Genomic DNA, 450933 nt, shown 5'->3' on the forward strand with positions numbered 1-450933 from the left:
GGCAACGCGAGCCTGCCCGAGTTCCAGAAGTTCGCCGAACGCGTCGCGCACAAGAACCTTCAGGACTTCTTCGACGCGTGGTTCTACGGTGCCACCAAACCGGCGCCCGAGTTCCTCTACCCCGGGGACCTCAAGCCGGCTGCCTGACCGTCGTCACGCGTTAGGGTGAGGGCATGACGTCAGTGCTCCTCACCGGTTTCGAACCGTTCGGCGGTGAGCGGGTGAACCCGTCGTGGCAGGCGGTTTCCCTGCTCACCGGCCGGCGGCACGACGCCGTGGCCGTCGAACTGCCGTGCGTGTTCTCGCGGTCACTGGTCACTCTGCGTGACGCGATCGACGAGTACCGGCCGGAACTGGTGGTCTGCGTCGGACAGGCGGGCGGCCGTTCCGGCGTCACCCCGGAACGCGTCGCGATCAACCTGATCGACGCCCGCATCCCGGACAACGCGGGCTCACAACCCGTCGACGTCCCGGTGATCCCCGGCGGGCCCAACGCCTACTTCACCACTCTTCCGGTGAAGGCGTGCGTCGCGGGGATCGAGCACGCGGGACTTCCCGCTTCGGTCTCGCACACCGCCGGGACGTACGTGTGCAATCAGGTCTTCTACGGGCTGATGCACTTGCTGGACAACGACTTTCCCGGCGTGCGCGGTGGTTTCGTGCACGTGCCCTACACGCCGGAGCAGGCCGCGCGGACGACCGCGCCCAGCCTGGCCGTGCACCGCGCGGCGGAAGCGCTGGAGATCATCGTCGACACCGCGCTTTCGGTGACCGAGGATCTTTCGACCCCCGCGGGCACCCTGCACTGATCAGGGCTTGAGCTGCGCGGTGAAGAACTCGACCATCTCCGCGGTCGTCCGCGCTGTGCCGTCGCTGCGGGTCGAGACGAGCATCGCACTCAACGGCGCGTCTTCGGCCCCGAAGAGCACGATGCCGCTTCGCGCGCCTACGCCCGCCACGTAGCGCCCCCGGAGCCCACCGGCCGCCCAGGTGCCCTCCACGGGTTTGCCCTTGCTCATCCGCTGCCGGACACCGTCTTCCAGACCGGCCATCGCGACGCCCTGGTAATAGTTGATCGCGTTCGACGCCTTGTCGCCGGTGAACACACAGGTGACCGCCGCCGCGGCCCCCACCGTGGCGGCCGCGTCCGGCGCCTCCCGGCAGTCGTCCTTCTGCGGGACGATCGCGGCGATCCGGCGGAGGCAGTCCGTGAACCCCTGGGCGTCCTTCGTCCCCGGATGGTCGCAGCTCACCGGTTTCGCCGGGGCCGATGCGGCGACCGGCTCTTCCTCGCCGCCGGTGAGCAAAACGATCGTCGTCACGATCGCCGCGAGGGCGAGGACGCCGTACGTCGTGGGCTTCCGCCAGCTCCGGCCCGGCAGGGGCGGGGGTGGCGTCCAGCGTGGCGGCTGCGGGCGGCGCGGCTGTTGCTGCGCGGGCTGTTGTCGGCCAGGCTGCTGCTGCGCGGGCTGTTGTCGGCCAGGCTGCTGCTGCGCGGGCTGTTGTTGCCAGGATTGCTGCCGCAGGGGTTGCCGCTGCCGCGCCGGCGGCGCGACCGGCGCGAAGGCGGGCACGGTCAGCTGGGCATCTTCGTCGCCCATGTGCACGTGGTGCAGCCCGAACGCGACCGCGGTCTCCGGCTGATCCTGCGTGGTGGGCGCGATCCCGAGCTGATTCGCCAGCAGACTCGCCAGCAACGGCATCCGGCTCGGCCCGCCGACGAGGTAGACGCCGCCGAGCCGGTCCGGGGACAGCCCGGCACGACGGATCGTGGTGGCCAGGAGTTCGGCGCTGCGCAGGAAACTCGGGCGGACGAGCGCCTCCAGCTCCGTCCGCGTCACCCGCACGTCGTCGAACGGCTCCGGCATCGGAATCTCGGTCTGCTGGTGCCGGGACAGGCTTTCCTTGGCGTCCCGGACATCCTGCAGCAACGACCGGCGCGTCCGGCGGTCGCTCACCGACTGCGGACGCAGGATCCGTTGCCACCGCGCGGGTTCGGAATGCGACACCTCACGGCCGATGTGCACCAGCAGTGCCTGGTCGATGTCGAGACTGCCGAGATCGGACAGGCCGTCCTCGGCGAGCACCGCGAATCCCTGGGCGCTGACACCGACGACCGCGCAGTCGAAGGTGCCTGCCCCGAGGTCGTACACCGCGATCGGACCGGGCGGCCGCTGACCGTGGTCGAAAGAGGCGTAATGCGCGGCGGCGGCGACCGGCTCGGGAATGAGCACCGTCGTACCGAAACCGGCTTTGAGCGCGGCGTCGCGGAGGATCTGCTTGCGATCCGGGCCCCAGCCCGCGGGATGCGAGACGCGCACCTGCGCGGGCGGGCGCTGAAGAAGCAGCTCGGCCTCCTCGCCGACCCGGCGCAGGACCGCGGCGAAGGCGTCGGCCATGGGCAGCGTGACGTCACCGAGCTGGAGAGCGCCCTCGTCGATGCGCCGCTTCGGGTTCGCCTCGAACCGGCTCGGATCCAGCCGGGCCCGGCGTTCGGCGTCACGACCGACGAAAACGGTGTTGTCCCTGTCGACGTAGATCGCGGACGACATCGTCACCGACCCGTCGATCTCGACGACCTGCGTCCCCCTGCCGTGGATCGAAAGCACCCCCACCGTACTGGAGGTACCGAAATCGATCGCCAGAACGTCCACCTGACCCCCTCCCGGACCCGAGGGCATCGTCTCACGCCCCCGATCACGCGAGTCCCGCCCCCGATCACGCGAGTGCGCCTCCCGATCACGTGAGTGCGCCGTCTGATCACGCGAGTGCGCCGTCTGATCACGTGAGTGCGCCATCCACGCACGCAAGCTCTCTGTGCGGAAAGGGCGCACTCGCGTGACTGAACACGGAACTCGCGTGATCAGACAGCGCACTCGCGTGCTTGAACGGCCAACTCGCGTGATCAGACAGCGCACTCGCGTGATTGGACACGGAACTCACGTGATCGGGAAGCCGAAACGCGGAAGTGCCCGCCGCGGCAAACCCGCGACGGGCACTTCCGGGACCGAGGGGGCTTACTCGCCCTCGGCTTCACTGCTCTCTTCGGTCGAGCCGGCACCGATGCTCACCGGCGGGGCGTCCGGGACCGACGAGGGCCGGGCTTCCCCGCGGAAGACGAAGTGCGCCTTGTCGTCCTTCTCGCCCTCTTCGTCGTTCCAGCCTTCGACGTCGACCAGGATGATCTGGCCTGCCTGGATCTCGCCGAACAGGATCTTCTCCGACAGCTGGTCCTCGATCTCGCGCTGGATCGTGCGACGCAGCGGCCGCGCGCCCAGCACGGGGTCGAAGCCGCGCTTGGCGAGCAGCGCCTTGGCCTTGGGCGTGAGCTCGAGCTCCATGTCCTTGGCCTTGAGCTGCTTCTCGACCCGGGCGGCCATCAGATCGACCATCTGGATGATCTGGTCCTTGGTCAGCTGGTGGAAGACGATGATGTCGTCGATCCGGTTCAGGAACTCGGGCCGGAAATGCTTCTTCATTTCCTCGTTGACCTTTTGCTTCATCTTCTCGTAGCGGTTGGCGGTGTCGCCTCCCTGCGAGAACCCGAGCGAGACGGACTTGGAGATGTCCGAGGTACCCAGGTTCGAGGTGAAGATGAGCACGGTGTTCTTGAAGTCGACCGTACGACCCTGGCCGTCGGTGAGACGGCCGTCTTCGAGGACCTGCAGGAGCGTGTTGTAGATCTCCTGGTGGGCCTTCTCGATCTCGTCGAACAGCACCACCGAGAACGGCTTGCGCCGCACCTTCTCGGTGAGCTGGCCGCCCTCTTCGTAGCCGACGTAGCCCGGAGGGGCACCGAAGAGCCGCGAAGCGGTGTAGCGGTCGTGGAACTCGCCCATGTCGATCTGGATGAGCGCGTCGTCTTCGCCGAATAGGAACGCCGCGAGCGCCTTGGACAGCTCGGTCTTACCGACACCGGACGGACCGGCGAAGATGAACGAGCCGGAGGGGCGCTTCGGGTCTTTCAGGCCGGCACGGGTGCGGCGGATCGCCTGGGAGACGGCCTTGACCGCGTCCTCCTGGCCGATGATCCGCTTGTGCAGCTCGTCCTCCATGCGGAGCAGACGCGTGGTCTCCTCCTCGGTGAGCTTGAACACCGGGATGCCGGTCCAGTTGGCGAGGACCTCGGCGATCTGCTCCTCGTCGACCTCGGCGACGACGTCGAGGTCGCCGTCCTTCCACTGCTTCTCCCGCTCGCCCTTCTGGCCGAGGAGGGTCTTCTCCTCGTCACGGAGGCGGGCGGCGCGCTCGAAGTCCTGCGCGTCTATCGCCGACTCCTTGTCCCTGCGCACGTCGGCGATCTTCTCGTCGAACTCGCGCAGGTCCGGCGGCGCGGTCATGCGGCGGATCCGCATCCGGGCGCCGGCCTCGTCGATCAGGTCGATCGCCTTGTCCGGGAGGAAGCGGTCGTTGATGTAGCGGTCCGCGAGGGTGGCCGCCTGCACCAGCGCGCCGTCGGTGATCGAGACGCGGTGGTGCGCCTCGTACCGGTCGCGGAGACCCTTCAGGATCTCGATCGTGTGCTCGAGCGACGGCTCGCCGACCTGGATCGGCTGGAAACGGCGCTCCAGCGCGGCGTCCTTCTCGATGTACTTGCGGTACTCCTCGAGCGTGGTCGCGCCGATCGTCTGCAGCTCACCACGGGCCAGCATCGGCTTCAGGATCGAGGCGGCGTCGATCGCGCCCTCGGCGGCACCCGCGCCGACGAGCGTGTGCAGCTCGTCGATGAACAGGATGATGTCGCCGCGGGTCTTGATCTCCTTGAGCACCTTCTTGAGGCGCTCTTCGAAGTCACCGCGGTACCGGGAACCGGCGACCAGGGAGCCGAGGTCGAGGGTGTAGAGCTGCTTGTCCTTCAGCGTCTCGGGCACCTCGCCCTTGACGATGTTCTGCGCGAGCCCCTCGACGACGGCGGTCTTGCCGACACCGGGCTCACCGATCAGGACCGGGTTGTTCTTGGTGCGCCGCGACAGCACCTGCATGACCCGCTCGATCTCCTTGCCGCGGCCGATGACCGGGTCGAGCTTGCCTTCGCGGGCCTGCACGGTCAGGTTGCGGCCGAACTGGTCGAGCACCAGCGACGACGACGGGGTGCCTTCACCGCGTCCGGAGCCGGTCTCGGTCGACTCCTTGCCACCCTGGTAGCCCGACAGCAGCTGCAGGACCTGCTGACGCACCCGGTTGAGGTCCGCGCCGAGCTTGACGAGCACCTGTGCGGCGACGCCTTCGCCCTCGCGGATCAGCCCGAGCAGGATGTGCTCGGTGCCGATGTAGTTGTGGCCGAGCTGCAGCGCTTCGCGCAGCGACAGCTCAAGCACCTTCTTGGCCCGCGGGGTGAAGGGGATGTGCCCGCTCGGGGCCTGCTGCCCCTGGCCGATGATCTCCTCGACCTGCTGGCGGACGCCCTCCAGCGCGATGCCCAGCGATTCCAGCGCCTTGGCGGCGACACCTTCACCCTCGTGGATCAGACCCAGGAGGATGTGCTCGGTGCCGATGTAGTTGTGGTTGAGCATCCTGGCTTCTTCTTGGGCCAGGACGACCACCCGCCTCGCGCGGTCGGTGAACCTCTCAAACATGTGCACTCCCTCGACTGCTGCGACGGCGGCCCGTTTCCATCGTGCTTTCACCGCGATGGATTCAGCACCGTGAGACCACTCTAGTAGCCATGCGGTCGCGCTGGCGTACCACTACGGCTGATTGCGGCCCGTTCGCGCCCCGGCCGTTCTCCGGCCGTGCGCGCTTTCATCTTCCGGTTGCCCTGCACCTTTACCTCAAGCACAACGTGCGGACACGCGTCGGGATTCCACCGGAAGGGCGTTGTCCGCTGAGCGCGAACACGGGTCCGCCCGGTGGATGGACACCCGTCCGGAGTAGTCACGGATCCCAGGTAAGGTAAGGCGTACCTAATGACGGGAGGCCGGTGTGTCTCGACACTACGCTGTCGCGTCCCCAGCGGACGGGCTCAGGGCCTCCCTCTCCAGGATGCCCGAGGACGCCAGGCTCCGCGGAGACGTGCCGGACGGTGAGCCGGACTGGGTCCGCTGCGGCGACCTGCTCGGCGAACCGGCCCGTCTCGTGCGCTGGCGGGAGCGCCTTGCCCGCTGGCTGGCCGAGACGTATCCGGCGGCGCCCGGGATCCCCGATCGTGTCCCGGCGAGCTGGATCCTGTCCTGGTACCTGCACGTCCCGGCCTTCGCCGGTGCGCTGCTGCTGCACCACGAACGCCGTGTCCCGTCGCTGGCGCCGTCCGCGCTGGCGTTCCGGATCGGCGCGGACCGGCCCCATCCCGACTCGGTCGCCGTCCTCGGCGCCGGATTTCACTGCCTCCCGGCCGATCCGGGCTCGGCGCTTCCGGGGGCGGTCGTCGTCCCGGACGAGCGGACGCTGGCGACCGTTTTGCGAGGCCGGTTCGTCGCGCACGCGAGCCGGTTCATCGACGTCTACGGGCCGCTGACGAGGCTCGGGCGGCATCAGCTGTGGGCGGCCGCCACGGACGCGCTCGACAACGCGCTGTGGTCGGCGGGACGGCTGGGCGGGACCCCGGAGGCCGAGGGCGCCGGGGTCGCGGACGCCGCGTTGGTCCTCGAATCGCGGTTCCCGCCGCTCACGTCGGCGTCGAAGGTGACACCGGCTTCGGGAGCCGACGGCCGCCGCGAGTGGACGAGAAACCGCGAAAGCTGCTGTTTCTCCTATCTGCTGCCCGCGGAACCGGAATGCGGCGGCTGTCCGCGAATCCGTCAAGGGGTCCAGGCGGGATTCCGGCCCGTCGCGCCCAACGCGCGTTCGAACGTCGTCGCGTCTTCCGCGACGATCACTTCGTCGCCGTACACCTTCATCGCCCGCGCCTGAGCACCGATCTCCAGCGCGATGGCGTACACGGCGTCGGCGACTTCGGGGAGGACGGCGAACTCCGCGCCGGTCGCCTTGGTGAGGTCCCAGCCGTGGAAGACGAACTCGTCCAGCACCATGCAACCCGCCATCGACGCGGGCATCGGCCGGCCGCCGAAGGTGGTCTGGCCCTGCCACGCCTCAGCAGTGCCGAAGACGTCCACGAGCCGCGCGGTCTGCTTCTCGAGGTCACCGAGCCATTCGTCGCCGACGAGCCCCGCCTCCGCCTCACCGGAGGACATCTCCGGGGGCGGCGCCTTGAGGCCGGCGGCTTCGAGCCAGGGGCCCCAGTGGAGAAGGTGGTTCAGCAGGGCGCGGACGTCGTATTCGGCGCACGGGGTGCGGGCGGCGAAGTCGGACTCGCCGATCTCGCGCAGGATTCCGACGAATTCCTCGGCGGCGGGGACGATCAGGGTGGCGTGTTCGGACATGGGGGCATGAGTTCACGGAACCCCGCGCACCGTCTTGAAGAAACGCGACAGGGCTAGGTTGGGTGGGTGAGCGGGCACCGGATCCCGGCGGGGATCGTCGACGCGCGGCAGGCGAAGTTCGACCTCGTCCGCCATCGGCCCGCTCCGGCGCTGCGCCCGTTCGTCGACCACCACTGGGTGCTGCGCTGGGATCTGGGCGGCGGTCCGCCCCACGAACAGGTGGTACTGCCCAATCTCGCGGTGCACGTCACGTTCTTCCGCGACGCGGAAGGCGCGTTCGGACCGGCGAAACGGCCTTTCCGCTACACCGTCGCCGGCCGGGACCGAGGTATCGGCGTGCGATTCCGGCCAGGGGCTTTCCGGGCATTCCTCACCGGCCCGGTCACGATGATCTCCGGCGGTTCCGTTCCGCTCACCGATCTCTTCCCCGGCGCCGGACCGGTGACGGAATCGGTACGCAATGCGACGAACGACTTCGAAATGGTCCGCCGGTGCGAGGAACTGCTCCTCGCGAAAGAGCCCGTGCTCACCGCCGCGGCCGGGACGGCCATCGAAGCGGTCGAAACAATCGCGGCCGATCCGGCCATTACCAGAGTCGGCGAGTTGTCAAGCCGAACGGGCCTGTCTCAGCGAACCTTGCAACGCCTGTTCGCCGAACATGTCGGCGCCACCCCCAAATGGGCGATTCAGGTATACCGATTGAACGAGGCGGCGGCACGGATCGCCGCCGAGGAACGGCCGGACTACGCGGAACTGGCGACCGAGCTGGGCTACAGCGACCAAGCGCACTTCATCCGGGATTTCCGCTCCGTGACCGGATGGGCGCCCACCGAGTACGCCCGCTTGAACCGTGTACAAGAACAAGAAAGCCGCCGGGAAAAGTTTCCCGGCGGCGGGCGAGTCTGAAAGACCTCAGTTCTTCTTGTGGTATGCCTCCACGACCTCGGACGGGATACGTCCACGGTCGGAAACCTGGAAGCCGTTCTTGCGGGCCCAGGCGCGAATGGCCTGGTTCTGCTCGCGGTCCACGGTCGCGGGGCGGGCGGCGGCCTTCACGCCGGCGACCGGACGAATGGCGGTGCGCTTGCGGCCACCCGCGCGACGGGCGTGCTCCACATACTGGGCCAGCGCGTCACGGAGCTCTTCCGCGTTTTCCGCGGAAAGGTCGATCTGGTAGCTGACACCGTCCAAACCGAACTCGACGGTCTCTTCCGCCTCAGTGCCGTCGAGGTCGTCGACGAGCGAGACGAGCACCTTCTGTGCCATCTGTTTCCTCCTGCTGGGGGCTTACACGAATGATCTGGTACGGGGCATGCCCCGGACAGAAGACTTTGTCTAGCGACATTAATACCCGCTACCGAGACATAACGCAAATCTTGTTTACGAGAACGATCGAGGTATCTGTCACGCGGACGGGTTATTCGGGTCGGACGAGCGGGAAGAGGATGGTCTCCCGGATACCAAGGCCGGTCAGCGCCATCAGCAACCGGTCGATCCCCATTCCGACACCACCGCTCGGCGGCATTCCGTACTCGAGCGCACGGAGGAAATCCTCATCCAGGTTCATGGCCTCACTATCACCCTGCGCACCCAGCCGGGCCTGTTCCACCAGCCGCTGACGCTCCACCACGGGATCGACCAGCTCGGAGTATCCGGTGGCCAGTTCGAATCCGCGCACGTACAGATCCCACTTCTCGGCCACCCCCGGCTTGCTGCGGTGTTGCCTGGTCAGCGGGGATGTCTCCACCGGAAAATCACGGACAAAAGTGGGGGCGTGGAGATGATCTCCGACGAGATGTTCCCAAAGTTCTTCGACGAGTTTGCCGTGACCTAACTTCGGGTCGAGCTCCAGCTCTCGCGCTTCGGCATAGGAACGCAGCTTGTCCGCCGATGTCTCGGGAGTGACCTCTTCCGACAACGCCTCGGACAGCGACTCGTACATTCCGAGCGTGGTCCACTCGCCGGACAGGTCGTACTCCGAACCGTCGGCGAGAGTGACCACCTGAGTACCGAGAACGTTCTGCGCCGCCTCCTGGACGAGCTGGCGCGTCATCACCGCATTGGAGTCATAGGTCGCATACGCTTCGTAGTACTCGAGCATCGCGAACTCCGGCGAGTGGGACGAGTCGCTGCCCTCGTTCCGGAAGTTCCGGTTGATCTCGAAGACCTTCTCGATACCGCCGACCACGCAACGCTTGAGGTACAGCTCCGGCGCGATCCTCAAGTAGAGGTCGAGGTCGAAGGCATTCGAATGCGTGACGAATGGCCGGGCCGCCGCGCCGCCGTGCAGTGTTTGCAGCATCGGGGTCTCGACCTCGAGGAATCCCCGGCCGTGAAACGAGTCACGCAGGGAACGCAGCACACCGGCCCGGGTACGGACCACGTCCCGCGCCTTGGGACGCACGATCAGATCGACATAACGCTGCCGGATCCGCGTTTCCTCGGCCAGCTCTTTGTACATCACCGGCAACGGGCGCAACGCTTTCGACGTGATCCGCCAGGAGTCGGCCAGCACGGAAAGCTCACCGCGCTTGGAGGTGATGACCTCGCCGGAGACGAATACGTGATCGCCGAGATCGACATCGGACTTCCACGCCGCGAGCGCGTCCGCACCCACCTTCGCGAGGCTGATCATCGCCTGCAACTCGGTGCCGTCGCCTTCACGGAGACTTGCGAAACACAGTTTGCCGGTATTGCGCATGAACATGACCCGGCCGGTGACGCCGACGATCTCGCCGGTGGCGGTGTCGGCGGGAAGACCGGAATGCTTCTCGCGCACTTCGGCGAGCGAGTGCGTCCGGGGCACCTCGACCGGATACGGATCGATACCCTCCGCGATTATCCGGTCGCGCTTGTCCCGGCGCACCCGCATCTGTTCCGGCAGGTCTTCGTCGGGGCTCACGCCCTCGGATGCGGGGATTTCAGTCATGGCGCACAGCGTACGAACCCGCCGCTTCCCTACGCCAACCGGATTACCTTTTCCGAGTCCGGACCGGCCGGTTTTCTCTCCATTAACCTGGTTCGCGTGAACTCATCCACTCCCGGCATCGAACCCGGACTGCACGCCCGCCGAGCCGCCTCGTTCGGCGCGAAGGCCGCCGCCTATGCCGCACATCGGCCGGACTACCCGGAAAAGGCACTGGCCTGGGGGCTGGCCGGCGTCAGGGGAACCCCGGAACGGGTCCTCGACCTCGGCGCGGGCACCGGCAAGGTCAGCCAGGGCCTGCTCGCACTGGGTGTCGCGGTCACCGCGGTCGACCCGGACGCGCAGATGCTCGCGGAGCTCACCAAGGCACTCCCCACCGTGACCCCGCTCATCGGGACGGCCGAGGAGATCCCGCTGCCGGACGGATCCGTGGACGCCGTGGTGGTGGGCCAGGCGGTCCACTGGTTCGACCTCGACCGGGCCTACCCGGAGATGGCCAGGGTGCTTCGGCCGGGTGGAGTCGTTGTGGCGCTGTGGAACCACGACGACGAGTCGACGGCCTGGCTGGCCGAGTTCAACACGCTGATCAGAAGTTCGGCGAGCAGGCGCTGGCTGAGCGACTACGAATCGCTGCCGGTTCACGAAGCCTTCGAACCGTTCGAGAAGCAGATCTTCGGCCACAAGCAGCCAAGGACGGCGGAAAGCCTGGTGGAGACGATCGCCACCCATTCGCATCTGCTGGTGGCCCCGGAAGCGGAACGCGCCGCCAAACTGCGCGCGGCACGGGAATTCCTCGACCGGAACCCGGAAACCGCCTCGGGCGAATTCGACGTTCCGCTCACCACCACGGTCTTCCGGGCGGGCAAACGATGACCGACTGGCAGGCCACGTTCACCGCGACGTTCGGCGCGCCCGCCTCGGCGGTTTCCGCGCGGATCTGGGCCGAAACGTACGGTGACGAGTACCCCGCCGAACTGGACACCTACAGCTTCGTGACCCGGACCGACCTCCGCGCCATCACGGCCGGGACGCGACTGGAACCGGGCGGGCGGCTGGCCGACATCGGCTGCGGGCGCGGCGGTCCGGGGCTGTGGGTGGCCGCGCGGACCCGCGCGAGGCTCACCGGCGTCGACATCGCGGAGACGGCGCTGGCTTCGGCGCGGCGTCGCGCGGAGACGGCGCCGGAGGTGGAAGCGGCCGAGTTCAAGGTGGGCAGCTTCTCGGACACGGGATTGGAGGACGCGTCGTCCGACGCGGTGATGAGCGTCGATGCGTTGCTGTTCGCGCCCGACAAGCGGCGCGCCTGCGAGGAGTTCGCGCGGATCCTCGTGCCCGGCGGGCGTTTGCTCGTCACGACCTGGGACTTCGACGGGCAGCCGGAGAACCGGCCGCCACAGGTGCCCGACCACCGGCCGTTGCTGGCGGCGGCGGGGTTCGACGTCCTTTCCTATGAAGAGACGCCGGATTGGCGGACGCGGCAGCGGCGGACGATGGAACTCTCGCTGGAACGCGTGGCGGAACTGGCGGCGGAATCCGGCGCGGATCCGGCGAACCTGCGGGCGAGCCTCGAACTGGCCCTGCGGAACCAGGACCTGATGACACGGCGGGTGCTGATCGTCGCCTCGCGCCGCTGACCGACGGCGTGCCAGGCGTGCTCGAAGCCGTAACTCGCGTGTTCGCGGCCGTAACTCGCGTGTTCGGGGCCGTAATTCATGAGTTACGAGTTCAAGCACGCGAGTCACGGGTTCGAGCACGTGAGTCACGGGTTCGGTCACGGGCGGGCGGAGGCGTGGTTCCGTTCGTAGACCAGCCGGAGGCCCAGCAGGGTGAGGTCCGGCGCGTGCTCGGTGATCGTCTCGGACTCCTCGAGCACCAAGGGCGCGAGGCCGCCGGTCGCGATCACCGCGACCGGATCGGTCCCGCCCGGCGAGAGCTCGCGCTCGATCCGCTTCACCAGGCCGTCGACCTGGCCGGCGAAACCGTAGAGGATGCCGGATTGCAGGCATTCCACGGTGTTCTTCCCGATCACCGACCGCGGTGGCGCCAGTTCCACCTTGCGCAGCGCCGCGGCCCGCGCGGCCAGCGCGTCGACCGAGATCTCGATGCCGGGCGCGAACGCGCCGCCGAGGAACTCGCCCTTGGCGGAGATGGCGTCCACATTGGTCGAAGTCCCGAAATCCACCACCACGCAAGCGGTGGACGGGTGCAGATGGTGCGCGGCCAGGGTGTTCACCAGCCGGTCCGCGCCCACCTCCTTGGGGTTGTCGACCAGGAGCGGCACGCCGGTGCGCACTCCCGGCTCGATGACGATCTTCGGCAACCGCCCGTAGTAACGCGAAAGCATGACGCGCAGCTCCCGCAGCACGGCGGGAACCGTGGACAGCGCGCTGATCCCGGTGATCGCGTCGGCGTGCGAGCCGAGGAGACCGCGCATGGTCAACGCGAGTTCGTCGGCGGTCATCCGCGCGTCGGTGCGCATCCGCCAGTCACCGATCAGCTCGGGCCCGGAGTACAGGCCGAGCACGATGTTGGTGTTGCCGACGTCGACCGTGAGCAGCAAGGGCTCAGCTTTCGGCGTGCAGCAGCGCGTCGAGACGGCGGGCGTCGGCGGTTTCGGCGACCGGGAAGGTCATCGTGTCGTCGTCGGCCAGCGTCACGGTGCCGCTCAACAACCCGGAACCCTCCGGCGCGTGGCCGGGGTTGGTGCCCTTCTCGACGATCCGGTTGTCCGCGTCGACGAAGACGACCCGCGGCCGGAACGAGGCCGCTTCGGTGTTCTCCATCTGCGCGTACGAAATCAGGATCACCAGATCCCCGGGGTGCACCAGATGCGCCGCGGCACCGTTGATGCCGAGCACGCCGCTGCCGCGTTCGCCCGCGATCACGTAGGTCTCGAGCCGCGCGCCGTTGGTGACGTCCACAATGGACACCTGTTCGCCCGGCAGCAGATCCGCCGCGTCCATCAGGTCCTCGTCGACGGTCACCGAACCGACGTAGTGGAGATCGGCCTGGGTGACCGTCGCCCGGTGGATCTTGGATTTCAGCATGGTGCGGTACATCGTGGACTCTCCCTATTCCCCTGCGTCCAGCGCGTGTTCCGGATGGTCCACGGCGGCACCGAGCATCACCGGGACGTTGTCGATCAGCCGGGTACTCCCCACCCTGGCCGCGATCAGCAACCGCGCCTCACCGTCCGCGGGCGCGGGCCCGAGGTCGGTTCCCCTCAATTCCAGATAGTCGACCTCGACTCCCGCACGCGCGGCGAGAGTCTGCCTGGCGGTCGCCAACACGGCTTCCGCGCCGTCGCGTCCGACGAAGGCACCCGCGGTGAGTGCCGCCGACAACACGATCGCGTCCTCGCGCTGTTCCGGAGTCAGGTAGACGTTGCGCGAGGACAACGCCAGCCCGTCGCGTTCCCGGACCGTCGGCACGCCGATCACACGGGTGTCGAAGTTCAGGTCACGCACCATCTTCTTGATCAGCACCAGCTGCTGGTAGTCCTTCTCCCCGAAGAAGGCGTAGTCCGGCCGCACGATGTTGAACAGTTTCGCCACCACGGTCAGCACGCCGGCGAAATGCCCGGGCCGCACCGCGCCTTCCAGCTCGTCGCCGAGCGCGCCGGGATGCACCGTGACGGTGGCCCCGTCGGGATACAGATCCGAGGCCTTGGGCAGAAAGCCCAGCTCGACGCCGTCTTCCTTCAGCACTTCGAGGTCCTTGTCCAGCGGACGCGGGTACGCCTCGAAGTCTTCGCCCTCCCCGAACTGCAGGGGATTCACGAAGATCGACGTCGCGACGACCGTGTTCGGCAGCCGCTTCGCCCGGCGGATCAGCTCGCGGTGCCCCGCGTGCAGGGCACCCATCGTGGGCACCAGCGCGACCTTGCGGCCGACGCCGTGCAGGGCACGCGTCACCTTGCTGACCTGCTCGGGCGGCTGGAAGGTGTGCAGCGTGCCTCGGGCGAACTTCGGTGTGGTCACTGGTTTTGCTGCCCTTCGGCGGGATCTGCGGGATCACTCAGGAGTTCGGCGAGCTCGGCGGCGGCCGAGGCGTCCAGGAGCCCGGCGGCGTCGCCGCGCGCCAGCGTGCGCCTGGCCAGCGCGCGATAGCTCGGGGCGACGTCGGGGCCACGTTCGGCCAGCACCGCGAGATGCTTGCGCACGGTGCCGAGATCACCACGGGCCACCGGCCCGGTCAGCGCCCGGTCCCCGTGTCGCAGAACATTATCCAACGCCGCCGACAACAACGGAGCCACCAGGCGTTCGGGCTGGGCGATTCCCGCCTCCCGCAACAATTCCGCGCAATCGGCGACCAGGGTCATCAGGTGGTTCGCACCATGCGCCAACGCCGCGTGATAGAGCGCTCGCGCTTCGTCAGGGACCCGCACCGGCTCCGCGCCCATCTCCACGGTCAACGCCTCACCGACGTTCCACGCCGCTTCGTCACCCTCGGTGGCCGTGACGCCGACGCTGCACGCGGCCAGTCTGTCGAGGTCTTCGGCGCGACCGGCGAAGGTCATCACGGGGTGCAGGGCCAGCGGCAACGCCCCGGCCTCGGCGGCGGGGGCGAGGACGTCGATGCCGTGTGCCCCGGAGGTGTGCACGACGATCTGGCCCGGTCGCAGGGAACCGGTGGCGACGAAGCCACGCACCATCCCGGCGAGCGTGTCGTCCGGCAGGGCCAGCAGGACGAGGTCGGCGCGGCGGGCGACCTCGTCGGGCGGCAGGAGGGGCACGTCGGGGAGCAGTTGCTCCGCCCGGCGAACCGAAGCGTCGGAAAGGCCCGAAGCGGCGACGACGGTGTGCCCGGCCCTGGAGAGCGCGGCACCGACGACACTGCCGACCCGGCCCGCGGAAACGACGCCCACGGTCAGGCGAGCGGGCCTCATCATGGCGTGCGCCAGTGGACGCTCATGGTCGAAACTCCTCAACTCGTTCCAGTCCCGCTCGGTGGGCGCGGGTACCAGACGACGGCGCGAGAGTAACCCTCCGGCTCGGGTCTGAACCGGCCCTCGTGACCAGCTTCACCTGACAGTGGTCAACCGCGTGGCGCACCGTCGGCCAGCCGCACGGCCTCGGCCCGCGACGTCTTGAGAAGCCGGAGCAGCTCACGCTGCCGCTGTTTCGCTTCGTCGGTGAGTTTTCGGCCGCGCCGCAGGAACGCGAGTTCGGTCACGCTGGCTTGATACCGGCCGACGGCTTTCGCCGCCTCGCGCCCCGACTGCTTCCGCGCCTGTTTCCGCCACGACCGCCGTCCGGACAGACTGGCCAGCAGCGGCACCTCGGACGGCGCGATCCAGCGCGCGTCGACCATCAGCGGCAACGCGGCCGCGACGATCCGCTGCTCGCGGCGCCGCTGCATGACCACCACCGAGAAGACCCCGATGAACAGCGGCACCATGATCAGGAAATAGACGTTCAGGAAGGTCTTGGCGCCGCCGAGCAGGGCGGCGCCGTTCCACAACGCGTGCAGCAGCACCGCGACGACGTAGCCGCCGATCGGCGCCAGGATCCGCAGCGAGCGCACCTTGCTGCTCGCGGCGATGCCGAGCCCGATCCCGGTCATGACGGCGAACAGCGGATGGGTGAACGGCGAGAGCACGCCACGGAGGAAGAACGCCGCGAGCACACCGGCGCTCGTGCCGTCACCGAAGCCGTGTTCGGCGAAGGCACGGCCGAAGTAATAGATGTTCTCGGTGAAGGCGAACCCTGCCGCGGTGAAACCGGCGTAGACGATGCCGTCCACGACGCCGTCGAACTCGATCGGGCGGCGCCACCACAACAGCAGGATGAAGGCGGCCTTCGCGGCTTCCTCGACGAGCGGCGCGGAGACCAGTCCGCTGATCTTGCCGCCGGCGCCGGTACCGAGGAGCAGGTCACCGACGGCTTCGGCGCCGCTGTTGAGCAGGAGCGCGATGATCGTCGCGACGCAAGCGCCCCAGACGAACGACAGCAGCAGGAGCTTCGGCGGTTCCGGTTCCCACCGGTCGACCCACAGGAAGGCCGTGACCACCACGGCGACCGGGACCAGCGCCGCGAGCACACCGATCGTCACCGCGGGCAAGCCGACCTTCTCGGTCACCGTGCCGAACACGAACAGCCCGCACAGCGCGACGGCGATCAGCCCGAGCACCGGCAGCAGCACGGTGATCGACCGAGACCGGCGTGGCCGGTCGAGACCGGGCGTCGAGGAGGAAGGCTCGCTCACAGCGGGTCACCCTATCGTCGGTACGGAACACGAGCGGTACGTGGAGCCGAAGTGCGACGCGGTACCGGCCATCGCGGTGGCGACCGGATCGACCGACGCGCGCCCTGCCGACCTCGCTCGGACACGATCAATCCTCGGCACGCCGCCTGCGCCGCGGAGTGGACTCGTTCGCGCCGTTCGCCGCGAGCAGGTCCATCACCGACCGGCCGGAGGCGTGGGAACCGGCGGCGGGTGTCTCCGGACGGCTGTGCGAAGACCCGTTCCGCGACGGCGTCTCGTCTTCCGGCTTCGCCCGCTTGCCACCGTGACGGCCGCCGGAGGACTCGGAGCTCTGCCAGGCCGGGGGCTCGCCGTCCGGACGGCGGCGACGGCCGCCCCCGGTGGGCTCCGGCACGGCGGGGGCCGGGGTGAGCGAGACCGACGAGTCCTCCGCCGCCCGGCGACGGCGTCCGCCACCGCCGTTCTGCGGCACGCGGACCTCCTCGGGCAGCGTCGGGTTGACCGCGGGCGGCTCCTCGGCGCCGCCACCGTGCCGCGACGGCGCCTCGGCCGCCGGACGGCGCACGGGTTCGGGCTCCAGCTGCCGCACGGGCTCGGCCCCGCGAGCCGGCTCGGCCACGACCGGGTTCGGGGTCGGCGGCTCCGGCTCACGACGCGGCTCCGGCCGCTGCTCGGGGCGCGGCAGGGACACCGATTGCTGGGGTTGCTGGGGTTTCGGTGGCGGCGTGGGGCGCAGCCGGTCCTGGAAGTCGTCCTTCTTGGGGAACGCGGCGCTCAGATCGGACACCGGGCGCTCCGGCGTCCACGACGGCTTCCACTCGCCGGTGGCCTCCATCGGCTCCCGGGCGGCGGGCTTGTTCGGGGGCGGCGGCGTGCCACCGGCCGGCTTCATCCCGGGACGGGACAGGCCGAGCTCGCGGTCCGGCCGCGGACGATCCGGCTCGACCCGGTTGACCGGCTTCGCCTGCGCGGCGGGCGTCACCGGCGGCGTCTCCTTGCGGGTCTGCTCCTCCGGCCGCGGCGCGGACGGCCGCTGCACGGGGCCCGCATCCAGCCGTTGCTGCAACGAAGGCTGCTGCGGACGGCGAGGCGGTTCGGTGCGCTGGGGTTCCGGACGCTGGGGTTCCGGGTGCTGGGATTCCGGGCGCTGGGATTCCGGGCGCTGGGGCTGCCGGACGACGGCGGGCATCGACGGCTGCGAGACCTCGGCGCGGGAGACACCCGGCATGGACGGGCGGGACACCTCGGCGGGTGTCACCGGCGGCGGGGTCTTGCGCTGGGCGTCGCCCCTCGGCGTCGGCCGGGAGACCTCGGCGGGCGACATGCCGGGGTTGGACAACTCGAGCCGCTCGCGGCGGGCGGCTTCGGCGGCGAGCGCCTCGGCCGCCTTCGAAGCGCGGGCGTCCGCCTTGCGCATGCTGCGGCGAGTGGATTCGTCGACCGGCTTCGGCCGCTGGACCTGCTTGGCCTGGCCGTGGCCATTGGCGCTGTTCGAGCCGTTGACCTGGCCGTTCGACGGCTTGCGACGGGCGGCCGGCGGCGTCCCGGCCCGCGCCGCCGCGGGTTCGAGGACGCGGTCGATCATCTCGGTCGGGCGTTCCCGCGCACGCTCGCGCTCGTCGATGTCGATCGTGGTGCTCTTGGCGGGCATCAGCTGAGGTTTGCCGTTGCCGTTCTCGGCTCCGGCGCTCATCAGCTGCTTGTTGTCGAGGGACCGCATCCGGGTGGCCTGCGCGGTGAGCGCGACGCGTTCGAGAAGCACCTCGCCGCCGAAGAGCGACTGGAGGCTTTCCCGCAGAGCGCTCACCTCGGCTCTGAGCGCTTCGAGCTCGTCCTGCGAGCGGCTCTCGGCGGCCTGACGGCTCTCGGCTTCGATCTCCAGCTCGAACTCGCGACGGGCGGCGATCTCGCGTTCCAGCTCGAGCTCGTAGACGGCTTGCGCCTCGGCGACGGCGTCCTCGCTCTGTGACACGTGCTTGCGGTAGCGGACCGCCAGGAACGCACCGATCAAGGCGGCCCACAGCGCCGCGACGATGCCCAGCCGTAAATAGCGGAGATCGTCGGAAAGCACCAACGCGAGAGTCGCGCCGACAGCGAGAACCAAGCCGACGACAAGCCACGGCCTACCCGCGAGGCGGCCGCGCGAGTCGTCACCCACCCCGGTCATGCCCAACACCGTACCTTCTAGTAATCCGAACGAGACCTAGTCGGTACTTCGAGCGGTGGCTCTCGAGCGTTAACCGGTCGGCTCGGGATCGGGGCCCCGATCACCGCCCTCGGGGGTCCGGCAGCAGTGTTCGAGCCACAAAGCCGCAGCTACCAGCGCCGCGGAGCTGACGATCCCGACCGTCGCCGAGCGGAGGTCACCGCTCGCCGCGAGGAGTTCGTCACGTCGCGGAAAAAGATACGCGAAAGCCGCCAGCCAGACCCCCGTCATGGCGGATCCGGCGAGCGACGAGGCCTTGGCGAGAGCCACCGATCGGGCGACGGAGAGCGCGGCGAGCACGCGACCCTCCTTGATCCGCGAACGGATGACGAAGGCGAGCACGACCTCGCAGAGCGCGAGGACGAGAAGCGTGATTCCGGCGAAAAGCGGAAGCGCGGGGATCGATCCGTAGGCGACCTGGAAGAGCAGATAGGCCAGGACCAGACCCAGGAGGCCGGCCACCGCCAGCTCGCGTGGCCGGGTGAAGTGCATGGTCCAACGCTACCTGGCAGGCTTGACTCTCCACCAACTGGAGAGTCGACGATGAAGCGTATGGGCACCGCAGCGGTTTTCACCATCGGGGAGCTGGCCAAACGGACCGGCCTGCCGGTGAAGACCATCCGGTTCTACTCCGACGAAGGACTCCTGCCACCGACCGACCGCACCGACGCCGGCTACCGCCTCTACGACGCCACCGCGATGGCGCGCCTGGAGCTGGTCCGGACGCTGCGGGAACTCGGGCTGGGCCTCGCGGACGTGGAGCGGGCGCTGACCAGGGAAGCGACCATCGGGGACCTCGCGGTCCAGCACGTCGCCGCCCTGGACGAGCAGATCCGGCGGCTGGAACTGCGCCGCGCGGTCCTGCGAGCGGTGGCCAAACGAAACTCACCACTGGAGGAGGTCGAACTGATGAACAAACTCGCGTCGATGTCGGACGAGGACCGCAAACGTTTGCTCGACGAATTCTGGGCGGACATGGTCGAAGGACTCGACCTGGACCCGCAGTTCTACGAGCGGATGCGCTCGGGAAAACCGGAACTGCCCGACGACCCGACGCCCGAGCAACTGGAGGCCTGGATCGAGTTCGCCGAACTCGTCCAGGACGAGGGGTTCCGCGCGTCGATCCGCCGGATGAGCGAGTGGCACTCGAAGCTGCGGAAGGAGGACGGAGCGGACTTCGGCGAGGAGCAGCAGCAGTTGTGGATCGCGTGGAGCGAGAAGGCCACCGAAGCGCTCGAAGCCGGTCTCGCGCCTGATTCGGCCGAGGGCCGCGAACTGGCGGAGACGATCTTCACGCAGTCTTCGCGGAACGGACGGGACCCCGACGACCCGGTTTGGCGGAAACGGCTGGTCGACGGGATGGCGATCGGCTTCGACCCGCGCGCCGAGCGGTACTGGATGCTGCTGGGGAGGATGAACGGCTGGCCGTCGTTCCCCTCGCAGAGGCGGCAGGCGGAGTGGATCATCGCCGCCCTGCGCGCCGCGCTGGGGTAGCGAGGGACCTTTGCTGTCGCCCGCCCCACCCCCGCAATTAGTCACCTACTTGCGGGGGTTCGCACGTCCCACGCGACCAAACGCCCACTCCCGCGAGTCAGGCGAGGGTGAACGACGTCAGCCGGACGGAGTCGCGGTCCGAAGCGGGGCGGGCGGCGAGGAGGTCGGCTACGGGACCGTGGCCGGGGAGCACCGCCGCGGGCTCGATCTCCAGCCAGGGGATCAGCACGCTCGCGCGCTCCGGCGTGCCGGGATGCGGAAGCACCAACTGGGGGTCGCCGGAGCGCACCCCGTCCACGGTCACTATGTCGACATCCAGCGTGCGCGGCCCCCAGCGGAGCTCGCGCACGCGTTCCGCCGCCTGCTCGGCCGCCTGCCCCGTGCGCAGCCAGTCCCAGTGGTCACGCGCCGGGTCGTCGACCAGGACGACGGCGTTGAGGAAGTCCGGCTGATCCTCGACGCCCCACGCTTTCGTCTCGTAGACACTCGAAACGGCGACGACCGCCGTCCGCACGGCGTCGACGGCGGACCGAAGGAACGCGAGCCGGTCCCCCAGGTTGGAGCCGAGAGAGAGCAGCGCGCGGCTCATCGTTCGCGTCGTCTCTGTGAGCGCGCGCGGCACGCGATCGGAGACTTCACCGTGCGCGCGCTCTTTCGCGGCCGCCCGACCGGCTGAAAACACGCTGCCGGGGCGCCGGTCACGGCAACCGCCGGGAAGGCTCCGGTCCGCGCCCCGTCCGCGCGTTTTCGGCGGCGCGCGCAGAAAACACCGTGACGGCGACGTCGTCGAAGGTCAGCGGGATCGGCGCGGACGGTTTGTGCACCGTCACCTCGACGGCGCTCAGCCGCTCGTCGCGCAGCACCTCGTCGGCGATCTTCCCGGCGACACTCTCGATGAGGTCGTACGGCTCACCCGCCACGATCCCGGCGGCGAGTTCCGCCAGCTCGCCGTAGTGCAGCGTCTTGGTGAGATCGTCGGAGGCGGCGGCCGGGCCGAGGTCCAGCCACACCACGATGTCGACGACGAACTCCTGCCCGTCACGTTTCTCGTGGTCGAAGACCCCGTGCCTGCCGAAGACCCGCAGCCCGGTCAACGTGATCCGGTCAGCCAACAGGACTCCCCTTCCGCCAAGCCGCCGCGACGGTCACGGCGTCGATGCTCGCGCCGACCTCGTGCACCCGCACTCCCCAGGCACCGGCCGCCGCGGCGAGCGCGGACACCGCCGCGGTCGCGTTCTCACGGCCGTCCGGCGGAGCGGGCTTTCCGTCCTTTCCGGACAGGAGACGGCCGAGGAACCGTTTGCGCGAGGCGCCGACGAGAACCGGGAAACCCAGTGACAGCAAGGAATCCAGCCGGTGCAGCAGTGCCCAGTCGTGTTCGGCGTTCTTCGCGAACCCGAGTCCGGGGTCGAGTACGATCGCCCCCTCGTCGACGCCCGCGGCGACCGCTTCGTCCACTCGGGACAGCAGCTCGGCGCGCACGTCCGCGACGACGTCGGCATAGGACGCCAGCGCGTTCATGTCCTTGCTGTGCCCGCGCCAGTGCATCAGTACGTACGGGACGCCGGTCTCGGCGGCGACCTTCGCCATGGTCGGGTCGGCCAGCCCGCCGGAGACGTCGTTGATGACGGACGCGCCCGCTTCGACGGCGGCGAGGGCGACCTCGGCACGCGTGGTGTCCACGGACATCGCCACACCGTCGGCGGCGAGCGAGCGGATCACCGGCATGATCCGGGAGATCTCGGTGTCGGCGTCCACCCGGGACGCACCCGGCCGCGTCGACTCCCCACCGACGTCGATGAGATCCGCCCCGCGCTCCCACATCTCGTGCGCGTGCTCCAGCGCCTGCTCGACCCCGAGGTAGCGGCCACCATCCGAAAAGGAATCGGGGGTGACGTTCAGGATGCCCAGCACGGCGCACCGTCCGGGCCGGGGCAGGGCGGTCATCGACGGCCCTTGATCAGGTCCAGCGCCTCCGCCCGCGAGGACGCCGAAGTCTGCAACAGGCCGCGAACGGCCGACGTCGTCGTCCTGGCCCCTGGTTTGCGGATCCCGCGCATGGCCATGCAGAGATGTTCGGCCTCGATCACGACGATCACGCCACGGGGCTTGAGCTTGCGCATCAGCGCGTCGGCCACCTGGGAGGTGATGCGCTCCTGGACCTGCGGACGTCTGGCGTACAGATCGACAAGGCGGGCCAGTTTGGACAGGCCGGTGACCTTGCCGTGCTCGTTGGGGATGTAGCCGACATGGGCGACGCCGTGAAAGGACAGCAAGTGGTGTTCGCAGGTGCTGAACATCGGGATGTCCGTCACGAGCACGAGTTCTTCGTGGGCCTCGTCGAACGTGCGGTCCAGGACGTGGTCCGGCTCGGTGTAGAGCCCGGCGAACATCTCCCGGTAAGCGCGAGCGACCCGGGCCGGGGTCTCCAGGAGGCCGTCCCGGTCCGGGTCCTCACCACAGGCGAGCAGGAGTTCGCGTACGGCTTTTTCGGCCCGGTCCTGGTCGAAGACCGGGCTCGCGCCGTTACCGCTTGGTGTCGTCCTGTCCGTCGTCACGCCGTTGCTGTCCTTCGTCCTGCTGACCGCCGGGCTGGTCAGCGAACCAGCCGTCACGCGGGCGGTCTTCGGCGGGACGCCAGGGCTGGTTCGGCTGGCCGCCCGGCTGCGTGGCCGGGGTCCATCCGGGAGGCGCCCCGTAATTCGGCGGGCCGCCAACGGGCCCACCCTGATAACCGCCTGCCGGACCGCCCGGCTGCTGCCCACCATATGCCTGGGGCCAGTGAGCGGTGCCGTTCGGCCCACCGTTGGGGCGACCACCGTTGGGATAGGCACCCGGCGCCGGCGGAGCGTACGGGTTCGCGTTCGGGTCCGGCGGCGGGGCGGGCTGCGTGTACGGCGGGCCACCGGGAAGGTCGCCGCCGCCCGGCGCGGTACCGACCGGGGTCGGCGCCGGCTGGAGCACCGGTCGCTCCTTCTTCTCCTCCAGCGGGGGCCACGGCTCGCCGCGCTCCATCGCCAGCTCGCCGGGGGTCTTGATCGGCGGCTTGTCGGACGGCTTGCGGTCGCCGAACTCGTTGAAGATGGTGATGTGCGGGCGCTTCTCGACGGTCGCGAAGATCCGCTCGAGATCCTTGCGGGTCAGCGTCTCCTTTTCGAGGAGCTCGATGACCAGCTCGTCCAGCACGTCGCGGTAGGTGCTCAGCACGTGCCACGCCTCGGTGTGCGCGGTCTCGATGAGCTTGCGCACCTCCTCGTCGATCTCGTGCGCGACCTCTAGCGAGTAGTCCGCCTGACGGCCCGCCGAGCGGCCGAGGAACGGGTCGCCCTGCTCCTGGCCGTACTTGACCGCGCCGAGCCGGGCGCTCATGCCGTATTCGGTGACCATCGCGCGGGCGATCTTGGTCGCCTGCTCGATGTCGGAGGAGGCACCGGTGGTGGGCTCGTGGAAGACGAGCTCCTCCGCCGTCCGGCCGCCCATCGCGAAGACCAGGCGCCCGATCATCTCCGAACGGGTCATCAGCTCCTTGTCGTCCTCCGGGACGAGCAGGGCGTGCCCGCCGGTGCGCCCGCGCGGCAGGATCGTCAGCTTGTAGACCGGTTCGATGTCCGGCATCGCCCACGCGGCGAGCGCGTGCCCGCCCTCGTGGTAGGCCGTGATCTTCTTCTCCTTCTCGGAGATGATCCGGCTCTTGCGGGCGGGGCCGCCGACGACGCGGTCGACCGACTCCTCCAGCGCGGCGTCGGTGATCACGTGCCCGTTCTGGCGGGCGGTGAGCAGCGCGGCCTCGTTGAGCACGTTCGCCAGATCCGCGCCGGACATGCCGACGGTCCGCTTGGCGAGGCTGCTCAGGTCGGTGCCCTGCGCGATCGGCTTGCCCTTGGCGTGCACCTCGAGGATCGCCTTGCGACCGCGCATGTCCGGCGCGGACACCGGGATCTGACGGTCGAAACGGCCGGGACGCAGGAGCGCCGGGTCGAGGATGTCGGGACGGTTGGTCGCGGCGATCAGGATGATGCCACCGCGCGCGTCGAAGCCGTCCATTTCGACGAGGAGCTGGTTCAGCGTCTGCTCGCGTTCGTCGTGACCGCCGCCGAGGCCGGCCCCACGCTGACGGCCGACCGCGTCGATCTCGTCGACGAAGATGATGCAGGGCGCGTTCTGCTTGGCCTGCTCGAACAGGTCGCGGACGCGGGAGGCGCCGACACCGACGAACATCTCGACGAAGTCGGAACCGGAGATCGTGTAGAACGGCACGCCCGCCTCGCCGGCGACGGCTCGCGCGAGCAGCGTCTTACCGGTACCCGGCGGCCCGTAGAGCAGCACGCCCTTGGGGATCTTCGCGCCGAGCGCCTGGTAGCGCGCCGGGTTCTGCAGGAAGTCCTTGATCTCGTACAGCTCTTCGACGGCCTCGTCGGCGCCCGCGACGTCCCCGAAGGTCGTCTTGGGCATGTCCTTGTTGAGCTGCTTGGCCTTCGACTTGCCGAAGTTGAGGACGCGGTTCCCGCCGCCCTGGGCGTTGTTCATCATCCACATCAGCAGGCCCAGCACCAGCGCCAGCGGGATGGCGAAGATCAGGATCTGGGTGAGGACGTTCTGCTGGGTGACCTTGGTGGTGAACTTGACCGGGTTGTCACCGTTCTTGAGACCGATGAGCTGGTTGTAGACGGTGCCCGCGACGTTGGCCGGGTACTGGGCGATGATCTGGTCGACCTGCTGGCCTTCGACCTCGATCTTCTTGGTCAGCAGCAGCTTGATCTGCTGCTCCTTGTCCTCTTGCGAGGCTTCCTTGACGTTGTTCGCGGTGATCTGCTGATTCGCGATCGAGATCGGCACCTGGGTGTAGCCACGATCGCTGTCGAAGATCGTGTTGTATGCGAGAAACGCCAGTACCGCCGCGAGAATCCAGAGCACTGGGTTCTTGAGCACGCTCTTCCGGTTCATACGACTCGGCCCTGGTGGCCTCGACCCTTCCTGGTTGGGCGGCTCCTGTGATACCCGCCAGCACGATCTTGACGACCCATGGTGCTCCGACACCCGCCCCTGGAGGATACCGCCCGCCTGGACGGACGAGGGTGGTGAGCCTCTCGGAGGTAAACGGCGGACGCCGCGCGAGGGTTCCCGGAGGGTGACCGCGACGGCCACCCTAACGTGTGTCGACCGCCACACCGGCGGCCATTTCGCCCAGCCGCGTGCGAAGTGTCTTGACGTCGGCGGGTGAGACGGTGACCCATTCGCGGCCGTCCGGACCCGCCTGTGACGTACTGAGGTAACGCCCGCTCGCGGTGTCGAACCAGCCGAGCACCCGTGACCGCTGCTTGGCGCCCACGTGGGACCGGCTGTTCGCGGCCAGCTGACCGCCGCGCAGCCTCGGCTGGCCGGTGAGCTTGCCGAACGCCTCGCGCGGATCCGCGGTGATGCGCTCACTGAGCGAGACGCGGGGCTTCTCCTTGCGACGGGTCTTCGCCGCTTCGGGCTCCTCGGCCTTTTTCGTCGGGTTGACGGCGGCACGGATCGGCTCGGTGCGGCGGGCGTCGTCGATCGGCAGCGTGACGGACGCCTCCGAGCCGCGCTGACCCGGCGGCAGCAGCTCGACGACCGCTGTCGGAAGACCGTCGGCGGGCGCCTCCCGCAACCAGATCCCGGACTGGTCCTGGATCGCGATCACCCCGTCGGTGCCGTCGGTGGCACCGAGCACGGCGACCGTCGGGGCCTGGAACGCGGGGATGTGCAGCGCGTCGATGGTCAGCGAGCCGCGGGCGAGGAGGTACAGCCAGTCCTCGATCCTTCGCTCCAGCCTTCCCCGGCCGTCGCGGAGCCCGCGGGCCTGGAGTTCGTTGTCGACGCGCTGGCGCAGCGCCCGGCGCTCGAGTTCGGTCGCGCCGTGTGACCGTACGCGCAGGGGGTAGGGCAGGTCGCCGAGCTCGGCGGACTCCCAGAGGAAGTCGAACGCCATCGGTGTGAAGTGTTCCTGGTGCATTGCTCCGTGCCCTCCCGGCACCTCGGCTCCCGGGCCTCGGGACGCCCAGGGGGTTCACGATAGCGAAGGGGTACGACAGTCGGTGGCCGGATCCGGGAAACGTCCGTGTTCCCGCGCCGGGGAAACGCAATGAAAGGTCCCTTACTCGCGAATTTTGCAAGTAAGGGACCTTTCATTGCACGCGAAGGGACCGAGAGGGTCAGCGCGCGGGTGAAGCGTCCGCCGCGATCTTCCCCAGCATCTCGGTGAGCCGGTGCCGCAGCGTCGCCGGATCCGCGGGGGCGATGGTGATCCAGTCCCGTCCGTCGGCACCGCGCGTGGCCTGGGTGAAGTACCGGCCGGACTGGGTGTCGAACCAGCTCAGCACCGAAGACCGGGTGCGCGTGCCGTGTTTGCTGCGCGCGTTGCCGCCGAACTGGCCACCGCGCAGCCGCGGCTGCGCCTGGAGCCGCGACAGGGCCTTGCGGTCCTCGTCGGACGTCGCCGAGCCGTCGACCTGCGGTTGACGACGCTGGAGGAAGTCCGCCCCCGAAGCGCCGACCAGGCCGTCCAACGGGAGGGTGATCGACTTCTCCGTGCCGCGCGAACCCGGCGGCAGGAGGGAGACGATCGCGCTCGCGAGACCGTCCGGGGCGATGGGGTGGAAGTGGAAGCCGCGCGGGTCCTGCACCGTCAGCAGGCCTTGGCCGCCGAGCAGCGACGCGACCGCGAGCAGCGGTTCGGTGTCGGGATTGTCGAGCTGGACACAGTCCAGGCTCAGGTCCGGCCGCGCGAGGACGCCGAAGTAGTCCTCGACATGCGGCTCGGGACGGCCGCGTTCGTCGGCCAGCCGACGCCGGTTCAGCGACTGGAGCGTCTGCGTCCGCAGCGCGGCGCGCTCGTCCATGGTCGCCCCGTGCGAGCGGAGCCGCAGCGGGTACGGCAGCTCACCGGCGTTCGCGCCCTCCCACAGGAAGTCCAGCTCGACCGGGGTGAGCAGCTCACCGTTCGCCATCTTCCGCCCCCAAATGTCTGGTGGTGAACCCGCGTCCGCGATCGGCGTCGGCAGGACGTTTCCTGGTCATCCACCGCACGACCGCGGGCAGGGTGTCCTGCCGCCGCGACAGCGGGGCCTTCGGCCGGGGCGGGTTCACGCGTGGTCGCCGTTCGGCGTCGACCTGCAGCTTCGCCACCAGGCTCTCGCGCAGGTCACCGGGCGCGCGGCCAGATCGGCCGCGCGCCCGGTGAAAACCGCTCTAGCGTTCGTCGTCTTCGGTCCAGGCGCCGATGACCGGCGGCGGGGTGGCCTCGTTGGCGCCGAAGGCGTCGTCCGGGTCCGGCTCGATGAGGAACGACGCGTGCGTGTGCTCCTCTTCCTGCTCGGCCCGCGCACCGGGGGCGCCCATGCCCATCCCGCCCATGCCCTGCATCGGCGGGGTGGCGCCGATGGTGCCACCGGAGGACACGATGCCCTGCTGCGGCACGGCCTGGGAGGCGGCGCTCTGCGCGGGGGCCTTCTCGGTGGCCGCCGCGTCGGTGTTGTCGGTGTCCTTGGCGCCGGACTTGTTGCCCTGCCCGAGCGCCTTGGCACCGGCGTAGCCGAGGCCGCCGCCGAGCGCGGCCGCGGTGAGGGCCTGGCCGAGCCCGTTGCCGCCGCTCGCCGGGGCGTGCGGGGTCACCATCGGGGCGCCCGCGCCGGAGGCGACGCCGGCACCCGGCGCGACACCGGAAGCAGGCAGGTTCCCCGCGGCGGGGGTGTAGCCGGCCTGCGAGAACGAACCCGCTTCCGGACCGGCGTGGACCGGGGCCCCGACGCCGCCCTGCGCGCCGCCGTAACCGTGCGTGCCGGCGAGCACCGGCGTGCCGGAGACGGCGTTCGGGTCGAGACCCGCGCCGCCGACGTTGCCGACACCGCTGAACGAAGCGCTGTTGTGCGTGGCGGTCGGCTTCATGCCGAGGGATTCGGGGCCGAAGCTCGGGGTCGAGCTGTCGACCTCGCTCATCTCCTTGGTGTAGGCCTCGAGGAACCTGGCCTGCTCCGCCCGCACTTCCTTGTCCTGGTCGGCGAGGGGCTTCTGGTCGGTGATCATGCCGACCGGACCGGCCGCGAGGGCCTGTGCCATCGCTTTTTCCGGGCTGTAGTCGGTCGGCTTCGGCATGAGCTTGACCTTGGTGGCCGCGTCGGCCTGCTTCTGCAGCCTGTCCGCCATCGTGTGCGCGGCCTCGGAGGCCTGCGAACCAGAGTTCGCGATGGCGACCAGCGAGCCCTGCGCGGCGGCCGCGCCCTGTCCGATCCAGGCGGCGCCGAGTTCGGAGATCGCGTTGTACAGATCGTTCGACGCCTGGCTCAGCTTGCTGCCGTGCGCGCCCCAGGACTGGCTGATGCCGGTCGCGGTGCTGGGATCGTTGCCGAGGTTGGCCTGGTTCCACAGATCCTGGCTGCTCGGGGCGCTTTCCCAGTTCGGCGGGTTGGTGATGGCGCGGTCGGCGCCGATGTCGAACCCGTCGGAGCGGCCGCGGGCGGACGACACGATGCCCTGGGCGTGCGAGTTGTCGCCGAGCTGGACCGGCGTGGTGCTGCTGCTCTCGCCGTAAGAGTCGGCGCTGTGCTTCGGTGGCATGGCTTTCTGACTCCCCCTCAGACGTTACGGAACGGCTCGGCGGCGGCCTGGTCGATCTCGTGGTACCGGGCCATCGCGGTCACGATGCCGGACTCGGCGGCCTCGTACTGCTGGTACAGGTTCTGGAGTGCCGCGGCGTAGGAGTCCCCGCCGCCATCGGCGCGATTCGCCACCTTCGCGGCGATGGCGTTGCCGACCGGGTTGTTGCCCAGTTTCGGCGCCTGCCCGAGGTCGCCCGCGCGGCCCAGCAGCGCCTCGATGGCGTCCTTGCCGGTGCGGATCTTGTTCAGGACGGTCTGGGCCGCGTCCGGGTCGATCCCGACCTGACCCTGGGCCGCGGCGTTCTTGAACGCGTTCGCGTCCGCCAAGCTGCTGTTCCCCATCTGAGCTCTCTCCGTTTCCCCCGGGCCAGGCCACGATGGCTTCGTCGGCATTGGTCTTCGCATAGGTTAACGCACTTGATCGCAGCCTATGACGCGTTCCCGGTGCTCAGGGTTCCGCATTCCCGCGTCCGCGGGCAAGCGGTTCTCAGGACGTGTAAACGTGCGGATCCAGGGTGCCGATGTAGGGCAGGTCCCGGTAACGCTCCGCGTAGTCCAGGCCGTATCCGACGACGAATTCGTTGGGAATGTCGAACCCGATGTACTTGACCGGTACGTCGACCTTGACCGCCTCGGGTTTGCGTAGGAGCGAGACGACCTCGAGCGAGGCCGGGTTGCGGCTGGCGAGGTTCTTCAGCAGCCAGGACAGCGTGAGCCCGGAGTCGACGATGTCCTCGACGATGAGCACGTCGCGGCCGGCGATGTCGCGGTCGAGGTCCTTGAGGATCCGCACCACGCCGGACGACGACGTCGCCGAGCCGTAGGAGGAGACCGCCATGAACTCGAGCTGAGAAGGAAGAGGGAGTGCCCTGGCGAAGTCGGTCATGAACATCACCGCGCCCTTGAGCACGCCGACGAGCAGGAGGTCTCCCCGCCCCGCGCCGGGGCCGTCGGCCGGATAGTCCGCGGCGACCTGCGCGGCCAGTTCGGCGATCTTGTCGTTGATCTGCTGCTCGGTGACGAGCACGGAGGCGATCTCGCCTTCGTACACGGGACGATCCCCTCTAGGTGGTGGACTGGGGTGCTTCGAGCAAGAGCCTGCCATGCGCCCGCTTGGCCACCAACTCGCCGGGTAGCCAGACCCCGCCCTGACCCCGCCAGTTCCCCACCAGCGCGTCGACCGAACGCAGGTGGGCGTCGGTGAGTTCGCGGACCCCGGAGTCCAGCAGCCACCTGCGCAGGACGCGCCGTCGCAGCGCGGGCGGTTCGGTGGCGAGCACCGCGGCGTCGAGCCCTTCGCCGGTGAAGGCGCGCAGGTGGACCTCGTCCGCGAGTGTGTCCAACGCCTCGGTGTCCTCGCGCAGTTGCGCGGCCGTGCGGGCGAGCGAGGCCGCGACACCGCCGGAGAGCACGCCCTCCAGAAGGGGCAGCACTTCCGTCCTCAACCGGACACGGGTGAACCGCGCGTCCTCGTTGTGCGGGTCCTGCCACGGGTCGACGCCGAACGCCCGGCAAGCCTGCCGGGTGGTGGCGCGGGGGATGTTGAGCAGAGGCCGTCCCCAAGGCGGGTCATATGGCCGCATCCCGGCCAGCGACCGCGGTCCGGAGCCCCGGCCGAGGCCGAGCAGCACGGTCTCGGCCTGGTCGTCGAGGGTGTGGCCGAGCAGGACGAGGCCGTGCCCGTCGGGGAGCGCGGAACGCAGGGCGCCGTAGCGGGCCCGGCGGGCCGCGGCTTCCGGTCCCCCCGCGCCCTCGACCCGCACCCTCAGGACCTCGGCGGTGTCGGCACCCAGTTCGCGCGCCGTGCTCGCGGCTCGAGCGGCTGTTTCGGCGGAACCGGCCTGGAGGCCGTGGTCGACGACGAGTGCCCGCACCTTCAGCCCGGCGCGGGAGCCGACGAACGCCGCCGCTTCGGCCAGCGCCAGGGAGTCCGCGCCACCGGAGACGGCGACACACACCTCGTCGGCGACCTTCGCCGACGGCAGGAAATCCCGTACGGCCGACCGCACGGCCGCGATCGCCGGATCCGGTCCGCTCACCCGTGCAGGCGCCGCACCCAGGCCGCCGGATCGGTGATCTCGGCCCTGGTCGGCAACGTGTTCGGCGAGGTCCACACCGCGTTGAAGCCGTCCATGCCGACGGTGTCGACGACGTGCTTGGTGAACTTCGCGCCCTGTTCGTACTGGCGCAGTTTCGCGTCCACGCCGAGCAGGCTGCGCAGCACGCGGTCGATCAGGCCGCCGCCCTTGCGCCGGGCGGTGAACCGCGCCCGGATCAGCTCGACACTCGGCACGACCCGCGGTCCGACGGCGTCCATCACGAAATCGGCGTGCCCCTCCAGCAGCGTGGAGAGGGCGAGGAGCCGGTCGAACACCGCGCGTTCGCCCGGCGACTGCAGGAGCTCGGCGAGTCCGGCGCCGCCCGCCGCGCCCTTGCCGATCTGCTTGATGGTGTCCGGCAGGCGGCCGACCAGATCGCTCAGCCCGTCCGCGTCCCGGCCGGCGAGCCCGCCGATCAGGCGCTCGACCTCGTCGGCGAAGTAGTCACGCAGCCAGGTGACGGCGGTGAACTGCAAGCGGTGGGTGCATTCGTGCAAGCAGACCCACAGCCGGAAATCGTGTCCCGGCACGTCCATCGCGCGCTGGGCGGCGACCACGTTCGGCGCGACGAGCACCAGCTGTCCGTGGCGTTCCGGCCCGCCGAACGGGTCGTACTGGCCGAGCACGCGCGAAGCCAGGAAGGCGAGCACCAGTCCGGTCTGGACACCGGCGCCCCCGGCCAGCACGGGCGCCAGCGGGCCGCCTTGGGCCGACGGCAGCGCGCGGCCGGTGAGCGCGTCGAGCCCCGCGGCGGCGGAACGGACCCAACCGGGCCTGTCGACGACTTCGGCGGGCAGCAGCGGCAGGTCGAGGCCGAGGCCGGTCAGCTCGCGGACGTGCCCCTCCGCCTCACTGGTCAGCTCGCGCAGATCGGCGACGGCTTCTTCGGCCTCTTCGCGGTCGACCGCCGGACCGCCGCGCACCAGGAGGGCGCCCGTCGAGGCGGCCAGGGACCAGTCGACCATCGAACGTGTCTTGGCCGGCGTTTCCTCAGTCACTCTTATGACGCTACCCGCTGGAAGACCGGTTTCCGTCCCGACTTCGGCACGCTCCGATTCCGGTCGCTCACCGGCAGCCGCACTGGTGCAGGGTCGCCGCGACGACGTCGAGCGCGGCCCTGCCCTTGTTCTGGTCCGAACCGGACGACATCAGCGCGAACACCAGCATCCGGCCGTCGGTGTCCAGCACCACGCCCGCCAGGGTGTTCACCCCGGACAGGGTGCCCGTCTTGCCACGCACCCAGCCGCGGCCCGCGGCCGAAGCCGGATCGCCGTAGCGCTTCTCCAGCGTCCCGCTGCCACCCGCGACGGGAAGGCCCGCCAGCAGGGGGCGCAGTTTGGCCGTCCTCGGGTCCTTGCCGTCCGGCGCCGCCGCGACCGCGAGGATCTCGCTGAGCACCTTGGCCGGGATCTTGTTCTGGTCGGACAGTCCGCTGCCGTCGTTGATCTGGACGCCGGTGAGGTCGAACCCGGCCTGGTCGAGCACGTTCATCGTCGCGGTCGCGCCGCCGGTGAACGACGGTTCGGCGCCCTTCGTGAGCGCGATCTGGCGGGCGAGGACGTCGGCCATCAGGTTGTCCGAAAGCTGCATCAGGGAGCTGGCGAACTCCGAGAGAGGCTGCGATTTGACCTCGCCGAGCACCTTCGCGTCCTTCGGCGCCGTCGTCGTCCCGCCGGCTTGGGCTTCGAGCTTGCCCGCGATCTTCTGGGTCAGGGCGGCCGCCGGGTTCGCGACGCGGGGCGAATGGTCGTTCTTCGGGTCGGCGCGGCCGCCGTCGGCCATCACGGGAAGGACCGGCGCCATGTAGGTGTTGCCGGCGGCGGTGTCCTCCGGGTCCCAGCCCTTCGCGGACGTCGGCCCCTTGAACACGCTGATGTCCAGCTGGACCTTGGCGATCTTGCCACCGGCGGCCTTCTTGACCTGGGCGACGAGGTCGTCGACGTGCGCGGCGCCCGGATACAGCGGCGAGTCGGTGCCCAACGGCAGCGACGTCAGCGAGGGGTCGCCGCCCGCGACGAGGATCACCGTGCCCGGTTCGGCGCCCTGGACGATCTTCGTCGAGATCTGCGTCCCGTGGTCCATCGACAGCAGCGCGGCCGCCACGACGAGGATCTTCGTGGTCGAGGCCGGCGTCAGCGCGGTGCCGGAGTTCTTGTCCCAGAGGACGTTCCCGGTCGCCGCGTCCACCACGGTGCCGGTGAGCGTGCCGAGGTCCGCGGCGGCGGCGGGGCCTGCCAGCGCGGCCGCGAGACCTTCCTTCGTCGGCGCGGCGCCGTTGACATCCGGGCCGTGCAGGACCCGGGTGACCGCGGCGGGCTTGGGGATCTCACCCTTCGGCGCGTTCGGCGCCCAGGGCAGGCCGAGCCGGTTCGACACCTTCGGCATCGCGGCGGCCCCACCCATCCCGGCGAGCAGCAGGACGACGACCAGGGTCGTGATCAGCAGGGCCTTGCGCCTGCGCTTCGGCTTCGGCGCGGGCGCGGCCTCGGTTCCGGCCGCCGGGGGTTCCTGGGACGGCGGCTCGGGCCGCTGGATCCCGACGGTGGCTTCGGCGTCGAAGCGTTCTTCGGACGGCTCGATGCGGACGGGGCGCGCGTGCATGGTCGCGGACGGGACCGGCGCGGGAAGCGGCGGCTCGATCCGGCCCTGCTCGGGACGGCGCCGCGGCTCCTGGCGCCGCGGCTCCTGGCGCGGCGGCTCCTGGCGCGGTGACTCCTGCCTCGCCGGCTCCTGCCCCGGTGACTCCTGCCTCGCCGGCTCCTGGCTCGGCTCGGGTGCCGGGGGCTCTGCCTCACGCGGTGGTGTGACGGGGTCCCGGTCGAACTGGTCCCAGTCCGGTTCGTCCCCGTACTGCGGCTGGACCGGCTTGACGAAGCGCGTCTTCGGCTCTTCGTCCTGCTCCGGCTCGGCCGGCGTCACGGGCGTCACCGGCTCGAAGGCGGACCACTGCGGTGTCGGGGTCTTCGGAACGTCCGGTTCCTCGTCGAGGCTCCCGGCCTCGACGACGGGCTGGAACCACGAGCCACTTTCAGGTGTGACCTTCGGCACTGACAGCTCTTCGGTCTTGCCGTTCGCCAGGCCCGACATGGGCAACCAGACGGTGGCTTCACCCTCCCGCTTGGCGCCCTGGGGCTCGGCGGATGAGGTGTCCTTGTCGTCCGACGGCCACCTCGGGACATCGTTCTCCGGCACGCAACGCTCCTTCATCCACCGTCCGAGGAAGGGGCCAAGCTCACATACGACCACATCGATGCGACCACCCGGGCCCCCGTGGTCCACACTAGTGAAGACAAGACCATGAACTCGGTGAGCCGTCCGCGACGCCCGCGCGGACCAAAGATGAGAGCAGCGAGGTCGGCGTGGAATTCGACGTCACTATCGAAATCCCCAAGGGGGAGCGCAACAAATACGAGGTGGACCACAAGACCGGTCGGATCAAACTCGACCGGACGCTGTTCACCGCCACGCAGTACCCCGCCGACTACGGGTTCATCGACGACACCCTCGGTCAGGACGGCGACCCGCTCGACGTGCTGGTGCTCGTCCAGGAGCCGACCTTCCCCGGCTGCCTGATCCGCTGCCGCGCGATCGGGATGTTCCGGATGACCGACGAGAAGGGCCCGGACGACAAGGTCCTCGCCGTCCCGACGAACGACCCGCGCCTGGAGCACCTGCGCGACATCCACCACCTCAACGAGTTCCACAAGCTCGAGATCCAGCACTTCTTCGAGGTGTACAAGGACCTGGAGCCGGGCAAGAGCGTCGAGGGTTCGAGCTGGGTCGGGCGCTCCGAGGCCGAGGCCGAGATCAAGCGTTCGTTCGAGCGCGAGACCGACCGGCTGGCCAAGGAGGCCGTCGACGGTCCGGCGGCTCACTAGTCGCTCATCCGCCGGGCTGCACCTTCCCCGGTACGTGAAGGCCCCCTTCCTTGCGCCTGGCGCAAGGAAGGGGGCCTTCACGTACTTCGACTGCACCTCCCGGCGTCAGGCGAAGAATTCCGGAGTGTCGCGACTACGCCGAGTAGCCCGGGATCGGGAACGGCGCCAGGAACTCACGGATCTCGGCGGCGATGGTGTCCAAAGCGGACTGTTCCTCGTTCGCCGCCGCGGTGATGGTGCGGTCGATCCAGTCCGCGACCCGCACCTGGTGCTCCGGCTTGAGCCCGCGCGTGGTGATCGCGGAGGTGCCGAGCCGGATGCCGGACGGATCGAACGGTTTGCGCGGGTCGAACGGCACGGTGTTGTAGTTCAGTTCGATCCCGGCGCGGTCCAGCGCCTGCGCGGCGGGTTTGCCCGGCACGTTCTTGTTCGTCAGGTCGATCAGCAGCAGGTGGTTGTCGGTGCCGCCGGACACGAGGTCGTAGCCGCGTTCCACCAGCGCCTCGCCGAGCGCACGCGCGTTGGCCACGATGGCGTGCGCGTAGTCGGCGAACTCCGGCTTCTGCGCCTCGCCCAGCGCGACGGCGATCGCGGCGGTCGTGTGGTTGTGCGGACCGCCCTGCAGACCGGGGAACACCGCCTTGTCCACGGCCTTCGCGTGGTCGGCGTCGGAGAGGATCATCGCGCCGCGCGGACCACGCAGGGTCTTGTGCGTGGTCGTGGTGACCACCTGCGCGTGCCCGACCGGCGACGGGTGCGCGCCGCCGGCGACGAGGCCGGCGATGTGCGCGATGTCGGCGACCAGGACGGCGTCGACCTCGCGGGCGATCTCCGCGAACGCCGGGAAGTCGATGGTGCGCGGGATCGCGGTGCCACCCGCGAAGATCAGCTTCGGCCGGTGCTTCAGCGCGAGTTCGCGGACCTGGTCGAGGTCGACGCGACCGGTCTCCTTGCGGACGCCGTAGCGGACCGGGGTGAACCACTTGCCGGTCGCGGACGCGCTCCAGCCGTGCGTGAGATGGCCGCCGTCCGGGAGCGCCATGCCGAGGATGGTGTCCCCCGGCTGCGCGAAAGCGAGGTACACCGCCAAGTTCGCCGGGGAGCCGGAATACGGCTGGACGTTCGCGTGGTCGGCGCCGAAGACGGCCTTCGCGCGCTCGATGGCGAGCTTCTCGACCTGGTCGACGACCTGCTGGCCCTCGTAGTACCGCTTGCCGGCGTAGCCCTCGGAGTACTTGTTGGTGAGGACGGTGCCCGTCGCCTCCAGCACGGCCTGGGAGACGTAGTTCTCGGACGCGATCAGGCGGATCTTGTCGTGCTGGCGCTTCGCCTCGTCCTCGACGAGCCCCGCGATCTGCGGGTCGGCGGCGGCGAGCGCGGAAAGTTCGGGCTGGTGGGTCATCGGACGTACTCCTGCCAGAGACGGCCGGACCCAGGCGCGCGGTACCGGCCTTGTCGTCGCTTCCCGGTGGTGCTCCACCTCAAATGGCGCCAGTCGCTGGTGCGGCCAAGCCTAGAGCACGGGCCGGGGCTCGGTGTGCCGACGATGTCCGGCGCACCACCGGCGGCTGCGTCCGGCCGCGCGACCGCAGAACTGCCTGCGCGCGGACGGCACGGCGTTCGATCCGCCGCCGGCCGGCGGCCGCGGATTCGTCGGGCAGCGCCGGGACCGGCGGCCGACTCGAGCGCCGCCTGGTGGGTCTTCTTCTTCGACTTCGGTGCCATACGGCCGAAGCCATGATCTCCAGTTTCTGGAGGGTCAATCGATCGGCTTGCTGCCTTCCGCGTGACGGCGCGCCAGCTCCTGGTAGATCGCCGCGTTGTGCTCGACCCAGCCGCGGGCGGTGCCGTCGAGCGGGACGTGCTTCTTCGCCGGGCTGCCCATGGCGACCGTCTCCGGCGGGACCACCATCCCCGGCGTGACCGTGGCACCGGCCGCGACCAGGGCCTTCGCCCCGATCTGCGCCTTGTCGAGCACGATGGAGCCGTTCCCGATCAGCGCCTGCTCGCCGATCGTGCAGTCGTGCACGAGGCACTGGTGCCCGACGGTGACGTTCTTGCCGACCTCGGTCACGCCGCCGTTGACGTGGATGACCGAGTTGTCCTGGATGTTGGCGCCCTCGCGGATGAGGATCCTCCCGAAGTCGGCGCGCAGCACGGCGCCGTACCAGACGGAAGCGCCCTTCTCGACGACGACGTCGCCGATCAGGGTGGCGGTGGGGGCGATCCACGCTTCGGGATCCACCTGGGGACGGTGCCCCTCGAATTCGAACATCGGCATGCCCGCACCCTATGCCGAAAGTCCGTGAAGGCCCCCTGGAGAGACCAGGAGGCCTTCACGGAACGTCGCTCAGCCGATGGCGGTGTTCAGCAGGAGGTCCACGGCGCGGTCGTTACGCGTGGTCTCCCGGACGATCACCTCGTCGGGCGGGTAGAAACCGGGGTTGGCGCCCCGCGGGTACATCTCGAAGGTGAAGCTCAGGATCTTGTGGGTGCCCCACATCCAGTCGTCGATGGTCCCGTCCGTGATGTACAGGTCGCTCGACTGCTGCGGCGTGTAGCCGTTGGTCGCCGCCAGCTGCCTGCCCAGCGTCTGGAAACGCTGCGCCTCGGCCGCCGTCATGCCCGGCGCGGTGTCGTTGTAGGTGAAACCGAACGGCCACAGCACGAGTTCCGAATAGGTGTGGAAGTCGATGCTCGCCTTGATCTGCTGGACGCCGCCGATCTTGCGCGAGTTCACGAAGTTGGACACCGCCCTGGTCTCCGGGGCGGAGAACGCCGACGGGCCGCGGTAGGTGTCGCTGGTCGTCGAACCCGACGAACCGCCGCAGCAGCCCCAGTTGTAGGCCCAGTTGCGGTTGGGGTCGGTGCCGTTGCCCTGGCGGTTCTTGCGCCAGTACTTGTAGCTGCCGCCGGAGATGTCGTACTCCGAGCCGTCCGGGTTGACGTTCGGGATCACGTAGATCTCGACGCTGTCGACGAAGCGTTTGATCGCCGGGTCGGAGGCGTAGCTCTGGGTGAACCGGTTCACGATCCGCAGGCACATCTCGGTGGTGAGGTGCTCGCGGGCGTGCTGGTTGCAGGTGAAGAGGACTTCGGGCTCGTTCTCGTCCGTGGCGACGTTGTCGCTGATCTTCAGCATGTTCAGCGCGCGGCCCTGGTACGAGTTGCCGACGCTGCTCAGCCGCGCGATCGAGCCGAAGGTCGACTGGGCGTTGCGCAGTTCGGTCGTGACCTCGGCGTAGTTGTGGTAGCCGGAGTCCGACGGCGGGAAGTCGTTGATCGCGTTGGTGCCGAGGGTCTCCGACCTGTCGACGACACCCCGCTGCTCGACCCGGAAGCCGAGCGAGCGGATCTTCGCCGCGTCGCGCGCCTCACCGATGAACGTGGTCGTGCCGCCCGCGGAGCCGAGTACATCGACGCCCAGCCGGGAGATTTGGGTGCGCTGCTGGGAAGTCCCGGTGCCGAAGACCTCGTAGATCTGGACCTGCGCGTCTTCGGCCTGCTGGTCGGCGGTCGCCGGACTCGCGGCGACCGGGATGGTGAACGCCGCGACGGCCGCGATCGCCACGGCCATGCACCGTCTTATGCGCATCGTCGTCTCCTAGCTCTGGGCAAGGGAAGGGAACCTCACCATGGCCGGAGCCGGAAGAGGAGAACAATCCGTAATGGTACGGATCTAATGCGTATTTCTACCCGTAGTTCGCGAAACAGAGCGCTTCGATGTCGCCGCGCAGTGCGGCGAACGGCCGCCGCCGGACACGCTGCTGGACGATCGCGCCGAGCAGGTAGGACAGCAGGGCCCGTGCCCGCGCCCGCGGGTCTTCGACGTCGAGCGGGGCGAGCAGTTCCGCGAGCAGTTCGGTGATCGAGGTCAGCATGACGTCGATGGCCTGCGGATGCTGCGCGCGGCCCGCCGCGATCCAGTACTCGAACCAGAGAAAGGCCGCGTTCGGGCGGCCGGAGAACTCGGCGAGGAAGGCTTCGAGCGCCGCGAAGAGCCGCTCGTCCGGGTGATCGTGCTGCGCCGAAATTTTGCGCAAATCGGCCGTGAACGTTGTGATGTGCGCCGCCATCGCCCGGTCGATCAGGACGTCGATGTCCGCGAAGTAGTAATGAATCGCACTCTTCGTGAGCGGCCCGGCCTCCGCGATCGCGCGCACGGTGCAGCCGGCGAGGCCGTCCCTGGCGAGCACGACACGCGTCGCTTCCACGATCTGCTCCTGTTTCTGCAGTTGATTGGGGGAGAGCCGGGCGCTGCGGCCGGGAACGGCGGTCACGAAGTTCCTTACACGAAGTAGTCAGGACACAAGCCCTGAAGCTTAGGGCAACCGTCCCGCCCGATCACAGCGGGTGAAAAATCTAGGTGGCTCGCGGCCGATCCGTGGCGGACAATGCCCGGCATGGTGACCTCAGGGGACAACGGGTTCAGCCCGGCCGCACGACGGCAGCTGGAGAAGGAACTCGCCGATCTGCGTGCGCAGCGCGACGCGATGGCGCCGCTCGTCGGCGAGCAGGAACGAACCGGCGACGCCGCCGACCAGGCGGAGGTGCTGGACCGCGCGGAGGCGGCCGCCTACCTCGACCGGCGCATCGCCGACGTCGCGGCGAAGCTCGAACACGGCGGCCGCGACAGCAAGGGCCTGCTTCCCGACGGCACCACCGTCACCCTCAGGTTCTCCGACGGCGACGAAGACGAACTCCACATCGTCACGATCCCGGGCGAGGACGCCGACGCCTCCACGGTCACTTCGGACAGCCCGCTCGGCCTGGCGCTCGTGGGCGCCAAGGAGGGCGACGAGATCAAGTACCGGACGCCGCGCGGCGAAACCAGCGCCACCGTCGTCACCCTGAAGCCGCCCGCCTGACCTCGGTCCAGGTGGTCGTGAGCGGCGATTCGGGTGCGGACCCGAATCGCCACTCACGACCAGCGTGCCCGACCCGCCACCGCCGCCTTCACGCGCCCGGACGGCACAGCACCGGGTTCGCCAGTTCGGCGCACGGCCGGTGCCCGTGGGAGCGCACGATGTCCTTGCCGACCTGATTGGTCAGGTACCGCAGGAAGCTCGCGACGAGCGAGTCCGCCTTCGGCTCGCCGAAGGTGTACGCGTACTCGGTCTCCCAAAACGGGTACGCCGCGTGGATCGCGCCCTCCAGGGTCGCCTGGTGGCCGTCTATGCGCACCGGCAGCACGTCTTCGCGTTTCGTGGCGGCGCCGAGTTCGCTGTAGCCGAGCGCCCCCGGCACGCGTGACACCGCGTCGAGGACGTCGTTCGTGGACGGCTTCGCGCAGCGCACCACGCCCGGCTGGGCACCCGGCGCCAGTTTGAGGCAGTCGTCGGAGTTGTCGCCGGGTTCCCGCTTGCCCGCCAGGATCCGCCCCTCGAACGTCCGCCGCGTGCCGGAGTCGGAATGCCGGTCGACGAGCCGGACCGGCCGGTCCTTGCCGCCGATCTCCTGCCAGTTCGCGATCTTGCCGTCGTGGACGTCGCGGATCTGCGCGAGCGACAGGTCCTGGACGCCCGCCTCCTTGTTGATCACGAGCGTGAACAGCGAGAACGCGACCGGACGCGGAAGCAGTCGCGGGAAGCCCTCGCCCTTCGCGCCGTCGGAGAACGCCAGCGTGCCGTCGTTCCCGGCCTGGTTCAGGCTGCCGAGCCCTTCCGCACTCCCCCTGCTGTCGAAGGCGAACGACGCGCCCGGACACGTCTTCGTGTACGAAGCCGCCGCTTCCTTCAGCACCGGCGCGAAAGCCGTCGATCCGGTGATCGTGAGCTTCCCGGACGCGCAGTCCAGCGGAGGCGGCTTCTCGTCGAAGACCAGCGAGCGGGTCAGCTGGAAGATGCTGACCACGACGAGGAAGAGGATCAGCGCCATCACCGAACGCGTCGGCCCGGTGCGGCTCTTCGTCTCGCGGAGGCTGCCGCCCTTGATCTCGCCGACGACCTGGGGTTCGTCGAAATCGTCGGGCGAGCCGTCGGGAATGCGGTCGAGTACGGCGAGGATCTTGTAATGCGCGCCGCGGTTCAGCGGCACCCTCGGCAGGTCGATCACCCCGGTGGGCCGGTCGGGATTCTCGTCGCGCGCGCCCCATCCGGAGTCGTCGCCGAAGCATTCGTGCAGATGCCGCGAGCTGAGCTCGGTCACCACCATCCCGGCCACGGTGCGGCCGGGGAACTTCACGCGGACGCCGACCCGGTCGTTCTCGTTGACCGCGTAATCGTCGGTGTCGATGTCGGTGGTGCCGCTGTTCTCGATGCGCAGCAGCACGAACGACGGGTCGACGAGCCGCTCGCCGTTCTCGTGCTGGAGCTGCGCGAGCGCGTCCGCCGTCGGCGCGAACCCCCGTCCGGACGCCGTCGGGGTGTCCATCTGCACGCGGTAGCCGAGCCGTTTGCGGCCGACGAGCACGAACTCCCACAAGAACGCGACGGCCGGGACGGCGATCCCGACCACCGCCAGCAGGACGTCCCAGGGAAAGCCTTCCAAGACCAGCCTCCAGGTTCGGGAAATCGAACCTAAGGCTCATCCGTGCCGGAGACGGCGGACTTCAGCCAGTGTTCACCGGCCGTCCGCGAAGGCGTAGTCGCCGAGGTCGAAGAACCGGCTCGTCACCATCGTCTCCACCGTGGGCGAGGCGCGGAACGGCACGTCCCCGTTCGCGTCGAAGTAGTAGCTGTTGGCCCCTGAGCAGCTGTCCTGGAAGAACACCTGGTGCTTGCGCCGCTCCAGCATGCTCCGGAAGTACCGGTCGTTGGCCTCGTTCGTGACCTCCACGCGGGTCGCGCCGATCTTGCGGGCGTTGCGCAGGCACCGGACGATGTGCGCGGTCTGCGTCTCGATCAGGTTGAAGTACGAGGAACCGTTGTAGCCGTAGGGCCCGAGAATGGTGAAAAAGTTCGGGAAACCAGGGACGCTGACGCCCTGATAGGCCTGAAACCGGTTCTCCTGCCAGAACTTCTCCAGGTCGGTACCGCCGGATCCGCGTACGGTGAAGGCCGGCATGTTGCCCTTCTCGAACACCTTGAACCCGGTCGCCAGCACCAGGACGTCGACCGGATGCTCGGTGCCGTCGACGGTGCGCACCCCGGAGCCGGTGATCGCGTCGATGCTCGTGGTCTCCAGCGTGACGTCGTCCCGGTCGAACGTCTGCAGGTATTCGTTGGAGAAGCTCGGCCGCTTGCAGCCCAGGGCATACCGCGGGGTGAGCTTCTCGCGGATCACGGGATCCTTCACCGCGCGGCGCAGATGCGCGCGCCCGATCCGCTCCCCCGCGCTCGCGGTCGGCAGGAGCCGGTGGAAATGCGCGGCCAGCGGGAAGGTCACCTCGACGAGTGCCTGGCTGGCCAGCCGGGACACCGGTTTCGCGCCCGGCAGCCGCCGCAACGCGAGCCGCGCCGTCCGCGGCAGGACGGCGTCGGGTTTGGGCAGACACCAGATCGGCGTGCGCTGGAACACCGTCAGCCGGCCTGCTTCCGGCGCGATCGACGGAATCACCTGCACGGCCGAGGCCCCGGTCCCGACGACGGCGACACGTTTCCCGCGCAGTTCGACGCCGTGGTCCCAGCGCGCGGTGTGCATGACCGTGCCCCGGAAGCCGTCGAGCCCGTCGATGTCCGGCGGCTTCGGCTGGGTGAGCACGCCGGTGGCGCCGACGACGAACCGCGCCGTCATCGCCCAGCCGTCGGCGGTTTCCAGCCGCCACAAGTGCGTTTCGTCGTCGAAGGTCGCCGAGACGACCTTGCTGCCGAGGCGGGTGCGACGGCGGATGTCGTACTTGTCGACGCAGTAGTCGGCGTACGCCTTCAGTTCGCGGCCCGGCGCGTAGACCCGCGACCAGCCGGAGATCTGCTCGAACGAGAACTGGTAGCTGAACGACGGGATGTCCACGGCGACGCCGGGATAGGTGTTCCAATGCCAGGCACCGCCGACGCCGTCGCCTTCCTCCAGCATCAGGAAGTCGTCGAAGCCGGCTTTCCGCAACAGGATCGCGGCGCCGATCCCGGAGAACCCGCCGCCGATGATCGCGATCCCGTGGTCCGGCGTCATGCGGGCAGTCCTTCCTTGGCGAACAGCGAACCGGCGCCGAGCACGATGACGTCCGCCTGGTGCTCGATACCTTCGGCGGTGCGGATTCCGTGGGGTACGAAGGCGTAGACCGGCCAGGTGACGAGCTTGCATCCGGGCCGCCGCAGCGCCCCGTAGTAACCGAGACCGGGCGCCGTCCGACGCGACCCGAAGCGGTGGTCGGGGGTCAGCAGCCTGCGGATCCACGGGTCTTTCACCTGCCGGCGCAGGAAGATCCGGGCGACGGCGATGCCGAGGACGTTCGGCCCGGGGACCGGCATCGGCACCACCCAGTCGGGTTCTTCCTGGAACACTTTCACCGCACGCGCGGTGGCCGCCACCTCGGGCACGATCTGCGCCGCGTCACGGCCGGGCGCGACCACGGCGACCCGCTGCCCGGCGAAGTCGCGCCCGAACCATTCGGTTCCGCGCAGCACCTCGCCCTCGAAGGTTTCCAGTGTCATGACGCGACCGGTTCGTGGGTGATCTCCTCGGTCCACGACTGCGGCTTTCCCAGCAGCCGCGGGGGGATCAGGCGGGTCAGCTTCACCATCGGGTCGGCGAGCAGCCGGTGGTAGACGTGCGATCGGTCGACGATCATCGCCGCCTGTGCCTTGAGCACGTGATACGCCGGGATGCGGTTCGTGAACTCGCCGCGGCCGCCGATGGTGGAGAACCGCTTCACGGCGTTGTACAGCTTCTTCTCCGGCAGGCCCATCGCGACGATGTTGTCCCGCATCTTGTTGATGAGCGGGACGAACACCACGATCAGGCCGAGGACGAGCTGGGGTTTGAGCGAGCCGACGGATTCGGTGAGCAGCCTGGTCGCGGAGCCGGCGCCGATCAGCTCCAGCACTTCGAAATCGGCCGTGATGTGCCGGGACTCGTCGGAGTTGATGTGCCGGAACACCTGATGGCACACCGGGTCGGAGACCTCTTCCAGCAGGAACTTCACCAGTGCGCCGTCCAGCGCGCATTCCAGCAGCGGGATGAGCGTGGCCAATGCCGTCAGCGGCAACGTGTCGCCGTAGTCGTCGAGGACCTTGATGGCGAGCTTGACGTTGATGTTCGGCTCGGGCATCGAACCGTGCTCGTCGAGCATGCCCCAGCGTTTCATCAACGCTAGTTCCGCGTTGGCGTGCTTCTGTTCCTCGGCGTGGAAGTAGCGGTAGATCTCCTGGATCACCGGTGTCGGCGCCTTCTTGGCCAGCGAGGCGAACCCGCGGGCGCCGACGTGCTCGATCCACACGAGGTCGGCCATGAACGGCCGCATCTTGGCGCGGAGTTCGCCGGTCATCGTCTCCGCGCCGGGCGCGTCCCAGTCGATGTCGGCCAGCGACCACTGCTTGTCCTTGATGGTCCGGAGCAGCGCGTCGAAGTCGTAGGCCATCACTTCTCCTTTTCGGCGGGCAGGAACCGGCCGAGCAGACCGGCGATCCGCGTGTACGGGACGGGCACGAAACGCTTGGCGTGCCAGAGAAGCCGAGCGTCGGGTTGTGGCACCACGTAGAGGCGGCCGCGATCGTGGGCGTCGAGGGTCGCCCGCGCGACCCGCTCCGGCGAGAACCCGACCAGATCGGAGACCCGCTGCGCGAGGCCACGCGCCGCGGCGTCGATGAGTTCGCCACCGAAGATGCCGGTACGCACGAAAGTCGGGCACAGCACGGTGACCGTGACACCCGTTCCGGACAGCTCCGCGGCCAGTGTCTCGGACAGACTGACGACCCCGGCCTTGCTCACGTTGTAGGCGGCCATCCTCGGTGCGGCGGTGAAGCCGGCGGCCGAGGCGACGTTGATGACGCCACCCGCTTTCGCCGCGCGCATTGCGGGGACGAAGGTGTGACAACCGTGGATCACTCCCCAGAGATTCACCCCGAGGGTGCGCCGCCAATCGGACAGCGGGCTCTCCCCGACGGGTTTGCCGCCGGCGCCGATCCCGGCGTTGTTGACGACGAGGTCCGGCTCGCGGCCCAGCCAGGAACGCGTCTGGTTCGCGAGCTCGGCGACTTCGTCCACACTGGACACGTCACAGGCGATGGCGACCGCTTCGCCCTTGTCTTTCGACATCGTCACGGTTTCCTCGGCCGATTCCAGGTCGATGTCCGCGCAAACGACCCGGCTGCCACGCCGGACGAGCTCGGTGGCGATCGCCCTGCCGATCCCGCTGCCCGCCCCGGTGACGACGGCGTGCGCTCCGTGGGTCCGTTTCACCCGGCCACCTTTTCGATCGCTGTCAGGTTCTCGGTCAGGAACCGGCAAGCCCGCTCCATCGCCGGTGCCGCTTCGGGAATGAAGCGGCTCAATGCCTGGAACACGTGCATCTGGCCGGGGACCACCTCGAGTTCGCAGTCCGCGCCCGCGCGGCGCAGCGCTGCGGAAAGCTCGATCGCGTCCGCGGCGAGCATTTCGAGGCCGCCCGCCTGGATGATCGTCGGCGGGAAACCCTCGATGTCGTCGAAGGCGAACCTCAGCCGGGCCGACGCGGCGTCGGCGTCCACTGTGTACAGACTGACCAGCCGCGCGGCCGCGGCGGCGGAGATCATCGGGTCCGGGCTCATGCGTTCTCTTTGGGCGGCCAACGAAAACGTCACGTCGAACAGCGGTGAGAAGAGGGCCAGCGCGGCAGGTGGGGCTTTCCGTTCCCGGATCAGCTGCGCGGCGAGATCGACCGCGAGATGCCCGCCCGCCGAGTCGCCCGCGACGAGAACGCGCCGGTACCCCTGGCCGAGGAGCCGTTCGTAGGCCGCGCGAACGTCGTCGGCGGCGCTCGGGAAGCGATGCCGGGGCGCGAGCCGGTACTCGCAGGCGAAGACGGGCAGCCCGGTGCCGCCGGAAACCCGTGTGGTCAGCCCGCGATGCGTGCGCGCCGAGCAGAGCGCGTAACCGCTGCCGTGGAGGTAGAGGACGACCGCATCGCCTTCGGTCACTTCAGGACCGCGGACCCACTCACCCCCGATGCCGGGCTCGATGCGGCTTCCCTTCAGCGGCGGCGAAGCCAGCCACAGACTGCTCGCGAGGAAAGCGCGGGAGAAGGCGATGCCCGCCCGGTTGGCCGGGATCGCGTTGGCGATCGGCCGCACGAAAACGGACGTCAGCGCGGCGGCCACCCGGGGGCGCAGGCCGTTCTGCGGTCGCATGCCCTCAGAATGAATCTGAAGGCACCTGCTGTCAAGATGGACGAGTGACCGCGCCCCGCCGCTACAGCGGCAAAACCGCCGACGAACGCCGCGCCGAACGACGGCTCGCGTTGCTCGGCGCCGCGTTGGACATCTGGCAGGAACAAGGCTGGGCGGCGGTCACCATGCGCGGCGTCTGCGCGCGGGCGAACCTGACGGACCGGTACTTCTACGAAAGCTTCGCGAACCGCGACGTCCTGCTCGCCACCGCCTGGGAACAGGTGCGCGACGAAACCCTGCGCATGGTCCTCGACGCCGTCGCCGCCCGGATCGAGCAACCCGCCCTGGACCAGCTTCGCGCCGCCGTCGACGTCGTCGTGCACCACGTGCGGGAAGAACCTTCCCGCACGCAGATCCTGTTCGGCGACCACGCGGGCAGCGCCGTGCTGGAGCAGTTGCGGCGGCAGACCGTCCAGGAGACCACCGGCCTGCTGATCGAACTCGCCCGGCCACACCTGAAGCCGGACGTGGACGGGCTGGAATTCCGGGTCAACGTCCTGCTGGGCATCGGCGGTTTCGTGGAGATCATGCTCGCTTGGCGCTCCGGCCTGCTCGACGCGGACGCGGACACGCTCGTCGACCACCTCACGGGAGTGGGCACTTCGCTGTCGCGGATGTTCCTGAAAGGTGACACCAACGGGTGAATTCCGCTCCGGCCGCGCGGACCGCCCCCGCAACGAGTCAGGCCCCATCCGGCGTATCCGGATGGGGCCCTGACCTGCGGAGCCGCCTAGGGGAATCGAACCCCTGACCTATTCATTACGAGTGAATCGCTCTGGCCGACTGAGCTAAGGCGGCGGACATCGGGCTCGCACCCGATGACGAAGACCAGTGTAGCGGAGGGGTTGAACGTCACCTTCCGGGGCCACCGTCGTTAGGGCCTATGACGCCGGTCTCAGTCCCCCAAGATCGGCCCATCCCCACTGGAGGACCTGTCCATGCGGCAACGACTGCCCCGTGTGCTGGCGCTTCCGGCCGCCGCGGCCCTGCTTCTGCTGACCGCGGCCCCGGCGACAGCCCAGACGATTCCCACCACGCCGATCCCCGATCCGGCGAATCCGGGACAGCCGCCGATGTCGGCGCCGATCGGTCCGCAGCCGCTGGGCAAGGCCGTCGGTGACGCGGGAGCGGCCCTCGGCGTGCTGCGGCTGCTGCCGAACGCGGTGCCGACGAGCGCCATCCTTCCCGGAGCGGACAAGATGCTGCCGAAGCAGTCCGCGCTCGAGGCGGGGATGGGACTGTCGAGCGCGCAGGCCAACTCCGAGGCCTACCTGAGTTACGAGAAGTCGATCGCGCAGTCGTCGCCGTTCGGCCTGTCCGCCGCGGGCAACGCGCCGCAGACGCCGGGCAGTCTCGTGCAGACGGCGATGCCGGACAACCCGAAGCCGATCAGCGGCGGCCTCAACGCGCCGAAGAACCCGCTGTTCAACCTCGGCCTGCTCAACGGTGAGGCGCACGCGCGCTGGAGCCCGACGCTCGGTCCGTGCGTCGGCACGATCGCCGACTCCAGCACGTCGATCGCGAACCTCGCGCTGCTGCCGACCATCCCGAACATCCCGGGCGCCGAGCAGCTCACCGAGGCTCCGGAGCAGCTCACGGCCGGTCTCAAGGCGCTTCCCGGTCCACTGGCGAGCTTGGGCGGTCTCCTTTCGGGCACCAGTGCCGGCGCCGACGGCAAGGGCGCCGTGCTGAGCCTGCCGAACACGCTGTCGTCGCGGTCGGTCGTGCGGCTCGTCGACATTCCCGGCTCGAAGAACAAGGCCGTCGAATCGACGTCGACCCTGCAGGCGGCCAGCATCGAATTGCTGAAGGGCACGCCGCTCGGCCTGACGATCAAGGTCGTCAGCCAGCCGACGCTGCGTGTCACCTCGACGGGCGACAAGAAGACGTCGAAAGTCGAGTACACCGCACCGGTGCTGCAGATCGTCCGCGGCGACAAGGCCCTGTTCACCCTCGACGCGAACAACCCGACCAAGGACATCCCGATCGGCATCCCGCTGCCGTCCCTCAAGCAGGTCCCCGGGTTCGAGCAGCTGAAGAACGTGCCGGTCGTCGGCGGCCTCGCCGAGATGCTGAACGGTGCCACCAAACAGCTTCCGGGCGGCGAGGCCGGGAACGGGCTCACCCTCGACCTCGGCGTGCTGAAGCTGTCGATCGCCGGGCTGAATCAGAAGTCGAGCGACCTGACCTCGCCGTTCAAGGGCTTCCAGATGGGTGCCTCGGCGCGGCTGCTGGACCTGCAGATCCTGCCGACGACGGCGTTGCAGAAGGCGCTTCCGCCGGACGCCGCGAAGAAGCTGCCTTCGTCGCTGGCCCAGGTCTCGCTCGGTGAGCAGATCGCCCGCGCGTACGCACCGGCCGGTGGTGTCGAATGCGGCACCGCTCAGGTTCCTCCCGCCGGCAACAACGGGGGCGCGGCGCCGAAGGGGCCGGTCAAGAATCTGGCCTACACCAACGCGGCCTACGACACGGTGCCGATGTTCTGGTCGGGTACCGCGATGCTGCTGATCGGCGTCGTCCTCGTGGCGGCCATGCCTGGACGCCGCCGGCTTTCGGTGGTTCCCGTTCCGGTCGAGGAGAAGAAGCCGTTCAAGCCTTCGCCACGTCCGCGCTCGGAGGACTGAACGGTCTTCTCACGCTCAGTCCACGTCTGAGAGGACCATCAGCACCTTGATCGCCTGAGGCTCAAGGGGCCTTCGCCGCTTCGACGCGGCGAAGGCCCCTTGCTCTCTTTAAATGCAGGGGAACGTCGCCGCCGCCGTCGTAAAACCCCGAATCCGCTTCACTTACCCACAGCACTTGTCCACAACCCTCCCCACCTGTGGACAACTCCCGCGACCAGCCCCTTTCCCCCTCCACCCCCGGTAAACTGGACTCGGGGTCGCCCCCCTGGGACGGGCGGGGGGCTGGGGTGGCGCGGAGGGAGCAGGGTCAGCCTTGGCGCAGGGTGGTGACCATGGCTTCGACGGCGATTCGCGGCTTCACGTTCAGGTCGATGGCCTCACGGCATTCCAGGACGGCTTCGAGGCGGCGCAGGATCGAGTCCGGCGCCCAGGCGGAAGCGGCCCGCGCGATTTCCGAGGCGTGGTCGGGGTGGTTCAGTGTCGCGGCCGCACCGCTCGCGGTCACCAGCACGTCCCGGTAGAACGCGGCCAGGTCCACCAGTGCGAGATCGAGGGTGTCCCGCTGCGTCCGGGTCGCGCGTGACTTCTGGCGTTTTTCGAGTTGCTTCACAGCGGCTTCGGCGGCTCGTTTCGCCCCGGAAACGCCCTTCCCGATGCCGTCACCACCCATCGCGGTGCGGAGTTCGGAACGCTCGGCCTCGTCGCGGACCTTGCTCTCTTCGCCCGCGTCGGCCTCGGCCGCGCTGATCAGCTGATCGGCACAAGTGAACACATCGGCCGGACGGCGCAGGCCGAGCGGGATCCGCAGCACCGTCGCCCGCCGCTGCCGGGCGGCCTCGTCGGTGGCGAGCCGTCGCGCGCGGCCGACATGTCCACTCGAGACGGACGCGGCCCACCGCGCACGCTCGGGATCGAGGCCGTCCCGCTCGATCAGCACCTGCGCGATCGCCTCGGGCGGCGGCGTCCGCAACGTGACCAGGCGGCACCGCGAGCGGATCGTCACCGACACGTCGTCCGGGTGATCGGAGGGCGCGCACAACAGGAACACCGTGCGTTCCGGCGGTTCCTCGACGGCCTTCAGCAACGCGTTCGACGCGCCTTCGGTCAGCCTGTCGGCGTCCTCGATGACCACCACCTGCCACTTCCCGGTGGTCGGGCGGCGGGCGGCGGCCTGTACCAGAGCGCGCATTTCGGCGACGGAGATCGACAGGCCTTCGGGCGCGACGAGTTTGACGTCCGCGTGCGTGCCGGCGAGCACGGTGCGGCAGCCGAGGCATTCCCCGCATCCGGTGCCGGTGCCGCACTGCAACGCCGCCGCGAAAACCCGCGCGGCGGTCGAGCGCCCCGAACCGGGCGGACCGGTGACCAGCCAGGCGTGCGTCATCGCGCCGGGCGCGACAGGCTGGTTCTCGACGATCCGCACGGCCGCCGCCGACGCCGAAGAAAGCGTGCGCGCGGCGGGCTCCTGGCCGACGAGCTGCTTCCAGACACCGATCAGCGCAGGGGCTTCCGTCATCTCACCTCGACCTTTTCCTCCGCCGGGGCGAGCCCGGCGAGCCTGCCGACGAGCACCGCGCGGATCGCGGTCCGCACCCGCTCACTCACCTCGTCCTCGGTGCCCTCCGCATCGACCACGACGTACCGGTCCGGGTCGGCGGCGGCCATTTCCGTGAGCAGATGCTGCACCCGCCACTGCGCGTCCAGCGATTCCGACTTCCGCATCACCATGCCGGGATCGGCGTCGAGCAGGACCGTGATGTCCGGCCGCAGCCGGTTGGTCGCCCAGTCGGCGAGGCCCTCGAGTTCCTGGCTGTCCAGCCCGGCGACCGCGGACAGATGCGCCAGCGGCGAGTCCACGAACCGTTCCATCACCACCACCGAACCGGCGTCGAGCGCGGGCTGGATATCCCGTTCGACGATGTCCGCCCGCACCGCGGCGGCGGCCAGCGCCTGCGCCCGCGCACCGGACAACGAAGCACCGGAGATCAGTTTCGCGAGCCGTTGGTCGTCCAGCGCCGGGTCGGCCGCCAGGACGACCGGACGCGTACCGGCGCGCAGCCATTCGGCCAGCCGCGCGGCCTGCATCTCGGTGTTGATCGCCCGCGTCCCCTCGAGCGCGATCAGCAGCCCGTTCACCCGGCGCGGGCTGCGGCGCAAGGCGTTGCGGAGGTCGGCGAGGATCGGCTCCGCCCGCCGGTCGTCCATCTGCCGGTAGGCGAAGATACCGGCGAGCAGCGCTAGGACTGCGCCGCCGATCATCACCGGCCGCGTGCCGTCGATCGTGATCGTGCTGCCCCACACGGAGATCGCGGTCGGCTGGACCAGGCTGATCAGCACCGGAACCAGCACCGTCGAACCGAACAGCACGATCTTCATCAGCGCTTGGTAGATCGCGTTGATCCGGCCGCGGATGGAATCCTCGATCCGCGAGCCGATGATCGTCACGCCGGTCAGGAACGCCGTCCCGGCCCACACCCCGACGGCGGCGACGGCGACCAGCGAAACGGCGAGATGTGGTGAAAGCGCGACGACGACGAGAAACAGGCCCGCGGCGACGATCGAGATCCCGAAGAGCCGGTCGTGCGCGAGCCGCCGAGCGAGCTTCGGGGCCACCGCCATCCCGGTGGCGAGCCCGAGGAAGACGGCGAGCACGAGAAGGTTGAACGCCGCGTCACCGGCGAGCAGGCTGGACGAGTACGGCTTGGCCGAACCGATCACCGCGCCACCGGCGGCGAAGGCGCCGAAAGCACCGATCATCAGCCCGCGCACCAGCGGCGTCGTCCGCACGAAGCGGGCGCCGTCGGCGATCATCTGACGGAAGCCGAATTTCTCCTCGCCTGCCGCCTTGGGCTTGGGTTCCTCGACCGAGTGGACGTTGCGCAGCGAGAGCTCGGGGATCCGGGTGGCGATCACGATCGCGCTGATCAGGTACAGCAGGCCGGTGATGACGACGGCGATCTTCGCGATACCGAGCTGGGCGTCGCCCTGGAAGAAGTGGAACGTGGTGTTGCTACCGGTGAGCACGGCGTTCGCCCCGGCCGCGGTGATCACCGCGAGGCCGTAGGTCATCACCATGCCGAGCTGGTTGGCCGTCTCGACCTGGTCCGGACGGCGCAGCAGGTTCGGCACCGCCGCGTCCTTCGACGGGATCCACATCATCGCGCAGCAGCCGACCAGGAAGTTCCCGACGAACACCCACCACGGCGTGCCGACGAACGCGATCGACAGCAGGAATCCGCACCGGCCGAGGTCGCAGAGCACCATCACCTTGCGCCGGTCGAACCGGTCGGCGAGCAGCCCGCCGATCGGAGCGAACAGCAGCCCCGGCAGCAGCGACGTCAGCACGACACCGACGAACGCGAAGTTCTGCGCGGCGTAGTTGTCGGTCAGTTTGGTGACCAGGCCGGTCAGCGTCAGCAAGTTCAGCCAGTCCGCGACGCTGCACAGGTACGAGACACCCCAGATCCGGCGGAACGGCTTGATCGCCAGCACCCGCCGCACGCGGTACATCGTGGAAGCGTCACGCCCCGCCGAAGAACCAGTGCCCGCTTCGGGCACCGACTGCACGCCCTCGCTGATACGCCCACCCCACTAGTCACGCGGCGCCGGGGTGCGACCCGGGTCACCGCCGGGTCCCCCGACCGTACGGCCAGGGTATCCCGATGGGTGAGGTCCGTCCGGACGGGTTACCCGAAGATCCCCGCGATGCTGTTGAAGAGGCTGGACAGTAGCTGGATCGCCAGGATCGCGAAGACGATCATGAGGGCGATCGCGATCATCACGCCGGTGGTGTTGGACGACGGCTTGCCGAGCCTCGGCATCTGCCTGGAACGCTTGACACGCCGCACTCGGACCTCGGCCTCTTCGTCGACCTCGACCGGCTCTTCCGGCTTGAAGCGGCGAGGTGGACGGATCAGCTGAGACGGCCTGGACGGCCAGGTTCGCTGTTGGGGCAGGATCCCGATCGGCGCAGCGCCTTGCTCACCGACCGTGCTGACGATGTCGGTGGGCGGCCGGACGGCGGTGTGTTCGGCGCCGGGGCTCCCGGCGGGCTGCTCGTCCGCGAGCATGGCCGCGTTGACCATCCTGCTCACCATTTCGGGGTCGGGCTGGACCGGTCCCGGCACCTGGACGTGGACTTCGTCGGCTTCCACCGACGGATCCGCTTGGGCCGCGGTGCCGGTCGTGACCAGCCCGGACAGGGGGTCGGCGAACGTGTCGCCCGGAGGATCTGCCTGAGTGCCATCGCCCTTCACGACGTCGGGTGCATCGAAGAAGGGAGTTCCGCCCTTCCCGCTCATGGTGACCACCTCACTACGGAATGTCCTCTGCTTCCAGGGTAACTTTTTCGGGCGAACGCACATCCGCCCAATGGGCCAGATAAATGTCACGCGCCGCGAGGCTGATCTTCACATCCTCCAACAAAGGTTCGAAGAAAGAACGCCGGTACCGGGCATCTGTCGCGGTCGATGCGGCGAAGTACAGACCGGAGAAAACGGCGAGGAAGACGGAGACGTTCACCAGCGCGGAACTCACCGGAAGGGGGACACCCAACAGGGTGCCGGGCGCCGATTCGCGACCGGCGAACCCGGTCACGACCTCCGGCCGGAGCATCAGCACCCCGAACACGACGAAGAACGCGAACACCAGCACCCCGAAGGCCACGATCTGCACCGCCTGGGCGAGGAACAGCACCAAGGCGATGTTCAAGCGCTCGATCTTCGTCAGTGCGCGCCGATCGGGCGGGGGTGTCTCGTCGTCGAACGGCGTGCCGCGCAGGACGGGCGCCCCGGGTTCCACGGTCCAGGACTTCGACTCCTTGATCTCGTCGGACAGCATCGACGCGAGGAACACCGCGCCGATCACCACGAGGAAGCCGACGACCAGCCACAACCGGCCGGGGGTCAGCCGCTCCACGGCCTGCCACAGCTCGGCGGTGAAGAAGCTGAACATCACCACCAGCAGGAGCAGGGGCAACGCCCGCGACGCCAGCGTGCCGATGGCCCGGACCTGCGCGACCGCGCTCCGCGCCGCCCAGGTCAGGATCGAGCCGAGGCCGACGCGGACGAGCAGCATCAGCACGGCCAGCGCGACGAGATTGGCGAGGACGGCCGCCCAGAGCGGGTTCTCCCACGACACCAGCCCGGTGAGCCGTTCGCCGAACGGCAGCACGAGCAGCCAGAAGCCGATCGTCGCCGCCATCACGGCCAGCCGCACCCGGGCGCGACGCAGGGCCCGCAACAGCTTCGCCATCAGGCGACCGGCGATCACCGGCACGACGACCACGGCGAACGTCAGTGCCAGCACACCGAGGACGTACGCGAGACCGCTTTCGCGCATCCGGGCCGCGAGCACTTCTTCGGGGACGTCGAGCAACTTCAGCAAGCCCGCCAACAGCAGGTCGAGCAGGCTCAGGAACACCAGCCCGGGCGTCGAGCGGCGCAGCATGCCCGCTCCGCGCCTCCGCCGGTGGATGACCATCGGCAGTCCGCGCCGCCGGAACCACGCGTCGGCCGCCCGCCGGTCCAGGTCCATGCCCGCCCTCCTCGTCCACGGCTACGTCCGGCTCAAGTCCACCGCCTCGTGCAGCCAGCCCGCCAGTGCCCGGCGGTCCATTCCACCGAACATCAGCCACCCTTCGGAAGGGGCGGCGTACAACACGAACCTCCCCAGGTCGTTGTCGACGAGCACGAATCCGTAGTCCGGGTACTCGGCGTTCAGGCCGCCGAAGGCGACCAGATCGAGGATCGCCGTCCCGGTCCGCGGCCGGTTCAGCGTGTCCCCGACCAGACCGACCTCCTCGTCCTGGCCGGGCAGCGGCACGCCGTGCCCGTCGATCCTGATGCGCATCGGCTCGGTCTCACCGGCGGGGACGTGCGGGAGCCCGCCGAACACCCGGGCTCCCAGCTCCCCGAAATCGCTCAGGCTGAACGTGGTCCGCCGTCCCGGCCGCATCCGCCAGACGACCGCCTGATGCCCGTCGCCGTAGCAGTCGACCCGCACCGCACGGGGCGCGGAGGCGAAGACACCGGTGAGGACGCCTCGCACCGAACCCCGCAGCATCACGCCGTGCATCCGGACCGCGGCCGGATGGATCTCGCCGTTCTCCATCAACCCGGCCTCTTCGAGCATCGCCGCCTTGGCCGCGTACCGCTCGGCCTGGGTGACGAGATCCGCCGGCCCGTCGTAGGACGGGCACAGCCGGCGGATCTCGTCGTCGGTGACGTCCGGGTCGTAGCCCAGGTACACGCTCCGTCGCTCGGGCACCGCGCGCAGCACCGGCTCGGCGGCCCGCCTCATCAGTTCCCGCACCGTCGCGGGTTCAGCCGGTTCACGCATGGTTCTGCACCGCCTTCACGATCCACTGCTCGGCCGTCGACCGGCTGGCCGGGCCCCAGGTGAGCGTCCAGCGGCCGTCGCCGTCCATCGCCGCGCTGAACTGGTACCGGCCGAGGTCGTTGTCCACCAGGCCGAACGCGCCGTGGGGGTACTCGGCGAGGATGGCGTTCCGCACCGCGAGATCGACGAGGACCGTGCCGTGCCGCGGCCGCGAAGCACCCTCCCGGATCACCTCGACGGCCTCGCGGGCCCGCAACGGGATCAGCCCGCCCGCGTCCGTTTCGATGCGCACGGTCTCGCCGGTACCCGGCGGATGGTCGGGCAGCCCGTCGAACACCCAGCCCGGCAGCGCACTGAGGAAACCGGACCGCAGCCGCGCTCGCCTGCCCAGTTTGTTCAGCACCGTGGTGTAGTCCTCGTCGCCGAAGAACCGGACCTCCCACGGCTCCGCGCGGGACGGGAACACCCCGGTCACCACGCCGCGGATGAACCCGCCGCGCAGCGCTCGGTACAGCCCGACGGCCTCGGGCGTGACCTCACCGCCGGGGGCCAGCCCGATGGTCGCCATCCCGCTCACGAACCGGGTGTACTGCTCCACCTCCTCGGCCAGGGTGAGCCCTGGAGTCGGCTCCTCGTCGGCCAGCACCGGCGGCACGGCGAGCTGCGGGTCGTAGAACTCCATCACCGAGGGACGCTCCGGAACCTCGGCGGCCAGCGGGGCGATGACCTCGTCGATGACGTCGAAGACAGCGGTCGTTGAAGTGCTCACCCGACCATTGAACACCCTGGTACCGACAATTTTTAGAACTTTTGTTCGAACGGGCGAGGTCGGTCGGCGAGCGGTCGGCGAGCGGTGTCCGGTCGCCGGATCCGGTCGTGACCACGGCCATCGAGACGGTCTCCGAACTCGGCTTCACCCGCGCGTGGCGAATAGGACCTGCCGAGCACCGGGCTCCTCTCGTACGCGCTTCGCGGCTTCGGCGTCAACGCGCCCTGTCGGCCGTCCCGCGCTCCCGACGGGACGTCCTCGATGCAATGAAGGAGCCTTTCCTAGCAAAATTTGCTAGGAAAGGCCCCTTCATTGCACTGGGGACAAGCGCTACTTCGTCTTCGTGGCCGTCGAGCGCGTCGAAGGCTTCTTCGCCGCCGTCGCCTTCGCCGCGGTCGACTTGGTCGCGGTCGACTTGGTCGCGGTCGACTTGGTCGCGGCGGTCTTCTTGGCCGCGGTCGACTTGGTGGCCGCCGTCTTCGACGCCGCCGGCTTGCGCGCCGGAGCCTTGCGCTTGGGCGCGGGGCCCTTCGCGCGCTTCTCCGCCAGCAGTTCGGCACCGCGTTCGGCGGTCAGCTCCTCGATGCTGTCCGACTTCCGCAGCGTCGCGTTGTACTCGCCGTCGGTCACGTACGGACCGAAGCGGCCGTCCTTGACCACCATCGGCTTACCGGACACCGGGTCGTCGCCCAGTTCCTTGAGCGGCGGCTTCGCGGTCGCGGACCGGCCGCGCTGCTTCGGCTCCGAGTAGATCTTCAGTGCCTCTTCGAGGGTGATCTCGAAAAGCTGGTCCTCGGTCGTGAGCGAACGCGAGTCCGTGCCCTTCTTCAGGTACGGCCCGTAGCGTCCGTTCTGCGCGGTGATCTCGTCGCCGGATTCCGGGTCCTTGCCGACCACTCGCGGCAGCGAGAGCAGCTTGAGCGCGTCTTCGAGATTCATCGTCTCGATCGACATCGACTTGAACAGCGAGCCCGTCCGCGGCTTCGGCTGCTTCGCTTTCGCGGCCTTCTTCTGTGCGGCTGTGGCACCCTCGGGCAACGGCTCCGGCTCGGGCAGGAGCTCGGTGACGTACGGGCCGAAGCGGCCTTCCTTCGCCACGATCTCGTGTCCGCTGACCGGGTCCGTGCCGAGTACGCGGCCTTCCTGCGGGGTCGCGAACAGCTTCTCCGCGATCTCCTGGGTCAGCTCGTCCGGCGGCAGGTCCTCGGGCAGGTTCGCCCGCTGCGACGTCCCGTCGACCTCACGCTCGAGGTACGGGCCGTAGCGGCCGACGCGCACGACGACGGTGTGGCCGTCGGCGTCGCTGAACAGCGGGATCGAGTTGATCTCGCGGGCGTCGATGTCCTCGACACCGGAGCCGACCAGCTTCTTCAAGCCGCCCAGCCTGCCGACGGAACCGTCGACCCCCATGTCGCCGCCGAAGTAGAACTTCGACAGCCACTGCGTCCGGTGCTCGTCACCGGCGGCGATGCGGTCGAGTTCGTCCTCCATGCCGGCGGTGAAATCGTAGTCGACCAGCCGCTCGAAATGCCGCTCCATCAGGCCGATCACGGCGAACGCGACCCAGGAGGGAACTAGCGCGGAACCCTTCTTCCACACGTAACCGCGGTCCTGGATGGTCTTGATGATCGACGCGTACGTCGACGGGCGGCCGATGCCCAGCTCTTCGAGCTTGCTGACCAGGCTCGGCTCCGAGTAGCGCGCCGGCGGCGACGTGGTGTGCCCGTCCGGGCTCAGTTCGGTCGCGGTCAGCGCCTGGTCCTTGACCAGCCGCGGGAGACGGCTCTGCTTGTCGTCCGCCTCACCACCGCTCTCGGTGTCGACGGCCTCGACGTACGCCTTGAGGAACCCGGCGAAGGTGATCGTGCGGCCCGACGAGGCGAACGTGACCTCTTCGCCGCTGCCGGCGGTGCCGACGATGCGCACCGACATCGTGGTGCCCTTCGCGTCCGCCATCTGCGACGCGATCGTCCGCTGCCAGATCATCTCGTAAAGGCGGTACTCGTCGGTGTCCAGATCCTTCGCTACCTGGCCCGGCGTGCGGAAGACCTCGCCCGAGGGACGGATCGCCTCGTGGGCTTCCTGCGCGTTCTTCACCTTGCGGGTGTACTGGCGCGGCGACGGCGAGACGTACTCCTTGCCGTACAGCTGCGTGGCCTGGCTGCGCGCCGCCGAGATCGCCGACTCCGACAGCGTCGTGGAGTCGGTACGCATATAAGTGATGTAACCGTTCTCGTACAGCTTCTGCGCGATCCGCATGGTGCGCTCGGAGGTGAACCGCAGCTTGCGGCCCGCCTCCTGCTGCAGGGTCGAGGTCATGAAGGGCGCGTACGGCTTCCGCGTGTACGGCTTCTCCTCGACGCTCGCGACCTTGAAGTCACGGTTCTTCAGTGCCTCGGCCAGCCGGACCGCGTCGGCCTCGGCCAGCACGCGGATCTCGTTGTTCGAAGCCTTCAGCTGTCCGTCGGGGCCGAAGTCACGGCCGGTGGCCAGACGCGCGCCGTCGACGGCGATCATCCTGGCCGGGAAGGTGGGCGGGGAGGCGTCGGCTCCGGCATCCATCGTCGCCGAGATGTCCCAGTACGACGCCGAGGTGAAGCGCATGCGCTCACGTTCCCGTTCGACCACGATCCTGGTCGCCACGGACTGCACACGGCCCGCCGAAAGCTTCGGCATGACCTTCTTCCACAGCACGGGCGAGACCTCGTAGCCGTAGAGCCGGTCCAGGATGCGGCGGGTCTCCTGCGCGTCGACCAGGTCGCCGTCGAGTTCACGGGTGCTGTCGGCCGCGGCGCGGATCGCCTGCTCGGTGACCTCGTGGAAGACCATCCGACGGACCGGGACCTTCGGCTTGAGGGTCTCCAGCAGATGCCACGCGATGGCCTCGCCCTCACGGTCGGGGTCCGTGGCGAGGTAGAGCTCGTCGACGTCCTTCAGCAGGCTCTTCAGCTCCGTGACCTTGGACTTCTTGTCCGGCGTGACGACGTAGAGCGCCTTGAAGTCGTTGTCGACGTCGACACCGAGCCGCGCCCACGACTCGCCCTTGTACTGGGCGGGGACGTCGGCCGCGCCGCGGGGAAGGTCGCGGATGTGTCCGACGGAGGACTCCACGACGTAGTTACCGCCGAGGTACGGGGCGATCTTGCGGGCCTTGGTCGGCGACTCGACGATCACCAGCCGACGACGGCCCGCGCCGTCGTCCGACGCCGCGGTCTTCTTCGTCCGTGCTCCTGCCACGCTGTCCTGCTCTCCGCTCATCTTCGGCGCCTTCGCGCCGCCTCTCGACCCGTCAGTGTGCACGCTCGCACCGCCCGGACCACGGCTAGGTGGTGCAACACGCCGCCGATCGTGTGTCCAGCGCATCGCCGCTGACCTCGTCGATGTTTCCTTTCAACACCTAGCACGTGATGTCGGACACGTCGGCCCGGGGGGCCGCGTGACGGACTGAACACCCTCCGTTCGACGGTGGTGGCACACTCCTGCCAACGCTTCACTTGATGTCCACGCCGACCCGAAAGGACTCCACGTGACCCGACGACTCCTCGGCACACTGTTCGCCATGCTGACCGCGTCCGCACTGGTCGGGACCGCGCACGCGGAAGCCGCCACGACCACTTTCGCCGGGACCGTGGCGTTGTCGAATTGCTCCGGGTCGGTGGTCAAGCCACCCGAGGCGAGCCTGGACGACCCCGCCCTCGTCCTTTCCAACGGGCATTGCCTGCAAGAAGGTTTCCCGGACCCGGGAGAAGTAATCGTCGACCGGCCATCGTCACGAACTTTCAGCCTGCTGTCCAAGGACGGCCGTTCGTCACTGGCCACCCTCAAAGCGAAGAAGCTGCTCTACGCGACGATGACCGACACCGACGTCTCGCTCTACCAGCTCGACACCAGCTACGCCAAGATCAAGGCGGCCTACGGTATCGCCCCGCTGACCCTCTCGGCCACCCGTCCGACGGCGGGCGTCGCGATGGACGTGGTGTCGGGATATTGGAAGAAGATCTACTCCTGCAACATCGACGGCTTCGTCCACGAACTCCACGAGGCGGACTGGGTCTGGAAAGACGCGATCAGGTACACCCCGGCGTGCAAGACGATCGGCGGAACCTCGGGTTCGCCGATCATCGAAACTTCGACCGGGAAGGTCGTCGGCGTCAACAACACCGGCAACGAAAGCGGTCAGCGGTGCACGATGAACAACCCGTGCGAGGTCGACGCCGCCGGGAAGGTGACGGTGCGCAAGGGCATCAACTACGGGGAGCAGACCTATCAACTGACCTCCTGCCTTTCACACAGTGAATTGAACCTGTCGAACCCGGACTGCCGGGCTCCGAAACCCTGACCCAGCTCGACCTCTCCAGTGCCAGGAAAGGTCCTTTCCTGGCGAAATTTGCCAGGAAAGGACCTTTCCTGGCGTTTACAGGAGAGTCATCCGGCGCGCACCACGGGCACCAAGCTCGGCCAAGCGGGCTCCGCCCCGGCGGGCGCGTCCCCGATCAACTCCAGCACGTGCGCCAGCCGCCGCCTACCGGTGACGCGCAACAACGCCTCCTCACCACGCTGCGCCTTCACCGGCACGCCCAGCTGGGCCAGCGCCGCGATCAGCCGCTCATGCGTCTCCGGCGCCTCCGGGTCGAGCGCGAGCAGGTAGCCGTTGCCCTGAGGGCTCCCCGCCGCCAGCGCCCACATCCTCAACATCGCACCGTCGAGCCGGAACCCGTCCGGCAGGACTTTCTCTTCACCGTGGCTCCAGCCGCGCTCCAGCGGCAGCAGGTCGACCCGGAACGGCGTTCTCACCAGCGGCCGTCCGCATTCGGCGGCCGAGACCTGCGCCTCGGCACCGCGCCGACGACATTCCCTGGCGAGGGCACCGGCCCGCCAGGGCTCGTCGACCACGGCGGACAGCCGCGCGGCCGTCCGCCCGAAACCCGTCATCCGCCCGGGCCCGCACAGCACCCCGGCGAGGTCGGCGAGCCCAGGCCCGCTCGCCTCCGCCGAGAAGAGCGAGATCATCCCGTCCACCCGCACAGAATAGAACACAGGTTCGAGTAATGGCCAGTGACAGGATGGTGACTCAGCGAGGTTGCTTGACCAATTCCTGGCAGACCGGGATCCGGCTGCTCGCCGCGGCGAGCTGAGGTACGTCTCGTAGACCCCTCAGAAGGTCGAGGCGGTCTAGTTCGTCGAGTGACGTCCTCGCGTCGCGAAGCGCCGTTTTCGTCGCTTCGGGGTCGGTTGAGGAATCGAGGCGGTGACGGACGTCGTCGGCGCGAGCGCGGATGCCTTCGAGCTGGACCACGGCGTCCGCTCGCGAGGTGTCGCCACCGGCGACCGGTGCCGGACCGAGATCGTCGAGCGCGGCGGTGGTGCGGTCCAGCCCTCGGACCACCGCCGCCATCAGCTCGCCGGAAGTACGGGAAGCCTGCCGCGGCGAGCTCGGATCGACGCTGGGCAACGACGCCAGCGTCCGGACGAGTCCACCGGCCGCGCCGCAGTATCCCTCCGCCCAAGCGGAGACGGGGTCGGCCTCCGACGCGCTGACCGTCGCCAGACCTTCTTGTCCGGCATGGGAAGTCACCGCGGGCTGCTGCCCGCACCCGGCGAGGCCGAGCCCGACACCTGTTGCCAGCGCGGCAAGGACGGTGAACCGCGCCCGCACGAAAACACCTCCCGACCCGACGACTTCCCGATTGGCCCCGACGGTACCGATACCGATGGGCAATGCAAATCACTGTGGCATAAAGAAAGGTCAGGAAGGCAGCTTCTGGCAGTTCGGCGCCTGCGCGGCCAGCGCTTTCAACGACGCGTTCGTTTCCAGCTGCTGGAACGGATCGGGCATGTCGTTGATGTCGGAGCCGATCTGCCGGAAAGCGGCCCCGGCGGCGGCCACGGCCCTCTTGTCGTCCTTCGGCGCGGCATCCAGCGCGGCCTTCGCGGCGAGAACCTCGTCCCGGACCGGCGTCAGCGCGTCGACGATGCTCTTGCGCGCCGCGTCCGCTTCCGCACTGGGTGCCTGGCCGAGCTTCCGCAGTCCGGTGACCGCGTTGTCGAAACCGGGCGCGAACACGCCGAAGGCCTCGTCCATCACCCTCCGCGCGCTCGCGACGTCGTTCTGCTCGAAGTCGGGCATCGTGAAGTCGCCGATCTTGGCGAAGTCGATCAGCGAACCGCAGAAACCGTCCATCCACGACCCTCCGGCTGCGGGAGCGGGAGAAGAAGGAGAAGGGGCGGCCCGCTGCTCGGCGCCACCGCAGCCCGCCAGCAGAAGAACGGCGGCGAACAGGACGATCGGACGCCTCATGGCAGGGCTCCCCCGAATCGGGCCGGTGTGACGCGCAGAGACTAGCCTGCGCCGGGAAAACGCCGGGCCCGCCACGGAAATCGCGGCGGGCCCGGCGGGGTGGGACTTTCGGCGTTACGCCTTCGCTTGCGCGGGGTTGTCGGAAAGGACAGACTCGCGCCGCTTCGAGACGACGATCGCGGCGACGATGATCGCGACGGCGACCAGCGAGATCCCGATCCGGACGGCGACGTTCGCGTCCGCGCCGATCGAGAACTGCACGACCGCCGGGGCGATCAGCACCGACACCAGGTTCATCACCTTGATCAGCGGGTTGATCGCCGGACCGGCGGTGTCCTTGAACGGGTCACCCACGGTGTCACCGATGATGGTGGCCTCGTGCGCGTCCGAACCCTTGCCGCCGTGGCTTCCGTCCTCCACGAGCTTCTTCGCGTTGTCCCAGGCGCCACCGGAGTTGGCGAGGAAGATCGCCATCAGGGTGCCGGAAGCGATCGCGCCTGCCAGGTAACCGGCGAGCGCGCCGGTGCCGAGGCCGAAGCCGACCGCGATCGGGGCGAAGACCGCGAGCAGACCGGGTGTGGTCAACTCACGCAGCGAATCGCGCGTGACGATGTCGACGACACGGCCGTACTCGGGACGGGTGGTGCCTTCCATGATGCCCGGGATGTCGCGGAACTGGCGGCGCACTTCGTAGACGACCGCGCCGGCGGCACGGGACACCGCGTTGACCGCGAGACCGGAGAACAGGAACACGACCGCCGCACCGACGATCACGCCGACCAGGGTGTTCGGGCTGACCACCGAGTTCACGAAGAAGTCCACCGCGCTCGTGCTCGCCTCGGCCGCTTCCGGGATCGACTTCAGTGCCTTGCTGATCGCGTCCTGATAGGACCCGAACAGCGCCGTCGCCGCGAGAACCGCGGTGGCGATGGCGATGCCCTTGGTGATGGCCTTGGTGGTGTTGCCGACCGCGTCGAGCTCGGTCAGGATCTGCGCGGCGTCCTCGTCGACGTCACCCGACATCTCGGCGATGCCCTGCGCGTTGTCCGAAATCGGGCCGAAGGTGTCCATCGCGACGATGACGCCGACGGTGGTGAGCAGTCCGGTACCGGCCAGCGCCACGGCGAACAGCGCGACGCCGCCGCCGAGCAGATACGCGCCGAAGACGGCCGCGCTGATCACCAGCGCGGTGTACACGGCGGACTCGAACCCGACCGAGATACCGGCCAGGATCACCGTGGCCGCACCGGTTTCCGAAGACTTGCCGACCTCCTTGACCGGCTTGTGCTCGGTGCCGGTGTAGTAGCCGGTGAGCTTGAGGATGACCGCCGCGAGCACGATGCCGATGATCACCGAGATGGTCGCGATCAGCGCCGGGTTGCCGGGTTCGCCGGTGGCACCGCTGGTCAGCTCGGAGAACGAACCGGGCAGGTACACGAACGCCGCGATCGTCGAGAGCACCGCGGAAATCCCCGCGGAGATGTAGAACGAGCGGTTGATCGTGACCAGACCGCCTTCACCCGCCTTGGCCTTGGTGATGTAGACACCGATGACCGCGGTGATCACGCCGATGGCGGGAACGATGAGCGGGAAGATCAGGCCGTGCACGCCGAAGGCGGTGCTTCCCAGGATCAGCGCCGCGACGAGCATGACCGCGTACGACTCGAAGAGGTCCGCCGCCATCCCGGCGCAGTCGCCCACGTTGTCACCGACGTTGTCGGCGATGGTGGCCGCGTTGCGCGGGTCGTCCTCGGGGATGCCCTGCTCGACCTTGCCGACCAGGTCGGCGCCGACGTCGGCGGCCTTCGTGAAGATACCGCCGCCGACACGCATGAACATCGCGATCAGCGCGGCACCGAAACCGAAGCCCTCCAACACCTTCGGGGCCTGTCCGGTGTAGACCAGGACGACCACCGCGGCGCCGAAGAGGCCGAGACCGACGGTGATCATGCCGACGACGCCACCGGTACGGAAGGCCAGGCGCATCGCCTTCTCGCGACCGCCCGCCTCACGCGAAGCGGCCGCGACCCGCAGGTTCGCCTGCGTCGCCAGCCACATGCCGAGGTAGCCGATCGCGAAGGAGAACCCAGCGCCGACCAAGAAGAAGATGGACCTGCCGATCTTCTCTTTCCAGTCGTCGGCCGGCAAAGCGAAGAGCAGCACGAACACGATTCCCCCGAAGATCACGAGGGTGTTGCGCTGCCGTTTGAGATAGGCAGCCGCGCCTTCCTGCACTGCCTTCGCGATGTCCTGCATCTTGGAGGTGCCCTGGCCCGCGGCCAAGACCTCCTTCAGCAGAACGTAGCCGATGACCAGTGCGGCAAGGGCGACCACGGCGATCACACCGACGATGGTGTAACCACCTCCGGAGAGCGTGAGTTCGCCCTCCGCGAGGAACTGCCGGGACATTCGTCCTCCTGGAGACGTCGCCGTTGGCCAACGACGATCCGCCGAGGGATCCGGCGGCTCGTACGTTGACATGGGGATCTGAGTCGAACGTCACGCTAGTCGCACTGCAAGGCACGTCTCACATGACGCTCGCCACAGACGGTGTGGATTGCGGGAGTGTATTGGTAGTGGGATGGAGGACGGCAAGGCGTCCCCGCCACCATACGTTCCGTAATCGTGTGAGGCTGGTCACTGTATCGATCATCGGCGGCCGGATCCGGCGCCTGTTCCGTCCGGCGGCGGCCCGTTTCTGTCGGTGCGCTGTGCGAAGCTTCCGAAGGTGGACGGCACGGCGGAATCCGGTAAGGGTCGGCGGCTTCTCGATCGCGCGACGGCGGGAATCCCGGCTTCGCTGTACCCGGTCACCCATGTGGCCGAACTGCCGTCACGCCCGGCGGATTCGGTGGACTGGCCGGAGTGGGCGGCGGCCCCGGTCGTCGAGGCGCTGAAGGCGAACGGCGTCAAGGCGCCGTGGCGGCATCAGGCGGAAGCCGCGTCGCTGGCCCGCGAAGGCCGGCACGTCGTGATCTCCACCGGCACCGCGTCGGGCAAGTCGCTCGCGTACCAGTTGCCGGTGCTCTCGGCACTGACCGAGGACGAGCGGGCCACGGCGCTGTACCTGTCCCCGACCAAGGCGCTCGGTGCCGACCAGTTGCGCGCCGTGTCCTCTTTGGACATCAAGAAGGTACGAGCCGCGTCGTTCGACGGCGACACCCCGCTCGAGGAACGGGACTGGGTCCGCGCGCACGCGAACTGGGTGTTCACGAACCCGGACATGCTGCACCGCGGGATCCTCTCGTCGCACGCGCGCTGGTCACGGTTCTTCCGGCGGCTCTCGTTCGTCGTCGTCGACGAATGCCACAGCTACCGCGGCGTCTTCGGCTCGCATGTGGCGCTGCTGCTCCGCAGGCTGCGGAGGGTCGCGGCGTACTACGGCGCCTCTCCGGTCTTCGTCCTCGCGTCCGCGACCACGGCGGACCCGGCGGCGTTCGCCGTGAAACTCTCCGGACAGGACTGCGTCCCGGTCACCGAGGACGGCTCGCCGCGCGGCGCCCGCACGGTCGCGTTGTGGGAACCCCCGCTGCTGTCGGAACTCTCGGGCGAGAACGGAGCCCCCGTGCGGCGCTCGGCCGGCGCCGAAGCTTCCCGGATCCTCGCCGAACTGGTCATCGAGGGTGCCCGCTCGCTGGCCTTCGTCCGGTCGCGGCGAGGAGCGGAGCTGACCGCGCTCGGCGCCCGGCGGATTCTGTCCGAAGTGGACGGTGCCTTGGCGGAATCCGTCGCCGCGTACCGCTCCGGGTACCTGCCGGAGGAGCGGCGCGCCCTCGAAGCGGCGTTGCTCTCCGGTCGGCTGCTCGGTGTCGCGACGACGAACGCGCTCGAACTCGGCGTCGACATCGCCGGGCTGGACGCGGTGGTGCTCGCCGGCTACCCGGGAACGCTCGCGTCGTTCTGGCAACAGGCCGGCCGGGCCGGGCGAGCGGGTGACGCGGCGCTCGTCGTGTTCGTGGCCCGCGACGATCCGCTGGACACCTATCTCGTGCACCATCCGGCCGCGATCCTGGACCGGCCGGTGGAGGCCGCCGTGCTCGACCCGTCGAATCCGTACGTGCTGGGGCCGCAACTGGCCTGCGCCATCGCCGAACTCCCCTTGACCGCCCCGGAGGTCGCGGCCTTCGGCGGTGACGCGGCGCGTGCGGTGCTCGCCGATCTGGTCAAGGAGAAGATCGTCCGGCGCCGCACGAGCGGCTGGTACTGGACTTCGCGCGACCGGCCGCACTCCGAGGTCGGCATCCGTGGTTCCGGCGGCGAGCAGATCGCCGTGGTGGAAGCCGACTCCGGCCGGATGCTGGGCACGGTCGATCCGGGTTCCGCCTACTACGCGGTGCATCCCGGCGCGGTGTACCTGCACCAGGGTTCGTCCTACGTGGTCGACGAACTGGAGCTGGAGACCGGGCTCGCCCTCGTGCACGCGGAGGATCCGGACTGGACCACTTCGCCACGCGAAATCGTCGACATCAGCGTGCTGCGCACCGAGGAGACCCGGACCCACGGCGGCATAACGGTGAATCTCGGCGAGGTGTCGGTGAGTTCGCAAGTGGTCGGCTACTTGCGGAGGCGGCCGTCGGGCGAGGTGCTGGACCAGACTCCGCTCGACCTGCCGGAGCAGAGCCTGCACACCCGCGCCGTCTGGTACACGATCTCGGCGGAGCTGCTCGGTCTGTCCGATGGCGTGGCGGGGACCGGGGGCCATCGGCCGGAGGCCGAGGTTCCGGAGCCGGCGGGGACCAGCGGCTCCGAGGTGGGGACCGGGGAACTTGGCGGAGCACCGGGGACGGACGCCGGATTGGATCCGGCGCGCGTCCCCGGTGCCCTGCATGCCGCCGAGCACGCGGCGATCGGCCTGCTACCGCTGTTCGCTACGTGCGACCGCTGGGACATCGGCGGAGTGTCGACCGCGTGGCACGAAGACACCGGGGAGGCGACGGTGTTCGTGCACGATGGCCATCCCGGGGGTGCGGGATTCGCCGATCGCGGTTTTGCCGCGATCGTCCCTTGGCTGGCCGCAACGCGGGAGGCGATCGTTTCCTGCGAGTGCCCGGCCGGCTGCCCGTCCTGCGTCCAGTCGCCGAAGTGCGGGAACGGCAACGATCCGCTGGACAAGGCGGGGGCGGTGGCTGTACTGGACACCGTGCTCGGGGCGTTGCGTCAGCACGGATCCCGGTCCGGCCACCTGTTGGCTTGACCTTGGGGTTGATCAGGCGGCGGTGCTCAGGGTCGCCACCGGGGCGACGGCCTTGTCACCGGCCAGCGCACGAACGAGCACGTCGTGCACCTCGGCGGCCTCGGGCAGCTGCCAGCCCCAGACCTCGGGCTTGACCCGCCAGTGCACGACACCGTGCTGGAACGGCGACGGCGGCAGCGGGATGTAGTCGTTCGCGCCGTGCCACTGGATCGAAGTCTCGTCGGCCAGTTCCCGCGGGATGCTCGTGGCGACGGTGGTGAGGAACAGCCAGCGGCCGTTCGGCATCGCGACGATCGGCGCCGGGTGGCCGGTGGCGCGCAGCAGACGGGCCGCGGCCTTGCCGAGTTCGTCGTCGACCTCGATGGCGTCCAGCACGGTGCCGGTGGCCACGAGCAGGCTGTGCGTTTCGTCGCCGAACCAGGTGGCGACCTCATGGGGATGGGTCACCGTCAGTTCACGCCAGTCGTCTTGGGCCGGGACGGGACGCCGCCAGGTGAGGTCGTCACCTTCGGCGGTGAGCACCGCGGGCTCGGCACCCGGGAGCACCGGCCAGCCACGCCAGGCGAGACCGATCGCCTCCGCCCGCATTTCGATGCGGAAGGCGCCCCGCCAGCTGTCCGGCCAATTCGCGTCCAACATTACTGTCCCTGCCTCAGGTCAACTCTGTCCTGTGTCTGTCTCTGTCGCACCGGCCTCGGCGAACTTCTCGAAGTGGCGCATGTCTCAATAAACGGCAATTTGCATATCGGGAGAAGACCTCACGCGACAACCGGCGGTTACGCAGCGATGAACGCGCCGCAGGGCGACCGGACGGACCGAACCCCGGAAGTCCGGTCAACCGCCGTCTCCGACCGGACCGGGGCCGTTCGTCGCAGCGGACGTGGGCTTCCGGCCTCTGTGACGGTGCTCACGGCGAGCGGCGGACGACCGTTCGGCGGAGCGCTGATCATCTTTTCGACCGCTCGCCGTACGGCAACGACCGCTGCTCGCGCCCAGCGATCACTCATACGTACTTCCGGCCGGTCCCCGCCCGGCGACCGTTCATCGTGCGACGCCCGTCACGGTGGCCGGTCGACCGGACCGGCCCTGGCCCGTGCCTCCGCCCGTCCGACGGCCGCCAGGTGCCCCGACGGCTCCGAACGCACCTCGACCAGGGCATCACCGCGTTCCCACCGGCAGGTGAGCAGCGTGGCCGACATCCGGACAGTGACCTGCCGCGCCCGTTCACAGGCCGCGCCGGGACCATCCGTCGCGTGCGAGGCCGCCGCGAGTGCCGCGAGATCGGCGGCGGCCTCGGCGCGATGCCGGGTCGTGACGGCGGCGCCGAGCCAGAAGGCGAACACCGCCGCGCCGATCAGGATGGCGACGATCGAGGCGGTCCACGCGGTCGCGACGCCACGATCGTCCGTGGTCACGGCCCGCTCCCCGGCTCGGCGATGGCGAAGGCACGGGAACTCAGCCGGATGCCCGGCAGGAGTCCGGCCGCCGGTGCGGCTTCGACACCGGCGGAGATGGTGTCGCCTTCCCGGACGACGTCCAGCCGCGCGCCGCGGGGCGCGATCTCCCGGACCGCCTGTTCGGCACGGGCGGGCTGGCCGCGGGCGAGGAGCCTGGCCGCCTCGCGGGCCGCGTCGGTGCAGCGGAGCTGGTCGGTGGCGACCCCGATCCCGGCGAACAGCAGCACCGAGACGAAGGTCAGCACGCCGATGCCGAGCGCGGCCTCCACCGTGACGGATCCGCGGTCGGGCATCAGAACTTCACCGACAGGGCCCGCTCGATGAGCCCGGTGAGCCCGGCGACGACGGATTCGCTGCTGACGACCAGGTAGAGGACGGTGGCCAGCGCGGCGGCGGCCAGGGTGGCGATGGCGTATTCGATCGTCGCCATGCCGCCGTCGTCGCGGAAGGTGGGGAGCTTGTCCATGGAATCGCCTTTCGGATCGGTGTGGTCGGTGGCCCGACTCTCAGATGACGCCGCCGAGACGGCCGGCGAGGCCGAGCACGACGGGCAGGACACCGAGGCAGAGGAACGCGGGCAGGAAACAGAGGCCGATAGGTGCCGCGAGCAGCACTCCGGCCCGTTCGGCGCGTTCTTCGGCTTCGGCGGAGAGCGATTCGCGCAGTCTTCGCGCGAGGTCTTTCGCGTGTGTCGCGAGCGCGGTGCCCGCTCTCGCCGTGCGGACGGCAGCGACGGACAGTTCGGTCAGGCCGGGCCGATCGCGGATCGGGGCCCAGGCTTCCGCCGGCCCGATACCCACGGCGAGGCGCGCCGCCACCGAACGCAGGGCCGCCGCGGTCTCCGCTGACGCGGCCGGTACGACGGCCTCGAGCGCGACAGGTACCGGCAGCCCGCCCGCCAGGCAGGCGGCCAGCAGATCGAGCGTGGCGGCGGACCGGAGGAGTTCGGACACGCCTCTCTCCCGAGGCGGTCGTTCCCGAAGCCAGGTGAGGAGACGGCTGGTCCGCGCGATGGGCCGGGCGGTGACGTGCGGCCACGAGAAGACAGCACCGCCCAGCAGGATCAACGCCGTTCCGGTCAGCATGGCGCCACCCGCCCGGTGAGTGTCCGGCACCAGGCCGTGCCCGCCCAGATCAGCCCGCTGCCGACGACGAGCAGGAACTGACCGGCACCCGTCCCGGTGAGGACGCCGAGCGGGCTCGCTCCCATCGCCTCGCCGAGCGGCAGGCACACCAGCGGGAGGACGGCGAGCACGGTGGCGCTCGCCCGTGGACCGGCCATCTTGGCGTCGAGACGGCGGCGGAAGCCGATCTCCGCCTCGGCGTCCCGGCGCGCGGCGTCGAGGACGTCGGCCATCGGAAGCCCGAACCGGTTCGCGAGGGTCCAGGCGTTCACCAGTGCCGATGGCGCGTCCGGATCGGCGGTCTCGCCACCGAGCCGGGCGGCCGCGCTGAGTCCGCGCAGCCGCTCGGACGCCGCCGGCACCGCCTCCGCGGTGGCTTCGGCCGCCGCCACCGGATGAGCGCCCGCCCGGAGTTCCCCGATCATCGTCCGCAGCACGGACGCGGTGAGTTCGGCTTCGGCCAGTGCCGCCTTCGCCCGCGTCCGCCACCGGTGCTCCTGGCGGACGGTCAAGCTCACCACGAGCGTCGCCACCGCCCAGCCGATCCCGAGGAGCGGCAGGACGAGCAACGCGGGCAGCGGCCACCAGGCCGCGCGGACGACTCGGGGCAGCCGACGGCCGAACGGCGTGCTTGCCACGGGCCTCGGCCAGCAGGCCAGTGCCGCGCCGCAGGAGAGGAGGATCCAGGGGTTCACGCGGCCATCTCCTCGAACGGCGTCTCGTCGCCGATCCAGTCGCCCTCGCTCCAGATCGGGACGACCTTGGCCTCGCCCCGGAACGACCGGAGGACGCCGACCTCCTCCAGCCGCCGGATCCCGCCCGGCAGGCGGCGCATGTGCAGTACCACTCGCACCGCCGCGGTCAGCTGGCTGTGCAGGGCGTCCCGGTTGAGCCCACCGAGCGAGGCCAGCGCCTCCATCCGGGCCGGGACCTCCATCGGTGAATTGGCGTGCAAGGTGCAGCCCCCGCCCTCGTGTCCGGTGTTCATCGCGTTGAGCAGCGCGCAAACCTCCGCGCCGCGTACTTCGCCGACGACCAGGCGGTCCGGGCGCATGCGCAACGCCTGCCGCACCAGTTCGCCGAGGCCGATCTCACCCGCGCCCTCGACGTTGGCCGGGCGGGCGATCAGGCTGACGAACTGCGGATGATCCGGTTGCAGTTCGCCGGCGTCCTCGACGCAGACGATGCGTTCGCCCGGCGGCACCGCGCCGAGCAGCGCGGAGAGCAGGGTCGTCTTGCCCGCCCCGGTCCCGCCGGACACCAAGAACGCGAGCCGTCGCCGGATGACCGCATCGAGCAGCTCCGCGCCGCTGGTGCCGAACACCCCGCGCAACCGGAGCTCGGCGAGATCGTGCGTGGCCGGCCGGAGGACGCGGAGTGAAAGCGAAGTCCCGGCGGGTGCGATCGGCGGGAGGACCGCGTGCATCCGGATCCGGCGTCGCGGCCCCGCCCCCGGCAGCCAGCAGTCGGCGAACGGTTGCGCGTCGTCCAGCCGTCGCCCACCGGCGAGGGCGAGCCGCTGGGCCAGCCTGCGAACCGCTTCCTCGTCGGTGAAGCGGACCTTCGTCTCTTTGAGACCTTCACCGTTGTCGGCCCAGACCTCGTCGGGGGCGGTGACGAGAATGTCGGTGACACCGGGCTTTTCGAGAAGCGGCGCGAGTGGACCAAAGCCGACGAACTCGTCACGCGCCAACCGGACCGCGCCGAGGACGGCGTCTTGACCGAGCGCCCCGCCGGCTTCGGCACGGACCGCCCGCGCGACACTCACCGGATCCGCCGGGACGGCCGATCCGGCCAGCCGCCGCCGGACCCGCTCGACCAGATCGTCGGTCATCGCGAGGCACCGGCCAGGTTTCCGCGTGCGGCGGCGAGGACCTCAGTGGCGGCCGTGGCCAGATGCCCGCGGGGTTTCACAAGGAATTCGCCGCGATCGAGAGCCGCCGAGAGGGATCTCTCGCGGCCCATCGACGTGATGAGCGGGACGCCCACGGCGTCGGCGATCTCCTGGGGGATCAGCCCGGCGGGTGACGGCCCCCGGACCGCGACACCGATCCGTGTCGCGTGGGGTTCGAGCCTGGCGATGACCTGTTTCGCCGCCGCGCAGGCTCGGAGTTCCGCGGGGACGACGACCACGACCAGATCCGCCAGCCCGAGCACGGCGGAGGTTTCGGTGCCGAAATACCTCGGCAGATCGCAGACGACCGTCCGCCCCGACCGCCGTCCGGCGCACAGCACGCCCTCGATCGCGTCCGGTCCGGGACCGCGCCCTTCCCTGCCATAGGACACAAAGGACAGTGAGCCGGTCGCGTATTTCTTTCGTGGCAGGGCTTCGCTCAACGCCGTCATCGACACCCTGCCACCGAGGTCGAGCTCCGGCCAGCGCGGCCCGCGATCGCGTTCGGCGGCGAGGAGGACGTCGACCCCGCCGCCGAGCGGGTCGCAGTCGACGAGCAGGCCGCCACTGCCGGACTTCTCCGCCCGGTACGCGACCGCGGCCGCCAGTACGGAAGCGCCGGCTCCGCCCCGCCCGCCGATGACCCCGATGACGACGCCATCGTCCCGCGCGGGCCCGTCCACGACGTCGGCGAACTCGCCGATGAGGTCGCTTTCCTCGTCCGGTAACGAAAGGACCTTTTCCGAACCGGTGTTGAAGGCACGCTCCCACGTCACCGGCGTCGGCGCGCCCTTGCAGACGAGCAGGACCTTGTTCCGCCGCAGCAGGCGATTCGGTGTGCTCGCGGCCTCCTCGTCGAGCACCACGAGCGGCGCGCGGGCCCATCTCCCGCGGGCGGCGTCCAGATCCGGCGCCCGTTCGACCTCACAGCCCGCGGCCGCCGCCACGCGCAGGATCTCGTCGAGCAGGATGTCGTCTCCGGCGACGACGAGCGGATGTTCCTCGGTCATGATCTCCCCAGTGTTCGGTCGGACTCGGGTTGTGCCTCCACGGTCCCGCCGCTTCCGGCCGCGCACAACGCCGTTCCGTCCCGCCTGTGGACAACCGGGGTGTTGTGGACAACTCCGCCGCGGGGAACCGGTTTCCCGACGGTTCCGTCGGTCCTCCCCGGCACACTTCCGGCTTTCCGCTCGCCCTGCTCCCTCGCCGAAAACGCGAGCGGAAATCGTTGAGAACAAAGAAAATTACCGAACGCCGTCGATTTCGGCCTTGCCCCGACGAGCTTTCCGCGGCCGCCAAGGTCTGAACCATTGGCAGGGCGGGAAGTCAGAGGGCGGCCCTCGCCAGGGGGGAGGGACGAGGGCCGCCCGGGGTTCAGCCCCGGGGGGTCGGACTGAACCTGGGCCCGGTGCTGCACCGGACAATCTCACTGTAACTCCGCTAGCCGCCCCTTGCGGGTGGCGCCGGTACCCACAATTCGATAACGGCACGACGCGCCGGATCCCGTGTGCGGTCGTGGATTTTCCACCGCGGTATCCCCGTCGTGGTCCACCAACGGGCGGGCCGTCACGCGGCTCTCCTATCCTTGGCGGGTGGACCGACCCAGCACGACGCCGAGCACGGTCGCGGCGTTCTTCGATCTCGACAAGACGATCATCGCCTCCTCGAGTGCGCTGGCCTTCAGCAAGCCTCTTCTGCGCGAAGGCCTGATCAACCGCCGAGCCGCGCTTCGCAGTGCGTACGCCCAGCTTGTCTTCTCCCTCGCGGGCGCGGACGCGGCGAAGACCGAGCGGATGCGGGCCGAGGTTTCCGCGCTGTGCGCCGGCTGGGACGTCGCTCAGGTGTCCGCGATCGTCCGCGAGACGCTGCACGACGTCGTCGACCCGCTCGTCTACGCGGAAGCCGCGGCACTGATCTCCTCACATCGCGCGGACGGGCACGACGTCGTCGTGTTGTCGGCGACCGGTGAGGAGGTCGTCGCCCCGGTCGCCGAAATGCTCGGCGCGACGCGCAGTGTGGCCACCCGGATGCAGATCGTGGACGGTCGTTACTCGGGCGAAGTCGATTTCTACTGCTATGGCGAGAACAAGGCCGTCGCCGCGAAGCAACTCGCGGCGACGTACGGCTACGACCTCACCCAGTGCCACGCGTACACCGACTCGAGCACCGACATCCCGCTCCTCGAAGTCGTCGGACGGCCGCACGCGGTCAATCCCGACCGCGTCCTGCGCAGGCACGCGACGGAACAGGGCTGGGAGATCCTCGCCTTCGAGCACCCGATGTCGCTGCGGACGCGGATCCCGGCGCGGTCGGCGGGGCTGGTGGCGCTCAGCGCCTTCGCCGCGGGGGCCACCTGGTACGGCTACCGGCGCAAACGCCCTCGCTGAACGCGCACCCACACGGCGGTACCGAACCGGTTTTCGCAGCCAGGGTGGCGAATTGTCCGTCGCGGAGGGTGCCCGTGTCACCAGATCGAGCCTCTGTACCGGTGCACCCGTCTGCGCCCTTGAAGTGATCCGGCTCACGGCGTAGAAAGAAGGTGCGGACGTTCGGTCGGCCAGGGAACAGGTAGAAGAGAAGCCTGTTCCACCCCGGCGAATCTCCGTGTGCGGACACCGGGTACCCACGCGCAGCGCGCCGCGGGAGGCTCGTCGTCTAGGGACTGCGTACCGGGACGCCGGACGCCGAGTCCATGAAGGTACGACCAGAGTTGCACGCTTGGTCGCCCGAGTCGCCCGCACTGCTTGGCGGCGCCCGCCGGCTTCGGCCGGCGGGCGCCGCCAGTGTTTCACCCTTGTTTTCAAGCGTGACTGGCCCGTTCGCGTCCCTTTGTGTACGAACGGACCGTTCGCGGGGGTGGCCGATGGACAAGCAAAGTGCTCGTGGGTAGCTTCCGGATATCAGTGCTTCCAGGTGGACTTCTTTCCACCTGAGCGTCAGGCACGAATCTGGGAGGCTTGAGGTGACGACCCGAACCGCGCACGCCCGTCATCGGAGGATCCATGCGCTCGCCGTGCCCCTCGCGGGCCTGCTCACCCTCGCCGCCGGAGTCGCGGTGGGCGTTCCGGCGACCGCGCAGCCGATGACGGCCGACGTGGCGGCGCAGCGGACGCTGCGCGGACTGACCCTGGAGGAGAAGGTCGGCCAGCTGTTCGTCACGTGGGTGAACGGGAAGTCCGCCGACGAGGTCAACGCCAAGAACAAGACCGACTTCGGCGTGGACACCCCCGCGCAGGTGATCGAGAAGTACCACCTGGGCGGCGTCATCTACTTCAACAACGACAGCCGCGACAACTTCGACGATCCGGTGCAGGTCGCGAAGCTGTCCAACGGGCTCCAGCGGGCCGCCCTCCGCAGCGGCGCACACGTCCCGCTGCAGATCGCGACCGACCAGGAGGGCGGCACGGTCACCCGGATGGGCGCGCCCGCCACCGAACTGCCGAACGCGATGGCGATCTCGGCGGGCCGTGACGCCAAGGCCGCGCGGGAGGCCGCCCGGATCCTCGGGCACGAACTGCGCGCCGTCGGCATCAACCAGGACTTCGCCCCCGACGCCGACGTGAACTCCAACCCGGCGAACCCGGTGATCGGTGTCCGGTCCTTCTCCGGCCGCCCCGAGCTGGCGAGCGAGTTCGTCGGAGCCCAGGTCAAGGGTTTCCAGGACTCCGGACGGCGCTTCGAGACGGTGTCCGCCGCCGCGAAGCACTTCCCCGGTCACGGCGACGCCGCCACCGACAGTCACCACGAGCTGCCCAGGATCGACCGGAGCGAGGCCAGCTGGCGCGAGACCGACGTGCCGCCGTTCAAGGCCGCGATCAAGGCGGGCATCGACTCGATCATGAGCGCGCACATCCAGTTCCCCAGCCTCGACCCGTCGGGCGAGCCCGCGACGCTGTCGAAGCCGATCCTCACCGGCAAGCTGCGCGAGGAGCTCGGTTACCGCGGTGTCGTCGTCACGGACTCGCTCTCGATGGACGCCGTGCGCGAGAGGCACAGCGACGCGGAGATCCCGGTGCTGGCACTGAAGGCGGGCATCGACCAGCTGCTCATGCCGGTGAACCTCGAACTCGCGATCAACTCGGTGCTCGACGCCGTCCGCACGGGTGAGCTGACCGAGAAGCGCATCGACGAGAGCGTTCTCCGGGTGCTCAAGCTCAAGCTGAACCGGGGCATCCTGACCTCGCCGTTCGTCGACCCGGCCAAGGTCGCTTCGAAGGTCGGCACCCCGGCCAACCTCGCGACCGCGCAGGGCATCGCCGACCGGTCGATCACCGCGATCCGCAACGACGGCGGCGTCCTGCCGCTCGACCGGCAGCCCGCGAAGACGCTCGTGACCGGCTGGGGCGTGAGCACGACGACGTCGCTGGCCGCGAAGCTCACCGCGCACGGAACGCGGGCGACGGCGTTGCAGACCGGCCAGACACCGACCGACGCGCAGATCTCGCAGGCCGTCGCGGCGGCGAAGGACGTCGACCTCGTCGTCGTGCTGACCAACAACGTCGGGACGTATCCCCTGCAGGGCAAGCTGTTGCAGGCGCTGGCCGGCACCGGGAAACCCGTCGTCGCGGTCGCCGCCCAGATCCCCTACGACGCCGGCTACGAGAGCCCGGTCAAGACGTGGCTCGCCACGTACGGCTACATCTCGCCTTCGCTCGAAGCGCTGGCGAAGGTGATCCTCGGGAAGGTGAAGCCCCAGGGCAAGCTGCCGGTGGACGTCCCCGCGGGCAAGGACGTCGGCACGGTGAAATACCCCTTCGGCCATGGGCTGACCTGGTGAACCTCAACCGCCGCCACTTCCTCGCCACCGGCGCGCTCGCGGTCCCCGCGCTGACGGCCGGGTCCTCGGTCGCGGGGGCGCACCCGGAAAGCGAGAGCAAAGGTCCCCCGCTCACCCGCACCGGAGCGGACGTGCTCGCCGCCAAGGGCTGGGCACCGCTGTCCGGCCGCAAGCTCGGCGTGCTGTCGAATCCGACGGGTGTCCTGGCGAGCGGCGACCACATCGTCGACTCGATGGTCGCCGCCGGGGTCCGGCCGCTCGCCGCGTTCGGGCCGGAGCACGGTTTCCGCGGCAGCGCGCAGGCGGGTGGCTCCGAAGGCGACTACACCGATCCGCGCACCGGCGTGCCGGTGTACGACGCGTACGGCGCCGACGCGACCAAGCTCGCCGGAATGTTCACGAAGGCGGGTGTGGACACCGTCGTCTTCGACATCGCCGACGTCGGCGCGCGGTTCTACACCTACATCTGGTCGCTGTACACGGCGATGGTGGCGGCGGCGAAGGCCGGCGCGGCGGTCGTGGTGCTGGACCGGCCGAATCCGCTGGGTGGCCGGGCCGCCGGGCCCATGCTGAACCCGGCGTTCGCCTCGGGTATCGGCCGGAAGCCGATCGTGCAGCAGCACGGCATGACCGTCGGTGAACTCGCGCGGTTCTTCGCGGCCGAGTTCCTGCCCGCCGAGGGCGTCACGCCGGGCAAACTGGAGATCGTGGAAGCGCGCGGCTGGCGGCGTGACCAGCTCTTCGACCGCACCGGGCTGACCTGGGTCCCGCCGAGCCCGAACATGCCGACGCCGGACACCGCGCTCGTCTATCCCGGCACCGGGATGTTCGAGGGCACCGTGTTCTCCGAAGGCCGCGGAACCACCAGGCCGTTCGAGATCATCGGCGCGCCCGGTCTCGATTGGCGCTGGCGTGAAAGGCTCGGGGAACTGCGGCTTCCCGGTGTGAAGTTCCGTGAGGCGTACTTCGTGCCGACGTTCGGCAAGTTCGTCAACGAACCTTGCGGTGGCGTGCAGGTGACCGTCACCGACGCGCGGGCGTTCGACGCCATCCGCACCGCGGTCACCATGTTCGTCACCGCGAAACAGGTGCACCCGGACAAGTTCAGGTGGCGGCCCGACAACTTCCTCGACAAGCTCTCCGGTTCCGACAGGCTGCGCACGATGATCGACAACGGCGCCGGGGTGGACGAGATCGTCGGGTCCTGGCAGGCCGAACTGGCCGAGTTCGACCGGAAACGCCGTCGCCATCTCATCTATCGCTGAGGGAGCCGACCTTGCGTGTTAGGAAGATCCTGATCGCGGCTGTTTCCGTCTTGGTCGCGGCGACCACGCTGTCGACGGCGGGAGCACAGGCGATTCCGGATACCGGACGACAGGGAGACCGCGCGGCGGGCCGGTTCGACAAGCCGCGCGAAGGCTTCGCGCCCGCCTCCACCGTCCTGCGCGACGGCGCTCCCTCCGAGGTAGGCCTCGATCCGGCGCCGATCAAGGCGGCCGAGCAGTTCATCGAGAGCTGGACGAGGCCGGACGCCACCGGGCATCCGCACTTCTCCGGAGCGGTCGGCCTGCTCGCGCACGACGGCGTGGTCGTCGAGCGCCAGGCCGTGGGCGGCGCTGTCCGCTACGCCGACGCGAAGGGCACGGAACTGCCACCGGAGCAGCAGGTGCCGATGCGCGCGGACACCCTCTTCGACCTGGCCTCGATCTCGAAGCTGTTCACCTCCATCGCGGTGATGCAGCTGGCCGAGACGGGCAAGCTGGACATCTCGGCGCCGGTGGTGCGCTATCTGCCCGAGTTCGGGGTGAACGGCAAGGAGGCCGTCACCGTCCAGCAGCTGCTCACGCATGTCTCGGGCTTCGCCGCGACACCGCTCCCGTCGCTGTGGGAGGGCTACCCGGACATCCCGTCGCGCCGGAAGGCCGTCCTCGACAGCCCGCTGAAGAACGCGCCCGGCAGTACGTACCTGTACTCCGACATCAACCTGCTGACACTCGGCTTCCTGGTCGAGAAGCTGGCCGGGGTACCGCTGGACAAGGTGGTCCAGGACCGCATCGCCGGCCCGCTGGGGCTGGCCGACACCGGTTACAACCCGCCGGCGTCGAAACTCGCCAGGGTCGCGGCGACCGAGTACGCCGCGAAGCCGCCCCGTGGGCTGGTACGCGGAGTGGTCCACGACGAGAACGCTTGGTCATTGGGTGGTGTCGCCGGGCACGCGGGCGTCTTCTCCACCGCCTCGGACCTGGCCGTGCTGGCGCAGACGATCCTCAACGGCGGCGCGTACCGCGGCGAGCGGATCCTGCGTCCGGAGACCGTGCGGGCGATGCTGACGAACTACAACCACAAGTTCCCCGACGACTCGCACGGGCTCGGCTTCGAACTCGACCAGCCCTGGTACATGGGCGCGCTGTCGGCGCCCTCGACGGCGGGCCACACCGGGTTCACCGGGACCTCGCTGGTGCTCGACCCGCTGTCGAGGTCGTTCGCGATCCTGCTCACCAACCGCGTGCACCCGACCCGGAGCTGGGGCTCGATCAACCTCGCCAGGGAGGCGTGGGCGAGCTCGCTGGCCAAAGCGATGGCGGTCCGCCCGGCGCACGGCCGTGAAGCGTGGTTCAGCGGCGCCGGGGACGTCTCCACGGCAACGCTCACGACTCCGCCGTTACAGACGCGCGGCGGGCCGTTGAGGGTCTCCTTCGACACCTTCGTGGACACCGAAGGCCCCTCTGATTCCTTGATCCTGGAAATAAGTACCGACGACGGAGCAACCTGGAAATCGATTACTCTGCGTGCAAACGGACCAGGCGCTCCCGCCGGGGATCAGACCGGTCTGCGTGGGCACGGCCATCGCGCTTGGTGGCGAGTCGCCGCCGAGGTGTCACAAAGCTCACAAATCACCCTCCGCTGGCGTTACACGACCGATGCCCGTTACACCGGACGCGGAATTTCTTTGGACAGTGTGAAAGTCACTGAACGAGGCCGCACACTGCTGGACAGTGAGCATAATCCCCCTACCTTCGTCGCTACCGGCTGGAAATTGAGCACTCGGTAACCAATCGGCTCCATTGCGGTGACCGTACTGCCCCGTTGACCGGGACACAGCCCCTTGCGTCGCGACACTAAGTTGCCAAGTCGTTAGCTCGACCTCGTTAACGGCCTCGACCTGGTTAGCGACTTTCTGGTCAACGATTAATCGCAAATCGAATCCGCAGACACGGATAGGTTGCGATCTTCCCGAAGGGTGTGGGTAGCCTTGTCGCAGATGCCAACGGTTAGTAACTTTCCCACGGTGGGCGATACCGAATCCGTGATCGCGGCCGTACCGTCCGAGGCCGTGCCGGCGCAGCCGACACGGGACGCTGACGCGAGCCCGCTGGTCCGGATCCGCTCCCTGCTGCCCGGGCTCGCCCGGGCTGAACAACGTGTCGCGAAGGTCGTCCTCGACGACCCCGCGACGGTCGCGCGGCGCAGCATCACCGAAGTCGCGCTCGCGGCCAACACGAGCGAAACCACCGTCACGCGGTTCTGCAAGGCCGTCGGTGTCGGCGGATATCCGCAGCTCAGGATCGCCTTGGCGGCCGACACCGCCCGCACGGAGGCCCGGTCGAGCCGGAACCTCGGCGGCGAGATCGGTCCGGAGGACGACCTGGCCGCGGTGATCGGCAAGGTGAGCTTCGCGGACGCTCGTGCCGTGGAAGAGACCGCCGACCAGCTCGACATCCCGTCGCTACAGAGGGTGATCGACGTGCTGGCGGGCGCGGGGCGGGTGGACGTCTACGGCGTGGGCGCGAGCGCGTTCGTGGCCGCGGACCTGCAGCAGAAGCTGCACCGCATCGGCCGGGTGAGCTTCGCCTGGTCGGACACGCACATCATGCTCACCTCGGCCGCCGTGCTGAGCCCCGGAGACGTCGCGATCGGCATCTCCCACACGGGCGCGACCACGGACACCGTCGAGGCGCTGCGCGTGGCTCGCGAGCACGGCGCGAGCACCGTCGCCGTGACGAACTTCCCGCGTTCGCCGATCACCGAGGTCTCCGACCACGTACTGACCACGGCCGCGCGGGAGACGACGTTCCGCTCGGGTGCGACCGCCAGTCGCATCGCACAGCTGACCGTCATCGACTGCCTGTTCATCGGGGTCGCGCAACGGCACATGGACGCGTCGGTCAACGCGCTCGACGCGACCAGGGACGCGGTTGGCTCGCACCGGCTGGGCGTCCGGCCCGACGGCAGGCGGCGGCCGCGGGAAACCGGCAAATGAGCGAAAAAGTGAGGCGCATGATGACCGTCCCACGCCAGGTGGTGCACGTCGATTCGCCAACCGAACAGCGCAATCCACGGACGACCGACATCGACCTGATGTCGACCATGGGCATCCTCGGCGCGATCAACGCCGAAGACCGCCGGGTCCCCGAAGCCGTCGCCGCGGTGCTGCCGCAGGTGGCACGGGCGGTCGACTTCGCCGTGGAAGCGCTGCGGTCGGGCCACCGCGTGCACTACTTCGGGGCCGGCACCTCCGGCAGGCTGGCGACGTTGGACGCGGCGGAGCTCGTGCCGACGTTCAACGTGCCCTCCGACTGGTTCATCGCGCATCACGCGGGCGGCGCACGCGCGCTGCGCCAAGCCGTCGAAGACGCCGAGGACAACGCGAAGGCCGGAGCCGCCGAGGTGACCGAGTCCGTCGTGCCCGGCGACTTCGTGCTCGGGTTGACGGCGTCCGGCCGGACTCCCTTCGTCCTCGGCGCGCTGGCCGCGGCCAGCCGTCGCGGCGCGCGGACCGCTCTGGTCTCGGGCAATCCGGCCGCGGTGCCGCCGCCGGGTGTCGATGTCCTGATCGCGGTGGACACCGGCCCCGAGGCGATCGCCGGGTCGACGCGGATGAAGGCGGGCACGGCGCAGAAGATCATCCTCACGGCGTTCTCCACCGCGACGATGATCAAGCTCGGCCGCACGTACTCGAACCTGATGGTCAGCATGCGGGCGACCAACGCGAAGCTGCGCGGACGGACCATCCGGATCCTGCGCGAGGCCACCGGAATGAGCATGGCGGACTGCTCCGACGCGCTCACCGAGGCCGACGGCGACCTCAAGGTCGCGCTGGTCCATCTGCTGTCCGGCGAGGACGTCGCGAACGCGGCGAAGGCGCTGGCTGCCAACGATGGCCACGTACGCAAGGCTCTCGACTCCCTGCGGGTGCGCGCGAGCTGAACCGATCGCCCGGGCTCCCGGATCTTCGCGACCGAGAGACCGGGTGGGCACGGCACCGGCGGACAGACCCGTTCATCCCGACGCCTCGCTCACGCGACGCGAACGGGTGTCCGCCGCCGGCATCGGCTGGGGACCCTGCCGCTTTTCGTGGCGCCGCGCCGGTACGGGCTCGGCGCCACGGGCGGGTCCGGAATCGGCCCTGCGTCGACCGGACCGATAGCAAAGGTCCCTTGCTCTCACTTTCGGTCAGGCGGGCTGAGCCACCCGCCGCCGCGAAGGGACCGAAAGCGCGAAGGCGAGCAGAGCGACGAAGGCGGCGACGGGGCCGACCCACCAGACGCCCGCCGACGACAGGACGACGCCACCCAGCGCGGCACCGAGGGCACCCCCGGCGTAGATCGCGGAGCCGTTGAGCCCCAGGGCGACCGTCGGCGCGTCGGGCGCCAGCGAGAACAGCCGGTGCTGCTGCGGCACCATGAGCATCCCGCCGAACATCCCCGAGGCCAGCGCGAAGACCAGCGCGCCGGGCAGGCTCAGCACGGCGACGTCCAGCAACGCCAGCGTCGCGACCGTACCGGCGAGCGAGACGGAGCGGACGCGCGCGGAACCGAGTGAGTCGGTCGCCCGGCCCGCGAAGGCGTTGCCCGCGATCTGCCCGATCCCGAAACCGACGAGCAGCCACGAGATCAGCGCGCCCGCCGCCACGGGTGCCACCAGCACCGGCAAGTACACGAAGGCCGCGAAGCCCGCAGCGGTACCGAGGACGCTCACGCCGAGCACACGCGCGATCGGCGGCCGCGCGACGACGGCGAGTCTGGCGCGCAGGGTCACCGTCGGCATCCGGACGCCGGGCAGCATCGGCACGAGCAGTGTCACGACCACGGCCACGGCGCCGATCCCCCACATGACCGCGCGCCAGCCGAACCAGTTCCCGGCAAGCACGCCGATCGGCACGCCGAGCACCATCGACACGCTCATCCCGGCGGAGACGGTGGCCAGCGCGCGGCCGCGGCGCTCGTCCGAGGCCAGTGCCCCGGCGAGGACGTAGGCGTTGGATTGGAACGCGGCGGCGCCGAGGGCGGCCAGCACGCGTGCGACGGCGACCACGGCGAAGGAGTCGCCGAGCGCCTGACCGGCCATGCCGATCGTGAACAGCACCATCCCCGCGCCGAGCACCCAGCGCCGGTCGAGTTGGCCGGTGAACGCCGCGATGAGCGGCGACGAAAGCGCGTAGGTCACCGCGAAGACCGTGGTCAGCTGGCCCGCGACGGCTTCGGAAACCCGCAGGTCGGCGGCGATGGTGGGCAGCAGCCCGTTCAGGACGAACCCGTCGGTGCCGACGGTGAACGTGCCGACGGCGAGTACCAGCAGAGCCCCCAGGGCGAGCCGATCATTTGATGATCGTCTAATCGTCATGAGAGGTATAGTGGCCGGACTATTCGATGACTGTCAAACAGTTGGAGCGAAGTGAGCACCACGCTGTCACAGCCGGCGACCGAGGAGATCGAGATCGTGCCGGTCCTCCAGGCGCTCGCGGATCCCGTACGCCTGGAGCTGATCCGCGCCCTGCGAAGCAACCCTTCGCCGCGAAGCTGCGCCGTCACCGAGTACGACATCGAGATCAGCGCGCCGACGCTTTCCCATCACTGGAGAGTCTTACGCGAGGCCGGCCTCACGACGACGTTCGTCGAGGGCCGGACCCGCTGGGTCGAGCTACGGACCGAGGACATCCACGCGCGTTTTCCCGGGCTACTGGACGCCGTCCTCGCCTAGCCGCCATTTCGCCGCGAGTTCGCTCGCGACGCACACTCCGACGTCGAGCAGGTACGGCCCGGCCTGACCGCAACCGGCTCCCGGCGCGATCGGCTGGCCGTGTCCCATCCCGGTGACGGCGTGGGTGTCGACGGTGGCGCCGACGTCGGTCCACTGCTCGGAAAGCTCGCGCATGTTCATCGGGGCGACCGTGTGGTCCGCGGTCCCGTGCCAGACGCTGACCGGTGAACGCGGCCCCGTGCCCGCGGCCCGCACCTTGTCACCCCACTGTTGCGGGGTCAGCTCCCTGCCAGGGTTCATACAGGGGTACGCGTCGATCATCGAAGCCGCGCAGCCATAAGGCAGTCCCGCGACGACACCGTCGCCCGCGAACAGTTCCGGATACGCCGCCAGCAGCACCGAAGTCATCGCGCCCCCCGCCGAAAGCCCGGTCACGTACGTCCGGCTTCCGGCCGCGAACCGCGTCATCTGCGCGATCGATTCCGCTTCTCCGGACCCGCGCCGGATGTCGCCCGCCTGGAACCAGTTGAAGCACTTGTTGAAGTTGTTCGCCGAGACCTGTTGCGGCAGAACGATTTTGAAGCGCAGCTTGTCCGCGAGCCCCACCCAGCCGGAGCCGCGCGCGTAGCCGGCCGCGTCCTGGGTGCAGCCGTGCAGCACGACCACCGCCGGACGTCCGGACGGCAGCCCGTCGGGAACGTACTCGAACATCCGCAACGCACCGGGATTGCTCCCGAACCCGGTCACCGGGCGGATCGTCGCCGCCTGTGCCGGAGCCGAAAAGAGAAGGGTCAACGCCGAAACCACCGCACCGATGAGGAGTTTTCGCATCATCCGAGGCTAGAACCGCCACCCGCATGATTTTCACGTGGCAGACCACCACAGCGACGGCCCGCTTTGTGTGGCCGAGCCGGGTATCCGCCGTGTTTCCGCACGACGTTCACCGCGCTCGAGGGCATGCGCGCGAGCGGTGACCTGGCGGCCACTTGCGTACTAAGCTGATCGGATGGAATTCCAGGACGTCGTACGCCGCCGTCGCATGGTCCGGAAATTCACCGGTGAGCCCGTCGCGGACGAGAGTCTTCGGCGCATCCTCCGCAACGCGCTGAAGGGTCCCTCGGCCGGTTTCTCGCAGGGACAAGGATTTCTCGTCCTCACCGGCGAGGAACTGGCGAAATTCTGGGAGTTCGGGGCGAGCTGGGCGCCGGAAACCGTGACGACGGCACCGGTCGCGATCGTCCCGCTCTCGGTCAAGAACGCCTACCTCGACCGTTATGCCAAGCCGGACAAGGGTGTCGCCGACCGTGACGACTCGTGGTGGCGCGTGCCGTACTGGGACGTCGACACCGGGATGGCGACGTTGCTGATCCTTCAGACGGCCGTCGACGAGGGCCTCGGCGCGGTGTTCTTCGGGCTCGCGCCGGAAAGCGTGGAGCGGCTCCACAGCGAATTCGGGGTGCCGTCGGATCACGACCCGATCGGTGTCGTCGCGCTCGGGCACGGTGACGAGCCCGGACCCTCACCCGGCTCTTCGGCGACCAAGATCGCCCGGCGCGACTTCGAGGACGTCATCCGTTTCGGTCACTGGTGAGGCGGTGCAGCCTGAGCGCGAGCTGCAGTTCCAGTGCGCGCTCGGGCGCCTGCCATTGCTCGCCCAGCAGGGACGCGATGCGGTCCAGCCGTTGCACGACGGTGTTGACGTGCACGTGGAGCAGGTCCTTCGCCCGCGTCGAGTTGCCGCCGCAGGCGAAATACGCGCGGAGGGTGCCGATCAGGTCCGTGCCGCGGCGTTCGTCGTAGTCGAGCACCGGGCCGATCGTGGCGGTCACGTACGCACCCAGATCGGCGTGCTCGCCCAGCAGCAACCCGACGAACCCGAGATCGGCCATGCTCGCGCCCTCCCCCGCCCGCCCGAGGGCCAGCAACGACGCGACACATCGCGCGGCTTCGGCGTGCGCCACGGCCAGTTCCCGCGGTGAGGCCGCCGGGCCCGCCGCACCCACCGTCACCGGACAGTCCACTGTGGACGCCAGTTCCGCCGCCGCGGTTCTGGCCAGCGCCCCGGGGTCCGCGCCGCGGACCAGCAGGACGACCTCGTCGGCGTGGACACCGACCAGCTCCGCGTGCCGCGCGGCCGCCGTGGCCAGCCTTCGCCGGGAGACGTCGTCGGAATGCGCGATCAGCACCGCGTGCGATGTCGACAGATCGACTCCCAAGCGTCTGCCTCGTGCCAGCAACGCGGCGGGATTGCGTCCCGGCGCGGTGAGCAGGTCCGACAGCAGCTCCCCGCGTACCTCGTCCTCGGCGCGCGCGACGGAACGCCGTTGCATCAGCAGCACCGCGGTGACCACGCCCGCCCGCTCGAACAGCCGCCGGTCGGCCTCGCCGAGCGACGGCCCGCCGCCGAGGACCAGGCTGCCGAGAAATTCCTGCCCCGCCTGGACGGCACACAACCAACCGTCCTCGGTGGACACCGCCCGGCCGCTCAACCGGGACGCCGAAACGGCCGGACGCGAGAGGCTCAGTTCCGCGCCGGTGCGGGCCAGGACAACGCCTTCCGCGTCGTAGACGGCGATGGCGCCGCCGAGCACGTCCGCGACCGCGGCGGCGACCTCGGCCAGATCACCGCCGCGCAGCACGAGATCCATCAGCCGGTCGTGCGCGTCCTCGGCGCGGCGCATCGCGTCGTTGTGCGCGCTGATCGTCGCGTTGGCGGCGTTCAGCTCGGCGACCGCGCGGCGCGTCTCGTCGAGCAGGTGCGCGTTGTCCAGCGCGATCGCCGCGTGGTCGGCCAGCGACGACAGCAGCGCGACCTCGTCGGGCGAGAACTCCCGCGTGGTCCGGTCGGAGGCGAACAACACCCCGATGACCTTGCTGCCGATCGCCAGCGGCACCCCGAGGATCGCGGTCAGCCCCTCGTCGAGCACGCCGGTGTCGATCGACGACGTGTGGCGGAACCGCTTGTCGGTGAAGTAGTCCGCCGTCGCGTACGGCCGCGCGGTCTGCGCGACCAGCCCGCCGAGCCCCTCGCCCATGCCCAGCACGATGTCCTGGAACAGCGCGGAGACCGAGCCGTCGGTCACGCGGACGTAAGTGTTGCCTTCGGTTTCGTCATTGAGGCTGAGATACGAAACGTCGACGGCGAGCAACGCCCGCGCCCGCCGCACGATCGACCGGAGGACGGCGTCCGGATCGTCCAGCCGGGCGAGGTCGCTGGCCGTGTCGAACAACGCGGCCAGCTCCGCCTCGCGCCGCCGGTGTTCGGCGACGGTGTCCCTGATCCGCAGCGCCAGCTCGATGGCCTTCGGATCGACGGGAACGTGCGCCAGCTGCTCGCTGCCCGCCCCGGAGGCGAGCAGCTCGAGCAGCCGGCGCAACCGCGTCGCCGTGTCGGCACCGTCCACAGCGGTCATGCTGGCACGTGACCGCGCTCCGGGTGAACTTCGGAGTGCAGGGACACCCCCTTGGTCTCGCGGGCCGCGAGCAGCGCGATCACGGTCAGCACGCACATCGCGACCACGTAGAGCGAGACCGGGATCGTGCTGCCGAACTCCTTGAACAGCGCGACCGCGATGAGCGGCGCCACCGCCCCCGCCGCGATCGACGACAGCTGCCCACCGACCGAAAGGCCGGTGTAGCGGACCCTCGTCGGGAACTGCTCGGAGAAGAACGCGGCCTGCGGCCCGTACATCGCGCCGTGCAGCACGAGCCCGGCGGTCGCCGCGACGATGACGAGGCCGGAATTCTTCGTGTCGAGCAGCGCGAAGAACGCGAAACTCCACACCGCCATGCCGATCGCGCCGAACAGGTAGACCGGGCGGCGGCCGATCCGGTCGGAAAGAATGCCCCACAGGGGAATCGTCAGGAAATGCACGGCGGAACCGATGAGGACCGCGTTCAATCCGGCCGATTTCGGCATACTCAGCCCGGTGGTGACATAGACGAGAATGAACGCGGTGATGACGTAGTACGAAACGTTCTCCGCCATTCGCGAGCCAATGGTGATCAGCACCGCGCGCCAGCTCTTCCGGAACACCTCGACGACCGGGGCCTGTGTCGTCGCGTTGTGCTTCCGCGCGGCGAGGCTCTGTTGTGAAAGCAAAAAGGCCGGGGATTCGCTGACCGCGAGCCGGATCCACAGCCCGACCACCACGAGGACACCGGAGAGCAGGAACGGGATCCGCCAGCCCCAGCTGAGGAACGCTTCGTCGGACTGCGTCGCGGCGAGGATCGCCAGCACCGCCGTCGCGAGCAGGTTCCCGCCGGGAGCACCGCACTGCGGCCAAGACGCCCAGAACCCGCGGCGTTCGTCGTCACCGTGTTCGGAGACGATCAGCACCGCCCCGCCCCATTCGCCGCCCAGCGCGAAACCCTGCACCAGCCGCAGCAGCGTCAGCAGGATCGGCGCCAGGACACCGACGGAGGCGTACGTCGGGAGGATGCCCATCGCGCAGGTCGAACCGCCCATCAGCAGCAGGCTCAGCACCAGCAGCTTCTTGCGCCCGACCCGGTCGCCGAAGTGCCCGAACACCAGGCCGCCGATCGGCCGCGCGAGGAAGCCGACGGCGTAGGTCAGGAACGCGAGCAGCGTGCCGGTCAGCGGATCGTCGGAGGGAAAGAACAATTCGCCGAACACCAGCGCCGCGGCGGAGGTGTAGAGGAAGAAGTCGTACCACTCGATCGTCGTGCCGATCAGGCTGGCGCTGACGACCTTCGCGATCGAGCCGCGGTTCTGCGTGGTCACCGAGGGCTTCCTTTCCGGGGGGTTCACGCGGCGGTCCAGCCGCCGTCGAGGGGGATGGAGGTGCCGGTGACGTGGGCGGCGTGGTCGCCGGACAGCCAGAGCACGCACGCGGCGACGTCGGCGGGTTCGATGAGCCGCTTGATCGCCGAGCGGCGGAGCAGGATCTGCTCGATGACGGCTTCGCGGTCGAGCCCGTGTTCTTCGGCCTGTGCCTGGAGCTGGCCGACGACCAGCGGCGTCCGGACATAGCCGGGGTTGACGCAGTTGCTGGTCACGCCGTGTTCCGCGCCTTCGAGCGCGGTGACCTTGGAAAGTCCTTCGAGCGCGTGTTTGGCGGTGACGTACGCGGATTTGAACGCGCTCGCGCGGAGGCCGTGGACGCTGGACATGTTGGTCACGCGCCCCCAGCCGCGTTCGTACATGTTCGGCAGCACGCGGCGGATGAGCAGGAACGGGGCGGTGACCATGAGCGCCTGGACGCGGGTGAACGTCTCCGGCGGGAACTCGTGGATCGGCGCGATGTGCTGGAAACCGGCGTTGTTGACGAGGATGTCGATCTCGGCCGGCAGGGTCTCGACGGCTTGGGCGTCGGTGAGGTCGACGACATGCGCGATGCCGTTGACGTCGGCCGCCGCCTTCGCGACGGCGTCGTCGATGTCGGCGAGGTGGACCTTGGCCCCCGCCTCGGCGAGCGCCCGGGCGCAGGCCAGGCCGATTCCGCTCGCCGCGCCCGTGACCAGCGCGGACTTACCGGCCAGATCGCTGTGATACGCACCACTCATGCCGGACGACGTTAGGTCGCCCGGCCCGCTTGAGCCATGTGGCCACGCCCCACACATGCACCGGGTCTTGTGTGCGCTCCCTACACCCCCGCAATTCGTCACCTGGTTGCGATGGGTCGCGCGCGCAAGTATCGCAACCAGGTGACGAATTGCGGGGTTCAGCCGGCGGCGTCGGAGATGGACTTCGCCTCACGAGCGCCGGCTTCGAACGCTTCACACGAAAAGAGCAGCCAGGCCCGGACGCCCTCGGGAGTTCCCTCCGAGAAGGCCGAAGCGGCTTCGAGGTACTTCGGCACCCGCCGGAAGTACGCGACCTCCGGCACCGTCAGCGCCTTCGGGTCCAGCCCGGTCGCCACCGCCGAAAGCCGCGCCGCAGCCCGCGCGACGACCCCGTCCGCGGACCCGAAAGGCTTGAGCGCCAACAGTTCCCCGTGCACGACGGCGGTCAGCACCGGGCCGGGGACCGACGTCGCGCCGGTGACCAGTTGCGCCAGCATCTCCAGCCGCGGCCCGACGTCACCGGACGACCGCGGCCGCCCGAGCGCGTCGAGATCCGTCACCAGATCCGACGCGGCGAGCACGTGCAAGCGCGCCAGCGCCTGCAACGGCGCACGTCGCCACGTCGGGAGCAGGCCTTCCAGTGCTTCCGCGACCCGCAGCGCACCCGCCAGCACCGGGTCGGTCACCTCACCGGATTCGGGCAGTTCGGGGGCGGCGCCTTCGATCCCGGCCGACGCCCGCGCCGACCGCACGGACGCTTCGGCGGCCGTCGCCGCGCCACCACGCAGGTTCGCGGGCAGCCGGTGGACGGCGAACACCGCGTCCTGTGCCGATTTCGCGGCCGCCGCGACCCCTTCGAGGTCCAGCAGCGGCTTCAGCGGGTCCGTCACGCGTCCAGCACCTGGCCCTCGCGGCGCACGACCGGCGCCTGTACCGACCACGGGAAGTTGATCCACCGGTCCGTGTGCTTCCAGACGTAGTCGCATTTGACCTCGGAGCGTGGCTTTTCGTAGACGACCGCACAGCGCACCTCGGCGACGTGGTCGGCGCAGAAATCGCGGACCAGCTTCAGCGTCGCACCCGTGTCCGCGACGTCGTCGGCGACGAGGACCTTCTTCTTCGTCAGGTCGACGACGTTCGGCACCGGCGGCAGCATCACCGGCAGGTCGAGACGCTGGTCGACGCCGGTGTAGAACTCGACGTTCATCACGTGCAGGTTCTTCACGTCCAGCGCGTAGCCGAGCGCGCCCGCGACGAACAGCCCGCCCCGCGCGATCGACAGGACGAGGTCCGGCTCGAAGCCGTCGTCGGCGACGGCCTGCGCCAGCTCCCTGCCGGCCGTCCCGAACAACTCCCAGGTGAGCTCTTCCCGCTCCTCGGCCATGCTGCCTCGCCTTCTCGATCGTTCCCGCGAGCATAGGCAACGCCGAAGTGGCCTTCTCGAATGCTCCAGAAATGGATATCCGATAAGGCCATTATGGAGAGGTAACGTCGGGATCGTGACCGACTGGACCGACCACGCGACCTTGACCGGTGACCGCGTGCGCCTCGAACCGCTCACCCGCGACCACGCGAAGGGCCTGTACGCGGCGGGCTCAGATCCGGCGATCTGGACCTGGCTCAGCCTTCGTCAGCCACAGGACCTCGCCGCGGCCGAAGCGATGGTCGACGACATCCTCGCCGACGCCGACCGCCGCGCCTGGGCACAGCTCGACGCTCGCACCGGCGAGGTCGCGGGCACGACGTCGTTCTACGCGATGAACGCGCGCCACAGGATCGTTTCCCTCGGCCACACCTGGATCGGTCCCGCATGGCAGCGGACCGGGCTCAACCGCGAGTCGAAACTCCTGTTGCTCCGCCACGCTTTCGACGACCTCGGCGCGAACCGGGTCTCGTGGGAGACCGACATCCGCAACCTCCGGTCGCAGAAGGCGATCGAACGTCTCGGCGCGCGACGGGAAGGAGTGCTCCGGGCGCACCGTGTCCGGCCGGACGGAACGATCCGTGACACCGTCGTCTACTCCGTCACCGGACCAGAATGGCCCGCGGTCCGTACCGCTTTGTCCTCAAGCGTGTGAACGCCGCGCACAACCACGATGCAACCTTTTACTTCGCGTCGTAACGTCGATAGCGTGCCAACGGGCGTGAAGACACGCGAATCACAGGAGGCATCGCACCATGACCGAGCAGTCGCCGGCGCTGGACAATTTGCTCACGGAGAGCAGGACCTTCCCCCCGAGTGAGGCTTTCCGCGCGCGAGCGAATGCCACCGCCGACTTCTACGCCGAAGCCGACGCGGACCGGGAAGCGTTCTGGGCCAAGCAGGCCGAGCGACTCCACTGGGAGACGAAGTGGTCCCAGGTACTGGACTGGACCAATGCACCGGTGACGAAGTGGTTCGTGGGCGGGAAACTCAACGTCGCGTACAACTGCGTCGACCGTCACGTCGATTCCGGGCACGGCGACCAGGTCGCCATCCACTGGGTCGGCGAGCCCGGCGACAACCGCGACCTCACCTACGCGCAGCTGAAGGACGAGGTGTCCAAGGCCGCGAACGCCTTCGAGTCCCTCGGCCTCACGGCGGGTGACCGGGTCGCCATTCAGATGCCGATGGTGCCCGAAGCCATCGTCGCGATGCTCGCGTGTGCCCGTATCGGTGTTCTGCACAGTGTCGTCTTCGGTGGTTTTTCCCCGACAGCACTGCGATCCCGGGTGGACGACCAAGCGGCGCGGATCGTCATCACCACCGACGGCCAGTACCGCCGCGGCAAGGCCGCCCCGATGAAGGTCAATGTCGACGAAGCGCTCGAAGGTGCCGAATCGGTCGAGAAGGTCATCGTCGTCCGCCGCACCGGCGAAGAGGTCCCGATCACCGAGGGCCGTGACCTCTGGTGGCACGACCTGGTCGACGGCCAATCCGCGAAGCACGCGCCGCGGGCGTTCGACTCCGAGCACCCGCTCTTCATCCTCTACACCTCCGGCACCACCGGGAAGCCGAAGGGCATCCTGCACACCTCCGGCGGCTACCTGACCCAGGCCGCGTACACGCACCACAACGTCTTCGACCACAAGGCAGGCGAAGACGTCTACTGGTGCACCGCCGACATCGGCTGGATCACCGGGCACACCTACATCGTGTACGGGCCCTTGGCGAACCGGACGACGCAGGTCGTCTACGAAGGCACGCCGAACACCCCGCACGAGGGCCGCCACTGGGAGATCGTCCAGCAGCACAAGGTCTCCATCTACTACACCGCGCCCACACTGATCCGCACGTTCATGAAGTGGGGCAACGAGATCCCGCGGAAGTACGACCTCTCGTCGCTGCGTGTGCTCGGCAGCGTCGGCGAGCCGATCAACCCCGAAGCGTGGATCTGGTACCGCGAGAACGTCGGCGCGAACTCGGCGCCGATCGTCGACACCTGGTGGCAGACCGAGACCGGCGGGATCATGATCTCGCCGTTGCCGGGCGTCACCGCCACGAAGCCGGGCTCGGCGCAGAAGGCGTTGCCGGGCATCTCGGCGAAGGTCGTGGACGACCAGGGTGCCGAGGTCGGCAAGGGCGGCGGCGGATACCTGGTGCTCGACAAGCCGTGGCCGGGCATGCTGCGCGGCATCTGGGGCGACGAACAGCGTTTCCGTGAGACCTACTGGTCCCGCTTCGCCGATCAGGGTTACTACTTCGCCGGCGACGGCGCGAAGTACGACGCCGACGGCGACGTCTGGCTGCTGGGCCGGGTCGACGACGTGATGAACGTGTCCGGGCACCGCATCTCGACCACCGAGGTCGAGTCCGCGCTGGTCTCGCACCCGACGGTCGCCGAGGCCGCCGTCGTCGGCGCGACCGACCCGACCACCGGACAGGGCATCGTCGCCTTCGTGATCCTGCGCGGCAACGCGGCCGACGACGCCGCCGGCGGCGAAGCCGTGCAGGCGCTGCGCGACCACGTCGCCAAGGAGATCGGGCCGATCGCGAAGCCGCGGCAGATCCTGGTCGTGCAGGAGCTGCCGAAGACGCGCTCCGGCAAGATCATGCGCCGACTGCTGCGCGACGTCGCCGAAAACCGCCAGGTCGGCGACGTCACCACGCTGGCCGACTCGTCGGTGATGGATCTGATCTCTTCGGGTCTGAAGTCGGGCAAGACCGAGGAGTAACCCTCCGCGCGCGCCATGAAAGGTCCTTTCCTTGCAAAATTTGCAAGGAAAGGACCTTTCATGGCGTCCGACACGCCTTAGCACACCCCAGCGCGCCTTACTCGAACGCCTGTTCTAGGATGTGCCGGGTACCACCCCATACCCGGGCAAGGAGACGACACCGACGATGACCGTGGATGCCTTGACGCGCACTGACGCCGCGTCCGAAGAAGCGGCTACCGAAGCGCCCGTCGACTCGACGCCGCAGGCGGAGGCCACCGAGACCCCGGCCGAGTCCAAGGCCGAAACTCCCGAAACGACCGACGCCCCGCAGTCCGACGAGGCCCCGGCTTCCGACGAGCAGGTGGCGGAGTCCCCCAAGCCCAAGCGTGGCCGTCCGAAGGTCGCCACGACGGCGAAGAAGACCCGCACCGTCGAGCTGACCCTCACGGTCACCGGCACCGCCGACGGCGAGTGGCAGGCCGAGCTCAAGAACGGCAGCAAGTGGGTCGCGAAGGGCCTGGAGATCCCGGCCGCGGCCGTGTCCCGCGCCGCCAAGGAACTGCACGCCGACCTGTCCGGCCCGATCGACGAGGTCATCAACGCCGCCCGCGAGCTCCAGGCCGCGAAGGTCGCTCAGCTCGAAGCCGAGCTGGAGAAGGCGAAGCTGGCGCTGGCCGAGCTGGACGCGTAAGACTTTTCTCCCGACCGGGGCGGACGTTGGATATCAGTGTCCGCCCCGGTTTTTTTCATTCCGCGATCGGCGGCCGCGAAGGCAGCGGCGTCTTGAACTCGATCCACTGACTGTCCACAATGGCTTGGACACTGTGCGGGACCCCGCGCGGGTGGACGATGGTCTCGCCCGCTTCAAGCGCCACTTCGCGGCCGTCGAGAGTGCCGCGAAGCGAGCCGGACAGCAGATACACGATGCTGTCGTGGTCGTGGCTGTGCACGGGAGAAGCGACGCCCGCCGGGTAGGCGATCTCGTACGCCAGCCCGCCTTCCGCCGTGGCGAGCGTCCGGAACCGGCCCGGCCCGCCGATCAGCGGCAGACCCTCCACTGTGGACATGGGCGACCAGGTCATCGCACGGACTCCATCGCCGCCGCCTCCTCGCGGTCCGGGTCACGGGCGAGCAGGACACCGACGACGGTCACCACCGCGGTGGCGAGCAGGTAGACGCCGATCGCGACCCAGGTGCCGAAGCCGGCCAGCAGCGCCGTGAACAGCAACGGCGCGGGTGCCCCGCCGAGCACGCCGGCGAGGGTGTACGCCAGCGAACTGCCGGTGTAGCGCAGACGCGGTGAGAACTGTTCGGTGACCAGCGCGGCCTGCGGGCCGTAGAGCGCGGCGTGGATGACGAGGGCGAGCACGATGCCGAGCGCCAGCATGACGAACGAACCGCCGCTGACCATCGGGAAGAACACGAACGGCCAGATCCCGGCGGCGATGGTCGCGACCAGGTACATCTTCCGCCGCGAGACGCGGTCGGAAAGCGCGCCGAACAGCGGCATCAGCACCAGCTGGAACGCCGAACCGATCATCACCGCGGCCAGTCCGGCGCCACGCGAGAGACCGGTGTGCGTGGTGACGTAGGTGAGCACGAAGACGGTGAACAGCGCGTACAGCACGTCCGGGCAGACGCGGATCAGCACGGCCGCGACCAGTGCGCGGCGTTCGGTGCGGAAGACCTCCGAGATCGGTGCCGACGAGCGCTCGCCACTCTCCTGGAGCTGTTTGAAGACCGGGGTTTCCTCCAGCTTGAGCCGGATCCACAGGCCGAAACCGACCAGCGCGCCGGAAAGCAGGAAGGCGATCCGCCAGCCCCAGCTGGTGAACTGGGCCTCGGTGAGGAGCGCGGCCAGTACGGCCAGGACACCGTTCGCGAGCAGGTTGCCCGCGGGCGGGCCGATCTGCGCGGCCGACGCCCAGAAACCGCGTTTGGCCGGATCGCCGAACTCACTGGAGAGCAGGACGGCGCCACCCCATTCGCCGCCGATGCCGACACCCTGCGCGAACCGCAGCGCGACGAGCAGTACGGCCGCGAAGCCGCCGATGGTCTCGTACGTGGGCAGGACACCGATGAGGAACGTCGCCACCCCCGTGAGCACGAGCGTCATGACCAGGATCCGCTTGCGGCCGAGCACGTCGCCGAGGCGACCGAAGAGGAATCCGCCGAGCGGCCGGGCGAGGTAGCCGACGGCATAGGTGGAAAACGCCGCCATCGTGCTCGCGAGCTGATCTTCCGACGGGAAGAAGAGATGCCCGAAGATCGTCGCGGCCGCCACCGAGTAGGCCGCGAAGTCGTACCACTCGAGCGCTGTTCCCGAGAGGCTGGCCGCGAAGGCCTTGTGCAGCGAGCGCCGGTCACCGGCTGGTGAGGTCATGTCCACATCCCGTCCGTAGGAGATCCGCAACCCCGCCGGGAGGGGTTGAATTGCGGATATACTCCTTGTATACAAGCTGTATGCGCAACCCCCGATTCCGGAGGACAGATGCCTGAGCTGTGTTTCACCCTTCCCGACGGCCAGGAGCGGCGGACCGAGGTCCACACGCTGCTGAACGCCGGATACGCCGGTCGCAGCCAGGAGGACGTCGCCGCCCACGTGGCCGAACTGGCCGAACTCGGCGTCCCCGCCCCTTCGGTGATCCCGGCGCTTTACCCGGTCGCGCCGTACCTGGCGAGCCAGACCGACGAGGTCCCGGTGCAGCACGAGCGGACCTCCGGCGAGGCGGAGTGGGCCATCGTCATCACCGGCCCCGCCCCCGAGGACGTCCTCCTGACCGCCGCCTGCGACCACACCGACCGCGCGCTCGAAGCACACGGCGTCGCGTGGAGCAAGAACGCCGGCCCCGACGTACTCGCCACCAAGGCCTGGCGGCTCGTCGACGTCCAGGACCGGCTCGACGACCTCACCCTGTCCGCCTGGGCCGGGGAAACCCTGATCCAGCAAGGGAAACTCGCCGAACTCCTGCCGCCGTCGTACTGGCTGGACGTGCTGCGCGAACGCGGCCTCCACGCTCCGGGCACCGTGCTGATCTCGGGGACCATCCCGATGGTGCACGGCGTCGACCAGTTCGCCGACTCCTGGCGCGTGGAACTGGGCGACCCGGCGACCGGCGAGACGATCGAACTCGCCTACACCGTACGTCGGCTGCCCGAACCGATCGGTTAGCTCGCAAGAACTCCTTACCCACTTGTGTTTCACTCGAACGGTGACCGAAACCGTATCGACCGAGCATCCCCACGAGCCGCACGCGGACTTGAGCGGCAAGCTGAACTGGCTGCGCGCCGGGGTACTCGGCGCGAACGACGGGATCGTGTCGGTGGCGGGCATCGTGGTCGGCGTCGCGGGCGCGACCACCGACTCCACCACGATCGCCACCGCGGGAATCGCGGGCCTCGTCGCGGGCGCGCTTTCGATGGCGGGCGGCGAATACGTCTCCGTGAGCACGCAGCGCGACACCGAACGTGCCCAGTTGCGGCTGGAAGAACGCGAATTGAAAGAGATGCCGGAGGCCGAAGAACGCGAACTCGCGGAAATCTACGAGCAGAAGGGTCTTTCACCGGAACTCGCCGCCGAGGTCGCCCGCGAACTGACCGAAAAGGACGCGCTGCAGGCACACGCCGAGGCCGAACTCGGCATCGACCCGGGCCGTCTCACCAGTCCGTGGCAGGCGGCTTGGGCATCGCTGGTGGCGTTCACCGTCGGCGCGTCACTGCCGTTGTCGGCGATCGTGTGGACGTCGACCTCGGCGCGGGTCTGGGCATGCGCGGCGGCGGTCGTCGCCGGGCTGGCGCTGACCGGGATCGTCAGCGCGAAACTCGGCGACGCCCGCGCCGGCCGCGCGATCGCACGGAACGTCGGCGTCGGCGCGCTGACGATGCTGGTGACCTACTACGTCGGCGTGCTGTCCGGGACGACCGTCGGGTAGCCGCACGGGATGAAGGGCGTCAGTGCACGCCCTTCATCAGCTTGCGGATCAAGGGTGTGCCGAACAACAGCAGGACACCGATGGCGATCGCGACGCCGCCGACGATCCCGAAGTACGGCGCTTCGTCCTGCGTGTCGTAGTACTGCGCGAGTTTGCCGGACATCGCCGTACCGAACGAGATGGACAGGAAGTTCAACGCCACCATCTGCGTGCGGAAGGCCGTCGGTGCCAGCTTCGTGGACAGCGACAGCCCGACCGGGGAAAGGAACAGTTCGGCGGCGGTGAACACGAAGAGAATGCCGACCAGTGCCGGCAGCGGACTGCCGTTCGCCCCCGTCCCGACCATCGGCAGGAAAAGCAGGAACGCCACGCCCATCAGCACGGTGCCGAACACGAACTTCATCGGCGAGGACGGCTGGCGGGAACCGAGTTTCGTCCAGATCGCGGCGAAGATCGGCGCGAAGACGATGACGAACACCGCGACGATGGAGTTGACCCAGGCCACCGGCATCTGCCAGCCGAACAGGTCCCGGTCGAGCCGCTGGTCGGTGTAGGCCTGCACGACGGTGAACTGCTGCTGGTACAGCGAAAAGAACGCGGCGCTGGCGATGAACATCGGAATGAACGAGTACACCCGGCTGCGCTCGTCCGCGGTGATCTTCTTGCTGCTCAGGATCACGACGAAGTAGATCACCGAAATGACGCCGACCAGCCACACCACGAGGTTCGCGAGGTTCTCCGCCCGGATCACGCCGGCGAGCACCAGCACGACGATCAGCGCGGCCACCACGAGCACCGCGCCGCCGACGAGCACCCGCTTCGAGGTCGGCAGCGGATTGGGGATCTCCCGCGCCTTCTCGCCGAGGTTCTTGCGGCCGATCGTGTACTGGATCAAACCCAGCGCCATCCCGATCGCCGCCAGGCCGAAGCCGAGGTGGAACCCGAACTCCTTCTGGGCGAGCCCGGTCAGCAGCGGCCCGACGAAGGCACCGATGTTGATGCCCATGTAGAAGAGGGTGAACCCGCCGTCACGCCGCTCGTCGTCGGCGGCGTAGAGCGTCCCGACGATCGCCGTCGCGTTGGACTTCAGCCCGCCACTGCCGAGGGCCACACAAGCGAGACCGACGCCGATCCCGGCGAAGCCCGGCAGTACCGCCAGGCTGATATGCCCGATCATGACCAGGAGCGCGCTGTAGAACAACGTCCGTTCCGAACCGAACAGCCGGTCGGCCACCCACGCGCCGACGACCGCCGACAGGTAGACGAGACCGCCGTAGGCACCCACGATGCCCAGCGCGGTCTCCTGCGCCATGCCGAGGCCACCCCGGGAGGCCTCGTAGTACAGGTAGATCGCGAGGATCCCCTGCATTCCGTAGAAGGAGAAGCGTTCCCACATCTCCACGCCGAACAGGTTCGCGAGCCCTCGTGGGTGCCCGAAGAATCTGGTGTCCCGTTCGACCTCGGTAGAGGTACTCACCACACTCGTCCTTGGCTAGACAGCGTTGTCAAGTGGCATGGTAGAAGGCCGATGCGTGACCTCCTCACCGGCCTCGGGGCGCCATCCGGTCGATGACCGAGTCAGCTCTTTCGCCGTCTTCCCAGGCACTCGACGCCGCGGTGGTGGCCGAAGAGAACCCGGCAGCGATCCTCGAACCCGCGCGTCTGCTCCGGTTCGGCACGGCTCCGGCTCAGCACGGCTTCGGCGTGGTGCGCGGATGCGCATCCGAGGTGTGGTCGCGGTCATGAACGGGCTGCTACCAGCCTCTTCGGACGTTAAGATGGCGTCAAGGTGCGCCGGGAAGCCTGGTCGGCAACAGTGTTCGTCGTCGCCGAAAAACCCGGAGGATGCCTTGTCCGGCCCCACCCGCCCAGCGAAGACCGTCGTCGCCGATTTCGCCCGCTACCTGCGCACGGAGACGACCGGCGGGATGATCCTGCTCGGCGCCACCGCGATCGCCCTGCTCTGGGCCAATTCGCCCGTCGACGACCTTTACCGCGCGATCCGCGATTTCCGGCTCGGTCCCGAATTCCTCCACCTGAACCTGACGATCGGCGACTGGGCGAAAGACGGCCTGCTCGCGCTGTTCTTCTTCGTCGCCGGGCTCGAACTCAAACGTGAACTCGTGGTCGGTGAGCTTTCCCGGTTCAAGCAGGCGATCCTGCCGGTGGTCGCCGCGATCGGCGGCATGGTCGTCCCGGCGCTGGTCGCGCTCGCGGTCGGCTGGGGAACGCCGGGCATCGAACGCGCGTGGGCCATCCCGGTCGCCACGGACATCGCGTTCGCGCTGGGCGTCCTGGCGTTGACCGCGTCGAACCTGCCGAACAGCGCCAGGGTCTTCCTGCTCTCCCTCGCGGTGGTCGACGACCTCGGTGCCATTCTCGTCATCGCGATCCTGTTCACCGCGAAGTTCGACCTCGTCGCCGCGGGTGTCGCCGTCGTCGCGCTCGCGTTGTACGCCTACCTGCAGAAACGCCGCGTCCGCAGCGCCTGGATCCACGTGCCGCTGGCCTTGATCACCTGGATCGCGGTGCACTCGGCGGGTATTCACGCCACCATCGCCGGCGTCGCGCTCGGCCTGCTCACCCGCGTCCGCGCCGACGAGGGCGAGGAGCACGCGCCCGCGATCCGGCTCGAACACCGGTTGCAGCCGTGGTCGGCCGCGGTCGCGGTGCCGTTGTTCGCGCTGTTCGCGGCCGGGATCAAGGTGGACGGCGAATCGCTCGGAGCGGTGTTCACCACCGCGTTGCCGCTGGCCGTGCTGATCGGACTGGTCGGCGGCAAGCTGCTCGGCATCTTCACCGCCAGCCTGCTGGCGGTGAAGTTCAAACTCGCGGAGAAACCCAGGGGGATGGGCTGGCGGGACATCGGCGCGTTGTCGATGCTCGGCGGCGTCGGGTTCACGGTGAGCCTGCTGATCGCCGATCTCGCGCTCGACGGGGAGGCCGTCGAACTGGCGAAGGCGGCGGTGCTGATCGCCTCGGCCATCGCCTCGCTTTCGGCCGCCGCGATGCTGGTGCACCGCAGCCGCGTGCACGCGCGCGAAGATTGAGTAGGCGACACTCGCCGGTCCGCCGCGCCCGTGCTCGGGGCACGTGGCACGATGACCGGTGTGAGCAGCCCCAAGCACGAACGTACCGGTCCCGACGGCGTGGGGGCCGTGCCCTACCTCCCCCTGTCGAGCGATGACGACGTGGTAGCGAGCGAGCAGTCCCTCGGGAAACTCGTCGGCGATGCCACACAACACGTCTCGACGCTGATCCGCGCCGAGGTCGAGCTGGCCAAGTCCGAGGTCGTCGCGGAGGCGAAGAAGGGCCTCAAAGGCGCCATCTTCTTCCTGGTCGCGCTGGTCATCGGCCTGTACAGCTCGTTCTTCTTCTTTTTCTTCCTCGGCGAGCTGCTGTCGGAGTTCCTGCAGCGCTGGGCGGCCTTCCTCATCGTGTTCGGGCTGATGCTCGTCTCGACGGCGGTCGCCGGCTTCCTCGGCTATCGCAAGGTGAAGAAGATCAAGGCGCCGGAGCGCACGATCAACAGCTTCAAGGACACCGCCGCCGCGTTCAAACCGCGGCACGGCGCCGAAGACCAAGACTGAGTCTTCGAGCGGTGCAGGCGACACCGGATCCGTCGATCGTCCGGATCGACGGCCCGTGGACCCATCGTGACGTCTCGGCGAACGGCATCCGGTTGCACGTCGCCGAACTGGGCGACGGGCCGGTGGTCCTGTTGCTGCACGGGTTCGCCGAGTTCTGGTGGACCTGGCATCACCAGCTGACGGCGTTCGCCGACGCCGGGTTCCGCGCGATCGCGGTCGACCTGCGCGGCTACGGCGACTCGGACAAGCCCCCGCGCGGCTACGACGCCTGGACCTTGGCCGGTGACGTCGGCGGGCTGATCAAGTCGCTCGGCGCGCGCAAGGCCCATCTCGTCGGCCATGCCTGGGGCGGCATGCTCGCGTGGACGGTCGGCGCGCTGCACCCCCGGCTGGTGGCTTCGGTCAGCGTGCTGGGCGGCGCGCATCCGCTGGCGTTGCGCCGGGCCGTCCGGCGGCCGGGACAGCTGCGGGCTTCGGGACATCTGTTCCGGTTCCAGCTACCGATGGCGCCGGAGAAATGGCTGGTCAAGGACGACGCCCTCGCCGTCGAAGAGCTGTTCCACGCCTGGTCTGGTCCACAATGGACGGACACGGCCGACTTCACCGAGACCGTGCGGACGTTCCGGCAGGCGATGCTCGTGCAGGGAGTTCCGCACAGCGCGCTCGAGTACTACCGATGGGCGTTCCGTGCGCAGTTCCGCGGCGAAGGCCGCCGGTTCGGTGAAGCGCTGCGAGGTCGCTTCGCTCCCCGCGTGCTGCAACTGCACGGCGAGGAAGACCGGTGCGTCCTCCCCGAGACGGCGGCGGCGTCGAGGCGCTGGGCGCCGGATGCTCGTCTCGAGCGCTGGCCCGGCATCGGGCACTTCCCGCATCTGGAGGCCCCGGAGCGCACTTCGGCCGCGCTGGTGGACTTCCTCCGTATCTTGGAAGCATGACCGAGCGCAAACCGACGGGCGTGTCGTTCGAGTCCTGGGTGGACCGGCAGGTCAGCGCCGCGGAGGCGAGAGGCGAGTTCGAAGGCCTTCCCGGCGCGGGGAAGCCGCTGCCGAAAACCGACGGCAACGACACGGCGCTGGCCTGGGTGGTGAACAAGGTCCGCAGCGAAGGGCACGACGTTTCGGCGCTGCTGCCCCCGTCACTGGCCATCGCGAAGGAGCTCGACGACCTGCCGGACACGCTGGCGCGGGTGCGTCGTGAGGCGCGGGTGCGGGAGATCGTCGAGGACCTGAACGAACGGATCCGCGCCGAGCACCGGCGTCCGGCCGGCGGTCCGGTGCTGCGGGCACGGCCGCTGGACGTGGAGGAGGCCGTCGCTTCTTGGCGCGAGGGACTCTCTGGCTCCTGAGGCCCCCTCCGCGCGCTATGAAGGACGCTTTCCTGGCAAATTTTGCCAGGAAAGCGTCCTTCATCTCAGCCGGGAGGGGGCGGCCGAGGAGGGCTAGTTCGCGCAGGGACCGGTCGACGCGTTCGCGCTCAACGCCGGAGCCGTCTCCACCACGGGCCGCACCTGCTCCGAAGTCAGCGTGAAGCCGGTCTCCGGATCTTCGACGGCCGCGCCGAAGACGACCCCGATGACCTCGCCCCCGGGGTTGATCATCGGGCCGCCCGAGTTGCCGCTGCGGACCTGCCCGCGCACGGTGAACACGTCACGCTGCACGGTGTTGGACTCGTAGATGTCCGGGCCGCGCAGGTTGATCCGGCCGCGCACCCTGGCCGGGGTCGCGGTGTACGGGCCGTCGAGCGGGTAGCCGAGCACGATCGCGTTGTCGCCTGCCCGCGCCACCCGTGGCGTGAACGGCAGCACCGGCGCCTGGAGCCTCGGCACCGCGAGCACGGCCACGTCGGCCTCGGGATCGAAGTAGACGACCCTGGCCGGGAACTTGCCCGAAGTCGACTCGATGGCGACCTCGTCGGTGCCCGCGACGACGTGCGCGTTCGTCATCACCCGCTGCGGCGCGACGACGAATCCGCTGCCTTCCAGCGCCCGCGAGCACGAACTCGCGTTCCCGCGGATCTTCACGACGCTGCGGTGCACCTGTTTGACGATCGCGCTCGCCTGCAGTGCGGTGTCCGGCGGGCCGGTGTCCTCGACGTTCGGCTTCTGGAACGGGTCCACAATGGACGGGAAGCCCGACGCGTCGAGCAGTTTGCGCAGTTCGCTCGGGAAGCCCTGCGCCGCGCCCGGCATGACGTCGTTGACCTCGCCGAGCACGACCGAGCTGTTGATCGACTTCGCCAGCCCCGGCACTCCCGAGACGGCCGTGAGCGGCGTGGCGATCAGCCACGCGACCACGAACACCACGGCGGCCTGCACCACCGCGCCGAGCGTCTTGTCGACACCGGAAAGCTTGTCCGGGTTGATCTTCTGCCGCAGTCTCCGGCCCGCCCAGACGCCGAGGGTCTCCCCGAGCGCGACCAGGAAAACCACGGTCGCCACCGCGAAGGCGACCTTCGCCGCCGGATGTTCGAAGAGTTCGACGATCAGCGGCGCGATCTTGATCCCCGCGAGCGCGCCGAGCACCACGCCGACCAGCGACGGCAGGGCGATGATCACCCCCTGGAACGCGCCGGACACACCCGCCAGCAGCGCGAGAAGGATCACCAGTACGTCGACCCAGTTCACCGGCGCCTACTCCTTCTCCGGCACTTGCCGCCCGTCGACCCGCGCCTGATGTTCGGCCAACGCTACGTCAAGGTCCCGGACGTCGCCGTGGTCCCAGTCCCGTTCCCAGCCCCCGAGCGACAACGTCATCGCCAGCAGACCGCCCGTGAAGCCCCACACGAACAACCCGCCGACGTCGAACGCGGGCCCCTTCCAGTCATAGCCCTTGCGCGTGACCTGGAACCGGTTGGCCGGGTCGGTGAGTTCGGCGACCGGCACCCTGGCCACCGCCGCCGTCTCGCCGGGGTCGACGGCGTGCACCGGGGACGGTGTCCGCCAGTAAGCGAGCACCGGCGTCACCGCGAAGGCCGACACCGGCACGAACAGTTCCGGGAAGATCGCCAGCGGCAGCACGCCGCCGGGTTCGACGCCGGTCTCCTCCTCCGCCTCGCGCAACGCGGTGCCGACCGGCCCGTCGTCCTCCGGTTCGGCGCCCCCACCGGGGAAGGAGACCTGGCCCGCGTGCGAGCCGAGGGTGTCGGCGCGGCGCTGGAGCAGCACGTCCGGCCCCTGCGGGCCCTCGCCGAAGAGCATCAGGACGGACGCGGACCGGTAGCTCGCGTCCGGCGGCACGCTGAACCGGCTGAAGGTGGCCGCGTCGACCTCCCCGCTGATCTTGACCAGCGGCTGCAACCAGGCGGGCACGGCTTCGGCGGCCACGAGGGGGCCGGTCATGGTTTCCCTTCCACAGCGGCGCGCACCTGGTCAGTGTCCAGGAAGACGCGTGGGTTCTCGATGAGCCGGACGTCACCGCCCGCCGTGACCAGGTACGTCGCGGGAAGGGAGGAAGGGACCTTCAGTGCCGTCCGCGCCGGACCCGACCGCCCGTCACCGTCGAACACCGAGGGCAGCCGGACATCCAGCTCGGCCAGCATCGCCAGCCCGTCGGCCCCCGAGCTCGCCACCTGGACGAGGAGCACCCGGGCGGCACCCGGCAGCGCGGCGTATTCCTGCAACAGCGGCAGTTCGGCGCGGCACGGCTCGCACCACGACGCCCACAGGTTGACCAGCACGGGACCGCCGGAGAGCACCTTGGCGAGGTCGACCCGGGAGCCGTCGCCGAGACATTCGACGTCGACCCCGCGCAGCTTCGCCACCTCGCCCGGCCCTGGTGGCGGGCAGGAGGCGAGCGCGGCCTTCGCACGGGCGGCCGTGAGATCCCCCGACGTCTTGGCGGGTTCCTGGGCGTCACGGGTGGTGAGCAACGCGACGATCAGGGCCACCACCAGCACCGCGGCACCGAGGGCCAGTTTGGTGACCCTGGTCACCGGCGCGCCGCCAGGTCGAGGATGTGGTCGCGCTCTTCACCCTTGACCAGCTTCGCGGCCTCTTCGAAGTCCGTCGGACCGATGCCGTACGAAGGGCACATCTTCGCCAGCGGGCAAGCGCCACAGGCGGGTTTGCGGGCGTGGCAGACCCGACGGCCGTGGAAGATCGTCCGGTGCGAGAGGAGCGTCCACTCCTTGCGCGGGATCAGCTCGGCGACGGCGCGCTCGACCTTGACCGGGTCTTCCTCCTCGGTCCAGCCCCAGCGGCGGACCAGGCGGCCGAAGTGGGTGTCGACGGTGATCCCCGGGACCCCGAAGGCGTCACCGAGCACGACGTTGGCCGTCTTGCGGCCGACACCGGGCAGCGTGACGAGGTCCTCCAGCTTGCCGGGCACTTCGCCGTCGTAGCGTTCCACCAGCGCGGCACCCAGGCCCAGCAGCGAGTTCGCCTTGGCACGGAAGAACCCCGTCGGCCGGAGGTACTCCTCGAGTTCGGCGCGGTCGGCGCCGGCGAAATCGGCGGCGGTTCGATAGCGCGCGAAAAGCGCGGGCGTGACCTGATTCACGCGGACGTCGGTGGTCTGCGCCGACAGCACGACCGCGACCAGCAGTTCGAGTGGAGTGGTGAAGTCGAGCTCACAGTGCGCGTCGGGGAACTCGTCGTCGAGGCAACGCTTCATCCGCCTGGCGCGTCTCACGACTGCGAGCCGGCTTTCACCCTTGCCCCCCGCACGGGGGGCGTTGGTGGGGGCAGGAGGCACCCCGATAGCCTACGGGCGCCATCGGACGAGCCGGTGGGAGCACCCGCCGGTCGACGACCGACACGCCAGAGCACCACCTCGGCCCTTCGATCGAGGACGCCATGAGCGAGGATCTGGAGTAATGCACAACTTTTCGGAATTCCCGGGGCAGGGCGCATGACCGTCTGGTTCGTCATCCTCGTCCCCTTGGTGATCATGTTCTTCGCGCTGTTCATGGAACGCGTGGAAACCCGGCTCAAGCACGTCGCGGTGCAGGAGAACGAAGTCGAGGAGTTTCTCGAGCAGGCGCAGCCCAACGAGGTCAGGGCCCTTTACGGACACGGGATCGGGCGTGCGCTCGAGCTTTTCCGGCTGCGCAGGCTCGGCGGGAAGGCGGCCAGGCTTCGCGCGCGGCGCGTACGGAGTTAGGCTCCACGTTCGAGCGAGATCGTTCCGGGCACGCGCGCACGTTCGGCGTGCCGACGAGCGATCTCGCGCGCACGACCTAGACTGACGCGAAAAGTGATCGACGACACGGTCCTCGGCAGAATGAGGATCGACGTCGTATCTCGATGAGGAGGCACCCGAGGTGGACGAAACCCTGGCCCGAGCGGGCATTTTCCAGGGTGTTGAGCCGGCAGCCGCCGAGGCGCTGGCACAGACCTTGGAATCCGTGGAGTTCCCGCGCGGGCATGTCATCTTCAACGAGGGTGAACCCGGCGACAAGCTTTACATCATCCAGTCCGGCAAGGTGAAGATCGGCCGCAAGTCACCCGACGGCCGCGAGAACCTGCTGGGCATCTTCGGCCCGTCCGACATGTTCGGCGAGCTGTCCATTTTCGACCCCGGCCCGCGGACGTCCAGCGCGACGACCGTCACCGAGGTCCGCGCGGTGACGATGGACCGCCCGGCCTTGCGGCAGTGGATCTCCACCCGCCCGGAGATCGCCGAGCAGTTACTGCGCGTGGTCGCCCGCAGGCTGCGCCGGACGAACAACATGGTCGCCGAGCTGATCTTCACCGACGTCCCCGGACGCGTGGCGCGCGCGCTGCTGCAGCTCGCCCAGCGGTTCGGCAGCCAGGAGGCCGGCCTGCTGCGGGTCACGCACGACCTGACGCAGGAAGAGATCGCCCAGTACGTCGGCGCTTCGCGCGAGACCGTCAACAAGGCGCTCGCCGACTTCGCGCACCGTGGCTGGTTGCGGCTCGAGGGCAAGAGCGTCCTGATCCTGGACCCGGAGCGCCTGGCCCGCCGCGCCCGCTAGGGCCACCCCAGCCCCGCAATTCGGCACCTGCTTGCGGTGCTTGCACGTGCAAGTACCGCAAGCAGGTGCCGAATTGCGTGTCCGGACACAACGAAGAGCCGGGCGCCACCCCCGACGTGGCGCACCGGCTCTTCGCTGTGCGCGGGCCATCCCCCGACGATCCGCGCTTCCCCGTCCTCCGGAACAAGGCCCCGACCCGTACGCCGGAGGAGCTGGAGACTGTGTGGTTGTCGTACAACCATCCACGGCCGACGGCCGTGAACTCAAGTTCTTTCACCCTCAAGGACGCCATCTGCGTCGATTTGTTGCCCCGAATGACCCAGAATGGCCCGACTGTTATCCGATCGTGACGAACTCGCTCGGTTCGCCGACTTCGGCGGTGACCGAACTTACCGCCGTATAACTGGTACTTGCGTACCAAAGTAGTTCATACTGGTACGCGTGTCCCAGTCTGTGTCCGCTTCCGCCGAGAGCCACCGAACCTCCCTCGCCGACTATCGAGCCGCGCTGACCGCGCCCGGATCCCGCGGGGCGGTGATCGCGTCCCTGCTCGCCCGCCTGCCGATCGCGATGATCGGCATCTCCGCGCTGCTCTACGTCCAGCGCGAGACGGGCTCCTTCGCCTCGGCCGGACTGGTTTCGGCCGGGTCGCTGGTGGGCGTCTCCGTCGGCGCGGTCCTGCAGGGACGGCTCATCGACCGCTTCGGCCCGACACGGCCGCTGCTGATCACCACGGTGTTCTTCGCGCTGGCGATGACGGGGCTCGTCTTCGCGATCGAGGCACACGCGCCGACCCTGGTCCTGGTCCCGCTCGCCTTCGGCACCGGGATCACGGAACCGATGGTCGGTTCGGCCTCCCGTGCGCTGTGGACACGGCTGCTGCCCGCCGGGCCGACGCGGAACGCCGCGTTCTCCTACGAAGCGATCAGCATGGAGGTCTTCTTCATCCTCGGCCCCGGGTTCGCCGGACTGCTGATCGCCGCGCCGTGGGCGGGCACGGGCATCGTGGCGGGTTCGCTGACGATGATCGCGGGCGCGGCGCTGTTCGCGCTGAATCCGACCGTGCGGGCCTGGGGCCCGTCGCCGTCTTCGGGCGGCAAACTGCTCGGCGCGCTGGCCAGCCCGGGGATGCGCACGCTCGCGATCGCCGCGCTGGGCTTCGGCGCCGTGATCGGGTTCGTCGAGGTCGCCGTCCCCGCGGCCGCCACCGAAGCGGGGAACACCTCCATCGGCGGGCTGCTGCTCTCGGCCTGGTCGGTCAGCTCGGTCGCGTTCGGCGTCGCGTACAGCCTGCGGCCATGGCCGCGTCAGATGGGCTTGCGGCTTCCGGTGCTGCTCGCGGGCTTCGGCGCACTGGTGGCGCTGCTCGCGCTGCCGGGCTCGCTGTGGGGGCTGGCGCTCGCCATGCTCGCCGCGGGCGCGCTCATCACGCCCCAGTCGACGACGCACTCGGCGGCCATCGAGATCGCCGCGCCGAAGGGTACGGCGGCCGAAGCGTTCGGCTGGGTGCTCACCGCGGTGACCCTCGGCCTCGCGTTCGGGCAGTCGATCAGCGGTTACCTCGTCGAGCACGCCGGACACGAAGCCGCGTTCCTCGCCGCCGGCGCCGTCGGGTTCGCCCTCGCCGCGGTGGTGTGGCTGATGCGCGGCACCTTCCGCCCGTGGCCGTCCGGGGCCGTCGCCGAAACCGCCGAACTTGTCGGTGCCACCCGCTAACTTGCGGGCATGGACCTGACTGCCGGCACCCGTTCCCTCTCGTCCGCCGTTTCCGCCGCCGCACGGTTGCTGTCGGCCCGCTCCGGTCTGCTCCTGCGCGCCGGGCGGGAAGGCCTGACCGTCGGCGGCAGCGACGGCGAACGAGCGGTCCGGCTGATCTGCGACGCCATGGTCCACACCGAGGGCGAAGTCCTCGTCCCCGCCGGGCCGCTCGCGGAAACGCTGCGGATGCTCGACGACGAGCTGGTGCGCCTGGTCGTCGAGGGATCCCGGCTGGCCGTGCGCGTGGACGGCGGCCGGTTCGCGCTTCCGTTGCTGAGCCGCGAACTCACCCTCACGAAAATGCCGCCGAAGGTGTCCGAAGTGGATGGTCACGCGCTGGTGACCGCGTTGCGCACGGTCGCGGGCACGGCCGCGAAGGACGACGCGCTGCCGATGTTCACCGGTGTCCGGGTGCAGAGCTTCGGCCGCGAGCTGCGACTGACGGCGTCCGACCGGTACCGGATGGCCGTCGCCACCCTGCCGCTGCGTTCCGCAGGCGAGCCGATCGACGCGCTCGTCCCGGCAGGCCTGCTGGCCGAGACGGCGAAGCAGGCTCGCGGCACCGTCGGCCTGCACGGCGACAGGACCCGGTTCGGCCTGAGCTGGGCCGGAGTCACCGTCACCACCGCCGTCCTCGACGCGGGATTCCTGTCGGAGAAGCTGATCGAGTCGTCCACTGTGGACACGAAGGTCGAGGTCGCCGCCGACGCGCTGGCCGCCGCCGTGCGCCGGGTGGGCGTCTACGCGGACGAGCGCCGGGTGCTGACACTGGAGATCGGCGACTCGCAGGTGCGGCTGGCCAGCGCCAAACAGGACACCGGCGAGGCCGAGGTGATCTTGAAGGCCGAGGTCTCGGGCGGCCGGACGTCGCCCTCGTTCCAAGCGCGCTACCTGCTGGACGCGCTGCAGGGGTTCGCCGGGGAGTGGGTGCGGCTCGACATCCAGCCCGGCATGCGGGCCTGCGTCATCCGCTCCGTCGAGCCGGGCGAAGTGGACCTGACGTACTACGTGATGCCGATGCTTCCGCGCTAGCACCAGTGCTATGAAAGGTCCCTTCCTGGCAAATTTTGCCAGGAAGGGACCTTTCATAGCACTCTTTACGAGCCCGAGCCCGAGCCCGAGCCCGAGCGTCAGGCGGAAGCGGCCTTCACGGCGGCCTCGATCTCACCGAACGAAGGGTTCACCATCGCCTTCGAACCCACGAAGACCGTCGGCACGACCTCGTTCCCGTTCGCCACCGAACGCACCCGTGCGGCCGCGTCCGGATCCTCCCAGATGTTGACCCGCTTCACCTTGAAGCCGCTCTTCGACAGCGGACGCTCCAACGCGGCGCAGAACCCGCATCCGGGGCGCCAGTAGAACTCGACCTCGACGTCACTCATTCGCCGTCCTCCGACCTCAGGTAGTCCAACTGTGCCTGCACACTCCACTCTGCGGGCGCCCACAGAGCCTTGTCGACGTCGGCGTAGACGACCTCGACGACCTGGCGCGGAGTGGCGTCCGCGCCGAGCTTCTCCACGGCCGACCGCACCTGGTCGAGCCGTTCTTCCCGGTGCGCCAGATATGCGCGCGCGGTCGCGGCCAGGTCGGGCAGTTCCGGGCCGTGGCCGGGCAGGCCGAGGGTGCCGCCGGGCAGTGCGATGAGCTTCCGCAAGGAGCGCAGGTAGTCACCGAGATCGTCCAGCACGGTGGTACCGCGGCCGAGGATGGTGTCACCGGTCAGGATCTGCCCGTCGGACACCAGGCAGATCGAGTCGCCGGTGTGGCCAGGCGTGTGCAGCACCGACAACCGGACGCCACCGGCCTCGATCACTTCACCGTCCACAAGGGACTTGCCGCCGACGCAGAGCGACTCGTCGAAGGCCCGTACTTCGGCGCCGACGCGTTCGGCGAACCAGGGCGCGCCCTCGGCGTGGTCCGGATGATGGTGGGTCAAGATGATCAGCTCGACGGCGCCGGTCTCCGCCAGCAGCGTCAGGTGCTCGACGTCCTCGTGACCGGGGTCGACGACCACGGAGCCGGACGCGCCGGCGCCGCGCAGCACCCAGGAGTTGGTGCCCTCCAACGTCATAGACGACGGGTTGTGCTCCAGCAGCACGGAAGCCGTGGGCGTGACCTGGCGCAGCACGCCGTACGCGGGGGCGCTCACGCCGGATCCAGGACGACGCGGACCTTGTCGCCGTCACGCACCAGCGTCGGCATGATCTTCACGATCTCGCGCTCGACGGCCTGTGCCGCGGCCGAGGAGTCGAACTCGCTCAGTTCCGCGAGGGTGATCCAGGTCGGGGGCATGAGCATGCGGCGCCCTTCCTTGGCGTCGGCGATGGCCTCTCCGGGCCGCTGCCAACCGGAGCTGACGGCTTCGGAGGTGGCGCCGTCCGCCTCCTGTCCCTCGGGCAGCACGGCAATGAAGAAGCAGGTGTCGTAACGGCGCGGTTCCTGCGGCGGGGTGACCCAGTTCGCCCACGGGCGCAGGAGATCCGCGCGCAGCGTCAGGCCGTTCGCCTCGAGGAACGCGGCGAGCGAGAGTTCGCGCGAGACCAGCTTCTCGCGGGCGTCGTGGTACGGCGTCGTGTCGGTGACGACGGTGTCCCCCACGCTCGCGAGCAGCACGCCCGACTCCTCGAACGTCTCCCGCACGGCCGCGCACACGAGGGCACGGGCCAGCGATTCGTCGCAACCGAAGCGTTCCGCCCACCAGGCGGGCTCCGGGCCCGCCCAGCTCACCGAGGTGTCGACATCCCGGGAATCCACGCCACCGCCGGGGAAGACGGTCATCCCGCCCGCGAACGGCATGCCTTTCACGCGATGTTGCAGGAAGACCTCGACGCCGCCGGTGCCGTCGCGGAGGAGGATCACGGTCGCCGCGTCCTTGGGCGTCACCGGCTCGCCGCCGGCGTTGGCCCGGGTGCCCACCCCGGCCCCCACCGGGATGTCGAATGTCAGTTCTTCAGCCACACGCGCAACCTAACATCGCAATTCGGCACCTGGTTGCGATCGTTGCGCGGGCAACTATCGCAACCAGGTGCCGAATTGCGTGGGACTGGTCAGGACCAGCTAGAGCCGCTGCTGCGCGAAGCGCCGTTCAGCCGGATCTTCGCCGCTTCGGCGCGCTCCCGTTCGGCGAGCTCGGCGTGCAGCTCACGCAGGAGCGCACGGTCGCGCTCGCTCAGGCTGGGGTCGTCGAGGTCGAGAGCGGGCAGCTCGACGACCTCGTGCATGCTCGGCTTGCCCGTGGCGATCTCACGGCCCTTTTCCGGGTCCTCCTTGAGCGCCTGGCGCAACTGCGCCACCTCGGCCGGGGTCAGGTCGGCCGTGCGCTCGGCGCGGGTCTCCGCCCGCGATTTACGCGGCAGCGCCGTCTCCGGAGAGGACGTCGCCGGTGCGGGCGCCTGCACGATCGGCACCACCGGCGCGATCGGCTCGGCCGGTTCGTGCGCACCGCTGCCGACCGGCCGCAGCCCGTGCCTGCTCGGCTGCTCGTTGACCGGCTCGGGAGCCGGGGACGGAGCAGGCGGCGGTGTCACCGGCTCGGACCGAAAGTCACTGGAATGGGTACTCCCGGTGACCCAGACAGGACTCGCGGCCGACGACGCGGCCTGGTGGTACGCGGACCGGGCGACGCCGGGGCCCGCGACCTCGACGACCGAACGGATGCCCGCGCGGCGAAGCGCGGTGTCCACGCGGAACGCGACCGCGGGCGGATTGCCCTCCGGGCCGATCTCGACCAGGACGACCCGCTGCGGCAGCGCGCCGGGCACGCTGCCGGCCGGCGTGTTCCGCCACACCGCGTGCACCGACCGGACGTCCGGCAGCACCTGGAGGGTGCGGTCGAGCGCCTCGGCGAGGCCGAATTCGGGCTGGTTCTCGCCGGTGAACCGGTGGGTGAGCACCGGCTCGTCCTCCTCGACGACCAGCAGATCGTTCGCCAGGGTGGCGTCGGACCGGCTCATCTCGAGGACGAGGGCGAGTTCGCGTTGTTCGGACGAGCTCACCGGGATCTTCCCCGCGATCAGGGTGCCGGTGGTGAGCTCCACCGCTTCGTCGATGTGCGCACGCGCGATCAGCTCACGCGCCTCGGTCAAAGCACTGTCGTCGATCCGACCCGCCAGGGCCAGTAACAGGTTGTGCAGGCGCAGGGGCACCGAGAACCCGTCCATGGGCGGGCCGTCGTGGACCTCCACCATTGCTCTGCTCCCTCCCGGCTCGCCTGGTGGAGCGAGCGTTAAGCGGCGACCAGCCGACTTCCGGTGTCCACCGCGCCCACACAGACGAGCTCGGAGTTGGCGAGCGCGCTGCGGTGATAGCCGGTGAGGTCGATGCTCGGCGGGAGCACCTCGACGCCGGGCTCCTCGTCACCCAGCACGCGCAGGACGCGCTGCAGTTCACCGGTCAACCTGGGCAGCCCGTTCAGCGCCGTGACCAGGAGGACTCGTTTCGCCCCGCCTTCGCCGACCACACCGAGGTGTCGCCAGCTTTGCCGCACTTCACCCACATCCGGCCGTCCCCGCAACGTCGCGTGAATCAAGACGGACACGGAGTCGACGGAGTTCACCCATTCGGGCGCACTCTGCGTGAATGTGTACCCGGTCTCGGTGACGTCGTCTACCCCCAGGGTGGAACTCACCTGATGCCAGTCGGCCCCGTGCGGAATGAGCCCGGCGACTAGCAGGCGATACTCGGTTTGATCGAGGTCGATCCTGTGCTTAAGCAAAGACCTCGGCAGGGTCCGCGCGAGCGTCCCCATCGCGCCTTCGCCCAGCCAGTCGCGGAACCGCCACAGGAGCTGGTCCGGCAGCCGTCCGGCCAGCCGGAGCAGGAGCTCGTGCGAGGACTTCTCGATGTCCGGGTCCATCACTTCACCTCCACGATCAGTTCGATCTCGACCGGCGCCCCGATCGGCAACTCGGCGACGCCGACGGCAGAACGGGCGTGGATGCCCGCCTCGCCGAAGACCTCGCCGAGCAGCTCGGACGCCCCGTTGATCACCGCGGGCTGACCGGTGAAGCCCTCCGCCGACGCCACGAACCCGACGACCTTGACCACCCGGACGACGTTGTCGATCCCGACCACCGAGTCGACCGCGGCGAGAGCGTTCAGGATCGACGTCCGCGCGTACTGCTTCGCCTCTTCGGGGCTGACCTCGGCGCCGACCTTGCCGGTCGCTTCGAGCTCACCGGAGACGAAGGGCAGCTGCCCGGCCGTGTAGACGTGCGAACCCGTGCGGACGGCGGGCACGTAGGCCGCCAGCGGGGCGGCGACGCCGGGCAGTTCGATACCGAGCTCCGCGAGTCGATCGCTCCAGGTCATGGCTTCGATCCCTCAGCTCTTGGCTCGTTTGAGGTAGGCGACGTGCTGCTCGCCGGTCGGATTCGGGAGCACGGTGACGAGCTCCCAGCCGTCCTCGCCCCACTGGTCGAGGATCTGCTTGGTGGCGTGGATCAACAGGGGGACGGTCGCGTACTCCCACTTGGTGGCGCTCATGCGAGGGAGCGTAGCCAAACCGGCAAGGGCGCCCCCGACACACATGCGGAAAACCCTCTCGCGACCGGTTCGCCGATTTCCCGTCGATGTGGTTCACTTCACACTACTCGGGAGTAGAAGAGGACGCCGACATGCGGACGACGAAGTCCCTCGCCGCCATTTTCGTGGCCGCGGCCCTTGCCCTGATCGGTGCTTCACCGGCGATCGCCGAGGAGACGCTTCCCGTCCCGTGGACACTCGCCGCGGCGCTGCCCGCGCAGGCGGTGAATCCCGGCGGCCCGCCGCCCGGCGCGAACGACTTCGGCTGCCGTCCGAGCGCGGCCCATCCGAATCCGGTGGTGCTCATCCACGGTCTCAGCGCCAACCAGACGGTGAACTGGCAGACGTTCGGGCCGCTGTTGAAGAACAACGGGTACTGTGTCTTCTCGTTGACCTACGGGGTTCCCGGGAAACCGCTGCCGATCTACCAGCCCGGTGGGCTCCTGCCGATGGAGCAGAGCGCGAAGGAACTTTCGGCGTTCGTCGACAAGGTGCTCGGCGCGACCGGAGCGGCCAAGGTGGACATCCTCGGGCATTCCGAGGGAACGCTCATGCCTTCTCATTACGTGAAGTTCCTCGGCGGCGCGTCCAAAGTGGACAAGTACGTCAGCCTGACCCCGCTCTGGGACGGCACGACCTTGTTCGGCGCCTCGCACCTGTACGCGCTCGCCGGCGCGCTGGGACTCGCGACCGGGATCAACGGTGTCCTCGACCCGGTGTGCGGTTCGTGCCGCCAATTCCTGCGCGGCTCGGAGTTCCTCACGAAGCTGCGGTCGGGCAACGGCGTCTTTCAGCCGGGCGTGACCTACACGAACATCATGACCCGCTACGACGAGGCCGTCGTCCCGTACACGAGCGGCATGGGCAAGGGACCGAACGTGAAGAACATCGTCCTGCAGGACGGCTGTGTGCTGGACCTGGCCGAGCACGCCGGCGTCGTCGCCGACCGCAACGCCGCCGGGCACGTCCTCAACGCACTGGACCCGGCGCACGCGAAGCCGGTCCCCTGTGTGCCCGCGACCCCCATCGGGAGCTGACCCGCGGCGATCTCGCGTGCGGGAAGCCGTGACTCGCGTGATCGGACGGCGAACTCGCGTGAGGGAAGCCGTAACTCGCGTGATCAGACGGCGAACTCGCGTGTTCGGGGACGTAACTCGCGACATACGGGGCGCTACGGTGGGCCGGTGGAGACCTGGCGCGTGGTCGCGGCCGTCCTGCTCGCCGCGGCCGGGCTGCCGCTGGTGCTGGTCCTGATGGCGAAGGCACGGGACCGCACGGACAACTCGGTGACGGTCGCGATCACCGGCGCCGTGGCCTTCGTGGTCCTCCTGCTGCTCGGTGTGGTGATGCTCACGGTGCTTCCCGGCGTCCTGACCTGGGGGGTCGTCGCGGTGGTCGCCGCCGCTCTCGGCGTCATGATGCTGGCGGGCTGAAAGCTCAATTAGGGTGGGACCGGTGAGCACATCCCTTGCCGGCTGGACCGACGAACTCGCGAGAGCCAGGCTGCATTTCGTCACCGGTAAGGGCGGGACGGGCAAGACCACGCTCGCCGCCTCGCTGGGCCTCGCCCTGGCCAAGGGCGGGCGCCGCGTCCTGCTGATCGAGGTGGAAGGCCGCCAGGGTATCGCCCAGCTCTTCGACACCGAGCCGCTGCCGTACGCCGAGCAGCGCATCGCGGCCGTCCCCGGCGGCGGCGAACTGCGGGCCCTGCACATCGACGTCGAGGCCGCCCTCCTCGAATACTTCGAGATGTTCTACAACCTCGGTTTCGCGGGGCGGACGCTGCGGCGGATGGGCGCGATCGAGTTCGCGACCACGCTCGCGCCGGGGCTGCGCGACGTCCTGCTCACCGGGAAGATCAAGGAATGCGTCGGCCGGACCGAATCGGACGGCCGCCACACCTACGACGCCGTCGTCGTCGACTCGCCGCCCACCGGCCGGGTCGTGAAGTTCCTCGACGTCACCAAGGCGCTGACCGATCTCGCCAAGACCGGCCCGATCCGCGGCCAGGCCGACGGCGTCGTCCGGCTGCTGCACTCCGGTGAGACCGCCGTCCACCTGGTGACGCTGCTGGAAGAGATGCCGGTGCGGGAGACCGTCGAAGCGGTCGCCGAACTCGACGGCGCGGATCTGCGTCCCGGCGCGGTGCTGGTCAACCGGGTCCGTCCGCCGCGGCTGCCCGCCCGCTCGGTGACAGCCGCCGCGGACGGCCGCGTCGACGCTTCGCGCGTCCGTGCCGGGCTCGCGTCGGCCGGGCTGAACCTGCCTGAGGGCACCCTCGACGCGCTGGTCGAAGAGACCGTCGAGCACGCCGTACGGGTCGCGGCCGAACAACGCGCCCGCGAGCAACTGGCCGAGGCGGACCTGCCGGGCCTCGAGCTGCCGGACCTGACCGACGGGGTCGACGTCGCGGCGCTCTACGAACTCGCCGAAGCGCTGACCGAGCAGGGGGTGCGCTGATGTCGGACGTCTTGGAGGTCGACAAGCTCATCGACGATCCGGAGAGCCGGGTCATCGTGTGCTGTGGCTCCGGCGGGGTCGGCAAGACGACCACCGCGGCGGCGCTGGCGTTGCGCGCGGCCGAACGCGGGCGGCAGACGGTGGTGCTCACCATCGACCCGGCGCGGCGGCTGGCGCAGGCGCTCGGCCTGCGTGAACTGGGCAATCACCCGAAGCAGGTGCAGGTCGAGGGCTTCGAGCCCAAGGGCGAACTCTGGGCGATGATGCTCGACATGCGCCGCACCTTCGACGACATGGTGCGCGTGCACGCCGGCCCGGAACGTGCCGAGCAGCTCCTGCAAAACCCCTTCTACCAGACCATTTCCACGTCGTTCTCCGGTACGCAGGAGTACATGGCGATGGAGAAGCTGGGGCAGCTCGCGGCCACCGACGAATGGGATCTGATCATCGTCGACACCCCGCCGAGCCGGTCCGCGCTGGACTTCCTCGACGCGCCGACCCGGCTTTCCAGCGCGCTCGACGGCCGGATGATCCGGCTGCTCACCGGGCCCGCGAAGGCCGGCGGCTGGGGTCTGCGCAAGGTGGTCAACGCCGGGTTCTCGATGTTCGCGAAGGCCGTCTCGACGATCATCGGCGGCCAACTGCTGACCGACGCTTCGGCGTTCATGCAGGCCTTCGACAGCATGTTCGGCGGCTTCCGCGAACGCGCGCGCAAGACCGCCGAGCTGCTGCGGTCCGGCGGGACGTCGTTCCTCGTGGTGGCCGCGCCGGAGCCGGACGCGCTGCGCGAGGCGTCCTACTTCGTGGAGCGGCTTTCGGCGGAGAGCATGCCGCTGGCCGGACTGGTCGCGAACCGGACGCATCCGGTGCTGGCCCCGTTGTCCGGCGCGGAGGCCATCGCGGCCGCCGAGCAGCTCGCGAAGGGCGAGGCCGACGCGCCGCTGGCCGAAGCCGTCCTCCGCCTGCACGCGGACCGGGTCGCGCTGGCCGATCGAGAGACGCGGCTGCTCGCCAGGTTCACGCGGGCGCATCCCGAGGTCCCGCTGGTGCGGGTGCCCGCGCTCCCCAGTGACGTGCACGATCTCGAAGGCCTGCGCGACATCGGCGTTCGCCTCGCCACCCAGTCCCGACTTTCGTGAAGGGCCCCTTCCCCACCTTGGACTCGGGGAAGAGGTCCTTCACGGAAGCGTGATCACGAGACTCGGACGCGTACGTCTTCCTCTTCGTCGATCCCGGTGAAACTGCGCTTCGCCGCTTCGAGCAGGTCCGCCCAGCTGGTCACGTCCGGTCGCCGCCGCAGCAGCGCCCGCCGTTCCCGTTCGGTCATACCTCCCCAGATGCCGAAGTTGATCCGGCCATCGAGCGCTTCGGCGAGACATTCCGTCCTGACCGGGCAACCGAGGCAGACCGCCTTGGCCCGGTTCTGTTCCGCCCCCCGGACGAACAAACCGTCCGGATCGGTGTCGCGGCACGACGCCTTGATTCGCCAGCTCGACTGGTTGGTTTCCATACCCCCAGCTCCCTACCCTGGTGTTCGACACACCACGGGAGGACGAAAAGCCTGCGCTCCTGCCCCCATGAGCGTGTCTCCCTGTGTGCTCACGTCGGTTGAGCCGACACCTCCCCGGTGCCGGTGCCTCCGTTCGGCCGAATGCGGCTGCCGCTCGCACTCACCCGTCTGTCGGCTTTTTCATACGTGAGACGTTGACGGACTGTAAGGGCCCTCGGTTCCCTCCGCCAAGCCCTAGAATGCCTCCCACTACCGGCCGTCACCTCATGGGGTCGATTTCGTAATCGAATCCCCACCCACGGCGAGGTGACGTCACGGTGGGCTGACGGCATCCGCGTACCCTGGTCCGCGTGCGCAAAACGGACGGTCTGCTGAAGCTCATTGGCCTTTGTGTGCTCGCGGGGGTGCTGGTCGCGGGGATGTTGTTCCCGGTGGCGGGTGCCGCGGGAGTGCTGTCGAACCAGGCGAGTGAGACCGTCGACAAGACATCTTCCGATCTCGCGGACATTCCGCCGCCCCTGGTGACGACGATCACCGACAACACCGGCAAGCAGATCGCGACGCTGTACAAGCAGTTCCGCATCCCGACGAGCGAGAACCAGATCAACGACGCCATGAAGTGGGCGCTGATCTCGGTCGAGGACAAGCGCTTCTACGAGCACAACGGGGTGGACTGGAAAGGCACGCTGCGCGCCGCGGTCAGCAACACCACCGGCGGGGACACCCAGGGCGCGTCGACGCTGACCCAGCAGTACGTCAAGAACTACCTGATCAACGTCGTCTACCGGGACGACAAGCCCGGGCAGAAGCGCGCGCAGGAACAGTCGATCGCCCGGAAGCTGAAGGAAGCCCGGATCGCGATCCAGCTGGAAACCAAGCTGAACAAGATGCAGATCCTGACCGGCTACCTGAACGTCGTCGAATTCTCGCGCGAGATCTACGGCGTCGGCGCGGCCGCGAACGCGTACTTCAACACGCCCGTCGAGAAGCTCACGGTGCCGCAGGCGGCGTTGCTGGCAGGACTGGTGAACAACCCGATCCACAACGACCCGTGGAAGAACCCGGCGAAGGCGACCGAGCGCCGCAACCTGGTGCTGGATCGCATGGTCGACAACCAGAAGCTCGCGAAGGTGGACGCGGAACGCTTCAAGGCCGAGCCGCTCGGCGTCGTCGAAGGCGGGCCGCAGAAGCCCGCGGCGAACTGCACGGGCGCCGGCCCGGAGAACGGTTTCTTCTGCCAGTACGTCGAGGACTACCTCCTCAAGAACGGCATGACGAAGGACGATCTCTACACCGGCGGCTACCGGATCAAGACCACTTTGGACGAACGGGCGAACCACGAGGCCAAGATGTCGGCCGAAGCCCAGGTCAAGAAGACGCAGGAAAACGTCGCGAACACGCTTTCGCTGGTGAAGCCGGGCAAGCAACGGCACGAAGTCGTGGCGCTGGCGGCGAACCGTGACTACGGACTTCAGGAAGATCAGGGCCAGACGACCTTCGCCTTGCCTTCAGGCGTCTACAACACCGCCGGCGCGGGCTCGTCGTACAAGGTCTTCACCGCCGCCGCGGCCTTGGAAACGGGCGCGGCCGGGATCAACAGTTCCCTTCCCGTGCCCGACTTCTACACCTCCCACGTGTTCGCCGGAGGTGGCAATCGATGCGCGACGGCTCCGCGCCCGCCTGCCGGGCCCGGTGGCAAGTGGTATTGCCTCGGCAACGCGACCGACTACAACCCGGCGGGCGGGGCCATGTCCCTGCAGCAGGCCCTGGCGACCTCACCGAACACCGCGTTCGTGATCCTCGAGGAGAAGATCGGGAACACCGGGCCGGTCGTGGAGATGGCGCGCAAGCTCGGTATGCGCGACACCATGACCAGCAACCTCGGCGGGGGCACCGTCGACCCGAAATCCGACAATCCGGGGGTCAACGCCAGTCAGCTCCAGGCCTACGGCCCGAAGCCCGGCTGGGCGGGCACGGGTGCGTTCACCCTCGGCGTGAGCCCGCTCAGCGGCCTCGAACTGGCGAACGTCGGCGCCACGATCATGAGCGGCGGCGTCTGGTGCCCGCCGACCCCGCTGGCAGGCGTCACCGATCGAGACGGGAAACCGGTGCCCGTCAAGGAAGCCGCCTGCGAGCAGGCGGTGCCCGAAGGCCTCGCCAACACCCTCGCGGTCGGCATGAGCCGGGACAGCCAGCCCGGGGGCACCTCCTTCGGCGCCGCGAGCGGCGTCAGGTGGAACCGGCCGGTGATCGGCAAGACCGGGACCTCGCAGAACAACGGCGCGGGGACCTACCTCGGGGCCACGCCGCAGCTCGCGGGCGCGGCGATGGTGTTCCGTCCGAAGGGGGGCAGTGGCGGTCTTTGCTATCTCGGCCCGGGCAACGTCTCCACTCGCGGCTGCGAAAACATGTTCGGCGGGAAGACGCCGGCGCAGACCTGGTTCGGGGCGATGTCGAAGATCCTCGAAGGCCAGGAAGCGCTGCCTCTGCCTCCGGCGGACCCGAAGTACCTGGGCGGCGGACGCTGACCGCGTTCACCAGCCGGAATCACGAGGAGTCACACTAATCTGACTTTGCGTGATGGATTGGCGACTCCACGGGGAACAACGGCCGACACGCTCATGTCGGCCGATCGCCAGACCCCGTGCCGACCACGGAAAGTGAAGAAAGAGGCCATTCCAGCGATTTCCCGGCATCGCCGGAATGGGGGCGAACGATCACCACCGATCAGCACGTAAACTGGACATTGTGAGCACGCTCAGTAACGAAAGTACTTCGGGGGCGACGGTACGGCGCTTGGCCGTGGGAACCGTCGCCCTGGGAGCCGCGACCCTCGGTTACGCGATCGGAATCGAAAGGCGCCGGTGGACGCTTCGCACCGCGGAGCTCCCGGTCCTCGCGGCAGGGGCGAAGCCCTTCACGATCCTCCACATCTCGGACCTGCACATGCTGCCCGGGCACGTGAGCAAGCAACGCTGGGTAGCAGCACTCGACGAACTCCAACCGGACCTCGTCGTCAACACCGGTGACAACCTGTCACATCAGCGGGCCGTTCCGTCCGTGCTGCGCGCGCTCGGCCCCCTGCTCGACCGGCCCGGCGTGTTCATCTTCGGCAGCAACGACTACTACGCTCCGAAGCCGAAGAACCCCGCGCGCTATCTCATGCCGAAGGGCAAGAAGAAGCGGATCCACGGAGAGCACCTGCCGTGGCGCGACCTCCGCGCGGCCTTCGTCGAACACGGCTGGCACGACCTCACCCACGTCCGCCGCACCATCGAGGTCGCCGACCAGTACGTGTTCACCGCCGGCGTCGACGACGCCCACCTTCGCCGCGACCGCTACGCCGACATCGCCGGACCGGTGGACACCGCGGCCGCCGTCCGGATCGGCGTCACGCACTCGCCGGAGCCCCGCGTGCTCGACGAGTTCGCGGGCGACGGTTACGACCTCGTCCTCGCCGGGCACACGCACGGCGGGCAGCTCCGGCTCCCCGGGTACGGCGCGCTCGTCACCAACTGCGAACTCGACCGCGCCCGCGCCCGCGGCGCGTCCCGCTGGGGTGCCCAGATGTGGCTCCACGTCTCCGCCGGACTGGGCACCTCGCCGTACGCCCCCGCCCGCTTCGCGTGCCCGCCCGAGGCGAGCCTGCTGACCCTCGTGCCACGGGGCACGACCAGCGCGAACCACCGGAAAGCAGCCCCCCGCACAGCCCGAAACACCGTCCGCTAAACTTCTCCTCGACCCGCTGAGAAGTATCCGGGGTGTGGCGCAGCTTGGTAGCGTGCCTCGTTCGGGTCGAGGAGGTCGTGGGTTCGAATCCCGCCACCCCGACGCAAGATCGAAAGGGCCTTGTCCGCTTTGGCGAGCAAGGCCCTTTCGCGTTGCCGTTCCAGGCCACAGGCCGAGGTGCCCGAAAGCCGCTTTCGCGACACCGTCACCGAGCGGCCGAAGGTCTCAACGGGTGGCGAGGAGTTCGGTCCAGCATTGCGCGAAGTCCCCATCGCCGGAGCGCGCCCACGACCAAGCCGAGCGAGCGGCCGAAGCGAGCTGGTCGCGGTCCGGGGTCGTCGCGGTTTCCAGCGCCGTCACCAGCCGTTCCTCCACGTATGTGGCCAGCGCCCGATACGTCGTGTCCGTGCGGTAACGGGTTTTCGTTCGCACGTCGGTGAAACCGGCGGCGGTGACCGCCGCGGGCAGTGCGCGTCCGGCGAACGGGTCGCCACCCGCGCGGCGGCACAACAGATAGTGCCCGCGGAGAGCGGCGTCGACGTTCGCCGTCTTCGGCCGCAGGCGCGCCCGGCTCCAGTCCGATGTGGACAAGGCGAGTGCTCCGCCGGGTTTCAGAATCCGCCGGAGCTCGGCCAGCGCGGCACCCGGTTCCCGCAGGTGCTCGAAGACGGCATGCGCGAAGGCCACCTCCACCGAAGCGTCGGCGAAGGGCAACGCGCGCGCGTCACCCAGCAAAAAGTCCACTGTGGACTTTCTGTGGCCGGTGCCGATACCGAGGGTGATCGATCCGGCCCCGCAGCCGACGTCGACGCACCCCATCCCCGGCCCGAACAGCGGTTGCGCGAACACGGCCCGTTCGACCGTCTGACGCGCGAACCGCGCGGACACCGCGGCGCGCGGCGGGTTTCCCTCCAGCACCCCGCACACAGTACGGCTCCGGGGTGGCAGGATCGAGGGGTGAGCACGCAGCCAGGCACTGAATATCCGCCCGCGGCGGTCCCGGACCGCCTGTTCGACGACGCCGAAGCCGAGGCCAGGTGGCGGGCCCGCTTCCGCGCGCCGCGCATTTCGGTCCCCGAGTGGGCCATCGACGCCCCCGACGCGAACATCTACGTCTCCAACGCCAGCGGCGTCTGGGAGGTCTACTCCTGGGACCGCTCGACCGGCGAGCACCGCCGCGTCACCGACCGCCCCAACGGCACCATGCACGCCACCCCGTCCCCCGACGGTCGCTGGATCTGGTGGTTCGACGACACCGACGGCGACGAATTCGGTTCCTGGGTCCGCGAACCGTTCGCGCCGGGAGCCGCCGCCGAGCGCGCGGTGCCGGACGTCCACGACGGCTATCCCGCCGGGCTCGAGATCGGCACCAAGGTGGTCGCCGTCGGCGTCTCGACCGACGACGGAAGCGCACTTTTCGCCCATATCGACGGCAAGACCACCAGTTTCTACCACCACGAGGACGACGCGGGGATCGCTTCGCTGTCCCGCGACGAGTCGCTGCTCGTGATCTCCCATTCCGAGCACGGTGATTCACGACACCCCGCGCTGCGCGTCCTGTCGACCGACGGCTTCACCACCGTCGCCGACAAGTGGGACGGCGAAGGCAAGGGCCTCGGCGCGCTCGAGTTCTCGCCGGTCGCGGGCGATCAGCGGTTGCTGGTGCTGCACGAACGGCGCGGCCGTGAAGAACTCCTGATCTGGGACACCGCCGCGGGCACCGAGCGGGAGATCGAGCTCGACCTTCCCGGTGAAGTGGTCGCGGGCTGGTATCCGGACGCGCGGGCGCTGCTGGTCGTCCACTTCCATCAAGGCCGCAGCTCCCTTCACCGGTACGACCTCGAGAGCGGCGAATTGTCCTCTTTGGACACCCCGCCGGGCAGGATCGGCGGCGCCGGCGTGCGGCCCGACGGCACCGTCGAGTATTCGTGGTCCAGTGCCGCGCAGCCGACGGCCGTGCGCGCGCGGACGGCGGACGGCGAAGACTCGGTGCTCCTCGAACCGCCGGGCGAGCGCGCCCCGGGATCGGCACCGGTCACCGACGCGTTCGTGGAGGGGATCGGCGGGCAGATCCACGCCCTGGTCTCACGGCCGGCCGACGCGCCCGAAGGTCCGCTTCCGACGGTCTTCTCCTTGCACGGCGGGCCGCACTCGGCCGACGAGGACCGGTTCTCCGCGTACCGCGCCGTCTGGCTCGACGCGGGATTCGCCGTCGTCGAAGTGAACTACCGCGGCTCGACCGGTTACGGCTCGGCCTGGCGTGACGCCATCGAAGGACGTCCCGGCCTGACCGAGCTCGAAGACGTCGCCGCCGTGCACGACTGGGCCGTCCAAAGTGGACTCGCTGATCCGGCCAAATGCGTGGTGAACGGCGCTTCGTGGGGTGGCTACCTGAGCCTGCTGGCACTGGGCACCCAGCCGGCGCGCTGGGCGGCGGGGATCGCCGGAGTTCCCGTCGCGGACTACGTCGCCGCGTACGAGGACGAGATGGAGCAGCTCCGCTCCTTCGACAGGGCACTGTTCGGCGGTTCGCCGGAGACGGTGCCGGCGGTGTATCGGGAGTGCTCGCCGATCACCTACGTCGAGGCCGTCACGGCGCCGGTGCTGGTGCTCGCCGGGGACAACGACCCGCGCTGCCCGATCCGGCAGGTCGAGAACTACCTCGACAGGCTCGCGAAGCGGGAGATCCCGTTCGAGTTCTACCGGTTCGACGCGGGCCACGGTTCGCTGGTGATCGCCGAGACGATCAAGCAGACCGCGATCGAGGTGTGCTTCGCGCAGCGGGCCGTCGGGCTTCGCTGACCCCGGCGAACGAGGTCAGCGCTCGGAGAAGAGAGTCCCGCCGGACGCCCAGTGTTCGGCGGGAACCTCGGTGATCGTCACCCAGACGCCTTCGGGCTTGCCGCCACAGGTGCGGACGAAGGCATCGGTCACCTCGCGTACGAGGGCCTGCTTCTGCTCGGCCGTACGGCCGGGGAACATCGAAACGCTGATCATCGGCATGGCCGAAACCTTAGAGCCCGCGGTCGTGCTTGCGGAGCCTGTCCACCGCGTAAGCGTCACCCTCGAAGGTGAGACGGACGGCGTCGCGACCGAAGACGAACAGCAGCAGCTCGATCGGCGCGCCGATCACCGTCACCGTGTCCGGGCCTTCCTTCACCCGCGCTTCGCGGCCTTCGGGAGTCTTCAAGATCACGCCGACCGGTGCTTTGCGTAAGTTCAGCTTCGATGCCTGCTTCGCCGACTTCCACGCCGCCGCGTCCCGCGCGGGCGCGGCCGGGCGCGGCTCCCAGCCGGGCTGTCCCCGGCGGACGTCCTCGTGGTGCACCAGGAACTCCGGGCCGTTCACCACCTCGTCGAGCGCGCCGATCGACGTCGGCCAGAACCAGGCGGGGCCGGACCGGACCTTGCCGACCACCTCGGACCAGGGTCGCGCGGCGTAGGCGTCCTGCACCCGCTGCGTGTACGACGCCAGCGCCGGGACCAGGATGCCGGGCGCCGCGTCGGGCCGTCGCTCGCGGACCAGCAGATGCGCCGCCAGATCCCGCGTCTTCCAGCCCGTGCACAAGGTCGGCGCGTCCGGGCCGACCTCTTCGAAAAGCTCGCTCAACGCACGACGTTCGTCTCCGGCGACTCCCATGGCCCCGACGTTACGCGCCGGTAGGGCCAGGGGAAAACCGGCGTGCCGCGACGCACCCGGCTCAGTGATGGACGCGGTCCGCCGGCGCGGGCCGTGCTCGAGTTCGGGTGGCAGGCCCTCGATTGCCTTGACGGGCAAAAAACGGACCGTTCCTCGCGAAGGTGGCAAGGAACGGTCCGTTCACGGCGCTCGGCGGGAGTGGAAAGGTCAGGCCTGCTGCGCCTGCCACATCCAGTGCGCCTTCTCGAGCTCCTGGGTGATCGCGATGAGCAGATCCTGGGTGACCAGGTCGCTCTTGTCGGTCTCGTCGATGCGCTTGCGCAGCCGCTCGATCAGCGCGGCGAGGATGTCGACGATCGCGGCGACCGTGGACTCGACGGACTGCCAGTTGTCGGGATAGGCCGGGAGCCCGGAGCTCTCCACGACGGCCTTCGCCTGGCCGTTCGGCGAGATGCCGATGGCGTTGGCGCGTTCGGCGACCTCGTCCACGTACTGGCGCGCGGTGGCGACCAGCTCGTCGAGCTGCAGGTGCGCGCTGCGGAAGTTCGCGCCGACGACGTTCCAGTGGGCCTGCTTCGCGATCAGCGACAGGTCGACCAGATCGACCAGCGTGGCCTGCAAGGCGTTACCGGTGATCTCCTTGTCGGCGTCGCTCAGCGGACTCTTGATCGGAGACTTGCCCATCTTCGGTCTTCCTTTCAGAAATTGGCCGGTTCGGAAATGGACCCGCCGCGGACGGGATCAGACCGTCGCGGACAGTGCGACCTCGATGTTGCCGCGGGTCGCGTTCGAGTAGGGGCACACCTGGTGCGCCTGCTCGACGAGCTGATCGGCCTGCGCCTGTTCCAGGCCGGGCAGCGAAACCTTGAGCGCCACACCCAGACCGAAGCCCGCGCCCTGCTTGAGCACGCTGACCTCGGCGGTCACGGTGGAGCCGTCCAACGTCACCTTCGCCTGGCGCGCGACGAGCTGCAACGCGGAGTGGAAGCAGGCGGAGTAGCCGGCGGCGAAGAGCTGCTCGGGGTTGGTCTTGTCCCCGCCCGGGCCGCCCATCCCCTTCGGGATCGCCAACGACTCGTCGATGACGCCGTCAGAGGACGTGACCTCACCGTTGCGGCCGTCGCCGCGAGCGGTGGCCACAGCGGTGTACAGAGCCTCAGCCATTCTTCGCCTACCTCCTGGTCTCAAGACACGCCCCGTTGAGCGTCTCTTGGGTGTCAACGTCCCGCGACCGCGAAACCTTGCCACCCCCTGGCAGGCATCACGTCCGGGAACTACCCGGACGTGACCGGAGGCAAACCGGCTAGTGACCGGCGCGACTCGACGCGAACTCGGCGACCTGGCTGCCCAGCAGGCGAAGGGTGCGGACGCTCTTCTCGTCCGATGCGCCGCCCGCTTCGTCGAACTTGGTCTCCGCGGTGTTGATCGAACCACCCAAGGGGGTGGCCCAGCCACGCAACGCGTGCGTGATCGTGCGCAGTTGCTCCAGCGTGGTGACCGCTGCCTGCCAGCCGAACGCGACGGCGGCGAGGCCGACCGCGCGGCCGTCGAGATACGGACGGGTGTCTTCGCGCAGGTCTTCGACGTAGTCCAAGGCGTTCTTGACCAGACCGGACAACGCGCCGTGGTAGCCGGGCGAGACCACGATGATCCCGTCGGCCCGGCGGATCGCCTCGACCAGGCGCACGGCCCGTTCGGGCCGTTCGGTCGACGCGGTGTCGTAGAACGGCAGCACCAGCTCGGGGCCGGAGATGAGCTCGGTGGTGACTCCCGCTTCGGCCGCGCCACCCAGCGCGATGCGCAGCGCGCGCTCGGATTGCGAACCGGCCCGCAGGGAGCCGCCGATACCGAGGACATGAACCGCGTTCGTCGAAGTCACGCTTTCGAGGCTAACCCCTCGACTTAAGTGGAGAACCAGGATGTGGACCGGAGGTCTGCGTCACACCTGTTCGCCGCAACGGCCGAGATGCTCGCTGGACGGCATACCTACTCGAAAGTAACCTGTCCGGAAGCCCCCAGGAGGAAGTATGGCGACACCGCTCCAGATCCGTGCCGAGGCCGCGTTTTCGCAGCTGGCGTTCTGGCTCCCGAAGCCGGTCAGAAGGGTCATCGCCGGACCCCCGCTCCGCCTCGACGGCCAAGAACTCGCGCTCGACGCCCAGCTTCTGCTCCGCCTGCAGAAACTGGTGAAGGCATCGTTGGTACGGGGAAGTGTCGAAGAGTCGCGCAGCATGCTCCTGGCGAGCAGGCATCTGGTCAGCGGACAGCCGATCGAACCGGTCGCCACCCGGGAGCTGCTCATTCCCACCGGTGACGGCGACGTGCCCGCCACGCTCTACACGCCGGCCGGGCTGCCGGATCCGTCCGCGCTGCTCGTGTTCTTCCACGGTGGCGGCTGGGTGGTCGGCAGCCGCGCCTCACACGACAACACCGTCCGCTATCTGGCGAAACAGGCGGGCGTGCGGGTTCTTTCGGTGGAGTACCGGCTCGCGCCGGAGACGCGGTTCCCCGGTGCCACCGAAGACGCGATCGCGGCCTTCGAGTACGCCTTCGCGAAGGCACGCGACCTGGGTGCCGACCCGGCCCGCATCGCCGTCGGCGGTGACAGCGCGGGCGGGAACCTCGCGGCGGTCACCGCGCAGCAGGCGGTGAAACGCGGCGGCGGAGTCCCGGCGTTCCAGTTGCTGTTCTATCCGGCGACCGATTTCACCGTGCGCCGCCGCTCCCGGGAACTGTTCGCGAAGGACCTGTTCCTCACCGATACGGACATGACCTGGTTCGAAGGGCATTACGTGCCGAAGGGCACCGATCTCCACGACCCGAAACTTTCGCCGCTGCACGGCGACGTATCCGGCTTGCCGCCCGCGTATATCGCGACGGCCGGTTTCGACCCGCTGCGTGACGAGGGCGAGGCGTACGCGGAGAAGCTGCGGAAGGCCGGGGTCCCGGTGGCGCTCAGCCGCCAGCCGGACCTGATCCACGGGTACGTCAACTTCCTCGGCGTCGGACGGCGGTTCCGGGAGGCGACGGCCGAAGCGGCGGGCGCCCTGCGGCTGGGTCTCGCGCCGAAGTGATTGCCAGAGCCCGAGTGAGGAGGAATGTCCCCACTCGGGCTCTGGCCCCCATATCGTGTTCCGCCGCCCTGCACGGCGGAACTTGACGCCTTCCGGTCTTCGCCAGGGCAGTGTCGCCGTTCCTTCTCTGCCTCCCGACCTCTGAAACCTGACGAGATAATCGATACCCGCCGCGTCGGCCGTACACCACCCGATCACCGGTCAGGACGGTTCCCGATCCTCACGTGCCGGATTCGTTTCCGGCGGAAGCACCCGTAAGTGATGAACGTCGAAACCCGGCGCCTCCCCCTCTAGATCATCTTTCGCCGCCTCTTTACGACCATCCGTCACCGGCCGACCCGGTCGTGCGGTTCGTTCACCCACAGCGGGACGACCGGCGGTCGTTTCGCTTCATCACTCCGTCGGACAGGCGTGTCGCCACCTCCGGGTTCACCGGCGAGCGGAGACAGGAGAACGCCCCCGGCGCGGGCACCGGGGGCGTTCCGTGGTGGGAGCAGCCTCTCCGAGGAGAGGTCCGTTACTCGCGGAAGGCGTCCGCGACCTTGTCGCCGAGGTCCTTGTCGACGTTCCGCCAGTACTGGAAGACCCGCTCGAGCACCGGACGCGAGACGTCGTTCGAGGCGTGGCCGATGATGTTGTTCGCGAGCCGCTCACGCTGCTCGTCGTCCATCACCTCGCGGACCAGCGTGCCCGGCTGGCCGAAGTCGTCGTCCTCGGCGTGCAGTTTGTACGCCGACCGGATGACCTCGTCCTCGATGCCGTAGCCCGACGCGGTCTCGGAAGCGATCTCCGCGCTCGCGTGCGGCCCGCCGTAGGAGTTCGGCGCGTACACCGGGTCGCCCGGGTTGTGGTAGCGCATCGCGCCGTCGCGCGAGTAGCTGTTCACCGGGGACTTCGGCGCGTTGACCGGCAGCTGCGTGTAGTTCGCGCCGATCCGGTAGCGGTGGGCGTCCGGGTACGCGAACAGGCGGCCCTGCAGCATCTTGTCCGGCGACGGACCGATGCCCGGCACCAGGTTGGACGGCTCGAACGCGGCCTGCTCGATCTCCGCGAAGTAGTTCGCCGGATTGCGGTCGAGCACCCAGCGGCCGACCTTGATCAGCGGGTAGTCGCCCTTGGGCCACACCTTGGTCAGGTCGAACGGGTTGAAGCGGTAGTCCGCGGCCTCGGCGTAGGGCATCACCTGGACGTACAGCGTCCAGCTGGGGTGCTCGCCCTGCTTGATGTGCTTGAACAGGTCCCGGATGTAGTAGTCCGAGTCCTCACCGGCGATGCGGTCGGCGTCGGCCTGCGCCAGGTAGCCGATGCCCTGATCGGTCTTGAAGTGGTACTTGACCCAGAACTTCTCGCCGCCGGCGTTCTCCCACAGATAGGTGTGCGAGCCGAAGCCGTCCATCTCCCGCCAGTTCGACGGGATGCCGCGGTCGCCCATCAGCCAGGTGACCTGGTGCGCCGACTCGGGGCGCAGCGTCCAGAAATCCCACTGGATGTCGTGGTCGCGCAGGTGGTTGTCGGCGCGGCGCTTCTGCGAGTGGATGAAGTCGGGGAACTTGATGGGGTCGCGGATGAAGAACACCGGGGTGTTGTTGCCGACGAGGTCGTAATTGCCCTCGGCGGTGTAGAACTTCACCGCGAAGCCGCGCGGGTCACGCCACGTGTCGGGCGAGCCGGTTTCGCCGGCGACCGAGGAGAAGCGGGCCAGGCTCTCGGTGCGCACACCGGGCTGGAACAGGGCGGCCTTCGTGAACTGGCTGACGTCTTCGGTGACCTCGAGGAACCCGTGCGCGCCGCCGCCCTTGGCGTGCACGACGCGTTCCGGCACGCGCTCCCGGTTGAACTGGGCGTTCTTTTCGATCAGGTAGTGGTCCTGGAGCAGGATCGGGCCGTTGGCGCCCGCCGTCAGCGAGTCGTTGTCGCTCGCGACGGGGATGCCCACGTTGTTCGTGGTCGGCAAACTCACCCAGTGCCTCCTGGTTCGTGGTGGTGGAGCGATCAGCTGCCTCCACTCTCCCGCGTAATCTGGAATCAGTCAAGAAAACTTTCAGGCCGGATGACCGAGACCGAGAAAAAAGTTGCAAACGCTCACTAAGTTACGTTCTCATCGGACGTATGGCCCTCGCTCCGTACCGTCGCGTGTTAGCCGTGCCCGGAGTTCCCAGCTCGATGCTGTTGATGTTCCTGGCCAGGCTCCCGATGACGGCCATGGGCGTGACGATGACGCTGTATGTGGTCGACGACCTCGGCCGCGGCTACGGCGCGGCCGGGCTGGTCGGTGCCGCCACCACGCTCGGCAGCGCGATCGGGGCACCGCTCGTCGGCCGGTACATCGACCGCTACGGGCTGCGGCCGGTGGTCGCGATCTGCGGGCTGGCCTCGTCGGCCTTCTGGATCAGCGCCCCGTATCTGCCGTATCAGGCGCTGCTGGCGGTCGCGCTCCCCGCGGGGGTGCTGTCGGTGCCCGCCGGAACGCTCGCGCGGCTGGTGCTCACCGCGCTCGTGCCGCTGGAGCAACGGCGGGCGGCCTACTCACTGGACACGATCCTGGTGGAAGCGTCGTTCATGATCGGACCGGCGGCGGGGATCATGGCGATCACGCAGCTGCCCGCAGTCTACGCCCTCACCGGCATCGGGATCTGCTTCGTGATTTCGGCGACGCTGATCTACCGGCAGAACCCGCCGATCCGCGCCGAAGCCGACACCGAGGTGCACACCGGGGAGCGGCCGACCGTGCGGAGCTGGCTCACCGGACGGCTCGTGATGGCGATGTTCATCGCCGCCGGCGCGCTGTTCTGCCTGATCGGCATGGAACTCGCCGCCTTGGCGACGCTGCGCGCGAGCGGCGACATCGGCTGGTCCGGGCTGCTGATCACGCTGATGTGCGTGGCGTCGGTGCTCGGCGGCGCGATCCACGGCGCGGTCCGGAGGTCGCTCTCGCAGGGCACGCTGATGCTGCTGCTCGCGGTGCTCACCCTGCCGGTCGGGCTGATCACCGAGCCGTGGTGGCTGCTGGCGATCGTGCTGTTCCCGAGCAACGTGCTGTGCGCGCCGACGCTCGCGGCGAGCACGGAGACGGTCAGCGCGGCGGCGCCGCCGCGGGTGCGCGGCGAGGCGATGGGCCTGCTGGACGCGGCCAGCCGGATCGGGCTGGCGATCGGGAGCCCGATCATCGGGTTCGTGATCGACCGATCCGGCCCCGGCTGGGGTTTCGCGGCCGCGGCGCTGGGCGCGCTGGCGATCGCTTCGGTCGGCTTGTTCTGGCGCCGCTCCCGCACCCCCGCCCGGGTGCCCGCGCTCACTTCCTCCTGACGCAATTCGGCACCTGGTTGCGGGAGTGAGGTCAGGCGCAGACCTTGCGGAGGGCGTCGACCCGGTCGATGTTGCGCTTGGTCCAGTCCGCGATCTTGCCCGCGTCCTGGATGTTCTCCTTCTGGACCTGCAGGTACGAGTCGGCCATGCCGGTGAGCGCACCCGCCACGTTCTGCTCGCCGACGCTGTTCGCCAGCTCACGCAGGCGCTTCTCCTTGTCCGCGGCCCGCTCCTTGATGGTCGCCGGGTCCGGGTTGAGGTCGACGAGGCTGAGCGCCTCGGCGCACGCGCCGACCTTCGTCGCGGCCTTGTTCGTCTGATCGACCGCGTTCGTGACCTCGCTGCAGCCCGCCAACGCGAGTCCGGCGGCCGCCAGGAGCGCCGCGAATCCCCACCTCTTCATGACTTCAATGTAGCCAGCCAGGCGAAGTTTGTCCGTTGAGGGCGGCGGCGGACGGGGTCCGGGGTAGCGAGGAACATGGGTGGTGTGCCGGGTTCCTCCGGCACACCACCCCGCTTCACCCCTTGACGCAGATGACCTGCTTCAGGTGCGCGACCACCTCGACGAGGTCGGTCTGCGCCTTGATCACCGTTTCGATGTCCTTGTACGCGGCCGGGATCTCGTCCACCACACCCGAGTCCTTGCGGCATTCCACCCCGGCGGTCTGCGCGGCGAGGTCTTCGGTGGTGAACAGCTTCTTGGCCTTGTTCCGCGACATCCGGCGGCCCGCGCCGTGCGACGCGGACTGGAAGGACGACGCGTTCCCGAGGCCGCGCACGATGTACGAACCGGTGCCCATGCTGCCCGGGATGATCCCGAGGTCACCCGAACCCGCGCGGATCGCGCCCTTGCGGGTCACCAGCAGGTCGACGCCGTCGTAGGTCTCTTCGGCGACGTAGTTGTGGTGGGTACAGAACCGCGCTGACCAGCACCGGAGCCCCGATTCTGGGGCAGATCTGGGGCAAAAATGCTCGCGTTCGACCTCTACCGGCCGCATATTCGGCCGGCCTTGGCTGTCGTCACCGACCCGCCGGTCGCCCGGTTCACGCGGGCGCCGTACGTGCACGCCGTCGCGGCCTATCTCGTCGTGCGGGTCCTCGGCGTGGCGATGCTCGCCGTGATGGCGGCGCCGCGCGACCTGCCGCTGCTCGAGCGGTTGAGCGCGTGGGATGGCTGGTGGTACCTGCAGATTGCCGAGAACAACTACACCGGCGTGCCCGGACCGCTCGACGCGGCGGGCGAGTTTTTCCCTGCCGCGCCAATGGGTTTCTTCCCGCTATACCCCGGCGCCATGCGGGTGCTCGGCGAGCTTGGCGTGCCGTTGTTGGCAGCCGGGCTGATCGTGTCGACGGTCGCCGGCGTCGTCGCCGCGTGCGGCCTGCAGCGCATCGGCGAACGGGTCGGTGGGCAGCGCGTGGGCCTGGTGCTCGTCGTGATGTGGGCGGGCGCGCCGATGTCGATCACGCAGTCGATGGTGTACACGGAAAGCCTATTCGTCGCGCTCGCCGCGTGGGCGTTGGTCGGGGTCCTCGAGCGCCGGTTCGGCATGGCCGCGGTATGCACGATGTTCGCCGGGCTGACCCGGTCGACCGCGGCCGTTCTGGTCGCCGTCGTCGTGGTCGCCGCGGTACTCGATGCCGTGCGCGGTCGCGGCCGCGGCCGGTGGCGGCTGCTTGGATGGGCGGCGATCGCGCCGTTGGGATTGGCCGGCTACTGGGGATTCGTCGCGGCGCGCACGGGCAGCCTGACCGGGTGGCAGGACATCGAACTACGCGGGTGGGGTGTTCGGTGGGACTGGGGTCGTGAAGCGGCCGAGTACACGGTGCAGCTGCTCACCCAGGAAGGCAGCCGGTTCGAGACGCTCGTGTTGGCCGTGACGGTCGCTGCGGTGGTCCTCGGCGTGGTCATGATCGCGCAGCGATTGCCGTGGCCGCTGGTCGCGTACGGGATCGGCGTCGCCGTCCTCGCGATCGGTACCGCCGGATTCCCTCAAATGCGGGGACGTTTCTTGCTGCCCGCGTTCGTGCTACTGCTGCCCATCGCCGTCGGCCTGGCGAAACGTCGCCCCTCGACGGCAGTAGCCGTGGCCGGGGCGTTCGTCCTGTTCGGCTGCTGGTACTCGGCGTACTCGCTCACCGCGTGGCAGTACGGCATCTAATCGAGTCTGTTCCTTGGAGGACGCTATGAAAATTCGTATCGAGGGCACCACGCACGAGACCGAGGCGGCCGCAGAGTTGCTGCGAGAGGTGTTCGACGTCCGCGAGGTCAGCCGGTTCTACCCGAACCGCGGCCGGTCGACCCTCGGCCGGGTCTATGTCGATGTCGAGTTCGCGCGCCCGATCTCGGTCCGAGCGACCGCGACGCGCGTCGAGTACTCCGACCAGCAGGTCACAGGGAAGCGACCGAAGCAGCTGCGGTGAGATATCGCGACTCTCTGTCACGATACTTGTGCAGTATCGTGGTGTTGTACCTCTTCGCGGAGGGAAGCCCCCGGCTGATCACCGGGGGCACGCGAAGGGGTCGACTCCGCGAATGAGGGATGCAGCATGTCCGACTCGACCAGATTTGACGGCCAGTCTGACGAACTCCGGCGGTTTGGCGCCCGAGTCCGAGAGATTCGAAAATGGCGTGACCTTAGTGTCCGCACGACTGCTGATCTTGCCGGGCTCTCCTATGGCTTTGTGGCCAAGGTAGAGCGTGGCGAGAAACCGGTGAACAACCGGCAAACGCTGGAGGCACTGGCCCTAGCGTTGCGGGTAGACCCCGGCGAATTCACCGGCGTTCCCGAGAAAGCAGGACGTGCGACAGTCGATTCGTACGATGCCGCGAACACGCTAGGCGACCTTCTTAGTGGCTGGTGGGTTGGCGAGGTTCCGGACGCTCCCGGTCGACCGTTGCCCGAGGTTCTATCCGGACTGATGGAATTTCACGCCTCGCGGAATCGTTCGGGAAAGTCTGGCGCTGGTGACTATCCAACCCAAGTCGCGAAGCTGGCACCGCTGATCCGTGATCTGCTCGCGATCGCGGCCGACCCGGTGGTCGGCCGCCAGGCTCTCGCGCCGCTGCTGACCGCGTACCACGTCGCGGGCTCTATCTCCGCGCGGCTTCGGGTGCCGAGTATGCCGTCGATGGCCGCGGAGCGTATGAAACAGGTAGCCGATCTCCTCGACGATCAGGTGTGGCAGTCGGTCGCGGCTTGGGGTCGAGCACATTTCATCTCGTCCACAGACCGGCCGCGACAGTACGCACTCGCCGTGTCGGCTGCTGATGCGGCACCGCCGGATCGGTTGGAGACGCGAGGAATGTCGAACCTCACCGCCGCTCTGGCCGCGGCCGCCCAGGGTAAGGGCGATCTCGCCGAGACTCATCTGTCGGAAGCTGCTGCGCTCGCTGAGCGAATCGAGCCGGACGTGTCGCCGTGGCCTGCAGGGATCATGCAGTTTGGCCGAACGAATGCCGGCATCTTCCATGTGTCGATCGGCGTCGAGCTAGGGTATGGCCCTCGTGTCGCTGAGATCGCGGCGACGGTACGCCCGGAGACCATCTCGGCCGCGCGGGCGTCGGCGTTCTGGACAGACTTCGGACGGGGTCTGATGGAGTCCCGTAAGCATCGAGATGCGGGAGTCGACGCGTTGCTGCGAGCCGAGTCGCTAGCGCCGTCGCAGGTGTACCGCAACCAGTTCGTGCGCGCGGCGGTATCGCACGCTCTGCCCACGGCGCATCGAGACGCGACCGGCCGAAATCTGCGAGGTTTGGCCTGGCGTATGGGGCTTGCCCCAACCGGGTGAAGTAGACCGTTTGTGTCCCAGCGGGACACAAACGGGCGCCATTCACTCTTAGTTTCTCCGCCGTGACTACACGGGGATGGCGAATCGAGCGGCCGCAGCAGATTAAGGACGTCAACGGACGACCTGCCGTGATCACGGTCGGTGTCGTGCGGGATCACTCCGACCATTTCCGGGTGGCTCTCGCACTGAACGACGGGCCAACGCTGCTCCTCAAGTCCGACCAGCGCGACGTGTTGGTCGGACACCTTGACGCTGCCCGCAACGCGGCGGATCGCCTCGAGCGGAACGACCGGTGAGCGTCAGCACGCAGCCCGCCATGAAGGGGCGGCGGCATCTTCGGGAGTTGGCCGGTGTCGGCCTGACCGGGCAGCGTGTCGACATCTTGACCGGTGTGGTTGAGACCCCGTCGTCGGGCCTGTCGCCCGCGCTGCTGGTCGGGGTGTGCGGGCTGGTCGTCGACGAGATGCTCGTCGAGGGCCTGGTGACTGCACTGCAGCAGGCGGCCGAGGACGCGCGCCACGGTGGTGAGCCGCTGTGGTGAGGCATTCCTTGGCGACGCGGCGCGGGCTGGTCGGTCGGCGACGTCGCGTCCCGACGCAGCACTCGGTGGAGGTCCCGTGTGTCGCGGATGAGTACGAGTGGCGGCAGTTCGCCGGAACGTCGCACCTGTACCTGACTGCACGACTCGCGGACGAATGGGCAACGACTGTGGTTGCGTGGTGCGAGCGGCGGCGGCCGTGGCCTGTCGGTCACGAGCGTGGCGAGGTCGGCCGTATGCGCCTCGACGCGCGGCACCGTGCCGTGGTGGGCAGCTGCGAGGACTGCGAGCACCTGCAGCGGTTGGCGCACATGGACGCGCGGCACCGCGCACGGGAGGCGCGTCGTGCACGAGCGTGACCTAAAGCTGCTCGCCGGGTTGGCGCACGTCAACGCGGAGATTGGGGATGTGACTATCGCCCTGCTCGTGACGCAGCCGGACGAGGCGGAGTATGCCGCGGCGCTTCGCCAAGTCGGTACCGACCTTGCTCGGGTAGGTGCGTCGTTGATGTACCGGGCGCACGAACTCGACGGCAGGCTGATCGATCCCGGCGACACCCTGACCGACCCTGCAGCGCAGGAAGGCAACCCGCCGTGACCGCGGTCGAGGTGGGCAGCTTCGAACACTTCCTCGCCGAGGTCGGCGCGGGGCGTGTGTGGGTTCTGGGGTTGGGCGCCGGCGCCGGGTCCGCCGAGATCCTCGTCAGCAAGGGTGGGATCAACGCGCCGGAATTCGAGGATCGCGGCTACCTGTACCGCGCCCTCGACGACGGCGACGTGCGAATACACGGCGGCCGTGTGGTCCTTGCTCGACCGGTGGCGGGCCGCGGCGAGATGTCCTCACCGGCTTGACCACCACCTGAAGAAACTCCCGGCGTCGCGCAAACCCTCGAGCGACGTCGGGCCGCCCGGTCAGTCTCCCTCCCCAAGGGCTATGGGCTGACCGGGCACCTAACGCCCCGTCGTTGGCCGTGTTCCTGACGGCGGGGGCCTGGTATCACCGGGCCGGCAACTGCCCGTCGCCACTTCCCAGGCATGTGATTCGGCGGCGGGCGCCGGGGGCGGGGCGGCAAGTGCCCCGCCCCCGGCAACCCCCACCGAAGGAACGAAAGGATGCATGTGGCTGACCGGGCAGAACAGGCGAAGGCGAACCTCAAGAAGGCGTTGGAAGAGGAGAACCTCGAAAAGATCATCGTCGCGGCGAACTTGAAGAAGTGGGCCGAAGAGGCTGAGGCAGAGAAGAAGAAGGCGGCCGAGAAGGACTAGCGAGACTCCGCGACGGACCGGGCCCGTACCTGATTGCCAGGTGCGGGCCCGTCGTCTGCGGTCGATCGACGAGGTCAGCCACCGGACACGGAAGAGTGGCCGCCCCCCGTGCCCGTCGGGGCGGGCACGGGGGGCGGCCGAGGGTGTATCAGGGGCGTGGCGGGGGCGGGTCGTCGAGGACGTTCTGCGGCCGGCCTGGCTCGTCGCCTTGGGCGGCGACGTGGGCCTGCAGGTCGCCGAGCCACTCGGCGAGGTCGGTCGTGTTCCGCGGTGCCCGCCACGTTCCGATGGCGGCGAGGACCAGGGCGATACCGGCCGCGCCTTGCGGGCCGACGTCGACCCCGACGGCGTCGAGGATGGACGCGACCCCGACCCCGGTAGCGCCACCGGCGACGGCGCCGATGAGTTTCCAGAACCGGCGGGCGGTCGCGGCGAGCCGGGCGCCGAGACCGGGTTCGTCGACCGGGCCGCCGTGCTGCGCGGTCACGCGATCGCCTGAATGAACACCGACACGGGCGAGGCACACGAGTACCGCAGGTGGACCTTGGTCGTGCCGCGCGGAATCGGGATCACCTCGCCTTCCTTGATCTCGGTACGCCACCGAACCGGGTCACCGCCGGTGCCCTGACCAGGAACGGCGCTCCAGTTGTAAATGTGACCGCCGTGGATCACGGACTTTGACGCGAGGATGAGACTCACGTCAGCGTTCGGCGGGACGGCGAGAACTTCCTCGGTCTCGCCCATCGCAGCGGGAAGGGTTGCCATGTTGTCCTCCGTCATCAGAATGCGGCCGGTGGGCCGGGGTGGTGTGGGCGGGTTCGGGGCGCCGGCGGCGCCGAGGTTCCACAACACGGTGGAGTCGGCGCGGGATCCGGCGACGACGGACACGTGCACGTGCGAGGTGTGCGGGTTCTGTCCGTTGTAGGGCCTCCATCCGCTGCCGGGTGTCCAGATGCGCCGGTTCCAGATCACGTACTTGAGCCGCGGGTCGGCGTGCGTGGTGAGCCGGTCGACGAGCCACTGCCCGTCAAGGTCGCCGGGATCGTGGGTGAAGTCCCGCGCGCACACCTGATACCGCCCGGCGCTGTTGCGGTAGTCGTTCGGGTTGTGGTCCGAGAGTCGGGCCGAGTGGTCAGCGTCGCCGATCGATCCGTCGGACGCGCGTGAGCGGTTCGGCGCGATGGCGTCGACCTGACCGAGCAGGATGTCGAGCCCGTAGGCGGGATACCAGGGTTTAGCCACAGGTCCTCACTTTCTGGAAATCGAGGGGAGCGACGGGGTCGTGCCGGGCGGCGGGGTGCTCGGATAGGTGGTCACGACGCAGGTGAAGACGTCCGCCGTGCCACCACCGCCGGTGGACACGGCCAGTTGCGCAAACGTTCCGCCGCGCGGACACAGCGCGTCCGGGTTGTCGCGCAGGTAGGCGGCGAACGCGGAGTGAATCTCCTCGGCGGTGGGTGGGCGGCCGGGGTCGCCCGGATCCCCTTTCTCGCCCTTCGCCCCCGGCGAACCGGGCTCACCGGCTTTCCCCGGTTGGCCTGGCTGCCCGGTCTCGCCTCGCGGACCGGCGGGGGGCGGGCTGGTGGCCAGATATCCAGCGACCGCGGTGGAGATCTGCAGCGGCGTCGGGCCCGGCGGACTCAGCGGGTTTGCCGCGAAATACCGGGCGATCGCACCACCGAGGTCAGCCGCGCTCGGACGGGTATCGGGCAGTGACGCCAACACCCGCGCGGTGGCGGCTCCGACGATCACGTCCGTGTCCGGGGCCTGCCCTGGTTGCGGGATCGCGACGGTCGCCTGCCCGCGCGCACGGAGTTCGGCATTGGCGCGGTCGCCGGCGGACTTCGCTTCGTTGGCCTGCGTGCGCAGAACCGACACCGCCGCATCCGTGCTCGCCTGGTAGTCGTACAGCCCCGTCAGGGCCCACACCGCACCGGCGGAGACCACCAGCGACAGCAGCGCTACCGCCACGGCCAGCCGCGGCCAAGAGTGGCGCCACACCTCACGCCGCGCGGTGACGGCGGCGGACTCGTCCGCGCCTTCACGCACAAGCGCCAAACCCTCGGCGAGCTTGTCGTCACGCTCCTGACGCGTCATGGCGCCAACCTCCCGTCCCAGCCCCGGCGGTGCAGCTCCGCCTCGAGTTGCCTAATCCGCTCCTGCAGTTGATCGATCCGCCCCAGTAGTAGGTCGTTCTTCTGTTCGGCCTCGTCCAAGTCGGCTTGGGTGGCGTCGCGCCACTCACGCAGGATGGATTCACCGGCCGAGGTCTTTTCCACGGTCGGCGGTGGATCGGGCGCTTTCCCGATCCGGCCTTTGGCCTTCTCGACCCACACGGGACTTTTCGCGGCGACGTAAGCGACCAGCAAGGTAACCAGGCTTGTCGCGGCATAGACCCACCACGGCAATCCCGGCGGGATCGCTTCAGCAGCAACGGACACCGCACCCCCTCGACCCGTAGATCATGTCACTGTCGCATGTAGACACTCTCGACTTGACAGAACGTGGCACCCGCGCCACCGGTATCGAGGGAGCACGTCAGATCCACGGTGACGTCGTTCTGATCAAGGAATGCCGAGATGTCGAATGGACCCTGCGTGTTCCCGGAGTAGCCGGTTTGCGTCCACGTCCCGACGGTGGTGTTGTTGAACTTGAGCCGATAGCGCGGAATATGTGTTGTTCCCGCCGCGCGCCCCCACACTCCGGTGATCTGCACGTACTTGTGCAACACGGACGCTTCGCCTCGCCACAGGATCTTTTCCGTGGCGATTTGGCTGTTGTCTAGCCACATGTCGTTGTAGGTGTAGCCGAGACCGGGGTCGGCCACGTCCTCTTGGTGGGTCACGAACCTGGCATACATCGGGATGGGCAGCCACGGGCGCGCCATCCCGCCGGAACCTGCGGCGTTGTCGGAAAACAAGATCACGTTGTTCTGGTCTCTCATCGCGAAGAACGGCTGACCCGCGAAGAAATTTGATTGCAGGACAACGGATCCGTTCTCACGGTTCAGGTTGAACACCTGTTTGCCGTCGCTGTTCGGCCCGATATAGAGGATCTGCGTTCCCTGGTCGTCGACTACCTTGAGAAAACTGTCGTCGAGCAAAGTGATGCCGCCTCGGCGGATGATCGCCGAGGTGAGGCCGGACAGTTTGCGGAACGCCTCGAGCGCGCGCTCGAGCTTGGATACCCGGTCGACCAGGTTCGACGGCTGATTGAGCTGCCCCACAGTGTTTCCCTTCGGTGTCAGGCGACGTCGTCGAGCAGCGGGCCGCAGGTGAGCCGCACGGTTTCCTTGTCCTCGCCGGGCGAGATGGACATGCCGATGATCCGCAGGCTGGTGTCGATCCCGGTGGGCACGAAATCGTCCTCGATGATCACGTGCGCGTCGTCGCCGAGTCCCCATTCGCCGACGATCGGTGACCGGTCGCCGCGCACCTCCAGTTGCGGCAGGACCACCGGCAGACGCGAGGCGAACAGGTCGGCATCGGCGTGCTGCTGCAGCGTGTCGACGTTCGACACGGTGGTGTAGGCGGTCTCCGATTCGATGAGGGGGAAACCGCCGGCGTAGCGGCTGGTGTCCTCGGCGACGGCGATCAGGGTTCCGTCGTCGGATCCCTCGCCGGTGGCGTAGCCGCGGGAGGCGTAGCGGGTCGCATCCGATGGCCACGTGTAGTCAACCAAGTTGGCGCCGAACTCCCACACCCACGGCGATCCTTGCTGTCCGAGCCACGGTGTTCCCTGCCGGAAAAGCCTTGTGGGCCTGCCGTTGGTGTCGGGCCCGCCGGAGTCGAACATCATGTCGGCGCCGCCCTCGACCGCGGCGAGCTGCCGCAGCGCCTCCCCCACCCACGGCAGTTCGTATCCGGCGTACTGGCGGGTTCGGTCGATCAGCGACAGCGACGTGTCGCCGACGATGCCGAGATCGCCGCCGGTGTGTACTTGTGCCGAGGCGACCAGTCCGCGGGCGATGTCGTTCTGATCGCCGCTGAACGTCAGCCGCAGTTCGGCGATGTCGTAGGCGGGCGCCACCGGAAAACTCAGCAGCGGCACCACCTTGCGGTGATCGAAGTACGTCCACCAGTCGCCGCACCCGATCTCGACCGTGCGCGAGGTCGAGTTGTATCGGCGGGTCCAGATGATCCCGCCCCACATCACCTTGTCGTCGCGGTAGACGTACAGGCACCGGCGGCCGGGCATCGTGAGGTCGTACGGGTCGCGCACCTTCCGGAACGGGTTCGTCCGTGACTCGACGGAGAATGCCCCGCGCGCCGCCCCGGAGTCGTTGAGCCGCTTGGAATACTCCACACCGGACAAGGGGAGTTCGGCGAGCGGGGCGTTGGTCAGCAGGTCGTGCACCATGTAGGTGTAGAGCGGCGCGGCCATCAGATACCGATGTCCTCGATGAGCAGTTCACGGACCCGGACCGAGTCCACGCTGCCGGTGCCGGAGTTGACGAACGACGAGACTCCGAACGTGACTTGCCCGGTAAAGGTCGCGATCCAGTACGACTCGCGGGTCACGGTCCGGAAGGAACCGGGTGGCGCGTCGGTGTGCAGCTGCAGTTGCGTCGAGCCCGCAAGGTCGATCGTGCCGCCCGCCTTGTACCGGTACTGCACGTTGAGGATGTTCGAGGCGCCCGCCTCGCTGCGCACGTGCGTGACCTTGTACCGGCGACCGTTCACTACGGTGCCGGTCGCGGTCTCGGACTGGATCAGGTTCGCCGTCGTGATGCTGCCCGCACCGGTGAACGTGCCGTAGGCGATCACACCGCGCGGGGCCGCGGCGTTGACGAGACTGATCGTGGCGTTCCACGCGGACCCGGTCCACCGGTACAGGACGTTGTCGGTGGTGAGGATCGCCAGTTGCCCGGCGAACGGGTGGGTGATGTCGGCGAGCGACCCGGTGGTCACGGTGCCCTGGCACTGCCACGTGCCGGTGGTCCCGTTGTAGACCTCGGTCCATCCCTTGTCGCGGCGGTAGATCGTGAGCCCCGGAACCGCCGGCAGTGCGGCGCGTTCGGTCACGTTCGCGACCGGGACGACACCGCCGAGTGCGACGACGCGCGCCGGGCGCAGGTCGTCGATGATCGCGCCGGTGATCGTGGTCGCCCCGGCGCCGATCCGGATCCGCGCCAACAACAGATAGTCCGGATACAGCCCGCCTTGAGTGGGGTCGGGGTCGACCGGGCTACCGGCCGCGGTGCCCTTGACCCGCATCACGGTGTACGCGGTGGAGCCGTCGGCGTAGTAGGTGTCGGTCTGCCGGGCGATGATCAGGTCGCGCCTGGCGTTGGACGGGTCGGCCGGGTCGGTGCCCAGCACGTTGAGGGTCTTGTCGGCGTCGAGCGTCGCGATGTACGGGCCCATGCCGCGGGTGGCCGGGATAGCGGCCTGGAACGCGGACACCTTGACGTTGACGTCCGGGGTCGGCGCGGTCGCGGCGACCAGTCCCGGAGTTCCGGCGGCGTTGATGATCCCGACGCTTTTCGCGGTCGCGGTCGCGCCGGGCTGCAGTAGCGCACCGAACGCCACGCGGGAATCCTCGGCGTCGACCACGCGGGTAGCGCCGTTCATGGTCGCCCAGCTATCACGCTCAGCCACGGCGGAACCTCCGTTCTCGTAACGCTCTGGGGTCGAGCGGGGATAGTTGGCTCATGGATCAAAGGTGGAAGCGCGCCGCACTCGTGGGTGCGGGCGTTCTCGTGCTTGTCGTCGCCACTGTTGTGACATGGGGCGTCCTGCAAGAAAAGAAAGCGGATTGGTTCTCCGCTTGGGCATCTGGAGCAAGCGCCATCGTTGCCACCTTTGCGTTACTCGCCGCAGGCGTGGCAGCCAACGCAACTATTGCAACGAACCGCAACCAGTCCGAACAACTAAGAAGACTGGAGGAAACAAATCAACGGGAGCTGGCATCTAAGTTCGGCGTCTGGATAGAGGATAGATATCCTAATTTCGGGTATGTCCACAGTTGGCGTCACCAAATTCATTACCACAACGCCGGACCTCTGCCTATGTTCGCCGTCGAGGTGCTCATTCATTTTGGAAATCAGACGCTCAAGATCACGCGCAATACTCTTGCGCCCACCAAGGAGGTAACGGAAATCCAGTCGGCCAGCAACTCAATGCGCGATTTCGTCACTGAAATAGCTGCAGAAAGACTGAAAGAGTTACGTCCTCAGGAAACTGAGCCCGACGAAATCAGTAGCGAGTGGCAGGATTGGTCCGAAAAAGTTGAGCATTTGAGGACCACTTTACTAAAGTGGACCGAACTTTCGTTGTCGGTAGAATTTTCCGATGGTGAGTACCGGTGGCGACGAGAAGCCAATGGATCACTTTCTCGTATCTCTTAAGAAGACTGCTCACGTCATCGGACTGCTTTTACTGGTAGGCGTCGTGCCAGGTGGCGCGAAGTTCGGCGGCCGGGTCGTAGACGCCGCCGGTGAACTGGATCCGGGTCGGCTCGCCGGGTTCGAGCGGTGTCCACTGCGCGACGAACAGCCGTTGCCGCACGCTCACGCCGTTGATCTCGACGGTGCGGGATCCGGGCGCGGTGTCGATCCGCAGTGTTTGCCCGTCGAGGACGGTCCACGCGGGATCGAACATCAGGATGCGGCCGCCGTAGATGATCTGTGGTCCGGGCACCGGGCCGTCGATCTCGAGCACCGGCCACGTGGGCACGTGCCCGCCGTTGGTGGCGATGGCCTGCCCGCCGGTGGTGCCGGGACCGAAGTCGAGCCCGCCCCCGCCGAAGTCGAGCCCGCCGAATCCGAAGTCGAGCCCGCCACCGGCAGGCACCGCGAGCCGCGTGGAGACCGTCTTCTCGGCCACGCTGTAGAGCCGCGGGTCGTTGGCCTCCCAGGAGACCGCACCGGCGACGTAGCCGACGTTGGCGTACTTGAGGTCAGTCGGGGTCGACCGGCGCTTGACGCGGGCGTTCACGAGCACGGGTAGCCCGTCGAGCTGGATCACCAACGGTTCGTTGCCGGGGTTCTCGCCCGGTGCGGTGATCCGGCGCAGGGTGTCCAGCGCGGCCGGTAGTCCGGGATGGTCGCCGCGGTAGATCCATTCCCACACGACCTCGCGGTCGGTGGAGAGCAGCTGACCGAGGTAGCTGCCGTGGTAGCCGGGCAGCGCGGTGTTTCCGCCGCGCTGCCCCGGCAGGTCCCACACACCCGCTATCCGGGTGGTGCCGAACACGGTGTCGCTGCCGAGCAGGGTGCCGCGCCACTCGAGCTGACCGTCGAGGGTCACCAGCTCGCCCGCCATCAGTAACCCCCGCTCTTGGAAAACCAGTCGAGATCGGCCGCGACCTCGCCGGGCGAGGCGTTCGCGGGCGGGTGGTAGTTCTCGATGTGGACCAGCGACCGGCCGCCGGATCCGCCGGCGGCCGCGGTCGCGCCGGGCGGGCCGCCACCGGCCGCGCCGTACCCGGCGCCGAGCGTCCCGCCGAGACCGCCCGCACTGGCGGCGATCGACGGGCCGATCGTGCGCACGAACCCCTGCACGAGACCGAAGTTCTCGACCAGGGATTCGTGAAAGCCGCGCATGATCGCCTCACCGGCGGGCTGCAGAATCGTCCGGTCATACGACAATGGGCCCTTGTGCGCGGCAATCCACGACGCGATGCCGCCCACGAAATCGGTCACGGCGCCCCACGCGTTCTTGAGACCCCGCAGGAAACCGTCGAGGATCGCACGTCCGGCACCGACCAGCAGTCCGCCGAGATCGCCGAGCGCGCCGACGATTCGTCCGGGGATGCTGGCCACAAAGCTGACCGCTTCATCCCATCGGATGCGGATCCAGCGGGTGACCTCGCCGAACCACCCGGAGATCTTGCCCGGCAAGGAACCGAACCAGGAGATGGCCGCGGCGATCCCGTCGATGGCGCGGGAGGTCAGCCCCTTGACGAATTCCCAGGCACCGCCGAAAACATCGACGACGAATTTCACGACGGCGCCGAGCAGTTGCAGGCTGAACGCGTGGAATTGCACGATGTGCCCGAGCAGGAACGTCAGCGCGGGCGCCAGGAGATTGATCAGGAACGCGGCGAGTTCGGCGACCAGGGTGATGATCGGCGTGAGCGCGAGGACCAGTTCGGCGATCGGCGGTAGCAGCTGCACCAGCGGTGGTAGCAGCTGCACAAAGGCGCCGATGAGCGCGCCGAGCACGGGCGATATCGCTTGCAGGATTTGGAGAATCGCTGTGCCGAGGGTGGACGCGAGCTGACCGAGAACCGGCAGGACCGGCATGATGGCGGCGGCGAGCTGCCGCAGGGTGTCGGCCGCGAACTGCGAGATCAGGGTCATGATCTGCGAGACGATCGGCACCAGCTGGACCAGGATCGGCGCGAGCGCGCTAGCGAACTGCGCGGCGATCTCGGCGATGGCAGGCACCAACGGCAGGATCGGCGCCAGCAGCGACAAGAACGCGGGCACCAACGGCGTGACGGCCTGCAGTACTTGCGTCAGCGCCGGGATCAGCGATCCGGTGAGCAGCCCGCCGAGCTGCGTAAAGATCTCGGTCACGGCCGGTCCGGCTGCCTCGAACACCCCGACCAGCGCGTCGGCGAGCGGGCCGAGGGCCGTAGCGACCTGGACAAAGACGGGGCCGAGCTGCTGAATGACCGGGATCAGCGCGCCCGCTAGCCCGTCCACGAGGGACACGATCACGGGCAGCAGCGCCTCAAGGATCGGGCCTCCTGCTTGGGCGAGGGTCGCGAGGACGGAACCGACCGTGGCGAGGATGTCGCCGAGCGCGGGGCCGAGCGCCGAGAACGCCTGTCCGACCGCGGAGGCGGCAGGAGCCAGATTCGCCGCGAACTGACCGACACCCGCGCCGAGTGAGGTCAGGAAGTTTGCCAGTCCGTCGAACACCGGTCCGGCCGAGGTGATCGCGGTCAGCAGCCCCGGCATGGCCTGCGACGCGAAACCGGTGATGCCGTCGGTGAGGGTGGTCAGGTAGGGGCCGACCGCCGAGAACGCCTGTCCGATCGACGGCGCCAGTTCGTCGAACGTCCCTCGCAGCTGCCCGGCGATCTCCGCGAAGTACGGAACCAACGGGGCCGCGAGGCTGGTCAGCTGCTGTTTGACGTGCGAGCCCAGCGAGCTGAACGCCTGCGCGACCACGGCGTTTTCCTTGAGCACCAGGGCGCCGAGACCGGCGAACGCGAGCGGTACCGCGGCGAGCGCACCACCGGCCACCAGCGCACTCGCCGAGGCGACCGCCCCGAATTTCACGAACGTCTGAGTGAGTCCGAGGATGCTCTGCGCGTTGCTCTGCGCCATGCCCGCGGTGTACTCACCCGCCGAGCGCATCACCCCCGCCGTGACGAGTGCCTCCCGCCGGATCTCCCGGAACACACTCGACACGCCGTCACGGCCGAGGATGTCGAACAGCAGGGACGTATCGGAGGCCATGACACCCCCTCTGCGCTATGTAGTTTTTTGTTGTGCCTCAATGATTTGGTCGATGTAGGCACATGCCGCGTGGAACTGCGAGACCGTCAACAGCCCCAGTTCCCACGGTCGGATGTGCAGCACCTCGGCGATTTTCAGGCAGTACTTACGGCCTTTTTCTTCGAGGGCGCTTTTCCCGCCGGGGCGGGCACCTCGTCCCCCTGGCCCTCGCCGTCGTCGCTCTTGTCAAGCTGCGCCTTGAACGCTGCGACCGCGGCACGCCGTTTGTCTTCCGACAGACCGGTCGCGGTCTGCGCGGCGGCGTGCAGCTTCTCCAGCAGCTCACGGCCGAGGATGACCTCGACCTCGCCCGCACGGAAATCGACGTCGTCGTAACGCAGCTCCTTGTGCTGCTGCCGCAGAACGTGCCACAGCGCTACCCGCTTCGCGCGGATGGATCCGGACATGAGCGCCTGCTGCAGCTCGTTGAGGCTGCCCTCGTACTTGCGCTCGAGATCCTCGGCCGCGGCGACCCGCAGGTCGTCCGGGTCGAAGTCGTACCGCTGCGCGGGCCCGTCGTCCGGGCTGTAGGCGATGACAAAACGCATGGGGTTCACACCTTTCGGGAGAGGCGACGCGCGGTGTCGTCCATCGCGTCGACCACGCGGCGGCGGGCGTCCATTGCCGCGCCGCGCATGGCGTCGTCGAACCAGTCGGGTTTGCCGATCTGGTGGGATTCGGTTCCGTGGTCCCAGTTCGGATGCGACCAACCGGCCGCGGAGTTCGTGCGCCGGGGCGCGTGGGTGAAGCCGCGGAGCTTGATGATTTTGGTGACGGCGCGGGCGCCGGCTGCTTTGCCGGACATCTTCGCGACGACTTGCACTTTCGAGGCGATCGCCGAGCGCAGCGACCGTCCGGGGTGCTTGGTCTGCGAGGGCATCGACCGGATGGCGGCGCGGGCCTGCTGCCGGGCCGGTTGCAGCGCGGTTCGCAAGTTCTTGGCGAGGTCCTTCCGTAGCTGCTTTCCGTCCTCTTCGGTGCGCAGGGCCCGCGCGATGTCGCGTAACCGCTTCTCCGGGCCCGACAGGTCCAGGTCGACCGGCATCTACGACACCGCGCGGGAGACCTGTCCCGACGTCGGCCATTCGATGTCCACTTCGGCCACGGATCCGACCTGTCCGGCGATCGGCGCCCACTTCTTGACCATCACCGTGCCGGTGTACTTGGGGTTGGACGGGCCGACCACGCCGTCGGACAGCCGCACCTCGAACGGCACGTTCGTGCCCAGCAGCGGCCACATGGTCGCGTCGAGCTCACCGGCGGCGATGTCCTGTTTGAACGTCGCCGACAAGCTGCCTTCCTTGAGCCCGCCGAGTACCTCTTTCCAGCCCAGCGACCGGAACGTCGTCGCGTCCTCGTCGGACACCTCGACACTGAGTTCGATTTTGCTCGAGTGTTCCGACACGTCGGTCGCGTTGATCGACAGGTACGACGCGAGCAGCACCATGTGCGGCATGGGGTTTTCTCCTTACAGGGTCAGGCGATGCCGAGGGCAACGACGAACAGGAACGACGGGGCGGTGCCGGTGATCGTCCATTGGGGACGGAACCACGTGTCGGTGATCGGGCCCGGTGCGCGGATGATCTGCCCGCCGAGCGCATCGGCGGCCGCGAACGACGCGACGTCGGCCGGGGAGGCGAACGTGTTGTCGACGTCGGACTCGATGCCGAGGGTGATCGACGGCGAGCCGGTGCCCGCGATCGACAGGACGTGAGCCGCGGCGTAGAGATGCTTTCCGGCGGGGACGGCGCCGACCTGGATCCCGGAACCGGTGCCGGTCGCGGTGCGGGCGGTGCCGGGCGGGTGTGCGACCTTGCCGCGGACCAGCGGCCACGACCCCTTGGCCTCGCCTTCCCACGGCGCGACCGCGCCGACCTGGTCGCCGAGCTTGTACTTGCCCGACATCGCCACCGTGAAGTAGGCGAGCGCGCCGAGGTCGGCCCGGTCCGGGCACGCCGTCCACGGGCCGAGCCCGCCGAGTTCGGACCACCGGGCATCGTCGACCCGTCCGGGGTCGCCCGCCTCCCACTGGCCCCCGCCGGACAACTCGGTCTCGGCGAGCCCGCCGATCACCTCTTTCCAGCCGCCCGAACCGAAGTTCGTCCGCGCCTCGTCGGACACCTCGGCGGACAGCTCGAGCTTGTTCGAGGATCCGGTGAGGTCGGCGCCGCCGGTGAACAACCGGCAGTTGAGCAGCACGAAATGCGACACGGTCAGTCCCCCCGCCCGATGATCAGCACGCGCCATTCGGCGCCGTAGAACTGAGTTGCGTTGTGCTCGTACAGCCCATAGCCCGAACAGCGCTGCACCCGCACGGCGTCGCACACCCCACCGAGCGACGGGTCGGCCTCGAGCGCCTGTTTGACCGAGAGCGGGCCCGCGCCGCGCAGGTAGCCGTCGAGCTGTTCCTGCCCGGTGCGGTCGGTCGCGTGCGACACCAGCAGGCGACACGTCAGGTAGACGGTGTCCATGCCGCGGCCGAATGTGGTGTCGTACTCGACCTCGACCTCGGCGACGAACCACGCGGGCGGGCTGATCGCGTCCGGGACGAACGGGAAACAGCGCAACCCCCCGATCGTGCCGACGGCGGCCGCGGCGGCGGTCTTCACTGCGGAGATATCCACCGATTCCCCCTATCCAAATCCGGGGAGCACGAACGGCGAGATCAGCGCGGCGACGTCCGGGTCGGTGCGGCTGACCCGGATGAGTCCCCACTCGGCCGACCCGCTGATCCCTTCCGGGCTGTCCTTGCGCCGATACAGGCGGGCGGCCTGCAGCAACGTGGCCTGCACGATGTCGTCGGGCACTTCCGGCCATCCCCACACCGCGGTGACCCGCACGCGCCCGGTCGCGCCGTGCGGCCACATCCGATCCGTGGCCACCCCGGTGTGCGGCCAACCGGGTTCCGGGGCGAGCGGGGACAACTCGAACTGCGTCACCGGCGTGAACGTCCCGTAGGCGTAGCCGTCCTCGACGACCACCCCGCCGGGTGTGGCGATGTCGCCGGTGAGCAGCAGGTTGCCCTCGGGGGCGAACAACGTCCGCCCCACGATCGGGAACGTCTTCGCGGTGGCGGTGTCGTCCCGGTAGAAGCGCCGGCCGCAGACCCGGTCGATCCCGCGCGACGCGGTCGCCAGATGCCGGGCGAGGTCGTCGTCTTCGCTGGTGTCGGTCGCCGGGATGTTGAGCGCCTTTTTGAGCGGCGCCAAGGTGGCGTAGACGGTCTCGGCCATCGCGGTTACCGGGTCTGCTGACGCTTCGCGGTGGCCGGCTTCGGATCCTTAGGCGCGTCGCCGCCCGGCGGGACCGGTGCGGCGGCCTCGGCCTCGGCCGGTGCCGTGTACCCGCGCAGCGCGAGTTGCTCGTCGACGGCCTTGACCCGGTCGGCCATGCCGCCCCGACCGGCGTAGGCGGCGCGTTCGCGCAGCAGCGCGGCGATCATCGCGTCGTCGGTCGCCGACGTGGCGTTGCCCGGCGCGGTGCCCTCCGGCGCGGCGACGGCGGGGGCCTGGTCCTCGTTGCTCATTCCGCTTTCCTTCCTGCGACAGGGTGAAACGCGCAACGGCGAGCACGGTCCGGTATGGACGGTGCTCGCCGCTGCAGGTGGACGGGGGGTGGATCAGACCCCGGTGAACGCGGGCGTGATCAGCCCGGTGCCGGAGATCTTGCGGGCGTGCGCGTAGCGGGTGTGGGTGAAGGCGTAGTAGCCGTAGACCACCAGGACGATGCCGAGGGATTCGGCCTTGGCCTGTTCCGCACGGATGAGCACCGGCGCGTCCGGGTCCTCCCACAGGTGGAACTCGTTCTTGTCGCCGATGTAGATCTCGTCTTCGTTCGTGCCCGCGCCGAGGTTGGTGGCGATGTTGTTGTCGACCAGCACCGGGGTGCCGTTGGGCAGCACGCCGCGGATGCCGCTGCCGTACCGTTCGGCGTAGTTCGCGCCGAGGGTCTTCTCGACGATGCCGGGCTGCGAGATGAGCGGCCACTTGGTGCTCATGGCGTTCTGCAGCCAGTACCAGCGGCGGGAGTGCATCACGGCGATGTTCTCGCCGGACGCGACGTCGAGCAGCGAACCCTCGACCCCGGCGAGCGCCTCGGGGATCTTCGGGTACAGCTCCTCGGCCGTCGGGGTGGCGTCGGTGTAGGTGACCGGCGTCGCGACCGCGGAGAGACCGACCGTGGCGAGGTTGATCGTTTTCGAGTCGACGTTCGCGTGATACCGCTTGTACAGGTCCTCGACGATCGTGTCGTCGACCCGCACGCCACGGTCGACACCCTGGCGCGACACGGTCTGACGGCCGGCCGCGGTGCGAACCGGGAACGTCAGCAGCGTGTCGTCGTAGTCGGTCTCGGACACGGCACTGTTCTCGGTGGCCTGGTCGTCCACGCTCGTGCCGGTGGTGCCGCGGCCGAGGCTCACGGTCATGCCGGTTTCCGGCAGGTCGTGGTGTCGGCAGGCGTCGGCGAACGGGCGGCCGGTGGTGGCCATCGGCGCGTACATGTCGATGAGGTACTGCGGGACCACCAGCCCGGAGAACGCGCCGGTACCGACGGCGCGTTTCTGCGCGCCCTCGAGCTGCGCGCCCCGTTCGACCTGTTCCTCGTTCATGTGGCGGGCGAGGCGGGCCTGCGCGCCGTAGTCGCCGATGAACGCGGCCGCGACGTCACGGGCGAAACCGGCGCCCTTGCGGTCCTCGTCGGCGCGGTAGGTGCGTTCCTCGGTGCCGACGCGCGCGGTCTGGTCGTAGGCGGGGCGCGGGGCGCCGGGGTTGGTCTCGCGCTGCAACCGGTCGGCTGCGTCGTCGCGGGCCTGTTCCGCCTCGAGGTCGGCGACCCGCGCCTGCAGGGCGTCGAGTTCGGTGTCGAGATCGTCCTTGGCCTTGCGAGCTTCGGTGACCTTGACCTCGTCGACCGTGTCCTGTGAACGCAGTTCGGCGAGCGTCGAGGCGAATCCGTTGCGCTGCTCCAGTTTGGCGGCCATCTGGCCCCGGAGCTGCGCGATGAGCTGAGCGAGCGTCATGTCGACGTCGTCCTCCCTCCCGCGTGGCGGGGATCGTTGTTCTGTCGGATGGCCCTGCGGGCAGCAGGCGGTGACACCCAGACCAGGCCACGCGGGCGCGGTGCGGGGTTCCTTACGCGAAGCAGCAGGGAAAGCGCGCCGTCTATAGGCGGCGCATCCTCGTGTCCTCGTCGGTGATGAGGACACGAGACGGTGCGGGGGTCGTGGTGAAACGGGCCTGCAGCGCGGCGAGCGCGGCGCGGGCCTGGTCGTCGTCGAGCGCGCGCAGCGCCTCGAGCGGATCCGCGGCGCGCATCCCGGCGCCGGCGGTGTGCGGGTTGGCGCCGTAGCCGACGATCGCGACGTCGCCGCGGTGCAGGTCGAACGCGTTGATCCGGTATTCGCTGTAGTCCGGCGACCACTGCCCGGACGTGATCCGGAACTTAAACGACATCTCGTCGACCAGCCCGGCGCGCAGCTTGGGCACGATGTAGGCCACGTCCTGGTCCTCGCGGTCGAGGTTCGGCGCGAGGACACGCAGCCCCTCGTCGGACTCGGTCAGCTGCAGCGACCCGTTGGTCGTGCGCGCGATGCGGCGCAAGTCCTGGTGCTGCAGCACGAGCGGCACGTCGAGGTCGGCGCGGGCAAGGCTTTCACTCGCCGCACCGGCGGACACCACTTCCGTGTAGGGACCGTAGTAGTCCCACATCTCATAGCCGCGGTCGTACACCGTGGCGAATCCGTCGAACTCGAGCCCGCCACCGGTCGCGGAGTCGCGCAGCTGCAGCCCGCGCAGCTGCGCCGACACGCGCGGCGGCGTGGTGTCGTGTTCGGCCGCGCGCCGCTGCGAGGGCCGGTCAGCCCGCGCGGCAACGGCGCGGCTGCGTTCGGCGGCCGCGGCCGCGCGAGACTCGGGGGTCATGTCGTCGCTCCTGACTCTGCAGTAGTGGGCTGCGTGCGGGGGTTGCCGAACAGCCGGTCGAACTCGGCGAGCTGCTCGTCGGTGAACGGCATCCGGTTTTCCAGCGCGCGGGCCTCGGACGGCGCGAGCTGCCGCGTGGCGATCTGCTTACCGATCACCTCGGCGCGGGTCTGCGGGTCCATCCGCAACAGCGCGTCGCTGTTGAGCTTCACGAACCGCGGCCGCGGCAACAGGTCCGACAGCGCGGACTCGCGACGGAAGATGGCCGGGCCGATATTCATGATGAGCAGCTGCAGGTTGCGTTGACTGATCGACGCGTACGTGATCGACCCGGTGGCGACCGCGCCGTCGATGACGTCGGCCGGACATCCGAAGAACCGGGCGATATCGACGATCCCGAACTGCTGCACCTGCAGGAAATTCGCGTCCGAGGCCATCGCCTGGATCGGCTGGTATTCCCAGTCCTTGCCGTGCACGAACAGGTCACGGTTGGCGACGGATGCTTTGAACCGCTGCTTAATCGCGGTCGCCTCCACCGGGCTGACCGTCTTCTCGGTGTTGCGAAGTTCGCCGGCGGGGATCGCGCCGTCGGTGAACCAGTCGAGCGCGAACTGCTGCGCCGAGAGGTACTGACCGATGCTCATGGCCGAGTAGGAGGTCGGCGACAGTCCGATCGGGAGACCGGCGACGGTGAACTGCTTTTCGTGCCAGATCTGGGCAGGCGTGTACTTCTGCCGACGGATCCGGTAGTGGTCGATCTGGCCGTCGATGATCCGCACGGTGACCTCGCCGAGGTCGACCAGCTCAATCCGCGCAGGAAGGCCAAGACCGTCGAACGCGGTGATGATGCCGAACGTGTTGCCCGCGCGGTCGAGGTCGACCTGCGTCGAGTACAGGAACTCGTGCAGCTTCATCCGCTCGCCGCCCGGCGCGACCAGCACGGGCGGTTTCTTCGTCTCGACCTGGATCCCGTCCACCATGCGGTAGGCGTCGACCGGCATCGTGGAAATCAGGTCGCCGCGCAGCCGCAGGCACGCCCATACCGCACTGTGCTGCATCGCGGTCTTGTTGGTGACCACGGCCGTACCGGTGCGGCCGGACACCGGCCGTGCGGGGATCTGCGAGTCGTCCACGGTGGACGCGCGAGAGAACAGGCTCACCGGCGACCACCCCCGCGAAACCTCTGCCACCACACGGGCGCGGCGGCCGGCGTGCCGATCCACACCGCGACCCGCGACCCGGCAAGCAGCAAGGCACCGACCGGGCCGAGCGTGGCCCACCCGATCAGCGGGAACAGCGCGGCACCGATCCCGGCGGCGACCAGCAACAGCCCGGCGAGGTCGAGCAGCGTCGTGACCAGCTCACGCGACATCCGAGATTCTCCTTTCACCACACCGAATCCAGCACGTCGTAGTCATCGATCACCAGGTGCGCGCGGCTCTCGTATGCCCACCGGGCAACGGTTCCGCCCACCAGCGGCGCGATATTCGAGTCGCTCGTGCGGCGGGCCCATGCCCACGCGTCGCCGAGCGGGCGAGTACGTGCGCCGGTCAACGCCTCGTTGAGCGGTCGCTGATTGAGATGACGCAGGCGGTCGTGCTCCACTGCATCGGCGAACGCGCCGCACGATGCGGCGAACTCCCTAGCCGTCGGGATCGCGAGCTGCCCGCGCCCCGGCTTCATCGGATCCTTCGGTGTCGTGAATCCGGCATTGTTGAGCGAAACAAGCAGCGACCCGGCGGGCCCTGCCACGTCGAGACCGACCGCGATGGGGTTGTGCCGGTCGCGCAGTTCGACCAGCCGCTCGACCACGCCGTCGGTGCCGTCGCGCAGCTCGCTCACCTCGACGTGCCCGCGGCCATCCGGGCGGTGCCCGTAGGCCATGATCGCGGTTTTCTGTCGGTCCGGTGTGATATCGACCGCGAGCGCCACGTCGGCCGCGGTCGATCGCGCGTCGTGCCGGTCCGCCCACCACTTGGTGGGCACGTTCGGGTCGTCGGCGACGACCACCACTTTCGTGACGTTGAGGTAGGCGCGGTCGAACTCGCCCGCCTCCATCTTGCCCCGCTCGCTGCGCACGGCGGCCTCGGCGACGGTATGGCCGAGCGCGGGCATACACGACCACCAGGTCGCCGGGTCGTCCCGGTCGTAGACGTCGCCGACGGTCCAGTCGAACACGGCGAACGTGGACGGCTCGCCCGCCTCGACGATCGCGCGGCCGCGCTTGCGCTTGCCGTTGAGGAAATGCGACTTCGCGAGCGTGCCCGCGGTGGACACCAACCACTGTTGCGGTTGCGGCCGCGTGATCATCGCCGGAGAGAACGCCTGTTCCAACCGGGAATCCTCGAGCGCGAACGCCTCGTCAATCGTGCCGTCGTCGAGCGTCTCGCCGTGGCCGGCGGTCTCGGTGTTCGAGGTGATCCCGTGCCGCGACCCGTTGCGCCACCGGATCGCCTCGTTGCCGTTGACCTTGCGCACGGTGTAGCGGCCCCGGAAACGCTGCGCAGCGTCGAGCGCGGCCACGTGTTCCTCTTCCCACTTCTTACGGGCCGAGAGACGGTTCTGCGCCGAATAGAGGATGTTCTGCCGCGGCCACGCGTTCGCCCGCCACACCATCTTGGCGAGCAACAGCGTGGTCTTGCCCGACTGCCGGGGCACCATCAGCAGGATGTCGCGGTAGGCCAGACGTCCGGTGACGGGGTCGACCTCGAGCGCGACGTCGGCGACGTAGCGCTGCCACGGCATGAACGGTGTCCCGAACGCCTCGGCGATCCGCGCCACCTTGGGCCCGTAGGTCTTCCGTGACGGGTCGCGCGGCGTTCCCCACCGGGGAACACACCGCAGCCCGTATAGGTCGAGCAGCTGCGCCCTCAGGGCTTCTGTTCGGTCCTCTTCGGACAGCGGCACGCGGGGACCTCCCCTCGTGAGCTACTCCGGGTCGCCGAGGTCGCCGAACTCGTCGTCGTCATCCGGCGCCGTGCGCACGGCTACGGCGTCGGTCAGCGCCTTGAGCGTCGCCCGTAGTTCCTTGGCGAGCGGCGGTATCGGGAATTCGTCGGCGCCGCGGTCGACCGCGGCCGCGAGGGCGTAGGCGAGTTCGGCGAGCGCCGGTTCGGTGTCGGCGAGGTCGCCGAGTGCGGCGATGTCCGCGCGCACCTGCCGCTCGAGCGTGCCCGTTTCCGCCGCGCAGCGCGGGCACTCCGGGGGCTCGTCGCCGCCGAGCAGCGCGGCGTGCTCGCCGAGCAGACCGAGCGGCGTCGTACCGGCCGCGGCGGCGATGAACCGCAGTTCGTCGACCGTGACCTCGCGCCGCCGGCGGCCGTCCTTGTCCGGGCGGCCGGTCTCGATGTAGCCGACCACGGCGGCCGAGAACGACTCCGGCGCGCCGCGCTCCCACGCGGCCGCGGCGAACTCGCCGCGCGTGAGCCCGGAGCGCTTGCGCGTCGCCCTGATCTCAGCGGCGATCACATCGCTCATCGTCGTGATCCGATCGGCCGTCAATATGATCACCCTCCGCCCATGTGTTTTATGCCGGGGAGAAATTCCGGGATGGTGGGCGCGGGGTCTCCCGTGCCCTCACGCCTAAAAAACCCAGGTCGGCGCGGTGCACATCGATGAGCGCGGCTGTGTCGCGTGTGGACAGTGGTCACCAGTCACGCGACGTCGCGAAGTGCTCGACCGGTTCCGGTTCCTCCGTGCTGGGCAGGTAGCGGGCGTACCACCGGTGGATGGCGGGCACGCTGCCCGGCGGCCGGCGGTCTGCTCGTGCGCGGCGTATGCACTCGTCGCGTCCGGGGTCGAGCAGGATCAATTCGGCGCGCAGCCGGTCGACCAGCGCGGCGCGCTGCGCCGCCACCGGCAGGGAGCGCACCACGTACACGATGCCCTCGCGGGCCTTGGCTATCCGGTCAAGCTCGAGCCGCATCACCTGTTCGGCCTGTCGGCTGTATGCCCTGCTGTGCAGCCACCGGCGCGGGCTACCAAGGGATCGGGCGATCTCGTCACGATCGAGCACGCGGCCGCCGTTCTTCTCGGCGAGCTTGTGCGCGAGCGTGGTCTTGCCCGCGCAGATCGGGCCCGCGATCACCACCACCTGCCGCACATGATCACCACCTACGTGAAGTTCTTGCGGAACTCGAACGGTCGCGCGGGCGAGGTGGTCTTGTGCACGGTCCAGACCGCGCCGCACGTCTCGCATTGCCATTGATCACCAGCGGTCGCGGTGTCCCGAAGCGCGGTGTTGAGGTTGTCCGGCGTCATGCACCGGTGCGGCCTCTGCTTCTGTCGTCTGACCCACGGCATGAACGGTCACCACTTCCGCGAAGTCGGCATCGGCGCCTCGTGCGCCCGGTTGCCGCGGCTCGAGTTGCAGGTGCGATGCGCCGGGCGCGCGTTGTCGAGGGTGTCCGGGCCGCCCCTGCTGCGCGGCACGATGTGGTCGGCGGTGAACGACATCTTGTGCCGGGCGGGCAGGTCCAGGTCGATCCGGTGCCCGCACAACCCGCACGCCGCACCGGAGGCTGCCGCGAGTTCGCGCAGCTGCGCCGTGACCCGGCGCCACGGGCGCCCGTTCGCCGAGGCCATCCACCCCACCCCGAAGAGTTGGGCGGGCCTCGGACACGTGGAGTCCGAACAGCGGCCCGGCGGCGACGGCGCACCCACATCAGCCATGACGTAGATCTCCTGAGGGCGGCGAAACGAGAGAAGCCCCGACCGGGTTCGGTCGGGGCTTCTTTTGGTGCCGAGTCCGGGCACACTTCGCCTAAGTGCCTCCAGTATGCAGAACGATCACGCCGTCTGTCGAACAGGGTTCGGTTACCGCGTGTCGCGCAGTGGCAGGTCGGTGCACGCCGCGGCGATCGCCTCGAGCGCGGTGAACGTCGGACGCCGGGCCGTCCACATTTGGTCCACAGTCCATGCACGGCATGGTGGAACGCTGGTCAACGACCGCGTCCGGCAGACCGGACCGCCAGGAAAGGAACGATGTGATCACCGCCGATAGCTTCCCCACTCCGCACCTCGCCCTACGCGACCCCGCCCAGGAGCAGCGGGTCCGACAGTTCGCCCAGCAACAGGCGAAATTCGCCGAGGCGATCCGTGTCCGTGTCGGCGCCGACTGGCGGGAACTGTCCCAGCCCCAGCGGATCGAGACCCTGCGCCGCACACGCCGGATCATCACCGAGTGGCGGTACGGCCTGGCGGCGGCCGCGCCGGGCCGACTCGGCGCCGGCAACCCGCTCGACCCCGAACGGTTCCGCACCCGGATCCGCGACGGGCAGCCGCGGATCGACCGGCTCGGCTACAGCGGGCGCCTCCGCCTCGGCGCGCAGTGGGACGAGGCCACCCGCACTTACGTGGGCGGTGAGACCACGCCCGCACACGAGATCATGCTGCGCTACGGCCAGGCCGCACACGAGCGGATGGACGCCGCCGGCGCCGGGGACGTCCTGGTCAACCAGGTGACGTTGCCGAACGGCCGCACGCTCGACGGCACCAGGCTGATGCGGGGCGAACAGGCACAGCGGATCGCCGCCGAACTGGTGGCCAGGTGCGCCGCCCGTGGCCGGGACGTGTCCCGGATGGAGACCGGCGGCGATCCGGTCTATCTGGTGACCGCGGACGAGCACGCCCGCGCGCTGATGGTCAACCACGCGCTGGCCCTGCTCGCGGCCGATCGGTCCCTCGACCCTGATCACGCCTTGCCTGCCGTGCAGGCGGCCTGCTATCTGCTGACTGAGGGACCGGAGATGTACAAGGGCGCCGACGCCTCTACCCGCGTGCCGGTCGTGGCGATCGGCGCGATACTCACCGGCCGCGCACTGATCCTGGAACAGGACATGGATCTTCGGTGCCTGGTCTACGGGCAGTCCGCGGCGACGGTGATGCCCGCTGACTTGAAATTGGCTTCGTCGAGGATGCCTCGGCGCGACGCAGATGGCGCGTAAGCACTACTCGACCACGTCGTCGGGCCGCCCGGTGTGGGTGACCGGGACTTCGGATCGGTGGCCGTTGCCCTCGACGCTGCTGCGCAGCCGTGGCCGCTGCGCCTGCTCCACGGTGAGCACGCCCTGCAGGAACTCGAGGTTTTCCGGCCCCCACACTTGCCCGCAGCCGAGGCAGGTGCAGCCGGTGCGCGCGTCGAGGGCGAGCGCCGGGGCCTGGACGAGTTCGCCGGTACTGGGGTCGAGGCGCCACACCATGCCCTGCCCGCACGCGGGGCACGCGGCGGCGATGTGCAGCCGCCGGGGCGGGTCGAGTAGTTCCTCGATCCGCTCGACCATGTATCGCAGCTCGAGCACAGCGGCCGCGACCTGGTGGACGTCGGCCCATCGCCCGGCGATGCCGGCGGCCGCCCGGATCCGGGACACGGCGTCAGCGTCCTGGACCAAGGTGTTGAAGTGCAGGGTTGCGGCCTCGCGGTCGAGGTGGCGCTGCAGGTCGGCCGCGGCGACCCGGATCGGGGCACCGGGCGAGCTGCCCGATGCCTTGCCGGTCTCGCCGCCGTGCGCGTGCGCCTGGCGCAGCTGCTCGAGCAACGACGGTTTGGTATGGGTGGTGGTGCTCATGTCGTCGCGGATCACCTTGAGAGTGATGGGGTCGGTGAGCTTGGCGGCAAGGGAGACGAGTTCGGTCTGCCACTGCCGCAGGGTCTTCGGGTCGGTCAGGTCGGTCACGGGCGGGTTCCCCTCGCGTTGATCGTGCGCGGCGGCCGAGGCTGCCGGGCGGGTCCGGTGTTGCGGGTACGGATGTGGTCGAGTGCGGCCGCGAACCGGTCGGCGGTGTCGAGGGCTGCGAGCGCGGGCACGGTGGCCTGCAGCGCCTCGGCGAGCGCGGCGAACGACTGGCCGATGCGGACGGCGGCGACCGCGACTCCGGGCACGATCGCGGCGAGCGTCGTCCGCGCGATCTCGTCGACCGTTCTCGCGTGGACGAACTGCGTCTCGGCGAAACGGCGCTGCCACGGCTCGAGGTCGACCACGGTCTCGATGACGTCGGCCGGGGCGGGGCGTTCGGGTTCGGTGCTCATTGAGGGTCACGCTTCTGTCGGTGGTGGTCGGCCGCCCGGATCCGTTTCCAGTGGGCGGGGGCACGCAGTGGTCGGTCGTCGGGGGTGAGGCACGGGCGGTCGGCGGGCTGCTGGCATTCGGGGCAGTCGACGGCGAGGGCGAGTTCGCGTTCCCGCTCGAGCAGTTCGCGCGCGGCGAGGTCGTCTAGCTCGCGGGCGTTGAACTGGCCTCGGTAGCGGGTCACCGGGGAATGTCCGGCGGTTGCGGGGGCGGGGGTGGTGTGGCGGTGCGGGTGTAGGGGTTGGGGGCTAGTTGGTCGCGGGGTGTGTCGGCGGGGCCCACGGTGGGGCGGTGGCCGTTGGGTCCTGCATCGCCTACGCGGTCCCGGTAGGTGGTGGGGCCTGTCTGGGGGGCTACCCCGTCCCGTCCCCTACCCGTCCCGGTAGTCATCGGGCCGGTGATTCCGTCGGTGATCATGGGGTTCTGTGGCTGGTTTTGGGCAGGGTCGGGCCTGGTGTTGGTGATGTTTTCCGCTGGTGGGACTTGGTTTCCGGCCGGGATGGTGTTCTGCGCGGGATCCGGGTCGGTTTCTGGTCGATCCGGTGATCGGTCGGTGATGGCCGGTTGATCCGGCGTTGATTCGGCGTTGATCGCGGCGAGGTTCGGCGGGGGCAGCAGGATGAGCCCGGCGGCCTCGGGGGTGCAGTCCTTTTTGCGTCCGTTGCAGCCGCGGCACGCGACGACCAGGTTGTCGGCACCGGCGGCGATCTTCGGGTCGACGTGGTCGAGCACGCCACCCGCGGGGGTCTTGCGGTCGGCCCACTTCACGGTGATGCCGCAGTACCGGCAGGCCATGCCGTCGCGGGCCTTGACCGCGGCCCGGAGTTCCTTGTCCTTGAGTTCGCGCGTCTTGGCGCGGTGCACGTCGTTCTCGGCGCGAGAGGGGTTCTCGTCGAGGAAGGCGTGCACCCAGTAGCCGCCGAGTTCGGCGTTCCACTTCTTTCCCTCGAGGCATCGGCACTCGTCGCCGGGCTGGTGGATCATCGGCGGGCCGTCGCCGAGACGGACGTTGGTCAACGCCTTGAGTTCGCGCCGTGTGGCGATCTGCCTCGCCTTGAGGGCGGGCAGCCACCCGTCGGTGCGCTGCGCGCTCGCGTACTGCTTGAGGCGCGTCAGGGCCCCGTACGCGCTATTGCCGACGGCGTGCACAAGAGGGTCGTCGTAGCCGACGTCGTTGAGCCTCAGCCACGGCATGAGGCACCGCCCGGAATACGCGCGGAAACCCGGCGCCGCGCGGGCGCCGGGTTGGCGGGGTCGTGCCGGTGGATCACGGGGTTTTCTCCTTGTCCCAGTTGGAAAGCGGGGCCGGGTCGCCGTAGCGACTCCGGCCCCGCCCGGTCAGCGACCGCCCGTGTCTGCAGGGCGGTCGCCGGGATCGGCGACGTCGTCGTCGGGATAGGGCACGCTGTCGATGTCCTCGCGCCACGTGCGCAGCAGCTCCACGGGGTCGGTCACGTCGCCGTCTCCGGTCCCCAGATGGCGTTGAGCCGGTAGACGTCGAGGAACGCGCGCAGGAGGTCGACTAGGCCCTCGAGCCCCTCGGCGGCCACGTGGCCGGTGACGACGTCCTGCGCGGCCTCGCCGTCGAGGTTCACCTGCGCCGTGATCGCCTTCATCGCGGTCAACTCGGTCGGGTCGGGGGTTTCCTCGGCCTCGAGCGCGACCGGGCCGGGAGGGTTCATCAACGCGCGCAGCGTCTCGCCGACCACGACCAGCCCGACCGAGATCAGCGACCACAACCGGCCGTAGCGCTCGATCGGGTCGCCGGCGCCGAGGTACTCGCCGACCACGACGTCGGCCGCCTCCGGTGAGTCGGCCGCGGCCGCGCGCAGGAACACGGCGGCCGTGTCGACCACGTCGTCGAGTTGGTTCTGCTGGTCGCTCATGCCGTCGGCCCCTCACGGTGCGGAGCGGGGTCGTCGGCGACGACGGCGAGGTCGGCCAATCCGTCGAGCACCACGTTGGCGCGGGGCACGCGCAGCGTGACCTCGGCGGGCTGCCCCGGCGACAGGGAGACCTCGACCCCGGAGATGACTCCGGAGATGTCGACGCCGTCGACCAGCACGCGGGCGGCGCGGTCAAGCGCGACAATGCGGACGCGTTTCCGGGCGGCCATCACGCGCCCCCCGCCGTGGCGGTGGGGTCGTAGGTGGCGACCACGGCACGCACGACCTCGGCGAGCAGCCGCGACCACGCGTCAACCGGGTCGGCCGCGTAGACGGCGGCGATAACGACTTCGATCGGGGCGGCCTGCCAGACCACCGGCCACACGGGGTGTCGGGAGTCGTCGAGGTCGAACCGTTCCGCAGGGCGGGCGAACGCCTCGCGCACGTGAGCGTCGGTGAGCCCGGCGTGCAGTCGTTTGGTGGCGCCGCGCGCAATGTCCTGCATGGCCTCGAGTTCGCGGTCGGTCGGCGGCCGGTAGGCGGCCTGCAGGGCGATCGCGTACCGGATCACGGCGTTGGCCGCGTTCGCCTCGGTGACGTTGAGTCCCATCAGGACACCGCCCACGACGCGCGCCACGCGCGCAACCGCGCGCCAAGTTCGTCGATCCGGCGCTGCGAGATCCAGCCGGTACGGCGGGCGGCCTCGCCGGGGTGGCCGCGCTCGCCGTTGGCGAGGTAGCCGAACAGCGTCTCGAGCAGCCCATCGGCGGCGAGCAACTGCGCCTGCGCGGCCTTGGTCTCGTCGGTGAGCTTCACCAGGGCGGTGACGGTCTCCGCCATGCTGTCGCCCCAGACGTCGACCGCGGCCGCGGCTGCGCCCCGGTACAGCTTCACCACGCGTTGCGGACCGTCGTTGACGATGTCGTCCCAGCGGGCGCCGGGCACGTTGCGCTCGTACATGGCGCGGGCGAACTTCTCGCGCAGTCCGCGCGAGCCGTCCAAACTGGACAGTCTCGGGGCGGTGGTCATGCTCGTGTCCTCTCGTCGAGTTCAGGGGTGGTCTGGCGGGATTGCTCGAGTTCGGCGACGGCGGTCTCGGCGGCGAGGGTCTGCGTTTTGAGCGCCTCGCCGAGGCGGGCGGTCTCGTCGGCCAACACGGCGTTATCGGCCTCGAGTTCGGCGATGTAGGTACGGCAGTCGGCGAACGTCGGGTCGATCACCCGGTGCTGCACGTTGTCGGCGAGGTAGGCCGCGAAGTCCGGCAGGGGCACCTCGGCGTCGTTGCGGCGGGCCCACTGCTCGGTGGCCTGCCGGATCACGGTGGTGAGGGTCTCGGCCGTGCGGGGCGCGCCGCTCACGGCTGATCCGGATCGGTCGCGTCGTTGTCGGCCTGGTCCTCGCCGGTGCGCGGGCCGCGGATCGCCTCGACGATCGCGGGCAGGTCGGCGGCCTCGGGGATCACCGGTGGCGTTTTGCTGCCCTCGGCCTCGCCGACCACGCCCCTGCGCCGCAGTTCGTCCATGAGGCGTTCCGCGGTCTCGCGTCCGACGCGCAACTTCCGGGCGAGCATGGACACCGACGCGAGGTTCGCCGTGATCACCAGGTTGGCGGCCTGGCAAATCAGGTCGACCTCTTCGGCGGTCTTGCTCTTGCCCGCACCGGGGAATGACATGACCACCCCGGCGCCGTCGCGCAGCAAGTCGCCGGCGGCGTTCGCCGGGGCAGTCTCGACCTTGTCGAACGGGATCGCCTGTTGCCCGGTGCGCTTCTCGTACGCCTCGCGCCACACCCGGCGAAGTGACTTCGCGTCCGCGCTCGAGCCGGGGAACGCCTCGCAGGCGACGATGCGCGCGGTTGGGATCACCTCGCCCGACTCGATGTCTTGCGTGACCTTCTGCGTGGTCACGATGGCGACGACCAGGTGCGTGGAGGTCGGGTCGTCCAGCAGGGCGGCGCCGATCATGCTGATGCCGTTCTTGTCGTCCTTGGGCAGCCGCCCGGACAGGCTCACACTCATGGCGTTCCCTTCGTGGTGTCGTGGTGCTCACCGGGCGGGAGCGCGGTGAACTCGGCTTCACGGGCCGAGGCCGGGGTGCCGCGAGGGTGGAGCGCGACCAGGTAGACCCACCCGACGGCCGTCCACTCGCGACGGGCGACGACACAGCGCAAGGTGCCGCGCAGCAACAACGGCTGCTCGACCTCGAACCGCGGCTCACTCGCCGGCCAGTCGGACGCGGCCGCAGCGCCTATTGGTGGTCGCCACCCGGCGGCGAGAATCGCGTCGGCGGTGGCCTCGATGTCTGCAGTCTCAAGACCGGTCAGGTCTTCCGGCAGGCTGCAGTCGATGAGACCGGCGAGACGCTGCCGCTCCTCGCCTGTAGCGGCCGTATCGGTGATGTGGCCGTAATAGTCGGCCGCGGCCTGCCACGTCAGGTGAACCGGGCAGAGTTTGACCTTGCGCCACGCGCACGCGGGGCAGCCGGTGGGATCCGGGTCGGGCTTGTACTGCAGCAGCGGGTTACGCGGGTAGTCGTAGCCCGACACGACTGTCGTGTCGGTCTTGCGGCGGCGGGCGGGACGGCGGTCGCCGTCGCCGCCCGCCACCGACAGGTGCGAACGCGTGCTCACGCCACGCCGTTCGCGATGCGGGCGAGTTCGGTGTCGACCGCGGCCTCGTCGACCGCGGCCGCCTCGGCGCCGAGCGGCACCAGCTGCTCGGTCACGTCGAGCACGTTGTCGATCTCGCTGTGATCGAACGAGAACAGCGACGACGAACAGTTCCGCTCACAGCCGCAGCGCACCGTGACCTCGACCCACTGCGACAACAACGGCTGCACGAACACGAAACCGTCGGCGCCGACGGGTTCGATCCGGCCGCGGTCGAGCAGCTCGCGCGCGAACCGGAACGCGTACGTAGTGCCGCTGATCTGCATCGTGATGGCCCACGGGTCAGTGCGGTCGTAGCGCCACTCGATGCCGATACGGCCGACCCTGGCGCGCGTGCCCTCGCCGAGCTTGCGCACGACCAGCCGCGCATAGGTGGGGTACGTGACCCCGTCAGCGTCGATCATGAGGACGTTCCTTCCTGGACAAGAGGGACCCACCCGGCGACCTGGTCGTCGCGGAGGGCCTGCAGGACATGAGCGAGGCGGAAACCGGGCGGCACGTAGACCACCGACCACGGGCTGCGCAGGCTGCTACGGCGGTCGCTCCGGATCGCGACCACGCCGTCGAAGGACTCGCGCACCTCCAGCCGCGGCGGAACCGGGACGGACTGCGGCGGCGACGGCGAGATGTCGAGGCGGACCGTCATCGCTGCACGCTCCGCTCGCCGTCGCCCCCGGCGGCGCGGTCGGCGCGGATCGCGGCGACCGTGCGATCGAGTTCGCCGAGCAACGTCCGCGTGCGTTCTTCGGGGTCTTCACCGAACTCGCCGCGCGTCAGGTTCCACAACAGCGACAGCGCCGACGAGAGACCGGCCACGCGGGCACCCTCACGCCACGCGCCGTCCTTCGCGGTCGCCTCGCCCTTATCGCGCTCCTGCTGCAGCACGGTCGTGAAGTCGGCGAGCGCCTTACGCAGCTGCGCCTCGGTCAACCGATCCGGGGCGGTCACGGGCACACCTCGAGACGGATCGGGCGCGTGAGGTCGATCCGTTCGACCAGGGCCTGCCTGACGGGGCCGTAGGGCTGCATCGCACAGCCGTGGCACACCTGGGCCACCTGCAGCGGGTTGTGCGGGTCGTGCGGATCCGGGGCGCCGTGCACCCGCACCGTGGTGATCCGGCGCGATCCGGGGCACCAACCGCACTCACGCGGCACGAACTCCGGGTCGAACCTGACCTCGACGTCGCCGAGCGCGCGCAACTGCATCACCCGCACGTCGGGGTGGTCGATCAGGTCACCGACGGCCGGGAAGATCCGGGTGGCCTCGGCCGTGGCGCCGTAAGCGCGACCGGTCACCCGGCGGAACCACGTCCGGAACGACGTCGCACACGAGCGGTGGCGGCCGCCGGTAGCGGTATCCTTCGCTGTGATCACGAGGGCACTTCCTCTTGGTCAGGGCCCCTCGGGGCCATGCCCGCCTCACGCCTGCGATGCGTGAGGCGGGCCTCTTTTTTCGGGGGAAGATCAGGAGGCGACGCGGAACCGGCGGATGCCGCGTGACGGCGGCTGCTTCTCCATCCAGCGATTGGCGTCGTCGATGTGCACGAACCGCTTGCCGTCCGGGCCGGACGGCTGCATGTTCTTGAGACCGCGTTTGCCGTCCGAGCGGTCGTACTCGAGGCATTTCTGCTGCACGGTCCGGACGTGCATCCGCAGATAGTCCGCGGTTTCCTGCAGCGTCATCCACGGTGATTCGGTCATGCCGCGACTCCGGCGTTGTTCCGGCGGGGTCCGGTGGCCGTCTTTGTGGAGGGTGCATCGGGCGGGGCGTTGGTCGCGAGGATGTCGTCGACGACGTCTCGAATGGAAGCGTCGTGAGGTCGCCGCAGTAACTGCGCGATGACGTAAATCCGGTCGAGGCGCATCGGGTCCCGTCCGGCAACGGCGTTACGCAGCGTTCCATAGGGGATGCCGGAGAGTGCGGCCAACTGCTTCGCGTCCCTGATGCCCAGTTCCGCCATGCGGTGCCGAACGCGCTCCGCGTGCAACTTGTTGGGCGTGGTGGTCATAAGCACACTCTGCATGGTTCTGCATCATCTTGTCAACGCAGAACAGCGCAAACTTGCATCACACCCTTGCTACTCTGCACAACTCTGCATTACTCTGCACCTTCATGAGGGGTACAGCAGAGACGTACCGAGGCAGACCAGGGAAAACCCGAGCAATCAGACAGGTAGCGCTCTACACCAGTCTGCGGCATTCTGCACAAGTGACCCGACGCAGACTGCGCACAGCTGACTACAGCGCGGAAGCACGTAAGCGACTCGGCGATGCAGTCGAAGTTGCGCGCAAATCCATCGGGTACAAGTTTCGGCCGGCTTTCGCCACATTCGCGGGCATATCAAAACGCAGCTTGGACGCAGTAGAGAACGGCGAACCTGGAGTCGGGGAGACGAACCTCCGCGCCATCGGCCGGGCGCTTCCCCACTGGAACGAGGACACTCCGCGCGTGATTCTCGAGGACGGGCCGATACCGCCGGCGCCCGAGCCGACCGCCACGACCAAGGTCGAACGACCACGGGCGCACGAGTGGTCGGCCGCCTTTCGGGCACGGGTCCTCGAGACGTCCGACGAAGATCATCTAAAAGAGGCGCGGCGGATCCGCATGGAGGACGGCCGGCTAGCTCAGCTGCGCTACCTGGAAGCCGTGTTCCAGATCAAGGCACAAGCCGCCGAGGCGGCCGCCGCCATCGAAAACGATCACTCCGCACCCTAAAATGGCTGGTCATCCTAGGTGCTTTGCATAGGCAAGCAAGCAAGTTTGTCAACATTTAACCTATGCACTACTCCGCATGGGTGGTCCCACTACGGATGGTTTACTCCGAACAGGTTGGTGTTTCGTCCTACGTCTAACAAGCGGGCATCGACGAGCGCTATTCCTTCTGCCAAACGGGTCATCCCCGTAAGCCGAAGGAGGGGGAAACCATGCACCACCACCCGATCCCAGAGCCTGCCACGGTGCCACTGCATCGCGTGCTGTTCTGGATTGCCGGGTTTTGCGCCGCGGAGCTGACCGCGCACGCGATCGCGGCCCATCTGCTGGGCTGGAGCGCGCCGCTGCTGATCTTGAACTGCTCCGCGGTCGCCGTCGTGTGGGTCGCGGCGATCTTGACCATGTGCACGCAGACAGTCGTGGTCGCACTGCGCCACGACCAGCTCGACCAAGTCGGCCACGAGGCCGGCGACGCGACCGATCTTGAAATCGCTCGACTGGAACGACGTTTCCGCGGTGCTTAGAGCCGGGGGAGAGCGGCGCCACGGTCGAGCCGCTCTCCCCCGGCTTTTGCAACGCAGAACACATAGGAGGTCGAGAAATGCCTTGGGCCGATCCGTACCCCGGAGGTGGTTTCCGTGGCGGTTACCGCGATAGCGCGGGTAAGAAGCAGTATGTAAAGGACCTCAACGGGAAGGCCGTTCGTTACGAGACCAAAACAAAGGCAAAGAATGCTGCGAACGAAAAGGAAGTCGACGCGCGCCGCAAGGCTGCACCTTCCGAAGTGCCGATCGCGGCGACGACCCCGTGGGGCGAATGGTGGGATCGCCTGGCAGAGAAGCGCACCTTTGACGACACGGACACCGCCTCTACCGAGGCGGGCATTGTCAAGAACTATCTTCTCCCCAAGTGGGGTGACGTCCCCCTAAACGCCATTTCCTTCAAGGCTGTTGACCTTTGGGTGCAAGAAGGGGATCTCAAGGTGCGCCCCGGCATGTCCCCCGGTTATGTGCACCGCATTTTCAGCGTGTTCAACGTGTCGATTAAGGCAGCGCTGAAAGCGGAGATCCTCATGGCATCGCCGCTCGCCGGAATTAAACTCCCGAAGAGACACAAGAAGGCCAAACCTTACCTTTCGACCAAGGCGAACACGGCCATGCGGACGCACCTTCGCGAGGACTACCGAGATGCCCTCGAGTTCGGGCTCGAAACCGGTCTGCGCCCCGGCGAGCTGTGCGGTCTGCACTCCGATCGCGTCGACCTGGACCGCGGATGGATGCTGGTCGCCGAGACGTTCGTCAAGCGGCGCGGGATCATCCGCCCGTACCCGAAGGACGGCGACGTGCGGTCGGTGCCGCTGACCGACCGGGCATGTGAGATCGCTGCACGTCGCATCGCCGCGCGCGACGAAAGCAAGGGATGCGGATTCGTCCATACCGACGGCTTGCCGTGCAGTGGCGTTCTGGTGTTCTTGACGGTGCGCGGGCGGATCATGCACCCGGACACGATGGGCTACCACATGAAGAACGCCGCAGAAAAGGCCAAGGTGTCCCGGCGCAGCCCGTACGCCGTCCGTCGAGGATGGGCTACGCGTGCCGCTGAGGGCGGGCTCGATGCGTTCCAGATTGCCGAGATCCTCGGACACTCCACCCTCGACATGGCACAGGAGTACGTGCAGCAGACGTCGGCCGCGCGGATGAAACTTACGACGGCGCTCGCCGCATACCCGCAACTCACCGTGCTTGCGGGCGGTCTGGGGCAGACCTCGAATGCTGGGGCAGAATCTGGGGCAGACGTCGACTCGCAGGCAATCGCACAAGATCGCAAACGGTCGCGTCAATCTGCCGGTTGACCAGGGGATACAGTCGCGTAATCTGACACAGACTCGCAGACGCTCGTAAACGTAAATCCGCTGGTCGGCGCGGTGTTGCTACCTAGTTGTGGTGACACGAGATCGCGTCGTCGAACGTCGTCCGCGGGACGACGTCCTTCAGCGCCTGCTTCACGAGCGCGACCATGGTGGCGCGGTTGCGCGCCGCGTAGTCCTGCGCCCAGAACAGGTCTCGCCGGTACGCCCGCATCTCCGGCGTGCCCGCGACGAACACGGCGAGGTCCGGATCCGGCAGGTCCGCGTTGTGCGGCAGCTTCCGCGCCACGGCCATGTGCCGTTCCGCGAGTTCCTTGCCGATGTTGCGCGAACCCGAGTGCAGCATCAGCCACACGCGGCCTTCGTCGTCGCCGCCCTGTTCGAGGCAGACCTCGATGAAGTGGTTGCCGCCGCCGAGGCTCCCGATCTGACGCGACGCGCGGTCGTGCAGGTCCTGGACGCCGGGATGCAGGTCGCCGAAGGACCGCCAAAACGCGTCCCAGCCACCGACCCCGTGCACCTTCGCCGGGTTCACCGGGGTCTTGTGCAGGCCGAAGCCGACCGGGACGGCCGATTCGATCCGGCGGCGGAGCTTCAGCAGGTCGTCGGGCAGATCGGCGGCGGTGAGCGAGGTCCGTACCGCGCTCATCCCGCAGCCGATGTCCACGCCGACGGCAGCCGGGGACACCGCGTCGCGCATCGCGATCACGCTGCCGACGGTCGCGCCCTTGCCGTAGTGGACGTCGGGCATGACCGCGACGCCGTGCACCCACGGCAGGTTGGCGACGTTGTGCAGCTGCCGCATGGCCTGGTCCTCGACCGACGTGGGGTCGGCCCACATCCGGATCGGCACCCGCGAGCCTTCGACCGCCGTGTACATGACTTTCCCTTCGTGGAGAACGTTTGCCGTCCTTGAGGATGCCCGGACCGGGTGAACCGGACAAGGCAATAACGATATCCACAGTGGACAGTCGTCGATCGTATTCGAAAAGTGCCCCGCGCTCACGGGTGCTTCGGGCACAATGGGCGCTCGGTGCCGGGGGTACGTGGGCGGGATCGTGGCGCTCGAGGTGCCGGCGCTGCGGCACGACGTCTTCGCGGCGGTGAAGCTCGGCCTCGTCACCGTCCCGGTCGGCTGGATCCCGCCGAAGACCCTGTTCACGGTCGAGCGCCCGGCCGAAGACGACCGACACCGCGCCGCTGCGCGCGCTGCTGACGGCCGCCGGACGTCACGCGGTGGACCTTCCGCTGGACGGCGCGGCACACATCTTCCCGAGTACGTGAAGGCCCCCTTCGCTGCGTCTAGCGCAAGGAAGGGGGCCTTCCTGTACTCGGATAAAGGCAGAGACGCTGGTATCGGGCCGGGTGGGCGTCAGGAGTCCGCCGCGACCAGTTCCGCGATCTGCACGGCGTTGAGCGCCGCACCCTTCCGCAGGTTGTCGCTCGACACGAACAGCACCAGGCCTCGGCCGCCCTCGACACCCGGGTCCGGCCGCAGCCGCCCGACGTACGACGGGTCCTGACCGGCGGCCTGCAACGGCGTCGGGATGTCCGACAGCTCCACGCCGGGCGCCCCGGTCAGCAGCTCGGTCGCGCGGGCGACCGAAAGCGGCTGCGAGAACTCGGCGTTGATCGAGAGCGAGTGCCCGGCGAACACCGGCACCCGCACACAGGTGCAGGAGACCCGGAGCTCCGGGATGCTCAGGATCTTGCGGCTCTCGTTGCGGAACTTCTTCTCCTCGTCCGTCTCGAATTCGCCATCGTCCACAATGGATCCGGCGAGCGGGAGGACGTTGTGCGCGATGGGGCGCGCGTACTTCTTCGGCTCGGGGAAGCTCACCGCCGCGCCGTCGAGGGTCAGCGCTCCCGCGTTCGCCACCGACGCGGCGAGCTGGCCTTCCAGCTCCTCGACACCGGCGAGACCGCTGCCGGAGACCGCCTGGTAGGTGCTGGCGATGAGCCGCACCAGGCCGGCTTCGGCGTGCAGCACCTTGAGCACCGGCATCGCGGCCATCGTGGTGCAGTTGGGGTTCGCGATGATCCCCTTGCGCGCTTCCTTGATCGCTTCCGGGTTGACCTCGCTGACGATCAGCGGGACGTCCGGGTCCATGCGCCACGCGGACGAGTTGTCGATCACCGTGGCGCCGGCCGCGGCGAACCGCTCCGCCTGCGCCTTCGAGGTCGAGCCACCGGCGGAGAACAGCGCGATGTCCACACCGGACGGATCCGCGATCGCCGCGTCCTCGACGACGATTTCCTCGTCCCGCCAAGGAAGCTTCGAGCCGGCGGACCGCGCCGAAGCGAAGTACCGCATCTCGGCGACCGGGAAATTCCGTTCGGCCAGCAGACGGCGCATGACGCCGCCGACCTGACCGGTCGCCCCGACGACCCCTACCCGCAGACCTTCCGGCATCAGCGACCACTCCCCGCGTAGACGACGGCTTCTTCGTCGCCGCCGAGTTCGAACGCCTCGTGGATCGCGCGCACCGCGTCGTCGAGCTGCGCGTCCCGGATCAGTACCGAGATCCGGATCTCCGAGGTGTTGATGATTTCGATGTTGACGCCCGACTGCGCGAGCGCCTCGCAGAACGTCGCCGTGACACCGGGGTGCGACCGCATCCCCGCGCCGACGAGCGACACCTTGCCGACGTGGTCGTCGTAGAGGACCGACTCGAAGCCGATGTCCGCCTTGATCTTCTCCAGCGACCGCACGGCCTTGGCGCCGTTGGCCTTCGACAGCGTGAAGGTGATGTCGGTGCGGCCCGAGACGGTGCTGGACACGTTCTGCAGCACCATGTCGATGTCGATCTCGTCGTCGGCGATCACCCGGAAGATCCTGGCGGCGGCGCCGGCGTGGTCCGGCACCCCGGTCACCGTGATCTTGGCTTCGGAGCGGTCGTGCGCCACACCGGTGATCAACGCTTGTTCCACGGGGATCTCCTCGATAGAACCGGTCACCGTGGTGCCCGGCTTGTCACTGTAGGAAGAACGGACTCGGATCGGGACGCCGTAGCGGCGCGCGTACTCCACCGAGCGCAGGTGCAGGATCTTCGACCCGCTCGCGGCCAGCTCCAGCATCTCCTCGTAGGCGATGGTGTCCAGCTTGCGGGCGTCGGGCACGACCCGGGGATCGGCGGTGTACACACCGTCCACATCGGAATAGATCTCGCAGACGTCGGCGTTCAGCGCCGCGGCCAGCGCGACGGCGGTGGTGTCCGAACCGCCGCGGCCGAGGGTGGTGATGTTCTTGGTGTCCTGCGACACGCCCTGGAAACCCGCCACCAGCGCGATGTAGCCCTGGTCGAGGGCCTCTGTCACGCGGCTGGGGCTGACGTCGATGATCCGCGCGTTGCCGTGCACCGACGTCGTCACCACACCGGCCTGCGAGCCGGTGAACGACCACGCCTCCGCGCCCTGTGCCGAAATCGCCATCGCCACCAGTGAGTTGGAGATGCGCTCACCCGCGGTGAGCAGCATGTCCATCTCGCGTTCCGGCGGCGCCGGGTTGACCTGCTGAGCCAGGTCGAGCAGCTCGTCCGTCGTGTCACCCATGGCGGAGCAGACGACGACCACGTCGTTGCCCGCCTTCTTGGTGGCGACGATGCGTTCCGCGACGCGTTTGATCCGGTCGGCGCTTTCCAGCGACGAACCGCCGTACTTCTGGACCACGAGGGCCACGCCCGAACCTCCTCGACGGGCCGGGCGTGCTCCTGGTGGGCACCGAGGAGCCCCCGCGTCCCTTATTTGAGCGAAGCCTACCGGGGCCGAGCACGCTCGCCACCCTCATAAGTGGTCCTGACCACCGCTTCGAGGACCCCGGGAAGTAAATCTTCCTTGACACCAACGGAATAGTCGGAGGGCTTTCACTTTAGTGACGGAGAGCACCTCTTGCTATCGTCCGGCCATGCGCAAACCCGCCGACACGAGTACCCCGATCGCGTCGATCCTGGCCCATCGCTGGAGCCCGCGTGCCTACGACGAGTCAGCGATCGTCACCGAAGACCAGCTCCGCGCGCTGCTCGAAGCGGCCCGCTGGGCGCCGTCGTTCGGCAACACCCAGCCCGCCCGTTACCTGGTCGGGCTACGCGGCACACCGTCGTACGACCGCATCCTCTCGACGCTCGACTCGGGAAACCGCGCGTGGGCCCAGCGCGCCGGGCTCCTGCTGATCGGCGTGATGGTGACCACGAACGAGAAGGGCGACGTCCCCTACGCCGAGTACGGGCTGGGGCTGTCGAGTGAGAACCTCGTGCTCCAGGCCGTCGACCTCGGCCTGATCGCGCACCAGATGGCGGGCTTCTCCCCCGAAGCGGCGAAGGACTTCTTCGGGCTGCCCGACGAGGTCGTCCCGAAGATCGCCATCGCCGTCGGCTCGCCCGCGGACCCCTCGGTACTCGAAGAGGACTGGCGGATCGAGCGCGAGAAGGCACCGCGTGAGCGAGTCCCGCTGGCCGATTTCGCCTACGCCGACGCCTGGGGCACAAGCGCTTTCCCCGAGTGAGGGAGCCATCGCAGGGCGAGCGTCCCTAGTCCGGCGTGCAGCAGGCTCAGCACGGCGACCGCGGCGTGCAGACCCGCGACGAACGCCTCCTTCGCGTCGACGACGATCGTGGACGCGATACCGGGAAGCTGGAGGGTTTCGCCGAGCGTGGGCGCGAGATCCGGGCCCGCCAGGCGGAACACCAGCGCGGCCAGCGAACCCATGAGCGCGATGCCCAGCGCGTTGCCGAGCTCGTTGCTCGTTTCGGCGATCGCGCTCGCCGCGCCCGCGCGCTCGGCGGGCACCGCGGCGACGGCCGTGTCGGCCACCACGCTGAACGAGATGCCGTAGCCGACACCGGCGACCACCGTCGAGGCGACGTACCAGCCCACTCCGCCGGTGACACCGGTCATGAGCAGCAGGGCGAGCCCGGCGGCGATGGAGAAATGGCAGACGGCCAGCGCCGCGCGTTTGCCGATCCGGTCGACCAGCGCGGGCGTGGCGACGCACATGATCGTGAGCACGGCCGCCCCGGGCAGGGCCGGCAGTGCCGCGTGCAGGACGGGCAGGCCGAGCACGGATTGCAGGTGGATGCCCGACAGGTACGCCGCCGCCGACCACGCCGCCAGCGGCAGCAGCCCGGTGACGATCGCGAGGGTGAAGACGCGGTCGCGAAACAGGGAGAAGTCGACCAGCGGGTGATCGAGGCCGCGCTGACGCCGGGCGAACCACACCAGCAGCACCGCTCCGGCGATCCCCGCGAAGACCGCGCCGACGGACGGACCGTCGGCGGCAGTGTGCTTGATCCCGTGGATCGCGAGCAAGAGACCGGCGGCGGAGAGCCCCACGCTCAGCACGTCGACACGTCCCTGCCCTGTGGCCCGCACCTCCCGCAGCAGCACCGGCGCGAGTACCAGGAACACCGCGATCACCGGCAGGTTGACCAGGAAGACCGATCCCCACGAGAACCGCTCCAGCAGGACCCCGCCGACGACCGGGCCGATCCCGAAACCGGCGGCGAACGCGGCGGCGAAGACCCCGATGGCCTGAGCCCGTCGCCGAGGATCGGTGAAGAGTTCGCTCAGCACGGCCAGCGCGGACGGCAGCAGCGTCGCGCCCGCGAGTCCCGTCAGGGCACGGAACACGATCAGCGTCTCCGGATTCGGGGCGAACGCGGCGCCCGCCGACCCGATGCCGAACACGGCCGCGCCGATCATCAGCAGCTTCAGACGGCCGTACCGGTCGCCGATGGCGCCGAAGGCGACCAGCAGCGAGCCGACCGCGAACCCGTAGACGTCCAGGATCCACAGCGCCTGATCGGCCGTCGGGGTGAGTGCCTGGCTGATCCTGGGCATCGCGAGGAACAGGATCGAGCCGTCTATGGAGACCAGGAAGACCGGGCAAAGGATCACCAGCAGGCCGAACCAGGCCCGGGAACGCTGTCGTGTCATGGCATCGACGGTGCGCGCGCGGCACCGCGGCAGCCATCCCCGTGGTGTGGGTACACCCGGCGGGTACACCCACGGCGCCGCCCCGGAAACCTAGGCTCGGGGTCATGGAAAGCCTTGGCGTGTACCTCAAGAGCCGTCGCGACCGGGTGACTCCCGCCGAACTCGGCCTGCGCACCTATGGCACTTCGCGTCGCGTGCCCGGCCTGCGCCGCGAGGAACTCGCCCAGCTCGCCGGGGTGAGTGCCGGGTACTACACGCGGCTGGAGCAGGGCCTGGCCGAAACCGCTTCACGGCAAGTGCTCGGCGCGCTCGCCCGCGCGCTCCGGCTCGACGACGTCGAGACCGGCCACCTGCACAACCTCGCCCGGCAGTCCCCGCTCCCGAAGCTGTCCGACCCCGGCCAGGAAGATCCGCATCCCCGGGTCCTCGCGCTGCTGGAGAATCTCGGCGAGGCCGTGCCCGCGCTCGTCTTCGGCCGTCGCGGCGACGTGCTCGCGTGGAACCACGCCGGGCACGCGCTCATGGCCGAACACCTCGACTTCGCCGCTCCGGCCGATCCGGAGCGGCGGCCTTCCCTGCCACGCATGTTCTTCCTCGACCCGCTCACCCGCGACCTGCACCGGAACCGGGCCGAACTCGCCCGCGTCCACGTCGCCTATCTGCGGCTGACCGCGGGCCGCCATCCCACCGACGCCCGGCTGGCCGCGCTCATCGGTGAACTTTCGATGCGCAGCGACGAGTTCGCGACCCTCTGGGCGACCGGCGACGTCGCCGACTGCACCGTCGGCGCCATGCATCTCCGGCATCCGACGGTGGGCACGGTGAGCGTCGACTACCAGGTGTGGGTCCAGCCCGACAGCCCCGACCACCGGCTGGAGATCTACACACCGAAGGATCCGGGCTCCTCCGACGCGCTGAAGATCCTGACGCGATTCGATCGGTAACCTGGGGACATGGGGGCTTTACGCAGTCTCGTCCGCAACGAATCACGCACGATGGCGGGCCTCTGGCTCTATCTGAGAGGTCGTAAGGACGGCGTCGGCGGAGACGCCGTCGCGGTGCCGTACGGCGGAAACGGCAAGCCGATCTTCATCGTCTTGGCCGTGGTGAGCGCCGTCGAAGCTGGCCTGTTCTGGCTGCTCGACTTCGGCCTGATCGTCGACCTGCTCCTGCTCGTCCTGGGCGTGTACTCGGCGCTGCTGATGTTCGGGGTCTACGCCGGCACCGTCGTCCGGCCGCACGTGTTCTCGTCTCGTGAGCTCCGGGTGCGCTACAGCTCGTTCTACGACGTGCGGATCCCGCGGGACAACGTCGTCGGCCTGCGGCAGGTGCAGGAGAGCCACGACCCCGCCAAGACGAAGGCGTTCCGCGACGAAACCTGGGTCAGCCACGACAACTTCTACGAGACGAACCTGGTCGTCGAACTACGCGAACCGATCACGGTGACCCGGCCGCTCGGCGCGACCGAGACCGTCCGCGTCGTGAAGTTCCAGGCTGACGACCCGAAAGCCGCTGTCGAGGCCTACGAGCGGCTCGGCGTCGGCTAGCTCGTGCCGCCGACGCGACGGATGATCTTCGCGAGGATCCCCGTGACGACCATCCAGAAGATCGCGGCGACGCCGTAGTTGATCAGCACGCGGAGCTTGGCGTCTTCGGGCATGAAGAGGTCCTTGAAGCCCAGCAGGAGCCCGTCGGCCCAGCCGCGGACGAACGACACGATGCCGTTGTCGGGATTCGCCTCGCCGATCACGAAGACGACGTGCAGCACCAGGATGGCCGCGAAGATCAACCCGACCCAGCGGACGACGCTCGCCAGTATCCCGGCCGCGCGCCCGCCCCCGGCGCGCCAGTCGATCTTGCGCAGGGTCTTCTGATCAGCGGTTTCCTTCTCTTCAGCGTGCTCGCCCATGCCGGGCAGTGTGGCACGCCTCCTGGTCCGATTGCTACCCGCGAGTAACCCGAATGGGCGCCCCGGTGGTCACGGTTCGATCGCGGCCCGGGTTTCCTTTCGGGAGATCTCGCGGTTAAGGTGACGTCGTGGCTCGAGCTCTCCTGCTTCGCTGCCGCGACGGGGCCTGATCGGACCGGCTCCCCGTCGCGGGGCTTCGTGGTGCCGGTCGTCGCACCCGATTCTTCAGGAGAACCTCCGCTCATGAGCATCCGCAAGCCCACGCGCCCGGCCCCTTCCGAACAGGCCGCGTGGAACACCCAGCGCGGCACTTCCATGCCCGTACACCGCTATCGCCCTTGGTACGACGTGGTCGAGGACATCTCGCTGCCCGACCGCACCTGGCCGGACAAGCGCATCGACACCGCGCCGCTGTGGTGCGCGGTCGACCTGCGTGACGGCAACCAGGCCCTGATCGACCCGATGTCGCCCGCGCGCAAACGCAAGTTCTTCGACCTGCTGGTCCGCATGGGCTACAAGGAGATCGAGGTCGGCTTCCCGGCGGCGTCGCAGACGGACTTCGACTTCGTCCGCGAGATCATCGAAGAAGGCGCCATCCCGGAGGACGTCAGCATCCAGGTGCTGACCCAGTGCCGTCCCGAGCTGATCGAGCGTACGTTCAAGTCGCTCGAAGGGGCGCCGCGCGCGATCGTCCACATCTACAACTCGACGTCGATCCTGCAGCGCCGCGTGGTGTTCCGTGAAGAGCGCATCGGTATCACGAAGATCGCTTCGCAGGCCGCCGAACTGGTCGTCGATTACGCCGCGAAGCAGCCGGACACCGACTTCCGCTTCCAGTACTCGCCGGAGTCCTACACCGGCACCGAGCTGTCGTACGCGCTCGAGGTCTGCAACACCATCACGGAGATCTGGCAGCCCACGCCGGAGAAACCGGTCATCCTGAACCTGCCCGCCACCGTCGAGATGGCGTCGCCGAACGTCTACGCCGACTCGATCGAGTGGATGCACCGCAGCCTGGAGCGCCGCGATTCGGTGATCCTGTCGCTGCACCCGCACAACGACCGCGGCACCGGCATCGCCGCCGCCGAACTGGGTTTCCAGGCGGGTGCGGACCGGATCGAAGGCTGCCTGTTCGGCAACGGCGAGCGCACCGGCAACGTCGACCTGGTCGCGCTGGGCATGAACCTGTACAGCCAGGGGGTCGACCCGCAGATCGACTTCTCCGACATGGACGAGATCAAGCGGACCGTCGAATACTGCAACCAGCTGCCGGTGCACGAACGCAGCCCTTGGGCGGGCGACCTGGTGTTCACCGCCTTCTCCGGCAGCCACCAGGACGCGATCAACAAGGGCCTGGACGCGATGAAGGCCGCCGCCGACAAGGCGGGGACGCCGGTCGACGAGCACCCGTGGGAGGTCCCGTACCTGCCGATCGACCCGAAGGACATCGGCCGCAACTACGAGGCCGTCATCCGGGTGAATTCGCAGTCCGGCAAGGGCGGCGTCGCCTACATCATGAAGGCCGAGCACCAGCTCGACCTGCCCCGGCGCCTGCAGATCGAGTTCTCCAAGGTCGTCCAGCGTCACACCGACACCGAGGGCGGCGAGGTCGACCCGGCCACGATGTGGAACGCGTTCTCGGCCGAGTACCTGGAGCTGAAGACGCCGCTGGAGCTGGTCCGCCAGCACGTCAGGGACAACGGCGACGGCGAGTACGACATCACCGCCACCGTCCGGGTCGAAGGCGACGAACACGAGGTCACCGGCCGAGGGAACGGCCCGATCGCGGCGTTCTTCGACGCGCTGTCGACGGTCGGGTTCGACCTGCGGCTGCTGGACTACAGCGAGCACACGCTCTCACCGGGCGACGACGCGCGCGCGGCGTCGTACATCGAGTGCGCGATCTCCGACCGGGTCTACTGGGGCATCGGGATCGACCCGTCGATCGTGACCGCCTCCCTGCGGGCCGTCGTCTCGGCCGTGAACCGGGCGAACCGCTAGCTTCTTCGCCCTCGTCGCGACACGACGCCTCGAGTACATGAAGGCCCCCTTCCTTGCGCCCAGGTACAGGAAGGGGGCCTTCATGTACTTCTAAAGCGCCTTCACGGCGGCCAGGATGTCGGCCGGGGCGGTACGGGTGGTGTAGTCCGGGTGCACGTCGATGTAGCGGATGACGCCTTCGCCGTCCACGACCAGGACGGTCGGGTACGGCAGTTCCCAGTCCGCCGCGCCGTTGATCTTCTCGACGTCGCCGATGAGCGTGTCGAAGGCCGGCTTCGTCTCCGGCGCCAGGCGAAACGTGATGCCGAGCGCGCGCCCCAGTCTGTTGTCCACATCGGACAGTACGGCGAACTCGAGATCCTTGGTGGACAGTGAGTCGTCCGGAAGCTGCGGGCTGACCGCGACCAGCTTCACGCCCAGATTCTCCAGCTCCGGCACCAGTTCCCGCTGATACGCGCGCAAGGCCAGGTTGCAGTACGGACACCACGCGCCGCGATAGAACACGACGACCGCGGGCCCGTCCGCGACCCGGACCTGATCGCCGCCGGCGTCCGGCAGCATGAGATCCGGCATGGCCGCTCCCGGCTTCGCGGCCGCTTCGACGACCATCCCGACGAAGGTTTCGCGGTCGGCCTTGAGTACTTCGGCCATCTCCGCCGGAACGTGGCTCGTGACCGAGCCGCGCAGCTCGGCCAACTCGGTGTCGAGATCCCCCATAATCGGCTCCCTAGGTTGTACTGATCGGTACAGTGCAGCCGACTGTACTATTCGGTACATGAGTGGTCAACCGGCGAAGACCCCGCGAGGGCGGCTGACGCGGGACGCGATCGTCGACGCGGCCGCCGAACTGATGTACGTCAACGGCGTGGCCGGAACGAGCGTCGACAAGGTGCTCGCGGCCAGCGGCGCCGGGAAATCGCAGATGTACCACTACTTCAAGAACAAGGACGAACTCGTCGAGGCGGTCATCGCCCGCTTTCTCGAGAAGATCCTCGGCAACCAGCCGACCATCTTCGAGCTGGAAGACTGGGCCGATTTCGACCAGTGGGCGAGTGAGATCCTGGCCGTCCAGACCACGCCCCAGGGGCCGATAGCCTGCCCGCTCGGCAACCTGACCGGCGAACTCGGTGACGACCCCAAGATGGCGCCACTGCTCGACAAGGCCTACCGGGAGTGGGAATCACATCTCGAACGCGGACTGAAAACCCTGCGAGAAAGGGGAAAACTCGCCGACGACGCCGACCCTGGCAGGCTCGCGCAGGCGGCGATGGCCTGCGTCCAGGGCGGCCTGCTGATGGCCAACGTCCGGCACGACATCACGCCGATCGCCGACGCGCTCGAGATCGCGCTGGAGCACCTGAAGAGGCACGCTCGCCCGTGAGCACCGCGACCTCTTCGGCGAGCGCGTCGAGCACCTTCGCCACCGCCGGCCGCGAAGACGCACCGAGCCGGTAGACCGCCTCCACGTGCCGCGCCGCCTTGATCCCGGCGAGCGGACGGCAGACGAGCCCGCTGCCGCGTCGAGTGTCCATCGTGTACCGAGGCAGCAGCGCGATCCCGTGCCCGGCGGCGACGAGCCGTTCGGTGATGCGGAAATCGTTGATGCGCTGGACGACCTGCGGGCGCACCCCGGTGCGGATGATCAGCGACTGGAGGATGTCGTCGACCGGGAACCCGGCGTTGACGCTGATCCAGCGTTCGTCGGCCAGTTCGGCGAGCTCGATGCGGCGGCGTTTCGCGAGCCGATGCCCCGCCGGGAGCGCGACGTCGAGCGGTTCACGCAGCAGATGCCGGGTCTCCAGCCGGTCCGAGCCCAGTGACGGCGCGTGCTCGTCCCGGTGCGCCACCACGATGTCGTAGTCCGCGACGAGCGCGGGAACGTCCGGCGGCGTTATGTCGATGTCGCGCACGATGATGTCCAGTCCGTCGAACTCCGCCGTCCGACGCAGCAGTCCGGGCAGCAGCATCAGCCCGGCCGATTGGAAGATCGCCACCCGGACGCGGCCGCGCGGAGCACTGCGGTAAGTGTCCAATTCGGACTCCGCCCGCTCGAGGGCGGCGAGCACGTCGTCCGCGCGGGCGACCAGCGCACGGCCCGCGTCGGTCAGCCGCAGCCCTCTGCCGGCGGGTTCCGTGAGCGCGAGACCGACGTCGCCCTGCAAGGCGCGCAGTTGCTGGGAAACCGCGGACGGGGTGCAGTGCAACGCCTTCGCGGCGGCCGTCACGCTGCCGCGGTCGGCGAACTCCCGCAGGGTCCGCAACCGGCCGATGTCCATGCCGCCAGCATATGTGAAGCCGAACTGAACGGTCGCTGCAAGTATTCTCGCTGGTCCTAAAGGGTCTGCCCACGTAAGAGTGAGGACATGCCCGCCCGTGATCGCCTGCTCGCCCTGCTCGTCGCCGTCCTCTGGGGCTGCAACTTCCTCGCCATCCACGCCACCCTCGGCCAGTTCCCGCCCGTCTTCGCCGGCGGGCTGCGCTTCGCGGTCATCGCGATCCCGACCATCCTGTTCGTGCCGTGGCCGAAGGTGAAGATCCGCCACCTGCTCGGCTACGGGCTCGGCTTCGGCACCGGGCAGTTCGTGTTCCTCTTCATCGCGATGGACACCGGCATGCCGACCGGTCTCGCGTCGCTGGTGCTGCAGGCTTCGGCCCCGTTCACCGTCCTGCTCGGCGCCGTCTTCCTGCGGGAACGGGTGTCCGGACGGCAGCTCGCCGGGATCCTGCTCGCCGTCGCCGGGATGGCGACGATCGCCTGGCAGCAGGCCGGGAACGCCGCCCTGCTGCCGGTGATCCTGACCCTGCTCGGCGCGCTGAGCTGGGCGTTCGGCAACCTGAGCACCCGGCAGGCGGCACCGGACAACCCGCTGAACTTCGTCCTCTGGATGTCGGTGGTGCCGCCGCTGCCGATGTTCGCGCTGTCGCTGGTCATGGAGGGCCCCGCCGAGATCGGGCACTCGCTGAGCACACTCGGCACCCCGACCGGACTGCTCGGCCTCGGCGGGCTCGCCTACGTGGTGCTGTTCGGCACGATCGTCGGCGCCGGGATCTGGACGTCGCTGATGCGCCGCAATCCGGCGGGTGTGGTCGCGCCGTTCTCCCTGCTGGTGCCGGTGGTCGGGTTGTCGATGGCGTTCCTGGTGCTGGACGAGCGGCCGTCGCCGCTGGAGATCGTCGCGGCGGCCGTGGTCATCGGCGGGGTCCTGTTCGGTTCGACGAAGCGCCGCGTGCGCGAGGCGGACTTCCTCGCCGAAGCCGAAACACCTCAGCCCACTGGAGTGCGGTGAGGTTCTTGGGCAGGACCCCCGGTGCGATCTCCCGCCCGCGACCGGTGAACACCCGTCGTACGAAGTCCTGATAGCGCTCACGATCCGCGTCGTCGACGAGCGGGCGCTCGCGGCGGATCATGGTGAGCAGACCGCCGTCGACACCGGGCTTCGGGCGGAACGCCGTGGCGGGTACCCGGCCTGCCAGCCGGAAGTCGAACCACGGCCACCACTGCGCGGTCATCATGGTCGCGCCACCGACCCCGGCCCGGCGGCGCGCCACCTCCCACTGCACGAGCAGCACGGCGTCCGTCCAGGCGGGAGCGGCGAGGACGTGGCGCAACGTCGCGGTCGTCAGGTGGAACGGCAGATTGCCGACCAGTACGCAGGGCGTCTCCGGCAGGGGGAACCGCAGGAAGTCCGCGGTGACGATCCGCGTCGGCGGCCGGACGACGCCTGCCAGCCGGGCAGCGCGGCGGTCGTCGATTTCGACGCCGGTCAGTGGCCTGCCGAGCCGTTCCAGGGGCAGGGTCAGAGCGCCGTCGCCCGTGCCGAATTCGATGATCGGCCCGCTGGTTCCGGCGACGAGCCGCACGACGGTCTCGATGGTGTTCCGGTCGATGAGGAAGTTCTGGCCGAGTTCATGACGGCCAGGGCGTGGTGTGCGCAAGGGATCTCCGCGGCTTCGAGGGGAGCCGGGCAGCACGAGGCCGGCCCGGCGACGACTCGCTCGGGCGGCGGTTCCTTGCTGGACGCTGGGGATCCGCCGCTAGGCGCGGCGGGTCCGGGTGAACGCGGGAGCACACATGGCGGTGAAGCTACCTCGGGCCGGCGTACTCCCGCGAACGGTTTTACGCGGCGATCCGGCTCGTGCCGAGGTGCTCGACCGGTCCGGACGACGCGGGCCTTGACCCGGCGCGCGACGTCGTCGGCGAGCACTTCGGTCTCGCCCTTTCGAGCCCGTCGACGACTTGCCGCGCGACGTCGCGCGGGTCGTTCTTCGGGACGTCGAGTCCCTGGGTCGGGTCGGTGTCGGTGTAGCCGAGGTGGACGCCGACGACGTGGGTGCCCCGCTGGGCGAACTCGATCCGGAGCGAGTTGGTGAGCGACCAAAAGGCCGCCTTCGACGCGCCGTAGGCACCCGAGCCCGCCGCCCACGACAGGACGGAATGCACGTTGACCAGCGCCTTGCCCAGACCGCGCTGCCCACCGGTGGCCAGGACGACGGCGCCTTCGATGGCGGTCACGACTTGCTCCTTTGACAGAAGTGTCTGACTTTTGCCTCTGTGGTCAGGATGAGGACGCGGCGTGACAGAGTCAAGTACGCTTGATCTATGTCATGGACCGCGACCGACCGTTACCGGTTACGCACCGCCCCTTCGGGGCTGGCGCTCGTTCAGGACTTTCTCAACACGAAGGCGATCAAGACGCACGGCCTCGACCTGCTCAGCGACGCCGACCTGGCGCGGCCCTGGGCAGCCGAAGCGCTGGCGGAGTGGTCGCGGACCCGGGACGCCGACGTGCCCGAGATCATGGTGGGTCCGAGCGATCTTCGCTCGCTTCGAGAGCTTCGGGAGTCGTTCGTTTCACTCCTGGACGGCGACGACGTGGCCGTCGAGAAGCCGATCAAGGCGGATCTGGCCCTCCGGGACGGCGTCGTCCGGCTGTTCCCGTCCGGCACCGGACGGCAGTGGCTCACTTCGGCGCTGTGGACGGAGACGCTGCTCGCGCAGCAGGCCGGGATCTGGTCACGGCTGAAACTGTGCCGTCTCGACGGCTGCCGTTCGGCCTTCTATGACGTCTCGCGCAACAACAGCGGGGTCTGGCACGACGTACGGACCTGCGGGAACGTCGCGAATCTGCGGGCGGCGCGGGAGCGGAAGAAGGCGCTCAGCTGAAGGAGGCCAGCGCCGACGGGATGGGGATCTCCCCGCCGATGACGTCGAACCCCTGCTTCTCGGTGAGCGGCTCTTCCAGCGTGGCGACCAGAACAGCGGCGACGTCCGCGCGGGAGACGCGGCCGGGTTCGAGATGACCGGCGACCTTGACGTGCCCGGTGGGATGGTCGTCGGTGAGCGTGCCGGGCCGGACGATCGTCCAGTTCAGGCTCGAACGGCGGAGGACACTGTCTGAGATCTGCTTCGCCATCAGGATCGACCGCACCAGCCGATCGCCCTGATCCGGCGCGTCCGCGAACTGCGCGGAAAGCTGCACGAACCGCGAGACACCCGCCTTCTCGGCCGCGCGGATCGCGGTGATCACGCCGTCGCGGTCGACGAGATCGACCGAGGCCTGATCCGGATCGGGCGCGCCGATCGCGCTGATCACCACCTCGGAGCCGGCGAGCGCCTCGACGAGGTCGTCCGCGTCGGCGGTGACGTCCGCGACCACGGTTTCGGCGCCGAGACCGGCGACCTCCTCCGCGCGGCGACGGCTGCGCAGCCCCGCTCGCACCTGATGTCCCCGCCCCCGCAGGAGCCGGACCACGTGGATCCCCGTCCGCCCCGACGCACCCAGCACTGTGACCCGCATGACACCGAGTCTGCCCGAAGGCGGCGGCCCGTGCCCGCCCACGCAACCAGTCGCCTACTTGCGGCGGCCGGGATAGCGCGAAAGCCACCTTCGGGGAGTCAGCTGCCCCGAAGGTGGCTTTCGCGATACGGCCACTCCCGACTCTTCCACGCAACCAGTCGCCTACTTGCGGAGGAGATGGCGCTAGAGGATCTCCGCCGCGGAGCCGACGTCCGGCAGGCCGCCGACGTCGGGGTTCAGCTCTCCGGCACCGACGAGTTCCACCTCGACCTCGTGCGGTTTGATCCGCCCGTCGCGGATGTCCTCCGCGTAGTGGCAGGCGACCCGGTGCCCGGCACCGATCTCCCGCAGCTGCGGGCGGTCGGTGTCGCACAGGCTCTGCTGCTTCCACGGGCACCGCGTGTGGAACCGGCAGCCGGACGGCGGACGCGCAGGCGAGGGCAGGTCGCCGGCGAGCAGGATCTGCTCCCGGTTGTCCTCCACGGTCGGGTCCGGCACGGGGATCGCCGAGAGCAGCGCCCGCGTGTACGGGTGCAGCGGGTTCTCGTACAGCGCGTCGGCGTCGGCCTCTTCGACCAGCGAGCCGAGGTACATCACGCCGATGCGGTCGGAGATGTGCCGCACCACCGCGAGGTCGTGCGCGATCACCAGGTAGGTGAGCCCGAGCTTCTCCTGCAGATCCTCCAGGAGGTTGACCACCTGCGCCTGCACCGAGACGTCCAGCGCGGACACCGGTTCGTCGGCGACGATCAGGTCCGGCTCGACCGCGAGCGCCCGCGCGATGCCGATGCGCTGACGCTGCCCGCCCGAGAACTCGTGCGGGTACTTCCGCAGCGAGGACTCCGGAAGACCCACCGCGGCGAGGAGTTCGCGCAGCCGCTTGGCGGTCGCTTCCTTCTCCTTGGCGAGTCCGTGCGCCTTCATGCCTTCGGTCAGGATGGATTCCACCGACTGCCGAGGGTCCAAAGAGGACATCGGGTCCTGGAAGACCATCTGCATCCGGCGGCGCGCCTTGCGCAGGGCCTCGCCCTTGAGCACGGCCACGTCGGTGCCGTCGAAGACGACGTTGCCGTTCGTCAGCTCGGTCAGCCGGAGGATCGCCCTGCCCAAAGTGGACTTCCCGCAGCCGGATTCCCCAACCAGACCGTAGGTTTCCCCCTTGCGGATGGCCAGATCGACACCGTCCACGGCATACACGTATCCGACCGTCCGGTCGACCACGATGCCGCGTTTGATCGGGAAGTGCACCTTCAGGTCGTTGACCTCGAGCAGTACTTCCTGCTCCGGTACCGCGTGTGTCATCGGGCCCCTCCTCGTGCGGCCACGGCCGGGATCACCGGGTTGTGGCAGCGCAGCAGTCCACCGTGATCGGGGGTCAGCTGCGGTGAAACCTCCCGGCACACGCCGAGAGCGTTCGGGCAGCGGGGCGCGAACGCGCAGCCGCCGTCCCACGGGATGTTGTCGGCGACGGAGCCCTTGATGGGGATCAGTTTCTCGCCACGGCCCGCGTCGAGCCGCGGGATCGAGGCGAGCAGGCCGTGCGTGTACGGGTGCCGAGGCTCGGCGAACAGCGCGTGCCGTTCCGCCCGCTCGACGATCTTGCCGCCGTAGAGCACGTTGACCTGGTCGCAGAGTCCGGCGACGACACCGAGGTCGTGCGTGATCATGATCAGCGCGGTCCCGGTGTCCTGCACCAGTTCCCGCAGCAGCGCGAGGATCTGCGCCTGGATCGTCACGTCGAGCGCGGTGGTCGGCTCGTCGGCGATGAGCAGCCGGGGACGGCAGGCGAGCGCGATCGCGATCAGCGCGCGCTGCCGCATCCCGCCGGAAAGCTGGTGCGGGTACTCGGAAAGCCGCCGTGCCGGATCGGGGATGCCGACCTTGTCCAGCAGTTCCGCCGCCTCCACCGACGCCACCTTGCGCGACATCCCGCGATGCCGCTCCAGCACCTCGGTGATCTGCAGGCCGATCGGGATGACCGGGTTCAGCGAGGACAGCGGGTCCTGGAACACCATGCCGAGGTCACGGCCGCGGCGGTCCCGCATTTCCTTGTCCGACAAGCGAAGCAGATCCGTGCCTTCGAACGACACCGAACCGCTGACCTGGTTGCCGCGTTTCGCGAGCAACCGCATGATCGCCAGCGAGGTCACGGACTTGCCGCAACCGGACTCACCGACGAGGCCGACCGTCTGGCCGGGTTCGACGTCGAAACTGACCTCGTCCACCGCGGTGAACGGCTTCTCACCGCGCCGCTGGAAAACGACCTTGAGGTCGCGTACTTCGAGGAGTGCCATCTTCACATCACCGCCTGTTCTTCGGATCGAGGGCTTCCCGCAGGGACTCGCCGAGCAGCGTGAACCCGAGCGCGACGATGATGATCGCGATCGCCGGGTAATACGCCAGCTCGGGGCGGATGTCGAGGAACTGCCGAGCGCTGCGGCTCAGCATGATGCCCCATTCCGCCCGGTTCGGGTCCGGGTCGCCGAGACCGAGGAACGACAGCGCGGCCGCCTCGAGGATGGCGGTGGCCAGGGTCAGCGTGGCCTGCACGATGACCGGGCCGAGCGAGTTGGGCAGCATGTGCCGCAACACGATCGCCCCGCGTTTGACGCCGAGCGACGTCGCCGCGAGCACGTGGTCGCTGTTTCTCTGCGCGAGCATCGAACCGCGCAGCAACCGCGCGAAGATCGGCACGCTGACCATCGAGACCGCGACGATCACCGTCCACTGGCTCGGCTTCTGGAACAGCGCCGCGACCGAGATCGCCAGCAGCAGCGACGGCACCGACAGCATGACGTCGACGAGCCGCATCAGCACGGTGTCGACCCAGCCGCCGAAGGCACCGGCGAGGCCACCGATGAGCATGCCGACCACGACGCCGATGATCGTCGCGAGCACACCGACCAGCAGCGTGTTCTGCGCGCCGACCAGCAGCCGCGAAAGGTAGTCGCGGCCGAAGTCGTCGACACCGAGCGGGAAACCGGGCTGAGCGCCCGGAATGATGCCCTGACCGAGGATGACCTGGCTCTGCAGGTACCGCTCGTAGGGGTCCTTCGGCGCCAGGAGCGGCGCGAAGATCGCCACGAGCAGGAACAGGCCGGTGATCACCGCGCCGGTGATGGCCACCGGGCTCCGCAGCATCCGGCGCAGCGCCTCGCCACCGAGGCTGTGCCCCTTCGCCGACGAAGCCGCGAGCTTGTCGATCGGCTCCTTCTTCTTGTTCAGCAAGGTGTTCATCGGACACGCACCCTCGGGTCGATGAGCCCGTACGAGACGTCGACCAGCATGTTCACCAGCACGTAGACCAGCGCGCCGAACAGCAGCAGCGCTTGCAGACGCGGGTAGTCACGCCGTTCGATGCCTTCGGCGAGCAGGAAGCCGAGGCCACGGAAGTTGAACACCCGCTCGGTCAGCACGGCGCCGCCGAGGAGCGCGCCGGTCTGGAGACCGATGACGGTGACCACGGGCAGCAGGCCGTTGCGGAGCACGTGACGGCGCCGGACGATCGGCTGGGTCAGGCCCTTCGAGTTGGCCGTGCGGATGAAGTCCTCGTTCAGCACGTCCAGCACCGAAGCGCGGGTGATCCGCACGATGACCGCGAGCGGGATCGTGGCCAGCGCGAACGCCGGGAGGATCAAGTGGGTGAGCGCGTCCCAGGCGGCGTCCCATTCCTGGGTGATGATGCCGTCGAGGACCGCGAACCCGGTCACCGTGGTGGCGTCGAGGCCCGCCATCTGACGGCCCTGCGAAGGAAGTCCCAGCGGGGCGGCCAGCAGATCCTGCATCATGTAGCCGAGGAAGAACACCGGCACGGCGACGCCGACCAGGCTGAGCACGATGATGACGTTGTCGACGGCCCCGCCGCGGAAGCGGGCGGACAGGTAGCCGAACGGGATGCCGAGACCCACCGCGATGAGCATCGCGCAGAAGCCGAGCTCGATCGTGGCGGGCAGGAAATTCCCGATCTCCGACATGACCGGCTGGGCGGAGACCAGCGAGTTGCCGAAGTCGCCGGTGATCGCCCGGCCGAGGAACTTGAAGTACTGGACGAAAATCGGATCGTCGAGGCCGAGGAGCTTGTTCAGGTCGGCGATCTTCTCCGGGGTCGCCTTGTCACCCAGGAGGGCGCCGGCGGGGCCACCGGGAAGGGACCGGAGCCAGGCGAAGATCAAAATGGACAGGATCAAGAGCGTCGGTATCGCTTGTAGCAGCCGACGCACGAGAAAACGGAGCACGTGCGTTCCTTTGTTGCCAGCCCGGGAATGGACTTCAGGGGGCGAGCGCGGTAGCGCCCACCCCCTGAGCCACTAGTGGTCGAGGATCAGTTGACCGTGACGGTGTAGAAGCGCTCGTCGGTCAGCGGGCTGGCCACCAGGCCCTTCACCTTCGGGCCCACGACGATCGCCGGGGGGCCGTAGGAGATCGGGATGGCGGGCAGGTAATCCATGATCTGCTTGTTGACTTCCTGGTACGCCTTGGTGTGCGCCTCACCGGCGGGTGCGGCGTCCGCGGCGGCGAGGGCGCTGAACAGCTCGGCGTTGGCGAAACCGAACTCCGCCTTCTCGCGGCCGAAGAACGTGCCGACGAAGTTACCGGCGTCGTTGTAGTCACCGGTCCAGCCGAGCAGGTGCACGTCTTGCTTGCCCGCCTTCTGGACGTCGTCCTTGTAGCCACCGTTCCACGGCTTGGCGATCGGCTCGACCTTGATGCCCATCGCCTTCATGTCCTCGGACAGCGAGGTGAAGATGTCGGCCGGGTTCGGCATGTACGGCCGGGTGACCTCGGTCGGGTAGTAGAACTTGAGGGTCATGCCCTCGGCGCCGGCCTCCTTCAGCAGGTCTTTCGCCTTCTGAAGGTTGTAGTCGTACTTGGTGACGTTCTCGTTGTAGCCGTCGATCGCCTTCGGCACGAACTGCGTCGCGGTTTCGGCGCCCTCGGGGAGCTTCGACTTCACGAACTGCTCACGGTTGAGGCCGTAGGCCAGCGCCTGGCGGACCTTGAGGTCCTTCAGCTTCGGGTTGTTCTTCTGGTTGATGCCCAGGTACAGGATGTTGAACGAGGGGCGGATGAGCACCTGCTCACCGTCGTTGCGCAGCAGGCCGTAGTCCGCGGGCGACGGGTAGTCGTAGCCCTGGATGTCGCCGGCCTTGAGCGCCTGCTTGCGGGCGTTCTCGTCCGGGATGACCTTGAAGACCAGCTTGTCCAGCTTGGCCGTCTGGGTCGGCGAGTCGGTGGCCTTGACCAGCGTGATCTCACCCTTGGCCTGGTCCCAGCTCTCGAACTTGAACGGGCCGGTGCCGGTCGGGTGCTTCAGCGCGTACTCCGGGTAGGAGAACGAGTCACCGCTCTGGGTGACGGCGTCGGCGTTGTACTTCTTCAGCGCGTCCGGGCTCTGCATGGACAGCGACGGAAGGGTGAAGGCCGCCGGGAAGGCGCCCTTGGCCTTGTTCAGGTTCAGGACGGCGGTGGACTCGTCCTTGGCCTGGCAATCCTTGTAGACCGGGTCGCCGGAAGCGTCGCCCTCGTTCTTGGCGAAGCCCTCGAAGACGTCGCCGTAGTAGATCATCTGGCTCTGGGCGGCGGCGCCCTTCATGTTGAACATGCGGTTGAAGTTGAAGCAGACCGCTTCGGCGTTGAACGGGGTGCCGTCGTGGAACTTCACGCCCTTCTTCAGGGTGAAGGTCCAGGTCTTGCCGTCGTTGCTGCCTTCCCACTTCTCCGCCAGGCCCGGCTCGAGGTCCGCGGTCCCCGGCTTGTTCATGATCAGCGTGTCCATCATCTGGCGGATGATGCGGAAGGTCTCACCGTCGTCGTTGAAGAGCGGGTCGAACGTCTTCGGGTTACCGGCGGCCCCGAAGACCATGGTGCCTCCCGAGCCACCCCCTGCGCCTTCTTCACGCTTCGAATCGGCACAGGCGGAAATGGAGACCGCGAGTGCGCCGGCAAGCCCGATCAGGGCCACACGGCGTGCTCGGGTCACCCGCAGTTGCTGCATCTGGCACCCCTTGAGGAGATATTCGGTGTTAGGCACCGTCGGCGTCGATCGGTCGAAACTCGAACTTCGCGGACGATCGGTGTGCCCGCCGACACTAGCGGGAACTCGGCCCGCACTTAAGCACGCGAGGTTACGATCGCGCTACACGACGGCCAATACGACCGCAAAGTGTCCGCAATTCTGGACGGAGTGTAATCAATTCCGGACCACTAACGCGCAGAGTGCCGGGTCACTGACTCAACTGGGTGCTTACCGCTACGTCCAATGGGTCACTGACGAAACAGGACATCCGTGGGTATCGGGTCGCGGTTCGTGAGTGGTACGGCTGTCCGGCCGGAGACACTTTCGTGAGTGGTAAAACTTGCCGCTTCAGTACATGAAGGCCCCTTCCTTGCGCCTAGGTACAGGAAGGGGGCCTTCATGTACTTCGGCAGGGGTGGGGGCGGGCTTTGGCGGCTGCGCCGGTGCGCCTGGAGCGGGCGTGGGGTCACGCGAAACCGCTCCCTCACACCCCACCGGTATGACCTACCACTCGTGAGAAGTGAGCACTCGGTCCGCCGCGGCCCTGGTCCCGTCCACGGCGAACCAGCCCCGCTCGAACAGTTGCCAACGCCGCAGGTGCGCACGGGAGTCCTCGCCGTCCCGGCCCGTCGCGCGGTCGAGGCGTTCGGCCTCGCTGCCGCCGTCGAGCCAGGTCAGCAGCGACAACGACGGCCGGATCCGCGCGCGGCCACTGGAAACACCTTCCAGCACCGCGACGTCGGGGACCGGGATTTCGATTTCTTCACCCGGTCGTGGGGTGCCGCCGGCCCAGTCCACCCGCCGGTAGCGGCCGGGCCTGCCCGCGCGCAACGGTTCCAGTACGCCGGTTTCCAGCCGAGGCCACCACGAAACGGGTTCGTCCCAGGTGGCGAACTCGTCGGTGCTCACCAGCACCACGCGGATCCCGCGGCCGCCGAGTTCGGCCACGATCTTCCCGGCCAGTGTGGACTTCCCGGAGCCGGACGGGCCGTCGACGGCGAGCACGCGGACGCCGCCCAACCTCGGCGAGGCGGCGAGAAGGGCGTCGATCAGCGTGCGCGTGCGGGGCTCACTTCGGGGAGCCCTTTGACGTTGTCGGGCGCGGCCGTCTTCGCTTCGAGCGCGGCGACGCGTTCTTCCAGATCACGCTGGGCGTCGGCGAGTTCGCAGCGGAGCAGCGCGATCTCCTCGACGGAGGTCCGGACCTCCTCTTCGAGATGCCCGACCTCGGTCGACAGATGCAGCGCGACCAGTGCGAGCACCACACCGGCCAAGAGGAAGACGAAGTTCGACGGCGTCTGCACGCCGGTCACCCTGGCCAGGAAGTCGGCGGCCTGCGGAACGAGGGCGAGCACCACCACGCCGACGGCGACGACGAGCCAGACACCCGCGTACTTTTCCCGCAGTTTCCGCCGTCGCATCATCTCGAGGACGACGAACAGCACGAGACAGGCGACGACGATGCTGAGAATGCGCCAGCCAGCCATGATCAGCTCCTTTTACGCCGAATCCGACGAGTCGACGGCGGGGCGGCGGCGCACCAGCGCCAGCAGCAGGGCGAGTCCGGCGCGGCCGAGATAAACGGCCGACTTGACCGGCGAATGGCTCGGCGTTCCGGCCGCCCGTTCGCGCATGATCACCGGGATTTCCTTGATCTTCAGTTCGGCCCGGATCGCCATCACCAGCGATTCGACCGTGTCACCGAGGTATTCGGCCGGATAGTACCCCGCGAACAGTTTGATCGCCTTCGGACCCATCGCCTTGAACCCGGAGGTCACGTCGGTGAGCTTGGTCTTCCCGAGCCGGGAGAAAACGATCGAGAGCGCGACCATCGCGTATTTCCGCGGGCCGCTCGCCTTGTACGAACCCTTGCCCGCGAACCGCGAGCCGATCGCGATGTCGGCGTCGTCGAGCGCGTCCAGCAGGGCGGCGACCTCTTCGGGATCGTGCTGACCGTCCGCGTCCACCTGCACGACGACGTCGTAGCCGCGAGCGGCCGCGTACCGGAAACCGGTGCGCATCGCCCCGCCGACGCCGAGGTTCACCGCCAGGCGGGCCACCTCCGCGCCCGCCGCACGGGCGAGCTTGGCCGTTTCGTCGGACGAGCCGTCGTCGACGACCAGCACGTCCATACCCGGCAAGGACTGCTTGACCTGGGAAATGACCGCGGCGACACTGGCCTGCTCGTTCAACGCCGGCATCACGATGAGTACGCGGCGGGTGGTCACGGACGTACTGGACACTGGATCACTCTATCTTCTTACTGGCCGTGAGCGGTGTCGGACCCGGCGGGTGCGCCGGCGGCGACCACACCTTGCTGACCTTCGATTTCGTAAACCGACGCGTCGGGGTTCTGGAAGACGCGTTTGAAACCCGGTGTGATGTCGAGCCGCTGGAGGCCCACCGCGGACTGCGCGTTGACAGCCACCTTGCCCTTGCCGACGAGCACGTAGCGCACCTTGAGGTCGGTGAGCGCCTCGCGGACGCGCGGCTCGCGGTTGATGTCGTTCAGGAAGACGCTGAGCCAGCCCGCCTTCGTGGTGAACTCGGCGCCGTAGTTGGTCCACTCGACCGGCTGAACCCCCGAAAGGGCGTACATCCACACCGAGCCGTCGGCCCTGTCGTTCATCACGCGCTCGCCCGGCACGACGTGCTTGCCCAGCCAGGCGTAGGCCTCTTCCTCGCCCTTGCTGACCGAGGGACCTTCGCCGTAGTTCATCGCGAGCCGCGCGGAGTTTCGGCCGATGTAGCCGCCCCTGCTCAGCACCGTGACGACCAGGCCGACCACCAGTGCGCCCGCGATGGCCGCGGTGAACGGGTTCAGACCGGGTTTGCGCTCGCCGAGCTTCTCGGCGATCTTGCCCGACATGGTGTGCACGAACTCGCCGAACGCGACCGCGCCGGCCAGCGGCACGAGCGCGCCGATCCGCCAATGGTCGTTGTAGAACACGCCGGTCAGGGTGTGGATGAGCGGGGACTCCATCGAGATCGTCGCGGCGAACAAGCCGCCGAGTACGACGTACGCGCCGACCATCCAGAGCATCCGCCGGTGCTTGACCAGGAAGAACACGCCGATGATCGCCGGGATGCCGATCCACCACTGCGGGAACGAAGCCATCGGCGAGAACGTGATGGTCTGCCCGAACGCGCCGGACACACTGGTCTCCGACGCCCAGAACGCGCTCGTCACGCCGCCCGCGTTGTAGAGCGCGGGAAGAACTTGAGGCACGCCGAGCACGACAGCCAGCCCGATCGTGGCCACCAGCGAAGTGGCGCTTCGGCGCCAGCTGATCTTCTCGAAGCGGAACAGCACCGCGAGCAGGATCAGCAGGAAGTAGACCATGATCACGAAGATCAGGCTGGTGTGCAGGCCGGCCAGCCCGGCGACACCGACGCCGATCGCGACCGGTCCGGCCACGCCGTTCGGCTTGAGCAGCAGGCGGGCGAGCGCGAGCATCGCGGGCACGAGCGCCACCCCGGCGACGTACGGCCACAGGGGGCCGCGCCACAGCGAGTCGTACGGGAACGCGGTGAACCAGGTGGACACGGCCGCGGCGGCGGCGGTCGCGAGGACCGGCATGCGCCAGGCGCGGCACATCGCCGCCACCCCGACCGGGACGGTCAGCACGACCGTGAGCGCCGCCAGGTTCAGCGTCGGCATCATCGTCAGGCCGCCCTTGCCGAAGATCAGGGCGAGCAGCGCGTGATAGGTGTCCGGGTAGAAGTAATCGTGCTGGTTCGGCAGGTTCGCGATGGTGCCGACGGTCGACGCGCGCGCGTCGCCGTGCTCGGCGATCCAGCGCACCAGGTTGCCGTGGAACGGGGCGTCCCAGCCCTGCTGGACGTTCTCCAGGCTGTGCGAACCACGCAGGAAGGTGACCAGGCCGACGCCGAGGCCGACCACGACACCGGCACCGATCAACAGGTGGTCACGCGGGCCGCGCTTCGTCTCGTCGTCGTCTTCGCCCTCGGCCCATTCAGGGTGCCGCTTCGCGGTGAAGCGGAGCACGAGGAACGAAAGACCGAAGCCCACGAGGGACAGCAACAGCACCCACATGCCGACGTTCGGCAGGGTCCAGCGGATGCCGAGGCGGCCGAGGATCGGGATGCCGATGGCGACGAGGCCGAATGTCAGCAGCGGGGCCGCGGCGGCGAGGGTCCAGCCGCGCAGCCTGATCGCGGCGCCGAAGACGAGCCCCGGCAGCCAGAACGCCAGCAAGACCAAAAGAACGTTCATCGAATTCGCTGTCCAACCCTATTCGGCGTCAGGAACGCCACCGAAGTTCGCGGCGCGCGATGGCGCGGCCACACTATCGAGACGCTTCGGAAGGCCGCTCGTTGCCCGTCCCGGGCGTGCCGCGGACCACGAACGCCATGACGACCAGCAGCCCGACGGTCGGGCCGGCGGCGAGGCCGACGACGGCGCGCACGACGGTGTCGCCCGGGAAGAACAGCAGGACCAGCACGGTCGCGGCGACGACCGCGGCCCACGTGATCAGCACCTTCGTGGCCTTGGCCTGCGCGACGAGGACGGCGGCGAGCAACTGCATCGCCGCCAGCAGCACCGAGGACCACACCAGCCCGGCCATCCACCAGGCCTCGGGGTCGTTCTTGGCGTCGTAGACCAGGCGCACCACCCACGGGCCGATCAACCAGCCGATCAGCGCGCCGAGTGCCGCGAGCGCCAGCGCGCCCACCGAGCCGAGCGCGAGCAGCCTGCGCAGCCGGTGCTTGCCCTCGTCGGTGCTGGACAGGCGAACCACGGTCGGAACGGCGAGGGCCTGGACCGGCGCCATCAGCGTGAGCGGTGTCCTGGCCACGAACAGGGCGAGGAAGAGCACACCGAGCTCGTCCTTGTCGCCGCCGGGGGCGAGCAGGCTGACCAGCGCGGGATAGCCGGTGATGACGCTCGCGGTGAGCCCTGCGCCCGCGAGGAGCATCAGCATGTTCTTGACGATCGGCTTGGCGGGCACGTCGGCTTCGAGCTTGGGATCGACCAGCCGGGCGGCACCACGGGCGAAGAGCAGCCAGGCGAACGAGCCGGTCGCGGCGGCGACGGCGAACCAGTACACCTGGGTGAGTCCGGCGACCACCAGCGCGGCGACCACGAGGATCCGCACGGCGGCCTCGACCAGGATCAGCCACGAGTAGGACCGGACGTGGTCCTGGCCGATCAGCAGGCCGCGCGCGGCGAACTGGAAGGCGAACGAAAGCCCGCCCGCGAGCACGATCACGGCGAGCGCGAATTGGCCACCGTAGATTTTGTCGGTGATCGGCGGCAGCAGCGTGACCAGTCCGACGAGCACCACGGCGACCGCGCTGGTGGCGAACGCGAGCACCGCCGGGCGACCGGCCTTGCGGCCGTCGAGCGCGGCGTGCGCGGACTGGCGCGAGATCTCCTGCTCCAGCGGGGACAGGGCGGCGCCCAGTCCCATCAACATGCCCCAGAAGGAGAGCAGGACGGCGTTGTCGGCCTTCGACAGCGTCCGGCCCCAGACGACGGTGAGGAGGTAGCCGAGCGCGATCGCGATCAGCAGGTAGACGCCGATCCGCCCGGCGGATTTCCCGGTGTCCTTCGCCAGTTTCTCGCTGCTCACCGTGCTGTTCATCGCCGCAGCCGGGCCCGCAGCGCCATGAGGATGCCGCGGAGCGCTCCGGCGCCGAAGCCGGCGGCGAACACCGGGGTGAGCCGGGCGACCGCCTTGGCCTCGGCCTTGGTCGCGCCGAACTTCGTCACCGCGAACCCGGCGGTCGTCGAACCCGCGGCGGCCAGCGCGACAGCGGTCTTCGGACGCTTCGCGGCGACGCCGAGCCCGAGTACTCCGACCGCCATGGCGGCGAACAGTCCGTTGCGCGCGGGACCGGGCGACGCGAGATACGAATCGACGAACGTGGTGCCGCGGAAATACGAGTGGCCGATGAACTTCTTGAACGAATCCCGGCCGTGGTAGGTCGCGGAGAAGTCGGGCGCGAGGAAGATGCGGTGACGTTCGGCGATCCAGCGCAGAACACCCGTGTCGTCACTGGCGAAACGGACGTCTTCGAAGAGCGACTCGAACGCGTTGGACGAATCCTCGAGAACGTCCTTCGGCGCGGAAAAGAATCCCGTGCCTTTAGGGAAGACGTCGAACTCTTCGATACCGAAGGACATCAACCGCGGGTTCGCGCAATAACGGCGCCACGGGATCTTGACCAGCCCCGCCATGAATCCCGCGTACGGATTGTGTTCGGACGCGACGTTGACGTGACCGTTCCACACCGTACGTTCGGGATGGTCCACGAGCTGGTCGCGGAGGAAGGTGAGCGAGCCGGAGTCCACGATCACGCGGCTGTCGAGCAGCAGGATCTGCCGCCCGGAGGCCTTCGCGATTCCCGCCCGCCGTGCCTCGAACCGGCCGCTGTTCGGCTGGGTGAGCACGGTGATGCCGTACAGTTCCCGCAGCTCCGCGAGCTTGTCGCCGGTGCCGTCGGTGCTGCCGTCGTCGACCACGACGACCTCGACCGGCCAGTTCGCCGCCTGTGCCGACGCGATCAGCGCACCCACACTGCGGTCGATCCAGTTCTGCTCGTTGTAGACCGGGATCACGACGGACAGGGCCGGGAGGAGCGAATTCGCACTCACCCCGGCGAGGCTACCTTGCGCGGCGCACCAGTATCCTTCGGGCACCGCAGACCCCGACAGAATGGCTCTTCCGGTGATTTCCTTCATTCTCGGCACCACGGCGGAACTGATCAAAATCGCGCCGGTCTACCACGGCATCCTCGAACGCGGGGTCCGGCCGAAGATCTGGTTCACCGCCCAGCACGTCGACGAGGTCTCGGACGTTCTCGCCGATCTGAACCTCCCCGAGCCCGACGTCTGGCTGGTGCCGAAGGAGAGGGCGCACAACCTGGAGTCGCCCGCGCAGGTGCCGGGCTGGGCCGCGCAGGTGCTGCGCACCGCGTGGAGCCGCCGCGCCGAACTGAAGGCCGCGCTGGTCGAGGACGGCCGTCCGCCGCTGGTGCTGGTGCACGGCGACACGTTCACCACGCCGTACGGCTCGCTCATCGGGAAGCGGATCCTCAAGTCGCGGGTCGGGCACGTCGAGGCGGGCGCGCGATCGGGCAGCATCATGTCGCCGCTGCCGGAGGAGCTGAACCGGAAGATCGCCGCGAAGATCGTCGACATGCACTTCGCGCCGAGCGCGCGTGAAGTGAACAACCTCCGCAACGCGCGCGGCGTCGTCGTCGACACCGAGGCGAACACCGCGATCGACGCGATGCGGATGGCCATCAACGGGCCGCTCGACGTCGAGGGCCTGCCGGAGAAGTTCGGCCTCGCCACCCTGCACCGCTTCGAACTGGTCTCGCGCGCGGAGAAGTACCGCGAGGCGCTGGAGATCCTGCGCGAGCAGAGCAAGCAGATGCCGATCCTCTACATGGCGGGCGCGCCCGAGCGCGAGAAGATCCGCTCGCTCGGCCTGGCGAACCTCTTCGACGAGAAGAACTTCATCATCCAGCCGAAGATGCGGTACCTGAAGTTCCTGCCGCTGGTCGCGCGCGCCGAATACGTCGTCACCGACTCGGGCGGCCTGTCGGCCGAGTGCTACTACCTCGGCCTGCCGTGCGCCGTGCACCGCGAGCGCACCGAGACGCCGCAGCACCTCGGCGAGACCGTCGTGCTGACCGAGATGCGCGGGGACAAGCTGCAGAACTTCCTCGACACCTACCAGAACCGCCGCGGTGAGTCCTGGGTCGACAAGTTCCACCCGTCGGAGATCATCGTCGACACGCTGGCTCGCCTGGGCTACTGCTGAGGCTTCGCGCGGCTTCACGGACTGACCTGAAAAGGTCGTTCAGGACAGGGAACGTCTTGAACGACCTTTTCATGACACCGGGGCGGTCTCTCGCACCTGATGCGCGTAAGGGCCCCTCCACGCGCTATGAAAGGTCCTTTACTTGCGAATTTTGCAAGTAAAGGACCTTTCATAGCGTTTCGTGGGCGGCTTCAGGGGCCGCAGGGGCTCCTCGCGGGTCCGTCAAGCGTGCGGGTAGCTAGAGCGCCCGCCTGCCCGAAAGCGCCCGGCCCAGCGTCAGCTCGTCCGCGAACTCCAGGTCACCGCCCATCGGCAGCCCCGACGCCAGCCGCGTCACGCTCAGGCCGGGGAAGTCGCGAAGCATCCGCACGAGGTACGTGGCGGTCGCCTCGCCTTCGGTGTTCGGGTCGGTCGCGATGATGATCTCGCTGATCTCCGCGCCGCCGATCCGCGCGAGCAGCTCACGCATGCGCAGTTGCTCCGGACCGATGCCGGACAACGGGTCCAGCGCGCCGCCGAGCACGTGGTAACGGCCCTTGAACTCGCGCGTCCGTTCGACGGCGAGGACGTCCTTCGGCTCCTCGACCACGCAGATGACCGTGAGGTCGCGGCGGGTGTCGCGGCAGATCCGGCAGGTCTCCTGCTCCGAGACGTTGCCGCAGACCTCGCAGAACTGCACGCCTTCCTTGACCTTGCCGAGCACTTCCTGCAAGCGCGCGATATCCGCGGGATCGGCCGCCAGCAGGTGGAAGGCGATCCGCTGCGCGCTCTTGGGACCGACGCCGGGCAGCCGCCCGAGCTCGTCGATCAGATCCTGGACGACACCCTCGTACAAGCTAGCCGCCGAGCCCGGGGAAGCCGCCGAGGTCCGGCATCCCGCCGCCGAGGCCGCCGGCGAGCGGGCCGAGTTTCTGTTCGGTGAGCTTCTGCGCGTTGGCGGAGGCGTCCCGCACAGCCGCGACGACCAGGTCGGACAGGGTCTCGACGTCGTCGGGATCGACCACCTTGGGGTCGATGGCCAGCGCTTTGAGCTGGCTGTCGCCGGACACGGTCGCGGTGACCAGGCCGCCGCCGGAAGTGCCGGTCACCTCCGTGTTGGCCAGCTCTTCCTGGGCCTCGACCAGCTTCTGCTGCATCTGCTGGGCCTGCTGCATGATCTGCGACAGGTCGAAGCCGCCACCGGGTTGCACCATGATCCGATCGGTCCTCTCCTGGGATATCCCGTGCCGCCTCCCAGCCTAGCCGTCACCCGTGTGGCACCGTGGGCGCCGTGCGACGACGGATGGGCTTTGTGGTGGCGATCGGCTTGACGCTGTTCACGGCGTGCGGCGTGGAGACCCCCGCGTCGTCGCCGCCGAGTCCGCCCGCTCCGGGGACCACCACGGTCTTCACCACACTGCCGCAGCCGAGTTCCGCGTCGAGCACGCCGCCGTCGAGCGCGTCTCAGCCGCCTCCGAGCACACAGCGGCCGAAGACGGGCAAGGTCGTCGTGCTCGATCCCGGCCACAACGGCGGGAACGCCGGCGAGCCCGGGCAGATCGCCAAGCAGGTCCCGGCGGGGCGCGGCAAGACGAAACCGTGCAACACCACCGGAACCTCGACGAATTCCGGCTATCCCGAGCACGCGTTCACTTGGGACGTGTCGCAGCGGATCTCGCAGGCCTTGGCGGCCAAGGGAATCCGCGTCATCCTCACCCGGCAGAACGACACCGGCGTCGGGCCGTGCGTCAACGAACGCGCCGCGATCGGGAACGACGCCGAAGCGGACGCCGTCGTGTCGATCCACGCGGACGGCTCGAATTCCGCCGGAGCGCACGGCTTTCACATCGCCTATTCCGCCCCGCCCCTGAACGCTCAGCAGGGCGAGCCCTCGGTGAAACTCGCGACGGCGTTGCGGGACGGGATCCGCGCGGGCGGCTTCCCGACGTCGACGTACCTCGGTTCGAACGGGCTCGCCCCGCGTGCCGACCTCGGTGGTCTCAACCTTTCGACCCGCCCTGCCGCGCTCGTCGAATGCGGGAACATGCGCAACGCCGCCGAGGCGGCGGCGATGGCGAGCGAAGAAGGACGTCAGCAGTACGCCGCCGTCATCGCGAAGGCCATCGAGGACTACCTAGCGGGATGAGGACCGCCCGCGTTTCGTCCTCCGGATGCGGTCCTTGCGCGGGCAAAGACCGCATCCAGGGGACTACTTGCGTTCGTCGAGCGGGCGGGCGTTGAGGTGGTCGGCGAGCAGTTTCCGGGCGATCTCTTCCGGATCCTTCTCGGGCGGGAGCGGCGGAGGCGGCGGCGCGGGGCTCGCGTCCTCGTTGTAGAGGTCTTCGTCCTCTTCGGCCGGCTCGGGCGGGAGCGGGATGTCGGGCTCGGTGGTCGCCACCTTCGGCCGCTGGGGCTCCGGCTTCGGCGCGGGAGGCGCGGGAGGCGCCGGAGCAGCACCGGGGGCTTCGGCGGACCGGCGGGTGAAGGACCGCTCGGGCGCGGACGGCGGTGGCGCGGCCTTGGGCGCGGCGGCCTGCCGGGGCTGCGCGGCACCGTGGACGCACCGGATCTGCCAGTCGCCGCCGAAGACCTCCTTGAACGCGGCCGCGATGCGCTCCGCGTGCTGCGGCTCGGAAAGCCTCAGCACCACCGGTTTGGTGTTGTGGGTGAGCGTGACGTCGGTGCCCTCGACACTCACCACGCTCGCCTGCGTGAGCATCGCCCCCGTGACGGTAGCGCCGGGGATCTGGCGGATCGCGGCGAGCACGTGCGGCCAGCGGGCGCGGATCCCGTCCGCGTCCGTCGCCCCACCCGGAGCCGCGGCGGGCTCCGGCGCGGCCGGAGGCGGGGTGGGTGCGGCCGGAGGCGGGGTGGGTGCGGCCGGACGTTGCGGAACGGGCCGTTCGGCGACCGGCTCAGGCCGCGCGACGGGCTGGGGAGCGGCTTGGGGAGCCGGTGCCGCCTGCGGGGGTGCGGCCTGCGGTGACGGCGCGGCGGCCTGTCGCGCGGGCGCGGCGGTCCGTTGCGACGGCCGTTGGAACTCGCGGACGGGCTCACCCGAAAAGGCGGCCGGGGCGGGCGCGGACTGCGCCACCGGGGCCGCCTGAACGGCTTGTGCGCCTTGCGCGGCCGGAGCCGGACCACCGGCGACGGGCGCCGGAGCCGAAGCGGCACGGCGCTCCAGTCGTTCCAGCCGGGCGAGCAACGCGTCGGTGCCCTCGGCGACCGAAGGCAGCAGCATCCGCGCCGTCAGCAGTTCCAGCACCAGCCGCGGCGAGGTCGCGCCCCGCATCTCCAAGAGTCCATTGTGGACGATGTCGGCGTAACGCGAGAGCGTGGCCGGCTCCAGTTTGCCCGCCTGCTCCTTCATCTTCTTGAGTTCGTCGTCCGGCGCGGCGACCAGCCCGCGCTCACCCGCGTCCGGCACCGAACGCAGCATCACCAGATCGCGCAGGCGGTCGAGCAGGTCGGTGGCGAACCGGCGCGGGTCGTGCCCGGCCTCGGCGAGGCTCTCGACGGTACCGAAGACGGCCGCCGCGTCGTCCGCGGCCAGCGCGTCGACCATGCCGTCGATGAGCGCGACGTCGGTGACACCCAGCAGCGACACCGCGCGCGAGTAGTCGACGCCGTCCGGCCCGGCCCCCGCCAGCAACTGGTCCAGCACGGATTGCGTGTCCCGCGCCGAACCCCCGCCCGCGCGGATGACCAGCGGATACACCGCGGGCTCGACCTTCGCGCCCTCGGCGGCGACGTTGCGTTCCAGCAGATCACGCATGGAGCTGGGCGGGATCAGCCGGAAGGGGTAGTGGTGCGTCCGCGACCGGATGGTGGGCAGCACCTTGTCCGGTTCGGTGGTCGCGAAGATGAAGATCAGGTGCTCCGGCGGCTCCTCCACGATCTTCAGCAGGGCGTTGAAGCCCTGCGTGGTGACCATGTGGGCCTCGTCGATGATGAAGACGCGGTAGCGCGAGTCCGCCGGGGCGTAGAAGGCCCTGTCCCGCAGCTCGCGGGCGTCGTCGACGCCACCGTGGCTGGCGGCGTCGAGTTCGGTGACGTCGACGCTGCCGGGACCTTCGGGCGCGAGGTTGCGGCACGAGTTGCACTCACCGCACGGATCCGGCGTCGGGCCCTTCGCGCAGTTCAGTGACCGCGCCATGATGCGGGCGCTCGACGTCTTGCCGCAGCCGCGCGGGCCGGAGAAGAGGTAGGCGTGGTTGATGCGCCCGGCGGCCAGCGCCGTACGCAGCGGATCGGTCACATGCTCCTGCCCGACGACCTCGGCGAAGGTAGCCGGACGGTACTTTCGGTACAGCGCTAATGCCACGCGTTGAATCTAACAGTGGCACGTAGCGTCTCCTTTGAGGGCGGCGGCGGGGGGCAGGGATGGATACCGGGAAGGTCCGACGGTGAGACCGGCACCGACCCCAGGCAAGTATCCGGTCCGCTTCGGCACGGCCGAGCTGCTCCGGGACGCCGACCGCCCGAACGCCTGGATGATCTCGGTGGACGGCGTCGCCCAGTCGCACGTCGACCTCGACGACCCCACGGATCTCGAGTTCGACTACATCCGCCGTATCGCCGACGTCGTCGACTGCCTCGGCGACGGGCCGCTCGACGTGCTGCACGTCGGCGGGGCGGCCTGCACGCTCCCCCGCTACATCGCCGCGGCGCGGCCGCGCTCGCGGCAACTGGTCTTCGACGCCGACGGCGAGCTCGTCGCGCTCGTCCGCGAGCAGCTGGGCCTGAAGGGACTGAAGGTCCGTGTCGGCGACGGCCGCGAAGGCGTCTCCGGCAGGTACGACGCTTCGGCCGACCTGGTCATCGTGGACGCTTTCGAACGCGGAGTCCTGGCAGGCGGGCTCGCGACCGTCGAGTTCACGAACGAGGTCGCGCGCGTCCTCCGGCCGGCCGGAACCTACCTCGCCAACATCTCCGACGGCCCGAACCTGCCGTTCCTCCGCCGGTTCCTGGCGACACTGGCGACGTCGTTCCCGCACCTCGCGCTGCTCGCGGAACCGGGTGTCCTGCGGGGCCGCCGGTTCGGGAACATCGTGGTCGCCGCTTCCCGCGTCGAACTGCCGGTGACCGGGATGACCCGGCGGGCCGCGTCGTCCGCCTACCCGGCTCGCTGCGTCGCCGGCGAAGACCTCCGCGACCTGCGAGGCAAGGCGAAACCCGTCACCGACGCGGAAGCCCTGCCGTCACCGGTGCCGCCGAAAGACGTCTTCGGGATCTTCTGACCCCGGAAATCGAAGGGGACCCCGCGCACCCGTCAGAGCTTGCTTATCCTTGCTGCCTTCCGGCCCTGGGGAGGTTCACAAGATGGACGCCGCGCGGGGTCCGGGGACCAGTGTAGTCACTCCCGTCCCGGCATGGGGGACAGTGGGGGGTATGAACACTCCGACCTGGGAAGACGTCCTCAAGGCCGCCGAAGCCGTCCGCCCGTTCGTGCGACACACGCCGCTGCTGCGCGCCGAGGTCGACGGGCGGCCGCTGGTGCTCAAGCTGGAGCAGCTGCAGCGGAGCGGGTCGTTCAAACTGCGGGGCGCGGTGAACGCGCTGCTGAGCGGACCGGCGCCAGAGCGCGTGCTGACGGCGTCCGGCGGCAACCACGGGCTGGGCTTGGCGATGGCGGCTTCGCTGCTGAACCTGCCCGCGACGGTGTACGTGCCGGAGTCGGCTCCGCGGGCGAAGACGGCCCGGATCGAAGCGGCGGGTGCCAAGCTCATCCGCCACGGAGCGACGTACGCCGAGGCGGCCGCGAAGGCGCTCGAGGCCGCGTCTGAGCCGGGCACCCGGTACCTGCACGCCTACGACGACCCCATCGTCGTCGCCGGTCAGGGCACCGTGGCGGCCGAAGTGGTCCAGGACGCGCCGGACGTCGACGCGTTCTCGGTCGCGGTCGGCGGTGGCGGGCTCGCCGCGGGTACGTCGCTGGCCGGGTTGCCGACGTACGCCGTCGAGCCGGAGCGATGCCGCGCGCTCGACGCGGCGTTGGCGGCGGGCGAGCCGGTGGACGTGGAGATCGACTCGGTGGCGGCGTCGGCGCTGGGCGCGACCAGGATCGGGAGCGTCCCGTTCGCCGTGCTCCGGGATCGGGTGACGTCCGTGCTGGTCAGCGACGCGGAACTGCTCGCCGCGCGGGACCGGCTCTGGGAGGAGTTCCGCCTCGCCGTCGAACCGGCCGCGGCGGTCCCGTTCGCCGCGTGGCTGGCCGGGCGGACCGAGGGCGAGCTGCCCTGCGTCATCCTGTGCGGCGCTAACAGTGACTGGACGCCCTGAGCACGACCCGGAACTCCGTCCGCCCCGGACGGCTGGCGACCCCGACCTGCCCGCCGTGCGCGGCGACGACGGCCGCGACGATGGCCAGGCCGAGGCCGGTGCTGCCCGCCGCCCGCGACCGCGAGTCGTCGCCGCGGGCGAAGCGTTCGAAGACGTCAGGGAGGATCTTCGGCGAAATACCCGGCCCACCATCGACGATGGACAGTGTCACCGTTGTGTCCACTATGGACAAGGAAGTGGCGACCTCGGTACCCGCCGGGGTGTGCGTGCGCGCGTTGCCCAGCAGGTTGATCACCACCTGGTGCAGCTGATCCGCGTCGCCGAGGACGGTGATCGGCTCCGGTGGCACCTCCAGCAGCCACTTGTGCGCCGGCCCGGCGACGTGCGCGTCGGCGACGGCGTCCGCGACCAGCCGGGACAGATCGACCGGCCGGCGCACCACCGGACGGCCGGAGTCGAGCCGCGCGAGCAGCAGCAGATCCTCGACCAGGCCGGTCATCCGCGTCGATTCCGACTCGACCCTGCTCATCGCGAACGCGATGTCCGGCGGTACCGCGGAGCCGGACCGCCGGGTGAGTTCGGCGTAACCGCGGATGGCCGCGAGCGGGGTCCGCAGTTCGTGGCTGGCGTCCGCGACGAACCGGCGCACCCGGCTCTCACTGGCCTGGCGGGCGGACAACGCGCTCGCGATGTGGCCGAGCATGCGGTTGAGCGCGAAACCGACCTTGCCGACCTCGGTGCGCGGATCGGTGTCCACTTCGGACACCCGCTCGAACAGCGCGACCTCGCCGCGGTCCAACGGGAGTTCGGCGACCCTGGTCGCGGTGGCGGCCAGGCGGTCGAGGGGTTTCATGGTGCGCCGCACGGTCACCGCACCGAGCGCGCCCGCCAGCAGGATGCCGCCGGCGGCCACCCCGCCGAAGATGAAACCGAGGTTCCACAACGTGTCCGTGACGTCCTTCGTGGGCAGTCCGGTGATCGCGACGCTGCCGTTGGCCACCGGTTCGGCCACCACGCGGTACTCCCCGAGCGCCCCGAGGTCCACGTCGGCGGGCTTGTCGGTCGGCGCCGACCGCAGCAGGGCGGACAGCGGGGCCGGGCCGATCGGGTCGTGCGGGAACGGATCGGCGATCTTCGCGTCGTAGCTGGACCGCAGCACCGCCGCGATCACACTCCCGTCCGGGAGGATGGTCACGAACAGCGAACCGGTGCTCTGCCCGTACGCGCGCAGGCCCTCGGGGACCCGTTCCCCGCCGGGACGGCCCGGTGGCGGCGGACGGCCGGCGCGTTCACTCGTCTCGGCGAGCCGGGCGTCGAGCTGGTCGAACAGGAAATCACGCAACGCCAGTTCGGTCACCACGCCGACCGCCAGGCAGACCAGCGCCAGCAATCCCGCGACCTGCGCGATCAACCGCCGTCGCAGGGACCACGGCCGTCTACCCCGCCGGTTTGAGCACATACCCGGCGCCGCGCATCGTGTGGATCATCGGTTCCCGGTCGGCGTCGATCTTCTTGCGGAGGTAGGAGATGTACAGCTCGACGATGTTGGCCTGGCCACCGAAGTCGTAGCTCCACACCCGGTCGAGGATCTGCGTCTTCGACAACACCCGCTTGGGGTTTCGCATGAGGTAACGCAGCAGTTCGAACTCGGTCGCGGTCAACGGCACCAGATCGCCGCCGCGGCGCACTTCGCGGCTGTCCTCGTCCAGGGTCAGGTCTCCGACGACGAGCGTCGAACCGCTCGGCCCGGCCATCCCGCCCGCGCGCCGGAGCAGCGCGCGCAGCCGCAACGCGACCTCCTCCAGGCTGAACGGTTTGGTGACGTAGTCGTCGCCGCCCGCGGTGAGCCCGGCGATCCGGTCCTCCACCGCGTCCTTCGCGGTCAGGAACAGCACCGGCAGGTCCGGCACCTCGGAACGCAGGCGCCGCAACACGTCCAGGCCGCTCATATCCGGCAGCATGACGTCCAGCACCACCGCGTCCGGCCGGAACTCCCTGGCGACGCGGACCGCCTCGACGCCGTCGGCGGCGGTGCGCACGTCCCAGCCCTCCATGCGCAGCGCCATCGACACGAGCTCGGACAGGGTCGCCTCGTCGTCCACGACCAGCACCCGCACGGGGCTGCCGTCGGCACGGCGCAGAGCGGCCTTGCCGGAGCCGGACGAAGGGACGTTCACACCGGTCATGCTGCCATCCTGGGCGGCCCCGATGAGGCTTCTCTGTGTCCCGCCTGTGTGTTTCCTGTGAACGATCACCCAGGGAGCGAACACAGCGCGGGCCCACCGACGGCACAGCTTCCGCACAGCGACGGCGCCGGCCGTGGCCGCGACCGACCACCCGGAGGCGACCGGACGACCGAACCGACCCACCCCGCCGGACTCCCGCGGCCGAGACCGCCACCTGGGGTGCGCCTGCCCCCGGCAGGTGAACCGAAGAAGACCTGGTCGGGCCGCGAGACCGCGATCGCGGCCGTGGTGGCGGCGGTGATCGCCGCCGGCGGCGGGGCCGCGGCCGGAACCGTCGCGAACGGCGCCGACCGGAGCGGGATGACGGGCGGCCCCGGGTGATCGCCGGCCCTGGCGAGGGCATGCCCCGCGACACGCCGCACGGCGACTTCGTCGTCTCCGGCGGCAACGGCGGCTACCGCACCGAACGGACGCGGACCGGCGCGATCACCGCGATCAGCGCGACGTCCGTCAGCCTGACCGGCAAGGACGGCTACAAGCAGGTTTACGCGATCGACGCGTCGACGAAGAAGACCGGTGATCCCCGGGCCGGCCAGACGGTGACGGTGAACGCCAAGGTCACCGGCGGCACCGCGACGGCGACGGTCATCGGCGAACCGGGGCGGAATCGGCGCGGCGGGCCACCCGGTCAGGGCCGACAGGGCCGGGGTGGCCCGCAGCGCTACTGAGCCATGACGGCGAGCAGCGCGGCGGCCGTCTCGGCGGGTTCCTGCCCGGAGGTGTCCAGGACGACGCGGCCGGTGCGGGCCTGCCGCATCCGGGCCGCCTCGGTGACCGCGCGGGCGGCCACCCGGTCCCGCACGGCGGGTGGCACGCCGCGTAGTTCGTCGCCCGCCAGCAGCGCGGATTCGCCTTCGGCGCGGCGCCCGACGCGTTCGGTGAGCGTCGGGGCGTCCGCGTCGAGGTGGACGACGGCGACCTCCTCGAAGACCCGCCGGTGCTCCGGGCGGAACTCCCTCGCGACGACGATCAGCCGTTTCGCTCCGGCTTCGCGGTAGCCGCGCCAGACGGCCGCGAGGTTCGCCGCCTCCAGCGCCGGATCCGGGCCGGGGTGCACGAACCCGAGTTGGGCGAGATCCACGTAGGCGACGGGCATCTCGCGCGCCCAGAGGGTGCGCAACGCGCTGAAGGCGGCTGTCGATTTGCCGACCGCCGTCGGTCCGGTCACCACGGTCACCGGACCGGGCAGCGGCTCGACGACACCCGGCGCCCGGACCGGTTCGTCACCCACGACACAACGCGGGAACAGCGCTTCCACGGTCTCCTCGTGCCGTTGCCCGGTCGTGTCCATCGCCTCGCCGAAACCGGTGCGGTCGTAGGCGTCCGCCACCGCGAAGAGGTCGGGCAGGGCCGCGGCGGGTGAACCCCGGCCGAGGAACCTGCTCCGGAGTTCGTCGCGATCGCACGTCAGCCGGATGAGCGTGAGGTCGAAGTCGCGGCCTTCGAACTGCCGCTCGACCCCGTTTTCGGGGTCCACCACGCCGGACACGACGAGCTGCCCGGCCCCCCGGGAACGCAGGATCTCCAGCACCCGCAGCAGATTGGCCGCCTTGATCGCGTGTGCGGCTTCGCCACCGCCCGGAGGCGGGCCGATCAGTCCGAGTTGGTCGATGTCGACGTATGCCACCTTGCCGCCCGTTTCCGCGATGCGCGTGTACAAACCCCAAGCGGTGGTGGATTTACCGGCTCCCGGTGCTCCGGTCGTCCAGAGCACGGGAGTCTTCGTGGTCCCCATGGCTTCCGAGCTTAAGAACTTTGTCGAGCGAAATAGGGCAGAGTTGAGCGTGTGCGGGACATCAGTGGTTCGCTGGCGAGACAGGCGTGCGCGGTCGCGGCCGTCTGCCTGGTCGCCGACGCGGGGCTGTACCTCATCGGCGGACCGCCGCTCTCGCTCGGCTGGCAGGCGTGGGTGGTGTTACTGGGCGGAATCCTCGCCAACGCCGCGCTCGCCGGGCCTTCGCGGTACTCCGGCTGGGTTTCCGCCGCACACGCCGTGCTGCTCACCGCCGCGCCGCTCCTGCTGTTCCCGTACGACCACTACCTGCAGGCCACGAACGCGGGCGTGCTGATCGCGGGCTACCGAGCGGGCGCCTGGCTCGCGACGAAACCCGCGCTGGCCGCACTCGCCGCGATGCTCGCCGGTCTCGTCGCCTGCAACCTCATCCCGGTGGACCGGGGCGACCGGGACTGGCGGCTGCTGCTCATCGACGTCGGCGTGAGCGGGCTGCTGCCGTGGATGGTCGGCCGCTACACGACCGCGCGGCGCGCGTACATCGCCGATCTTCAGCGCGCGGAGGAACAACGGCGGCAGCACGAAGCCGAGGCCGTCCGCCGCGCCGTCGTCGAAGAACGCACGACGATCGCCCGTGACCTGCACGACGTGATCTCCCACCACGTCAGCGCGATCGGCGTGCACGCCGGGGCCGCACGACTCGGGCTCCCGAAGGGGGAACCCGCCGTGCGGCGTTCGCTCTCGGCCGTCGAATCGTCGAGCCGGGCCGCGATGGCCGATCTGCGGCGTCTGCTGGATCTCTTGCACGGCAAGGAGAACGGCGACGCGCAACGCCAGCCGGGGTTGGACAACCTCGACGAGCTGCTGGACAACCTCCGCACCGCCGGGCTGCCCGCGCGGCTGACCAGTCACGGCGGCCCGCGGGAACTGCCGGGCTCGGTGGACATCGCGTTGTACCGCATCGCGCAGGAGGCGCTGACGAACGCGTTGCGGCACGGTCGTGGCGGGATCGTCGAGATCGACCTCGCCTACCGGCAGACGGAGGTCGTCCTGGCGATCACGAACGAGGTGGGCCGCCCGAATCTGTCGGCCGAGTCGACGAAACGCGGCCTCGCCGGGATCAGGCAACGGGTCGCGTTGTTCGGCGGGCAGGCGGAATGCGGGCCGCTCGACGACGGGCGGCACTGGCGGGTTCGAGTCGGTTTTCCTTTGGAGGCACGGTGATCCGGGTTCTGCTGGCGGACGACCACGCGATGTTCCGGTCCGGCATGCGCGCGGTGCTGGACACCCAGGCGGATTTCGAATGCGTCGGCGAGGCGGCGGACGGACGCGAAGCCGTCACGCAGGCCGCCAAGCTGCGCCCGGACGTCGCCGTGCTCGACGTCCGGATGCCCAAATTGGACGGCCTGGCCGCGACCGAGGCGATCATGTCCGCGCCGGGTAACGACACCCGTGTCCTCGTGCTGACGACGTACGACTCCGACGAGTACGTGTATCGCGCGCTGCACGCCGGCGCGAGCGGGTTCCTGTTGAAAAGTCTCGCACCCGAGGAACTCGTCTCGGCCATGCGCGTCGCCGCGCGCGGAGACGCGCTGATCGACCCGACGGTGACCCGGCGGCTCGTCTCGACCTTCGCCACCAGCATCGCCCCCGCGGCCGCCGAACCGGCGGAACTGGAACGGCTCACCTCACGCGAACGGGAAGTCCTCATGCTCGTCGCCGACGCCTCCAGCAACGCGGAAATCGCCGCGCATCTGCACGTGGGCGAAGAGACGGTGAAGACACACGTTTCCCGCATCCTCGCCAAACTCGGGTTGCGCGACCGGGTGCACGCCGTCGTCTACGCGTTCCGGAACGGTCTGGTCGGCAGACGGTGATCGGTTCGCCCCAGGGGGCTCCCGGTGCCAGAATCTCGGCAAGGCATGTCGAGGCGGGGAGCGATGGATGAAACGCTGGGTCACGCTCACGATCGGACTGGTCCTGCTGCTGGTCGGTGGCGTCTGGGTGCTCCAGGGCATCGGCGTGCTGACCGGCAGCTTCATGACCGGGCAGAAGCTGTGGTTCCTGATCGGGCTCGTCGCGTTCCTGATCGGGGTGGTGCTGGTGGCGGCCACCGTCCGCCGATCGCGTCGGGCCCCCGCTGAGGATTAGACCGCGCCTTTCGACCAGCGCTTTCGCCATCCGCTGTCCGATGGACGACACGCGTGCGGGGAGGGACGACAAGCGTGTCCAGACGGCCGACACGACCGTGAGATCCCGGCGGCACGCGTGTCGTCCATGCAGCCACGCGTGCCGTCCATGCAGTCACGCGCGTCGGCCATGCAGCCACGCGTGAAGGGGGCCGGATCACGCGGCCTCAGGCGATCTTGAAGATCGGGTAGCCGGGCGCGATCTCCAACAGCTTTTCGTCGGAGGCCTTCGCGTCGACGCCGTCGAAGAACACACCGACCTCGAACTTCCAGCGCTTGAGGTACGCGCGCAGGATCTCCGGCTTCTCGTCGTCGGCGAGTTCGGTGCAAGTGAACGTCTCGGTCCGGCGCCCGACGCTGAGCTGTCCTTCGCCCGAGACGCGCAGGTTACGCACCCACTGCGTGACACCCCGAGGAGCGACCAGGTAACGCTCGCCGTCCAGCTTCAGCAGGTTGACCGGGACCGAGCGCGGTTCGCCGCTCTTCCGGCCGCGGACCGAGAGCACCTGGCTGCCCAGAACGGAGACGCCCAGCTTCGTCAGCTTGAGCACGAACTCGTTGAACGCGTTGGTCGCCTTGGCCGGCTTGACGTAGCGGGTGACCGCGGCACTGGTATTAGCGACAGCCTTGGTGTCGGGGACGGCAGAGGTGTCGTCGGTGGGGATCCCGACGGTAGGGATACCGGCGGGGGCGGAAGTGGCGGTCATCTCGGCTCCTCGAAGTCTTCGAGAGCAGTGCTCTCCGTTAAGAGCAGTGAACACCAGAGCGCCGCGCCACGTCAAGAGCAGTGCTCTTGTTTAAGTGCAATGCTCTACAGTGAGCGCATGGCCGCCACCCAGACCGCGCGCGAACGTGCCCGAGCCGAGCTCACCCGCGAGATCAAGGACGAAGCCCGTCGCCAGCTCGCCGAAGTCGGCGCGCTCGGCCTCTCGCTTCGTGCGGTCGCGCGGGAGCTGGGCATGGTCTCGTCGGCGCTCTACCGGTACTTCCCCAGTCGGGAACAGCTGCTGACCGCGCTGATCGTCGACGCCTACAACGCCGTCGGCGAAGCCGCGGAGGCGGCCGACGACCCTGCAAAGTCCTCGCCGGCACGGTGGGAGTCGATCTGGCACGCGGTCCGCGCCTGGGCGAAGGCGCACCCGCACGAATACGCGCTGATCTACGGCTCGCCGATCCCCGGCTACCAGGCCCCGCAGGACACCGTCGCACCCGCGGGCCGGGTGGCGTTCGCACTGGTCGCGGTCCTGCGCGACGCGAACCTCCGGGTGGAAACCGAGGTCGGCGAGATGCCCGTCGAGCTACTGCGCCAGCTCGACGCCGTCACGGAAATCCTCAAGATCAACCTCGCGCCCGAGACGGCCTCCCGGCTGATCATGGCCTGGACCCAGCTGTTCGGGATGCTCAACTTCGAGCTGTTCGGCCAGTACGTCGGCTCCGTCGACCCGTCGGACGCCTTCTTCACGCACGGGGTCCGTCAGATGGCCGAGTTCACCGGGATCAAGATGACCGGCTGAGCGCGGTCCAAGACCGCATCAGCAGCTGGACGGCGTCCACCACGTCCTCGTCGCCGGTCCCCTCGGGGCTGAGGAAACGCTGCAGCAGGAGACCGTCCTCGAGCGCGTGCAGGATCAACGCGAGGAACGCCGGGTCCGCGGGCGGTTCCGCGCCCCGCGCGGCGAGTTCGGTGCGGATCGAGGTCTCCAGCAGTGCCCTTGTCGACTTCTCGCCTTCGCCGACGAGCGGGCGTGCCTCGGGATTCCGCAACGCGTAAAGGGCCAGCTCGGTGCGCAGGGTGAGCCAGCCGGCGAGGTGTTCGGCGCGTTCGACGTTCCACGCGCGCAGCCGGTCCATCAACTCCGCGAAGGAGCCGACGCCCTCGCGCAACGCGGAGACCTCTTCGGCCTCGCGTTGGGTCCGGCGGCGCAGCAGTTCGACGACCAGCTCGTGCTTGCCGTCGAAGTTGCCGTAGAAGGCCCCTCGGGTGAATCCGGCCCGTTCGGCGATCTGCTCGACGGACGTGCCGTTGACCCCTCGTTCGGAGAACAGCTCGGCGGCCGCCGCGAGCAGGCGCTGCCTGGTCTGCTCGCGGCTTTCTTCCCGCGTCAAGCGTTTCGCCGTCACACGGCGATCTTAGAGCGGTGCCGAATCAGCTCTCCGCGGGAAAACGCACTTCGAGCTCCCGGCTGTTCTTCCGGCCGGTCAGCCACACCCCGGCCGCGAGGACGGCGGCGGCGACCACGACGGCCACCGCGGTGAGCGGCCACCACGCCTGGCTCGCCAGGAGCGCGGCGACGGCGCCGAAGAGAACGGCGACGAGGAGCAACGGCGTGGTCCGGACGACTGTGGCGGCGGGGATGGTGGTCATGGGAGGTTTCCCTTCGGAGCGGGGCGCGGAACACTCGGTTTTCGCGGAGGAGACCGCGCCGGCTCGGTGGCCTTACGCCGAGCGGGGCACGGATCACCCTTCCGGGCGAGATACCGGCGTGGCGGCTAGCGTCACGCCGGAGACGACTCAAGGAAAGGCGGCTCGCGGTGGAGAAGTGGGCGGAGCAGGTCGGCAGGATCCGGGTCATCGGAACCGGGGTGATGGGCCGGGGCATCGTCCAGCTCGCCGTGACGGCGGGGCTCGAGGTCGAGCTCGCCGACGCCCGGCCCGACGCCGTCGGCGAAGCCGTCGACCACGTCGGCGCGATGCTCGGCAAGCTCGCCTCGAAGGGCAAGATCACCGAAGAAGCCGCCACGGCCGCGAGAGGCAGGCTGATCGCCGCCGAAGACCCGCTCGCCCCCGCCGACGGCGTCGACCTCGTCATCGAAGCGGTCCGCGAGGACTTGGAGAGCAAACGCGCGCTGTTCGCCGAACTGGAACGGGTCTGCGGCCCGGACACCGTGTTCGCCACCAACACCAGTTCGCTTTCGGTCACCGAGATCGGTGCCGCGCTGACCGAGCCGGGCCGCTTGCTCGGCCTGCACTTCTTCAATCCGGTCCCGCTGATGCGACTGGTCGAGGTCGTGCCCGGCGCGCGGACCGCCGCATGGCTGCCGCCCGCCGTGACCGAACTCGTCCGCGGCTGGGGGCACGAACCCGTCCTCGCCCGCGACGCACCGGGCTTCCTGGTCAACCACGCCGGCCGCGGGCTGGGCACCGAGGCGCTGCAGATCCTCGCCGAAGGGATCGCGACCCCGGCGGAGGTGGACCGCGTCGCGCGTGACGTGCTCGGTCTGAAACTCGGCCCGTTCGAACTGCTGGACCTCACCGGTCTCGACGTCTCGCACGCCGTGCTCGAAAGCATCTGGAGCGGCTTCCACGGTGAACCGCGGTTGCGGCCGTCGTGGCTGACGCGTCCCCGCGTCGCCGCCGGGCTGTTCGGACGCAAGACCGGCGAGGGCTTCTACCGCCATGTCGACGGGCACCAGCAGGTCGAGCCGGAGGCGGCCGCACCGGAAGCCCCCACCACTCCGGTGTGGGTCGACGACGAACGGCTCGGCACACTGCTCTCGGCGGCGGGGATCCAGGTCGTGCACTCCGCCTACCCGGACACGGTCCTGATCGTCAGCCCGATCGGGGCGTCCACTGTAGACACGGCAGTGGCCGCGGGTCTCCCGGCGGAACGGGTCGTCGGCGTCGACCCCCTCGGCGGCTACGGGAAACGGCTGACGCTTTCGGTCCATCCCGCGCTCGATCCGGCCGCCGGCCGCACCGCCTGGGGCGCGCTCGCCGCGACCGGGCTGCCGGTGACCGTGGTCCGCGACGGCCCCGCGCCGATCGCGCAGCGGCTGCTGGCGTCGATCGTCAACACCGCCTGCTTCATCGCCGGACAGTGGCTCGCCACGCCGGAGGACATCGACACCGCCGTCCGGCTCGGCCTCGGCTACCCACGCGGCCCGCTGACCTGGGGTGACGAAGCGGGTGCGGACCTCGTACTGCGGGTCCTGCGCGGCCTGGTCGCGAGCACCGGCGACCAGCGTTACCGGCCGAGCGCCTGGCTGACCGAACGGGTCGCGCTCGGCCTGCCGCTCACCTCGACGGGCACCGTCCCTGCCGACCTCCTGCGCTGACCATCGATACCGGGCGCAGTCCTCGCTGAAGTCACTGAAACCCCTGAAGCCCCTGAAGCCCCTGAAGCCCCTGAAGCCCCTGAAACCACTGTGGGCGACCTGACCGGAAAGCCAGAAGGCCTCCTCCCCCCGGCTGAGCCGGGGGAAGGAGGCCTTCACGCCTGACCGGTGCCTACCAGGGGCGGTCGGTCACCGCACCGTTGGAGGCGTTCCAGAACACGTAGCCGCCCTGGAAGTTGTTCTGCCTTCCGCCGGTGACGACGATTTCGTCGGTGGTCGGGTAACGCAGGTAAGAACGTTCCCAGCCGAGCGCCGCCCAACGCTTGCGGATCTCGCCCCACACGCCGTGCGCGTCGGTCGCCATCGACCAGTAGATGGAACCGGCCTTGGTGAAGTGGGTGTACCGGCCGACACCGTCCGGGGTCGCCGCCTCGTCGGTGGCCGGGTAGCCCATGGGCCCGGCTTCCCAGCCGAGTGCCTCCCAGCGGACCCGGATCCGGCCGTGGATCGCCCTCGCGTCAGTCTGGGCGGTGTAGTAGATCGAAGCGGCCTTGCTGAAGTGGTTGTAGCGGCCGAGTCCGTCCGGAGTACCCGCCTCGTCGGTGCTCGGGTAACCCAGCGGTCCCCGCTCCCAGTCGAGCGACGCCCACTTCTGCCGGATCCTGCCGTAGATCGGGTGGGCTCCGGTGTTCACGGTGTAGTAGATCGACGCCTGCAGCACGCCCGGCCAGACCGGGAAGTGGTTGTACCGGGCGACACCGTCCGGAGTGGCCTGTTCGTCGGTGGCGGGCGGACCGAACTTCACGTGCCCACCGGCGGCGAGGTACTTCTTGAGGATCTCGCCTTCGATCTGCTTGACGCCCGTCTCCTTCGACCAGTACAGCCGCCCGCGCTCGTAGGTGCGGAAGCGGACCGTGCCGTCGACGGCTTCGGGTGCGGTCGGCGCGCCGAGCCGCTGCGCCAGCGCGGGTTCGTCGCGGTAGCGCTTGTCGATCGGCGTGATGTAGTTCGCCGTGATCGTCTGGTCGGTGGTGCCCATGGTGATGTTCGTCAGCCGCCCGGTGGCCCCGTTCGACCAACCGGTGAAGGTCGACGAACCGTCGGAAGCGACCTCGGCCGCCTGGATCTCGACGGTCGCGCCTTCGACCACCATCGCCGAGATGGCCCCGCCCTCCGGCGTGATGCCGAGCGCCGCGGCGACGTTGCTGGTCAGGGTCAGCCGGTGCTCGCGCGGCTTCGCGACGTAGGTCTTCGAAACCGTGACACCGGCGCTGTCGGTCGCCGTCGCGGTGAACTCCAGGTTGGAGTCCGTGTGGTCGGTGAACGGCATGGTGAACTCGGGGCCGGTGCCGCCGCGGTCCGGATGCGCGTGGCAGACCGCGTTCTCCGGGCAGTGCCGGACCAGCGTGGTCCAGGTGACCGGGAGGGCGCCGTCCTCGGTGTCGGTGATGGTCGCGCCGACCTTGACCTCCTCGCCGACCGCGAACAGGCGGTCACCGGGGTCGGTCATGAGCAGTTTCGGCGAGTGGTTTCCGGGCGCCACGGCGATGTCCGTGCTCCCGGACGCCCGCAGGCCGTCCTTCACCGTCAGTTTCGCGGTGAACTTCTCGGTCCCGGCCGCGTAGGTGTGGCTGACCTTCGCACCGGTGCCGGTGGTGCCGTCACCGAAGTCCCACTCGTAGGTCAGCGGGTCGTTGTCGAAGTCGTAGGAACCGCTGCCGTCGAAGGAGACCGTGCGGGTTTCGGGGTTCGTCTCCGAAGTGGCCACCGCGACGGGCGCCTTGTTCCCCGTGGTGTAGCTGAGCCGTCGCAGCAGACCGGTGTAGATGTCGGCGTAGACGATGTCGCCGTTGGCCGCGGCCAGGAACTTGACCGGACCGCCGATACCGGTGAACTTCGGCGGCGTCTCCTGCGGCCGGACGACCCGGCCCTGCGTGTCGTACTTGGCCGTCCACAGCTTCTGAGTGGCGTAGTCGCCGAAGAAGTACGCGCCCCGGTATTCCTCCGGGTACGACTCTCCATTGTAGACAATGCCGGCGGTGATGCTGTTGCCGTTGTCGATGCCCTGCCCGTGGCGGACCGCCAGCATCGGCGGGGTGTTCACGGCCGAAGCGCACTGCGGCATCGCGGAGAAACCGTCGGCGGGCTGGTTGCCCTCGAAGCACGGCCAGCCGTGGTTCGCGCCCTTCTGGACGAAATTGATCTCTTCCCAGGTGCCCCAGCCGACGTCGCCGACCACCGGGAGGCCGGTGCTGGCGTCGAGGCTGAACCGGAACGGGCTGCGGAAGCCGCTCGCGAACACCTTGGAACGCAGCGAGTTCGGGTTCGCCGCGGTGTAGTACGGGTTGTCCGGCACGCCGGCGCCGTCCGCGGTGAGGTGGAAGATCTTGCCGAAGATCTTGTCGAGGTCGTACACGTTGAGCGCGAACGGGTCGGCCGCGCCCTGGAAACGGGAGCTGTCGCCGGTCGAGACCCACACCGTGCCGTCGGGGGCGGCCACGACACCGGTGATGCCGTGGATGTCGGTGTTGGCGGCGCCCTCGATGAGCACCTTCTCCCCGGTCAGCCCGGTCGGCCGGTCGGTGCCGGAGACAGTCCAGCGCGAGGCGCGCAGGGCGATCCCGCCGCCGGCGACGTCGATCGCGCGGGCCGTGTAGATCGCGCGGGAGGTGGCGTAGTCGGGTGCGATCGCGATGCCGACCAGCCCGAGGTCGCCGGTGCTGCGAACGGGCAGGGTGGCGATGCTCTGCGCCTGCCCGGTGGCGGACACCCAGGCGACGTTGCCCTGCTTGCCGGTGGTCAGCATGGAGCCGTCGGGCAGGTACGCGAAGTCGGTCAGATCGTATGGAGCCTGCCCGCTCTGCTGGTCACGCAGGACGAAGCCGGGCGGCAGAACGGGTGCGGCGGACGCGGAAGTCGACGTCAGCGGTACCAGCAAGGTCACTATCAGCAACGTCACGACGGCGTGACACAGCACACGGAATTTCGAAGGCATGCAAGGGCCCCTTCCCCAGTCGAACGTCTCATCGACGGGACCTAGGTGGGTATTTCACACTTTCGAGTGCCTTTATCGAATTGTGATCACCACCGGCGGTCGCCGTGGAGCGACGTCTTCTGGAGACGGTCAGGCCACGACCTGCACCACGTCGCCGCTCTGCAGAGTCGTGAAGTACTTCTGCGAAGCCGCCGCGGCCAGGTGGATGCAGCCGTGCGAGTACACCGAGAGGCTGCCGGTGTGGAACGCGATGCCCGGCAGGAAGAACACCGAGTTCGGCATCGGCGCGTCGAACTCCTTCGAATGGTAGTTCTTGACCTTGGCCGAAACGTGGAAGACACCGGTCGGCGTGGCGTGCCCCTTCTTGCCGGGCAGCTGCTTGACCGGGCCATAGACGACCTTGCCGTCCTGCAGCAGCCAGGTCTTCAACGCGGAGAGGTCCACGCAGGCGCTCACGCCCGGTGAGGCCAGGGCGGCCTTGCAGGGGACGTCGGCGGCGTTCGCGGCGGGCTTGGCCGCCGGTTTCGGCGTGGGTTTCGGCGTCGGCTTGGCCTTCGAAGACGTCGGCTTCGGCTTGGAACTGGAGCTGCTCGGCGTCGGCGACGGCGTCGTCGATGAGGACGTGGCGGGGGCCGAAGACGGTGCCGACGTGGTCGTGGTCCCGCCCGCCGGGTCGCCCTGCGCGACGGCGCCGCCGGCGGGCGCGCTGCCGCCGGCGTTGCCGGAACACGCGGTCAGCACCAGCGCCGTGGCCAATGCGCCCACCCCCACCAGGAACTTCTTCACGACCGGTACCCCCGTTGCCCGTATTCCTGCTGACATGGATAAAGACGGCGGTCCCCCGTCCCGGGTTGTTGATCGAAAGGTCACGATCGCGTCTCAGGGCACGCGGCCCACGACCCGCGCGTACATCCGGCCCGGATTGGCGCCTTCGTCGAGATAGCCGGGCAGCGGCGGCAGGTCGCGCGCGAACACGGCCAGCCGCCCGAACAGCTCGTCCGCGTCGGGCGGACGCCGTTCCGGGTCCTTCTCCAGGAGATCCGCGAGCAGCACCTTGAGTCCAACGGGGATGCCGTCCACTTCGGCGGGGCTCTCCTTGACCTGCTTCTCGAAGACCGCGTACGCCGTCGGGCCGGTGAAGAGCTGCCTGCCGGTCAGCATCTCGTGCAGGACGCAGCCCAGCGCGTACAGATCGCTGCGCGGACCGGCGATCCCGCGCTGGATCTGCTCGGGCGCCATGTACGCGGGAGTGCCCAGGATCTGCCCGGCGCGGGTGAACTGGGCGACGTCGGTCTCGCGCAGCATCGCGAGCCCGAAGTCGAGCACCTTCACGCTGCCGTCGGGGCACAACATCAGGTTGGTGGGCTTGAGATCGCGATGGCAGATGGACAACGCGTGCGCGGCGGACAGCACGGCGCACGCCTGCGCCGCGATCGCGGCCGCCCACGGCACCGGCAGCGGCCCGTGTTCGGCGGCGAGATCGGCGACGGTCACCCCCTCGATGAACTGCATGACCTGGTACAGCCGCTCGTCGTAGGTGCCGAAGTCGTAGAGCGTCGGCGCGCCCGCGTGTTCCAGGGTCGCGAGGATCCGCGCCTCGCGGATGAACCGCTGCTCGAGTTCGGCGTCCGGACCGCCGGGAAGCCCGAGGAACTTCACCGCCACGCGGCGGCCGAGATGCCGGTCGTGGCCCGCGTAGACCGCGCCCATCCCACCCCGGCCGAGCGGCAGCTCGTCGAGTTCGTAGCGATCGGCGATCAGCAACCTCGTCCCCTCCACCACCACCCTCGACGGAGAAGCTTCGCTTCCGGCAACTATCCGTTCCCCGGCCTCAGTTGCCCTTCCGTCAGCCCGGCCAAGCCTAGCCGCACCAGCTCCAGGCCCGATTCCGCCGCCTCACGCAGGGCGGCCTCGAAGGCGGCGAGCCGGGTGAACGCCGCCCCGTAGGCCCGCTGTGTCTCGATGGGCAGGCGCGGGATCCGGGTGCGCCTGAGGTCGATCCTCGTCGACGACGTCGGCGCGACCTGCCCGGCCGCGCGCAGGCAACCGGCGAGGAACGCGGCGTCCAGCCGTTCGGGATCGGTGCGGTACCTCGACATCGTCGGCTCGACCACTACCGTCTCTCCATTGTGGACATATGCGGGCGCGGCGGGCGACGCGACGACATCCCCCTCCTCCACCGATTCCGGCACGGTGAGCACCCCGGACTTCAGCAGCTCGCCGATCGTGGTGAACGTCGGCTTCTCGTCGGAAATCCTCAGCGACGGCGGTTCCGGCCGGATCCCGTCGAACTGCCTTCGGGCTTCCAGGAATGCCTCGCCCACGTGTTCGTCCCGCGCCTGATGCCGCCCCGGGGAAAGGTCGATCTCCTCGTCGAGCAGGTCGATGATCCGGACCGCCCCCGGCACCTCGGCGCCGCGCAGATGCGCCCACCACTGTTCCTCCACGGTGGACGGATCGGCCAGCAGGAGCAGCCGGGACGGCGGCCGCTCGCCCGGTTCCGGGCGCCGCAACAGCCAGAGATCCGCTCCGCCGACGGTCACCACCGCGCACAAAGCCCCGGCCCGCAGCAGGTTCCCGCGGATCCGCCGACCGGTGCGGCGTCCGGCGGCGGCGGGCGGCATGCGGATCACGACCAGCCCGCCGGGCTTCACATGCGCGAGACAGTGCTGCACCCACGCCAGTTCCGGTTCGCCGCGCGGCGGCTGGCCGTACTCCCAGCGCGGGTCGCCGACGAGGTCGTCGTAGCCCCATTCGCGTTCGTTGAACGGCGGATCGCAGACGACGGCGTCCGCGAGAACCCCTTCGTAGGAGTCCATCGACAGCGCGTCGGCGCCGTACATCTCCATGTCGGCCCCCGCGAGCAGCAGCCGGTGCGCGGCGATGCACGAGGTCGCCGGATCGTCGACCTGCCCGAGCAGCCGGGTCCCGCCGGAGGCGAGCAGCAGCGTCCCGAGTCCGCACGCGGGGTCGAGCACGACGCCGGGTTCGGGACCGATGAGGCGGGCCATCAGCGTGGCCACCGGTTCCGGGGTGACGGACAACTGCCGCGAGTGCGCCTCGACGTAGCGCTCACACAGGAACTCGTAGGCCTCGCGCACGCCTCGCTCGTCGGCGAAGCGGTCCAGCAGGCCAAGCAGTTCGGCGTCGTCGTAACGGGCCGAAAAGGTCCACTCGCCTCGCCGGGTCAGGTACGACCCCACCCGGCCGACCCGCAGGCCCAGTGACAGGTCGTCCCCGAGGTTGCGCAGCCGCTGCCAGACCCGGTCGCCCAGCGAGATCTCGACGGGTTTGCCGCGCTCACGCAGCCAGTGTTCGACGTGGACCAGCGAAAAGAGGGGGCTCGACGCCGTCCCGCCGACGGGCGGCGGAAAATCGCCGTAACGTCGACGCCAGTTGCTCACCGCGGCGCGGCCGACGCCGGCGATCCGCGCGATGTCCGCCGCATTGACGGTGGCTTGCTCCTCCATCGACGTATCGTAACCGACAGGTGAGCATTCCAACCCCTCGTTTGTGAACTCAGTACACAAGTGCTTTACTGGGGTCCATGAGGTACACCCTTCGGTACGCCGCCGGTTCGGACGTCGGACGGCGCCGCCAGGTCAACCAGGATTCGGTCCACGCCAGCGCCAGGATGCTGGCCGTCGCCGACGGCATCGGCGGCCAGCCCCACGGCGAGGTGGCCAGCGCCGAGGCGATCGGTGTCCTGTCCCGGCTCGACGCGGACCTCCGCGGTTTCGACCTCGCGGAAGTCGATCTGGCCGAGGTGCTTTCCGGCGGCCTGCGCACCATCGACGAACGGCTCGCCGCGACGGCCGAGCAGGAGCCGGAGACGCGGGGCATGGGCACCACCTTGACGGCGTTGCTGTTCGACGGCCGGCACTTCACGGCCGCCCACATCGGCGATTCCAAGGGATACCTCCTCCGCGGAGGAGTCCTGCAGCGCTTCACCCGCGACCACACCCTCGCGCAAGCCCTCGCGGACGACGGCCGAATCGACCCGTCGGAGGTCGAGGGACACCCTCGCGGCTCGCTCCTGATGAAGGCACTCCTGAGCACCGGGAGCGGCGAAGCGGACATCTGGGCCTTCGACGCCGCCCCCGGAGACCGACTTCTCCTGTGCTCCGACGGATTGACGGCAACGGTTGTCGAAACCGTTATCAAGGACGTCCTGGGCGCCTTCCGAGCCCCCGCCGAGACCGTCCCGAAGCTGATCGACCTGGCCAACGAAGGCGGCGGTCCGGACAACATCACCTGCGTCGTCGCCGACGTCGTCGACGCCACCGCACCCGCGCCCGCCTGAGCCCCCGAAACCGCGAACGCAGGTCAGACCCGCCTTCGCGGGGCCGAAAGGGCATCCGGTAATGTTCTCCACGGAGGATTGGCCGAGCGGCCTAAGGCGCACGCTTGGAAAGCGTGTTGGGTTCACGCCCTCGCAGGTTCGAATCCTGTATCCTCCGCCGTCAGCAAGGCCCCGGACGTTCCGACGTCCGGGGCCTTGTTGATTAGTTAGCGATACCTTCACTTAACAGAGTCAGTTGATCACGCTAAGTTTAACCGTGGTCGTTCCAGCCCCCGACGTCCCAAGGAGTCCGCCAAAATGGCCGGAGTCGAAGAGATCCGCGCTGGTATCGCGCTCGCGAACGAGAAGGCATCCGCGAGCATCGCCGCACTTCAGCAGGCCGCGCAGTCTCTCGAAGAAGCACAGCTTTCGCTTTCCCAGGCCACCCAGGGCAGCACCCAGCACGAGGTGAGCCAGGCGCACGGGCTTCTCGCCGAGGCCCTGCAGGGCATCACCGGTATGCAGAGCACCATCCAGGCGGGCATCTCGTCGGCCGAGTCCTACTCGACCCGCCTCTAGCGCATGCACCTCGAGGAACTGCATCAGCTGCTGACGGCCGTCCGATCCGGCCTCGTCGACGGACGTGCCCATGCCGAGCGGGCCAGGAGCCTGCTCGAGGAATCCCGGCGCGCCCTGGTGGAACCACAGGCCCAAGCCGTTCCTTGGGTGCCGTCGCAGCTGGCGCAGGCCGACGAGGGGATCGAAAACCTCCTGACGCGCCTTTCCGCCGCTGACGACCTGGTCAGCGGTTACCAATCACGCCTCTGAGATCGGCGAGCCGGTATGGGCAGCAAAGCGAGTGAACAGCGCAATCGTGTCGTTACGGCGCTGGAGCGGGTCCGGCACCAGATCGGGCTCGTCCTCGGCGCCGCCGCCGGCGCCCGCCAGTCCGCCGAGGCGGAACTGGCCAAACTGCAACTGGAACAGCACATAGTCCGGGTGGGGATGAACAACTCCACCTCGGAGCAGTACGCCGAATGGTCGCGGCACCCCGCCGCGAAGGAGGTGTTCGGCCTGCTCGGCAATGTGCGTGGCCAGTTCTACGCGGATTGGGAAGCGGGCCCGAACGAGTTGCGCGAACTCGTCGCGCACAACGCGCCGGGTCCCGCGAGCCAGCCGCCGGGCAACTGGCTCGGCCGCGTCGGCGGGAATCCCGGCATCACCACGCCGGGTCTGTGGCGGGTCGGCTCGGCGACCGTGCCGGGCAGGGACGTCCCCCGCACCTTCGACGTCGCGGTGCCCCTGCTCGACGAGTCGCATCTGTCCATCACCTCGGCGCCGAAGACCCGGGCCGCGGTGGACGGCATCGTGCAGAACCTGCTGATGCGCATCCTGAGCACGTTCGAACCCGGCGCCGTGCGCGTCCATCTGTGGGACGTCGGGCAGCTGACCGCGATCCTGCCCGACCTGTACCCGCTGAGCCGCACGAGCGCGCTCACCCTGTACGACCCCGGACGGCTCGAAGACCTCCTCGACGAGCTGGCCGGGCACATCCGTCGCATCCACGCGACCGGGATGCAGGCGGGGCACACGTCGCTGCGGGAGATCCGGCGGGCGAGCGGGCAGCGCGTCGAGCCCTTCCGCGTCGCGGTGCTCTACGGCAACGGCGAAACCCTCGAGCCGGAGCGCGCCCGCGAGCTGAAACGAGTCGCCACCGGGGCACTCGCGGCCGGGATCTGCCTGATTTTGATCGACGTGCCGACCATGCTGTCGACGTCGGTCGAATCGCTGAGCCTGCACGACGACCGGCACGCGATGAGCAGCATGACCGGCCGCGACCTGATCGTCGACCTCGACCCGCCGATGCCGTCCGGGCAGGTCATCCGCGCCGCCGGGCGGATCGCCGAGGCGCTCATCGCCAAACAGGGCGGGCCCCGCGCGTTCGCCGATCTGCTGCCCACCGAACTGGGCAAGGAGAGTTCGGCACGGGAACTGCGGGCGCCGGTCGGGTTCTTCGAGGGCGAACCGGTGGAGGTCGTCATCGGCGACGCCAGCCCGCACGTCCTCATCGGCGGGCCGAGCGGTTCGGGGAAGACGAACTTCCTGTACTCGCTGCTCGGCAGTCTCGCGGCACGGTACTCGCCGGACGAACTGGCGCTGTACCTGCTGGACTTCAAGGAAGGCGTGTCGTTCGCCGGGCTCGCGCCGGGGCGGCGGGACGCCAGCTGGCTGCCGCACGCCAAACTCATCGGGGTCAACGTCAACACCGACCGCGAGTTCGGCCTGGCGCTGCTGCGGTTCCTCGCCGACGAGCTGCGGCGCCGGTCCGCCGCGGCGAAACTGCACGAAGTCACCAACCTCGCGGACCTGCGCGAACAGGACCCCGGCGGGCATTGGCCGCGGATCGTCGCGGTGATCGACGAATTCCAGTACCTTTTCGCCGGCCGCGACGGCGTGACGGCGACCGCGACCCAGCTGCTGGAGGACATCGCGCGGCGAGGCCGGTCGCAGGGAATCCACCTGGTGCTGGCGAGTCAGGACGTCGCCGGGATCGAGGCTTTCTGGGGCAAACCGGCGGTGTTCGAGCAGTGCACGCTGCGGATCGCGATGCCGAAGGCGCGGCGCGTGCTGTCCGAGACCAACAACGCGGCGGTCTCGGCGCCGAAGTGGCACGCGGTGATCAACCACGATTCCGGTGTGGCGCACGGGAACCAGCTCGCCCACGTACCGGACGCGAGCAGCAAGGACGTCTTCAACGAACTGCAGCACCGGCTTTGGGAACGGTACGCGGAGTCGTTCAAGCGGCCCCGGCTGTTCGACGGCGCGCATTCCCCGGTGCTGGAACAGTTCCCGGCGTTCAGCGAGCTGAAGCCGACGGACAAGCCGCGCGCCCTGCTCGGCCAGTCGATCGACGTCGACGAGGCCCCCTGCGGGGTCGACCTGCCGAAAGCGCCGGGCCGGAACGTCGCCGTCCTGGGCGCGGCCACGGCGGAGGCACTGTCCATCATGGACTCCGCCGCTCGTTCGCTGGCTCGCCAGTATGACGGCGAGTCGGTGGAGTTCGTGCTCTCGTGCCCCATCGAAGCCTCTGTCCCCGCGGTGAACGAACTGGCCGGGCGGTTGCGAGCGGAGGGACACAAGGCAACCCTGGTGGACGATTTGCCCGCCCGGGTAATCGATATCGCGGAGAATCTGTCCTCTTTGGACAAAGCGCACGTACTGTTGCTGTACGGCGTCGACGCCTCGATCCCCGCGCTGGAGGCGAAGGCGCCCGGACAGCTCAAGAGCGGTCTGGATCAGCTGCGGGTGCTGCTGAAGCAGGGCCCGACGCACGGCGTCCACACCATCGGCTGGTGGCGCAGCATCGCCCGGTTGAAGGACACCCTCGGTTTCGCGGGCACCGACGACATCGGCACCTGGGCGGCGCTGGACGTCCAGGGCAACGAACTGTCACCGTTCGCCGCGGGACAGGTCGTGCACTGGTCGCCGCGACCGGGCCGGGCGCTGTTCTTCGACCGCACCACCCATGGCGCGCCTGAGGTGATCATCCCGTTCCAGCGTCCGGAAGGGCTTCTCGATGGATGACGGCATCACCGCGGCCATGCGGTACAAGGAGATCGTCGGCCGCGCGCGCACTTCGGCGGAGAACCTGCGCAACTGGGAGATCGGCCGCGCGGACGAACTGGAGGCCCGGCTCGCCGAGGCGCACCAGACCGTCGCGGACGCCGCCGAACGCGAGCAGCGCGCCGTCGACCGGTGCACCCGCTGGTGGAAGATGGCGCAGCACAACGTCGAAGGGCTTTCGTGGCTGCCCGACGACGAGGACCCGAGGCCGGTGCCGACCGCGCGGCCCGGCTACCTGGAGAAGTACCTGGAAGAGGTCAAACCGAGCTACCAGGAACTCGTGCAGGCCGTGCTTTCGCTGGGCTGGCGCGCCAAGCGCTCCTGATCACGCGAGTCACACCCCCAAACACGCGAGTGCGCCCCCTGATCACGCGAGTCACACCCGGGGCACGGACGGCACAGCGGCTTTCGCGACAGCCGCGCCCCACTCACGACTACCACGCCCCGCCGCGTAGTCGCGGTGCCCGACACGTACATGAAGGCCCCCTTCCTGTACCTAGGCGCAAGGAAGGGGGCCTTCATGTACCTCGGCGGGAAGTTACGGCTTCGGCAGGTAAGGGCCGAGGACGCGCTCCAGGTAGTCCGCCAGGTCGTGGAACGCGTCCAGGACCGGGTTGCCGGTGCTCGGCCGGAACCGCAGCACCTGCGGATCGTGGTCGCTCGCCTGCTCAGCGAACTCCGCGTTCAGGTGGACGACGTCGTAGTCGAGCCCGCGCGGGGCCTTCGACGCCAGGATGTGGTCCAGTACCTGCGACTGCCCCTCGAAGACGTAGCTGTACCGCTCGTTCTCGGGCAGCGAAGCGATGACGTCCTTCAGCGCGCCGCCGGCGGTCAGCGTCTGCACCGCGGGCGAGAACGGGTAGTCGTTGATGTCACCGGCGACCACGATGTTCGCGTTCTTGTCCGACGCGAGCAGCTTGTCGACGAAACCGCGGAGCACGGTCGCCTGCTTGACGCGCTGCACCTCGGAACTGCGGACCGGCGGCTGGTTGCGGCCGTGCGTCGGCTGGTCGCCGCCCTTGGAGTTGAAGTGGTTCGCGATGACGAACACGGTGCGGCCCTGGAAGACGAACTCACCGGCGAGGGGCTTGCGGCTGGCCTCCCACGCTTCGTTGGCCGGGTCGACGCGGCCGGGTGAGACGGTCAGGTGAGTCTTGCCGCGTTCCTTGACCACGTCGACCGGGGTGGTCGCGTCGCCACCCTTACGGTCCACGAAGGACACACGAGCCGGGTTGAACAGGAAACCGACGCGGATGTTGCCGCCCGGCTGGCCGCCGTCCTTGCCGTTCACCGGGTCGATCTGGCGCCAGTCGTAACGCGGTCCACCGGCGGCGACGATCGCGTCGACGAACTTCTGCAACGTCTGGCCGGCGGCGACGGTGCCGTCGTTGGCAGGCCCGTTGTTGTCCTGGATCTCTTCCAGGTTCAGGATGTCCGGCTTCGCCAGGTTGGTGGCGATCGCCTTGGCCAGCTCGCCGAACTTTTCCGCACCGTCCAAAGCGGACAGGTTCTCGACGTTGTAGGTGGCCACCGAGAGTTCACCACCGCGCTGCGCGCGGGTGCTCTCGCGCCGCAACCCGTTGTCCTTGGCGGCGCCCAGTTTCGTCGCGAACAGCGTGTAGCCGCCGAAGTTGCTGTACTCGACCGGGCCGGAGGTCTCACCGGTGAGCACGTCGCCGGTGTTGACCTTCGGGAACGGCTGTTCGGCGAACGGGATGAGCGACGCGACCTTGAGCACGCCGGTGTTGAGCCGGTCGTAGGCCAGGTACACCGCGCCACCGCGGACGCTCGGGTTCTGCTTCGGTTTGGTGGTCACGTAAAGCTCGTTGAACGACGACGTCGGGCCGACGACGCGAGCGTCGGAGACGCTGACGATCTCGCTCTCGTGCGTCTCCCAGAAGTCCAGCGAATACTTCGCCGGCTCCAGCGGCAACGGCTCGATGTTGCCGCCCGGTGCGGGGGCGACGGTGTCCGGGACCGTGTCCGGCGTGACGACGGTCGCGGCGGGCAGGGGGTTCCCGCTCGAAGCGACCGTCCACTGTGCACTCGTCAGCTCGGTGAGCGACTGGTACGGCGAGGTCGCGGGCGCGTCCGGGTAGAACTCGCGAACGGTGCCGGTGGCGGTCACCGCGTCACCGACGGCCACCGCGGGGGTGGTCGAGCCGGTGAAGACGAACAGGCCCTCGCTGGTGCGCGGGTCGGCGTCGGGAGCGGTGTCGGTGAGCCAGAACCCGCGGGCCGAACCGAAGCCCCGGATCGCGGTGACCACACCGGTGACCCCGGCGACCTTGCGGTCCTTGAACGGCGACATCCGGGTGGTGCCCTGGATCTCGTGGATCTTGGCGGGCACCGGCGGCGGGCCGGTCTCACCCGGCGTCTCACCCTTGCCATTGGCCGGGGTGGGCGCCCCGGAGGTGAAGTCCGCGGCGTTGTCGTCGGTGTCCGCGAGCGTCGTCCCCCTGGCGACGGACGTGGTGTTGGACGGCGCGGGCGCCGCGCCACCTTCGCGAATGGTGGCTGTCGAGCCGAAGCCGACGAGGTCCTTGATCCGGGTGTCGGCCGCGCAATCGGCGGCCGTCTTGCAGGTCAGCGCCGCGGTGCCCTGGACGAGCGCGATGGTGCCGGCGGTCGCGGACAGGGCCAGCGACCCGGTGGCGTCCGGCGTCGGCAACGCGACGGTGCCACCCGCGCCCTTCGCCTGCGCCACGAGGTACCGCGCCCCCGGCGCGACACCGCCGGTCAACGGCGTGACCTGCCAGCTGTTCCCCGACGCGGGCGCGTACTGGACGCTGAAGCCGTCGAGGCTCACGGCCGCGGCGCCGCGGTTGGCGAGTTCGACGAAGTCGTTGGTCAGCGTGGCGCCCGAGTTGCCGCCACCGCCGTAGACCTCGGCGATCACGGCGTCGGCACTGGGCGCGGCGAGCGCCGCCGGAGCGGTGACACCGCTCACGACGAGCCCGGAGGCGACTGCCACGGTCAGGGCTCTGCTCCGGGCGGCACGTCGGGATATGGTCACGCTGAGTCCCCTTTTCGCAAGATCGGTCGAGGAATACTCCCCCGGACAAGTGAAATGAGGAAGACGACCAGACAACGATTCGTGACAGCCAGCCGTTCGGCCCCTGATTTTGCCGTCTTCTCACGTGGGAAGACCGACTCGCCGCCTGTCACACCGCAGAAGGCGTCCTCATGGGCAGAGGCGCGTGACGTCTTCGTGGCCGACGGTGACATTCAGGTCGCGGGAGCCCGGTACAAATAGCCCATTGGGGTTCCCCTGCCTTAAATGAACCTCAAGTTCGGGTACACCCGGCCATTTCCGGCGTTACCTTGGATCCCGTGAGCGAGGACACATTCTCCCGCTCAGGGGAGTCGAGGGGGTGTCGGATGGGAGTGCTCATCGCAGGCATGGTCGTCGGAACGCTGCCGGCCGTCGCCCTGACCGTCGATCTTCACGACCTGAAGCGCGTCGGCTCGCGGGAAATTCGCCGGAACGCTCACCGGGGAGGGTGAGCAGGGGGAACTGGGGGCGCACCGCCGGTGCACGGGACCCGTCGGGGGAGGACGGAGCCCGTACACCGGCGGTGTGTCATTTCAGCCGTCCTTGCCACTCGCGAGTTCCTGCCGGTCCTTGTACTTCCCGATGTGCGACTTCGCTCCGGCGAGATCGGGTCGTCGGCGGCGATGTGGTGGTGCGCGCCTTCCTGACAGACCATGTCGAGCTTTTCGCGGGCCTGAAGGATTTGAACCACCGGAGGGTCACAGCCGTATCACAGGACGGGAGGGCCGATTTCCCCTGACCAAGGAGGTATCGATGCGACGGCGACTGCCGATGGCACTGTTCGGGCTGGTCGTGTGGGTGCTCGCGGGCTGCTCGGCGGCCACGGGCGGCGCACCCTCGACGCCGGGCGCCAACCAGGCCGACATCACCTTCTCCCAGCAGATGGTCCCGCATCACCAGCAGTCGATCCAGGTCGGCAACCTCGCCGCGGAACGGTCCGCTTCCGAGTACGTGAAGGCCACCGCGGCCAAGATCGTCAAGGCCGAGTCGGCCGAGGTCCAGACGATGATCGGCTGGCTGCGATCGTGGGACGCGGCCGTGCTGCCCGCGGCGGGCCACGCCGGGCACGCGATGCCGGGGATGATCACCGCCGGGCAGGTCGCCTCGCTGCAGAACCTGACCGGCGCCGGGTTCGACGAGACCTGGCTCCCGCTGATGGCCGAGCACCTGCGCAACGGCGTCGAGATGGCGAAAACCGTGCTGTCGTCGGGACAACACGCCGAGACCAAGGCACTCGCACAGGAGATCGTCGAAAACCAGACGGCGGCGATCGCCGAGATCACCGCACAGCTTTCTTGACCCCCTGAAGACCCCGGAAGGCCCTCCGGTATTGTTCTCGGCGGTGGCGTGTCCGAGCGGCCGAAGGAGCACGACTCGAAATCGTGTGACGGCTGATAACCGTCCGTGGGTTCAAATCCCACCGCCACCGCAGCGAAGAGCCGGTCTCCACGGAGACCGGCTCTTCTGCGTGTGCGGACTACTTGTTGAACTTGTCCTTGAGGTCCTGCACGCCACCCTCGGCGCGGTCGCGCAGGTCGTGCCCGGTCTCCTTGACCTGACCTTCGGTCTGGTCGGCCCGGCCCGAGTTCGCGACGTCCTGGTTGCCCGTCTTCTCGCCGAGCTTCTCCTTGGCGGCGCCGATGGCCTGCTCGGCCTTGTCCTTCGCCTTGTCGAAAACGCTCATGGCGGACGTTCCTCCTTCGACTGCGGTCGCCGTTTGCGGCCGCCTGCTTGAGGGATACCCAGGACGCGGGATCCGACACATCCGTCACCCGGTGCGGTTACCCCGTTGCCCGTGGAAGAAGTCTTCGAGCAGGGCCGCGCATTCGATCTCCAGGACGCCGCCGACGACTTCGGCGCGGTGGCTGAGCCGCCGGTCGCGGACGACGTCCCACAGCGACCCCACGGCCCCGGTCTTGGGCTCCCAGGCACCGAAGACGACCTTCGCGACCCGGGCCATCACGAGGGCGCCGGCGCACATCGTGCACGGCTCCAGTGTCACGGCGAGCGTGCAGCCTTCGAGCCGCCAGCCGTCGCCGTAGCGCTTGGACGCGGCCCGCAGCGCGAGGATCTCCGCGTGCGCAGTGGGGTCGCCGAGTTCTTCGCGGGCGTTGCGCGCCGAGGCGAGCGGGGTTCCGTCCGGGGAGAGGACGACGGCCCCGATCGGCACGTCGTCGCCCGCACCTCGCGCCGCGCCGATCGCCGCCCGGACGGCGGCGATGTCGGCGGCGGAGGCGGCGGGGCTCAGATCTCGTCCAGGATCTTGGTGAACTCGGCGGCGAATCCGCACCGCTGCGCGACCATCTGGAGTTGTTCGTCCGGATAGAGGTCGACCTCGCCGACGATCACCTGGAGTTCGGCCCCCGGCAGTCCGAGATCGGACAGGATCTCCAGATCGCCTTCCGGCCAGACCGCGTCGTCGTCCTCGTCCGGCGGGTCGACTCTCAGCACGTCGAGGACGTCGGCGGCGATGTCGTAGTCGAGCGCCGCGGCGGCGTCGGACAGCAGCAGCGACGGCCCTCTCGGACTCGGCCGGACGATCACGAAGAACTCGTCGTCGACCGCGAGCAGCCCGAAGGCGGCCCCGGTCGAACGCAGTTTTCCGAGCTCGGTGATCGCAGCGTCGAGTTCGGCGAGCGCCCCGGGATCAAGGGAGCTGCACCGCCATCGACCGTCCTCCCGCACCACGGCCACCGCGAACCCCGTGATCGGCTCTTGCACCGCCATGCGCACACCGTATTCCGCCCGCTTTCGGAACGCACGCACGGTGCGCCCGAAGCGCCGCATGCGCCACTATCGAGACATGACCGGACCCACCGACCTGCCCACCCTCCCCGATGCGCGCTTCGCCGGATTGCTGGAGGAAGCCCGCGCGCTCCAGACGAAAACCGTAGAGCTCCGCCGGGAGATCCACCGGAATCCGGAGCTCGGTCTCCACTTGCCGAAAACCCAGGCCTCGATCAAGGCCGCCCTCGAAGGCCTGCCGCTGGAGATCACCGAGGGCAGATCGACCACCTCGCTGACCGCCGTCCTCCGCGGCGGGAAGCCCGGTCCGGCGATCCTGCTCCGCGGTGACATGGACGCGTTGCCGCTGCAGGAGGACACCGGCGTCGACTTCACCTCCGACGAAGACGGCGTGATGCACGCGTGCGGGCACGACACCCATGTCGCGATGCTGGCGTCGGCCGCGCGGCTGCTCAGCGAGCACGTCGACGAGCTGGCCGGCTCGGTGGTGTTCATGTTCCAGCCCGGCGAGGAAGGCGAGCACGGCGCCCGCCACATGATCCACGAGGGCGTGCTCGACGCCGCGGGCGAGCGCGTCGAAAAGGCGTTCGGCCTCCACATCTTCACCTCGGCCGCGTCCGGTGTCGTGCAGACGCGGCCCGGCCCGATCATGGCGTCGGCGAACAGCTTCCACGTGAAGGTCACCGGCAGGGGCGGGCACGGCTCGGCACCGCATCAGGCGATCGACCCGGTGCCCGCGGCGGCCGCGATGGTGAGCGCGCTGCAGACGATGGTGACCCGCAAGGTGAGCGTGTTCGACCCGGCGGTGGTCTCGGTCACCCGCATCGAGGCCGGGACGACGACGAACATCATCCCGGAGACGGCGTTCCTGGAGGGCACGATCCGCACGCTGTCCGACCGGACGCAAGCGTACGTGCGCGAGGAACTGCCGAAGGTCTGTGAAGCGGTCGGAGCCGCGCACGGCGTGCGGGTGAGCGCCGAAGTCGTCGCCGGCTACCCGGTCACGGTGAACGATCCACTGGTCGCGGCGCGCGTGCTGGAGCTGGCGGCCGAGGTGCTCGGCGCCCGCAACGCCGAGGCCATGGAGAACCCGGTGATGGGTGCGGAGGACTTCTCCTACGTCCTGCAGCGAGTTCCGGGCGCGTTCGCGTTCCTCGGCGCCCGCCCGGCCGGTGTCGAGGAGGACAAGGCGGAGGCGAACCACTCGAACCGCGTGATCTTCGACGAGGACGCGATGGCCAGCGGCGTCGCGATGTACGCCGCCTTCGCCTTGGACGCGCTGCGATAGCCTTTATACAACAGTGTTGATTTAATAGGTGCCATGAGCGATGACATCCTGGCCGTGCTGGCCGCGCAGGAGGAGCGCCTGGTCTTCCGCCGGTTCGACAACGAGACCGCGCTGGAGCTGGGCGCCCACCTGCTCGCGGCGGCACGGGACCGTGCCCTCCCGGTGACGATCTCCGTGCGCCGCGGTGGGCAGCGGCTGTTCCACGCGGCCCTGCCGGGGACCTCGGCCGACAACGACGCGTGGATCGACCGCAAGAGCCGCGTCGTCGACCGGTACGGGCACAGCTCGTTCCTCGTCGGCGAACGATTCCGCGCGAAGGGCACGACGTTCGAGGCCGGCTCCCGGCTGGACCCGGATCGGTACGCCGCACACGGCGGCGTGTTCCCGGTGCTCGTCGAGGGCGTGGGCCAGGTCGGCACCGTCGGCGTCTCGGGGCTGCCCCAAGCCGACGATCACTCGTTCGTCGTCGAGCAGCTGGAAGCCTTCCTCGCCACACTGTCCTAAGTAGACCGTCCACGGGTTGTTCACGGGTGGACGACTCCGCGCGCGCCCGTCGTGAAGGAAACGTTGGCACAGCGGGGTTTGCCTGCCCGCTGTCCGCCCGCTGACGCACGGCGAAAGCGGTAAAGGCGCCGGGCTGCTCAAAGTGGGCCAACGCCAACGGTTTTCGAACCGTGTCCACGCCCGCCGAGGGTGGGCGTGGACACGGTGACAGGTCAGAGGTCTGGCCATCGACGATCGCGGCGTGGCCCTGATGGGCGCCTCGGGGCGCGCTGACGCGCGGCGGGCGGCTGCTCACCGGACGAAGCCGGCGGGACCATGAGCGCGAAAAACGATGTCTGGCCGGTGCTCCTGTCTCCGATCGAAAGCTCTCGACCGGATGGAACCGGGGGAAATTTCCCTCGATGTCTCCGACTGTACGCCAGATCATGCTGCTTCGGTGAATTGCTTCCGCTCCGCCGCCGTGGGACGCTGGGGGAAGACCACGGATCGACCGTGGCGTGTTGTGGTACCAGTGCCCTTTCTCGGCCTAACCAGACCCCTCCGGTTTTCTGAGCCCGTTGCTGGATCGCCCACTTTCACGAGACCAGAACGGTGTGATTCCCATGACCTCCACACAGACGAGGCAGGGCAGCGACTTCGCTGACCTGTCCGCCCTCGTCAAGGACGTCGGTCTCCTCGACCGGCGGCACAAGTACTACGCGATGAAGATCGCCTTGAACCTGCTCGCTTTCGCGGGCGGCTGGGTCGCCTTCGCGCATCTCGGCGACTCCTGGTGGCAACTGTTCCTCGCCGCGTTCTTCGCGATGATGTTCACGCAGCTGTCCTTCATCGGCCACGACGCGGGACACAAGCAGATCTTCCGCGGCCGCAAGGCGAACGACATCACCGGTTTCGTCCACGGTGGACTGACCGGGCTCAGCTACGGCTGGTGGATCGGCACGCACACCCGTCACCACGCCAATCCCAACCACGAGGACGAGGATCCGGACGTCAACCTCGCCGCGCTGATCTTCACCAAGGCCCAAGGCACCGAACGGCGTGGTTTCCTGCGCTGGATGGCGAAATACCAGGCGTTCCTGTTCTTCCCGCTGCTGTTGCTGGAAGGCCTGAACCTGCACGTCTCGAGCGTGACGGCGATCTTCCAGCGCGGCTTCAAGCGGCGGAAGCTCGAAGCCGCGCTGATGCTGGCCCACGTCGCCGCCTACCTGACAGCCGTGTTCGTGGTCCTCTCGCCCGGTGTCGGCTTCGCTTTCATCGCCGTGCACCAGTGCCTTTGGGGCGTGTACATGGGCTGCTCGTTCGCCCCGAACCACAAGGGCATGCCGACGCTGTCGGCCGGGCACAAGCTCGACTTCCTGCGCAAACAGGTGCTCACCTCGCGCAACGTACGCGGTGGCCCGGTCGTGGACTTCGCGCTCGGCGGGCTCAACTACCAGATCGAGCACCACCTCTTCCCGAGCATGGCGCGGCCGAACCTCAAGCACGCGCAGGTGATCGTGCGGGAGTTCTGCGCGAAGCACGGCATCGACTACGCGCAGTGTGGCTGGGCGGCGTCCTACGGGTACGTCCTCCGGCATCTGCACGAGGTAGGGGCGCCGTTGCGCGGTCACCCGGTGGCGGCACGATGACCTCCGTCCGCTCCCTCGGCGACGTGGCCGAGCCCGCCGCCGACGACCGGTGCCCGAACTGCCCGCATCCGCTGTCCGCCCACGACGCGATCGCCCGCCGCTTCTGCACCGCGACCGCGGCCGGCGGATTCAGCCGCGGCTGCACCTGTGCCACGAAACCCGAAACAACCGAATAGAGGATCACCATGAACGCCGACACCACCCCCGTTTCCCGGTACGAGATCCGGGTCGACACCGTGAAGAAGATCGTGAACGAACACACCGACCTCGACAACGAGGCCGCGTTCGCCCTGGCCGTGCACATGGTGCGGGCGCTCGACACCGTTCCGGAGCCCGTCCGCTAGCGGTGTGGCGCCGGTTACCCGCGCGTTAACAAGGCGTCAGCGAGCCCCCGGAACGCGTCAGGGACACGTTGGCGGCGCGGCCGGGCCGGGTCGATCGGAGTTGTGCTGATGAGGCACTGACCGATCGACGCGGAGGTAACCGTGACGCTCAGCGAGCTCCTGCCCAGCCTCGGCTGCGAGGCCGCCGACCATCTCGAACCCGGGGTCTGGCCACGGAGCACCCGGCTCGGGGACGGCGGGGAACTGCTGTTCGCCGGCGCGCCGGTGTCCCACCTCGCCGCGAGGTTCGGGACACCGGCGTACCTGCTCGACGAGGACGAAGTCCGCCAGAACGCCCGCGCGTACCGCCGGGCGCTGCCCGACGCCGAAGTGGCGTACGCGAGCAAGGCGCTGTGCACCCGCGCCGTGCTGCGCTGGATCGCCGAAGAAGGACTCTCCCTCGACACCTGCTCGGCGGGCGAGATCGCGGTGGCTCGGTCGGTCGGCTTCCCCGCCGAGCGGATCCTGCTGCACGGCAACGCGAAGACCCCCGAAGACCTCAAGGCGGCGCTGTCCTACGGCGTCCGCCGCATCGTGGTGGACTCGCTCGACGAGATCGAGCAGCTCGGCGCGCTGACCACCGGCGCGCAGCAGGTGCTGATCCGTGTGACCCCCGACGTCGCGGCGGGGACGCACGCGGCGATCACCACCGGCACCGAAGGCCAGAAGTTCGGCTTCTCGCTGCGAGAGGAGGTCCGCGACAATCTGGGCCGGGCCGTCTCCGCGGTGCTCGCGCAACCAGGGCTCCGCCTGGCCGGTCTGCACTGCCACCTCGGTTCGCAGGTGTCACGGGTCGATTTCTACGAACTGGCCGCCCGCAAAATGATCGGGGTGCTGGCCGCGCTCCGCGAAACCCACGGCGTCACTCTGCGGGAACTGGATCTCGGCGGCGGGCACGCCGTGCGTTATCTGCCCGGCGACACGGGTTTCGACATCGACGGATATGTGCGCCGTCTGCGTGTCGCGCTCGCTTACGAATGCTCTTCGCACGCTTTCCCGTCGCCGAAACTGACGATCGAGCCGGGCCGCGCGATCGTCGGCCCGGCGGGGATCACCGTGTACCGGGTTTGCGCGGTGAAACGCGGTTCGCGCACCTTCGTCGCCGTCGACGGCGGGATGAGCGACAACGCGCGGCCCGCGCTCTACGGGGCGGCGTACACCGCGCGCCTGATCGGCAGGCGCAGCCGGGCGGCACGGCGGCCGATGACGGTGGTCGGACGGCACTGCGAATCGGGCGACGTCCTCGCCGACGGGCTCTCGCTCCCCGACGACGTCCACCCCGGCGATCTGCTCGCCGTTCCGTGCACCGGGGCCTATCACCACTCGCTCGCGTCGAATTACAACCTCGTCGGCAGGCCGCCGGTCGTCGGCGTCTCCCGCGGTACCGCGACCCTGCTCGTCCGCCGGGAAACCGAGGAAGACCTGCTGAAACGCGACCTCGGCTGAAGTGCCGTCCGAAAACCTCGGCACTTGGCCGGTCGTGCGACAGAATCCTCGGCTCGAAGGCATCGGAAAAGAGAATCGCGACAAACAACTTAACGGCGGTAGCATTCTGGACATTGATCGATACGCTGCGCGACAAGAATCACATGCCGAAACAAAGGGAGGGACGGCATGGGTGACGAACCACGCGCGCAGATGGAGCAGCGCACACCTAGAGGTTTGGACAATACCGATCGGACGTTGATCGCTTTACTGCAAGTCGACGGGCGGGCCTCGTTCACGGCCTTGGCCAAGGCCGTCGGACTGTCGGAGGGCGCCGTGCGGCAGCGGGTCCAGCGGCTGCTGCGGGACGAGACGATGCAGATCGTCGCGGTCACGGATCCGGCGAACGTCGGGCTCGGCCGTCAGGCGATGGTCGGGATCAGGGTCCACGGCGATCCACGAGCGGTCTCCGACCAGCTCTCCGGATTGCCGGACGTCCATTACGTCGTGCTGACCGCGGGAGGCTACGACCTGCTCGCCGAGGTCGCCTGCCGGGACGACGAACACCTCTTGAGTGTGCTGAACGACGACATCCGGCCCATCCCGGGTGTCGTCAGCACCGAAACCTTGGTCTACCTGAAACTGGCAAAACAGACATATGCCTGGGGCAACCTGACCCGATGAACGCGCCAACCGCGCCATGAGCGGTCCGTTCCCCGCGAATTTCGCGAGAACGGACCGGTCATGGCACGCGGGTGGGAGTCAGACACAGCGCAGGTACGCGTCCGGGGTCCGCCGCCGGGTGTCGAGCCCGCGCAGCACGGCGGGCAGCGTCCCGCTGTACAAGACCCCGAGCCGCTGCGTCGCCCGTGTCAGCGCGACGTACAGTTCCGCCTCACCGCTCGGACCGTCCGCGAGGATCCGCTCCGGCTCCACCACCAGGACCGCGTCGTATTCCAGCCCCTTGGTGGCGGACGCCGGCACCGTGCCCGGCACGCCCGGCGGCCCGATCACGACCGAAGTCCCTTCACGCGCCGATTCCTCGCGGATGAACTCGGTGACGGCCGCTTCCCTGTCCCCAGTGTCCACTCCGGACAGTCGACGGGCCCACGGCCGCACTCCGCTCGACCGCACCGAGTCCGGCGGAACGGCACCGGGCGCGAAACTCGCCAGCAGCGAGGCCGCCACCGCCATGATCTCCGACGGCGTCCGGTAGTTGACGGTCAGTTTCCGGTGGACCCACCGGTCGGCGACGTACCGGGAGAGCATCGCGTCCCACGACCGCGCGCCGGACGGCGACCGCCGCTGCGCGAGATCCCCGACGACGGTGAACGACCGGCTGGGACAACGCCGCATCAGCACCCGCCAGTCCATTTCGGACAGTTCCTGTGCTTCGTCGACCACGACGTGGCCATAGGTCCATTCCCGGTCGGCGGCGGCGCGTTCGGCCAGCTCCCGGTCGTCGCGTTCGGCGAACCGGTCCGCCAGCTCCTCCGCCATCAGCAAGTCCGTCGGCCGGAGCGCGAATTCGTAATCGTCGTGGTCGTCCTCGACCTCGACGATTTCCAGCACCCGCTCGGCGTATTCCTTCCGTGCCAGCCGCTCCCGTTCCGCCGCCCGGCGTTCGGCGGTGCGGTCCCGGCCGAGCAGTTCGACGGCCTCGTCCAGCAACGGCACGTCGGACACCGTCCACGCGTCGGCGTCCTCGCGGAACAGCGCCGGATCGGCCCCCGCCGCCCGCAATCGCTCCGGCGAGGCGTAGAGGTCGGCGAGCAGCCGCTGCGGCGTCAGCACCGGCCAGAGGCGGTCGAGTACCGTGCGGAGCTTCCCGCTGGCTTCCAAGTCGCGCCGCGCGTTCTTCACCATCTCCGGGCGCGTGTGCTCGTCGTCGCGCGGCAGCCAGCCCGCGCCGAGCCGATCGACCGCGCGCTTGGCGAGCGCGGCGATCACCTCCCGCTCGAAGACGGGCCGCGCCTCGTTGTGCAGCAGGCCGCTCTCCCTTGCCACCGCCCGCGCGGCGGCCACGATCTCGGCGTCCAGCGGCACGGTGACGTCGTCGAGTTCGATCGGCTCGGCCTCGGCCGGTAGTTCCTGCCGGTCCGCCACCGCCGCCGAAAGCACGTCCAGGATCGCCAACGAGCCCTTGAGCCGCTGGACCGGTGGCGGGTCCTCGCGTTCGGTGCGCAGCCCGGCGACGAGGTCACCGGTCGTCGCGAAGACGACGCTGGTCTCACCGAGCGACGGCAGGACCCGGCCGATGTGGTCGAGGAAGCCGCTGCTGGGCCCGACCACGAGCACGCCGCGGCGTTCCATGCGCTCCCGTTTCGTGTACAGCAGGTACGCCACCCGGTGCAGCGCCACCGCCGTCTTCCCGGTGCCGGGGCCGCCCTCCACGACCACGACGCCCGCGTGGGCCAGCCGGATGATCTCGTCCTGCTCGGCCTGGATCGTCGCGACGATGTCCCGCATCCCCTCGCCACGTGGCGCGTTGACCGCGGCCAGCAGCGCGACGTCACCCCGTTCCCCCGTCGATTCCGGACGGCCGAAGACCTCGTCGGTGAAGTCGAGCACGTCACGCCCGAGGGTGCGGAATTGGCGGCGCCGGGACATTCCTTCCGGGGACGCGCCCGTCGCGCAGTAGAACGCGCGCGACGCCGGCGCCCGCCAGTCCAGCACCAACGGTTCGTAGTCGTTCTCCTCGTCGAAAAGGCCGATCCGGCCGACATACCTCCGCTCTCCCGAAAGGGCGTCCAACCGGCCGAAACAAAGGCCCTCGTCGGCGATCTTCAGCCTGGCCATCTCATGCGCCTTGGCGCCGACCGAGACCTCACGGTCGGAAAGCGCGAGGCCTTCTCCCCGCAGCGCACCGGCATACGCCTCCTTCACCCGCGCGCGTTCGGCGTCCAGCCGCCCGTAGAGCGACGCGACATACTGCCGTTCGGACCGCAATTCCTCGTCGTACTGCTGGTTTGACAAGTTCCCCTCACAGCGGTTAGACTGACAACACATTCGGCGTACTGATCAGTGATTCTGGTTCAGGCGCCGATTTTCCATTGTCCACCACTTGTCAAGAGGGGCCGGTATTCCGCCGGAAACGGCGGTGCGCGACAATGGTGACAATGGTGACGAGGATCCACCATTACCGCGCACCGTCCGGAGCATTCAGCCGAGCATGAACTCGCGCGGGTCCAGCGCCCTTCCCACCACCCGGACGTCACCGAGCCAGCCGTGGAACGCCTGCTCGACGATCGAGTCGTAGGCGTAGGCGCCGATCAGCCAAGAGCCGCCGGGGTTCGCGATGCCGGTGGCGGGCGTCTTCGGATTTCGCAGCACCGGGCAGCCGTCGACGTAGAGCGTCGTCCGCCTGCCGTCGTTGACGGCCGCGACGTGGATCCACTCCTGCAACGCCAGTTCGTGCCCCCAGCAGGTGGAGATCCCGTTCTGGTTCACCGGGAACACCGCCCATTGGACCGCGGCACCGTCCGAAAAGGACAGTGTGGCCGACGGTTCTCCCGGGTCGTCACCGGTTTTGCCCGCCTTGCCGCCGTCACCCTGCCTGCCGAAGATCGCGGCCCAGGAATGCTTGCCGTCCTTGAAATCCGCGGGCAGTTTCACGAACGCCTCGACGGTGTAACCGCGGGCGAAGGTCTCCGCGTTCATCGGCGCGGAGTCCACCGTCCGCAGATAGCCACCGCGAGCCGGTTTCTTGCCGCCGTCGAACCGGAGGCTCGACCTCGACGGCTGCCGCCGGGAGAACTCACCGGAGAACCGCAGCGTCTCGGGCGCGCTGCCGGGCAGGGTCACCCGGACCAGGTCGTTGCCCCGGCCCGAAAGGTCGCGGACACCGCCTACAGCGCTGACAGGCGCGCCGTCTCGGCCTTCGAACCGCCAGTAGGCCACGGTCCCGCGGATCAGCTGCCGTTCGGCAGGCCGCGCGGGCGGGATCGGGACCGGCGCGAAAGCGGCGAACCTCGACTCGAAGTCGATCTCCAGGCTGAAGTAGTCCGCCGGGCCGGTGCGTTCGATCTCCCGCCGTTGCAGCTCGTTCAGCCGCGGCGCCTGGTCCGCCAGCCACGGCGAGAACGTGCGGACGTCGATCACGTTCCGCGCCAGGTCGAACCGGTAGAGCCGGATCATCGCGCTGCCACCGTAGTAGCGGTCCTGGTAGTTGGTGATGTGCAGGTGGACGTCGTTGCCCGCGTTGTTCCGCTTCACCGCGCGGCCCGGCGGCCAGAAGTGCCCGTTGAGGGTCAGGAAGATCTGGTCGTTCCCGGTGATCAGTTCGTCCCACACCTTCTGCCCGAACTCCGAGAACCGAGCCTGTCCGGCCTCGTCGGCCCATACCAATTCATGGATGGTCAGGATGGCCGGAAGCCGCGGATTCCGCGCGAGCACCGACCGTGCCCACTCCAGCCCGCGCGCCGACGGCCGCCAGTCGAGCGCGAGCAGCAGCCACTCACGCCCGCCCGCACGGAAGACGTGCTGACTGTGGTAGCCGTCGGGGCTGGCACCGCGGAAGGTCCGCGATCCCCGTTGCCGCTGCGGTCCGAACGCGTCCAGATACGGTGTGCGGCCGCGCTGGTCGTCGGTCGAGGAGTTGACGTCGTGGTTGCCGGCCAGCGTGCTGTATGGGAACCGGCGCCGGTCCAGGTGCTGGAACGACCGGCTGATCTGGTCGAACTCGCCAGGCTGCCCGTTTTCGGTGAGGTCGCCGAGATGCGCCAGGAAGACGATGTTCTCGTCGCCACCGGTGACGTACCGCAGGGTGGCGTCCAACGGCGCGGGGTCACCGCGGTCGGCGTCGAAGAGATACTGGGTGTCGGGCAGGACCGCGAGGGTGAAGCGGCCGTCTTCGGCGTCCGGGCCGTGGTGGCCGAAGGTCGCCGAAGCCGCGGGGGCATCGAGTGCCGGCAACGCGGACACCGCCGCACCCGCGCCGAGCAGGCCCGCACCGCGCAGGAAGGTCCGTCTGGAGGAATCGTTCACGGCCGCAACCTACGGTCGGGGAGGCAACGCGTCCCGAACCGCGGATGAACACTCGCCCCGCTCGGTGCTCAGTCGCCGTTGCGATCGATCTTCTTCGGTACCACGAACCACATGGCGAAGAAGAGCACCGCCGACACCGCGCCGAGAATCGTCATCGAAATCGGGCCGTAGACGACCTTGGCGATGAGCGCGACCGTGGTGACGATGGCGGCCGCGAGGAAGCCGAGCCCGGCCAGGACGGAACGGTTGCCCACGGTGAGGATCCGCTCACGGTTGCCGGTACGGAAAAGCAGCCGGTGCCACGCGGCGGGCGCCGTCAGCAGCACCGTCGAACACACCGTGAGCAGGACCGCGGTGAGATGGATGGCTTTCTCGAACCCGCTCGCCTCGTGGAACTCGTCGGTGAACACCACCGTGAGCAGGAAACCGAAGAGGATCTGGACGCCCGCCTGCGCGACTCGCAGCTCCTGCAGGAGCTCACTGACGTTGCGGGTCAGGCGTTCGTTCTTCGTCTCGCCGGTGTGCTCGACCATTCAGCGGCTCCAAGACCATCGGTTGACGCCTGACCTTTTCGTGCCAGCCGAGCGACGTCACTGACGCGACCACCACGGCAAGGCCCAGCCACTGGGTACCCGACAAATCGGCGTTCAAGCACAATACGCCGATAACGGCGGCCGTGACGGGGAACGCCAGCTCGGCCAACGTCGCCCTGGCGGCGGGTGTCGACCGCAGGCCGACGTAGTACAGGCTCAGCGCCAGCAGACCGGGGACCAGCGCGAGCAGGGCGAGGCCGAGCGCGTTGTCCCAGCCGACCGCGAACTCGCCGCCCTGATAGGCCACGATCCCGGCCGCCACCGGGAGGCCGACGGTGAACCGCAAGGTGGTCACCTCCTTCGGCGCCAGCTCGGTGGACAGCAGCCGTCCGAGCACCGTTCCCGCCGCCCACAACGCGGCCGCGCCGATCGCCAGCAGTGCCGCCTTCGCCGCGGCGAGCTGGATGTTCAGCGGATCCTTGAACGCCAGCAGCCAAGCACCCAGCAGTGCCGGGATCGCGAAGAAGGCGTATCCCGGGCGGACCCGCTCACGGAGTACGAAATACGCCGCCAGAACGGCGAAGACCGGCTGGAGCTTCTGCAGTACCAACGGCGTCACCGGGTCGCCCAGTTTGAAGGCCGCGGTGAACATCGCCGTCGCCAGCGCGGAAGAGCCGCCGCCGATGGCGAGCACGGCCAGCCATTCGCGCGGACCGCAGCGGCGCAACGCCCGGAAGGCGCCGGGGATGAACGGGCTCAACACGAGCACCACGAGCAGGTGCTCCCAGAAGACGACCGTGGCCGCCGGGAGCGCCTCGGCCAGCGGAAGCCGCAGAAGCCCGTCGGTACCCCAAAGAGCGGCGGCGACCGCGACCAGCCAAGTGCGATCCGGAGGATTGGTACTCACATTGCCTTCCATCCCTGCCCGCGCGGCGAAGCGCGGTGTCTACGCGCGCACTCTGCTCATAGTTTGAAAATGATCGCCCAACGGGGTGACCGCTCTGGCGTGTCCGATTCGTGCGGACTAGGCAGGGGGCATGCGCCCCATCCCCACCCTCGCCCTCGTCCTGTCCTCGGCCGCACTGGCCCTGACCGCCGGCGCCGGCCCGGCCACCGCCGTCCCCGGCTCCCGCGTCCACGTGATCACCGCCAAGAGCGGCCTCACGAGCTACAAACCGGAACTGGTGCCGCCCGGTGCCCGCGCGCACGTCTTCGGGCTGACCTCCAAGGCACACGGCACCTCGACCGCGGTCCTGGTGACCGGGCTGCTCCCCAACCGCGAATACGGCGCCCACGCGCACACGAAGCCGTGCGGTGCCACCGGGGACCTCGCCGGACCGCACTACCAGAACGTCGAAGACCCGGTGAAGCCGTCGGTGGACCCGGCCTACGCCAACCCCCGCAACGAGATCTGGCTCGACCTCACCACCGACGCCACCGGTCGCGGCGCCGCCGTGTCCAAAGTGGACTGGACATTCACCGACCGGCGCGCGAACTCCATCGTGATCCACGAAACGCATACGCACACCCACCCCGGTCACGCCGGCACCGCGGGCGCGCGGCTGGCCTGTGTGACCGTCGGTTTCTAGAAGCCCCAAACGCGCTCGGGCCGGATCCTGATCCGGACGTGGTACTCCCGATCGAATTTCGGGACGTCGTAGTCGATGGCGGGGTAGTGCTTCTCGTACTTGTCGAGGAAACCCGGCTGCTCCGACGCGAGACCGTCCGGCAGGATTTCGGCCTTGCCGCCGATCACCAGGATCGAGCCGCCGTGCTCGTCGCTGTTGAAGTGGAGGCTGACCTCGGGATTGGCCTCGATGTGCCGGGTCTTCGCCGTGTCCGGCCTGCTGAAGACGATGACGTCGTCACCGTCGAGGACGAACCACACCGGACGGGGCGAAGGGCGTCCCTTCGGGCTGATCGTGGTCAGCCAGGCGACGTTCTCCTTCGCCCGCTCGGCGAGCCGCGGGTCGGGTCGGTAGCTCATGCACCGACCAACCACGACCCGGCGGCATTTCTTCCTCGTCCGCTCAGCGGGACGCGACGAGTTTCGCGTAGCGCGTCCCGGCACCGAGCAACACCAGCCCGGCGAGCAGGAACGCGGCGACCCTGGCGAGACCGTCGAGCGCGGAGAGGTCGAACAGCACCAGCTTCAGCACCGCCGCCCCGACCAGTACGAACCCGATCACCCGCAGGCTGACCGCGGAGATGCCGCGGATGAGCAGCACCAGCGCGGCGACCGTCCAGGACACCGTGATCACGACGTGGCCCACCAGGAAACCCGGGCGGCCGGGAACGGCCAGCAACGCGCCGCACAGCACCAGCGCGCCCGCCCCGTAGAGCCCGCAGACCCCGGCGAAGAGCCACGGCACCACGTTCTCCGACGCGGCTTTGAACAGCCCGAGCCGGTGCGCGACCCACGGAAGCGTGATCGAGACGGCCAAAATCGCGGCGGCCACGAGCAAAGCGGCGGCGAGGTCGGCGTCCGAACGGTTCCGGATCAGGAAGAAGAGCGTCGGCGGGACGTCGAAGGCCAGCGCGATCATGCCACCGATGACGGTGAAACCCAGCCCGCCGAAGAACGCCACGTGTTTCTTCGTCCACAACGCGACCAGAGCAAGCAGAACGCCTTCGCCGATGAGGAGCGCCGACCGGGCACTGCCGTCGAACAGCGTCATCGTCGTCTGCAGGGCCGCGAGGAGCCCGGCGGCACCCGCGAGGTCACCTGTCCAGCCGTCGAGCCATTGCCCGGCCGCCCACACCGCGAGCAGCACCAGCGCCACCGACGCGGTGACGAGCACGGCCGGGGTTTTCGGCAGGAACAACGCGGCGAGCAACGACGGCGCCGGCGCGACGGCCAGCAGGGCGAGCGCGGCGGCGTCCCCCGACCGCTTGGCCGTGACGATCAGGGCCAGCGCGAGCCCGACGCCGCCCGCGGCCAGCGCGGCGGCGCTGTTGGCCGTGCTGCCACCGAAACCGGTGAACGCCGTGCTGAAGACCGACGCGACCAGCGGCGGGATGCCGGCCGTGACCGCGACCGACGGCCACGACTGACGCAGCTGCACCGGCGTGGAAGCGACCTGGACCACCACCAGGAACGCGACCAGTTGCGGGGTGAAACCCTGCGTGATGATCGGCGCGCAGACCACACAGCCGAGCACGACGGCCGTCGCGAGCAGCGAAGACTTCCACCGCACGGCCAGCAGCAACCCGCCGACCGCGATCAGGAGCCCGATCGCGAGACCGGCGTAGGCCGGGAGGTACTCGTACATCGTCGTCGCGGCGATGGCGTCGAGGTACAACGCCCCGATCCCGGTCGCGGCGAGCGCGAACGCACCCGTGCGGCCCGCCGGCGTGCGGTGCAGGCGCAGCCCGATCCCGACCAGCGCCGCGCCGAGCACGGCACCGCCGAGCACCCGAGGCAACGGGCCGAACCAGCCACGCTGGATCGCGAGTACGAGGAACAGCACGACCCCGAGCAGCGTGACCGCGCCACCGATCCAGGCCAGCAGCCTGCTGCCGGCGCCTTCCTTGCTCAGCTTCTCGCCGAGCGTGACCTTCGGTACCGGCTGATACGGGCGGTAGGGCTGCTGCGGCGGGTGCGGCTGCCGGTACTGCTGCTGCCACTGCGCGTACTGGGCCTGCTGGTAGTGCTGCTGGTAGTGGGCGTGCTGCTGATACTGGGGGTGGGGGTACGGCTGCTGCGGCACCTGCGGCTGCGGCGCCTGCTGGGGCTGCGGCGGTACATGGGGTACGGAGTGCTCGGCCTGTGGCTGCTGGACCTGGGGCGGCGTCTGTCGCGCGGACTGCTCGGTTTGCGGCTGCTGGGCCTGGGTTGACGCCTGTTGCGCGGACTGCCCGGTTTGCGGTTCCTGCTGCTCGGCCTGCTCTCGGGACCCCTGCTCGGGCGTCTCTTCGGCCTTCGGCTCCACTTCGGACCGGACGGTCCGCAGCTCCGTACCGACCCGCGCGAGGCGGGCCCCAAGGTCGTCGATCTCCCCGGCGAGCCTGAGGAGCACATCCCCATCGGTGGTCATGGCGATCAGCATGCGGCCTGAGCCCCGCAGACGGATCCGTAGCACTACTCAATCGTGATGACGATGTGGTCGCGACCTGCAAGATCATCGCGATCGAGCCCACCTCCGGAGCGCTCGCAGAAGGTCGATGTACCGGGAGCCCGGCCAGTCGGCATGTAGAAGTACAGCTGGAAATCCCCCGCCTGCCAAAGCAGGAATCCGGACAGCCGAACCTGGCCGCTGGTCTGGATGATCAGGTCCGGATCAGGACTGCCGACCGTGTACAGACGCGCGGAAGGGCGTTCACGGAAACGGATTCCGCCACCTTCACAAGGGACTTGCCGTCCGCGGCCTGTTCGGCCTGCTCCAACACGTCGGCCGTGGACGACGGCAGCACGTCGAGACGCGTCACAGGCGCCACGCGCCAGTTCGCGCCGGGCGCGGTGAGCCGCTCACGGACGACGTCCTCGATCACCTGCATCACGAGGGCCATCTCCGACAACGCGCGCTTCCTCAGGTTGTCGACCGAGGCGGATACACCGTCACGTGCCCGATGTCATGCCTTCGCACCACGTCGTCAACCGGGCGAGGTGCCGGGCGCCGCGCGATGGCCCCTCGCGGACGTCCTCGAACCCCATCTGGCGAGCGCAACGGTGGTTGCCTCAGGGAATCGAAGCCACCGTGGTCGGGTGCCTCGCAGTGACCAAGTGTTGGTCACTGCGGATGAGTAGTCCACAGCGCGCTGATCGGCAGGCACGCGAGGTTCTCTCCGAACGGAAGCTGTTGGTCGCCACAGTAGAGAACGAAACCGGCACAAAAGCGGTCGCCCAGGCGTCGTTGCAGGACCCGGATCGAGCGAAAGTCATCGGTCCGGACGGTTTCAGCGGCCTTCACCTCGATAGCGACCACACGGCCGGCGTTGTCCTCCAAGATGGCGTCGACCTCGTAGCCGTCGCGATCCCGATAGTGGTGCAGACGAGGCATCGTCTGACCCCACGTGATCTGGCGCGCGAGTTCGCCGATGACGAACGTCTCCATGAGTCCGCCTGTCGTGGCGTCGTTGGTGACACCGGCGACCAGGTGCCCGGCCAGACCCACGTCGTTGAACACCAGCTTCGGTGTGGCCACCGCCCGCGTCGTCGCGTTCGCCGACCACCCCGGGATGAGCCGGATCAGGTAGACCAGTTCGAGAAGTCCGATGTAATCGCGCACAGTCGACGCGGGGAGAGCCAGATCCGAGGAGAGCCGACTGTAGTTGAGCAAGCCACCGGACTGTGCCGCGAGTGTCCCGATAAGACGCCGCATATCGGAGATGCGTTGGATATCCGCGACTTGATGCACATCCCGGCTCATGATGTCGTCGAGGTAGGACCTGAAGAACTGAGCACGTCGCCGTGGAGTTCCGCGACGAACGGCTTCCGGATATCCACCGCGCGCGGCGAGAGCCAGGTAGTCACGACGACGCAATGTCGAAGCTGCTGCTCGCAATCGGCTGCCGTGCACGAATGCGGCATCGACGAAACCGTCAGGATCGCCAGTGATTTCCCCTTGCGACAAGGGAAACAGCTCGATCGTCTCCGATCGCCCTGGCAGGGAATCGGGCAGCTGACTCAATCCGAGAAGCCGGGCTGAGCCGGTCAGCAGAAATCGCCCCGGACGAGGATCCCGGTCCACTGTGTGTTTGATGGTCAGCCAAAGGTCCGGGACCCGCTGAACCTCATCGATGAGCATGATTCCGGGCGCGTCCAGGAATGCCACCGGATCCGCGGCGGCAGAAGCCCTGGTCCGCGGATCGTCGAGATAGCGCCGCACACTGTCCGGGTGATCGCGCAAACACAGCTCGGCGAGCGTGCTCTTACCGGTTTGCCGGGCACCGTTGAGGATGACGACACGCGTGTCATCGAGAGCCTCCGCAACCATGACAGCGGCCCTGCGCGGAAGATAGTCATCAGCTCTGTGCACGCCCCCACGGTAGCAGCCTCCGTGGATCTGCCGACGTTGCAGCCGCTGATTTGCCGACGCTTACTCCGCTGATCTGCCGAAACCGGCCCCGCTCTTCTGCCGATCACCCGCCCGTGGATCCGCCGACCTCAAAGGTGCACAGCGGCAATAAGTGAGCCGTCTTCATCCATCTCGGTAGGGGACCGCTGTCGCCGCCGCACGGCAACGCCCGGCGTGGATCCTGGATCGCGAAGGCGTCCTCGGAAAGGACGGTGGAGGAGGTGAAGACCTACCACGCCGAAGTCACTCGCGTTGGAAGGTTCTGGCTGGTCCGGCAGCCGTGGGATCGACCGCTCGACCCGGCTTTGCCCAGCAAGCAGACCGCAACCGCCGCCGAACACTGTGCGACGGTTCAGGAAACTGATCACACTCGGTGTTTCACAACGCGAAGCGGGCGAAGTGCTAGGCATGTCTTCCAGCGAGTCAGCCAATTGGCGAAGTCGTCCTGACGATCCGAACGGCCATCAAACTTCTGCATACTGGCCGGATGAACCCCGGTGAAACGCTGCTCAGCACGTCCCGCACCTTCCGGTTGTGGCGATACGGCGCCGGACACTCGCAGTTGATCCTCCGGTCCGGGTTCAGGCCGGAAACCGGCCCTGTCGAACTTCTCTTCGAAGGTGTCCGATCAGTGCGCTTCGACCACCTTCACTTTCCCGAGCTGACCGTGTGGAGAGACGAAGACGAAGTCATCGAAAACGAGAAGTACCGCATGTACGACCTGCGGATCGAGCTGAGGTCCCCGAAGCACACGGGCGTGATCACCGCCGGTCGCTTGAGCTACATCGACGGGACCTACTCCGACGGCACGATCGAATGGTGCGTGACGGCCCCTCGCGGCGAAGCGATCGGCGCCGGAGACCGGCCCACCTGCGAGTGACAGACACCACAGGCGACAATGGAGGACGTGACAGCCACCCTGAGCAAGCCCAGCCTGAAGATCGGCCCCTACGAGGTCGATCCGCCGGTCGTGCTCGCTCCCATGGCGGGCATCACCAATGTCGCGTTCCGGCAGCTGTGCCAGGAGTACGGCGCGGGCATCTACGTCTGCGAGATGATCACCGCCCGCGCGGTGGTCGAACGCCACCCCGGCACCATGCACATGATGACCTTCGGCGAGCACGAAAAGCCCAGGTCCATGCAGCTGTACGGGGTCGACCCCAAGACCATGGCCGAGGCCGTCCGCATCATCACCGGGGAGGGGCTCGCCGACCACATCGACAGCAACTTCGGCTGCCCGGTGGCGAAGGTGACGCGCAAGGGCGGCGGCGCGGCGTTGCCGTTCAAGCGCAAGCTGTTCGCCGACATCGTGCGGGAGTCGGCGAAGGCGGCGGCCGAGGCGGGAGTGCCGTTCACGGTCAAGTTCCGGGTGGGCATCGACGACGACCACCTCACGTACCTCGACGCCGGGCGGATCGCCGAGGCGGAGGGCGCGGCGGCGGTCAGCCTGCACGCGCGCACCGCCGCGCAGCGCTACTCCGGCCAGGCCGACTGGACGAAGATCGCGGCGCTCAAGGAAGCCGTCACCACTGTCCCGGTGCTCGGCAACGGCGACATCTTCTCCGCCGAGGACGCGCTGCGCATGGTCGACGAGACCGGCTGCGACGGTGTCGTGGTCGGACGCGGCTGCCTGGGCAGGCCGTGGTTGTTCGGCGAACTGGAAGCCGCCTTCGCCGGGCGTCCGCAGCCGACGCCGCCGAATCTCGGCGGGGTGGCGAAGGTGCTGCGCCGCCACACGGAACTGCTCGTCGAACACGACGGCCACGACAAGGCGATGCGTGACATCCGGAAGCACATGGCTTGGTACTTCATGGGTTTTCCGGTCGGCTCCGAACTTCGCCGCGGCTTCGCCATGCTGTCCAGCATGGACGAACTCGACGATCTCATCGCCAAGCTCGACCACGACGCCCCGTTCCCCAGCGCCGCCACCGGGCCGCGCGGGCGGCAGGGTTCGCCGGGCAAGGTCACGCTGCCGCACGGCTGGCTCGACGATCCGGACGACGACTGCGTCCCCGAAGCCGAGGACATGCACTCGGGCGGCTGACCGTCCCCGTAAAGTCGGCGTCGTGATCGAGCAGCTGACCATTCCCACCGACGCCGGTTCCTTCGACGCCATCGCGGCGGGCCCCGAAGACGGTCGCCCCGTCCTGTTGCTGCACGGGTTCCCCGAGGCCGCGGTGGAATGGGAGCACCAGGTCGCGACGCTCGGTGTGCTCGGCTATCGCGCGGTGGCACCGGATCAGCGCGGTTACTCACCGGGCGTCCGGCCGGAACAGGCGTCCGAGTACACCATCGACTGCCTCGTCGGTGACGTCATCGCGATCGCGGATCGCTTGGGGTGGAACGAATTCGATCTCGTCGGGCACGATTGGGGCGGCGCTGTCGCGTGGTGGACGGCCGACGCGCATCCCGGCAGGCTCCGCAGTCTCGCCGTGCTTTCGACACCGCATCCGGCGGCGCTGGCGGAGGCCATGAAGACCGACGAGGACCAGCACCTCCGCTCGGGGTACATGACCGAATGGCGGCAGACCCGCGTCACCGAACGACGGATGCTCGAGAACGACGCCGACGCGCTGCGCCGCATGTTCGACTGGAAGGTGCCGCCGAGCAAGGTCGACGAGTACGTCCGGCGACTGTCCGAACCGGGCGCGCTGACCGCCGCGCTCAATTGGTACCGCGCCGGCCGTCCCGGCGGGAAGATCGGGCCGATCGAGGTTCCGACGCTCTACCTCTGGAGCACCGAGGACGCCGCCTTCGGGTCGACGGCCGCGCTCGACACCGCGAACCGCGTCACCGGCCCGTATCGCTTCGAGATGATCGAGGACGTCTCCCACTGGGTGGTGGAAGAGGCACCCGAGGCCGTCACTTCTTTGCTCGTGGAGCACCTCTCGTCCCACTAACAGGGGTAACTCTGGTCGCGGTACCGGTTACAGCGAGCCTGCTGGTTCAGTGGGTCCGGTGAACCGAATGACCGAAGTGGACACCGAACGCATCGTCTACGTCACCGAGGACGGCGAACCGACCGGCGAGACCGCGCCCAAACTGGCCGCACACCACGAGCACACCCGGCTGCACCTGGCGTTCTCCTGTTATCTGTTGCGCAGCGGCGACCAGGCCCTGCTGATCACCAGCCGCGCCGCCACCAAGAAGGTGTGGCCCCGGGTCTGGACCAACAGTGTCTGCGGGCATCCCGCACCGGGTGAGCCGATCGAGGAGGCCGTCCGGCGCCGTGCCGCCTTCGAGCTCGGCTTGCCCCGACTGAAGGGGCTTCGCTGCGTCCTGCCCGCATACCGCTACTCGACGCCACCATTCGAAGGAGTGGTCGAGAACGAGTTCTGCCCGGTCTTCGTCGCCTGGGTCGACGACGATCCGGAACCGCATCCGGACGAGGTCGGCGACTGGCGCTGGGTGAGCTGGAATGACTACGCACTGTTGCTGAATGACGATGTGGCTGACGTGAGTTACTGGGCGAAAGATCAGTTCACGCAGCTCAAGGACGCCGAGCCGTTTTCGGCCTTACAAAACGGCACTTCGGTGCGTGACAATGGTGCGCGACCGTCGTCCTCTTGAGCGATATTCGCTTTGCACCGTACTCACACCTCAAGAGATCCCTCCTATACGACGAAAACCAATTCGTGGCGGAGGTGAGCGTGGCAGCCGACGACGAGGCCGCGTTCCCATCGGGCGCGCCGACCACCGATCTGCTCAGCATCCACGAGTCGATCGCCGGGGTGCTCGCCACCCAGGGCGACTGGCGCCGTGCCTACCATCACCTCAAATCCGCCTTCGACCTCGCCCGGGCCGGCAGCCTGCGGGACACGCTGACGTCCAGTTACAACCGCCGCTACCTCGACCAGTGGCTGCACGGCCCGGCGGCCGACCATCGCGGACCGCCCGGCATCGCGATCGCGCTGGTCGACCTCGACCTGTTCAAGGGCGTCAACGACACTTTCGGGCATCTGGTCGGTGACCGGGTGCTGCGCGAAGTGGCCGACCTGCTGCAGCAGGGGTTGCCGCCCGAGGCGTTCTGCGCCCGCTACGGCGGCGAGGAGTTCGCGCTCGTCATCCCGGACGTCGACGCCGCTCGCGCCGTACGCATCGCGGACACCGCCCGGATCCGGGTCGCCCGCCATCCCTGGCGCCGGATCCGGCCCGGTCTGTCGGTGACGATCAGCGTGGGACTCTCGCACGAGAGCCGGGCGGAACCGAATCTCGCGGTGGAACCGGAACGACAGTTGCGCAGTGCCGACGCTTTGTTGTATACGGCGAAACGGGCAGGACGGAACAAAGTCGCCTATCACGACGAGGAATCTTCGCGGACGATTCCGCATCCGATCAACGCCGCGGACTCGGCCGGTGGCTAGGCCACTCACTCGGCCAACCCTCGCACTCTGCGTAGCGGTTTCGTCCCTTTTGACGCGGCTTTGACCGCGACCGCTCACCCGATGGCATGGACCGTTCGGCGCTTCTCGGTACCTTGGGTGAAGAAAATTCCGGGATGGTTGTCGTCACGAACCCGAGGTGTCCGTACGATAACGAAAGAGCTTCACCCGATTCGTGAAAGGAGACCGAGTGCCCGACGAGCACCACAACCCGGGGACCGGTCGCCACAGCCAAACGGAAGAAAGTGCCGGCGAGCGCGGTCGCAGGGCTCGACGCCGCTCGATGGACACCCACGGCGGGATCAGCGTCTCCGACGTCGTCGCACGTCACACCGGTGAGCGCCCCATCTTCGACCCCGCCGCCGAGGCGCCCGCTCCGCGTCGTCTCCGGCAGAGCGAGCCGCCTTCCGAGCCGCCGAGACCCGGTGCGCGTGCCGCCGGGGTGGAGCCGCCCGCGCCGCGTCGGCCTCGTCCGGCCGCTCCCGCCGAAAGCCCGGCGCCCGCACCTCGCGCGGCCACTCCCGCCGTGCCGCCGACACCGACACCGCCGCCCGCCGAGAACCCGCGCCCGCCGCGCGCACGCCAGCCGCGCCGCACCTCACAGGCCGCGCCCAGCCCCGAAGCGCCGACGCAGCGCCGTCCGCCGGTGGTGAACCCGGGCGCGCAGCAGCAGCCCGCGGTCCCGGCACCCCCGCGCCGTCCCCGTCGCCCGCCGCAGCGGCCGGTGCAGCGGCCCCCGGTCGCCCCGGTCCCGCAGCCGCCGTCCCTGTCGCCCGGCGTCCCGCCGCGGTCCGAGATGGACCGGCTCACGATGACCGACGAGCTCGAAGCGATCGACGACGCGACGATCACCAAGCGCAAGATCGACCATACGCTCGCCCGGTTCTCCGCCGCGCACGACGAACTCGAGGCCGAAGAAGCCAAGAAGCGCGAGCGCCGCGAGCGGCTCGCCTCCCGTCCCGCCGCGCTGCTGGAGCAGACCCGCACGGCACTGCAGCGCGTGGTCACCACCACGGATTCCGAGCCTGCCGAGGCCGCCGGGGAGTCGTCGCCGCAGACCCGGCTGCAGGAGAAGAAGGAACGCAAGACCCAGCAGACGGCCAAGGCGGGACGGATCACGGCCGCCGTCGCCGCCGCGCTCGTGTTCCTCTCCATCGGTTCGGCTTGGGGTGCCCAGACCTGGTTCGACGCGAAGTTCAACAACGTCGCCTCGCTCGACGAAGACTCGGCCGACATCCAGGACGCCGCCGGCCAGACCGGTGACGAGAACTTCCTGATGGTCGGCTCCGACACCCGTGACGGCGCGGCCGCCGAAGACGGGGTCGGCGACGCGGACGGCACCCCGGGCGCCCGTTCGGACACGGTGATGATCGCGCACGTCCCCGCCGACCGGCAGCGCGTCGTCATGGTCTCGTTCCCGCGCGACCTCGAAATCAACCGCCCCGAATGCAAGCGCTGGGACCCGGCGACGTCGTCGTACAAGGACGAGACCTCGCCGGCGCAGAAGATCGCGAAGCTGAACACGGCCTACGCGGTCGGCGGCCCGCAGTGCGTCACGAAGGTCATCCAGCAGATCACCGGCATGAAGATCAACCACTTCGTCGGGATCGACTTCAACGGCTTCAAATCCATGGTCGACGCCGTGCAGGGCGTCACCGTGTACAACGACAAGCCGATCGACGACACCACGCTCGGCATGATCATTCCGCAGGCCGGCGAGGTCCGGATCTCCGGCGACCAGGCGCTCAACTACGTCCGGGCACGGCACGTCAAGGGCGACCGGACCTCGGACTACGGCCGGATCAAACGCCAGCAGGCCTTCCTCGGCGCGCTGCTGAAGACCGTGATGTCGAAGGACGTCATCCTGGACACCGGCAAGCTCAGCGGCTTCATCGACGCGTTCGCCAAAGCCACCTTCGGCGAGAACCTCGGCATCAAGCAGATGATGACGCTGGCGAAGTCGATGCGCGGCATGGGCTCGGACAAGGTCAAGTTCCTCACCGTGCCCACCACCGAAGAAGCGAACAAACGCGGCAACGAGGTGTTGGTGCAGAGCAGGGCGAAGGCCGTCTTCGACGCGCTGATCAACAACACCCCGCTGGAAGAGAAGGCGCCGACGCCTCCCGCGAGCGACACGGCGGCCCCTCCGACCAGCTCCGCCAAGTCCGGCGGCGCCAAGAAGAGCACCAGCTCGGGTTGAGGATCATTCGTTAGTCCGGGTTCACGCCGGGTTCACTCTGGGATGCGGCTTTTGCTGCCTGTTCCCCGTAGGGTTGGGCCATGCGTGAGGCTTACCATGTCGAACTCGAACAGCTCGCCGAGAACCTAGCGAGCATGTCCCTCCAGGTCGCCGACGCGATGGAGCGGGCGACCCGGGCGTTGCTCGAGGTCGATCTCGGACTCGCCGAGCAGGTGATCAGCGACGACGCGAAGGTCGACGACGCGCGCGCCGAATGCGAGGAGCAGGCGTACGCGCTGCTGGCGCTGCAGGCACCCGTCGCGACCGACCTGCGGACCGTCCTCGCCGCGATCCACGCGGCGGAGAGCCTGGAACGAATGGGCGATCTGGCGCTGCACGTGGCCAAGGCCGCGCGCCGCCGTCACCCGGACCCGGTCCTGCCCGAAGAGGTGAAGGCCGACTTCGCCAAGATGGGCGAGGTCGGGGTGAGCCTGGCCCGCCAGGTCGAGCAGGTCATCAAGTCCAAGGACGTCGAGGCCGCCCGCACGATCGAGTCGGACGACGACGAGGTCGACGAGATCCACAAGCACCTGTTCACCGTCATCATGGACCGGAACTGGGACCACGGCGTCGCCGCGGCCGTGGACGTCACCCTGCTGGGCCGCTTCTACGAGCGCTTCGCCGACCACGCCGTCTCGGTGGCGCGCCGGATGATCTTCGTGGTGACCGGCAAGATGCCCGGGTACGGACCGGACGAGCTGTAGGGACTACCCATAGAGGACGTGAGGAAGGGGCCCTTCACCGCATGTGGCGCGGTGAAGGGCCCCTTCCTCATGTCAGCTCCCCCCTGCTCACGACCGCCCTGCGCGCATGTTGCCTCGGAAGCACGGGCCGACCTCGCGTGGGTCGTGAGTGGCAAAGAGGGTTGTTGAGAAGCAAGTCGAACCTGTCGTGTCGCGGGCTTGTGGTCGCTCTGTGCAGGCGGTTCGCGGGTCGCGAAGGCCTCCTTGCCACTCTCAAGGTAGGGAAGGAGACTTTAGCTTCCTTCAGATGTGATTCCTGGTGACAGGGGGACGGCTGTGACGCCAGCCCCGGATCTCCAAGTCCGTGAAGGCCTCCTTGAAGGACCCTAGGTCCCTCAAGGAGGCCTTCACGGACTTGTCCCCACCCGGCGGCCGCCCTTCGCTCCAAACCCCAAGCGCGCAAAGGCCCCTTCCCGCGGCTGAGCCGAGGAAAGGGGGCCGATGCCGAGGGAGACTCAGCCGAAGCGGCCCGAGATGTAGTCCTCGGTCGCCTTCTCGTCCGGGTTCGAGAAGATCTTCTCGGTGTCGTTCAGCTCCACCAGGCGCCCCGGCTGGCCGACGCCCGCCAGGTTGAAGAACGCGGTCTGGTCCGAGACCCGCGCCGCCTGCTGCATGTTGTGGGTCACGATGACGATCGTGTACTCCTTCTTGAGCTCACCGATCAGGTCCTCGATGGCCAGCGTCGAGATCGGGTCGAGCGCGGAGCACGGTTCGTCCATCAGCAGCACGTCGGGCCGCACGGCGATCGCCCGCGCGATGCAGAGCCGCTGCTGCTGACCGCCGGAGAGGCCGCCGCCCGGCTTGTTCAGCCGGTCCTTGACCTCGTTCCACAGGTTCGCGCCGCGCAGCGCGCGCTCGGCGACCTCGTCGAGTTCCTTCTTGCCCTTGGCACCGCCGAGGCGGAGGCCCGCCACGACGTTGTCGCGGATCGACATCGTCGGGAACGGGTTGGGCCGCTGGAACACCATGCCGATGGTGCGGCGGACCTGCACCGGGTCGACGCCGGCGCCGTAGATGTCCTCGCCGTCGAGCAGCACCTCGCCCTCGACGCGGGCGCCGGGGATGACTTCGTGCATACGGTTCAGCGTGCGCAGCACCGTCGACTTGCCGCAGCCCGAAGGGCCGATGAACGCGGTGACGTTCCGCGGCGGCACCGAGAGGGTGACGCCGTCCACGGCGTGGAATTTGCCGTAGTAGATGTCCACGTCTTTGACGTCGATTCGTTTGGCCATCTCAAACAGCTCACTTCTTCTTCGGGGCGACAAGACGGGCAAAGAGCATGGCGAGGAGGTTCACGATCGCGATGATCAGCACGAGGGTGAGCGCGGCACCCCAGATCCTGTCGAACGCGACGGTGCCTTCGTCGAACGGGTTGCTGACCCGTTCGTTGTTCATCAGAAGCGGCAGAGCGGCCTGCTCGCCCCCGAAGATGTCCCAGTTCACGTAGGCCGAGTAGCCCACGAGGACCAGCAGCGGCGCGGTCTCGCCCATGACCCGGGCGAGCGCCATCATGATGCCGCCGATGATGCCGGACAGCGCGGTCGGCAGGACGATCTTCATGATCGTCTTCCACTTCGGCACGCCGAGCGCGTAGGAGGCTTCACGCAGGTCGTCGGGGACGATCCGCAGCATCTCCTCCGAGGAGCGCACGACCACCGGGATCATCAGCAGCACCAGGGCAAGCGACACGGCGAAACCGCTGCGCGGGAGACCGAACGTGGTGATCCACAGCGCGTAGATGAACAGCGCCGCCACGATCGAGGGGACACCGGAGAGGATGTCCACCATGAACGTCGTGACCTTCGCGAGCCTGCCGCGGCCGTACTCGACCAGGTAGATCGCGACCAGCATGCCGATCGGGACCGCGATGATCGCGCAGACCACACCCTGCAGCACCGAACCGATGACGGCGTGGGCCACGCCGCCGCCGACCTCGTCCGACAACACCGAGCCGAAGTCCTCGGTCCACCAGTTGCTGTAGGGGATCCGCTTGACGCCGTTGACGACCACCGTGGCGAGCAGCCACACCAGCGGCACGACGGCGATGAGGAACGACAGCCAGATCAGGACCGTGGCGAGGCCGTTCTTGGTCTTCCTCGCGAGGCTGACCTGCTGGAAGGCGGGGGTGGTGGCGGGGGTCTTCTCGAGCGTGGTGGACATGCTCAGTCCCCCTTCTTGGCGATGATGGATCGCGCGGCGAAGTTGACGACGAACGTCAGCAGGAACAGCACGAGACCGGCCGCGATGTAGGCACCCGCCGAGATCTCGTTGTTGAGTTCCGCGTAGTCCGCCGCGATCTTCGAGGCGAACGTGGCGCCGCCGTCGAAGAGGCTCCAGGTGAACTCGCGGCCCACCGCGCCGGTCAGGATGATCGCGAGCGCGATCGTCTCGCCGAGCGCGCGGCCGAGGCCGAGCATGGAGGCGCCGATGTACCCCGCCTTGCCGAACGGCAGCACCGTGGTGCGGATGACCTCCCAGCGGGTGGCGCCCAGCGCCAGCGCGCCTTCGATGTGCGGGGTCGGCGTCCGCTCGAACACCTCACGCGACAGCGAGGTGATGATCGGCAGGATCATCACGGCGAGCACGATGCCCGCGGTGAAGATCGTGCCGCGCATGTCCGGCGAGACGTTGCCCGCCGCGAAGATCGGGATCCACGAGAAGGTGTCGTTGACCCACTGGGAGAAGGGCTCGATCGTCGGCGCGAAGACCATCAGGCCCCACAGGCCGTAGATGATCGAGGGGACCGCGGCGAGCAGGTCGATCACGTAGGCGAACGGCCGCGCCAGCCGCTTCGGCGCGTATTGGGTCAGGAAGAGGGCGATGCCGAGCGAGATCGGCATCGCGATGACCAGCGCCAGCAGCGACGAATAGACCGTGACCAGCAGCAGGCCCATGATGCCGAACCGCAGGTCGCCCGGATCGGTCTGCCAGACCTGGCTGGTCAGGAAGCTCGCGTTGTCGGCCTGGAGCGCCGGAATGGCCTGCACCAGCAGGAACAGCCCGATCAGGCCGATCAGTGCGACGACGAAGACGCCGGCACCGGTGGTCAGGAACTGGAAGATGCGGTCACCGGGTCGCACCGTCCTGGAATTGGGGCTCGCGAGCGGCACCGAGGACTTCTCGGGCGGTGACGCGGCAGGTTGCTCCGAAATCGGGTCCTCCGTGAAGGTCTCGCGGACGCCAGAACGCCCACCGGGGTCGCCGGTGGGCGTTCTGGGCGAAGAGGAATCGCTCATCGACTACTTCTGTCCAGCCTGTCTTTGCTGATCAACCTGAAGGTTGGCGAACAGGGTCAGGCGATGGCCTTGACAGCGGTCAGGACCTTGTCCTGCAGGCTCTGCGGGATCGGCACGTAACCCTTGTCCGCGAGCGGCTTCTGGCCGTCCGTCGCGGCGACGGTCAGGAAGGCCTTGACGGCCTTGGCGACCTCGGCGTCGGCGTACTTCGAGCAGACGATCTCGTAGGTGGCGAGGATGACCGGGTACGCGCCGGCGACGTTGCTGCCGTAGATCGCGTCGAGGTCGAGGGCGAGGTCGTTGGTGCCCTCCTTCTTGAACTTCGCCGCGTCGAGGGACTTGGCGACGTTCGCCGCGCTGAGCTCGACACCGCCGGAGCCGCTGTCGATCAGGGCGGCGTTGAGGCCGTCCTTCGCGAAGGCGGACTCGACGTAGGTGATGGCACCGTCGGTGGCCTTGACCGCGCTGGCCACACCGTTGGACTTCTCGGCACCGTTACCGACGCCACCGTTGAACTTCTTGCCGTCGCCCTGGGTCCAGGCGCCCTTCGAGGCGACCTTCAGGTACTTCTGGAAGTTGTCGGTGGTGCCCGACTCGTCGGTGCGGGAGATGACCTGGATCGGCTTGTCCGGCAGGTTGACGCTCTCGTTGCCCTTGACCGCCTTGATGGCCGGGTCGTTCCACTTGGTGATGCCGCCGTTGAAGATCTTGGCGGTGACCTCCGGGGTAAGGGTCAGCTTGTCGACCCCGGAAACCTTGTAGGCGACCGCGACCGGGCCGATGACGAGCGGGAGGTTCCAGGCGTCGGAGGCGCACCGGGCCTTGGCCTTGTCGGCTTCCTCACCGGACTTGAGCGGCGAGTCGGATCCGGCGAAGTCGACCTGGTTGCCGTTGAACTGCTTGACGCCGGCGCCCGAACCGCTGGGGTTGTAGTTCACCTTCTGGCCGGAGCACTTGGCGGCGTAGGCCTGCACGAAGATGTCGATCGCGGTCTTCTGCGCGGACGAGCCCTCGGCCGAAAGCGGGTTCTTGCCGCCGCATTCGACGTCGGCCGTGCCGCTGGGAGCGGCGGCGGCACCGGTGTTACCGGGCTTGGTCGTCGCCGGGTCGGATCCACAGGCGCCGAGCACGAGGGCGGCGGTGGCCACGATGCCGATCGCGCCCGCGGGCCGCATGATCTTCACTGCATTTCCTCCACTGGGAGACTTTCGCCGGATCGGTGGAACGGGAGCGTTCCTTCCGGACCCGGACATTAAGCACCGACAGTGGACAGGCGGCCGTCACAGGGTGAACGGCAAGTGAACAAGGCGGCCGATGTGAGCAGCGCGACTACTCCGAAAGGGGTCCGTGTCCCGGCCGTGACCTGCGCGTCTGCTCTCCGTGACCGGTCAAGTGCCGCACGTGGGAAGGCGGTTACCGAGCGTATTGAACGTCGACCTCGTATCGAGTGAAGCCCAGCTTCGAATAAACGGCGAGCGCGGGGGCGTTGTCGCCTTCGACGTACAAGATCACTTGGCCCAGTCCGCGATCGCGGAGATACCGCAGTCCGGCGAGCGTGAGTGCCTTGCCGAGGCCGCCGCCTTGCGCGTCCGGATCGATGCCCACGACGTAGACCTCGCCGGCGGGCTCGCCGCCGAACCGGCCGGGAACGGCTTCGTGCACCTTCGTCCAGTGGAAGCCGACGACCTCACCGTTCTCCTCGGCGAGGAAGAAGCCTTCGGGGTCGAACCAGGCCTCGGTCTCGGTCGCGCGGACCTCGTCGGCGGTCAGGGCGCCCTGCTCGGGATGCCAGTCGAAGGCACGCGCGTTGACGCGGACCATCGCTTCCTCGTCCTGGCCGGGAACGAAGGTGCGCAGGGTGACGCCTTCGCGCGTCACGGGTTCCGGCCAGTCCGCGGCTTCGGCGTCGGCGTGCAGGATCAGCAGTTCCCGAGCGCGTTCGAAGCCTTCGGTCCCGGCGAGGTGGACGGCGGCGGGGTGATCGCCGTGCGCCCAGACCCGCAGCGGCTTCCCCGCGACGTGTTCGACGAGCGCCTTGGTCAGCGCTCTGCCGTGCCCGGAACGGCGATGCGCGGGGTGGACGAACAGTTCGGCGACCTGGTTTCCGTGCGAGTCGCCTTCGGTGTCGAGGTGCGCGTACGCGACCAGTTCGCCGTCGAGATGTCCCAGAAGATGCTGTCCACCGGCGAAACCGGTGTCCAAGGGATCCCCGTCGGCCTCGCGCACGGCGAGCAGGAAGTCGCGGATCTCTTCCGGTTCCGGTTCACCGGTCCACAGCAGTTCGAGCATGAAACCGACCCTACCGGGGAACCCTCCGGCCGCCCGGGCGTCTTGTCAGGCAGGAGGAGAGGGGGCTCAGTGCGCGGACTCGTAGACGCTCGCGTCCGGGGCCACGGCCTGCTGCTTGGCCGCGGCGGCGGTGCCCTTGGCGGGCCGCTCGAACTTGTAACCGACGTTGCGCACGGTCCCGATCATCTGCTCGTGCTCCGGCCCCAGCTTCGCGCGCAGGCGCCGGACGTGGACGTCGACCGTGCGCGTGCCGCCGAAGAAGTCGTAACCCCAGACCTCCTGCAGCAACTGGGCGCGGGTGAACACCCGGCCGGCGTGCTGCGCGAGGTACTTGAGGAGTTCGAACTCCTTGTAGGTGAGTTCGAGAGTGCGCTTACGCAGCTTCGCGGTGTACGTCGCCTCGTCGATGACCAGTTCGCCGACCCGGAGTTCGGCGTCGACCTGCGCGGCCGCGCCCTCGCGGGTGGTGACCAGCCGCAGGCGGGCGTCGACTTCGGCGGGACCCGCGGTCGGAAGGAGGATGTCGTCGGTGCGCCATTCCGCGCTGACCGCGACCAGCCCGCCTTCGCCGACGACGGCGATGACCGGCGTGGAGGTCTCCTCCTCACCGGCGCCCTTGAGCAGACGGCAGAGACTCTTCGCGGAGGCGAGATCGCTGCGGGCGTCGAGGACGATGACGTCGCGGTGGCCCGCGTCGAGCAGCGCGGTCACTTCCGGAGCACGGACGCGTACGGTGTGGGGCAGCAGATCCAGGGCGGGCAGCACCGTGGTGGCATCCGCTTCCGGGGTCAGTACCAGAAGGTCCAGGCTCATCGCCGCACCGCCTTCAGTCGTGGTCGCCTCGAACGTGGCCACCGCCGGTGCTTGGTGAGAATAGCGGGTGAACAGCCGAGGACCTACCCCGTGCTGGATCGATCACACCTGGCCGAAGAGGGTTACGAAGGAGATTCGAAGCAATGGTGAGCAGGCCCGTGGCGCATGACGACCGACCGTCCCCCGGCCGGCCCGCCAAGCGAGGAAAGCGCCGTGGCCGGGGCTGGCTCATCGCCCTTGCCGTGCTGGTGGTGCTGCTGGTCGGAGCCGATTTCGGAGCGGCCGCGTTCGCCGAGCACACGATCTCCCAGAAGACCCGCGAACAGCTGGCGATCCCCAACGATCCGGCCGTCACGGTGCACGGTTTCCCGTTCCTGACGCAGGCTCTCTCCGGTGACTACGGTCACATCACCATCAACGCCCAGGGCGTCGCGGTCCCGCCGAGGCTGCGGGACGTGGACTTCAACGCGGACATGACCGACGTCACGGCGCCGCTGTCGGACCTGACTTCCGGCAACACGAAGTCGATCGTCATCGGCACGCTCAAAGGCGAAGTGACCGTCAAGGCCTCCGACATCGCGAAGCAGGCCCCGCTCGACAAGATCGAGAACCTCAGGATCGAGCCGGTCACCGAGGACTACGTCCGCAACGGCGAGAACGGTCAGGGCGAGACGACCCCGCCCACCACCAACGCCCAGGGCGAACCGATCGACAGCTCCAGCGCGGGCATCCGGCTGTCGGGCAACGTGCAGATCGCCGGGCAGAAGGTGGAGATCTTCTGTTTCGCGATGATCGAACTGAAGGGTCAGAAGATCAGCATCGAGCCGAAGCGACTGCAATTCGGGAACGACAAGGAGACCACCGTCGTTCCCCAAGCGGTACAGAACGTGCTGCTGCCGAACTTCAACGCGACCATCGACACCGGTGCGATGCCGTTCTCGGTGACGCCGACGTCGGTCCGCGTGAACAGCGGTTCGGTGACCATCAAGGGTGAAGGCAAGAACGTGGCCTTCAACGGGGCGAAGCCGCAAGGGTGATTCGACGCAAGGGATTCGACACAGAGGTGATTCCGGATGACCGGGGTGTGGGTGCTGCTGGGCGTCCTGGTGCTAGGCGGTGTGGCGGGCGCGCTGCTGCGAGCACGCAACGGCCGCATCAGGGCCGCCAAGGCTTCTGACGTGGCCAAGCTGCCGGAGCGCGTCTCCGCCGCCCTCGCGCCCGAAGGCGTCACCCTGGTCCAGATCTCCACGACGTTCTGCGCGCCGTGCCGCCACACCCGCGTCATCCTGTCTGCTCTCGCGGACAAGACCGACGGCCTCACGCATGTCGATCTGGACGTCACCGAGACCCCCGAAGTCGCCAAGGCGCTTTCGATCTTGCGGACTCCGACGACGCTGGCCTTGACTCCGGACGGCCGGGAGGTTTTCCGCGTCGGCGGCGTTCCCCGAGGTCAGGAGCTTCTGGAAGCTCTGAAACCCCACCTCGCGAACGCCTGATCCCGAATTTCGGGAAGCGTCCCAAGGTGTGAACACGGTTCCCAACCTGAGGGAGCACTGCGTACCCTCGTGCCCGTGAACAGGCTGCCCCGAACCTTGCTGACCCAGCGCCGCGCAGTGGACCTGTGCCGCGTTCGCAGCAGCCTGTGTCCGGCTCGCTGAGCGCGCCCTGATGCCTGCGCGTGCCCGTCCGGCACGCACCTTTCCCTCTCGTTCGCAGGAGGAACCATGTCCGCAGGACCGGCCGTCGACCCCCGTGGTCCGCGTTTCGCCGCCATCCTGACGACGATCGTGCTCGCGGTCGTGCTCATCACCCAGTGGTGGCCACTGCTCGCGGCGCAGGCGGTGGTGTTCGCGATCGGGGCCTTCGTCGGGCTCAAGCCGGCGCCGTACTCCCTCCTCTACCGCTACCTGGTCGCACCGCGGCTCGGCCCGGCGACCGAACGCGAGGACGCCGCCCCGCTGCGGTTCGCGCAGGCCGTCGGGTTCGTCTTCGCCGTCGTCGGCACCGTCGGCTTCGCCGCCGGGTGGACCGCGCTGGGCTTCGTCGCGACGGCGTTCGCGCTGTTCGCGGCCTTCCTCAACGCGGCGTTCGACTTCTGTCTCGGTTGCGAAATGTACCTGCTCATCAAACGTTTCAGCCCCAGCCCTCGCGCGTCCTAACCCAGAAAGAGAGTCAGCTCCATGAGTCGTGAAGACGTCCTGGTCACCACCCAGTGGGCCGAGGAGAACCTGGACACCCCGGGTGTCGTGTTCATCGAGGTCGACGAGGACACGACCGCGTACGACAACGGACACATCCGCGGTGCGGTGAAGTTCGACTGGCGCAAGGACCTGCAGGACGGCGTCCGCCGCGACTTCGTCGACAAGGAGGGCTTCGAGAAGCTGCTGTCCGAGCGGGGCATCTCGAACGACGACCGCGTGATCCTCTACGGCGGCAACAACAACTGGTTCGCCGCGTACGCGTACTGGTACTTCAAGCTCTACGGTCACGAGAAGGTGCAGCTGCTCGACGGCGGCCGCAAGAAGTGGGAACTCGACGGCCGCGAGCTGAGCTCCGAGGACGTCAAGCGCGAGCCTGCCCGGTACCAGGCCAAGGAGCAGGACCTCTCGATCCGCGCGTTCCGCGACGAGGTCGTCCAGGCCATCGGTTCCAGCAACTTCGTCGACGTGCGTTCGCCCGACGAGTTCTCCGGCAAGCTGCTCGCCCCGGCGCACCTGCCGCAGGAGCAGTCCCAGGTTCCCGGCCACATCCCGGGCGCGCTGAACGTCCCGTGGGCGAAGGTCGCCAACGAGGACGGCACCTTCAAGACCGAGGAAGAGATCAAGGAGCTGTACTCCGACGAGGGCCTCGACGAGTCGAAGTCCACGATCGCGTACTGCCGGATCGGTGAGCGTTCGTCCATCGCGTGGTTCGCGCTGCACGAGCTCCTCGGCTACGACCAGGTGAAGAACTACGACGGTTCGTGGACGGAATACGGCTCGCTCGTCGGCGTGCCGGTCGAGTTGGGAGCCAAGTGATGGCTGACGACAGCTGCGGCGCACCGGCCCAGGAGGCCACGCCCGCCGATTACGACACCCGCGGCCAGGTCGTGCTGGCGGGCAAGGTGACCGGTGCGGAAGGGCCCGTCGGCGGCGCCTTCGTGCGGCTGCTGGACGGCGGCGGTGACTTCACCGGCGAGGTGGTCTCGTCGGCCGACGGCGACTTCCGCTTCTACGCCGCCCCCGGCGACTGGACGGTGCGCGCGCTGCACCGTTCCGGCAACGGCGAAGCCTCGGTGACCGCCCAGGGTCCGGGCGTGCACCAGCTGGCGATCTCGGTCGCCTGACGACTCAAGTACATGAAGGCCCCCTTCCGTGCGCCTGGGTGCGGGAAGGGGGCCTTCATGTACGTGTGGGCACGGCCACGTGACCTCGGCAGGCCCGTCCGGGCAGGCAGCGACTAAAGTGCGGGACGTGGAGATCCTGTTTACGACCCTGCTGGTGCTCGCCGGCATCGCGATCACCTGGTTCGCCGTGTACGTCGTTTACCGGCTTTACGCGGACCAGCGCTGACCCATGACGGCTAGTGGCGACGAGGCCATCCAGGCCGCGGAGAAGCGCGCGGAGAACACGCGCGACCGGAACCTTCCGCAGTTAGACGACATGCCCATCCCGGGTGACACCGCGAACCTGCGCGAAGGTGCGAACCTCAACGACGCCTGCCTGGCGCTTCTGCCGCTCGTCGGCGTCTGGCGCGGCGAGGGCGAGGTCGACTACCCGACCATCGACGGCCCGTACCGGTTCGGCATGCAGCTGACCATCGCGCACGACGGCCGCCCGTTCCTCACGCACGAGGCCCGCGCGTGGCTACTCGACGAGGACGGCAAGGTCATCCGTCCGGCGGCACGCGAATCCGGCTTCTGGCGTCCACAGGCCGACGACACGATCGAACTGCTGCTGACCCACAACACCGGTATCATCGAGCTCTTCTACGGCAAACCGCGTGGCAAGGCGTCGGTTCCCGCCTGGGAGCTGGGCACCGACGCGGTCGTCCGCACGTCGACGGCCAAGGACGTCACGGCGTCGCAGCGGCTCTACGGCATCGTGAACGGTGAACTCGGCTACGTCGAGGAGCGCGCCATGATGGGCCAGGAACTCCAGCCGCACACGTCGGCGCTGCTGCGTCGCGTCGTGGGCTGACCTTTCCCGTGCGGTGGCGTGCCTACGGCGAGCACGCCGCCCTGCTGGACTGCGATTCCCCGGCACAGACGATCGCGGCACACGCGACGATTTCGTTCGCGCGCCCGCCTGGGATCGCCGAGCTCGTCCCCGGCGCCCGCAGCCTGCTCGTGGTGGAAATCCCGGGCTCCGGTGCCCTCGCGGCCGCCCGTGACCTGCTGGCGGACGCCGACCTCGCACATCCGCCCGAAGGCGAACCACGGGAGATCACGCTCGACGTCACCTACGACGGCGAGGATCTCGAACTCGTCGCGCGGGACGCCGGAGTGTCCATCGAGGACGTCGTCCGGCTGCACACCGGCGCCGTGTACACCGTGGCCTTCACCGGGTTCGCACCCGGATTCGGCTACCTGAGAGGGCTTCCCGAACCGCTCCGGCAGCCGCGGCTGGCGACTCCGCGCACTCGCGTGCCGCCGGGTTCGGTCGGGATCGCGGGCGAGTTCACCGGCGTGTACCCGCGGGTCTCACCCGGTGGCTGGCGGCTGATCGGCCACACCCGGACCGTCCTGTTCGATCCGCGCGCCGACCCGCCCGCGCTGCTGTCGCCCGGTGACCGGGTGCGGTTCCGGAGCGCCGGATGAGGGCGCTCGAAGTGGTCGGGACCGGCCCGCTCGCGCTGATCCAGGACCTCGGCAGGCCCGGTTACGCGCATCTCGGCGTCCCGCCGTCCGGCGCGCTGGACGTCCCGGCGCTGAAACTGGCCAACCGGCTCGTCGGCAACGCCGAGGACGCCGCGGGCGTCGAGTGCCTGCTCGGTGGACTGCGACTGCGCGCCACGACGTCCTGCACGATCGCGGTGACCGGCCCGGCCGTCACCGTCGAGGTCGACGGCCGCGCCGTCGGCTCGCACGCGCCGGTGTGGCTGGCGGCGGGCCAGGTCGTGGCGATCGGCGCACCCGCCACCGGGTTGCGGTGCTACCTGGCGGCCTCCGGCGGGATCACCGTCGAGGCGGAACTCGGCAGCCGGTCGCGGGACGTCCTTTCGGAGATCGGACCCGCGCCGCTGAAGGCGGGCGACGTCCTCCCTCTCGGCGCGCCTTCTGTGTCCGAAGGCGCCGACGTCGTCTTGCCCGCGGTGGCTCCGGCGGAACTGGTCGTACCGGTCGATCCGGGGCCGCGGGCGCACTGGTTCGAAGATCTGGCGCCCGGACTCGCGAAGACCTGGACGGTGACGGCCGAATCCAACCGCGTCGGACTCCGGCTCGACGGGCCCGCGCTGACCCGCCGGGACGAATACGCGACGCGGGAACTGCCGAGCGAAGGCCTGCTGACCGGCGCCGTTCAGGTGCCGCCGGACGGATTGCCGGTGGTGTTCTTGGCGGATCATCCAACTACCGGTGGTTATCCGGTGGCGGCCGTGGTGAGACGGGCGTCACTCCCGGCCCTCGCGCAGGCCCGACCCGGAACCCTTCTCCGCTTTCACTCGTCCACGAAGATGTGGAACAGGTAACGGTCGACGGTGGCACAGGTGTCATCGACACAACTTCGGTCCCCGTCCAACCCGAACTCCCGCAGTCGCTGCGGATCGCGCTGGCCACCGGTCAGATGCGGCGTCCGCTCGGCGACACGCTTCGCCCGCTTCTCGATCTCTTCGCCGACGGCGAATACCAGGTCACCGGACCCGAACGGCTCGATCAGGACCGCTACCTGACCCCGAGCGCCGACTGGCCGCCCGCCGACGAGTCCCGGGTCGGCTACTACCGGACGGCGATCAAGAGCGGGTACCGGCCGGTCGCGGTCGTACTGGAGACCACCGACGCGGCGGTGATCCTCGACGGGCACCACAAGATCGCGGCCTACCGCGCAGAAGCGATCCTGCCGCACCTGCTGATCATCAGCCCGCTCGGCTGATCGCATACTCGCTCTCGTACGCGGCGGCCAGTTCGGCGTGGATCGCGCTGGAGTCGGTGAGCGCGACGCCGTCGAGCGTGTGCACCCTGGTCAGCTTGCGGACCGACGAGGCGAGGAACAGCCCCTCGCCACCGGTCAGGTCCGAGACCTTGAGCGATTCGACCTCGACCGACCAGCCCGCCCGCTCGGCGCCCCGGAACAGCGCCGCCTGTGTCGTGCCGGGCAGGATGCCGATGGTCGCCGGCGGCGTGTAGAGCGTCCTGTCCTTCGCGAGGACGACCGTCGACGTCGGCCCTTCGAAGACCGAACCGTCGGCGGCGGTGAAAATCACATCGCTCGCCCCGCGGCGGCCCGCCTCCCGCAGCGCGGCCATGTTGACGCCGTACGAAATCGACTTCGCGCCCAGCAGCAGCCACGGCGCGCGCTCGGCGAGTTCGGGTTCGATACCGCGCTCGAGGGTGATCGCCGCGACGCCTTCGACACGGGCCCGCTGGACCTTCTCGTCGATCTCCACACCGAGCGCGAACCCGAACGGCTTCGCTTCCGGATCGCCGTCGATTCCCCTGGTGTACACCAGTTTCAGCGCGATTTCGGCGGGGCCGGACCAATTGTCGATGACGGTCCGCGCGGCGCGCTCCCAGTCCGCGAGGTCCGGCTCCGGCAGGTCGAGCATGGCTGCCGAACGAGCCAGCCGCTCGAGATGCGGGCGGAGCTCACGAGGGCGTCCGTCGACGACGAGGATCGTCTCGAACACGCCGTCACCGCGAAGCAACCCGAGATCGTCTACCCGCAGATGAGCGGCTTCGGGGTCGGCCAGGGTCCCGTCGAGAAAGGCAAGCACGCGCATGGGGACACGGTACTCACTAGCATGGGTTTCATGCCCTACCGCTCCCCTCTGCTCGACCTTCCCGGACCGATCGCGGCTCCCGACGGGCATCCCGAAGAGGGTGTCCCGTGGCATTGGGGAGATCCTTTCGCCGAGCAGCGGACGGCCGCGCGCGGCGCGGTCGTGATCGACCGTTCGCACCGCGAGATCCTGGCCGTGACCGGGGAAGAACGGTTGTCCTGGCTGCATTTGGTGATCTCGCAGCACGTCACCGGCCTCGCCGAGGGCACCGGCACCGAGGCGCTCGTCCTGGACAGCCACGGCCGCGTCGACACCCACATGGTCGTCGCGCACGCGGACGGCACGGTGTGGCTGGACAGCGACCGGGGCGCGACGGCCACCAGCGCGCTGCCGTCCGGCGGCAAGCAGACCCTGCGCGACTACCTCGAAGCGATGAAGTTCTGGTCCAAAGTGGACATCCGCGATGTCTCGGGTGAACTGGCGCTGCTGACCGTCCTCGGTCCCGAAGCGGACCGCGTGCTGGCCTCCGTGGGCGTTTCGGTGAGCTCGGATCCGTACTCGGTCGTGCCGATCCCCGGTGGTTTCGCGCGGCGGATGCCCTGGCCCGGCCGGCACAGCGTCGACCTCGCCGTGCCCCGCGCCGAACTCGCCGACTGGTGGCGCCGCCTGACCGACGCGGGTGCGCGCCCTGCGGGCAGCTGGGCGTTCGACGCGCTGCGGGTCGAATCCCTGCGGCCGCGACTGGGCCTCGACACCGACGATCGCACGATCCCGCACGAAGTGAACTGGGTCGACTCCGCGGCGCACGTGGCGAAGGGCTGTTACCGCGGGCAGGAGACCGTCGCGAAGGTCCACAACGTCGGGCGTCCGCCGAGATACATGGTGCTGCTGCACCTGGACGGTTCGCCGGAGATCACCCCGGAAACCGGCGACCCGGTGCTGCTGGGCGAGCGGACGATCGGCCGCGTCGGCAGCGTGGTGCAGCACCACGAACTGGGTCCGATCGCGCTGGCGCTGGTCAAACGCTCCACGCAGCCGGGCGCGGAACTGCTGGTCGGTGCCGAGGATCGCGTCGTGCAGGCGGCCATCGACCCGGACTCCGTGCCGGGCGAGGCTCCGGCTCCTGGCCGGGAAGCGGCACAGCGACTGCGAGGTTGAGCGGGCTCCGGCTGTCCTGGCGCGTTCCGGTGCGCTTCCTTGCCTACCTTGAAGGTAAGGAAGACGCCCTTCACTACTTTGTGCCTTTGGTGGCATGGTCCGTGAAGGCCTCCTTGAGGGACTCTGGGTCCCTCAAGGAGGCCTTCACGGACTTGGGGCGCGTCACCTGGACCTCACCAATCACAGTGGTCCCACTGGTCACACGACTGCGGGTGAGGGACTCCCTGAACGCTTGAATCTCGCCCATCACTCGCGGCCCAAGTACGTGAAGGCCCCCTTCCTTGCGCTAGACGCAATAAAGGGAGCCTTCATGTACTCCCCGGCCGCACTCGCCCTCACCTATCCACAAGTTGTCCACAACACCATCCACCTGTGGACAACTTCGCCCACCAGCACTTTTCCGCCTCCACCCCCGGTAGACTGGACCAGGGGCCGCCCCCGGGACGGGTGGGGGGCGCGCTCTGGAAGGAACCGAAAGAGCGGCGCCGGCATCGGAGGGGCTCGGGAGGGACGGAGCCGCTTGTGGTATCGCTCCCTGCGGAACATTTTCGCTGGAGCGCGATAAGCTGAGCGCGTGATCGAAGTCCGGCCCGGTGGTCGCCGTCGTATCGACCGCGTGCTCGGCCCTGGGTATCTCAGCGACCTCGGCGAGCTGACCCTTTCCGTGCTGCGCGAGCGCCGTGACGAGGCCGCGCAGGAGGAGACCGACCTGTCGTATCTGCGGCGGCTGCTGCACGCGCGGATCGACATCGTGCGGGCCGAGCAGCGGCGCCGGACTTCGGGTGGTGACGAAAGCAGCGTCGTCGAGCGGCTGGCCGCGATCCTGGCGGACAACGCGATCGGCCCGGCCACGGGTTCGGGCAGGCATCAGCGGCTGGAGCCCTCGCGCGCCGGGGAGCATCGGCGGTTCGCCGAGGCGCTCATCGGGGACACGGATCTTTCCGACGTCAGCACGCTGTCGGACGAGAAGCTGATCAACGCCCTCAACCGGTACGCCGACGAAGAGGTTTCCGTCTCTTCGTACCGTCGCGAGGTGCAAGAGGTGATGGACACGATCAACGCCGAGATCGCGACCCGGTACCGCAAGGGCACGGCCTCGGTCGACGACCTGCTCGACACCGAACGCGGCGGGTCCGAGTGACGAATCCCGTCCTGGTCGAGGTCGTCCGGTCCGATTTCGTGGAGAGCACGCACCGCGGCGCGCTCGTCGTCACCGCACCTGACGGGTCGGTGCGGTTCGCCGCGGGCGACGTCGAGCGGCCGGTCTATCCGCGCTCGTCCAACAAACCCCTGCAGGCCGTCGGGATGCTCCGCGCCGGCCTCACGATCGGCGACGAGGAACTGGCGCTGGGCTGCGGATCGCACAACGGCGAGCCCGGCCACGTCGAAGGCGTCTTGTCGATGCTTTCCCGCGCGGGGCTGACGGAGGACGCGCTGGCCTGCCCGCCCGCGTTCCCACTGCACGAGCCGAGCATGCTGGCCGCGGCCGGGAAACGCCGCGCCGCCATGAACTGCTCCGGCAAACACGCCGCCATGCTCATGACCTGCGTGCAGCTCGGCTGGCCGACCGAGGACTACGCGGCCGCGACCCATCCACTGCAGGAGGTCGTCCGGGCAACGGTCGCCGACCTCACCAGCGAGACGATCGAAACGGTCGGTGTCGACGGCTGCGGCGCCCCGCTGTTCGCGTTCTCCCTCACCGGCCTCGCCCGGTCCTTCGGCAGGCTGGTCACCGCGATGGGCGGGCCGGACCGCCGTGTCGCCGACGCCGTCCGCGCGCATCCGTGGCGAGTCGCCGGCACCGGCCGCGAGGACACCGTGCTGATGCGGAACATCGAGGGCCTGCTCGTGAAGGGCGGCGCCGAGGGCGTGCACGCGTTCGCCCTGCCGGACGGCACGGCGCTGGCGGTGAAGATCGACGACGGTGCCGCTCGCGCCCGGATTCCGCTGCTGCTCGCGACCCTGCGTCACCTCGGCATCGACCCTGGCGACGAAGCCGCGGACCTCGCGCGTGACGCCGTTCTGGGTGGCGGGAAACGGGTCGGTGAGCTGAGGGTCGTCGGCGGCCTCTTCGGCTAGTTCGCGCGTTCCCGCTCGGCCAGGTCGCCCCAAAAGTCCCGCAGGTCGGCGAACAGTTCCGCCAGCTCGTCGACATTGCCGGTGCGAAGCGCGTCGAGGATGTCATGTACTTCTTCGGCGGTGGTGTCGGCCTGGAGGATCGAGTCGGCGAAAAGCTGCACGAGACCGCCGTAGTCGAGTTCGACCGCGGAGCCGGGGTGGAAGCTGTCGAGCCAGCGTCGCGTTTCGAGCAGCACGCGTCCGGGCCCCGAGTCGCCGAAGGTCGCTTCCAGCAGGTCTCCGATTTCGCGGGCGCGATGCCGCGCGTCGGCGATGGACGCCCGCCACGACACTTCGCGCTCGGGGTCGTCGCGCCCCTTTCCCAGTTCGACCCGGCGCATCCCGGGGTCGAACAGCACGAACCACGGGAGCGGGACGGTCCACGTCGTCGAGAGCGTGTGCGAAGCCGAAGCGGACAGGTCGCCGATGGCGGACTTCGCCCGCGAGCGGATCGTGTCCAGTGACGCGCCGGCCGCGTCGAGCACCGCGTTCTGCAGCGCCGGATGCGCGTCGCCGAGGAAGGTCACCAGCGCCGCGGCCGAACGGGCGCGGATCTCCATCGGGCAGATCAGCGGTCCCGGGCCCGCGTCGCCGTGCTCGCCCTCGGGCACGTCTTCGGGATCCAGGACGAGGACGTCGGTGACGAGACTGGGCGCGGGCCTGCCGTCCGCGAGTTCGGCGGGCAGCAACCGTCCGACGTGCTGTGACTTGAGCCACAGTGCCTGCTCGCGCTCGCCCGCGGCCGAACGATCGAGCCGAGCCGCTTCGACGGCTTCGAGCAGGCGTTCGTCCGGTGAATCCCCCAGCGCGAGCAGGGGCTCATAGACGCGGAGATAAGCCGCGAACGGACGGGGCACACGAGCATCGTGGCACGCCGACCTGCGACTATCGCCACCGACCGGCCGGTAACCGGCGTTCCGTGAACACTGTCGCCACCGGCACACCGTGCCACGTCGCATCCAACCCCCCGGACACGGTACGGTGTCAGCAGGAAATAATTGTCGAGACGATGCGGGGCCGCCGATTCCCCCGGCCGCCCCGCCCCTGTGCGAGGGGGTCGAGCCATGGGGCGCGGCCGGGCTAAGGCCAAGCAGACGAAGGTGGCGCGTGAGCTCAAGTACAGCTCGCACGAAACCGACTTCGATGCTTTGCAGCGCGAGCTGTCCAGTAGTTCCTCGGAAGACAGGCACGAGGACGACAAGCGGTATGACGACGACCCGTACGACGGGTACGACGAATACCGCCGCTGAGCAACGCGTGACACGCGAGGGTGGATCCGGGCTTGCCCCGGTGATCACCCTCGCGTGTCGCGTGCTGCCCAAAAACGAGGAGGTGCCATGTCCGACGTAGAACGAGTAGGCGTCATCGGAGCCGGTCTCATGGGCTCCGGAATCGCCGAGGTGCACGCGCGGGCCGGTCTGGACGTGATCGTCACCGAGGTGAACCAGCCGGCGCTGGACTCCGGGCGAGCGCGGATCGAGAAGTCGCTGCTCCGCGGCGTCAAGAACGGGAAGCTCTCGCAGGAAGACGCCGACGCGGCGTTCGGACGGCTCCGCTTCACCACCGAGATCGGTGAGTTCGCCGATCGGGACCTCGTCATCGAGGCCATCCTGGAACAGGAGCAGGCCAAGGTCGAGGTGTTCCGGTCGCTGGACAAGATCGTCGAGCGCGAGGACGCGGTGTTCGCGTCCAACACCTCGTCGATCCCGATCATGAAACTCGGGATGGCCACCGGCCGCCCGCAGCAGGTGATCGGCATCCACTTCTTCAACCCGGTTCCGGTGCTGCCGCTCGTCGAGCTGGTGCCCTCGCTGCTGACCGGCGACGACACCGCCCGCCGCGCGGAGGAGCACGCGACCACGGCGTTGCACAAGACGGTGATCCGGTCGCAGGACCGCGCCGGGTTCATCGTGAACTCGCTGCTCGTGCCGTATCTGCTTTCGGCGATCCGGATGATCGAGTCGGGTTTCGCGTCGGCGGAGGACATCGACCGCGGCATGGAGCTGGGCACCGCGCACCCGATGGGCCCGCTGCGGCTTTCGGACCTGATCGGCCTGGACACCATCAAGGCGATCGCGGACTCGATGTACGCCGAGTTCAAGGAGCCGCTGTACTCTTCGCCGCCGCTGTTGCTGCGCATGGTCGACGCCGGCCTGCTCGGCAAGAAGACCGGCCGCGGGTTCTACAGCTACTCTTGACCGCCCACTCCCCTTCGCAATTGGTCACCTAATTTGCGCGGGCGAGACGGGCGAGCACCGCAAGCAGGTGACTGATTGCGGGGTCCTAGACTCGGGGTCGTGGGACAGGGACAGTTGCGCGTGGGTTTGGTCGGTGCCGGTCCGTGGGCGAGGACGGTGCACGCGCCGGGCCTCGCCGATCACCCCGGAGTCACGTTGCGCGCGGTCTGGGCCAGGCGTCCTGAAGCCGCGAAGGAGCTGGCCGAGGCACATGGCGCGCAGGCCGCCGTCAGTTTCGAGGAGCTGCTCGACCAGGTGGACGCGGTCGCGTTCGCGGTGCCGCCCGCCGTTCAGGCGGAGCTGGCGGTCAAGGCGGCCGAGGCGGGCAAACACCTGATCCTGGAGAAGCCGATCGCCGCGGATCTCGACGGTGCGCGGCGGCTCGCGGACGCGGTGGAGGCCGCCGGGGTGGCCGCGCTCGTGGTCCTGATCCTGCGTTTCTCGCCGATGACCCGCGAGTGGCTCGACGGCATCAAGGAGGCGGGCGGCTGGCGGGGCGGTGGCGCGCGGTGGCTTTCGGGCGCGCTGCTCGGCGGTCAGTATCAGTCGTCGGCGTGGCGGCACGACTCCGGCGCGCTCGCCGACATCGGTCCCCACGCTTTCGACCTGCTGGACGCGGCGCTCGGCGAGGTCACCGACGTGCTCGCCGCGCACCGGACCGAGGACGACCTGTGGCAAGTGCTGTTGGCCCACGAGGGTGGGGCGACCAGTACGGCGACCCTGTCGCTGCGGTTGCCGATCCAGCCGACGGTCGTCGAAGTGGTCGTTTACGGCGAGCACGGTTATCGCGCTTTGGGCCGCAAGCCGGGCGCGGCGGGCGAGGCGTACACCGCGCTCCTGGACGATTTCGCCGCCATGGCCGCGAGTGGGACGACGTCGCACCCGTGTGACGTGCGTCGCGGTCTGCATCTGCAGAAACTGCTCGAACACGCGCGGCAGCTCGCCGGACACGGCAAGTAGTACACAGGTCACCCACAAGGCTTTACCTTGTGCGATAACGGCTTCCTCCGGTTTCGGGCAAATCATCCACAGGTTGTCCACAGGGCTCCTTCGTGAACGTTCCAGCACGGAAAGGTCACCTGGAGCGGTATTCGGCATCGCGCGTCCGCAGCCACGACAAGGGGTTGACCGTCGTGCGAGAGTGATCGTGAGAGCCCTACGTATGGAGAAAGAGGGATGCCTCATGCCTGACGCCTTCGATGGCGTCGGCACGAGCTAGCCGGCGCACCCGCCAGCTCCACCGCGCACGCGAGTCCTCCCGTGCGTCTCTTTCTTCTGCCCGAAAGGCCTTCCTCCAGTGCTTTCCGAGACGATTCGTGCTTTGCAGTCCTACATTCGCCTCACCGCGGCGAAGTTCCGGGAGACCGAGCGGATCGGGCCGTTCCTGGCCACGTACTACCGCGAGGCCGACAGCCCCTTCCTCAACTACGCGATCCCCGATGACGGTGCCGTCCCCACCGTGGCCGACGTCGCCGCACTCACCGAGGCGTTCCGCGAACGCGGGCTCGTGCCGCGCCTGGAGTTCCTCACCGAAGCGGTTCCGGCCGCCGAGGCCGTGCTCGTCGAGTGCGGGTACACGCTCGAGCGGCGGGTCCCGCTGATGATCTGCACTCCGGGGCAGGTCGTCGAACAGCCGAGACCGGCCGGGATCGGCCTGGTCACCCCGAAGACCGAAGGCGAACTCCGGCAGATGATCCGGGCGCAGAACGTGGCCTTCGGGGAGACCGACCCCGATCAGCACCTCGACCCGTCGCCGGACCAGCTGAGCGGCGAGACCCTCTCGGTGATGGCCGTCGCCGAGACCGGCGAGGTCGTCGGTGGCGGGGTCGCGACCGCGATCCTCGACGGCGCGACGGAGGTGGCCGGAATCGGGGTGCTCGAGGAGTACCGGAGCCGCGGGATCGCCGCGGCGATGACGGAGTACCTGACGCGGGAAGCCCACGCGCGCGGCGGCCGGTCGGTGTTCCTGACGCCGGGCGCCGGGCAGGCGGAACGCGTCTACGGCCGGGTCGGCTTCGAGACCGCGGCCGAGTGCGTGCACCTGTCAGTCGTCTGAGTAGCCGCCGCGGCGTGACTTCTTGACCTCGCCGCGACGTTTCTTCGAGGCCAGGCGGCGTTCCTTCGAACCTCGTGACGGTTTGGTGGGACGCCGCTTGGCGGCCGGGGGCGCCGCCGCGTCCAGCAGCAGCATCACCAGCCGGGCACGTGCGGCTTCCCGGTTCATCAGCTGCGAGCGGTGTTCGGACGCGGCGATCGTGACGACCCCGTCGACCAGCCGCGACGAAAGCCGGTCCAGCATCCGGGCCCGGAGATGTTCCGGGACCGACGCCGAACCGGCCACGTCGAAGGACAGTTCGACCCGCGAATCGGTGGTGTTCACGCCCTGCCCACCCGGACCCGAAGACCGGGAGAACCGTTCACTCAATTCGGCACCCGGGATCACGAACCGGGTACCGACCACCACGTCCTCAGCCACGGGTCCAGTGTTCCACCGGGACCAAGGGAATATTCAGAAGCGCGGGTGGTCACCGGAGAGCACGGCGCGCGGGCCGTCCGGGTCCTCCGCGGGCTGCACGTCGCCGAGGATCCACGCCGGCACGTGCCGCGCGGTCAGCATCGCCAGCGCCCGGTCGACGTCGTCGGCGCCGACGATCGCGACCATGCCGACGCCCATGTTGAACGTCTTCTCCAGCTCGGCGCGTTCGACCTTGCCGCGATGGCCGATCAGCGCGAACACCGGCGCCGGGGTCCAGGTGCCGCGTTCGAGCCGGGCGACCAGGCCGCGCGGCATGACCCGGGCGAGGTTCTGCTCCAGGCCGCCGCCGGTGACGTGGGCGAACGTGCGGACGTCGGCTTCGGCCGCCAGCGCGAGGCAGTCCTTCGCGTAGATCCTGGTCGGCTCCAGCATCTCCTCGCCCAGTGAGCGGCCGAACTCCTCGACGTGCCCGTCGAGCGGCATGCGCGCGATGTCCAGCAGCACGTGCCGGGCGAGCGAGTAACCGTTGGAGTGCAGGCCGGACGAGCCGAGCGCGAGGACGACGTCACCGGGGCGGACCCGCTCCGGGCCGAGCACCTTCGACGCTTCGACGACGCCGATGCCGGTGCCCGAGAGGTCGTAGTCGTGCTCGCCCATCAGGCCGGGGTGCTCCGCGGTCTCGCCGCCGAGCAGCGCGCAGCCCGCCTGGACACAGCCTTCGGCGATGCCGCCGACCAGTGCCGCGATCTTCTCCGGCACGACCTTGCCGACGGCGATGTAGTCCTGCATGAACAGCGGCTCGGCGCCGGTGACGACCAGGTCGTCGACGACCATCGCGACCAGGTCGATGCCGACGGTGTCGTGTTTGTCGAGCGCCTGCGCGACGGCGATCTTGGTGCCGACCCCGTCGGTCGACGAGGCCAGCACCGGCTCTTTCCACTTGTCCAGCTTCAGGGAGAACAGCCCGGCGAAACCGCCGACCCCGCCCATCACCTCGGGCCTCGTGGCCCTCGCGGCGTGCGGTTTGAGCAGCTCGACGGCTTTGTCACCGGCGTCGATGCTGACGCCGGCGGCGGCGTACGTGGCGCTCGTGGACTCGCTCACGGAAGCGGACTCCAACTCTGGAAGAGAGGGCTAGGGACGCCGGATGGCGTCCTCAGCACCGTACCCGGCGGGGCTGACGGGCTTCGCCGCGCCATTGACCGAGTCCATGCTCTCCAGCAGGTGCTTTCCGATCAGCGCGTCTTCGGGGAGCGCGATCGGGTACTCGCCGGAGAAGCACGCGGTGCACAACCGCGACTTCGGCTGCTCCGAAGCCGCGACCAGCCCGTCCAGGGAGATGTAGCCCAGGGTGTCCGCGCCGATGGAGCGGCGGATGCCGTCGAGATCGACGCCGTTGGCCACCAGTTCGGCACGCGAGGCGAAGTCGATCCCGTAGAAACACGGCCAGCGGACGGGCGGCGACGCGATCCGGACGTGCACCTCGAGCGCGCCCGCCTCCCGCAGCATGCGGACCAGCGCGCGCTGGGTGTTGCCGCGGACGATGGAGTCGTCGACCACGACGAGCCGCTTGCCGCGGATGACGTCGCGCAGCGGGTTCAGCTTCAAGCGGATGCCGAGCTGGCGGATGGTCTGCGACGGCTGGATGAAGGTGCGGCCGACGTAGGCGTTCTTCACCAGACCGGTGCCGTAGGGAATGCCGGAGCCCTGGGCGTAGCCGATCGCGGCCGGGGTGCCGGATTCGGGTACCGGCATCACCAAATCGGCGTCGGCCGGATGCTCGGCGGCGAGTTTGCGGCCGATTTCGACGCGGGTGGCGTGCACGCTGCGGCCGGCGATCGAGGTGTCGGGGCGCGCGAGGTAGACGTACTCGAAGACACAGCCCTTGGGCTCGGGCGTCGCGAACCGCGAGGAGCGCAGGCCTTCGGCGTCGATGGCGATCAGCTCACCGGGCTCGACCTCGCGGACGAACGACGCGCCGCAGATGTCCAGCGCGGCCGTCTCGCTCGCGACCACCCAGCCGCGTTCGAGCCTGCCCAGCACCAGCGGGCGCACGCCGTGCGCGTCGCGGGCGGCGTACAGGGTGGACTCGTCGGCGAAGACCAGGCAGAAAGCGCCCTTGAGGGTGGGCAGCAAGTCCATCGCGGCGGCTTCGATGCCCTTGTCGGCGGCATTGGCCGCGAGCAGCCCGCACACCAGGTCGGAGTCGCTGGACGAGCCGGTCAGGCCCGCGTGCGGTTTGAGCCCGGCTTCCACCGTGCGATCCCGCAGTTCCGCGGTGTTGACCAGGTTTCCGTTGTGCGCGAAGGACAGGCCACTGCCGGTGGCGGTGGTGCGGAAGATCGGCTGCGCGTTCTCCCAGATGGTCGCGCCGGTGGTCGAGTAGCGGCAGTGGCCGACGGCGATATGTCCTTGCAGCGACTGCAGGACCTGTTCGTCGAACACCTGGCTGACCAGGCCGAGATCCTTGAAGACGACGATCTGCGAACCGTCGGAGACCGAGATGCCGGCCGCCTCCTGGCCGCGGTGCTGAAGTGCGTAGAGCCCGTAGTAGGTCAGCTTCGCGACCTCTTCTCCGGGCGCCCAGACACCGAAGACGCCGCATTCCTCGCGGGGTTCCGGATCGGGCTGGTCGGTCACGGGCTGTCCGGCGAGGGACGGGTCGGAAACCACCGAGGTGCTCCCAGGGAGAAGAGGGCAGGCCACCACCAGTGTAAACGGTGGGCCAGAGATCAACGCGGCGCGAGACGTGGCACTGGACACGCTTCGAGCGATGACCGTGAGTGACGAGCGGGTGTCAAGGCCCGGCACTCACGACCCCCGACCAGCCGACCGCTCCCCCTCGACAGAGGCGATCGACTGTGCTTAGGAGTCGAAGGGCGAAGCGGTATGTCCACCACCTGGACCGAAATTCAGCCTGCGGCGAGCCATTTGGAAGTACCGCCGCGGCCGGGAACCCAGCAGCCCTTGGCCGCGGTCTCCGGGAGGAACAGTGAGCCGGGGGTCCGCTCGTCCGGGAGCGCGAGTAGTGCCGTCAGCACCGTCGCCGCGTCGCCGGCGGACCGCCACAGCCAGACCTCGGGCTCGAGGATGTCCTCCTCGGTACCGGGCATGCGGGTCGCGACGACGTCGTCCTCGGCGTTGAGCCGGACCACGTCGACCACGTTGTCGTGAACTCGCACGCCGACCACGGCCAAGACCTCGCCGTTCGCGTCGCACGGGTGCACGAACTGGTACCCGCGGTGGATCAGTTCCTGCAGACCGCTTTCGATGTCGGTGATTTCCGCGGTGATGGTGTCACCTGAGAACGTCATCGAATTCGCCGTCCTTGGCACCCGCGAGGAACGCGGCCATCTCGGCCTGGGTGTAGATCAGGGCAGGCCCGGCCGGGAAGCGCGAATTGCGCATCGCGATCTCGCCGGACGCGAGCGGTGCCACCTCGACGCAGTTGCCGATCGCGTTGCTGTAGCTGGCTTTGCGCCATTGGGCACCGGTAAGACGATCGGCCGGGATGCCGTTGTCGAACTGTTCAGCCATTGTCCCCACCTTCCCCGACAGAAGACTTGGGCGATGCATCTGCATGTGCATTTGCCTGTGATCTCGAAGTTAGCACGTGTGACTGCAGCGGTAAATGCACGTGCAGAAGTTTTTGCAGAATTCGCATGCAGTGAGGAGTCGGGGCCCTGGCCGTCCCACTGAAGAGTGACGAGCGCAGGTGCCGGCGGGTGAACAACTACCGCTGGTGGCCGAACTTTCGGCTACGGGCAAGGAAATCCGGCCGTCTCCGCGACGGCTGGAGAACACCACGACGATGAATGGCCTAGATTTCGGCGCGGCGCTTCATCAGCATCTGGCGGCTGCGGTCCGGGGTCTCCGCGTCGACCGCGAGCATGTCCAGCGCCCGGCTGTACCGCTCGATCTCCTCGCGCTTGTCGATGTAGTGCGCGCCGGTCAGGTACTCGGTGTAGGCGATGTTCGGCAATTCCTCTTCGGCGAACCTGAGCAGCGAGAACGCGCTGTCGGCGGAGTAGCCGCTTCGGTCGTACGGGAGGACCTGTACCGAGATGTTCGGCTGCTGGATCATCTCCAGCAGATGGTCGATCTGCGCCTTCAGCACCTCACGGTCGCCGATCGGCCGGTAGAGCACCGACTCGTCGAGCACCAGCCACAACCGCGGCGCGTCCGGCCGGGAGAGCATCTTCTGCCGCCGCATCCGCAGCGCGACCCGGCGGTCGATCTGCTCGTTGACCATGTCCTTGCGGCCGTGGCTCATGATCGCTCGCGCGTAGTCCTCGGTCTGCAGCAGACCCGTGACGTACAGCGGCTCCCACACCTGGATGCGGGCCGCGGCTTCTTCGAGCCCGACGAGGTCGTTGAACCAGCTCGGCATCAGGTCGCCGTAGCGGCGCCACCAACCCGGCTCGTTCGACTCCTTGACCATGTCGAGGAACTGCTGCCGCTCACCGGGGTCGGTCATCCCGTACATGGTCAGCAGATCGGCGACGTCGCGTTCCTTGAAGCCGACGCGGCCGAGCTCGAGCCGGCTGATCTTCGACTCGGAACCGCGGATGCTGTAGCCGGCCTCCTGGCGCGTGATGCCCGCGTCCTCGCGCATCCGGCGAAGCTGAGAGCCGAGGATCATCCGCCGCGCGGTGGGACCCAGGGACTGCTCACCGCCGGGCGGGGTGACCGCGTTCATCGACCGGGGACCTTTCGTAAGACGACACTCACCGGGGATCAAGCCGATTACTGAAAGTACACGTTTGGACCTCGACACGACAGGGATGGCTCGGTTTACCGGTCGCGTACCTGGTCCTACTCTACGTAGAGCCCGAGACTTCCGACACAGTTTTGTGAGGTTCAAGATGCCCGACGCCCCCACCCGGACGGAACGAGTGCCCGTGGGTGTCGACCCGACCCGCGCCAGCATCGCCCGGGTGTACGACGCCTTCCTGCTCGGCAAGGACAACTACGAGATCGACCGGGAGGTACTGCGCAAGGTCCAGCAGGCGGCCCCCGAGGCGCAGGACCTGGCGACCGAGAACCGCGGCTTCCTGATCCGCGCGTGCCGCTTCCTCGCCAGCCAGACGGGCATCACCCAGTTCCTCGACCTCGGCTCCGGCCTCCCGACTGCGGAGAACACCCACCAGGTCGTGCAGCGGATCAACCCGGAGATCAAGGTCGTCTACGTCGACAACGACCCCGTCGTCCTCGCCCACGGGCGCGCGCTGCTCGAGGAGAACGAGAACACGCGCTTCGTCTCGGACGACATCTTCGAGCCGGCGCGGATCCTCGAGAACCCGGACATCCGGCGGCACATCGACTTCACGCAGCCGATCGCGTTGCTGCAGCTCGGGACCCTGCACCACTACAACGGGCCGCACGATCAGCCCGCCAAGATCATGAAGCAGTACATCGACGCGCTGCCGCCGGGTTCGTACGTGGCGATCTCGCACTTCTCCGATCCGCAGGACGACCTGTCCGAGGTCGCCCGCAAGATGGAGGACTTCTTCCTCCACAGCCCGATGGGCTCGGGCACCTTCCGCACCAAGGCCGAGATCGAAGAGCTGTTCCACGACCTCGAGATGATCGAGCCGGGTGTCCGGCTGTGCGCCGACTGGTGGCCGGACGGCCCGCGGATCAAGGAGCTGAACACCGCTCAGCGGACGATCTCGGGCGGTATCGGCCGTAAGGTTTGAGACCGCCCCCGTTGGCTGCTTCGACCGGTCCGTTCCTGGCGAATTTCGCCAGGAACGGACCGGTTCTCGCGGCCGGGAGCGGGTTCAGAGGCGGACCAGCGGCAGCCAGCGCGCCAGATCGGCCCTGCTCCCGGAGGCGGTGACCCGCCCCGCCGCGACGGCGTCGGCCCAGCCGAGCAGCCCGGTCGCCAGCTCCAGCCACGTGCGCGGATCCGTTTCGACGACGTTGGGCGGCGTCCCGCGGGTATGGCGCAATCCTTCGACACACTGCACGGCCGCGAACGGCGGCACCCGCACCTCGACACTCTTCCCCGGAGCGTCCCCGGCCAGCGTCCGCAGGCTCAGCCGTACCGCCGCGGCCAGCTCCGGACGAGCCGGTTCCGGACCGGATCCGCTCAACCAGGGGGAAATCACCGTGAGCGCGGCTCGTAACTCAGCGGGGTCGACCGAACGCGAAGAGGCCATGCGAGAACAGTAGAGTGAGCGCGGACAAACCTTCAGGCACCCGGAACGTGGGGATGGCGATGGCGCAGCGGGACGAGGCGGATCGGTTGGCGTCGAGCCCGGCGGGCAAGCGGAAACAGGCCAAGCCGAAGATCACCGAAGAGATGCGCGCCAACGCCAAGGCCAATCCGAACAGCTGGCTCTACGTCATCGACGAGGCTTTCGATCCCGACGGCCCCGTGCCGTCCTGGGCGGTCGTCGGCGCGTATCCGGTGAACGGGGCGGGCGAGATCGTCGAGGACTTCCACCCCAACGACCGCTATCGACCCTCGCCCACGGCGCTCGGCTTCCCGGAGCCGCGCAACGAACTCGAACAGCTGCTCCAGCTCGTGCGGGCGAACCACCGCCCGGCCGCCGATCTGCCGCGGGTCGTCCTCGACTCGACGCTGTTCGTCTACGCCCTTTCCCCGGTGCAGCGCACGGTGATCGGCTTCCACAACACCGACGGCAAGGTGCTCGTGCCGGCCTACACGGCGAAAGCGCTGGTCCCGCGCGAATGGCCGCACGCCCGCGGGGTACTGGGCCGTGACATCGTCCCGCTGCTCGCCGGGCACCCCGTGACGATCAATCCGCACGAGCGGCTCACCGCGATCATCCCCTCGGAGCACCTCGTCAAAGCCCTTTCGGACGAGCGTCGTTGAGGTCTCGTTAGCCCACTCGGCCCAATTTAATCGCCGAAAAAGCTACTCTTTCGGGTGATGTTCGAGTCGCTGATTTCCTTTCCGCAGGGGATCGTGGCGACGTGAAGAGTCGCAGAGTGTGTTCGAAAAGCTGGGGGGCCGCCCTCGCGGCGGGGGCTCTCCTGCTCGCGCAGACCCCCGCCGTCGCACGGGAAAGCGGGCCCAGATACGACGGGGCGGAGGAGCACTACGCCGGTTCGCAGATCGCGCTGCACGAAGGCGTCACCGTGTCGGTCGGACCGCTGTACGGCGGCGAAACGCAGACGCTCGGCCACGACGTCAGTGGTCATCAGGGGGAAGTCGACTGGCCTGGCGCCGCCAAGACCGGCGCGAAGTTCGTCTACGTGAAGGCGACCGAAGGCACCGGCTTCGTCAATCCGCGGTTTTCCCAGCAGTACGACGGTTCCCACGGTGTCGGCCTGATCCGCGGCGCGTACCACTTCGGCCGCCCCGACATCTCGGACGGCGCCGCACAGGCGCACTACTTCGTCGACCACGGCGGTGGCTGGTCGGGCGACGGCAAGACGCTGCCGGGCGCGCTCGACGTCGAGTACAACCCCTACGGTGAAACCTGTTACGGCAAGACACCCGCACAGATGGTCGCGTGGATGGCGTCGTTCGCGGAGACCTATCTGTGGCGGACCGGGCGGCATCCGGCGATCTACACGTCGACGAGCTGGTGGAAGCTCTGCACCGGTAACAGCACCGCGTTCTGGCAGAACCCGTTGTGGCTCGCGCGCTACCACACGGAGATCGGCGAGTTGCCCGCGAGCTGGAAACACCAGACCGTCTGGCAGTTCTCGAACAAGGGCAGCCTGCCCGGCGACCAGAACTGGTTCAACGGCACGATCGACCACGTACGCGCGCTGGCCATCGGCTGAGCGTCCACCCGAGTGGCGTTACAAGATCACACAACCCGACCTAATTGGAAATGAAAATCACCCACGCGTAGTACCAATTTCACGGAAGTTAGTGACAAACCCGGCACTCGTCGTCAACAATCGTGCCCGGACCGCTACCACCTGCAAGGTCGCCGTCCTCAGCGAGGGTTATCCGTGAAGGGACTGTCGTAATGCGCACTTCCCGAAGAATCGCCATCGCCGCCTGCTCCGCGCTGCTCCTGCTCGGCAGCACGGTCCAGGCGTCGGCCGCCCCGTCCCCCGAGATCACGTCGATCGAACAGGATCTCCAGCGGAACGACCACACGATCGGATCGCAGATCCGGCGCGTGGAAGGTGACACCTCCACCCCCGAGTCGAAGGCCAAGGCCGCACGACCCCAGCCCGAGGCCGGGGTGCTCGCCACCGTCGCGGGCATGGACGTGGCCAGCTACCAGAAGAACGTCGACTGGGCCTACTGGTGGGGTCAGGGCAAACGCTTCGTGTGGACGAAGGCCACCGAAGGCACGAGTTACAAGAACCCGTACTTCGCCCAGCAGTACAACGGTTCCTACAGTCAGGGCTTCATCCGCGGCGCGTACCACTTCGCCCTGCCGAACGTCTCGGGCGGCGCGGCGCAGGCGGACTTCTTCATCAACAACGGTGGCGGCTGGTCCCAGGACGGCAAGACCCTGCCGGGTGCGCTGGACATGGAGTACAACCCGTACGGCGCCACCTGCTACGGCTTGAGCCAGGCTTCGATGGGGGCATGGATCCGCGCGTTCCACGACCGGTACAAGGCACGCACCGGCCGCTGGCCCGTCATCTACACCTCGACGAGCTGGTGGAGCACCTGCGTCGGCACCTCACAGAACTTCGGCGGCACCGTCCCGCTGTGGATCGCGCGGTACGCGTCCACCGTGGGCTCGCTGCCCTACGGCTGGAGCTTCTACACCGTGTGGCAGTACACCTCCAGTCCCCTCGACCAGAACACCTTCAACGGCGCCTACGACCGTTTGCAGGCGCTGGCCAACGGCTGAGCTGCGCATTTCGTGAATAAGCGGCTCCCGCTTCGGCCGGGAGCCGCTTTTTCCCGCCGCTTCCACCCGCACGGTACCTTCCGAGCAGAAACCCCCTGGCATGGGCGGATCCGGAACCAGCGCTGACCGCCGGTCGTCTGATCTCCAGCCTCAGGCCCAGTACGGAAGGCGAGACCGATGACCTACCCACCCCAGCCAGGCCAGCCCTACGGCCAGGACCCCCAGGGACACCAACCGCAGCCGGGTGGCTGGGACCAGACCCAGCAATACGGTCAGCCTCAGCAGTACGGTCAGCCTCAAGGCTGGGACCAGACGCAGCAGTACCAGCAGCAATACCAGCAGCAGCCCCAGCAGGGCTGGGATCAGACCCAGCAGTACCAGCAGCAGGGCTGGGACCCGAACAACCAGGGCTACCCGCAGGGTCACGGCGGCCCGCCGCCGCGGAAGAGCAAGACCGGGCTGATCATCGGGATCGTGATCGGTGTGGTCGTGCTGATCGCCTTCGGTGTCACCGGTTTCGTCGCGCCGGGCTTCCTGTTGAGCAAGGACGACGGGAACAACACCGCCGCTCCGCCCGCGTCGTCGTCCGAGCCCGCGCCGACCTCGGCGCCGAAGAGCAGCCCGAAGTCGAGCACGACCAGGCCCCCGCGGAGCTCGGAGAACGGTGGTGGTGCCGGCGATCCTCAGGGTGTCCGGGTCATCACGGACTTCCTCGCCAAGATCTCCGGCGGAGACAAGACCGGCGCGGTCGCCCTGGCCTGTGAGAACCGGCGGGCGAACATGGGCAGCATGATCGACCTCTTCCTGCCGGCGGGCTCCACGGCCGAGATCAAGAGGACCCAAGGCACCACCAGCATCGTCATGGCCGAGATCACCGGAACGGTCGAGGGTGCCGACGCCAAGGGAACCGTGATCGCGCAGAGCCAATCGGGCAGCGCCTACTGCGTCTCTTCCCTGTTGGTCTCCAAGGTCCGATGAGGCGGTTGCTCCGCTCCCCGCTGCTCTGGACGTTCGTCGTCTCGCTCGTCCTGCTGCTCGCGGTCGGCGGGTGGTTGCTGACGGATCCGGCGACCAGCCGCAGCGAGGCGCTGAAGACCGGCGGCATCGCCGGAGGCGCCATCGTCGCGCTGTATGCGTTGTGGCTCAACGACAGGCGGCGCCGCGTCGAGGAGCGGCGACAGGAAATCGAGCGACAGCGGCAAGAACTGGAACTGCGGCGGGCCGATCAGGACCGCGACCGGATCGCGGACGAACGGTTCGCGAAGGCCGTCGAACTGCTCGGGCACGACGCCGACCAGGTGCGGGTCGGGGCCCTGCACGCACTGGCGGGACTGGCCCGCGGCAGGGAGATCTACACGCAGACCGTGCTCGACATCCTGTGCTCGTACCTACGGCGGCCGTTCGACCATCCGCAATACGACGAAGAGGAGGCGAAACGCCCCTCGAACAAGCAGCCCCCGTCTGGCAAAGCTGAGCAGGATCAAGAGCTCCAGGTACGGCAAACCGCCCAGCGGCTCATCGGGGAACTGCTCCCGGCCGCGGATTCCGAAGGCACTCCCGGATACGACCTCGACCTGACCGGCGCGGTGCTGGAGTACTTCGACCTGTCGGAGCGGAAGATCGGCAAGCTGCTGCTCCGCTACGGTGGTCTGTACAGCAGCACCAATCTGTCCGGTTGCGTGTTCCTCGGGCCGGTGTACCTGACCGGCGCGGGAACGGCCGCGAAAAAGCTGATCGGCTTCTTCCGGTGCAACTACGCCAAATTCGAACAGCGGGCGTGGTTCAGCGGGGTCCACTTCTCCGAGGACGCCGAGTTCCGCGGCACCGTGTTCGCGGGCGAGACCTCCTTCAAGGACAGCGTCTTCGCGAAGGACGCCGTCTTCGCCGGCTCCCGATTCACGGGAACGCTGGATCTGCGCCGCGCCCGGTTCCACGGCTTCGCGGATCTGAATTTCGGCGAGCCGCCCGGCACGGTTTCGCTGTACGACACGACGGTGGAACCCGCGCGGGACCACGAACTCCCGGACGGCTGGTTCGTCGAGCCCCTGCCGGACGGCCGAGCCCGGCTCACGGAGAAGGACCGATGAAGCGCCTGTTCAAGTCACCGCTGCTGTGGACGTTGCTGTCCTCGGTCGTGGTGCTCGTCGGAGTCACCGCCTGGCTGCTCACGGATCGCGCGACCAGTCGCGGCGACGCGCTCAAGACCGGCGCCCTCGCCGGCGGGGCGATCGCCGCGCTCTACGGGCTCTGGCTCAACGACCGGCGAAGGCGGACCGAAGAGGACCGGCACGAGATCGAGCGCAGCCGGATCTCCGACGAGCGCTTCGCCAAGTCGATCGAACTGCTGGGCCACGAGGCCGATCAGGTCCGCGTCGGGGCGATGCATTCGCTCGCCGGGCTGGCCAGGACACGGCCGGAGTACCGGCAGACGGTGCTCGACGTGCTGTGCGCCTATCTGCGGCGGCCGTTCGAGCATCCGAGTTTCGCGATCGCGGCGGGCAAGAAAGACGACTGGAGCGACGAAGACCAGGCGGCCGCGGAACGGGAACGGCTGGTCCGGCGCGCGGCCGAACGGCTGATCCGCGACATCCTCCCCCACGCCGGGAGCACCGGGCCGACGTTTTCGCTCAACCTCAGCGACGCGCGGCTCGACAAGCTGGGCCTGCTCGGCAGGCGGGTCGGCTGGTTCGGCGCGGATCGTTGCGAGGTGCTGACCTACCTCGACCTCACCGACGCTCAGCTGTCCGGGAAGTTCCTGCTCGAGAACGCGACGATCCACGGCGGGTTCGAACTCACGCGGGCGAGCTTCGAACGCAGGGTGTCGCTGAACGACCTCGTCGTCAAGGCACCTGTCGACTTCAGCGTGGCCACCTTCGCGGAGCCGCCTTCGCTGGAGGGCGCGAAGTTCCCCGCCGGCTCGACCTTGCCGTCGCCCGGGCAGCCGACGGCGAGTGCGGACCGTTCCCCGAGTACGTGAAGGCCCCCCTCCTTGCGCTGGGCGCAAGGGGGGGCCTTCACGTACTTCCGGCGGGCGAACGCGCGCCCAGACCTCTCAGTCGAAAAGGGCGGGAAGCGTGCGCTCCCAGGGCTCCCGCAGCTCGTCCAGGGTGAACTCCGTGATGTCCTGGAGTTCGAGCGAGCCCGACTCCGGGTCCACCACACCGGTCTTGCGCCACGGCAGGCCGCGCGCGGTCAGCATTTCGGTGAACCGCAGTTCCTCGGTGCGCGGCACGGCGACCAGCACCCGGCCCGCGGACTCGGAGAACAGCTGCACGAACGGGTCCTGCTCCGCGTCGAGGAAGACACGGGCGCCGCACTGTCCGATGAGGACGGTCTCGACGAGCGTCTGGATCAGGCCGCCGTCGGAGATGTCGTGCGCGGCGGAGATCATGCCGTCGCGCGAACCGGCGATGAGGATGTCGGCGAGCAGTTTCTCGCGCGCCAGATCCACGCGAGGCGGGCGGCCGCCGAGGTGGCCGTGCAGTTCGCGCGCCCAGGCGGAACCGTCCAGCTCGTCGTGCGTTTCGCCGAGCAGCAGCAGGGCTTCCCCGGCCTCGGCGCCGATTCCGGTGGGGATGCGGCGGGTGACGTCGTCGAGCACGCCGAGCACGCCGACCACCGGGGTCGGCAGGATGGCCACGTCACCGGTCTGGTTGAAGAAGCTGACGTTGCCGCCGGTGACCGGGATGCCGAGTTCGACACAGCCGTCGGCGAGACCGTGCACGGCCCGCTCGAACTGCCACATCACGCCCGGGTCGGTCGGCGCGCCGAAGTTCAGGCAATCCGACACCGCGACCGGCTTCGCGCCGCTGGTGGCGACGTTGCGGTACGCCTCGGCCAGCGCGAGCTTGGCGCCCTCGTACGGGTCGAGGTAGACGAACTTGCTGTTGCAGTCGGTCGACACGGCGACCCCGCGGCCGGTCGACTCGTCGATCCGGATGACGCCGGAGTCCGACGGCTGCGCGGACACGGTGTTGCCGCGCACGTAGCGGTCGTACTGGGAGGTCACCCATTCTTTCGACGCTTGGTTCGGCGACGAAATCAGCTTGAGGATGTCGGCGCGCAGTTCGTCCGAAGTGGACGGACGCGGCAGCTTGGCCGAGGTGTCGGCCTGCAGTGCGTCCTGGGTGGACGGACGCTGGATCGGGCGGTCGTACACCGGGCCCTGGTGCGCCACGGTGTGTGCCGGGACGTCGACGACGACCTCGTCGTTCCAGGTGATGACCAGGTGTTCGCCGTCGGTGACCTCGCCGATGTCGGTGGCGATGACGTCCCACTTCTCGCAGACCTTCATGAACGCCTCGACGTTCTCCGGCGAGACGACCGCGCACATGCGCTCCTGCGACTCGCTGGAGAGCACCTCCGCCGGGGTCATCCCGGTGGCACGCAACGGAACCCGGTCGAGGTGGATGTGCATGCCGCCGTCACCGGCGGCCGCCAGCTCCGACGTCGCGCAGGAGAGCCCGGCGCCGCCGAGGTCCTGGATGCCGACGACGAGCTTCTGGGCGAACAGTTCGAGACAGCACTCGATGAGCACCTTCTCGGTGAAGGGGTCACCGACCTGCACGCTCGGGAGCTTCTTGCGGCCGCCTGAGCTTTCGTCACCCGAGAAGGTGTCGCTGGCCAGGACGGACACGCCGCCGATGCCGTCGAGGCCGGTGCGCGCGCCGAACAGGATGATCTTGTTGCCCTTGCCCGAGGCGAACGCCAGGTGCAGGTCCTCGACCCGCATCGCGCCGACGCACAGGGCGTTGACCAGCGGGTTGCCCGCGTAGCTCTGGTCGAACACCAGCTCGCCGCCGATGTTCGGCAGGCCGAGGCAGTTGCCGTAGCCGCCGACACCGGCGACCACACCGGGCAGCACCCGGCGGGTGTCGGGGGCGTCCGCCGGGCCGAAGCGCAGCGCGTCCGCCACCGCGAGCGGGCGCGCGCCCATCGCCATGATGTCGCGCACGATGCCGCCGACGCCGGTCGCGGCGCCCTGGTACGGCTCGACGTAGGACGGGTGGTTGTGGCTCTCGACCTTGAAGGTGACCGCCCAGCCCTCGCCGATGTCGACGACGCCCGCGTTCTCGCCGATGCCGGCGAGCATCTTCTCCTTCATTTCGGGAGTGGCGGTCTCACCGAAGTAGCGCAGGTGCTTTTTCGAGGACTTGTACGAGCAGTGCTCGCTCCACATCACCGAGTACATCGCCAGTTCGGCGTCGGTCGGACGGCGGCCGAGGATTTCCCGGATCCGGGTGTACTCGTCGTCGGCGAGGCCGAGTTCGACGTACGGCTGGGTCTGTTCCGGGGTCGCCTCGGCGCGTGCGGTGGTGTCGACGTCGGTGCTGGTCACGGTGTCCACATCAGGGTTCGCCACAGCCGCCAGAATAAGGGAGAGGGTTGTTCACCTCGCCGTCGCCCACGGATAAATCGGTCGCGCTGACACCTGCGATCCGCTTACCGTCGACAATCGTGCTTTCCGCCACCTATCCCCTTCCGCGACTACGCCTGCCCGCCAAGCCGCCCGCCTGGCGGTACCTGGTCAGGATGATGCTCGCGCGCCCGGGACTGCTCGCCGTCTCGGCGATCAGCGGTGCGCTGTGGTCACTGCCGATCGCCCTGCTCCCGGTCGCGATCGGCCGCGGCATCGACGCGATCGGCCGCGGTGACGGCGATTCCGTCTGGCTGTGGGGCCTCGCGGCCGCCGGGCTCGGGATCGCGCAGACGCTCGCGGGCACGGTGCAGCACTTCGCGTCCTACGGCTGCTGGATCCACGGCGCCGGGGTGACGCAGCGGCTGGCCACCGAGCACGCGGCGAAGCTGGGCGCGAACCTGCGGGACACGACCACCACCGGCGACGTGGTGGCGATCACCACCAGCGACATCAACCCCATCGGCGACTCCTTCGAGGTGCTCGGGCGGGCCTTCGGTTCGCTGATCGCGTTCATCGTCTGCGCGACGGCACTGCTGTCGACGTCTCCGCTGCTGGGGGTGGTCGCGCTGGTCGGTGTCCCGCTGGCGGTGGTCGGCATCGGCCCGCTGCTGAAGCCGCTGGAAAGGCGCCAGACGAAGCAGCGCGAGGAGAAGACGGAGGTCAACGCGCTGGCTGCGGATATCGTCTCCGGCCTGCGGATCCTTCGTGGCGTCGGCGGTGAACGGCAGTTCCTCGACCGCTTCCGGCGCTCCTCCCAGCGGGTCCGGGCGGCCGGTGTCCAGGTGGGGCGCAGCGAGGCGTGGCTCGCGGCCGCGGAGATCGCGCTGCCCGGCCTGGTCACGGTGGCCATCACCTGGCTGGGCGCGCAGGCGACGATGAACGGCACCATCCGCGTCGGCGAGTTGATCACGTTCTACGGCATCTCGGTGTTCCTGGTGATCCCGGTGACGACGGCGACCGAGTTCGCGGGGGTGCTGAGCGCCGCGCTGGTTTCGGCGCGGAAGGTGTGCAAACTGCTGTCCACCGACCGCACGCTCGCCGAGCCGGAGCACCCGGTGCCGCTGCCGGAAGGCCCGCTGGGCCTGTACGACGAGACGTCCGGAATCAGGGTCGAGGCCGGGAAGCTGACCGTCATCGACGTCGGAGCCGATGCCGAAGCGGTGGCTTCACGGATGGCACGGTTCACCGATCCGAGTGAACCTGCCCTCGTCGGCGGGGTTCCGGTGAACCAGGTCGCCCTCGGCGAGCTGCGGCGGCGGGTCGTGTTCGCGCACAACCAGGACATCTGGTTCTCCGGGGTGCTGCGCGAGCAGGTCACCCCCGCCGAGCCCGGCGAGGTCGAGATCACCGAAGCGCTGTACGCGGCGGACGCCGACGACATCGTGGAGGCGATGCCCAACGGCGTCGACGAGGTCATCGGCGAACGCGGACGTGAGGTTTCCGGCGGTCAGCGGCAGCGGCTGAACCTGGCCCGCGCGCTGGCGACCGACGCCGACGTCCTGCTGCTCGACGAGCCGACCTCGGCCGTCGACGCGCACACCGAAGCCCGCATAACCGAACGCGTCGCGAAGCTGCGACGCGGCAAGACCACCGTCGTGTTCAGTCAGAGTCCACTGTGGGCACATGTGGCCGATGTGGTCGTGAGTACGAAAGTACCGGCATGAAAAAGCTGCCTTTGGCAGACAAGAAAGACGTTCGACGATGGATCAGGGAGACCGCGCGGGACAACAGGCGCGAGTTCTCCGTGATGCTCGGCCTGTTCTGCGTCGCGACCGCGATCGGGCTGGCCGGCCCGCAACTGCTGGGCGCGCTGGTGGACGAGGTCGTCGAGGGAACGACGACGACCACGATCACCTGGCTCGCGGTCGCGTTCGTGGTGGTGCTGGGCGCGCAGGCGTGGTTCAAGGGTCTGGCCCGGTTTCGCGCGCGGGTGTTCGGTGAGCGGATCCTGGCGAGCAACCGCGAGCAGTTCGTCGGGAACGCACTGAACCTGCCGCTCGGGACGGTCGAGGCGGCGGGCACCGGTGATCTGCTCAGCCGGGCGACCACCGACGTCAGCCGCATCGACCACGCGGTGCGGTTCGGCGCGCCGGAGATCCTGATCGCCGCCGTCACGGTGGTGTTCACCGTGGTGGCGATGGTGCTCACGTCACCGTTCCTGGCGCTGGGCCTGCTGGTCGCGCTGCCGCTGCTGGTGCCGGTGAACATCTGGTATCAGCGCCGGATCCCGGACGTGATGCGGCGGATGCTGGACAAGTGGTCCGAGTTGCAGTCCACGACGCACGAGACCGCGGAGGGCGCGCGGACGGCGGAGGCACTGAGCACGACGGGCCGCCGTATCCGCGCCGGGCACGACGGGCTCGACGCGTCGATGCTGGGCGAGCGCGAGATCCGGGCACTGCAGATGCGGTGGATCCCGTCGCTGGAGATCAGCTACGTGCTGCCGGTGCCGGTGATGCTCGGGCTGGGACTGCTCGCCTATTCGAACGGCTGGGAAGGGCTCGGCACGATCACCGCGATGCTGCTGTATTCGCAGGTCATGACCGGTCCGCTGAACGAGGCGCTGTTCTGGCTCGCGGACATGCAGGTCGCCGGTGCCTCGCTGCGCCGGCTGCTGGGCGTGCGACCGCCTTCGTCGGTTGCCTCTGCTTCGGAGGCTCCGCGCGGCCAAGACATCGAGGTGCGCGACGTGCGCTTCGGCTACAACGCGGACCGCGAAGTGCTGCACGGGATCGACCTGCGGGTGCCCGCCGGTGAACGGCTGGCGATCGTCGGCCCGTCCGGTGCGGGCAAGTCGACCCTGGGACGGCTGCTGGCCGGGATGTCGGCGCCGACGTCGGGCTCCGTGCGGATCGGCGGCGCCGAGGTGTCGACGTTGCCGGACGACGTCCTGCGCGGCGAGGTCCTGCTGCTGACCCAGGAGCAGCACGTGTTCGCGGGGACGCTGCGCGACAACCTCACGCTGCCCGCCGGGGACTGGTCCGACGACCGGCTGCTGGCCGCGCTGGCCTCGGTCGGGGCTTCGGAGTGGGTGGCGAGCCTGCCGGACGGGCTGGACACGAAGGTCGGGGCCGGGGCGGTCGCGGTCCCGGCGGCGATGGCGCAGCAGCTGGCGCTGGCGCGGGTGGTGCTGGCCGACCCGCACACGCTGGTGCTGGACGAGGCGACGTCGCTGCTGGACACGGGTTCGGCGCGGGAGCTGGAGCGGTCGCTGAGCGCGGTGCTCGAAGGGCGCACGGTGATCGCGATCGCGCATCGGCTGCACACGGCGGCCGCGGCGGACCGGGTCGCGGTCATCGAGGGCGGCCGGGTGACCGAGCTGGGCTCGCACGCGGAACTGCTTGCCGCCGGCGGGCCTTACGCGGCGCTGGTGGCCGCCGCCTCCTGACGCAATTCGGCACCTGGTTGCGGTGGTTGCGCGTGCAAGTACCGCAAGCAGGTGCCGAATTGCGAAGGGTCGGGCAGGCGGAACTTACGTCAGCGCGCGACCGAGGACAGGGCGTCCACGGCGCTGTAGAAAATGCCGAGCCCGTCGTCGGAAGGCCCGGTGAGGGCGTCGATGGCGTGCTCCGGATGCGGCATGAGCCCGACCACGCGGCCGTTCTCGCTGCGGATCCCGGCGATGTCGTTGCGCGAGCCGTTCGGGTTGCCGCCGACGTAGCGGAACACCACGCGGCCCTCACCCTCCAGCTCGTCGAGCGTGTCCTGCTCGGCGACGAAGCAGCCGTCGATGTTCTTCATCGGAATGAGGATCTCGGCGTCCTTGTCGTACCGGGTGGTCCACGCGGTGTCGTTGTTCTCGACGCGCAGCCACTGGTCACGGCAGATGAAGTGCAGGCCCGCGTTGCGGATCATCGCGCCCGGCAGCAGTCCGGCCTCGCACAGGATCTGGAAGCCGTTGCAGATGCCCAGCACCGGCATGCCCTGGTGGGCGGCCTCGATCACCGAAGACATCACCGGCGCGAACCGGGCGATGACACCGGCGCGCAGGTAGTCGCCATAGGAGAAGCCACCGGGGATGACGACGGCGTCGACGCCCTTGAGGTCCTCGTCGGCGTGCCACAGGGGCACGGCCTCGGCGTCGGCGTAGCGGACGGCGCGGGCGGCGTCACCGTCGTCGAGCGTGCCGGGGAAGGTGACGACCCCGATGCGGGCGCTCACGCGTCCACCCGCTTGATGGTCCACTGCTCGATGACCGGGTTCGCGAGGAATCCTTCGGCGATCTTTTCGAGCGTCGCGTCGTCGACGGAGTCGTCGACCTCGATCTCGAAGTGCTTGCCCTGACGGATCCCGGCGATCCCGGTGAAGCCGAGACGACCGGCGGCGCCGAGCGCGGCCTGCCCCTGCGGGTCGAGGATTTCGGGCTTGGGCATGACGTCGACAACGACTCGGGCCACGGCAGGCTGCTCCTTATTCACGCAGGTCGTGGGTACCGCCCGAGCCTACTTCACTACGGTTGACGCATGACCTACGGGCACTACGCGCCGCCGAAGAGGCCGAAGACCTGGCTCTGGATCACGCTGACGCTGGTCTTCGTCCTGATCGCGGGCGGGGTCGCGTTCACCGGCTTCGTTTCGCCGGGGTTCTTCAAGGCCAAGCCGGACACCACTTCGCGCGCGACGCCGGAGCAGCTGATCCGGTCCTTCGTGAACGGCGTCGGCGAGAACCGCGTCAGCGAGCTCTGGTGCGCGATCCGTTCGAAGCGGTCCTACACCTTCGAGCAGACCATGTCCGTCTCCGGTGACGCACAGCTCAGCACGCCCGCGCACCAGCGTGCGGCGCAGGAGTACTCGGCCGCGTTCACCGCCGCGGGTGAGACCGTCGGGATCGCGATGATTCCCGGCGAGGGCGGCTGGTGCGTGCGCGACGCCAAGATCGGCGGCGAGCCCGAGCCGCTGCCGGGTATCGAGACGAAGCCGTCCTCGCGGCCCGACGTCAAGACCGGGGAAGAGGCGGGGAACGAATTCGTCGACGCGATCAACACGCGTGACATCCCGGCGGCCCTGTCCGTGCTGTGCGGGAAGGTGCCTGACACGACCCGCGACGGCGTGCAGCAGATCATCCACGGCGAAGCCAGGTACACCGTCGAAAAGGCCGACGTGCTGACCACCGCCGGGCAAACGATCCTCCACCTCGCCGGCGAGGTGGACGGCGTCCGGCGGCCCGGGCGGGTCGAGACCGACGACGCGGCCGAAGGCGGTCCCTGCGTGGCTTCTTTCGCACCCGACTCCGACTGAGCTCGCATCAGTCCTTCGACTGGGGGATGCTCGGAGCGCGTCGCTGGGCCAAGATGAGCCCATTGGCAGTACGCCAACACCGGGTGAGCAGCAGCAGGAGGCACCGTGGCCGATCAGGACTCCTTCGACTACGTCATCGTCGGCGCGGGCAGCGCGGGATGCGTGCTGGCGAACCGGCTGAGCGAGGATCCGTCGGCACGGGTGCTCCTGCTCGAAGCGGGCGGCGAGGACGACGCGGACGAAATCCGCATCCCCGCGGCGTTCCCCGGTCTGTTCAAGACGCAGTGGGACTGGAACTACGAGACGGTCGAGCAGAAGCACACCGGCAAGACCCTGTACTGGCCGCGCGGGAAGACGCTCGGCGGCTGTTCCTCGATCAACGCGATGATCTACATCCGCGGCAACCGCGCCGACTACGACGGCTGGCGGGACGGGCACGGCGCCGAGGGCTGGGGTTTCGACGACGTCCTGCCGTATTTCAAACGGGCGGAAGGCAACCAGCGGCTCGGCGGGCCGCTGCACGGCACCGACGGGCCGCTGAACGTCGAGGACCGCCGCTTCACCCACGAGCTGTCCCGCGCCTGGGTGGAGTCCGCGGTCGCCTGGGGCCTCAAGCGCACCGGCGACTTCAACGGCGAGTCGCAGGAAGGCGCCGGCGTCTATCAGGTGACCTGCAAGAAAGGCCGCCGCTGGTCGGTGGCCGACGCGTACCTGCGGCCCGCGTCGTCGCGTCCGAACCTCACCGTGCGGACCCACGCCCAAGCCACGCGTGTGGTGTTCGAAGGAACCCGCGCCGTCGGTGTGTCCTATTTGGACAAAGGCGTCGAGACGACCGTGCGCGCGTCGGCCGAAGTCCTGCTGAGCGGTGGCGCGGTGAACTCGCCGCAACTGCTGATGCTCTCCGGCGTCGGCCCGGCGGAACACCTGCGGGAGCACGGGATCGACGTCGTGGCGGCGCTTCCCGGTGTCGGTGAGAACCTGCACGACCACCCCGCCTGCGGGATCATCTGGTCGACCCGCGGCACCACCGACCTGGTGGACGCCGCGACGCCGGGCGGGCTGGTGCGCTACCAGCTCACCAAACGCGGCCCGCTGGCCTCGAACATCGGCGAGGCGGGCGCCTTCTTCCCCGCCGCGGACGGTGTCTCGCCGCCGGACATGCAGATCCACGTCGCGCCGACGTTGTTCTACGACAACGGGATGCGCGAGCCGACGGTGCCCGGCTTCACGTCGGCGGCGACCCTGGTCGACGTCGCGAGCCGGGGACGGCTGCGGTTGAAGTCGTCGAATCCCCTGTGGAAGCCCGAAATCGACCCGGCGTACTACGCCGAATCCGTGGACATGGAGAAGATGCTGGCCGGGATGCGGGCCCTGATGGAGATCGGGAAGTCCGGCCCGCTCGCGCGCTACCTGGACAAGCCGTTCCTGCCGGAGCACCACGACCTGACCGACGGCGAACTGGCCGACTACGTGCGCGAGAGGACGCAGACGCTGTACCACCCTGTCGGGACCTGCTCGATGGGAACGGGCGAGCACGCCGTCGTCGACCCGGCGCTGAAGGTGCGCGGGGTGGAGGGGCTGCGGGTGGTGGACGCGTCGGTGATGCCCGTGGTGCCGCGCGGGAACACGAACGCGCCGACGATCATGGTGGCGGAGAAGGCCGCCGACCTCATCCGAGGCTCGTGACCTTCCCTTTCACGCCCCCGCAAGCGCAAGGAAGGGACCTTTCATAGCAAATTTTGCTATGAAAGGTCCCTTCCTTGCACGCGGGGGTCGACAGGCGGCGCGTCAGCGTTTTCCGTGCAGGACGGTGATCAGTTTCGCCACCAGGGCGTCGGTCTTCTCCTTGCGGGAGAACGAGGTCAGCACGATCGGCGCGGCGAAGCGCTGCCGCGCGACGGCCTTCGGCCGGGCGAACTCGCGCAGGCCTTCGGGGCCGTGGATCCGGCCGAAGCCCGAGTCGCCGACGCCGCCGAAGGGCAGCGAAGCGATACCGGCGAAGGAAAGCGGTGCGTTGATCGACGTCATGCCGGTGCGCAGCCGTCCGGCGAGTTCGAGGCCACGCGACTTCGAGAAGACCGTCGAACCGAGGCCGTACTTCGTGTCGTTGGCCTTCTCGACGGCCTCGTCCATGTCGCGGACCTTGGCGATGGTGACGGTCGGGCCGAACGTCTCCTCCTTGACCGCCGAGGAGTCCTCCGGCACGTCGACGAGCACCGTCGGCTGCACATAGCGGTCGCCGACCGCGTCGATGCCGCCGACCAGTGCCTTGCCGCCGCGTTCGATGGCGTCCGCGATGTGGCGTTTGATCACCGCGAGCTGCGAAGGCATCGTCACCGGGCCGTACTGAGCGGCCGCGTCCGAGCCGGCGCGCACGTCCTTCGACTTCTCGACGACCTTCGCGACGAACTCGTCGTGCACGCGCTCGTGGACGTACACGCGCTCGACGCCGATGCAGGTCTGGCCCGAGTTGGAGAACGCGCCCCAGACGGTCGCGTCGGCGGCGGCCTCGAGGTCGGCGTCCACGTCGACCAGGACCGCGTCCTTGCCGCCCGCCTCGATGATCACCGGGGTCAGCGTCTCGGCGGCCGCGGCCATGATCTTCTTGCCCGTGCCGGTCGAACCGGTGAAGGCGATCTTGTCGACGCCTCCGCTGACGAGTGAAGCGCCGGTCTCGCCGAAGCCGGTGATCAGTTGCAGCACCGGCCATTCCGGGACGACCTCGGCGAAGGCGTCGACCAGCCATTTTCCGACGCCGGGCGTGTATTCGCTCGGTTTGAAGACGACGGCGTTGCCGGCGGCGAGGGCGTAGGCGATGGAGCCGAGCGGCGTGAACACCGGGTAGTTCCAGGGGCCGATCACGCCCACCACACCGAGTGGCTGGTACTCGACCGTCGCCGCCTGGTTCGACATCATCAGTCCGGCCGCGCGGCGCTGCTTGCCGAGGATCTTGCGCGCGTGCTTGCCCGCCCACGCGATGTGCTCGATGGCGAGGACGCTCTCCAGCTGCGCGTCGGCGATCGGCTTGCCGGTCTCGTCCCGTACGACCTGGCACAGCTGCGGCAGACGACGGGTGATGACACCCTTCCAGCGCCGCAGCCGTTCGGCGCGACCGTCGTAGCCGAGTCCGGCCCACCATTCGGCGGCGTCCCTCGCACGGGCGATGACGGCGCGGACGTCCTCCTTGCTGTGCACCGGGTAGGTGCCGACGACCTCGTCGGTCGCCGGGCTGAGGGAATCGAAGGTCTCCCCCACGCTGTGGGCGGTCGGCTTCGGCTGGACTGCGGTCATCGACTTCTCCCGTGTCTCGGCTCAAAGCCCAGGCTACGACGTTACTGACGACGTGCCAATAGCTCGCCTGGGGCGTGCCACCAGCATCGCACAGGAGACGAGGGCCGCAAGGACACCGAGAAGCGGGGCCAGCCACACCGGCAGCACCCCGATCGCCAACGAGCCCAGCCCGAACCCCGACGCCTGCACGGTGAAGGCCAGCGAGAAGCCCTCCGACCGGCGGCGTTCGGGCAGCAGTTTCTGCAGGTTGACCGACGACACGGCCATCAGCGGGCCGGTGCAGAGCCCGATCAGCGCGACCCCGCCGAGCAGCCCGGCCCAGCCGAAGCCCGCCGAGACCACGCTTCCGCCGAGCACGAAACCGGCCAGGAACAGCCGCGGATCGCCGGCCTTCCCCCGCGCCGCGTACAGCGCGCTCCCGCCGATGCTGGCGGCGCACAGCACCACGATGACGATCGCCGTCGCCGAATCGGGAGCGCCGAGGCGCTGGACGAGCGGCAGCAGGCCGACTTCGATGGTCGACAGCAGGAGCCCCACGGTGAACGACCCCGCCAGCCAGGGCACACAGGCGGCGACCGGGATCGCCTGGTGCTCGACTGTCCTTTGTGGATCCGGAGTGACCGTACGCCGCGGCACGAGCAGGGCCGCGAGCAGGACGACGACGGCCATCGCGAGCACCGGGACGGCCGGTCCGGCGCTCGCCAGGAGCGCCACCAGCAGCGGCCCGCCGACGATGACACCTTCGAAGATCATCGCGTCGACCGAAACGGCCCTCGGCAACTCGTCTTCGGTCACCGTTCCGGCGAGCAGCGTCCGGAAACCGCCGTTCAACCCACCGGCGACCAGCCCCGGAGGAATCGTCAGGGCGAGCAGCACGAGATCCGGGGCACCGGCGGAGGCGGCCGCCGCCAGCAGGAACAGTCCCGCGGCGACCAGCGGAAGCAGCACGACGAGACCGCGTGCGGGTCCGACACGGTCGAGCAGCCGCCCGGCCGGCACGGCGCCGACCATCTCGGCGGCGACGAAAACGGCCATCATGATCCCGCCGAGCCGGTACGAACCGGTGGTCGCGGTGGTCAGCACGGTGAAGGCCAACGGCGCCATCGTGGCGGGCAGCCGGTTCAGCTGCACCCCCGCCGACCAGCGCCAGTATCCGGAATTGCGCAACAACGTCATGCCGCGAACACTGCCGAACCGGACCTGACCGGAACCACTGATTAGGGCATAACCTAATCCGATGATCGAGCTGGTCCTGACCGCCGAGAGCGCCAAGCGCGTCCGCTTCGGCATCTCACCGCTCGACGAGACCATGGGCGCGATGCAGACCCTGCTCGGACGGCGCGGGCATCCCAGTCATCTGCCGTGGCTGCGCGAGGCGGCCGCGAAACTGCCGGACCTGCCCATCGACGGCTTCGCCAAGGTGATGAGCGCGCGGCACTACATCACCGACTTCCTCGGCCCGCCGCCGAGCGGCCCGGAGACCACCGCGTCCGCCCAGCTCGCCGAAATTCGCCGCACGCCACCGGAGCAGGTCGCGTACGAGCTGTCCAAAGTAGACGCGGATTTGCGCGGATTGCCGGAAGATCCCGCCGAGGCAAGGGATCTGCTGGCGAGCCAGATGGAGATCGCCTGGACCGAACTGGTCGAACCGCACTGGCCCCGGATGCGCCGCTTCCTCGTCGCCGACATCGAGGAGCGCTCGCGACGGCTGGCCGCCGGCGGTATCGCGCTGGTACTCGAGGACATCCACCCGCGCGTGCGGCTCGTCGACGACATCCTGGTGATCGAGATGAAGGAACGCGGCCGCGTCCACCTCGATCGCCGTGGCCTGCTGCTGATCCCCGGCGTCTTCGCGTGGCCATCGGTAGGGCTGATCACGATGGAGCCGTGGCAGCCTTCGCTGCTGTACCCGGCGCGCGGGGTGGCCGAACTCTGGTCGGATCCCGAACGTCCGCCCGACGCGCTCGCGGGCGTGCTCGGCCGGACGAAAGCCGCCTTGCTCACCACACTCAACGAACCCGCGAGCACCACCGAACTGGCGCGCAGGCTGCGCCTCTCCGCACCGACGGTCTCCCGGCACCTGACCGCGATGCGCGCGGCGGGCCTGCTCGACACACGACGCCACGGCCGCGAGGTGCGTTACCTGCGCACCGAGCTTGGCGACGTCCTGATCCGGGCATAGGCTGGAATCGAGCTACCGCGAAGGAGAACATCGATGCGCATTGTCCACTTCGGACACGCTTGCACCCTTCTGGAGACCGGGGGCGCGCGGATCCTGATCGACCCCGGCACCTTCTCGGCGGGCTTCGAAGGCGAGCGGGAGCTGGACGCCGTCCTGATCACCCACCAGCATTCCGACCACCTCGACGTGGACAGGCTGCCCGCGTTGCTGGCGGCGAATCCCGGCGCGCGGCTGATCGTCGATCCTGGTTCCGCCGACACCGTGCGGAAGCTCGGCGCCGAGTTCCGGATCGCGAACCCCGGCGACGCCTTCGAAATCGGCTCCAGCGGCATCAACGTCGTCGGCGGCGAACACGCGGTGATCCACGAGGAGATCCCGGTGATCCCGAACGTCGGCTACCTCGTCGACCACGGCGCGTTCTACCACCCCGGCGACTCGTTCTTCGTGCCGGAACAGAAGATCGACGTCCTCGGCCTGCCCACCGGCGCCCCGTGGCTCAAGGCAGGCGAGGCCGTCGACTACCTGCGTGCGGTGTCGCCGCGCCTCGCCGTCCCCATCCACGAAGCCGTCCTCGCCCGGCCGCGGATGCACTACGGCCTGTTCGCCGACCTCGCCCCGGAAGGCACCGAGGTGAAGGTGCTCGACGTCGGGGAGCCGGTGAAGCTTTAAGAGGCGGTGCACCACCGGCAGCGGTGTCGCGAAAGTGGCTTTCGCGACACCTCCGGGGCTTGCTCAGACGGCCTCCGGTAAGCGCGAAGACCACCGTCCGTCCGCGGGCCGCCGCCACGAACGTCTCGTTGCCGATGCGTCACCCTGGTCGGTCAGCCCGACAAGGTGACCCGCGTTCGTGAGAGCGAGCCGTAGGTGGTTCCGAAAGCACGGTTCTCCAGCGAGACGTCGACGGCGTCGAGGAACGCCTGCCGCAGCCCCGGCCGGGTGAGGTCCGCGGCGTCGATGCCGAGCCGCACCAGCCCGCCGCGGCGCGCGGCCCTCGCGGCGGCCAGTACCAGCGCGAAGCACCGGACGGTCTCCGTCCGCTGCGACGGTCCGCCGAACTCCTGCACCCTGGCGCGCCGGACCTCGCCGGACACCAGGTCCCGCACCGAGACCAGATCCGCGCACAGCCGGAACCCGTGTTCGCGCAGGGCCTGCAGGGTGCCGTCCGACGCGACCCAGCGCGGCGGCGCGAAGCCGTCGACGGCCATGCCGTTGGCCTCGAGCGCCGCCTTCGCCGCGATCAGGCGCAGCCGCGCCTCGTGTGCGGGCAGAGCCGCGAACTCGGCACGTTTGCCCAGCTGGACGGCGCGATGGGTGGGTGGGATCCGGTGGTCGTAACCGTGCAGGAGTACGGAATCGCCGTGTGCGCGGCGCGTCCGGATCCACTCCGTCACGGGGCCCTCGCCGGTCCTGGCGGCGTAGAGCACGGACAACGGGACCTTGCGCCGGTCGAGCTCGGCCGCGAGGTCCGCACAGCGGTGCAACGTCCGGGTGGTCACGCCGGACAGGGAAACCAGCAAACGTGCGTCCACGGTCCCCATTGCGCCAGCCCGGGCTTGCGGCGGACTGACGACGGGGTGAACACCGCTGGTCAGGCGGGCCAATCCTGCAGCGACCGGCCGGTGATGCGTTCGTACGACTCGATGTACCTCGCCCGCGTGGCGGCGACGATGTCCTCGGGCAAGGGCGGTGACCCCGGTCTGTCCCGGCGGTGCCAGCCGGACGCGGGACTGGTGAGCCAGTCCCGCAGCGGCTGCTTGTCGAAGGACGGCTGCGGGCTGTTCGGCGCGTAACCGCCGGCGGGCCAGTAGCGCGAGGAATCCGGGGTCAGGACCTCGTCGGCGAGCACGAGGTTCCCCTCGCGGTCGATGCCGAATTCGAGCTTCGTGTCCGCGAGCAGGATGCCGCGTTCGGCGGCGTACTCCGCGCCCCGGCGATACACCGCCAACGTCGCCTCACGGACTTCTTCGGCCCGCTCACGGCCGAGCTGCCCGACCACGTCGGAGAAGGCGATGTTCTCGTCGTGCGAGCCGCGATCGGCCTTGGTCGCGGGGGTGAAGATCGGTTCGGGGAGCCGGGAGGACTCGGTCAGGCCCGGCGGAAGTTCGACGCCGCAAACCGTGCCGTGCGCGCGATAATCGGCGAGACCGGTACCGGTGAGATAGCCGCGGGCGACGGCTTCGAACGGCAGCATCGCCAGCCGCCGCACCAGCAGCGCGCGGCCGCGGACCGCGGCGGGGATGCGTTCGTCTTCGTAGGAGACCAAGTGGTTGGGAAGGACATCGGAAAGCAGGGAGAACCAGAACACGCTCATCGCGGTGAGCACTCGCCCTTTGTCCGGGATGGGCGTGTCGAAGACGACGTCGTAGGCGGAGATCCGGTCCGAAGTGACGAGCAGCAGATGCTCGTCATCGACGGCGTAGAGCTCACGGATCTTGCCGGCGGCGATCTTCGGGTATTCGAGCGTCGTCACGGCTGCACCCTAGCGATCAAGGATGATGGCTGATCATGCCGATCCACTACATTTCGTTCACGACCGACTACGGTCTGTGCGACGGTTTCGTGGCCGCGTGCCACGGCGTGCTCGCGCGGATCGCGCCGTCCGTCCGGGTGCTCGACGTGAGCCACGGAATCCCTCCGCAGCAGGTCAGGACCGGCGCCGAGGTACTCGCCCAGACCGTGCCGTATCTGCCGGAGTCCGTCCATCTCGCCGTCGTGGACCCCGGCGTCGGCACCGCGCGGCGCGGCGTCGTGGTGGTCACCGACCGCGGAATGCTCGTCGGCCCGGACAACGGGCTCCTCATTTCCGCCGCCGAAACACTCAGCGGGGTGATAGCCGCGTACGAACTCGCGGCGCCCGAGTACCGCCTTCCGGTGACTTCGTCGACGTTCCACGGTCGCGACGTCTTCGCCCCCGCGGCGGCGCATCTCGCGCTCGGGGTCGCTCCCGAGGAGTTCGGGCCGCGCGTCGACGACCTCGTGCGGCTGCCGGACCCGTTCGTCGCGGTGTTCCCCGGCAAACTGGTGACCGAGGTGCTCACGGTCGACCACTTCGGCAACGTCCAGCTGGCGGCGAGCCCCGCCGACCTCGAACTGGCCGGGCTGTCCGGCACGGTCTCGGTCAGCAGCGAACACGTCCTGGTGCGGGCGTCGGTCGGCGACACCTTCGGCACGGTGCCGCCGGGCCGGAACGTGCTCTACACCGATTCCGCCGGACGGCTCGCGGTCGCCGTGAACGGCGGCTCGGCGTCGGCCGTGCTCGGGCTGGGACCCGCCCAGGAGTGCACGATCACCTCGTCGCCGACGGACACCTGACCCGGACCGGTCACCGCCATCTTGATCCCGAACGAGACCCCGCCCTCCGGTTCGCGGCGGTAGTCGGCGAGCGAACGGATCGGCTCGGGACCGGCCTTCTCGCCGGTCTCCTGGTCGACCATCGGCACCGTGCAGCGGATGCAGACCTTGGCGTATCCGAGTTCGAGACCACCGGCCGTGAGCGAGCGGACGTCGTCCTCGCGATGCGGCTCCGGCCACCCCGAGACGACGATGTTGGGCCGGAAACGGTCCATCGGCACGGCCTCGGCGCCGCGGGAAGCGATCCGCTCGTTCAAGCCGTCCAGAGAAGACTCGGAGGTCAGCAGGATCGCGTGCGCGTCGGCGAAGGCCGCGGTGCCGGGGATCTCACCATTGGTGACACGCTCGTGCTCCGGCGTGAGCCCGACGAACACCGAGGGCAGGCCGAGGACGTCGGAGAACCACTCGGCGGCCTCGTCGCCCTGGTGGACGCCCTTGCCCTGCCAGGTGAACGTCGCCGCGGGATGCCGCGGTCCGTCCGGAACGGTCTCGACCAGGAGATCTTCGACACCGGGAGCGGTGAGCCGCAGGCGGGCGCCGTCGTCGGTCACCTCGGTCCGGATCGAGGCCATCACCGGCTGCTTCCGCTGGCTGCGGAACTCGCCCTCCGGGGAGACGACCATCCAGGCACGGTCGAACCTGAGGCCCGCCGGGGTGACGTCGGCCGTTTCGACCGACGTCCCCGCGCACCCTTTGACGGGGTAATAGACCAGCTTCGCCACTCTCGCCATAGCCGCAGGCTAGCGAGTCGAGGTCCACTGCTCACCGTCGGCTTCAGAGCACTTGCGACAGGAACCGTTGAAGCCGCTCACTCCGCGGAGCGTCGAAGATCGCCTCGGGAGCGTCGTGTTCGACGATCTTGCCGTCGTCCATGAACGCGACCTCGTCGGCGACGCCACGCGCGAAACCCATCTCGTGGGTGACCACGAGCAGTGTCAGCCCGCGCTCGGCCAACCTCGCCATCAGGGTGAGGACGCCCTTGACCAGTTCCGGGTCCAGTGCGCTGGTCGCCTCGTCGAACAGCATGACCTCGGGCTCCATGGCGAGCGCCCGCGCGATCGCGACCCGCTGCTGCTGCCCACCCGAGAGCGCGCTCGGCCGGTACGGCGCCTTGTCGGCGAGGCCGACCTCGGCGAGCCGGGCGTGCGCGATCTCGGTGGCCTCCGCCTTGCCGAGCTTCCGCACGCTGCGCAGCGGCAGGGTGATGTTGTCCAGCACACTGCGGTGCCCGAACAGGTTGAAGTGCTGGAACACCATCCCGACGCGCTGCCGCAGCGCGTCCGGGTCGGACGAGATGACGCTCTCGCCACCCAGCAATAGGTCGCCCGAGTCGGGTTCCTGCAACCGGTTCACGCAGCGCAGCAGCGTCGACTTGCCGGAGCCCGACGGGCCGATGACGCAGGTCGTGCGGCCCTTCTCGACCTTGAGGTTCACGCCCTTGAGCACTTCGAGGGTCCCGAAGGAGACATGGATGTCGCGGAGTTCGACGCTGGAGGAACGTACGGCGTTCGTCATGGCAGCGGCACCTTTCCGGCGTTCAGCGGTTCCGGTTCGCCGCCGTCGTCGTCGACCCGGATCTTCTTGCCGGTGCGCAGCTTCTTGTCGATGTAGTTCACCAGATGCGTCAGCGGCACGGTGATCACCAGGTACACCACGCCCGCCGCGACCAGCGGCGACAGATTCCCGGTGTTCGCCGCGAGGTCCTGCCCGATGCGGAACAGGTCGCGCTGCTCGGCGAGGAAGCCGAGGAAGTACACCAGGCTGGAGTCCTTGACCAGCGCGATGAACTGGTTCACCAGCGCGGGCAGCACCCGCCGCACGCCCTGCGGGATGACGACGAGCGTCATCGCCTTGGTGTGACTCATGCCCAGCGCGCGGCTGGCCTCCATCTGGCCCTTTTCGACACTCTGGATACCGGCGCGGAAGATCTCGCCGATGTACGCGGCGGCGATCAGGCTCAGCGCCAGAATGCCCAGCGGGTACGGGTTCCGGGACAGGGACGGGATGAGGATCCCGCCGCCCTGCCCGATCACCAGGATGGTCAGGATCGCGGGCAGACCGCGGAAGACGTCGGTGTACACCCGGGCCGGCCAGCGCAGCCACGCCTTGCCGGACAGGCCCATCGTGGCCAGCAGCATGCCGAGCACCGTGCCGATCAGCGCCGAGAACACCGACAGGATCAGCGTGTTCAGCAGACCGGTCCCGAGGAGGTCCGGGAAGACCTCCCAGATGTACTCCCAGTTCAGGAAGGTGTTGAGGAAGTCGTCCACTTACTTCTGCCCGGCCTTGAACTCCGCGGGCACCGGCGCGTTCGGTTCGAACCGCTGGTGCACCTTTTCCCAGGTCCCGTCGGCGATGACCGCCTTGAGCCCGGCGTTGATCTTGCCGGCCAGCTCGGTGTTGCCCTTCTTGACCGCGAAACCGTGCGGGATCGTCGTGGTGATCGCCTTGACCACCTTGAGTTTCGCGTCCGGGTTCTTCGCGGCGTAGTCCTCGGCGGTCGCCTGGTCGAAGATGGCGCCGTCGATCGCGCCCGACTTGAGCGCGGCGAGCGTCGCGGCGTCCTGCGGGAACTTCACGGCCTGCGCGGTGGGCGCGTTGGCGGCCAGCCAGCTGTCCGAGACCGTGCCCTGCACGACACCGATCCGCTTGCCCGCCAGGGAGTTCTCGTCGGTGATGCCGGTGCCCTCGCGGGCCTCGATGCCGAGCGACTGGTAGTTGTACGGCGCCGAGAAGTCGACCGTCTTGCGGCGTTCGTCGGTCTGGGAGATCCCTGAGCTGCCGATGTCGAACTTGCCGTTGGCGACCTGGCTCAGCAACGTCGAGAACTCGGTGGAGACGAACTCGAGTTTCAGGTTCTGGTGCGCGGCGATGGCTTTCAGCAACTCGTTGTCGAACCCGGTGAACACGCCGTTTTCCTGGTAGGCGTTGGGTTTCGAATCGCTGAGCGTGCCGACGCGCAACGTGCCGGCAGTGTCGCTTTCACCGCCGCCGCACGCCGCCAGTACCGCCACGAGGGCGGCACCGACGACGGCGGCGAGTGACTTCTTCATCGTGATCCTCACGCCTTGAACTGGTCCGGGACCGGGGCCGTCGGCAAAAACTTCTCGTGCAGTTCGACCCAGGTGCCGTCGGCGATGACCTGCTTCAGGCCCTCGTCGATCTTGGTGAGCAGCTCCGCGTTGCCCTTCTTCACCGCGAAGCCGTGGGGCACGTCGGTGGTGAAGGACTTGACGACCTTGAGCTTCGCGTCGGCGCTCTCCTTGACGTTCGTCTCGGCGATCGCCTGGTCGAGGATGTAGGCGTCGACGGCCCCGCTCTTGAGCGCGGCCAGCGCCGGGGCGTAACCCGGGAAGCGCACGGCCTGCGCGTCGGGCACCGTCGAGGTGAGCCACTTGTCGCCGACGGTCGCCTGGATGACCGCGACCCGCTTGCCGGACAGGCCCTTCTCCTCGGTGATCGGCGAGCCGTCCTTGGTCTGGATGCTCATCACTTCGAAGTTGTAAGCGCTGGAGAAGTCGACGTTCTTCTTGCGCTCGTCGGTCTGCGCGATGGCCGAGCTGCCGATGTCGAACTGGTTGTTCGCGACCTGGCCCAGCAGCGAGGAGAAGTCGGTCGACGCGAATTCGAGCTTCAGGTTCTGCTTGGCGGCGATGGCCTTCAGCAGTTCGTTGTCGAAGCCGGTGTAGTTGCCGTTCTCGACGTAGATGTTCGGCGGCGCGTCACTCAGTGTCCCGACGCGCAGCGTCTTCTCCGTGGCGGACTCGCCGCCGCCACAAGCGGCCAGCACGGCGACGAGACCCGCGGTCAGCGTGGCGAGCAGTGACTGCCTTGCAGGCCGCCCGCCGTTGTTACGAATCCTTGGTGTCGTCTTCACGATTTCAGACCCCCGCGTTCTGCACGGGCAGGCCGGGGCCGCCCTGTTCGAGTTCCTTGGGCAGCGGCTCGGTCTTGAAGAACTGAGCGTGCAGGCGGGCGACGGTGCCGTCCGCCACGGCCTTCGCGAGGCCGTCGTTGAGCTTCTTCAGCAGTTCCTTGTTGTCCTTGCGGACGGCGAACGCGGACGGCGTGTCCTTGGTCTCGACGGTGTAGCCGAACTCCAGCGGCACGTCCGGGTTCTGGTCGATGTACTTCTGCCCGATGTCCTTCGGCACCACCCAGCCGTCGAGGCTGCCTGCCTTGAGCTGCGCGAAACCGGCGTTGTAGTCCGGGAAGCGGACGACGTTGGCACCCGGGACCTTGCCGCTCGCGAAGTCGTCCTGCACCGACGCCTGCACGACGCCGAGCCGTTTGCCGGTGAAGGCGCCGACGTCCTTGAGGGCCGCGCCCTTCTTGGTGAGGATCGTGGTGAAGCCGGTGCTGTAGCCGTTGCTGAACGCGACGGTCTTCTTGCGGGCCTCGGTGGTGGAGATCGTGGAGCTGCCGATGTCGAACTTGTTGGTGGCGACGGCGGCGAGCAGGCCGGCGAACTCGGTGCCGACGAACTCGACCTCGAAGCCCTCGCGCTTCGCGATGTCGCGCAGCAGCTCGTTGTCGTAGCCGGTGAAGGTGCCGTTCTCCAGGTAGATGGACGGCGGCGCGTCGGTCAGGGTGCCGACCCGCAGCTTCTGGGCGCTCGCGCCCGCGTCACCGGAGCCGCAGGCGGCGAGGGCGAGGGTGACCGCTCCGGCCGTGACGACGGCAACGAACTTCGACAGCGTGGATCTCATCGCTTCTTCCGTGGGTTTCGGCGCGCAAGGCGCGATACAAACACGCCAAGCCGCCTCATGGGACGCCTGGCGCTCCAGGTTCAGCGATCGAGATTAGGCATTTCGCCCGATCGAGTAACTCCGTCTCAGTATTTGATATCGCGCGACCGGGATCACGCTGCCAGGTCGCGCGCCGACGAATTCCCAGCTCACGACGCCGGAGGCGGCGCTCCCATCGCCCTCCGGGGCGTGGTGGCCACGACGCGTGACTGCGAGGGAGCAGGGGACCTTGGTCACCGGAGACCTTGGTCACTTGCGGTGGTTGCGCGCGCAACCACCGCAAGCAGGTGCCGAATTGCGTGGGCTCGGGGGGATCAGGGGGAACAGCGGGTCAGAGGATCGGGGCCGGCGAGTAGTTCACCGACTCCGGGAAACGCTCCAGGATGCCCTCGACGCGCGACGCGATCGCGGCCACCTGACGGGGCGCCACACCGGTGAACGAGATCCGGTCGGTGAGGAGTTTGTCCAGCTCACCCCGGTCGAGCGGGATGCGGTCGTCGGCGGCGAGCCGGTCGAGGAGGTCGTTCTCCGCCAACCCCCGCTCCCGCATCGCGAGGGCGACGCCGACGGCGTTCTCCTTGATCGCCTCGTGCGCGGTCTCACGGCCGACGCCCGCGCGCACCGAGGCCATGAGCACCTTGGTGGTCGCGAGGAACGGCAGATAACGATCCAGCTCGCGCGAAATGACCGCCGGGAAGGCGCCGAACTCGGCCAGCACCGTGAGGAAGGTCTCCAGCAAACCGTCGAGCGCGAAGAACGCGTCGGGCAGCGCGACCCGGCGGACGACGGAGTCGGACACGTCGCCTTCGTTCCACTGGTCGCCGGCGAGCTCGCCGATCATCGACAGGTAGCCGCGCAGCACCACGGCGAGCCCGTTGACCCGCTCGCACGACCGCGTGTTCATCTTGTGCGGCATGGCCGACGAGCCGACCTGGCCCGGTTTGAAACCCTCGGTGACCAGTTCGTGGCCCGCCATCAGGCGGATCGTCTTCGCCAGGCTCGACGGCGCCGCGGCGAGCTGGACCACGGTGGACAGCACGTCGAAGTCGAGCGAACGCGGGTACACCTGACCGACGCTGGTGAACACGTTTTCGAAGCCGAGGTGGGCCGCGACCCGCGACTCCAGATCGTCCAAAGTGGACTCGTCGCCGAGCAGGTCGAGCATGTCCTGCGCGGTGCCGACCGGGCCCTTGATGCCGCGCAGCGGGTATCGCTCGATCAGGTTCTCGAGCCGGTCGAACGCGACGATCAGTTCGTCGGCGGCGGTGGCGAACCGCTTGCCAAGGGTCGTCGCCTGCGCGGCGACGTTGTGCGAACGGCCCGCCATCACCGTGTCGGAGTGTTCGACCGCGATCGCGGCGAGCCTGGCGAGCACCGCGCCGACGCGCGAGCGGACCAGCTCGAGCGAGCGCCGCACCTGCAACTGCTCGACGTTCTCGGTGAGGTCACGCGACGTCATGCCCTTGTGGACGTGCTCGTGCCCGGCGAGCGCGTTGAACTCCTCGATGCGGGCCTTCACGTCGTGCCGGGTGACCCGCTCGCGCGCGGCGATCGAGTCGAGGTCGACCTGCGCCAGCACGCGTTCGTAATCGGCGACGACACCGTCCGGCACCTCGACGCCGAGATCGGCCTGCGCGCGGAGCACGGCGAGCCAGAGCTCGCGCTCCAGCACGACCTTGCGTTCCGGGGACCACAGTTCGACCAGCTCAGGCGAGGCGTAGCGGCCGGCGAGCACGTTGGGGATGCGGGGCTTGTCCGTCACGCGGCCAGACTAACCTCCCGCACTCAATCACCTACTTGCGCCACGAAACGCGTCACGACGCCTTACCCCGACCGCAAGTAGGTGATTGATTGCGGGGGTCAGGTGAGGGCCGCTTGCAGCATCCGGGCGGCGGCGGCGCGCGGCTCCGGGTCGACCTCGATCAGCGCGTTGACCACGGCGCCGTCGACCAGGGCGACCAGCCGCTCCAGTTCGACGCCGTCCACAGGGGTGCCGGAGCGCGCGAAGATCTCGTGGAGCAGCTCGTACAGCTGCGCGGACAGCGTCCGCATCAGGGGACGAAGGTACGGACGACGGCCTGTCCCGACGAGGCGTTCGTAGCGCAGAAGGACCGCTTCGGCGTCGGCCTCGCGATCCGGGCGGAGCGGCCCGAGGAGCATGTCCAGCACCAGATCGACGGTGGCCTCGACACCGCGATCGCGGGTCGCCAGTTCCTCGAGACGGAGCCGCCCGGTCTCCAGTTCCAGGTTCGAGTGATGTTCCACGGCGGCGGTGACGAGTTCTTCGAGCGAGTCGAAGTAGTACGTCGTCGAGGCCAGCGGCAGCCCGGCGCGTTCGGCGACCGCACGATGCCGCACGGCGTCGAAGCCGCCCTCGGCCAGCAACGACGCGGCGGCCTCGATGAGCTCGGCACGGCGTCGCTCACCCTTCGGCGTGGTCGCTGCGGCGGTCATGGCGGGCTATTTTGCCAGGCCCGCTCAGTAGCGGCCGGCGAGCACACCGGCGAGCCGGTCGACCTCGGCCTCGGAGAAGACGGGTCTGCCCGAGCCGTCTCCGAGACTGACCACGACCACCAGCGAACCCTTGCCGGTGGTCCGCCGCGCGCTGGACGCACCGGTCGGCAGCGACGGAACGGCCGCGCCCGCGGGGAAGACCGCCGCGGAGACCGTGCCGCCGGGCACCTGGAACCCCGCGGACCTGGCTCCCGTCGTACAGATGTCGCCGGGCGTCGACTCCGCGACAGCCACGGGGACCGGGAGCTCGCCAGCGAGGGCGGTGGCGAGCTCCCGATCCACCTGGTCGCACCCGTAGGTGCCTTCGGCCGTCATCCGGCCGGTCCTCTCTGGCCCGTCGCCCCCCTGCTGAGGCGGCGGGTTCGAGAAGTTCGAGGCGTCCTCGCTGTCGAGAGGACGTGCGGACGCGGCCCCGGGTTGCCCCGCGGTCGCGGCTTCCTGCTCGGAGCTGGCCCCACTCCCCAGCTGGAGGTCGGTTCCGCCGAGCACGCCGAACATGCCCGCTCCGGCCAAGACCAAAACCACCGCACCACAGGCCACCGCGACACCGTTCCGGCGTCGAGCGGTGGCGCGTTTCGAGGCACGGACGACGTCGGCGGTGTCGAAGGTCGACGACGGCGCGTCGCCGGGGGCGTCACGGAACAACGCCTTCAGGTCATTCTCGTCCATCCCGTGCCACCTCCTCCTTCTCCATGACCTGCCTGAGGTTCGCCAAGCCTCGTGCGGTCTGACTCTTCACGTTTCCCTCGCTGCACCCGAGGGCCTTCGCCGCCGCGCCGACGTCGAGCCCTTCGAAGAACCGCAGCACCAGCACGGCCCGCTGCTTCGGAGGCACTTCGCGCAACGCGGCCAGCAGGTCTTCCCTGGTGACGACCTGTTCGCCGAGGTCGAAGCCGTCCTGCGGCGGCTCGGGCAGCTCTTCGGTCTGCCACTCCCGCCGCCACGGCCGCCTCGACTCGTCGATGGCCGCCCGGACCAGCGTTTTCCGCACGTAGGCGTCGGTCGCCGCCCGTTCTCTGATCTTCTTCCACCTCCGGTGCAGCGCGACGAACGCCGTCTGCGCGAGATCGTCCGCGCGATGCCAGTCACCGCAAAGCATGTACGCGGTCCTGCGCACGGAGTCCCGCTTCGCGGCGAAGTACTCCGCGAACTCTTGTTCGTCGCGCTGATTCACGCGGGTTTTGTCTCCGCTCTTGCCTCGTCGGTGGGTAGGACGGAACCGGGGGCGTCCACGGTTGCATGAGCGGGCGCGGGTGACCAGCCGGGAGGAGATTCACGGCGGGCGCGACGATGTGATGTGATCGTACCGTGACCTCGCGCTCCCTCCCGTTGATCGATTTCCGCTCCGACACCGTGACCCGGCCGGACGACGTCATGCGCCAGGCGATGGCGGATGCCGAGGTCGGCGACAACGTCCTCGACGGCGACCCGACCATCGGCGCGCTGGAACAGCGCGCCGCGAACCTGCTCGGCATGCCCGCGGCGCTCTGGACGCCGAGCGGGACCATGGCGAACCTGATCGCGTTGAGCAGCCATCTCCAGCGCGGCGACCGGTTCCTCGCGCCGCGCGGCGCGCACGTGATCACCGACGAACTCGGTTCCGCCGCCTGGCTCGCGGGCGGCATGCCGGAGCCGCTGGAGCACGACGGCGGGCCGGGGCGGCCGACGCCGGAAACGCTTTCGGCCGCGATCGGCAACCCGCGCGGGCCGTACTACGCGCTGCACACGCCGTTGCTGTGCCTGGAGAACACGCACAACTCCGCGGGTGGCGCCGTCACCCCGCCCGACGAGCACGCGCGGCTGGTCGCGGTGGCGAAAGAGGCCGGGCTGACCGTACACCTCGACGGCGCCCGCCTCTGGCACGCGGCCGTCGCGCTGGAGGTCCCGCCCGCGGCGCTCACGGCCGGGGTCGACACCGTCTCCGCTTGCTTCTCGAAGGGGCTCGGCGCCCCTGTCGGCTCGGTGGTGGCGGGCAGCCCGGAGTTCGTCGAGAAGGCGCGGCGGATGCGTCAGATGCTCGGCGGCGGCATCCGTCAAGGCGGGGTGCTGGCCGCGGCCTGCATGGTCGCGCTGGACCGCGTCGGCGACCTGGCCGAGACCCACGAGAACGCGGCGCGGCTCGCGGCCGGGCTCGCCGAGCACGGCTGGGAGGTCAACATTCCCGAAACGAACATCGTGCAGGTCACCGCACCCGACCTCGAAGAACGGCTGGCGTGGCTAACCGGGCTCGGCGTCCGGACGCTGCCCAGTTCGGGCAGGATCCGCTTCGTGACACACCGGGACCTTTCGGCGGCCGACATCGAAGAGACCCTGCACCGCATCGAGACCGGGGGCCGAACGTGAACTGGACCGTCTTCGATTACGGCGACGTCATCAGCGCGCACACCGACGCGCTGCCGACCCTGGCCAAGGCCTTCGACCGCGAAGTCGCCGAGTTCGAACCGCACTACTGGGCCGAACGGGTCCGATACGACTCCGGCGGCTCCGATCTCGAGTACTGGCAGAGCCTCGGCCGCGCCCTGGATTTCCCGGTCGACAAGGCGTTCGCCGACGAGCTGACCAGCATCGACGTCACCGGTTGGACGCACGTCGAACCGGACGTCCTCGATCTGCTCGAAGGGCTGCACGAAGCGGGCGCGGCACTCGCGCTGCTTTCGAACGCTTCATCGACCTTCGGCCGCTGGGTGCGCGAGCAGGAGTGGGCGAACCTGTTCCGGGTGATGCTCTTCTCCGGTGACCTGGGCTGCATGAAGCCCGACGCGAAGATCTACCGGATCCTGCTCGCCGAACTCGGCGCCGAACCGGCCGACTGCCTGTTCTTCGACGATCGGCAGTCCAATGTGGACGGCGCACGGGCGGTGGGGATGAAGGCGGAACGCTGGGTCGGCGTGACCACGGCGAAATCCGCCTTCGGCTCTTCGGAGGAATAATTCACCCTCGCCACTCATCCGCTTACGCGCGGTGAAGCGGATGACCTAAGCTGATTCGCGTCCCGAACCGAGATTCCCACGGTAGGTGCCCATGCCTGGTCCAGACGGCCGGCGGCCGCTCGTGCCCGTCGATTTCGACCGGCCGAGCATCGCGCGGGTCTTCGACGCCCTCATGGGCGGCCAGGACAATTACGAGGCCGACCGGGTGGTCCTGCGCCAGATCCTGGAACTCGCGCCGGAGGCCAGGGGCATGGCCAAGGAGATCCGGCACTGGCTGGTCCGGACGGTGCGCTACCTGACCGACCGGGAGGGCATCGACCAGTTCCTCGACCTCGGTTCCGGCTTCCCGACCTCGGACAACACGCATCAGGTCGCGCAGCGGTACAACCCCGAGGCGCGGGTCGTCTACGTCGACCACGATCCGGTGGTCCAGGCGCACGGCCGCGCGCTGCTCGCGGCGAACGACTTCGCGCATATGGCGGCCGCGGACCTGACCGAACCGGAAGCGGTCGTCGAGGAACTCGCGCGTACCCACCGGCTGGAGTTCGACCGGCCGATCGGCCTGGTCCTGTGCGCGATCGTCCACCACCTCCAGGACCTCGACGAGGCACGGAAGATCGTCCGCGCCTACGTCGACGCGCTGGCCCCTGGCTCGTTCGTCGCGCTGCTTCACCACCACAATCCCGCCGATGGCACCGAAGCCGCCGACATCGCGACGTCACTCGAGAAACGCTTCAACGGCACCGGGCTGGACACGCTGTACCGCACGCGCGAGGAGATCGAGTCGTTCTTCGCGGGACTCGAACTGATGGAGCCGGGGCTGACGTACCCGCACCTGTGGTGGCCGGACGGCCCGCGCTTCACCCCGCCTTCGCCCATGAACTTCACGTCGCTCGGCGGGGTGGCGCGTAAGTCTTAACGGCGAAGCTGTTTCGGGGTGCCCTTGCCCTTGATGGCGCCGTACGCGGCCGTGCCGAGGAAGACCGCGCCGCCGATGACGGCGATCCAGAAAACGGCCTTCACGAGGAAACCGAGCACGGAACCGAGCACCATGAAGGCCACCCAAGCCAGAATCAGCCCGCCGACGATCTTCCAGAACATGGCATCCTCCGATTACCTCACCGTGCCCGAGCGGGCCCGGTGAGTCCAGGTTGTCAGGCGGGAGTCGTGAGCGCCTCCTTTCCGGCCAACGTTCAGGGAGAACTCCGGGTTCCCCCTGACCGGTGAGCACCGAGCCAGTCGCCCAGCCTGCGGACGCCCTCGTCGATGTCCTCGCGCGAGCCCGCGAAGGAGAACCGCACGAACCGGCCGCCGTCGACCGGATCGAAGTCGATGCCGGGAGCGATCGCGACACCGGTCTCGGCGAGGAGCCGCTGGCACCAGCTGAGGCTGTCGTTCGTGTACGCGGAGACGTCGGCGTAGGCGTAGAAGGCGCCTTCGGCCGGCGCGAGCTTGTCGATGCCGATGCCCTTGAGACCGCTGAAGAGCACGTCGCGGTTGGCCCGGTAGCGCTCGACATGGCCATCGGCCTCCGCGTACCCCTCCGGAGTGAACGCGGCGATCGCGGCGTGCTGGGAGACCGCGGGCGGGCAGATGGTGAAGTTGCCGGTCAGGACGTCGATCGCGCGGTGCAGCCGCTGAGGCGCCAGCATCCAGCCGAGCCGCCAGCCCGTCATGGCGAAGTACTTGGAGAACGAACCGAGGACGAGCGCTTCGTCGCCGTACTGCCAGGCGCAATCGAGCCCGGCGCCGTAGGAGATCCCGTGGTAGATCTCGTCACTGATTAACTGCACGCCCCGTGACGCGCACCAGCCGCTGATCGCGGCGAGTTCACCCGGTGGCAGGACGGTGCCGGTGGGGTTGCTCGGACTGGCCACGATCAGTCCCTTGACCGGCCCCAGTTCGTCGAGCAGCGCGACGGTCGGCTGGAAGTTCGTCCCCGCCCCGGTGGCGAATTCGACGACCTCGCAGCCGAGCACCTTCAGCAGGTTGCGGTAGGCCGGGTAGCCGGGGCGCGCCATCGCGACGCGGTCACCGGCCTCGAAGGCGCTGAGGAACGAGAGCAGGAAGCCGCCGGAAGAACCGGTCGTGACGATGACGTCCTGCGGGCTCACGTCGACCGGGTACGTGCGGTTGTAGTGCGTCGCGACGGCCTCCCGCAGTTCCGGGACGCCGAGTTGCTCGGTGTAGCCGAGGGTGTGGTCCTTCAGTGCCCGCTGCGCCGCCTCGAGCACGGGGCGCGGCGCGGGCGCGGACGGTTGCCCCGCGAGCAGCGGGACCAGGTCACCGTGGCTGCGCTGCCGGGCCTGCGCGGCCGAAAGGACGTCCATGACGTGGAACGGCGGGACGTCGGAACGTGGTGCGGGACCAGGGAGGGACATGGGGCGAGGCTAGCCCGCCTTCGCCAGGAGAACCGAGTAGCCGTCGAGGAGGCGTTGAAGCCCGAACTCGAAGAGCGTGTCGAGGTCGTAGTCGAACGGGGCGCGCGAGACGACGCCGGCGAAGTTGGGGAAACGGCCGCCGGAGACCAGCTCCCAGAGGATCGGCTCTTGCTCCGCGAGCCAGGCGTCGGCGGAAACCGCCGTCCCGGATTCGGTGTCGGCTTCGGCCTCGAAGCTGAGAGCGATGCCGCGTACGTGGTTGAAGATCGTGATGTGCGCGTACATGATCGTCGACGCCGGGAGGCCATGACCGTCGAGTGCGCGAGTGGCCCAGTCCGCGTGGGCCAGCAGATTCGGCAACGGTTGCGGACGGGTGATCGAGAGCGCCTGCGCGAGCCAGGGATGCCGCCGGAACAGGGCCCATTGCGCCCGCGCCATCAGCTCGAGCTGGGCCCGCCAGCCGGGTGGCGGTGCGGGGGGAAAGCGGATCTCGCCGAGGGCCAGGTCGGCCATCTCGAGGATCAGTTCCTCCTTCGCGGTGACATGGCGATAAAGCGTCATCGTCGCGACACCGAGACCGGAGGCGACGCGGCGCATCGAGAGCGCGCGGATGCCCTCGGCGTCCGCGATCCGGATCGCGGCCTTCACCACCCGCTCGCGGGACAGCTCGGCCTCGGTTCTCGGCGCGGACTTCCGGACGCGGCTCGCGACGACCGTGCCCGCGCCGGGTTTGGCGACGACCAGGCCGTCCCGTTTGAGGGTGGCGAGCACCTTCGTCGCGGTCGCCATCGCGACCCCCCACTCGGTGACGATCCGGCGGGTCGACGGGACCTTGTCGCCCTCGCGAAGCTCACCGGACGTGATCCGGCGGCGGATCTCGGCGGCGATCCGCAGATAGGGCGGCTCGGTCATGGTCGGCTCCCTGTCCTAGTGCACCTGACGCCGTCTCGGCTGCCGCACTAGATCGACCGTACTAGTGCATCGAAGTTTTTCTGCGCTTTTCCTGGGCCTGAGGGTTGGTCTCCATACGTTGTACGCAGCGCTTCACAACACCGTACACAAGGAGTGGACATGCGGCAGGTCCTGATTTCGGGGGCGGGAATCGCCGGTACGACGCTGGCGTACTGGCTGCGGCGGCACGGTTTCGCGCCGACGGTCGTCGAGCGGGCCCCCGCGCCCCGCGTCGGCGGGCACGCGGTCGACATCCGGGGTACGGCGCTCGGCGTCGTCGACCGGATGGGGGTGCTCGGGCGCCTCCGGGAACTGCGCACGGACATGCGCGGGATGTCGTTCGTGAACGGCGCGGGAAAGACCCTCGTGCAGGTCACCGACCACACGCTGACCGGTGGGCTCACCGGCAGCGAGGACGTCGAGATCCTGCGGGACGACCTCACCGACACACTGGCTTCGGTCGCTCAGGAAGGCGTCGAGTACGTCTACGGAAACCGGATCACCGGTATCGCGCAACGGACCGACGGTGTCCGGGTCGCCTTCGCTCACGGCGCGGCGCGGGACTTCGACCTCGTCATCGGCGCGGACGGCCAGCACTCGGCCGTGCGATCGCTCGTTTTCGGGGCGGAGAAACAGTTTTCACACTATCTGGACACCTATCTCGCGGTGTTCACCGTGCCGAACTTCCTCGAGCTGGACCGCTGGCAGACCTTTCACCTGACTCCGGGAAAGCTGGCCGGGCTGTACAGCGCCCGAAAGAACACCGAGGCGCGGGCGATGCTCGGCTTCCAGTCGCCGGAACTCGACTTCGATCGGCATGACCCCGAGCAGCAACGAAAACTGCTCGCCGACCGGTTCGCGGGCCAAGGCTGGGCAGTGCCGCGGCTGCTCCGCGAAATGGAATCGTGCGAGCTGTACTTCGATTCCATGACCCAGATCCGGATGGGCCGGTTCACCGAGGGGCGGGTCGCTTTGGCCGGCGACGCGGGCTATGGACCATCGCCGCTTTCGGGACAGGGCACCAGTTTGGCGCTCGTCGGAGCGTACGTGCTCGCCGGCTCATTGGCCGCCTCCACCGACCATCGGGCCGCTTTCGCTTCCTACGAAAGGGAAATGCGACCGTTCGTGCTCCGGAACCAGGCGCTGGCCGCGCTGAACCAGAAGAAGCAAACCCGGTTCCGGCAGTGGAAGCAGATCCAGTCGATGCGAGTGCTGCCCTATCTGCCGTTCCGGGATCGGCTGATGAAGTCGGCCATGCGACCGCTGACGGAGGCGGCGAACGGCATGGCACTCAAGGACTACTCGTGAGGCGAGCACGGTTCCGCTGAGCTCGAAGGCGTAACTCGCGTGATTGAGCACGTAACTCGCGTGAGTGCGGCGTCAGTAGCCCTGATACCCACCGCCACCGGCCATGGACTTCAGCCCCGGGTGTCCTTCGAAGCCGCCGTACCGCGAGAACGTGTACCGGACGCCCGCGATGATGTTGTCCACCGGGTTGTAGATGTCGTCGTGCCCGGGAAGCTTGTGCGCGTTGAAGGTCGGGTCGATGCACTGCATCAACCCCTTCGACGGCGTGCCCTTCGCCGCGTTGGAATCCCAGTTGTTGATGGCGTTGGGATTACCGCCGGACTCCTTCTCGATGATCGTCCAGATCTTCTGGATGTCCGCCTCGGTCACCGGGATCCCGGCGGCCTGCAGGATCTTGATGGCTTCCTGGATCCATTGCTGGACGTTGCCCGGCGGCGTCGTCGACGGCGGACCACCGCTCGGACCGAGGCCGCCGCCCCCACCGCCACCGCCGCCTCCTCCGCCCCCACCGCCACCGCCGGCGTGGAGACCGCCGGTGCGCTTGGGGACGCTGCCGTCCTTGCCGGGCATCGGAACCGTCGAGTAACCGCCCTCGATGTCCTTCTTCATCAGTGCCTGGGACTTCTGGATCATCTGATTGGCCTGGTCGAGCAGGCCCTTGACCCGGGCGTCGGCGTCGGCGGTGATCTTGCCGATGTCGGTCTTGGCCTTCTGGATGATCTCGGCGGCCGAAGGACTCGGCGCCGGCTTGTGGTCCTTCTCGGCCTGCGCGGCGGCCTGGATCGCCGCGTTCTTGTCCGTCTCCGCCTGGGTGTTCCGTTTGTTGACCGCCTCTTCGGCGCCCTTGTAGGCGTCGGCGACCTGGGTCTTGATGTTGCCGAGATCGGTGTGGACACGATCGAGGTCGTCGACGACCTTGCCCAGTTGGGCCTCGACGTTCTGGCCTGCCTTGGTGATCGACTTGACGTACTCGAAGAAGGCGTCCGCGGCGGGGCCGACCCAGACGCCACTGTTCAGCGCTTCTGTCGAACGCGAGAGCGCCGCGCTGTGGTCACCGGCGTTGTCGGCGGCCGTCTTGAACTGCTTCGAGGCGTTCTGAATGGCGGCGAGGTTCACCTTTTCGATCTGCTCGGCCTTCTTGACGAGCCCGTCCCAGCCGTCCGGCGTGCCGGCGCCGACGTTGTTCAAACCCACTGCTCAAGCCCCCTTGGTATCCGGCCCCCAGGCCTGACGAATCGTCACAGCTCTCCGTGCACCTTCAGGTTGTCCACGTGGACCGCTTCGGTCTCCTTGATCAACCCCGCCGCCTTGCGCAGCACGAAGGCCGTGGCCTCCATCAACTGACCGGCCGAATCGAATTCGTTGTGGACGCCTTGCTTGAACTTGCCCACCGCGCCTTTCGCGTCGCCGTGCTCGTCCACTCCGCCGAAGGGGCTTTCCTTCTCGTCGTCCATGCCGGTGACGCCTTTTTTGGTCTTCTCGAACTCGTCCTTGAGCTTCTCCACCTGACCGGCGGCGATCCCCATGGAATCCGGGTCGTACACAGGCACGGTTCGTCATCCCCTTCACGGAAAACTCGTATCCGTCCGATCAGACGCGCTGCCGATCAGGACGGTTCCCGCGCACACTTTAAAACCTCGGCAGTGGGCCGTGTGCGTATCCACGCCGACTTCCCCCCCGCCGATATCCACTTCGCGAAACAGCCGAATCGGGCAAGTCAGAAATCGGCGACTTCCCGGATCCGCGTCGCCAGCAGCTGGTTGTCCGCCGGGGTGATGGTCGCCCAATCCCGGCCGTCCCGGTTCCGCACGACCTGGAACAGGTACCGCCCCGCGTCCGTGTCGTAGAAGGCGACCACGCTTTCCGCGCGGCGGGGGCGGCCGTCACGGCCCGCGCGTTCGACGCCGAACTGGCCACGCGCCTCCTGGCCGAGCAGCATGCCCGCCACCTCCTGGGCCTGCCACAGTGGCACGTCGAGGTCTTCCAGCGCGGTGACCAGTGCTTTCGCGTCGCCGCGGGCGGCGGCATCGGCATCGCGGAGGACGTCGTGCGGAATGCTGACCGACTGGCCGACGCCGGGACCGAGATCACCCGCGACCGAAACCGCGGCCTCGGCGAGAGAGCTTTCCCTGGCGGGGATCAGCCACACCTGACCGGAGTCGATCACGCCGAGCAACGCCTGGTTGCCGACGCTGACCGCCTGGCCCTTGATCTCGCGATCGGTCCACACCCAGACGTCGATCGCGACCCGCGGATGCGCGAACAGGTTCAGCATGTCGACCAGTTCGCCCGACGCCTGGTGTCCCCGCGCGAGCCCTCGCGCGCGCAGGGATTCCCAAGCATCCTCGATCAGTGCCGCCCGCTCCGTGTGGGTCGTTCCGGGGCTCGGCACGTCGAGTGCGACATGGCGGCGGGGCAGCCGTTCGGCTTCCCAGAGCATCTCGAACTCGAGAGCGGACAGCACCAGGCTGCCGTTGTCGTTCGGCACAGGTTCAGCGCGCTTCGGGGTTGCCGTGGTCACCGATCACGTCGGGCGACACCAGGCGCTCGTCCGTGAACAGGTCCTTGTCGTCGACGCCGTAACGCCTGATGTGCTCCGCATCCTCTTCGACGTCCTGAGTGGCCGCGCGCTCCATGAACTTCGACTCCGTCTTCGGCTGCTTCGCGCCGATCTTCTCCGAACGCCGCATGGCCTCTTCTTCGGGAAGCTCGCCGATCGACAGCTGACGGGTCGGCTTCCCGCCGCCTTCCTGCCGAGGACGTCGGTCGCGTTCCTTGTCGCCGCTCAGCGCGCCACCCGCGACACCGGCGCCGAGCGCGGCGGCACCCGCGCCGAGATCGCCGGCGGCCGGGCCGGCGACCTTCGGGACGGCGGGGAACCCGCGGCCGGATTCGTTGCCGGGGACCGGCGGCGTCTGCGGTCCGGCGCCGACCGAGCGACCCTTGCCGAGTGCCTGGTCACCACTGGCGCCACCGGCGACGTTGCCGAAGACACCGGGGCCGGAGCTGGAGCCGGGACCCTTGCCGAGAGCGCTGTCGATACCGGGGCCGATGCCGAACGACTTGCCCGCGGGCTGCGCCGACGTGGTGCTGTTCGGCGGCACACTGCCGGTGGACGGACCCGGCGGGACATTAGGGGTGTTCGGGGTGTTCGGGGTGTTCGGCGCACCAGGCGGGACGAACGGCGGCGTGGCGGGCGAGCCGGTGATCGGGTACGACGGCCTGCTTTGGTCCGGCTGCGGCGCGGGCCGGTTCGGGGTCACCCAGCCGCTTCCGGGCGCGGGCGCGGGCCTCGAAGTGCCGGACGGTGTGGTCGGAGCCGCGGCCGCCGGAGCAGTGGCACCGGCGTGGGGCACCGACGTGCCGGTTTTGCGGGCCACGCCGCCGCCCATCGCGACCCCGTAGGCCGGGGTCGGGGCGTCGTAGGACGGCGCCTTCGGATTGCTGACGGGCTGCACCACCGGCGGCACGTATTTCGACTCGACGGCGGCCGACGCGGGTCGCACACTGCCGTCCGGAGTGAGCTCGGTGGCGGTACCCGCGAGGTCGAGCGCACCGGAACCGCCGCCCACTCCGGCGGTGGTCGTGGTCTGGGTCAGGTTCATCGCCTGCGGATCGGCCAAGGTGTCGGTCGACAGCAGGTTCTCACCGCTCGTCCTGGCGTAGTCGTTCAACGCCTCTTGTGCCTGCGCCCGCGCGTTGTTCGCGGCGCTGACGCTCTTGGCGTGATCGGTTTCGAACCCGATGAGGCTCAGCACGACGTCACCGATGGTCAACCCGCCGGCGCCCTTCCGGACCACTTCCGGATCCGGGAGCTTGTGCAGCGTCCGGGTGAAGGCCTCCCCTTGGGCGAAGATCATCTCCGCGGAATGCGTGACCTTCGAGTTCGCGTCCTGGGAGAAGCCCGCCTGTTCGGTGAACACCTGCCCGGCGGCGCCACCCGCCTCGCTCTGCCATTCCACGCCGAGCTTGCCCAGCTCGTCGCGCAGCGTCTTGTCGGTGTCCGCGAGCGCGCCCGCGACGGCCTTCAGCGCGTCGACGGCGATGCCGATGCTGCCGGTGCCGTCACCGCTGCGGAAGCGTTCGATCTCGGTCGCGATCCCGGTGTCGGTGTAGCCGTCGAACCGAAGATCGCGGAGCCTGCCCGCGAGGTCGGAAACGTTCACGCCGCCCTCCCTAGTTGCGTGCTTTCAAGGTCTGCAAAGCCGAATCGGCCGCCCGCGCGGACATTTCGCACAGCTGCGGCATGGTGAACCCGCCCGCGGTGATGGCGACCGCCCGCACCGCCAGCGTCTGCCCTCGAGCGACACCGACGAGCGTTTCGCAGTCGCCCGGCGTCCCGCCGTCACGGTGGTTCTCGATGGCGGGGAACCCGCCGACCGCCGTCGGTTCCGTCGTCATGCTGTTCTTACGGCGCTTGCCGGTGAACCACTCTTCGACGTCCGCGGTGACCGTGCGGACGTAATAGCCGTGGAAGGGCTGCGCGGCGTCCGAATCGAAGACACAGGTCGGACCGTCGATCGGTTCCGCCGCCGCGCGCGGTTTGCTGTTGATCTTGAGCTGATCGAGCTGGGGATCGGTGAGCAGGGCACACGGATCGACCCCCTGGAGGCTCAGTTCGGCGGGCCTGGGCGGCAGTGCGGACGCCTTGGCGCCCCGCGTGGCCGAAGCCAGCGCGGGCTCGTCGGGGAACGCCTGCCCGCCCGTGTCCGTGGTGCATCCGGCCAGCGCGAGGGTGAGCACTCCGCCGGACACCAGCACACGGGCCCTACGCCCGGTGAACACCACGGTCCCCGAACGCGGCGGCCTTGTCCGCATCACTGGTCTTGTACTCCTTGGCCGCCGTGCGGAGCTGGCCGACCAATCCCCGCAGCCCGGCCACGTAGGCCCGGACCTGCGCGGCGTACGACTGGTCGCCGTCGGCGACGAGCTCGTTCCAGACACCGGTCGCCTGCGTGCTCACGGTGTCGTTGGCCGGAGTGTCGATGCGCAGCTGGTCGAGCCGCGTCATGAGTTTGTCCTGCAAGGCGTCGATCTGCTCTTCGACGATCTTCGCCACTTCGAGCAGCTTCGACGGGTCGACTCTGATGTCGGCCACCGACGGTGGCGTCGGGACCGCCGACGTGAGGTCTTGGACCTTGCCCGATGCTGCCATTCCCCACCCCTTGGACCCTGCGCACGGTGACCGTTCGTCCTGCCTGAGGCTACCAACGCGGATGTATCGGCTGCCTAAGCTTTGCCGGAAATACCGGGTTGGACGCGCCAAGGACCGCGATGGTTCCGTCCGGATTTCACGAGACCGGGGTGGCGATCTCTCCCTTGGCGGCGAGCAGGGCGATGTCGGTGCGGTGATGCGAGCCGGCCAGGTGGACCTTCTCGACCGTCGCGTAGGCGTCCTTTCGGGCGGCTTTCAGGTGCTTGCCGGTGCCGACGACCGACAGCACACGGCCGCCGGAGGAGACCACGGCGCCGTCGTCGCGGCGGCGGGTGCCGGCGTGAAGCACGCCTTCCAGCTCACCGCCGGTGATGACGTCGCCGGTCCTGGGCTTGCCGGGATAGCCGTCCGCGGCGAGCACGACGGTGACCGCGGCGCCGGAGTCCCAGTCCAGCGGCGGCAGCTCGGCGAGCTTGCCGGTCGCCGTCGCGTGCAGGACCTTGCCGAGCGGGCTGCGCAGCAGCGCCAGGACGACCTGGGTCTCCGGGTCACCGAACCGGCAGTTGAACTCGATGACCTGCGGACCCTCCGAAGTCAGCGCGAGACCGGCGTAGAGCAGACCGGAGAAGGGGGCGCCGCGGTTGTCGAGTTCGTCGACCACGGGCTGGACGATGCGGGCCACGACGTCGTCGACCAGGTCCTTCGGCGCCCACGGCAACGGCGCGTACGCCCCCATGCCGCCGGTGTTCGGACCCGCGTCACCGTCGCCGACGCGCTTGAAGTCCTGCGCGGGCAGCATCGGGACGACCGTGCGGCCGTCGACGAAGCAGAAGAGAGAGGCCTCCGGGCCGTCGAGGAAGGATTCGAGGAGCACCGGGTGGCCACCGTCGAGCAGCATCAGGGCGTGCTTGCGCGCGACGTCGACGTCCGTGGTGACCACGACGCCCTTGCCCGCGGCGAGGCCGTCGTCCTTGACCACCCAGGTGGGACCGAAACGGCCGAGCGCGGCGTCGAGGCGGGCGGGGTTGTCCACGACCTCACAGTGCGCAGTCGGCACCTTCGCGGCCGCCATGACGTCTTTCGCGAACGCCTTCGACCCTTCGATCCTGGCCGCGGACGCGGACGGGCCGAAACAGGCGATGCCCGCCTTCCGGACCGCGTCGGCGACGCCCGCCACCAGCGGGACCTCGGGGCCGACCACCACCAGGTCCGCTTGCCACTGCTTGGCGAGGGCGGCGACCGATTCGGGATCGGCCGCGTCCACGCCGAGCTGCTCGGCCACCGAAGAGGTGCCGGCGTTGCCCGGGGCACAAGCCAGTGCGGTGACGGAAGGGTCTTCCGCGACCGCGAGGACGAGTGCATGCTCACGGGCGCCGGACCCGATTACCAGTACGCGCACGAGGCACAGGGTAACCGTGCCGGAGACGCCCTGTCGGCGGAGCCACGTGAAACCCGCCCCGGCCGGAGGCCCCGCTATCGTGGCGGCGGGGCACCATAACGTCTGACCTGCGAAAACACGAACCTGCCCCGGCGACGCGGTCGCGGTCGCGGGTCACCGATCAACCAGAGCCCCGAACACGTCGCCGTCCTCGAGCGGGTGGTTCCATCCGGCGTTCACCCGGTGGTCAGCGCTCCGCCGGTCCGTCTTCGCCGACCGGACGCCTCCTGCGTCGAGGGTTGCGCGGTACCCCGAGTTCAAGCGAAAGAGGTTACCCACCATGCGAAAGCGCCTGGGCGTGCTCGCCCTGTCCGGACTCGCCGTACTCAGCGTCACCGGACTGGCAGGCGCCGCCGAGCCGAGCGCCCAAGACGTGTCGGCGCTGGCGAAGGGGCACGATGGGCCGGTGATCGTCGGACACCGCGGCGCCCCCGGTTACCGCCCGGAGCACACGCTCGCCTCGTATGAGCTCGCCTACCGCCAGGGCGTCGACTGGGTCGACGTCGACCTCGTGCCCACCAAGGACGGCCGGCTGGTCGCCCGGCACGAAAACGAGATCGGCGGGACCACCGACGTCGCGAAGCACCCCGAGTTCGCGAACCGGAAGACGACCAAGGTCATCGACGGCACGTCGTTCACCGGCTGGTTCACCGAGGACTTCACCCTCGCCGAGCTGAAGACCCTGCGCGCCACCGAACGGATCCCGCAGCTGCGGCCGAACAACAGGATCTACGACGGCCGCTACCAGATCGCCACCTACCAGGAGGTGCTCGACCTGACGCGCCGGCTGGGCCGCGAACTGCGTCGCGAGCTGGGGACGTATCCGGAGATCAAGCACTCGACCTACTTCTCCTCGATCAAGAACCCGACCGAGCCGAAGCTGGTCGAACTGATCAAGCGCAACGGGCTCGACCACCCGAAGGCGCCGGTGATCATCCAGTCGTTCGAGGTGTCGAACCTGATCGCGCTTTCGCGCCAGGTGCGGGTGCCGCTGCTGCAGCTGACCTCGGCGACCGGCGCTCCGGCCGACTTCGTCGCGAAGGGCGACCCGCGGACGTACGCCGACCTCGTCACTCCTGCGGGGCTGAAAGAGATCTCGAAGTACGCGGACTACCTGGGCCCGGAGAAGGCACAGGTCATCCCGGTGGTGAACGGCGCACTGGGGCAGCCGACCAGGTTGGTCACCGACGCGCACCACGCCGGACTGAAGGTCGGGCCGTACACGTTCCGCAACGAGAACAACTTCCTCCCGCAGAGCCTGCGCTCGTCGGCGAACCCCGCCGAGTACGGCAACGCGTTCGCCGAGCAGGAGGCGTTCCTCAAGGCGGGTGTCGACGGCTACTTCGCCGACCACCCGGACACCGCGCTGGAGGCCGTGAAGGCGTTCCGGGGACGCTGACTCGACCCAGTACATGAAGGCCTCCTTCGTTGCGTCTGACGCAAGGAAGGAGGCCTTCATGTACTTCAAGCAGCCAGGGACGCCGGTATCGAGCCACCTTGCAGTAGCCCTCAAGAACACCCGAATCGCCACGCACGACCATTCCTGGCCGGGGCCGACCGGCGGCCTCTCTGCTCGCGTCGCCGTCCTCGCCCTGCGGCGGCGAGTGTCCGGAAGGGTCGTCAGGACGGAATCCGTCCTGACGACCCTTTACTGGTATCTGGAGATAGGTTTCTTCACGGGACCTTGACATCCGCAGGTCGGCGGGCCTAATTTCGGCGAGTCTCAATGGTCTGTCCGCATACCTTTCAAGTGGGTGCCCGATGGATGTCCCAGCCGAGCAGGCAGAACCCGCCGACGAAGACAGCGCCCGGCTCCACCAGCTCGGCTATGCGCAGGAACTCCGGCGCACGATGTCGACCTTCTCCAACTTCGCCGTCTCCTTCACGATCATCTCGATCCTCTCCGGCTGCCTGACCCTCTACGGGTTCGGCATGGAGACCGGCGGCCCCGCCGCGATGATCTGGGGCTGGCCACTGGTCGGCCTGTTCGTCATCCTGGTCGGGCTGGGCATGGCGGAGGTCTGCTCCAGCTATCCGACCGCGGGCGGCCTCTACTACTGGGCCGCGAAGCTCGCGCCGAGCAACGGCGCGGCGTGGTCGTGGTTCACCGGCTGGTTCAACCTCATCGGGCAGATCGCCGTCACCGCGGGGATCGACTTCGGCGCCGCGCTGTTCCTCAACGCCTTTCTCGACCTGCAATTCGGCTTCGAGGCGACGCCGGGCCACACCATCCTGCTGCTGGGGATCGTTCTCGTGCTCCACGGACTGCTGAACACCTTCGGCGTCAAGATCGTGGCACTGCTGAACAGCATCAGCGTGTGGTGGCATCTGGTGGGCGTGCTGGTGATCGTCGGGGTGCTGATCGTCGTTCCCGAGAAGCACCAGGACGCGTCCTTCGTCTTCGGCGAGTTCGTGAACAAGACCGGCTGGGCTTCGCCGGTCTACGTCTTCTTACTGGGGCTTCTCGTCGCGCAGTACACGTTGACCGGCTACGACGCCTCGGCGCATATGACCGAGGAGACCAAGAACGCGGCGAAGGCCGGGCCGCGCGGCATCATCAACTCGATTCTCGTCTCCCTGGTCGCCGGCTGGGTTCTCCTGATCGGCCTCACGTTCGCCATCCAGGACTACGACCGCGCCGTGGGCTCCGAGACCGGGGTGCCGCCCGCGCAGATCTTCATCGACGCGACCGGCGCGACGACCGGCAAGTTCCTCCTGCTCATCTGTATCGGCGCGCAGCTGTTCTGCGGGATGGCGTCGGTGACCGCGAACTCACGGATGATCTACGCCTTCGCCCGCGACGGCGCGATCCCGGGTTCGAAGTTCTGGCATCACATCAACAAGCGCACCCAGACGCCGACCAACGCGGTGTGGCTGGCCGCGGGCGGCGCGCTCCTGCTCGCCCTGCCGTATCTCTGGAGCGCGACCGCCTACGCGGCGGTGACCTCGATCGCCGTCGTCGGCCTCTACGTGGCCTACGTGATCCCGGTGTTCCTGCGGGTGCGCAAAGGCGACGACTTCGAACCCGGACCGTGGAACCTCGGCCGCTGGGGCAAGCTCATCGGGACCGTCGCGACCGTCTGGGTGTGCTTCATCTTCGTGCTGTTCATGCTTCCGCAGGGATCACCGGTCACCATCGACAGTTTCAACTACACGCCTATCGCCTTCCTCGTCGTACTCGGTGGTGCGGCGGTGTGGTGGCTCGTCTCGGCCCGTAAGTGGTTCACGGGCCCGAAGGTGCAGGGTTCCGAGGAGGAACTCGCTGCCGTGGAAAGGGAACTCAAGGAGCTGGGGTAGCGGCGGTCTCCCTGGAGCGGCCGGCGCGGACTCCGGTCACCGCGGCCGCTCCCAGTGCCCCGACTCCGGCGAAGGCGTAGAAACCCCACGGGTACGCGATTCCGGCGGTCAGCAGCGCACCGCCGAGGATCGGGCCGCAGATCGCGCCGACCCGGCCGACACCCGCCGCCCAGCCGATTCCCGTGGCGCGTTGCCAGTCCGGGTACGTCTTGCCGATGTAGGCGTACACGAGCACCTGCGCGCTGAACACGAACCCGCCGGTGAGGAACACGGCCACGTACAGCCCCACGGCGGGCAGCTTCACACTCAGCAGGGCCAGGAACACCGCCGCGCCGAGAAACCAGAAGATCACCGCCGGACGCACGCCGACCTTGTCCGCCACCCGGCCCGCGACGAGCAGGCCGACGACACCGCCGAGGTTCAACGTGAGCAGCAGGCCGAGCGCCGCGCCCAGCGGATAACCGGCCTGGCGCATGATCTCCGGCAGCCACGTGTTGAGCCCGTAGACCAGCAGCAGCCCCATGAACGACGTCACCCAGAACGCGAGGGTGGCGCGCAGGAGCCCGCCGCGGAACAGCCCGCCGACGACTTCCGTCGCCGACTTCTCCCGCGTGTCCCGCACCCGCTCGAAGGATTCGGACTCCGGCAGGTACTTGATCATCAGCGGTACCAGCACGAGCGCGGGCAGTGCGCCCGCGACGAACATCGCGCGCCAGCCGAGCGGCTGGATCAGCCAGATGCCGAGCAGGGCGGTGAGCACCGCGCCGACGTGATAACCCGTCATCACCGTGGTGGTCGCGCTGCTGCCCTTTCCCTTGCGGGCATACTCGGTGACCAGCGCGATCGCCGTCGGGAGGCAACCGCCGAGACCGAGCCCGGCGAGGAACCGGAACAGCCCGAAGAAGAACGCGGAAGGCGCGATCGCGCAGAGCGCGGTGCACACCGAGAAGGCGACGACCGCGATGATCAACGCCTTCCGGCGGCCGATGAGGTCGGTGATCGTGCCGATCGCCATCGCGCCGATCATCATGCCGATCAGGCCGAACGTCGAGATCACCGACGCCGTACCGGGAGTCAGCCCCCAGACGCGGTCACGGAGCAGCGCGGGCAGCACCGTGCCCAGGACGACCAGGTCGAATCCGTCGAGCAGTACCGCCGTCCAGGCGAGTGGGACCACCCACGGACGGGCCGCGGCAGGTGACATGGAGACCTCCAGCTGTGTTCGCAATGCGCACGAGTATGCACAATCCGAACGCTGTGAGCAAGGCCACCGGTCCGAAAAGGAGCCGAGGGGGACTTTCACCGCATGTCATGCGGTGAAAGTCCCCCTCGGCTCCTCTTATGCGGCGATGGCCCCCTCAGCTCTTCACGAGGTTTCCGAGAACGCTCCAAGTGCGGAGCCGCTCTTCGCTGTTCCGGATGCCGCTCTGTGTCGCGACCACCTCGGTCGCCCCGGCGTCGAAGTACCGCTGGAGTTCGGCCGCGACGGTCTCCTCGCCCCCGGCTATCACCAGTTCACCGGCGGAATCCACGCCTTGGGCGTCGAAGACCGCGCGGTAGGAGGGGATGTCGCGGAAGAACGCGTACTGCCGGTCGACCTGGGCACGGACAGCGTCGGGATCGTCGGTCACGACGACCGGGACCATCGCGATGACCCGCGGTGCCGGGCGGCCGGCGGCGGCCTTGGTGATCGCCGGGACGATCAGCTCGGAAAGTGCCTTGGGCCCGGCGAGGAACGGGATCGTGCCGTCGGCGAGTTCACCGGTGACGCGCAGCGCCTGCCGTCCCATCGCGGCGATGATCACCGGGATGTCCGAAGATCCCGCGACAGAGAGCGAAGCCGCGAAACCCTTGGCGTGCGCTTGGACAGTCTCGCCTCGGAAGTCGACTTCGCCGCCGTCGAGCACCTGGCGGAGGATCGTGAGGTACTCGCGAAGGTGCTTGATCGGCGACGGGTACTCGATGCCGTACGCCGGTTCGAGCCAATTCTTCGCGCCGGTCCCGAGGCCGAGGACGAACCGGCCACGGGTGGCGGCCTGCGCCGTCTGCGCGAGACCGGTGATCAGCAACGGATGTCGCGGGTAGATCGGGACGACGCCGGTCCCGACGGTGATTCCCGGAACGGCTCGGCCCGCGAGGGCGGCGACGGTGATCGCGTCGTGCTCCATCTGCTGGGAGAACCAGACGGACGTCAGGCCGGCGTCGGCGGCCTGACGGGTTTGCGTGAGAAGTTCATCGACGACGTTGACGGCGTCCGCGGTGTCCCCGGACGGGAGTGCCACTCCGATGGTCATGGTCACCGCCAACGACGCCGTCGAAGGAATATTTCGCCGTTCACGGACTGGGATCACGCGCGCGGATTCGCGTGGTGGCCCACTCTGGGCGGCGTCCGACACCTCGATCCTGGAGAGACCCGATGTCGCTGACCGATGTCATCGAAGGAACCAAGACCGCCGTCGACGCCGACCCGCGCAACGCCGCCGTCTCGTTCAGCGTCGCCAACGCGCTGCAGCCCGGCACCGCGACGCGGGTGGACGTACGGGTTCGCGACCACTCGTTCGCCGTCGACGAGCCCGCCGCGCTCGGCGGCACCGACACCGCGGCGAACCCGGTCGAATACGCGCTCGCCGCGCTGGGCTCGTGCCAGGTGATCACGTACCAGTTCTGGGCGGCGAAGCTCGGTGTGCCGCTCGAAGGCGTACAGGTGACCGTGGACGGCGATATCGACCTGCACGGGTTCTTCGGGTTCTCGGAGACTCGCCCCGGCTTCGGCGATGTGCGGGTCTCGGTGGAGCTCAGCGGGCCCGCGGGGACGGAGGCCTACGAGGACCTGAAACGGCAGGTGGACGAGCACTGCCCGGTGCTGGACCTGTTCCGGAACCCGACGCCGGTGAAGACTTCGCTCGCCTGAGACGGCGGGGGCAGAGCCGGGTGGACCCACTGGAGGGAAACCTCGCTCGCCCGAGACGCCATGAAAGGTCCTTTCCTTGCAAATTTGGCAAGGAAAGGACCTTTCATGGCGCGTGTAAGGGGTCAGACGAACTCGTGCCGCACGATCGTCTGCTCCCGGCCCGGGCCGACGCCGATCGCCGAGACCCGCGCGCCCGAGAGCTCTTCGAGCCGCTCGACGTAGGCGCGCGCGTTCGCCGGCAGTTCTTCGAAGGTGCGGCAACCCGAGATGTCCTCGAACCAGCCCGGCAGCTCTTCGTAGATCGGCAGCGCGTGGTGCACGTCGGTCTGCGTCATCGGCATGTCGTGGGTACGGGAGCCGTCGACCTCGTAGCCGACGCACACCGGCACCTTCTCCAGCCCGGACAGCACGTCCAGTTTGGTGAGGAAGTAGTCGGTGATGCCGTTGACCCGCACCGCGTAGCGCGCGATGACGGCGTCGAACCAGCCGGTGCGCCGCGAGCGGCCGGTGGTGACGCCGAACTCGCCGCCCTGTTTGCGCAGGTATTCGCCGGACTCGTCGTCCAGCTCGGTCGGGAACGGGCCGGAGCCGACGCGCGTGGTGTAGGCCTTGAGGATGCCCAGCACGGTGTCGATCTTGCCGGGACCGATGCCCGAACCCGCGCTCGCGCCGCCGGAGGTCGGGTTCGACGACGTCACGAACGGGTAGGTGCCGTGGTCGACGTCGAGCAGGGTGCCCTGCGAGCCTTCGAGCAGCACGGTCTCGCCGCGTTCGAGGGCCTGGTTGAGCTGGAGGCGCGTGTCGGCGATGCGGTGCGCGAACTTCTCGCCCGCGGCCAGCACCTCGTCGGCGACCTGGTCCGCGTCGAGCGCCTTGCGGTTGTAGACCTTGACCAGCACCTGGTTCTTGAACTCCAGTGCCGACTCGACCTTCTGCCGGAAGATCTTCTCGTCGAGCAGGTCCTGCACCCGGACGCCGACGCGGGCGATCTTGTCCTGATAGCAGGGGCCGATGCCGCGGCCGGTGGTGCCGATCTTGCGGCTGCCGAGGTAACGCTCGGTGACCTTATCGATCTCGACGTGGTACGGCATGATCAAGTGCGCGTCGGCGGAAATCAGCAGTTTGCTGGTGTCGACGTCGCGTTCTTCGAGCCCGGCGAGTTCGTCGAGCAGCACGGCGGGGTCGATGACGACGCCGTTGCCGATGACGTTGGTGACGCCCGGCGTGAGGATCCCGGACGGGATGAGGTGGAGGGCGAAGTTCTGCCCGTCGGGAAGGACTACGGTGTGGCCCGCGTTGTTACCGCCTTGGTAACGCACGATCCACTGGACGCGGTCGCCGAGCAGGTCGGTGGCCTTGCCCTTGCCCTCGTCCCCCCATTGGGCCCCGATCAGCACGATGGCCGGCATGTGACACTCCAGGTGTTCGGCGACTTGTGGTTTGGCGCTGGTAAATGCCGGTGCATGAGCGTAACGGAGGGCCTTCGGGTGCGCGGAATAGTGGTGGTCTGTCCCGAGGGCGAGCCCACCCTCCCGGAGATCGACGACGTCGAAATGGTGCGTGTTCCGAGCCGCCCCGGCAAGGCGGATATCGACCCCTTGCTGGGGGAACACGATCACCTGGTGGTCGCGGGCACCGACGCGGACCTCGCGGCCGTCGCGCTGCGGTTGTTACGAAAAGAACAGCTCTCGGGCGTGTCGCTCGGCTTCGTGCCGTCCTCGCCGGACTCCGACGTGGCCCGCATCTGGAGCCTGCCGACGCGACCGCTGCGTGCCCTCTCGCTCGCCCTGCGTGGTGAGGTCGATCCGGTGCCGCTGATCCGCGACGACACCGGAGGTGTGCTCGTCGGCCGCGGGGTGATCGGGATGGTCCGCGGAGTGGCCTACTGCGACGAGCACACCGTCCTGCGCGGGCCCGCGCGGTCGATCGAGGTCGAACCGGACGCGAGCGGGCCGGGGCTGATGGTCAGGGTGACCAAGGGGACGCTGTTCAAACGACCTTCGACGCGGTTCGCCCGGGCCTTCCAGCTCGGCTGCATCCCGACCCGGCCCAGCAGCGACGGCGCCGTCCATCCGCGCGCGATGAGCCGCTGGACCTGGTACCGGCACACCGAGGACCTCCGGTTGGTCCGCGGTCTGGACTGAACGCTGGGCCGTTCGGCCCGGAACCATCAGTGGGACTTCCCGAAAACCTTTCGGCGACGTACACCGGGTCCTACCTGCTCGTGACACCCTCCGTTCACGAATAGCCAGCAGAGTGTCATCCGATGGTGTTGCGTGGGTCATATCCGTCCCGCATGGTGACCGGGTCCCCACATCTGACACGGAGGCGGCAATATGCCAACCGCGCTTGCTGTTCGTCGCTCCTTCACTGTTCTCGCCGTCTCGGCGATCGTCTCGGCGGGCGTCGTCGGCGTCGCCGAAGCGACACCCCCGGGCATCCCCTCGGCCGACACCGCCAAGACCCAGCTCGCCGCGTTGACCGTCAAACCGGACGGTTCGCCGACCGGGTACAGCCGCGACAAGTTCCCGCACTGGTCCGACCAGGGCAACAGCTGCAACACCCGTGAGGTCGTGCTGAAGCGGGACGGTACGAACGTGCAGCAGGACAGCAGTTGCGCCGCCGTCTCCGGCAGCTGGTCCAGCCCCTACGACGGCGCCACCTGGACCGCGGCGTCCGATGTGGACATCGATCACGTCGTCCCACTCGCCGCCGCGTGGCGCACCGGGGCGTCGTCGTGGACCACTTCGCAGCGGCAGGCGTTCGCGAACGACCTCAGCGCGCCGCAGCTGATCGCCGTCACCGACAATGTCAACCAGGAGAAGGGCGACAAGTCGCCGGACGCCTGGAAGCCGCCGACCGTCGGCTACTGGTGCACCTACGCGAAGATGTGGACCACGGTGAAGTACAAGTACAAGCTCTCCATCAAGTCCGCGGAGAAGACCGCGCTGACGGACATGCTCAACCGCTGCTAGACCTTTACGAGAGGGACGGCGAAGGTGCGTGGCTTCGGACCAGCCGACGCGTCAGAACACTCCTTGCCACGCAGCCCAAGGTGATCATGAAGCCTTGCCTCCTGTCGTCGCCGACGCGAGCTGGGCGGCGCGACCGAGAGCGAGCCCTCTCCGGATGGCGCGGGCGTGACCGGCGTGAGACCGGTACCGAGGTCGTGCGTGGCGAATAGGTTCGACTGTCCCTCAAGTACATGAAGGCCCCCTTCCTTGCGCCTAGGTACAGGAAGGGGGCCTTCACGTACTTTCAGTGCTGTCAAGCGGAAACGTGGGACGTTTCGCGGACTGGGAGCCGGACTCAGCATGTGGGCGGGCCTCAAGGGCGTGGTTAGCGTGAATCGGGTCGGCGCAAGTGAAAACGCGCCCCGTTCCCCGCTGGAGGCCACCCGGTGTCCCGTACCGCCGTCACGTCCTTGATCGCCCTCACGGCACTTGTCGTCACCGCCTGCTCCTCCGCGGGCGGGTCGACGGGTGCCGACGCCGGGCCACCCAAACCCGGTGGCACACTGCGCCTAGGGATCTCGTCGAGCCCCGACTGCGTGGACCCGCAACAGGTCGGCACCAACGCTTCCCTCAACGTCGGCCGCCAGTTGGTCGATTCGCTGACCGATCAGGATCCGGCCACCGGCGAGATCAAACCGTGGCTGGCCGAACAATGGGAGATCAACGCGGATTCGACCGCGTTCACCTTCCGGCTGCGTGACGGCGCGACCTTCTCCGACGGCAGTCCCGTCGACGCCGTCGCGGTCAAGACCAGCTTCGACGCGATCAAGGCCCTAGGCCCGAAATCGCAGCTCGGCTCGGGTTACCTGGCCGTGTACAAGGGAACGACGGTCGTCGACCCGAAGACGGTCAAGATCGAGTTCTCCGTTCCCAGCGCGCAGTTCCTGCAGGCCAGCTCGACGATGTCGCTCGGCGTCCTCGCACCCGCCGCTTACCGGAAGACCGCCGACCAACGTTGCCAGGGCGACGGCCTGATCGGCTCGGGACCGTTCGCTTTCGAGAGCCTGAAACAGAACCAGGAAATCGTTCTCGCCAAACGCAAGGGCTACGATTGGGGTTCGTCGCTGTTCGGGCACCAGGGTGAGGCGTACCTCGACAAGATCGCCTACAAGATCGTGCCGGAACCCGGTGTGCGCACCGGAAGTCTCGCTTCCGCGCAGCTCGACGCCATCACCGACGTCCAGCCGGTCGACGAGCCGCAGTTCACCGGCAACGGCTTCACCGAACCCATCCGCCCGAATCCCGGTGTCGTGTTCAACCTGCACGCCAACGTCACGAAAGGCGTGCTCACCGACGAGAAGGTCCGCCAGGCGGTGGTCAAGGGCATCAACCGGCCAGAGGTCACGAACACCGTACTGACGCCGAACTACAAGCCCGCCACCAGCATCCTCGGCTCGGCGACGCCGTTCCACACCGACCTTTCCCCGCTGCTCGCCTACGACCCGGCAGGCGCGACCGCGTTGCTGGAAAGCGCGGGCTGGCTGCCCGGCCCCGAAGGGATCCGCACCAAGAACGGGCAGCGGCTGACCGCGAAGGTCGTCTTCTCCCTGGTGTTCAACCAGAACAAGAGCGTGCTCGAACTCGTCCAGCAGCAGTTGCGCAAGATCGGCTTCGACCTCCGGATCGAGCAGCGCACGACCGCCGAGAGCGTGCAGATCACGCAGAGCGGGAACTACGAATATCTCTGGTACAACACCACCCGCGCGGATCCCGACATCCTGCGCAACCTGTTCTCCACCAAGGCGAACAACCGCAGCAAGCTGCCGGCGGACAATCCGCTCGACGCGCCGCTCGACGCGCAGTCGTCCACTGTGGACCCGGCGAAACGGAAACCCGCCGCCGAGGAGGCGCAGCGCGCGATCATCGAGCACGGCTACTCGGCGCCCGTGTTCGAGCTGACCCAGGTGCTGGCGCACGGGCCGAACGCGCACGGTATCGGTTTCGAGGCGTCGTCCCGGCTTCAGCTGTTCGACGCCTGGGTGTCCGGCTCGTGAGGCGGTATCTGCTCGGGCGGGTCCTCCAGGCGGCCTTCGTCCTGTGGGCCGCGTTCACCGTGTCCTTCGTGATCCTCTACCTCCTGCCGGGCGACGCGGTCGGCGCGAAGCTCGGTGGAGGCGAGGCCGGTCTTTCGGTCACGCCGGAGCAATTGGCCGCCGCGAAGGCGGAGTACGGACTCGACGATCCTTTGCCGCTTCAGTACGGGAAGCGTCTGGTCGCGGCGGTACAGGGCGACTTCGGCCGTTCGATCGCCACCGGGGACGACGCCACGAACATGGTCGTCTCGGCTCTGCCGCCGACCCTCGCGGTGACCGGATTCGCCCTGGTCCTGGCGATCCTGTTCGGCGGCGGGATCGCGATCGCCGGCACCGTCACCCGGTATCGCCGGTTGGGCGATCTCCTGCTCGCGTTGCCGCCGCTGGGGATCTCACTGCCGCCGTTCTGGGTCGGGCTGCTGCTCATCCAGTTCTTCTCGTTCCAGCTCAAGCTGGTACCCGCGCTGGGCTCGAACGGTTTCGAGTCGCTGATCCTGCCCGCGATCACCCTCGCCGTCCCGACCGGCGCGATCATCGGGCAAGTGCTGGCGAAGAGCCTCCGCACGCAACTCGCCGAGCCGTATGCCGAGATCGCGCTGGCGAAAGGGGCCAGCCGATCCAGAGTCCACTTCGGACATCTGCTGCGCAACGCGGCGGTGCCGTCGCTGACCATCGCGGGAGTGGTCACGGGAAACCTGATCGCGGGTTCGGTGATCACCGAGACGGTGTTCTCCCGTGACGGCCTCGGCCGCGTGACGTCGTCGGCGGTCACCGCGCAGGACATCCCGGTGGTGCAGGCGGTGATCGTGCTCGCCGCGCTGGTGTTCGTCGTGATCAACCTGCTCGTCGACCTCGTCTGCCCCCTGCTGGACCCGCGGATCCGGCACCGGGAGACCGCCGATGCCTGACGTTCTCGTACGTACCCGGCGGAAACCGGGCCTGCTCCTCGCGATCGCCGTCCTGGCGTTCGCCCTGCTGGCGGCGGTCGCTCCCGGCCTCTTCACCGGACAGGACCCGCTCGCCGGCGTCCCCGCCGAAAAGATGCGGGGGCCGTCGCCCTGGCATCTGTTCGGTACCGACGAAACCGGACGGGACATCTTCGCGCGGGTGGTACACGGCGCCGCGCTTTCGTTGCAAGCCACCGTGATCGCCGTCGTGGTCGCGCTCGCCGCCGGAGCCGCGCTAGGCCTCCTCGCCGGGTTCCGGGGTGGCGCCCCCGATTCGGCGATCATGCGCTGCGTCGACGTCCTGCTGGCGATCCCGTCCATCCTGTTGTCATTGGCGCTGGTCACCGCGCTCGGTTTCGGCACGGCCAACGTCGCGATCGCGGTCGGGGTCGCGAATCTCGCGCAGTTCGCCCGGCTGATGCGCGCCGAAGTGCTGCGTGTCCGCAGTGGCGTGTTCGTCGAGGCCGCTCGCGCGGCAGGCGTGCGCTGGACCGGGGTGCTCGGACGGCATGTGCTGCCCAACGCACTCGGCCCGGTGCTCGCGCTCGCGACACTCACCTTCGGCACGGCGGTGCTGGAGGTGTCCGCGTTGAGCTTCCTCGGCTACGGCGCCACCCCGCCGACCCCGGAATGGGGCTCGCTGGTGGCGGGCGGCCGTGGCTTCCTCGCCACCGCGTGGTGGATGACGACCTTCCCCGGCCTCACCGTCGCGGCCGTGGTGCTGTCCGCGAACCGGCTGTCCAGAGCGATCGAAGGAGACGTGCGGTGAGCGCACTGCTGACCATCCGCGATCTCGCGGTTTCCTACCGATCCGCCCCGGCCGTGGACGGCGTGGACTTGTCCGTCCACAAGGGGCAAATCGTCGCCGTGGTCGGCGAGTCCGGTTCCGGCAAGAGCACCACGGCGCACGCGGCGATCGGACTGTTGCCGCGGGGAGGGCGAATCGACCGCGGCGAGATCGTCTTCGACGGCCGTGACCTCACGAAACTCTCGGACCGCGCTTGGCGTTCGGTGCGCGGTCGCGAGATCGCGCTGGTCCCCCAAGACCCGACGGTTTCGCTCAACCCCGTGCACCGGATCGGCGATCAGGTCGCGGAGGTGCTGCTGATCCACGGCCTGGCGAACAAGCGCACCGCCGGCGTGGAGGCGGTCAAACTGCTGCGCAAGGCAGGGATTGCGGACCCGGAGGCGCGGGCACGACAGTATCCGCACGAGTTGTCCGGCGGGCTCCGTCAGCGCGCACTGATCGCCGCCGCGCTGGCCGGGCGGCCGAAACTCGTCATCGCCGACGAGCCGACCAGCGCACTCGACGTCACCGTGCAACGGCAGATCCTCGACCACCTCGAAGAACTCGCCGCCGCCGCGGGCACCGCCGTCCTGCTGATCACCCACGACCTCGGCGTCGCTTCCGACCGTGCGTCACGGATCGTGGTGCTGTCCCAGGGAACCGTGGTCGAGGAAGGAACGACCGGCGAGCTCCTCGCGGCGCCCACCCAGAAATACACGCGAGACCTGCTCTTCGCCGCGCCGAGCCTGTCCGACACCCCGCTGCGGGCGCCGAAGCCGCCATCGTCCGACGTCCTGGTCTCGGTCCGCGACCTCGGCAAGACCTTCGGGACCGTCCGCGCGGTCGGAGGTGCCGACGGCGTTTCGTTCGACATCGCCCGCGGCCGGACGCTCGCGCTGGTCGGCGAGTCCGGTTCGGGCAAGTCGACCACCGCGCGCATGATCCTGCGGCTGGAGACGCCGACCGACGGCGTCGTCGAGTTCGACGGCAAGGACATCACCTCGCTGCGCGGTGAGGAACTGCGACGGCTGCGGCGCCGGTTCCAGCTGGTTTACCAGAACCCGTACGCGTCGCTGAACCCGAAGTTCAGCATCGAGGACGTCATTTCCGAGCCGCTGCGGGCCTTCGGTGCCGGCACGAAGGTGGAACGCCGGGCGCGGGCGGCGGAACTGGTCGACCAGGTCGCGCTGCCGTCTTCGGTGCTGAAGCGCAAACCCGCCGAACTGTCCGGCGGGCAACGGCAACGCGTGGCCATCGCGCGGGCGCTCGCCCTGCGCCCGGAATTGATCGTCGCCGACGAACCCGTCTCCGCGCTGGACGTCTCGGTGCAGGCGCAGATCCTGCGGTTGCTCGCCGACCTGCAGGACGAACTCGGCCTGACGTACCTGTTCATCTCGCACGACCTCGCCGTGGTCCGGCAGATCGCGGACACCGTCGGCGTGCTGCGCGGCGGTGAACTCGTCGAACTCGGCCCCGCTCAGGACGTCCTCGAACGACCGGGTGCGGACTACACCCGCGAGCTGCTCGCCGCGATTCCCGGCCGGAAACCGTTGGAGACAAGATGAAATTCACGCTCTTCTCGCTCGTCGCCAATCATCCCGACCCGGCGACCGGGGTGACGCCGACCCAGCACGAACGACTGCGCCGTGTCGTCGACGAAGCGGTCTTCGCCGAGGAACTGGGCTTCGACGCGTACGGCGTCGGCGAGCGGCACGGTGAGCCGTTCCTCTCCTCGGCGCCACCGGTGATCCTGGCCGCGGTGGCCGAACGCACCCGGCGCGTCCGGCTGCTGACCACCTTGACCGTGATCAGCGTGCTGGACCCGGTCCGCGTCGCCGAGGACTACGCGACGCTCGACCAGCTTTCCGGCGGACGGCTGGACCTCATGATCGGGAAGGGCAACGACCCCCGGCACTTCCCGCTGTTCGGCCTCGAAGAGGACCGGCAGTGGGAGTACCAGGCGGAGAAGTTCGCCCTCCTGCGCAGGTTGTTCCTGGAGGAGGACGTGCGGTGGGAGGGCGAGTTCCGCCCGCCGCTGACCGGCGTCACGACGCAACCGCGGCCGTTCCACACGCGGCCGCGGATCTGGCACGGGAGCGCGTCGAGCACCGAATCGACCGAGCTGGCGGCGAAGTTCGGCGATCCCCTGTTCACCGCGAACGGCTTCCATCCCAAGAAGAAGTACGCCGACCTGATCGACCACTACCGGCGGCGGTGGGTGGACCACGGCCACGATCCGGCGGACGCGCTCGTCGGTTCGGGCGCGGGCGGTCTGTACGTCGCCAAGACCTCACAGGAGGCGCTGGACGGCTACCGGCCCTACTTCGAGGCGCTGATGAAGACACCCGCGTATCGGCACAACAAGTCCGAGTTCACCACGCTGGAGGACAAGATCGCCAAGGGTTCCGCACTGGTCGGGAGCCCGGAGCAGGTGATCGACAAGATCGGTGACCACCACTCGTCGTTCGGGCACGAGGTACAGGCGGTGTCGGTCGACGGCCTGGCTCCCGGGGAGGCACGAGAGGTGCTGGAGCTCTTCGCCTCCGATGTCGTCCCGATCGTGCGGAAGGAACTGCCCTCGCGGGTTTGGGAAAGCTGATCCGCCGGGGGCAGTGCGGGACGCCGTCGACCAGGCCGAAGGGGACGAACCGGAGGTCGTCCTCACCGCCTTCGCCGCCATGCCCGCGCCGTCGGAGGTCGTCCGGCGGCTGGAGGGTTCGCCACGCGTCAAGGGATCAGCTTCAGGATCTCCCGTGCGACGACGTCGTTCTGCCGGAACGAGAGCGCGTTCGTCCGCGGCCGGGTGAACGCCCCGGCCGACCGCGCCGACGTATGCGGTCCGAGCGCGAACCGGCGCGGATGCGGGTGGCCCTCGCCGTCGAGCATTCTGCCGTCGGAGACGCGGGTGTGGATGCGGCCTGCGAGCAGCCTGTCGCCGGTCACCGTGTCGACGAGGGCCTCCTCGCCGAGCGCCCCACTGTCGTGCAACTGTCGCAAGAGGACATCCGACGCCCTGGTGATGCTCGGCTCGGGCAGCCGCGCCTCGACGAGCGTCCGTGCCTCGGTCTCGCCGGGGAAGCTGGCGCCGGAAGCGACGAAGACGCGGCGTTCCTCGTCCGTCGACACACGTATTTCGGCGCCCAGAAAGGAAACGAGGCCGGCCTCCTGGAGAGCGAGGAGTTCTTCGAGCCGTCGCGGAGGCGGCCCGCTGGCGAAGTAGGAGAAGAAACCGAGGAACCAGCCGTCCAGATCGGACAGTTGCGACGTCGCGTCGAGCCGCCCGGTCCGCACCAGCGCGGGAAGGTGCCCCATCACGGAAAGCAGTGCCGTGAACGCCCCGAGATCCGCGCTGTACTCGGCGTCCGCGCGGCGGCTCAAGTCCGCTTCGACGTACTCGCGCAGTTCCTTGCCGTATTCCTCGGCGGTGCCGAATCGAGCGCCCGCCATCGGCCGGTCCAGGCGGTCCAGATCTAGCCGGTCGTCCGGCGCCGGAACCGCGCGCGCCACCAGCGCGTCGAGCTCGCCGGGCGCGGCGTCCGCGAAGGCGTCGGCGAAGACGGCGAAATCCATGCGCACCCGCTCGGGATGAGCGGTGAACAGCTCGCTGTAGTAGGCCCACGCGATCTCCTTCGAGATCAGCGGCCAGACATCACGGCGGAAGTCGATCCGCCCGGGTGCGGCGCTCAGCTTCTCGATGGCGTAGGCGTCGAAGAATTTGGGCAGCCGCAACGGTTTTCCGCGCAGGCGATAGCCGATCTTCGCGTGATACGGCACGCCACGCCGCGAACCGACGTGCAGCACGGGCTCGGCGCCGCTCGGGTGATACTTCAGCCCGCCGCACACCTGTTCTTCGAACCGGCCACCGCGGCCTTCGGTCAGCAGCAGCATGAGATCGACGAACGCGAGGCCGAATCCGCGCACCAGCACGGGTTCCCCCGGTCCGATCGCCGAATAGTCCACGTCGGCGGTGTAACCGGCCGGGTAGTAGGCGAGGTCGTGGCGCGCGGCGAAGTCCGCGAGTTCGGCCATCCGTTCGTCCGGTTCTGCGTCGAGGTGCCCGACGGTGAACAGGACCGCGTCCACTTCGAGCGGTTCCGCCCGGTCCTCCAGCCAGAGCGACTGCGGTTCGCCGTCTTCCAGCCGCACCGCGCGGGTCCGGTGCTCGACCACCTCGATCCCGGCGGGGAGTTCGGCGCGAACCTTGCGGTGGAACCAGGCGAGATACGCGCTCTGCAGTCGTCGCGTCGGGAAGTGATCGCTTTGCAGTGTCTCGAGTTCGGCACGCAGGCTGTCGTCGACTCCGGCGTCGAGCTCGCCCGAGCGGACCAGCCGCGCCCACTCGATCAGCGAAGGCCCGGCGCGAACCGGGCCGTCCATCCGCACGGTGTCGTCGGTGAACACCGTGACGTCCTCGGGCATGGAGTTCATCCGCAGCAACGGTGACTGCTCGTACCGCCAGACCCGCCCCGCCCCGGCGGGAAAGGGATCGACGAGATGCACCACCAGCCGCCGTCCGCCGAGCAGTTCGGCGGCGTTGGCGCCGAGCCGTTCGAGCACGCCCACCCCACGTGGACCGGCGCCGACCACCGCGAGCACGTAGGAAAGGTCTGCGGTACTCACGAAGCCGAAGCTACGCCGGGATTCCGGGCCGCGTGCGGGTTCTCAAGGAGCGGAACCCGTTGCCACGACGAAGAACCGGCGCGTACTCGTCGAACAGGGGGACACGGACGAGAGGAACGCGTGATGCCGGTCGAATTCCTGGGTATCGGAGGCACCAACGACGGTTCGGAGACCCATCCGCGATCGGGTGGCGTCTTCGACAAGGACTACACGCTGCGCCTCGCACGGGCGCACGAGGAATTCGGCTGGGACCGGGTGTTGTTCGCCTACGGCTCCAGCGGACCCGATCCGGCGCAGGCGGCCGCGTACGTCGCGTCGAAACTCGACAGGCTCCAGATCCTGCTGGCGCACCGGCCGAACGTCTCGTACCCGACCTTCGCGGCGAAGACGTTCGCCACGCTGGACCAGCTTTCGGACGGAAGACTCACGGTCCACTTCATCACCGGCGGCAGCGATCACGAACAGCAGCGCGAAGGCGACTACCTCACCAAGGACGAACGCTACTCACGCACGCGCGAGTACATCCAGATCGTCAAGCAGGCCTGGACGTCCGAAGAGCCCTTCGACCACGAAGGCGAGCACTACCGCTTCGCCGACTTCGTCCTCGACGTCCGCCCCGTGCAACGGCCACGCCCGGGAATCTCGTTCGGCGGCTCGTCTCCGGCGGCGTACGCGGCGGGCGGGGCCGAAGCGGACATCTTCTGCCTGTGGGGTGAGCCCCTCGCGCAGACCGCCGAACAGATCGAGTCCGTCAAGGCCGCGGCGAAGGCCGCCGGACGGACCGACGTCCCGCGGATCCAGGTCGCCTTCCGCCCGATCATCGCGCCGACCGAGGAACTCGCCTGGGAGAAGGCCCATCGCACGGTCGACGCCATCAGGGCGCGGACGAGCGGAGGCAAGCAACTGACCCGGCGGCATTCGCTCACGAGCCCGGAGAACACCGGCTCGCAACGGCTCCTCGCGGTCGCGGCCGAAGGGGAACGGTTCGACCGGGCACTGTGGACCCCCACCGCGGCCGCGACCGGCGGCGCCGGGAACTCCACCGCGCTGGTGGGTACGCCCGAAACCGTCGCACAGGCCCTGCTCGACTACTACGACCTCGGCGTCGACATCCTCTCCGCGCGCGGCTACGACATGCTCGGCGACACGATCGACTTCGGCCGGCACGTCATCCCGATCGTGCGCGAAGAGGTCGCCAAACGCGACGCGGAAAGGGCGGGTTCGGCCCGCGAGGTGCTCGCGGTCGACGGCTGAGTCGCCACCCCCCGAATGGCGTATCGCCCAACTTCTGCGAGGCACCGCGTCGAAGCCGCCAGAGAGGCCTCAAGGTCGCGGAGCGGAGTCAAAACTCGTTCGCCGCCTGTGCGAACTCAGGCGCTTCAGGAGACGCACGGCGCGTCGCATATCCAGGCCAGGCGCCCTGGTCCAGCCGGGCTTTTCCCGGCGAAAAGCCTAAAACAGCCGAAAGCCGCAGGTCCGGGCGGCGGACCACTCAGCGGGACAACTTCGCGAACGGTCGCTCATTCAAGAAAAAAATCTCCAACTTCAGAAACCCGGCGAAAGAACCTAGCCAATCACCAACAGTCAGGAGACACTTACGTGAACGAATGACGCTTCGTGACGAACTCGTGACCGCGTTACTCTCGGTCACGAGTTCGTCGCGTGATAAGGACCCTATTGGGGGCAGCATGGCTTCGGCCGGACGGGTCACTTACCGAGAGGTGTTCGGGGTAGCCGAGTTCCGTTCGCTCTGGTTCGCCGAGCTGTTCTCCATCTTCGGTGATCAACTCGCCAGGGTCGCCCTCTCCGTCCTCGTCTTCACCGAAACCCGCTCCGCCACCCTGACCGGTCTCACCTACGCGCTGACCTACGCCCCGTCGCTGCTCGGCGGCATCTTCCTCACCGGGTTCGCGGACCGGTTCCCCCGGCGGACCGTGATGGTGGTCGTCGACCTGTCACGGGCACTGCTGATCGCGCTGGTCGCGGTCCCCGTGCTGCCGTTCTGGGTCCTGTGCGTCCTCGTCGGCGCCGTCTCGCTGCTGAATCCGCCGTTCAAGGCGGCCCAGCTGGCCCTGCTGCCGCAGATCCTCGAAGGCGACCGGTTCGTCGTCGGCATGGCGATCCGCAGCATGACCGTCCAATCGGCACAGCTGGCCGGATTCGCCGGCGGTGGTCTCCTGCTGACCGCGCTCGAGCCCCACATCGCACTGGCGATGGACGCGATCACCTTCGTGATCTCGGCGTTGTTCGTCCGGTTCGGGCTGGCGGCACGCCCGGCCGCGGCGGCCGGGGAGAAGCGCAAGTCCTTCTTCGCGTCGATCGGCTCGGGTGGGAAGATCGTCTTCGCCAGTTCAGGGCTGCGTTCGCTGCTGCTGTTCACCTGGCTGATGGGCCTGCTGCCGGTGTACGAGGGCATCGCGGCGCCCTACGTCGCCTCGTCCGGCGGCGGCCCCGAGGTCATCGGCCTGCTGCTGGCGGCCGACCCGATCGGCAGCGTGATCGGCGCGTTCATCTACTCGCGCTGGGTGCCGGCACACGTCAGGCCGAAATTGATCGGCCCGCTTTCCGCGCTGACGGCGATCCCGCTGCTGCTGTGCTTCCTGCAACCGGGGCCGTGGGCGTCGATCGCGCTGTTCGTCGTGTCCGGCGGGCTCGGCACGGTCGCGCTCATGCAGGCGACGGCGTCACTGACCCTCGCGGTCCCCGACGAAAGCCGGGCTCAGGTGATGGGCCTGTCGAACACCGGACTGACCACGACCATGGGCGTGAGCCCGCTGATCGGCGGCATCCTGGCCGACCAGGCCGGGGCACAGTCGACCGTCGGCTTCTTCGGTCTTGCCGGACTGGCGCTGACCGTTCCGCTGGCGATGGCATGGGGGAAGACGCTCAGGGCGACCCCGGAAAAGTGGACCGAACGCGACGACGCACGCGTGGAACATTGAGGTGCTCCACGCGTGGTCAATCCTGCGCAACCGTGCGGCTGACGCCCTGTGTCACTGCTCCTTACCGGCCATCGCTGGCACCTTTCCCTCGGTCTCTCAGAGAAAAGTACACACCTAGGGAGCTTGTCGACAGCCCGCAAGTCAGTGGAAGCTGTCGGTAAGTAGGGGGTTTCGGAGAATGACGCAACAGTCAGGGGGAAAGATGCTCACATCGGAGGAACGCGCTGGACATCGTTCGGCTCTCACGGTAGAGGCATGGGAGCTTTGGAAGCGGCCCACGAACTGGATCACGTTCACGGGGCTGACGGTCGCGGCGATGCTCGCGCTGACCGGGATCTTCACCATGACCGTCGCGGTGGAAACGTCGCAGGTCATGACGTGTCTACTGCTCGCGGCGCTGGCGATCGTGCAGGCCGAGGCGACCCGGCGGATCGAGCACCAGCGGCGCAGCCTCAGCATCACCCCGCACGTCAGCATGACGTCGGTCTGGGTCTTCCCCGGCGCGTTCATTCTGCCGCCGCAGCTCTCCGCGCTTCTCGTCGCGGTGATCTATCTTCACCTTGGTTTCCGTAGCTGGTCGGGAATTCGCCACGTGAATCCCCATCGGACTGTGGCGAACGCCACAACCATGACGATGTCCGCGTTCGCCGGCTGGGGGGCCGTGCAGCTCGTGGGCGATGCTTCGGCGACGGTCTCTTCGATCTGCTTCGCCGGCCTCGCCTTCTTCGTCGTCAACACCGCTCTCACCGGAATCGGGCTCTATCTGGCCGCCCCCGGCAAGGCTTCCGTCCCCAACTGCCTCGGCACCTGGGACGACAACATCCTCGAACTCTCCACGGTGTGCCTCGGCGGCCTGGTCATCGCGGCCCTCCCGTACCAGCCCGCGCTCGTCCTGCTGATCTTCCTGCCGCTGTACGTGCTGCAGCGCTCGGTGCTGATCAAGCAGCTGGAAGAACTCGCCACCACCGACCAGAAGACCCAGCTGCTCAACGCCACGACCTGGCAGCAGGGCGCCGTCCGCGAGATCGCCCGTGCCGAGCGCGAAAACGGCCAGTTCGGAACGCTGATGATCGACCTCGACCACTTCAAGAGCATCAACGACACCTACGGCCACTTGGCGGGCGACGACGTGCTCAAAGGCGTCGCGGCGCTGGTCAAGGCCGAAACGCGCACGCAGGACCTCGCCGGCCGCTTCGGTGGTGAGGAGTTCGTCGTGCTCCTGACGTCGTCGTCGAAGCAGGAGTCCGTCGCGGTCGCCGAGCGAATCCGGCAGCGGATCAGCGAAATGATCATCAAGACCCAGGACAACGAGGGCAACCCCGTGGTCATCGAGCAGCGGACGGCTTCGGTCGGCGTCGCGACCTTCCCGCTCGACGGCCGGACGATGGACGAGGTCATGGCCTCGGCCGACGCTTCCGTCTACGCGGCCAAACGCAACGGCCGGAACCGGGTCGTCTCGTCGCCGGACCTCGCGACGGTCGCCGAAGAGGCCGGGAAGTCTTTGGAGACGGTCGCGGCCTAGCGCAAGCGCACCATCACGCCGGCGGCCGCGGTCCGAAGGCGGACGACGCCTCCGACGGTGAATTCGGTGAGCAGGTCGATGAGCGCGTCCGCGTCGGGCGGCTCACCGTCCCAGCTCGCCTGGACGAGTGCCTCGGTCATCGCGAAGAACAGCGTGACCAGTGCCTTGTCCGCGCGGCCGGAATCGACGCCGTGGCTGGCCCAGCGCTGCCTGCTCGCCTCGGTGTAGACCTCCGCGAGCCGCTCACGGAGCCGGGTGAGGGCCGGATCGCCCATGCGCTCGGCCTCGCGCAACACGGGGAACGCCTCGGGATTCGCCGCGACGAAGGCGAACATGTTAGCGTAGTTCCCGCGTGCCCATGCGCGGAGTTCGGGCTGCGAGAGATCGAGCGCGGGCGCGCCGATCGCCGCGAAGGCCCGCTCCTCGACATCCGCCACGACCTGGGCGAACAGCGTCGTGCGGTCACCGAATTGCTCGTAGACGGCCTGCCGGGAAACCCCCGCGCGCCGGGCGATCTGCTCGATCGTCGCGGCCTGCGCGCCGTGCACCGCGAAGACCCCGGCCGCCGAGCTCAGCACCCGCGCGCGTTGCTCGTCGAGCGGGAGTTTGCGGGGTCGCCCTCTCGGCACCGGGCTTGACATTGTGCGCCACCTCACTGACTCTCTTTTTCGACAGCTCTGTCGAAAATGTTTGTGCTCAACGAGGAGCAAGCATGCGTCCAGGATCCCGGCGCGGTGTGTCCGCCGCCGTCGCAGCGGCAACCATCGCGGCCCTGCTGACCTTCGGGGCACAGCAGGCCAGCGCCGCCCCGTCCTTCTACGATCCCCCGTCGCCGCTGCCCGCGGGTGCTCCCGGCGACATCATCCGGCACGAACAGTCCACCTTCTACGTCGATCCCGTGAAACTCGTCAAGGCCGACGCCGACGTCCAGCGGATCATGTACCGCAGCACCGACACGCACGGCGAAGCCAACGCCGTGACCGGCACCGTCCTGACCCCGAAGAAGGCGTGGACCGGCGCGGGCGAGCGGCCGGTCATCGGCTACGCGGCCGGGACGCAGGGCGTCGGCGACCAGTGCGCGCCGTCGAAAGCCCTCGCCGCGGGCATGGAATACGAAGGCCCCTTCATCGCCGGACTACTGCTTCGCGGTTACGGCGTCGTCGTCACCGACTACGAAGGCCTTGGTACTCCTGGCATCCACACGTACGTCAACCGCGTCGCCGAGGGCAACGCCGTCCTCGACTCGATCCGCGCGGCGCAGCGCCTGCCCGAAGCGAACCTGCCGGACAACGGCCCCGTCGCGACCGCTGGTTACTCGCAGGGCGGCGGCGCGGCGGCGTCGGCCGCCGAATTGCAGCCGTCGTACGCACCCGAGCTCAAGTTGAAAGGTTCGTACGCGGGCGCCGTCCCGGCCGACCTGGCCGAGGTCGGCAAGAACATCGACGGGCACTACGCCTTCGGATTCCTCGGCTTCACGCTGGTCAGCCTGGACGCGGCCTATCCGGAGCTGAACATCCCCGCCCTGCTGAACGCGAAGGGCGTCGAGGCGTTCGAGAAGGTCAAGCTGGAGTGCACCGGGGACGCGATCTTCGCGCACGCGTTCACCCAGTCGAAGAATCTGACCAAGGACGGCAGGCCGCTGACCGCGTACCTCGGCGAAGAGCCGTTCAAGACGCGTGTCGGCCAACAGCTCATCGGGGCACGGAAGCCGGGGGTACCGACGCTGGTCGTCCACAGTGCCCTCGACGACATCGTCCCCTACGCGCAGGGGCGGACCATGGCACGCTCGTGGTGCGCGAAGGGCACGAAGGTGCAGTTCTCGACTTCGCTGGTTCCGACACACGTCGGCGGGGCCATCCGGGCTTTCCCGGAGGCTTTCGCTTGGCTTGAGGGACGCTTCGCGGGGCTGCCGGCCGTGGGGAACTGCGGGCTGTTCTAGGGGTCACCAAATGTTATGAAGGACGCTTTCATGGCAAATTTCGCCATGAAAGCGTCCTTCATAGCGCGCTACTTGAGGCCGGTGGCTTCCGCGGCGGCGGGGTCCGAGTCACCGAGGAACGTCCGGCACCGGTCGTACTCCTCGGTCTCGCCGATCTTGCCGGCGGCCTTGCCGAGGACGGCGAGGGAACGCAGGAAGCCCTGGTTCGGGCGGTGCGACCACGGCACCGGTCCGTGTCCCTTCCAGCCCGCGCGGCGGAGCTGGTCGAGGCCGCGGTGGTAACCGGTGCGGGCGTACGCGTACGCCGCGACTGTCTCGCCGGCGTCGAGCGCCTTCTCGGCGAGGGCGGCCCACGCCTCGCTGTAGTCGGGGTGCTCGGCGGCGACGGCGGTCGGGTCGGTCCCGGCGTCCAGCGCCGCCTGCGCGGCGGTGTGCTCGGGGAGATGCGTCGGCTGGGGGCCGAGGAGGTTCGTCATACGGGCCATTGTGCCGACCCGTGTCATCGAGGGCGCCCCGCGCCCGACGGAGACGTCATATCGGGCGCCATCTCTTGGCGGCGTACGCGCCACATTGTGACTAGAGGAACAGGCTCCCGAGAACGCCCGCACCGGCCAGCACCAGCGCGGCGACGAGGACCGCCGCGACGAGTCGTTTCGGCATCATGGCGGCACACCTTGCCCTGCTCCGCCCGCCGACCGCAAATCCACCACCCCTACGGGTGAACCCCGATTTTCGACCCCGAATGCCCGTCTCGTGACCTGGAGCAGGGAAGATGTCCCGCATGACAAAGGCGACAGAAGTGACCGGGGACCTTTCGCCGGGTGTCATCCCCCGCAGCCCCATCGCCAAGACGAGGCTGTTCTTCCGACTCCACTGGCACCGCGGCGCGCCGGGACAGGCGACGCCGGACTGGGTGCTGAACTTCTGCTACTCGATGTGGCTGGCGGCGTTCGCCTTCAAGCTGGTGGGCTCGTCGTGGGACATGTCGTGGCATTTCATGTGGCTACGGGACGACCTCGCCCCACCGCACCTGATCAACACCGTCGGCACGGTGATCATCATGGTGCTGGTGGCGATCCACAGCTACACCGGGATGGGCGCCGACCGGCGTTCGCTGCGATTGATGCAGACCGGGCTCGTGGTGTTCCTCATCGCGGCGCCGCTGGACGTCATCAACCACCGCGTGAACGGTCTCGACCTGACCGCGTGGAGCCCGTCGCACATGATGCTCTACATCGGAACGGGCATCATGCAGGCCGGTGTGCTCATGGGCTGGCTGAAGTACGCGAAACCCGGCCGGACGCGCACCGGTGTCCTGATCGGACTGTGGGCGTTCTTCCTGGAGAACACGTTCTTCCCGAACGGCCAGCAGGAGTACGGCATCCTCGGCCTGCGCGCCTGGGAGCGCGGCACACCCGAGGCCGAGCCGGAACTGCTGAACTTCGCCGCCGCCCAGATCGGGCATCCGGTCGACAGGGTGGCCGTCGAGTACTTCACGATGCCGATCGACGACTGGGTGTACCCGCTCTGGGGCATCGGCGTGATGGCCCTGATCTTCGCGCTGGCGCGGCACACCACCGGCTTCCGCTGGGCGGGGACGACGGTCGCCGCCGCCTACCTCGGCTACCGGCTGGTGATGTGGCCGCTGCTGCTCGGGATGGGCTTCCCGATCTCGACCGTGCCGTTCTACCTGCTGGCCGTCGGCCTCGCCGTCGACCTGGCGTTCCGTATCGGCCGGGGTCATCCGCTGCTGACGGCGGGCGCCGGCACGCTGCTGGTGACGGCGTTCGGCTACGGGATGCTGTGGGTGCAGTCGCAGTTCCGGCCGTGGATCCTCGGCGACGCGCATACGGAGTCGGCGCCGCCGGTGGCCTACTGGACGGCCGCGGTCTGCCTGGTCGGCGCCGGTGCGCTGTGGGCCGCCGCCGGACCGGGGACGCGGGCGGTGAACTCGCTGCTGGAAAAGCGCCGCGAGAAGACGACGCTGCCGATCGCCTGAGGCTCTGAGTACGTGAAGGCCCCCTTCATTGCGTCTAGCGCAATGAAGGGGGCCTTCACGTACTTCCGCGTTCAGAGGACTGAACGCGGACCGGTCAGAGCTTCTTGCCCGCCGACCCCAGCGACTGAGCGGCCTCGACGATGCGCGCGGCCATGCCGGCCTCGGCGGCCTTCAGGTAGCTACGCGGGTCGTAGACCTTCTTGTTGCCGACCTCGCCGTCGATCTTCAGGACGCCGTCGTAGTTCTTGAAGAAGTGGTCCGCGATGGGACGGGTGAAGGCGTACTGCGTGTCGGTGTCGACGTTCATCTTCACGACGCCGTAGGACACCGCCTCGCGGATCTCCTCCGGCAGCGAGCCGGAACCGCCGTGGAAGACCAGCTCGAACGGCTTCGAACCGGCCGGGAGGCCGAGCTTCTTCGACGCCGCCTCCTGGCCGCCCTTGAGCACGTCCGGGCGCAGCTTCACGTTGCCGGGCTTGTAGACGCCGTGCACGTTGCCGAAGGTCGCGGCCAGCAGGTAGCGGCCGTTCTCGCCGGAGCCGAGCGCGTCGATCGTCTTCAGGAAGTCGCCCTCGGCGGTGTACAGCTTCTCGTTGATCTCGGCCTCGACGCCGTCTTCCTCGCCGCCGACGACACCGATCTCGACCTCGAGGACGATGTTCGCGGCCGCGGCCTTGGCGAGCAGTTCCTGCGCGATCTCGAGGTTCTCGTCGAGGTCGATCGCGGAGCCGTCCCACATGTGGCTCTGGAACAGCGGGTGCTGACCGTTCTTGACGCGCTCCGCCGAGATCTCGATCAGCGGGCGGACGAAGCCGTCGAGCTTGTCCTTGGGGCAGTGGTCGGTGTGCAGCGCGACGTTCACGTCGTACTTGGCGGCGACGACCTGGGCGAACTCGGCGAGCGCGACCGAACCGGTCACCATGTCCTTGACCTTCTGGCCGGACGCGAACTCCGCGCCGCCGGTGGAGAACTGGATGATCCCGTCGCTCTCCGCCTCGGCGAACCCGCGGATGGCGGCGTTCAGGGTCTCCGACGAGGTCACGTTGATGGCCGGGTAGGCGAATTCGTTCGCCTTCGCCCGGTCGAGCATCTCCGCGTAGACCTCGGGGGTGGCGATGGGCATCGTTTACTCCTCCTCGAAGCAGGCTGGTGCACCTCTCGGCCGCATCGTACGAGGTCGGCCGGGAGGTGCCTACAGCCGTCGTGTCAGAGGAGGACGCCGGCGAGCGCCCGGTAGACCGGCAGGGGGTCTTGGTTCAGTACCTGGATGGTGACGTGGTCCGCCCCGGCTTCGATATGCGCGGTGACGCCGCGGGCGACCGTCTCGGCGTCGCCGTGCACGGCCAGCGCGTCGACCAGCTTGTCGCTGCCCTCACCCGTCAGGTCCTCGTCGGTGAAGCCGAGTTTCCGCAGGGAGTTCGTGTAGTTGACGAGGCCGAGGTAGAACTTGACGGAGCCTCGTCCGATCTCGCGGGCCTTCGCCGGATCGGTCTCCAGGACGACCTTCTGCTCGGGGGCGAGCAGCGGTCCTTCCCCGAGGAGCCCGCGCGCCTGGCGGGTGTGCTCGGGGGTCGTCAGGTACGGGTGGGCTCCCGTTGTGCGGTCCCCTGCGAGTTCGATCACCTTCGGGCCGAGGGCGGCCAGCGCGCGGCCTTCGACGGGCACTCCGGCGGCGTCGAGCGCGTCGAGGTACTCGACCAGCGCGGTGTACGGCTTCTTGAACTCCGCGGTCTGCTCCCGGTGCCCGGCGCCGATACCGAGCAAGAACCGGTCCGGGTGCTTCGCGGCGATGCGCTTGTACGACTCGGCGACCGTGGCCGCGTCGTCCTGCCAGATGTTGACGATGCCGGTGGCCACCTTGATCGTCTTCGTCGCGTCGAGCAGTTCCTCCGCCTTCGCGAGGTCACCCGACGGCGAGCCGCCGATCCAGATGGCGCCGTAGCCGAGTTCCTCCACCTCACGCGCGAGCTCAGGGGTGAGCACGCCCTCGATCTGCCAGATGCCGATCCTGCCGAGTTCGATTCCCATGTACCGGGCCAACACCGCGGGCGGGCGATGTCTTCCCTTAAGTTCGGGGGATGGCGAAACTCGGCAACACCGACCTCGACGTCCGGGGGATCAACCTGGGCGGGAACGTCTTCGGCTGGACCGCGGACCAGGAGCAGTCCTTCGCCGTCCTCGACGCCTACACGGCGGCGGGCGGCAACTTCATCGACACCGCCGACCTGTACTCCCGGGGCGGCTCCGAGACGATCATCGGTGACTGGCTGGCCCGGCGCGGCCGCCGTGACGACGTCGTCATCGCGACCAAGACCGGCATGTGGGACGAGCGGAAGGGGCTGTCGGCGGCGAACATCGCGGCGGCGGCCGAAGACTCGCTGCGCCGGCTCCGTATCGATCACATCGACCTCTACTACGCGCACATCGACGATCCGGAGACCCCGATCGAGGAGACGCTGCGAGCCTTCGACGCGCTCGTGCGCGCGGGCAAGGTGCGCTACGTCGCGGCGTCGAACTACTCCGCCGAACGGCTGGGCGAAGCACTGTCCATTTCGGACCGTGAGGGGCTGGCGAAGTACGTCGCGCTGCAACCGCACTACAACCTCGTCGAGCGGGACTACGAGCAGGACCTGGCGCCGACGGTCGAACGCGAGAACCTGACCACCCTGCCGTATTTCTCGCTGGCAAAAGGTTTCCTCGCCGGAAAGTACCGATCGAAGGACGACCTCGGCGACAGCCCGCGCGCTGCCCGCGCTTCGTCCTATTTGGACGAACGAGGCGAGCGGGTGCTCTTGGCGCTCGACGAAATCGCGGCCTCCCGCGGCGTCTCGGTCGCGGCCGTCTCGCTCGCATGGCTGTTCGCTCAGCCGACCGTCACCGCGCCCATCGCGAGCGCCCGCTCGGTCGAGCAGCTGACCGACCTCCTGCCCGCCGTCGACCTGGACCTCACCCCTGCCGAGGTCGACGCCCTCACCGCCGCGTCGCGCTGACCCCTCCCGCAATTCGTCACCTGCTTGCGCGCACTACCCCCGCAAGCAGGTGACGAATTGCGATGGTTCGCATCGCCGACTATCGCAAGCGGGTGACGAATTGCGGACTTACTTGTGGGTAGCTTACTCCGGGTAGGTTGCGGTACCGTCCGAAAGCCTTAGGGCTCGGACGAGGAGGCAACGTGGCCAAGAACAGCGTGAACGGCAAGGTCGTCCTGATCACCGGCGCCGCCAGGGGCATCGGCGCGGGGCTCGCCGAACGCCTGGCCGCGCAGGGCGCGAAGGTGGCCCTGGTCGGCATCGAAGCCAAGGAGCAGCAGGCGGTCGCCGACAAGATCGGCCCCGGCGCGCACGCCTGGGAAGCCGACGTCACCAGCTGGGACGACCTCGAGCGGGCCACCGCCGGTGTCGTCGAGCACTTCGGCGGCATCGACATCGTCATCGCCAACGCCGGCATCGCGACCTCCGGCTTCGTCCGGTCGGTGGATCCGGCGGCCTTCGAGAAGGTCATCGAGGTCGACCTCCTGGGTGTCTGGCGCACCTTCCGCGTCACCCTTCCGCACGTCATCGACCGCAAGGGTTACCTGCTCGCGATCTCCTCGCTGGCCGCGATCACCCACGCGCCCGGCATGGCCAACTACGCCGCGGCGAAAGCGGGCGTCGAGGCGTTCTGCAACAGCTTCCGCGCCGAAGTCGCGCACCTCGGCGTGAAGGTCGGCGTCGCGCATCCGACCTGGATCCGCACCGACCTCGTCGAAAGCGCCGACCAGCACCCGGTCTTCGGCAAGCTCCGCGCCGGCATGCCCGGTCTGCTGGGCAAGACCTACCCGCTGTCCGTCGCGCTCGACCATCTCCAGGCCGGCGTCACCAAACGCGCCCGCACCGTGCATGTGCCCCGCTGGGTCGGCGGGCTCAAGCTGATCCGCGCGTTCCTGCCGCCGATCATCGAGATCGGCGCGAAGGGCCGGATCAAGAAGGCCGACGCCGCCGCGCTCATGGACATCGAGGAGCGCGGCGCGTACGAATCTTCGATAACCGGCCAAGCAGGCCGGGCGGCTACAGCGCCGAACCTGAAGGGCTGACCACCCATGTCCCGTCGCGACCAGATCCGCATGACGCCCGACGAGCTCACCGCGTACCTCGACGAGCAGAAGGTCGTCAACGTCGCGACGATCGGCCCGAACGGCCGCCCGCATCTGGCGCCACTCTGGTACTACCCACACGAGTCGGGCATCGCGACCTGGACTTATGGCTCTTCCCAGAAGGCGAAGAACCTGGAGCGCGACCCGCGCGCCACGGTGCTCATCGAGGACGGCGAAGGCTACGACAAGCTCCGCGGAATTTCCTTCGAAGCCGACGTCGAGGTCGTCACCGATACGGCCGCGGTCACTCGGATGGGTATCGAGCTCATGCAACGGTACGCGGGCGCACCGCCCGAAACACGCATTCCCGCTGAGGGTGCATCAGACCAGCCGGGCGACCCCGTCCCGGACGAGCTCGCGGGCTTCATCGGCAAGCAGGCCCCGAAGCGGATCGGGTTGATTTTCCGCCCGACGAAGATCACGAGCTGGGATCACACGAAGCTCGGCGGGACATACTGACGGGTAGGTAGTACTAGCAAGTAACTGTTACTTGAGGTAACGTCATCTGGGCACCGACGCCTCGAAGTGGAGGATTGCCAGATGACCGAGCGATTCAAGGTCGTGATCGTGGGCACCGGTTTTTCCGGGCTCGGCCAGGCCATCCAGCTCGAAAAAGCCGGGATCTCCGACTACGTGATCCTGGAGAAGGCGGACGAAGTCGGCGGTACGTGGCGCGACAACTCGTACCCCGGCTGCGCCTGCGACGTGCAGTCCCACATGTACTCGTTCTCCTACGAGCAGAACCCGGACTGGTCGCGGTCGTTCTCGCCCGCCCCGGAGATCTTCCAGTACCTCAAGGACGTCACCGACAAGTACCGGTTGCGGCGCAAGATCCGGTTCGGCGTCGAACTCACCGGCGCCACCTGGGACGACACCGCGCGCCGCTGGCGAGTCCACACCGAATCCGGTCAGGACATCGAGGCTCAGTTCGTCGTCTCCGGCGTCGGCGGCCTGCACATCCCGCAGGTGCCCAAGCTGCCCGGCATCGAGACCTTCAAGGGCCAGACCTGGCACTCCGCGCAGTGGAACCACGAATACGACCTTCGTGGCAAGAAGGTCGCCGTGGTCGGCACCGGCGCCAGCGCGATCCAGTTCGTCCCGCGGATCGCCCCCGAGGTCGACGAGCTGACGCTGTTCCAGCGCACGCCGCCGTGGATCATGCCGAAGCCCGACCACGCCATGCCCGGCTGGGCCAGGACCGCGTTCCGCCGCGTCCCCGGCGTGCAACGGCTCTACCGCCACGCGCTCTACTGGTTCCTCGAACTGCGCGCCGTCGGCTTCAACGGCCACCCCGCGATCATGAAGGCGGGCGAGGTGATCGCGAAGCGCCACATCGGCAAGGCCATCAAGGATCCGAAGCTGCGCGAGAAGGTCACCCCCGACTACACCATGGGCTGCAAGCGGGTGCTGATCTCCAACGACTACTACCCGGCGATCAATCGGTCCAATGTAGACGTCAACACCGAAGGCGTGCGCGAGGTCAAGGCGCACAGTGTCGTCGATGGCAACGGTGTCGAGCACGAAGTCGACGCGATCGTCTACGGCACCGGTTTCAAGGTCACGGATGCCTTGGAATACCTGGACATCACCGGGGTCGACGGCCGTGACCTCGCCAAGGAGTGGGCCACCGAGGGGATGCACACGCACAAGGGCATCACCGTTTCCGGTTTTCCCAACCTGTTCTTCCTCCTCGGCCCGAACACCGCACTGGGCCACAACTCCGTGGTCTTCATGATCGAGTCGCAGGCGCGGTACGTCGTCGACGCGATCAAGCTCGCCGATTCGCGGGGTGCCGCCGCGCTCGACGTCCGCGCCGGTGTGCAGGAGAAGTTCCAGCGCGAGATCCAGGACAAACTCGTCAAGGGCGTGTGGACCCAGGGCGGCTGCAAGAGCTGGTACCTCGACGCGAAGGGCGTCAACCGGACGATCTGGCCCGGGTTCACCTGGCGCTACTGGCTCGAGACCCGCAAGGTCGACCCGAGCGACTATGAACTCAGCGGGCGTGCCTCGTGACGGACCACGAACAGGTCGTTCTGCACGCGCGCGACGTCGAGTTCGACTGGGCGGCGCTGCCGATGCACTGGATCCCGGGCGAACCGCAGGCGACGCACACGATCAACGTGCTGCATCTGGCGTTGCCGGAGGGCGAACGCTGGTTCGTCGAGGTGTTCAAACAGGCCGTGCCGCTGATCCGCGACGAGCGGCTCAAGGAGGACGTTCTCGGCTTCATCGGCCAGGAAGCCATGCACGCGGAGGCGCACGATGGCGCCGCGGAACACCTCGAAGCGGCGGGTGTCCACGTGCGGCCGTACGTCGCGCAGATGGAGTGGATGTTCCGCCGCCTGCTCGGCGACCGCGACCTTTCCGCCGAGCGGCGTGAGGAATGGCTGATCGAACGGCTCGCGATCATCGCCGCGATCGAGCACTACACCGCTTTCCTCGGCCAGTGGATCCTCGACGCCGAAGCGCTCGACAAGGCGGGCGCCGACCCGACGATGCTGGATCTCCTGCGCTGGCACGGCGCCGAGGAGGTCGAGCACCGCTCTGTCGCCTTCGACCTGTTCATGCACCTCGACGGCCGCTACACCCGCCGTGTGCGCAGCATGCTCGTGGTGACGCCGGTGCTCGCGTGGGTTTTCCTGCGGGGCACCAGGTTCCTCATGCAGAACGATCCGACGCGGCCGGGCATGACGAGTTTCCGGACCTATCTGCGCGCCGCGAAGCTCGGTCTGCTGCCCTCGGGCAAGCAGTTGCGGCGTGAGATCCGGCCGTACTTCCGGAAGTCGTACCATCCGACCGAAACCGGCGACACCGATCAAGCCGTCGCGTATCTCGCGAGTTCGCCGGCCGCGCTGGCCGCCGTCGAACCACAGTGACGCTGCCGACGCGACCACTGCGGCTCGACGGCAGCGGGCGGACCGACCGCGCGATGGCGTCGCTGATCGGCGTCGTCGCGCTGTATCGCAGGCTCAGCGGGATGAGCGGACGCCGTCGCCCGCCGGTGGCCACCGTCGCCCGCGATCTTCCGCTGGTCGTCGACGAGGTCCGTCGCGAGGCCGACGGCGTGGCCGGGCTGCGGCTGGTGCACGAACGCGGCGCACCCCTGCCGCGATGGCGGCCCGGCGCGCACATCGACCTCTCGCCGCGGCCGGGGCTGGTCCGGCAGTACTCCTTGTGCGGCGACCCGGCGGACCGCTCGGCCTACCGCGTCGGCGTCCGGTCGCTCGGCGAGGGATCGGCGGCGGTGCACGCCTTGGAGAAGGGCGCGCGGGTCACCGCACGCGGCCCGCGCAACGCTTTCCCGTTCGTCGCGAGCCCGGCATATCTGTTCGTCGCGGGCGGCATCGGGATCACACCGATTTTGCCGATGGTGCGGCAAGCGGCTGCCGCCGGCGCGGACTGGCGTCTGGTCTACACCGGCCGCGACGAGGCTTCGATGCCGTTCCTGGAGGAATTGTCCCGGATCGAGGCGCTCTTTCCCGCCGAGAGGTCATCGGCGCTGTCCGGAGACCGCGTCTGGATTCGCCCGGACACGACCTACGGGATTCCGGCTTCCGGTGCGGAACTCCTCGAAGGGGCCCCGGAAGGCGCGCCGATCTACTGCTGCGGCCCGGCTCCGATGATCGTCGGCGTCCGCACGGACGCGGCCCTGCGTGCGTCGGGTCCGGTGTTCTTCGAACGGTTTTCACCGCCGCCGATCGTCGGCGGCGAGCCGTTCCGCGTCGCACTGGCCCGCAGCGGCCGGGTGTTGGACGTACCCGCCGACCGGACGACACTCGATCTTCTGCGCGAGACCGTGCCCGGCATCGCCTACTCGTGTCGTCAGGGGTTCTGCGGAACGTGCGAAGTGCCGACGGTGACCGGCGACCGCGTCCGGATCTGCGTCGAACGCGAGCCGGTCAGCCTCGATCTTTGAGCCGTCAGGCTTCCTTGGGGAGCCAGGAGCCGATCACCGGCTTGAACTCGCGCACGGTCCGCTTCGCGACAACGCCTTCGAGGTGGTACGGATCCTGGTCGATGAGCTCGAGCAGCGCCGCCTCGTCGGCCGCCTGGTACATCGAGATGCCGCCGGAGCCGTCGCCCAGCGGGCCGCCGAGCGCGACGACGCCCTGGTCGGCGAGGCGGGAAAGGAATTCCCGGTGCCGGGGACGCACGTCCGCCAGCTTCTCCTGCACGTACGTGATCTCCACCAGGAACCAGGCCATTCGACACTCCAAGGTCGCTCCGACAAACCGCGTCAGACGCTACCGAGCTTCTCGGGAACCGATCAGGCAGGACTCCCGCCCCACCCGATACGCTGACCTGGCGCCACGCACAGGTTGTGCTTCAAAGGGGTAAATGAACAGGTAGGGGTACATGCTCGAGGGCAATGCGGAACGCAGTGTCGAGGTGACCCTCGGCCATCTGCGCACCATGGACGGACCGGTCACGCCACCGCCGCCTGCGGCACCGCTGACCCTCGAGGATCTCTATCGCCAGCATCGGATGCGGCTCGTCCGGCTGGCCATCCTGCTCGTGGACGAACCGGCGACCGCCGAAGACGTCGTCCAGGAGGCCTTCACCGGGCTGCACCGCAACTGGGGACGCCTGCGCGACGCCGCCGCGGCCGTCGGATATCTGCGCACCGCCGTGGTCAACGGATCACGCAGTGTGCTGCGCCGCCGCAAGACCGCGCGCGAGTACGTCGCGCCGCACGCGGTCAACGCGCGTTCGGCCGAAAGCCTCGCCATGCTGTCGAGTGAACATCAGGCCGTGGTGAGCGCTTTGTCCAAACTACCTCCTCGTCAGCGTGAGGTTTTGGTCCTCCGTTACTACGGTGGGCTGAGTGAGGCCGAAATTTCGGAGGCCGCCGGGATTTCGAAAGGTACCGTCAAGTCAACCGCCAGCCGGGCGCTGGAAGCACTGCAGAAAGCGATGCAGTCGCCGAATTGAAACCCGGCCTTGATCTCGAGCGCTGGGTTGTGCCGCCATGTCTGGTCCAGACCAATATATGCTGGGGGGCGTGAGAGGCGCCGGAGATTTCGTGATCGTGGGTGGCCGGGTCGTCACCCCGGACCGTGTACTCGACGACGGCTGGCTGGCTATCGCCGGCGGCAAGATCGTCCAAGTCGGTTCCGGGACACCCCCGGACATCGATCGCGTCGACGTCGACGGATGCCTGGTCGTACCCGGCTTCGTCGACACCCACTGCCACGGCGGTGGGGGCGGGTCGTTTTCCAGCGGGAACCCCGAGGAGCTGTTCCGCGCGGTCCGCGCGCACCGGCGGCACGGGACCACGACCATGCTCGGCAGTCTGGTCTCGGACCCCATCCCGGTGCTCAGGGACCAGATCGCGGCCCTGCGTGAGCTGGTCCAAGAGGGTGAACTTGCCGGAATTCACCTTGAAGGACCCTTCATCTCGAAGGCCCGTTGCGGAGCGCACGACCCGGCGACGCTGATCGAGCCGGACACGGCGACGGTCAACGCGCTGCTCGGCACCGGCCGCGGCGACATCCGGATGGTCACCCTCGCCCCCGAACTGCACGGCGGGATCAAGGCGGTCCGGCAACTGGCCGAATCGGGCGTCATCGCCGCCATCGGGCACACCGACGGCGTCGAGGACCAGATCATCCCCGCGATCGACGCGGGCGCCTCCGTCGCGACACACCTCTTCAACGCCATGCGGCCCCTCCACCATCGCGAGCCGGGCCCGATCGGCGCCCTCCTCGACGACGAGCGGATCACCGTCGAGCTGATCTGCGACCTCGTCCACGTGCACCCCACCGTGCTGCGGCTGGCCGCGCACCACGCGGGCAAGGGCCGCACGGTGCTCATCACCGACGCCATGTCGGCCACCGACGCCGCCGACGGCAGCTACATCCTCGGCCGGCTCGAGGTCGACGTCCGCGACGGCGTCGCCACTCTCGCCGGGAACGGTTCGCTGGCGGGCAGCACGCTGACCATGGACGCCGCCTTCCGCAACCTGGTCCGCGGCGCGGGCATCGACCTGCTCGACGCCGTCCGCGCGACCTCCGGCCGGCCGGCCGAACTGCTCGGCCTCGCCGACCGGACCGGCTCGCTGCGAGCCGGTCTCGCGGCCGACGTCGTCGTGCTCGATCGCGACCTCCGGCCGGTCAGGGTGCTGCGTCAGGGCGAATGGGTCAAGGACGACGCGGCGGCTACATTGAGCGCCACGGCCCCGCTGAGCGGCGCGGTCGAAGGCGGTGTGTCGGTCAGCGACGGGTAGCGGCGAAGGGAGTCCGGATGAGCGAGCCCAAGGACCCGGAGAAACTCCTGGCCGATGCCCTGCGCGCACAGGCCGTCTTCGCTCCTTCGGCAGAACGCGCGCCCGACACCACTCCGGACAAACCAGCCGAAACGGACACGGAAGGTAGTGTCGCGGAGGCTCCGGCCGGCAAGAGCGAACTACCGCCGCAGTACGGGCTGCTTTCCGGCGCCGGCGCCGACTCGCTCGAACGGGAACGCGTCGCGCTCGAGGACGCCGAAACGGCCAGGCTGGCGGAGCGTCCGGTGACGACTCCGCCACCTCCAGCCCCTTCGCCGAGCAGCCCGCCTCTGCCCGCGTACTGGGTGCTGCTGCTCGCCGTGCTGCTCGGGTTGGCCGCCGGTTCGGTGGTCGGGCTGCTCACGCTGATCTGAGCCGCCTCTCCCGTGGGGTCAAAGCACTCAGCGTCACCCTGTACCGTTTTGGTGTGATCCTGGCGCAGAACACCGTGACGACGATGGGCCTCCTGCCGGAGTGGCTGGACCCGAAGATCCTGCTGAGCGGGCTGACCGTCCCGGTCATCACCGTGCTCTGCCTGATCATCTTCATCGAAAGCAGCATCTTCCCGGTGCTGCCCGGTGACTCCCTGCTGTTCACCGCCGGCCTGCTCATCGCCAACGGCTCGATCAAAGCCCCGCTCTGGCTGGTGTGCGTACTGGTCACGTTCGCCGCGCTGATCGGCAACCTGCTCGGCTACGGCCTCGGCTGGAAGGTCGGCCCCTGGCTGTTCCGCAAGCCGGATTCGAAGTTCTTCAACAAGAAGTACGTCGACCAGACCCACGCCTTCCTGGAGAAACACGGACCGAAGGCGGTCGTGCTGGCGCGGTTCGTGCCGTTCGTGCGGACGTTCATCACCTGGATCGCCGGTATCGGCAAGATGGACCCGAAGAAGTACTTCACCTACACCGTCATCGGCGGCATCCTGTGGGCCGCCGGGATCACCGCGCTCGGCCACCTGCTCGGCGACATCCCGTTCATCGAGAAGAACATCGACGCGATCTTCATCCTGATCGTGCTGATCTCGGTGGTGCCGATCGTCATCGAGTACCTCAAGGCCCGTCGCGAGAAGAAGCACTCGGACACCGCGACCGGCCTCGTCGCCGAGACCGCCGAGGACATCACGCAGCAGATCCCGCGCATCCGCGACTGACCCTTCCTCCTCCTTGCAATTCGGCACCTGGTTGCGTTCTTGTGCTTGCAAGCATCGCAACCAGGTGCCGAATTGCGTCAGAGGGAGAACATCGAGCCCGGATTGAAGAGGTTCTCCGGGTCGAGGGCCCGCTTGATCTGCCGATGCACCTGAAGGCCGACTTCGCCGATTTCCTTGACGAGCCACTCGCGTTTGATCCGGCCGATGCCGTGCTCGCCGGTGACCGTGCCGCCCAGCGACAGGCTGACGTCGAGGATCGCGTCGAAGGCCGTCCGCGCGCGGGCGAACTCCTCCTCGGAATCCTGCGCGTACACGATCGTCGGGTGCATGTTGCCGTCGCCCGCGTGGCCGACGACGGCGATCCGCAAGCCCACTTCTTCGCTGATCCGCTCGCAACCGGCGATCAGTTCGGCGATACGCGTGCGCGGCACGCAGACGTCGTCGGTCAGCCAGACGCCGTACATTTCCAGCGCGGTGAGCACGACCCGCCGCGCCTGCAGCAGCATCTTGCCCTCTTCGATGTCCTCGGTGGCGTAGGCCAGATCGGCGCCGCAGTCGACGCAGATCTGTTCCAGCACCGCCAGTTCCCGGCGGGCGACCTCGCCGCCGGAGTCGGATTGCGCGAGGAGCAAGGCTTTGCAGTCCGAGCTCGTGCCGAGGTCGGTCTTGAGATAGGCCTCGGCGGCCTTGATCGACGTCGCGTCCATGATCTCCAGCAGCGAGGGCACCAGCCCCTCGCGCACCACGCGCGCGACAGCCTCGCCCGCGGCCTCCGTGCTGTCGAAGGCGGCGACGAGGGTGGCGGGCAACTGCGGCAACGGTTTCAGCGCGACGGTCGCCTGGGTGATCACGCCGAGCGTGCCCTCACTGCCGACGAAGAGCCGCGCGAGGTCATAACCCGCGACCCCCTTCACCGTGCGGCGCCCGGTCTTCAGCAGTGAGCCGTCGGCGAGTACGACTTCCAGTCCCAGCACGGAATCCGTGGTGACGCCGTACTTCACACAGCACAGCCCGCCGGCGTTGGTGGACAGGTTTCCGCCGATGGTGCACCAGTCGTAACTGGACGGGTCCGGCGGATAGAACAGGCCGTGCTTCTCCACCGCGTTGCGGAAATCGAGGTTCACCACGCCTGGCTGCACGACGGCGAGCCGGTTGCCTTCGTCGATCTCGACGATCTGGTCGAGCTTGGTCAGCACCAGCACGACACAGCCGTCGATCGCGTTCGCGGCGCCGGACAGACCACTGCCTGCGCCGCGGGGCACGATCGGCACCTCGAACTCCGCACACGCCTTCACCACGGCCTGCACACCTTCCACGTCGGACGGCAGCACCACCGCGAGGGGTTTGCCGCTCGCCGCCAGCGGCATCATGTCGCGCGAGTAGGCGTCCGTGACGTCGGCGTCGGTGAGCACCGCGGCGTCGCCGAGCTGCTCGCGGAGCCGGGTGACCAGGGCATGGTTGTTCATACCCTCATCGTAGGCGCCATTACGTCCGCACTGCGGAAATTTTCTTCCGATCAAGCAGGATATACGCCTGAACACCGGTATAGACGAGCACGGCCACGCCTGTCCATGCGGTCACGTGCATTCCCTGGGTGAAAGCCTCGCGAGCCGATTCCAGGAGAGCCTGTCCCGCGACCGGGTCGAGCTGCCGCGCGGTGGCGACGGCGCCGCCGAGCGTGTCCCGGGCGGCGTCGGCCGTCCCTTCCGGCAGGCCGGACCGGTAGACCGCGGTCGCGACACTACCGAGGATGGCCGTGCCGAGCGCGCCGCCCAGTTCGAACCCGGTCTCGGAGATCGCCGACGCGGCCCCGGCCCGCTCGGCCGGAGCGGCCGAGATGACCAGATCGTTCGTCAGCGTCTCCGACAGGGCGACACCGCCCCCGAGCAACGTGAACGACACCACCACATACGCGAGCCCGCCACCGGACGACACCTGGGTCAACGCCAGGAACCCGACCGCAGCGACCAGGAGACCGACACTGACCAGCACGGAGACCCGGATCCGTTTCGCGAGCCAGGCCGCGAGAAGCGCGCCGGCGACACCGGCGACCGTCGCCGGGAGCATCCACAGCGCGGCGACGACCGGGGTCAGCCCGAGCACCAGCTGCAGGTACTGCGGCACCAGGAACAGCAGGCCGACCATGGCGAACACGCCGAGCATGTTCGTCACGACGGAACCACTGAAGGCCCGGTTCGAGAACAGCTTCAGGTCCAGCATGGGCTCGTCGAGTTTGTGCTGCCTGCGGACGAACACGACACCGAGCGCGAGCCCGATCAGGACGCTGACGGCGGCCTTCGCCGTGAAGCCGTGTTCGGCGACGAGCTTGATGCCGTAGACCACCGGCAGCATCGCGGCCAGCGACAGCAACGCCGACAACGGGTCGAAGCGGCCCGGCTTCGGGTCACGTGCCTCCGGCAACAGGAACGGGCCGACGACCAGCAGGAGCAGCATCACCGGGACGTTGATCAGGAACACCGAACCCCACCAGAAGTGCTCCAGCAGCCACCCGCCGAGCACCGGCCCGAGCGCCATCCCGCCGGAGAACCCGGCACTCCACACGGCGATCGCGGTCCGGCGCTGTTTGGCGTCGACGAAGGTGCTGCGGATCAGCGACAGCGTCGACGGCATCAGCGTCGCGCCACCCACGCCCAGCAGCGCCCGCGCGATGATCAGCATGAACGCGCTGGTCGAGAAGGCCGCGAGCACCGACGCGGCGCCGAACGCCGCGGCACCCATGAGCAGGAGCTTGCGACGGCCGATGCGGTCACCGAGCGTGCCCATCAGGACCAGCAGACCCGCCAGCATGAACGAGTAGATGTCGACGATCCACAACTGCTCCGCACCGCTGGGCGCCAGATCTGCGGACAGGAACGGCAGCGCGAACCCGAGCACCGTCATGTCCACGCTGATCAGCAGCACCGGAAGCACCAGTACCGCCAACGCCCACCACTGCTTGCGCCCCGCCATGGCGCACTCTCCTCTACGAGATAAACCGTCCGGACGGTACAGCCGCCGCCCCAATCGAAAGTAAACCGTCCAGACGGTATAGTCAACTGATATGGCGAAGCCCACCGCGAAGGAACGCATCCTCGACTCGTACGAGGGAATCCTCATCGAGCAGGGCCCCGGCGGGGTCACCCTCGAAGCCGTCGCCGCGCACGCCGGAGTGTCGAAAGGCGGGCTGCTCTACCACTTCGGCTCCAAGGAAGCCCTGGTCGACGGCCTACTGGAGCGGCTCGCGCGACTTTCCGACGAGGATCTCGAACAAGCGCGGACGGCGCCGGAAGGTGTCGTTTCGTGGTACCTGCGTACCGCCATCACCGACGTGACCCAGCGCAAGCCGCTGCACCGCACGACCATGGCGACGATCCGGATCATGCTCAACGAACCGCGGGTCTTCGAGGTCGTCCAGACTTACAACCAGAAGGTCCACGACCTGATCAGCGAGCACGTCGGCGACTCGCTGACCGCCGAACTGGTCATCCTGGTCGGCGACGGCCTCTACCTGCGGGCGGCGCTCGGCCGAGACGACGCGAGCCCCCTGCTCGATCGGCTCGACGAGATCAAGGCCCGCATCGCCCGCAATTAGTCACCTGCTTGCGTCGAGCCGGTACGCGCGCGACGCTGTTCTCTCCCGCAAGTAGGTGACTAATTGCGGGAGAGGCCGTAGACGCGCTCGATCGGGATGGTGAGCAGAACACGCTGGTCGGCGACCATGGCGTCGCGGAACTCGGCCCAGTCCGGATGCTCGCCCCGGGCTCGCCGGTAGTGGTCCACCAGGGCGTCCACGGTCGCGTCGTCGCGCGAAGCGGCGGTCGGGGTGAGCACCGCGGGTCCCTCGACGACGACGTAGCCGTCGCCGCTCTCGGTCGAGACGTGGAACGTCGCCCGAGGGTCGCGCCGCAGGTTCTTCGTCTTGGCGCGCGGCGCGGTGATCGAGATCAAGATCGAGCCGGCGTCCGCGTCGTAGAGGTAGTTGACGGTCGACAGTTGCGGCCTGCCATCACGCTTGATGGTGGCGAGTGTGCCGAAGTTCCGGTCGGCGAGGATCGCGTAGAGCGCGGCGTCGGTCATGCTTCCATCAAAGCCCGAGTCGTTCGGGCGCGCCAAAACCGCAGCTCAGCGTCCAAGGCGGGCGAATCGGACAAACATGCACGAATAAATGTGCTTGCATGCGGCAACTAAAGTGTCGTCCGACACACAACGTCACTTTCTTCTTGCGAAGCTCACGGGGGAGGAACATTCTTGCTCTAGGCAACTAGTTGCAGTGACCAAGCAACCGGCGAGAGAGATGACCATGACACCCACGACCCCCGGCACCAGGTCGAAGTCCGACCTCGACCTGGCCGACACCCTCGGGCACGAGCTCGTGCGGCTCGTCCGCCTGGTCAACCGGGCCAAGTCCCAGGTGTCCAAGCAGGGGCCGGACGGCATCGAGCGGGCCGCGTACGCGATCCTCTTCTGCCTCATCCACGTCGGGCCCCAGCGGACCAGCAAACTCGCCGAATTCCTGCACTCCGAGATCTCGACCATCAGCAGGCAGTCGAGCTCTCTCGTCCAGCACGGGCTGGTCGAGCGCCTGGCCGACCCCGAAGACGGCCGCGCCTGCCTGCTCGCGCCGACCGCCGAAGGGCATCGGGTGTTCGAGGAGAACCGCAAGCAGCGGAACCAGTGGCTCGCCGAGGTGCTCGGCGACTGGTCCGACGACGACCGGAAGACCCTCACCTCGCTGTTCCACCGGCTGAACGACGACCTCGAAAAAACATCTCCACAGTTCGCCGACCCCGCGTCGGCGTCGAAGGCCAAGGGGGCCTGAAGCAATGAGTTCCACCGTAGAAAGTCCGCCAGCCGAAGAACCTGCCCGGCTGGACACAGACGGGCCCCGGCTCAGCCACCGTCAGATCGTCACGATCCTGATCGGCCTGATGTCGGGCATGTTCCTGGCGGCGCTCGACCAGACGATCGTGGGCACCTCGATCGTCCGCATCGCGAACGACCTCAACGGGTTCGACCTGCAGGCCTGGATCACCACGGCCTACCTGATCACCTCGACGATCGTCACGCCGATCTACGGCAAGCTGTCCGACATCTACGGGCGCAAGCCGTTCTACATCGCGGCGATCACGATCTTCCTCATCGGCTCGGTCGCCTCGGCGTTCGCCACGTCGATGTACGAGCTGGCCGCGTTCCGCGCGATCCAGGGCCTCGGCGCCGGTGGTCTGATGTCGCTGGCGATGACGATCATGGGCGACATCGTGCCGCCGCGGGAACGCGCCCGCTACCAGGGGTACTTCCTCGCCGTGTTCGGCATCTCCACCGTGCTCGGCCCGGTGCTCGGCGGGTTCTTCGCCGACTTCGACAAGCTCGGCAGCGTCTTCGGCTACGACATCGCCGGCTGGCGGTGGGTGTTCCTGATCAACGTGCCGATCGCGATCGTCGCGCTGTTCGTCGTCGCCCGCGTGCTCAACGTGCCGCACCAGCGCCACGATCACAAGATCGACTGGTGGGGCGGGCTCGCGCTCGTCGTCGCCGTGGTGCCGTTCCTGATCGTCGCCGAGCAGGGCAACAAATGGGGCTGGGGCTCGCAGAACGCGATCATCTGCTACGTCGTCGGCGCCATCGGCGTGGTCGCCTTCATCTTCATCGAGAAGCTGATGAAGGACGCGGCGCTGATCCCGTTGCGGCTGTTCAAGAACTCGACCTTCACGGTGGCGATCGTCGGCGGCGTCATCGTCGGTGTCGCGATGTTCGGCGCGATCATGATGATCCCGCAGTACATGCAGGTGGTCCAGGAGTTCTCGCCGACCGAGTCGGGGCTGCTGATGATCCCGCTGATGGCCGGCATCATGAGCGGTTCGATCATCTCGGGCCAGATCACCAGCAAGACCGGCCGCTACAAGGTGTTCCCGGTGGTCGGCACGCTGCTGATCGCGGCGGGCGCGTTCTTCTTCGCGCAGGTCGAGTACAACAGTGCGCTGTGGCACCCGCTGGTCGCGGCGGCGATCATCGGCCTCGGCCTCGGTGCCTGCATGCAGACCCTGATCATCGCGGTGCAGAACGCGGGCCCGCGCAGCGACATGGGCGTCTCGACCGCGTCGGCGACGTTCTTCCGGCAGATCGGTGGTACCGCGGGTGTCGCGGTGTTCTTGACGATCCTGTTCAACGTCCTGCCGGGCAACATCACCAAGGCCTTCGGCGGCAACGCGCCGACCGGTGAAGGCGCCGCGGCGCTGGGCGACCTCACCACGAACACGAGCGGTATCGCGAACCTGCCCGAGGCCATCAAGACCCCGGTGCTCATCGGTTTCACCGAGTCGATCACCACGGTCTTCTACGTGGCGGGCGCGGTCGCGCTGCTGGCGACGCTGGTCCTGATGTTCATGAAGGAAATCCCGCTGCTCGGTGGCGCCGCTCCTTCGGCGGCTTCGGCTCTCGAAGGCGGCGAAGCACTCCTCGAAGAGGACGACACGCCTGCCGAAACGCCTGTCGAAACGGCTTCCGAGAAGACTGTCGTGACCGCGCCCGTCGAGGTGGGCAAGCACGCGATGACCAACGGGAACGGGGTCTACCGGGCCGGATCCGCGCAGATCAGCGGGCATGTCCGCCGGGACGACGCCACGAACGTCGCGGGTGCGGCGCTGACCCTGATCGACCACAACGGCAATCAGGTGGCCAGGACGCACACGAACGAAAACGGTGTCTACTCGTTCGCCGGCATCGTGGGCGGGCGGTACACGCTCGTCGCCAGCGGCCGCTGGTTCCGGCCGATCGCGGCGACGCTGACCGCCACCGGCGCCGGGGTGCTGCGCCACGACTTCGAACTGGTCAGCACGATCCTGCTGAGCGGGGTCGCCCGCACCGAGGGCGACCGCGTGGTGCCGGACGCGCGGATCACCGTGCTCGACTCCTCGGGCGGCGTCGCCGCCGTGGCGAGGACCGACGCGGAGGGCAACTACACGGTCAGCGACCTGCCCGCCGGGACCTACACGGTGATCGCGAGCGGCTATCCGCCCGCGACCAGCCGGGTGGAACTGCTGGGTGGTGACCAGGCCGCACACGACGTCCGGCTGAGTTACGACCAGGCGCTCGACGAGCTGGTCGAGCACTAGAACCGGCTGCAATGAAGGGGCCTTTCATCGCGAATTTTGCGATGAAAGGCCCCTTCATCGCACGTGGGGGCGCATGACCGGACCTTTCGGACACCTGGATTTCCTGGTTCGGCCGCGTGCGGTTCGCGAAGTACACGTAGGCTCGCGTCGTGAGTGAGGTGTACACCGAGGCCGCGGGCATCGGCGTGAGCTGGCTCGACACCGCGGGGCCGGTGCTCGTCTGGGTGATCGTGCTGAGCTTCATCTTCGTGGAGTGCGCGCTGATCATCGGGCTGTTCCTGCCAGGGGACTCCCTGCTGTTCGCGGCCGGAGTGGTCCTCGCGCAGCACGGCTCGGACCTGAACGCGTGGCTGCTCTCGGCCGCCGCCCTGCTCGTCGCGATCCTCGGCAACCAGGTCGGCTACTACATCGGCCGGTCGACGGGCACGAAACTGATCGCCCGGCGCGGCGGCAAGGTGCTGAACCGGCACAATCTCGACCGCGCCAGGACGTTCCTGGATCGCCGGGGTTTCTTCGCCATCGTGGCCGCGCGCTGGATCCCGTGGATCCGCACGCTGGCGCCGCTCATCGCGGGGACCGCGCGGATGGATCCGCGCCGGTTCGCGCTCGCGACGGCGCTGGGCGGGCTGCTCTGGGTGCCGACGTTGGTGTTGCTCGGCTACTACGGCGCCGGCCTGCTCGATCAGCTGCCGTGGGTCAAGACGGCGGCGCTGTGGATCAGCATCGCGTTCTTCGTGGTGGGCACGGCCTACGGCGTGCTCCGCTACCGCCAGGAAATGCGGCGGCCCGCCGAGGAGACCGAAGAGAGCACGGCCTGATCCATCCAGGCCCCCGCCACCGCTCTCCGGAAGAGCTGCGTTTCCACGCTACAACTCCGGATCGGCCCAGATCTCCAGCTGGATCCCGTCCGGGTCACGGAACACGATGACCGACGAGCCTTCCAGCGTCCGAGACTCCTTCGACGGCGTGTAGAAGACGCCGTATTCCGAGAGCCGCGCCTCCCATTCGGCCAGCTCCGACCGCGAAGACACCTTGAACGCCACGTGGTCCAGACCTGTCCGGCGTTCGTCGAACCGCGGCCGCTCGGTGTCCTGGTGCTCGACGAGCACGACCGCGAAACCCTCGCTCGGCGACCTGAGCACGACCTTCCGCAGACCCGTCTCCGGGTCTTCGCGCCGAGTGAACTCCTCGAGTTCGAGCACGCGGGCGTACCAGGGCACGCTCCGGTCCACATCGGTCACGGTGAGTGCCAGGTGGTGCACAGACATGAGCTTGGACATCGGGGATGACCGTCCTGATCAAGAGCTTGGGGGCGTCACCAGGGTGACACAGGCGCCTCCGGCGCCGAGGTGATCCGCCGACTTCCCACATGAATCGTGATGTCCGTCGGGAAACAGTGTGGAAAAGTGGCTGAACCGCACGCGGACCCGATATCCCCTCGTGACCGGGCCGTGGCCCCGGGGGTCAACGCCCTCCGCCGACGGTCAGCACCGTGCCGGTGGTGTACGACGCGGCCGGGGAAAGCAGCCACAGCACGGCTTCCGCGACTTCGCCGGGTTCGCCCGCCCGCCCCATCGGAATGGTCGGCGCGATCCGTTCCATGCGGTCGGGCAGACCCGCCGCGGCGTGCAGGCCGGTGTGGATCATGCCTGGTGCGACGGCGTTGACCCGGACGGATTCTTTCGCCACTTCTTGCGCGACGCCGTAGGTCATCGTTTCGACCGCGGCCTTGGTGCCCGCGTAGTGCACCCATTCCCCGGGCGAACCGGTTTTCGCGGCGGTGGAAGACAGCGTCACGATCGCGCCGCCGTCGCCGCCGTACCGGGTGGACATCCGGCGGATGCCCTCGCGGACGCACAGGAAGACACCCGTGATGTTGACATCGACGACGCGGCGGACGACGTCGATGTCGTATTCGTCGAAGCGGCCCGGTGTGTTGCCGGTGATGGCCGCGTTCGCGACCACCCCGGCAAGCGGACCGAGTTCGACGGCGGCGTCGAACAGGGCCACCACGTCGTCCTCGGACGCGACATCGCCGCGCCGGGTGATCGCCCGGACGCCGTGCTTCCGCACGCGCGAAGCGACGTCTTCGGCCGCTTCGGCGTCACCCGCGTAGTTGACGACGACGTCGTACCCGCGCCTGGCGGCCAGTTCGCAGACCGCCGCGCCGATGCCCTTGCTGCCGCCCGTGACGATGAGAACACCACTCATGGGCGGATCATATGGCGAAGTTGACCAGCGGGAGGTTTTCCAGGACCAGGTCGGCCCGGTCACTGGTGGACGCGATCAGATCGGCGTTGCGCTGGTCCGAACCGAGCGCGCGGCGACGCGCCTCGACCAGCGAACGGCCGTAGCGGCGATGCCGTGAGACGAGCCGCTCGATGCGCTCGGGTTCGTCGGGCGCGAGGAACCACGACTCGGCGAGGATCGGCTTCACGCCGCTCCACGGGTCGTCCTGCATGAGCAGGTAGTTCCCCTCGGTGATGACCAGCGGGACGTCCGGTGTGACCGCGACGGCACCGGCGATCGGCTCCTCGATCTCCCGGCGGAATTCGGGCGCGTAGACCGTCTCGCGGCCTTCGGCGAGCCGGCGCAGCAGGTGCACGTAGCCAGCGGCGTCGAAGGTGTCCGGCGCGCCCTTGCGCTCCACCCGCCCGAGCCGCTGCAGTTCCACCTGCGCCAGGTGGAAACCGTCCATCCCGACCACCGCGGCCCTCGTGCCCAGCGCCTTCGCCAGCCCCCAGGCCAGCGTCGTCTTGCCGGACGCGGGAGCGCCGACGATGCCGAGCACACTGCGCTGTCCCGGCTTCGCCAGCGTCTGAGCCCTGCTCAACAGGTCCTCGAACACCGGAGGCATGGCTGTCATGGCAGTCCTTCTCCCCTCTTCGCGACCGCGGCCGTCCACGACCTCGGTCCTTCATGCCGCACCCGTTCGGCGGCCACCTCGTTGGCGAACTCGATCCAGCCCACGACGTCCCCGCAGTTCTCGGTTCCTTGACACTGCGCGACCGCGTACGCGAAAGCCCCGTGCCACACGTCGCCCGCGCCCAGCGTGTCACGCGCCCGGGTGACGGGGACGGGGACGGCACCGGATCCGTCCGCCGTCGACCAGCGGACCGGATCGGGTCCGGCGGTCGTGACGACCACCGGCACGCCGTGCTCGCCGGGGTCGTCCCCGCGGTACAGCGAGGAACAAGCGGCGATGTCGACCAGCGGCAGGAGTTCGGCGAAGACCGGCTTCCAGCTCCCGGCGTCGAGCACCACCGGGATCGCGCGCTCCCGCGCCCAGCGCGCGACCTCCAGCGCCACCTCCGGATGATGCCCGTCCACCAGCACACACCCCGGCAATTCGTCACCTACTTGCGATAGGTGCGCGCGCAAGGATCGCAAGGAGGTGCCGAATTGCGAAGAAGCGTGGGCGTTGCGCGAGACCACGGTGCGTTCCCCGTCGGAGTCGCGGACGACGATGGCGCTGATCGCGGGCGGATCGGGCCGTCCGGGATCGAGGTCGACCAGGTCGACGCCGTGCGCTTCCAGGTCCGCGCGGGCGAGTGCCGCCAGCGGATGCGCACCGGCGACCGTCAGCAGCGTCGCCCCGGCGCCGAGCGCGGCCACGGTCACCGCCGCGTTCGTCGCCGGCCCCCCGGCGGCGACGTCCATCGACAGCGAACGCACCTTCTCGCCCGGCGCCGGGATCTCGGCGACGCGCTGAACCTGGTCGACGGTGCACAGGCCCGCCAGCAGCACCTTCAGCATCGAAGTACGTTTTCCCGCTGAGATGCCATCAGCTCAGTCCCGTGTGGACGGCGGACGCGACCTCTTCGACCTCGCCGTGCTCACCGATCGTCAGCGCGCCCGTGAGCAGGCCGACGACCTGGTTCATGGTGTGCGTCTTCGGCGAGACCACCGCGACCCGCTTGCCGAGGCGGTGCACGTGGATGCGATCGGCGATGTCGAACACGTGTGGCATGTTGTGGCTGATCAGCACCACCGGCAGACCGCGTTCGCGGATCCGGTTGATCAGGTCCAGGACCTTGCCGGATTCGGCGACGCCGAGCGCGGCGGTGGGCTCGTCCATGATCACCGCCTTGGTGCCGAACGCCGCCGCCCGCGCGACCGCGACACCCTGGCGCTGTCCGCCGGACAGCGTCTCCACCGGCTGCGTGATGGACTTGATGTTGATGCCGAGTTCGTCGAGGATCCGCTGCGCGTCGGCCCGCATGGCGGTGCTGTCCAGTTTGCGAAACACTTTCCCGAAGAGATCCTTACGCCGCTTTTCCCGGCCGAGGAACATGTTCGACGCGATGTCGAGCGCGGGCGCGACGGCGAGATCCTGGTACACCGTCTCGATCCCGTAGTGGCGAGCGTCCAACGGGGACTTGAAGTGGACGGTCTGACCGTCCACTTCGATCTCGCCGGAATCCGGGATCACCGCTCCCGAAAGGGCTTTGATGAGGCTCGACTTCCCGGCACCGTTGTCGCCGACGACGGCGAGCACCTCACCGGGGAACAGCTCGAAGTCGGCGCCGTCGATGGCGGTGACCCGGCCATAGCGTTTGACCAGGCCCCGTGCGGCCAGAGTCGGTTCAAGCGTCGTGGGTGTCGTCATGACTGCCGCCTCCTCGCGAAACGGTCGACGCAGACCGCGCCGATGAGCAGGGCACCGGTGGCGACGTCCTGGTAGAGCGCGTCCACTCCGAGCTGGGTCAGCCCGGACCGCAGGACCGCGACGACCAGCGCGCCCATCATCGTGCCGAGTACGGAACCCCGGCCGCCGAACAGGCTCGCGCCGCCGAGCACCACCGCGGTGATGGAGTCGAGGTTGCCGAGCTGGAAGGCGTTCGGGTCGGCGTTCGGCACGCGGCCGAGCGCCTGCCAGGCGGCGATCCCGACGATCACCCCGGCGACGATGTACACGGAAAGGATCGTGCGGTCGACCTTGATCCCGGACAGCCGCGCGGATTCCGGCGCGTTGCCGACCGCGTACACGTGCTTGCCCCACGGCGTCCGCGTGAGCGCGTACCAAAGTCCCAGGTACATCAGCAAAGCGAGCGTCATGCCGTAGGTGATCGGGATGCCGCCGAACAGGTACCGGCGGGTGCCGAGCCATTTGAGCAGTTCGTCGGCGACCGGGACGGCCTGGCCGCTCGCGAACAGTTTCGCGGCCGCGGTGAGCACGGTCAGCAGGCCGAGCGTGACGATGAACGGCGGCAGTTTGATCCGGGTGACCAGCGAACCGGTGACCATCCCGATCACCACCGTCGCCACGATGCCCAGCAGCAGCGCCCAGATCCCGGAGACACCGCCGACCACGAGCTTCGCCATGATCAACGTGGCGAGCACCATCGCCGCCGCGTTGGCCAGGTCGATGCCCGCGGTCAGGATGATCAGCGTCTGCCCGAGCGCGAGCGTGCCGACCACCAGGGACTGTTGCACCACGAGGGAAAGATTGTCGAGATCGAGGAAGGTGTCCGTCGAGAGGGAGAACACCACGATCGCGACGAGCAGGGCCAGCGCGGGCCCGACGGCGGGCGCGCGCAGGAAGAACTCACCGATCGTCGGGCGTTCGTTGCCCTTGAGGGCCGCCGTTGCCATCACTTCGTCCCCCAGCAGTTCTCGAGGCCCCACTTGGTGTCCTGGCTTTCCACGCCGGGGATCGGCTTGTCGGTGATCACCGCGGATCCGGTGTCGACGAACCCGCTCGGTTTCGTCCCGGTCTTGGCGTATTCGACGGCGGCGAGGACGCCCTGCTCCGCCATTTTCTTGGGGAACTGCATCACCGTGGCGGCGTACTGGCCGTCGCGCACGTTCTTGACGCCTTCGCAGCCGCCGTCGATCGAGCCCATCACGATCCGGTTCACCAGGCCGCGAGCCTGGAGCGCGGCGTAGGTGCCGCGGCCCATCGGCTCGTTCATCGTGTAGACGGCGTTGATGTCGGTGGTGCGCTGCAACAGGTTTTCCACCCCTTGCTGCGCCAGGCTCTGGTCGCCGTTCGCGGGCGTCTTGCCCTTGATCTCCGGCGAGGCGTCGGTCAGCCCGATGCCCTTGAGAAATCCGGTGTGCCGCTGGGTGTCCACTGTGGATCCGGCGGTGCCGTCCACCATCAACAGCTTCGGCGGCTTGCCCGCCAGCGCGGCCTTGACGTACGCGCCTTGCTGCCGTCCGGCCTCGAAGTTGTCCGTGGCGAAGGTGGCGTCGACGGCGGTGTCCGGCTCGGTCGCCGTGTCGAGCGCGATGACCAGTACTCCGGCCTTGCGGGCACGGTCGATGGCGTCGAGGACGCCGGTCGAGGAACTCGGCGTGATCAGGATGGTGTTCGCACCCTGCTGCATGAGGTTCTCGATCGCCCGGACCTGGCCGTCGTTGTCGCCGTCGAACTGGCCGGCGAGCGCGCTGAACTCCGCGCCGTTCGCCTCGGCGGCGGCCTTGGCCGCCGCTCTCAGTTCGACGAAGTAGGGATTGGTGTCGGTCTTGGTGACCAGGCCGACCTTGGCCTTGCCACCGCCGCCCGCGTTCGAACCGCCACCCCAGTGACGTTCGACGGTGCACCCGGCCGAGGTCACCGCTAGTGCGGCGGCCAGGACCAGCGCGGAGAGACTGCGCTGTCTCATGGGGGATGCCCTCCGATTCAAGGCTGTCCGTGATGGACCGGAAGGTAGACAGGGTTATGCTCACTCGCAAGCGTTTGCGCAAACGCTTGCCGGACTCTTTCGACAGAGCACTTCACGAGGATTGGTAATGCCGCCGTCTCGCTCGTCTCGTCCCACCCAACGCGACATCGCCGAGCTGGCGGGAGTCTCGATCACCACCGTTTCCCACGTGGTCAACGGGACGCGGGCGGTGGCCGAGGAGACCAAGCTGGCCGTCCTCCGCGCGATCGAGCAGACCGGCTACACCGGCGACGCCATCGCCCGCTCGCTGGTGACCGGCGGGACGAGGTCGATCGGCGTCGCGATCTCCCTGATCGCGAACCCGTACTTCGCCGTCTTGATCCAGGCGATCGAACGCGAGGCCGCCCTGGCCGGGTATACGGTCCTGCTCGCGGACACGCACGACACCGTCGACACCGAACGTGAGACCGTGCGGACCCTGCGTTCGCGCCGGGTGGACGGACTGCTGATCACACCGTCGCCGGGCGACGGTGCGGTGATCGGCGAACTCGTTTCGCTCGACGTCCCGACCGTGCTCATCGACCGGCTCTCCACCCGCACCGACGTCGACCAGGTCGGTGCCGAGAACATCCAATCGACGTCCGCGCTGACGGCGCATCTGGCGTCGCTCGGACACCAGCGGATCGGCATGATCAGCGGCACGGCCGGGCTGAGCACCAGCGAAGAGCGGATCCTCGGCTATCGCCTGGGGCTGGGCCGTTCGGGTCTGACCTGGTCGGAGGACCTGGTCGCGTGCGGGCAGTCCTCGCAGGCGGGCGGGGCCCTCGCGCTGAGCACGCTGCTCGCGCTGCCCGAGCCGCCGACGGCGCTGGTGGTCGCCAACGACACCATGATGGTCGGGGTGCTGCACGAGCTTCGGCGCCGCGGGCTGCGGGCGGGGGTCGACCTGCCGGTGGTGGTCTACGACGACGTCGAATGGGCCGATCTGGTCGATCCGCCGCTGACCACGATGGCCCAGCCGATCGAAGAGATAGGCACACAGGCGGTGCGCCTCCTGCTGGCCCGGATCAACGAACCGGCACGCAAGGCCCAGACGATGCGGATTCCGCCTACGCTCCGCCACCGCGCGTCCTGCGGATGCGCTCTCGTTCACTCACATTGATGATTGTTGGAAGACTTTCCGGTCTCGCCGCCGAGCGACGCTCCGTCAGCCGTTACCGTCATTCAAGCTCGGATGAAGGCGTGGAGCGATGACCGCATTGTCCCCGGCGTTACCCCTGTGGGAGGACACCCCTGTCACCCACCGGTTCGGGGTGGCCATGGCGATGCACGCGAACCCGTATTCGGGTGAGCTCGTCCGCGCCATCCGCCGCGCCGCGCGCCGTCACGGCTGTGAGATCACCCTTGCCGACACCGGTGACAGCGTCGCCGAAGAAGCCGCGGTCATCCGCGCTTTGCGCGCCGACCGCGTCGACGGCGTCCTGCTCGTCCCGGCGGCCGGTGACGAAGCGGTGATCAACGGACTGGTCCGGATGGGCGTGCCGACCGTGCTCGTGGACCGGATGGCCGGCCGCAACGACGTCGATCAGGTCGGCTCCGAAAACATCCAGGCCGTGTGCGCGCTCGTGCGGCATCTCGCCGGGCTGCGGCACCGCAAGATCGGCTTCATCTCGGGCGAGGACGACATGACCATCTACGAGGAGCGGGCGCTGGGTTACCGGCTCGGCCTCGGCCGCTCGGGCCTCCGGTGGACGTCGCAGCTGGTGGCGTGCGGGCAGTCGACCCCGGGCGGGGCCGCCGCCGCGACGGCGAAACTGCTGGACAGCTGGCCGTCGCCGACCGCGCTGGTGGTGGCGAGCGAGGCGATGATGATCGGCGTCCAGTACGAGGCGCACCGGCTCGGCATCCGGATCGGACGCGACCTCGCGATCGTCGGCTACGGCGACATGGAGTGGGCGGGGCAGGCGACCCCGGCGGTCACCACGATGGCGCAGCCGATCGAGGAGATCGGGCGCAAGGCCGTCGAGCTGCTGCTGGCCCGGATCACCGACCCGGAGCGACGACCCGAATCCGTACGGCTCGCACCGCGCTTCATACACCGCCGGTCGTGCGGCTGCTGAGTCACAAGCCGCTGGTCAGAACGCCGCCGCCGGGTGAAGATGGCGGAATGACCGACCTGTGGACCGTGCACACCGCCGACCTCGAGGCCGAGGTGCTGACCGCGGCACGCGCCCTGCTGGACGACGCTTTCGACGGCGATTTCAGCGATCACGACTGGGAGAACGCCCTCGGTGGCATGCACACGCTGGTGTGGGAGAGCGGCGAGCTGATCGGGCACGCGTCACTGGTGCAGCGGCGGCTCGTGCACGACGGGCGGGTCCTCCGGACGGGTTATGTCGAGGCGGTCGCCGTCCGGTCGGATCACCGGCGGCGTGGCCACGGCGCCGCGATGATGGACGCGCTGGAACGCGTCCTGCGGAAGGCGTACGACCTCGGGGCGCTTTCGGCGTCCGAAGATGCCCTGGAGTTCTACGCGTCGCGCGGCTGGCTGCTGTGGCGTGGTACTTCGTCGGCCATGACGCCTTCGGGCGTGGAGCCGACGAAGGAGGAAGACGGGTCGATCCACGTGCTGCCGGTGGGCGTCACCCTCGATCCGGCCGGGGAGATCACCTGCGACTGGCGGGCGGGCGACGTCTGGTGACTCTCGCAATCAGTCACCTGCTTGCGACACCCCCTCGCGCCTGGCGAGCGTCGCAAGCAGGTGACTAATTGCGTAGGGTGGCCGCGGCCTCCAGGAGCATCCACGCGCTCACCTGAACGGACAGGTCACGTTCGGGAGCGTCGGGCGCGAGGGGTAGCGAAGGCGCCGGAGTCGCCCAGTCGGCGCTGAAGAGCGGCCCGTTCGGTGTCTCGGTGGCCCCGGACCAGCACGCCTCGGCCGACCGGACGACCAGGTCGCGCGCGATGCCGCTCGGCAACAGCGGCGCCGCGAGCGCCAGATACCGGGCGAGGATCCCGCCGAACAGGCCGCCGTCGCCGCCTTCCTGTCCCCGGATCACCCCGTTCGGGGCGACGTGTTCCGCGACCGCGCGGATCGTCCGCTCCACTCTGTCCATTTCGGACAGTTCGAGGCAGGCGCCGAGGTAGACCCCTTGGCAGTACGTGAAAACATGCTTGACCAGTTCGCCGCTGCCGACCCGCAGGCCGTCCCACACCAGCCCGGTCTCCGGATCGACGAGCCGCTCGGTCATCCACCGGGTCAGGCCCTCCGCGTGCTGTGTCGCACCTTCGCGGGCGTGGAAGATCGCGGCCGGGCCGTTCGCGGGGGCGTTCTTGAAATCGTCGCCGACCCGCCACCAGATCCCACCACCGGCGTCGTCGGTCCAGCCTTCGCGCAGCCGCGAGCTGATCGCCTCCAGCCCGCCGCGGACGTCCGGCCCGAGCTGCCCCACCCGTTGCAGCGCGAGGCCGAGCCAGGCGATGTCGTCGTAGTAGTCGTTGATCCACTTGCCGAAGTTGCGCAACCGCACGGACAGCACGAACCGGTCGATCAGCTTCAATCGATCCGGTGAAGGGTCGCGCAGCTGCGCGTCGACGAGGGTGTCCAGCAGATGCGCCTGCCACCAGTAGTTCCAGTGCCAGTGGACGCGCTGTCCCCTCGAGGGCGGCCAGCCGCTGCGGCCGAGCACGGTCCCGGGCAGTCCCCACACACCGCGCAGATGCCGCCCGCTGATCGCGCGCTCGGCGGCCGCGGCCCGGTCGGCGAGAGCAGTCATCGCGCCATCATCCCTTGCCCACTGACATACCGCCCAGTATGTCGGTCACCGACGCGACCTCGGTCGAGGCGGCCCCGTCCAACCCCGCAATCAGTCACCTACTTGCGGCTATTTCACCCGCTAGGTCGCCCGGAACGACCGCAAGTAGGTGACTGATTGCGGGAGTGGGGGCGCGTCACCAGGCTTGGGTGAGGTCGGCGTGCTGCCGGATCCAGGCGTGCATCACGATCCCGGCGGCGACGCCGGCGTTGATCGAGCGGGTCGTGCCGAACTGGGCGATCGAGACGACCAGCGCCGCCGTCTTCTGCGCCTCGGCCGACAAGCCCGGCCCTTCCTGGCCGAACAGCAGCACGCACTCGCGCGGCAGCTCGGCGGTCTCGACGGGCTGTGCGCCGGGAGTGTTGTCGACGGCGACGACGGCGAGCCCCTCGGTCGCGGCGAAGGTCAACAGCCCGTCGACGTCCTCGTGGTGGAGAAGGTGCTGGTAGCGATCGGTCACCATGGCGCCGCGCCGGTTCCAGCGCCGCCGCCCGACGATGTGCACCGCGGCCGCGGCGAACGCGTTCGCCGTCCGGACCACGGTGCCGATGTTGTGGTCGTGCTGGAAGTTCTCGATCGCCACGTGGAACGGGTGGCGACGACTGTCCACATCGGACACGATGGCCTCGCGCCGCCAGTAGCGGTACGGGTCGACGACGTTGCGGCGGTCGCCGTTGGCCAGGAGTTCGGGGTCGTAGCGCTCGTCCGAGGGCCACTCGCCCTCCCACGGCCCGACGCCGACCTCTTCCCGCGCCACCCATTCGGTGGGGCCTGCTTCTTCCTGGCTCGCCCCGCTCGGCGCGCTTTCCCACCGAGTGGGTGATTTCTCAGTCACCGGGTGATTGTCACTCAGCTCATGCTGACCCGGTGCACCGGTGCGTCCCCGTCGTGCCGGCGGTGGCGCCGGCGCTGGTACGCGCCGACGTAGGAGACGATCACCGTCGCCATCGCGATCACGACGACGAACGGCAGCGACGAGCGCGGGAACACGGTGTCGTACAGGTAGTAGGCGTTGAAGCCGCCGGGCAGGTCGCCGAGGCCCTGCTGGTGCCGGAAGTAGTTCTCGGCCGCCGTCAGCGGGCAAGGCCACGGGAAGACATTGACGAGAACCCCCCATGCGGCGAAGAACACATGCGCGAAGATCACCTTCGGCCATCGCCACGCGAGAAAACCACCGAATCCGATGAACACCAGCGCGAAAATGTGCACCGCGACGGTCACGTTCGCCAGGAAACCCGCCACCTCAAGCCCCCTTTCACACCCCCACCTGCGACGTTACCCCGTTCGCGTCGAGAAACGCGCACAAAAAACGGGGCATCCTCCTCGTGTGTGGAGGATGCCCCGTTCGAGACGCTTTGACTCAGGACAGACCGAGATCGTCCTTGGTCAGAAGGTAACGGTATTCGAGGCCTTCCTTCTCGATGGCCTCGCGCGCTCCGGTGTCCCTGTCGACGACGGTGGCGACGCCGACCACGTTCGCCCCGGCCTCACGCAGCGCCTCGACGGCGGTCAACACGCTGCCTCCGGTCGTCGAGGTGTCCTCGACGGCCAGCACACGCTGGCCGAGCACTTCGACGCCTTCGATCCGGCGCTGCATGCCGTGCGCTTTGGCGCCCTTGCGGACGACGAACGCGTCGAGCACGACGCCGTCGGTGGCCGCGGAGTGCAGCATGGCCAGCGCCACCGGGTCCGCGCCGAGGGTCAGGCCACCGGCGGCCACGTAATCCCAGTCGTGCGTGAGCTGGCGGAGCAGCTTCCCGATGAGCGGGGCGGCCGCGTGATGCAGCGTCGCCCGCCGGAGATCGATGTAGTAGTCGGCTTCCTTGCCAGAGGACAAGGTCACCTTGCCGTGCACGACGGCGAGTTCGCCGACCAGTCTCGCCAGTTCGAGTTTCGCCGCTTGATCAACACCGGGGTACGCCACGGCCGAGAGTCTTACACACGGCTCGCGGCGCACCACCGGGGTGTTTCCCGCAGTGCGCTCAGTCACTTCCGGACGTCGCGGCGTCCACGGCCTGCCCGCGCGTCGCCAGCCAGGCCGGGACCAGGGTCGCCACCAGCGCGAGCACCGCGGCGATCCCGATGATGGTCAGATAGATGAACGGCGAGCCCATCGGCAACACGGAATCGGCCGCCACCAGGCAGAACGGGACGATCGCACCCGCCGAGACGACGGTGCCGAGCACGATCCCGAGCAGCGCCACGAGCCCGCCTTCGTAACCGGCCATCCGCAGCACCTGCGCCCTGGTCGAGCCGGTGAGCCGCTGAAGGCCGAACTCGCGGCGCCGCCGCATCGTCGCCATCACCAGCGTGTTGGCCACGGAGATCACCGTGTAGGCGACGATCATCCCGACCATCAGGTAGTTCACCCACGCGCCGACGGCCTGGTCCTTCGCGTGCGCCGCGACGAGCGCGTCCCGGTCGCCGACGGACACCGGCTGTCCGGCCGTCGCCTGGCGAAGCCGTTCGGTGAGCACCGCCGGATCGACGTCCGGGGCGGCGCGGACCAGCAGCTGCGGGGCGAGTCCGGCGGTGGTGTGCGGCGCCAGCAGACCGGCCGGGAGCAGCAGGCTCTCGAAACCGGGGCGCTGGCTGGTCACCGCGACGACCTCGACGTCGACCGGCGTGCCGTCGCCGAGCCGCAGGCTCAGCTTGTCGCCGACGTTGCGGCCGAAGTCCTTCGCGAAGACCTCGGGGAGAGCGACGGTCGTCCCGGTCAACGCCTTCAAATCGCCCTGGATCACCTTGGTGTCGGTGGTCGCGGCCGCGCCGGTGGCGGTGAGGCCGATCGCCGGACGGCCGTCGTCGGAGGAGTCGTACGGGTCCTCGAGGAACACGCTGCTGGTGACGTACTCGGACGCTCCGGCGACCCCGGGCACGGCTTGGATCCGCTGGACGAGGTCCGGGGACAGCCCGCCCGCCGCGGAGGCGATCACGGCGTCGGCGCGGACGTCTTCGGTGAACGCCTGGTTCGCCAGCTCCTGCTGCGTGGTCTGCAGGTAGATGTTCGCGGTCGCGATCCCGACGGCGAGCATGATCGGGGTGACCGCACCCGCCGCCCGGACGATGCCGGCCCGGATGTTGAGCACGGCGAGGTGCCCGGCCATCCCGCCGAACAGGCGCATCGGCCACTGCAGGACCGCCGTCATCACCTTGGCGACGCCGGGGGTGATCATCGCGACGCCGAGCGCCCACAGGATCACCGCCGGCCCGGCGGTGCTGGCCGCGACCGGCCCGGTCATCACCGCGACGGTCACGATGGCCAGCGCGGTGCCGCCGCCGAAGCAGAGGACGGCGAACAAGACCCGTGCCGGGGTCAGCCAGCGACGGGCCACCGCGGCCTCGGCGAGTGCCTCGGTCGGCCGGATCTTGCCGGCGCGGCGGCCCGCGAAGAAGGCGGCGACGAACACCGCGAGCATCGCGGCTCCCGCTCCGACGACGGCGGGCAGCCAGCCCTGGTAGAACCGCAGCACCCGAGGCACCACACCGTTTTCGGCGAGTCGCCCGAACAGCCACTCGCCGAGGTACGGACCGAGGACGGCGGCGAGCGCGGTGGCGAGCAGGCCGACGGCCAGCGCTTCGCCGAGCACCATGCGCCGGAGCTGGCGCGGGGTCGTGCCGATCGCCCGCATCAGCGCGAGTTCACGCGAACGCTGCTGGGTGGACAGGCTGAGCGTGCCGGCCACGACGAACATCGCGACCATCACCGAAAGCCCACCGGACACCGCGGCGATGACGATCAGGTTGGTCCCGCTCGCATCGGCCTCGGGGAATTCCGCGACGCCGCGGTCGATCCCGGTCAGGACGTTCGCCCCGTTCGCGACCTCGGCGACCTTCCCCTGCACTGCTTCGAGGTCGGCGCCCGGGTCGGTGAAGACGCCGATGACGTCGGCCTTGCCGGGGTACCCGGAGAGCCGGGCGGCGTCCGCGGCGGAGAAGAACAGGGCGGCCCGCGTGCCCGGACGCGGCGCACCGGCCACACCCGACACCCGGAAGCCTTCGCTCGCGCCGTGGGCGGCGATGTCGATCCGGTCGCCGGGTTCGAAACCGGATGTCGATTCGACGACGACCTCACCCGCGGCGGGTGCGACTCCCTCGAGCAGCGCGTACGGGGTCAGCACGGCGGAGTCCCAGGCGTGGCCGAGGGCGGATTTCCCCCCTGCCGCGAGCGGGAAACTCACCTCACCGACGACGTCCGAGACACCGGAAACGGACCGCAGCCGGGAGACCAGCCCGTCGTCGAGCCGGACCCGCTCGGGAAGCCGCGCGTCCTCGAATTTGCGCTTGTCGCCGGGTTCGAGGGAGGCCGGGTCGTTCTTGGGCAGCTCGAAGGTCTGGCCGCCGGTGACGACGATCGGCGCGGCGGCGAGGCGCTGGGGTTCCGCGTTGCCACGGATTCCGGTCTCCATCAGGCCGCCGCAGGAGGCGACGATCAGCGCGCCGAAGAAGACGGCGATGAACGTGCCGATGAATCCGCCCTTGCGCAGGCGCAGGGTCCGGAAGGCGAGTCGCAGCATCAGGCACCCGCCCTGGCCGGGCTGCCCCAGGCACCCAGGTGGATCATGCGTTCGGCGACGACGTCCGCCGTCGGCGCGGGCAGGTCGTCCGCGATCCGGCCGTCGGCGAGGAAGATGACGCGGTCGGCGTAGGAGGCGGCCATCGGATCGTGGGTCACCATGATCACCGTCTGGCCGGTCGTCCGGACCGAATCGCGCAGCAGCGCGAGGACCTCGGCGGCGGTGCGGGTGTCGAGCGCGCCGGTCGGCTCGTCGGCGAAGACCACCGCGGGCCGGGTGACCAGCGCCCGCGCGATCGCGACACGCTGCGCCTGCCCGCCGGAGAGTTCGCCGGGAAAGTGCTTGCGGCGGCCGGAAAGCCCGACGCGGGTGAGCATGTCCTCGACGACGCGGCGGTCCGGCTTGGCACCGGCGAGCTGCTGCGGGAGCGTGACGTTCTGCTCGACGGTCAGCGCCGGAAGCAGGTTGAAGGCCTGGAAGACGAAACCGACCCGGTCGCGGCGCAGCTTCGTCAGCTTCGTCTCGCTCATCCCGGCCAGCTCCTGCCCGTCGAGGACGACGGACCCCGACGTCGGCCGGTCCAGCCCGGCCGCGCAGTGCAGGAAGGTGCTCTTGCCCGAACCCGACGGGCCCATCACCGCGGTGAACCCGCCGCGCGGAAAGGCCAGCGTCACCCCGTCCAGAGCGACGACGCCCTTGCCGTATTCCTTGCGGACGCCGTCGAGCCGGACCGCGTCACCGTTCCACCCAGTGTTCATGGGGAAAACCCTAGGAATCCCAGGTCGGCGGCACCCTGGGGTGAGCGTGCGTCTCCTTGGTAGGGCCGGCCCTACCGCACCGCACCGGTCCTGGCGTCGATGTCGACGTCGTGCTCGACTCCCTTGCCGTCGCGGAGCCCGACCTCCCAGACAAAGGTGCCGTCGGCGGCGTAGTCGACTTCCATCTCGTCGAGGTCACCCGGCTGACGCTGCTGCGCGGCCTGGAGTGCCTTGACCGCGTCGACACCCGCCTGTTCGACCTTCGCCAAGTCGTCACTCGGTTTCGCGGTCTGTTGCTTGCCGAGGACCTGGCCACCGTCCGGGCTCACGCGCACCTTGTGTTCCTGCCCGTGCGACGCGACCTTCATCTCCCACCCGTCGTTCGCGGGCTCCACGTCGAACACCCGGCCATCGGGCAAAGCGCCCGCCGCCGCTTGGATCGCCTTCACCGGCTGGGCTCGGACCGGCCCCGGTACCGCCGGGGCAGGCGCCTCTTCGGTGGAACAGGCGGCCAGCGTCAGCGCCACCGCGACGACGAGAGGTGATGACTTCATGATCCACGCGTACCCGCCCGGCATGGGCTCGAACCGTCTTCCGCGGGATGGCCGGCCGGGGCCCGGTGAAGGGGCGGAGCGGCCGCCGCCGATGTCCTAAGTGCGGCCCTTGCCGCCGAAACCGCCGCCGAGCTTCCGCAGCACCGCGCGCGGCAGCAGCCCGCCGACCGCGACGAGTGCCTTGTACTGCAGGCTCGGCACCGAGATCACCTTGCCGCGCCGAAGATCCGCGAGCGCCTCGGCCACGACCTGGTCCACACCGAGCCAGAACGCCTTCGGTCCGGGTTTGGCCAGTCCGGCCCGCTCGTGGAATTCCGTGGCGGTGAACCCGGGGCAGAGCGCCATCATCCGGACGTTCTTCGGCAGCGAGGCGGCGATGCCCTCGGTGAACGAGGTGACCCAGTTCTTGCTGGCCGTGTACGTCGAACCGCGGCCGCTGAAGAATCCGGCGACCGAACTGACGTTGATGATCGCGCCCTCGCCGCGGTCGATCATCCCCGGCAGCGCCGCGCGGGTGAGCCGCAGGACGGCGGTGACGTTGACGTCGAGCTGACGTTGCAGCGCGTCCGGCGGAATGGTCCAGAAATCGCCGTTGAGTCCGAAGCCCGCGTTGTTCACCAGGAGCTCCACCGGCTCTTCGGCCAGCCGCGACTCGACCAGCGCCCGTCCGTCCACTTCGGACAGATCGGCGGGCAGGACGACGACGTCGACGCCGTGCGCCTCGATCAGTTCCGCGGCGAAGGCCTCCAGCCGGTCGACGTCGCGGGCGACGAGCACGAGGTCGTACGCCTCGGCGGCGAGCCTGCGCGCGAACTGCGCGCCGATGCCGGCGGTGGCGCCGGTGATCAGTGCGGTCTGTGTCATGGCGCCGAACCTACTCCTCGGTCGGTTCGGGGAGAGTGGCTGGAGGGGCGAGTGTGGGGGTCACCCACCGTGGGGAATTCACGTGCGACCGCGCAAGCCGGGCAGTATCGTGCGGCCTCATGGGGAAGCACAGCAGGCGCAAGCCGAGCTACCTGCCCAAGGTCGCGGCCGGCGCGGCGCCGCTGGCGTTGTTGTTCACCGGACCGGCCGGCGCACTCGCCGCCCAGCCCGATCCGTCGATCCCGCTTCCTTTCGATCACCAGCGCGAAGGCACTCTCGATCGCGGTGTCGGCTTCACCAGCGAAGGCGACACATCCGTCTTTCGCGGTTTCTTGACCACCACCGAGCGGAATTTCTTCAGCAAGGACGCCGGTGACCTGAAGGTCGTCGCGGACGTCCGCCGGTCGGTGAGCGAGACCGTCGAGACGCGCGAAGGTGTCACGGCCCGTCCGGACAAGGTCGGCGTGCTCGCCGCGGCGAAGACCACCGAAGCCGTCAAGAAAGGCCAGCGGGAAGCGGTGAGGTTCGACCGCCACGGCGGTGTCGTCGCCGGGAACGAACTCGAACTCGAACGGACCGGTACCCGGCTGACCGAGGCCACGCTCGATCCGCGCACCGGTGTTCCCACTCTCATTTCCGAGGACAGCCGCGGCCTCCGCGTGGCCGAGGGGACCTATCACGCCGTCCGCCCGCTGCCCGGGGTCGGCGTGATCAACGAGACGGAGCAGCACCTCGGCGGCGGCCCCGACCGGGCCCTGCGGCTCGACGGCGGTTTCTCCGGCGACCTCGGCGGCGTGCTGGCGGCAGGCCGGTCGTCCGGGCACGCCGTGGACGTCGGCGAACTCGCCGCCGTGGGGACGACTTCGGCCCAGCACGGCGACGGCCGGGTCAAGGGTCTGCTGCCGCTGGACGTCGGCTCCGGCACCGGCTTCGGCCAGGAACACGCGCTCGGCGGCACCATCGGCTCGTCGTCCGGGCTGGTGACCACCGGGCAGGACATGCGGCTGGCGCAGCACGGCGCCGGGTTCACCGGGGCCGGTTCCCACCGGACCAGCGGCGACCTCGGTATCGGTGACGTGGCGTCCGCCCGCGGCACCACGACGACGACCTCGCACGGGGTCCTGCCGACCACCGATTTCACTCGGGCGGGGCGGGTGACGCAGTCCGGGACGCTGGAGCTGACCGTGTTCGGTCGGTCGTGGCGCACCGGCGCGACGGCCGGGGCGCTCCCTTGCGAACTCGAGCGTTTCTGACGCGGCAGTCCGCTCGCCCGGCTCCCGACGTCGCGGAAGATGCTTTCGCGACACGGCACTCCGGCCCGAGCAGACCGGGCGTGGCCGGCTAAGCCTGCGGCTCGACGTCGCCTGCGGCCTCGGCCTGCCAGTGGCGGGCCGGGGTCGAAGCGTTGTCGTACTCCTCGTCGAACGGGTCCACGATGTCGGCGATCTCGCCGAGGTCGCGCAGCAGCCGCTCGAGCCGAGACGGCCCGGCGTTCGGGGCGACGCTCGCGAGCACCCACTCGTTCTCCAGCCACGCCACGCCGACGTCGCCGCCGAGCGAGTCCGCCGCGTCCACGAGATCCTGCGTGATCACCTTGCGGGCGCCTTCGGAGTCGTCCGCGAAGGCATAACGCTGGCCGATCGGGCCGAGCATCTCGGGCATGCCCTGGCGCTGGAACGGCACACTGGACAGCCACATCTCCAGCGGCACCTCGTGCACGCGGTTGCACCGGACGGCGACCACGACCGCCGGGATCTGGCCCTCGGTCTCGATGTCGAAGATGAAGACGGGTCGCCGCCCGTCGGAGGTGAAGGTGGACCCGGCCACGACGTTGACCGCCAGCTGCGCGCCGAAGTACCCGATCGCGCCGTTGGACCACTGCCGCGGCAATCGTTCGTCCTCTTCGGCGAACTGCCAGCCGCGCAGCTCGGCCCAGCGCATTCGCTCACGATTGCGCGAACCCTCCTTCGCCCGGTCGGCCGCGAGCAGCGCCAGCCCCGCCACCAAGGCGACGGCGGCGATGACGAACCAGATCCACGCCGGAATACCCACGACGGTCAGGGTATCCCCCTGCCCACACCGGAGGTGATCGCCGGGCGCCGTGTCGCGCCACCCCTTTCGGTACCACACCACGGAAGGCGGGCGGAAACGTCGACAAATCGCCGTGTCGCCAATGCCGGGAACGGCCCGTCCCCGGCGAGGGACGGGCCGTTCCCGGCATGGGGCGCAGGTGACGCCCGCGTCAGTCCATCCGGGTGACCGTGAGCGCGTCCGACGCCTCCTGGGCCGGGATGTCCACCCGGACCGTGTCGCCGTCCCGGATCTCTCCGGCCAGCAGCTGCTTCGCCAGCTTGTCGCCGATCGCCGACTGCACCAGCCGCCGCAGCGGCCGCGCGCCGTAGATCGGGTCGAAGCCGTTCAGCGCGAGCCACTCGCGCGCCCCGGCGGTGACGTCCAGCGTCAGGCGGCGACGCGAAAGCCGCGAGGCGAGCCGCGCGATCTGGATGTCCACAATGGACGTCAGCTCGTCGGTGCCGAGCGCGTGGAAGACCACGATGTCGTCCAGCCGGTTCAGGAACTCCGGTTTGAACTGCCGCTGCACCACCGACATCACCGCGTCGTTGCGCTGACGCTCGTCGAGCGAGGGGTCGGCGATGGCCTGCGAGCCGAGGTTCGAGGTCAGCACCAGGATCGTGTTGCGGAAGTCCACGGTGCGGCCCTGGCCGTCGGTGAGCCGTCCGTCGTCGAGCACCTGCAGGAGCACGTCGAACACGTCCGGATGCGCCTTCTCGACCTCGTCCAGCAGCACCACCGAATACGGCCGCCTGCGCACCGACTCGGTCAGTTGCCCGCCCTGGTCGTAGCCGACGTAGCCCGGCGGCGCCCCGACCAGTCGCGCCACCGAATGCTTCTCGGCGTACTCGCTCATGTCGATCCGCAGCATCGCGCGCTCGTCGTCGAACAGGAACTCGGCCAGCGCCTTCGCCAGCTCGGTCTTGCCGACGCCGGTCGGGCCGAGGAACAGGAACGAACCGGTCGGCCGGTCGGGGTCGGCGACGCCGGCCCGGGTGCGGCGCACCGCGTCCGAGACGACCTGCACGGCCTCCTTCTGCCCGACGACGCGTTCGCCGAGCTCCTCCTCCATCCGGAGCAGCTTGCCCGTCTCACCCTCCAGCAGCCGTCCGGCCGGGATGCCGGTCCACGCGCTGACCACGTCCGCGACGTCGTCCGCGCCGACCTCTTCCTTGAGCATGACGTTCTGCTGGCTGAGCTCGCTGGCGGCGATCGCGGCCTCGAACTCCTTCTCCAGCGCGGGAATCCGGCCGTAGCGGAGTTCGGCGGCCTTGCCGAGGTCGCCGTCGCGTTCGGCGCGTTCGGACTCGCCGCGCAGCTGCTCCAGCTGCTCCTTGAGATCGCGGACGCGTTCGATCGAGCCCTTCTCGTTCTGCCAGCGCGCGGTCAGCGCGGTCAGCGTCTCCCGCTTCTCGGCCAGCTCCGAGCGCAGTACGGCGAGCCGGTCCTCGGAGGCGGCGTCGTCCTCTTTGGACAGCGCCATCTCCTCGATCTCCATCCGCCGCACGGCGCGCTCGACCTCGTCGATCTCGACGGGCCGCGAGTCGATCTCCATGCGGAGCTTCGACGCCGCCTCGTCGACCAGGTCGATCGCCTTGTCCGGCAGGAACCGGGCGGTGATGTAGCGGTCGGACAGGGTCGCGGCGGCGACGAGCGCGGCGTCGGTGATGCGCACCCCGTGGTGCACCTCGTACCGCTCCTTGAGGCCGCGCAGGATGCCGATCGTGTCCTCGGTGGACGGTTCGCCGACCAGCACCTGCTGGAAGCGTCGCTCCAGCGCGGCGTCCTTCTCGATGTGCTGCCGGTACTCGTCGAGCGTGGTCGCGCCGACCATGCGCAGCTCACCGCGGGCGAGCATCGGCTTGATCATGTTGCCCGCGTCCATCGCCCCTTCGCCGGTCGCGCCCGCGCCGACGATGGTGTGCAGCTCGTCGATGAAGGTGACGACCTCGCCCGCGGAGTCGGTGATCTCCTTGAGCACGGCCTTCAGCCGCTCCTCGAACTCACCGCGGAACTTGGCGCCCGCGACCATCGAGCCGAGGTCCAGCGCCACGACCCGCTTGCCGCGCAGCGATTCCGGCACGTCACCGGCGACGATGCGCTGGGCGAGCCCCTCGACGATGGCCGTCTTGCCGACGCCCGGCTCGCCGATGAGCACCGGGTTGTTCTTGGTGCGGCGCGAGAGCACCTGCACCACGCGGCGGATCTCGGTGTCGCGGCCGATCACCGGGTCCAGCTCGCCGGCGCGGGCGCGCTCGGTCAGGTCGACGCCGTACTTCTCCAGTGCTTTGAAGGTGCTTTCCGGATCCGGGCTGGTGATCCGCGCGGAGCCGCGCACCTTGGCGAACGCCTCGCGCAACGCGTCCGGGGTGGCGCCGTGCCGCTTGAGCAGGTCCGCCACCGGGCCGCCCTCGGTGGCGAGGCCGACGAGGAGGTGCTCCGTCGAGACGTACTCGTCACCGAGTTCGGTCGCGAGTTTCTGCGCGTGCGTCAGCGCCTTGACCGCGTGCGCGTCGAACTGCGGGCTCGACACGGTGGCGCCGGTCGCCGACGGCAGTGCCGCGATCAGCGGCTCCAGCTCCTTGTGCACCTGCGCCGGATCGGCCCCGACCGCGGTCAGCAGCGGTGCGGTGAGCCCCTCACCCTGCGCCAGCAGGGCACCGAGCAGGTGCGCGGCCGCCACATGCGGGTTGCCCGCCATCGTGGCCGCCTGCGCCGCCGACGAGATCGCCTGCTGGGTCTTCGTGGTCGGGTTGAAAGCGTCCATCCCTCACCTCGTACTAGGTCCTGCGAAAGTCTGTCGACCGGTACAACGTCAGAAAAGTTGAGTCTGTTCCGCTCAACTTGGAAAAGTTCGGCCTCCGGTCGGCGAGACGGCCTCGGCGGGCAGCCGCGGGCCCACCCGGCCGAGGCCGACGACGGCCGTGCAGGCACACGCGGCCACGAGCACCCACGGGATCCAGACTGCCACGGAGAACAGCGCGACGACGGCCGGAGCGATCACCGCGGCGAGTGTGAACGCGTACTGGAAGGCCGCCAGATACCGGCCTCGCGCCTCAGGCGGTGCCGCGGCTTCGGCCAGCGCCCCGGATCGCGGACCAAACGCGAGATCCCCGGCGGCCAGCACGAGGGTCGCGCCGAGCAGGTAAACCGGCTGGAGGACCTTCGGCACGAACACCACCAGGAGGCACGCCAGGCACCACACCGCGAACAACGCCGAGCCCGCGCGCATCGCGGCGATCCGGGTCAGCCCGCGGGTGAGCCGCAATCCGACGACTCCACCCAGACTGGTGACGACGGTGAGCAGCGCGATGATCGCGCCGGGAAGCCAATCCGGTCCTTGCAAGGCGTTGAAGACGTACACCGGCATCCCGACGAGGAAGAAGTCCATCGTGAGCGCGAAAAGCCCGCTGAACACGATGAGGGCCAGGTACGGGCGGTTCCGCCACACCCGCGCGGGCGCCGAGAGCCGCGGCAGGTGCCGCGGGACCGGCGCGACCACCGTCGAGAGGATGGCCGCGGCGACGACGAAGGTGGCGACGTCGACCATCACGGCGACGTACAGGCCTTCCCGTTCCGCCCACACCAGAAGTCCGGCGGCCGCGAGCCCGCCCAGCCCGAAGCCCGCGGAGCGGACCATCGCGGCTTCGGCGAACGGCCGGTCCTTCGGCCCTTCGCCCGCGACGTCGGCGATGAGCGAGAACTGGGAGCTGTAGAACAGCTGCTGCCCGGCCGCGAGCATGACGGACGCGCCGACGACCCCGGCGAAACCGTCGGCCAGCAGGAAAGCGCTCGCGCCGGCGGCCTGCAGGACGTGGGAGCAGATCATCACCGTCCGCGGGCCGATCAGATCGACGAGGCTTCCGGCGAGCACGGGGACGAGCAGACCGGCGAACGCGCCGAGAGTGACCGCGGCCCCCGCTTGGGCGAGGGGCAGGCCCACCACCCGGATGACGAAGACCAGCGCGAGCGGAAGGAACAGTCCCGAGCCGAAGTTGTCGATTCCCAAGGCGACCAGCAACGCGACCCTGCTTCGCACCACATCGACGCTACCGGCGTGACAGCCAGGCAAAAGGTCCGTTCAGTCAAGACCGGCGGGTAGTAACGGATCCGCTCAAACGTCGCACGTCTGCGTCGACAAGGCGGCGCGAAGGTCGGCGTTCATCTCGGCCAGGCGAGTGGTCAGGCCGAGGATCTTTTCGTCGCCCCAGTCACCGAGCGCACGCTCCATGAAGGCCAGATAGCCGGCCCGCCTGCGGCCCAGTTCCACGCGCCCGCGTTCGGAGATGCTGATGATCGACGCGCGGCCGTCTTCGGGAGCGGGACGGCGGTCGACCATTCCCGCCGCGGACAACTGGGAGATTTGACGGCTTACCACCGAAAGGTCCACAAAGCGTCTTTTGGCCAGTTCCGAAGGACGTGCCTCACCGTACTTCGCCAGGTCCGACAACAGCATCGCCGCGGCCGGATGCAGCCCGGGCTCGTCCTGCCAGGCCTGCATGATCCAGGCGTGCTGCAACTGGGAGGCGGCCTTCAACTCACGCATCAATTCGACCCTGGCGTCTTCGGCGGAGCTCATCGGTGCCTCCCGGTTACTTGTACAGTACAACCTTATTCGGCGACACTGCACAGGACAACTGTTCACCTCGTGAGATCTCCCACTGCGGCCGGTGTCGAGTACACCCGTCCGGAGCAATGATGCGGGCAAAAGGGCTCTCGGCAGCTAGTCTCGCGAGCGAGCCGGAACCAGCCGACCGGCCGAAAGCCATTGCCCGGAGAGGTGAATGATCCGTGAATTCTTCTCCGGCGGATCCTCGTTCGTGAACCTGGGGACCTGTCTTCCGGTATGCGCTTCCCGATCAGCGACTCCCAGCCCGTGACGGCCGACGCGGTCAGTCCGGTGCCGCGTTCCTCGGCACCGAGGGAAGCCCCGCCCGCGGTCACCGCGATGGTGCGGCTCATCCGGGACACCTGGGCGAAGTCGGAGCCCTTCATCCCGGAGATCTCCCAGTTCTTCTACGGGATGCTGTTCACCCTCGCGCCCGCCACCCGCGACTTCTTCCCGATCAACATGGAGGTCCAGCGCGGCAGGCTGGTACGCGCGCTGGTCCACATCGTGCAGATGGTCGACCGGCCCGACGACCTCGTGCCGTTCCTGACCCAGCTTGGCCGCGACCACCGCAAGTTCGGCGTCATCCCCCGGCATTACGAGGCCGTCGGCACCGCACTGCTCGCCTCGCTCAAGAACCACCTCGGTCCGGACTGGACACCGGAGGTCGAACGGGCCTGGGCCGAGGCGTTCACCATCGTCGCCCGCGCGATGCAGGAAGCCGCCGCGGCCGATGTCAACCCGGCGTCCTGGTCGGCCACCGTGCTCGAACACCGGCGGCTCACCTGGGATCTCGCCCTGGTCCGCGTCCAGCCCGAATTCCCGGTGCCGTACCAGCCCGGCCAGTACATGAGCGTCGAAGTCCCGCAGCGGCCGAGGCTCTGGCGCTATCTGTCGCCGGCGAACGCGCCGCGCGAAGACGGCGGCATCGAGTTCCATGTGCGCGCGGTCGACGGGGGCTGGGTGTCCCGCGCGATCGTGAGCCACACGCAGCCGGGCGACCTCTGGCGGCTCGGACCGCCGCTCGGCAGGCTTTCAGTCGACCGCACCGAGGGCCGCGACGTCCTGATGATCGCGGGCGGCACCGGCATCGCACCGCTGCGCGCCATTCTGGACGACCTCGCGCAATGGGGCGAGAACCCGAGGGTCCAGTTGTTCTACGGCGGACCGTCGCGTGAGGACCTCTACGACCTCGACGAGTTGCGCGCCCTCGCGGCCACCAATCCCTGGCTCACCGTGACGCCGGTGGTCGAGCACGGCGAGGAAGCCCCGGGTTGCGTACAGGGCACACTCGCGGAAGCCGTCACCCAGAACGGATCCTGGCCAGGACACCGCATCCTCGTCGCCGGTTCGCCCGCGATGATCCGGGCGACGGTCTCCCGGATGCTGGTCGCGGGCAGCGCGCTCGACCAGATCGCGTACGACCCCTTCACCATCGACTGAGCGATTCCACAATGGTGGGTCAGTCACCGGATTCGTGTCGTTACGCGACCCGGTGAGCACGGAGAAGAAGCCACCCGATCGGCGGATCACGCCGTCCCGCCGAACTGGCGAAAACCACCGGTGAACAAGGAAAGCGCGGCCCGCTTGATCACCTTTACTTAGAGCGTGTCTTACGTGGTGAGCTTTCGGAGTTTCTTGTGGCAGGTGAGGGCGGCTCCGAGGGTAAGGAAGGCGAGGAAGTGTTCGGCTTTGCGTTCGTAGCGCAGGGTGAGGCGGCGGTATCCGGTGAGCCAGGCCATGGTTCGCTCGATCACCCAGCGGTGTTTGCCGAGTTTGTCCGCGGATTCGATGCCTTTGCGGGCGATGCGGACTGTGATGCCGCGGTCGCGGACCCAGTGTCGGAGCGCGGGCTGGTCGTAGGCCTTGTCGGCGTGCAGCTTGGCGGGCTTGCGGCGTCGCGGGCCTCGGTGGGACTTGACCGCGGGGATCGCCATCACCAGGGGTTTGAGCGCGAGCGAGTCGTGGGTGTTCGCGGCGGAGATCGCGATCGTGAGCGGCAGGCCGGCACGGTCGGACAGGACGTGGATTTTCGAGCCGGGTTTACCTCGGTCGACCGGGCTGGGGCCGGTCAGAGATCCCCCTTTTTCGCGCGGACGGAGGCGCCGTCCACGATCGCACGACTCCAGTCGAGCAAGCCCCGGCTGCCCAGTTCGTCAAGCAGTACACGATGGAGCTCGCGCCATAGCCCGGCCTCTGTCCATTGCGCGAACCGGCGGTGCGCGGTCTGGAAGGGCACGCCGAACGACGGCGGCAGATCCCGCCAAGCACATCCGCTGGTCAGCACGTACACGATCGCCGTGAACACCTGCCGCGGATCCAACGGCGCGGTCCCACCACCCTGCGGACGCGGTGTGAACGCGGGGATCAACGGCTTCACCAGTTCCCACAGCTCATCCGGCACAAGACGCAAAGACAACCGATCAACCACGACCAAGATCATGGCGCATCAGCCACCGGTCGCCACGTAAGACACGCTCTTAGTGCCAGACGGGGTTGACGGCGCGTATATCGTTTGCTCCGTTCGGGCGGGAACCACCCATTCGCGGATCCTTTTGCGACTTTCGGGCATACAGTCGGGAACCCTCGGGGGAAACACGGCCAAGCTGACATCGGGTCTGGAAAATATGCCCGATCCGACTGGAGAAAATCGTCCACCCATGACTGCCGAAACAGGGAAATACGAGCATCCACCGAGTTCGTCGAGATCCGCACCGATTCCCGTTCCGCCACTGATCGAAACACCCGCGGCGGACAAGACCGTCCGGATGGCCAAACTCGTCCGGGAAAGTTTCGCCGCCGTCGAAACGAAGGCCGAGGAGCTGTCCCAGTACTTTTACGGAGTGCTCTTCACCGTCGCGCCGGACGCGCGGGCGTTGTTTCCGGTCACCATGTCAACCCAGCGAAATCGTTTACTGCGCGCGCTCGTCTACGTCGTGCAGATGGTCGACCGGCCCGACGAATTGGTCACTTTTCTCGGCCAGCTGGGCCGCGACCACCGGAAGTTCGACGTCCTCGGCCGCCATTACGACGCCGCCGGTGTCGCGTTGATCGCCGCGCTGAAAAGATTCCTGAAGGACGACTGGACACCCGAGGTCGAGGACGCCTGGATCACCGCGTACGGCGTCATTTCGAAAAGCATGCGCGAGGCCGCCGGCAAAGAAGCCGGGCCCGCGTGGTGGAAGGCGACGGTCGTCGAGCACCGGCTCGCCTCCCGCGACGTCGCCGTCGTCAAGGTACGCACCGACCAGCCGCTCCCGTACCGGGCCGGCGGCTACGTCAGCGTCGAAGTCCCGCAGCGCCCGCGGATGTGGCGCTACTTCTCGCCGGCCACCGCGCCGCACGACGACGGGACGATGGAGTTCCACGTGCACGCCGTGCGCGGCGGCTGGGTGTCCCGCGCGATCGTCCACCACACCCGGCCCGGCGACGGCTGGCGGCTCGGCCCGTCGCTCGGCGCGCTTTCGGTGCGGCACACGGAAAGCCGTCCGCTGCTGATGATCGGTGGTGGCACCGGTCTCGCGCCGCTGCTCGCCCTGCTCGACGACATGTCGCGCTGGAAGAACAACTCGCCGGTGCACCTGTTCTTCGGCGGACGGAAACCGGAAGACCTCTACGCCCTCGACGAGCTGCGCGGGCTGACCGTCACCTGCCCCTGGCTGACGGTGACCCCGGTGACCGAGGAAGGCACCATCACCGGCGGCGACCGCGGCACGCTGGCCACGGCGGTCACGCAGCGCGGCGCCTGGAAGGACCACGACGTGTACGTCGCCGGGTCCCCTTCGATGATCCGCGCGACGATCGCGAAACTGCTCGCCGCCGGTACGGACCTGGCGCGGATCAGGTACGACCCCTTCACCCTGGACTGAGCCGATGCTTCGTTCGTATTAGGCCGTTCGGCCGGTCAGATTGGGCTCGACGCAGTAGTAGGTCCGCGAATCATTGACCGCGGTCACCGGCGGATTTATGGTCTAGACCACATTGCTCCCCCTCACGGGAACACCGTCGTTCCACCCCCCTCAGGAGCCGGCATGACCGTCAAACGCAAGCTCGTGGCAGCCGCCGCCGGTGCGATCCTCGCCCCGATCGCCATCGTCGCCATCCCCCAGGCGGCCAGCGCCCACGGCTACGTGCTGTCCCCGCCCAGCCGCCAGGCGAACTGCGCCCAGGGCAAGGTTTCCGGCTGTGGTGCCATCGCCTACGAACCGCAGAGCGTCGAAGGCCCCAAGGGGCTCCGCAGCTGCAACGGCGGCCTTCCCGGCTTCGCCGAGCTCAACGACGAATCGAAGTCGTGGCCCGCCGCGTCGGTCGGCAACAGCGTGACCTTCAACTGGAAGTTCACCGCCTACCACCGGACCTCGAACTACGAGTACTACATCGGTGGTACCAAGATCGCCGACATCAGCGGGAACAACTCCGCGCCGAAGGACCCGACGTCGCACACGGTGAGCTTGAACGGCTTTAGCGGCCGCCAGAAGGTGCTCGCCATCTGGAACATCGCGGACACGCCGATGGCCTTCTACAGCTGCATCGACCTGCAGATCGGCGGCGGCAACCCGCCCACCACGAGCAACCCGCCGACCACCAGCAACCCGCCGACGACGTCGAACACCCCGACCAGCACCGGCAAACCGCCCGTCGGTGGCACCTGGGCGGCCGGGTCGGCCTACACGGTCGGCAGCACGGTGACCTACGGCGGCGCGACCTATCGCTGCCAGCTGGCGCACACGGCGATCCAGGGCTGGGAACCGCCCAACACCCCCGCGCTCTGGACCCGGCAGTAAGGGGGACTCGCCAGTGAAGCTGGCCCTCGTTCTCGTCGCCGGTCTCGTGGCCCTCGCGGGCTGCGGGACCGGTGATGGCTCACCGACCACCGCCGGCGGCCCGATCTCCCCGGTCCCCCAGTCGGCCGCCGCGGCGTCCGCGGAGTACAACGACGCCGACGTGATGTTCCTGCAGATGATGATCGCCCACAACAACCAGGGCGTGGAGATCGTCAAGCTGGTGCAGGCCAAGCAGGCACAGAAACAGGAACTCAAGGATCTCGCGGCCGCCATCGAGGCGACGCAGCAGACCGAGAACACCGAAATGCGGAACTGGCTGAAGGGCTGGGGCAAACCCGAGACGGGTTCGGCGGATCCGCACGCGCACCACCATCACGGTGGCGACGGGCTCACGGACAAGGGACTGCTCGAAGCACTGTCCAAAAAGGATGGTCCGGAGTTCACCCTCGACTTCGCCGACATCTTCGTCGCCCACCAGCACAACGGGGTCGCGCTGGCGAGGACCGAGCTGAAGGACGGCAAGAACCCGGAGGCGAAGGCACTGGCCCAGCGGGTCATGGACTCACGCACCGGCGAGGTCCAGCAGATCCGGACCCTGGTCCCCGGCCAATGACACGATCCGGCGTCTGAAGGCGAACTTCCCGCACCTAAAGGATTCGCGACTCTGCCAGCCAACGCCGCGGGACGCCATTCGCGTGACTGAAGCCGTAACTCACGTGCTTGAAGCCGTCATTCGCGTGCTTGAAGCCGTAACTCGTGAGTTACGGCTTCAAGCACGTGAGTGACGTGCTCAGTCACGCGAGTTACGGCTTCAGGCACGTGAGTTACGTGTTCGGGCCCGTGAGACTAGGTGCGGCGTTTGGGCTTCCAGACGACCAGCGCCGTCTGCTGCCGCAGCGGGACGAGATCCTTGCGGTAGGAGGCATGCACGGCCGCGGCCGTCCGTTCGGCGGCAAGGTACGCCGTCGTGAGCTCTTCGGTCAGTTCGGCGATGCGCGCCCGGAGCGCGTCGACCTGGTTTTCCAGCTCGATGATCCGCTTGATGCCCGCGAGGTTGACCCCGTCCTCTTGGGACAGTCGCTGCACTTCGCGCAGCAACGCGATGTCCCGCATCGAGTAACGCCGTCCACCACCGGAGGTCCGGCCCGGCGACACGAGCCCCTGCCGGTCGTAGGACCGCAGGGTCTGCGCGTGCAGGCCGGAAAGCTGCGCCGCCACCGAAATGACGAACACCGGCGTGTCTTCGTCCGCACCATGCGGCAACCCGCCGAACATCACACTCACCTGCCTTCGAGAAGTTCGGTGATCTCCGGTCGTGGATCGTGGTCGGCCATGGCCTCGGCGTAGGCCTCCAGCGCTTCACGGGCCTGGTCGTCCAATTTGGCCGGAATGGCCGCCTGCAGGGTGACCAGCAGATCGCCCTGTGAACCGTCACGCTTCGCGATTCCCTTGCCGCGCACCCGAAGCACCCGGCCGCTCGCCGTACCTTGCGGCACCTTCAGCGAGACCTTGCCCTCGAGCGTCGGCACGGTGATCGTGCCGCCGAGGGCCAGTTCCGCGAAGGACACCGGCACGGTGATCGTCAGGTCGAGGCCCTGGCGCCCGAACAACGCGTGCGGGGCGACGTGCACGCGGACGTACAGATCGCCCGGCTGCGCCCCGCCTCGGCCCGGTTCACCCTGGCCCGCGAGACGGATCCGCTGGTCGTCGGCGACACCCGGCGGGATCCGCACGGTCAGCGTGCGGGTGCGGGTGCTGATGCCCTCGCCGGCGCATTCCGGGCAGGGATCGTCGATGATCGTGCCGCGGCCGCGGCAATCGCGGCACGGCTCGGAGAACGCGAACGCGCCCTGGCTCCGGCTGACCAGCCCGCTGCCCTGGCAGGTCGAACACGTCCTCGGGGAGGTTCCCGGCTTCGCGCCGTTCCCGCCGCAGGTGGAACAGGTCGCCGGGCTCGACAGCCGCAGCGGCAGGGTCGCGCCCTTGACCGCTTCGGTGAAGTCGATCCGGACGTCGGTCTCCACGTCCGAGCCGCGCTGCGGCCGGTTCGCCGTGGCACCGGCCGCCCCGCCGCGGCGGCCGAAGAGACCGCCGAGGATGTCGCCGAGGCCGCCGAAACCGCTCTGCTGCTGACCAGCCTGGCCGAAGATGTCGCCGACGTCGAACCCACCGGCGCCACCGCCGGCCGGGAAGCCGAAGCCGCCGGGACCTCCGGAGCCGAAGAGGCGGCGAGCCTCGTCGTACTCCTTGCGCTTGGCCGTGTCGGACAGCACACCGTACGCCTCGGAAACCGCCTTGAACTTCTTCTCGGCCTCGACGTTGCCCGCGTTGGCGTCGGGGTGGTTCTCCTTGGCCAGCTTGCGATAGGCCTTCTTGATCTCGTCCGCGGTGGCGTCGGAGGAGACGCCCAGCTCACGGTAGAAGTCCTTACCGATCCATTCCCGTGCACTCACCGAACGTCTCCTCCTTTCACGCCGTATCGCCGATCAGCGATTGTTCTCATCGAAAAGTTCGCCCTCGAGCGGCAATTCGCCACCCACGGGCGGGTCCACCGGGGCGTCCTGCGCCGCCGCCGCGGGTGCCGGAGCGGCACCCGGCTCGTGGTCGGTGACCCCGACCAGCGCCGCGCGCAGCACGCGTTCACCGAAGCGGTAACCGCGGCGCATGACCGTGGTGACCGTCGGCCCGGTGACGTCCGGCGACGTGCTGTGCTGGACGGCCTCGTGCACGCTCGGGTCGAAGGGCTCACCCTCCGTGCCGAACGGCTCGAGCCCCGACCGCTGCAGGCTGCCGACCAGCTTCTCGCCGACCGCCTTGAAGGCACCCGTCAGATCGCCGTGCTGCTCCGCGCGCTCGAGGTCGTCGAGCAACGGGAGCAGGTCACCGACGACCGACGCCTTCGCCCCGGCGACGACCTGCTCGCGGTCCCGGTCGACACGCTTGCGGTAGTTGGCGTATTCGGCCTGGAGGCGCTGGAGGTCGGCGGTGCGTTCCGCCAGCTCCTTCTCCAGTCCGGTGGCCACCGACACCGAGTCGCCCACGATGGAGTCCCCGAGGCCGGGGCCCGCGTGTGCGGCGGGCTCCGGCTCTACCGGAACGGCCTGCTCCACGGAGTCCTCCGAGGGAGCAGCGTGCTTCGGACCGTCCTTGGCTTCGGCCTCCGGGGCGGCCGAAGTGACTTCGCCGGTCAGCGGATCGACCCGCCGGCGGTCCCGCACGACCACCGGTTCGTCCGGGCCCCGGCCCTCGGTCTCGTCGTAGCGTCCCGTCACTTCTTGTCCTTCTCGTCCTCTTCGACGATTTCGGCGTCGACGACGTCGTCGGCCTTGGCCTGCGAACCGGTGCCCGCACCCGCGGTCCCGGTGGCGCCTTCACCGGCGGCGGCGTCGTCGGCGGCGTTGCCCGCCGCGTTGGCGTAGAGCGCGGTGCCCAGCTCCTGCGAAGCGGTGTTCAGCTTCTCGATGGACTCGCGGATCTTCGCCGAGTCGGTGCCCTTGAGCGCCTCGTTGGCCTCGTCGATCGCGGACTTCACCTTGCCCTTGAGCTCGTCGGGCAGCTTGTCCTCGTTGTCCTTGACGAACTTCTCGGTCTGGTAGACCAGCGTCTCCGCCTGGTTGCGGGTCTCCGCCTCCTCGCGGCGCTGCTTGTCCTCCTCGGCGTGCGCCTCGGCGTCCTTGACCATGCGCTCGATGTCGTCCTTCGGCAGCGCGGAGCCACCGGTGATCGTCATCGACTGCTCCTTGTTCGTGCCGAGGTCCTTCGCGAGGACGTGCACGATGCCGTTGGCGTCGATGTCGAAGGTGACCTCGATCTGCGGCACGCCACGCGGGGCGGGCGGAAGACCGGTCAGCTCGAACATGCCGAGCTTCTTGTTGTGCGCCGCGATCTCGCGCTCACCCTGGAACACCTGGATCTGCACCGACGGCTGGTTGTCGTCCGCGGTGGAGAAGATCTCCGAACGCTTGGTCGGGATCGTGGTGTTGCGCTCGATGAGCTTGGTGAAGACGCCGCCCTTGGTCTCGATGCCGAGGGAAAGCGGGGTCACGTCGAGCAGCAGGACGTCCTTGACCTCGCCCTTGAGCACGCCGGCCTGCAGCGCGGCGCCGACGGCGACGACCTCGTCCGGGTTGACGCCCTTGTTCGGCTCGCGGCCGCCGGTCAGCTCCTTGACCAGGTCCGACACGGCGGGCATGCGGGTGGAACCACCCACGAGCACGACGTGGTCGATGTCGCCGACGGCGACACCGGCGTCCCGGATGACGTTGTTGAACGGCTTGCGGGTGCGCTCGAGCAGGTCCGAGGTGATCTTCTGGAACTCGGCGCGGGAGAGCTGCTCGTCGAGGAACAGCGGGTTCTTGTCCGCGTCCACGGTGATGTACGGCAGGTTGATGCTGGCCGAGTTCGAGCTGGAAAGCTCGATCTTCGCCTTCTCGGCGGCCTCACGGATGCGCTGGAGCGCCATCTTGTCCTTGGTGAGGTCGATGCCGTTGGACGACTTGAACTTGTCGACCAGCCAGGTGACGATCCGCTCGTCCCAGTCGTCCCCGCCGAGGTGGTTGTCACCGGAGGTCGCGCGGACCTCGACGACACCCTCGCCGATCTCCAGCAGCGACACGTCGAAGGTACCGCCACCGAGGTCGAAGACCAGGATGGTCTGTTCCTTTTCGCCCTTGTCCAGGCCGTACGCCAGCGCCGCCGCGGTGGGCTCGTTGACGATGCGGAGCACGTTCAGGCCGGCGATCTGCCCGGCCTCCTTGGTGGCCTGCCGCTGCGCGTCCTCGAAGTAGGCGGGGACGGTGATGACCGCGTCGGTGATGGTCTCGCCCAGGTACGCCTCGGCGTCGCGCTTGAGCTTCATCAGCACGCGGGCGCTGATCTCCTGCGAGGTGTAGGCCTTGCCGTCGATCTCGGTCTTCCAGTCGGTACCGATGTGCCGCTTGACCGACCGGATCGTGCGGTCGACGTTCGTCACGGCCTGGTTCTTCGCCGGCTGGCCGGTCAGCACTTCGCCGTTCTTGGCGAAGGCGACGATGGACGGGGTGGTGCGTGAACCTTCCGAGTTGGCGATGACCGTCGGCTCGCCGCCCTCAAGGACAGCGACGACCGAGTTGGTCGTGCCGAGGTCGATGCCGACCGCTCGCGCCATGGTGTGATCCTCCTGCTAGTTTCGTGACCTGCACGTTCTCGCCCACCTTGAGCGGGCTCAACGCAAGTTGTATCGGGCCGGTGCGGCTTCCGTCAAGCCGGACTTGAGCCAACTGCACTCAACCTTGTATCCGGCTCAACGAGCGGCAGGGGCGTCTTGTTCCCGGACTACCGGCAGACCGTGCCCGGAGCGGGTGTGACCCCGCTCACCAGGTACTTCACCTCTTCGGTGCGCACGCAGGCTGAGTTCAGCAGCCCTGTGTGCCCGTACCCGGCGTCGATCAGCAACGTCGAGTTCTCGATGTTCCGCGCGAGCCCCTTCGCCCACACCAGCGGCGTCGCGGGGTCGTGTTCGCCGCCGACCACCAGGATCGGTGCCGCACCCGAGACCTTCTGCGGCCGCGGGAGGTACGCCGAGGGCACCGGCCAGCCCGCACAGCCGCTCGTGATGTCCCAGAACTCCGAGTACCGCCAGCTGTGCGGCGCGAGGGCCTTCACCAGGCCCTGCATCGCCCTCATGTCGGGGTAGGAGGTGAACGGCGAGCCGAAGTCGTGGCAGCCGATCGAGCGGTAGGCGCCGTAGGACGGGTCCAGCTGGGAGTACGGCACCAGCGCGTCCGCGTCGGGTTTCCCGGCCGTCGCGGCTTCGATTCCCTTCGCCACGTCCGGCCAGAACGCGGGGATGATCAGCCCGCCGTAGATCCCGGCCGCGAGCTCCTCGGCGGTCACGTTCCGCCCCAGTTGTTTCGACGGCACACCGCCGGGCGTCCGCATCAGCGCGTCGTAGGTGGCGAGGACGTCCTTGCCGCGAAGCACGCAGTCGGACGAGGTCGTGCACCACTTCGCGAAGTCCTTGAGCGCGCTTTCCGTCGCGATGGCCTCGTCGAGGATCGCCAGCCGTGTCGGCCGGGAGTGGTCGATGGCGCCGTCGAGCACCATCGTCCTGACGCGCTTCGGGTACTTCTCCGCGTACACGGCGCCGAGTTCGGATCCGTAGGAGACACCGAGCCAGTTCACCTGTGGCTCGCCGAGGGCGACCCGGATCGCTTCGATGTCGTCCGCGGCCCGCCAGGTGTCCACAGAGGACAAAGCAGGGCCTGTCCTCTCGAGACATTCGTTGCCCGAGGCACGGTTGTGCGCGATGAGCTTGTCGTAGTCCGCGCGGCTCCGCGGGAAACGGCTGAGCGCGGGGTCGTGCAGCTCCGGCGCGCAGGCGATCGCGGGCGTGCTTTTCCCGACGCCACGCGGGTCGAACCCGATCACGTCGAACCGCTGCCGCGCTTCGGCCATTTCCGGCTTGTCCAACGCGAGACCACGACCGCCGTACTTGAGCACGGTGACCCCGGCACCACCCGGCCCGCCGGGGTTCGTCAGCAACGAACCGACCCGGCGCGCGGGATCGGTCGCGGGCAGCTTCGCCAGCGCGAGGGAAAAGCCACCACTCACCGGAAGGCTCGCGCATTCCAGCGTCGGCGCGTACTCGGTCGCGCACGGCTTCCAGTCGATCCCGGGCGCGGCGGCCGCGGGCAGCGCGGAAAGCGGCAAGAGGGTCAGCGCGGTGACCACCGCAAACGTCTTCATGCGGGCTTCACCGTGACCGAGCCGGTGCCGGACTCGAGGTCGAGAACGTTCACCGAAGCCTGGTCCTGCCGGACACCACCGGTTTCGACCTTGCCGGTCTCCGCCTTCGCGCGGATCCGGTACGCGCCGTCGGGCACGGTGACGACGACCTTGCCGACCTCGGCGTTCGCGGTGACCGCGCCCGGCTTCGTGAGACCGACCTCGATGTCACCGGTGCCGGTGCGCAGGGTGACCGGCCCGGACGTGCTCAGCACCTTCAAGTCGCCGACGTCCCCCTTCAAATCGACCGAAGCGGCGCGGGCGAGCGTGATCTTGCCGGTGCCGATGGACCCGGAGATCGCCAGCTCGCGCGGGACCACGACGTCGTAGTCCACCCCGCACTGCTTACAGCCGCCGAGGACCAGCGTGCCGTTCTCGACGCTGTACGTCTTGCCTGGATTCTTGCCGGTGTACGTCACTTCGCGGCGCAACGAGACGGGTGCGCCGTCCTCGACCCGGAGCGTGACCGCGCCGACCGGGACGTCCACCCGGATCGCGGTGATCCGCTCGGTGACGGGCGCGCCGTCACTCAGTTTTTCGTGGCTTTCGGTGGTGCAGCCGACGATCCCGAAGGCGGTCAGCGCGCCGAGAGCGAGCGCGCCGAGGACGCGCTTCTCTTTGGTTCCCATGAGAAAGTGTTCCCCCGATGAATTCCGTCAGGCCGCTTCGACCTTGACGCTTCCGCTGTCGGTGTTGAGATCGAGCTTGTGCGGGGCCGAACCGGACTGGTTCACTTCGATGTCGCGGCGGCCGCTGTCGCTGGTACCGGTGACGTCGTAGTCGCCCGCCGGAACGGTGACCTCGACCGAACCGCTGTCGGTCCGCGCGGTGACGTCCGCGCCCTTGACCAGTTCGAGTTCGATCCGGCCGCTGTTGGTGCGGGCCTCGACATCGCCGCCGAGCCGTTCCCCCTTGATGGCGCCGGAGGACGCCTGCACCGTGACGGCCTGGCCGATGTTCGCCAGTTCGACGCGACCGGCGTCGGACCGCACCTTCACCGTGCCCGGCACGTCACGCACGTCGACCGCGCCGGAGTCGACCGTGACGTCCACAGTGGACACACCGGCGATGTCGAGCGCCCCCGAGTTCAAGGTGCCCGTGACCGGGATGCCCGCCGGGACCACCACGTCGTAACGGACCTCGCAGTTGCTGCCGCAGCCCGCGAGGACCAGGGTGTCACCGTCCACCCGGAACGAGTCGCCCGGCTTGTCCCAGCGGTACTCGAACTCCTGGTGGACCCGGACCGGCCCCGCGCCGGTGCGGATCTTGACGCCACCCTCGTCGTTTTCGATCCGCACGCTGCGGATCGGCTGGGTGACCTCCGAGGTGGCCTCCGCGTCGGACGGCCACCACCAGCCGAGGCCGGTGAGGACACCGACGCCGATCAACGCGATGCCTCCGATCGCGAGGAGTGGGCGCGCCATGGTCTTGAGTCCCTCCAGAGCAGGTTTTCGTGTAGCTCGACGCTAAGGGCAGGGCGGCGGGATGGACATAGGGGTAACCCCCGGAATCGTCCCTGATCCCGCACCGGGGTCCTCGGGGTCCTAGCCTGGCTTCGTCATCGGTTCCACGATCAGGAGGACGCATGCCGCAGGCACCCGATCCGTACGATTCACTGCCCGATCTGCCTGCCTTCACCTTGAGCAGCACCGACATCGAAGAAGGCGGCTTCCTGCCGACACCCCACCTTTCCGGGATCTTCGGCGCGGGCGGCGAAGACCGTTCCCCGCAGCTGTCCTGGGAGGGCTTTCCCGCCGAGACCAAGAGCTTCGCCGTGACCTGCTACGACCCCGACGCGCCGACGGCGAGCGGGTTCTGGCACTGGGCGGTGTTCGACATCCCCGCGTCGGTGACCGCGCTGGCCGCGAACGCGGGTGACGAGACCGGCTCCGGCCTTCCGGCGGGCGCCGTCACCCTGAAGGGGGACGGAGGCGTGAAGCAGTTCCTCGGCGCCGCCCCGCCGCCCGGACACGGACCGCACCGGTACATCTTCGCGGTGCACGCTGTGGACGTCGAAAAGCTCGAAGTCGGCGAAGACGCTACGCCGGCTTTCCTCGGCTTCAACCTTTTCAGCCACGCCATCGGCCGGGCGACGCTTACGGCCCTGCACGAGAACAAGGACTGACCGGCTTTCCGCGAAGGCCTCTTTCCCTGCTCTCAGGGTAGGTAAGGAGGCCTTCGCGGACGCTGCGCTAGACCTGCCCGTTGGCCCGGTTCCGCTCCATGTACTGCCCCTCGGGCGGGTCGCCGAAGCCGAACGGCCGGTACAGCTCGTGCGCGTCGGCGGTGTGCAACATCCAGCGGAACTCCGCACCCGGCCCGTTGTCGATCATCTCCCGGACCAGTTCCTTGCCGAGCCCCGCACCGCGCGCCTCCTCGACGACGAAGACGTCCGCGAGATACGCGCTGCCGATGGTGTCCGAGAACGCCCGCGCGAAGCCGACCTGGCGGCCTGTCGAGCGCTCATACGCGCCGACGACACGCCACGCGTTCCTGAAGACCTTCTCGATCGCCTCGCGGTCTCGCCACTTGCCCCAGTAAACGCTGGTGGACAGGTACTTCCACACCATGCCGAGGTCCACCCGAGCCGGGTCGTCGTCCAGTTCGTACGCGCCGACAATCCTCATGATCCGAAAATTACCCGGCGGGTCAACGGGGTTTCAGCAGGTAGTCCACCACCGGCCGCAGCTCCTCCGCGGACGGCGGCTCGTCGTCGATGAGGCCCTGGATCAGGAGGCCGTCGATACCGGCGAGGAACACCCGGAACGCCACCTCGTCGTCGTGCCGGACCATCGAGGTCAGCACGTCGAGCCAGCGCCGTGCGGCAGGCCTCAGCTCGGGTTTGCGCGCGGCCAGCAGGTACAGCTCGTACTCCGCCATCGTCCGCCCGCGCCGCGGGCCCAGCGCCTGCGCGAGCAACCCGGCGACCTCTTCCGCGCCGCGGCTGCCGCGCGAACGGGCGCGGTCGATCATCCAGTAGACCTCGGTCGCCATGTCCCGCGCGCACGAGATGAGGGTCGCGATCAGCAGGTCGTCGAGGCTGGAGAAGTGATAGGTCGTCGAAGCCGTCGGCACGCCGGCTTCGGCGGCGACCGTCCGATGGGTGACACCGGCGACGCCGTCCCGTTCGATCACCCGCAACGCGGCCGCGATGATCTCGTCGCGCCGCTTCTCACCCCTGGCCTTCCGGCCGTCGACCTGGATCTTCACTTAGTGGGTGCTCCCTGCCTCGATCAGCACGACGCCGCCGATCACCAGCACCAGCCCGGCGATCACGGAGAAGTTGACGGGTTCGGAGAAGAACACCATGCCGACGGCGGCCACCAGCGCGACACCGGCCGCGGCCCAGATCGCGTAGGCGACGCTCATCGGCACGCCCGCCTTCAGCACGTACGCGAGCGCGACGAACGCGACGGCGTAGCCGACGACCACGACGATCGACGGGCCCACCTTGCCGAAGCCCTCGGAAAGTTTCAACGACACCGTCGCGGATACCTCCGCGGCGATGGCCAAAGCGAGGAGAAGGTACGCACCCATGTCACAAAAAGTACCTGGACGATCGTCTTAAAACAAAGAGAGGCGTACACCACATCGGTGGGACTTGGGCGCGGTCAGTGGGTTACCCATCAGTAAGAAGCATTAGTCTGCCCCCACCACCACAGCTTCACTCGGACGAAAGGCACCCGACGATGGGCGCTGTACAGCTCACGCTCGGCGGGATCTCGGTCCTGCTCGGCGTAGTCGCCTGGGGAATGTTCTTCGCGACCATCGCCCGCTTCGTGCGGGTGATCCGTCTCGGCCAGCCCGACTCGACCCGCAACGGCCCGTTCCTGCCGCGGATGAAGACCTTGATCAAGGAATTCGCCGCGCACACCCGGATGAACAAGATCCGCAGCGTCGGGGCCGCGCACTGGCTGGTCATGTGGGGCTTCATCCTCGGGTCGCTCGCGCTGTTCGAGGCGTACGGCGAAGTCTTCGTCCCGACGTGGGGCTGGCCCGTCCTCGACGACTGGTCGCTGTTCCAGTTGCTGATGGAGGTGCTCGGCGTCGGCACCATCGTCGGCGCGCTGGTGCTGATCGGGATCCGGCAGAAGAACCACCCGCGGCGCGCCGACCGGCAGTCCCGCTTCCAGGGCTCCAACTTCAAGTGGGCGTACTTCATCGAGGCCGTCGTGCTCATCGAGGGCATCGGCATCATCGGTGTCCGCGCCGCGAAGTCCGCGATGAACGTCCACGAGACCCCGGTCTGGGCCGCGTTCGTCTCGCATCCCATCGGTGAACTGCTGCCCGCCAGCCCGAACCTGGTCTCGGTGTTCGCGTTCGTCAAGCTGATGAGCGCCACGGTCTGGCTGTTCGTCATCGCGCGCACGATGACCATGGGCATCGCGTGGCACCGGTTCAGCGCCTTCTTCAACATCTACTTCAAGCGCGAGGACGACGGCGGCGTCGCGCTGGGCGCGCTCAAGCCGATGATGAGCAACGGCAAGGTGCTCGACCTCGAAGAGGCGGACCCGGACGAGGACACCTTCGGCGTCGGCAAGATCGAGGACTTCAGCTGGAAGGGCTGGCTGGACTTCTCCACCTGCACCGAATGCGGCCGCTGCCAGTCGCAGTGCCCGGCGTGGAACACCGGCAAGCCGCTTTCGCCGAAGCTGCTCATCACACAGCTTCGGGACCACGCCTACGCGAAGGCACCGTACCTGCTCGCGGGCGGCAAGCGCGACATGGCCGGTGACGAGGTCGGCCTGTCGGGCGACAACATGTACGCCGGCATCGACGTCCTCGCGATCGCGGAGTCCCAGAAGGCCCTCATCGGCGATGACGGCGGCGTGATCGACCCCGAGGTGCTGTGGTCCTGCACCTCCTGCGGCGCGTGTGTCGAGCAGTGCCCGGTGGACATCGAGCACGTCGACCACATCGTCGACATGCGCCGCTACCAGGTGATGATCGAATCCGCGTTCCCCAGCGAACTCAACGGGATGTTCAAGAACCTGGAGAACAAGGGCAACCCGTGGGGCCAGAACGCCAAGGACCGGCTCGCCTGGACCGAGGACCTGGACTTCGAGGTGCCGGTGTTCGACGGTGACCTCGGTGACACCGAGTACCTCTTCTGGGTCGGCTGCGCCGGCGCGTTCGAGGACCGCGCGAAGAAGACCACCCGCGCTGTCGCGGAACTGCTGCACATGGCGGGCGTCAAGTACACCGTGCTCGGCTCGGAGGAGTCCTGCACCGGTGACCCGGCCCGCCGGGCGGGCAACGAGTTCCTGTTCCAGATGCTGGCGCAGCAGAACGTCGAGATCCTGAACTCGGTGTTCGAGGGCCGCGAACGCAAGGCGCGCAAGGTGGTCGTCACCTGTGCCCACTGCTTCAACACCCTCGCGAACGAGTACCCGGAGCTGGGCGGCCAGTTCGACGTCGTGCACCACACGCAGCTGCTCAACCGCCTGGTGCGGGAGAAGCACCTGACCCCGGTGGCGCCGGTCGCCGAGGACGTCACCTACCACGACCCGTGCTACCTGGGCCGCCACAACAAGGTCTACGACGCACCGCGTGAGCTCGTCGGCGCTTCGGGCGCGCAACTGCGTGAGATGCCGCGGCACGGCGACCGCTCGATGTGCTGTGGTGCCGGTGGCGCGCGGATGTGGATGGAAGAGAAGATCGGCAAGCGCATCAACGTCGAGCGCGTCGACGAAGCGCTCGGCACCGCGCCTTCGAAGATCGCGACCGGCTGCCCGTTCTGCCGCGTGATGCTCACCGACGGCGTCACGGCGCGTCAGAGCGACGGACAGGCGAGCGAGAAGGTCGAGGTCGTCGACGTCGCCCAGCTGCTGCTGACCGCCGTCAAGCGGAAGCCGGAGCCGCAACCGGTCCCGGCGGGAGCGCCGTCCCTGGACACCGTCTCGGATGCCGAACTCGACGGAAAGGCCGACGTGCCCACCGACGAAACGGCCACCGGCACGCCGCTTCCCGAGGAAGACAAGTAGAGGTCCGCGGCCAGAGGGAACATTCTCTCGCACATAATGCGAGAGAATGTTCCCTCTTGTTTTATCCGGCCGGGCCATTCGGTCCCGTTACCCGTTCGGCGGTACACGGCAACGATAGGCTGGCGTTTCCTCGTTGCCGTTGTCGTCCACGAGGTTTCTTTCGGCGACGCCGACCGCAGGAGCGGGCAGGGGCTCGAAAAACAGGGGCGAGGAAATCAATGGGCAATCGGCACGAACTCCGCTCCGGCAAGGAACACCGCCTCGCGATGCCGGGCTCGCCGAACCTTCGCCCCCCTGCGCGCCTCCCGTCGACCGCGGCGCTCGCCAGAACGGCCCAGGAAGCGACCATCCCCAGCATCCCGGCAGCCAGGCGGCCTCCGCGGCAGGAACGGCGCCGCACGCGCGTCCGCCCGTACGTCCGCACGGGCGGACGCACCCAGTCCAAGCGGAACTTCGCCATCGAAGCGATGATTTCCGTCCGGAACGACGCGCCGTGGACCGCGCCCGGGTTCAGTGTCGAATTCCATTCGGTGAGAGCACTGTGCCGCCGTCCGACTTCCGTCGCCGAAGTAGCGGCGTCACTCAGCGTTCCACTCGGCGTTGCAAAGGTCCTTTTGGGTGATATGGCAGAACTCGGTTTGGTCACCGTTCATGAAACGCAGGCTGAATTCGACGGTCATCCGGCACTCGCCTTGATGGAACGGGTCCTGCAGGGCTTGCGTCGCCTGTGAGATCGGCGCACTCGCACTACGCTACGCGAGGTGAGTGAAGAATCCGGTGACGAAAGCACCCTGACGGTGGTACTGGCGGGTGGGGTCAACCTCGCCATCGCCGTGCTGAAACTGATCGCCGGCGTCATCACCGGCTCCGGCGCGATGCTGTCGGAAGCCGCGCACTCGGTGGCCGACACGATCACCGAAGTCCTCCTGCTGACCGCGCTGAAACGTTCGGGCCGTCCCGCCGACCGCGTCCACCCCTTCGGCTACGGCAAGGAACGCTACTTCTGGTCGCTGCTCGCGGCGGTGTCGATCTTCGCCTCTGGTGCGATGTTCGCGCTTTACGAAGGCTTCTCGACGGTGTTCGGCGAAGCGACCGAGCAGACCGACCCGATCGTCGGCTACGTCGTCCTCGCGATCGCGTTCGCCCTCGAGTCCGTCTCGTGGTTCCAGGCCGTGCGGCAGGTGCGGCGAGATGCCGCGAAGTCGGGCCAGAAGGTCTCGGTCTACCTGCGGATGATCGACGACCCCGCCCCGAAGACCGTCCTGTTCGAGGACTCGGCCGCGCTGATCGGCCTGCTGCTCGCGTTCGCCGGGATCGGGTTGCACCACCTCACCGGCTCGCAGGTCTGGGACGGCGCGGCGTCGATCGCGATCGGGGTGCTGCTGGCCCTCGTCGCGTACGTGCTCGGGCGCACCAACCGCGGCCTGCTGATCGGCAGGCAGGCGGATCCGAGGCTGGTGCGCGCGGTGCGCGACCACATGCGGGGCGCACCCGAGGTCGAGGCCGTCGTCGACCTGCAGACCATGCTGATGGGCACCGATCAGGTGCTCGTATGCGCCAGGGTCGATTTCGACGACGCACTCGGCGCCGCGGAGGTCGAACACGCCTGCGTCCGGATGGCGACCGAACTGACGCGGACCTTCGGCGACGTCACCGAGGTGTTCATCGAACCGGTCCCGCGCACGGACGCCGAACTGCGCGCGGCCGTGCTGGCCCGCTACGGCGACTGGGGCAAGGGTCAGTAGCCGAAGTTCTGCGTCCAGTACATGCCCTTGGTGTTGACGCCGACACCGATCTTCTTCAGCTTGCAGTTGAGGATGTTCGCGCGGTGCCCCTCGGAGTTCATCCAGGCGGCCATCACCTTGGCGGCGTTCGACTGGCCCTTGGCGATGTTCTCGGCGCCGGGCTTGTCGTAGCCGGCGGCGCGGATGCGCTGGTCGAACGTGACGCCTTCCGGCGTGGTGTGCGAGAAGTAGTTCCGGGCGGACATGTCGTCGCTGTGGCCCTGCGCGGCGGCGGTGAGGCGCGACTCGTTGCTCACCGGTGAACAGCCCGCTTCGGCGCGCTCGGCGTTGACGAGGTCGACGACCTGGGCGGCGAGCGAACCGTCCTGCGCACGAGGCGGCTCCGGAGCCTTGCTGGGCGTCGGCTTCGGCGCCTCGGAAGGCTGGGCGGACGGCTCGGCCGAGGCGGACGCGGAACTCGGCGGCGACGCGGAGGAAGACGTGGGAGCGGCCGAAGACGTCGTCGGAGCGGGCGAACCCGACGCGGGACCACCAAGAGCGGGAGCGGGCGTCTGGCCGAAGTGGGAGGGCGGCTTCGCGAGAGCATCACCGGAGTTGCCCTTGGTGTCGGGGACACTCAGCGACAGATTGCTCAGCGCAGTCCCCTGGAACCGATCGGTCACCATCAGGTAGCTCGCACTGGCGATCATCCCGCCCAGCAAGACGCTGAGCGTGACCAACAGTAACCGGCTTCGTGTTCTATTGGGGGACACGGGGCCGAAAACTATCACGAACTGATTACGGCAATACCTCCGAAAGTAGTAATACCGGCCAGCGGTCGCCTACCGTGATCCGTCTTGGTGATCGACTCGTGGGTGTCGCTGACCGTCCGGGTGGTTCTGGCCCGCCTTGCGGACCGCCCATTCAGGCCGGTGGCCGCTCACCGCCAGGTGTCGACGCGGTGGAAGTTCTTGTACGCGCGGCTCGGAGTCGGCCCCCGCTGCCCCTGGTAGCGCGAACCGGCTTCGTTCGAGCCGTACGGGAACTCCGCCGCGCTGGACAGGCGGAAGATGCAGAGCTGGCCGATCTTCATTCCCGGCCAGAGCGTGATCGGCAGGTTCGCGACGTTCGACAGCTCCAGCGTGATGTGACCGGAGAAGCCGGGGTCGATGAAGCCCGCGGTGGAGTGCGTGAGCAGGCCGAGGCGGCCGAGGGAGGACTTGCCCTCCAGACGGCCGGCGAGGTCGTCGGCGAGCGTGACGGTCTCGTACGTCGACCCCAGCACGAACTCGCCGGGGTGGAGGACGAAGGGGTCTTCGCCCTCTTTCTCGACCAGCGAGGTCAGCTCGTCCTGCTGGAGCTGCGGGTCGATGTGGGTGTACTTACTGTTGTCGAACACGCGGAAATAGCGGTCGAGTCGCACGTCGATGCTCGACGGCTGGACCATCGTCGGGTCGAACGGGTCGACACCGAGACGGCCGGCGTCGAGTTCTTTACGGAGGTCACGGTCGCTGAGGAGCACGCGGTCAGCGTAGTCAAGCGGCCTTCATGTGCCTGCCGTAGGTGGGGTCGAGCCGGAACACCTTGGTGACCTGCCGGAGGTAGTGGCGACGGCCGGCGGCTCCGATCAGCTCCTGGAGCGCCGTCGCGCCGGGCACCATCCGCCGCACCGTCTCGGCGGCGAAGTTGACGCCCGCCACCGCGACCACGGCCGCCTGCGCGATCGGATCGTCGGGCAGCTCCAGGAAGTCGGCGTTGGCCTTGCCGAGAAGGAGCCTGCTGATCGACCCGTGCGCCGCGACCGACACATGCGAGAGGACCTTGCCCATCGCGCCCCGGCCCTCACCGATCGCCGCGTGGGACTTCATGAGCGCCGCGGCGAGCCGTTTGGAATCGTCGTCGGGGATGAACTCGGTGGTGGCGAGCAGCCACAGCAACCGCCAGGCGTCGTCCTCGCCGGCGGGCAGGAGCTCCTCGTCGACGCCCATCAGCCAGCCGACGTAACGCCAAAGGTGCAGGATGTCGGCGCGCTCGCGAGCGCTGTAGCGGAGCCCGAGCAGTTGCGTGCCGAACACGTAGACGAGGGAGAAGAGCAGGAGCGTGCCCGCGGTCTGGACCTGGTTGACCGGCCTGTCCCAAGCGGCGTAATCCCAGTCCTTGCGGCGGTTCATCGCGGCGCGGACATGCGCGTGCACGATCCGCACCCGCAACGCGGCCTCGTACCCACGCCCGCCGGGCACCAGCACACCCGGCGTCGTCACGTGGATCCACCAGGTCGCCGTCTCGACGAGCCGCTGCGCCGCCTTGTACTCGATCTCGCCCGTGCCGACGAGCGACTTCGTGGCACGCGACGCGAGATAGCCGCCCATCAGCGAAACGTCACCGAGCGGAAAGAGACCGAGCAACCCGGCACGCGTGATCGCCCGCGCTCCGCGCTCCAACCGGTCTTGGTCGACCCAGTACGGCGTCGCCTCGACGTTGTGAAAGAAGGCTTCGAGCTCCTCCGGAGGACTCGCGACACTCTGGATGCCTTGCCGCAGCGCCCTTTCGAACTGTTCTTGAGCACCTCCCCGCAGCAAGGGCACCAGCACGTCGGCCGCCGGATCCTCCCGCTGCGCGAACCTCCGCAGCCGGGCCACCTGCCGCTCGTCACCCCTGATGTCACCCTCGATGAACAACCTCGACGCGACCCGGAACCCGCCTTGGCGGAACAGTTCGGGGTCGGGCAGCCTCTCGTCCATCCGGCTCACCTCCGACGTAGACAACAAGTGTTGTCACTTGAGTGCGGCGACGTCAAGGCGGGGTGGGGTCATGACACGGGGAGATCCGGACCGTGTATGCTGGCCGAGCACTGCGGATGTAGTTCAATGGTAGAACATCAGCTTCCCAAGCTGAATACGCGGGTTCGATTCCCGTCATCCGCTCTCCCGCGAAAGCCCCAGGTCAGTGGATGTCCACTTAGGACCTGGGGCTTTCGCTTTGTCCGGGTGATCTTCCGGCTGGGCCATTAACGGGCCATTAGCCGACGGGCACCGGCTGTCCGCTCAGACCGTCGTCATCGTCGTCTGGCTTGCCCATCCGATGCTGGTCGACGAGCTTCGACAGCCGGTCGGCGATCCGTTCGTCAGCGTCGCTGGTCGCCCGCTGGTAGATCAGCGCCGCCCGCATGTCGTCATGCCCCATCCGCGCCATGAGGTCCTTGGTCGACGTGCCCGCCTTCGACGCCCAGATGTTCCCCGCGTGCCGGAGGTCATGGAAGTGCAGGCCCTTGAGCCCCATCTTCGCCACGACCTCCGTCCACTTCGTCCGCTGACTGAAGTTCGGCCGACGCACCGGGTTGCCCGCACGCTCACCGGTGAACAGCAGCGCGTCGTGATCCGGCTTCACGAACGCGTCGAGGTGCTTCACCACATCCCGCCGAATCGCCGCCGGAACGATCAGCGTCCGCACTCCTGCCCGCGACTTCGGCGGACCGACGATCAGCCCACGTCCGGGAACCTCGACCAGCGCCCGCGAGATCCGGACCCAGCTCCCGTCCTCCGCGACGTCACACCGTCGCAGTGCCGACACCTCACCCCAACGAAGTGACGCGAACGCGGCCAGCAGTACGAGCGCCCGGAACCGCTCCGGCATCCGCCCGGCCAGATCGAATACCTGAGGAACGGTCAGGACCGGCCGCTCCGCCGGGTTCTCCTTGTCGGCACCCCGAACCCGGCACGGGTTCCGCTGCAAGATCTTGTCTTCGTCGACGGCCGTAGTCAGGATCGCCCGGAGCAGCCTGTACGCCTTGGCAGTGACCGACTCCGACACTCCGGCTGCCAGCCGATCCGCACGCCATTGCCGAACGATCGCCGTCGACAACTTGCCCAGCTCGACGCCGCCGAGATCCGCTTCGATGTGCTTCCTCAGAAGCCAGCGGTACAACTCGATCGTACGAGGACGCAAGCCGGGTCGCTGTGTAATCCATTGGTCCGCGTAGTGCCCAAGCGTGATCTTCGCCTTCTCAGGGTCGATCCACTCGCCCTGGATGATCTGCGTTTCCGTCACCGACAACCACTGTTCGGCCGCGCGCTTGCTGGCGAACATGGTGGGAGCGTTCCGCATCTGGCCGTCCGGCCCCGGATAACGCGCCTGCCACTTACCCGACGCGCGCTGCCGGACGTTGCCGAAACCGCGCCGCCCGCGCTTCTTCGCCATGTCAGGCCGCCCTTCCGAGGTCCCGGACCACCGAAGCCCGAGTGATCGGCTCGACCCGACCGGCCTGGATGAACTCCTCAAGATCAGCGACGGCGAACCGCACATGTACGCCGACCTTGTGGAACGCCACGCGCCGCTCAGCGATCAAGCGCCGCACGAACCGGACGCGCGTGTTCAGATACGCCGCCGCTTCTTCGACGGTCAGGTAGTTCTTTTCCACGTTCGCCTCCCCAGTTCCTAGGCCGCCAGCGGAGTTGCCGAAAGATCGGGCGGGCTCTGTGCGGCAAGCAATGCCTTGTCGTACTCGGCTTTCCAGGTGATCCGTTCCGAGATCGCGTGCATCACCAGGTGGTCCCGAGGTGGCACGGACGGGTCGCCGGAGTCGACCTTGCGCCAGACCAGCCGAGCCGGGTCCGGTGCTGGTTTCTCGATCCCGACCGCCGCCAGCGCCTCCAGGACGAACGCCTTCCGGTCCGCCTTGTGGTCGACGAGCGTCTTGCCGGACCACTTCCGCGACACCAGCACTCGCCGCCCCGGCAGGCCGAGCGTGGTCCGCCGATGCGCCCGTCCTTTGCAGTGCCCTGGCGTGGTTTTTCCGTTGGCGCCCTTGGGATTGATCCCGTAGAGCAACCACACCGCGCACCGAGGCGAGCACGGTGTCACCGACAGCTCCGCGTGCAACCGGTCGTGGTGATCCTTCTGCCGCGCGGTGTCAGCTTCGACGACCTCACCCGTGGATTTGGTGAGGTACTTCGTGAGATAGCCGATGTGCCGCCCGGCTTCCTCCGTCCCTCCGAGGATGCCCTTCGAGTGGACCTGTCGCCCGAAGGTGACCACGTGGGCCGGGTCTTCCACGGCTTCTATCACGTCGTCCCAGTCGGTCAGTGGTGCGCGGGTGTCCGGGTCGACGAACACCCGGCGGTCGCCGTCCCAGAGCGGCATCCGATCGACGTAGACGACATGGTCATGGTTGGGCCACCAGACCTGGTGATAGGTCGCTTCGGTGACTTGGCGGATCACGTCGTGCGGCACTGAACCTCGAATTGCCGCGTGGAGGTGCGGAGCCGCCCGGCGTTGAGGCTCCACGGTCGCGAAGTACTGCGCGTCCCAGCCGACGACCCGCCGGAGGTTCTGCCACCACCGGTCCACCAGCGCGGAGAAGTGCACCGCGTCCCGAGCCGCCCGCCGGTAGTCATAAGTCGACGGATCGACCGGGGAACCGTCCGACCGAACCGAACCGTAGGTGTCGCAGGTGAGCGTGACGAACATCGACGGCCGAAACCGTCCCGCGTACTCCCGGCCCACGGTGGTCTTGGCGACCTTGCGTCGAGGGAGGTTCGGCGCGTCCTGCCGCCGCTTGGTCGAGCGCTTCACCGCCCGCTTCGTCGGCAGGTCGATCGACGGAAGACGGCCCCGCATCCCGAGTTGCCGAAGTTCGTCGTCGACTCCTTGGATCTCCTCCCGCAGCTCATCGGCCTCGGCCTGGTCGCTCACTTCACGGTAGGCCGCCACCAGATCAGCCCGGAACGCCAACAGCTCCGTCTGTGTCTCGGTTGGTTGCTCTGCGGTGAAGTCGGGTTCTTCGGTCATGTGCCAGCCTTCGCGGCACTGGACCTGTCGCAGTGCTTTCGCCTTGCGGGCGCACGGCAGGCAGACCGATTCGATGGTCGAGCCGCAAGGAACGGGGACGTAGCGGAGTTCGCCGGTGTCGGTGTCGCCGACTTCCATCGTGAACGGCCGGACGCACACGCCGTGCTTCTCAGCGGTCGCCTTGACCACGTCGGAGGCGAGGGGTTCGCGCATCCGAGCGGCCCGCGTTTTGGCCGGCATGGTCACCGCGGATTCCTGGGTGCTCATCAGGCGGCCACCTCCCCAGGCGTACTCCACTGCCGCAGCACGAACACCGGCATCTCCTGCCGTATCCTCGCAGGCAGGTCCGGGAAGGTCACTTCGTCGAACCGGACTCCGCCGTAGACCACGACCGGGATGCCGCAGGGAGTCCGGCCCTGTACTTCCAGGTGCACACGGCCGCCATGGGGAACCCGCCAGATCGAGGCGGTCACGTTCTCTAGCGAATCCGCCCAGACAACCAGGCCCCGCGCCACGTCCGTCAGACGGTCGGTGTCGAGCTGGACAGAAACCGGGTCCGGACCAATCCCAACGCGCACGGACGCAACCGGCGGAAAGGCGTAGGAGTCGAGGTGATCGCGGATCGCATCGAGGAACACCAAAACGCGATTCACGCCGCCACCCCCTCGGGACCGCGACGGGTGGCCAGGTCGACGACATGAGCACCGCCGTTGGTCACGTAGGTCTCCAGTGCCTTGACCGTCTCGTCCGGGACCCAGCCCGCGCGGACCCGCAGCGGTTCGCGGATGCCCTCACCCCAGATGTAGCCGACGCCCGCAGCCGACTCCTCGATCCGGTTAGCCCACGCCCCGCGTTCGTAAGCGCCGTCGCCCAGGACCATCCCGACGTGCGTCTTCGACGTGACGCGCAGACACACCCGGCGCGGGAACAGCTCACGAACCGGAACGGTGTCCTTCGTCGGCTCTTGGACGTATCCGCGCACCGTGTAGCCCAGCGCCCGGCCCTGTGTGGTCAGGATCGCGACCCGTTCGACGATGGCTTCGCGGGTCTTGCGGTCGGTGTACTTGGTGAGCGCGCCGATCTCGTCGAACTCCAAGATCTCCAAGGGGTGATCGGTGGAGATCGGGACGTTGCGGGTGTGCCCGGCAAAGTCGCGCTTGCGGGACTCAAGGCCGTCGAGCAGGTCGTCCAGGACCTCGATCGCTTCCTTGCCCGCAACCCCGTAGCGGGCGAAGATTCCACGCCCGTAAGCGAGTTCCATCCCCTTCGGGTCGATCCCCGAGACACGCACCGTCCCGGCCCGGATCGCCGAGGCGGCCGACACCAGTGGGGACCACATCACGGAGTTCTTTCCGGCGCCTGTCGCCCGGCGACGAGCATGTGCGCGCCCGGACCGGTCAGCGGTAGCCGCCAGTCCTTCCCGTACTCGGTCCGTCCGGCGAACACCCGCCGCAGATCCACGCCGTCGACGGCCGCCAGCTCGGGTAGCTCCGCACAGTCAACAGGTGCTGTGAGGAGGTCCCGGCGTTGAAAGTCGAGCGAGACGACGTTGGGTTCGAGCTCCTGCACCTGGCACCGCGTGACCTTGCGAGCCACAGCCAAAGCGCGGGCAGCGTCGTCGAAGTTTTCCGGTTTCTGCCCCGGCACGAGCCGGACACGCACCTCATCCCACGACGGCCCCGACTTCACACCCAGCACCTTCGGCACCTGCACCGCAGCACCACCAGTAGCGCGAGAGACCGCCTTCCGGCGACGGCCGACAAGGTTCACGGTCACGTCGACGGGCACCGTGCCGTCGGAGATGGACAGGCCGCAGGCGTGCAGCCAGCCGGGAAGCTTTCGGGTGTAGGTGAACCAGCGCAGCCACCACGCCCGCAGGAACCGGCCGCAGCACCGGTCGAACGACACCACGTCGAGCAGCCGCCACACCACCAGCACCACGCCGACCGAACCGACGGTGATGGCGAGTGAGAGCCAGCCTAGCCACTGCCACCAGGCCACCGCACCGATCACGGCGAGGCTGGTCCTCCAGTGCGTGAAGACCTGCTTTCCCAGCCACACTAACAATTTCACGGCTGACCACAGGGCGATGAAGACCACCGCTGCGGCGGCGAGGACTTCCGCGATCGTGGCCAAGGCGCGGCCGAGCTTGTGCAGCAGCCACACCACCACACCCAGCACCCCGCCGCCGACCAAGAGAAGACCGACCCCGTTCGCGTTCATCGGCGACCACCGCCAGTCAGGTCCAGCGGCAGCATTCCCCGGCAGGGAGCGCATTCCGTCTCGCCGGGCAGGAGCTTGGCGAACCGCTTACAGACTGTGCAGCGCGTTCGGGTGACCCCGTCTAGCGGACGCTTGTTGCCATCGTTTAGCGTTGTCATTGTTCACTTCCAGAGGTTGTGGACAGCGCAGAACCGGCGAGGTTCCTAGGCCAGTTACCGGTTCTGCGCCTTACGAGACAAGGGAAGCGTGTGAGGACGTGTTTGTACGCCGCACGTCCCCGCGTGCGTTTTTCGCTCTGTCATTCAGTTTCTAGCTGACTTGCGACTTGCCCTTTTGGATCTGCGCGGCCACCTCCTCGGCCTTCCGCTCCTCATAGCCCACCCAGTAACGAAGTTCGTGGTGATGCCCTCGGTCCACATCAGACACAGCGCGGTACATGCGCGCGTTGGTCTGGTGGAACTTCAGCCACGTCTCCAGGTTCGACCCCGGCTTCGGCCTGCGGGCCGAGGCGACCGCGTGCGCGTCTCGGAGGGTTTGGGGTTCATTCCGGCCGGGTGTCGTCATCGCGCGCCACCTGATGCTTGGCGAGGAAGACGGCCAGTTCGTCCGCGCTGTCGCGGATTTGGCGAAGGAGCCGGATGAACTCCGGCCACTCGGCCGGGTCGGACGGCGGCAGGATCGCCAGGCTGTCCGGATCCAGGTAGATCACCAGAGCGGGGTTCGCCGAACCATTGCCCTGCATTCCCGCGACCGCCCGCCGTCCCGGCTTCCACATCGCGTTGAACGCCACGGACCTGCCCTTCCTCGCTGTAAGCACGGATCTCCCAGGACCGCGCGTTCTCCTCGAACCCCTCGGCCGCCGCCGACACCGCAGCCAGCACCCACCACGGCAACTGACCCTGAGTCGCCAGCTCCCGCCACGCCGAGGCCACCGCCCAGGAAGCGACGGCCATGTCATGCGCCGCCAAGGCATCCCCACCTTGTGCGGTCCGTTGCGTCATCGCGCTGTAGTGGCGATACGCCGTCTCCCAGCTCTGGACCAGGTGCGGTAGAACCACGGCCACGCCCTGACTGCCAGGCACCCGGCCCGTCATCACGCCGCCTTGGGCGTGGACTCGGCAGTGTTGGAGGCACGGCCCGACTTGGATGCGCCACCCGATGCGGCAGCCTTGAAACCGGTCGCGCGGAATACGTAGGACTGGTACTTGAACTCGCCCTGACCAGCCACCTTCGGTTCAGCCGTCAGGCCCTCCAGCTCGATCGGCCGCATCCCCGGCAGCACCTCCGACGTGGTCGGCACCGGCTGCACATCGGCCAGGAACGTGACGTCGTAAGACGCGCGCTTGGAATTGGTCTCGCTCGGGTCGGTGACCGTGGCCTTCCACTGCCGCTTGCCCGTCACTTCGTCGACCCGCTGACGAACAGGTCGACCTGCGGAGCGGTCTTCCCGCGACTGGTACTCGTTGTCCGGCGCGACCTCTCCGACCATCACCAGCCCCAGCGGGAACGCGGCATCAAAGTCGATCTCGAAACGGTGTCCCTTGGCGATCGCCATGTCGTCTGTCTCCTGTCGTCTCTGGAGCCCTACCGGGCTTGCACCTGTTAGAGGTAGTTCTATTAAGCGCTTCGTCGCCCCTGTTGTCAATAGAACTATCTCTATCTGTCTCCGTAGACCATGATGGGGTGATACCGCTAGCGTTATCGACCGACGAAGGAGGACCAGGTGGGCACTGGCTACCGAGAGCTGGCCGCGATCCTGCGAGACGCGATCCAGCGGGGCGACTACGCCCCGGACACCACGCTGCCCAAGCAAGACGAGCTGGCCGACGAGTACGACGTCAACGTCAACACCGTTCGCAAGGCCGTTGGGGTCCTCGAAGCCGAAGGACTGGTCACGCCGATCAGACGACGCGGGACAGTCGTTCGTGCACGCCCGCCCATGAAGCGCCTGGGCAAGGATCGGTACGCGAAGAGCAAGTGGAAGTACGGCGATACCGTCGCCTTCGTTGCAGACCGTGAAGCGTCCGGCCGCGACTGGAAGCCGACCGACCAGACGCAGACCGTCGCCAAGATCGAAGCTGACCGAGAGGTCGCCGACGCCCTCGGTGTCATCGTCGGATCACCGGTCTACGAGCGGGCACGACTGGTCAAGGACGCCGGCCAGCCCACCCACGTGCTCACCAGCTACTACCGGCCCGCCGACGTCGAAGGCACGCCCATCGTCGACCCAACCCCCGGCCCAGCCGGACGAGGAGGCGGGTTTCTGGTCCTCACCCTGCAAGGTCTTGAGCCGGACACCATGACCGAGACCTTCTACGCGCGGATGCCGACGCCCGACGAGGCGGAACAGCTCGAACTGCCCGCAGGCGAACCCGTCATGGTCCTGCAACGCCGCACGTACACCGAGGACGGCCGCGTGGTCGAATTCGCACGAGGCGTGCACGCCGCAAGCCGCTTCTCCTGGACCTACACTTTCAAGATCCCCGACTGACCCCGGAGACCCCATGCCCGAGCGCTCGACCACCCTGCCGAACGACCTCCGCGCCGACGTCCAGACGCTCTGGGACTACCACGACATGCACCACGAACTCCGGCCCGCCGACGTCGGGATCGGACTCGGTAGTCACGATCTCGGGGTCGCGACCTTCACCGCGGAACTGTTCCACGCTGGAATGTTCCCGCTCATCGTCTTCACTGGGGCCAACGCGGCGACGACTGTCGAACGGTTTCCGCGCGGCGAGGCGGTGCACTACCGCGAACATGCGCTTGAGCTGGACGTACCGGATGACGCCATCTTGGTCGAACCCGAGGCGCGGAACACAGGCGACAACATCACGCTCACTCGGAAGCTGCTGGAGTCACGCGGCATCGAGGTCAGGTCGGTCGTCCTCATCTCTCGGCCGTACCAGCAGCGACGCGCGTACGCGACCTGCAAGAAGCTCTGGCCCGACGTCGACGTCATCTGCGCTTCACGACCGCTGCCGCTGGACGAGTACATCGAGAGCATCGGCGACGTGGACCGCGTCATCAACATGCTGGTCGGTGACACGCAGCGCATCACCGTTTACGCCGAACGCGGCTTCGCCATCCCACAGGAAGTACCTATAGAGGTTTCCGATTCCTACAACAACCTGCTCGAAGCAGGATTTAAAAAACGGCTTATCTGACGATTGTGGCAGCCAAATTCTTATCTACGACCTATCGACATGCCCGGAATCATTTTAATGATCAGTGGAGTTCTTCGACCCATTGGAGCGAAACAAGGAAGGCGACTTAACCTTGGCCAACCATGGAAACTTTGCAAAATCTTCTGACGTCAGCCCCTCTGCGGTCACCAGTCGAGCCAGCTGTAAACCTTTATCAGTCAAACTGTACAGAGGTCGAGTTCCATCAAACTTAGAAAGCCGAACTCGTCCATCAACCCTAATTAAATCGTGCTTTATGAGCTGCTTAATTCCAAGCGAATCCGACTCAGCGACAATGGTCGCATCCCGCAGACTGCGGGCTCCCAACATTGATACAGCCAGTTCGGCCAGAGTTCGCGCTGCTTCGTCGCTCAAATTTTCCAAACCTTCTCTTAGAAGGCGCTCGATTACAACATTAGACGGGCGCGACCTCATTCGGTGCTTCAGGTGCCGAAAATGAATTTGATCATCAGGTCCACCAGCAGAAGCCCTCGTCGACGCATTCACCTCCTGCTTGAGTTCCGTCAGAGCCGACCGCATCTCTTGAAAGTATGACTCAAAAACTTCAGCTGGATCAGACTCGGCATCTTCCGCAACGTTCTTCTCAGACTCATGAGTGACGACAAGCATCTTATCGAGCAACTTACCGAACTGCGTATTCAAAGTATCATTCGTAGCCTGCGTCCTTGCGCGCAACTCGCTGAGTATCGATTTCGTCTCAGCGTTGATTTCCAAAGTAGATTTGCTCTGCTCAGCCGCCGCAGATGTTTGCGCAACAAATATCATAATTTGAATTGCGAACGCAAGTATTGCGAGCACTAGCGCGACGGTGGACAAGGTGTCGATATCTTTGATACTCACTACCGTGATTAGAACCCCAAGGCAGCCAACACCTGTCAGGGCTCCTACCAAGCCTACAGTCTTCCACTTCAACAATAGTTGGCCACCAGCGCCAGGCGCAGAAGGTTGGTCACTCGACATCAATTAATTCCCTTTCATAGCATGCTGGATGCGTCATACGTGATGACCATCAATCGCGAACCGCAGGAAATCGTTACAGTTGTGCGCCTGATCGTTACCTGCATAGCGTTGGCTTTGACCGAACCAGGGCCCGGACATTCCTCAGCGAACAGAGCCTGAGGTTTGCCGAACTTGGCTCTATGGGATCAAGGCGCGCCGCCAGCGGCGGCGCGCACGTCACCTTCCGTTCGGCGGCCCACCCGCTCGCGGGACGGACGGCCTGCCGCTCCGCTCCGGCCGCCGCCCGCCGGGTGGGCGTGCCGGACCGATAGACCGCACAGCGCGCCGCCGCTGACGGCGATCAGCTCATCGGCCTAGTTACGCATCCCAGCGTCGCTGGGAGAGTCGACCTCATGCCGACTTCAGACCGCACCGCAGCAGAGGCACACGCCGCCGCAGCACGCCACGTGCTCGACCAGGCCAGAGAAGGCACAGACCCGATCCAGCTGGCCACCGCCGAAGGGCTCTTGGCGGTGTATCACCAGTTGAAGGACATGCAAGACGACTCGATCAGCCTCCGGGGAGCAGCCGACCTCGCCGACGCCATGGACAAGCTCAGCCACAAGCTGTCCGAACGCTAGAGCCGCCACCCCGAAGCCGGATCATGACTACGGCCGGTAGCACCGCGTCAAGGCGGGAAAGCGTGCCTTGACCCGGCACCACCGGCCGCGTGCTGGCTTCGTATCGGGATGGCGGGGGAGGTGTGGGTGGAGCGCAGGCCATGCCATTAGCGTGCCATTCAGGCCGGTCAACCAAGGTCAACGGCGGACACAGCAGGGCAGGCGCATCCGCAGGTCAGAGCCACTTTCCAGCATGATCACCCTGGTTCCCAAGCTGAATACGCGGGTTCGATTCCCGTCATCCGCTCCAAAAAAGTTTCAGCAGGTCAGAAAGGGTGTTTCCCGGCTCGGGAGGCACCTCTTTTCCGTTGCCTGCCGAGGCTCCAGCAACATACTCGGCCGGATTCCGATCGTCCTCGGCGGCGAACATGCTCGCTAAGCAGCCCACTATCCTGGCACCAGCGCGAATGTCACATGGTGACGGTGGTGTCCACGAGTTGGACCTGCTGAAGGTGACGGTAGGCGGTTTGCGCCTGACGCGGTTTGAACAGTCGCCCTTTCCGTTCCGACCAGCGGCCGATAGCCGCCACGACCTCATCCAGCGACGGCGTGCTGGGTGCGTGCGAGACCACGTAGTGCACCGTCGACAGCAGCTCGATCCCATACGGGAACTCAAATCCGTCCACGATGGCCTCGAACCGCTCCAAAGTTCGTCGGAAGGCTTCGTCCCCGCCCAGCACCTCTCGCGCTTCTTGCAGTGCGCTCTCTTCGAGAGTGAGGGTGGCTTTACTGCCGCTGCTGCCGTCCCCGAAGCCGTGGAGGAAGTGGCCTTCGACGCTGCTGATGAACTGGTCGATCGTGGAGGCGTAGGGGCCGAAATGGCTTGGGGTGAACGTCCACGTCGTCTTCCCACCAGCCAGTTGTAAGAAGTATGCGACCTTCTGCGCTTCCACCAACGAGATCGCGCTGCTATCGGACGATCCTGAGCTGACGCTACGGTCGCGGTACCGCTCGAACGCCAACAGCAGCGCGGCTTTCGCTTTGGTCACCACAGGGCGTTTCGTTCACACCGGCATGTCCTTCGGATCAGGCGCATCCGCCGGTGGATACACCAGCACCCGCACCCCGTCCAGGTCACCCAGCGCATCCTGGATCATCGGATACACCTGTGCCCAATCCAGCCCACCATTACCGCACCCCAACGGTGGCACGGCGATCGAGGTCATTCCGTACTTCACGATCACCCGCCGTAGATCTCGCAGCCCGCTGGCGACGTCCTCGATCCGCGACCGGGCCTTCCAATGCCCCTTGGTGGGGAAGTTCACGATGAACCGCGGTCCGGTGATCGCGTCCCACTCGTGCACGAACATCTCACCCAGGCGTACCTGTTTATCTTTGCACGCCTTCTCGTACTGACGAAAATTCTCCGGGAAAGCCCGCTTGAACTGCAAGGCGATACCCTTGCCCATCACGCCCACGGTGTTCACCGTGTTCACCAGGGCATCAACATCCGCCGCGAGCAGGTTGCCGGTTGCTTCCTCGATCATTTTCGCCTCCCTCTCAAATGTAGTAGCCAGGTATGACTTCAACGCCCATTTCGACAGGGAGCAGGGGACGGATAATCGACGCCACTCGCTGCGACTTCACCGCGACCCCAGCCACCAGGCCCAACGGGAAGAATTCGTGTACCGGAAACTCCGCCATCCGTCGGTTGCGGCGTTGCCCATCCTCAGGTGTGTTCGCCCAATACTGGGCCTTCATGATGTCCCAGTCGGTGTTGTCGTCCAACTCGTTCCATGCGTTGTAGAACTCGGTCAGTGCGGCTCTCGCGTTGCCATCCGTGCACACCCACCGCAGCCCAGCCGTCCGCACTCGTTCCAACGACGACACCAGATAGATCAAGTCCTGGTTCGAGGTGTGGACAGGAACCTTGCCGTGGCTGATCGCTCATCATCGGCGACCGCGGCGCGTAATAGAACGGCACGTAATCAGCGACCACGCCACCCGGCGGACATGGCACCACCCTGGTCCGCCGGTCATTCTTGACTCCTTCGTTGGCGCACTCGGTGAACGCTCGACCATCGGCCGTCATCCGCGAGTCGCTGTGCAACCCGCCATCCGCCACGATGCCGGCCAGATTGGCGTGGTCGGTGAAGTGGAAGATGAACCGATCCTGCACGTGAGCCACCCTGACGCGCAGCCCGTCTCATCCCGCGACGGCCACATCTACCACCTGACCAACACGGCACGTTCGGCCGACCCCCACAGTATAATAGAACAAATGTTCGAGTACCGACAAGTAGGCTCGTCGGTCGATCGTCCGGCTGGGCCATCAACGGGCCATTAGCCGATCTGTACGGGCCGGCCGCTCATGCGGTCGCCATCCGCGTTCGCGACGGACCGCTTGCTCGCCGAAATCGTGCTCACCGTCCACCACGCCGATGGCGCGAAAACGGCGACGCGGGTGACAGCCGCCTTAGCGCTGTCAGCGCGGCGGGCAGCCACACATCGACACCACCTCGGGAAGGCGAGCCTCCCCGCGAGGCAGAACCGGTTTCGGATTTTCGCCAGTCGTCGAACCGTCATCCTGCCTCAGTGAAGAACGCGCCGATCGGTTCGGGACTCCTCCCCACACCCCGGAGGTACCTTCTCGCGCGTGAGGAGAAACCGGCACGACAGCACCGCGGTCGCCTTGTTGACCGTGGTGGCCGGGTCGCTGATCCTCCCGCTTTTGCTGTTCGGCGTGGTCTTCCTCCTGATCGGCTTGAACACGGGCAGCGGGCCGGGGCCGTACACCGTCGTTTTCGCCAAGGCGGGTGAGGAGTGCGGGGCGAGCGGGCAGTATCTCGACGCGTCCACCGGCGAGCCGCTGAGGTGCATGGGTCCCGGCCTGCTCCGGACGTCCGCGGTCGAGTTCCCCGGTTTCTCCGCTGAGCAGAACGGCGAGGTCCGCCGTTGGCTGACCACCTTGGCGGAGGACGGCGAGCTGAGCGTCTTCGACCATCGTGCGGTCCAGGCCAGGATCGACGGGATCGCGGCCGGATTGCCGCCGGGGACGCGCGTCGAGCGGGAATCCGGCTCGACGGAGGTCTGGATCGGCCTGGCCTTGGCCGGCGCCGGGCTGCTCTTGGGTTCCGGTTTCGCCTGGCGATGGCACCAGAACCGCCGGGCCGGCTTCCGACTACCGTGACGAGCATGGAGATCCGGGAGTTCACCGAAGACGACTGGGTGCAGGTCTGGCCGATCGTGCGCGAGGTCGTGCGGGCGGCGGACACGTTCACCTACGACCCGAACCTCACCGAAGAAGCCGCGCGGGGGACTTGGGTGCAGACGCCGCCGGGCCGGACGGTGGTCGCGGTCGAGGACGGCCGTGTGCTCGGCACGGCCAAGACGGGCCCGAACCACGGCGGGCCGGGATCGCATGTCGCGACGGCCAGTTTCATGGTGGACAAGGGCTCGCGCGGCAAGGGTGTCGGCAGCGCGCTGTGCACGCACGTCCTGCAATGGGCCAGGGAACAGGGGTTCGCGGGCATGCAGTTCAACGCGGTCGCCGAATCCAACGCGGCCGGGATCCGGGTCTACGAGCGGCTCGGGTTCAAGATCGTCGGCACGGTGCCGGGCGCGTTCGAGCACCCGGCGCTGGGGCGCGTCGGGCTGCACGTCATGTACTGCGACTTCGGCCGAGGCTGACGGGTCAGCCTTCGACCAGCTCCCAAGGGTCGTCGGCGCTCGGCCGGTCGTACACCTGGCCGGGTGCGGCGCTCAGCACCAGCGCGACGTCCGGGTACAGGGTGACGGCGTGCTCCATCTCGAGGGCTTCGACCTCGAAGTCCTCGTTCTCCGGCACCGCGAAGCCGACGAGCAGCCAGCTGCCGTCGGCCTCGCGCACGACCTGGCGCACGGCGCGCGCCGGGGCGGCGGGGTCGGTGGAGATCTCGGCGAGTTCGGTGCTCACCTGGACTTCTTCCAGCGGTGAGCCCGGATGCGTCCACGCCGCGAGGCGGGCGGCGCGCACCAGGAGGTCTTCCTCGTCGTCGTCCGAATCGGCTACGGAGCTCAGCAGCCACGTACGCCGCTCCGGGTCCCAGTCGGCGGCCATGCCGGTGGGGAGGCCGGCGAGCACGGCGAGTTCGGGAATGAGCTCCACCGCTTCGCGCAGCGGCAACGCGCCGAACGCGTCGCGGTTGAGTTCCATGTCCTCGGAGAACTCGTTGCCGTCACTGATGAACCAGTCACCGTCGTCGTCCAGTACGACGAACGCGAGGTTCGACGGATCGTCCACCAGCGACCGGGAGATGATCACCGGCGATTCGGGATCCTGACGCAGCGGCCAGTTCTCGCTCGACATGCTGGGCTCCCAACGGGGTTGTCCGGCTGTGGGGCCCCATCCCACCATCTCCGGCGATCCCGCCGCGCACCGGACCGGCGGAAGGTCATTCGCTGAGGTCGTACTCGTCGACGTCGAGCGCGGCGGCGGCTTCGGTGAGGAACGCGAGCACGGCGGGTGACAGATGCCATCCGAATTCCTCGCCGCCGTCGCGGTGGTGGAAGTAGCGCACCACTCGCAGCACCGCGCTCGCTCCCTCGTCCACCAGCTTCCGGATCCCCGGGCGGACCGGGGCGAGCCTGCCGATCACGCTCTCGATCTGGTCGTCGACCGGTTCCGAACCCCGATGCGTCACCTTCCACGCGTGCATCCGCGGCAATCGGTGTTCGGCGGACCGCGAACCCAGCACCAGTACCTCGTCGGGCGCCATGCCGAGCCGCGCGGTGATCTCCCCGGCGGACACGGTCTCGCTCTTCAAGGCGAAGTAGCAGTACTGGTGGACCTTCATACGCCCGGCACCCTAGCTTTCGGGCAGGTTGGCCAGGTGAAACGTGATCAATCGCTTATCGAACGTCCCGCGCTGCAAGACAGCGACACCCCGTCGACGGCGAAGTACGGCGCTTGGGAGCGCGCGCCAGGGTGCTGCTGGAAGTCCCCATTAAGCGGTGGCCGCTCACGGGTGTCGCCCAATAGTCTGGAAAGTCCGGATACCGATCTTGGGATGGACGATGCTGACCGGTGAACTGATCCGTTTGCGGCCGCTGGAACCCGAAGACGCGGACACGCTGTGGCGCTGGCACAACGACCCGGAGGTCACCCGCTGGCTGCCTGCGGACCATCCGGAATCCCTCGCCCAGATCCGCGAACGTTTCGCCCGCCGGAAGCCCAACAGCTTCGACCAGGTGAACTTCGCGATCGAAAGCCTCGCCGTCGGCACGTTGATCGGCACCTGCACGCTGCGTGACGCCACGCCGGAAGGGGGCCGCGCCGAGCTCGACATCTACCTCGGCGAGAAGGACCACTGGGGCGGTGGCTACGGCACCGACGCCATGCGCACGCTCTGCCGCTACGGCTTCGACATGATGCGGCTGCACCTGATCGCGCTGTGGGTCGTGGTCGACAACGAGGCCGCGATCCACGTCTACAAGAAGCTCGGGTTCCAAGTGGACGGCAGGCATCGGCAGTCGTTCCGCGGCCAGAACGGCCAGTGGCACGACGAGTACCTCATGAGTCTGCTCGAAGGAGAACTCCGCTAGTCGTTCAGACCTTTCGTGAGTCTGGCGGGTGCCTTCCTCCGCCAGGCTTCTTCGACGAGCTCACGCAGCTGTGCCTTCTCGACCTTCTCCAGGTCCACGAGGATCGCCCCGTAGCCGTCGTAGTGCGGCGTGGTGAAGTACGCGGGGTCGCCGGAGGCCAGCAGGGCCTCCTTCTCCGCGTGCTCGCACAGCAGCATCAGCCCGCCCTCGGCCTCGGTGCGCAGGCGGGCGAAGCTCTTGCCCGCGACCTTGAGCGACGGCGTGCGGTACGACGTGGACTCCTCGACCTCCGGCAGCTTGCCCGCCAGTGCCACGACTTCTTCCCAGGTCGTCATGGCGGCCATTGTGCCGTGGGTCACCGACAAATCCACCCCCGTAGACGCCATGAACGGTCCGTTCCCTGCGCATTCGCAGGGAACGGACCGTTCATGGCCTTCGCGAGAGCGGCTACGGCAGGACGGTGATCCGGTCCGCGGCCGGGGGCGCGATACCGGGGTGCGCCCCGAAGTACGCGATCAGCGCGTCCAGGTCCACCGGACCACCCGACAGATCGGTCCCCTTGGTGAACTCGGTGAAGCCGTCCCCGCCGGCGGCGAGGAAGTTGTTCACCGAGACGCGGTACGACGCGGCCGGGTCGATCGGCGTGCCGTCGAGCGTCAGGTTCGAGATACGCGCGCCCTGCGCGGCCGACGCCGAATACGAGTACTTCAGCGACTTCGAGATCTGCAGGATCCGCACGACACCGTTGGCCTGCCACTGCTGTTCGAGCACGTTCTTCAGATCGGCCCCGGTGAGTGTGATCGTCTGCATGATGTTCGCGAACGGCTGCACGGCGAAGGCCTCGCCGTAGGTCACGATGCCGTCGCCCTCGCCGGCGGGTGAGGACGGGAAGGTGAAGTCCGTGCGGATGCCGCCCGGGTTCGTCATGGCGATCTGCGCGCCGTTCGACCGCGTGGCCTCCAGCTGGGCGTCGGCGATGACGTCGCCCAGCGGGGACTCACCGGAGGCCGCGCCCTTGGCGACCAGGTCCGCGGTGATGGTGCCGACGGCCTTGTTCGCGATCGGCGCGGCCTTGGTCTTCGCCTCGTCGATCAGCTTCACGACGTCGGCGTCCGGCGTGACGTCGCGGGTGACGATCTGGTTGTGCGCCTTGGTCTCGCCACGCACGACGTCGCGGGTCCGGCGGTCGATCTTCAGGTCGACGACCGAAAGCAGACGGCCGAACGACGCACCCTGGATCACCGGACGCGGCTTGCCGGCGGGGTCGGCGAGCACACAGTTGTACTGCTGGTGGCTGTGCCCGGTGAAGACGGCGTCCACTTTGGACGTCACCGTTCGCGCGATCGCGGTCGCCGCGCCCGGCTTCACCTTGCACTCGTCCGGCCCGGCGGTCTCGGAGTTGTCGCCCTGGTGCAGCAGCACGACCTGCGCCTTGACGCCGAAAAGGTCGAGCAGTTTCGCGGTGCGGTCGATCGCCTCGACCTCTTCGCCGAACTTCAGGCCCTTGATCGCTTCCGGGGTGACGACCTGCGGCAGATCCTTCAGCGTCGCGCCGATGACACCGATCGGGACGCCACCGGAGAACTCGATGCTGAACGGCAGCAACGCCGGGACACCGTTCTCGTAGTACACATTGGCCCCGAGGAAGGGGAAGTTCGCGCCCTTGAAGGATTTCCGGAACTGGCAACCGTCGGTTCCGTGGCAGCCGCCGTGCTGCATCCGGCGGAGTTCCTTGAGCCCCTCGTCGAATTCGTGGTTGCCCACCACGGAGGCCCGGACACCGAGCCGGTTCAGCAGTTCGACGGTCGGCTCGTCGTGGAACAACGCGGAGATCACCGGCGACGCGCCGATGCTGTCACCGGCCGAAAGGACGACCGAGTTGCCCACTTCGCCGCGGAGCTTCTTCAGGTGCGTCGCGAGATAGGCGGCACCGCCCGCGTTGACGGTCGCGCCGCCGGGCAGCGTGACCCGGCCGCTCGAACCGGACGGCGGTTCGAGGTTGCCGTGCAGGTCGTTGAACGTGATGATCCGGACGTCGGTGGTCGCCGACGCGGCGGACACGGGCGCGGCGACGGCGGCCAGCGCGGTCAGCGCGGCACCGGTGACGACGGCCAGCCGGGTAGACAGCTTCATTCTTCCTCCGATTCGCGCCCGAACGTCCCCATCGGGCGCACGGCGGAGGAGTCTGCCTGGCGAGTTCGACGATCACCAGAGGAAATAGCCGGACGATAAGCAAACGTCACATGACGAGTGAACCGTTCGGAAGTACACGCGCCACCGGCGGATGAGGACGCGGGCGCGGTGCGGGTCCCACGAAGACGGCTATTCACTGTTCTCGGCGGTAACCGGTAGATAGAGACGCTCACGCCGACGAGTGACGTCGTTCGGCATCGGCTCCAGCTCACCCGTCGCGAGGAACCCGAGTTTCGCGTAGAGCCGCCGCGCCCGGTCGTTGTCCTCCGCGACGTGCAGCCACACCTCACGCGCGCCGTCGGCCTCGGCGGCCGCCCGCAGCTCACCCATCAGCTTCGTGCCCAGCCCGCGACCACGCGCTTCGGGCGCGACCCACATCGAATAGAGGATCCAGCCGTCGTCCCGCGCCCGCCCGGCGACGAGGCCCACCGGAAGGTCTTCGTCGAAGGCCGCGAACCAGACGTCGCCCGCCAGCTTCGCGAGCCATTCTTCGTCGGACTGCGCCCGCTCGGCCGCGGCGATCGAGCCGTAGTTCTCGGGGGTGTCCATCAAGGCGCGCAGGCGGATCTCCCGGAAGATGTCGAGATCCGCGGGAGTGAGCCGTCGCACGAGCAGCATCCGGGCAGAATCCCACGTCGGCGGGCGGATCGCGGAACGAATATCGCCGATCGGCCAAGATCGGGGTCGGCCACTCGGCCGACCCCGCCCCGGCCGGCGCGGCCCTTCGACCGAAGTGGCGGGAAGGGCCGGGTCCCTAACGTCGATGTCATGACGAACGCACAGGTCACCGCCCTGCAGTACGGCTTGATCGGCTTCTTCGCGCTCTGGGCGACGGTGCTGATCCCGCAGCTGATCATCCTGCACTCGCGGCACGGCCAAGCGCGTCTGCGTCCCGTCCTCACCACGGCCGCCGTGCTGCTCTACGGCAGCATGACGCTGGCGGTGACCTTTCTACCGCTGCCCGGCCCCGGCGCCGAACGGCCGAGCCAGACAGTGCAGTCGAACCCGTTCCAGTGGATCGCCGACATCCACACCGAACTGCTCAAGCACGGGCTGCCCGCGGCCGACTGGTTCACCACGCAGACCTTCCAGCAGGCCACCATGAACGTGCTGCTGTTCGTACCGCTCGGCTTCTTCGCCAGGACGCTCTGGAAACGCGGCCTGGTCGGCACGACACTGATCGGCCTCGCCGCCTCACTGCTGATCGAAGTCACGCAGCTCACCGCGAACTTCGGCACCGCCCCCCACGTGTACCGGATCTTCGACGTCGACGATCTGCTCAACAACACCGGCGGCGCGGCGCTCGGCTGGATCGCCGGAGCCCTGCTGCTCAGCCTCGTGCGGAAGCCCGTTCCCTCAGCCGTCGAGCTTCAACTTCCGCGCCGCGAGCGGGTCGACCTCGCCCAGATCCGCTAGCCTCACCTGCCGTCGCCGGGCCGCGCGCCGCGCGGCCCGCCGGTCTTCCGCGAGCACCAGCACGGTCGCCACCACGAAGATCAACGCGACCACGCCGAGGATGAGCGAGAACTGCACGACGCCTCCTCGGATACGACCTTGTGTGCGAGATCACAAACAGTACGCACGTCGTGGTGACTTGGCCACCCCTTGCGACGAAAGTAGGTGTCCTGCCTCACGCCGGGACGAAACCTCTCGGACCGGACGTCGACTTCACCGTGAACGCCCCTTTCGCGCCTCCCCCGGCAGCGTGCCGGAGACTGGCCTGGTGAGGACGAAACCGACGAAGGAAGAGCTGGCCGCCGCCTACGGCAAGACCATCGACGACGTCATCGCCCCGGATCTGGACGTGCTGTTCTGCGGGATCAACCCCGGTCTCTACTCCGGCGCGCTCGGCCTGCACTTCGCCAGACCGGGGAACCGGTTCTGGCCCGCGCTGTACCGCGGCGGCTTCACCCCGCGCCTGTTCGACCCGAGCGAGCAGGACGAACTGCTGGGCCTCGGCCTCGGCATCACCAACGTCGTCGCGCGGACGACGGCGCGGGCCGACGAGCTGACCCCGGACGAATTCCGCGAAGGCGGACGGCTCCTCGCGGCGAGAGTCGCCGAATACCGGCCACGCTGGCTCGCCGTGGTCGGGATCACGGCGTTCCGGGCCGCGTTCGGCCTGCCGAAGGCGAAGGTCGGCCCGCAGGACGCCGGGATCGGCGGGGCCCGGGTCTGGGTACTGCCCAATCCGAGCGGGCTGAACGCGCACTGGACGCCCTCGGCACTCGGGGACGAGTTCGGCCGTTTTCGCGCCGAGATCCACTCTGAGTAGCGAACCTGTCAATATCTTTCCTCGTCGCGCTCATTCGAGCCAGAGTTCCACAACCCGCTGATACGCAGAGTTTGCTGCGACGCGGCGATACATCTATGAGGGGGATACCGCGTCACGCGGACCGGCCTACTGACTCGTAATAGTTACGAGGTGTCATCTCTGTCCGGTCCCGCAGGGGGGACCGGTTGACGAGGGCGACCACGCCGGGGGGCCGTGGTCACCGAATGGACTTTCGAGTCCTCTCGTCCGGAGACGACGGGCAGGAAGACGGAGGGGTCCGTGATGCGAGGCATCGAGCCGAACCGAACGCAGGCCGGCAGGCCTGGGGGCCTGTCACCAGGCGGCCGGGGCCTCGGCGTGGCCGCCGTCGATCCGATCCCGATCTTCTGCGAGGGGCTGAGTTCGCTGGTCCATCGCACGCCGGGGTTGCAGTGGCTCGGGCACGCCTCCAGCCACCACGCCGCGCTCCAGCTGTGCGAGCAGCTCAAACCGGACGTCATCGTGCTCGATTCGGCGCTCGACCCGAACTGCCACCTGTCCCGGCTGCTCAGCGGCGGCGATCCGGCGCTGGTCATCATCACGCTCGTCAGGGACACCAACCGCACGCAGCAGTACCTCGCCGCGGCGATCGCGGCGGGCGTGCACGCGATCGTGCCGCGGGCGACCGACGGACGGCATCTGACCGAGGCGATCCGGCGCGCGCACAGCGACCGCCGGTACATCGACCCGACGCTGGCGGCGCTGACCGCCCGGCCGAAACGCCAGCCGGTGCCCCCGAAGCCCGGCGACGCCCCCCAGCCGGCGCCCACGCGTGGCCTGATGCCCCTGTCCCGACGCGAGTATCAGGTCCTGCAACTGGTCGCCGAAGGGCTGGAGAACTCCGGGATCGCGAAGATCCTGTTCCTGTCCGTGGAAACCGTGCGAACCCACGTGAAAAGCATCCTGCGCAAGCTCTCGGCCCGTGACCGGACGCACGCGGTGACCATCGCTTTCCGCTCCGGCATCCTGATCGCGACCCCCGACGACGCACACGCCCCGGCCGAGGCGACGCCTCCTGCTTCGATCGCGCCGTCGCCCCGCTGAGCCCCCCGGATTGCTGATTTGCACATCACAACAGGGGCCATTCACTTGCCGCCGGTTACCCACAGGTAATATCCTGATGTTACCGGCGAGTAGGGAACATGTGCCCGGCCGGGGAGCCGAACACATTGGAGCGACGACATGGGCCACTACAAGAGCAACGTCCGAGACCTGGAGTTCAACCTCTTCGAGGTACTCGGCGTGCAGGACCGCCTCGGCAAGGGCGTCCTCGCGGAATCCGACGAGGAGACCGCCCGCGGCGTGCTGACCGAGCTGAACAAGCTGGCTTCCGGTCCCCTCGCCGATTCGTACGCCGACGCGGACCGCAACCCGCCGGTGTACGACCCGAAGACCTTCTCGGTGAAGATCCCCGAGTCGTTCAAGAAGAGCTACCAGGCGCTGATGGACGGCGAATGGTGGCGGCTGGGCCTGCCGAACGAGCTGGGCGGCTTCGGTCTGCCCCCGACCGTGCAGTGGGCCGCGGCCGAGCTGATCCTCGGCGCCAACGCGCCGCTGTTCATGTACATGGCGGGCCCGAACTTCGCCGGCATCGTCGACAAGAACGGCACCGCCGAGCAGAAGCGCTGGGCGCAGCTCATGATCGACCGCGGCTGGGGTGCCACGATGGTGCTCACCGAGCCCGACGCCGGTTCCGACGTCGGTGCCGGTCGCGCCAAGGCCGTCAAGCAAGAGGACGGCTCCTGGCACATCGACGGCGTGAAGCGGTTCATCACCTCGGCCGAGAACGACATGGTCGAGAACATCATGCACCTCGTGCTGGCCCGTCCCGAGGGCCCCGGCATCGAGACCCGGCCCGGCACCAAGGGCCTTTCGCTCTTCCTCGTGCCGAAGTTCCACTTCGACGGCGAGACCGGTGAGCTGGGCGAGCGCAACGGTGCCTTCGTGACCAACGTCGAGCACAAGATGGGCATCAAAGCCTCCACCACCTGCGAGCTGACCTTCGGCCAGCACGGCACCCCCGCCAAGGGCTGGCTGCTCGGCGAGGTGCACGACGGCATCGCGCAGATGTTCCAGGTCATCGAGTACGCCCGCATGATGGTCGGCACGAAGGCCATCGCGACGCTGTCGACCGGTTACCTCAACGCGCTCGAATACGCCAAGGAGCGCGTCCAGGGCGCCGACCTGCCGAACATGCTGAACAAGGCGGCACCGCGCGTCACGATCACCCACCACCCGGACGTCCGCCGCTCGCTGATGCTGCAGAAGGCGTACGCCGAAGGTCTGCGCGCGGTGTACCTCTACACGGCGACCTTCCAGGACCAGGTGTGGACCGGTGAGGGTGACGAGGCGTCGCTGAAGGTCGCGCACGGCGTCAACGACCTGTTGCTCCCGATCGTCAAGGGTGTCGGTTCCGAGCGCGCGACCGAGCAGCTCGTGCAGTCACTGCAGACCCTCGGCGGGTCCGGCTTCCTGCAGGACTACCCGATCGAGCAGTACATCCGCGACGCGAAGATCGACTCGCTGTACGAAGGCACCACGGCCATCCAGTCGCTGGACTTCTTCTTCCGCAAGATCGTCCGCGACAAGGGTGCTTCGCTGGCCTACGTCGCCGGGGAGATCACGAAGACCATCGATTCGGAGATCGGCAACGGGCGGCTCAAGAACGAGCGCGGCTTGCTCAAGCAGGCGCTCGAAGACACCCAGGGCATGCTCGGCTCGCTGATCGGCTACCTGACCTCGTCGCAGGAAGACCCGCAGAACATCAACAAGGTCGGCCAGCACACGGTCCGCCTGCTGATGTCGGTCGGCGACCTGCTCATCGGCTGGCAGCTCATCAAGCACGCCGAGGTCGCCATCGGCAAGCTCGACGCGGGCGCGTCGGCGAAGGACACCCCGTTCTACGAGGGCAAGATCGCCGTGGCGTCGTTCTTCGCGAAGAGCGTGCTGCCGGAGTTGACCGCGCGCCGCGCGATCGTCGAGGCCGCGGACAACAGCATCATGGAGATCTCCGAAGCCGCGTTCTAAGCCGTTTTTGTGACGAAAGGCCCTCTTCCTCGCGGAGAGGGCCTTTCTGGTTTCGAGCGGCTTTTCGGCGGGCATCTCCGTGCTGAGTCCGCCACCCCCGGCGGAGACCTCGGCAAAGGAGTTCCAATGACAGTCACCGGCATCATCACGGCGATCGTGGTCGGTCTGATCCTCGGGGTGCTCGGCAGGTTCTTCGCCCCCGGCAAGCAGTCCATCCCTATCTGGCTGACGATCGGGGTCGGTATCGTGGCTGCCTTCGTCGGCACCTGGATCGCCCGTGGGCTCGGCTACGCGGACACCAACGGCTTCGACTGGCTCGAACTCATCACCCAGATCGTGGTAGCGGCCATCGGTGTCGCTCTGGCCGCGAACCTTTACGGACGCCGGGGTGTCACCCGGTAAGGGGTCTTGAAGCGCGATAGGTCCCATTCGGTGTCACGGTGGGTCCAATTCGATTCTCAGCGAAGGAGGAACCATGTTGGGTGGCCTTTGGGGCATCATCACCACGATCGTGGTCGGCCTGATCCTCGGTGTCATCGGCCGGATGCTCGCGTCCGGTGACCAGAAGATCCCGATGTGGCTGACCATCCTGGTCGGCGTCATCGCCGCGTTCATCGGCAACTGGCTGGCCGGGGTGTTCGGGGTCCGCGACACCCCGGGCATCGACTGGATCCGGCACGCCTTCCAGGTCGGCGCGGCCGTCGTCGGCGTCATCGCCGCGGCCGCGGTCTACGCGAAGGTCAAGGGCGGCGGCGGGCATCGGGCCGTGACCTGAGCCCGCTGATCCATCGCCTACGGTCGGCCCCTGTGACCACTAGACTCGAACTCAGTGGCCAGGGGCTGACCTCCCTGCGCGACCTTTCCCTCCCGGCTTCGCTCGAAGTAGTGGATCTGTACGACAACCAGCTGACGTCGGTTCCCGACGAGCTGTGGTCGCTGACCGGGCTCCGCGTGCTGAATCTGGCCACCAACCGGCTGAGAAGCATCTCACCGTCGATCGGCGCCCTGCGGAATCTGCACACGCTGGATCTGGGGCACAACGAGTTCTCGACCTTGCCGGACGAACTCGGCGACCTTTCCGGGCTGACGGAATACCTCTACGTGAGCGACAACCGGCTGACCGAGTTCCCCGTCGCGTTGTGCTCGCTCGGGCGGCTGAAATACCTGGGGTGTACGGACAATCGCATCTCCACCCTCCCGGATGACCTTTCCGGGCTGGCTTCGCTGCGCGAGTTTCGCCTGTACGGCAACGGGTTGACCGAGCTGCCGGAGTCGATCGGAACACTTTCCGCGTTACGCGAGCTGCATCTGCGGCGTAACCGGTTGACGGCGTTGCCGCCCTCCATCGGAGAGCTGAGCGAGTTGCGCCAGCTGGACCTTCGCGAGAACGAGCTCACCTCACTGCCGGAGTCCATCGGCCGTCTGTCCAAATTGGACAAATTGGATCTGCGGTGGAACAAGGAATTACGGGAACCGGCGTGGCTCGCGGACTTCGAGGCCCGCGGCTGCATGGTGCTGCGGTGAGCCTCAGACGCAGATGACGGTGGCGCGCGGCGAGTAGGTCGCGTTGCGGGTCTCCCGGCGGACCTCCGTGCCGGTGACGACGTCGATGAGCACCCGCGTGTCCGAGGTGCTGAAACCGGCCGCGCCGGGATCCGGCACACAGCCGGGACCCGAACCGGCCTGCACCGGCCGCGGGACGAAGGAGTGCCGTTCGCCGCCGACGCTCTGCACCGAAAACCGTTTCGTGCCCCAGATCCGCACGGTCACCGAGCCGTCGGCGGGCAGCACCTGGATCGCGACCCCGGTCGGGGCGTCGTTGACGATCTGCATCTCGACCGGAGAACCGTTGCCGTCGATCGCCTTCACGTCCCGCGCGACCGGATAACGGTCGAGGTAGTGGTCGTGCTCCAGATGTCCGCCGTCGGCCATGCCCGCCAGGTACGCGGCGTTGTAAAGCGTCGTCGCGAGCTGCGAAACGCCGCCGCCGAGCACGACCGGGCCGGTGCCGTCCTCGTTGACCTGGGCGGGGACGTACCCCGCGTCCGCCGTTCTCGGCCCGGACCGCGCGCCGAGGCTGAACGTCTCATTCGGCTCCACGATGGCACCGGAGACTCGGGCGGCCAGCACCTGCACGTTCGTCATCGCCGGCCCGCTCAGGCCCGACGTGGTGAATTCGCCGATGACCTCGTTGATCCCGAGGACGTTCGCCGCGTCGGTGCCGACGGCCGGGCTGCTGGCGTCGTAGACCGCTTTCAGCTCCCTGTCCTGGCTTTTGGCGAGCGTCGAGGTCAGCGCGGAGAACGTGAGATCCCAATTGACCTTCCTGGCGTCCTTCGACGGCTGGACGGCAGGCCTGTCACCGACGAAGACGATCTGCGCGTCCGCCCCGTCGGTCTCGGTCTCCTTGAGCTGAGGCTGCGCCGCGGCCCGCAACTTCCCCTGGTCGATGCGGACTTCGAGGTTGCCGTCGTCGCGCGCGGCGAACTGGAAGGACCCCGCGATCGTATCCGGTTTCAGCGTCGCGTCCTTGCCTTCGCCGCGGATGACCAGCGGTTTCGCGACCGCCGGGACGACGATCTTGTCGAGCGCCGCGTGCACCCCCGCATACGTCGCCTTCACCGGTGAGACATGCACCTTCAGCTCCACGCCGTCGTCGCTCAGCCAGCCGTCGACGACCGCGGCGACCGCCGCTTCGACGTCGGCGAGCGACTGACCTGCCCGCGGTTCGACCGCGGCCGGGACGACTCCGCCGTCGGTGCCCGCGACCGGCTGGAAGGTGATGTTCCCCTCGACCGGCGGGCGGTTCAGCCGCGCGGCGGCGAGGTCCGCGACGGTCTTCTTGAGCTTCGGCGCGTCGGTCCAGGTGACGACGCCGACCTCACGACTGGTGAAGAACGACATCACCCGCGTGTACGGGCTCAGCGGCTGGTGACCGGCGCGGCCCAGCGTCTGCGGCCAGTCCAGGCCGAGGCCGGACGACGTCGGGTACAGCACCGTGCGCACGTCTCCCGCCCGGACGCGGACCGGCTCGATCAGCCTCGGTTCCAGCTCACGGCGAAGTTTCGACTCGGCCTCTTTGTGCGTCAGGCCGCCGACGTCGATCCCGGCGACCGTGACGCCGCGCGGGACGTCCCCGGCGCTGACGACGAGATCGACCGCGTACGCGAGCACGAACAAGCCCATGAGGATCCCGGTGACCATGAGGGTCTTGCCGAGCCCCTTCCGGAACTTCGACGCGGGTGTGGGTGGCGGCTTGACCACCCTGTCGCCCTCGAAGAGCTCGTCGACCAGGTCTTCGTCGGTGTCCGCGGCGGGCAGGAGGTCGTCGGTGAACAGGTCGGTGCCTGACTCCGCGTGGTCATCGCGCACCTTCCCCCACCACCCCTCCCGCGGTCGAGCTACAGGTACAACCCCGTGCCGTGTTCGGTCCGTTCCGTCGCCACGGCGTGGATGTCCCGCTCCCGCATCACCAGATGCCCCTCGCCCTGGATTTCGACCTCGTGCTGGTCGTCCGGGTTGAACAACACCCGGTCGCCGGTCTTGACGTTGCGCACGCTGTTGCCCACGCCCAGTACATCACCCCAAGCGAGCCGCCGCGCGACCTGCGCGGTGGCGGGGATGACGATGCCGCCGGAACTCCGGCGCTCTCCGTCCTCGGGGGACAGCTTCACGAGCACCCTGTCCTGCAGCATCTGAATCTCGAGTTTCGGCCCGTCTGACACGAGTACGACTCTACTTACCCGGATCTCCCGCCATGACCAGGCTCAGCCCGCTTTCCCCACCGGGTTCGAACCGCACCGGCACGCCCCAGTCCTGCCGGGTGATGCGGCAGGCCGGGTGCTCGCCGCCGTCATCGCAGCTCGCGGCCTGCGCGACGACCTGCAGGACACCCGCGGTGGCCCCTTCGGCGAAGCGGAGCTTGCGGAACAGATCCGTGCCCACGCCCGCGCCGTCGGCGAGCAGTTCCGGCGGCGACGCGCTGATCTCCAGCCGCGTGGAGGGCCCGAACCGGTCGTCGAGCTTCTCGCCGGGAGGCGGGGTGAACACGACGGAGAACTCCAGCTCGCCCGGCGCCAGCACGGTCGGCGGACGGCGGACCGCGTGCGCGTCCCCGGCCACGGCCTGCTCTCCGAGCGGCACCGGCCCGATCCGGCCACCCGCCGACTCGACGACCAGCAGTTCGCCGTCGTGCACCAGCAGACCGGACGGTTCCGCGAGACCGGACGCGAGCGTGGTCACCTGGCGGGTGAGCGGATCGTAACGGCGGACGGCGCCGTTGTAGGTGTCGGCGATCGCGATGGTGTCGCCGGGCAGCACGGCGAGGCCGAGCGGATGCTGCAGCAGCGCCTTGTCCGCGGGGCCGTCGACGTGCCCGAAGGAGAACAGGTCGACGCCGATCGCGGTGTGCACGGTGAACGTCTCGCCCTCGGGCTGGATCCAGCGCAGCGCCGAGGTCTCCGCGTCCGCGAGCCACAGCTTCTGCCCGTGAGGTGCGAGCCCGGATGTTTGCGCGAAGAACGCCTCGTGGACGTCACCGTCTCGCAAGCCCTCGACGGTCGTACCGGCGAAGCGGCGGATGGTGCCCGAAACCGGTTCGAACACGCTGAGCGTGTGGTTGCCCGCCATGGCGACCACGATGCCGCCCGCAGGACCCCACCAGGCGACGTCCCAGGGGCTTGTGAGGTCGATCTCCAGCGCCTTGCCGGTGTCGACGCCGTCGCGCCACTGGCGGCCGGTGCCGGCGACGGTGGAGACCTCACCGGTGATCAGGTCGATACCGCGCAACCGGTGACCGGCCGTGTCGGCGACGACGGCGTGGTAGCCCGCGCGTTCGGCGACCTCGTACGGCAACAGGGTGATCCCGGCCGGCTCGGTGAAGCTCGCCAGGTCGAACGGACCGTCCTGCGCACCGCGCTCTCCACTGCCGAAGCGGCGGATGATCGTCTCGCCGTCGGACGCGAATTCGACGATGGAGTGGTTGCCGGTGTCGGCGACCAGGATGCGGCCTTCGGCGGTGGTGACGGCCTTGCTCGGGAACCGCAGCTCGGTGCGCTGCTCCTCGGCGGGCACGTACGGGCTGCCCCCGCGGCGCAGCGTGCCCTTGGCCTCGTGGGTCGCGACGAGGTCGGCGATCACCCGGCGCAGCGCCTCGGCATGCCCCTCACCGGCGGCGACGTGGACGACGTACCCCTCGGGATCGACGACGACCAGCGTCGGCCACGCCTTGACCGCGTACTGCGACCAGGTGGTCATCTTCGGGTCGTTGAGCACCGGGTGGTGCACCTCGTAGCGCCGCACGGCGGCCTCGATCGCGGCCGCCTCACCCTCGTGCAGGAACTTCGGCGAATGCACGCCGATGGTCACCAGGACGTCGGCGAACTCGGCCTCCAGCGGGCGCAGCTCGTCCAGCACGTGCAGGCAGTTGACGCAGCCGCTGGTCCAGAAGTCCAGCAGGACGACACGGCCGCGCAGCCCGGCGAGCGTGATCCGCTCGCCGCCGGTGTTGAGCCACACGTCACCGACGAGCTCGGGAGCCCGCACGCGGGACTGCGTTCGAGGAGAAGTCACGACATGAGTGAACTACACCGATGGCCGCTCTGTTCCGAGGTCCAGACGTTGAGAGGGCGAGCTCACCCCGGGGGAGGAGCCTCATGTGGGTGATGAGGGCGTGGTGTTAAAAGAGAAGGCGCCCACGCGATGCGCGACTTAGGCTCGAACACATGTCCACTGTTGAGCACGCCTTCACCATCGAGGAGGCACACGACCTCCAGGCGAGCTTGGCCGAACCCGTGCGTCCCGGGTTGAGCGAGGCCGAGCTCGACGACGTCGAAGCCCGCTTCGGCTTCCGGTTCGCCGCCGATCACCGCACGTTCCTGTCCGCCGGGGTGCCGATCGGCGACCGCTGGCCGGACTGGCGCTGCGGCAACCCCGGCCAGCTGCGGAAACGCCTGGACTGGCCGGTCGACGGGGTGCTTTACGACGTCGAACACAACGGCTTCTGGCCACCGGACTGGGGAATGCGCCCGATCGACCTCGCCGACGCGCTTTCGCGGGCCCGCTCGCTGCTGGCGCGCGCCCCTCAGCTCGTGCCCGTCTGCGGGCACCGGTACCTGCCCGGGATCGCCGGGAGCTCGGGATATCCGGTGCTGTCGGTGTATCAGACCGACATCATCCACTACGGCTACGACCTGCGGGGATATCTGCGCCACGACTTCTGCGGCCAGCCCTTGGGCCCGCCGCCGCCCGGCGGACCGCGTCAGATCGAGTTCTGGTCGCGGTTCGTGGAGTGAACGGACTCGGCGGCGGCCTTCAGCCGGGCCAGCGTCGCCGCGATGTTCGCCCGGTTGGCGTCGTCCCGCTTCCAGACCCCGGTGAAGAGCGACGTCGGCCCGCGTAGCCAGCCGGGCCGCCGATCCCACGTGCTTTCGACGGCCACGCAACCGTCACCCGTGGACTCGATGTCGTACTGCCAGCGCGCCACGGGAAGCCCGGCGAAAGTGGTCACCTCGAACGCGAACCGCTTGCCTTCGTCCGCGTCGGTGATCCGCGAGAGGGTGCTCCAACGACGGATCCCGCGGCGATTGCGGCCGCGGAACCTGGCGCCGACGACGGGCTCCTTCGTCGCACCGACCCAGCGGTGTCCTTCGTACTCTTCGGCCACGTCCGCGAGTGCGCCCGGGTCGCTGACCAGGTCGTACACCTTCCCGGGCGGGGCGGCGATCGCGATCTCGCCGGTGGCGCTGGGCTCCGTCATGACCTACCTCCGTACTGAGGGTATGTGAAATACCCTCAGTTGTCGCGGCGGAGCATGCGGCTTATCCCGGCCGCCACCGTCGTCGCCAGCACCCAGCCCGAGGCGGTGAACCCGGCCGCGACCCAGTTGTCCATGCCGTGCATGTACCAGCGCGACTTGTTGCCGAAGTCGACGATCGGCACCAGCAGGTCGACCGTGTACAGCACCGGGTTCCACTGCAGGCCCGTGTCGTCCTGGTTGACCAGGCACCGCGGCCCGCTCACCGTGAGTTTCGGGTTCGTGATGCAGTCGTCGACGCCGAGCCCGAACCACAGACTGCCCAGCACGAGCAGCGTCAGCAACCAGCCGAGCGCGCGCACCGGGCGGAAGCCGTAACCGACCATCGACCGCTGCAACCAGCTCCACACGTGCACGCCGGGGCCGAAGAACTTGAAGCCCTTCGCGAGCGCTTCGTACCTGAACTGCTGCTTCTTCAGCAGCACCGTGGACGCGTGCTCTTCGTTACCGGACGCGCGCAGCGTCGCCGCCAGCTGGTCGTACGGTCCGGGGCGGTAACCGTCCATCGCCTTGCGCAGCAACACGATGCGATGGTCGATCGCCCGGTCGTCGTCGAGCGCGATGTCCTCTTGCAGTGCGTCGTACCGGAAATCCTCCAACTCGATACCCGTCGCCGACGCCCAGAACGCCTCGTTGTCGCCCAGCGTCCCGCAGTGCGCGCGCCGCAGCACGATCCGGCCGTCCGGTGGAGTGGCGGGCGTGAGCAGGAACTCGTCGGCCGAGACATCACTGCCGTCGAGCGCGATCCCGTGCTGTGGCAGGGAACCGAGCCGTGCGCCACGGAAGTCGACGCGCCGGGCGACCTGCGCGCCGTCGAGGTTGACCCCGCCCTGCGCGACGAACGGACGCTCCTTGTTCTCGGTGAGGATCAGATCCCGGCCGATCCGCGCGGTGCGGACGTCCAGCGAGTAACTGGTGCGCGTGCGTGCGCCGGGCTCGGTCAAACTCGTGCCGAAGAGGTTCACGCTGCCGCCGACCTCGGCGCCCTGCAACCGCAGGGTGCCCTGGACGGTCGCGTCGGTGAGCTGGAAGTTGCCCGCGATCTTCGCGCGGCGCGCGGAAAAGACGTCACGACGCGGATGCAGGAACATCGAGTTCCACGCCAGCACGTTGCCGCCGACGGTGATGTCGGCCATGCGCAACTGCCCGGACGGCACGCGCAGGCTCGTCGCCTCGAGATCGCCGCCGATGGTGGTCCCGTCGAGGTGGATCGCGCGGTCGTAGTAGGGAATGCTCTGCCCGCGGACGACCTGGACCTCGGCACCCGCCAGCCGCAGTGAACCGCCGATCCGGGCGTTGACCATCCGCAACGTCCCGGTCACCTGCATACCGTCGCTCAGCTCGAGGTTCCCGTTGACCATCGACCGATCCGCGACCAGCGCCGGTCGCGGATCGATGTACGGATCGTTCGACTTCCACGCGTCGACGACGATCGGCCCGGACTGGTTCACCGAGAGCTTGGCTTCACGGAAAATGATGTCACTGTCCACAGTGGCGCTCGGCAGGAACACGATCCCACTGGCGGAGAAGCGTTTCCGCTGCGCGGCGGGCCCGTAGTTGTCCACCTCGCACAGCAGGCTGCCGCCGATGTGGATCCCGTTCCCGTTGAGCGCGAAGCCGTCCCGGTTGTTCAACGTCGCGCCCGAGAAGTTGACGTTACCGCCCGCCCGCATACCGGGGATGCGGACTTCACCGTTGGCCACCAACCGATACGCCAGCAACGCGCCCACGATGTTGACCCGGTCGGCCTGGATCGCCTTGCCCCGCGGATGCGTGATCACCGTGCGGGTCAGCACGACCGAGCCCTCGATGACCGCGTCGGTGAGGTTGACCGCCGCGTTCGGCATCCCGCGCTCGCGATCGTCGCCGCGCTGGACCGTGGTCTCCTCGATCTCGTGCTCGGGGTCTACGTGCACGACACTGCGGATGAGGCGGACGTCGTTGCGGGTACGGAGATTGCGCGCCTTGAGCCCGGGCAGCCAGCACTTGCGGAACACGAGCCCGAGCAGATGCGCCTCACGGACGTCCGGCGGATGCTCGAAGCGGCACCGCTCGAACCGGAACAGATACTTGATGTCGGCCGCGCGCAGATCGAGCGTCCCGGTGATGTACGCGTCCTCGACCTGCACGATCGGCGCGTTGGTCGCCTGGCGCCGCCACCGGAGCAGCCCCGTCGTCCCCGGCTTCATCAGCTCGGACGCCGGGACCTCGTACCGTTTGTCGGGGTTCGGATCGAACGGGTCGAGCGGCGGCAGGGACGTGTCACCGTTCTGGTCACCTTCCCCCGGATCGCGCGGACCGTTGTTGCGCCGAAACCCCGGCATCGTCTCGCTTCCCTCCCCGTCGTTCCCCGGCCACCAGCGAAGCCGATCACGCACGGGATCCGCAAGTGGCCCAGGACAATAGACCGCAACCTGCCATGAAGCCACGACGGCAGAACAGCCGCCCCGGGTTCCGGACCAGGCCGTTTCCGGGGTCGTCGGTGATCTTGGCCGGATTGGGTGTTCGGGTGGTGGTTCGCGGCGACGGTCACTGAGCGGAGTCGATGGTGGACTACGGGCAGGTCGCACCCTTTGCGGCACGACATGACAGCACATACAACTGGAGCCGGAAATGACGATCCGGTGCGATCAGCAGCATCGTTCCGACGATCATCACCATGCCGAGCGGCTGCGGCGCGGTCGGTGCCGGACTTGGTCGTCGGCAACCAGTCCGGCCCTGGCGCTTCACACGCATAGAGCACGACCGACGGTCTCACCACGTTCAGGCCGAGACCTGCACTCTCACCGTCGGTATCCGAGAAGACCTCGTCCATGCGATCACCCGCACCTGTCATTCCCAAGGTCGCCGATCCATGCGGCATCGTGGCCAAGGCCACGGCGATCACGAACCGCAAAAGCCCTGATCGAGCAATACCGCCATTCAGGACGAGGCGTGTCGCCCACCCCACCTTTCGATGGTGATCTACCTCGAAATGGCTGATCGACGGTTTACCTGCCTGCTATCGTCACCGGTTGAAGTCAATAGGGCACTACGGGTAGGTCGCACCCCATCGCGACCCGTGCGGGGAGGCACGTCAATGACAGGACCGGGACACGGCCCTCAAGGGGTCTACGAGCAGATCAACGGGCCGGGGCCGCAGGCACCGCCGTCCGGTTCAGGGTTGATTCAAGGCGCCGCGGCGGCACCACCGCCCCCGCCTTCACCGCCCAACTATCGTGAATTGGGTAGCGGTCAGGCGAAGGCCGACTTCGCGGCGGCTTCAGCGAACAGTGGCTGGGAGTTCGACCCTGAGGCCATGAACAAGGTGATCAAATCCCTCGAAGACAGCTTGGAAACCGACTTCCGTGAGGCGCAGACCCAAGCATCGTGGCTGAATCAGATCACGCCTCCAGGCGACGAGGTCGGTAGCCAGGGTTACGTAACGGCTGCGAACAACTCCGGGACTTCCTACCAGGCTTTTCTCGACGGTGCTTTCAACTACACCAGCGCGTACCTGGATACCCTGAAGAAGATCAGGACTGCTTACCAGGAACAGGACCGAGCAGCCCTTGATGCTCTTCGTCAAATCGGAAAGGTCGTTTGATGCGCCGGCGTACCCAGTTCCTGTCCGTGGCCATCACGGCCGTTGTGGTACTCGCAGGCGGCTGCAGTGACCAGAAGCCCGGGACGCCCACTCCGGTGCCGTCACCGACCCCACCCTCGGCCCAGCTTCCGAGAGACGGAGCTCCTGCGGTCACCGACCCGATCAAGAACACGTCGGGAGCGGAGACGGATCCGTGCAGCGCGGTGAAGACGGCGCAGGTAGAAGAGTTCGGCGGAAAAGTCGAAAAGACCGTGACCGACAACGGTGGGCTCGGCAAGAACTGCGGTTGGATTTTCGAAGAGGGACCCAGCAATGTCAACGCCGGCATGGTCGTCGGCAACAAGGAAGGCCTGAGCAGCCTTTACGCCAAGAACGCGCACGGAGACTTCGCCACGTTCAAACCAGTGGACCCCATCGAGGGCTACCCCGCCGTTATCTATGGCACGACAGGGGGACGTGAGGGCTT

At 68.6% G+C, this 450933-nt stretch carries 467 protein-coding genes, 5 tRNA genes, 1 other RNA gene and 4 pseudogenes (2 of these 477 only partly in view); 190 read left to right on the plus strand and 287 right to left on the minus strand.

Annotated features, from left to right (window positions below; translation table 11 throughout):
• Both P3102_RS34535 and pcp read left to right on the plus strand, forming a co-directional pair.
• A protein-coding gene (locus P3102_RS34535; RefSeq protein ID WP_276364847.1) for a M1 family metallopeptidase crosses the window boundary here: on the plus strand, positions 1–147 show its 3' portion. It extends 1269 nt beyond the left edge of the window; 147 of the gene's 1416 nt are visible here — the last part of the coding sequence; its start codon lies off the left edge, out of view; its stop codon occupies positions 145–147.
• A 26-nt stretch (positions 148–173) separates the two neighbouring features.
• Positions 174–809: a pyroglutamyl-peptidase I gene (pcp, locus tag P3102_RS34540; protein WP_276364848.1), complete on the plus strand. Its 636-nt coding sequence runs from the start codon at positions 174–176 to the stop codon at positions 807–809.
• Here the strand turns inward: pcp and P3102_RS34545 are convergent, their stop codons facing one another.
• On the minus strand, positions 810–2654 hold the full coding sequence (locus tag P3102_RS34545; RefSeq protein WP_276364849.1) for an Hsp70 family protein: 1845 nt from the start codon (positions 2652–2654) through the stop codon (positions 810–812).
• A gap of 363 nt (positions 2655–3017) precedes the next feature.
• Positions 3018–5576 carry an ATP-dependent Clp protease ATP-binding subunit gene (locus P3102_RS34550; RefSeq protein ID WP_276364850.1) on the minus strand — a complete coding sequence of 853 codons (2559 nt, stop codon included), beginning with the start codon at positions 5574–5576 and terminating at the stop codon, positions 3018–3020.
• A 406-nt stretch (positions 5577–5982) separates the two neighbouring features.
• Here P3102_RS34550 and P3102_RS34555 point away from each other — a divergent pair, with 406 nt between their 5' ends.
• Complete coding sequence (locus P3102_RS34555; RefSeq protein ID WP_276364851.1) at positions 5983–6849, plus strand: (2Fe-2S)-binding protein; 867 nt, start codon at positions 5983–5985, stop codon at positions 6847–6849.
• Here the strand turns inward: P3102_RS34555 and P3102_RS34560 are convergent.
• Entirely contained in the window at positions 6738–7319 is a 582-nt protein-coding gene (locus tag P3102_RS34560; RefSeq protein WP_276364852.1) for a TIGR03086 family metal-binding protein, read from the minus strand. The two genes, P3102_RS34555 and P3102_RS34560, sit on opposite strands and share 112 nt — an antisense overlap.
• A gap of 66 nt (positions 7320–7385) precedes the next feature.
• Between P3102_RS34560 and P3102_RS34565 the strand changes: the two genes are divergently transcribed.
• Positions 7386–8225 (plus strand): helix-turn-helix domain-containing protein, encoded by an 840-nt coding sequence (locus P3102_RS34565; protein WP_276364853.1) that lies wholly within the window; start codon positions 7386–7388, stop codon positions 8223–8225.
• Between the two features lie 6 nt (positions 8226–8231).
• On the opposite strand, the gene P3102_RS34570 is transcribed toward P3102_RS34565, so the two are convergent.
• Together P3102_RS34570 and lysS are read right to left on the minus strand one after the other, a co-directional pair.
• Positions 8232–8585 (minus strand): Lsr2 family protein, encoded by a 354-nt coding sequence (locus tag P3102_RS34570; RefSeq protein WP_005165380.1) that lies wholly within the window; start codon positions 8583–8585, stop codon positions 8232–8234.
• A 151-nt stretch (positions 8586–8736) separates the two neighbouring features.
• Positions 8737–10248 carry a lysine--tRNA ligase gene (lysS, locus tag P3102_RS34575; RefSeq protein ID WP_276364854.1) on the minus strand — a complete coding sequence of 504 codons (1512 nt, stop codon included), beginning with the start codon at positions 10246–10248 and terminating at the stop codon, positions 8737–8739.
• A gap of 96 nt (positions 10249–10344) precedes the next feature.
• Between lysS and P3102_RS34580 the strand changes: the two genes are divergently transcribed.
• Positions 10345–11118 carry a class I SAM-dependent methyltransferase gene (locus P3102_RS34580; protein ID WP_276364855.1) on the plus strand — a complete coding sequence of 258 codons (774 nt, stop codon included), beginning with the start codon at positions 10345–10347 and terminating at the stop codon, positions 11116–11118.
• The gene (locus P3102_RS34585) at positions 11115–11879 is read left to right on the plus strand and encodes a class I SAM-dependent methyltransferase (RefSeq protein ID WP_276364856.1); all 765 of its coding nucleotides are present in this window, start codon (positions 11115–11117) and stop codon (positions 11877–11879) included. The genes P3102_RS34580 and P3102_RS34585 overlap by 4 nt, the downstream gene beginning before the upstream one ends.
• A 137-nt stretch (positions 11880–12016) precedes the next feature.
• On the opposite strand, the gene P3102_RS34590 is transcribed toward P3102_RS34585, so the two are convergent.
• The 7 genes from P3102_RS34590 to P3102_RS34620 all read right to left on the minus strand — a co-directional run bounded on the left by P3102_RS34590 (position 12017) and on the right by P3102_RS34620 (position 19150).
• A complete protein-coding gene (locus P3102_RS34590) occupies positions 12017–12805 on the minus strand; it encodes a type III pantothenate kinase (RefSeq protein WP_276364857.1) in 789 nt (262 codons plus the stop codon).
• A gap of 4 nt (positions 12806–12809) precedes the next feature.
• Positions 12810–13304, minus strand: coding sequence for an aspartate 1-decarboxylase (gene panD / locus P3102_RS34595; protein ID WP_276364858.1), 495 nt, complete (start codon positions 13302–13304; stop codon positions 12810–12812).
• 12 nt (positions 13305–13316) lie between these two features.
• Positions 13317–14225 carry a pantoate--beta-alanine ligase gene (gene panC, locus P3102_RS34600; protein WP_276364859.1) on the minus strand — a complete coding sequence of 303 codons (909 nt, stop codon included), beginning with the start codon at positions 14223–14225 and terminating at the stop codon, positions 13317–13319.
• A complete protein-coding gene (locus P3102_RS34605) occupies positions 14222–15136 on the minus strand; it encodes a DUF2520 domain-containing protein (RefSeq protein ID WP_276364860.1) in 915 nt (304 codons plus the stop codon). Before P3102_RS34605 ends, panC begins: the two co-directional genes overlap by 4 nt.
• 146 nt (positions 15137–15282) lie before the next feature.
• Entirely contained in the window at positions 15283–16452 is a 1170-nt protein-coding gene (locus P3102_RS34610) for a PrsW family intramembrane metalloprotease (protein ID WP_276364861.1), read from the minus strand.
• A 127-nt stretch (positions 16453–16579) separates the two neighbouring features.
• Entirely contained in the window at positions 16580–18619 is a 2040-nt protein-coding gene (locus P3102_RS34615; RefSeq protein ID WP_276364862.1) for a DUF6779 domain-containing protein, read from the minus strand.
• Positions 18620–18688: 69 nt separating this feature from the next.
• Entirely contained in the window at positions 18689–19150 is a 462-nt protein-coding gene (locus tag P3102_RS34620; protein ID WP_276364863.1) for a DUF3180 domain-containing protein, read from the minus strand.
• 60 nt (positions 19151–19210) lie between these two features.
• On the opposite strand from P3102_RS34620, the gene P3102_RS34625 reads away from it, so the two are divergent.
• Complete coding sequence (locus tag P3102_RS34625; RefSeq protein ID WP_276364864.1) at positions 19211–20152, plus strand: MerR family transcriptional regulator; 942 nt, start codon at positions 19211–19213, stop codon at positions 20150–20152.
• Between the two features lie 97 nt (positions 20153–20249).
• Here the strand turns inward: P3102_RS34625 and folK are convergent, their stop codons facing one another.
• From folK to dacB, 14 genes are all read right to left on the minus strand, one after another.
• On the minus strand, positions 20250–20741 hold the full coding sequence (gene folK / locus P3102_RS34630) for a 2-amino-4-hydroxy-6-hydroxymethyldihydropteridine diphosphokinase (RefSeq protein ID WP_276364865.1): 492 nt from the start codon (positions 20739–20741) through the stop codon (positions 20250–20252).
• A 109-nt stretch (positions 20742–20850) separates the two neighbouring features.
• Positions 20851–21264: a dihydroneopterin aldolase gene (gene folB / locus P3102_RS34635; RefSeq protein ID WP_276364866.1), complete on the minus strand. Its 414-nt coding sequence runs from the start codon at positions 21262–21264 to the stop codon at positions 20851–20853.
• Positions 21257–22099, minus strand: coding sequence for a dihydropteroate synthase (folP, locus tag P3102_RS34640; RefSeq protein ID WP_276364867.1), 843 nt, complete (start codon positions 22097–22099; stop codon positions 21257–21259). Before folP ends, folB begins: the two co-directional genes overlap by 8 nt.
• A complete protein-coding gene (gene folE / locus P3102_RS34645) occupies positions 22096–22710 on the minus strand; it encodes a GTP cyclohydrolase I FolE (RefSeq protein WP_276364868.1) in 615 nt (204 codons plus the stop codon). Before folE ends, folP begins: the two co-directional genes overlap by 4 nt.
• Positions 22679–25096 (minus strand): ATP-dependent zinc metalloprotease FtsH, encoded by a 2418-nt coding sequence (gene ftsH, locus P3102_RS34650; protein WP_276364869.1) that lies wholly within the window; start codon positions 25094–25096, stop codon positions 22679–22681. Before ftsH ends, folE begins: the two co-directional genes overlap by 32 nt.
• A gap of 202 nt (positions 25097–25298) precedes the next feature.
• Positions 25299–26132: an ESX secretion-associated protein EspG gene (locus tag P3102_RS34655; protein WP_276364870.1), complete on the minus strand. Its 834-nt coding sequence runs from the start codon at positions 26130–26132 to the stop codon at positions 25299–25301.
• A 199-nt stretch (positions 26133–26331) separates the two neighbouring features.
• Positions 26332–27126, minus strand: coding sequence for an ESX secretion-associated protein EspG (locus P3102_RS34660; RefSeq protein ID WP_276364872.1), 795 nt, complete (start codon positions 27124–27126; stop codon positions 26332–26334).
• Positions 27113–27304 (minus strand): hypothetical protein, encoded by a 192-nt coding sequence (locus P3102_RS34665; RefSeq protein WP_276364873.1) that lies wholly within the window; start codon positions 27302–27304, stop codon positions 27113–27115. Before P3102_RS34665 ends, P3102_RS34660 begins: the two co-directional genes overlap by 14 nt.
• Before the next feature lie 63 nt (positions 27305–27367).
• Positions 27368–28732, minus strand: a complete 1365-nt coding sequence (locus P3102_RS34670; RefSeq protein ID WP_276364874.1) for a hypothetical protein — start codon at positions 28730–28732, stop codon at positions 27368–27370.
• A gap of 17 nt (positions 28733–28749) precedes the next feature.
• Positions 28750–29115, minus strand: a complete 366-nt coding sequence (locus P3102_RS34675; RefSeq protein ID WP_276364875.1) for a hypothetical protein — start codon at positions 29113–29115, stop codon at positions 28750–28752.
• A 145-nt stretch (positions 29116–29260) separates the two neighbouring features.
• Complete coding sequence (gene hpt / locus P3102_RS34680) at positions 29261–29824, minus strand: hypoxanthine phosphoribosyltransferase (RefSeq protein ID WP_125786176.1); 564 nt, start codon at positions 29822–29824, stop codon at positions 29261–29263.
• A gap of 13 nt (positions 29825–29837) precedes the next feature.
• Positions 29838–30812: a tRNA lysidine(34) synthetase TilS gene (tilS, locus tag P3102_RS34685; protein WP_276364876.1), complete on the minus strand. Its 975-nt coding sequence runs from the start codon at positions 30810–30812 to the stop codon at positions 29838–29840.
• A complete protein-coding gene (locus tag P3102_RS34690) occupies positions 30809–31837 on the minus strand; it encodes a zinc-dependent metalloprotease (protein ID WP_276371484.1) in 1029 nt (342 codons plus the stop codon). Before P3102_RS34690 ends, tilS begins: the two co-directional genes overlap by 4 nt.
• Before the next feature lie 100 nt (positions 31838–31937).
• Entirely contained in the window at positions 31938–34064 is a 2127-nt protein-coding gene (gene dacB, locus P3102_RS34695) for a D-alanyl-D-alanine carboxypeptidase/D-alanyl-D-alanine-endopeptidase (protein WP_276364877.1), read from the minus strand.
• Between the two features lie 167 nt (positions 34065–34231).
• Here dacB and P3102_RS34700 point away from each other — a divergent pair, with 167 nt between their 5' ends.
• On the plus strand, positions 34232–34750 hold the full coding sequence (locus P3102_RS34700; protein ID WP_276364878.1) for an inorganic diphosphatase: 519 nt from the start codon (positions 34232–34234) through the stop codon (positions 34748–34750).
• A gap of 133 nt (positions 34751–34883) precedes the next feature.
• On the opposite strand, the gene glyA is transcribed toward P3102_RS34700, so the two are convergent.
• The 4 genes from glyA to P3102_RS34720 all read right to left on the minus strand — a co-directional run bounded on the left by glyA (position 34884) and on the right by P3102_RS34720 (position 39030).
• Positions 34884–36152: a serine hydroxymethyltransferase gene (gene glyA, locus P3102_RS34705; protein ID WP_276364879.1), complete on the minus strand. Its 1269-nt coding sequence runs from the start codon at positions 36150–36152 to the stop codon at positions 34884–34886.
• A gap of 357 nt (positions 36153–36509) precedes the next feature.
• Complete coding sequence (locus P3102_RS34710) at positions 36510–37031, minus strand: gamma carbonic anhydrase family protein (protein ID WP_276364880.1); 522 nt, start codon at positions 37029–37031, stop codon at positions 36510–36512.
• A 69-nt stretch (positions 37032–37100) separates the two neighbouring features.
• Positions 37101–38327 carry a M14 family metallopeptidase gene (locus P3102_RS34715; protein WP_276371486.1) on the minus strand — a complete coding sequence of 409 codons (1227 nt, stop codon included), beginning with the start codon at positions 38325–38327 and terminating at the stop codon, positions 37101–37103.
• Between the two features lie 115 nt (positions 38328–38442).
• The gene (locus tag P3102_RS34720) at positions 38443–39030 is read right to left on the minus strand and encodes a TetR family transcriptional regulator (RefSeq protein ID WP_276364881.1); all 588 of its coding nucleotides are present in this window, start codon (positions 39028–39030) and stop codon (positions 38443–38445) included.
• Positions 39031–39153: 123 nt separating this feature from the next.
• Between P3102_RS34720 and P3102_RS34725 the strand changes: the two genes are divergently transcribed.
• A complete protein-coding gene (locus P3102_RS34725; RefSeq protein ID WP_276364882.1) occupies positions 39154–39618 on the plus strand; it encodes a GreA/GreB family elongation factor in 465 nt (154 codons plus the stop codon).
• Between the two features lie 88 nt (positions 39619–39706).
• On the opposite strand, the gene P3102_RS34730 is transcribed toward P3102_RS34725, so the two are convergent.
• From P3102_RS34730 to P3102_RS34755, 6 genes are all read right to left on the minus strand, one after another.
• Positions 39707–41239, minus strand: coding sequence for a substrate-binding domain-containing protein (locus P3102_RS34730; RefSeq protein WP_276364883.1), 1533 nt, complete (start codon positions 41237–41239; stop codon positions 39707–39709).
• A gap of 72 nt (positions 41240–41311) precedes the next feature.
• Positions 41312–42799 carry an NAD(P)/FAD-dependent oxidoreductase gene (locus P3102_RS34735; RefSeq protein WP_276364884.1) on the minus strand — a complete coding sequence of 496 codons (1488 nt, stop codon included), beginning with the start codon at positions 42797–42799 and terminating at the stop codon, positions 41312–41314.
• On the minus strand, positions 42796–43281 hold the full coding sequence (locus P3102_RS34740; protein WP_276364885.1) for an FAD-dependent oxidoreductase: 486 nt from the start codon (positions 43279–43281) through the stop codon (positions 42796–42798). Before P3102_RS34740 ends, P3102_RS34735 begins: the two co-directional genes overlap by 4 nt.
• Positions 43278–44207: a ferritin-like domain-containing protein gene (locus P3102_RS34745; protein WP_276364886.1), complete on the minus strand. Its 930-nt coding sequence runs from the start codon at positions 44205–44207 to the stop codon at positions 43278–43280. Before P3102_RS34745 ends, P3102_RS34740 begins: the two co-directional genes overlap by 4 nt.
• Entirely contained in the window at positions 44207–45028 is an 822-nt protein-coding gene (locus P3102_RS34750) for an SDR family NAD(P)-dependent oxidoreductase (protein ID WP_276364887.1), read from the minus strand. The genes P3102_RS34745 and P3102_RS34750 overlap by 1 nt, the downstream gene beginning before the upstream one ends.
• On the minus strand, positions 45025–45954 hold the full coding sequence (locus tag P3102_RS34755; protein ID WP_276364888.1) for an alpha/beta hydrolase: 930 nt from the start codon (positions 45952–45954) through the stop codon (positions 45025–45027). The genes P3102_RS34750 and P3102_RS34755 overlap by 4 nt, the downstream gene beginning before the upstream one ends.
• A 44-nt stretch (positions 45955–45998) precedes the next feature.
• Between P3102_RS34755 and P3102_RS34760 the strand changes: the two genes are divergently transcribed.
• A complete protein-coding gene (locus P3102_RS34760) occupies positions 45999–46637 on the plus strand; it encodes a TetR/AcrR family transcriptional regulator (protein WP_276364889.1) in 639 nt (212 codons plus the stop codon).
• Positions 46638–46717: 80 nt separating this feature from the next.
• Here P3102_RS34760 and P3102_RS34765 read toward each other — a convergent pair.
• Positions 46718–46791 (minus strand) — tRNA-Thr (locus P3102_RS34765).
• A gap of 140 nt (positions 46792–46931) precedes the next feature.
• On the opposite strand from P3102_RS34765, the gene P3102_RS34770 reads away from it, so the two are divergent.
• On the plus strand, positions 46932–48617 hold the full coding sequence (locus tag P3102_RS34770; protein ID WP_276364890.1) for a hypothetical protein: 1686 nt from the start codon (positions 46932–46934) through the stop codon (positions 48615–48617).
• A 307-nt stretch (positions 48618–48924) separates the two neighbouring features.
• On the opposite strand, the gene P3102_RS34775 is transcribed toward P3102_RS34770, so the two are convergent.
• The 7 genes from P3102_RS34775 to topA form a co-directional block, all read right to left on the minus strand.
• Positions 48925–50133, minus strand: coding sequence for a DNA polymerase III subunit delta' (locus P3102_RS34775; RefSeq protein WP_276364891.1), 1209 nt, complete (start codon positions 50131–50133; stop codon positions 48925–48927).
• Positions 50130–52184 carry a dTMP kinase gene (locus P3102_RS34780; protein WP_276364892.1) on the minus strand — a complete coding sequence of 685 codons (2055 nt, stop codon included), beginning with the start codon at positions 52182–52184 and terminating at the stop codon, positions 50130–50132. Before P3102_RS34780 ends, P3102_RS34775 begins: the two co-directional genes overlap by 4 nt.
• A 119-nt stretch (positions 52185–52303) precedes the next feature.
• Positions 52304–52918: a hypothetical protein gene (locus P3102_RS34785; RefSeq protein WP_276364893.1), complete on the minus strand. Its 615-nt coding sequence runs from the start codon at positions 52916–52918 to the stop codon at positions 52304–52306.
• A gap of 13 nt (positions 52919–52931) precedes the next feature.
• Positions 52932–54152, minus strand: coding sequence for a hypothetical protein (locus P3102_RS34790; RefSeq protein WP_276364894.1), 1221 nt, complete (start codon positions 54150–54152; stop codon positions 52932–52934).
• A 21-nt stretch (positions 54153–54173) separates the two neighbouring features.
• Positions 54174–54956: an ESX secretion-associated protein EspG gene (locus P3102_RS34795; RefSeq protein WP_276364895.1), complete on the minus strand. Its 783-nt coding sequence runs from the start codon at positions 54954–54956 to the stop codon at positions 54174–54176.
• Positions 54949–55740: an ESX secretion-associated protein EspG gene (locus P3102_RS34800; RefSeq protein WP_276364896.1), complete on the minus strand. Its 792-nt coding sequence runs from the start codon at positions 55738–55740 to the stop codon at positions 54949–54951. The genes P3102_RS34795 and P3102_RS34800 overlap by 8 nt, the downstream gene beginning before the upstream one ends.
• A 315-nt stretch (positions 55741–56055) precedes the next feature.
• Entirely contained in the window at positions 56056–58983 is a 2928-nt protein-coding gene (gene topA / locus P3102_RS34805; RefSeq protein WP_276364897.1) for a type I DNA topoisomerase, read from the minus strand.
• Between the two features lie 268 nt (positions 58984–59251).
• Here topA and P3102_RS34810 point away from each other — a divergent pair, with 268 nt between their 5' ends.
• Positions 59252–60064: a serine protease gene (locus P3102_RS34810; protein ID WP_276364898.1), complete on the plus strand. Its 813-nt coding sequence runs from the start codon at positions 59252–59254 to the stop codon at positions 60062–60064.
• Positions 60065–60150: 86 nt separating this feature from the next.
• Here P3102_RS34810 and P3102_RS34815 read toward each other — a convergent pair whose 3' ends face one another.
• The 4 genes from P3102_RS34815 to P3102_RS34830 form a co-directional block, all read right to left on the minus strand.
• Complete coding sequence (locus P3102_RS34815) at positions 60151–60762, minus strand: hypothetical protein (RefSeq protein ID WP_276364899.1); 612 nt, start codon at positions 60760–60762, stop codon at positions 60151–60153.
• A gap of 34 nt (positions 60763–60796) precedes the next feature.
• Positions 60797–61381, minus strand: coding sequence for a hypothetical protein (locus P3102_RS34820; protein WP_276364900.1), 585 nt, complete (start codon positions 61379–61381; stop codon positions 60797–60799).
• A 90-nt stretch (positions 61382–61471) separates the two neighbouring features.
• Positions 61472–62023 carry a hypothetical protein gene (locus tag P3102_RS34825; RefSeq protein WP_276364901.1) on the minus strand — a complete coding sequence of 184 codons (552 nt, stop codon included), beginning with the start codon at positions 62021–62023 and terminating at the stop codon, positions 61472–61474.
• A 114-nt stretch (positions 62024–62137) separates the two neighbouring features.
• Positions 62138–64432, minus strand: a complete 2295-nt coding sequence (locus tag P3102_RS34830) for a sodium-translocating pyrophosphatase (protein WP_276364902.1) — start codon at positions 64430–64432, stop codon at positions 62138–62140.
• A gap of 319 nt (positions 64433–64751) precedes the next feature.
• On the opposite strand from P3102_RS34830, the gene P3102_RS34835 reads away from it, so the two are divergent.
• Positions 64752–67217: a DEAD/DEAH box helicase gene (locus P3102_RS34835; RefSeq protein WP_276364903.1), complete on the plus strand. Its 2466-nt coding sequence runs from the start codon at positions 64752–64754 to the stop codon at positions 67215–67217.
• A gap of 12 nt (positions 67218–67229) precedes the next feature.
• On the opposite strand, the gene P3102_RS34840 is transcribed toward P3102_RS34835, so the two are convergent.
• The 8 genes from P3102_RS34840 to ssd form a co-directional block, all read right to left on the minus strand.
• Positions 67230–67856: a bifunctional DNA primase/polymerase gene (locus P3102_RS34840; protein ID WP_276364904.1), complete on the minus strand. Its 627-nt coding sequence runs from the start codon at positions 67854–67856 to the stop codon at positions 67230–67232.
• Between the two features lie 419 nt (positions 67857–68275).
• The gene (locus P3102_RS34845; RefSeq protein ID WP_276364905.1) at positions 68276–68632 is read right to left on the minus strand and encodes an Rv3654c family TadE-like protein; all 357 of its coding nucleotides are present in this window, start codon (positions 68630–68632) and stop codon (positions 68276–68278) included.
• Entirely contained in the window at positions 68629–68967 is a 339-nt protein-coding gene (locus P3102_RS34850) for a TadE family type IV pilus minor pilin (RefSeq protein WP_276364906.1), read from the minus strand. Before P3102_RS34850 ends, P3102_RS34845 begins: the two co-directional genes overlap by 4 nt.
• Positions 68967–69140, minus strand: coding sequence for a DUF4244 domain-containing protein (locus P3102_RS34855; protein ID WP_276364907.1), 174 nt, complete (start codon positions 69138–69140; stop codon positions 68967–68969). The genes P3102_RS34850 and P3102_RS34855 overlap by 1 nt, the downstream gene beginning before the upstream one ends.
• Positions 69141–69180: 40 nt before the next feature.
• Positions 69181–69759, minus strand: coding sequence for a type II secretion system F family protein (locus P3102_RS34860; protein WP_276364908.1), 579 nt, complete (start codon positions 69757–69759; stop codon positions 69181–69183).
• Positions 69753–70493 (minus strand): type II secretion system F family protein, encoded by a 741-nt coding sequence (locus tag P3102_RS34865; protein ID WP_276364909.1) that lies wholly within the window; start codon positions 70491–70493, stop codon positions 69753–69755. The genes P3102_RS34860 and P3102_RS34865 overlap by 7 nt, the downstream gene beginning before the upstream one ends.
• Positions 70490–71632, minus strand: coding sequence for a TadA family conjugal transfer-associated ATPase (locus P3102_RS34870; protein WP_276364910.1), 1143 nt, complete (start codon positions 71630–71632; stop codon positions 70490–70492). The genes P3102_RS34865 and P3102_RS34870 overlap by 4 nt, the downstream gene beginning before the upstream one ends.
• Complete coding sequence (gene ssd / locus P3102_RS34875; protein ID WP_276364911.1) at positions 71629–72702, minus strand: septum site-determining protein Ssd; 1074 nt, start codon at positions 72700–72702, stop codon at positions 71629–71631. The genes P3102_RS34870 and ssd overlap by 4 nt, the downstream gene beginning before the upstream one ends.
• 582 nt (positions 72703–73284) lie before the next feature.
• Between ssd and P3102_RS34880 the strand changes: the two genes are divergently transcribed.
• The 6 genes from P3102_RS34880 (at position 73285) to P3102_RS34905 (ending at position 81677) form a co-directional block, all read left to right on the plus strand.
• Positions 73285–74079 carry an HAD-IB family hydrolase gene (locus P3102_RS34880; RefSeq protein ID WP_276364912.1) on the plus strand — a complete coding sequence of 265 codons (795 nt, stop codon included), beginning with the start codon at positions 73285–73287 and terminating at the stop codon, positions 74077–74079.
• A gap of 575 nt (positions 74080–74654) precedes the next feature.
• A complete protein-coding gene (locus tag P3102_RS34885; RefSeq protein WP_276364913.1) occupies positions 74655–76469 on the plus strand; it encodes a glycoside hydrolase family 3 protein in 1815 nt (604 codons plus the stop codon).
• Positions 76466–77734, plus strand: coding sequence for a DUF1343 domain-containing protein (locus tag P3102_RS34890; RefSeq protein WP_276364914.1), 1269 nt, complete (start codon positions 76466–76468; stop codon positions 77732–77734). The genes P3102_RS34885 and P3102_RS34890 overlap by 4 nt, the downstream gene beginning before the upstream one ends.
• Positions 77735–77745: 11 nt before the next feature.
• The gene (locus P3102_RS34895) at positions 77746–79521 is read left to right on the plus strand and encodes a serine hydrolase (protein WP_276364915.1); all 1776 of its coding nucleotides are present in this window, start codon (positions 77746–77748) and stop codon (positions 79519–79521) included.
• 237 nt (positions 79522–79758) lie between these two features.
• Positions 79759–80730 carry a MurR/RpiR family transcriptional regulator gene (locus tag P3102_RS34900; RefSeq protein WP_276364916.1) on the plus strand — a complete coding sequence of 324 codons (972 nt, stop codon included), beginning with the start codon at positions 79759–79761 and terminating at the stop codon, positions 80728–80730.
• A gap of 17 nt (positions 80731–80747) precedes the next feature.
• Positions 80748–81677: an N-acetylmuramic acid 6-phosphate etherase gene (locus P3102_RS34905; protein WP_276364917.1), complete on the plus strand. Its 930-nt coding sequence runs from the start codon at positions 80748–80750 to the stop codon at positions 81675–81677.
• A 246-nt stretch (positions 81678–81923) separates the two neighbouring features.
• Here P3102_RS34905 and P3102_RS34910 read toward each other — a convergent pair whose 3' ends face one another.
• Entirely contained in the window at positions 81924–83093 is a 1170-nt protein-coding gene (locus P3102_RS34910; RefSeq protein ID WP_276364918.1) for an MFS transporter, read from the minus strand.
• A 51-nt stretch (positions 83094–83144) separates the two neighbouring features.
• Here P3102_RS34910 and P3102_RS34915 point away from each other — a divergent pair, with 51 nt between their 5' ends.
• Positions 83145–83450 (plus strand): helix-turn-helix domain-containing protein, encoded by a 306-nt coding sequence (locus tag P3102_RS34915; RefSeq protein WP_276364919.1) that lies wholly within the window; start codon positions 83145–83147, stop codon positions 83448–83450.
• Here the strand turns inward: P3102_RS34915 and P3102_RS34920 are convergent.
• Entirely contained in the window at positions 83427–84284 is an 858-nt protein-coding gene (locus P3102_RS34920) for a PHB depolymerase family esterase (protein ID WP_276364920.1), read from the minus strand. The genes P3102_RS34915 and P3102_RS34920 overlap by 24 nt on opposite strands.
• 172 nt (positions 84285–84456) lie before the next feature.
• Between P3102_RS34920 and P3102_RS34925 the strand changes: the two genes are divergently transcribed.
• Positions 84457–85041 (plus strand): nitroreductase family protein, encoded by a 585-nt coding sequence (locus tag P3102_RS34925; RefSeq protein ID WP_276364921.1) that lies wholly within the window; start codon positions 84457–84459, stop codon positions 85039–85041.
• Here the strand turns inward: P3102_RS34925 and P3102_RS34930 are convergent.
• From P3102_RS34930 to P3102_RS34950, 5 genes are all read right to left on the minus strand, one after another.
• Positions 85019–86863, minus strand: a complete 1845-nt coding sequence (locus tag P3102_RS34930) for a GAF domain-containing protein (RefSeq protein WP_276364922.1) — start codon at positions 86861–86863, stop codon at positions 85019–85021. The two genes, P3102_RS34925 and P3102_RS34930, sit on opposite strands and share 23 nt — an antisense overlap.
• Positions 86860–88194 carry an MFS transporter gene (locus tag P3102_RS34935; RefSeq protein WP_276364923.1) on the minus strand — a complete coding sequence of 445 codons (1335 nt, stop codon included), beginning with the start codon at positions 88192–88194 and terminating at the stop codon, positions 86860–86862. Before P3102_RS34935 ends, P3102_RS34930 begins: the two co-directional genes overlap by 4 nt.
• A 23-nt stretch (positions 88195–88217) precedes the next feature.
• Entirely contained in the window at positions 88218–88976 is a 759-nt protein-coding gene (locus P3102_RS34940; protein WP_276364924.1) for a 3-hydroxybutyrate dehydrogenase, read from the minus strand.
• Positions 88977–89134: 158 nt separating this feature from the next.
• On the minus strand, positions 89135–89866 hold the full coding sequence (locus P3102_RS34945; RefSeq protein ID WP_276364925.1) for an oxidoreductase: 732 nt from the start codon (positions 89864–89866) through the stop codon (positions 89135–89137).
• Entirely contained in the window at positions 89863–90360 is a 498-nt protein-coding gene (locus P3102_RS34950; protein WP_276364926.1) for a phosphoribosyltransferase, read from the minus strand. Before P3102_RS34950 ends, P3102_RS34945 begins: the two co-directional genes overlap by 4 nt.
• A 115-nt stretch (positions 90361–90475) precedes the next feature.
• Between P3102_RS34950 and P3102_RS34955 the strand changes: the two genes are divergently transcribed.
• The 3 genes from P3102_RS34955 to P3102_RS34965 all read left to right on the plus strand — a co-directional run bounded on the left by P3102_RS34955 (position 90476) and on the right by P3102_RS34965 (position 93804).
• The gene (locus P3102_RS34955; protein WP_276364927.1) at positions 90476–91054 is read left to right on the plus strand and encodes a GNAT family protein; all 579 of its coding nucleotides are present in this window, start codon (positions 90476–90478) and stop codon (positions 91052–91054) included.
• A 100-nt stretch (positions 91055–91154) separates the two neighbouring features.
• Entirely contained in the window at positions 91155–93131 is a 1977-nt protein-coding gene (gene acs, locus P3102_RS34960) for an acetate--CoA ligase (RefSeq protein ID WP_276364928.1), read from the plus strand.
• Between the two features lie 166 nt (positions 93132–93297).
• Positions 93298–93804, plus strand: coding sequence for a DUF6319 family protein (locus P3102_RS34965; RefSeq protein WP_276364929.1), 507 nt, complete (start codon positions 93298–93300; stop codon positions 93802–93804).
• A 55-nt stretch (positions 93805–93859) separates the two neighbouring features.
• Here the strand turns inward: P3102_RS34965 and P3102_RS34970 are convergent, their stop codons facing one another.
• Together P3102_RS34970 and P3102_RS34975 are read right to left on the minus strand one after the other, a co-directional pair.
• On the minus strand, positions 93860–94195 hold the full coding sequence (locus tag P3102_RS34970) for a cupin domain-containing protein (protein WP_276364930.1): 336 nt from the start codon (positions 94193–94195) through the stop codon (positions 93860–93862).
• Entirely contained in the window at positions 94192–95496 is a 1305-nt protein-coding gene (locus tag P3102_RS34975) for an MFS transporter (protein WP_276364931.1), read from the minus strand. The genes P3102_RS34970 and P3102_RS34975 overlap by 4 nt, the downstream gene beginning before the upstream one ends.
• Positions 95497–95604: 108 nt before the next feature.
• Here P3102_RS34975 and P3102_RS34980 point away from each other — a divergent pair, with 108 nt between their 5' ends.
• Positions 95605–96285 carry a DUF2848 domain-containing protein gene (locus P3102_RS34980; RefSeq protein WP_276364932.1) on the plus strand — a complete coding sequence of 227 codons (681 nt, stop codon included), beginning with the start codon at positions 95605–95607 and terminating at the stop codon, positions 96283–96285.
• Between the two features lie 40 nt (positions 96286–96325).
• Positions 96326–97045: a VIT family protein gene (locus P3102_RS34985; RefSeq protein ID WP_276364933.1), complete on the plus strand. Its 720-nt coding sequence runs from the start codon at positions 96326–96328 to the stop codon at positions 97043–97045.
• Between the two features lie 19 nt (positions 97046–97064).
• Here P3102_RS34985 and P3102_RS34990 read toward each other — a convergent pair whose 3' ends face one another.
• A complete protein-coding gene (locus P3102_RS34990) occupies positions 97065–98522 on the minus strand; it encodes an oligopeptide:H+ symporter (RefSeq protein ID WP_276364934.1) in 1458 nt (485 codons plus the stop codon).
• Between the two features lie 92 nt (positions 98523–98614).
• Between P3102_RS34990 and P3102_RS34995 the strand changes: the two genes are divergently transcribed.
• The 5 genes from P3102_RS34995 (at position 98615) to P3102_RS35015 (ending at position 101980) form a co-directional block, all read left to right on the plus strand.
• Complete coding sequence (locus P3102_RS34995) at positions 98615–98791, plus strand: hypothetical protein (RefSeq protein ID WP_276364935.1); 177 nt, start codon at positions 98615–98617, stop codon at positions 98789–98791.
• A 104-nt stretch (positions 98792–98895) separates the two neighbouring features.
• Positions 98896–100095, plus strand: coding sequence for a Na+/H+ antiporter NhaA (gene nhaA, locus P3102_RS35000; protein ID WP_276364936.1), 1200 nt, complete (start codon positions 98896–98898; stop codon positions 100093–100095).
• A gap of 51 nt (positions 100096–100146) precedes the next feature.
• A complete protein-coding gene (locus P3102_RS35005; RefSeq protein WP_125786241.1) occupies positions 100147–100635 on the plus strand; it encodes a phage holin family protein in 489 nt (162 codons plus the stop codon).
• Positions 100636–100646: 11 nt separating this feature from the next.
• Positions 100647–101570 carry an alpha/beta hydrolase gene (locus tag P3102_RS35010; RefSeq protein WP_276364937.1) on the plus strand — a complete coding sequence of 308 codons (924 nt, stop codon included), beginning with the start codon at positions 100647–100649 and terminating at the stop codon, positions 101568–101570.
• Positions 101567–101980 carry a DUF1992 domain-containing protein gene (locus tag P3102_RS35015; RefSeq protein ID WP_276364938.1) on the plus strand — a complete coding sequence of 138 codons (414 nt, stop codon included), beginning with the start codon at positions 101567–101569 and terminating at the stop codon, positions 101978–101980. Before P3102_RS35010 ends, P3102_RS35015 begins: the two co-directional genes overlap by 4 nt.
• A 93-nt stretch (positions 101981–102073) precedes the next feature.
• Here the strand turns inward: P3102_RS35015 and P3102_RS35020 are convergent, their stop codons facing one another.
• Genes P3102_RS35020 through nth form a run of 4 tightly spaced genes read right to left on the minus strand, consistent with a single transcriptional unit; the run spans position 102074 to position 105245 of the window.
• Positions 102074–103258, minus strand: coding sequence for a MarP family serine protease (locus P3102_RS35020; RefSeq protein ID WP_276364939.1), 1185 nt, complete (start codon positions 103256–103258; stop codon positions 102074–102076).
• Positions 103259–103264: 6 nt separating this feature from the next.
• Positions 103265–103972 (minus strand): CoA pyrophosphatase, encoded by a 708-nt coding sequence (locus P3102_RS35025; RefSeq protein WP_276364940.1) that lies wholly within the window; start codon positions 103970–103972, stop codon positions 103265–103267.
• Entirely contained in the window at positions 103969–104565 is a 597-nt protein-coding gene (locus P3102_RS35030; RefSeq protein WP_276364941.1) for a TlpA disulfide reductase family protein, read from the minus strand. Before P3102_RS35030 ends, P3102_RS35025 begins: the two co-directional genes overlap by 4 nt.
• The gene (nth, locus tag P3102_RS35035) at positions 104562–105245 is read right to left on the minus strand and encodes an endonuclease III (RefSeq protein ID WP_276371488.1); all 684 of its coding nucleotides are present in this window, start codon (positions 105243–105245) and stop codon (positions 104562–104564) included. The genes P3102_RS35030 and nth overlap by 4 nt, the downstream gene beginning before the upstream one ends.
• 237 nt (positions 105246–105482) lie before the next feature.
• On the opposite strand from nth, the gene P3102_RS35040 reads away from it, so the two are divergent.
• The 4 genes from P3102_RS35040 (at position 105483) to P3102_RS35055 (ending at position 109359) form a co-directional block, all read left to right on the plus strand.
• Positions 105483–105734: a hypothetical protein gene (locus tag P3102_RS35040; RefSeq protein WP_005166943.1), complete on the plus strand. Its 252-nt coding sequence runs from the start codon at positions 105483–105485 to the stop codon at positions 105732–105734.
• Between the two features lie 160 nt (positions 105735–105894).
• Positions 105895–106569 (plus strand): Crp/Fnr family transcriptional regulator, encoded by a 675-nt coding sequence (locus P3102_RS35045; RefSeq protein ID WP_003081747.1) that lies wholly within the window; start codon positions 105895–105897, stop codon positions 106567–106569.
• A 441-nt stretch (positions 106570–107010) separates the two neighbouring features.
• Entirely contained in the window at positions 107011–108285 is a 1275-nt protein-coding gene (locus tag P3102_RS35050) for an MFS transporter (RefSeq protein ID WP_276364942.1), read from the plus strand.
• Positions 108286–108294: 9 nt separating this feature from the next.
• Entirely contained in the window at positions 108295–109359 is a 1065-nt protein-coding gene (locus P3102_RS35055; RefSeq protein ID WP_276364943.1) for a DNA polymerase III subunit beta, read from the plus strand.
• 98 nt (positions 109360–109457) lie between these two features.
• Here P3102_RS35055 and P3102_RS35060 read toward each other — a convergent pair whose 3' ends face one another.
• The 7 genes from P3102_RS35060 to P3102_RS35090 form a co-directional block, all read right to left on the minus strand.
• Positions 109458–109709 carry a glutaredoxin domain-containing protein gene (locus P3102_RS35060; protein ID WP_034314716.1) on the minus strand — a complete coding sequence of 84 codons (252 nt, stop codon included), beginning with the start codon at positions 109707–109709 and terminating at the stop codon, positions 109458–109460.
• Positions 109706–110476 (minus strand): MBL fold metallo-hydrolase, encoded by a 771-nt coding sequence (locus P3102_RS35065; protein WP_276364944.1) that lies wholly within the window; start codon positions 110474–110476, stop codon positions 109706–109708. Before P3102_RS35065 ends, P3102_RS35060 begins: the two co-directional genes overlap by 4 nt.
• The gene (locus tag P3102_RS35070) at positions 110473–111285 is read right to left on the minus strand and encodes an NUDIX domain-containing protein (RefSeq protein WP_276364945.1); all 813 of its coding nucleotides are present in this window, start codon (positions 111283–111285) and stop codon (positions 110473–110475) included. The genes P3102_RS35065 and P3102_RS35070 overlap by 4 nt, the downstream gene beginning before the upstream one ends.
• Before the next feature lie 89 nt (positions 111286–111374).
• Positions 111375–112514, minus strand: a complete 1140-nt coding sequence (locus P3102_RS35075) for a hypothetical protein (RefSeq protein ID WP_276364946.1) — start codon at positions 112512–112514, stop codon at positions 111375–111377.
• Positions 112515–112552: 38 nt separating this feature from the next.
• Positions 112553–113182 (minus strand): hypothetical protein, encoded by a 630-nt coding sequence (locus P3102_RS35080; RefSeq protein ID WP_276364947.1) that lies wholly within the window; start codon positions 113180–113182, stop codon positions 112553–112555.
• Positions 113182–113637, minus strand: coding sequence for a RidA family protein (locus P3102_RS35085; protein ID WP_276364948.1), 456 nt, complete (start codon positions 113635–113637; stop codon positions 113182–113184). Before P3102_RS35085 ends, P3102_RS35080 begins: the two co-directional genes overlap by 1 nt.
• Positions 113638–113649: 12 nt before the next feature.
• The gene (locus P3102_RS35090; RefSeq protein WP_276364949.1) at positions 113650–113811 is read right to left on the minus strand and encodes a DUF4177 domain-containing protein; all 162 of its coding nucleotides are present in this window, start codon (positions 113809–113811) and stop codon (positions 113650–113652) included.
• A 131-nt stretch (positions 113812–113942) separates the two neighbouring features.
• Between P3102_RS35090 and P3102_RS35095 the strand changes: the two genes are divergently transcribed.
• From P3102_RS35095 to P3102_RS35110, 4 genes are all read left to right on the plus strand, one after another.
• Positions 113943–114887 (plus strand): lipase, encoded by a 945-nt coding sequence (locus P3102_RS35095; RefSeq protein WP_276364950.1) that lies wholly within the window; start codon positions 113943–113945, stop codon positions 114885–114887.
• Positions 114888–115034: 147 nt separating this feature from the next.
• Entirely contained in the window at positions 115035–115283 is a 249-nt protein-coding gene (locus P3102_RS35100; protein ID WP_276364951.1) for a hypothetical protein, read from the plus strand.
• Positions 115284–115305: 22 nt separating this feature from the next.
• Positions 115306–116310, plus strand: coding sequence for an ArsA-related P-loop ATPase (locus tag P3102_RS35105; RefSeq protein WP_276364952.1), 1005 nt, complete (start codon positions 115306–115308; stop codon positions 116308–116310).
• A complete protein-coding gene (locus P3102_RS35110) occupies positions 116310–117449 on the plus strand; it encodes an ArsA family ATPase (RefSeq protein WP_276364953.1) in 1140 nt (379 codons plus the stop codon). Before P3102_RS35105 ends, P3102_RS35110 begins: the two co-directional genes overlap by 1 nt.
• A 53-nt stretch (positions 117450–117502) precedes the next feature.
• On the opposite strand, the gene P3102_RS35115 is transcribed toward P3102_RS35110, so the two are convergent.
• Positions 117503–117820 (minus strand): WhiB family transcriptional regulator, encoded by a 318-nt coding sequence (locus P3102_RS35115; protein WP_276364954.1) that lies wholly within the window; start codon positions 117818–117820, stop codon positions 117503–117505.
• A 350-nt stretch (positions 117821–118170) separates the two neighbouring features.
• On the opposite strand from P3102_RS35115, the gene P3102_RS35120 reads away from it, so the two are divergent.
• The 3 genes from P3102_RS35120 (at position 118171) to P3102_RS35130 (ending at position 121651) form a co-directional block, all read left to right on the plus strand.
• The gene (locus tag P3102_RS35120) at positions 118171–120348 is read left to right on the plus strand and encodes a transglycosylase domain-containing protein (protein ID WP_276364955.1); all 2178 of its coding nucleotides are present in this window, start codon (positions 118171–118173) and stop codon (positions 120346–120348) included.
• 274 nt (positions 120349–120622) lie between these two features.
• Positions 120623–121549 carry a metallophosphoesterase gene (locus P3102_RS35125; RefSeq protein WP_276371490.1) on the plus strand — a complete coding sequence of 309 codons (927 nt, stop codon included), beginning with the start codon at positions 120623–120625 and terminating at the stop codon, positions 121547–121549.
• A 28-nt stretch (positions 121550–121577) separates the two neighbouring features.
• Positions 121578–121651, plus strand: a tRNA-Pro gene (locus tag P3102_RS35130).
• 123 nt (positions 121652–121774) lie between these two features.
• Here the strand turns inward: P3102_RS35130 and P3102_RS35135 are convergent.
• On the minus strand, positions 121775–122467 hold the full coding sequence (locus tag P3102_RS35135; RefSeq protein ID WP_276364956.1) for a methyltransferase domain-containing protein: 693 nt from the start codon (positions 122465–122467) through the stop codon (positions 121775–121777).
• Positions 122468–122506: 39 nt separating this feature from the next.
• Between P3102_RS35135 and P3102_RS35140 the strand changes: the two genes are divergently transcribed.
• Complete coding sequence (locus P3102_RS35140; protein ID WP_276364957.1) at positions 122507–124351, plus strand: prolyl oligopeptidase family serine peptidase; 1845 nt, start codon at positions 122507–122509, stop codon at positions 124349–124351.
• A gap of 15 nt (positions 124352–124366) precedes the next feature.
• Here P3102_RS35140 and P3102_RS35145 read toward each other — a convergent pair whose 3' ends face one another.
• The 5 genes from P3102_RS35145 to P3102_RS35165 all read right to left on the minus strand — a co-directional run bounded on the left by P3102_RS35145 (position 124367) and on the right by P3102_RS35165 (position 127068).
• Positions 124367–124552, minus strand: coding sequence for a 2-hydroxymuconate tautomerase (locus tag P3102_RS35145; protein WP_276364958.1), 186 nt, complete (start codon positions 124550–124552; stop codon positions 124367–124369).
• Positions 124553–124562: 10 nt separating this feature from the next.
• On the minus strand, positions 124563–125189 hold the full coding sequence (locus tag P3102_RS35150; RefSeq protein ID WP_276364959.1) for a TIGR03085 family metal-binding protein: 627 nt from the start codon (positions 125187–125189) through the stop codon (positions 124563–124565).
• 207 nt (positions 125190–125396) lie between these two features.
• A complete protein-coding gene (locus P3102_RS35155) occupies positions 125397–125873 on the minus strand; it encodes a DNA starvation/stationary phase protection protein (RefSeq protein ID WP_276364960.1) in 477 nt (158 codons plus the stop codon).
• Positions 125874–125930: 57 nt separating this feature from the next.
• The gene (locus P3102_RS35160) at positions 125931–126353 is read right to left on the minus strand and encodes an organic hydroperoxide resistance protein (protein ID WP_276364961.1); all 423 of its coding nucleotides are present in this window, start codon (positions 126351–126353) and stop codon (positions 125931–125933) included.
• Between the two features lie 139 nt (positions 126354–126492).
• Positions 126493–127068 (minus strand): NAD(P)H-dependent oxidoreductase, encoded by a 576-nt coding sequence (locus P3102_RS35165; protein ID WP_276364962.1) that lies wholly within the window; start codon positions 127066–127068, stop codon positions 126493–126495.
• 148 nt (positions 127069–127216) lie between these two features.
• On the opposite strand from P3102_RS35165, the gene P3102_RS35170 reads away from it, so the two are divergent.
• Complete coding sequence (locus P3102_RS35170; RefSeq protein WP_276364963.1) at positions 127217–128263, plus strand: alpha/beta hydrolase; 1047 nt, start codon at positions 127217–127219, stop codon at positions 128261–128263.
• Positions 128264–128780: 517 nt separating this feature from the next.
• Here the strand turns inward: P3102_RS35170 and P3102_RS35175 are convergent.
• Complete coding sequence (locus tag P3102_RS35175) at positions 128781–130223, minus strand: catalase (protein ID WP_276364964.1); 1443 nt, start codon at positions 130221–130223, stop codon at positions 128781–128783.
• Between the two features lie 203 nt (positions 130224–130426).
• Here P3102_RS35175 and P3102_RS35180 point away from each other — a divergent pair, with 203 nt between their 5' ends.
• A complete protein-coding gene (locus tag P3102_RS35180) occupies positions 130427–131569 on the plus strand; it encodes an MFS transporter (RefSeq protein WP_276364965.1) in 1143 nt (380 codons plus the stop codon).
• 31 nt (positions 131570–131600) lie between these two features.
• On the opposite strand, the gene P3102_RS35185 is transcribed toward P3102_RS35180, so the two are convergent.
• Entirely contained in the window at positions 131601–131972 is a 372-nt protein-coding gene (locus tag P3102_RS35185; protein ID WP_276364966.1) for a hypothetical protein, read from the minus strand.
• Positions 131973–132087: 115 nt separating this feature from the next.
• A pseudogene (locus tag P3102_RS35190) lies at positions 132088–132477 on the minus strand (RtcB family protein); the annotation flags it as partial.
• Positions 132478–132537: 60 nt separating this feature from the next.
• On the opposite strand from P3102_RS35190, the gene P3102_RS35195 reads away from it, so the two are divergent.
• From P3102_RS35195 to P3102_RS35230, 8 genes are all read left to right on the plus strand, one after another.
• Entirely contained in the window at positions 132538–133728 is a 1191-nt protein-coding gene (locus P3102_RS35195; protein ID WP_276364967.1) for a hypothetical protein, read from the plus strand.
• 25 nt (positions 133729–133753) lie between these two features.
• Positions 133754–133990: a hypothetical protein gene (locus P3102_RS35200; protein ID WP_276364968.1), complete on the plus strand. Its 237-nt coding sequence runs from the start codon at positions 133754–133756 to the stop codon at positions 133988–133990.
• A gap of 126 nt (positions 133991–134116) precedes the next feature.
• Positions 134117–135358, plus strand: a complete 1242-nt coding sequence (locus P3102_RS35205; RefSeq protein ID WP_276364969.1) for a helix-turn-helix transcriptional regulator — start codon at positions 134117–134119, stop codon at positions 135356–135358.
• Positions 135359–135486: 128 nt separating this feature from the next.
• Positions 135487–135654 carry a hypothetical protein gene (locus tag P3102_RS35210; RefSeq protein ID WP_276364970.1) on the plus strand — a complete coding sequence of 56 codons (168 nt, stop codon included), beginning with the start codon at positions 135487–135489 and terminating at the stop codon, positions 135652–135654.
• Positions 135651–135899 carry a hypothetical protein gene (locus P3102_RS35215; protein ID WP_276364971.1) on the plus strand — a complete coding sequence of 83 codons (249 nt, stop codon included), beginning with the start codon at positions 135651–135653 and terminating at the stop codon, positions 135897–135899. The genes P3102_RS35210 and P3102_RS35215 overlap by 4 nt, the downstream gene beginning before the upstream one ends.
• Before the next feature lie 342 nt (positions 135900–136241).
• The gene (locus P3102_RS35220; protein WP_276364972.1) at positions 136242–136493 is read left to right on the plus strand and encodes a hypothetical protein; all 252 of its coding nucleotides are present in this window, start codon (positions 136242–136244) and stop codon (positions 136491–136493) included.
• Positions 136490–136747 carry a hypothetical protein gene (locus P3102_RS35225; protein WP_276364973.1) on the plus strand — a complete coding sequence of 86 codons (258 nt, stop codon included), beginning with the start codon at positions 136490–136492 and terminating at the stop codon, positions 136745–136747. Before P3102_RS35220 ends, P3102_RS35225 begins: the two co-directional genes overlap by 4 nt.
• A 267-nt stretch (positions 136748–137014) precedes the next feature.
• On the plus strand, positions 137015–137161 hold the full coding sequence (locus P3102_RS35230) for a hypothetical protein (RefSeq protein WP_276364974.1): 147 nt from the start codon (positions 137015–137017) through the stop codon (positions 137159–137161).
• A gap of 148 nt (positions 137162–137309) precedes the next feature.
• Here the strand turns inward: P3102_RS35230 and P3102_RS35235 are convergent, their stop codons facing one another.
• From P3102_RS35235 to P3102_RS35265, 7 genes are read right to left on the minus strand one after another with little or no spacing between them, the layout of a single operon-like run.
• Positions 137310–137648 carry a hypothetical protein gene (locus P3102_RS35235; RefSeq protein ID WP_276364975.1) on the minus strand — a complete coding sequence of 113 codons (339 nt, stop codon included), beginning with the start codon at positions 137646–137648 and terminating at the stop codon, positions 137310–137312.
• Positions 137645–138403, minus strand: a complete 759-nt coding sequence (locus P3102_RS35240) for a hypothetical protein (protein WP_276364976.1) — start codon at positions 138401–138403, stop codon at positions 137645–137647. Before P3102_RS35240 ends, P3102_RS35235 begins: the two co-directional genes overlap by 4 nt.
• Before the next feature lie 6 nt (positions 138404–138409).
• Entirely contained in the window at positions 138410–139258 is an 849-nt protein-coding gene (locus tag P3102_RS35245; protein WP_276364977.1) for a collagen-like protein, read from the minus strand.
• Entirely contained in the window at positions 139255–139602 is a 348-nt protein-coding gene (locus tag P3102_RS35250) for a hypothetical protein (protein WP_276364978.1), read from the minus strand. The genes P3102_RS35245 and P3102_RS35250 overlap by 4 nt, the downstream gene beginning before the upstream one ends.
• A 26-nt stretch (positions 139603–139628) precedes the next feature.
• Complete coding sequence (locus P3102_RS35255; protein WP_276364979.1) at positions 139629–140387, minus strand: hypothetical protein; 759 nt, start codon at positions 140385–140387, stop codon at positions 139629–139631.
• A 17-nt stretch (positions 140388–140404) separates the two neighbouring features.
• Positions 140405–141544, minus strand: a complete 1140-nt coding sequence (locus tag P3102_RS35260; protein ID WP_276364980.1) for a hypothetical protein — start codon at positions 141542–141544, stop codon at positions 140405–140407.
• Positions 141544–142761 (minus strand): hypothetical protein, encoded by a 1218-nt coding sequence (locus tag P3102_RS35265; RefSeq protein ID WP_276364981.1) that lies wholly within the window; start codon positions 142759–142761, stop codon positions 141544–141546. Before P3102_RS35265 ends, P3102_RS35260 begins: the two co-directional genes overlap by 1 nt.
• Before the next feature lie 53 nt (positions 142762–142814).
• Between P3102_RS35265 and P3102_RS35270 the strand changes: the two genes are divergently transcribed.
• Positions 142815–143510 (plus strand): hypothetical protein, encoded by a 696-nt coding sequence (locus P3102_RS35270; protein WP_276364982.1) that lies wholly within the window; start codon positions 142815–142817, stop codon positions 143508–143510.
• Positions 143511–143538: 28 nt separating this feature from the next.
• On the opposite strand, the gene P3102_RS35275 is transcribed toward P3102_RS35270, so the two are convergent.
• The 18 genes from P3102_RS35275 to P3102_RS35360 form a co-directional block, all read right to left on the minus strand.
• Positions 143539–144426: a hypothetical protein gene (locus P3102_RS35275; RefSeq protein ID WP_276364983.1), complete on the minus strand. Its 888-nt coding sequence runs from the start codon at positions 144424–144426 to the stop codon at positions 143539–143541.
• Entirely contained in the window at positions 144426–146576 is a 2151-nt protein-coding gene (locus tag P3102_RS35280; protein ID WP_276364984.1) for a tape measure protein, read from the minus strand. Before P3102_RS35280 ends, P3102_RS35275 begins: the two co-directional genes overlap by 1 nt.
• A gap of 134 nt (positions 146577–146710) precedes the next feature.
• Positions 146711–147163 carry a hypothetical protein gene (locus tag P3102_RS35285; protein WP_276364985.1) on the minus strand — a complete coding sequence of 151 codons (453 nt, stop codon included), beginning with the start codon at positions 147161–147163 and terminating at the stop codon, positions 146711–146713.
• Between the two features lie 5 nt (positions 147164–147168).
• Positions 147169–147660, minus strand: a complete 492-nt coding sequence (locus P3102_RS35290; RefSeq protein WP_276364986.1) for a hypothetical protein — start codon at positions 147658–147660, stop codon at positions 147169–147171.
• A complete protein-coding gene (locus P3102_RS35295) occupies positions 147661–148071 on the minus strand; it encodes a phage tail tube protein (RefSeq protein WP_276364987.1) in 411 nt (136 codons plus the stop codon).
• Positions 148072–148091: 20 nt separating this feature from the next.
• Positions 148092–148826, minus strand: a complete 735-nt coding sequence (locus P3102_RS35300) for a hypothetical protein (RefSeq protein ID WP_276364988.1) — start codon at positions 148824–148826, stop codon at positions 148092–148094.
• 2 nt (positions 148827–148828) lie between these two features.
• Positions 148829–149239, minus strand: coding sequence for a hypothetical protein (locus P3102_RS35305; protein WP_276364990.1), 411 nt, complete (start codon positions 149237–149239; stop codon positions 148829–148831).
• Positions 149240–149248: 9 nt separating this feature from the next.
• On the minus strand, positions 149249–149848 hold the full coding sequence (locus P3102_RS35310) for a phage gp6-like head-tail connector protein (protein ID WP_276364992.1): 600 nt from the start codon (positions 149846–149848) through the stop codon (positions 149249–149251).
• Between the two features lie 5 nt (positions 149849–149853).
• Entirely contained in the window at positions 149854–150141 is a 288-nt protein-coding gene (locus P3102_RS35315; protein ID WP_276364993.1) for a hypothetical protein, read from the minus strand.
• A gap of 93 nt (positions 150142–150234) precedes the next feature.
• On the minus strand, positions 150235–151635 hold the full coding sequence (locus P3102_RS35320) for a phage major capsid protein (RefSeq protein WP_276364994.1): 1401 nt from the start codon (positions 151633–151635) through the stop codon (positions 150235–150237).
• 142 nt (positions 151636–151777) lie between these two features.
• The gene (locus P3102_RS35325; protein WP_276364995.1) at positions 151778–152536 is read right to left on the minus strand and encodes an HK97 family phage prohead protease; all 759 of its coding nucleotides are present in this window, start codon (positions 152534–152536) and stop codon (positions 151778–151780) included.
• Positions 152533–153696, minus strand: a complete 1164-nt coding sequence (locus P3102_RS35330) for a phage portal protein (RefSeq protein ID WP_276364996.1) — start codon at positions 153694–153696, stop codon at positions 152533–152535. The genes P3102_RS35325 and P3102_RS35330 overlap by 4 nt, the downstream gene beginning before the upstream one ends.
• Complete coding sequence (locus P3102_RS35335) at positions 153693–153908, minus strand: hypothetical protein (RefSeq protein WP_276364997.1); 216 nt, start codon at positions 153906–153908, stop codon at positions 153693–153695. The genes P3102_RS35330 and P3102_RS35335 overlap by 4 nt, the downstream gene beginning before the upstream one ends.
• Positions 153909–153922: 14 nt before the next feature.
• Complete coding sequence (locus P3102_RS35340; protein WP_276364998.1) at positions 153923–155317, minus strand: terminase family protein; 1395 nt, start codon at positions 155315–155317, stop codon at positions 153923–153925.
• 147 nt (positions 155318–155464) lie between these two features.
• On the minus strand, positions 155465–156013 hold the full coding sequence (locus tag P3102_RS35345; RefSeq protein WP_276364999.1) for a hypothetical protein: 549 nt from the start codon (positions 156011–156013) through the stop codon (positions 155465–155467).
• A gap of 169 nt (positions 156014–156182) precedes the next feature.
• Positions 156183–156638 (minus strand): dephospho-CoA kinase, encoded by a 456-nt coding sequence (locus P3102_RS35350; protein WP_276365000.1) that lies wholly within the window; start codon positions 156636–156638, stop codon positions 156183–156185.
• 11 nt (positions 156639–156649) lie between these two features.
• On the minus strand, positions 156650–156796 hold the full coding sequence (locus P3102_RS35355; RefSeq protein ID WP_276365001.1) for a hypothetical protein: 147 nt from the start codon (positions 156794–156796) through the stop codon (positions 156650–156652).
• Between the two features lie 48 nt (positions 156797–156844).
• A complete protein-coding gene (locus P3102_RS35360; RefSeq protein WP_276365002.1) occupies positions 156845–157120 on the minus strand; it encodes an HNH endonuclease signature motif containing protein in 276 nt (91 codons plus the stop codon).
• Positions 157121–157521: 401 nt separating this feature from the next.
• Here P3102_RS35360 and P3102_RS35365 point away from each other — a divergent pair, with 401 nt between their 5' ends.
• Entirely contained in the window at positions 157522–158481 is a 960-nt protein-coding gene (locus P3102_RS35365; protein ID WP_276365003.1) for a hypothetical protein, read from the plus strand.
• A gap of 3 nt (positions 158482–158484) precedes the next feature.
• Here the strand turns inward: P3102_RS35365 and P3102_RS35370 are convergent, their stop codons facing one another.
• The 17 genes from P3102_RS35370 to P3102_RS35450 all read right to left on the minus strand — a co-directional run bounded on the left by P3102_RS35370 (position 158485) and on the right by P3102_RS35450 (position 166164).
• The gene (locus tag P3102_RS35370) at positions 158485–159210 is read right to left on the minus strand and encodes a hypothetical protein (protein WP_276365004.1); all 726 of its coding nucleotides are present in this window, start codon (positions 159208–159210) and stop codon (positions 158485–158487) included.
• The gene (locus P3102_RS35375; protein ID WP_276365005.1) at positions 159207–159563 is read right to left on the minus strand and encodes a hypothetical protein; all 357 of its coding nucleotides are present in this window, start codon (positions 159561–159563) and stop codon (positions 159207–159209) included. Before P3102_RS35375 ends, P3102_RS35370 begins: the two co-directional genes overlap by 4 nt.
• The gene (locus P3102_RS35380) at positions 159560–159787 is read right to left on the minus strand and encodes a hypothetical protein (protein ID WP_276365006.1); all 228 of its coding nucleotides are present in this window, start codon (positions 159785–159787) and stop codon (positions 159560–159562) included. Before P3102_RS35380 ends, P3102_RS35375 begins: the two co-directional genes overlap by 4 nt.
• Positions 159784–160797: a hypothetical protein gene (locus P3102_RS35385; RefSeq protein WP_276365007.1), complete on the minus strand. Its 1014-nt coding sequence runs from the start codon at positions 160795–160797 to the stop codon at positions 159784–159786. The genes P3102_RS35380 and P3102_RS35385 overlap by 4 nt, the downstream gene beginning before the upstream one ends.
• Positions 160798–161054: 257 nt before the next feature.
• Positions 161055–161489 carry a hypothetical protein gene (locus tag P3102_RS35390; RefSeq protein WP_276365008.1) on the minus strand — a complete coding sequence of 145 codons (435 nt, stop codon included), beginning with the start codon at positions 161487–161489 and terminating at the stop codon, positions 161055–161057.
• On the minus strand, positions 161486–161719 hold the full coding sequence (locus P3102_RS35395) for a hypothetical protein (protein WP_276365009.1): 234 nt from the start codon (positions 161717–161719) through the stop codon (positions 161486–161488). The genes P3102_RS35390 and P3102_RS35395 overlap by 4 nt, the downstream gene beginning before the upstream one ends.
• Positions 161719–162099 carry a hypothetical protein gene (locus P3102_RS35400; protein WP_276365010.1) on the minus strand — a complete coding sequence of 127 codons (381 nt, stop codon included), beginning with the start codon at positions 162097–162099 and terminating at the stop codon, positions 161719–161721. The genes P3102_RS35395 and P3102_RS35400 overlap by 1 nt, the downstream gene beginning before the upstream one ends.
• Positions 162099–162518 (minus strand): hypothetical protein, encoded by a 420-nt coding sequence (locus P3102_RS35405; protein WP_276365011.1) that lies wholly within the window; start codon positions 162516–162518, stop codon positions 162099–162101. Before P3102_RS35405 ends, P3102_RS35400 begins: the two co-directional genes overlap by 1 nt.
• Positions 162515–162847 (minus strand): hypothetical protein, encoded by a 333-nt coding sequence (locus P3102_RS35410; RefSeq protein ID WP_276365012.1) that lies wholly within the window; start codon positions 162845–162847, stop codon positions 162515–162517. The genes P3102_RS35405 and P3102_RS35410 overlap by 4 nt, the downstream gene beginning before the upstream one ends.
• Positions 162844–163506, minus strand: a complete 663-nt coding sequence (locus P3102_RS35415; protein WP_276365013.1) for a DNA translocase FtsK — start codon at positions 163504–163506, stop codon at positions 162844–162846. Before P3102_RS35415 ends, P3102_RS35410 begins: the two co-directional genes overlap by 4 nt.
• On the minus strand, positions 163503–164117 hold the full coding sequence (locus tag P3102_RS35420; RefSeq protein ID WP_276365014.1) for a hypothetical protein: 615 nt from the start codon (positions 164115–164117) through the stop codon (positions 163503–163505). Before P3102_RS35420 ends, P3102_RS35415 begins: the two co-directional genes overlap by 4 nt.
• Positions 164114–164560, minus strand: a complete 447-nt coding sequence (locus P3102_RS35425; protein WP_276365015.1) for an SsgA family sporulation/cell division regulator — start codon at positions 164558–164560, stop codon at positions 164114–164116. Before P3102_RS35425 ends, P3102_RS35420 begins: the two co-directional genes overlap by 4 nt.
• Positions 164557–164802, minus strand: a complete 246-nt coding sequence (locus tag P3102_RS35430; protein WP_276365016.1) for a hypothetical protein — start codon at positions 164800–164802, stop codon at positions 164557–164559. The genes P3102_RS35425 and P3102_RS35430 overlap by 4 nt, the downstream gene beginning before the upstream one ends.
• On the minus strand, positions 164799–165104 hold the full coding sequence (locus P3102_RS35435) for a hypothetical protein (RefSeq protein ID WP_276365017.1): 306 nt from the start codon (positions 165102–165104) through the stop codon (positions 164799–164801). Before P3102_RS35435 ends, P3102_RS35430 begins: the two co-directional genes overlap by 4 nt.
• A complete protein-coding gene (locus tag P3102_RS35440) occupies positions 165101–165529 on the minus strand; it encodes a hypothetical protein (protein ID WP_276365018.1) in 429 nt (142 codons plus the stop codon). Before P3102_RS35440 ends, P3102_RS35435 begins: the two co-directional genes overlap by 4 nt.
• A gap of 90 nt (positions 165530–165619) precedes the next feature.
• On the minus strand, positions 165620–165856 hold the full coding sequence (locus P3102_RS35445; protein WP_276365019.1) for a hypothetical protein: 237 nt from the start codon (positions 165854–165856) through the stop codon (positions 165620–165622).
• A complete protein-coding gene (locus P3102_RS35450; RefSeq protein WP_276365020.1) occupies positions 165853–166164 on the minus strand; it encodes a helix-turn-helix transcriptional regulator in 312 nt (103 codons plus the stop codon). The genes P3102_RS35445 and P3102_RS35450 overlap by 4 nt, the downstream gene beginning before the upstream one ends.
• Before the next feature lie 440 nt (positions 166165–166604).
• Between P3102_RS35450 and P3102_RS35455 the strand changes: the two genes are divergently transcribed.
• The 3 genes from P3102_RS35455 to P3102_RS35465 all read left to right on the plus strand — a co-directional run bounded on the left by P3102_RS35455 (position 166605) and on the right by P3102_RS35465 (position 168720).
• A complete protein-coding gene (locus P3102_RS35455) occupies positions 166605–166871 on the plus strand; it encodes a hypothetical protein (RefSeq protein WP_276365021.1) in 267 nt (88 codons plus the stop codon).
• A gap of 242 nt (positions 166872–167113) precedes the next feature.
• On the plus strand, positions 167114–167392 hold the full coding sequence (locus P3102_RS35460; RefSeq protein ID WP_276365022.1) for a hypothetical protein: 279 nt from the start codon (positions 167114–167116) through the stop codon (positions 167390–167392).
• A 77-nt stretch (positions 167393–167469) separates the two neighbouring features.
• Complete coding sequence (locus P3102_RS35465; protein ID WP_276365023.1) at positions 167470–168720, plus strand: site-specific integrase; 1251 nt, start codon at positions 167470–167472, stop codon at positions 168718–168720.
• 85 nt (positions 168721–168805) lie between these two features.
• Here the strand turns inward: P3102_RS35465 and P3102_RS35470 are convergent.
• The 3 genes and pseudogenes from P3102_RS35470 to P3102_RS35480 all read right to left on the minus strand — a co-directional run.
• Positions 168806–169615: pseudogene (locus P3102_RS35470) on the minus strand (RtcB family protein); the annotation flags it as partial.
• Between the two features lie 492 nt (positions 169616–170107).
• Positions 170108–171148, minus strand: coding sequence for an aspartate-semialdehyde dehydrogenase (locus tag P3102_RS35475; protein ID WP_276365024.1), 1041 nt, complete (start codon positions 171146–171148; stop codon positions 170108–170110).
• A complete protein-coding gene (locus tag P3102_RS35480; RefSeq protein WP_276365025.1) occupies positions 171148–172413 on the minus strand; it encodes an aspartate kinase in 1266 nt (421 codons plus the stop codon). Before P3102_RS35480 ends, P3102_RS35475 begins: the two co-directional genes overlap by 1 nt.
• A gap of 226 nt (positions 172414–172639) precedes the next feature.
• Here P3102_RS35480 and P3102_RS35485 point away from each other — a divergent pair, with 226 nt between their 5' ends.
• A complete protein-coding gene (locus tag P3102_RS35485; protein ID WP_276365026.1) occupies positions 172640–173236 on the plus strand; it encodes a nitroreductase family protein in 597 nt (198 codons plus the stop codon).
• Here P3102_RS35485 and P3102_RS35490 read toward each other — a convergent pair.
• Positions 173197–174666 carry an MFS transporter gene (locus P3102_RS35490; protein ID WP_276365027.1) on the minus strand — a complete coding sequence of 490 codons (1470 nt, stop codon included), beginning with the start codon at positions 174664–174666 and terminating at the stop codon, positions 173197–173199. The genes P3102_RS35485 and P3102_RS35490 overlap by 40 nt on opposite strands.
• A 104-nt stretch (positions 174667–174770) precedes the next feature.
• Here P3102_RS35490 and P3102_RS35495 point away from each other — a divergent pair, with 104 nt between their 5' ends.
• Together P3102_RS35495 and P3102_RS35500 are read left to right on the plus strand one after the other, a co-directional pair.
• Positions 174771–175610, plus strand: a complete 840-nt coding sequence (locus tag P3102_RS35495) for a helix-turn-helix transcriptional regulator (protein WP_276365028.1) — start codon at positions 174771–174773, stop codon at positions 175608–175610.
• 9 nt (positions 175611–175619) lie between these two features.
• Positions 175620–176213: a hypothetical protein gene (locus tag P3102_RS35500; protein WP_276365029.1), complete on the plus strand. Its 594-nt coding sequence runs from the start codon at positions 175620–175622 to the stop codon at positions 176211–176213.
• Here the strand turns inward: P3102_RS35500 and P3102_RS35505 are convergent.
• A complete protein-coding gene (locus P3102_RS35505) occupies positions 176210–176575 on the minus strand; it encodes a hypothetical protein (protein ID WP_276365030.1) in 366 nt (121 codons plus the stop codon). The genes P3102_RS35500 and P3102_RS35505 overlap by 4 nt on opposite strands.
• Positions 176576–176818: 243 nt before the next feature.
• Between P3102_RS35505 and leuA the strand changes: the two genes are divergently transcribed.
• Entirely contained in the window at positions 176819–178576 is a 1758-nt protein-coding gene (leuA, locus tag P3102_RS35510) for a 2-isopropylmalate synthase (RefSeq protein WP_276365031.1), read from the plus strand.
• 90 nt (positions 178577–178666) lie between these two features.
• Here the strand turns inward: leuA and P3102_RS35515 are convergent, their stop codons facing one another.
• On the minus strand, positions 178667–179293 hold the full coding sequence (locus P3102_RS35515) for a peroxiredoxin-like family protein (protein WP_276365032.1): 627 nt from the start codon (positions 179291–179293) through the stop codon (positions 178667–178669).
• Between the two features lie 58 nt (positions 179294–179351).
• Between P3102_RS35515 and P3102_RS35520 the strand changes: the two genes are divergently transcribed.
• Complete coding sequence (locus P3102_RS35520) at positions 179352–179957, plus strand: TetR/AcrR family transcriptional regulator (protein ID WP_276365033.1); 606 nt, start codon at positions 179352–179354, stop codon at positions 179955–179957.
• Here P3102_RS35520 and P3102_RS35525 read toward each other — a convergent pair.
• Positions 179893–180852: a LysR family transcriptional regulator gene (locus tag P3102_RS35525; RefSeq protein ID WP_276365034.1), complete on the minus strand. Its 960-nt coding sequence runs from the start codon at positions 180850–180852 to the stop codon at positions 179893–179895. The two genes, P3102_RS35520 and P3102_RS35525, sit on opposite strands and share 65 nt — an antisense overlap.
• A gap of 87 nt (positions 180853–180939) precedes the next feature.
• On the opposite strand from P3102_RS35525, the gene P3102_RS35530 reads away from it, so the two are divergent.
• The gene (locus P3102_RS35530) at positions 180940–181863 is read left to right on the plus strand and encodes an EamA family transporter (protein WP_276365035.1); all 924 of its coding nucleotides are present in this window, start codon (positions 180940–180942) and stop codon (positions 181861–181863) included.
• On the opposite strand, the gene erm is transcribed toward P3102_RS35530, so the two are convergent.
• Together erm and P3102_RS35540 are read right to left on the minus strand one after the other, a co-directional pair.
• The gene (gene erm, locus P3102_RS35535; RefSeq protein ID WP_276365036.1) at positions 181766–182512 is read right to left on the minus strand and encodes a 23S ribosomal RNA methyltransferase Erm; all 747 of its coding nucleotides are present in this window, start codon (positions 182510–182512) and stop codon (positions 181766–181768) included. The two genes, P3102_RS35530 and erm, sit on opposite strands and share 98 nt — an antisense overlap.
• 181 nt (positions 182513–182693) lie before the next feature.
• On the minus strand, positions 182694–183089 hold the full coding sequence (locus P3102_RS35540; RefSeq protein WP_276365037.1) for an SDR family NAD(P)-dependent oxidoreductase: 396 nt from the start codon (positions 183087–183089) through the stop codon (positions 182694–182696).
• Positions 183090–183176: 87 nt separating this feature from the next.
• Between P3102_RS35540 and P3102_RS35545 the strand changes: the two genes are divergently transcribed.
• On the plus strand, positions 183177–183740 hold the full coding sequence (locus P3102_RS35545) for a CGNR zinc finger domain-containing protein (RefSeq protein ID WP_276365038.1): 564 nt from the start codon (positions 183177–183179) through the stop codon (positions 183738–183740).
• Here the strand turns inward: P3102_RS35545 and P3102_RS35550 are convergent.
• The 12 genes from P3102_RS35550 to P3102_RS35605 all read right to left on the minus strand — a co-directional run bounded on the left by P3102_RS35550 (position 183733) and on the right by P3102_RS35605 (position 197012).
• Complete coding sequence (locus tag P3102_RS35550; RefSeq protein WP_276365039.1) at positions 183733–184374, minus strand: SDR family oxidoreductase; 642 nt, start codon at positions 184372–184374, stop codon at positions 183733–183735. The genes P3102_RS35545 and P3102_RS35550 overlap by 8 nt on opposite strands.
• Positions 184375–184557: 183 nt before the next feature.
• Positions 184558–185676, minus strand: coding sequence for an oligopeptide/dipeptide ABC transporter ATP-binding protein (locus P3102_RS35555; protein WP_276365040.1), 1119 nt, complete (start codon positions 185674–185676; stop codon positions 184558–184560).
• Entirely contained in the window at positions 185673–186668 is a 996-nt protein-coding gene (locus P3102_RS35560) for an ABC transporter ATP-binding protein (RefSeq protein ID WP_276365041.1), read from the minus strand. Before P3102_RS35560 ends, P3102_RS35555 begins: the two co-directional genes overlap by 4 nt.
• Positions 186669–186675: 7 nt before the next feature.
• Complete coding sequence (locus P3102_RS35565; RefSeq protein ID WP_276365042.1) at positions 186676–187611, minus strand: ABC transporter permease; 936 nt, start codon at positions 187609–187611, stop codon at positions 186676–186678.
• On the minus strand, positions 187608–188609 hold the full coding sequence (locus P3102_RS35570) for an ABC transporter permease (protein ID WP_276365043.1): 1002 nt from the start codon (positions 188607–188609) through the stop codon (positions 187608–187610). The genes P3102_RS35565 and P3102_RS35570 overlap by 4 nt, the downstream gene beginning before the upstream one ends.
• Before the next feature lie 86 nt (positions 188610–188695).
• Positions 188696–190237, minus strand: a complete 1542-nt coding sequence (locus tag P3102_RS35575) for an ABC transporter substrate-binding protein (protein ID WP_276365044.1) — start codon at positions 190235–190237, stop codon at positions 188696–188698.
• Between the two features lie 657 nt (positions 190238–190894).
• Positions 190895–191395: a uridine kinase gene (locus P3102_RS35580; RefSeq protein ID WP_276365045.1), complete on the minus strand. Its 501-nt coding sequence runs from the start codon at positions 191393–191395 to the stop codon at positions 190895–190897.
• 44 nt (positions 191396–191439) lie between these two features.
• On the minus strand, positions 191440–191877 hold the full coding sequence (locus tag P3102_RS35585; protein ID WP_276365046.1) for a DUF2304 domain-containing protein: 438 nt from the start codon (positions 191875–191877) through the stop codon (positions 191440–191442).
• Between the two features lie 12 nt (positions 191878–191889).
• On the minus strand, positions 191890–192633 hold the full coding sequence (locus tag P3102_RS35590; protein WP_276365047.1) for a glycosyltransferase family 2 protein: 744 nt from the start codon (positions 192631–192633) through the stop codon (positions 191890–191892).
• A 17-nt stretch (positions 192634–192650) separates the two neighbouring features.
• Positions 192651–194627 (minus strand): DUF6541 family protein, encoded by a 1977-nt coding sequence (locus P3102_RS35595; protein WP_276365048.1) that lies wholly within the window; start codon positions 194625–194627, stop codon positions 192651–192653.
• 73 nt (positions 194628–194700) lie between these two features.
• Positions 194701–195999 (minus strand): hypothetical protein, encoded by a 1299-nt coding sequence (locus tag P3102_RS35600; RefSeq protein ID WP_276365049.1) that lies wholly within the window; start codon positions 195997–195999, stop codon positions 194701–194703.
• On the minus strand, positions 195996–197012 hold the full coding sequence (locus P3102_RS35605) for a glycosyltransferase family 2 protein (RefSeq protein ID WP_276365050.1): 1017 nt from the start codon (positions 197010–197012) through the stop codon (positions 195996–195998). Before P3102_RS35605 ends, P3102_RS35600 begins: the two co-directional genes overlap by 4 nt.
• Before the next feature lie 61 nt (positions 197013–197073).
• Here P3102_RS35605 and P3102_RS35610 point away from each other — a divergent pair, with 61 nt between their 5' ends.
• Positions 197074–198186: a UDP-N-acetylglucosamine 2-epimerase gene (locus tag P3102_RS35610; RefSeq protein WP_276365051.1), complete on the plus strand. Its 1113-nt coding sequence runs from the start codon at positions 197074–197076 to the stop codon at positions 198184–198186.
• Positions 198187–198424: 238 nt separating this feature from the next.
• Here P3102_RS35610 and recR read toward each other — a convergent pair whose 3' ends face one another.
• Together recR and P3102_RS35620 are read right to left on the minus strand one after the other, a co-directional pair.
• Positions 198425–199021, minus strand: coding sequence for a recombination mediator RecR (recR, locus tag P3102_RS35615; protein ID WP_076156102.1), 597 nt, complete (start codon positions 199019–199021; stop codon positions 198425–198427).
• Between the two features lies 1 nt (position 199022).
• Positions 199023–199379 (minus strand): YbaB/EbfC family nucleoid-associated protein, encoded by a 357-nt coding sequence (locus P3102_RS35620; RefSeq protein ID WP_125784956.1) that lies wholly within the window; start codon positions 199377–199379, stop codon positions 199023–199025.
• A gap of 89 nt (positions 199380–199468) precedes the next feature.
• On the opposite strand from P3102_RS35620, the gene P3102_RS35625 reads away from it, so the two are divergent.
• A complete protein-coding gene (locus P3102_RS35625; protein WP_276371492.1) occupies positions 199469–200311 on the plus strand; it encodes an N-acetylmuramoyl-L-alanine amidase in 843 nt (280 codons plus the stop codon).
• A 63-nt stretch (positions 200312–200374) separates the two neighbouring features.
• Here P3102_RS35625 and P3102_RS35630 read toward each other — a convergent pair whose 3' ends face one another.
• Entirely contained in the window at positions 200375–202489 is a 2115-nt protein-coding gene (locus P3102_RS35630) for a DNA polymerase III subunit gamma and tau (RefSeq protein WP_276365052.1), read from the minus strand.
• Between the two features lie 82 nt (positions 202490–202571).
• On the opposite strand from P3102_RS35630, the gene P3102_RS35635 reads away from it, so the two are divergent.
• Positions 202572–203405 (plus strand): fused MFS/spermidine synthase, encoded by an 834-nt coding sequence (locus P3102_RS35635; protein WP_276365053.1) that lies wholly within the window; start codon positions 202572–202574, stop codon positions 203403–203405.
• A 10-nt stretch (positions 203406–203415) separates the two neighbouring features.
• Here the strand turns inward: P3102_RS35635 and ffs are convergent.
• An RNA gene (ffs, locus tag P3102_RS35640) (signal recognition particle sRNA small type) lies at positions 203416–203510 on the minus strand.
• A 46-nt stretch (positions 203511–203556) separates the two neighbouring features.
• Here ffs and P3102_RS35645 point away from each other — a divergent pair.
• Complete coding sequence (locus tag P3102_RS35645; protein ID WP_276365054.1) at positions 203557–204447, plus strand: serine/threonine dehydratase; 891 nt, start codon at positions 203557–203559, stop codon at positions 204445–204447.
• Here P3102_RS35645 and P3102_RS35650 read toward each other — a convergent pair.
• Positions 204425–205906, minus strand: a complete 1482-nt coding sequence (locus P3102_RS35650; RefSeq protein ID WP_276365055.1) for an ATP-binding protein — start codon at positions 205904–205906, stop codon at positions 204425–204427. The two genes, P3102_RS35645 and P3102_RS35650, sit on opposite strands and share 23 nt — an antisense overlap.
• Positions 205884–206633, minus strand: coding sequence for a response regulator transcription factor (locus P3102_RS35655; protein ID WP_276365056.1), 750 nt, complete (start codon positions 206631–206633; stop codon positions 205884–205886). The genes P3102_RS35650 and P3102_RS35655 overlap by 23 nt, the downstream gene beginning before the upstream one ends.
• 243 nt (positions 206634–206876) lie before the next feature.
• On the opposite strand from P3102_RS35655, the pseudogene P3102_RS35660 reads away from it, so the two are divergent.
• A pseudogene (locus P3102_RS35660) lies at positions 206877–207361 on the plus strand (hypothetical protein); the annotation flags it as partial.
• Here the strand turns inward: P3102_RS35660 and P3102_RS35665 are convergent.
• Positions 207355–208428, minus strand: coding sequence for a hypothetical protein (locus tag P3102_RS35665; RefSeq protein ID WP_276365057.1), 1074 nt, complete (start codon positions 208426–208428; stop codon positions 207355–207357). The pseudogene P3102_RS35660 and the gene P3102_RS35665 sit on opposite strands and share 7 nt — an antisense overlap.
• Positions 208429–208479: 51 nt before the next feature.
• Between P3102_RS35665 and P3102_RS35670 the strand changes: the two genes are divergently transcribed.
• The 3 genes from P3102_RS35670 to P3102_RS35680 all read left to right on the plus strand — a co-directional run bounded on the left by P3102_RS35670 (position 208480) and on the right by P3102_RS35680 (position 210576).
• The gene (locus tag P3102_RS35670) at positions 208480–209649 is read left to right on the plus strand and encodes a histidine kinase (protein ID WP_276365058.1); all 1170 of its coding nucleotides are present in this window, start codon (positions 208480–208482) and stop codon (positions 209647–209649) included.
• Entirely contained in the window at positions 209646–210302 is a 657-nt protein-coding gene (locus P3102_RS35675) for a response regulator transcription factor (RefSeq protein ID WP_276365059.1), read from the plus strand. Before P3102_RS35670 ends, P3102_RS35675 begins: the two co-directional genes overlap by 4 nt.
• A gap of 67 nt (positions 210303–210369) precedes the next feature.
• Positions 210370–210576 (plus strand): hypothetical protein, encoded by a 207-nt coding sequence (locus P3102_RS35680; protein WP_276365060.1) that lies wholly within the window; start codon positions 210370–210372, stop codon positions 210574–210576.
• Positions 210577–210781: 205 nt separating this feature from the next.
• Here the strand turns inward: P3102_RS35680 and P3102_RS35685 are convergent, their stop codons facing one another.
• Positions 210782–211321, minus strand: coding sequence for a nitroreductase family deazaflavin-dependent oxidoreductase (locus tag P3102_RS35685; protein ID WP_276365061.1), 540 nt, complete (start codon positions 211319–211321; stop codon positions 210782–210784).
• 117 nt (positions 211322–211438) lie between these two features.
• Here P3102_RS35685 and P3102_RS35690 point away from each other — a divergent pair, with 117 nt between their 5' ends.
• Positions 211439–212128 (plus strand): TetR/AcrR family transcriptional regulator, encoded by a 690-nt coding sequence (locus P3102_RS35690; RefSeq protein WP_276365062.1) that lies wholly within the window; start codon positions 211439–211441, stop codon positions 212126–212128.
• Here P3102_RS35690 and P3102_RS35695 read toward each other — a convergent pair.
• Positions 212112–212735, minus strand: coding sequence for a TetR/AcrR family transcriptional regulator (locus P3102_RS35695; RefSeq protein ID WP_276365063.1), 624 nt, complete (start codon positions 212733–212735; stop codon positions 212112–212114). The genes P3102_RS35690 and P3102_RS35695 overlap by 17 nt on opposite strands.
• A 25-nt stretch (positions 212736–212760) precedes the next feature.
• Complete coding sequence (locus tag P3102_RS35700) at positions 212761–212979, minus strand: hypothetical protein (RefSeq protein WP_276365064.1); 219 nt, start codon at positions 212977–212979, stop codon at positions 212761–212763.
• Between the two features lie 167 nt (positions 212980–213146).
• On the opposite strand from P3102_RS35700, the gene P3102_RS35705 reads away from it, so the two are divergent.
• On the plus strand, positions 213147–214670 hold the full coding sequence (locus P3102_RS35705; RefSeq protein ID WP_276365065.1) for a 3-hydroxyacyl-CoA dehydrogenase: 1524 nt from the start codon (positions 213147–213149) through the stop codon (positions 214668–214670).
• Between the two features lie 172 nt (positions 214671–214842).
• Here the strand turns inward: P3102_RS35705 and P3102_RS35710 are convergent, their stop codons facing one another.
• From P3102_RS35710 to P3102_RS35725, 4 genes are all read right to left on the minus strand, one after another.
• On the minus strand, positions 214843–217665 hold the full coding sequence (locus P3102_RS35710) for a PQQ-dependent sugar dehydrogenase (protein ID WP_276365066.1): 2823 nt from the start codon (positions 217663–217665) through the stop codon (positions 214843–214845).
• A gap of 129 nt (positions 217666–217794) precedes the next feature.
• A complete protein-coding gene (locus P3102_RS35715; RefSeq protein WP_276365067.1) occupies positions 217795–218451 on the minus strand; it encodes a L,D-transpeptidase in 657 nt (218 codons plus the stop codon).
• Between the two features lie 93 nt (positions 218452–218544).
• Positions 218545–219429: a serine/threonine-protein kinase gene (locus P3102_RS35720; RefSeq protein ID WP_276365068.1), complete on the minus strand. Its 885-nt coding sequence runs from the start codon at positions 219427–219429 to the stop codon at positions 218545–218547.
• A 50-nt stretch (positions 219430–219479) separates the two neighbouring features.
• Positions 219480–221135, minus strand: coding sequence for an N-6 DNA methylase (locus P3102_RS35725; protein WP_276365069.1), 1656 nt, complete (start codon positions 221133–221135; stop codon positions 219480–219482).
• A gap of 77 nt (positions 221136–221212) precedes the next feature.
• Here P3102_RS35725 and P3102_RS35730 point away from each other — a divergent pair, with 77 nt between their 5' ends.
• From P3102_RS35730 to P3102_RS35755, 6 genes are all read left to right on the plus strand, one after another.
• A complete protein-coding gene (locus tag P3102_RS35730; protein ID WP_276365070.1) occupies positions 221213–221968 on the plus strand; it encodes a protein phosphatase 2C domain-containing protein in 756 nt (251 codons plus the stop codon).
• Between the two features lie 72 nt (positions 221969–222040).
• Positions 222041–222125 (plus strand) — tRNA-Ser (locus P3102_RS35735).
• Between the two features lie 140 nt (positions 222126–222265).
• Entirely contained in the window at positions 222266–222526 is a 261-nt protein-coding gene (locus tag P3102_RS35740) for a hypothetical protein (protein WP_005167132.1), read from the plus strand.
• 3 nt (positions 222527–222529) lie between these two features.
• Positions 222530–222775 (plus strand): hypothetical protein, encoded by a 246-nt coding sequence (locus P3102_RS35745; protein ID WP_276365071.1) that lies wholly within the window; start codon positions 222530–222532, stop codon positions 222773–222775.
• A gap of 15 nt (positions 222776–222790) precedes the next feature.
• Positions 222791–225532 carry an FtsK/SpoIIIE domain-containing protein gene (locus P3102_RS35750; RefSeq protein ID WP_276365072.1) on the plus strand — a complete coding sequence of 914 codons (2742 nt, stop codon included), beginning with the start codon at positions 222791–222793 and terminating at the stop codon, positions 225530–225532.
• The gene (locus P3102_RS35755; protein ID WP_276365073.1) at positions 225525–225896 is read left to right on the plus strand and encodes a hypothetical protein; all 372 of its coding nucleotides are present in this window, start codon (positions 225525–225527) and stop codon (positions 225894–225896) included. The genes P3102_RS35750 and P3102_RS35755 overlap by 8 nt, the downstream gene beginning before the upstream one ends.
• 213 nt (positions 225897–226109) lie before the next feature.
• Here P3102_RS35755 and P3102_RS35760 read toward each other — a convergent pair whose 3' ends face one another.
• Entirely contained in the window at positions 226110–228545 is a 2436-nt protein-coding gene (locus P3102_RS35760) for an endonuclease/exonuclease/phosphatase family protein (protein WP_276365074.1), read from the minus strand.
• Positions 228546–229379: 834 nt separating this feature from the next.
• On the opposite strand from P3102_RS35760, the gene P3102_RS35765 reads away from it, so the two are divergent.
• The gene (locus P3102_RS35765; RefSeq protein ID WP_276365075.1) at positions 229380–229925 is read left to right on the plus strand and encodes a DUF305 domain-containing protein; all 546 of its coding nucleotides are present in this window, start codon (positions 229380–229382) and stop codon (positions 229923–229925) included.
• 42 nt (positions 229926–229967) lie between these two features.
• Positions 229968–230055: transfer RNA gene (locus tag P3102_RS35770), tRNA-Ser, on the plus strand.
• A gap of 48 nt (positions 230056–230103) precedes the next feature.
• Here the strand turns inward: P3102_RS35770 and P3102_RS35775 are convergent.
• From P3102_RS35775 to P3102_RS35785, 3 genes are all read right to left on the minus strand, one after another.
• Positions 230104–230310 (minus strand): CsbD family protein, encoded by a 207-nt coding sequence (locus P3102_RS35775; RefSeq protein WP_276365076.1) that lies wholly within the window; start codon positions 230308–230310, stop codon positions 230104–230106.
• Positions 230311–230394: 84 nt separating this feature from the next.
• Entirely contained in the window at positions 230395–230847 is a 453-nt protein-coding gene (locus tag P3102_RS35780) for a nucleoside deaminase (protein WP_276371494.1), read from the minus strand.
• A 23-nt stretch (positions 230848–230870) separates the two neighbouring features.
• Positions 230871–231353: a tRNA adenosine deaminase-associated protein gene (locus tag P3102_RS35785; protein ID WP_200865852.1), complete on the minus strand. Its 483-nt coding sequence runs from the start codon at positions 231351–231353 to the stop codon at positions 230871–230873.
• Positions 231354–231429: 76 nt separating this feature from the next.
• Here P3102_RS35785 and P3102_RS35790 point away from each other — a divergent pair, with 76 nt between their 5' ends.
• The 7 genes from P3102_RS35790 to P3102_RS35820 all read left to right on the plus strand — a co-directional run bounded on the left by P3102_RS35790 (position 231430) and on the right by P3102_RS35820 (position 237283).
• Entirely contained in the window at positions 231430–232659 is a 1230-nt protein-coding gene (locus tag P3102_RS35790) for a M20 family metallopeptidase (protein WP_276365077.1), read from the plus strand.
• A 33-nt stretch (positions 232660–232692) separates the two neighbouring features.
• A complete protein-coding gene (locus P3102_RS35795) occupies positions 232693–233163 on the plus strand; it encodes a heme-degrading domain-containing protein (RefSeq protein ID WP_276365078.1) in 471 nt (156 codons plus the stop codon).
• A 602-nt stretch (positions 233164–233765) separates the two neighbouring features.
• Positions 233766–234791, plus strand: a complete 1026-nt coding sequence (locus P3102_RS35800; protein ID WP_276365079.1) for an acyl-CoA desaturase — start codon at positions 233766–233768, stop codon at positions 234789–234791.
• Positions 234788–234967, plus strand: coding sequence for an RGCVC family protein (locus P3102_RS35805; protein ID WP_276365080.1), 180 nt, complete (start codon positions 234788–234790; stop codon positions 234965–234967). The genes P3102_RS35800 and P3102_RS35805 overlap by 4 nt, the downstream gene beginning before the upstream one ends.
• 9 nt (positions 234968–234976) lie before the next feature.
• Complete coding sequence (locus P3102_RS35810; protein WP_276365081.1) at positions 234977–235135, plus strand: DUF6307 family protein; 159 nt, start codon at positions 234977–234979, stop codon at positions 235133–235135.
• A 141-nt stretch (positions 235136–235276) separates the two neighbouring features.
• Complete coding sequence (lysA, locus tag P3102_RS35815; RefSeq protein WP_276365082.1) at positions 235277–236620, plus strand: diaminopimelate decarboxylase; 1344 nt, start codon at positions 235277–235279, stop codon at positions 236618–236620.
• Between the two features lie 168 nt (positions 236621–236788).
• Entirely contained in the window at positions 236789–237283 is a 495-nt protein-coding gene (locus tag P3102_RS35820; protein WP_034314503.1) for an Lrp/AsnC family transcriptional regulator, read from the plus strand.
• 78 nt (positions 237284–237361) lie between these two features.
• Here the strand turns inward: P3102_RS35820 and helR are convergent, their stop codons facing one another.
• From helR to P3102_RS35840, 4 genes are all read right to left on the minus strand, one after another.
• Positions 237362–239575 (minus strand): RNA polymerase recycling motor ATPase HelR, encoded by a 2214-nt coding sequence (gene helR, locus P3102_RS35825; protein WP_276365083.1) that lies wholly within the window; start codon positions 239573–239575, stop codon positions 237362–237364.
• A 186-nt stretch (positions 239576–239761) separates the two neighbouring features.
• The gene (locus P3102_RS35830) at positions 239762–241585 is read right to left on the minus strand and encodes a LamG-like jellyroll fold domain-containing protein (RefSeq protein WP_276365084.1); all 1824 of its coding nucleotides are present in this window, start codon (positions 241583–241585) and stop codon (positions 239762–239764) included.
• Positions 241586–241653: 68 nt separating this feature from the next.
• Positions 241654–242118, minus strand: coding sequence for a DUF6328 family protein (locus P3102_RS35835; protein ID WP_276365085.1), 465 nt, complete (start codon positions 242116–242118; stop codon positions 241654–241656).
• Positions 242063–243025, minus strand: a complete 963-nt coding sequence (locus tag P3102_RS35840; RefSeq protein WP_276365086.1) for an EamA family transporter — start codon at positions 243023–243025, stop codon at positions 242063–242065. The genes P3102_RS35835 and P3102_RS35840 overlap by 56 nt, the downstream gene beginning before the upstream one ends.
• A gap of 130 nt (positions 243026–243155) precedes the next feature.
• On the opposite strand from P3102_RS35840, the gene P3102_RS35845 reads away from it, so the two are divergent.
• Positions 243156–243707 (plus strand): superoxide dismutase, encoded by a 552-nt coding sequence (locus tag P3102_RS35845; RefSeq protein WP_276365087.1) that lies wholly within the window; start codon positions 243156–243158, stop codon positions 243705–243707.
• On the opposite strand, the gene P3102_RS35850 is transcribed toward P3102_RS35845, so the two are convergent.
• The 5 genes from P3102_RS35850 to P3102_RS35870 all read right to left on the minus strand — a co-directional run bounded on the left by P3102_RS35850 (position 243704) and on the right by P3102_RS35870 (position 248096).
• Positions 243704–244105 carry a TIGR03667 family PPOX class F420-dependent oxidoreductase gene (locus tag P3102_RS35850; protein ID WP_276365089.1) on the minus strand — a complete coding sequence of 134 codons (402 nt, stop codon included), beginning with the start codon at positions 244103–244105 and terminating at the stop codon, positions 243704–243706. The genes P3102_RS35845 and P3102_RS35850 overlap by 4 nt on opposite strands.
• A gap of 43 nt (positions 244106–244148) precedes the next feature.
• Complete coding sequence (locus P3102_RS35855; RefSeq protein ID WP_276371496.1) at positions 244149–246167, minus strand: DUF2339 domain-containing protein; 2019 nt, start codon at positions 246165–246167, stop codon at positions 244149–244151.
• A gap of 32 nt (positions 246168–246199) precedes the next feature.
• Positions 246200–246451 carry an undecaprenyl diphosphate synthase family protein gene (locus P3102_RS35860; RefSeq protein ID WP_346660209.1) on the minus strand — a complete coding sequence of 84 codons (252 nt, stop codon included), beginning with the start codon at positions 246449–246451 and terminating at the stop codon, positions 246200–246202.
• On the minus strand, positions 246388–246636 hold the full coding sequence (locus P3102_RS35865) for a hypothetical protein (protein WP_276365090.1): 249 nt from the start codon (positions 246634–246636) through the stop codon (positions 246388–246390). Before P3102_RS35865 ends, P3102_RS35860 begins: the two co-directional genes overlap by 64 nt.
• A 212-nt stretch (positions 246637–246848) precedes the next feature.
• Positions 246849–248096, minus strand: a complete 1248-nt coding sequence (locus tag P3102_RS35870) for an ATP-binding protein (protein WP_276365091.1) — start codon at positions 248094–248096, stop codon at positions 246849–246851.
• A gap of 526 nt (positions 248097–248622) precedes the next feature.
• On the opposite strand from P3102_RS35870, the gene P3102_RS35875 reads away from it, so the two are divergent.
• The 7 genes from P3102_RS35875 (at position 248623) to phoU (ending at position 255460) form a co-directional block, all read left to right on the plus strand.
• Complete coding sequence (locus tag P3102_RS35875) at positions 248623–249015, plus strand: hypothetical protein (RefSeq protein ID WP_276365092.1); 393 nt, start codon at positions 248623–248625, stop codon at positions 249013–249015.
• An 18-nt stretch (positions 249016–249033) separates the two neighbouring features.
• Positions 249034–250179, plus strand: coding sequence for a tRNA dihydrouridine synthase DusB (gene dusB / locus P3102_RS35880; RefSeq protein WP_276365093.1), 1146 nt, complete (start codon positions 249034–249036; stop codon positions 250177–250179).
• Between the two features lie 22 nt (positions 250180–250201).
• Positions 250202–251035: an alpha/beta hydrolase gene (locus tag P3102_RS35885; RefSeq protein WP_276365094.1), complete on the plus strand. Its 834-nt coding sequence runs from the start codon at positions 250202–250204 to the stop codon at positions 251033–251035.
• Between the two features lie 58 nt (positions 251036–251093).
• Positions 251094–251705, plus strand: coding sequence for an isopentenyl-diphosphate Delta-isomerase (gene idi / locus P3102_RS35890; protein ID WP_276365095.1), 612 nt, complete (start codon positions 251094–251096; stop codon positions 251703–251705).
• Positions 251706–251770: 65 nt separating this feature from the next.
• A complete protein-coding gene (locus P3102_RS35895; RefSeq protein WP_276365096.1) occupies positions 251771–252499 on the plus strand; it encodes a GGDEF domain-containing protein in 729 nt (242 codons plus the stop codon).
• Positions 252500–252707: 208 nt separating this feature from the next.
• A complete protein-coding gene (locus tag P3102_RS35900) occupies positions 252708–254717 on the plus strand; it encodes an LCP family protein (protein WP_276365097.1) in 2010 nt (669 codons plus the stop codon).
• 80 nt (positions 254718–254797) lie between these two features.
• Positions 254798–255460 (plus strand): phosphate signaling complex protein PhoU, encoded by a 663-nt coding sequence (gene phoU / locus P3102_RS35905; protein WP_016337999.1) that lies wholly within the window; start codon positions 254798–254800, stop codon positions 255458–255460.
• A gap of 494 nt (positions 255461–255954) precedes the next feature.
• Here the strand turns inward: phoU and pstB are convergent, their stop codons facing one another.
• From pstB to P3102_RS35935, 6 genes are all read right to left on the minus strand, one after another.
• Entirely contained in the window at positions 255955–256731 is a 777-nt protein-coding gene (gene pstB / locus P3102_RS35910) for a phosphate ABC transporter ATP-binding protein PstB (RefSeq protein WP_125679661.1), read from the minus strand.
• A 10-nt stretch (positions 256732–256741) separates the two neighbouring features.
• Positions 256742–257659, minus strand: coding sequence for a phosphate ABC transporter permease PstA (gene pstA / locus P3102_RS35915; protein WP_276365098.1), 918 nt, complete (start codon positions 257657–257659; stop codon positions 256742–256744).
• A 2-nt stretch (positions 257660–257661) separates the two neighbouring features.
• Positions 257662–258579 (minus strand): phosphate ABC transporter permease subunit PstC, encoded by a 918-nt coding sequence (gene pstC, locus P3102_RS35920; RefSeq protein WP_276371500.1) that lies wholly within the window; start codon positions 258577–258579, stop codon positions 257662–257664.
• A 212-nt stretch (positions 258580–258791) separates the two neighbouring features.
• Positions 258792–259919: a phosphate ABC transporter substrate-binding protein PstS gene (gene pstS, locus P3102_RS35925; protein ID WP_276365099.1), complete on the minus strand. Its 1128-nt coding sequence runs from the start codon at positions 259917–259919 to the stop codon at positions 258792–258794.
• 229 nt (positions 259920–260148) lie between these two features.
• Complete coding sequence (gene mshD, locus P3102_RS35930; protein ID WP_276365100.1) at positions 260149–261024, minus strand: mycothiol synthase; 876 nt, start codon at positions 261022–261024, stop codon at positions 260149–260151.
• A gap of 66 nt (positions 261025–261090) precedes the next feature.
• The gene (locus tag P3102_RS35935; RefSeq protein WP_276365101.1) at positions 261091–261837 is read right to left on the minus strand and encodes a response regulator transcription factor; all 747 of its coding nucleotides are present in this window, start codon (positions 261835–261837) and stop codon (positions 261091–261093) included.
• A gap of 143 nt (positions 261838–261980) precedes the next feature.
• On the opposite strand from P3102_RS35935, the gene P3102_RS35940 reads away from it, so the two are divergent.
• From P3102_RS35940 to P3102_RS35980, 9 genes are all read left to right on the plus strand, one after another.
• Positions 261981–262874 carry a DUF2993 domain-containing protein gene (locus P3102_RS35940; protein WP_276365102.1) on the plus strand — a complete coding sequence of 298 codons (894 nt, stop codon included), beginning with the start codon at positions 261981–261983 and terminating at the stop codon, positions 262872–262874.
• Between the two features lie 36 nt (positions 262875–262910).
• Positions 262911–263333: a thioredoxin family protein gene (locus P3102_RS35945; protein WP_276365103.1), complete on the plus strand. Its 423-nt coding sequence runs from the start codon at positions 262911–262913 to the stop codon at positions 263331–263333.
• Positions 263334–263561: 228 nt separating this feature from the next.
• Positions 263562–263996, plus strand: coding sequence for a DUF4395 domain-containing protein (locus tag P3102_RS35950; protein WP_276365104.1), 435 nt, complete (start codon positions 263562–263564; stop codon positions 263994–263996).
• Between the two features lie 21 nt (positions 263997–264017).
• Positions 264018–264854 carry a sulfurtransferase gene (locus P3102_RS35955; protein WP_276365105.1) on the plus strand — a complete coding sequence of 279 codons (837 nt, stop codon included), beginning with the start codon at positions 264018–264020 and terminating at the stop codon, positions 264852–264854.
• The gene (locus P3102_RS35960) at positions 264854–265162 is read left to right on the plus strand and encodes a DUF1416 domain-containing protein (protein ID WP_125679653.1); all 309 of its coding nucleotides are present in this window, start codon (positions 264854–264856) and stop codon (positions 265160–265162) included. The genes P3102_RS35955 and P3102_RS35960 overlap by 1 nt, the downstream gene beginning before the upstream one ends.
• A 229-nt stretch (positions 265163–265391) precedes the next feature.
• Positions 265392–266015 (plus strand): FABP family protein, encoded by a 624-nt coding sequence (locus tag P3102_RS35965; protein ID WP_276365106.1) that lies wholly within the window; start codon positions 265392–265394, stop codon positions 266013–266015.
• A gap of 8 nt (positions 266016–266023) precedes the next feature.
• Positions 266024–266635, plus strand: coding sequence for a 5-oxoprolinase subunit PxpB (gene pxpB / locus P3102_RS35970; RefSeq protein WP_276365107.1), 612 nt, complete (start codon positions 266024–266026; stop codon positions 266633–266635).
• Positions 266632–267504 (plus strand): biotin-dependent carboxyltransferase family protein, encoded by an 873-nt coding sequence (locus tag P3102_RS35975; RefSeq protein WP_276365108.1) that lies wholly within the window; start codon positions 266632–266634, stop codon positions 267502–267504. Before pxpB ends, P3102_RS35975 begins: the two co-directional genes overlap by 4 nt.
• Complete coding sequence (locus P3102_RS35980) at positions 267492–267905, plus strand: hypothetical protein (protein ID WP_276365109.1); 414 nt, start codon at positions 267492–267494, stop codon at positions 267903–267905. Before P3102_RS35975 ends, P3102_RS35980 begins: the two co-directional genes overlap by 13 nt.
• Here the strand turns inward: P3102_RS35980 and P3102_RS35985 are convergent.
• On the minus strand, positions 267889–268752 hold the full coding sequence (locus tag P3102_RS35985) for an aminodeoxychorismate lyase (RefSeq protein WP_276365110.1): 864 nt from the start codon (positions 268750–268752) through the stop codon (positions 267889–267891). The genes P3102_RS35980 and P3102_RS35985 overlap by 17 nt on opposite strands.
• Positions 268753–268782: 30 nt before the next feature.
• Here P3102_RS35985 and P3102_RS35990 point away from each other — a divergent pair, with 30 nt between their 5' ends.
• The 3 genes from P3102_RS35990 (at position 268783) to P3102_RS36000 (ending at position 271989) form a co-directional block, all read left to right on the plus strand.
• Positions 268783–269910: a folate-binding protein gene (locus P3102_RS35990; protein ID WP_276365111.1), complete on the plus strand. Its 1128-nt coding sequence runs from the start codon at positions 268783–268785 to the stop codon at positions 269908–269910.
• A gap of 574 nt (positions 269911–270484) precedes the next feature.
• On the plus strand, positions 270485–271051 hold the full coding sequence (locus P3102_RS35995; protein WP_276365112.1) for an aerial mycelium formation protein: 567 nt from the start codon (positions 270485–270487) through the stop codon (positions 271049–271051).
• Complete coding sequence (locus P3102_RS36000; protein WP_276365113.1) at positions 271048–271989, plus strand: asparaginase; 942 nt, start codon at positions 271048–271050, stop codon at positions 271987–271989. The genes P3102_RS35995 and P3102_RS36000 overlap by 4 nt, the downstream gene beginning before the upstream one ends.
• On the opposite strand, the gene P3102_RS36005 is transcribed toward P3102_RS36000, so the two are convergent.
• Complete coding sequence (locus P3102_RS36005) at positions 271986–272885, minus strand: hypothetical protein (RefSeq protein WP_276365114.1); 900 nt, start codon at positions 272883–272885, stop codon at positions 271986–271988. The two genes, P3102_RS36000 and P3102_RS36005, sit on opposite strands and share 4 nt — an antisense overlap.
• Positions 272886–273092: 207 nt before the next feature.
• Between P3102_RS36005 and P3102_RS36010 the strand changes: the two genes are divergently transcribed.
• From P3102_RS36010 to P3102_RS36025, 4 genes are all read left to right on the plus strand, one after another.
• Complete coding sequence (locus tag P3102_RS36010; RefSeq protein ID WP_007032561.1) at positions 273093–273278, plus strand: DUF3073 domain-containing protein; 186 nt, start codon at positions 273093–273095, stop codon at positions 273276–273278.
• Positions 273279–273365: 87 nt separating this feature from the next.
• Entirely contained in the window at positions 273366–274226 is an 861-nt protein-coding gene (locus P3102_RS36015; RefSeq protein ID WP_276365115.1) for a 3-hydroxybutyryl-CoA dehydrogenase, read from the plus strand.
• Positions 274227–274325: 99 nt separating this feature from the next.
• Positions 274326–275225 carry a Gfo/Idh/MocA family oxidoreductase gene (locus P3102_RS36020; protein WP_276365116.1) on the plus strand — a complete coding sequence of 300 codons (900 nt, stop codon included), beginning with the start codon at positions 274326–274328 and terminating at the stop codon, positions 275223–275225.
• A 337-nt stretch (positions 275226–275562) separates the two neighbouring features.
• Complete coding sequence (locus P3102_RS36025) at positions 275563–276321, plus strand: GNAT family N-acetyltransferase (RefSeq protein ID WP_276365117.1); 759 nt, start codon at positions 275563–275565, stop codon at positions 276319–276321.
• On the opposite strand, the gene arfB is transcribed toward P3102_RS36025, so the two are convergent.
• The 6 genes from arfB to P3102_RS36055 form a co-directional block, all read right to left on the minus strand.
• Positions 276310–276741, minus strand: coding sequence for an alternative ribosome rescue aminoacyl-tRNA hydrolase ArfB (gene arfB / locus P3102_RS36030; RefSeq protein WP_276365118.1), 432 nt, complete (start codon positions 276739–276741; stop codon positions 276310–276312). The genes P3102_RS36025 and arfB overlap by 12 nt on opposite strands.
• Before the next feature lie 33 nt (positions 276742–276774).
• Positions 276775–277845: a phosphoribosylformylglycinamidine cyclo-ligase gene (gene purM, locus P3102_RS36035; protein ID WP_276365119.1), complete on the minus strand. Its 1071-nt coding sequence runs from the start codon at positions 277843–277845 to the stop codon at positions 276775–276777.
• 30 nt (positions 277846–277875) lie between these two features.
• Entirely contained in the window at positions 277876–279414 is a 1539-nt protein-coding gene (purF, locus tag P3102_RS36040; protein ID WP_276365120.1) for an amidophosphoribosyltransferase, read from the minus strand.
• Positions 279415–279653: 239 nt separating this feature from the next.
• The gene (locus tag P3102_RS36045; protein WP_276365121.1) at positions 279654–280055 is read right to left on the minus strand and encodes a hypothetical protein; all 402 of its coding nucleotides are present in this window, start codon (positions 280053–280055) and stop codon (positions 279654–279656) included.
• Entirely contained in the window at positions 280039–280278 is a 240-nt protein-coding gene (locus tag P3102_RS36050; protein WP_276365122.1) for a DUF397 domain-containing protein, read from the minus strand. The genes P3102_RS36045 and P3102_RS36050 overlap by 17 nt, the downstream gene beginning before the upstream one ends.
• A gap of 283 nt (positions 280279–280561) precedes the next feature.
• Positions 280562–281440 carry a helix-turn-helix transcriptional regulator gene (locus tag P3102_RS36055; protein WP_276365123.1) on the minus strand — a complete coding sequence of 293 codons (879 nt, stop codon included), beginning with the start codon at positions 281438–281440 and terminating at the stop codon, positions 280562–280564.
• Positions 281441–281642: 202 nt separating this feature from the next.
• Between P3102_RS36055 and P3102_RS36060 the strand changes: the two genes are divergently transcribed.
• Entirely contained in the window at positions 281643–282440 is a 798-nt protein-coding gene (locus P3102_RS36060) for an SAM-dependent methyltransferase (RefSeq protein ID WP_276371502.1), read from the plus strand.
• An 84-nt stretch (positions 282441–282524) separates the two neighbouring features.
• Here the strand turns inward: P3102_RS36060 and P3102_RS36065 are convergent, their stop codons facing one another.
• Positions 282525–282905: a sterol carrier family protein gene (locus P3102_RS36065; protein ID WP_276365125.1), complete on the minus strand. Its 381-nt coding sequence runs from the start codon at positions 282903–282905 to the stop codon at positions 282525–282527.
• Between the two features lie 53 nt (positions 282906–282958).
• Here P3102_RS36065 and P3102_RS36070 point away from each other — a divergent pair, with 53 nt between their 5' ends.
• The 6 genes from P3102_RS36070 to P3102_RS36095 all read left to right on the plus strand — a co-directional run bounded on the left by P3102_RS36070 (position 282959) and on the right by P3102_RS36095 (position 288519).
• Positions 282959–283585, plus strand: coding sequence for a type VII secretion system-associated protein (locus P3102_RS36070; RefSeq protein ID WP_276365126.1), 627 nt, complete (start codon positions 282959–282961; stop codon positions 283583–283585).
• Between the two features lie 116 nt (positions 283586–283701).
• Positions 283702–284505: a lysozyme gene (locus P3102_RS36075; protein WP_276371504.1), complete on the plus strand. Its 804-nt coding sequence runs from the start codon at positions 283702–283704 to the stop codon at positions 284503–284505.
• Between the two features lie 191 nt (positions 284506–284696).
• Positions 284697–285542 carry a lysozyme gene (locus tag P3102_RS36080; RefSeq protein ID WP_276365127.1) on the plus strand — a complete coding sequence of 282 codons (846 nt, stop codon included), beginning with the start codon at positions 284697–284699 and terminating at the stop codon, positions 285540–285542.
• Between the two features lie 177 nt (positions 285543–285719).
• Positions 285720–286520: a Twin-arginine translocation protein TatA gene (locus tag P3102_RS36085; RefSeq protein WP_276365128.1), complete on the plus strand. Its 801-nt coding sequence runs from the start codon at positions 285720–285722 to the stop codon at positions 286518–286520.
• Positions 286517–287629, plus strand: a complete 1113-nt coding sequence (locus P3102_RS36090; protein WP_276365129.1) for a pentapeptide repeat-containing protein — start codon at positions 286517–286519, stop codon at positions 287627–287629. The genes P3102_RS36085 and P3102_RS36090 overlap by 4 nt, the downstream gene beginning before the upstream one ends.
• Positions 287626–288519, plus strand: a complete 894-nt coding sequence (locus P3102_RS36095) for a hypothetical protein (RefSeq protein WP_276365130.1) — start codon at positions 287626–287628, stop codon at positions 288517–288519. The genes P3102_RS36090 and P3102_RS36095 overlap by 4 nt, the downstream gene beginning before the upstream one ends.
• Positions 288520–288594: 75 nt before the next feature.
• Here the strand turns inward: P3102_RS36095 and purL are convergent, their stop codons facing one another.
• Positions 288595–290880 carry a phosphoribosylformylglycinamidine synthase subunit PurL gene (purL, locus tag P3102_RS36100; protein ID WP_276371506.1) on the minus strand — a complete coding sequence of 762 codons (2286 nt, stop codon included), beginning with the start codon at positions 290878–290880 and terminating at the stop codon, positions 288595–288597.
• Between the two features lie 119 nt (positions 290881–290999).
• On the opposite strand from purL, the gene P3102_RS36105 reads away from it, so the two are divergent.
• Both P3102_RS36105 and P3102_RS36110 read left to right on the plus strand, forming a co-directional pair.
• Positions 291000–292625 carry an ABC transporter ATP-binding protein gene (locus P3102_RS36105; RefSeq protein WP_276365131.1) on the plus strand — a complete coding sequence of 542 codons (1626 nt, stop codon included), beginning with the start codon at positions 291000–291002 and terminating at the stop codon, positions 292623–292625.
• A complete protein-coding gene (locus P3102_RS36110; RefSeq protein ID WP_276365132.1) occupies positions 292622–294349 on the plus strand; it encodes an ABC transporter ATP-binding protein in 1728 nt (575 codons plus the stop codon). The genes P3102_RS36105 and P3102_RS36110 overlap by 4 nt, the downstream gene beginning before the upstream one ends.
• A gap of 89 nt (positions 294350–294438) precedes the next feature.
• Here P3102_RS36110 and purQ read toward each other — a convergent pair whose 3' ends face one another.
• Both purQ and purS read right to left on the minus strand, forming a co-directional pair.
• Positions 294439–295122 (minus strand): phosphoribosylformylglycinamidine synthase subunit PurQ, encoded by a 684-nt coding sequence (purQ, locus tag P3102_RS36115; RefSeq protein WP_276365133.1) that lies wholly within the window; start codon positions 295120–295122, stop codon positions 294439–294441.
• Positions 295119–295358, minus strand: coding sequence for a phosphoribosylformylglycinamidine synthase subunit PurS (purS, locus tag P3102_RS36120; RefSeq protein WP_276365134.1), 240 nt, complete (start codon positions 295356–295358; stop codon positions 295119–295121). The genes purQ and purS overlap by 4 nt, the downstream gene beginning before the upstream one ends.
• 66 nt (positions 295359–295424) lie before the next feature.
• On the opposite strand from purS, the gene P3102_RS36125 reads away from it, so the two are divergent.
• Together P3102_RS36125 and P3102_RS36130 are read left to right on the plus strand one after the other, a co-directional pair.
• Positions 295425–296198, plus strand: a complete 774-nt coding sequence (locus P3102_RS36125) for a hypothetical protein (RefSeq protein WP_276365135.1) — start codon at positions 295425–295427, stop codon at positions 296196–296198.
• Between the two features lie 105 nt (positions 296199–296303).
• Positions 296304–297884, plus strand: a complete 1581-nt coding sequence (locus tag P3102_RS36130; RefSeq protein ID WP_276365136.1) for a GMC family oxidoreductase N-terminal domain-containing protein — start codon at positions 296304–296306, stop codon at positions 297882–297884.
• A gap of 102 nt (positions 297885–297986) precedes the next feature.
• Here the strand turns inward: P3102_RS36130 and P3102_RS36135 are convergent, their stop codons facing one another.
• Both P3102_RS36135 and P3102_RS36140 read right to left on the minus strand, forming a co-directional pair.
• Positions 297987–299489, minus strand: a complete 1503-nt coding sequence (locus P3102_RS36135; protein ID WP_276365137.1) for an aldehyde dehydrogenase family protein — start codon at positions 299487–299489, stop codon at positions 297987–297989.
• A 33-nt stretch (positions 299490–299522) separates the two neighbouring features.
• Positions 299523–300665: an MFS transporter gene (locus P3102_RS36140; RefSeq protein WP_276365138.1), complete on the minus strand. Its 1143-nt coding sequence runs from the start codon at positions 300663–300665 to the stop codon at positions 299523–299525.
• A 61-nt stretch (positions 300666–300726) separates the two neighbouring features.
• Between P3102_RS36140 and P3102_RS36145 the strand changes: the two genes are divergently transcribed.
• Both P3102_RS36145 and P3102_RS36150 read left to right on the plus strand, forming a co-directional pair.
• Entirely contained in the window at positions 300727–301671 is a 945-nt protein-coding gene (locus P3102_RS36145) for a DUF5937 family protein (RefSeq protein WP_276365139.1), read from the plus strand.
• Between the two features lie 33 nt (positions 301672–301704).
• Positions 301705–302340 carry an MBL fold metallo-hydrolase gene (locus P3102_RS36150; RefSeq protein ID WP_276365140.1) on the plus strand — a complete coding sequence of 212 codons (636 nt, stop codon included), beginning with the start codon at positions 301705–301707 and terminating at the stop codon, positions 302338–302340.
• 152 nt (positions 302341–302492) lie between these two features.
• Here P3102_RS36150 and P3102_RS36155 read toward each other — a convergent pair whose 3' ends face one another.
• Positions 302493–303209, minus strand: a complete 717-nt coding sequence (locus P3102_RS36155; protein ID WP_276365141.1) for a DUF2334 domain-containing protein — start codon at positions 303207–303209, stop codon at positions 302493–302495.
• Positions 303210–303259: 50 nt separating this feature from the next.
• Positions 303260–304141: a phosphoribosylaminoimidazolesuccinocarboxamide synthase gene (locus tag P3102_RS36160; RefSeq protein WP_276365142.1), complete on the minus strand. Its 882-nt coding sequence runs from the start codon at positions 304139–304141 to the stop codon at positions 303260–303262.
• 35 nt (positions 304142–304176) lie between these two features.
• Between P3102_RS36160 and P3102_RS36165 the strand changes: the two genes are divergently transcribed.
• A complete protein-coding gene (locus P3102_RS36165) occupies positions 304177–304983 on the plus strand; it encodes an SAM-dependent chlorinase/fluorinase (protein WP_276365143.1) in 807 nt (268 codons plus the stop codon).
• On the opposite strand, the gene P3102_RS36170 is transcribed toward P3102_RS36165, so the two are convergent.
• The 10 genes from P3102_RS36170 to P3102_RS36215 all read right to left on the minus strand — a co-directional run bounded on the left by P3102_RS36170 (position 304866) and on the right by P3102_RS36215 (position 313458).
• A complete protein-coding gene (locus tag P3102_RS36170; RefSeq protein WP_276365144.1) occupies positions 304866–305753 on the minus strand; it encodes an MOSC N-terminal beta barrel domain-containing protein in 888 nt (295 codons plus the stop codon). The two genes, P3102_RS36165 and P3102_RS36170, sit on opposite strands and share 118 nt — an antisense overlap.
• 43 nt (positions 305754–305796) lie before the next feature.
• Entirely contained in the window at positions 305797–306537 is a 741-nt protein-coding gene (locus tag P3102_RS36175; RefSeq protein ID WP_276365145.1) for an amino acid ABC transporter ATP-binding protein, read from the minus strand.
• On the minus strand, positions 306534–307292 hold the full coding sequence (locus tag P3102_RS36180; protein WP_276365146.1) for an amino acid ABC transporter permease: 759 nt from the start codon (positions 307290–307292) through the stop codon (positions 306534–306536). The genes P3102_RS36175 and P3102_RS36180 overlap by 4 nt, the downstream gene beginning before the upstream one ends.
• Entirely contained in the window at positions 307293–308075 is a 783-nt protein-coding gene (locus P3102_RS36185; protein WP_276365147.1) for an ABC transporter substrate-binding protein, read from the minus strand.
• A gap of 8 nt (positions 308076–308083) precedes the next feature.
• The gene (locus tag P3102_RS36190) at positions 308084–308899 is read right to left on the minus strand and encodes an ABC transporter substrate-binding protein (protein ID WP_276365148.1); all 816 of its coding nucleotides are present in this window, start codon (positions 308897–308899) and stop codon (positions 308084–308086) included.
• A 4-nt stretch (positions 308900–308903) separates the two neighbouring features.
• Positions 308904–309731: a transporter substrate-binding domain-containing protein gene (locus P3102_RS36195; RefSeq protein ID WP_276365149.1), complete on the minus strand. Its 828-nt coding sequence runs from the start codon at positions 309729–309731 to the stop codon at positions 308904–308906.
• Between the two features lie 370 nt (positions 309732–310101).
• Positions 310102–311532 carry an adenylosuccinate lyase gene (gene purB, locus P3102_RS36200; protein WP_276365150.1) on the minus strand — a complete coding sequence of 477 codons (1431 nt, stop codon included), beginning with the start codon at positions 311530–311532 and terminating at the stop codon, positions 310102–310104.
• A 98-nt stretch (positions 311533–311630) separates the two neighbouring features.
• Positions 311631–312224, minus strand: a complete 594-nt coding sequence (locus tag P3102_RS36205; protein ID WP_276365151.1) for a TetR family transcriptional regulator — start codon at positions 312222–312224, stop codon at positions 311631–311633.
• A gap of 24 nt (positions 312225–312248) precedes the next feature.
• Positions 312249–312953: a hypothetical protein gene (locus P3102_RS36210; protein WP_276365152.1), complete on the minus strand. Its 705-nt coding sequence runs from the start codon at positions 312951–312953 to the stop codon at positions 312249–312251.
• Positions 312940–313458 carry a SigE family RNA polymerase sigma factor gene (locus P3102_RS36215; protein ID WP_005152531.1) on the minus strand — a complete coding sequence of 173 codons (519 nt, stop codon included), beginning with the start codon at positions 313456–313458 and terminating at the stop codon, positions 312940–312942. The genes P3102_RS36210 and P3102_RS36215 overlap by 14 nt, the downstream gene beginning before the upstream one ends.
• A gap of 134 nt (positions 313459–313592) precedes the next feature.
• Between P3102_RS36215 and P3102_RS36220 the strand changes: the two genes are divergently transcribed.
• The 3 genes from P3102_RS36220 to P3102_RS36230 all read left to right on the plus strand — a co-directional run bounded on the left by P3102_RS36220 (position 313593) and on the right by P3102_RS36230 (position 316133).
• Positions 313593–314627 (plus strand): threonine aldolase family protein, encoded by a 1035-nt coding sequence (locus tag P3102_RS36220; protein ID WP_276365153.1) that lies wholly within the window; start codon positions 313593–313595, stop codon positions 314625–314627.
• Positions 314624–315214, plus strand: a complete 591-nt coding sequence (locus tag P3102_RS36225) for an HAD family phosphatase (RefSeq protein ID WP_276365154.1) — start codon at positions 314624–314626, stop codon at positions 315212–315214. Before P3102_RS36220 ends, P3102_RS36225 begins: the two co-directional genes overlap by 4 nt.
• A 91-nt stretch (positions 315215–315305) precedes the next feature.
• The gene (locus P3102_RS36230) at positions 315306–316133 is read left to right on the plus strand and encodes an SAM-dependent methyltransferase (RefSeq protein WP_276365155.1); all 828 of its coding nucleotides are present in this window, start codon (positions 315306–315308) and stop codon (positions 316131–316133) included.
• Here P3102_RS36230 and P3102_RS36235 read toward each other — a convergent pair.
• From P3102_RS36235 to P3102_RS36245, 3 genes are all read right to left on the minus strand, one after another.
• The gene (locus P3102_RS36235) at positions 316130–316315 is read right to left on the minus strand and encodes a hypothetical protein (protein WP_007032516.1); all 186 of its coding nucleotides are present in this window, start codon (positions 316313–316315) and stop codon (positions 316130–316132) included. The genes P3102_RS36230 and P3102_RS36235 overlap by 4 nt on opposite strands.
• Before the next feature lie 92 nt (positions 316316–316407).
• Positions 316408–317595 carry a pyridoxal phosphate-dependent aminotransferase gene (locus tag P3102_RS36240; protein ID WP_276365156.1) on the minus strand — a complete coding sequence of 396 codons (1188 nt, stop codon included), beginning with the start codon at positions 317593–317595 and terminating at the stop codon, positions 316408–316410.
• Positions 317596–317604: 9 nt separating this feature from the next.
• A complete protein-coding gene (locus P3102_RS36245; RefSeq protein ID WP_276365157.1) occupies positions 317605–318507 on the minus strand; it encodes a TetR/AcrR family transcriptional regulator C-terminal domain-containing protein in 903 nt (300 codons plus the stop codon).
• Positions 318508–318666: 159 nt separating this feature from the next.
• On the opposite strand from P3102_RS36245, the gene P3102_RS36250 reads away from it, so the two are divergent.
• Positions 318667–319854 (plus strand): FAD-dependent monooxygenase, encoded by a 1188-nt coding sequence (locus P3102_RS36250; RefSeq protein ID WP_276365158.1) that lies wholly within the window; start codon positions 318667–318669, stop codon positions 319852–319854.
• Between the two features lie 72 nt (positions 319855–319926).
• Here the strand turns inward: P3102_RS36250 and P3102_RS36255 are convergent, their stop codons facing one another.
• From P3102_RS36255 to purD, 7 genes are all read right to left on the minus strand, one after another.
• Positions 319927–321048 (minus strand): transglycosylase SLT domain-containing protein, encoded by a 1122-nt coding sequence (locus P3102_RS36255; protein ID WP_276365159.1) that lies wholly within the window; start codon positions 321046–321048, stop codon positions 319927–319929.
• A 44-nt stretch (positions 321049–321092) separates the two neighbouring features.
• Positions 321093–321404, minus strand: coding sequence for a hypothetical protein (locus P3102_RS36260; protein WP_276365160.1), 312 nt, complete (start codon positions 321402–321404; stop codon positions 321093–321095).
• 167 nt (positions 321405–321571) lie between these two features.
• Positions 321572–322342 carry an ESX secretion-associated protein EspG gene (locus P3102_RS36265; protein WP_276365161.1) on the minus strand — a complete coding sequence of 257 codons (771 nt, stop codon included), beginning with the start codon at positions 322340–322342 and terminating at the stop codon, positions 321572–321574.
• 4 nt (positions 322343–322346) lie between these two features.
• On the minus strand, positions 322347–324020 hold the full coding sequence (locus P3102_RS36270) for a hypothetical protein (protein WP_276365163.1): 1674 nt from the start codon (positions 324018–324020) through the stop codon (positions 322347–322349).
• Between the two features lie 10 nt (positions 324021–324030).
• A complete protein-coding gene (locus P3102_RS36275; RefSeq protein WP_276365164.1) occupies positions 324031–324672 on the minus strand; it encodes a DUF3558 domain-containing protein in 642 nt (213 codons plus the stop codon).
• On the minus strand, positions 324623–325009 hold the full coding sequence (locus P3102_RS36280; protein WP_276365165.1) for a PE domain-containing protein: 387 nt from the start codon (positions 325007–325009) through the stop codon (positions 324623–324625). The genes P3102_RS36275 and P3102_RS36280 overlap by 50 nt, the downstream gene beginning before the upstream one ends.
• A 136-nt stretch (positions 325010–325145) precedes the next feature.
• On the minus strand, positions 325146–326408 hold the full coding sequence (gene purD / locus P3102_RS36285; protein ID WP_276365166.1) for a phosphoribosylamine--glycine ligase: 1263 nt from the start codon (positions 326406–326408) through the stop codon (positions 325146–325148).
• A 319-nt stretch (positions 326409–326727) separates the two neighbouring features.
• Between purD and P3102_RS36290 the strand changes: the two genes are divergently transcribed.
• Together P3102_RS36290 and P3102_RS36295 are read left to right on the plus strand one after the other, a co-directional pair.
• Positions 326728–327846, plus strand: a complete 1119-nt coding sequence (locus P3102_RS36290; protein ID WP_276365167.1) for a glycerophosphodiester phosphodiesterase — start codon at positions 326728–326730, stop codon at positions 327844–327846.
• A gap of 362 nt (positions 327847–328208) precedes the next feature.
• Positions 328209–329744, plus strand: coding sequence for an amino acid permease (locus P3102_RS36295; protein WP_276365168.1), 1536 nt, complete (start codon positions 328209–328211; stop codon positions 329742–329744).
• Here the strand turns inward: P3102_RS36295 and P3102_RS36300 are convergent.
• Positions 329728–330948 (minus strand): aromatic acid/H+ symport family MFS transporter, encoded by a 1221-nt coding sequence (locus P3102_RS36300; protein WP_276365169.1) that lies wholly within the window; start codon positions 330946–330948, stop codon positions 329728–329730. The two genes, P3102_RS36295 and P3102_RS36300, sit on opposite strands and share 17 nt — an antisense overlap.
• A 154-nt stretch (positions 330949–331102) precedes the next feature.
• Positions 331103–332038, minus strand: coding sequence for an LLM class F420-dependent oxidoreductase (locus tag P3102_RS36305; RefSeq protein ID WP_276365170.1), 936 nt, complete (start codon positions 332036–332038; stop codon positions 331103–331105).
• 122 nt (positions 332039–332160) lie between these two features.
• Between P3102_RS36305 and P3102_RS36310 the strand changes: the two genes are divergently transcribed.
• Positions 332161–332655: an OsmC family protein gene (locus P3102_RS36310; protein ID WP_276365171.1), complete on the plus strand. Its 495-nt coding sequence runs from the start codon at positions 332161–332163 to the stop codon at positions 332653–332655.
• A gap of 122 nt (positions 332656–332777) precedes the next feature.
• On the opposite strand, the gene P3102_RS36315 is transcribed toward P3102_RS36310, so the two are convergent.
• Positions 332778–334064: an adenylosuccinate synthase gene (locus tag P3102_RS36315; RefSeq protein ID WP_276365172.1), complete on the minus strand. Its 1287-nt coding sequence runs from the start codon at positions 334062–334064 to the stop codon at positions 332778–332780.
• Between the two features lie 54 nt (positions 334065–334118).
• On the opposite strand from P3102_RS36315, the gene P3102_RS36320 reads away from it, so the two are divergent.
• From P3102_RS36320 to P3102_RS36350, 7 genes are all read left to right on the plus strand, one after another.
• Entirely contained in the window at positions 334119–334799 is a 681-nt protein-coding gene (locus tag P3102_RS36320; RefSeq protein WP_276365173.1) for a hypothetical protein, read from the plus strand.
• 192 nt (positions 334800–334991) lie between these two features.
• Complete coding sequence (locus tag P3102_RS36325) at positions 334992–335630, plus strand: DUF1524 domain-containing protein (RefSeq protein ID WP_276365174.1); 639 nt, start codon at positions 334992–334994, stop codon at positions 335628–335630.
• Positions 335631–336055: 425 nt separating this feature from the next.
• Positions 336056–337663 carry an ABC transporter substrate-binding protein gene (locus P3102_RS36330; protein WP_276365175.1) on the plus strand — a complete coding sequence of 536 codons (1608 nt, stop codon included), beginning with the start codon at positions 336056–336058 and terminating at the stop codon, positions 337661–337663.
• Positions 337660–338610 (plus strand): ABC transporter permease, encoded by a 951-nt coding sequence (locus P3102_RS36335; protein ID WP_276365176.1) that lies wholly within the window; start codon positions 337660–337662, stop codon positions 338608–338610. Before P3102_RS36330 ends, P3102_RS36335 begins: the two co-directional genes overlap by 4 nt.
• Positions 338603–339418: an ABC transporter permease gene (locus tag P3102_RS36340; protein WP_276365177.1), complete on the plus strand. Its 816-nt coding sequence runs from the start codon at positions 338603–338605 to the stop codon at positions 339416–339418. Before P3102_RS36335 ends, P3102_RS36340 begins: the two co-directional genes overlap by 8 nt.
• Positions 339415–341001 carry an ABC transporter ATP-binding protein gene (locus tag P3102_RS36345; RefSeq protein ID WP_276365178.1) on the plus strand — a complete coding sequence of 529 codons (1587 nt, stop codon included), beginning with the start codon at positions 339415–339417 and terminating at the stop codon, positions 340999–341001. Before P3102_RS36340 ends, P3102_RS36345 begins: the two co-directional genes overlap by 4 nt.
• The gene (locus P3102_RS36350; RefSeq protein ID WP_276365179.1) at positions 340998–342035 is read left to right on the plus strand and encodes an LLM class flavin-dependent oxidoreductase; all 1038 of its coding nucleotides are present in this window, start codon (positions 340998–341000) and stop codon (positions 342033–342035) included. Before P3102_RS36345 ends, P3102_RS36350 begins: the two co-directional genes overlap by 4 nt.
• Positions 342036–342163: 128 nt before the next feature.
• On the opposite strand, the gene P3102_RS36355 is transcribed toward P3102_RS36350, so the two are convergent.
• Positions 342164–344056 (minus strand): FAD/NAD(P)-binding protein, encoded by a 1893-nt coding sequence (locus P3102_RS36355; protein ID WP_276365180.1) that lies wholly within the window; start codon positions 344054–344056, stop codon positions 342164–342166.
• 123 nt (positions 344057–344179) lie between these two features.
• Between P3102_RS36355 and P3102_RS36360 the strand changes: the two genes are divergently transcribed.
• The 3 genes from P3102_RS36360 (at position 344180) to P3102_RS36370 (ending at position 348520) form a co-directional block, all read left to right on the plus strand.
• A complete protein-coding gene (locus P3102_RS36360; protein WP_276365181.1) occupies positions 344180–345310 on the plus strand; it encodes an LLM class flavin-dependent oxidoreductase in 1131 nt (376 codons plus the stop codon).
• Between the two features lie 434 nt (positions 345311–345744).
• The gene (locus P3102_RS36365; protein WP_276365182.1) at positions 345745–346998 is read left to right on the plus strand and encodes an MFS transporter; all 1254 of its coding nucleotides are present in this window, start codon (positions 345745–345747) and stop codon (positions 346996–346998) included.
• A 202-nt stretch (positions 346999–347200) separates the two neighbouring features.
• A complete protein-coding gene (locus P3102_RS36370; protein WP_276365183.1) occupies positions 347201–348520 on the plus strand; it encodes a GGDEF domain-containing protein in 1320 nt (439 codons plus the stop codon).
• On the opposite strand, the gene P3102_RS36375 is transcribed toward P3102_RS36370, so the two are convergent.
• Positions 348517–349098, minus strand: coding sequence for a TetR/AcrR family transcriptional regulator (locus P3102_RS36375; protein WP_276371507.1), 582 nt, complete (start codon positions 349096–349098; stop codon positions 348517–348519). The two genes, P3102_RS36370 and P3102_RS36375, sit on opposite strands and share 4 nt — an antisense overlap.
• A gap of 134 nt (positions 349099–349232) precedes the next feature.
• Between P3102_RS36375 and P3102_RS36380 the strand changes: the two genes are divergently transcribed.
• Positions 349233–350459, plus strand: a complete 1227-nt coding sequence (locus tag P3102_RS36380) for a lipase family protein (protein ID WP_276365184.1) — start codon at positions 349233–349235, stop codon at positions 350457–350459.
• Positions 350460–350527: 68 nt separating this feature from the next.
• Here P3102_RS36380 and P3102_RS36385 read toward each other — a convergent pair whose 3' ends face one another.
• Positions 350528–350935, minus strand: a complete 408-nt coding sequence (locus P3102_RS36385; RefSeq protein ID WP_276365185.1) for a DUF3151 domain-containing protein — start codon at positions 350933–350935, stop codon at positions 350528–350530.
• A 305-nt stretch (positions 350936–351240) separates the two neighbouring features.
• Between P3102_RS36385 and P3102_RS36390 the strand changes: the two genes are divergently transcribed.
• Positions 351241–352458 (plus strand): hypothetical protein, encoded by a 1218-nt coding sequence (locus P3102_RS36390; RefSeq protein ID WP_276365186.1) that lies wholly within the window; start codon positions 351241–351243, stop codon positions 352456–352458.
• Positions 352459–352552: 94 nt separating this feature from the next.
• Here P3102_RS36390 and fbaA read toward each other — a convergent pair whose 3' ends face one another.
• Together fbaA and P3102_RS36400 are read right to left on the minus strand one after the other, a co-directional pair.
• The gene (fbaA, locus tag P3102_RS36395; protein WP_276365187.1) at positions 352553–353581 is read right to left on the minus strand and encodes a class II fructose-bisphosphate aldolase; all 1029 of its coding nucleotides are present in this window, start codon (positions 353579–353581) and stop codon (positions 352553–352555) included.
• A gap of 83 nt (positions 353582–353664) precedes the next feature.
• Entirely contained in the window at positions 353665–354486 is an 822-nt protein-coding gene (locus P3102_RS36400; protein ID WP_276365188.1) for an LLM class F420-dependent oxidoreductase, read from the minus strand.
• A 50-nt stretch (positions 354487–354536) separates the two neighbouring features.
• On the opposite strand from P3102_RS36400, the gene P3102_RS36405 reads away from it, so the two are divergent.
• From P3102_RS36405 to P3102_RS36430, 6 genes are all read left to right on the plus strand, one after another.
• The gene (locus tag P3102_RS36405; RefSeq protein ID WP_276365189.1) at positions 354537–355448 is read left to right on the plus strand and encodes an aldo/keto reductase; all 912 of its coding nucleotides are present in this window, start codon (positions 354537–354539) and stop codon (positions 355446–355448) included.
• A 182-nt stretch (positions 355449–355630) separates the two neighbouring features.
• Positions 355631–356530, plus strand: coding sequence for an SDR family oxidoreductase (locus P3102_RS36410; protein WP_276365190.1), 900 nt, complete (start codon positions 355631–355633; stop codon positions 356528–356530).
• A 6-nt stretch (positions 356531–356536) separates the two neighbouring features.
• Positions 356537–357049: a pyridoxamine 5'-phosphate oxidase family protein gene (locus P3102_RS36415; protein ID WP_276365191.1), complete on the plus strand. Its 513-nt coding sequence runs from the start codon at positions 356537–356539 to the stop codon at positions 357047–357049.
• Positions 357050–357130: 81 nt separating this feature from the next.
• Positions 357131–358603 carry an NAD(P)/FAD-dependent oxidoreductase gene (locus tag P3102_RS36420; protein ID WP_276365192.1) on the plus strand — a complete coding sequence of 491 codons (1473 nt, stop codon included), beginning with the start codon at positions 357131–357133 and terminating at the stop codon, positions 358601–358603.
• Positions 358600–359466: a metal-dependent hydrolase gene (locus tag P3102_RS36425; protein ID WP_276365193.1), complete on the plus strand. Its 867-nt coding sequence runs from the start codon at positions 358600–358602 to the stop codon at positions 359464–359466. Before P3102_RS36420 ends, P3102_RS36425 begins: the two co-directional genes overlap by 4 nt.
• A complete protein-coding gene (locus tag P3102_RS36430; RefSeq protein ID WP_276365194.1) occupies positions 359463–360506 on the plus strand; it encodes a PDR/VanB family oxidoreductase in 1044 nt (347 codons plus the stop codon). The genes P3102_RS36425 and P3102_RS36430 overlap by 4 nt, the downstream gene beginning before the upstream one ends.
• A gap of 4 nt (positions 360507–360510) precedes the next feature.
• Here the strand turns inward: P3102_RS36430 and P3102_RS36435 are convergent, their stop codons facing one another.
• The gene (locus P3102_RS36435; protein WP_276365195.1) at positions 360511–360795 is read right to left on the minus strand and encodes a YciI family protein; all 285 of its coding nucleotides are present in this window, start codon (positions 360793–360795) and stop codon (positions 360511–360513) included.
• Between the two features lie 151 nt (positions 360796–360946).
• Here P3102_RS36435 and P3102_RS36440 point away from each other — a divergent pair, with 151 nt between their 5' ends.
• The 4 genes from P3102_RS36440 to P3102_RS36455 all read left to right on the plus strand — a co-directional run bounded on the left by P3102_RS36440 (position 360947) and on the right by P3102_RS36455 (position 364005).
• Entirely contained in the window at positions 360947–361522 is a 576-nt protein-coding gene (locus P3102_RS36440; protein WP_061981841.1) for a SigE family RNA polymerase sigma factor, read from the plus strand.
• A gap of 91 nt (positions 361523–361613) precedes the next feature.
• Positions 361614–362816 (plus strand): N-acetylglucosamine-6-phosphate deacetylase, encoded by a 1203-nt coding sequence (gene nagA, locus P3102_RS36445; protein WP_276371509.1) that lies wholly within the window; start codon positions 361614–361616, stop codon positions 362814–362816.
• Positions 362817–362833: 17 nt separating this feature from the next.
• Positions 362834–363229, plus strand: coding sequence for a hypothetical protein (locus P3102_RS36450; protein WP_276365197.1), 396 nt, complete (start codon positions 362834–362836; stop codon positions 363227–363229).
• A 53-nt stretch (positions 363230–363282) separates the two neighbouring features.
• Positions 363283–364005, plus strand: a complete 723-nt coding sequence (locus P3102_RS36455) for a VTT domain-containing protein (RefSeq protein WP_276365198.1) — start codon at positions 363283–363285, stop codon at positions 364003–364005.
• A 77-nt stretch (positions 364006–364082) separates the two neighbouring features.
• Here the strand turns inward: P3102_RS36455 and P3102_RS36460 are convergent, their stop codons facing one another.
• Together P3102_RS36460 and P3102_RS36465 are read right to left on the minus strand one after the other, a co-directional pair.
• Complete coding sequence (locus P3102_RS36460) at positions 364083–365471, minus strand: FAD-linked oxidase C-terminal domain-containing protein (protein ID WP_276365199.1); 1389 nt, start codon at positions 365469–365471, stop codon at positions 364083–364085.
• A gap of 19 nt (positions 365472–365490) precedes the next feature.
• Positions 365491–366975 carry an MFS transporter gene (locus P3102_RS36465; RefSeq protein ID WP_276365200.1) on the minus strand — a complete coding sequence of 495 codons (1485 nt, stop codon included), beginning with the start codon at positions 366973–366975 and terminating at the stop codon, positions 365491–365493.
• Between the two features lie 91 nt (positions 366976–367066).
• Here P3102_RS36465 and P3102_RS36470 point away from each other — a divergent pair, with 91 nt between their 5' ends.
• A complete protein-coding gene (locus P3102_RS36470; RefSeq protein WP_276365201.1) occupies positions 367067–367597 on the plus strand; it encodes a TetR/AcrR family transcriptional regulator in 531 nt (176 codons plus the stop codon).
• A 59-nt stretch (positions 367598–367656) separates the two neighbouring features.
• Here P3102_RS36470 and P3102_RS36475 read toward each other — a convergent pair whose 3' ends face one another.
• A complete protein-coding gene (locus tag P3102_RS36475) occupies positions 367657–368082 on the minus strand; it encodes a PPOX class F420-dependent oxidoreductase (RefSeq protein WP_276365202.1) in 426 nt (141 codons plus the stop codon).
• Positions 368083–368305: 223 nt separating this feature from the next.
• Between P3102_RS36475 and P3102_RS36480 the strand changes: the two genes are divergently transcribed.
• The 3 genes from P3102_RS36480 (at position 368306) to P3102_RS36490 (ending at position 371935) form a co-directional block, all read left to right on the plus strand.
• Positions 368306–368824: a MarR family transcriptional regulator gene (locus P3102_RS36480; RefSeq protein ID WP_276365203.1), complete on the plus strand. Its 519-nt coding sequence runs from the start codon at positions 368306–368308 to the stop codon at positions 368822–368824.
• A 4-nt stretch (positions 368825–368828) separates the two neighbouring features.
• Complete coding sequence (locus tag P3102_RS36485) at positions 368829–371117, plus strand: MFS transporter (protein WP_276365204.1); 2289 nt, start codon at positions 368829–368831, stop codon at positions 371115–371117.
• Between the two features lie 149 nt (positions 371118–371266).
• Positions 371267–371935 carry a DedA family protein gene (locus P3102_RS36490; RefSeq protein ID WP_276365205.1) on the plus strand — a complete coding sequence of 223 codons (669 nt, stop codon included), beginning with the start codon at positions 371267–371269 and terminating at the stop codon, positions 371933–371935.
• 48 nt (positions 371936–371983) lie between these two features.
• On the opposite strand, the gene P3102_RS36495 is transcribed toward P3102_RS36490, so the two are convergent.
• The 7 genes from P3102_RS36495 to P3102_RS36525 form a co-directional block, all read right to left on the minus strand.
• Positions 371984–372397 (minus strand): VOC family protein, encoded by a 414-nt coding sequence (locus P3102_RS36495; protein WP_276365206.1) that lies wholly within the window; start codon positions 372395–372397, stop codon positions 371984–371986.
• A 184-nt stretch (positions 372398–372581) separates the two neighbouring features.
• On the minus strand, positions 372582–373328 hold the full coding sequence (locus tag P3102_RS36500; RefSeq protein ID WP_276365207.1) for an SDR family oxidoreductase: 747 nt from the start codon (positions 373326–373328) through the stop codon (positions 372582–372584).
• 7 nt (positions 373329–373335) lie between these two features.
• Positions 373336–373983, minus strand: coding sequence for a nucleoside/nucleotide kinase family protein (locus P3102_RS36505; protein ID WP_276365208.1), 648 nt, complete (start codon positions 373981–373983; stop codon positions 373336–373338).
• Positions 373980–374873, minus strand: a complete 894-nt coding sequence (locus P3102_RS36510; RefSeq protein WP_276365209.1) for a PfkB family carbohydrate kinase — start codon at positions 374871–374873, stop codon at positions 373980–373982. Before P3102_RS36510 ends, P3102_RS36505 begins: the two co-directional genes overlap by 4 nt.
• 28 nt (positions 374874–374901) lie before the next feature.
• Complete coding sequence (locus P3102_RS36515; protein WP_276365210.1) at positions 374902–375726, minus strand: ATP-binding cassette domain-containing protein; 825 nt, start codon at positions 375724–375726, stop codon at positions 374902–374904.
• Complete coding sequence (locus P3102_RS36520; protein ID WP_276365211.1) at positions 375723–376712, minus strand: ABC transporter permease; 990 nt, start codon at positions 376710–376712, stop codon at positions 375723–375725. The genes P3102_RS36515 and P3102_RS36520 overlap by 4 nt, the downstream gene beginning before the upstream one ends.
• Positions 376712–377728: a substrate-binding domain-containing protein gene (locus P3102_RS36525; RefSeq protein ID WP_276365212.1), complete on the minus strand. Its 1017-nt coding sequence runs from the start codon at positions 377726–377728 to the stop codon at positions 376712–376714. The genes P3102_RS36520 and P3102_RS36525 overlap by 1 nt, the downstream gene beginning before the upstream one ends.
• 127 nt (positions 377729–377855) lie before the next feature.
• Here P3102_RS36525 and P3102_RS36530 point away from each other — a divergent pair, with 127 nt between their 5' ends.
• The 3 genes from P3102_RS36530 to P3102_RS36540 all read left to right on the plus strand — a co-directional run bounded on the left by P3102_RS36530 (position 377856) and on the right by P3102_RS36540 (position 380429).
• Positions 377856–378890 (plus strand): LacI family DNA-binding transcriptional regulator, encoded by a 1035-nt coding sequence (locus tag P3102_RS36530; protein WP_276365213.1) that lies wholly within the window; start codon positions 377856–377858, stop codon positions 378888–378890.
• Positions 378891–378978: 88 nt separating this feature from the next.
• Positions 378979–379848, plus strand: coding sequence for a substrate-binding domain-containing protein (locus P3102_RS36535; protein WP_276365214.1), 870 nt, complete (start codon positions 378979–378981; stop codon positions 379846–379848).
• Positions 379849–379895: 47 nt separating this feature from the next.
• The gene (locus P3102_RS36540; RefSeq protein WP_276365215.1) at positions 379896–380429 is read left to right on the plus strand and encodes a GNAT family N-acetyltransferase; all 534 of its coding nucleotides are present in this window, start codon (positions 379896–379898) and stop codon (positions 380427–380429) included.
• A gap of 64 nt (positions 380430–380493) precedes the next feature.
• On the opposite strand, the gene P3102_RS36545 is transcribed toward P3102_RS36540, so the two are convergent.
• The 8 genes from P3102_RS36545 to P3102_RS36580 all read right to left on the minus strand — a co-directional run bounded on the left by P3102_RS36545 (position 380494) and on the right by P3102_RS36580 (position 388236).
• On the minus strand, positions 380494–381504 hold the full coding sequence (locus P3102_RS36545) for a glycoside hydrolase family 76 protein (RefSeq protein ID WP_276365216.1): 1011 nt from the start codon (positions 381502–381504) through the stop codon (positions 380494–380496).
• Between the two features lie 175 nt (positions 381505–381679).
• A complete protein-coding gene (locus P3102_RS36550) occupies positions 381680–382300 on the minus strand; it encodes a TrmH family RNA methyltransferase (protein ID WP_276371511.1) in 621 nt (206 codons plus the stop codon).
• Positions 382301–382392: 92 nt separating this feature from the next.
• Complete coding sequence (locus tag P3102_RS36555) at positions 382393–382785, minus strand: DUF2784 domain-containing protein (protein WP_276365217.1); 393 nt, start codon at positions 382783–382785, stop codon at positions 382393–382395.
• A 118-nt stretch (positions 382786–382903) separates the two neighbouring features.
• Positions 382904–383467: an orotate phosphoribosyltransferase gene (gene pyrE, locus P3102_RS36560; RefSeq protein WP_276371513.1), complete on the minus strand. Its 564-nt coding sequence runs from the start codon at positions 383465–383467 to the stop codon at positions 382904–382906.
• Positions 383468–383525: 58 nt separating this feature from the next.
• Entirely contained in the window at positions 383526–386060 is a 2535-nt protein-coding gene (locus P3102_RS36565; RefSeq protein WP_276365218.1) for an ABC transporter permease, read from the minus strand.
• Positions 386060–386818 carry an ABC transporter ATP-binding protein gene (locus tag P3102_RS36570; RefSeq protein WP_276365219.1) on the minus strand — a complete coding sequence of 253 codons (759 nt, stop codon included), beginning with the start codon at positions 386816–386818 and terminating at the stop codon, positions 386060–386062. The genes P3102_RS36565 and P3102_RS36570 overlap by 1 nt, the downstream gene beginning before the upstream one ends.
• A gap of 71 nt (positions 386819–386889) precedes the next feature.
• Entirely contained in the window at positions 386890–387372 is a 483-nt protein-coding gene (locus P3102_RS36575) for a PepSY domain-containing protein (RefSeq protein WP_276365220.1), read from the minus strand.
• Positions 387373–387468: 96 nt separating this feature from the next.
• Positions 387469–388236, minus strand: coding sequence for an SDR family oxidoreductase (locus tag P3102_RS36580; protein WP_276365221.1), 768 nt, complete (start codon positions 388234–388236; stop codon positions 387469–387471).
• A gap of 119 nt (positions 388237–388355) precedes the next feature.
• Here P3102_RS36580 and P3102_RS36585 point away from each other — a divergent pair, with 119 nt between their 5' ends.
• Positions 388356–389489, plus strand: a complete 1134-nt coding sequence (locus tag P3102_RS36585; protein WP_276365222.1) for a hypothetical protein — start codon at positions 388356–388358, stop codon at positions 389487–389489.
• Between the two features lie 88 nt (positions 389490–389577).
• On the opposite strand, the gene P3102_RS36590 is transcribed toward P3102_RS36585, so the two are convergent.
• The 4 genes from P3102_RS36590 to P3102_RS36605 form a co-directional block, all read right to left on the minus strand.
• Positions 389578–390288 (minus strand): hypothetical protein, encoded by a 711-nt coding sequence (locus P3102_RS36590; protein ID WP_276365223.1) that lies wholly within the window; start codon positions 390286–390288, stop codon positions 389578–389580.
• Between the two features lie 190 nt (positions 390289–390478).
• Entirely contained in the window at positions 390479–393076 is a 2598-nt protein-coding gene (gene clpB / locus P3102_RS36595) for an ATP-dependent chaperone ClpB (protein WP_276365224.1), read from the minus strand.
• Between the two features lie 72 nt (positions 393077–393148).
• Positions 393149–394348: an MFS transporter gene (locus P3102_RS36600; RefSeq protein WP_276365225.1), complete on the minus strand. Its 1200-nt coding sequence runs from the start codon at positions 394346–394348 to the stop codon at positions 393149–393151.
• Between the two features lie 75 nt (positions 394349–394423).
• On the minus strand, positions 394424–394888 hold the full coding sequence (locus P3102_RS36605) for a MarR family winged helix-turn-helix transcriptional regulator (protein ID WP_276365226.1): 465 nt from the start codon (positions 394886–394888) through the stop codon (positions 394424–394426).
• Between the two features lie 267 nt (positions 394889–395155).
• On the opposite strand from P3102_RS36605, the gene P3102_RS36610 reads away from it, so the two are divergent.
• Positions 395156–396361, plus strand: coding sequence for a globin domain-containing protein (locus P3102_RS36610; RefSeq protein WP_276365227.1), 1206 nt, complete (start codon positions 395156–395158; stop codon positions 396359–396361).
• 170 nt (positions 396362–396531) lie between these two features.
• On the opposite strand, the gene P3102_RS36615 is transcribed toward P3102_RS36610, so the two are convergent.
• Positions 396532–397349, minus strand: a protein-coding gene (locus P3102_RS36615; RefSeq protein WP_276363339.1) for an IS5 family transposase whose coding sequence is annotated in 2 segments (ribosomal slippage) — positions 396532–397007 and positions 397007–397349 — 819 coding nt in all. Because the reading frame shifts where the segments join, the coding sequence is not laid out codon by codon here.
• A gap of 337 nt (positions 397350–397686) precedes the next feature.
• On the opposite strand from P3102_RS36615, the gene P3102_RS36620 reads away from it, so the two are divergent.
• From P3102_RS36620 to P3102_RS36630, 3 genes are all read left to right on the plus strand, one after another.
• A complete protein-coding gene (locus P3102_RS36620; protein ID WP_276371515.1) occupies positions 397687–398787 on the plus strand; it encodes a globin domain-containing protein in 1101 nt (366 codons plus the stop codon).
• Positions 398788–398949: 162 nt separating this feature from the next.
• Positions 398950–399702: a lytic polysaccharide monooxygenase gene (locus P3102_RS36625; RefSeq protein ID WP_276365228.1), complete on the plus strand. Its 753-nt coding sequence runs from the start codon at positions 398950–398952 to the stop codon at positions 399700–399702.
• Positions 399703–399715: 13 nt separating this feature from the next.
• Complete coding sequence (locus P3102_RS36630) at positions 399716–400315, plus strand: DUF305 domain-containing protein (protein ID WP_276365229.1); 600 nt, start codon at positions 399716–399718, stop codon at positions 400313–400315.
• 233 nt (positions 400316–400548) lie between these two features.
• On the opposite strand, the gene P3102_RS36635 is transcribed toward P3102_RS36630, so the two are convergent.
• The 7 genes from P3102_RS36635 to P3102_RS36665 all read right to left on the minus strand — a co-directional run bounded on the left by P3102_RS36635 (position 400549) and on the right by P3102_RS36665 (position 407891).
• Entirely contained in the window at positions 400549–400977 is a 429-nt protein-coding gene (locus P3102_RS36635) for a helix-turn-helix transcriptional regulator (RefSeq protein ID WP_276365230.1), read from the minus strand.
• Positions 400978–400982: 5 nt separating this feature from the next.
• Positions 400983–402155 carry a molecular chaperone DnaJ gene (gene dnaJ / locus P3102_RS36640; RefSeq protein WP_276365231.1) on the minus strand — a complete coding sequence of 391 codons (1173 nt, stop codon included), beginning with the start codon at positions 402153–402155 and terminating at the stop codon, positions 400983–400985.
• A gap of 33 nt (positions 402156–402188) precedes the next feature.
• On the minus strand, positions 402189–402974 hold the full coding sequence (gene grpE, locus P3102_RS36645) for a nucleotide exchange factor GrpE (protein ID WP_276365232.1): 786 nt from the start codon (positions 402972–402974) through the stop codon (positions 402189–402191).
• Positions 402971–404848 carry a molecular chaperone DnaK gene (gene dnaK / locus P3102_RS36650; protein ID WP_276365233.1) on the minus strand — a complete coding sequence of 626 codons (1878 nt, stop codon included), beginning with the start codon at positions 404846–404848 and terminating at the stop codon, positions 402971–402973. Before dnaK ends, grpE begins: the two co-directional genes overlap by 4 nt.
• A 167-nt stretch (positions 404849–405015) precedes the next feature.
• A complete protein-coding gene (locus P3102_RS36655) occupies positions 405016–406428 on the minus strand; it encodes an alpha/beta hydrolase (protein WP_276365234.1) in 1413 nt (470 codons plus the stop codon).
• Positions 406425–407096, minus strand: coding sequence for a DUF4097 family beta strand repeat-containing protein (locus P3102_RS36660; RefSeq protein ID WP_276365235.1), 672 nt, complete (start codon positions 407094–407096; stop codon positions 406425–406427). The genes P3102_RS36655 and P3102_RS36660 overlap by 4 nt, the downstream gene beginning before the upstream one ends.
• A gap of 27 nt (positions 407097–407123) precedes the next feature.
• The gene (locus tag P3102_RS36665) at positions 407124–407891 is read right to left on the minus strand and encodes a DUF4097 family beta strand repeat-containing protein (protein ID WP_276365236.1); all 768 of its coding nucleotides are present in this window, start codon (positions 407889–407891) and stop codon (positions 407124–407126) included.
• 161 nt (positions 407892–408052) lie between these two features.
• Between P3102_RS36665 and P3102_RS36670 the strand changes: the two genes are divergently transcribed.
• Positions 408053–408592: a YbhB/YbcL family Raf kinase inhibitor-like protein gene (locus P3102_RS36670; RefSeq protein ID WP_276365237.1), complete on the plus strand. Its 540-nt coding sequence runs from the start codon at positions 408053–408055 to the stop codon at positions 408590–408592.
• 67 nt (positions 408593–408659) lie between these two features.
• Here P3102_RS36670 and P3102_RS36675 read toward each other — a convergent pair whose 3' ends face one another.
• Genes P3102_RS36675 through P3102_RS36685 form a run of 3 tightly spaced genes read right to left on the minus strand, consistent with a single transcriptional unit; the run spans position 408660 to position 410004 of the window.
• Positions 408660–409094 (minus strand): GNAT family N-acetyltransferase, encoded by a 435-nt coding sequence (locus P3102_RS36675; RefSeq protein WP_276365238.1) that lies wholly within the window; start codon positions 409092–409094, stop codon positions 408660–408662.
• Between the two features lie 22 nt (positions 409095–409116).
• Positions 409117–409677 (minus strand): TetR family transcriptional regulator, encoded by a 561-nt coding sequence (locus P3102_RS36680; RefSeq protein WP_276365239.1) that lies wholly within the window; start codon positions 409675–409677, stop codon positions 409117–409119.
• Positions 409678–410004 (minus strand): SMR family transporter, encoded by a 327-nt coding sequence (locus P3102_RS36685; protein ID WP_276365240.1) that lies wholly within the window; start codon positions 410002–410004, stop codon positions 409678–409680.
• A gap of 152 nt (positions 410005–410156) precedes the next feature.
• Here P3102_RS36685 and P3102_RS36690 point away from each other — a divergent pair, with 152 nt between their 5' ends.
• The 3 genes from P3102_RS36690 to P3102_RS36700 all read left to right on the plus strand — a co-directional run bounded on the left by P3102_RS36690 (position 410157) and on the right by P3102_RS36700 (position 414196).
• Positions 410157–412451 carry a (Fe-S)-binding protein gene (locus P3102_RS36690; RefSeq protein WP_276365241.1) on the plus strand — a complete coding sequence of 765 codons (2295 nt, stop codon included), beginning with the start codon at positions 410157–410159 and terminating at the stop codon, positions 412449–412451.
• Positions 412452–412669: 218 nt separating this feature from the next.
• Positions 412670–413182, plus strand: a complete 513-nt coding sequence (locus tag P3102_RS36695; protein ID WP_276365242.1) for a DUF742 domain-containing protein — start codon at positions 412670–412672, stop codon at positions 413180–413182.
• Between the two features lie 30 nt (positions 413183–413212).
• Positions 413213–414196, plus strand: coding sequence for a cation diffusion facilitator family transporter (locus P3102_RS36700; RefSeq protein ID WP_276365243.1), 984 nt, complete (start codon positions 413213–413215; stop codon positions 414194–414196).
• Here P3102_RS36700 and P3102_RS36705 read toward each other — a convergent pair.
• The 3 genes from P3102_RS36705 to P3102_RS36715 all read right to left on the minus strand — a co-directional run bounded on the left by P3102_RS36705 (position 414190) and on the right by P3102_RS36715 (position 416916).
• On the minus strand, positions 414190–414885 hold the full coding sequence (locus tag P3102_RS36705; protein WP_276371517.1) for a CAP domain-containing protein: 696 nt from the start codon (positions 414883–414885) through the stop codon (positions 414190–414192). The genes P3102_RS36700 and P3102_RS36705 overlap by 7 nt on opposite strands.
• A gap of 230 nt (positions 414886–415115) precedes the next feature.
• Positions 415116–415697 (minus strand): dCTP deaminase, encoded by a 582-nt coding sequence (gene dcd, locus P3102_RS36710; RefSeq protein WP_125679521.1) that lies wholly within the window; start codon positions 415695–415697, stop codon positions 415116–415118.
• Between the two features lie 13 nt (positions 415698–415710).
• On the minus strand, positions 415711–416916 hold the full coding sequence (locus P3102_RS36715; protein ID WP_276365244.1) for an oxygenase MpaB family protein: 1206 nt from the start codon (positions 416914–416916) through the stop codon (positions 415711–415713).
• Between the two features lie 112 nt (positions 416917–417028).
• Between P3102_RS36715 and P3102_RS36720 the strand changes: the two genes are divergently transcribed.
• Positions 417029–417099, plus strand: a tRNA-Gly gene (locus P3102_RS36720).
• Between the two features lie 94 nt (positions 417100–417193).
• Here the strand turns inward: P3102_RS36720 and P3102_RS36725 are convergent.
• The 8 genes and pseudogenes from P3102_RS36725 to P3102_RS36760 form a co-directional block, all read right to left on the minus strand.
• Positions 417194–418372: a tyrosine-type recombinase/integrase gene (locus P3102_RS36725; protein ID WP_276365245.1), complete on the minus strand. Its 1179-nt coding sequence runs from the start codon at positions 418370–418372 to the stop codon at positions 417194–417196.
• Position 418373: 1 nt separating this feature from the next.
• On the minus strand, positions 418374–418592 hold the full coding sequence (locus tag P3102_RS36730) for a helix-turn-helix domain-containing protein (RefSeq protein ID WP_276365246.1): 219 nt from the start codon (positions 418590–418592) through the stop codon (positions 418374–418376).
• A 17-nt stretch (positions 418593–418609) separates the two neighbouring features.
• Positions 418610–420229, minus strand: a complete 1620-nt coding sequence (locus tag P3102_RS36735) for a replication initiator (protein WP_276365247.1) — start codon at positions 420227–420229, stop codon at positions 418610–418612.
• Complete coding sequence (locus P3102_RS36740) at positions 420229–420615, minus strand: hypothetical protein (RefSeq protein WP_276365248.1); 387 nt, start codon at positions 420613–420615, stop codon at positions 420229–420231. Before P3102_RS36740 ends, P3102_RS36735 begins: the two co-directional genes overlap by 1 nt.
• Positions 420612–422185, minus strand: a pseudogene (locus tag P3102_RS36745) (FtsK/SpoIIIE domain-containing protein). The gene P3102_RS36740 and the pseudogene P3102_RS36745 overlap by 4 nt, the downstream one beginning before the upstream one ends.
• A 309-nt stretch (positions 422186–422494) precedes the next feature.
• Positions 422495–422749, minus strand: a complete 255-nt coding sequence (locus P3102_RS36750; RefSeq protein WP_276365249.1) for an AMED_5909 family protein — start codon at positions 422747–422749, stop codon at positions 422495–422497.
• Positions 422727–422975 (minus strand): hypothetical protein, encoded by a 249-nt coding sequence (locus tag P3102_RS36755; RefSeq protein WP_276365250.1) that lies wholly within the window; start codon positions 422973–422975, stop codon positions 422727–422729. The genes P3102_RS36750 and P3102_RS36755 overlap by 23 nt, the downstream gene beginning before the upstream one ends.
• Before the next feature lie 303 nt (positions 422976–423278).
• The gene (locus tag P3102_RS36760; protein WP_101611406.1) at positions 423279–423740 is read right to left on the minus strand and encodes a hypothetical protein; all 462 of its coding nucleotides are present in this window, start codon (positions 423738–423740) and stop codon (positions 423279–423281) included.
• Between the two features lie 168 nt (positions 423741–423908).
• Here P3102_RS36760 and P3102_RS36765 point away from each other — a divergent pair, with 168 nt between their 5' ends.
• Positions 423909–424676, plus strand: coding sequence for a GntR family transcriptional regulator (locus P3102_RS36765; protein WP_073845835.1), 768 nt, complete (start codon positions 423909–423911; stop codon positions 424674–424676).
• A 13-nt stretch (positions 424677–424689) separates the two neighbouring features.
• The gene (locus P3102_RS36770; RefSeq protein ID WP_276365253.1) at positions 424690–425352 is read left to right on the plus strand and encodes a YdcF family protein; all 663 of its coding nucleotides are present in this window, start codon (positions 424690–424692) and stop codon (positions 425350–425352) included.
• Positions 425353–425406: 54 nt separating this feature from the next.
• Here P3102_RS36770 and P3102_RS36775 read toward each other — a convergent pair whose 3' ends face one another.
• On the minus strand, positions 425407–426231 hold the full coding sequence (locus tag P3102_RS36775; protein ID WP_276365254.1) for a hypothetical protein: 825 nt from the start codon (positions 426229–426231) through the stop codon (positions 425407–425409).
• 512 nt (positions 426232–426743) lie between these two features.
• On the opposite strand from P3102_RS36775, the gene P3102_RS36780 reads away from it, so the two are divergent.
• A complete protein-coding gene (locus P3102_RS36780; protein WP_276365255.1) occupies positions 426744–426971 on the plus strand; it encodes a hypothetical protein in 228 nt (75 codons plus the stop codon).
• Positions 426972–427420: 449 nt separating this feature from the next.
• Here the strand turns inward: P3102_RS36780 and P3102_RS36785 are convergent, their stop codons facing one another.
• From P3102_RS36785 to P3102_RS36795, 3 genes are read right to left on the minus strand one after another with little or no spacing between them, the layout of a single operon-like run.
• Positions 427421–428002: a hypothetical protein gene (locus tag P3102_RS36785; RefSeq protein WP_276365256.1), complete on the minus strand. Its 582-nt coding sequence runs from the start codon at positions 428000–428002 to the stop codon at positions 427421–427423.
• Between the two features lie 12 nt (positions 428003–428014).
• Positions 428015–428497, minus strand: coding sequence for a macro domain-containing protein (locus P3102_RS36790; RefSeq protein ID WP_276365257.1), 483 nt, complete (start codon positions 428495–428497; stop codon positions 428015–428017).
• A 13-nt stretch (positions 428498–428510) separates the two neighbouring features.
• A complete protein-coding gene (locus P3102_RS36795) occupies positions 428511–428894 on the minus strand; it encodes a DUF4433 domain-containing protein (protein WP_276371519.1) in 384 nt (127 codons plus the stop codon).
• A 712-nt stretch (positions 428895–429606) separates the two neighbouring features.
• On the opposite strand from P3102_RS36795, the gene P3102_RS36800 reads away from it, so the two are divergent.
• On the plus strand, positions 429607–430140 hold the full coding sequence (locus P3102_RS36800) for a hypothetical protein (RefSeq protein WP_276365258.1): 534 nt from the start codon (positions 429607–429609) through the stop codon (positions 430138–430140).
• A gap of 5 nt (positions 430141–430145) precedes the next feature.
• Complete coding sequence (locus tag P3102_RS36805; RefSeq protein WP_276365259.1) at positions 430146–430640, plus strand: GNAT family N-acetyltransferase; 495 nt, start codon at positions 430146–430148, stop codon at positions 430638–430640.
• A 4-nt stretch (positions 430641–430644) separates the two neighbouring features.
• Here P3102_RS36805 and P3102_RS36810 read toward each other — a convergent pair whose 3' ends face one another.
• Both P3102_RS36810 and P3102_RS36815 read right to left on the minus strand, forming a co-directional pair.
• The gene (locus P3102_RS36810; protein WP_276365260.1) at positions 430645–431298 is read right to left on the minus strand and encodes a hypothetical protein; all 654 of its coding nucleotides are present in this window, start codon (positions 431296–431298) and stop codon (positions 430645–430647) included.
• A gap of 85 nt (positions 431299–431383) precedes the next feature.
• On the minus strand, positions 431384–431785 hold the full coding sequence (locus P3102_RS36815) for a DUF4279 domain-containing protein (protein WP_276365261.1): 402 nt from the start codon (positions 431783–431785) through the stop codon (positions 431384–431386).
• A 220-nt stretch (positions 431786–432005) separates the two neighbouring features.
• On the opposite strand from P3102_RS36815, the gene P3102_RS36820 reads away from it, so the two are divergent.
• Positions 432006–432533 carry a GNAT family N-acetyltransferase gene (locus P3102_RS36820; RefSeq protein ID WP_276365262.1) on the plus strand — a complete coding sequence of 176 codons (528 nt, stop codon included), beginning with the start codon at positions 432006–432008 and terminating at the stop codon, positions 432531–432533.
• Here the strand turns inward: P3102_RS36820 and P3102_RS36825 are convergent.
• The 3 genes from P3102_RS36825 to P3102_RS36835 all read right to left on the minus strand — a co-directional run bounded on the left by P3102_RS36825 (position 432530) and on the right by P3102_RS36835 (position 435344).
• Positions 432530–432868: an MmcQ/YjbR family DNA-binding protein gene (locus P3102_RS36825; RefSeq protein ID WP_276365263.1), complete on the minus strand. Its 339-nt coding sequence runs from the start codon at positions 432866–432868 to the stop codon at positions 432530–432532. The genes P3102_RS36820 and P3102_RS36825 overlap by 4 nt on opposite strands.
• 112 nt (positions 432869–432980) lie before the next feature.
• Positions 432981–434666 carry a bifunctional metallophosphatase/5'-nucleotidase gene (locus P3102_RS36830; RefSeq protein ID WP_276365264.1) on the minus strand — a complete coding sequence of 562 codons (1686 nt, stop codon included), beginning with the start codon at positions 434664–434666 and terminating at the stop codon, positions 432981–432983.
• A gap of 189 nt (positions 434667–434855) precedes the next feature.
• On the minus strand, positions 434856–435344 hold the full coding sequence (locus tag P3102_RS36835; RefSeq protein WP_276365265.1) for a GNAT family N-acetyltransferase: 489 nt from the start codon (positions 435342–435344) through the stop codon (positions 434856–434858).
• Between the two features lie 150 nt (positions 435345–435494).
• Here P3102_RS36835 and P3102_RS36840 point away from each other — a divergent pair, with 150 nt between their 5' ends.
• Positions 435495–436142, plus strand: coding sequence for a VanZ family protein (locus P3102_RS36840; protein ID WP_276365267.1), 648 nt, complete (start codon positions 435495–435497; stop codon positions 436140–436142).
• Here P3102_RS36840 and P3102_RS36845 read toward each other — a convergent pair.
• Positions 436083–436259: a hypothetical protein gene (locus P3102_RS36845; RefSeq protein ID WP_276365268.1), complete on the minus strand. Its 177-nt coding sequence runs from the start codon at positions 436257–436259 to the stop codon at positions 436083–436085. The two genes, P3102_RS36840 and P3102_RS36845, sit on opposite strands and share 60 nt — an antisense overlap.
• Before the next feature lie 190 nt (positions 436260–436449).
• Here P3102_RS36845 and mug point away from each other — a divergent pair, with 190 nt between their 5' ends.
• From mug to P3102_RS36875, 6 genes are all read left to right on the plus strand, one after another.
• On the plus strand, positions 436450–437001 hold the full coding sequence (mug, locus tag P3102_RS36850) for a G/U mismatch-specific DNA glycosylase (RefSeq protein WP_276365269.1): 552 nt from the start codon (positions 436450–436452) through the stop codon (positions 436999–437001).
• A gap of 282 nt (positions 437002–437283) precedes the next feature.
• A complete protein-coding gene (locus tag P3102_RS36855; protein ID WP_276365270.1) occupies positions 437284–438084 on the plus strand; it encodes a response regulator transcription factor in 801 nt (266 codons plus the stop codon).
• Positions 438085–438222: 138 nt separating this feature from the next.
• A complete protein-coding gene (locus tag P3102_RS36860) occupies positions 438223–440067 on the plus strand; it encodes an acyl-CoA dehydrogenase (protein ID WP_276365271.1) in 1845 nt (614 codons plus the stop codon).
• Between the two features lie 126 nt (positions 440068–440193).
• Positions 440194–440469: a GlsB/YeaQ/YmgE family stress response membrane protein gene (locus P3102_RS36865; protein ID WP_276365272.1), complete on the plus strand. Its 276-nt coding sequence runs from the start codon at positions 440194–440196 to the stop codon at positions 440467–440469.
• Positions 440470–440542: 73 nt separating this feature from the next.
• Complete coding sequence (locus P3102_RS36870; protein WP_276365273.1) at positions 440543–440842, plus strand: GlsB/YeaQ/YmgE family stress response membrane protein; 300 nt, start codon at positions 440543–440545, stop codon at positions 440840–440842.
• Positions 440843–440874: 32 nt separating this feature from the next.
• Entirely contained in the window at positions 440875–441591 is a 717-nt protein-coding gene (locus tag P3102_RS36875) for a leucine-rich repeat domain-containing protein (protein WP_276365274.1), read from the plus strand.
• Between the two features lie 3 nt (positions 441592–441594).
• Here P3102_RS36875 and P3102_RS36880 read toward each other — a convergent pair whose 3' ends face one another.
• From P3102_RS36880 to P3102_RS36890, 3 genes are read right to left on the minus strand one after another with little or no spacing between them, the layout of a single operon-like run.
• Positions 441595–443439 carry a VanW family protein gene (locus P3102_RS36880; RefSeq protein WP_276365275.1) on the minus strand — a complete coding sequence of 615 codons (1845 nt, stop codon included), beginning with the start codon at positions 443437–443439 and terminating at the stop codon, positions 441595–441597.
• A 29-nt stretch (positions 443440–443468) separates the two neighbouring features.
• Positions 443469–443762: a co-chaperone GroES gene (locus P3102_RS36885; protein ID WP_007032412.1), complete on the minus strand. Its 294-nt coding sequence runs from the start codon at positions 443760–443762 to the stop codon at positions 443469–443471.
• Between the two features lie 40 nt (positions 443763–443802).
• On the minus strand, positions 443803–445611 hold the full coding sequence (locus tag P3102_RS36890) for an NHL domain-containing thioredoxin family protein (protein ID WP_276371522.1): 1809 nt from the start codon (positions 445609–445611) through the stop codon (positions 443803–443805).
• Between the two features lie 179 nt (positions 445612–445790).
• Between P3102_RS36890 and P3102_RS36895 the strand changes: the two genes are divergently transcribed.
• Complete coding sequence (locus P3102_RS36895; RefSeq protein WP_276365276.1) at positions 445791–446360, plus strand: hypothetical protein; 570 nt, start codon at positions 445791–445793, stop codon at positions 446358–446360.
• Here P3102_RS36895 and P3102_RS36900 read toward each other — a convergent pair.
• The gene (locus tag P3102_RS36900) at positions 446327–446824 is read right to left on the minus strand and encodes an SRPBCC family protein (RefSeq protein ID WP_276365277.1); all 498 of its coding nucleotides are present in this window, start codon (positions 446822–446824) and stop codon (positions 446327–446329) included. The genes P3102_RS36895 and P3102_RS36900 overlap by 34 nt on opposite strands.
• A gap of 35 nt (positions 446825–446859) precedes the next feature.
• Entirely contained in the window at positions 446860–449205 is a 2346-nt protein-coding gene (locus tag P3102_RS36905) for an oxidoreductase (RefSeq protein WP_276365278.1), read from the minus strand.
• A gap of 755 nt (positions 449206–449960) precedes the next feature.
• On the opposite strand from P3102_RS36905, the gene P3102_RS36910 reads away from it, so the two are divergent.
• Both P3102_RS36910 and P3102_RS36915 read left to right on the plus strand, forming a co-directional pair.
• The gene (locus tag P3102_RS36910) at positions 449961–450467 is read left to right on the plus strand and encodes a hypothetical protein (RefSeq protein WP_276365279.1); all 507 of its coding nucleotides are present in this window, start codon (positions 449961–449963) and stop codon (positions 450465–450467) included.
• Positions 450467–450933: the 5' portion of a DUF3558 domain-containing protein gene (locus P3102_RS36915; RefSeq protein WP_276365280.1), read on the plus strand. It continues 145 nt past the right edge of the window; only the first 467 of its 612 coding nucleotides appear in the window; it begins with the start codon at positions 450467–450469; its stop codon lies off the right edge, out of view. Before P3102_RS36910 ends, P3102_RS36915 begins: the two co-directional genes overlap by 1 nt.

The organism is Amycolatopsis sp. QT-25, from assembly GCF_029369745.1.
GTDB lineage: Bacteria > Actinomycetota > Actinomycetes > Mycobacteriales > Pseudonocardiaceae > Amycolatopsis.

Bases quoted from the DNA above. Each gene is read 5' to 3' on its own strand.
- P3102_RS36865 (WP_276365272.1), top strand. From the start codon at position 440,194: ATGACAGTCACCGGCATCATCACGGCGATCGTGGTCGGTCTGATCCTC.
- P3102_RS36365 (WP_276365182.1), top strand. From the start codon at position 345,745: ATGGCTTCGGCCGGACGGGTCACTTACCGAGAGGTGTTCGGGGTAGCC.
- P3102_RS35525 (WP_276365034.1), bottom strand. From the start codon at position 180,852: ATGGACATCGGCCGGTTGCGGACCCTGCGGGAGTTCGCCGACCGCGGC.
- P3102_RS35725 (WP_276365069.1), bottom strand. From the start codon at position 221,135: ATGGAGGAGCAAGCCACCGTCAATGCGGCGGACATCGCGCGGATCGCC.
- mshD (WP_276365100.1), bottom strand. From the start codon at position 261,024: ATGCTCGAACTGCTGTGGACCGGTGAACCGGAACCGGAAGAGATCCGC.
- P3102_RS35600 (WP_276365049.1), bottom strand. From the start codon at position 195,999: ATGAACAGCACGGTGAGCAGCGAGAAACTGGCGAAGGACACCGGGAAA.
- P3102_RS36320 (WP_276365173.1), top strand. From the start codon at position 334,119: ATGAGCGTAACGGAGGGCCTTCGGGTGCGCGGAATAGTGGTGGTCTGT.
- P3102_RS36625 (WP_276365228.1), top strand. From the start codon at position 398,950: ATGACCGTCAAACGCAAGCTCGTGGCAGCCGCCGCCGGTGCGATCCTC.
- P3102_RS36580 (WP_276365221.1), bottom strand. From the start codon at position 388,236: ATGACACAGACCGCACTGATCACCGGCGCCACCGCCGGCATCGGCGCG.
- P3102_RS36195 (WP_276365149.1), bottom strand. From the start codon at position 309,731: ATGAGATCCACGCTGTCGAAGTTCGTTGCCGTCGTCACGGCCGGAGCG.
- P3102_RS36045 (WP_276365121.1), bottom strand. From the start codon at position 280,055: ATGACGTTCTCAGGTGACACCATCACCGCGGAAATCACCGACATCGAA.
- P3102_RS35485 (WP_276365026.1), top strand. From the start codon at position 172,640: ATGCGCAAACCCGCCGACACGAGTACCCCGATCGCGTCGATCCTGGCC.
- P3102_RS36475 (WP_276365202.1), bottom strand. From the start codon at position 368,082: ATGACCGACGCCGCGCTCTACGCGATCCTCGCCGACCGGAACTTCGGC.
- P3102_RS35710 (WP_276365066.1), bottom strand. From the start codon at position 217,665: ATGCCTTCGAAATTCCGTGTGCTGTGTCACGCCGTCGTGACGTTGCTG.
- P3102_RS34660 (WP_276364872.1), bottom strand. From the start codon at position 27,126: ATGGCGAACGGTGAGCTGCTCACCCCGGTCGAGCTGGACTTCCTGTGG.
- P3102_RS34825 (WP_276364901.1), bottom strand. From the start codon at position 62,023: ATGAGGCGTCCGATCGTCCTGTTCGCCGCCGTTCTTCTGCTGGCGGGC.
- P3102_RS36670 (WP_276365237.1), top strand. From the start codon at position 408,053: ATGCCGCAGGCACCCGATCCGTACGATTCACTGCCCGATCTGCCTGCC.
- P3102_RS35975 (WP_276365108.1), top strand. From the start codon at position 266,632: ATGAGGGCGCTCGAAGTGGTCGGGACCGGCCCGCTCGCGCTGATCCAG.
- P3102_RS36495 (WP_276365206.1), bottom strand. From the start codon at position 372,397: ATGTCCAAGCTCATGTCTGTGCACCACCTGGCACTCACCGTGACCGAT.
- P3102_RS34550 (WP_276364850.1), bottom strand. From the start codon at position 5,576: ATGTTTGAGAGGTTCACCGACCGCGCGAGGCGGGTGGTCGTCCTGGCC.
- P3102_RS34675 (WP_276364875.1), bottom strand. From the start codon at position 29,115: ATGGGGAACAGCAGCTTGGCGGACGCGAACGCGTTCAAGAACGCCGCG.
- P3102_RS34790 (WP_276364894.1), bottom strand. From the start codon at position 54,152: ATGGACCTGGACCGGCGGGCGGCCGACGCGTGGTTCCGGCGGCGCGGA.
- P3102_RS36805 (WP_276365259.1), top strand. From the start codon at position 430,146: ATGGAGATCCGGGAGTTCACCGAAGACGACTGGGTGCAGGTCTGGCCG.
- P3102_RS36460 (WP_276365199.1), bottom strand. From the start codon at position 365,471: ATGAACAACCATGCCCTGGTCACCCGGCTCCGCGAGCAGCTCGGCGAC.
- P3102_RS35765 (WP_276365075.1), top strand. From the start codon at position 229,380: ATGCGACGGCGACTGCCGATGGCACTGTTCGGGCTGGTCGTGTGGGTG.
- P3102_RS34725 (WP_276364882.1), top strand. From the start codon at position 39,154: ATGGTGACCTCAGGGGACAACGGGTTCAGCCCGGCCGCACGACGGCAG.
- P3102_RS35750 (WP_276365072.1), top strand. From the start codon at position 222,791: ATGGGCAGCAAAGCGAGTGAACAGCGCAATCGTGTCGTTACGGCGCTG.
- P3102_RS35835 (WP_276365085.1), bottom strand. From the start codon at position 242,118: ATGGTCGAGCACACCGGCGAGACGAAGAACGAACGCCTGACCCGCAAC.
- P3102_RS35990 (WP_276365111.1), top strand. From the start codon at position 268,783: ATGCCCTACCGCTCCCCTCTGCTCGACCTTCCCGGACCGATCGCGGCT.
- P3102_RS36085 (WP_276365128.1), top strand. From the start codon at position 285,720: ATGACCTACCCACCCCAGCCAGGCCAGCCCTACGGCCAGGACCCCCAG.
- P3102_RS34870 (WP_276364910.1), bottom strand. From the start codon at position 71,632: ATGACCGACGATCTGGTCGAGCGGGTCCGGCGGCGGCTGGCCGGATCG.
- P3102_RS35490 (WP_276365027.1), bottom strand. From the start codon at position 174,666: ATGACACGACAGCGTTCCCGGGCCTGGTTCGGCCTGCTGGTGATCCTT.
- pcp (WP_276364848.1), top strand. From the start codon at position 174: ATGACGTCAGTGCTCCTCACCGGTTTCGAACCGTTCGGCGGTGAGCGG.
- P3102_RS34950 (WP_276364926.1), bottom strand. From the start codon at position 90,360: ATGGCCGAGGAGCGGGAAGAGCTCACCTGGGAGTTGTTCGGGACGGCC.
- P3102_RS35560 (WP_276365041.1), bottom strand. From the start codon at position 186,668: ATGGCACTCCTCGAAGTACGCGACCTCAAGGTCGTTTTCCAGCGGCGC.
- P3102_RS36465 (WP_276365200.1), bottom strand. From the start codon at position 366,975: ATGGCGGGGCGCAAGCAGTGGTGGGCGTTGGCGGTACTGGTGCTTCCG.
- P3102_RS34930 (WP_276364922.1), bottom strand. From the start codon at position 86,863: ATGACCGCTGTGGACGGTGCCGACACGGCGACGCGGTTGCGCCGGCTG.
- topA (WP_276364897.1), bottom strand. From the start codon at position 58,983: ATGAGCGGAGAGCAGGACAGCGTGGCAGGAGCACGGACGAAGAAGACC.
- P3102_RS36210 (WP_276365152.1), bottom strand. From the start codon at position 312,953: ATGGACGAGAATGACCTGAAGGCGTTGTTCCGTGACGCCCCCGGCGAC.
- acs (WP_276364928.1), top strand. From the start codon at position 91,155: ATGACCGAGCAGTCGCCGGCGCTGGACAATTTGCTCACGGAGAGCAGG.
- P3102_RS36405 (WP_276365189.1), top strand. From the start codon at position 354,537: ATGGCGAAACTCGGCAACACCGACCTCGACGTCCGGGGGATCAACCTG.
- P3102_RS36420 (WP_276365192.1), top strand. From the start codon at position 357,131: ATGACCGAGCGATTCAAGGTCGTGATCGTGGGCACCGGTTTTTCCGGG.
- P3102_RS36170 (WP_276365144.1), bottom strand. From the start codon at position 305,753: ATGGCGAGAGTGGCGAAGCTGGTCTATTACCCCGTCAAAGGGTGCGCG.
- P3102_RS36015 (WP_276365115.1), top strand. From the start codon at position 273,366: ATGTCCGACGTAGAACGAGTAGGCGTCATCGGAGCCGGTCTCATGGGC.
- P3102_RS35400 (WP_276365010.1), bottom strand. From the start codon at position 162,099: ATGGGACTCAACGTCACCGAGGCGAACGCGGCCAACGCCGTGATCCGG.
- P3102_RS36540 (WP_276365215.1), top strand. From the start codon at position 379,896: ATGACCGACCTGTGGACCGTGCACACCGCCGACCTCGAGGCCGAGGTG.
- P3102_RS36505 (WP_276365208.1), bottom strand. From the start codon at position 373,983: ATGACAGCCATGCCTCCGGTGTTCGAGGACCTGTTGAGCAGGGCTCAG.
- P3102_RS35360 (WP_276365002.1), bottom strand. From the start codon at position 157,120: ATGGCCTCGGCGAACGGGCGCCCGTGGCGCCGGGTCACGGCGCAGCTG.
- P3102_RS34925 (WP_276364921.1), top strand. From the start codon at position 84,457: ATGGAATTCCAGGACGTCGTACGCCGCCGTCGCATGGTCCGGAAATTC.
- P3102_RS36565 (WP_276365218.1), bottom strand. From the start codon at position 386,060: ATGCTGCGACTCGCCTTCCGGACCCTGCGCCTGCGCAAGGGCGGATTC.
- P3102_RS35325 (WP_276364995.1), bottom strand. From the start codon at position 152,536: ATGACCCCCGAGTCTCGCGCGGCCGCGGCCGCCGAACGCAGCCGCGCC.
- P3102_RS36155 (WP_276365141.1), bottom strand. From the start codon at position 303,209: ATGGGGACCGTGGACGCACGTTTGCTGGTTTCCCTGTCCGGCGTGACC.
- P3102_RS36620 (WP_276371515.1), top strand. From the start codon at position 397,687: ATGGCCAAACTCGTCCGGGAAAGTTTCGCCGCCGTCGAAACGAAGGCC.
- P3102_RS35320 (WP_276364994.1), bottom strand. From the start codon at position 151,635: ATGACGCTCGCTCAGCTCATCGCGCAGCTCCGGGGCCAGATGGCCGCC.
- P3102_RS36300 (WP_276365169.1), bottom strand. From the start codon at position 330,948: ATGTCACCTGCCGCGGCCCGTCCGTGGGTGGTCCCACTCGCCTGGACG.
- P3102_RS35335 (WP_276364997.1), bottom strand. From the start codon at position 153,908: ATGTCGCGTGAGCTGGTCACGACGCTGCTCGACCTCGCCGGGCTGTTG.
- P3102_RS34785 (WP_276364893.1), bottom strand. From the start codon at position 52,918: ATGAGCGGGAAGGGCGGAACTCCCTTCTTCGATGCACCCGACGTCGTG.
- P3102_RS34965 (WP_276364929.1), top strand. From the start codon at position 93,298: ATGACCGTGGATGCCTTGACGCGCACTGACGCCGCGTCCGAAGAAGCG.
- P3102_RS34995 (WP_276364935.1), top strand. From the start codon at position 98,615: ATGACCGAGTCAGCTCTTTCGCCGTCTTCCCAGGCACTCGACGCCGCG.
- P3102_RS35095 (WP_276364950.1), top strand. From the start codon at position 113,943: ATGCGGACGACGAAGTCCCTCGCCGCCATTTTCGTGGCCGCGGCCCTT.
- P3102_RS35595 (WP_276365048.1), bottom strand. From the start codon at position 194,627: ATGAACGTTCTTTTGGTCTTGCTGGCGTTCTGGCTGCCGGGGCTCGTC.
- P3102_RS35550 (WP_276365039.1), bottom strand. From the start codon at position 184,374: ATGCGGGTCACAGTGCTGGGTGCGTCGGGGCGGACGGGGATCCACGTG.
- P3102_RS35475 (WP_276365024.1), bottom strand. From the start codon at position 171,148: ATGCCGGAAGGTCTGCGGGTAGGGGTCGTCGGGGCGACCGGTCAGGTC.
- P3102_RS34620 (WP_276364863.1), bottom strand. From the start codon at position 19,150: ATGCACTTCACCCGGCCACGCGAGCTGGCGGTGGCCGGCCTCCTGGGT.
- P3102_RS35505 (WP_276365030.1), bottom strand. From the start codon at position 176,575: ATGGGCGAGCACGCTGAAGAGAAGGAAACCGCTGATCAGAAGACCCTG.
- nth (WP_276371488.1), bottom strand. From the start codon at position 105,245: ATGAAGCGTTGCCTCGACGACGAGTTCCCCGACGCGCACTGTGAGCTC.
- P3102_RS35465 (WP_276365023.1), top strand. From the start codon at position 167,470: ATGCCTTGGGCCGATCCGTACCCCGGAGGTGGTTTCCGTGGCGGTTAC.
- P3102_RS35810 (WP_276365081.1), top strand. From the start codon at position 234,977: ATGAACGCCGACACCACCCCCGTTTCCCGGTACGAGATCCGGGTCGAC.
- P3102_RS36570 (WP_276365219.1), bottom strand. From the start codon at position 386,818: ATGAACACTGGGTGGAACGGTGACGCGGTCCGGCTCGACGGCGTCCGC.
- P3102_RS36895 (WP_276365276.1), top strand. From the start codon at position 445,791: ATGTCCACTGTTGAGCACGCCTTCACCATCGAGGAGGCACACGACCTC.
- P3102_RS35790 (WP_276365077.1), top strand. From the start codon at position 231,430: ATGACCGGACCCACCGACCTGCCCACCCTCCCCGATGCGCGCTTCGCC.
- P3102_RS34715 (WP_276371486.1), bottom strand. From the start codon at position 38,327: ATGGCCGTGGCGATCGCGGCCGTCGCGGCGTTCACCATCCCGGTCGCC.
- P3102_RS35395 (WP_276365009.1), bottom strand. From the start codon at position 161,719: ATGGCCGCCCGGAAACGCGTCCGCATTGTCGCGCTTGACCGCGCCGCC.
- pstB (WP_125679661.1), bottom strand. From the start codon at position 256,731: ATGGCCAAACGAATCGACGTCAAAGACGTGGACATCTACTACGGCAAA.
- P3102_RS34830 (WP_276364902.1), bottom strand. From the start codon at position 64,432: ATGTCCCGGCAGTTCCTCGCGGAGGGCGAACTCACGCTCTCCGGAGGT.
- P3102_RS36275 (WP_276365164.1), bottom strand. From the start codon at position 324,672: ATGCGGACAAGGCCGCCGCGTTCGGGGACCGTGGTGTTCACCGGGCGT.
- P3102_RS35745 (WP_276365071.1), top strand. From the start codon at position 222,530: ATGCACCTCGAGGAACTGCATCAGCTGCTGACGGCCGTCCGATCCGGC.
- P3102_RS35945 (WP_276365103.1), top strand. From the start codon at position 262,911: ATGACCGGGGTGTGGGTGCTGCTGGGCGTCCTGGTGCTAGGCGGTGTG.
- folK (WP_276364865.1), bottom strand. From the start codon at position 20,741: ATGAGCCGCGCGCTGCTCTCTCTCGGCTCCAACCTGGGGGACCGGCTC.
- P3102_RS36815 (WP_276365261.1), bottom strand. From the start codon at position 431,785: ATGAAGGTCCACCAGTACTGCTACTTCGCCTTGAAGAGCGAGACCGTG.
- clpB (WP_276365224.1), bottom strand. From the start codon at position 393,076: ATGGACGCTTTCAACCCGACCACGAAGACCCAGCAGGCGATCTCGTCG.
- P3102_RS36150 (WP_276365140.1), top strand. From the start codon at position 301,705: ATGCGCATTGTCCACTTCGGACACGCTTGCACCCTTCTGGAGACCGGG.
- P3102_RS36470 (WP_276365201.1), top strand. From the start codon at position 367,067: ATGGCGAAGCCCACCGCGAAGGAACGCATCCTCGACTCGTACGAGGGA.
- P3102_RS36715 (WP_276365244.1), bottom strand. From the start codon at position 416,916: ATGGACGAGAGGCTGCCCGACCCCGAACTGTTCCGCCAAGGCGGGTTC.
- P3102_RS34850 (WP_276364906.1), bottom strand. From the start codon at position 68,967: ATGCCCGACCGCGGATCCGTCACGGTGGAGGCCGCGCTCGGCATCGGC.
- panD (WP_276364858.1), bottom strand. From the start codon at position 13,304: ATGTACCGCACCATGCTGAAATCCAAGATCCACCGGGCGACGGTCACC.
- P3102_RS35985 (WP_276365110.1), bottom strand. From the start codon at position 268,752: ATGCGCGTGCTTGCCTTTCTCGACGGGACCCTGGCCGACCCCGAAGCC.
- P3102_RS35515 (WP_276365032.1), bottom strand. From the start codon at position 179,293: ATGGGGGATCTCGACACCGAGTTGGCCGAGCTGCGCGGCTCGGTCACG.
- P3102_RS36545 (WP_276365216.1), bottom strand. From the start codon at position 381,504: ATGACTGCTCTCGCCGACCGGGCCGCGGCCGCCGAGCGCGCGATCAGC.
- lysS (WP_276364854.1), bottom strand. From the start codon at position 10,248: ATGACTGAAATCCCCGCATCCGAGGGCGTGAGCCCCGACGAAGACCTG.
- P3102_RS34770 (WP_276364890.1), top strand. From the start codon at position 46,932: ATGCGGCAACGACTGCCCCGTGTGCTGGCGCTTCCGGCCGCCGCGGCC.
- P3102_RS35795 (WP_276365078.1), top strand. From the start codon at position 232,693: ATGAGCGATGACATCCTGGCCGTGCTGGCCGCGCAGGAGGAGCGCCTG.
- P3102_RS36855 (WP_276365270.1), top strand. From the start codon at position 437,284: ATGCGAGGCATCGAGCCGAACCGAACGCAGGCCGGCAGGCCTGGGGGC.
- pstA (WP_276365098.1), bottom strand. From the start codon at position 257,659: ATGTCCACCACGCTCGAGAAGACCCCCGCCACCACCCCCGCCTTCCAG.
- P3102_RS36575 (WP_276365220.1), bottom strand. From the start codon at position 387,372: ATGAAGTCATCACCTCTCGTCGTCGCGGTGGCGCTGACGCTGGCCGCC.
- P3102_RS35385 (WP_276365007.1), bottom strand. From the start codon at position 160,797: ATGCCGTGGCTGAGGCTCAACGACGTCGGCTACGACGACCCTCTTGTG.
- P3102_RS35645 (WP_276365054.1), top strand. From the start codon at position 203,557: ATGAACACTCCGACCTGGGAAGACGTCCTCAAGGCCGCCGAAGCCGTC.
- P3102_RS36380 (WP_276365184.1), top strand. From the start codon at position 349,233: ATGCGTCCAGGATCCCGGCGCGGTGTGTCCGCCGCCGTCGCAGCGGCA.
- P3102_RS36090 (WP_276365129.1), top strand. From the start codon at position 286,517: ATGAGGCGGTTGCTCCGCTCCCCGCTGCTCTGGACGTTCGTCGTCTCG.
- P3102_RS36870 (WP_276365273.1), top strand. From the start codon at position 440,543: ATGTTGGGTGGCCTTTGGGGCATCATCACCACGATCGTGGTCGGCCTG.
- P3102_RS35195 (WP_276364967.1), top strand. From the start codon at position 132,538: ATGCTCGCGTTCGACCTCTACCGGCCGCATATTCGGCCGGCCTTGGCT.
- P3102_RS34670 (WP_276364874.1), bottom strand. From the start codon at position 28,732: ATGCCACCGAAGCACAGCGCCGACTCTTACGGCGAGAGCAGCAGCACC.
- P3102_RS36910 (WP_276365279.1), top strand. From the start codon at position 449,961: ATGACAGGACCGGGACACGGCCCTCAAGGGGTCTACGAGCAGATCAAC.
- P3102_RS35555 (WP_276365040.1), bottom strand. From the start codon at position 185,676: ATGACACACGCGGTACCGGAGCAGGAAGTACTGCTCGAGGTCAACGAC.
- P3102_RS36660 (WP_276365235.1), bottom strand. From the start codon at position 407,096: ATGGGAACCAAAGAGAAGCGCGTCCTCGGCGCGCTCGCTCTCGGCGCG.
- P3102_RS34570 (WP_005165380.1), bottom strand. From the start codon at position 8,585: ATGGCACAGAAGGTGCTCGTCTCGCTCGTCGACGACCTCGACGGCACT.
- P3102_RS35310 (WP_276364992.1), bottom strand. From the start codon at position 149,848: ATGGCCGAGACCGTCTACGCCACCTTGGCGCCGCTCAAAAAGGCGCTC.
- P3102_RS36440 (WP_061981841.1), top strand. From the start codon at position 360,947: ATGCTCGAGGGCAATGCGGAACGCAGTGTCGAGGTGACCCTCGGCCAT.
- P3102_RS35545 (WP_276365038.1), top strand. From the start codon at position 183,177: ATGTCATGGACCGCGACCGACCGTTACCGGTTACGCACCGCCCCTTCG.
- P3102_RS36535 (WP_276365214.1), top strand. From the start codon at position 378,979: ATGACCGCATTGTCCCCGGCGTTACCCCTGTGGGAGGACACCCCTGTC.
- P3102_RS36885 (WP_007032412.1), bottom strand. From the start codon at position 443,762: ATGCTGCAGGACAGGGTGCTCGTGAAGCTGTCCCCCGAGGACGGAGAG.
- P3102_RS36230 (WP_276365155.1), top strand. From the start codon at position 315,306: ATGCCTGGTCCAGACGGCCGGCGGCCGCTCGTGCCCGTCGATTTCGAC.
- P3102_RS36110 (WP_276365132.1), top strand. From the start codon at position 292,622: ATGAAAAAGCTGCCTTTGGCAGACAAGAAAGACGTTCGACGATGGATC.
- P3102_RS35345 (WP_276364999.1), bottom strand. From the start codon at position 156,013: ATGAGCGATGTGATCGCCGCTGAGATCAGGGCGACGCGCAAGCGCTCC.
- P3102_RS35845 (WP_276365087.1), top strand. From the start codon at position 243,156: ATGCGCCCCATCCCCACCCTCGCCCTCGTCCTGTCCTCGGCCGCACTG.
- P3102_RS35740 (WP_005167132.1), top strand. From the start codon at position 222,266: ATGGCCGGAGTCGAAGAGATCCGCGCTGGTATCGCGCTCGCGAACGAG.
- P3102_RS34615 (WP_276364862.1), bottom strand. From the start codon at position 18,619: ATGACCGGGGTGGGTGACGACTCGCGCGGCCGCCTCGCGGGTAGGCCG.
- P3102_RS36820 (WP_276365262.1), top strand. From the start codon at position 432,006: ATGCTGACCGGTGAACTGATCCGTTTGCGGCCGCTGGAACCCGAAGAC.
- P3102_RS36325 (WP_276365174.1), top strand. From the start codon at position 334,992: ATGCCAACCGCGCTTGCTGTTCGTCGCTCCTTCACTGTTCTCGCCGTC.
- P3102_RS35700 (WP_276365064.1), bottom strand. From the start codon at position 212,979: ATGACCACCATCCCCGCCGCCACAGTCGTCCGGACCACGCCGTTGCTC.
- P3102_RS36780 (WP_276365255.1), top strand. From the start codon at position 426,744: ATGCCGACTTCAGACCGCACCGCAGCAGAGGCACACGCCGCCGCAGCA.
- glyA (WP_276364879.1), bottom strand. From the start codon at position 36,152: ATGACCCACCAGCCCGAACTTTCCGCGCTCGCCGCCGCCGACCCGCAG.
- P3102_RS36515 (WP_276365210.1), bottom strand. From the start codon at position 375,726: ATGACGACACCCACGACGCTTGAACCGACTCTGGCCGCACGGGGCCTG.
- P3102_RS36315 (WP_276365172.1), bottom strand. From the start codon at position 334,064: ATGCCGGCCATCGTGCTGATCGGGGCCCAATGGGGGGACGAGGGCAAG.
- P3102_RS36735 (WP_276365247.1), bottom strand. From the start codon at position 420,229: ATGAGCACCCAGGAATCCGCGGTGACCATGCCGGCCAAAACGCGGGCC.
- P3102_RS34940 (WP_276364924.1), bottom strand. From the start codon at position 88,976: ATGAGTGGTGCGTATCACAGCGATCTGGCCGGTAAGTCCGCGCTGGTC.
- P3102_RS36840 (WP_276365267.1), top strand. From the start codon at position 435,495: ATGACGAACGCACAGGTCACCGCCCTGCAGTACGGCTTGATCGGCTTC.
- P3102_RS34745 (WP_276364886.1), bottom strand. From the start codon at position 44,207: ATGGCCTACGACTTCGACGCGCTGCTCCGGACCATCAAGGACAAGCAG.
- P3102_RS35390 (WP_276365008.1), bottom strand. From the start codon at position 161,489: ATGAGCGACCAGCAGAACCAACTCGACGACGTGGTCGACACGGCCGCC.
- P3102_RS36280 (WP_276365165.1), bottom strand. From the start codon at position 325,009: ATGGCAGCATCGGGCAAGGTCCAAGACCTCACGTCGGCGGTCCCGACG.
- P3102_RS36435 (WP_276365195.1), bottom strand. From the start codon at position 360,795: ATGGCCTGGTTCCTGGTGGAGATCACGTACGTGCAGGAGAAGCTGGCG.
- P3102_RS36695 (WP_276365242.1), top strand. From the start codon at position 412,670: ATGGGCAATCGGCACGAACTCCGCTCCGGCAAGGAACACCGCCTCGCG.
- P3102_RS36480 (WP_276365203.1), top strand. From the start codon at position 368,306: ATGACACCCACGACCCCCGGCACCAGGTCGAAGTCCGACCTCGACCTG.
- P3102_RS36485 (WP_276365204.1), top strand. From the start codon at position 368,829: ATGAGTTCCACCGTAGAAAGTCCGCCAGCCGAAGAACCTGCCCGGCTG.
- P3102_RS35060 (WP_034314716.1), bottom strand. From the start codon at position 109,709: ATGAGTGACGTCGAGGTCGAGTTCTACTGGCGCCCCGGATGCGGGTTC.
- P3102_RS35625 (WP_276371492.1), top strand. From the start codon at position 199,469: ATGGGCTTTGTGGTGGCGATCGGCTTGACGCTGTTCACGGCGTGCGGC.
- P3102_RS36500 (WP_276365207.1), bottom strand. From the start codon at position 373,328: ATGAGTGGTGTTCTCATCGTCACGGGCGGCAGCAAGGGCATCGGCGCG.
- P3102_RS35450 (WP_276365020.1), bottom strand. From the start codon at position 166,164: ATGACCACCACGCCCAACAAGTTGCACGCGGAGCGCGTTCGGCACCGC.
- P3102_RS36360 (WP_276365181.1), top strand. From the start codon at position 344,180: ATGCCGGTCGAATTCCTGGGTATCGGAGGCACCAACGACGGTTCGGAG.
- P3102_RS34555 (WP_276364851.1), top strand. From the start codon at position 5,983: ATGCCCGAGGACGCCAGGCTCCGCGGAGACGTGCCGGACGGTGAGCCG.
- P3102_RS35415 (WP_276365013.1), bottom strand. From the start codon at position 163,506: ATGAGTGTGAGCCTGTCCGGGCGGCTGCCCAAGGACGACAAGAACGGC.
- P3102_RS36605 (WP_276365226.1), bottom strand. From the start codon at position 394,888: ATGAGCTCCGCCGAAGACGCCAGGGTCGAATTGATGCGTGAGTTGAAG.
- P3102_RS35200 (WP_276364968.1), top strand. From the start codon at position 133,754: ATGAAAATTCGTATCGAGGGCACCACGCACGAGACCGAGGCGGCCGCA.
- P3102_RS36610 (WP_276365227.1), top strand. From the start codon at position 395,156: ATGCGCTTCCCGATCAGCGACTCCCAGCCCGTGACGGCCGACGCGGTC.
- P3102_RS35085 (WP_276364948.1), bottom strand. From the start codon at position 113,637: ATGACCTGGAGCGATCGACTCGCGGAGCTCGGTATCGAACTGCCCGGC.
- P3102_RS35755 (WP_276365073.1), top strand. From the start codon at position 225,525: ATGGATGACGGCATCACCGCGGCCATGCGGTACAAGGAGATCGTCGGC.
- P3102_RS36415 (WP_276365191.1), top strand. From the start codon at position 356,537: ATGTCCCGTCGCGACCAGATCCGCATGACGCCCGACGAGCTCACCGCG.
- P3102_RS35935 (WP_276365101.1), bottom strand. From the start codon at position 261,837: ATGAGCCTGGACCTTCTGGTACTGACCCCGGAAGCGGATGCCACCACG.
- P3102_RS36685 (WP_276365240.1), bottom strand. From the start codon at position 410,004: ATGGGTGCGTACCTTCTCCTCGCTTTGGCCATCGCCGCGGAGGTATCC.
- P3102_RS35090 (WP_276364949.1), bottom strand. From the start codon at position 113,811: ATGAGCGCCACCAAGTGGGAGTACGCGACCGTCCCCCTGTTGATCCAC.
- P3102_RS36510 (WP_276365209.1), bottom strand. From the start codon at position 374,873: ATGCTGAAGGTGCTGCTGGCGGGCCTGTGCACCGTCGACCAGGTTCAG.
- P3102_RS35180 (WP_276364965.1), top strand. From the start codon at position 130,427: ATGCTGTTGATGTTCCTGGCCAGGCTCCCGATGACGGCCATGGGCGTG.
- P3102_RS36205 (WP_276365151.1), bottom strand. From the start codon at position 312,224: ATGACCGCCGCAGCGACCACGCCGAAGGGTGAGCGACGCCGTGCCGAG.
- P3102_RS35430 (WP_276365016.1), bottom strand. From the start codon at position 164,802: ATGACGGTCCGCCTCGACATCTCGCCGTCGCCGCCGCAGTCCGTCCCG.
- P3102_RS35650 (WP_276365055.1), bottom strand. From the start codon at position 205,906: ATGTGCTCAAACCGGCGGGGTAGACGGCCGTGGTCCCTGCGACGGCGG.
- P3102_RS36390 (WP_276365186.1), top strand. From the start codon at position 351,241: ATGACAAAGGCGACAGAAGTGACCGGGGACCTTTCGCCGGGTGTCATC.
- folP (WP_276364867.1), bottom strand. From the start codon at position 22,099: ATGACCGCCCTGCCCCGGCCCGGACGGTGCGCCGTGCTGGGCATCCTG.
- P3102_RS36860 (WP_276365271.1), top strand. From the start codon at position 438,223: ATGGGCCACTACAAGAGCAACGTCCGAGACCTGGAGTTCAACCTCTTC.
- P3102_RS35965 (WP_276365106.1), top strand. From the start codon at position 265,392: ATGACGGCTAGTGGCGACGAGGCCATCCAGGCCGCGGAGAAGCGCGCG.
- P3102_RS36145 (WP_276365139.1), top strand. From the start codon at position 300,727: ATGATCGAGCTGGTCCTGACCGCCGAGAGCGCCAAGCGCGTCCGCTTC.
- P3102_RS36305 (WP_276365170.1), bottom strand. From the start codon at position 332,038: ATGACCATCGGAGTGGCACTCCCGTCCGGGGACACCGCGGACGCCGTC.
- P3102_RS34795 (WP_276364895.1), bottom strand. From the start codon at position 54,956: ATGCGTGAACCGGCTGAACCCGCGACGGTGCGGGAACTGATGAGGCGG.
- P3102_RS35775 (WP_276365076.1), bottom strand. From the start codon at position 230,310: ATGAGCGTTTTCGACAAGGCGAAGGACAAGGCCGAGCAGGCCATCGGC.
- P3102_RS36295 (WP_276365168.1), top strand. From the start codon at position 328,209: ATGGATGTCCCAGCCGAGCAGGCAGAACCCGCCGACGAAGACAGCGCC.
- P3102_RS34755 (WP_276364888.1), bottom strand. From the start codon at position 45,954: ATGCGACCGCAGAACGGCCTGCGCCCCCGGGTGGCCGCCGCGCTGACG.
- P3102_RS34905 (WP_276364917.1), top strand. From the start codon at position 80,748: ATGATGACCGTCCCACGCCAGGTGGTGCACGTCGATTCGCCAACCGAA.
- dusB (WP_276365093.1), top strand. From the start codon at position 249,034: ATGGAGGACGTGACAGCCACCCTGAGCAAGCCCAGCCTGAAGATCGGC.
- P3102_RS34970 (WP_276364930.1), bottom strand. From the start codon at position 94,195: ATGACCTGGTCGCCCATGTCCACAGTGGAGGGTCTGCCGCTGATCGGC.
- P3102_RS36065 (WP_276365125.1), bottom strand. From the start codon at position 282,905: ATGGCCTCTTCGCGTTCGGTCGACCCCGCTGAGTTACGAGCCGCGCTC.
- P3102_RS36790 (WP_276365257.1), bottom strand. From the start codon at position 428,497: ATGATCGAGGAAGCAACCGGCAACCTGCTCGCGGCGGATGTTGATGCC.
- P3102_RS35875 (WP_276365092.1), top strand. From the start codon at position 248,623: ATGAACCCCGGTGAAACGCTGCTCAGCACGTCCCGCACCTTCCGGTTG.
- P3102_RS36520 (WP_276365211.1), bottom strand. From the start codon at position 376,712: ATGGCAACGGCGGCCCTCAAGGGCAACGAACGCCCGACGATCGGTGAG.
- ftsH (WP_276364869.1), bottom strand. From the start codon at position 25,096: ATGAACCGGAAGAGCGTGCTCAAGAACCCAGTGCTCTGGATTCTCGCG.
- P3102_RS35585 (WP_276365046.1), bottom strand. From the start codon at position 191,877: ATGGCTGGCTGGCGCATTCTCAGCATCGTCGTCGCCTGTCTCGTGCTG.
- P3102_RS36770 (WP_276365253.1), top strand. From the start codon at position 424,690: ATGCCCGAGCGCTCGACCACCCTGCCGAACGACCTCCGCGCCGACGTC.
- P3102_RS36635 (WP_276365230.1), bottom strand. From the start codon at position 400,977: ATGTTCGGCGGGTTGCCGCATGGTGCGGACGAAGACACGCCGGTGTTC.
- P3102_RS36165 (WP_276365143.1), top strand. From the start codon at position 304,177: ATGCCGATCCACTACATTTCGTTCACGACCGACTACGGTCTGTGCGAC.
- P3102_RS35620 (WP_125784956.1), bottom strand. From the start codon at position 199,379: ATGGTGCAACCCGGTGGCGGCTTCGACCTGTCGCAGATCATGCAGCAG.
- P3102_RS35275 (WP_276364983.1), bottom strand. From the start codon at position 144,426: ATGGCGGGCGAGCTGGTGACCCTCGACGGTCAGCTCGAGTGGCGCGGC.
- P3102_RS35955 (WP_276365105.1), top strand. From the start codon at position 264,018: ATGAGTCGTGAAGACGTCCTGGTCACCACCCAGTGGGCCGAGGAGAAC.
- P3102_RS35015 (WP_276364938.1), top strand. From the start codon at position 101,567: ATGACCGAGCGCAAACCGACGGGCGTGTCGTTCGAGTCCTGGGTGGAC.
- P3102_RS35685 (WP_276365061.1), bottom strand. From the start codon at position 211,321: ATGACCGCCACTTCCGCCCCCGCCGGTATCCCTACCGTCGGGATCCCC.
- dnaK (WP_276365233.1), bottom strand. From the start codon at position 404,848: ATGGCGCGAGCGGTCGGCATCGACCTCGGCACGACCAACTCGGTCGTC.
- P3102_RS35785 (WP_200865852.1), bottom strand. From the start codon at position 231,353: ATGGCGGTGCAAGAGCCGATCACGGGGTTCGCGGTGGCCGTGGTGCGG.
- P3102_RS35115 (WP_276364954.1), bottom strand. From the start codon at position 117,820: ATGGAAACCAACCAGTCGAGCTGGCGAATCAAGGCGTCGTGCCGCGAC.
- P3102_RS35260 (WP_276364980.1), bottom strand. From the start codon at position 141,544: ATGGCCGCGCCGCTCTACACCTACATGGTGCACGACCTGCTGACCAAC.
- P3102_RS35680 (WP_276365060.1), top strand. From the start codon at position 210,370: ATGAAACGCTGGGTCACGCTCACGATCGGACTGGTCCTGCTGCTGGTC.
- P3102_RS36125 (WP_276365135.1), top strand. From the start codon at position 295,425: ATGACCTACGGGCACTACGCGCCGCCGAAGAGGCCGAAGACCTGGCTC.
- P3102_RS36140 (WP_276365138.1), bottom strand. From the start codon at position 300,665: ATGACGTTGTTGCGCAATTCCGGATACTGGCGCTGGTCGGCGGGGGTG.
- P3102_RS35055 (WP_276364943.1), top strand. From the start codon at position 108,295: ATGGACCTGACTGCCGGCACCCGTTCCCTCTCGTCCGCCGTTTCCGCC.
- P3102_RS35575 (WP_276365044.1), bottom strand. From the start codon at position 190,237: ATGGTCTTCGGGGCCGCCGGTAACCCGAAGACGTTCGACCCGCTCTTC.
- P3102_RS36135 (WP_276365137.1), bottom strand. From the start codon at position 299,489: ATGACCGCAGTCCAGCCGAAGCCGACCGCCCACAGCGTGGGGGAGACC.
- P3102_RS35155 (WP_276364960.1), bottom strand. From the start codon at position 125,873: ATGGGCAAGTCTCCGATCAAGAGTCCGCTGAGCGACGCCGACAAGGAG.
- P3102_RS35110 (WP_276364953.1), top strand. From the start codon at position 116,310: ATGTCGGACGTCTTGGAGGTCGACAAGCTCATCGACGATCCGGAGAGC.
- P3102_RS36585 (WP_276365222.1), top strand. From the start codon at position 388,356: ATGGGGAAGCACAGCAGGCGCAAGCCGAGCTACCTGCCCAAGGTCGCG.
- P3102_RS36240 (WP_276365156.1), bottom strand. From the start codon at position 317,595: ATGTCCCTCCCTGGTCCCGCACCACGTTCCGACGTCCCGCCGTTCCAC.
- P3102_RS35565 (WP_276365042.1), bottom strand. From the start codon at position 187,611: ATGAACACCTTGCTGAACAAGAAGAAGGAGCCGATCGACAAGCTCGCG.
- P3102_RS35520 (WP_276365033.1), top strand. From the start codon at position 179,352: ATGAGTGGTCAACCGGCGAAGACCCCGCGAGGGCGGCTGACGCGGGAC.
- P3102_RS36835 (WP_276365265.1), bottom strand. From the start codon at position 435,344: ATGCTGCTCGTGCGACGGCTCACTCCCGCGGATCTCGACATCTTCCGG.
- P3102_RS35245 (WP_276364977.1), bottom strand. From the start codon at position 139,258: ATGACGCGTCAGGAGCGTGACGACAAGCTCGCCGAGGGTTTGGCGCTT.
- P3102_RS36385 (WP_276365185.1), bottom strand. From the start codon at position 350,935: ATGACGAACCTCCTCGGCCCCCAGCCGACGCATCTCCCCGAGCACACC.
- P3102_RS35730 (WP_276365070.1), top strand. From the start codon at position 221,213: ATGAGGTACACCCTTCGGTACGCCGCCGGTTCGGACGTCGGACGGCGC.
- P3102_RS36530 (WP_276365213.1), top strand. From the start codon at position 377,856: ATGCCGCCGTCTCGCTCGTCTCGTCCCACCCAACGCGACATCGCCGAG.
- P3102_RS35820 (WP_034314503.1), top strand. From the start codon at position 236,789: ATGGGTGACGAACCACGCGCGCAGATGGAGCAGCGCACACCTAGAGGT.
- P3102_RS35080 (WP_276364947.1), bottom strand. From the start codon at position 113,182: ATGGACCCGGACATCGAGAAGTCCTCGCACGAGCTCCTGCTCCGGCTG.
- P3102_RS36705 (WP_276371517.1), bottom strand. From the start codon at position 414,885: ATGATCGCCAGTGCGAGCTACCTGATGGTGACCGATCGGTTCCAGGGG.
- P3102_RS35040 (WP_005166943.1), top strand. From the start codon at position 105,483: ATGACCGTCTGGTTCGTCATCCTCGTCCCCTTGGTGATCATGTTCTTC.
- P3102_RS35655 (WP_276365056.1), bottom strand. From the start codon at position 206,633: ATGACCGGTGTGAACGTCCCTTCGTCCGGCTCCGGCAAGGCCGCTCTG.
- P3102_RS36370 (WP_276365183.1), top strand. From the start codon at position 347,201: ATGCTCACATCGGAGGAACGCGCTGGACATCGTTCGGCTCTCACGGTA.
- P3102_RS35375 (WP_276365005.1), bottom strand. From the start codon at position 159,563: ATGAGCACCGAACCCGAACGCCCCGCCCCGGCCGACGTCATCGAGACC.
- P3102_RS35950 (WP_276365104.1), top strand. From the start codon at position 263,562: ATGTCCGCAGGACCGGCCGTCGACCCCCGTGGTCCGCGTTTCGCCGCC.
- P3102_RS35690 (WP_276365062.1), top strand. From the start codon at position 211,439: ATGGCCGCCACCCAGACCGCGCGCGAACGTGCCCGAGCCGAGCTCACC.
- fbaA (WP_276365187.1), bottom strand. From the start codon at position 353,581: ATGCCCATCGCCACCCCCGAGGTCTACGCGGAGATGCTCGACCGGGCG.
- P3102_RS35850 (WP_276365089.1), bottom strand. From the start codon at position 244,105: ATGAGCTACCGACCCGACCCGCGGCTCGCCGAGCGGGCGAAGGAGAAC.
- P3102_RS36350 (WP_276365179.1), top strand. From the start codon at position 340,998: ATGAAATTCACGCTCTTCTCGCTCGTCGCCAATCATCCCGACCCGGCG.
- P3102_RS35160 (WP_276364961.1), bottom strand. From the start codon at position 126,353: ATGGCTGAGGCTCTGTACACCGCTGTGGCCACCGCTCGCGGCGACGGC.
- P3102_RS36905 (WP_276365278.1), bottom strand. From the start codon at position 449,205: ATGCCGGGGTTTCGGCGCAACAACGGTCCGCGCGATCCGGGGGAAGGT.
- P3102_RS36450 (WP_276365197.1), top strand. From the start codon at position 362,834: ATGAGCGAGCCCAAGGACCCGGAGAAACTCCTGGCCGATGCCCTGCGC.
- P3102_RS36675 (WP_276365238.1), bottom strand. From the start codon at position 409,094: ATGAGGATTGTCGGCGCGTACGAACTGGACGACGACCCGGCTCGGGTG.
- P3102_RS36080 (WP_276365127.1), top strand. From the start codon at position 284,697: ATGCGCACTTCCCGAAGAATCGCCATCGCCGCCTGCTCCGCGCTGCTC.
- P3102_RS36525 (WP_276365212.1), bottom strand. From the start codon at position 377,728: ATGAGACAGCGCAGTCTCTCCGCGCTGGTCCTGGCCGCCGCACTAGCG.
- P3102_RS35145 (WP_276364958.1), bottom strand. From the start codon at position 124,552: ATGCCGATGATCAGCGTTTCGATGTTCCCCGGCCGTACGGCCGAGCAG.
- P3102_RS35960 (WP_125679653.1), top strand. From the start codon at position 264,854: ATGGCTGACGACAGCTGCGGCGCACCGGCCCAGGAGGCCACGCCCGCC.
- P3102_RS36825 (WP_276365263.1), bottom strand. From the start codon at position 432,868: ATGACGACCTGGGAAGAAGTCGTGGCACTGGCGGGCAAGCTGCCGGAG.
- leuA (WP_276365031.1), top strand. From the start codon at position 176,819: ATGAGCATCCGCAAGCCCACGCGCCCGGCCCCTTCCGAACAGGCCGCG.
- P3102_RS35355 (WP_276365001.1), bottom strand. From the start codon at position 156,796: ATGACGCCGGACAACCTCAACACCGCGCTTCGGGACACCGCGACCGCT.
- P3102_RS34910 (WP_276364918.1), bottom strand. From the start codon at position 83,093: ATGACGATTAGACGATCATCAAATGATCGGCTCGCCCTGGGGGCTCTG.
- P3102_RS35270 (WP_276364982.1), top strand. From the start codon at position 142,815: ATGGATCAAAGGTGGAAGCGCGCCGCACTCGTGGGTGCGGGCGTTCTC.
- P3102_RS34740 (WP_276364885.1), bottom strand. From the start codon at position 43,281: ATGACACTGGAAACCTTCGAGGGCGAGGTGCTGCGCGGAACCGAATGG.
- P3102_RS35315 (WP_276364993.1), bottom strand. From the start codon at position 150,141: ATGAGCAACGAGGACCAGGCCCCCGCCGTCGCCGCGCCGGAGGGCACC.
- P3102_RS35445 (WP_276365019.1), bottom strand. From the start codon at position 165,856: ATGACCGAATCACCGTGGATGACGCTGCAGGAAACCGCGGACTATCTG.
- P3102_RS36235 (WP_007032516.1), bottom strand. From the start codon at position 316,315: ATGTTCTGGAAGATCGTCGGCGGGCTGATTCTGGCTTGGGTGGCCTTC.
- P3102_RS36010 (WP_007032561.1), top strand. From the start codon at position 273,093: ATGGGGCGCGGCCGGGCTAAGGCCAAGCAGACGAAGGTGGCGCGTGAG.
- P3102_RS34585 (WP_276364856.1), top strand. From the start codon at position 11,115: ATGACCGACTGGCAGGCCACGTTCACCGCGACGTTCGGCGCGCCCGCC.
- P3102_RS35170 (WP_276364963.1), top strand. From the start codon at position 127,217: ATGGCGACACCGCTCCAGATCCGTGCCGAGGCCGCGTTTTCGCAGCTG.
- P3102_RS34605 (WP_276364860.1), bottom strand. From the start codon at position 15,136: ATGATGAGGCCCGCTCGCCTGACCGTGGGCGTCGTTTCCGCGGGCCGG.
- P3102_RS36760 (WP_101611406.1), bottom strand. From the start codon at position 423,740: ATGGCGATCGCCAAGGGACACCGTTTCGAGATCGACTTTGATGCCGCG.
- P3102_RS36900 (WP_276365277.1), bottom strand. From the start codon at position 446,824: ATGACGGAGCCCAGCGCCACCGGCGAGATCGCGATCGCCGCCCCGCCC.
- P3102_RS35285 (WP_276364985.1), bottom strand. From the start codon at position 147,163: ATGCGTTTTGTCATCGCCTACAGCCCGGACGACGGGCCCGCGCAGCGG.
- P3102_RS35800 (WP_276365079.1), top strand. From the start codon at position 233,766: ATGACCTCCACACAGACGAGGCAGGGCAGCGACTTCGCTGACCTGTCC.
- phoU (WP_016337999.1), top strand. From the start codon at position 254,798: ATGCGTGAGGCTTACCATGTCGAACTCGAACAGCTCGCCGAGAACCTA.
- P3102_RS34855 (WP_276364907.1), bottom strand. From the start codon at position 69,140: ATGGACAAGCTCCCCACCTTCCGCGACGACGGCGGCATGGCGACGATC.
- P3102_RS34625 (WP_276364864.1), top strand. From the start codon at position 19,211: ATGGGCACCGCAGCGGTTTTCACCATCGGGGAGCTGGCCAAACGGACC.
- P3102_RS36050 (WP_276365122.1), bottom strand. From the start codon at position 280,278: ATGGCTGAACAGTTCGACAACGGCATCCCGGCCGATCGTCTTACCGGT.
- P3102_RS35405 (WP_276365011.1), bottom strand. From the start codon at position 162,518: ATGACCACCGCCCCGAGACTGTCCAGTTTGGACGGCTCGCGCGGACTG.
- P3102_RS36070 (WP_276365126.1), top strand. From the start codon at position 282,959: ATGGCGATGGCGCAGCGGGACGAGGCGGATCGGTTGGCGTCGAGCCCG.
- P3102_RS34560 (WP_276364852.1), bottom strand. From the start codon at position 7,319: ATGTCCGAACACGCCACCCTGATCGTCCCCGCCGCCGAGGAATTCGTC.
- P3102_RS36665 (WP_276365236.1), bottom strand. From the start codon at position 407,891: ATGGCGCGCCCACTCCTCGCGATCGGAGGCATCGCGTTGATCGGCGTC.
- P3102_RS36340 (WP_276365177.1), top strand. From the start codon at position 338,603: ATGCCTGACGTTCTCGTACGTACCCGGCGGAAACCGGGCCTGCTCCTC.
- P3102_RS36055 (WP_276365123.1), bottom strand. From the start codon at position 281,440: ATGAACGCGGTCACCCCGCCCGGCGGTGAGCAGTCCCTGGGTCCCACC.
- P3102_RS34775 (WP_276364891.1), bottom strand. From the start codon at position 50,133: ATGACGGAAGCCCCTGCGCTGATCGGTGTCTGGAAGCAGCTCGTCGGC.
- P3102_RS36655 (WP_276365234.1), bottom strand. From the start codon at position 406,428: ATGAAGACGTTTGCGGTGGTCACCGCGCTGACCCTCTTGCCGCTTTCC.
- P3102_RS35530 (WP_276365035.1), top strand. From the start codon at position 180,940: ATGCCCGCCCGTGATCGCCTGCTCGCCCTGCTCGTCGCCGTCCTCTGG.
- P3102_RS36830 (WP_276365264.1), bottom strand. From the start codon at position 434,666: ATGAAGCTGTCTACCCGGCTGGCCGTCGTCACCGGTGCCGCGCTGACC.
- P3102_RS36310 (WP_276365171.1), top strand. From the start codon at position 332,161: ATGTCGCTGACCGATGTCATCGAAGGAACCAAGACCGCCGTCGACGCC.
- P3102_RS34735 (WP_276364884.1), bottom strand. From the start codon at position 42,799: ATGACGCCGGACCACGGGATCGCGATCATCGGCGGCGGGTTCTCCGGG.
- P3102_RS36725 (WP_276365245.1), bottom strand. From the start codon at position 418,372: ATGGCGAAGAAGCGCGGGCGGCGCGGTTTCGGCAACGTCCGGCAGCGC.
- P3102_RS36245 (WP_276365157.1), bottom strand. From the start codon at position 318,507: ATGACCGAGCCGCCCTATCTGCGGATCGCCGCCGAGATCCGCCGCCGG.
- P3102_RS36175 (WP_276365145.1), bottom strand. From the start codon at position 306,537: ATGACGAACGCCGTACGTTCCTCCAGCGTCGAACTCCGCGACATCCAT.
- P3102_RS36185 (WP_276365147.1), bottom strand. From the start codon at position 308,075: ATGAAGAAGTCACTCGCCGCCGTCGTCGGTGCCGCCCTCGTGGCGGTA.
- P3102_RS36290 (WP_276365167.1), top strand. From the start codon at position 326,728: ATGCGAAAGCGCCTGGGCGTGCTCGCCCTGTCCGGACTCGCCGTACTC.
- P3102_RS34975 (WP_276364931.1), bottom strand. From the start codon at position 95,496: ATGACCTCACCAGCCGGTGACCGGCGCTCGCTGCACAAGGCCTTCGCG.
- P3102_RS34655 (WP_276364870.1), bottom strand. From the start codon at position 26,132: ATGCACCAGGAACACTTCACACCGATGGCGTTCGACTTCCTCTGGGAG.
- P3102_RS36750 (WP_276365249.1), bottom strand. From the start codon at position 422,749: ATGACGACACCCGGCCGGAATGAACCCCAAACCCTCCGAGACGCGCAC.
- P3102_RS34710 (WP_276364880.1), bottom strand. From the start codon at position 37,031: ATGCCGATGTTCGAATTCGAGGGGCACCGTCCCCAGGTGGATCCCGAA.
- P3102_RS34690 (WP_276371484.1), bottom strand. From the start codon at position 31,837: ATGGTCGACTGGTCCCTGGCCGCCTCGACGGGCGCCCTCCTGGTGCGC.
- P3102_RS34980 (WP_276364932.1), top strand. From the start codon at position 95,605: ATGCCTGAGCTGTGTTTCACCCTTCCCGACGGCCAGGAGCGGCGGACC.
- P3102_RS35805 (WP_276365080.1), top strand. From the start codon at position 234,788: ATGACCTCCGTCCGCTCCCTCGGCGACGTGGCCGAGCCCGCCGCCGAC.
- P3102_RS35610 (WP_276365051.1), top strand. From the start codon at position 197,074: ATGGCTCTTCCGGTGATTTCCTTCATTCTCGGCACCACGGCGGAACTG.
- P3102_RS35290 (WP_276364986.1), bottom strand. From the start codon at position 147,660: ATGCCGGTCGACCTGGACCTGTCGGGCCCGGAGAAGCGGTTACGCGAC.
- P3102_RS35280 (WP_276364984.1), bottom strand. From the start codon at position 146,576: ATGGCCTCCGATACGTCCCTGCTGTTCGACATCCTCGGCCGTGACGGC.
- P3102_RS36690 (WP_276365241.1), top strand. From the start codon at position 410,157: ATGGGCGCTGTACAGCTCACGCTCGGCGGGATCTCGGTCCTGCTCGGC.
- P3102_RS35495 (WP_276365028.1), top strand. From the start codon at position 174,771: ATGGAAAGCCTTGGCGTGTACCTCAAGAGCCGTCGCGACCGGGTGACT.
- P3102_RS35185 (WP_276364966.1), bottom strand. From the start codon at position 131,972: ATGAAGAGGTGGGGATTCGCGGCGCTCCTGGCGGCCGCCGGACTCGCG.
- P3102_RS34860 (WP_276364908.1), bottom strand. From the start codon at position 69,759: ATGCTGACCGGAACGGCGTTGATCCTGCTGGGCGGTGCTGTCTTCTCG.
- P3102_RS35075 (WP_276364946.1), bottom strand. From the start codon at position 112,514: ATGGTGGAGGTCCACGACGGCCCGCCCATGGACGGGTTCTCGGTGCCC.
- P3102_RS35025 (WP_276364940.1), bottom strand. From the start codon at position 103,972: ATGACCGGCCCCCTCGTGGCCGCCGAAGCCGTGCCCGCCTGGTTGCAG.
- P3102_RS35150 (WP_276364959.1), bottom strand. From the start codon at position 125,189: ATGGGAGTCGCCGGAGACGAACGTCGTGCGTTGAGCGAGCTTTTCGAA.
- P3102_RS35205 (WP_276364969.1), top strand. From the start codon at position 134,117: ATGTCCGACTCGACCAGATTTGACGGCCAGTCTGACGAACTCCGGCGG.
- P3102_RS36250 (WP_276365158.1), top strand. From the start codon at position 318,667: ATGCGGCAGGTCCTGATTTCGGGGGCGGGAATCGCCGGTACGACGCTG.
- P3102_RS34840 (WP_276364904.1), bottom strand. From the start codon at position 67,856: ATGTTGGACGCGAATTGGCCGGACAGCTGGCGGGGCGCCTTCCGCATC.
- P3102_RS36095 (WP_276365130.1), top strand. From the start codon at position 287,626: ATGAAGCGCCTGTTCAAGTCACCGCTGCTGTGGACGTTGCTGTCCTCG.
- P3102_RS35425 (WP_276365015.1), bottom strand. From the start codon at position 164,560: ATGATCGACGCTGACGGGGTCACGTACCCCACCTATGCGCGGCTGGTC.
- P3102_RS36810 (WP_276365260.1), bottom strand. From the start codon at position 431,298: ATGTCGAGCGAGAACTGGCCGCTGCGTCAGGATCCCGAATCGCCGGTG.
- ssd (WP_276364911.1), bottom strand. From the start codon at position 72,702: ATGACCGAGGAACATCCGCTCGTCGTCGCCGGAGACGACATCCTGCTC.
- P3102_RS35500 (WP_276365029.1), top strand. From the start codon at position 175,620: ATGGGGGCTTTACGCAGTCTCGTCCGCAACGAATCACGCACGATGGCG.
- P3102_RS35295 (WP_276364987.1), bottom strand. From the start codon at position 148,071: ATGCCGCACATGGTGCTGCTCGCGTCGTACCTGTCGATCAACGCGACC.
- P3102_RS36400 (WP_276365188.1), bottom strand. From the start codon at position 354,486: ATGGGAATCGAACTCGGCAGGATCGGCATCTGGCAGATCGAGGGCGTG.
- P3102_RS34920 (WP_276364920.1), bottom strand. From the start codon at position 84,284: ATGATGCGAAAACTCCTCATCGGTGCGGTGGTTTCGGCGTTGACCCTT.
- P3102_RS35665 (WP_276365057.1), bottom strand. From the start codon at position 208,428: ATGGGGACCACGAAGACTCCCGTGCTCTGGACGACCGGAGCACCGGGA.
- P3102_RS35005 (WP_125786241.1), top strand. From the start codon at position 100,147: ATGACCGGTGTGAGCAGCCCCAAGCACGAACGTACCGGTCCCGACGGC.
- P3102_RS35855 (WP_276371496.1), bottom strand. From the start codon at position 246,167: ATGCTGATCGCCATGACCACCGATGGGGATGTGCTCCTCAGGCTCGCC.
- P3102_RS35940 (WP_276365102.1), top strand. From the start codon at position 261,981: ATGGTGAGCAGGCCCGTGGCGCATGACGACCGACCGTCCCCCGGCCGG.